A 461,373-nucleotide genomic window follows, 5' to 3' on the forward strand; every position below is an offset into this window, starting at 1 on the left:
ACAAATCTTCAAGCTTATCCGAGCCGCAATTATCTGCGAAGTCTCGTTCCTTGCGCGAAATAGGCACTGCCAGTAGCCATGCGACCAATCGACCGTCCATTTCGACAGAACGAAGCCGATCCCCCCAAAGAAATGGCGAGGCAAAGTAAATATCAGTAAGCGAACTCGATATTCCGTGCATGGACACGACATCGGGAAATATTCTCCCCGGGCCACAGAACCAATGCGAATTTATCACGCAGAAAGACAAGGTCGCTAAGACCTCATCGAACCCCGACGTATTCGACGCACACGCGCCGACCAGTTCAGCTCGGGTCCCGAACTCGACTCCATTATAAAAAAGCGGATGATCCGACAAGCCGATAGTCGCGTAGGCCGATACACCAAGTTGCGGCCGATCATCAATCCGCATAATGTAAACACTGCTAGTTTCCGCCTCGTCCCAATACGACGAAACTCCCTGCACATTCGCATCCATAGCAGAGGCGGTGTGTTTCGCAATTTTTTTATGTATACCAGTTACCACCAGCATTATTTATACTCGCTACTTAATAAGCCAATTGGACATATCTTCTCCCTTATGCCCCCTATTGGGATTTAAGGTGTCGGGATTTAAGGTGTCAGACTGCATTTTTATTCGCCCGCCCGATCGAACCCAAACAAATGTAGTCTGACACCTTAATTTGCTCCCAAAAACATGTCCCAGTCACCATATCTAAATGCATGAACGGATTTTTCGGAATCATCGTTGTCATGAAATCCAGCCACCGCAAGACCGAGCCTAAGCGACACAACAAAGCCATGCACCTCTTTAAGAGCGGAATCTTCTGAAGCAAGCCAGCTCAAAAAACCATCCGACCAATCAATTAAAAATCCATTAATCTTAGCTCCGCACTCGGGAAGAAGTGTGCACTCTCGAAACTCTTCTGAATTAGCATCAAATCTCACCACAAAGCCGGAAAAATGAAATTCAACCTCCCCCTCCCTATTAATTTCTTTTCGCTCCGGACGCCCGAACACAGAGATCACAATAGATTGTTTACTTCCGAAATCAACATTATTAATACCTTTATATGACTTTACGTCAATCACCTTACTCTCCCTTGATTATTAGGGAGCTGACCACTTATGCGAGAGTATTCCGACATTTCAGTAATAGCCTCATTATATTTAGCCCAACTTCCTGACCGCTCGGCAGCTGCCCGCCTCGAATTTAAGGTGTCAGACTACATTTTTTCAGGACTTGTCGATGGCGTTCAAGAAGGCGCTGATCGAGCGGGCGCTGGGCGCCGAGCTTGGCCACCATCTGGGGTATCCCTCGGGCGCAGAGCGCCCCGATTACGCCTAAACGCTTGACAGGCAAGACGATATCTTAATGCCAGCTCCTCACCGACGACGCGGCGATAAAGCTGCTCTGGTGCGCTGCAAATCACCGTCAAATGGGGCACCGCCACATACCATTGAACCGAAGCGATGCCCCTTTTAAAAACAACTTAAATGACAGAGCTACGCAAATTTAAGGTGTCAGACTACATTTTTTATACCTGGAGGGGTAGCTTTCGCAATCACATTCACCCATCTAAAGTTCGACTGCGATTTTGACCCGAGGGGTATACCAGATCTAATCTTCCCGTCCGAGCCCCTCCAAAAAATCAATTAGATTTTCTGTGACTTCTACAGCGTCTCTCTGAAACTCAGACACCCACCGCCCCCCCCACTCATCCGGCTTTCCGTCAATCTCCCATTCAGATAGAGCAACAGCATTTACAATTTCCATCTCAAACCAAATCTTTTCATACTTTTCCGCATCCACATTTACAGTCAATAAATCAGAATGGATGCCATAGTTCTCCGCCAATTGGACGAAATAAGAAAACCTCTTCAAATCACCAGCAGCCCACCTTGCCAATTCAATAAAATCCGATCTTTGCAATTTATTTTCCATATTTTACGGTGACAGCCAGTCCAGATTTACTAACAGCTTAAGGTGTCCCGCTTAAGGTGTCAGACTGCCTTTAAAGGACGTCCACGCGCACCGGGCGCGACCTTTCGCCCCAACAAATCTTCAATTTAAGGTGTCAGACTACCTTTAAAGGGCGTCCTAAATTAAGGTGTCAGACTGCGTTATTCCATTATTTATTCCCGCACTCAATCGAGGCCGAAATAAATGTAGTCTGACACCTTAACCGCACCCGTTCAAGGCCGAAATAAATGTATCCTAACACCTAAACTTCGCAGCGATAAAGCTGCTCTGGTGCGCTGGAAATCACCGGCAAATGAGGCAGCGCCACACACCATTGAACTGAAGCGATGTCCCTTCAAAAACAATACAAATGACAGGATTAAATTTGAGCAGAATTACTCATTAACAATGCTCGCACACTTATTAACCAATGCACCGGGCACTCCCCGGAATAGGTAGGATCAAAGTAGCACCCAAGAACCTCAACCATAAAAACTTTTAAATCTTCATCATTCATTTCAGCCGAAAGAATCGCATCTATCTCCATCGCCGCGCGAAGAAGATAATCTTTTGGCTCAGCTTTAAGAATGGCTGACAAAGCGAGCTCCTCCGTTGCAAATTCTTGGGGCCAATCCTGATGGAAATAGCAGCCTAGAAGTTGGCTCAGGGCCTCAAATTTTTTGTCTTTCATCGCGAGACAGGGAACCCTGTTAAAACGTTATAACCAAATGGCATACTGGAATTTCGTTGCAAAACAACCCGCGCAACTCAAGGTGTCAGACTGCCTTTAAAGGACGTCCACGCGCACCGGGCGCCACCTTTCGCCCCAGCAATTTCTCGAGCTCTCTCACGAAATTCTCATCTGATGTAGGAAGGCTCGTCCGACTGCCCGCTCTTATCGTCAATAGATCGGCCTCACTAACTTCAGAGTTCAAGTAGTCACGATACGCAGTCCGACGCAAAATCTCCGAGCTTCCAAGTCCCAAATAGATAGGATGAAGATCCAAAACCTTATCAGGCCATAGGCCCATTCGGCCACGGTAGCTCGACCACGGATACTCTCCCGCGTGCGCAACCATGCCCGCTCTCACCGGATTCAATTCGATATAGCGGCAACATGCAAGTAGATACTTTTCTGTCTGGACAATACTCGATTTGAACCGAGCCTCCCAAAGCGAACCCGAACCCGCGCGTTGAACATTCCACCTCCTGGTCGCCCGCCGCGCTAGTTCCTTCATCAGGCGGCTTATCGCGGTGGCATCCCGGCCTGGAGTCAAAAGCAGATGCACATGATTGCTCATCAAGCAATAGGCATGCACCTGCACGTCCAATTCCGCCTTTTTATTACATAGGTCATCGAGATACGCATCGCAGTCGTTGGGCCCATTAAACACATCTTTTCGGCTGTGGCCTCGCTGCACTACATGATGTGCACAATGAGGAATCAATACCCGCGGTAGCCTGGGTGCCATATTTCCCATCCATTAAAAAATATAGCAATTCAGCTTACATGGACTGCCAACATGGATGGCATGAAATAGGAGACGTTTTTGGCACGCAAGGACTGCAGACTTAAGAAATCGCGCACGCCCTGCCTGGCCAAGATATTAAAAATAAAAAATGCAGTCTGACACCTTAAAAAGCCCACCATATCGAGGTCTTCTACAACCGCCAGCGAATCCACCAGGGGCTAGGTTATCGAACCCCTGCTCAGGTCGAGGCCGCAGTGCCTTAACCAAACTGTCCGGGAAATCCGGGTTAGTCCAGTCTGACACCTAAAAAAAGCCCAAAAAAACCCCGACGATTTCTCGTCGGGGAGTCCCTGCACACACAACACAGCTTGCTCAGTTCGAATACACCTTGATCTGGTCGCTTTTCAGCACGTCCGGGGTCAGGCTCTTTTCAATCCAGCCCATCGACGTGTCTTCCACCCCCGGGGTGACCAGTTCCGCCGGCACGATGGTGATATCGGCCAGTACCTTGAACGGATACTTGTCGCTCTTCTTTGTCACGCCGAACAACTGCGCTTCCAGGGCTTGGCCGTCGGCGCGGTGCATTTTGACTTCGCGGCCGTAGCCTTTGAAGTTCACGTCGTGCATGGCGGCGGCCACTTGTTCCACGGTGGGCCAGGCGCCGCCGTTGTCCTTGATGGCTTTTTCGTAGCCGGCTTTCAGGCCTTGCACCGCCTGCACCATGTGGTAGACCGAATAGATCGGATACGCGCCCGTCTTGTCGTGGAACTTCTTCACGAAAGCCTGGTGCTGCGGGTCGTCCTTGGTTTCCGGGTGCAGGAAGTAGTGGTCGCCGCGCGCGCCGACGTAGACGCCTTCGGGCAAGGCGTTGCCCAGGCGTTCGAGCGAGCTTTCTGCCAGGGACAGTACGAAGGTGGAGTTCTTGAACAGGTTGCGTTGCGAGGCCTGGCGCACGAAGTTGTCCAGGTCGCCGCCCCACGAGGTGGACACGATGACGTCGGGGCGCAGGGCTTGCAGGCGGCTGATTTCGGTGGAGAAGTCGGCGGCGCCGAACTTGGGGAACATCTCGGCCACGACCTTCACGTCGGGCTTGAACTTCTTCAGGGCGGCCAGGAAGATGTCACGCGAATCGCGGCCCCAGGCGTAGTCCTGGTTGACGATGGCGATGGTCTTGAAGTCGGGCTTGACCTTCATCAGGTACAGCACCTGGGCGACCATTTCGGTGGTGGCGTTGGCTTGGGTACGGACCACGTACTTGTACTTCTTGCCTTCCAGGGCTTTTTCCGTGCCGCAGTCCCACATCACGTTCAGCACTTTCAGGTCTTCGGCGACGGGGGCCACGATGTTGCAGTGGCCGCTGGAAATGGCGGACAGCATCACGCGGGTGCCGCCTTCGGCCAGGCGGCGATATTCGGACAGCAGTTTCTCACCGCCGCCGCCTTCGTCGATGTAGCTGGGCACGAGCTTCACGCCGTCGATGCCGCCTGCCGCGTTGATGTCCTGGATGAGGATTTCGGCCGCGTCGCGGGCGGGTACGCCGAACACCGAGGCCGAGCCCGACAGAAAGGTCGAGATGCCGATGTTCAGTTCCTTGGGCTTGTCGGCGGCGCCGGCCAGGGCCACGAAGCCGGTCAGCAATGTGGCGCCTAACAGGGCGGCGAGTCTTGAGGTTTTCATGGTGTTGTCTCCAGTGTTGTAGTCGGGTCTATGCCCTTAGAAAACGATGGCGTCGCGCAGGCTGCCGCCGGTGGCGAGGTGATCGAACCCCTCGTTGATCTGGTCCAGCGAAAACGATTTGCCCATCATCCGGTCCACCGGCAACTGGCCGGCCTTGTACAGGTCGATGTAGCGGCTGATGTCGATGGCGGGCACGCCCGACCCCAGGTAGCTGCCGCGTATGTCGCGCTCTTCGCCCACCATCTGCGAGAGCGACAGCGGGAAGCTGAACTTGGGGTTGGGCAGGCCCGACGTCACGGTGGCGCCGCCGCGCCGGGTCAGCTTGTAGGCGGTCTCGAACGCGGGCACGGCGCCGGCCATGTCAAAGCCGTAGTCCACACGGCCACCGGCCAGGTCGAAGAGATCGTCGTCTGTCTTGACCTGCTTGGGGTTGACCACGTGGGTGGCACCCAGCTCTTTGGCCAGGGCGAGTTTTTCGTCGCTGAGATCGACGGCAACGACGCGGCGCGCGCCGGCCGCCACAGCGGCCAGCAAGGCCGACAAGCCCACGCCGCCCAGCCCCACGATGGCGGCCGTGTCGCCGGCCTTGATGCGCGCCCGGTTCAGCACCGCGCCCGCGCCGGTCAGCACGGCGCAGCCGAACAGCGCGGCCTCGCGGTGGCTCAGTTCAACGTTGACCTTCACGCAGGAACGACGCGACACCACGGCGTATTCCGCGAAGCAGGACACGCCCGTGTGATGGTTCAAATATTCGTCGCCGATGTGCAGGCGGCGGTCGCCGCCCAGCAAGGTGCCTTGCGTGTTGGCGGCGGCGCCGGGTTCGCACAGCGCGGGGCGGCCTTCCATGCAGGGGTTGCAGCAGCCGCAACTGGGCACGAACACCATGGCCACGTGATCGCCGGGTTTCAGGTCAGTAACGCCGGGGCCGGTCTCGACCACTTCACCCGACGACTCATGCCCCAACACGATCGGCACGCCACGCGGACGGTCGCCGTTGATGACCGACAAATCCGAATGGCAGAGGCCGGCCGCCTTGATGCGCACCAGCACTTCGCCCGTGCCGGGTGGGTCCAACTCGACCTCGGTGATGGCCAAAGGCCGGGTCTGGGCGTAAGGACCTTGCACCCCTACGTTACGCAACAACGCCGCTTTGATTTTCATGCGCTGACATCCAAGTAGAAGCAACACGGCCGGCGCGTGCCGGCCGGATCCAAACGCTTACACCGTGCGTCCACCGTCCACGGGGAACTCCACACCGGTGATGAATTCCGCCGCGTCGCTCGCCAGGAACAAGGCGGCCGCCGCCACGTCCGAGGGTTGGCAGAAGCGGCCCAGCGGAATGGTGGACACGAACTTGGCGCGGTTCTCGGGCGTGTCGGGCAAGCCCATGAACAGCTCGAACATGCCGGTAATGCCCATCACCGGGCAGATGGCGTTGACGCGGATGCCGTCGGGGCCCAGTTCCACGGCCATGGATTTGGACAGCACGTTGACCGCGCCCTTGGACGCGTTGTACCAACTTAGGCCGGGGCGCGGGCGGATGCCGGCAGTCGACCCGACGTTAAGAATCACGCCGCGCTTTTGCTTGCGCATCACGGGCACCACGGCCTGCGCCATGTGATAGATGGACTTCACGTTGATCTCGAACATGCGGTCGAACATGGCCTCGTCCACGTCCAGCATCGGCTGGTTCTTGTGGGTAATGGCGGCGTTGTTGACCACGATGTCTACCGACCCGAATTGCTCCAGACACACGCGCACCACGTTGTCGATGTCGGCGCGGCTGGACACGTCGGCCTTCACGGCCAGCGCGGCCGCGCCCACTTCGCCGGCCACGCGGTCGGCGGCTTCCTTGTTGATGTCGGCAATGACGACCTTGGCGCCTTCCTTCGCGTACAGCTTGACGATGCCTTCCCCGAAACCGCTGCCCCCACCCGTAACGATGGCGACCTTACCCTGCAACTGACTCATGACTGGACTCCGTAGATGGCGTGGCGATCATTCGCCGTAGAACTGGATCAACGTTTTCGTGGTGCTCATTTCTTCCAGGGCGATGAAGCCCTTCTCGCGCCCGTGGCCGCTTTTCTTGACGCCGCCAAACGGCAGTTCCACGCCGCCGCCCGCGCCAAAGCCGTTGATGTAGACCTGGCCGCACTTGATGCCGCGCGCCACGCGCTGCTGGCGTCCGCCGTTCTCGGTCCAGACCGCGCCCAGCAGGCCGTAGTCAGTCGCGTTCGCCAGCCGGATGGCGTCGGCTTCGGTGTCAAAGGGCAGCGCCACCAGCACCGGCCCGAAGATTTCTTCGGTCAGCAAGGTGCTGTCATGCGAGGGCGCGGAGAACAGCGTGGGCGTCACGAAGTAGCCGCCCGCAGGCACGCCGTCGGCAATGCCGCCTTCGGCCGCCACGGTCAGGCCGTCGGCCAGGCCCTTGGCGATGTAGCGGTTCACGCGCTCGAACTGCGCCTTGTTGACGACGGGGCCGCAGGTCAGGTCCATGTCGGGCGTGCCGGCGCGCACCTTGGAAAACTCTTCGGCCAGCGCCTTCATGAAGTCGGCGTAGACGCCGCGCTGCACCAGCAGGCGGCTACCCGCCGTGCAGGTCTGGCCCGTGTTGTGGACGATGCCCTTCACGATGGCGGGAATGGCCAGCTTGTAATTGGCGTCATCGAACACGATGTGCGCCGACTTGCCGCCCAGCTCCAGCACGCACTTGACGGCGTTGACGGCGGCGGCCTGCTGGATCAGCACGCCTACTTCGTTCGACCCGGTGAAGGTGATGAAGTTGATGTCGGCATGGCGCGACAGGCTGGCGCCCGCCTCTTCGCCCAAGCCTGTCACGATGTTCAGCGCACCGGCCGGAAAGCCCACTTCCAGGGCCAATTCGGCGACGCGAATGATGGACAGGCAGGCGTCTTCGGCCGGCTTGACCACGCTGGCGTTGCCCATGGCCAGTGCCGGGGCGACGCTGCGGCCAAACATCTGCGCGGGATAGTTCCACGGAATGATGTGGGCGGTCACGCCCAGCGGTTCGCGGATCAACTGAACCGAATAGTCCTTCTGGAAAGGAATGGTCTGGCCATGGACTTTGTCGGCCGCGCCGCCGTAGAACTCGAAGTAGCGCGCCAGCACGGTGATGTCGCCGCGCGCGGTGGACATGGGCTTGCCGGTGTCGCGCGATTCCAGTTGCGCCAGTTCTTCGTGGTGCGCCAATACCGATTCACCCAGGCGCAGCATCAGGCGGCCACGTTCCAGCGCCGTCATGCGGCCCCAGTCACCCTCCAGCGCGGCGCGCGCCGCCTGCACGGCGGCATCGACATCGGCCTGCTGGCCGCGCGGAATGGTGGTGAACACCTCGCCATCCACGGGTGACACCACATCGATGGTGCGTCCGTCGTGGGCATCGACCTGGCGGCCGTTGATAATCATCTGCGTCATGCAATGTCTCCGGTAGTCAATTCAAGGTGATAGAGCCGCGCTCAATCGTCCAGATCTGGTCAGGGATGCCGCCCAGCAGCTTCACGTTGGATTCGGTGATGACCACGCACAACTCCGGCTGCAATTCCTTCAGGCGTTCCAGCGCTTCGGTGTAGTCGCGGGCCAGCTTGGGGGCCAGGCCCTGGAAGGGTTCGTCCAGCATCAGCAAGCGGGTGCCGACCATGATGGCGCGCGCCAGCGCGACCATCTTTCCCTGGCCGCCCGACAAGGCCGAGCCCGAGCGGCCCAGCATGGGTTCCAGCTGCGGCACCACCTTCAGCACGGTCTGGATGCGGGCCGCGATGTCTGTCTTGGACTGGCCTTGCACCTCGCAGGGCAGGTTCAGGTTTTCCTGCACGGTCATGGTCGGGAAGATCACGCGGTCTTCCGGCGCGTAGCCCACTTTCAGCGCGGCGCGCTTGTGGCCAGGCATGGCACTTAGGTCGGCGCCGTCAAACATGATCTTGCCGGACTTGATCTTGGTCAGGCCCATGATGGTGCGCAGCAGCGTGGTCTTGCCCGCGCCGTTGCGGCCGACGATGCCGATGGTCTTGGACGCGTCGAAGCTGGCGCTGACGTCGCGCAGGATGCGGTTGCCTGCCAGGTCTACGTTGATGTCGGATAGGTTCAACATGGTTCAGGCCCCCAGCACTTCGCTTTTGATCTGCGGGTTGTTCAGCACTTCGTCCGGCGTGCCGTCGGCCGCCACCTTGCCCGAGATCCAGGCCGCCACGCGCGTGGCGTAGCGCGACACGATGTCCACGTCATGCTCGACAAACCAACTGGTCACGCGGCGTTCGTCCAACGCATGCATCACGGTTTCCATCAAGGCGAATTTGTCCTCAGAGGCCACGCCGCTGGTGGGCTCGTCCATGATCAGCAGCTTGGGGCGCAAGGCCAGCGCCATCGCCACATCCAGCAGCTTGCGCTTGCCTTCGGGCAGTTCAATCGACGCTTCGTCGGCTTCGGGCAAGAGGCCCACCAAGTCCAGCGTGGCGTCCACTTCCTTCTCGTCGATGGTGCTTTCCAACGAGCGAAACCAGCTCAGTTCCTTGTTGCGGCGCGCGGCGGCAATCTGCACGCACTGGCGCACGGTGTGCTCGGTAAACAACTGCGGCAATTGGAACGAACGGCCCAGCCCCAGGCGCACGATCTTGCGCGGGGCCATCGCCGTAACGTCGCGCCCGTCGAAATACACCTTGCCTTTGGAGGGCGCCAGGTAGCCGGTGCAGATGTTGATGAAGGTGGTCTTGCCCGCGCCGTTCTGGCCGATGACGGCCAGGCGCTCGCCTTCATGCAATTCAAAGTTGATGTTGTCGGCCGCGATCACGCCGCCGAAGGACAGATGCAGGTCAGTGGTTTGAATAAGGGGTTTCATCATCAGTTCCTGGCCGCCGCTTGCGTCGCGGCTTGAATACGCGCCTGCGAGGTGGCGTTGGCGCGGGCCCGGGCTTCGTCGCGCTTTTGCCTGGCGATGCGCTGCATGATCTGGCCGACAAAGCCGGTGGGGAACATGAAGATCACCAGGATCAGCGTCAGGCCCAGCAAGAACTGCCACAGGCCGGGGAAGTACGCGGCCGACACCAGCTTCACGGTTTCAAAGCCCACTGCGCCCAGGAAGGCTCCGGCGGCATGCCCTGCCCCACCCAGAATCGTGATGAACACGAATTCGCCCGACCGCAGCCACGATCCGATTTCCGGCGTGACCAGGCCCTGCATCAACGCCAGGATCGCGCCTGAAAACCCCACCACGACAGCGGACAGCAGGTAGCCCTTCCACATGATGAAGTAGGCGGAAAACCCCAAATATTCAATGCGCGTTTCGTTCGTCTTGATGGCCGCCAGCGCCTGGCCGCTGCCCGACCGGAAGTAGCGCTGCACCCACCAGGCCAGCACCAACGACAAGACCAGCGTCAGCACCAGCAAGGCACGTTCGAACGATTCGCGCTCCATCAGCACACCGGCAATGGCGGGCCGCACGATGCGCATGCCGTCCGAGCCGCCCGTCAGGGTGTAGAGCTTGCCCAGCAGCGCGAACAGCACCATGCTCAGCGCCAGGTTCAACATGCCGAAGAAGATGCCGCGATAGCGCACCACGAACAGGCCGACCACCACGGCGGCCAGGAAGCTGGCCACGACACCGGCCAGTATCAGCACCAGCGCATCGGTGCCCGGCATGGCGCGCGCCAGGAAGGCCACGGTGTAGGCCGAGATGCAGGAATACATGGCGTGGCCGAACGAGATCTGGCCGGCGCGGGCCATCACCGACACGCCCAGTGCGGCAATGGCGTAGGTCAGGCCGATGACGATCGGCGTGATGGTCCACGAATAGGTATAGCCAAGGAAGAGCGTGGCCAGCGCGGCCACGAGGCTGAGTACGACGACTTTCATCAGATCCTCCGGGCTTGGGCGACGGTGAACAAGCCATGCGGCCGGATGATCAGCACCAGCACCATGATGATGTACGGCACCGCCACTTCCAGTTCGGGCGCGGCGTAGACGGCAATGGAACGCATGATGCCGATCAGCAATGCGGCGATCAGCGCGCCGGTAATCTGCCCCAGGCCCGCCGTGGCCACCACGGCGAACGACAGCACCGTCATGTCGGTACCGGCGCCAGGCACCAGCGACGTGGTGGGCGCGGCCATCGCGCCGCCCAGGGCACCCAGGATGGTGGCGATCACGAAGGTGACGTAGCCGATCTTCTTGGCGTTGATGCCCAGCGACGTGGCCACTTCACGGTTGTGCGTGGTGGCCACCGTCTGCTTGCCCAGCTTGGTGTGGCGCAGGAAGAACTCCAGGCACACGTAGGCCAGCACGGCGGTTACCGGCACTACCACCAGTTGGTAGGTGGTGTAGGTGATGTCGCCGATTTCAATATTGCCCAGGCGGTTGACGACTTCGCTGGCGCTGTAGGGCTGCGCGCCCCACAGCAGGCGCTGTATGTCTTCCAGCATCAGGAAGCCGCCGAAGGTGATCAGCAGTTTCAGGATGGGGTCGTAGTTTTGCGCGCGGCGGATCAGCACGAATTCCATGATGCTGCCCAAAGCCAGGCCCACCGCGATGGCGGCCACGAACAAGGCGGCGAACAGCAGGAAGGGGGAGTCGGTCTTGGGCGCCAGGAACATGACAAGGCTGGCCGCGGCGTAGCCACCGAAGGCGTAGAAGGCGCCATGGGCAACATTCAAGATGCCCATCACGCCGAACACCAGGGTTAGTCCCATCGACACCAGGAACAGCAGACTGGCGTACGCCACGCCATCCACCAAGGCGAGAGGCAGTAGATCCAAGGTCAAGCGTCTTCTCCCAATCCGCTAAGCACCTGCCGCGCGGGCGATGCGTTGCCTTGGCAACGTGCGTCCCCTGCACGGTGGTACGGGCATGTAGCCCGGGACGCGCATGGCGCGCCCTTGTCTCGTTATGGACCTTGCCGTGCCCGCTGCCGATACGAATCGGAACAGGCCGGAAGGCGTTTATATGGACGGGTCCGATCGCAGGCCGCAACCGCTTTTCGTAGTCGTCCGATGTGGAAAAGAAGTATAGGGAGGCGCGTTTTCAGCGCCTATTTATCTTTGCGCAAGCCGGGTTTCACAAGCGATAGAGTGGCCGTGGCGGGCGTGTTTACCGTCTACGGGTTTACCTGCATCGTCGCGGCCAAGGGCGCCCGCGTCTGGTAATTGGGGATGATGCGCAGGTGCGGTTCGTTGGGCAATTGCACATAACGGCCTAGACCATCCGGCGTAAGCGCGCCCACGTCCATGCGAGCCAGCGCGGCGCCGTTGGCGTCGTCGATGGCGATGCGCAGCGCGGGTGGGTTCAAGCCATAGGATTCGCCAGCATGCGGGGTCAGGATGCGGTCGCTGCGGGCGTGCGAAAACAAGGCCAGGAAGTCGGCGACGTCGAAGTTGGCGACGGCGGGGGTTGCGTGCCAGCCTTGCGCGCCGCGTTGCAGCATCAACGTCTGCGCCGATGTCTGGGTCTGCTTCGGCACCTGCACCTTCGATGTCTTCGTTGATGTCTGCGTTGATGTCTGCGTTGATGTCTGCGTTTGCGAAGGGATCAGCAAAGTAACGCGGGCCGCTTGATCCGCATTCCAGGCATACAAACGCGCGGGCTTGCCGCTATCGTCATGCAGATGCGTGTGGCCGCTGTGCGTGGCGGGCGACTCCATCGCTTCGTGCCATTGCCACGCCGACAACACCACCCCGGCCACCAGCAACATCGGCCATGCGATGCTACGTCCCTGGGAAAGGCGCGCGGCGTTCACCGCCGTCTCCACCACAGCAACAACCCCGTCATCAACGCCAGCAGCGGCAAGACGACGGTGCTGGTCCAGAACACCGTGCGCATCTGGCGGTTGGTGAGCTCGACGCGGCGGTTTTCGTAATGACGCGGGCGGATCGTCAGCAAGGCGTCTTCGCCGGCCAGCAGCGTGACGGCGCTGGTGAAGAGCGCGCCGTTGCCCAGGGTGGCGAAATGGCGGTTGGTCGCAAAGTCGCTATCGCCCGCCACCAGCAAGGTGGGCCGCGCCGATCCATCCACGCTGGCCGTCTGCGCGTTGCGCGTGGCCAGCGCCATCAAGGTGTGGCGCGTGCCGGCTTGACCCGGCAGATACGCCTGGGCGGACGTCTGCGCCAAGGGAATCACGGTCACGCCCGGGGGCAGACTGTCGCCCGCGGGCTCCAGCACGGCCGCGCCGGGAAAGAAGCTCAAGGGCAAACCGCGCGTCATCTTGTGGCGGGTGTAGTCGCTGACGGCGGGGCTGCCGGCGTCGTTGCGGTAGTGGCTGGCCGGGTCCGCCAGCGCGCCCGCCGGCCGTGCAATGCCGAAGTCGGCCAGCAAGGCATCCAGGCCGTGCTGCGTGTCGGGTTCCAGCAGCAGCAAGGTCTTCCCGCCGTCCGCCGTCCAGCGGCGCAGCGCCTGCGTGTCATCCGCGCCGAACGGCGTACGCGGGCCGGCGGCCACCACCACGGCGCACGCCGGCAGCGCTTGCGCCAGGCTGCCCGCGTTCACGGCGCGAGTGCCAAAGCCCAGCGTCTGCAAGGCATTGCGCGCCATCGCCATGCCATGCTGCTCATGCACTTCAACGCGCGCCACCAGATTTTCGTCGTCGCCGTGGTCTTCCAGATCGTCCAGCGACGTCAGGCTGTCCAGCATGGCTTCGCGATGCCCTTGCGTGAAGCACACCGTCTGCGCGCCCTGCTGGCTGATGCGGATCAGCGCGTTGGTGAAGTCGGTTTCAGTGCCGCCGTTGATCGTCATCTTGCGGCTGTCGGCGGCCAGCACCGCGCTGCCCGCGAACTGGATGCCGGCTTCGCGCGCCTCGGCCGGGCGCAGCGCCGGGTCCACGCCGCGCACGCGGATTAGCGGGTTGGCGTGTTCGTACTGGCGCAGCAGTTCCAGCGCGTCCACCATGCTTTTGTTGCGCAGGTCATAGAACCAGGTCACGTCCACGGGCTGCTTGATCTGGCGCGCCACGTCCAGGCTTTCGGGCGACAGGCTGTAGAGCCGCTGCGCCGTCAGATCCAGCCGGCCCAGATTGCGGGATGCCCACAGGTTCAGCGCCAGCAGCAAGGCCGCGACCGCCAGCACGGGCAGCCATAGCCCCAGCCGTCTGCCCGCGCGGCGCAAGCCGGAGTGGCCGTTCATCGCAGCCTCCAGCGCTTCAGGTTGACGGCCGCGATCATCAACGCCAGCACCGCCACGCTGGTCAGCGTTACCGTGGCAGGCCCGGGCAGCACACCCCGGATAAAGTCCACATGCTGCGCCGACAGGGACAGCGCCTGAAAGAACGGCGACAAGGCTGGAAAGGCATCCAACGCGGCCGGGTAGTCCATGAACCACAGCAACACCAGGATGCCCCAGGTGGCGCTGGCCGCCACGATCTGGTTCGAGCAGGCGCTGGACACGGCAATGCCTATCGCCAAAAACAACGCGCCGTACAGGAATACGCCGATGTAACCGCCCACGATGGGGCCGTAGTCAGGCTGCCCGTACCAGGCCAGCGGCAGCACGGCGGCGGTCGTACCCGCCAGCATCAAGGCCAATACGGTCAGCCCCGCCGCGTACTTGGCCGCCACCAGCGTGGCGTCCGACAAGGGCAAGGTCAGCAACAATTCCAACGTGCCCTGCCGCGCCTCTTCCGCAAACGCACGCATGCTGACCAAGGGCATCACCAGGATCAGCAAGATCGTCATGTTGTGAAACGCCGTGACCATTTGCCCGGTGCTGACGAAGAACAGATTGAAGCTGAACAGGTAGCCCGACAGCGCCCAGAACACGGCCACCACCACCAGCGCCACGGGCGAGCCGAAGTCGGTGCGCAGTTCTTTTCGGTACAAGGCAAGAAAGCCCTTCATGCGCGCCTCCGCAAGACCGGGTCCCATAACACCGGATCATTCGGCGCCAACGCCGCCAGCAGGCGGGTTTCGACGGCGTCGTGCAAGGACAGCACGGCGCGCACCTGGGCATGCGCCAGCACGATGCGCAGCACCTGATCGCACACGGCGCCCGGCGCTTCGCCAACACCGGCTGTGTTCCAACTGATGCGCCACTTGCTCAACGCGGCGTCCAGCACCGTGGCGTCCACCGCGTGCACGCCCGCGCAGGCCGACAAGGCAGCATGCAAGGCCGCGTGGCCCGACGTGGGCAAGGCCAGTTGCAATTGCAGCGCCGACTGCGCCTGGCCCAAGGCCGCATCTTCCACCAGGTGGCCTTGGCGCAGGATGACGATGCGGGTGCACAAGGCCTCCACCTCTTGCATGAGATGGCTGCTGAACACCACCGCGCGCCCTTCGGCGCAGCGGCGGATCATGGCGCGCGCTTCCACGATCTGCACCGGGTCCAGGCCGTTGGTGGCTTCGTCCAACAACAGCACGGGCGGATCATTCAGCACCGCTTGCGCCAGCCCTACCCGTTGCCGCTGGCCCTTGGACAGGCGGCCGATGGCGCTGCCGGCAACGGCTTGCAAATCGAAGCCGTCGATGGCGCGTTCAATGGCCTGACGGCGCGCGCGCGCCCCGCCCGCCACCTTCACGCCCGCGCCAAACTCCAGGTATTGCATGACCGTCAGCGCGTCGTACAGCGGCGCGCGTTCGGGCAGGTAGCCGATGTCGGCATTGCCCCGGCCTGGGGCGGGTTCCCGCCCTCGAACCGTGACGCGGCCGCTATCCGGCGTGTAGAACCCCGCCATCAGGCGCAGGGTGGTGGTCTTGCCGCTGCCGTTCGGCCCCAACAGGCCCACGATTTCCCCGGGCGCCACGGACAGGCTCAGGGAATGCAGGACCTGGCGGGGTCCGAACGACTTGCAGACCTGATGCAAAGCAACAGCCGGCTGCATGGGGTGCTCTTGGGTCGGGGTGGCTAGGATCGGTGCGTAGAGCCCGGCGCCTTAGTCAAAGACTTTGGTCTTGGCGTTCTGCGCGTGCTGCTCGGCGTCGTGGCTATACCAAAGCTGCCCCTGGCGCGCGTCGCGGATCTGCTTGAGCCGGTCAATCGCCTGCATCGACGCCGCGGTGTTCCAGGTAATGCCGGGGATCACGCCCGCCTCGTTCTCAGCCGTGTAGATCGCGTCCGCCGCCAGCAGCACCGTGCCGGTGTTCTTCAGTTTCACCTGCAAGGACTGATGCCCCTGCGTGTGGCCCTTGGTGTCCAGCAGCACGATGGTGCCGTCGCCGAACAGGTCGAAGTCGCCTTCCACCTGGATGAAGTCGTAGTCGCGCGTGGTGTCGAAGTCTTTCATGACATAGGCGGCGCGCTGGAATTTCTCGGGCCACCAGGCGGCGCGCAGCTCGGCCTTTTGCACCACGTGCTTGGCCTTGGGGAACATCTTGATGTTGCCGGCGTGGTCCAGGTGAAAGTGCGAATACACCACGTACTTCACGTCGCTGACGTCAAAGCCCGCGGCCTTCAACTGGCGGTCGATGACTTCGTCGCGGCCCTGGATGGAATTGAAGGCGCCGCACAAGCCCTGGCCCCAATAGTTGGCGCAGTTGCCATCGGCGGTAGCCTGGTTCATGCCGGTGTCAAACAAGACCAACCCGCGCGGGTGCTGGATCACATAGGCGGGCACGGGGATCTTGATCTTGGTGCCCACATCGACCATGGCGGTCATGAAGCCTTTGTCCAGCTCGATCTTGCCCACGGACAACTGCATCAGCTTGACGTCGGGCGGCGCGTCGGCGGCCTGCGCCCCCGCCATCATCGCCATTGCCCCAAGCGCACCTGCAAACCTCTTCCAGCTCTTGCTCATTGTCGTCTCCTCGGACCAACAGGGATGACCGCCGCCACGTGGCAACGGTCGATAGCAAGCCGCCCGGTTTGTCCCGGGTTTTTTTCAATAGGGTTTTGCTGTGCGGGGTTGATGGCGCGGCGGATCGGTTCGCCGGCCAGGACGGCATCTGACGGCCGTTTTCTCTGTTGCGCACTCTGACGCAGCGCCGCGCGGCTGCCAATTTAGGATTTATTAAGCTGGGCTTCACGGGCGCCGCACTGGTAGCAACCCTAAGGCGGATGCGCGGCCAAGGGCCAGTTACACCAGCGCCGCCCCTTTGCGCCGGGTGAACTGGGCCAGAGAACGCAGCGCCAGTGCGTGCATGGCCGCCACCGACGGCAGCAGCGTTTCTTCCTTGCGGGTCAGCACGCCCACGATGCGCTCTACCGTGGGCTCGCACAGCGGCACGAACGCCAGCCCACTGCTGACGGCGGGCCGCGCCAACACCGGCAGCACCGTCACCCCCAGGCCGCTGACCACGCTGGCCAGCAACGACGCGCGGTTAGACACCACCATGGCCGGATCGTCGATATAGCCGCCCAGTTGCCGGTTCTTGAGCGTGTCGAACGTGGCGTTGCCGATCAGCCTTTCGTCTTCAAGCGCAGACCACGGCACCGCCCCGCGCCGCCGCGCCAGCGGGTGCGATTTACGGCACACCAGCCCAAAGGCATCGCGCGCGACGGGCGTGAAGGCAACCTCGGCCGTGCGCGGCACCTGCCCGGCTACGCCCACCTGCACCTCGCCGCCCAGCACCAGCCGGTGCACGTCCTGCGACGACTCATCCAGCGCGCGGATGCGGATGTCGGGATGGCTGCGCGCGTAGCGTTCCAGCAGGCGGGGCAGCCACTCATCGGCCAATGACGGCATCACCGCCAGCGACACGGGCCCCTTGTTGCCCATGCCCAGCTGCCGTGCCGCATCCAGCACGCGGTCATGCGTAGCCAGCAATTCGCGCAGCAGCGGCGCCACCGCCAGCCCCAACGGCGTCAGTTGCGCCCGCTTGCCGGCTTCAAACAGCGGCGCGCCCAGTTGCTGTTCCAGGTCTTGCATGGCGGCCGACACGGCGGCTTGCGACCGATGCGTGCCTTCGGCCGCAAGGCGGAAGCTGCCGTGGTCGGCCGCCAACAGGAACTGGCGCAGGTGCTGGATCTTCAGGGGCGTGGGCATGCTGGGCACCGGTTGGCTTCAGGTTTTCCGAAATTAACTTGAGTTAATTTGGATTGTCAAAATTTGCTCTCGGCATGAACAATGGGCTCATCATCAGCCCTTATGCGTTGGAGCAATCAAATGGCCCTGCAAGTGCGCAAGATCATCAGTTACGTTGAAAAGACCTGCATCGAAGGCGGCAAGCCGGCTGAGCGCCCCTTGGTCATGATCGTGGCCGCCGCCGTGATCCGTAATCCGTGGGCGGGCTTGCCGTTCCAGGAAGACCTGCGTCCGCAAATCCTGGAAAACGCGCCGCCGTTGGGCGAACTGCTGGTGGCCGAGATATTGCGGCAGGCCGGGTCGGCCGACCAGATCGAAGCCTACGGCAAGGCTGCCGTGGTGGGCACGTCAGGGGAAGTCGAGCATGCATCCGCGTTGATCCACACACTGCGCTTTGGCAATGCCTACCGCAATGCCGTGGGCGGCACCAGCTACCTGGCTTTCACCAACACGCGCGGCGGCCCGGGCTGCGTTATTTCCGTGCCCTTGATGCACAAAGAGGACGAAGGCCTGCGTTCACACTACCTGACCGTGCAGACCAACATCAACGACGCCCCCGCGCCGGACGAAATCGTGATTGCGCTGGGCGCGGCAACGTCGGGCAGGCCGCATCACCGCATCGGCAACCGCTATTCCGACTTGCAGGAATTGGCGCAAGAGGCGCAGTCGAAATGAGCACGCCACGCCGTCGATCCGGCCGTGGCGCACCGCTGGTGCTGCTGCACGGCGTGGGCTTGGACCACACGCTTTGGGATGATGTGGCGCCGCTGCTGGAGGCCCGCTTTGACGTGCTGCGCTACGACCTGCTGGGTCATGGCGCGGCGCCGGGCCTTCAAGGGGCCGCGGAGATGCCGCGGTTTATTGCGCAACTGGACGCCGAACTGGACGCGGCCGGCTGGAGCGAAGCCAACGTGCTGGGCTATTCGATGGGCGGCCTGATCGCGGGAGCCTATGCCGCCGCGCGGCCCCAGCGCGTGACCCGGCTAGTGCTGTTGAGCACGGTGTTCCACCGCACGCCAGACGAAGTGCGTGCCGTGATGACCCGTCTGGAGGCCGCGGCCACGCAGGACGTGGGCGCGGCAGCGGCGGTGTCGCTGCAACGCTGGTTCACGCCCGCGTTCGAGGCCGCGCGCCCGGAGCGTATTGCCGCCATCGGCCACCGCCTGCTTCACAACAACCGCGCCGACTTCCTGGCGGCCTATCGCTTGTTCGCGCACGGCGACACGCTGCTGGCGCAAGCCGCGCCCGACATTTCGTGTCCGACGCTGGTGATGACGGGAGACCAAGACGTCGGGTCTACGCCCCGCATGACGCGCGCGCTGGCGCGGGCGCTACCTGACGCGCGAGTGCGTGTGGTGGACGGCCAGCGGCATATGCTGCCGGTGGAAGCCCCCGAGGCACTTGCCTCGGCCCTGCATGCGTTTTTATTGCCGAGCGCGCCGTCGGAGGCGCTGACGGGCGGCATGCCCGGGGGGCCGAATGGCCCAGAGCCCACAGCCTATTTCCGACCCGCAGCCCCCCGCTGAATCGCCCGCCAGACAGAGGTGATCGGCCCACGCCCCGATAACGGGCGCAGAAGGAGACAACCGCATGAATCGCAGAACCGTTTTGAAGCAACTGGCCCTGGGCGCAACAACGCCGCTGGCCGCGTCGCTGGGCCTGTCGCTGGGCCGAAATGCCGCCGCGCGCGAGGCGCCGCTACGCGTCATCGTGCCGTTTCCGCCGGGCGGCGGCACCGACGTGCTGGGCCGCGTTGTCGCCGCCACGCTGGAAGGGGCGCTGGACCGCCCCGTCGTGGTGGAGAACAAGCCGGGCGCCAGCGGCATGCTAGGCGCCGACTACACCGCCAACGGCGCCAAGGATGGCAGCGTGCTGCTGTTTGCCGGGCTGGTGCCGTCGGTGCGTTATTACGCGCGGCCGCCGGAAGAGGTGCTCAAGCAACTGGCGCCCGTCTGCCCCATCGCGCGTTCCCCGTACATGGTGGCCGTCAACGCCGACGTGCCCGCCAAGACCCTGGCCGACCTGGTCGCGCAGGCCAAGCGTGAACCCAAGGGCTTGACCTTCGGATCGCCCGGCAACGCCACACCGCAGCATCTGGCGACCGAACTGCTGCAAGCCGCGTGCGGCATCGACATGCTGCACGTGCCCTATCGGGGCACGGGCCCGATGATGACGGACCTGCTAGGCGGCCAGATTCAGGTGGTGGTGGCCACCGTGGCGGCCGTCGAACCATATTTGAAGAGCGGGCGGCTGCGCGTGCTGGCCGTAACCAGCCGCGAACGGCTGCCGAAGTATCCCGACATTCCCACGGTCGCCGAAAGCGGTTACGCCGGCTTTGACGCGCAGATCCAGTTCGGCACGTATTGCGCGGCCGGCACGCCCGAAGCCACCATCGCCGCCTTGAACCAGGGCATCAACCGCGCCCTGCAAACCGAGTCCGTGCGCGCCAAGCTGGCCGAACAGGGCTTTGCCCCCACGGGCGGAACACCTGCACAGTTGCAACAATCGTTGCTGGCCGAGATCCGCGACGTGGCCGGACTGGTACAGGCAGGCAAGGTCCGGGTGGACCTGTAGCGATCTGTAGCGGGCGGTAGCGAAGGGGCGCGCAGCCGCGCAAAGGCCTGATTAGAATTCGGACTTCTTCCCCTCCGCCCGCCCGCCATGCTCCGTCCCTATTCGCTGTTGACCGGCGCCCTGACCCTGTCCGCCCTACTGGCTTGTGGCGCCGCGCAAGCCGCCAGCGGCCCCTGCCCCGAAGCGGCCGGCATCGTGCGCGCCGTCTACAACAACACCGACAAGCCCGACGCCCAAGGCCGCATTCGCCTTGCGGAAGGACACGCCATCGTCACGCTCTCCGATGCCGATGTAGGCGCGCCGTTTGCCGTGGCGTGCAAAACGTGGCCCGCCAATCCGGACCTGTTGCTGGTGGCGGTGCCCTTGATGCAGGACACGCCCGACCCCGAGAATGGCCACGTCGGCGACCTGGACGTGCTGGTGCTGGACAAGCAGACGCTGCAAGTGCGCCAACGACGCAGGCTGGTGGGCCTGATGTCGGACGATGCCGTGCGGATCGCCGGGCTGGCATTCGACACGGCGCGCTATGACGTGGCGGCCGACCAGCGCGCATTCGGCATCCGGATCGAACGCGAGGGCGCATCGCGCGCCAACCCCTTCGACGAAACCAGCTTGCGCCTGTTCACCGTGCACGAAAACGAACTGCGCATGGTGCTGGACGGCATGGCCGTCAACCGCTCATCCGGCGTATGGGACACCACCTGCGCCGGCGAATTCTCGGAAAGCGCCGTCAGCCTGGCGATAGGCGACGCGCAACGCCGTGGCTACCGCAACCTGATCGCCACCGAATCCCACTCGGCCAGCCGCGCCTCGGTGCAGCAAGGCGGCTGCGAGGAAAAAACCATCAAGCAAGGCAAGACCCGCCACACGCTTTCGTTTGACGGCAAGCGCTACCGCATTCCGAAGGCGCTGCGGTCGATGGACCGCGATATCGCTGGATAAGCACGATTTACCCAGATGCTTGCTGACAAAACCGGTATCGGCAGAGCATGCTCGATAACACTCCGTGCCCGGTGCTCAACATTTCTTAGTCGTCCTATAGCCATACCCTGACTCGCTGTCCAAGATGTGCCGCATGACGCACTCAAAGGGGGGCATCGTGAGTCACAAACACGACTTTCGATTCAGCTTTGGCATCGTAGGCGGCATGGACTTTGAAGTGGTCGAGTTCACCCTGTACGAGGGCTTGTCCGAGCCCTTTCGGCTGGACCTAGCTCTGGCCAGCCATGAATCATCGGTGGACTTCGGCCACGTGCTGGATCAAGCGGCCTTGCTGACCATCTGGTATCAAGAAGCCCCGGTACGCTACGTACACGGCGTGGTCTCGCGCTTCGAACAAGGCACCACCGGCTTTCGCCGCACCCGCTACCGCGCCACCGTCGAACCGCTATTGGCCCGCGCCGGCCTGTGTTCCGACTGGCGCATTTTCCAGCACCTGTCCGTACCCGAAATCCTGCAAGCGGTGCTTAAAGAGCACGGGGTCCTGGACTACGAACAGACGGTCACCCACGAACACCTGCCGCGCGAATACTGCGTGCAGGCCGGTGACACCGATCTGTACTTCCTGGAACGCCTGGCCCGCGAAGAAGGCTTCTTCCATGCCTTTCATCATCATGCCAAAGGCCACCGCCTGGTCCACAGCGACCGCCTGCACATCCACGGCAACATCGACGGTGGCCCGGTCCAGTACCAGCCTGCCCCGGGTGGGGATAAACCCGAACCGGCGCTACGCCGCTTCACCTACGCCGAACAGGTTCGCACGGCCCGCCAGACCCAACGCGACTACACCTACACCCACCCCCGGTACACGCAGGAACACAGCCGCGATGGCGTCAACCTGGACCACCAGCGTCGCCACTACGAACGCTATGACTACCCGGGCCGCTACAAACGCGACGAAGCGGGCATTCCGTTCACCGAGAACCGCCTGCGGGGGCTACGGCGCGATGCGCGCGTTGCATCGGTCGAAGGCGACGACCCGCGTCTGGTCCCGGGCTTGTCGTTCGAACTGGAAGGCCATCCGCGCGGCGACCTGAACCAAGGCTGGCGCCCGGTACGCATGCGTCATCACGGGGTGCAGCACAGCAGCCAACAGGAAGACGGCGCCGATGCACAGCAAGGCACGCGCTATGGCTACACGGCAGAGCTTGTCTCCAAACATACGGAATGGCGTGCCGAACCGCTGCCCAAGCCGCGCATCGACGGGCCTCAGATTGCCACGGTGACCGGGCCCAAAGGCGAAGAGATCTATTGCGACAGCTACGGGCGCGTCAAAGTGCAGTTTCCCTGGGACCGGCTGGGCCGCCACGACGAGCACAGCTCATGCTGGATCCGGGTGTCGCAAAACTGGGCGGGTGCCATGTGGGGGCACATGGCCATTCCGCGCATCGGACAGGAAGTGATCGTGAATTTTTTGGATGGCGACGTGGACCAGGCTGTCATCACGGGCCGCACCCATATGGCGCTGCAACTACCGCCTTACGAACTGCCCCGTCACAAGACGCGCATGACGATCAAAAGCCAGACCCACAAGGGCGAAGGCTACAACGAACTGCGCTTTGAAGACGAGCGCGATCAGGAAGAAATTTTCGTGCATGCGCAGCGCGACCAGAACATCCACGTCAATCACGACGAAACCACCTTCGTTGGACACGACCGCAGCGAAAAGATCGAAAACGACGAGACGATCGCCATCGGCCGCGACCGCCGCGAAACCGTGGCCAACAACGAGCATGTGGATATCGGCCAAGACCGCCGTCACAGCACCGGCCAGGACGACTTCCTGAGCGTGGGCCGCAACCACACCATCCAGACGGCCAAGGACCGCACGGAAGAGGTCGGCAACAGTCGGCGCGACAAGACGGCGGCCAACCACTGGACCGACATCGGCGGCTATGCCGAAACGAAGATCGAAGGGTACGACCTGCTTGAAGTGGGTCAGAAGATACACCGCAAGACCACGGTCTACGAGCTGCAGGCCGGCGAGAAGGTCGTATTCAAAGGCCCTGGCGGCACCATCACCATCGACGGCTCGGGCATCACGCTGGATGGCGTCGAAATCAAGATCAAGGGGCCCTTGAGCCAGAGCAGCTCGGGTAGCGGCAGCTCACTCCAGATAGCGGGAATGCCCGCCGTGTCGCGCGACGTCGACCCGGCGGATATTCCGTTGTCGGAGTAAGGAAATCGCGCAGGAGTCCATCGCAGTTCGAACCTGGGAGTAAGACGTCATGTTGATCAGCGCGCCCTTCCTACGCGCCGTGTTGCAAGCCGAAGACGCGGAAAGCAATGCCTACTGGAGCCTGGGTGAAAAAACCGGCAAGGGTGCGTTTCCTGTCAGCCATCAGTTTGGCTGGCATGGCGGCGTTCACCTGGTGGCGCCGGGGTCTCCACAGAATCCCGAACCGGTGCGGGCGATCGCGGATGGCGTCGTGGTGTATGCCAGGGCCAGCGACAAACCTAAACCGGCAATCGATTCCGCCACGCCGTCCAATGACCCCTTGAGGTACTACAAGGGCTGGACCAGCAACGGCGTCTTGGTCCTGAAGCACGACACCGAAATCGGTGAAGGCGTCAACGTCACGTTTTATTCCATCTATCAGCACCTACATACCTTGGAAAAGAACGCGGGAACAAAACTTGCCTTGAACACCGGCGACAAGGTCTGCCGCAAAGAGGCCATCGCCCAGGCCGGCTACATCTACGGCGCCCCCCACCGCATTCACTTCGAAATCGTGGCCGACAAAGCCAACGTAGAACGGTTGCTGGGCCGCAGCAAGGGGGAATTGAAAAGCCAGGAAGGCCGACGCGACTGCGTGTGGGGCGATATTCATTTTGTGCTGCCGGCCAATACGCCGCTTTACGACACGAACCCTCGCGAATCTCGAAGCACCTATCTCACCCGTTTGTTTCACCCCGGGCAACCGGGAAGCAATGATCGCCCCGATGCCATCGCATCCTTGTTCGGCACCACCCCGGATCAGTTGTGGAAGATGAACCGCAAGTCCATCAGCGGCGCGAAGCGGGAGGGGGACGAGAAGACGTGGTTCAACTGGGTAACCGGTGCCCACCAGAATATGTTTGATCTACCCACCCCTAGCGCAACCGAAAGAACGATCTACGTGCCTGGGGTATATGGCGCGCTGGCCGACCGCTTTCCTTCCGGTTCCAATTCCGAACATTGGGCGAACTGGCATGTGCCGGTGGCCGCGCGGACGACAGCAGAGCTGATTATCAGCATCAGCGAACAGCGCGGAGTTTTCACGGTCACTGCCCGCAACCGGCAGGGCAAGGTAACCGGCATCTTGCAAGGCGCCGCCGATAAAAGCGAAAGTTCCTACGAGCTTTACAACACCGCCGTCAAAAACTATCCAGGTTGCCCCAGCGCCGGTTTTGAAATGCTGCGCTTTGGCCGTGTGTTGGGTCCAGATGCACCAGCGCAAAGCGATCTGTATAACGGCCGGCTACCGCATATCCGCAGAATCCGGCTGTCTGATGGCAGCATATTTTTTGTTGACCTAAATGCGGTGGGCGTTCGCGTCTACAGCGACGCGGACTTTCCGCACTGGCAAGGCTGGACGTTTATTGATGACGACCTGGATGGGAATAGCCGATGCGATTCGGGCACGCTGCTGAACCTGATTGAGCCGTTAAAACCCACGCCGCATCCGCTACCGCAGGTGACAGGCGTCATAGGCGACACGATCCACAAGGTGGCGACCGGCGCGCACGCCTTGATGCAATACCAAGACCGCCTGGCACGCGCCACCGCCAAGATCCGCACCGCGCAGGTATCCAGGGCGTTGCGCCGCTGTGTGGTGAAAATTCCCACCGAATGGTCGCGTGACGATTTTGATCAGCGATGGAGTTGGCTGAAGGTCGACGATCCTGATCAACGTCCGGCGAATGTGTTGAGGACGAGTGAGTGCCTTAGCGATGAGGCGTATGGCAGGCTGAAGCGGCATCACCTGGCGCTGGCGTTCTGGGAAGAGGCGCAGGAGAAAGGCTTGGCACTGGATAAGGTGCATTACCACTTCCATCCGTTGCAGTTTATTGAGGAGTTCGCAAAATGCATGTGGCTAAGCGAGTCAGAGTTTATACAGCTCTTGCCAAAGGAGACGCTAAGAGAACATGGCTCCGGGATATATTACGAGCCCGTCAAGCTAGGGGACACCAGGGAGCGCAACATCAAACTCCATCAAGCGCACCTTAACTTGGCGTTGCGAAAAAACTTAATAAACACTCCCCTTCGAATGGCGACTTTCTTTGCCAATGCCCTTCAAGAAACAACCTGGCTTCAAACTCTGCGCGAGAACGACTCCACCCGCTGGTACTACCCTTGGGATGGACGTGGCTTCTTGCAATTGACACATGCGACGAACTACATCCGCTATTGGGATTATCGTGGGCGAGAAAAACAAATATCACAGGAGACGCGGGAAGCTCTCTCGCATGCCACTAAGCAGGCCAATTCTCACCGATCGCAAGCCATTACTTTCCTAGGCGATGCCGTCAGCGGGGTAACCGCGATAATGCTTCAATGGCGCTCAGAGCTTGGGGCGGAAGTCGAACCGCTTCAGACGGAAGCGTACTTCTCGCCATCCGATAGTGCTGGATTCTATTGGTCCTTGATGAAAATTGCCCGATACGCCGATGGCGAAGTCAGTTTGGAAAGACGCGTCGTCGCGGCTACGCACCCAAGTGCTCCGACGCAAATTAAACAAAAAATCTATTATCACGCCACCGGGTTCCGAAATGCCTCGGCCAGCATCAATTACCCCAAAGCGGTAAATAACCCAAGCATAAACTTCAATGGATATATCGCCAGATGCATTCCATTTGCGCAGGCACTGGCGGTTTTGGGAGATTTTCTGTTTCCCGATGCTTCTGGCCGCCTATCCCTTGAATATCCGGAGGGACATACTCCGAGAAGAGAACCCCTATGAAAATCAAGTTCTTCACCGTACTGGTTTACGTACTTTTGCAAGTATCAGGGATCTCTTGCCTCGCCGGCGAGCCAACGGCGGCACCCAAGCAACTTCGCGTCGACATGGGGGATAACTGTGTTATCCGCATAGTGGACTATTTCGACGGCGAACTGAGTAGGAGAGGTCCAGGCCTAGCTCGATACGCTTCTGAGAAAGCGCCCGTCGACACCTCATTACATAAGTTTGGCGTTCCGTTTACTTGCGGCAACAATCCAATTTCAGGAAATAACTCAGTCGCCAAGAAATATGGCGCGATATTAAATATCGGCAACGAAGATTGGGAACCTCTTTACCCCACATCGGATCAGGATGAGATAAGAGGGTTGAGGGCCGTAACGTCTATTCATAACTTCTCGTCGGCCAATGCCAGTGGATTCTATAAAACCCAGGATGCCGATGACGGGCTACCACGCTTGCGTGATCGCGCAATGACCTACTGCTTATTTGGCGAAAAAAAGCATGTATGTGGATTCATGATCGTCATGCGGCTGAATGAGCCCAAAACCAACCAACTACCTCACATCTTAAAAGTCCTTCGCAGCGTCGAGTTTCTCGATCCTGACGTATCAGACGAAACAAACTCGGCCGCCCCTGATTGGGCATACATAAAGAGTTTCCAAGACTTGACCGATGGCCCACCTCTCGCCGCCGATGTATTGAACGTCACCTTACAAGTAAACAGAGCAGCATTACATTTACAGAATAGAAGCAAATATTTTCCCATGCATATCAGGCCATATCGGACGAAGTTCCTATCAACCTTCCAGAGGGGAGCATTCGACCATGATTAAATTAATGGCCGTCTTGATGCACATAGGTATCATCGCATTTTCTTCAAATTCGAATGCCTCTAATTCCAGAGCTCTGTTTGACCTATCCTCAGCTTGCGGATACTCAGTGCAATCGAGTCGACCGCTAGTTATCCAAGTCGATAAATGCAGATTGTTTTATGAAGATAAGGTGAATAGCCCCGCCTTCTATGGAAGCCTTAGATCGTTCAAGACAACCGAAACCCCTCCTCCGGACTTCGTGCTACTTAAATACGTAAATGGCCGATTAAAGTCCTTAAGGGAAAATTATTACGACAGCGCCCGTGACACAAAGCAGACCATAATAAAAAGGCGACGATACCCATTCCCGAAAAATAACAATCGAGACACCACAATAATTACACGACTTCAGGTCGACTATCTCAAGGAATCACCTGACTTTACTGAACTAGAATCCGTTGAAGAGAAATACGATTGCTGGGATGGCGTGGCGTTTGGCAGAATTTGGGCAGTTCATTATTCGCTCTGCTCCTTGGTAGATGCCCGCTCGGACGAGCTATTTTCAAGTGCCCGCTGGCAGTATCAAGTAATCAAAAGTCTCAAAATTCAGTGATGACCCTCCTTGGATCCAGCGTCACCCGCCCCCCCCGCTCCGCTGAAATCGATGACCCCCACCACCACTGGATAACCACCATTTACAAGCCGATTCGTCTCTGTGCATGCTGCCGTGTTGATCCGGCATAGATCGGGCGCAACATGGAGACGACATGCCTAGTCAGGAATCCCTGCATACCGCCCACATCCGTGAGATCGAACAGGTGGGCCGGGGCCGCCCCACTCAGCGCGACGCGCACGTGGTGCGCAGTTGGCTGCGCTGCCTGGATCAATACCGGCTGGACCCCGCGCAGGCTTGCGAAGCCTATATCGTGCCGGATGGCAGGTTGCGGGAACATCGCCAGCAATCCGAAGCGCTGATCCGCATTGCCCGCAGCGGGCTGGACCATCTTTTCCGGCAGGTGGCCGGGCAAAACTACGTGTTGCTGCTGGCCGACCGCCAAGGCGTCACCGTGGAATTCCTGGGCGACCCCGCGCAGACGTCCAAGCTGCGCAAGGCGGGCCTGTACCTGGGATCGGAATGGTCCGAGCCGCGCGCCGGCACCTGCGCGGTGGGCGCTTGCCTGGAGACGGGCGAGGCGCTGACCATTCACCAGACCGACCATTTCGACAACACCCATACCCCGCTGTCCTGCACGGCCGCGCCGATCTACAACGCCGACGGGGAACTGGCCGCCGTGCTGGATATTTCCTTGCTGAGTTCGCCCAGCCTGAAGACCAGCCAAAACCTGGCGCTGCACCTGGTCAACAGCACGACGCGCCGCATCGAACTGGCCAACCTGATGGCGCGCACGCGCAACGAATGGGTGCTGCGCTTCGCGCGGTCGCCCGAGTTCCTGGACGTGGACCCGGAAGCGGCGATCTCGCTGGACGGCGCGGGCCGCATCCTGGGCATGACGCACTCGGGCGCCAAGTTGCTGGCCCGCGCGGCCGGGCTGGACTGGCGCCAACCGGCGGGCCTGATCGGCCAACCGGTCACGCGCTTCTTCGACGTGCAGTTGGACGACCTGCCCCAATACACGCGTGGCCATGCGCCGCAGGACCGCTTGATCGTCGCGCGGGATGGCAACGCGTTGTTTGCGCACGCCATTGAACCGAACCGCAGTGCACGCGGCGCCACCGTCGCCGTGCGCGGCACGCCGTCGGCGCTGCGCGGGCTGGACGGCGGCGATGCCAGGATGGCGGCCTTGCAGACACGCGCCGCCAAGCTCGCCCGGCAAGGCCTGCCTATCCTGCTGCAAGGCGAAACCGGGGTGGGCAAGGAATACTTGGCGCGCGCCATTCACGAAGACAGCCGGCGGCCGGGCCGTTTCGTGGCGGTGAACTGTGCCGCCATTCCCGAATCATTGATTGAAAGCGAGCTGTTCGGCTATCTGCCGGGCGCCTACACCGGCGCTGCGCCGAAGGGCCGCAAGGGGCTGATCGAGGAGGCTGACGGCGGCACGCTGTTCCTGGACGAAATCGGCGATATGCCGCTGGCGCTGCAAAGCCGGCTGCTGCGCGTGCTGGCTGAATCCGAAGTCACACCCATCGGCGCCAATGCGCCGCGTGCGCTGCGGCTGGCGCTGGTGTCGGCCTCGCACCGCGACCTGGGCGCACTGGTGCGCGAGGGGCGCTTTCGTGAAGACCTTTACTACCGCATCAATGCCGCTACGCTGACCGTGCCCGCGCTGCGCGAGCGCCAGGATCTGGACTGGTTGATCGCGCGCATGCTGGCGCGCCATCAGGATGAATCGGGCGCGCCCGTGCTGTCGCCCGCCGCCTTGCTGGCATTGAAGGCGCATGCCTGGCCCGGCAATATCCGCGAACTGGCCAACGTGATCGCCGTGGCCGCCGCGCTGTGCGAACACGGCATCATCGAACCGGCCGACCTGCCCGAGGCGCTGGCCCCGGGCGGCGTCGCGGTGTCGGCCGAGGAAGCGACGTTGCGATCCACGCTGGACAGTTGCGCGGGCAATGTGTCGGAAGCCGCGCGGCGGCTGGGCCTGGACCGTTCCACCGTGCACCGGCAGATGCGGCGCTACGGCTTGGGCGCTCGCGGGCGGCGCTAGGGCTTTCTGCACTGCGGGTTCCTGGCGCGACTTTCCGCGACCAGGCAGTAACTTACCGCGCCGCCGCCAGTTAGCGCGCCTGGCCGCAACTTGCCATGCTTGGCCGCAACTTGCCGCGCCTCGCCCGACTTGCCCCCTGCCCGCGACCCAGCCCCCCCACGGCGCCACACCCCCGCGCCACAGGTGTGGCGTCGCGCCACGGTGGGTCGGCAGCGTATCCGCCCGTTCCCCCGTGCCACGGGCGCGCGGCGTTGTCGGCGAGCTGGCACAGCATTTGCATGGAAGGGGTTGGGCAGCCACCGGCCGGCACAGGTCGGGGCCGCTCGCGGACGCACGCGTCCGCCACCCCAACCACGCCCGCCCTGGGCAAGGAGACAAGTTATGCAGACCGCCCCCGCCGACGCCGCTTTGGACGCGGTGCTCGCCCGTCTGAACACCGCGCTGGGAAACAAGGACATGGCCGCCATCACCGGCCTGTTTCACGACGAATGCTATTGGCGCGACCTGGTGCTGTTCAGTTGGAACCTGCGCACCTTCGAAGGCCATGCGCAGATCCGCGACATGCTGACGCAACAACTGTCGCAGGTGGAGCCGGTGCGCTTCACGCGCGACGAACGTGAAGCGTCGACCGACGACGGCGGCCTGTTGCAAGGCTGGCTGAACATCGACACCAACCTGGCGCGTGGCTACGGCCACATCCGCGTGAAGGACGGCAAGATCTGGACGCTGCTGACCACCATGTCCGAACTCAAGGGGCATGAGGAACCCAGCGGCACGCGCCGCCCCATGGGCGCCGAGCACGGCAGTCGCCGCGAGCGTCAGACGTGGCTGGAAAAACGCGAGCAGGAAGCCGCCGAACTGGGCTACACGACGCAGCCCTATGTGCTGATCATCGGCGGCGGGCAAGGCGGCATCGCGCTGGGTGCGCGGCTGCGCCAACTGAACGTGCCAACCATCATCATTGAAAAGAACGAGCGCGCGGGCGATAGCTGGAGAAAGCGCTACAAGTCGCTCTGCCTGCACGACCCGGTCTGGTACGACCACCTGCCCTACATCCCCTTTCCCGAGAACTGGCCCGTGTTCGCGCCCAAGGACAAGGTGGGCGACTGGCTAGAGATGTACACAAAGGTGATGGAGCTTAACTACTGGACGTCCAGCGTGTGCGAATCGGCGCGTTACGACGAAGCAAAGAAAGAATGGGAAGTCACCGTGCTTCGGGAAGGCAAGCCCGTGGTACTGCGGCCCAAGCAGTTGGTGCTGGCCACCGGCATGTCGGGCAAGCCGAACGTGCCCCGCTTTCCCGGCCTGGACGAATTCCAGGGTGAACAGCAACATTCCTCGCAGCATCCCGGTCCGGACGCCTATCGCGGCAAGAACGTGGTGGTGATCGGCGCCAACAACTCGGCCCACGACATCTGCGCGGCCCTGTGGGAAGGCGGCGCCAACGTAACGATGGTGCAGCGTTCGTCCACGCACATCGTGCGGTCGGACACCTTGATGGACATCGGCCTGGGCGGCCTGTATTCCGAGCAGGCGCTGGCCAACGGGATGACCACGCGCAAGGCCGACCTGACGTTTGCGTCGCTGCCCTACAAGATCATGGCGCAGTTCCAGATCCCGCTTTATAACCAGATGCGCGAACGCGACGCCGAGTTCTACGGCAAGCTGGAGAAGGCCGGCTTCATGCTGGACTGGGGCGACGATGGCTCGGGCCTGTTCATGAAATACCTGCGGCGCGGGTCGGGCTATTACATCGACGTGGGCGCCTGCGACCTGATCATCGACGGCAGCGTCAAGCTGCAATCCAACACCGATGTCAGCCACCTGGCGCGCGACGCCGTCGTCTTGAAAAACGGCGTGACCTTGCCGGCGGACCTGGTCGTGTACGCCACCGGCTACGGCTCGATGAACGGCTGGGCCGCCGACCTGATCAGCCCGGAGGTGGCCGACAAGGTCGGCAAGTGCTGGGGCCTGGGGTCGGACACCACCAAGGACCCCGGCCCCTGGGAAGGCGAACAGCGCAACATGTGGAAGCCGACCCAGCAGGAAGGGCTGTGGTTCCATGGCGGCAACCTGCACCAGTCGCGGCACTACTCGCAGTATCTGTCGCTGCAACTGAAGGCGCGCCACGTGGGGCTGCCGGTGCAGGTGTACGGCATGCAGCAGGTGCACCACAAGCGCTAACCGGCGTTGACGCCTCTGTCGCAAGCGGCCGCCCGGCCGCTTGCACCTCACCGTTCCACAAGGTAAATTGTTGACAATCTAGCGTTTCCATAGCGCTTTAACCCGATCTCACCCCCACAAATCGGACCGATTGTTGACACCATGAGCAAAGTGCTGACCCTGCCGGGCGCTGCGCCCGGCGATGGCGAGACCTTGTCGGATCACATTTTCAAGAAGATCCAGGCGGCTATCGTCAAGGGCGAGATCGCCCCCGGCAGCAAGATTTCCGAGCCCGAGCTTGCGCGTATCCATGGCGTCAGCCGGGGTCCGCTGCGTGAAGCGCTGCATCGCCTGGAAGGCCAGAGGCTGCTGGTGCGCGTGCCGCATGCGGGCGCGCGGGTGGTGTCCTTGTCGCCGCAGGAATTGTCCGAGCTGTATGAAATCCGCGAGTCGCTGGAAGGCACCGCGTGCAGGCTGGCCGCCGAGCGCATGCCGCCGTCTGAAATCGCCGAGCTGCGCGAGGTCTTGCACGCGCATGAACGCGATGCCGCCTTTCAAGCCGGCGTGGGTTACTACCAGCAGGAAGGCGATTACGATTTCCACTACCGCATCGTCAAGGGCAGCGGCAACCAGATGCTGTTTCGCATGCTGTGCGACGAGCTCTATCAATTGGCGCGGATGTACCGCATCCAGTACTCGACCACGCCCAATCGCCCCCGGCAGGCCTACGCCGAACACCACCGTATTCTTGACGCCATTGCCGACGGCGATGGCGAGCTGGCTGAAATCCTGATGCGCCGCCATATCCGCGCGTCCCGCATCAACATCGAACAACAGATCGCGCAAAGCACGTTGCAGCGCACGGAGGCATGATGAACCATTCGTACCGCAAGACCCTGCCCGGCACCCGCCTGGATTATTTCGATGCGCGCGCCGCCGTCGAAGCCATCGCGCCCGGCGCCTACGCGGGCCTGCCCTACACGTCGCGCGTGCTGGCTGAAAACCTGGTGCGCCGCTGCGATCCGGCGATGTTGACCGATGCGTTGAAGCAGTTGATCGAACGTCGCCGCGACCTGGACTTTCCGTGGTTTCCCGCGCGCGTGGTCTGTCATGACATCCTGGGCCAGACCGCGTTGGTGGACCTGGCGGGCTTGCGCGACGCCATCGCCGAGAAAGGCGGCGACCCGGCCAAGGTGAACCCGGTGGTGCCGGTGCAGTTGATCGTCGACCACTCGCTAGCGGTTGAATTCGATGGCACAGACCCCGACGCCTTCGCCCGCAACCGCGCGGTGGAAGACCGCCGCAACGAAGACCGCTTCCATTTCATCGACTGGACCAAACAGGCCTTTCGCAACATCGAAGTCGTGCCGCCGGGCAACGGCATCATGCACCAGATCAACCTGGAGCGGATGTCGCCCGTGATCTACACGCAAGACGGCGTGGCGTTTCCCGATACGCTGGTCGGCACCGACAGCCACACGCCGCACGTGGATGCGCTGGGCGTCATCGCCATTGGCGTGGGCGGCCTGGAAGCTGAAAACGTGATGCTGGGCCGCGCATCGTGGATGCGCCTGCCGGACATCATCGGCGTTGAACTCACCGGCCGTGCGCAGCCGGGTATCACCGCCACCGACGTGGTGCTGACGCTGACCGAATTCCTGCGCAAAGAAAAGGTGGTGGGTGCGTATCTGGAGTTCTACGGCGAAGGCGCCGCCAGCCTGACCTTGGGCGACCGCGCCACCATCTCGAACATGGCGCCGGAATACGGCGCGACGGCCGCGATGTTCTCGATTGACCAGCAGACCATCGACTACCTGCGCCTGACCGGCCGCGAAGACGAACAGATTGCGCTGGTGGAGACCTATGCCAAGACGGCGGGCCTGTGGTCCGACAGCCTGGCGACCGCCGAATACGAGCGCGTGCTGCGCTTTGATCTGTCGACCGTGGTGCGCACGCTGGCCGGCCCGTCGAACCCGCACCGCCGCCTGCCGGTGTCCGACCTGGCCGAACGCGGGATCTCCGGCACGGTGGAAAACGAGCCGGGCTTGATGCCTGACGGCGCGGTGATCATTGCCGCCATCACCAGCTGCACCAACACCAGCAACCCGCGCAACGTGATCGCCGCCGGCCTGCTGGCGCGCAACGCGCGCCGCGCGGGCCTTGCCCGCAAGCCCTGGGTGAAGAGCTCGCTGGCGCCCGGCTCCAAGGCCGTGCAGTTGTACCTGGAAGAAGCCGGGCTGCTGCCCGATCTGGAAGCGCTGGGGTTTGGCGTGGTGGCGTTTGCCTGTACCACGTGCAACGGCATGTCGGGCGCGTTGGACCCGGTAATCCAGCAAGAGATCATCGACCGCGACCTTTATTCCACCGCCGTGCTGTCCGGCAACCGCAACTTCGACGGCCGCATCCACCCGTACGCCAAGCAAGCGTTCCTGGCCTCGCCCCCGTTGGTGGTGGCCTACGCGATTGCCGGCACCATCCGTTTCGACATTGAACGCGATGTGCTGGGCGTGGATGCCAGCGGCAAGGAAATCCGCCTGAAAGACATCTGGCCCAGCGACGAAGAGGTCGACGCCATGGTGAAGTCGGCGGTGAAGCCCGAGCAATTCCGCAAGGTCTATGCGCCGATGTTCGGCATTCAGGAAGACCGCAAGGCAGGCGTCAGCCCGCTGTACGACTGGCGTGCGCAAAGCACCTACATTCGCCGTCCGCCGTACTGGGAAGGCGCGCTGGCGGGTGAACGCACGCTGCGCGGCATGCTGCCGCTGGCGGTGCTGGGCGACAACATCACCACCGACCACCTGTCGCCGTCCAACGCCATCCTGATGGACAGCGCGGCGGGCGAATACCTGCACAAGATGGGCCTGCCCGAAGAAGACTTCAACTCGTACGCCACCCATCGCGGCGACCACCTGACCGCGCAACGCGCCACCTTCGCCAACCCCAAGCTCTTCAACGAGATGGTGACGAACGACGACGGCACGGTGAAGCAGGGATCGTTGGCGCGCGTAGAACCGGAAGGCCAGGTGATGCGCATGTGGGAAGCCATCGAAACGTATATGGAACGCAAGCAGCCGCTGATCATCGTGGCGGGCGCGGACTACGGCCAGGGCTCGTCGCGTGACTGGGCGGCCAAGGGCGTGCGGCTGGCGGGCGTGGAAGCCATTGTGGCCGAAGGGTTTGAACGCATCCACCGCACCAACCTGATCGGCATGGGCGTCCTGCCGCTGGAATTCAAGCCGGGCGTGAACCGCAAGACGCTGGCATTGGATGGCACTGAAAGCTATGACGTGATCGGTGAACGCAAGCCGCGCGCCGACCTGACGCTGGTCATCCACCGCCGTAACGGCGAGACCGTGCAGGTGCCGGTGACCTGCCGCCTGGATACGGCGGAAGAAGTCTCCATCTACGACGCCGGCGGCGTGCTGCAACGCTTTGCGCAAGACTTCCTGGAAGCCGAATCCGTGGCGGGTGCCACCAAGAAGGCCGGCTGATTTTCATTTGGACAGGCGGGTGCCTACGCGCCCGCCGCCTTCAACATTCAAGACATCAGGACAACCCATGGCTCATGCTCCCCAGACCAAGATTGCCGCCACCTACATGCGCGGCGGCACCAGCAAAGGCGTGTTCTTCAAGCTTGACGACCTGCCCGAATCCGCGCGCGTGCCTGGTCCCGCGCGCGACGCGCTGCTGCTGCGCGTGATCGGCAGCCCCGACCCTTACGGCAAACAGATCGACGGCATGGGCGCGGCCACGTCCAGCACCAGCAAGAGCGTGATCGTGGGCAAGAGCACACAGCCGGATCACGACGTGGACTATCTGTTCGGCCAGGTCTCCATCGACCAGCCGTTCGTGGACTGGAGCGGCAACTGCGGCAACCTGTCCGCCGCCGTCGGCCCCTTCGCCATCACCAACGGCCTGGTGGACCCGGCGCGCGTGCCCGACAACGGCGTGGCCGTGGTGCGCATCTGGCAGGCCAACATCAAGAAGACCATCATTGCGCACGTGCCCATGACCGACGGCGCGGTGCAGGAAACCGGCGATTTCGAGCTGGACGGCGTGACGTTCCCCGCCGCCGAACTGCAACTGGAATTCATGGACCCGGCCGAAGACGGCGACGGCGGCTCGATGTTCCCCACCGGCAACCTGGTTGACGACCTGGAGGTGCCGGGCGTAGGCACGTTCAGGGCCACGATGATCAATTCCGGCATCCCGACCATCTTCCTGGACGCGGCCGCGCTGGGCTATACCGGCACGGAATTGCAGGACGACATCAATGGCGACGCCGCCGCCTTGGCGCGCTTTGAAACCATTCGCGCGCACGGCGCGCTGCGCATGGGCCTGATCGAAAAACTGGAAGAAGCCGCCAGCCGCCAGCACACGCCGAAGGTCGCGTTCGTTGCGCCGCCCAAGGCCTACGTCTCATCCAGCGGCAAGCAGATCGAGGCCGACAAGATCGACGTGCTGGTGCGCGCGCTGTCCATGGGCAAGCTGCACCACGCCATGATGGGCACGGCATCGGTGGCCATTGCCACCGCCGCGGCAGTGCCCGGCACGCTGGTCAACCTGGCCGCAGGCGGCACCGAACGCGACAACGTCAACTTCGGCCACCCCTCCGGCACGCTGCGCGTGGGCGCGCAGGCGCAGTTGGTGGACGGCGAATGGAAGGTCACGAAAGCCATCATGAGCCGCAGCGCGCGGGTGTTGATGGAAGGGCGGGTACACGTGCCGCGGCAGGGGTTCTGAGCGCGGGCTGGTGGTGACGGGCTCCGAGCGGCGTTGATTCGGTAATGCAATTGCATTACCATTCCAACATTCCGCTTAGGAGACCGCCATGCCTGCGACCCTGGAAATTGAATCGACCCTGACTGACCGCTACCAAACCACCATTCCCGATACCGTGCGCAAAGCGCTCGGGCTCAGCAAACGCGACAAGCTTCACTACAGCATCCGGCCGGGCGGGGAAGTCCTTTTGACGCGTGCCGACACGTCGAACGACGACGATCCGGCCATCTCTGCCTTCCTGACCTTTCTTGCGCAAGACATCACTGCGCACCCTGATCGCCTGCAAGCCCTTCCCGCCAGCTTGGCGGATTCCTTGCGCGACCTGGCTTCGAAGGTGGGTGAGCTGGATTTGAATGCACCGCTGTCCGAGGCAGACGAATGAGCACAAAAGCAGGCGCGGTCAGCATCCATGGCTGGACGATTTACCTGCACCCTCTGTTTCGCCAACAACTGGAACAGCTAGCCAGCCAAGTGGCCGCGCAGCGCGCCAAAGATCCTGACGGTTATACAAAACGCAATGCCGCCAAGCGTCTCGCGGCCATCACGAAGCTGGCATTCGAGATCATCCCCGAAGATCCAAGCCGGCCAGAATACCGGCAAGGCGGCACACTGGGCGCGGACCATAAGCACTGGTTCCGCGCCAAGTTTTTTCAACAATACCGCTTGTTTTTCCGTTACCACGCTGCCAGCAAGGTGATTGTCTTTGCCTGGGTGAACGACGAGAACACCAAACGCGCCTATGGGCATGACGATGACGCGTATCGGGTGTTCACGAAAATGTTGAGCAACGGAAACCCGCCCGACGACTGGGCGGCGCTGTTGGCGGCAGCCTCAATTCCCGCTGAAAATTGATGCATCAAAGCTGCGAGCAAACACTCGCAACCCCCATTTTTACCCGGTTTTTTAGGCCTCAAGGGTAGACGCCGCCTTCGTCTATCCCTATACTCCTGGGCTGTTGTTACTCATCACCGGACTCTGACGATGCATTGTCATCCCAGGGCACCCGTCACACGGTCGCGCACAGCGGCCCGGCGCCAGCGCCGAAACACCACCACCCAGCCGCCAGGCTTATACCGGCGGCTGCGGAACAAAAACCTGCTTACCCAGCAGGACCATTGCTCACCGCATTGAGCTGCGCCTGCATCTAGGGCTTCGAGCTATGGCGTCGAATTACGCGTTCTGACTACGCGCTCGAACGACGTCTTCGTTTCCATGATGCGCCGGCCCAATGCCGCAGCAAGACACCATCACGGTGTGTCTTGTGTCTTGTCCAACCCGGGCTGCCATCCCCTGCCCGGGCGGGCAGGCACGTGATCGCGCGCGCGAAACGTACAACCCCTGCGCTCGTGATCAATGGTGTTTGGTGCCTGGCCGTCCACGAGCAAGGACCTACAAGATGCAAGAGAGTGTTTTCTTCCAGTTATCGGCCACCACAGCCATTTTGTTGCTGGCCGGCTTCTATGGCGCCACGTTCCTCATGTCGCTGTTCATCGGCGAAAAAAACGAGAACGTGGATGGCTTCATGGTGTCCAACAACGCGGTCGGTTTCGGCCTGTCGGCCGCCAGCATGATCGCCACCTGGATTTGGGCGGCGTCCTTCTACGCCAGTGCCACGTCCGGATTCAAGTACGGCTTGTCGGGCCCGCTGCATTACGGCTTCTGGGGCGCCTTGATGATTCTGTTCATCTACCCCTTCGGCAAACGCTTCAGACAACTGGCGCCCAAGGCGCACACACTGGCCGAAGTGATCCATGCGCGCCACGGCACGTCCAGCCAGATGATCATGGCGGTGTCGAACATTGTGGGCAGTTGCATCAGCCTGATGGTGAACTTCACGGCGGCAGGCGCGCTGGTGTCGATACTCAGCCCGCTTACGTTCATCCAGGGCGTGCTGATCGCCGGGCTGGGCGTGCTGACCTACACGCTGTGGTCGGGCTTTCGCACATCAATCATGACCGACTTCGCGCAACTGGCGGCGATGATCATCGCCGCCGTCATCATCATCCCGCTGATCTTCTTCAACGCCGGCGGGCCAGACTTGCTGCAAGCCAACATGTGGCGCTTGAGCAGCGATCAGGCCGACTTCTATTCGACGAAAGCCATCCTGGAACAAGGCGCGCCCTACTTCGTGGCGGTGCTGGCCTATGCCATCGGCAACCAGACCATCGCGCAACGGCTATTCGCCGTACGGGAAGACTTGATCAAGCCCACGTTTCTGACGGCCACCATCGGATATGGCGCAGTGGTGATCGGGCTGGGCATGCTGGGCCTGTTGGCGTTGTTCGTGGGGCTTGAACCCGCCAACGGCGACATGAACAACATCATTCCGCAGATGGCGTCGACCTACCTGCCTCCGTTTGGCATCGCGCTGTTCTTCCTGCTGGTGGTGGGCTCGCTGTCGTCCACCGCCGATTCCGATCTGGCTGCGCTATCGGCAATCGTCATGACCGACGTCTACGCCAAGAACCTGGCGCGCGGCCGCCCGGACCCGCGCCGCATGCTGTGGTGGGGCCGCGCCACTATGATCATCGCCACGATGATTGGCGTGATCTTCGCAAGCCTGCGCCTGGACATCCTGGTCATGCTGGTGTTCGTGGGCGCGTTGTGGGGCGCCATCGTCTTTCCGGTGATCGCCAGCTTTTATTGGGACCGCGTCAACAACCGCGCATTCGTCTGCTCGGTGCTGTCCGCCGTGGCGCTGTTCACAATCGCGCGCTTTGAACTGCTGCCCATGACGGGCGTGATCGCGGTGTTCTTTGAAATCTGCGCGGCCGTGGGCGGCGGGGTGGTGTTGGGCCTGATGACGTTCGGCTTCTTCGGTCGCACGGCCGCGATCGCCGTGGGCACGATTGGTGTCGTCGTCATGCTGCCCGCCTTCATCGGCAACTTGCGCGACTACATCGTGCTGTTGGCATCCCTGACGGCCTATGGCGCCAGCGCCATCGTGTGCGTGGCGCTCAGCCTGCGCAACCGCGAACGCTTTGATTTCACGCTGCTGGCAGACCGCGTGACGTCGTTTCATCACGAGCAGGAGGTCAGGTTGAAAACGCCGTCCTCAACGCTCGCCCCCGACGCCGCGCAATGATGCACCTGCTTCAACAACAAGGATATTGATATGTGGTTGACCGCTTATTTTCTGATCTGGCCGGCGATATCCGCGGCCATTCTGGCGATCTTGTGCGTGACGCTGTGGAAGGATATCAGCGCGGCGAAGCAAAGCGGAAAGTCAATGATCTGACGCTGCGGCCAGCACCTTCAACACCGCCGCCCCCGTCGCGACCACATTCCCCGCGACGCTCAACTCCCCGCGCATGAACACCAGGCTGGACGTGGCGCGCAGCAACTGCCCGCGCACTTCCAGGAACTGGCCCGCGCGGGCCGGCGCCAGGAAATGCGTGTCCAGTTGCACGGTGACGCACGGGCGGCGGTCCAAGGCTTGCCAGGCGATGGCGCTCAGGCCGTGGTCCAGCAGTGCGGTCAAAAGGCCGCCGTGCACCACGCCGGCGGGGTTCAGGTGATCGGCAGTCGCCAATAATCCGTACGCCCAGGCTTGCGCTTCCTTGCGCACCCACAACGGCCCGATCAGCCCTGCGAATCCGGGCAGTGTCTTGCAATGCCAACCCTCGGCGGCAAGTGATTCGGCGTTGATGGGTGGCGGCATGGGTTCAGCTCCGAGTGGACAACAGTTGCGATAGCGTGTGCGCTTCGGCTTGCAGGTCCTTGGCCAGCGCATGCGCGCGGGCGTCGTCCAATTGCTCGGCCAGCCCGGCGGCCACCAAGGAATGCGTCATCCGGTTGTGGCTGTTCAGCACCGGCACCGCAATCACGACGACGCCGTTGATGTAGTGGTTGCGGTCCAGGCTGTAGCCGTCGCGGCGCACGGCGTCCACGTCGGCTTTCCATGCGGCGTAGTCGGGCGCCTGATCCCAGCGCAAGGCCTTGAAGCGGCGTTCCAGTTCTTTGTCCGATAGCTCGGAAAACGCGGCAACCAAGCGGCCCGTCGCGCTGATCAGCGCGGGAAAGCGGCTGCCCACGTCCACATGCAAGCGGAACGGCGCGGTGGAACGCGACAGCGCCAGCACTACCATGTGCTCGCTGCCCGTCACTTCCACACCGATCGCGGTGACGTTCGCGGCACTGGAAAGCTTGTCCAGCACGGGCTGCACCAACGCAGGAAACGGGCTGCTTTCGATCACGCTGCGCGCCAGCGTCAACATGCCCACGCCCAGGCTGTAGCGCTTGGTGCCGGCATCGACTTTCACCAAGCCCTCTTCCACCAGCACGCGAAGAATGTGCAGGCAGGTGCTGGTCACCATGCCGAGTTCCTGCGAGATCGTCTTCAAGGTCATGGCTTCGCCACCACGGCCCAGCAATCGCAGGATGGCGATCGACCGCGTCACCGCCGGCACGGCGCGCACGCGCGGGCCCGTGCCGGCAGCGGATTCCTGGGAACTGGCTTCACTCATCTGGCTCTCCGATTTTTATTGCGGCAAGCATACCTTGGGCGCGCTAGCACCGGGGGCCTCGAACCGGGCATTAAATTGTATATATACAATCAATAGACGTCATTGACAATTTAAAAACCGACGCGCATAGTCTGTTCAACCGCTTGCCGACCCACACAGGTACGACGACATGACGACGTTGACGCAGACCACTTCCTACGCAGACGCCCAGGCGCTCTGCTCCCAAGACAAACTTTGGGAGCTGTTCGACGGCAATCGTGAACGCATGAACATCGCGCACGAATGCATCGACCGGCACGCGGGCAAGGACCAGCCCGCGATCATCCTGGTGCGGGCGGCGGGGGGTGATGAAACCTTCAGCTTCCAGCAGATTGCAGAGGCATCCTCGCGGTTCGCGCACTATCTGGTGGATCAGGGCATACGCCCTGGCGACCGCGTGGCGGTGATGCTGGAACCCTCGCTGGCGTTCTACGTGGCGATGTTCGGGGCCATGAAAATGGGCGCGATCGCCGTGCCCCTGTTCACCCTGTTCGGCCCTGATGGCATCCGGTTGCGCGTGCAGGACTGCAAGCCCCGCATGCTGGTCACGAACGCGGAAAAGGCGCCCATGGTGGCGGCCGCCGACGACATGCGCGTCGTCATCGCGGACGACGGCTTCATCGCCGCGCTGGCCCCCTATCCCGCGCACTACGCCTGCAACACCCTGGCAGACGACCTGGCCATCTATCAATACACGTCCGGCACCACCCGCGAACTGCCGGACGCCGTGAAGCACACGCACCGCGCGCTGGTCACGCTGATGCTGGCGGCGCTGTACGGCACCGGCGTGCGGCCGGGCGACCGCTACATGTGCCCGTCGTCGCCGGCCTGGGGCCATGGCTTGTGGCACGGCACGCTTGCCCCCTTGGCGCTGGGCGTGACCATCGGCGCTTACGCCGGCAAGTTCAACGCCGAACGCCTGCTGCAAGCATTGCAAGAGCACGGCTTCAACAACATCTCGGCCGCGGCCACGCATTACCGGATGATGCGCAACTCCGGCGCGGCCGGCCGGTATCGCTATCAGCTCGACAAGCTGTCCTTCACCGGCGAGCCCATCGACAGCGAAACGTCTGCCTTTGTCGAAGCCACCTTTGGCCGCCCCGTATGCAGCATGTACGGCACCACCGAAATCGGCGTGTGTCTGGTGAACTATCCCGGCGCGTCCGACTTCACCGTCAAGCCGGGCTCGCTGGGCAAACCCGTGCCGGGCTTGCGCGTGGAAGTGCAGGACGCCAGCGGCGCGCCCTGCCCGCCCGGCGTGACAGGCGAACTGAAACTGTGGCGTCGCGACGCCTGGGTCGCCACCAAGGACCTGGGGCGCGTCGACGAAGACGGCTACTTCTGGCATGGCGGCCGCGCCGACGACGTCATCATCTCGGCCGGCTGGACGATGAGCGCCGTTGAGATCGAAGACGCCATCCTGAAGCATCGCGACGTAACCGAAGCCGCCGCCATCGGCGTGCCTGACGCTTTGCGTGGCCAGGTCGTGAAGGCCTTTGTGGTGTCGGCCCGCCCGGGCGACGACGCCTTCGTGGAAGAAATCCAGAACACCGTGCGCAGCCAACTGGCCCAGCACGAGTACCCGCGTCAGGTGGTGTTTGTGCCTGAACTGCCCAAGACGCCGGCCGGCAAGATCCATCGCCGAAAACTACGCGAGCAAGAGCTTGCCAATGCTGCCGCATCAACCACTGACACCCCGAAAGCCGCGCCCGCCGCGCACGTCTGACCCATCCCCAGGAGACATCATGTTGACCAAGACCAAAACTGAACGTAGTTTCCCGACCATCACCGAACGCGGTCTGGACGAACTGCGCGCGCGCATCGGCGTGAAAATCGGCGCCACCGCCGAACCGTGGTGCTACGAAGCCACGCGCGACAACATCCGCCACTACGCCCACGGCATCGGCGACGACAACCCCCTGTGGTCCGACCCCGAGTACGCCGCCAAGACCCAGCATGGCGGCATCATCGCCCTGCCCAGCTTTCTGTTTTCCACGAGCCGTATTGTGTCGGGCTACGTGGGCGGCCTGCCCGGCGTGCACGCCATGTGGTCGGGCGCCGACTGGACCTGGCACAAGACCGTCAAGCGCAACGATGTGATCTCCACTGAAGCGCACCTCAAGGACCTGATTGAACACCAGACCCGCTTCGCCGGCCGCGCGATCCAGCAGATCTACCACGTGGACTTCTTCAACCAGGACGGCGACAAGGTGGCCGAGGCCGATAGCTGGTGCTTTCGCACCGAACGCGACCACGCCCGCGAGCAAGGCAGCAAGTACAAGGAAGTGCGCGCCCGCGAACCGCGCCGCTACAGCCCCGAGGAAATCAAGGAAGCCTACAAGCTCTATGCCCAGGAAGAAGTGCGCGGCGCCACGCCCCGCTACTGGGAAGACGTGAAAGAAGGCGAGGAACTGCCCGTGATGTTCAAGGGGCCGATGACGGTGACGGGCTTCATTGCCTACGCGCAGGGCTGGGGCGGCCTGTACATCCGCGCCAACAAGCTGGCCTGGCAACTGATCGACGCGCACCCGGGCGTGGGCATCACCAACCGATTCGGCATTCCCGATGTGCCCGAGCGCGTGCACTGGGAAGAGGAGTTCGCGTTGGAAGTGGGCGCGCCGGGCGCCTATGACTACGGTCCCGAACGCAATTCGTGGCTGACGCACCACCTTACCAACTGGATGGGCGACGCCGGCTTCCTGCGCAAGTCCATGTGCAAGATCCGCCGCCACAACCCGGAAGGCGACATGCTGTTCTTCAAGGGCCGCGTCACACGCAAGTACGTGGAAGACGGCCGGCACCTGGTTGAAATCGAACAGGAAGCGCGCAACCAGGACGACGAGCTGTCCGTACTGGGCACGGGCGTGGTTGAATTGCCCACCCGCGGATGACGCGCGGGTTGCGTGGGCGCATCGCCTGCATCGAATGCATCACACGCATCGAGCGCCCGCGTAGCCTGATTCCCGACGGCTGACCGGCCGCCGCTGCTTGCCATGATCGCGCGCTGGCGGATCGCCGCCCTTGCGTTGGACATGACCAAAACGAGGTCAATGATGTCTGGTTCATCGGAGCACGCTGCACACGCCCCGCCTGCCCGCGCCGCTGGTGCGCTTGACGGCATACGGGTGATTGATCTGTCCCGGGTGCTGGCCGGGCCGCTATGCACCCAGATGCTGTCGGATCAGGGCGCCAGCGTCATCAAGGTCGAGCCGCCCGCCGGCGACGAAACGCGCGCCTTGGGCCCGCCCGTCAATGCGGACGGCGACGCCGCCTACTTCACGGCGGTGAACCGGGGCAAGCGCGCCATCGGGCTGGACCTGTCCTTGCCTGGGGGCCGCGAGGTGTTGCTGCGCCTGCTGGAACAGGCCGACGTGCTGGTCGAGAACTTCATCCCCGGCACGATGGCCAAGTGGGGCCTGGATTACGAAGCCGACTTGAAGCCGCGCTTTCCCCAACTGATCTACTGCGCCATCTCGGGCTTCGGCGAAGACGGGCCGCTGGGCGGCATGCCCGGCTACGACGCCATTCTGCAAGCCATGTGCGGGCTGATGAGCGTCAACGGCGACGCGGCCAGCGGGCCCACCCGCATTGGCATTCCCATCGTCGACCACCTGACGGGATACACCGCGCAGTCGGGCATTCTGCTGGCGCTATACCACCGCGCCCGCACGGGCCAGGGCCAGCGCGTGGACGTGACCTTGTTCGACACCGCGTTGAGCCTGCTGGTGCCGCACGCCGCCAACTGGATGCACACGCAACGCACGCCCGGGCTGATGGGCAGCGCGCATCCCAACATCGCGCCGTACGACCGCTTTGCCTGCCGCGATGGCGACATCTTCCTGGGCGTGGTGAACGACCGCCAGTTCCAAAAATTTTGCGACTACATCGGCCTGTCGCCGTTGCTGGAAGACGAGCGCTTCACCTCCAACCGCCAACGCCTGCAACACCGCGACGCCCTGCGCGCGGCCATCGAAGGGGCGCTGCGCGATCGCGCGCGCGAGGCGGTCTGCCATGACCTGATGCGGCTGGGTGTGCCGGTGGGTCCGGTCAATAGCGTGCCCGAGGCCTTCGAGCAGGCGCATACGACGCATCGCGGCATGCGTATTGATCGCGACGGCTACCACGGCATCGGACCCGCCACGCGCCTGGCCGAAGCGCCCCCGCGCATGGGCCGCCTGCCGCCCGCTTTTGCGCAGCACACGGACGAGGTCCTCCGGGAGGCCGGCCTCGACGACACCCGCATCGCAAGCTTGCGGGAGCAAGGCGTTCTGCCGCCGCGCAGGCCTCCGCCCAAGCCGTAGCAGCACGAACGCAAGCCCATAAGAAAACCCAGGAGACCACCATGAAATCACTACGTTTGATCGCCGCGCTGGCGGCGTCCCTGCTGTGCACGCAGCCCGTGGCGGCGGCGGACAACTATCCTTCCAAGCCCGTGCGGATCATCGTGCCGTATCAGGCCGGCCAAGGCACCGACGTGGCCGCGCGCTATCTCAGCGACTACCTGGCGCGCGAGGTCGGCCAACCCTTCATTGTTGAAAACCGCCCTGGCGCGGGGGGCAACATCGGCGCATCCGAAGCGGCCCGCGCCGCGCCCGACGGCTACACCGTGCTGATGGGCACCAACGGCACCCACGTGCTGAACCAGTACATCTACGCTTCCACCAACTTTGATCCCGCCAAGGATTTCGAACCGATCATGTTGGTCAGTTCGTTTCCGATGGTGCTGGTTACCACGCCGGCATCTCCCTACAAGAGCCTGGCAGACCTGAAAGACCCGAAGAAAGCCAAGCCCGACAGCGTCACCGTCGGCATGCCCAGCACCACGGCGCGCCTGGTGTTCGAACTGCTCAAGCAGCAAGGCGTGACCAGCATTCGCGGCATTCCCTACAAGGGCTCGGCCACGGCCACCACCGACCTGATGGGCGGCCAGGTGCAGATCGGCATCGACACCGTCAGCGCCGCGCGCTCGTTCATTACCGGCGGCAAGCTGCGCGCGCTGGCCGTCACGTCCTTGAAGGAGTCGGCCTTGTTGCCCGGCGTGCCGCCCGTGTCGGCGCAAGGCCTGCCGGACTTCCAGGTGATCGCGTGGAACGGAATGTATGCGCCCAAGGGCACGCCGCCCGCCGTGGTGCAGAAGCTGAACGCCGCGCTGGTCAAGATTCTGAAGCAACCCGAGGTGCGGCAGCGCTTGCTGGAGTTGGGCCACGAACCCGGCGGCGGCACGCCGGCCGAGCTGGAAGCCTTCGCGCGCAGCGAACGGCTGAAGTGGGAACCGCTGATCCTCAAGGCGGGGTTGAAAGCGGAGTAAGGGTTCCGGCCGTTTGAAGGTCCCTGTCCCAAACCCTCCAATGAATGACCACGCCCGGGCCTTGCGCCCGGGCGTTTGCGTTCATGCGGCTGAATAAGGCATCCCTGGCAGTTCTGATAGCTCCAGGGTTTACCCCAGCAGAATTAATACCTATAACATCAGAGAATATAATTATTAGAACAAGCACCCATCCCCCCTCGGAGACAAACCATGGCGATGCCCACCCTCAAGCATCTCATCAACGGCCAATACGCGGAGTCCAAGGGCTCTGAGTATTTTGATCTGATCAGCCCCGTTACCGGCCAGCCGATCGCCCGCTCTCCCAACGCCAATGACGCCGACGTGGACGCCGCCTACGCCGCCGCCAGCCACGCCTTCAAGACCTGGGGCCGCAGCACCCCGTCGGCCCGCCAGCAAGCCTTGTTGAAACTGGCCGACGCCGTCGCCGCCAACAGCGAGCGCCTTGTCGACGCCCAAAGCCGCAACACCGGCCAGCTCAAGCACTTGATCGCCTCGGAAGAAGTGGCGGTGTGCGTGGACCAGATCCGTTTCTTTGCTGGCGCCGCCCGCTTCCTGGAAGGCAAGGCCACCGGCGAATACATGGAAGGCCTGACCTCCAGCATTCGCCGTGAACCGCTGGGCGTGGTGGGCCAGGTCACCCCCTGGAACTACCCGCTGATGATGGCCGTATGGAAGATCGCCCCGGCGCTTGCCGCGGGCAACACCGTGGTGCTCAAGCCCAGCGACAGCACGCCTGAAAGCACCTTGCTGCTGGCCGAGATTGCCGCGCCGTTCTTCCCCGCCGGCGCCTTCAACGTGGTGTTGGGCAACGCCGCCACGGGCGCCAAGGTGGTGTCGCACAAGACCCCCGCGCTGGTATCCATCACGGGTTCGGTGCGCGCCGGCCTGCAAGTGGCCGCGTCCGCCGCCGCCAACCTCACGCGCGCCCACCTTGAACTGGGCGGCAAGGCGCCGGTCGTCGTCTTTGAAGACACCGACCTGGACCGCGCCGCGCAGCACATCGCCATGACGGGCTTCTTCAACGCCGGCCAGGACTGCACCGCCGCCACGCGCGTCATCGTCGCGGAATCCGTTCACGACGCTTTCGTTGAAAAGCTGGTGGCCGCCGCCCGCGACACGCGCTTCGGCGAACCCGACGACCAAGACGCGCTGTACGGCCCGCTGAACAACGCCGCGCAACTCGAGCGCATACAAGGCTTCATCAAGCGCCTGCCCGCCCACGCCCGAGTTGAAACCGGTGGCCGCCACGCCGCGCGCGCCGGTTATTACTTCGAGCCCACCGTCATCACCGGCCTGCAACAGCACGACGAAGCCATCCAGACCGAAGTCTTCGGGCCCGTCATCACGGTGCAGAAATTCGTCGATGAAGCCGACGCCATCACCAAGGCCAACGACGTGGAATACGGCCTGGCCGCCAGCGTCTGGACGCGCGACCATGGCCGCGCCCAACGCCTGTCGCGCGATCTGGATTTCGGCACCGTGTGGATCAACACGCACATCCCGCTGACCGCCGAAGCGCCGCATGGCGGATTCAAGCGTTCGGGCTACGGCAAGGACCTGTCCGCCTACGGCTTCGAAGAGTACACGCGCGTCAAGCACGTGATGAGCTCGCACGATTAACCGGGGGGGATAGCCATGACCACGACTTCACACACCACCCCGCCCAAGGCCAATGTCCTGCGTGACCTTGTCGCCCGCGCGCACCATGAACTGTTCACGCTGCGCGACACCGGCGCGCTGGAGCGCTATTTCTCGCCACGCTTCATTGAGCATTCCCCGCTGGTGAAAGACGGCGCGGACGGCCTGTTCATGCTGGTGCAGGAACATACCAACTTGCATCACGAGGTTTACCGCGTCCTGGTGGACGGCGACCTGGTCGCCATCCATGGCCGCTACACCGGCCTGGGCGAGCAAGCGCTGGTGGGCTTCGACATCTACCGCGTGGCCGACAACCGCATCGTTGAGCACTGGGACGGCCTGGTGCCCGAAGCCCCGCCCAACGCCAGCGGCCGCACCCAACTGGATGGCCCCACGCAACCGCGCGCGGGCCAGGACGTCGAGGCCAACCGCGCGCTGGTGCTGGCCTTCTTCACCCGCGCCCTGATCGAAGGCGACTACTCCGCCTTCAACGACTACTGCAACGGCGCAGGCTTTCACCAGCACAGCCCCGACATCGCCGACGGCACGGTGGCCGTGGTCGACTTCCTGAACCAGTTGCGCGAAGCGGGCCAGGGGCTGCAATACAGCCGCGTGCATCGCAGCGTGGCCGATGGCGACTTCGTGCTGACGCATTCGGAAGGCAGCATCGCCGGCGAGCGCCATGCCTACTTCGAACTGTGGCGCGTGCAGGACGGCAAGGTTGCCGAACTGTGGGACGCCATCACGCCGGTGCCCGAGGACAGCCAGGCGCGGCATCGCCACGGCATCTTCTAGCGCCGCCATGGCATGATGCACGTTTCCCATTCCCGCCCCGGAGTCCCGCCATGACCGCCCACGCCATCGTCTACGCCCCCATCGGCCAAGGCACGCGCTCGGAGCAGGTGGTCGAACGCTTAAGCAACGCGATCGTGGCCGGCCTGCTGCATGCCGACGAACAACTGCCCAACGAGAACGAGCTTTCACGCCTGATGGGCGTGTCGCCCGTGACCATGCGCGAGGCCCTGAACACCTTGCGCGCCCGGCAGTTGATCGATACCCGGCGCGGACGCAATGGCGGCAGCTTCGTCTGCCCGGTGCCGGCGCAGATGATGCACGACCGCCATCCGCTGCGGCTGGCCACGCCGGGCGACCTGGCCGACCTGGGCGAACTGCATTGCGCGGTGGTTGGCCACAGCGCGAAGCTGGCCGCGCAACGCTCCACCGCCAATGAACATCAGCGGCTGGCGCGCGAGATCGATCAGTTCCAGGCGGCGGCCGACCCGCAGGCGCGCGCACAGGCCGACATGCGCTGCCTGCTGATGCTGGCCACCCACGCGCAGTCCGCGCGGCTGGCCAACCAGGAACTGGCGATACAGGCGGAATGGGCGCCGCTGGTCGCCTCCATTTACCCGCACGCGGCGCTGCACACCGGCATCGTGGGCGCCTACCGCCGCTTGCAGGCCGCGCTGCTTGCCGGCGACGAGGCTGCCAGCAGCGCCTGTGCCCAGGACATGATCGGCATACAAACCGACCACCTGCTTGAACACAAACTGCGGTTGGACGCCACGGCGCCCCCGCCACAACAGACCTAGGGCCGCTGACGCTGGCGGCCAGCCTGGGCAGAGGAGACGGCAGATGAACGAAGACGCTCATATCGACCGCGCCAACGGCATTCTGGAATGCGTCGTGAACGACGCGCAGAACACCGCCGGCGCGCTGGCTGAAGCGGCGGCCCAGATCCTGTCGGGGCAGACCCCGGCGCCGGGCAGCGGCCTTCGACTGTCGGGCGAACAGCGCCGCGCGCTGCAAACCCATATCCAGGTTGCGCTGCAACTCAACCCCTGGTGCAACGGCGCGGGCTTTGCCAGCTACGCGGCGCCGGTCGGGCCCGAAGACGGCTACTGGACGCTGGAATGGTGGCAACAGGAAGGCCCGTCGATGCAGCAGGCGCAGTTGGATCGCAACCAGGAAACACGGCGGCGTCTGGACTTCCGCGCTTTCGCCTGGTTTGACCAGCCCGCGCGTTGCCTGCGCCCGGTGGTGGAAGGCCCCTATGTGGATTACATCTGCAACGGCGCCTACACCATCACCGCCGCGCATCCGGTGTTGGTGCAGGACGCCTGCGCGGGCGTTGCCGCCGTCGACGTGCTGGTCTCGACGCTGGACCGCATGCTGCTGCCCGCCTTGCACCACATCGGCAAGCCGGCGCTGGTGCTCAATGCCGATTCGCGCGTGGTCATGTCCACCGCCCACCGCATCCGCCCTGGCAGCCTGTGGCGGCCGCAGCACGGCGACCGCCTGATTGGCGCCCCCCGCGCGCTGCGCCTGGCGGTGCTGCCCGGCGCACCGCCGCGCTCGGCCTTCGGCCTGCCCGGCCCCTTGGGTCTGCCGCACCTTAGCGGCCACACATAGCGGGCCACACATAGCCGGCCACACTTGATCGGCGCCCCACTAGGGGGGCCCCCCTTGGCGGCCCCCCCTAGGCGGCCCCCCCTAGGCGGGCCCCATGATCGGCCCCATCCCCTGACGGGCTGAGCCCACGCGGGCCGTGCCCGCCCCACCTATTTCTTTGGCGTGTCCCCGCCGCCCGCGCCCACCCCGGCGCGGATGGCGCACATCTTTTGCAAACAGGAGAACCTTCATGAAGTGGTATCTGCAAGCCCTTAAACACTACGCCGTCTTCGAAGGACGCGCGCCGCGCCGCGAGTACTGGATCTTCGTGCTGTGCCAGATCTTGATGGTGCTGGCGATTTCGGCCGTGGAACGCGCGCTGGCCATCGCCAACCCCGAAATCCTGTTCGGCTGGTACACGGCGGGCTTTCTGCTGCTGACCTTGCTTCCCGCATTGGCGGTATCGATCCGCCGCCTGCATGACACCGGCCGCAGCGGCTGGTGGGGCCTTCTGCATGCCGTGCCGGTCATCGGCACGCTGCTGTTGCAGGCCTTCATGCTGCCCGCGGGCGCCCCGGGCCGTAACCGCTACGGCGCCGCTCCCTCCCCCAAGACGGCCTGAGCCCCCCGTACCCGCTACCAGGAATCTCGACATGACATTGAATCGACGCGAATTCATCCTCAAGACGGCCGCCGCTTCGACCGCGGCTTCCGCCGTCGGCGCGCTGGGCTTGTGGCCGGCGGCCTCTTCCGCCCTGTCCTCGCCACTGACCACCGTGCCGCTTGGCAACACGGCCTTGCAACCCGCCCAATTGCTGCAAGACGCGCGCAAGACCGCCACCCAACTGGGCATCGACCCGCGCATCTGGAACTGGCGCCAGGACGCCAGCCCGTCCGACCCCATGCCCGCCAACTATTACGAAGCGTCGCTGTCCGAGTGGCCGTCGTTCGGCACCTTGCCCGGCGATCTGGCCTGCGACGTCGTCGTCATCGGCGGCGGCTTGCTGGGCGCGTCCACCGCGCTGCACCTGGCCGAAGCGGGTGTAGACGTGGTGCTGATCGAAAAAGATCACATCGGCTCGGGCGCCTCGGGCCGCAACGGCGGGCAGATGACGCCCGGCCTGGCGCGCTGGGAAGCCGGCACCATGCTGGACAAGCTCTCCACCGACGAAGCGCGGCGCCTGTGGCGCTTTGCGTCGGTAGAAGCCATGGAAACGGTGGACGGCCTGCGCGACCGCTACGGTTTCGATTGCGACCGCAAGCGCGGCCACATCACGGCGGCGGTGCATGCGGGCCATATGGGCGCGCTGGTTGAAAACGCCGACGCGCGCCGCCGCCTGGGCGATGACGAGGTCAAGATCATCGGGCGGCACGAACTGAACGAGCAGTACGTGAAGTCCGACATCTATTTCGGCGCCGCCATCGACGGCGGCGGCGGCCAGGTACAGCCGCTGGCCTTGCTGCGCGGCCTGGTCCACGCCTTCGTCAAACTGGGCGGGCGGGTCTACGACAACACCACCGCGCAAGCCATTGAAGAGTCGCCGGGCAGCACGCTGGTCAAGACCGCGCAAGGCGCCATCAAGGCCCGCCGCGCCGTGGTGCTGGCCGTGCACAGCGCCACCTTCCAGTTCATGCCGGGCAGCGCCACCACCGTGCCCTTCTTCACCTATGTGGCCGTCACCCCGCCGCTGGGCGACACTTTGGATGCGCTGATTCCGTCGGGCTTGCCGGTCTACGACACGCAACTGCAAATTGACTACTACCGCCCGGTGCGCAACAAGCGGCTGCTGTTTGGCGGCCAAGGCACGGGCAATTCGTGGTCGCCGCGCGACGTCAACAACTACCTGCTGGACCGCATCAAGACCGTGTTCCCGCAGTTGGAAAAGCCCGAGCTGGAATATTCCTGGAGCGGCATCAGTGACCTGACGTTGAACGGCGCCACCGACAGCCGCAAGAGCGGGGGCGACGTGCCGGTGTACATGGTGCATGGCTGGAGCGGCCACGGCGTGGCGCAGACGGTACGCATCGGCCGCGCCATCAGCGACGACCTGACCGGCCGCAATACCGACTACGCCATGCTGACGCGCTTTGACCACGCGGGCATTCCGCTGGGCCGGCATTTGTCGCCCGTCGCCATTCCGCTGATCAAGGGCGCGCTGGGCGTGATGGGCATCATCAACCCGGCCGACATGGTGTCGTTCTAAGCCACCACGCGCGCGCGGCCCCGGTCCAACACCGCCAAGGCCAAGGCCACCAGCAACAAGGCCGCGGCCAAGGCGTACGTCCACCGCATGCCCGTCGCCAAGGCGGCGGGCGAGACGGCCCGGAGGTCGCCCGCGCCAGCCGCCCAGGCGAACACCGCGCCCATCAACGATGCGCCGGTAATAAAGCCCAGGTTGCGCGACAGGTTCAACACGCCCGATACCGCGCCCCGCTGGTCCGCGCCCGCGCAGGCCATGACGGCACTGCTGTTGGCGGCCTGGAAGAGCGCGTAGCCGCTGGTGATCACCGCGAGCGGCGCCACGTATTCCGCCACGCGCGCCATCCCCGCCACCCCGCCAACCACCAGCGGCACCCAGGGCAGCAAGATCGCGCCGGTTGCCATCGCGGCCAAGCCGGCCAGCATCACCCGCTGCGCGCCATAGCGGTCCACGCCGCGCCCGGCCGGCACGCCCACCAGCGCCGCCACTACCGGTCCGCAAGACATCACCAGCCCGACCCGCGCGGCGTCAAGGCCCAACGCGCCCGCCAGGTAGAACGGCCCCACCACCAGCGTCGTCATCATCACGGTGGACACCAGCGTGTTGGTCGCCACGCCCGACCGCAGCGTGGGCTGGCGAAACAGCGCCAACTGAATCAAGGGCGACGCGGCCCTGGCCTGCATCCGCACGAAGGCCACCGCCGCCACCGTGGCCGCCAACAGCAGCACGGCCTGGCTTGCGCCAAAGCCGCCCAAGCCGCCACCGGCCGTCATCGCCAGTGCATACGCCGCAATGCCCAGCGCCAGCAGCAGCGAACCCATCACGTCAAAGCGCGCGCGTGGCTGGGCGGCGGGCTTGCGGTGCGCCGGCAGATAAGCCCAGGCCAGCGCGAACGCCACCGCGCCCAGCGGCAGATTGATCAGGAAGATAAGCGGCCAACCCCAGCCACTGATCAGCACCCCGCCCACCGTGGGCCCCAGCGCCGTGCCCACCGCCGACATCGTGCCCAGCAGCCCCATCACGCTACCGGTCTTCTCTTTAGGCACGGCCTCGCTGGCGAACGCCATCGTCAACGCCATCATGACGGCAGCGCCCAGGCCTTGTACGGCACGCGCCCCGATCAAGCCCATCAAGCCGCCCAGCCAGAGTGACGCGCCACACAGCGCCGACCCCACGGTGAACAGGCCGATACCCACCAGCATCAGACGCCGACGCCCCATCAAGTCGCCCAAGCGGCCCACACTGACGATCAGCGTGGTAATGGCAAGCAAGTACGCCAACACCACCCATTGCACGTCCTGAAAGCGCGCTTCGAACGCTTGCGCAAGCGTCGGCAAGGCGACGTTGGCGATACTGGTGGCCAGCGCGGGCAGCAGCATGCACAAGGACAGGCAGGCCAGAAGGGGAATGGATGAGGATGGGGAAGCGGGGGAAGCTTGGGTATGCACGATCAGGCCTGCAAGCAAAGCGGGCCACCAACACGGCGCCCTCAACACATCCTAGGCGTTGCGATTACAAGGCGGAAGGCGCAGCATTTGCATTGAATACCTGCACCAAACGCCATACCAACATTAACGGGGCAGCACACATCCGTGCTACGTTTGCGAGCATGGCCACGCCCGATCTCAACCTGCTTGTCACCCTGGATGCCTTGCTTGACGAAGGCAGCGTGGCACGCGCGGCGCGCCGCTTGCGGCTAAGCCCGTCGGCCATGAGCCGTGCGCTGGCGCGGCTGCGCGCCACCACGGGCGACCCGCTGCTGGTGCGCGCCGGACGCGGGCTGGTTCCCACGCCGCGCGCGCTGGCGCTGCGCACCCATGTGCATGAACTGGTGCAAGACGTGGAAGCCGTGCTGCGGCCCGCCGAAGCATTGGACCTGGCGCGGCTGGATCGCAGCTTCACGCTGCGTGCCAGCGACGGCTTTGTCGAAAATTTCGGCGCCCGGCTGCTCGCCCGCGCTGGCGACGAAGCCCCCGGCGTGCGGCTGCGCTTCATGCAGAAGACCGACAAGAGCAGTGCGCCGCTGCGCGAAGGCGAGGTCGACCTGGAAACCGGCGTGGTGGGCGACGCGGCCAGCCCCGAGCTGCGCACGCGCGCATTGTTTGAAGACCGCTTCATCGGCGTGGTGCGCGCGGGCCATCCGCTTAGTGGCGGCAAGATCACGCTGGCCCGCTACGCCAAGGCGCAACACATTCTGATGTCGCGCCGCAATCAGGACAAAGGGCCGGTGGACGACGCCTTGGCTGCCACGGGGCGGCAACGGCACATCGCCACCGTGGTGGGCGGCTTCTCCGCCGCGCTGGCGCTGGCCCGGGAAACGGACCTGATCGCCACCGTGCCGGAACGGCACACCGGCACGCTGCGCGCCGGCCTGCACAGCTTTGCGCTGCCCTTCCCCGTACCGGCGTTTACCGTATCGATGCTGTGGCATCCCCGCATGGACGGCGACGCCGCGCATCGCTGGCTGCGCGGGTGCGTGCTGGACGCCGTCCAGTAGCCCCGCGCGCCACGGCTTGCGCTTACTTCGTGGCGCTGGAAGCCAGGGCGTTGAACTGCTTGTCCAGCTCGGCCAGCGACTGGTTGATGTGGGCGCGGCGATCCTGAATCCACTTGCCCTGCTCGCTCAACTGCGCGCGCGCTTCTTTCACCATGCGGTCCATCTCGGCAGGCTGCGGGCCGCCGATAGTGGCGCGGTTCTTCACAATGGCCACCGGGTCCAGCGTCGAACGGAATTCCGCTTCGCTCATCGGCAGTTCCTTGGCGTACTTGGAGTCTTTCATGGCATCCGCGTAGATGCGGCGAGCCTGCTCATACGGAAAGTCCAGCGGCTTGATGTTGTTGGCTTTCGCGTAGGTGACCACTTCTGATGCAAAGTGGTGACCGTCGCGGAACGGCAGCTTGTACTTGCGCATCAGCACGTCGGCCAGTTCCTGCGAAGCTGTCCAGTCGCTGTTCAGCTCTTCCAGCGCGCGCTCGGGGCTGATGACCATGGCCTTCAACACGCGATCCCAGCGCTTTAGCGCCGAGATGCCGCTGTCCACCATCGCGGAATTCTGCTTTACGTCCTTGGGGTCGCTCATGCCCGGCGTGATGTTGTGCGTCTGGATGATTGGCCCCATCGCCAGCGTCACGGCGGTGGAGGCGTCGCTGCGGGTGTCGTTTAACAAACCCGGGTTGCGCTTTTGCGGCATGGCGCTGGACACATAGGTATTGCCACCGCCCTCTTGCAGCAGGATCCAGGGGCGCGACTGCGCGTACTGCGTCATGACGTCTTCAACGAAGTTGCCGGTGCGCAGCGCGATGCTGGTCACGATGGACCCCACTTCCACCGGCTGGTCCATGGACGAGATCTGCGAGGCGTCGTAGGCGTTATCGACCAACGCTTCAAAGCCCAGGTATTGCGCCATGCGCTTGCGGTCCAGCGGCCAACTGGTGCCGTTGAGCACGGTGGTGCCCATGGGCGAGCGGTCGATGCGCGCATAGGCTTCGCGGATACGCTGCGCGTCGCGCGCCAGGCCTGCTGCCTGACCCAGCAGGTAGTGGCCATAGCTGTTGGGCTGCGCGGCCACGCCATTGGTGTAGTTCGGCACGACGGTGCCGGCGTGCTTGGCGGCCAGTTCCACCAGCGTGGTGGAAGTCTTGTTCAACTGATCGGCCAGGTCCAGCAGCTTGTCGCGCAGGATGGCGCTGCGGTAGGTCGCGTGCATGTCCTGGCTGGAGCGGCCGGCGTGCAGCAGCGTGATGTCTTCGCCCGCCGCCTTGATCAACAGGGGTTCAAAGGTGATGACGGTGGCGGGGCGTTTGGCGCCGGGCTGATTGCCGTCGTGGATCACCTTGGCCACGCCCGCCGCCAGGCGCGGCGCCATGGACTTGTCCAACAGCCCTTCGTCGGTGTTGATGACGGCGGTGGCTTTGTTGATTTCCCCCAACCAGAAGAAGGGATCGCGTGGGGTGGCGGGGGCTGCCGCGGGCGCGGCGCCCGCGGCCGGTGCTGTCTGGGCCAGCGCGGCGTGCGCGCTCAGCGACAAAACCAGGGCGGCGCCCAGGGTGGGAAGAAACTGTCTCATGGCGTTCTCGTTATAGGGGTGGTCCGGTAGTTTATGGAAAAGCCCCCGCGCCGAAAACCCAGAGTTTCACGGATACGTGGTGACAAAAAAAAGCCCCTGCCATCCCGAAGGCAGGGGCCAAGCCGGCGTGCTGGCGACCAGGTCGCCCGCCACCGCGCGATATCAAATTCAGCTTGTTGTCATGACCGTCGGACTCAGCTGGCCGAATCCAAACGCACCTGCACGCTGTCGGCGTTGTACACGGCAGTGGCCTTGAAGCCCTTGACCGCAATACCGTCGAACGTGCCATGCACCTTGTTGGCGCGCAGCACCGTGATCGTCGTGCCAACTTGCGGCGTGTAGCCCAAGCGGAAGTCGACGTTCAACTGGCCCGCCAGGGCGGCATCCGAGTTCACGGCGATCTGGCCGGCTTCATCGTCGCCGATCAGGGTTTGCAAGACAGCCGCCGAGGTCTGCGTATAGCTGCCTTGCACCTGCACCGCTTCAGCAGCATTCAGCGACAACGCGCCGCCGCTGAGGTACACCGCGCCATTGCCCAGCGCCTTGACCGAGTCGGCACGCAACGTGCCGCCGGCAACCAGGGTGCCACCCGTGTAGGTGTTGATGCCCGCGAGCCCCAAGGTGCCGGTGCCGCTCTTGGTGAGCTTGCCCGCGCCGCTGATGTCATTGCGCCACACGTCCAGCGCATTGAAGCCGCCACGGCTGGCGGTCATGGTGACGTCCACGTCGCCATTGAAGGCGCCATAGCCGTCCCCGGCCGCGAACAGGTTCAGGCGGCCAAAGCCTTCGGCGTCGTCAATGACCGGATAGCCTGAGGGCAGCGCCGTGGTCTTCAACACCACGCGGCGTTGCTCGGCCGTCAGGTACGGCAGGCGCGTTTCCAGCATGACTTCAGCGCCCTTGGGCACAACGGCCGGTTTGCCGGTGTCGCCAATCTGCGTGAAGGCGAACGTCAGGCGGCGACGGTACTCCGCCTTGTTCTTGGCGTGATCCGCAAAGCGATCCTGGCTGACGTCCTGCGAATGCGCGAACGCCAGGAACTGCTCGGGCGTGCTGGCGCCCACGGCGGCCATCAGCGTTTGGTGCGCCTGCGCGTACGCCACCGAGCGCGTGCCTTCGCTGGCGGCATAGATGTTGCCCAGCGCCGAGGCCTGCCCCAGGATGCGGCCACTAATCACGTCCAGCGGCGAATGCATGCCGGCGATGATGCGGCTTTCGCCCAGCTCCAGGCCGCGCGCCAGCAATTCGTGGAAGCGCTCCGGCACCAGGTAGGCCATGCCGATGGCGTTGCGCACGGATTCCGCCGTGTGGCCGCTGGGGTAGCCGCCGTCGGTCGGGGCCGACGTGCTCTTGGCCGGTTCAAGCGTGGGCACCACCTGCACGTCCGCGCTCCAGCGCCACGGGCGGGCGTACTTGTAGTAGCGCTTGCTGGGCTCGGTGGACGCATTGGCGCCCATGCTCTGCACAAAGGCGATGACGTCGCCGAAGGTCGGGTTGGCGGCGCCGCTTACGCCCGTGTTGTTGCCGGTGTCGTCGTACTTCACCGTGGTGGCGTCGGGTGCCACGTCGTTGATGCTGGTGGTCTGCTGGGCAGCCGTGCGCCATGCCGGCGTCAGCGGCCCAAGGCCATCGGTCACGCTGTAGTTCTTGCCACGGCGATCATCCAGGTAGGCGGCCTTGGCCTGCTCCGGTGTGCGGGCGGCGGTGGTGCGCACGACGAAGTCAATGTTCTCGTCGTGCACGGCCTTGTTCTTGACGCGGCCATCCGTGGCGTCGCCGGGCATACCGGTCCAGTCCGACGCGATGATGCCGGGAAAGCCGTCGGCGCCTGCTGCGGTGACGCCAGCATCCACCAAACGGGTGCGCGGTTCCCAGATGTCCAGAAAGCCATCCAGCACACGCACGCCGGCGTTGGTTTCCAGGGTGGCGTAGCGCGGATCACCGCGCTGGTTCGTGCTGGCGAAATCAACAAAGGCGGGCGCATCGGGCACCGGCGCGGTATCGACTCGGCCCAACCCGGCGGGCGGCGCGGGGATGACGTACGCAACGTCATCGTTCTGACCTGGGGCGTCGGTGTCGTTGTCGTCATCGCCGCCGCAGGCGGACAAGGCCAGGATTACCGCCAGGGACGTGGCGCGCAAGGCGTAGGCAGGGAGCCCCCTGCGCAAGGGTCGTGCTTGGATCATCAGGATCAACCAAACTGGTTAGAGAACGCAGCATGGTAGGTAGGAAATATTTACGCCCGATGACACGCGCTTGATAAATCCCGGGCTTGCCCGTCATGGCGGATCGGCCGCGGCCACGCCCGAGATGTAGGGGTCGAAGAAGCTGGCCGCGCTCATGCCTGGGATGTATTGATCCGAGATATACGCGCGGCAGCGCTGCATGAATGCTTGCGTCAGGCGCGAGGGTTTCATTGGTTTGTACGTGGCCAAGCCCAGCAGCATGGGGCGTTGCTCACCGGCCAGGCGCAGGCGCACCAGACGCTTGCCATCCAATGATTGCGTCGACTTCGGCCGCACGTTGAAGAGCGCGTAGCCGATGCCATTGGCGACCATCGAACGCACCACGTCTTCGGAACGTGAACGCGCCACGATGTTCGGTTCCAGCCCAGCCTTGGAGAACAAGGACAGGAAATATTCGCGGCTCATGGGCAGGTCCAGCAGCACCATGGGCAACTGCGCCAGCTCATCAAGCGTGACGGCAATCTGCTGCGCAAGCGGATGCAGTTCGCTGACCAGCACATGCGGAGGCATGTGCGCCAGCGTTTCAAAGCTGATCTCTTCGCCCAACTGCAAGTCGTAGGTGAGTGCGACGTCGATGTCCAGCGTGTGCAGCTTGTTGATGAGCTCTTGCTGGTCGCCCTCGGCCATATGCAGCTCGACCTTTTCGAACGCACGCGAGAAACCAAAGATGACCTCGGGCGCAATCATGGCCGCCAGCGGCTGAAAGCAGCCCACGCGCAGCACGCCCTGGATTGCGTCGGTGGAGTTCGAGGCAATCTCGTAGAGCTTGGTCGCGCGTTCCAGCAGGTCTTCGCATTCCTGCATGACCTGCATGCCCAAGGGCGTTAGCGCCAGGCCCTTGGAGGGATGCCGCACGAACAGTTGCACCCCAAGCTCGGTCTCGATGTGGGCGATGGCCGCCGAGATGGACGGCGGCGAGATGTGGATCTGGGCGGACGCTGCGGCGATGCTGCCGTGCTTGGCCGTCGCCACCAGGTACTCCATCTGACGCAGGGAAATGCGATTGAGCATGGTCCAACTTGAGGGAACAGGGAATGTTGCAGAGTATCCGGTCTGCCCGTCGCGGTGGGCAACATTTTGCTCAGCCTCACAAGTCGCCCGGCACGCCGAAGCTTGGCGCGTCACGCGGGTCACGCGCGCGCGTCACGTAGGCCGCAAGCTGGGGCTCGTAAATTTTCCACGCGTCGTACAGCGCTTCCACCGGCCCGGCCTCTACCCAATCCAGCCGCAGATCCACGATCGGCCAGTCCAGGTCCTGATAGACCAGCAGGCCGGCGGAATGCACCGGCCCCGCTTCCCCACCCGCCGCCTGACCCGCCAGCAACGCCTGCATCAAGCGTTCGGCCAGCGCGCCCTCTGCCCGCTCGAACGCGGCCAGCATGGCGCGCGGCACGTCGGTGCTGGCCAGCATGTTGCCGGCGCAGGCGGCGTGCTCGCCCGCCGCGCTGGCCAGTACGCCCAGCGCGCTGGCGCCCGTGTAGATGGCCGGCGGGTTCGTGGCGTCTATCGCCATCAACTGGCGGTAGGCGATGAAGGGCCGCGCTTGCAAGCCATCAAGCGCTTGTTGCGGCGTATGCCCCGCCGCCATCGCGTCCAGCGCCAACGGCCCGAGCGCGGGGTCGGTGATGTTCTGGCTGACGGCGGCCCCCACACCCGCGCGCGCACGGATGCAGCGCGAGGCCACGGCGGGCGAAGACGACGAGACGGCCGCGCCGAACTGGCCGGAGGCGGGGCAGCGGGCAATGATCGAAAAGGTCATGGTCGGTGGCCTGAATGGATATCAATCGGGGATGACGGCGGTGGCGTCGATTTCGACCAGCCATTCCGGGCGCGCCAGGGCCGACACCACGATGCCCGTGGACACCGGGAATACCCCTTTGAGCCAACGCCCCACCACGCGGTAGACCGCCTCGCGATAGCGCGGATCAATGATGTAGATGGTGATCTTGCAGATGTCCTCAAGTTCGCCGCCTGCCTCTTTGAGCAGCATGGCGATGTTCGCCATGGCCTGCTCTGCCTGCCCGGCGGCGTCGCCGATGCACACGCTTTCAGAGGTATCCAGGTTCTGCCCGATCTGTCCCCGCAGGAAGACGGTGCTGCCCCGGGCCACCACGGCCTGGCACAGATCGTTGTCCAGGCTCTGTTCCGGGTAGGTGATCTTGGTATTGAAGGTGCGGATGCGCTTGTGTTTCATGGCTGCGTGGGTAGGTGGGTCAATGGCATGGCCCCCATCTTCAAACCCGGACGACGCCACCGGCTATTTGTTTTTTCCTTTGGCCGCTCTCGGAATTTCCGACTCAGGCGCGGACAAGCCAAGTTGCGCCCCCACGCACCGCGCCTCAGGAAATTCGAGCCAGGCCGAAGGAAAAGGCGACTTGGCCCCCGCTGCCCCCTCTTCCATCATCTGGCTTCCAGTCGGAAGCGCTCGGCGGAACCAACATAGACAAGGGGATTTCAATGATTCGCAAACTTACGGTAGCCGGCCTGGTTGCCGGCGCGCTGCTTGGCAACGTCGCCTGGGCCCAGGACGCGCTGGTGGTCAGCACCTGGGGCGGCAGCTTCCGCGACCTGATCGACGAAAACATCGGCAAGGAATTCACGCGCCAGACGGGCGTGCCGGTCAAGTACATCACGGGCGGCACGATCGACCGGCTCAACAAGGCCAAGCTGACCAAGACCCCGGAAAGCGACATCACCTTCACCACTTCGCACATCGGCTGGCTGTATGTGGACGGCGGCCTGTTCGAAAAGCTGGACACGGCCAAGCTGCCCAACTACGCCAACCTGGTGGACCGCGCCAAGGTCAGCCCGTATCACGTGGGCAGTTGGGCGTACGTGTACACCATCGGCTACCGCCCCGACCTGACGCCCAAGAACATCAAGTTCGATAGCTGGAACGACCTGTGGAACCCCGAGCTCAAGGGCAAGCTGTCTGCCCCGGACTTCGACCCCAGCCACATCATCAACGTGTCGGCCATGCTGTCGGGCGGCGACGCCAAGTCGTGGGAAAAAGGCCAGGACAAGCTGCGCGCGCTGAAGCCGAACTTCAAGGCCTTCTACACCAACGACGCCAACAGCCAGCAACTGATCGCCACGGGCGAAACCCCGGTGCAGATCCTGTTGTCAATGAACGCCTACTACATGATCAGCCAAGGCGTGCCGATCAAGGTGGTCATGCCCAAGGAAGGCGCCGTGCTGGGCATCGACACCATGGGCATCATGAAAGGCAGCACCAAGGCGGACCTGGCCTACAAGTTCATGAACATCGCCTTGTCGCCCGAAGTGCAGTCCAAGATCGTGGCCTTCAAGAAGGCCAGCCCGGTCGTCACGAACGCCAAGGTATCGGCCGAGGACGCGGCGCTGCCCGGCGTGTTCACCACCAAGGAACAGTGGGACACGCAAGCCATCGTCATCGACGACAAGCTGCGCGCCGAGAAGACCGCGGAATGGCGCAAGTGGTTCACCGAGAACATCATGAACTGAAGCCCGCGCCGGTTGCACCGCGCCGCGCCTGTGTCCCGGCCTTGAATGTGGCGGGACACAGGCGTTTCCAGCAAGCATCAACGCATTCGGATTGACAAGCCCCTATGAATACACGTTCCAGTCTGCGCGGCTGGTTGATATCACCCGCCGGTCTCATCGCCCTGTGCATCTGCGTGTCGATGGCGGCGGTGCTGCAATTCAGCGTACGCGCCTTCATTCCCGGCTCGTTGGACGTGGGCGGGCTGACGCTGGCGAACTTCACGGGGCTGGGCAAGTCCGTCTACCTGTCCGCCTTCGCCAACACGCTGCTGCTCAGCATCGAAACCACCGTCTGCTCCTTGCTGGTGGCCTACCCGCTGGCCTACGCCATGGTGCGGGTGCGCAACCGCCTGCTGAAATCGTTCATCCTCATCGTGTCGATCACGCCGTTGTTCCTGGGTGAAATCGTCCGCACGTATTCGTGGATCATCGTGCTGGGCAACAACGGCTTCATCAACACGGTGTTGCGGAAAATTGGGCTGATCGACGTACCGTTGAACCTGATGTTCACGCACCTGGGCGTGCTGATTGCGCTGGTACACGTGACGATACCCGTGGTGGTGCTGATGCTGGCCACCGCCATTTCGCACATCAACCGCGACTATGAAAAAGCCGCGCAAAGCCTGGGCGCCGGCCCCGTGCGCACCTTCCTGACGGTAACGCTGCCGCTGTCCATGCCGGGCATCATCGCCAGCATCACCACGTCGTTCGCCTGGACCTTCAGCGCGTTTGCCACGCCGCAGATGATCGGCGGCGGCCGTGTGCCGACGGTGTCCACACTGGTCTACCAGTTGGGTTTCTCTTCCATGAACTTCCCCCTGGCCGCGAGCCTGAGCGTTGCCGGCCTGGCCTTGACGGTCGTGTCGCTGATGCTGCTGGGCCGGGGCACCAAGCGACTCAAAGCAATGGGAGCGCACTAGCATGGCCATCAAACACACTCTGCCCTTGCCGCTGCGCATTGGCGCGCCGCTGCTGATCACCCTTATCCTGGCGTTCGTGCTGTTGCCGGTGGTGGTGGTGACCTTGGCATCGTTCAACGACAAGGCGCTGCTGACGTTTCCGCCCGAAGCCTGGTCGCTACGCTGGTTTGAACGGGTGTTCACGTACCCGGACTTCCAGCAGGGCTTTCGCGCCAGCCTGATCGTGATGGTCTGGGCGTCGTTCCTGGCGCTGTTCATCGGCACCGCGCTGGCCATCGCCGTCAAGCGCATGGGCTTTCCCGGCAAGGACATGTTGCAGGCCATCCTGCTGTCGCCGCTGGTGATCCCGCATTTCACGCTGGGCCTGGGGCTGCTGATTCTGGTGGCGCAGTTTGACATGGACCGGGGCTACGGCCTGGTCATCCTGTGTCATGTGATGCTGGTGCTGCCGTTCGTGATGCGCAGCGTGTATGTGTCCATGGAGAACATCGACGAACGCCTGGAACAGGCGGCGGCCAGCCTGGGCGCGTCGCCCTTGAAGGTGATGTTCACGGTGACCGTGCCCTTGCTGGCGCCGGGTCTCTTTGGTGGGTGGTTGTTCGCCGCCATCATGTCGTTCAGTGAATTCACCGCGTCGCTCTTCGTCACGACACAACTGACGCAGACGCTGCCGGTGTCGATGTACAACTACGTGCGTGAATTCGCGGACCCGACGCTTGCCGCGCTGTCGGTGGTGTATATCGCCGTGACGGCCAGCCTGCTGGCTCTAGCCAACGCTTTCCTGGGCCTGGGCAAGATCCTGAATATTGAAGAAGTGGATTAGGCGGTCCGGCGATCCGGCGGCCCGGCGGCCGGCGACCCGGCCGCCCGACGCTCAATACCCGCGCGATGGGTCGATCTGGTTGGCCGGGGCATCGCCGCAAGACACGCGCGCGATGTTCTCGGCGATCTGCGCCGCCGCCGACGCCGGAATGGCGACGGATGCCAGATGCGGCGTGATCAGCACGTTATCCATGCGCCAGAGCGGGTCGTCACCGGGCAGGGGTTCGCGTTCAAAGACGTCTAGCGTGGCCGCACCGATATGCCCGCTTTGCAGCAGCGCCGTCATGGCCGCCTGGTCCACCAAGGCGCCACGCGCCACGTTGATCAGCGCGGCTCCGCGCGGCAGCTTCTCAAGTCGTGCCTGATCAAGCAGGCCGCGCGTCTGTGGCGTCAGCGGCAGCATGATCACCAGGATATCGGCCTGCGAGATCACCGTATCCAGCGCATCCATGCCCGCGTGGCACTGCACGCCCTCAATCTGACGCGGGCTGCGCGACCAGCCCAGCACGGTGAAGCCTTGGCGTTGTAGTTCATGGGCGGCATAGGCGCCCAGTTCCCCCAGGCCCAGCACCGCCACGCGCGTATCTTCTGGCGACCGAGGATGCCGGTACGCCCATTCCCCACGGCGCTGCGCCTGTTCAAACCAGGGAATATCGCGCGCGTGGCGCAGCGTGGCGAACAGCACGTAGCCCGCCATCATGCGAGCCATATGCGGATCGGTGATACGGGTAATGGGTACGCCGGCCGGAAGATCGTTGCGACCAACCAAGGAATCCACCCCCGCGCCCAAGTTGATGATCAGGCGCAGGTTGGGCATGGGGTCAAAGAAGCCGGTGGGCGGCTTCCAGGCCAGTGCGTAGTGGATGGCGGTGGGGTCGTCGACCTCGCTCTCGTGCAGGACGCGCAACGGAGGCATGCGCGCCTGCAATGCCTGTTTCCACGCGGTGAAATCGTCGAACTGGCTGTAGAAGACCAGCGCGCCAGAGGGCGCGGCGAGGGTCGCGGCGTTGTTCGCGGCGTTGTTCGCGGCGTTGTTCGCGGTGTTGTTTGCGGTGTTGCTCGCGGTGTTGCTTGACGTCATCGGTATCGCCTTTCAAGCGGGGCGCGCGATCAGGCGCGACATGGCTTCAATGGCCAGCTCATAGCCCTCGCCGCCAAGGCCCGCGATGACGCCGTCGGCCGCTTTGGAAATATAGGAATGATGGCGAAACGTCTCGCGCCGCCAGATGTTGCTCATGTGGACTTCGATAATGCGGCCGGGAAACGCCAGCAAGGCATCCAGGATGGGAATCGAGGAATATGTCAGGCCCGCGGCGTTGATGATGATGCCTTGCGCATCGCCGCGCGCTTCCTGTATCCAGTCGATCAACTGGCCTTCATGGTTGGATTGCACGAAATGCAGTTGCAGGTTCAGGCTTGCCGCCTTCTTTTCGCAACGGTCGCGCAGCGCCGGGAAACTCTCGGCGCCATAGGTCTTGTTGGCGTCCAGGCCGTATAGATTGGCGTTCGGGCCGTTGAGAAACCAGATGGTGGCGTTGGTGGTAGTGGTGGATGGCGTCATGGCGGTAGTCCGGAATGTGGTCTAGGTGATGCAGCCTTAAGCTTCATGAGGAAGCGTTGCCTGCATGGCGGGCAGCTTGCGAAACGCCGCTTCCCATTGCGCGGCGCGCGGATGGCTGGCGCGCCAGTCCAGTTCAGGAAAACGAAAATCCAGATAGCCCAGCGCGCAACCCAAGGTGACTTCACCGATGGTGGGCGCTTGCGCAGCAAGTGCTGCCCCCTGCGGGTCGGTCAGCGGGTAGGTCAGCGGGTTGATCAGCTCGCCTGCCTGCTGTTCGATCTGCTCCAGGCAGGCGCCGACCTTGACCAGTTGCGCATCGCGCCACACCGGCCATTGATGTTCAGCCGGCCGAGCCGTGCGTTCATAGCGCGCCAGCAGGGCCGCATCCAGCAGCCCATCGCCCAGCGCCTGTTGCGCCAGGGCGACCCAGCGGCGCGGCCCCACGGCGGGAAACAAATCGGCGTTGCCGCCCAGATGGGCCAGGTATTCGCAGATGACACGGCTGTCGTACAGCGACTGGCCATCACCCAGGATCAGCGTTGGCACCTTGGCCAAGGGGTTGTGGGCGGCGATACGGGCATCACGCCGTACCGGGTTGGCCGCGCTGTCCAGCCATTGGATCTGATCCGCCACGCCCGCCAAATGCGCGCAAACCATGACTTTTCGGACGTAGGGGGAAGTGGGTGCGTAAAGCAGCTTCAACATGGGGTCTATTCCTTTATCGCGAACGCAAAACGAACCACGCAACGCATCAAGGACGCAGCACGACCTTGCCGAAGACGTCGCCGCTTTCCAGCAAGCGGTGCGCCTGCGCCGCCTCTGACAGGGGCAGGCTGGCGTGGACGCGTGGGGCGATGCGGCCGTCCAACACCAGCGGCAGCACATGCCGGGTGATGGCCTGCGCCATGCGCGTTTTCTCTGCCGCGCTTTGCGGCCGCAGGGTGGATGAATGCAGGCTCAATTGCTTTTGCATCAGGGTCAGCAGGTCGATGTTGACCTGGGACCCTTGCAAGAACGACAGGCTGACGTGGCGGCCACCAAAGGCCAGCGCCTGAAGGTTGCGCCGCACATAGTCGCCGCCCACCATGTCCAGCACCACGTCCACGCCCTGCCCTTGCGTGGCGTCCAGGCAGGCCTGCACGAAATCCGTATCGCGATAGCAGATGGCAAAGGCCGCGCCCATCTCGCGCAGCGCCGGCAAGCGATCCGCGCGCCCGGCCGTCGCCACCACCCGCGCGCCCGCCGCGTGCGCCATGCGCAGGGCCAGCGTGCCGATGCCGCCCGCCGCGCCATGAATCAACACGGTCTGGTCCATGCGCAGGCGGCCAAGCTCAAACAGGTTGTGCCACACGGTGAACAAGCCTTCGGGCAAGGCCGCCGCCGCGTCGTCGTCCAGACCGTCCGGTACGACAAAAGAATGATCGACGCGCGCCACGCACCAGGGGGCATAGCCACCGCCGGGCAACAGGCTCATCAGCCGTTGGCCCCGCAGCGCTTCGGGCACGCCGGGGCCTGCGGCGACGACTTCGCCGCAGGCTTCCAGGCCCAGCACGTCGGTGACGCCAGGGGCCAGCCGTACCGCCCCCTGGCGTTGCATGATGTCCGGCCGGTTGACGCCGACTGCGTGCACGCGCAGCAGCACTTCGCCGGGGCCGGGCGTCGGCACGGGCCGGGTTGCCAACGTCAGCACACTGGCGTCGCCAGGCTCGCGGGCCACGATCGCCTGCATGGTGGAAGGAATGACGGTCATGGCGGGCATTACGACACGTTGAACACGCTGATGCCCTGGCCGGGCAACGCCAGGCCGGTCACCGAGCCCACCGGCCAATGCTGCAAGGCGTCCAGACCCGCGCTGCGCACCATCACGCGCTGATGACCCGCCACGGGGATATCGACGTCGATATAGGAATCAATGTGATCGCCCTGGAACACATGGTTCACCACCGTGCCGCTAAGCACGGATTCGCCATGCAGGCTCTCTAGCCGGATCTGTTCCGGCCGCACATAGATGTCCAGGCGGCGGCCTTCGTGCGAACCGCCCACCAGCCGGTCTCGCGCCACGCGGATCAAGCCTGCGCCCAGGCGCAGCAAGATGCCGTCGGGGTCTGAACCGTGATAGTGCGCGGGAAGAATGTTCACATCGCCCAGGAACGAGGCCACGAACGGGTCCTGCGGATTTCGGTAGAGCTCGTCGGGCGTGGCGATCTGGCGGATGACGCCGCTGGACATCACCGCGATGCGGTCCGACATGGCCAGCGCCTCGCCCTGGTCGTGCGTGACGAACACCGTGGTTACGCCCAGCTTGCGCTGGATCTCGCGAATTTCCACCTGCATCGAGCCGCGCAGGCCTTTGTCCAGCGCCGAGAAGGGCTCATCCAGCAGCAGCACCTTGGGGCGGATCACCAAGGCGCGCGCCAGCGCCACCCGCTGCTGCTGGCCGCCGGACAGCTCGCGGGGCCTGCGTTCGCCCAGCCCGTCCAGCTTTACCAGCGCCATGGCCTCTTCTACGCGCTGCGCGATCTCACCAGCAGGCATCCGGCGCATGCGCAGGCCGTAGCCGATGTTGCGCGCCACCGTCATATGGGGAAACAGCGCGTAGTTCTGAAACACCATGCCAATCTGCCGCTGATAGGGCGGCAGATCCGTAACCAGTTGATCTTCGATGAAGATCTCGCCGTTGTCCGCTTGCGCGAACCCCGCGATCAGGTTCAACAGCGTGGTCTTGCCGCAGCCTGAAGGCCCCAGCAGCGTCAGGAATTCACCGCGCCGGATCTTCAGCGACAGCTCCTGCAACACCGTCTGCTGACGGTACTTCTTGACCACTCCTTCCAGGCTCACCGCGCTGGACGATTTTGGGGACACGGGGCTGTTCTGCATGGCGGCTCTATCTGTTGCGCGATGCTTTGCAGAATAAGGGAAGCGGGGTCTACCGGCCGTTTGTGGATATTGATGCGGTCCATCGGAAAAAACGAAACGAGATCCCGGCGTTGGCTCTGGGGGAGTGATTTGCTTTTTCCTAAGCCCAGCGTCCAAAAAACCAAGTTATCAAGCGCGGCCATCTGGCTCACACTGCGCCGCATCGATGCACGTATGCGGTCTTGAACCTTCTTAGGAAAAGCAATGTCAGTGGAAAAAACCAATACCTTGGTGATCGGCGCCGGCCAGGCCGGCATCGCGATGAGTGAGCACCTGGGCGCGATGGGCATTGACCACATCGTGCTGGAACGCAAGCGCATCGCCGAACGCTGGCGCTCGGAACGCTGGGACTCGCTGGTGGCCAACGGCCCCGCCTGGCATGACCGCTTTCCCAGCCTGAAATTCGATGACATCGGCGCGGACGTGTTCCCGCCCAAGGAACGCATGGCGCAGTACTTCGAAGACTATGCCAGGATGATCAATGCGCCCGTGCGCACCGGCGTCGAGGTCCTGCGCGTGCAGCGCAACCAGAAGCGCCCCGGCTTCACCGTCACCACGTCAGACGGCGTATTCGAGGCGCTGCATGTGGTGACGGCAACCGGCGCGTTCCAGATTCCCAGCTACCCGGCCATCGTGCCGGAAGACGCGGGCATCCAGCAGGTGCATTCATCCGCCTACAAGAATCCCGGCCAACTCGCTGACGGCGCGGTGCTGGTGGTGGGTGCGGGCGCTTCGGGCTCGCAGATTGCCGAGGAATTGCGCCGCGCCGGGCGCACCGTGTACCTGTCCGTGGGCGAACACTATCGCCCGCCCCGTTCCTACCGCGAACGCGATTACTGCTGGTGGCTGGGTGCGTTGGGCATGTGGGACGAGGTGAAGAAAAAGCCCAAGCGCGAGCACGTCGCCTTCGCGGTCAGCGGCTACGACAACGGCAAGACCATCGACTTTCGTCGGCTGGCGCACACGGGCATTCAGTTGGTCGGCATCACGCAGCGCTTTGAGAACGGCGTGATGGCGTTCCAGGAGGGCTTGGCCGAAAACGTTGCGCAAGGCGATGCGGACTACTTTGAAGTGCTGCGCGAAGCCGACGCCTACATCGAACAGAACGGCCTGGACCTGCCGCCTGAACCCGAAGCCTGGAAGCTGCTGGACGACCCCGAGTGCCTGACAAATCCGATCCTGAGCCTGAACCTGGCCGAGGCCGGCATCAAGAGCATCGTCTGGGCAACCGGCTTCAAGGTGGATTACCGCTGGATGGAAGTCGACGTGTTCGACGACCAGGGCTACCCCGTTCACAAGCGCGGCATCACCGCTGAAAAAGGCATCTACTTTCTGGGCCTGCCGAACCAGTCGAACCGGTCGTCGTCATTTATCTGGGGCGTGTGGCACGACGCGAAATACATCGCGGACCACATCGGCATCCACCTTGACTATCTGGCGTATGAGAAGGACGGGGGGATGCCCAGGGTTTGATGGAAGAATGCCGGTCCGCCCTGTTCCGCGTGCCGGCTAACGATCAGCCCAGATACTCCACGTTGCCACACACCGAGATGCTCTGCCCGCTGATGACCGCGCCTTCGTCGGAGCACAGGTAGGCCACCTGGTTGGCCACGTCTTCGGGGCGGGTCATCCGGCGTAGCGAGACTTTCTCGACCAGTTGTTCGCGCATCACGTCGTTGCTGACGCCGCCTGCCTGCGCGCGGGCGCCGATGACGCGCTCGACGCGATCACCCGACACCACGCCCGGCAGCACGGAGTTGACGCGAATGTTGGACGGGCCCAGTTCCATGGCCCACGTCTGCGTCAGCCCCGTCAAGCCGAACTTGCTGGCGCTGTAGGGGCTGCGCAGCGAAAAGCCCAGGCGGCCGGCCACCGACGAAATATTGATGATGGCGCCGCCACCTGCCGCTCGCAACAAGGGCACGGCGCTGCGCGCGCACAGGAAGGTGCCGGTCAGGTTGACGTCCAGCGTGTTCTGCCAGGCATCCAGCGTGGTGTCTTCCAGGCGGCTGGTGGGGCCGGACACGCCCGCGTTGTTGATCAAGGCGTCAAGCTTGCCCCAGCGCGCGGCCAAGTCCGCGAACATGGCCGCCACCTGCGCTTCGCTGGACACGTCGGTCACGCTGACCGTCATACGCGGGTTCGCGCTGCGTGCCGCTTCGCAGGCTGCCGCGTCCACGTCGCAGATGTGCACCTCGGCGCCGGATGCCAGGAATTTTTGCGCGATGGCCAAGCCGATGCCCTGCGCGCCCGCCGTGATCAGGACGCGCTTGCCGTTCAGGGATTCAATCATGATGTCTCGTTAAAGATGATGCGATCAGACCGCGAACTCGGGGCGGATACCGCTTTGCAAGGGCAAGCCCATGATCTCGCGCGCCTCGGCGGGCGTGGCGGGCTCCATGTCCATTTCGCGGATGATGCGTACGATGCGCTCGGTCAGTTGGACATTGGTGGCCAGTTCGCCGTGCCGGTAATACAGGTTGTCTTCCAGGCCAACGCGCGCATGGCCACCCAGCAGCAACGCGCTGATGTTGGCCTCAAGCTGCGACGGGCCGATGCCGCTGACGCAGAAGATGCTGTTCTTTGGCAGCAGGTCCACCATCATTTGCAGATGCCGGGGCGAGAACGGCATCGCATTTTGAAAATTCCGATGCACGTTCATGACCAGGTTGATGAAGTGCGGCCCTTCGTCCAGCCCTTCCTCGATCAGCGTCGTGGCGTCTTGCAGGATGTGCGTGGGGCTGAAGACTTCCCACTCGGGCTTGATGCCGCGCGCCTTCATGCCGGCCGCCAGTTCGCGCGCCTTGCTCAGCGGCGTATTCATCAAGTATTCGCGGCCACCAAACGCCAGGTTCAGCGTGGTGGCGTCCAGCGTGCACATTTCGGCGCCGGCATCCATGCCCTTGAGCCGCTCTTCCCACAAAATTTCCCAAGTGCCGGGCGACGTTTCCTTCACCATGTCGCCATGCACGCCGCCCCCGGTGGAGTTGTTCAGCACGATGTCGCAACGCTCGCGGATGCGCTGGTTCATGTCGCGGTAGATCGCCGCGTCGCACGTGGCCTGGTCATCGGACCGGCGCGCGTGCAGCGCCACCACGCTGGCGCCCGCGTTGTAGCAGCGGTAAACGTCTTCCGCGATTTCAGCCGGTTGCGTCGGCAGATGCGGGTTCTGGGTCTTGAATGCCATGCCCCCGGTCGGGGCGATGGTTACGATGACTTTGCGTTTGGCCATGGGGGTCTCCGGTTCACTTCCACAGTGCGCAGCGCGTCTCGGCCTGCTTGGTGAAGGCCTCGTTGCCGTCAATCGTTTGCAGCACCTTGAAGTAGTCCCAAGCCTCTTTGGATTCGTCCGGCGTCTTCACCTGCAACAGGTACATGTCGTGCACGACGCGGCCATCCGGACGCACCACGCCGTCCTTGATGTACATGTCATTCAGCTTGATCTCGCGCAGGTATGCCAAGACGCGGTCGGCGTCATCCGTGCCCAAGGCCTTGACCGCGCGCAGGTATTGCAGCGCCACGGAGTAGTCGGCCGCTTGCAGCGACGACGGCATGGCGTTGCGGCGTTCAAAGAACTTCTGGCTCCAGGCGCGGCTCGCATCCGAGGCGTTCCAGTACCAGCTATCGGTCAGGTACATGCCCTGCGTGGCGGGCAGGCCCATGGCGTGGATGTCGTTGATGAACATGATCATGCCCGCCAGCTTCATCGTCTTGGTCACGCCGAATTCGTTGGCGGCCTTGATGGCGTTGGTGGCGTCGGCGCCGGCATTCGCCAAGGCAAGAATCTCGGCCTTGCTGGCTTGCGCCTGCAACAGGAACGACGAGAAATCGTTTGCTGACAAGGGATGCTTGACCGATCCCACGACCTTGCCGCCGCCCGCCTCGACCACCTTCGTCGTATCGGCTTGCAGCGCGTGGCCGAAGGCGTAATCGGCCGTAAGGAAGTACCAGCTTTTACCGCCCGCCTTGACCACCGCCGCGCCCGTGCCACGCGCCAGCGCAACCGTGTCGTAGGCATAGTTCAAGGTGTAGGGCGTGCATTGCTCGTTGGTCAGCGCGGGTGCGCCCGCGCCCACCACGATGATGGGCTTCTTCTTGTCCGCGGCCACCTTCGACATGGCCAGCGCGGTGCTGGAATTGGTGCCGCCGATCAGCATATCCAGGCCGCGCTGGTCGAACCATTCGCGCGCCTTGGCCGATGCGATATCCGCCTTGTTCTGGTGGTCGGCCGTCAACAGTTCGATCTTTTTGCCGTTGATCTCGCCGCCCATTTCCTCGATGGCCATCTTGATGGCTTCCGCCCCACCCGGGCCGTCGGGGCCGGAATACACGCCGGACAGGTCGGTGATGAATCCGATCCGAATGACATCGTCCGAGATCTGGGCGTGCGCGGCGCTGGCGCCGAGCAGCGACACGGCGGCAGCGCAGGCGAGCGCGCTGCCGGACTTGATGCGTGGCATTGACAACATACCGGTCTCCTCTTATGTTTTTTGGCTCTTGATGCCTCAAGTATTCTGGGACCGCCCCCAGGGGCGTACAGTCATCATGGTGACAAAGCGGCCTAGGGTTTACCTGTGCGCCCTTTTCCCCTTTTGCCCTGTTGTTGAACGGAGAAACCATGCCTGGACCGACCGCCAACGTAGGCAGCCAGACCCGTGGCCCCGCGCGCAAGCCGGCCGAATGCCCGGTGGACAAAATGCTGAGCGTTGTGCCCTGGTACAACGGCCTGCCCAAGCTTGAGCGCAACCTGGTCCGATCGGAACTGCGCACGGTATCGCTGGCCACCGGCGAATACCTGTTTCGCGCGGGGTCGAAATCGCTGGGTTGGTATGGCGTGGTTGAAGGCCTGGTGAAATGGACGTCGCCCGGCGCGGACGGCAAGTCCTTGTCGCTGGCCGGTTTCAGCATCGGCAGTTGGTTCGGCGAAGCCACCATGCTGCGCCGCGAGCGCTTTGAATATGAGGTGATCGCGCTGCGCCCCAGCCGCATTGTCATCCTGCCGCGCGACACCTGCGAACGCCTGTGGAACCACAACATCGAATTCACCAAGGCATTGACGATGCACCTGGCGCAGCGGGTCAACTGGCTGATGGCCAGCTACACCGGCAACGTCCTGTTGGACGTGGACACCACCGTGGCCCGCGCCGTGGCGGCGCAATTCGATGCCGAACGCCATTCGGACACGCAGGGCCGATTGAAAATATCCCAGGAAGAAATCGCCAGCTTGTGCGGCGTGTCCCGCCAACGATGCAACGCCGCGCTGACGCGGCTGGCGCGCGCGGGGGTACTACGAACGCACTACGGCGGCATGACGATTCTGGATAAGGACGCGCTGTACCAGCGGGCGTTGATTGACGATGATTCCGGCGATTCGCCGAGTATGATGCGCCGCTGACCGATTGGAGATCCATTGACATTCGACGACCACAAGGGCGGAAGCTTGCCCCGGAAGGTGGGGCTGCGCGTTGCTTTGCTGCTCTTGCCCGTGCTCTGCCTCTTGCTGGGTTGGGCAGGCTGGACGATCCTGAAATCGCCCTACGAACCCAAGGGCGCGACCTCCACCGCCTCGGCATTCATTCAGGATATCCACCAGGAAAACTGGCAACGCGCCCATGACCTGACATTCAAGAACGGCTACACCGGGCGCAACCTGGATGAACTGCGCCGCGTCGCCGCCCGCCAATTCTGCGGGCGCGTGTCCGAGCTGAAATCCTGGCATCCCCCACAAACCCATGGCAACCGGCTGCGCCGCTGGCTAAACGGCGTGGCGGTGGATCAAGACCAGGTGTGGGTGGAATTCGATGACGCGGCGACGGGATGCATGATGACGTTCGAGATGCGGCTTGGCAAAGACAGCCAGTGGAGGGTCTTCAATTTCCAGAGCCATGCGGGGTGAGGGCTCGTTAAGCAAATGCGGAATCGAAATCCACTAAATCGGTGCTCTGCATTCCTAAACCCTTGGCAACCAAGCGCCAGCTATCGACGGCTTGCGCGACTTCTGCCCAAATTGCCCCCGCTTCCTCCGCCTCCAATCTGAAGTAAGGCGCCCCTTCCATCAGCACGTCCCGGCTGTCAATGGGTCCGGAGTCTTCGGTTAGCCATGTCTTGCTCTCGCGACGGTCTCCAGGCATCGGATTCAGGTCAAATGCTGGCGACAAACGCCATCCATGGTTGCGCGCGTCATACAGAAACCCGGTATTGCGCAAATGGTCGTCCGTGTTGCAGATCAGAAAGTTGAAGACCAGCCGGCGCCACAACTGATGGATATCGGCAATCGGATTGGCGCCGTCCTGCAACAGGACGTCCACCAATTCCGTATATGCCTGAACCGTGTCGCGGCCATCAGACTGCAGCATCGTCGCGGCCGACACGTAGGGTATACGGCCGCCATCAGCGGCGCGGTCGAATCGCCGAATGATGGCGACTGCCGTTCCATTGATCAGCTCCACGCGCGCCGCAGCCGCGCTGATGCCCGCCTTGGCCGCAAGCTGCATAGCGAGCACCTCGCCGCGAATCACGTCGCGCTTGTCCGCCTGGCTGGGAAATTTGCCCAGGGCCAGACGGCCATCGGTATCTCGAACGGTCGACTTGGGCCGGGCCCCGCCCAACGAGGTGCCTTGCCCAAGCAGGTATTGCAGGTCCTGCGCGCTCTCAGTGCCGGCCTCTAACGCGCGGGCCGCTTGCACGACCTTGCCCAACTCCACCAACGGCGGTACGTGCCAATGCGTTCCACCCGAGCGCAAATATCACGCGTTCGCCCCACGAGTCTGGCGCCGTATCCTCAAGCGCACGGAAAAAAGCCCCGTCAGGATGTTGAACGCTCAAAACCGGCAAGAGATCGGGTGACGGCGCGAAGAATCTTGGATCCCGTAACCAACGTTCGTCGTACCTGAACGCGCTACGCTTGCCGCTACCCAGATACAAGCGCCCTACGATCTGACCTTGGGAACCTAGATGTACCTCCAGATCCTGACGCCGCGATGCCTTGGTAGCCATCAGAAGCCCTCCAATTCATCGGTGTCATCCACTGCGCCCTCTTTGGCGGCAGCAGAACGCGCAGTGCGCGCGTTGCCCTGGGAGGTTCGGACCCGTTGGGGCAGTTGTTCCCGCACCAGTTCCATGCCCAGGGTGTCATTTTCGGTAGCCATCACCTTCACCATCTCGTCAAGACGGCCAAGCACGTGCAAGGCACGGAGGAAGGTATTCAAGGCGGTGCCGGGATAGCCATCTTCCATGCGCCTCACGGTGCTCAGTGATGTACCGATACGCTGCGCCAAGTCTTCCTGGCTCAAGCGGCGCACACGGCGCGCCGTGGAGATGTCTTGCCCAAGGCGGTGCAACGCGCGGTCTACCGGCCGTGGCAATGCCACGCGTGGGCCCAGCGTCTTTTGCTCGGAAGATGGCATACGTGCACCTGCTCAGATATGGACAAAAATAGCCATTAGGCATTCATATTTGAGCATACAGGCAGTTCATGAGCAATCGAATAAATAGAAATAAAGGTTCATATATGAACCATTAAATCACTATTCAATTCATATCTGAATAATAGTACGCACGAACAATCATGCCCAATGACCCGCTGGCCAAGTATGGGCCAAAAGGTACTTGATGGAAAAGGTGCGGACAGCGCCAGCCGGGGCCACTCAAAAGCAGCGGAGAAATTTAAAAGGGTTTTGGAGCGGGTGAAGGGAATCGAACCCTCGTATGAAGCTTGGGAAGCTGCCGTTCTACCATTGAACTACACCCGCTCGGGTGTCGTGCCACAGCGCGGGGCCGGGGCAGAGCCGATGATTATAGCGCGGGATTTTCAGATTCCAGGGGTGATTTTTGCGTGCGTTTTCGACGGTATCGGCCTTCGGAATTAAATGCGTCCCCAATTTAGTCCATCCGGCCGACTCCACCCCGCCGCACCTGCCACTACAATTCGGGGCTATGAAACCCAACAACCCCGCGAACTCCTCCGCGGACACCCCCGCGACGCCTTCCGTGAACACCTCCGACACCCCCGCCGACTCGTCGGCATCGGCGCCTGCCGCCGCGCCCGTTTCCCCCGAAACCCAGGCGGCGTTGGCCAGCACGGCCCACGCGCCGAACAGCCCGGGCGCCACGCACATTCGCAGCTTCGTGCATCGCCGTGGCCATATCACCCAGGGCCAGTTGGCTGCGTTGGAACGTCTGATGGGCGAATGGTCCATTCCGTACGCGCCCCGCCGCCTGGATCCCGCCGCCGCGTTTGGCCGTCAAGCGCCGACGGTGCTGGAAATTGGCTTCGGCATGGGCGAAACCACCGAGAAGATCGCGCTGGCGCGCCCCGAAGACAACTTCCTGGGCGTGGAAGTGTTCAATGCCGGCGTCGGCTCGCTGCTGCGCCGCATTGAAGATTCCAAGATCACGAACCTGCGCATCATCCAGCACGACGCCGTGGAAGTCGTGCGCGACATGATCGCGCCGGACTCGCTGGCCGGCGTGCACGTGTACTTTCCGGATCCGTGGCCCAAGAAGCGCCACCACAAGCGCCGCCTGCTGCAACCCGCCTTCGTGTCGCTGTTGGCCAGCCGCATCGCGCCGGGTGGCTATATCCATTGCGCCACCGACTGGGAAGACTACGCGGTGCAAATGCTGGAAGTGCTTAGCGGCGAACCGCTGCTGGCCAACACGGTGGACGGCTACGCGCCCCGCCCCGATTACCGCCCCCTGACCAAATTCGAGACACGCGGCCTGCGCCTGGGCCACGGCGTCTGGGACCTGATCTTCAAGCGAGTCGCCTAATGCTCTATCCGCCGATCGAACCCTACCGCCACGGCATGCTGGATACCGGAGACGGCCACCAGATCTATTGGGAAATGTCGGGCAATCCGAACGGCAAGCCCGCCGTGTTCCTGCATGGTGGGCCGGGCAGCGGCTGTTCGCCCGTGCATCGCCAACTGTTCGATCCGCAGCGCTACAACGTGCTGCTGTTCGATCAGCGCGGTTGTGGCCGATCCAAGCCGCACGCCAGCCTGGACAACAACACGACCTGGCATCTGGTGTCCGACATCGAACGCCTGCGCACCGAGATCATGGGCGCGGAAAAGTGGCTGGTGTTCGGTGGCTCGTGGGGCTCGACCCTGGCGCTGGCGTATGCGGAAACGCATCCGTCGCATACCAGCGAATTGGTGTTGCGCGGCATCTTCGGCCTGCGCCGCGCGGAAATCCAATGGTTCTATCAGGAAGGCGCGTCGTGGCTGTTTCCGGACCGTTGGGAAGAATACCTGGCGCCCATTCCGGAAGCTGAACGCGGTGACCTGGTGGCGGCCTATCACAAGCGGCTGACGGGCGATGACCCGGCCGAGCAACTGCGCGCGGCCAAGGCCTGGAGTAAGTGGGAAGACAGCACCATCACGTTGTTGCCCAGCCCGCGCCACCAGCAAAGCCACGCTGCCGACCGCGCCGCGCTGGCGTTTGCGCGCATCGAGAACCACTACTTCGTGAACGCCGGCTTCATGGAAGAAGGCCAGTTGATTCGCGACGCGCACAAGCTGCGCGGCATCCCCGGCACCATCGTGCAAGGCCGCTACGACGTCTGCACGCCGGCCCGCACGGCCTGGGACCTGCATCGCGCCTGGCCGGAAGCGGATTTTCATCTGGTGCCCGACGCGGGCCATGCCTTTGATGAACCCGGCACGCTGGCGCGCCTGCTCGCCGCCACCGACGCTTACGCAAAACAGTGAGGACACCTGACATGCACATCACCCTGAATGGCGACGCGCGCGAATTTCCCTTGGACACCACCGTGATTGAACTGCTGCAAACGCTGGGTTATGCCGGCAAGCGCGTGGCGGTGGAACGCAATGGCGAAATCGTGCCCAAGAGCCAGCACGAACGGACCACGCTCACCGACGGCGACCAGATCGAAATCGTGGTGGCGGTGGGCGGCGGCTGATCGCCCTTATCCACACCCGTGGCGCGAACCGGCGCCGCAACCGCAAAGGCCGCTGTCAGTTCAGCGGCCTTTTTCATGGCATTGCGCACCACGTCGCTACGCATGACATCCCGCGCCCGATGCGGTTTGCGCTTGCCGCGCGACACGCCCTGCGAAGTGACGAGCATTGTTGCGTAGTCTGCCAAGCAGCTAGCAACCTGTTACACGATACCCCCTCGTCTCGCGGCGAATACGCGAGTAATAATCGTTGCTGCTGGCGTTGTAGGTTGTCGTGTTGTTGTTCTAGCGTTGCACATCGCCCCATTGGGGCAAGGAGGCATCATGAACACCGCCGTCATCATCAATCTTCTCATCCAGCTCGTTGCTGGCGCAGCGGGCGGGAATGGACTGGGAAAAATGCTCCAGCAGTTCAATTTAGGCCCACTGGGCAACACCATCGCGGGCGCCATCGGCGGCTTGGCGGGGGGTTCGTGGCTGGCGCCCATGATCAGCGCCGGGGCGGGCGCCGCCACGGCGGCCAACACGGGGCTGGACCTTTCAGCGATAGCGGGCAGTGTGGTGGGCGGCGGCGTGGGTGGTGCCGTGCTGACCTTGATTGCCGGCATCGTACGCAAGATGTTCGTGGGCCGCGCGCCCTGATCGCACTTCGTTTTCTCACCGCAACATAGATAAAGGAAACACTATGGGTCTGCTCAATTTCATCAAGGATGTAGGCGAAAAGCTCTTCGGCGCCAGCGAGGCCAAGGCCGCGACAGCGGACGAGTTGAAGAAAGAGTTGGATAAGCACGGCCTGAACGCGGATGGCCTGCAAATCTCGGTGGATGGCGACAAGGTCACGGTGGCGGGCGAGGCGCTCAGCACGGAAGACGCCGAGAAGATCTCGCTGGCGCTAGGCAACACCGTGGGCGTGGCGGCGGTGGACAACCAATTGAAGGTGAAGCAGGCCACGCCTGAAGCCAAGATGTACACGGTGCAAAAGGGCGACAACCTGTGGAAGATTGCCGAAGCGCAGTACGGCAAGGGCCAGGGCGCGAAGAACACGCTGATCTTCGAAGCCAACAAGCCGATGCTGACGAGCCCGGACAAAATCTACCCGGGCCAGGTGCTGCGCATTCCGCCGGTGGCGTAAGCGCTCATTGAACTCGACAAGCCGGAGAACACCCATGCGTTTTCCGGATTGTGTCGCGGCACGGCGCCCCCTGCCTGCCGCGATTGCTTGGCCAGACGCAATGTCTGGCCATTTTTTTAGCTAGCCCTAGGGGGCAGGAAGCGCACGCAGTGCGCGCACCGTGGGGGCCTTACTTCATGCCGAAGCGGCCCAAACCCTTCATGCCGCCCATGGCGCGCATCATCTTTGCCATGCCGCCCTTCTTCATCTGCTTCATCATCCCCTGCATCTGCTCGAACTGAGCCAGCAGGCGGTTGACCTCTTGGACCGGCACGCCGGAACCGGTGGCGATGCGGCGCTTGCGGGATGCCTTGATCAGCTCAGGCTTGGCGCGTTCGGCGGCCGTCATGGAATTCAGGATGCCTTCCGTGCGGCGCAATTGCTTTTCGGCCTGGCCGCCTTGCAACTGGCCCGCGGCCTGCTGGAACTGAGCCGGCAGCTTTTCAAGCAGCGAACCCATGTCGCCCAGCTTTTTCACCTGGCCTAGCTGTTCGCGGAAATCGTTAAGGTCGAACTTGTTGCCCGACTTGATCTTCGCCGCCAGCTTTTGCGCATCGGCGATGTCGATGTTCTTCTGCGCCTGCTCGACCAGCGACACGATGTCGCCCATGCCCAGCACCCGTTGCGCCATGCGGTCGGGGTAGAACGGTTCCAGCCCGTCCAGCTTTTCGGACACGCCGACAAACTTCAGCGGTTTGCCGGTGACGTGGCGCACCGACAGGGCCGCGCCGCCACGGGCGTCGCCGTCCAGCTTGGTCAGCACCACACCGGTCAGGGGCAGCGCGTCCGCGAAGGCGCGCGCGGTGTTGACCGCGTCCTGGCCCTGCATGGCGTCCACCACGAACAGCGTTTCCACCGGCTTGACCAAGTCATGCAATGCGCGGATTTCGCGCATCATGGCTTCGTCGATGCCCAGGCGGCCGGCCGTGTCCAGGATCAGCACGTCGTAGTGGTGACGGCGCGCATGGTCCACCGCGCCGCGCGCGATGTCTTCGGGTTTCTGGCTGGGGTCCGACGGCAGGAAGTCCACGCCGACCTGCGCGGCCACGCTTTTCAGCTGGTCGATAGCGGCGGGGCGATAGACGTCGGCGGACACCACCAGCACTTTCTTCTTGCCCGTCTTGCGGCCGTGCTGCGTGTGCTGCCCTTCGGACAGCCAGCGCGCCAGCTTGCCGGTGGTGGTGGTTTTACCCGCGCCTTGCAGGCCGGCCATCAGGATGACGGCGGGCGGCTGCACAGCCAGCGACAGTTCGTTGGAATCAGCGCCCAGGTCGCCGCCCATCAGGGCGGTCAGTTCCTTGTGGACGACGCCGACCAGGGCTTGGCCCGGGCTGAGGCTGGCGGCCACTTCTTCACCCAGCGCTTTTTCCTTCACGCGGGCGACAAATTCACGCACGACGGGCAGCGCCACGTCGGCTTCCAGCAGCGCCATGCGCACTTCGCGCAGCATCTCCTGGGTGTTGGCCTCGGTCAGGCGGGCTTCACCGCGCAGCGTCTTGACGACACGCGAAAGGCGTTGAGTTAGGTTATCGAGCATGAGAGGCGTTTCCGCTTAAACTAGTTGATTGAACGGTGGCCGCAGGCGCGGATTCTGCGCTTTCGGGTGGCACGCACCCCAAGGCCCCATCCAGACAACGGTTTTTATGTCACTAGGCATTGTATTTCACACAGCGGCTGCCTTGGCGTACGCAGTGCTAGGGGGGTCTCTCTGGGCCCGCCTGGCCGGCGCCGGGGAAGTCGAACGGACGGGCAAAATCGGCCGTCTGTGCCTGCTGGGGGCCTTGGTCCTGCATGGAATCGGGCTGCAACAATCCATGCTGGGCGCCCAGCATCTGTTCATTGGGTGGGCACTGGCCCTGTCCGCGGCCATCTGGCTGGGCATGGTGGTGTTCTGGCTGGAAAGCCTGCTGGTACGTATCGACGGCCTGCAATTGCTGCTGCTGCCCGCCGCCGCCATCGCCAGCGCCCTGGCCGCCGTGTTTCCCCAGGGGCAGTTCGTGCCCCACGCCGACAACGCCTGGCTGCGCGTGCACCTGCTGATCGCCCTGGCCGCCTATGGCCTGATCACCATCGCCGCGCTACACGCCATGATGATGGCCCTGCTTGACCGCCATCTGCACCGCCCGCTGGACGCCCCCGCCGAACGCAGCATCATCGGCCGCGTGCTGGACTCCCAGCCGCCGTTGCTGGTGCAGGAACAACTGCTGTTCCGTATTATCTGGATCGGTTTCATCGTGCTGACCTTGGCGGTGGGCTCGGGGTCGGTGGCGTCCATGAAGCTGACGGGCAAAATCTTGCCGTTTGACCACAAGACCGTCTTCACCCTGTTGTCCTGGCTGACGTTCGGCGTGCTGCTCGCTGGCCGCCACGTGTGGGGCTGGCGCGGGCGTGTGGCGCTGCGCTGGACGTTGACGGGTTTTGGTTTTTTGATTCTGGCGTACACCGGCAGCCGGTTCGTGCTGGAAATGATTCTGCATCGAGGCTGACGTGGGCAAGTTGTTGTTCTGGATCGTTTTGATCATCGCGGTGCTGTTCGTGGCCCGCATCGCCGCCCGCATGGCGGCGGCGCGCCAGGCTGGCGAGCAGCCCAAAGGCCGCAGCCAGCCGGCCCCGGCCAAGCACGCGCCGGAATCCATGGTGCGATGCGCGCACTGCGGCATCCACCTGCCCCGATCCGAAGCCGTGCTGCTGAACGGCCACACCTGGTGCAGCACCGAGCATTCCAAGCTGGGCCCGGCCAGGAAATAAGCGGCGCGCAGGCGGCAGCGATGGCGCCAACGGCTGCGTTTTACGCGCGGCCCCTTGCGAAAAACGCAGATTTGGGAGGCGGCGGCGACCACGGCATAATGCCCGTTGGATTCACCACGCATGCTCTCTCTTATGGCTCTGCTTCTGGATCGACATGGCTGGCTGGCGCCGGCCCCGGGTGTAACCCTGCTGCCCTCGCCCAACCGCGACGCACGTCCCAAAGACGCGCAGGTCTCGCTGCTGGTTCTGCACAACATCAGCCTGCCCCCCGGAAAGTTTGGCGGCCCCGAAGTGGCCGGGCTGTTCCTGAACACACTTGACTACGCTTCGCACCCCTGGCTGGAACGCCTGCGCGGCTTGCGCGTATCGGCCCACTTCTTTATTCGCCGCGATGGGCGCATCATTCAGTTCGTGTCCACCGACCAACGCGCCTGGCACGCCGGGGTGTCGCGCTTTGGCAAGCGCGAACGCTGCAACGACTTTTCCATTGGCATCGAACTGGAAGGCACGGACACCCTGCCCTACGCCGACGAGCAATACCTGGCGCTGCGCAAGCTGACGCCGGTGCTGCGCGCGCGCTACCCCTTGGCCGCGGCCTGGGGCCACGAACACATTGCCCCGGGACGCAAGACCGACCCCGGGCCGGCTTTCAACTGGACGCGCTTTTCGCGCGACAGCGGCTTTGCGCGGCGGCAGTTGCCGCCCGTCTGACACTACTCAAGGACTGGTTATGTTGAAGATCTGGGGACGCCTGACGTCCGTCAACGTGCAGAAAGTGATGCTGGCCGTGCGCGAACTGGCGCTGCCGCACACCTTCGTGCAGGCAGGCGGGCCGTTCGGCGTGAACGACACGCCGGAATTCGCCAAGCTCAACCCGAACCGCACCGTGCCAGTCATCGACGATGGCGGCTTCGTGCTGTGGGAATCGAACGCCATCGTGCGCTACCTGGCCTCGCGCTACGGCGTGGGCACGCTCTGGCCCGAAGACGCCTGCCTGCGCGCCGACGCCGACCGCTGGATGGACTGGCAGGCCACCGAATGGCAAGGCGCGATGGGCCCGGCCTTCCTGGGCCTGATCCGTACGCCCGAAGACAAGCGCGACCACGCCGCCATCGAGAGCTCGGTCAAGCGTTCCAACGCGCGCGCCCTGATCCTGGATCAAGCCTTGCAAGGCCGCGAATTCATCGCCGGCCGCCATCTGACCATGGGCGACATCGCGCTTGTCTGCGCGGCGCACCGCTGGCTGGCCCTGCCCATTGAACGCCCCGACACCCCGGCGCTATCCGCCTGGTACCGCCGCGTGATGATGCGCCCCGCCCCGCAAGGCGTGCTGACGCTTCCGCTGGAATAGCGCGCCCGAATGATCGTGCGCGGGAATAGAGAAATGTAGGATGGGTGTAGCGCGAGAGATCGGTGTGAAGAACCCCGCTGCGGATCGCGCGAAACCCATCAAGCAACAGAGGCGCTGTGGCGGGTTCCGCTTAGCACCATGTCGTTGTGGCAGGCTCCGCTTAGGATCAGCCATTGTTTGATGGGTTACGCGCGATCCGCGTTTGCGTTCTTGCGGGCGACCTTGCGCGCTACACCCATCCTACGCACTGCGCTGGCTCAGCCGCGGTCGACCTTCCAGCCCATTTCCGCCGAGATGCCCGCCGCCGCGTCCTGCACCACCGGGATCATGTCGCGCATGCGTTCCAGGGACATGTACGGCACCGTGCTGGACACGCTGATCGCCGCGACGATGCCGCTTGAGGCATCGCGCACGGGCGCCGCCACGCAGCGGATCGACGGCTCGTTGTCTTCCAGGTCAAACGCATAGCCTTGCGCCGCGTATTCGCGCATGCGGTCGCGAAACGCTTCCCAGGTCTGCTGGCCGCCCGGCGCGCGCGACGATACCGGCGCGCCGATGCGATGCAGCGCCTTCCATTGCGGTTCTTCGGTGTCCAGCAGCAGCGCCTTGCCCACGCCCGTGGCGGCAAGCGGCATGCGATGCCCCACGCGCGACCGCATCTCTAGCCCTTTCTTGCCCGAGATCTTTTCCAGGTACAGCACGTCGTCGTTGTCACGCACGGCCAGATGGATGGTGTCGCCCGTTTGTGCGGCCAGCGCATCCAGATAGGGGCGCGCCAGGGTCGCCATGGGAAACGCTTCGCGCGCCTGGAAACCCAGCTCGATCAGCTTCGGCCCCAGCACATACCCCACGCCCGGCAAGGCCCGCAGATAGCGTTCTTGCACCAGGCAACTGGCCAGCCGGTGCGTGGTGCTGCGCGCCACGCCGATGCGGGCGCAGATGTCTTTCAGGTCACGCGCACCGGCCGCCACCGCCTGCACCACTGCCAGGCCGCGCATCAAGGTTTGCGTACCGGCAGGCGCGACGGCGTCGGGGTCCAGCGTGGGGGTGGAATTTGCAGTCGGGATGGTGGTCATGAAACGTGAATACACAGCGAGAACGGGGGCAAGCATACCCGGGATGGCGCAGGGCGCGGAGGCGGCGGAGTTGCGGCAGGATTTCCACCCCGGCGGCTGCCCGATCGCGTCACGCCACATTCCCTGTATATGGGATTTAATTCTACATTTTGAGATTTTCAAGCTCTGATCTAGAATTTTTTCCCAACGCGCGCAGGCTGTTATGAAGGCCCGACGCGCATCAAGACAACAAGGTCGCAGCGCCCCGTATTGCATGCCTTGCCCGCGCCCACCTCGGCGCCACCGGCAAGCGACGTCGGGCAAGGCGACCAACGATGAGACACATCAGATGACACCCGCAACACCCACCCGCGCGGCGCTTATCGCGCTGGATTGGGGCACCTCTTCGCTACGCGCGTACCGGCTGGACGACACGGGCCGCACGCTGGACACCCGGCATCTGCCCTGGGGCATCATGCGCCTGCCGCAGCCCTTGCAGGACGGCGCGGCCAGCACCGCCTTGTCCGGCTTCGACCTGGCGTTTGAACAAGCTTGCGGCGACTGGCTGCGCGCCGAGCCGACGCTGCCGGTCATCGCCTGCGGCATGGTCGGCAGCGCCCAGGGTTGGCAGGAAGCCGCGTACCTGGACGTGCCCGTCGACCTGGAACGCATCGGCACCTTGCTGACCGTCGTCCAACGCCCAGGCGCCGGCCCCAACGCTACGCCGGTACACATCGTGCCCGGCCTGATCCAGCGCCATGGCCTGCCCAACGTGATGCGCGGCGAAGAAACGCAGGTGTTCGGCGTGATGTTCGACCAGGCTGGTGGATCGGGAGCGGACCTGGCCGTCGATCAAGCCGCCGATAAAGCCGCCAATCAAGCAACCGATCAAACCGCAGGCCCGGCCGAAGGCAGCGGCGCAAACTGCGGTGCAAACAGCAGCGCAGACGCGAGTTCACGCCTGACCCGGACCCCGGCCAAGATCCCCGCCGACAGCGTGTTGATCGGCCTGCCCGGCACGCATTCTAAGTGGGTCAGCGCCCGCCAGGGCCGCGTCACGCACTTTGACACCTTCATGACCGGCGAGGTCTACGCCGCGCTGCGCGGCCACACCATCTTGGGCCGCACGATGAGCGAGGCGCCCGCCGCCGACCAGGACGCCGACATCGCCGCCGACAGCGGTGCCTTCATGCGCGGCGTGAAAGTGGCCGGTGCGCCGGCCGGACGCGCCGGCGTGTTGTCCACCATCTTCAGCACGCGCGCGCTGGGCTTGACCGGGGAACTGCCTTCGACCTCGCAAGCCGACTATCTGTCGGGCCTGCTGATCGGCCACGAAATTGCCGCGCTGGCCCAGATGCTGCGCGAGCAAGGCGAGCGGCCCCGCATCGTGCTGTGCGGCGACCCCGCGCTGTGCCAACGCTACATCCTGGCCATGCAGCACTACGGCCTGGGCACGCCCGAGCAAGCGCAGAACGCCACTGAACGCGGCTTATGGCACCTGGCCGTCTGCGCAGGGCTGGTCAAGACCGGGCAGATCAAAGCCGGACCGGTCAAGGCAGAACCGGTCGACACCGACACCCCCACTTCGGCACCCGTCTAGGAACCCCACATGACTCACACCGGACTGCAAACCGCCATGGCCCATTGCGGGCTGATCGCCATCCTGCGCGGCATCCAGCCGCACGAAGCGGAAGACATCGGCAATGCCCTGTACGCGGCGGGCTTTCGCCTGATCGAAGTGCCGCTGAATTCACCGGACCCGCTGGCCAGCATCCGCGCCATGCGCGCCGCGCTGCCCACCGACTGCCTGATCGGCGCCGGCACCGTGCTCAACCCCGACGACTGCGCGCGCGTGCAGGATGCGGGCGGCGAATTGATCGTGATGCCTCACAGCGACGCCGCCGTCATCCGCGCCGCGAAAAAGTTGGGCATGGCGTCCTGCCCCGGCGTTGCCACGCCCACCGAGGCGTTTGCCGCGCTAGCGGCCGGCGCCGACGTGCTGAAGATGTTTCCCGCCGAGCAGCTCGGCCCCGCCGTGCTCAAGGCCTGGCGCGCCGTGATGCGCCCGCCGATCGCGCTGGTACCGGTAGGCGGCATCACGCCCGACAACCTTTCCGTTTTTGCCCAGGCGGGCGCCAGCGGCTTCGGCCTGGGCTCCGCCTTGTACAAACCCGGCCTGACGGCCACCGATGTCGGCCAGAACGCGCGCGCATTCGTCGCCGCCTGGCAACGCGCCTATTCCGCCCAGGAGACCCAAGCATGAAGATCACCAAGCTCACCACCTACATCGTGCCGCCCCGGTGGTGCTTCCTGAAAATCGAAACGGACGAAGGCATCGTCGGCTGGGGCGAGCCCGTCGTGGAAGGCCGCGCGCATTCCGTGGCCGCCGCCGTTGAAGAACTGTCCGACTACCTGATCGGCAAAGACCCGCGCAACATCGAAGACCACTGGACGGTGCTGTACCGGGGCGGCTTCTATCGCGGCGGCGCCATCCACATGAGCGCGCTCGCCGGTATCGACCAGGCGCTGTGGGACATCAAGGGCAAGCACCTGGGCGTGCCGGTGTCGCAATTGTTGGGCGGCAACGTGCGCGATCGCATCCGGGTGTATTCGTGGATTGGCGGCGACCGCCCGGCCGATACCGCCGCCGCCGCCAAGAGCGCCGTGGACCGTGGCTTTACCGCCGTGAAGATGAACGGCACGGAAGAACTGCAATACATCGATTCGTTCGACAAGGTGGATAAGTGCCTGGAGAACGTGGCCGCCGTGCGCCAGGCCGTCGGCCCCAACGTGGGCATCGGCGTGGACTTCCACGGCCGCGTGCACAAGCCCATGGCCAAGGTCCTGATGAAAGAGCTGGACCCGTTCAAGCTGATGTTCATCGAAGAGCCCGTACTGAGCGAACACTACGAAGCGCTGAAGGAACTGGCGCCGCTGACGTCCACCCCCATTGCGCTGGGCGAGCGCCTGTTCTCGCGCTGGGACTTCAAGCGCGTGCTGTCCGAAGGCTATGTAGACATCATCCAGCCCGACCCGTCGCACGCGGGCGGCATCACCGAAACCCGCAAGATCGCCGCGATGGCCGAAGCGTATGACGTGGCGCTGGCGCTGCATTGCCCGCTAGGTCCCATCGCGCTGGCTACCTGCTTGCAGATCGATGCCGGTTGCTACAACGCCTTCATCCAGGAACAAAGCCTGGGCATTCACTACAACGCCGCCAACGACCTGCTGGACTACGTCAGCAACCGCGAAGTCTTCAAGTACGAAGACGGCATGGTCGCCATTCCGCAAGGCCCGGGCCTGGGCATCGAGGTCAACGAGGAATACGTGAAGGAACGCGCCGCCGTGGGCCACCGCTGGCGCAACCCGATATGGCGCCACGCCGACGGCAGCTTCGCCGAGTGGTAAGGCCAGCCCGATCACGCTGACTGACCGCCATGCGGCGTCTCATGCTTCTGTCACGAGCGCCGCTTTTTCTTCTTCATATCGATAACCCATCGGCATCCAAGCCGATGGCCCCCGCCCCTAGAAGGGCGCACGAGGAGACAATCCGTGTCGACCGCCACCCACGCCGGCTTGCAACAGACCCAGCGCCCCACGCGCAGCCGCTACATCATCATGGTGATGTTGTTTATCACCGTCGTCATCAACTACCTGGACCGCAGCAACCTGTCCATCGCCGCGCCCGCGCTCAAGGACGAGTTCGGGCTGGACACCTGGCATGAAGGGCTGATCCTGTCCGCCTTCGGCTGGACCTACGCCGCCATGCAGATCCCCGGCGGCTGGCTGGTGGACCGCGTATCGCCCCGCGTGCTGTATGCCGCCGCGCTGATTCTGTGGTCGGCCGCGACCTTCTTCATGGGCTTTGCCAGCAGCTTCATCATTCTGTTCGTGTTGCGGCTGGCGGTGGGCGCGTTGGAAGCCCCCGCCTATCCCATCAACAACCGCGTCGTCACCACCTGGTTTCCCGAAAAAGAACGCGCCACGGCCATCGGCTTCTACACATCGGGCCAGTTCGTGGGCCTGGCCTTCCTGACGCCGGTGCTGGCCTGGTTGCAACACCACTACGGCTGGCACATGGTGTTTGTCAGCACCGGCTTGCTGGGTATCGTCTGGGGCGTGCTGTGGTACCTGATCTATCGCGAGCCACGCCAGTTCAAGGGCGCCAACGCCGCCGAGATCGAACTGATCCAGCAAGGCGGCGGCGTGGTCGACCTGGACCGCAACGCGCGCGCCAAGAAGGCGCCGTTCAACTGGAATGACCTGGGCCTGGTGATGTCCAAGCGCAAGCTGTGGGGCGTGTACCTGGGCCAGTTCTGCCTGACGTCCACGCTGTGGTTCTTCCTGACGTGGTTCCCGACCTATCTGGTGAAGTACCGAGGCATGGACTTCATCAAGTCGGGCTTCCTGGCGTCCGTGCCCTTCCTGGCCGCGTTCGTCGGCGTGCTGTGCTCCGGCGTGCTGTCCGACTTCCTGGTTCGGCGCGGCGCCACCGTGGGCCTGGCCCGCAAGCTGCCCATCATCCTGGGCCTGCTGATTTCCACATCGATGATCGGCGCCAACTTCACCGACTCCACCCCCTGGGTCATCTTCTTCCTGGCCCTGGCCTTCTTCGGCAACGGCCTGGCGTCAATCACCTGGTCACTGGTGTCCACCTTGGCGCCGGTGCGGCTCTTGGGCCTGACGGGCGGCGTGTTCAATTTCGTGGGCAACCTGTCATCCATCTGCACGCCCATCGTGATCGGCTTCCTGGTATCGAAAGACAACTTCGCCCCCGCCATCGTGTACGTGTCGTCGCTGGCATTGCTGGGCGCGCTGTCGTACATCCTGCTGGTGGGTAAGGTGGAGCGGATAGAAGCGTGATTGATGTGTGTTGGTGAGATGAAGGGTGCCGAATGAACGGCACCCCTTTTTTTGTGCGCTGTAGAAGGAGTCAACTTGAGCTATATTCGTCTATAGACGAATATTTTGAAGCGCGCGGTACGCGCTTGGCAACATTGGAACCAGAGAACACCATGAAAAGCAGACCCCATGATGAAGCGATGGCCGAGCTGTACCGTGATGACCCCGCATTGGCCGTTGACCTGATCAACAGCGTGCTGGAAGACGGAACCCAGGCTGAACTCTTGATCGCGCTGCGGCAACTGACGCAGGCTTTTGGTGGCGTGCAGACCGTGGCGGCGCAAGCGCACCTGAATCCCACCCAGCTCTACCGCACACTGTCACCCAAGGGCAACCCCGCGCTAAGCAGCCTGACGGCAATCCTGAAAGCCTTGGGCCTGCGGCTGGCGGTACAACCGCTGACGCCCGCGGGCGCCAGATAACGTTAATGGGCGGGTTGGGCGACAACACCCAAACCCGCCCTGCGAATAGCTAATGCTCGACGCGCCCCTCAGCAGCCCTGCATCGCCAGTTTGCGGCGGCGCACGTTGCCGGCCCGCTGCACCAGCACCAGCGCCAGCCCGGCCATTGCGATGACGGCGCCGGCGATGGGTACCGCCGAGTAGCCCAGCCCGGCCGAGATCACTGCGCCGCCAGCGGCCGCGCCGACCGCGTTGCCCAGGTTGAACGCGCCCACATTCACCGAAGACGCCAGCCCGGGGGCCGCCGTGGCGGCGCGCATCACGCCCATCTGCAAGGGCGGCACCACGGCGAAGGTGGCGACGCCGAAGATCAACAGGGAAACGGCCGCACCGATCTGGGTGGAGGCGATCCACGGGAACGCCAGCAGGTCGATGATGACGATCACCAGGAACGTAATCAGCGTGCCGTCCAGCGAGCGGTCAGCCATGCGGCCACCCACGCCGTTGCCCAACGTAAAGCCCAGGCCGATCAGCACCAGCATGCCGGTAATGAAGGCGGGCGATGCGCCGGTAATGTCGGCCAGCGTGGGTGCAATGTAGGTGTACAGCGTGAACATCGCGCCCGCGCCCAGCACCGTGGTCAACAGCGCCAGCAGCACGACGGGGCTTTTCAGCACGGCCAGTTCATGGCGTACATCCGGGCGGCGTCCCGCTTCGCCCGCCGGCAAGGCGAACCACAGCGACAACATCGCAATCAAGCCCAGCACGGCGGTGGCGAAAAACGACATGCGCCAGCCGATCACCTGCCCCAGCCACGTGGCGGCGGGCACGCCGCCCACGTTGGCGATGGTCAAGCCCATGAACATGGTCGCCACCGCGCTGGCCTGCTTGTGGCGCGGCACCACGCTGGCCGCCACCAGCGAGCCCAGGCCGAAGAACGCGCCGTGGTTCAGGCTGGTAACCAGCCGCGCCAGCAACAGCGTGGTGTAGTTGGGCGACAGCGCCGACAGCACGTTGCCGATGGTGAAGATCAACATCAACAGAATCAGCGCCTTGCGCCGCGACCAGCGCGAAAACGCCAGCGTCATCAGCGGCGCGCCCAGCATCACGCCGATGGCGTAGGCGCTGATCAACATGCCGGCGCTGGGAATGGAGACGTTCACGCCCTCGGCAATAACGGGCAACAACCCCATGGGAGAAAACTCGGTCACGCCGATGCCGAACGCACCGACGGCGAGCGCCAACAGCGGCAAGCCGGACTTCACCGGCGGATTATCTTGCGGGTTCATGCGGATTCCTTGGAGCACGTCGGAAAGACAGGCGTGCAGTATGACGGCGCGATCCTTGCGGAAAAAGCCGTCTGGCGGGCAAACACTTTTGACTTCAAGTCACGAATCGCCCCCAAGCACGGGCGCTACGTCAGACCCAGCAAGCGTTCCGTTTCACGCGCCAGGGCGACCAGTCGGGGGCCGATGTCCGCCGCCCGCTCGCGGTAGGGTCCGTCCCCCGACGGTACGCCGCAGTTAAAGACGTACAGCAGCGACTGATAAGGCCGCCACAAGGGCGCGGCAAAGCCATAGGCGTCTGGGCGCCACTGCACGTTGTTGCCGCAATATCCCTTGCGTTCCAGGTCGCGCGATGCCGCCGCCAGGCTGGGGAAGTGCTCGGCGTAATGGCGCGCGTCGGCCACGCGCAACTGGTTCAGCACCACCGCCCGCTCGGCATCCGGCACCCGGCACAGCCAGGCCTTGCCCGCCGCGCTGGACAGCAAGGGCAAGGCCGCGCCGATGTCGGGCCGGGTCTGCAAGGCATCGTTTGACCTGGCGGTTTCCACATAGACCATCTGCAAGCGGTCGCGCACCACCAGCGACACCGCGCCGCACGCATGATCGGCCAACTGCTTCATCAGCGGCCGCGCCAACTGGCGGATCTGCATGCTGGCCAGCAAGGGGTAGCTCAGCGCCAGCACCGACGCGCCCAGCCGATAGCGGGCGGGCGACCCCAGGCGCTGCAAGAAACCCAGTTCGACCAAGGTATGCGTCAGGCGCGCCACCGCGCTTTTGGACAGGCCGGTCTGCTGCGCGAAGTCCTTGTTGGCTAGCTCCGGCCGGTCCGCCCGAAAGCACGCCAGGATATCGATGCCGTGCGCCAAGGTGGTGGCAAAGTCGCGGTCGGGGTTGGGGTTGGGCTGGGGATCCCGGGCGGCGTCATGTTCAAGTTCAAGCGGCATCCTGGCGCTCCAGCATTTTTTCCACCCGCGTCACCAAGGTCAGCAGACGTGGCGCGATGCGTCGGCGCAAATCGCCCGGTCGCAGCCGCCGCGCCGGCACGCCGCAATTGAACACGAACACCTGCCCGTCCACCCGACTACGCATCGGCACCGCCACGGCATGCACGTCGGCATGCCATTCGCCTTCGGCCACGCAGTAGCCATGCGCGGCATAGTCGCGGCGCGCCTGCTCCCACCCCGGCGCATGCCGTTGCCAGGCGGCCGGATCTTGCAGTCGCAGCGCCTGCAACAGCGCTTCTGCCTCATCGTCATCCGCCTGCGCCAACCACGCCCGGCCCATCGCCGAGGGCAGCAGCGGCAGCATGGCGCCGATGTCGGGCCGAAACGCCACGGCGTCATGGCCCCGGCACGTTTCCACGTACACCATGTGCGTGCCGTGATGCATGCCCAGCGACGCCGACCCGCCCGCCGCGTTGGCCAGCCGCGTCATCAGCGGGCGCGCCAACTGCCGCAGCTTGATGCTGGCCAGCAAGGGATAGCTCAACGACAACAACGCCGTGCCCAGCCGGTAGCGGCGCAGGCTGGCGTCATAGCGCAACAGGCCACGCTGGACCAGCGTATAGGTCAGCCGCGAAATCGTGGCTTTGGACAGGCCGGTGCGCTCAGCCAGCTCGCGGTTGCTGAGCGCGGGTTCGCCATGGCGAAAGGTCTGCAACACGGCCAGGCCGTGAGCCAGCGTGGTGGCGAAATCAGGGTCGGGGTGGCGGCCGCCCAGGGGCGTGGTCATGGTCGCAATCCGGGTGGAGATTCCGCGCTGAATAGTGACAGGCGGAACGTGAAAGGCGAGAAATGAAAGGCGCGCAGTAAAAGCGAAAAAGCGTGGAATGTTGATGCCGATGATAGAGCAAGCGCGGCCCATATCGAGCAATAGGCGTTCAAGATATCAAAACACTTGTCTCGCATTTCGCTTTGCTTTGCTAGCCTGGGTTCCATGTTGTCCGGCGCGGATTCGTCCGCCCGCCAGGCCAGCCAATTAGAAAATCGGAGACAACCCATGATCAGGGACCCTGACGGCTTTCCCGCCTTCATCGAATCGCTGCGGCGCTTCGTCCGCCAGCAACTGGTTCCGCGCGAAGCCGAAGTGGCGCGCCTGGATGAAGTGCCCGACGACCTGGTGCGGGCCATGGCCGACCAAGGCATGTTCGGCTATTCCATCCCGGAAGCCTATGGCGGCGCGGGCATGAGCACCGAAGAACTGATCCGCGCGGCGATTGAGCTGTCGCAATGCTCCGTGGCGTTTCGGGCGCGCGTGGGCACCAACACCGGCATCGGTTCCGAAGCCCTGGTGGCCGACGGCACCGCGCAGCAGAAAGACCACTACCTGCCCCGGCTGGCGTCAGGTGAATTGACCGGCTGCTTCGCGCTGACCGAGCCGCAGGCCGGGTCGGACGCCACCGCCCTGCGCACGACCGCCGTGCGCGACGGCGACAGCTATGTGCTGAATGGCGAAAAGTGCTTCATCACCAATGCCCCGCTTGCCGGCCTGTTCACCGTCATGGCGCGCACCGACCCCGACGCGCCGGGCGCCAAGGGCATATCGGCCTTCATCGTGGAACGCGGCACACCCGGTTTGTCCACCGGCCAGCCCTACGACAAGATGGGCCAGGCCGGGTCGCCCGTGTCCGCCGTCTACTTTGAAGATTGCCGCGTGCCCGCCGCCAACCTGATCGGCGGCCAGGAAGGCATGGGCTTCAAGACGGCCATGAAAGTGCTGAACAAGCAGCGCATTCATCTGGCCGCGCTGTGCATCGGCCCCGCCATCCGCATGCTGGACGACACGCTGCGCTTTGTGGCCGAACGCCAGCAGTTCGGCAAGCCGCTGATGGACTTCCAACTGATCCAGGCGATGCTGGCCGATTGCCAGACCGACATCCAGGCCGCGCTGGCGCTGGTGCTGCAAACCGCGCGCGAACGCGACGAGGGCCGCGACGTAACCATGAACGCGTCCATCTGCAAATACTTCGCGTCGGAAATGTGCGGCCGTGTGGCGGACCGCTGCGTGCAGATGCACGGCGGCTACGGCTACATCGCCGACCAGGGCATTGAACGGTTTTATCGCGACGTGCGCCTGTTCCGCCTGTACGAAGGCACCAGCCAGATTCATCAACTGACCATCGCCCGCCACACGCTGGCGCAGGCCGGTTACACGCCCGGCCGCTAGGCCAGGGCGCTATCCCGGGACCGCAGCCAAAAGAAGCCCGCGGCCCATCAACCCAAGGAGACTCTCATGCTGCACAAGCACCTGCCGAAATGGATCGGCGCCATCGCCGCCGCATTCACCTGCGCGGCGCTGCCGCCCCAGGCCGCCGCCGCGTATCCCGACAAGCCGATCCGGCTGATCGTGCCGTTCGCCCCCGGAGGATCCACCGACATCCTGGGCCGCCTGCTGGCCGAAGCGCTGCACCCCATCCTGGGCCAGCCGGTCATCGTGGAAAACAAGCCGGGCGCCGGCGGCAATATCGGCGGGGACTTCGTGGCGCGCGCCGCGCCGGACGGCTACACGCTGCTGCTGGCGGCGGCCGGCCCCACCGTCATCAACCCCAGCCTGTACGCCAACATGCCGTTCGACCCCGCCCGGGACCTGACCGCCATCACCTGCCTGGAACGCGAACACAACCTGATGGTGGTGACCAAGTCCATGCCCGTGAAGACGCTGGAGGAATTCCTGACGTACGCGCGCAATAACCCCGGCAAGCTGTCGTTCGGTTCACCCGGCAATGGCTCGCCCGCGCAACTGGCCGGCGAACTGCTCAAGCAGAAGGCCGGCCTGCAAGCCGAACACGTGCCCTACAAAGGCAGCGGCCCCGCCATCACCGACCTGGTCGCCGGCCATATCGATTTCATGATCGACAACATGCCCGCGCTGCTGCCACAAGTGAAAGCGGGCAACCTGCGCGCGCTGGCCGTGCCCAGCGATGCGCGCGCGACCGCCTCGCCAGACATCCCCACCTTCAGCGAAGCGGGCATGCCGGGTTTTGAGGTCATGGCGTGGAAAGGGCTGATGTCGCCCGCCAACACGCCGCCCGCCGTGGTGGACCGCTTGCACGCCGCCGTGGCCAAGGCATTGCAAGACCCCGTGTTGCGCGCCCGCTTCCAGGAATTAGGCGCCGAGCCGCTGGTCAACACGCCCGCCGAATTCGCCAAGCAGATCGCGGACGAGACCTTGTGGTGGAGCAAGCTGGTGAAGTCCACCGGCACCCGCATCCAGTAAGCGTTTAGACGTCAGCCTCACCAGCAAGCCAATACCAGCCCGCCTTTAAGAAGGGAACGCCATGCCCGCCCAGCCCATCGGCGACGCCGCCATCGAAGACCTGTGCGAACGGGTTCGCCGCTTTGTCGATGACATCGCCATCCCCGAAGAATCCCCCGCCATCGCCCGCGACGTGGCGGCCCTGGACGCATGTGTAGCGCGCTTGCGCGTGCAAGCCCGGGACGCTGGCCTGTACGCGCCGCAACTGCCCGTGGAACTTGGCGGGCTGGGCCTGGGCTGGCGCGCGCTGGCGCAAGTGCTGGAAGCGGCCGGTCGCGGCTTTCTGGGGCCGGCCGCCTTGAACTGCGCCGCGCCCGACCAGCCCAACATGCTGACATTGCTGCGACTGGGCACCCCCGCCCAACGCGAGCGCTTTCTGCTGCCCCTGATCCGCGCGGAACAGCGCGCCTGCTTCGCCATGACCGAACCCGCGCCGGGCGCGGGGTCCGACCCGTCCATGCTGCGCACCCGCGCAACCCGGCGCGGCCAAGGCTGGGTGTTGAACGGGCACAAGCAATTCATCAGCGGCGGCGTCGGCGCGGACTTTGCGCTGGTGCTGGCGCAGGCCGATGCCGGCGCCACGCTCTTCGTCGTGCCCGCCGACACGCCGGGCTACCGCGTGGTGCGCGACATCGGCATGGTCACCGGCTACCAGATCGGCGGCCATGCGGAAATTGAATTGGACGGCTGCGAGGTCGGCGACGACACCGTGCTGGGCGAACCCGGCCGTGGCCTGGAATACGCGCAACTGCGGCTGGAGCCCGCGCGCCTGTCGCACTGCATGCGCTACATCGGCCGCGCCCGCCGCGCCCTGGAAACCGCTCAAGCCTACGTCAACACGCGCGAGTCTTTCGGGTCGCGCCTGGCCGATCTGCAACAGATCCAGGCCATGGTGGCCGATTCACACATCGACCTGCATGCCAGCCGCTTGATGACGCTGGATTGCGCGGGCCGCATGGACGCGGGCTTGTCCGTCAAGCAGCACAGCGCCATGACCAAGGTATTCGTATCCGAAGCCGTCAACCGCGTGGCCGACCGCGCCGTGCAAATGATGGGCGCATCGGGCCTGTCCGACGACACCCCCGTGGCAATGATCTGGCAAGAAATGCGCCCCTTCCGCATCTACGACGGCGCCAACGAACTGCACCGCGCCAGCCTTGCGCGCCGCCTCTTGGCGCGCGGCTGACCCATCCCAGGAGACCCGCATGCCCATCCCCACCTTTCAGGCCTACCGGCTGCATGGCGGCGCCGACGGCGCGCCCCCGCAAGGACGCTTCGACACCTTGTCGGAAGATGACTTGTCCCCCGGCGATACGCTGATCAAGGTCGCCTACGCCGGCCTGAACTACAAGGACGCGCTGGCGCAGGCCGGACGCGGCAACGTCGTGCGCCAGTACCCCCGCATCGGCGGCATCGACCTGAGCGGCACCGTGGTGCACTCCACCGACCCCGCGCTTGCTCCCGGTCAGGAAGTCGTCGTGCATGGCTTTGGCATCGGCGTGGACTGCGACGGCGGCTATGCGGAATACGCGCGCGTGCCACATGACTGGGTGCTGCCCTTGCCCGCCGGCATCACACTGCGCGATGCCGCCGTGCTGGGCGCCGCGGGGTTCACCGCCGCGCTATCCCTGCACTGGATGGAACACTGCGGCCTGGCGCCTGACCAAGGCGAGGTCCTGGTAACCGGCGCCACCGGCGGCGTGGCGGGCATCGCCATCGACATCCTCAGCCAACGCGGGTATCGCGTCTGCGCCATGTCCGGCAAGCGCGATGCCGCCGACTACCTGCGGTCGCTGGGCGCCGCCGAGGTCATGGCCCCGCCCGACCTGTCCGCCCCCATCAAACCCTTGATGAGCGCGCGCTGGGCCGGCGTCATTGATTCCGTGGGCGGCCCCTTGCTGGCCCACGCGCTGGCCAGCGTGCGCCCCGACGGCGTGGTGGCCGCGTTTGGCAACGCGGGCGGCGCGGAGCTGCCCACGTCCGTCATCCCCTTCATCTTGCGCGGCGTGAAGCTGCTGGGCATCAACGCCAACAGCCCCATGCCGCTGCGCCGCGCGCTATGGCAACGGCTGGCCTCCGACTACCGCCCGCAGCGCCTGGACCTTGCCGCGCGCGTCATCACCCCCCATGACTTGCAGCAAGCGCTGGCCGCCATGCTCGAACGCGGCAGCACCGGCCGCAGCGTCGTGCGCTTTTCCTGAACCTACTCGCCCGCAAATCATGACTACGCATTCCGACCCCACCCTGTCCCGCCTGTTCACCCCGCGCAGCATCGCCATCGTGGGCGCGTCCGCCACCCCCGGCAAGATCGGCGCCATGCCGGTCAGCCTGCTGCGTCAGCATGGTTACGACGGCCGCATCCTGCCCATCAATCCGCGCGCCGATAGCATCCAGGGCTTGCCCGCCGCGCCCGATCTGGCCGCGCTGGATACCGACGTGGACCTGGTCATCCTGGCCGTGCCCGCCGCGCATGCCGCCCAGGCGCTACAAAGCGCGCGCCCTGGTCAGGTGGGCGGCGCGGTCGTATTCACGTCAGGCTTTTCGGAAACCGGCGCGGAAGGTGTCGCCATGCAAGAGGCGCTATGCGCCATCGCGCGCGAGCGCGGCATCCGCCTGCTGGGACCCAACTGCCTGGGCTACATGAACGTGCGCCACAAGGTCTACGCCACGTTCTCGCCCGCGCCCGCCAACGGCGCCGTGGCGCTGGGCGGCATCGGCATGGTGTCGCAAAGCGGCGCGTTCGGCGCCTATGCCTATTGCATGGCGCGCGAACGCGGACTCGGCCTGTCGCACTGGATCAGCACCGGCAACGAAGCCGACATCGACGTGGCCGACTGCATCAACTGGCTGGCGCATGACGCCGACACGCGGGTCATCATGGCCTACATGGAAGGTTGCCGCGACGGCGCCAAGCTGCGCGGTGCACTGGCCGCCGCGCGCGATGCCGGCAAGCCCGTGGTCGTCACCAAGATCGGCCGCACCCAGGCCGGCGCGCAGGCCGCCGCGTCACACACCGCCGCGCTGGCGGGCGATGACGCCGTCTACGACGCGCTGTTTCGCCAATACGGCGCGCTGCGCGCCCGCAGCATCGAAGACTTCTTCAACCTGGGCTATGCGCTGGACACCTGGCAGCAACGCCCCCAAGGCAAGCGCCTGGGCATCTTCACGATATCCGGCGGCGTTGGCGCCTTGATGGCCGACGAGGCCGAGGAAGCCGGCCTGTCGCTACCCGAACCCGACGCGGCCGCGCAGGCCCGACTGCTGGAACGCGTGCCCTTCGCCGGCCCGCGCAACCCGGTCGACGTCACCGGCCAGGTGGTGTCCGAACCCGGCCTGCTGCTGGCCACCGCCGACGACATGCTGGCCGACGGCCGCTACGATGCGCTGGCGGTCTTCCTGGCGGCCGCCGGGTCCTCGGAAACGTTGTGGCCCACCTTCGAAACCTTTGCCCGCGAGATGCGCGCCCGCCACCCCGACGTGCCACTGGCCTTCTGCGCGCTGTTCCCGCCTAAGCGCCGCCGCGAGCTTGAACGCTTGGGCACGCTGGTGTTCGAAGACCCCAGCGCCGCGATACGGACGATAGGCGCGGTGGCGGGGTTAGCTGCGGCGTCGGGGGCCACGTCGGATGCCGCGTCGAATGGCAGCAAGACTGGAAGCACGAACAGCAGCACGAATGGAAGCACGACAGGAACCACGAGCGGCAACACGGACGGCACCTCCAACGCCGGCCCGAATGCCCACGCCTCCGTGCCGTCTGTTAATGCAAGCACCGCGCCGCTGCGTGACACCTACAACGAAGTGCAGGCGATGGACGTCCTGCGCCAAGCCGGACTGCCCGTGCCTGACTGCACGCTTGCCACCGACGCCGACACCGCCGTGGCCGCCGCTGCCCGCGCGGCCGGCCCCGTGGTCTTGAAAGTGGTGTCGCCCGACATCCTGCACAAAAGCGATGTGGGCGGCGTGAAGCTCAACCTGTCGGGCGAAGACGCCGTGCGCCACGGCCACGCCGCCATCCTGGACAGCGTACGCACGCACTGCCCCACTGCCCGCATCGACGGCGTGCTGGTCGCGCCCATGGCGCCCAAAGGCGTGGAGTGCATCGTGGGCGTGCACGGCGACCCGGTCTTCGGCCCCGTCGTCATGTTCGGCCTGGGCGGCGTCTTCGTCGAAGTGCTGAAAGACGTCAGCTTCCGCCTGGCGCCCTTTGACCATGCCCAGGCCCTGTCGATGATCCGCGAAATCAAGGGCTACGCGCTCCTGCAAGGCGCACGCGGCGCACCGCCCTGCGACATCAATGCGTTGGCAGATGCCTTGGTGGCGCTGTCGCGTTTCGCGGATGCGCGCCGGGAAGATTTCAGCTCCGTGGAGATCAACCCGTTGTTGGCGCTGCCGGATGGGCAGGGGGTGCTGGCTTTGGACGCGGTGCTTATTCCCAGCGCTGGGCGTGGCGGCGTGCGTTCGTCTTGATCCAATTGCCCAGGCGTTCGATCAACGTGCGTTCGGACCCGGCGGCGGACTGCGCAAGCAGGCTCGCCTGCACAGCCTCCAGTGCCCCGGGCAACGCGGTCATCAACGACCGCGCCATCGTCACGCCGTAGCGCGGGTGAAAGCCCAGGTCCGTGGCCATGGCCTCGATCTGTTCGCGTCCGATGCTGCCCGGGGTCATCACGCCGCCCACGGAAAACGCAAAGCGGCGGGAAAGCCCCGGGTACATCGCGGTACACATCAGGTCATAGAACGGTGCCAGCCGGTATTGCCCGTTCGGCGACTGGAGCACGGACAGGTTCTTGGCGTGGCTATCGTTGTTGCCCACATAGAGATTGAAAATCACCCATTGCAAGAATCGCTTATGGTCGCCCGCGCCGACGCCCATGCCCGCCAGCAAATGGCGACAATCCGCCAGCGTCGGGCCGCCGTCTGCTTCGTACTTCACGTCCGACGGCTTGCCCGCCAATTGGCATAAGTCCAACTGATGCAAGCGCAGCAAGCCGCCTTGACCATCGTCCAAGCGGTCATAGCGCTTGATCAGGCAGGCGTGGGTGTCGCGTTGATAGTGCGCGTCTGCCACACCCAAGCCAAGCTGCGTCGCCAATTGCATCACCAGGGTTTCGTTCAATGCCGACGCCCACACTCCTTTCAGGCCGCGAATGTCGGGCTTCAAAATATGCGATGACGGCGCCGAGCCTTCGGGCATCGCGGGCGAGCCGTCCGGCAACACCGACAGCAATAGCTTGTCTTGCGCGCCTGCCAGGGATATTCGCGCGCCCTCGTCGCTTTCGGCTACCAGCGCGGGCACCGCGCCATGCTTCAGGCGTTCGGCAATGGCTTGCCAGGTCGTGGGCCGATAGTGCGCGGGCGCGGGCTTTTCACCTTGCGGCAATATCGTCAGCCCGCTGGCCGTGTCGCCGCCCACGCTGCGCAGCAGTCCGAATACCGTCGTCGCGTGGCGGCTCAGTTGCAAGAACTTGCGTACCTGCCCTTCAGGCAGCAAGTTTTCAAAGAAGGCATGAACGGCGTCGCCAGCATGATCGGCCTGCGCCAGCGGCATCGTCGGGGAAATGGCCTGCGCGTCCGGGACGTTCCGCCACGACTCGTCGTACACAAAGCGCAACGGCCGCTCGTCATACAGGCGACCCACCTTGCGCACCCCTTGATAAAGATCCAATGCGTCCGACGCTGTCATGGCAGCCTCGGACGTTTCGGCGCGATCTGCACTTCAAGACCCAGCAGATCCAGCATGTCCAACACCTTCTGCAATTGCAGCGTGGGTTTGCCGCGCTCAAGGTCGCCCACAAAACGGTTACCCGAACCAGACAGGCCGGCAAGATCGGCTTGAAGCAAGCCTTGATCGCGTCGCATGGCTTTCACCAGTTCGCCCAGTTCGGCTGCGGTGCGGATGGTTGCTGGCAACGTGGCTTGGGCGTGGTCGATAGGCATGGATGCCTCCAAAATTACCGTTCGGTAAGTTTAGGGTGTTTCGGCCACGAATCCAATTAAATATTCCCGATCGGTAATATTTTCCGCGCAACGCTGTGATTTCGCTTGAATATTACCGATCGGGAATATTCAGAATATCCGTAGGTTACCGGCGAAAAAAAGCGCCCGGTTTCCCAGGCGCCCTCTCATCCCACTACCCCGCCGCTTACTTCAGCAGCAACGCATTCAAGCGCTTCACAAACGCGGCCGGGTCGGCAATTTGTGCACCTTCAGCCAGCAGGGCCTGATCCAGCAGCAGCCGTGCCCACTGATCAAATTCACCATCTTCAGCCGCACGGATGCGTGCCAGCAGCGGGTGTTCCGGGTTGATTTCCAGCACCGGCTTCACGTTCGGCGCTTCCTGGCCCGCGGCCTTCAGCATGCGCAGCAGGTGCGGGCTGAGTTCGTTCTGGCCCACCACCACGCACGCCGGCGAATCCACCAGGCGCAGCGTCACACGCACTTCCTTCACCTGTTCTTCCAGCGTCTTTTGCAGGCGCTCGACCAGCGGCTTGAAGTCTTCAGCCACTTCGGCCTGATGCTTCTTTTCTTCCTCGTCGGCCAGCTCGGCCAGGTCCAGGCCGCCCTTGGCCACCGACACCAGCGACTTGCCATCGAATTCGCGCAGGTACGACAGCATCCATTCGTCAACGCGGTCAGACAGCAGCAGCACTTCGATGCCCTTCTTGCGGAAGATTTCCAGATGCGGGCTGTTGCTGGCCGCGGCAAACGTGTCGGCCGTGACGTAGTAAATCTTGTCCTGGCCTTCCTTCATGCGCGACACGTAGTCGGCAAACGACACCGTCTGCGCCTGGTCGCCCGACTGCGTGGACGCAAAGCGCATCAGCTTGGCAATGCGTTCCAGGTTGGCGGAATCTTCACCCGCGCCTTCCTTCAGCACCTGGCCGAATTCCGTCCAGAACGTGGCGTAGTCTTCCGGCTTGTTCTCGGCCAGGTCTTCCAGCAGCGACAGAATGCGCTTGGCCGAGCCTTCGCGAATGGCGCGCACGTCGCGGCTTTCTTGCAGGATTTCGCGCGACACGTTCAAGGGCAGGTCGGCGGAATCGATCACGCCGCGCACAAAGCGCAGGTACGACGGCAGCAACTGATCGGCGTCGTCCATGATGAAGACACGCTTCACGTACAGCTTCACGCCGTGGCGGCCGTCGCGGTCCCACATGTCCATGGGCGCGTGCTTGGGCACGTACAGCAGTTGCGTGTATTCGCTGCGGCCTTCCACGCGGTTGTGCGTCCAGGCCAACGGGTCGTCGTAGTCGTGCGACACCGTCTTGTAGAACTCGCGGTACTGCTCTTCCGTGACTTCCGACTTGCTGCGGGCCCACAGCGCATTGGCCTGGTTCACCGTTTCCAGTTCTTCGGTCTTGACCTGTTCGCCCTTTTCCTGATCCCACTCTTCCTTGGCCATGCGGATCGGCAAGGAAATATGGTCGGAATAGCGGCGCAGAACTTCACGCAGCTTCCAGCCGTTCAGGAAGTCGTCTTCGTCGGCACGCAGGTGCAGCGTGACGTCGGTGCCGCGCGTGGCCTTGTCAGCGGCGCCAATCGTGAACTCGCCCTGGCCGTCGGATTCCCACTGGATCGCGTCCGTGCTGCCGGCGCGGCGGCTGACCACCGTGACCTTGTCGGCCACGATGAACGACGAGTAAAAGCCCACGCCGAATTGGCCGATCAGTTGCGCGTCTTTTTGCTTGTCGCCCGTCAACTGGGAAAAGAATTCCCGCGTGCCGGAACGCGCGATCGTGCCCAGGTTGGCCACGGCTTCTTCGCGCGACAGGCCAATCCCGTTGTCCGAGATGGTGATGGTGCGCGCGGCCTTGTCGTAGCTGACCGTGATGGCAAGCTCGCCATTGCCTTCCAGCAAGTCGGGCTGGTCAATGGCTTCAAAGCGCAGCTTGTCGCAGGCGTCCGATGCGTTCGACACCAGCTCGCGCAGGAAAATTTCCTTGTTGCTGTACAGCGAATGGATCATCAGGTGCAGCAGTTGCTTCACCTCGGCCTGGAACCCCAGGGTTTCGGACGTGGAAGACGTGGCGGTTTGGCTCATGGTTCTACGTGAAGTAAAAAAATTAGGGACAAATAAAAGGGAATGCAAAGAACCGGGATGCCGGGGCGGTGTGCCCGCGCGGACTTCCGGAAACCCTACCGAGGTGGGGGCTATCGGGAACTTTTCAAGGCCCCGTCGCGGCAGCAGCGCGAAGCCCGCTAAAATCCCGCACTTTCTCCTACCCCCGGCCGGCCCTCCGCCCATGCAACCCGCCTCCCTGTCCCAACCCGCCCCCCACGGCGCCCCCGACGACGCGCCCAGCGCCGACCTGGTCTACGGTCCCGACGACCGCCCCGCACCGCCCGTCGCCTTCGTCGCCGCGTTGCAGCACCTGCTGGCCATCCTGGTCCCCATCGTCACCCCCGGCCTCTTGATCTGCCAGGCCCTGGGCGTCAGCAGCCGCGACACCACGCTGATCGTGTCCATGTCGCTGGTCATCTCCGGCATCGCCACCTATGTGCAGTGCAAGCGCTTCGGCCCCCTGGGCGCCGGCTTGCTCATCGTGCAAGGCACCAGCTTCAACTTCGTGGGCCCGCTGATCGCCGGCGGCTCGGTCATGGTCAAGCAAGGCACGCCGGTCGAAGCCGTGATGGCCGCGATCTTCGGCGTCGTCATCGCCGGATCGTTCGTGGAAATGGGCATCAGCCGCATCCTGCCCTTCGTCAAACGCCTGATCACCCCGCTGGTAACCGGCATCGTCGTGCTGCTGATTGGCCTGACCTTGATCAAGGTCGGCCTGATCAGCATGGGCGGAGGTTTCGGCGCCATGGCCAACGGCACCTTCGCCAGCGCCGAGAACCTGACGCTGTCCGGCCTGGTGCTGGGCACCATCATCCTGCTGAACCGGGTGCCCGTCGTCTGGATCCGCAGCACCGCGCTGGTGCTGGCGCTGGCCGTCGGCTACATCGCCGCCGCCGCCATGGGCCGACTGGACTTCACCGGCGCGCGCGAAGCTGCCCTGTTCCAGATCCCCGTGCCGCTGCACTTTGGTCTGGGCTTCTCGTGGGCGCTGTTCGTGCCGATGCTGATCATCTACCTGGTCACGTCGCTGGAAGCCATCGGCGACGTCACCGCCACCAGCAAGGTCTCCAAGCAGCCCGTCGAAGGCCCGCTGTGGATGCAGCGCATCAAGGGCGGCGTGCTGGTCAACGGCGCGAACTCGCTTTTGGCCGGCGTGTTCAACACGTTTCCCAGCTCGGTCTTCGCGCAGAACAACGGCGTGATCCAACTGACCGGCATCGCCAGCCGCCACGTCGGCGTATGGATCGCCGGCATGCTGATCCTGCTGGGCCTGTTCCCCGGCGTGGCCGGCGTGCTGCAAGCCGTGCCCGAACCCGTCCTGGGCGGCGCCGCCATGGTGATGTTCGGCGCGGTCGCCGCGTCCGGCATCAACATCCTGGCCGGCATTCAGTTGGACCGCCGCGCGTTGTTGATCATCGCGGTGTCGCTGGCCTTGGGGCTGGGCGTGTCGCAAGTACCGGAAATTCTGTCGCACCTGCCGCATGCGGTGAAGAGCGTGCTGGAATCGGGTGTCGCCACCGGCGGGATCTGCGCCTTGGTGATGAACTGGTTCTTGCCGGAAAAGAAGTAGGTCGTGCTTGAGGGCTGGGTCCGTTTTCGGCTGGATGGCGGGGCGGATCCGGCCTTGATCAGGGGCTGGATTTGAGGCCGCCTGACAATTTTTGAAAGTACGCATATAATCGCTGTCTTCGTTCTCCCGCAGCCGTCATCTGGACGTGTTCGCGACCCCCTTGCCCGGGTGGTGAAATTGGTAGACGCAGGGGACTCAAAATCCCCCGCCGCAAGGCGTGCCGGTTCGATTCCGGCCCCGGGCACCATCTGGCCTTCCCAGCAAGGCCCATAGCCAACAAATTCGTTTTTACATCAGCGAGTTAGCGCTAGACAAAATTCCCAGCGAGTCCCATAGATTCCCGCTGGGGTACACCGAAGCCCGCGTTTCTGGGTTCCCTGGCGTGTACCCAAAATGCTCTCCCAATTCCCCGTGGGTACACCCATTTCTGGAGAGCATATGAAGCTTACGGCCAAGCAATGCGCGGCAGCCTTGATCCCGCCTGGCAAACAAGAAACCCTTTTGAGCGACGGCGGCGGCCTTTACCTACGGCTGCGGCTACGATCCGATGGCACAGTCAGCCGGGATTGGCTATTCCGCTTTACGGCTCCAGGAGGCCGCAAGGGCAAGCTCAGCCTCGGGCGGCTAACGGACGTGCCACTTGCTCTAGCGCGAGAGCGTGCCGGGGAGCAGCGACAGCTGCTGTCCGCCAAGGTCGACCCGAAGATCCACCGCATCGAGCAGGTCACGGTTGCCAAACGCCGCGCTTTTGACACTATGGAGACCGTGGCACGCGCCTGGCACAAAGAAGCCGCAGTGCTGGGAAAGTGGTCGGCGAATTACGAGCGTAAGGTCCTGCGAATGATCGAACTCCACCTGCTCCCGAAGTTGGGCGCACGGCCTTTGCACCTGGTATCCCCTCCAGAGGTCCACGGCTTGCTAATGGCTGTGGCCGTGGAAACGCGCGAGACGGCAGGAGAGCTGCGCACACACCTCAAACGGATTTATGCATTCGCCGTACGCAACGAAATGATCGTGCCAGCGGCAAACTTTATGGCAGTGACCCAGATGGACCTGCCGGTTTATCGCACAACGAACTTCGCTACGATTTTGAAGCCCGAAGCCGTTGGGCAGTTGCTACGCGACCTCAAAGAGTATCGGGGGAATTTCATCACGAAATCTCTGTTGGAGATCATGCCGCTTGTTTTCCAGCGCCCCGGCCAAGTGCGCAGGATGAGCTGGGATCAGATCGATTTCGAGACGGGCGTATGGACGTGTCCAGCTGAGATCATGAAGCTGCGCCGCGTGGACAAGGAACACGAACAAACACCAACTCATTTGGTCCCGCTTTCGAGGCAGGCGCTCGAGATCCTGCGTAACCTGCATCAGGTCACAGGGCCGTCCGGCTTCGTGTTCAAGCCGGCAGCCAGACGCAGTGATGCAACTCGGACCATCTCGGAAAACACGGTTAACTCGGCTCTCAGAGCGCTGGGTTATGACACACGTACAGAGATTACGGGCCACGGCTTCAGGGCTATGGCACGCACACTGCTAGTAGAGCGACTGGAATGGAACAGGGATGTAGTGGAACGGCACCTTGCCCACAAGACGCGAGAAGAACTGGGCACAAGTTATGACCGCACTCAGTTCCTGACGCAGAGATTGGCGATGGTGCAGGCTTGGGCAGACTATCTTGATGGTCTGCGCGACGGGAAGACGACACCCGCACTTCGACTGGCGGCCTGATGACCGCATCGCCAGGGCCGCTCCTAGACCCTGGCTACATCTGAACAGGATTTTTTTAACATTAAGGTTTCTGTACTCTGGGCCTGAAGCCTCCCTCGGACTCGTTAGTCAGGGGTCTTGGTGACCAGCTTTCACCGACTTGTGCACTTAGGACAGACTGTTGTTAGAAGCCCGGCATCCTGTATCGAGCTTGGCTGCCCGCAGTTCTCGCACGTTTCAGCGCTGACGTGTTCGGCGTGGCGGATCGCCCGCGAAATAGCCTCGGCCGCTGCGTCTCGCCTAGCATCGTCCTCGCCATCAACTTGGCAATAGAACCGCAAGGCACCGAACTTTTCCTTGATCTGCACGACGTTCGCCGTGCAAGCGGGATACTCGGTCAGAATAGTGTCGATACGGAAGAGCAGGTTCGCGAGCAACCCATCCCAGCCGGGACCGCATTCCAGCCCCCACGGAAGATTGGCGTTCTGAAGCACACGCGGGAATTGCTTTTTCAACGTATCTAGTCGATCAGAGTGTTCGTTCATGGTTGGGGCTCTTTCGGCAGGAAATGGGTTCGATCGACGCAAAGGAAGGGCGCGCTCAAAGGCACTAAGACTCAGAAAGCACTAGGTTGCTGCGGAGCTCTCCCCAAGGCCTAGCAAGGCTCGATTGAACGAGTAATCATTCTCATAACGGGCCTCTATAGACGCGCTGAAAAGGCCGTGGTTGTGATGGTCTGTCGTATAGCCTATACAAGCACAAGGCTCTGATCGACTTTTTTCAAAGGGAGAAATCAGGGCAATTTCCAACTCCGCAGCAAACCTATGACCTCTCCCATAGAGCGGCAGGCCCAATGTGTGTAACAGTGAATCAGTGGCAAATCTGCGACGCTGTCTTCTGATTCATGAGGATCTCTTGCGGTTTGGCTACCCGTAAAGCGGCGGGTTTGCTGCGGCATTGGCGAGAGAGCCTCTCGCTTGCACACTTTCGAAGTGGTTGACAGCAACTCTAGACTTCGATTGCTGGCACAGCTGTTCATAGGCTCACTGCGGAGTTGACGGTTTTGCCTCTGGAAATCATCGACTGGCATGCGACTGACTATGCATCCGCGCCAAGGAACCAACGACACCAAAAGGGTTAGGTTCGCTGAAGAATAAATGGCACACCATCGATCAGAAGAGTTCAAGATAGGTTGAGCAGACCTGCTTACGTAGCCGGCCGAATAAGCAACTCCCCGATAAGGGAAGCTCGCGGTCAAAAAGCAGACATCTCCGCAGGGAATTTTTTGACGCGGATAGGCTAGGCAAGTCCTTCGGGACAGCTAATGTCCAGATCGCGATTCAAACTGTGTACTCCTAACTCAAGTGGAGGCGCAGTGCCTGGCTCGACAGCAATCCGTGGAACGCATGCCGTGTTCAATCGCCCCGCAATCACCCTGCATGGCTGGGGGGTGCCCGCGGACGACATCACCCAGCTTGCGCGGCAGCTTGCGCAGGACATGCCGTGCTTCGATTGGTACACCGACACGGACGGACCATCCGGCACGCTATCGCTGCATCTAGTCGACTTCGCCACCCTGGCCGGAAACGGCCGTGCGATGTGGAACACCTTCGGCCCGATCGAGGCGATGCGTCAGGCTCGCGAGCACGGCGTGCCGGCGTTGGCCCTTTGCCGCGGCAGGATCAGCCAACTGCCGGCTGTGCGTACGGGCGTTTGGGTCATGGCGGCGGAAAGGCCATGGGCGGAGGCCGTGCAATCGCTGGCACGCGCGCTGTCGGCACTGGAGTGGACGCGTCCGCACGGTTACAAGGCGCTGCTCGCATGGCGTGCGACACGCAGGTTCGTCGATGCAAATCTTCTGGGCATTATCGGTTTCGATGAAACTGCGGCCGGCTTTTCCGAGGTACTGCGCGAGGCGCTGACGCTATTGCTGGTGCAACCTGCTGCCCTCGTGGTGACTGGCGTTCCCGAACGGGAGTTGCAACGAACGATCGTCGAGGCAGGTTTGCAAGATCTGCGGCCCTTGGTCGCCGCCCCCATGACGTTGGATGGTGCGCTGCGTGTGGATGCGCTGTTAAGTTTCGCATGGCCGATGCTCGAGTAAATCGGCGCGGTCTGAATCTTAAGAATGTTTACTGAGCGTCGTTATTTTGTTTTGGATGCGAGCGAGATTCATCTCTGCTCAAGTAGAAAAAATCCGTTCGCATGGCGAGAGTGCCATTCAAAAAGGCCGCTACATAATTACTGGAGAACCGCACCGGAGGTTTTCCAGATCTGCTTCCGGTCTTCGTCATGTAAAGCCGCGCCCCGCGCACTGCAGACTTTCTCGAATCTCGCAGTTGTGCTTCGGTGATTTATATTTCAAAATGCAACTATTAATATTAAAAAGAAGAGAACTGCAATGACCATGCAATCCCCTGAAATGCTGCTCACCGAGTTGAACAAGGCGCTGCGTCGCCTGCGTGCGGCTTGCAAGGATCTTGACGACGAGGACATCGATCAAAAGCTGCTCGATGTCATGCGACGGTTGTTGCTGGCAGAGGTTCTGGGCAACACCTGGATCATTGCGATGGGAGGGTCGCAAGGGGCGGGCAAGACAACGTTAATGTCCAGCCTGTATGACTTGAACGGCATGGACGCCGCGAACTGGCTTCAAAGCAATGAGGGCCGAGGCGAAAAAATGCCTGTGCTGATTCTCGAGCAGACCGGCGTGACGGAACCTCAGGGATACGTGCGCCGGCTTGTTTTCGATGAAACCACAAAAAGGTTCGAACTGGCGGAAGACGAGGTCGACATCGAAAAATTTCAGCGCGCGATCTGCGACCCTGAGGCCGGTGACCTGTTGCCGGTCCTGCGTGTCCCGTGCCGTTATTTCAAGCGCGAGAATCAGGCCTGGCTACTTCTGCCGGGCTACGAAAAACAGGATCGAGCCAACCGCTCTTGGCAGGACTTGATGCGTCAGGCCATGATTGCCGCTGGCGGCTGCGTCGTCGTGACGGACGAAACCCGGCTGGCCAATCAGCAGCAGCTCGAGATCGTACGGGACATGCTGGAGAACGAGCTCAAGAACTGCAGGCCGTACATCGTCATCTCCAAGACCGAAGCCCATCGTCACGATACGAAGAGGCAGGCCGAGTTGCGGGCCAGCGCACAAGCTACCTTTCGTGTCGACGCGGATCAGGCGCATAAGCACATCATTCTGACCGGCACCGATGATCTGCAGTACAGGGAGGAGTGGATGCCCATGTTGCGCGACGCCATCTACGATCTGAACTTTACCGGTCCGTCAGACCGCCATCTTCAGATGACCCACTTGTCGGAACTCGTGGGCAAGGATCTGACCCGCGTGCTCAATGCGATACGCAGCAAATCCCGGCTATATTTCAATTCGGACAAGGTGGGTGGCGCCGATGGCGAGGAAGTGCTGGCTGACGTTCTGGAGAAGTTCGATGAGGCTGTCGAAACGCTTCGAGCCAAGCACCACAAGGCAGTCGAAAAGGCTGCCCTCGATGCTCGCGGAGAGGCCTACGGTGCAATGCAATCCCGGCTGCAACGCGAGCACGAGGGATTCCGAAATTGGATTTCCAACGCATTCGACACCACCAGCGAATCGCAAGGAAAGATGCAGGAGCTGGTGCAGACATGCTGGCGGCAGGCCATTCCCACGTTGCTCTCCCGCTACACCAGCGCATCGGCGGAATTGACACGCGAGGCTCTCGGCCCTCTACGCGAGGAACAAGCGCCCGATGGGCCCATCGCGCGACTCACACAGGAACAATCCCAGGCGCGGATGCAACTGGGATACCAGCGTGCATCCGGTCAGGCGGTGCAATTCGAGAAATTGACTCCCGAGGCCATCCAGGACATCAGGATCCTGCTTGGCAACAGCAGCAAACAGGAAGAACAGGCACATCAGGACGCCAGCAAGCAACTGGGTGGCAGCGTGAAATTGATTCCTGCGATGTCCCTGGAGTACTCCCGGCTCATCTACGCCATGCCAAAGGTCTTGGGACTCAAGAACGATCTGACTCCGATCGAGGAACCGAGCGATTCCAACATCGTTACGGATGGCGTGAACAGCGTGAAAAGCGGCGTGGAATTGGGGAAGACAGCCATAAGATCGCTTGCCGCGGTCATGGCGGTGGACGTCATCAGTGACGGCGACTCCGACATACTGGGCGCTCTCTTTGGTCAGGCTTCAACTGACGCAGGAGAGACCACGTCTTCGCTGCCCGTGCCCATGCCGATGACCCTGCATCCCGCCGCGGTTGCGGCAACCGCCGTAGTGGCCGCGGCGTACGTCACTGTCTCGGCTGTGACAAGGATGCGTACCTTCGAAAGAAAAACTAGTGAGCAGGCGTACGCCATGCTGCACAGCGTGCACGACAGTTACGTCGCGCATCTGCGGGATCAGTTCAACGACACCATGGCGGTGGTGCGTACACACATCCAGGAGAAAATGCGTGCGCGATACCGCATGGATGAAATGTTGATGCACAAGGACAGGCTGGCCAGCGCGATCGCCGATGTGACATCGCTCAACAGCGACCTGCAGCATGAACTCAACGCATCCGCGTCGGGATTGCAGTTCCTTGCGGCCGGAGGAACGGCACACAATGGCTAAGAAGGCCATCCTGGATTACTGGCACGACGTGCACACGCAGGATTCCGACTGGGCATTACGTGCCTACGCGAAATTGGTCGATACCCTGAGCGCCGATGTCCAGGAGAAGCTGCGCGGCAATAAGATGGCCGCGCAGCCCTACATCGCGATTTTCGGCAAGACTCAGGTCGGTAAAACGACGTTGCTGCTCGATCTTCTGGGGATAGATCCGGCGGGTATTTCCACCGTGTCCCGCGTTATGCGCGGCGGGCGGGAATCCGGAAAATCCGCGACTGCCACGACCATGGAATATTGTCGCTCGGAAACCGAGCGCTGGGGGCTGGAGCTCCATGGCAAGGCACGCTGGTTCGACACCGACGAGGACATCGAGCAGGCGCTGGGGCAATTGCGGGCAGAGATGGAGAGCGGCTTTCTCGTTGCGGAATCGCCTTGCGTGGTGCATATTCCGCAGCGCTACTTCGTTGCTGCAGCGTCGACCGCACCAGACGTCCGGATTCTGGATCTGCCGGGCGACAAGCCGGCCAATGACCAGGAGCAAAGCCACGTCAACCAGATGGCCAAAGTCTATCTGCCGTTTGCCGACCTAATTCTTTTGGTGGGCCGGGGCGACGACCTGGGATTTGTGCAGCCCGGCGCCATCACGCTTCCCGGCATCGAAGATTGGCAGATCATGCCGCATCGATTCCGGATCGTGACGACCTATTCCTACTCGGCCCAGTCGGTCAAGGACTTGATCCGTAACGATGCCGGCTTCGATGTCAGCAGGCTGCGCCAGCGCTTGATCGAGCAGATCGAACGCTTTGGCCCCCTGATCGACGCCGCCAAGGACGTGCGGCACTATTTTCCATTGGAGTTCGGAAGCAGCTGGACGAACGTTGAAAAGACCGAGCCGCAGCTGCATGAACGCCTCGTGCCCATCATTACTGCGTTGAGGAAGGAGCTGCTTGAGCAGATTGGAAGCGCCACGACGCCGATGGGCCGGCTGCGCAGCACCTTGAATACGCATCTCAGCGTCAGGCATATCAACAGGACAAAGATCGACGCGGCCGAGAAAGGGATTTCAGAACTCTCCAGGAAAGAAGAGTTGGCCGCCGCCGACGTATCTGACTGGGTGAGTCTGATCGAAAACGAACGCAGAAAGTTGTGCAGTCATCGCGAGATACTGAAGAAGTATGACCTCGAAAGAAGCAAAGCACTGATTTTTCAGGCAGTTGTCGTCGCCGCGAGTAACTGCGTCAAAACGTGCGCCATCATGCCAGAAGGCAAAGGCCTACCTGAGAAGGATGATTGTTCGATTCTCAGGGAATGGATGCGCCGGTACGGCGCCGCTCTTGCCAGTATGGAACTGGATACGGTTGCCGAGTCGAATTCCGAACTTGCGTCGTCATACTGGAGAACCGTTCGCCGAGGCGCGATTCCGCCTGAAGCGTGCGTCGTCCAGGAGGAGCTCGACAAGGCCTTTGGAGAAATTCGCCGGAAAATTTCCGGCTACACGTTCGACATGTATTTCTTTTCGTCGAACTACCAAGAGGATCTGGCAGCCGTACACACGGCAGCAAAAACTGCCACGAGTTCGCTGATCACGTTGTGGCGAGATGCATGGTGGCGATCACTGGCCGACGTCCATAAGATGCTTCAGTTTGAACTTCGCAAGGCCCAAGCCCGACTGCAGTTGGACGAATATGAGCTGAAAAAGGCGATGGAAAAAAAGGAGCGGTTCAGCTTACAACTGGCCTGCTGCCGTGCCGAAAGTGAACGCATCGAAGACGTGGCGCGAGAGGATCTGGAACGATGCGACAAGCTCATCCGTTTTTTGGATGAGGAGTACTTGTCCGGCTTGCGTGGCCGCATGCACTGTGCCCTGCAGAACGAAGACGAGTGCGATGCCTTTCTGCAAGTGCTCTCGTGCGTCGAAATGAAAAATCAGCGAGAAAATTTGATGAATCTGAATGAACCCGCAAACTGAATCATGGATCTGACAGCAGAAATCAAGAGCAAAGAAAAGAGCCTTTCCGATCTGATGGTGAAAATCCTCAAAGGGCCGCTCAATCCCATTGAAGATTCACTGAAGACGCTGAAAGACGATCTTCTGGACACCAAGGATCTGGTGTCGGAGGTCAATGATGCCGTCAATGTTTCCGTGGGCGATCTGGAAAAAGTCCAGAAGACGCTGAAAAGAATACGCGAGGACAGTCTGCCTGAAATCGCGTCGAGCATTCAGACAGTCATTGCAGGGCATGTCGGCTCGCAGTCGCAGCACATCATCGCGAAGCTGACTGAGTTGTCGTCCTCGCTGGGCCAGGAGGTCGGCGCGGCAAGAGCGGAGCAGGCGCACCTGATTCAGGCCGCCATAGCAGAAGTTCGCCTGAATCGTGAGAATGCAGAAAACGCCGATGTTGATCGTTCGGGCCAGCTGCAGTCGCTTGCCCTCGAGTTGAAGCAGGCCATTGTCGAAATCGGTACCGTACTCGAAGACCTGCACCGCAAGAGCGATAGCGCCAGCTCAGAGGGATTCCGGAATTTGACGCAAGAGAGCTGTCGTGTTGCGCATGAGTTATCTGCGTCCCTTGAAAGGTGTCAGACCGTCATGATGGAGGCAATGGATCAGCAACGACGGGCCATGCTTGAGGAGTTCTCATCGCTGAAAGCAAAGATGAAAATTTCGGCGATCATCATTGGCGTATTCTTCGCATCGATGCTCGCTTATGTCGGGTATGACCTGTCTGGCAAGTTCTGATCAGCCAGGTCATCTGATTCCATGTCGATACGAATGAACGCATCCATGTCCCCGCTGATCGCTAGTGTTTTTCATGTTCTGAAGGACGCTGAGAATAGCGGCCATTTCATGAGTACGCCCGAGGTACACCGCGAGGTGTGCAGGGCAAGTCCCGAGCGTCCCGTCGTCAAGACTGTTCTGCGGGCATTGCAGAAGCTGCTCGATGAACAACTGGTGGACTCCGAGAAGCGTGGCACCGCGCTGGTTTGGCGCAAGCGGGCCGGCGCCCGCGGGATCGCCGCGAAGTCTGCCGGATTGATGACGCATGAGCAGGCGCTCGCGCTCCAGACGCTGAAACGATTCTCTTCTCGGCAGATTCCGTCACTGGTTGCGGAATCGTTGTCTTCCCTGTTTGATACCGCCGAGAAACGTCTGGGCGTCTCGCACAACGACAGCGAACGCCGCTATCGGAAATGGGTGGACAAGGTCGAAGTAGAAAGCGGGGCCTTTGCCTTGCAGCATCCGGCCATAGACTCAAACATCTTTTCCACAGTTTCCCGTGCTCTATTTTTCGAGCAGAAAATCGAAGTGGTTTATCGCGTTCGCTCCAAAGGGGATCAGGAAACGGCGAAGATTATCGACCCGCTGGGATTGGTCGAGGTGGGCGGGGTGATCTATCTTGTCGCAGCCATGGTCGGCTATCCCAAGCCTGCCATGTACCGGCTTGACAGGGTGGTCAGCGCAACCATGTTGCCCGAGATATTCACCTATCCCCGGGAATTCAGCCTGGCCGAGTATGTGAAACATCAACGACAGTTCGATTTTATGGTGGAGGGCACCATCAAGCTGGAACTGCGTTTTCTCAGCGGCGCTGGTAATCACCTGATCGAGTCGCCCTTATCAGATGATCAAGTGGCGGAATATGTTGGAGCGGAGCTGCGGGTCATGGGGACGGTCTTGCTCAGCAAGCGCTTGCGTTGGTGGCTGAGAGCGTTTGGCCCGAATGTCGAGGTCGTGGGGCCAGCAATGCTACGCGAGGAAATGGCCAAAGAAGCGGAAACGCTTGCGGCGCTTTATGCCACGCGTGCGTGAACGAGTGGGTGATCGAGACACGTAATGTCCCGATCGCCTCTTATTCTGGTTGCGGTGCGGCAGTCATCGGGCTGCCGATTTTACCTATCCTGGAATTCACATGATCAACAACAACGCCACACCCCTGGAACACTTGGCTGCATTCGCTATCGTTTTCGTGACGGGTGTATTAGGCACGGCAATCCTGGGCAGATATATTGACGCGATCAGGCGAGATGCGGCAGAAGACGCCTGCGCGAGAAATGATTGAGCCCGGAGCAAGCTCGAATTTTCCTGAGTTTTTCGCCCTACTTTCCTGGAATCACAGCATGCCTGTCCGTCCCCGGCCATTCACCCAGATGTGCACCGAATGCAATTGGGCACAGACTTTTGTGCCCGCCAGTGACGCGCTTGTCGTTGGGAGGGATATTGCGACCCACTGTCCAAAATGCCAATCAAGACAACTGCGATGCGCCGCGCCTTCGACGCCAGCGCTGATTGCGAGCCGGCTGAAACGCCTTCTTAGCTCAGTATAAAACCGGAAGGATTTCGCCATGCTTCTCGACTGGGACCCGGGGCCGGTGTCCACTATCCGTTAAGGCGGCAATCAGATCGCAATTAAAAAAGAAACGCAGGATAAGGTATGCTGACGTATGTATTCAAATGCATACAATTAAATCAAAATATTGATTTTGGCTGGATAGACCTTTCTGGCAATTGGGCGGTCCGTTCTTCAGGCTGACGCCCTGTACTTCCCCCTTTACCGTCCGCCAATTTCGCCTGCAAAAGGAGCTTCGCAACATGGCGCGTATCGTGCCGGATGGTTGGCAGACCATGGACGCCATTGGCGCGATGCGTCGGGAATTCGAGACGTTGGAGTCGTTGGCGCAGGGTTTGCCGGATGAATATACGGTGTATCACGCCGTGCATTGGACCAATATCGAACGATCCCACGCCATCCACGGCGAAGTCGATTTCGTAATCGTCAACCAGGCCGGACACATGCTGCTCATCGAGCAGAAATGTGGACCATTGGAAGAGACGCCTGATGGCTTGGCTAAGAACTACGGCGCCGGCAAGCTGAAATCGGTACCAGCACAGATGGGCCGTACGGTGAACAGCCTGCGAGGCAAGCTAGCACGGGTCTTGAATGGTGCTTACATCGAGATTGAGCACCTGCTCTATTGCCCCGACTATTTGTGCAAGACGCCGCAAACGGTGGGCGTGATGTCCGAGCGTATCGTCGACGCAGGCCGACGCGACGCATTGTGTACGGTGATTCAGCAGATTCTCCCTGCAGGCATCGCGGGTCCGTTGTACGCGCAGGTACATCGGTTTCTCTGCGACGTGATTCAACTGGAGGTGGATGCCAGCGTCTTGGTGGGGCAGGCCAAGGCCCTGGTCACCCGCGTGTCCAGCGGCCTGGCGTACTGGGCCCGGCAAATCGACATGACGCCCTTTCGACTGAACGTGAACGGCACGGCTGGCTCTGGAAAGACGCAGTTGGCCCTGGCCGAGTACCGCGCGGCAATCGAAGCCGGACGCAGGCCGCTGTATCTTTGCTTCAACCGGCCCCTGGCAGATCACATTGCCGCGATCGTGCCGGCTGGCGGCGTGGTGTGCACGTTCCACATGCTGTGCGTACGCATGGTCAGACAGTCGGGATCGGTGCCTGACTTCAATGCGGCCATGGCCTTCGAGCAACTGGTCAACGCCTGCCGGGAATTGGCGGTCCCGCTGGATCTGATGTTCGACACGGTCATCATCGATGAGGGGCAGGACATCAAGGCCGAATGGTTTGAGCTGATTCTGCGCCATGCCCGCGATGATGCCCGCATTCTGTGGCTCGAAGATCCGATGCAGAAGCTGTATCGCCATGCCGCCGTGGAACTGCCGGGTTGGATACGCCTGCGAGCAGACATGAATTTCCGTAGTCCGCGCCCTGTCGTCCAATTGCTGCAAGCATTGGTCCCGGATGGAGTGGCGGTCGTGCCGGCATCGCCCGTCGCGGGCCACGACGTGGAATTCCTTACCTACGAGACGGGCGTGCAGTTGCTCGATCGAGTCAAAGAAGGCGTGCGCCTGTGCGAATCGGCCGGGTTTGCACCTGCGGACATTGCGCTTCTCAGTTATCGAGGAAGGGATAGCTCTCGCATCCTGTCCTACGATCAATTGGGTTCGTATGCGCTGAGAAAATTTCTTGGCACCTACGACGGCGAAGGCAGGCCGGAGTATTCGGAGGGCACGCTGGTGACGGATACCGTGCACCGTTTCAAGGGGCAGTCCGCACCGGCAGTCGTGATGGCGGAGATCGATTTCGAAATACTGGGTGACGACGAGGTTCGCCGCTTGTTTGTAGGCGCTACACGCGCCTCGATGAAGCTGGTCCTGGTCATGTCCGAGCGGGCGGCGGCGCGATTGCTCGAACGTCTCGACGGATGCCCGACTCCGGCGTGATCAGTCCTGTGGCGGCTCCCGAGGAGGAAGCCAGCCCCCCCCCATTCCGCACCTATGACCAAAGAGCGAGCGAAATGCAAAAGCAACAAGGCACCACGACAGCGCTAAGAATTACCCTGGGCCTGCATATCGAGCAGTGGCAAGGCCCTCACCCCGGGGCGTCGCTCGAACGCGCGACCGTGGGGCGTCAGGCCTTTCTCGCGATGTTGGAAACCTGGCTCGGCCTGTCGTCGTTGCCAGTCAGTGCGGCTGAACGGACCGCGGCCTTCCTGCAGGCATTGCGTCAATCCGATGGGCCGGACAGGTTTTTTCACGACAGTTTGGCGGCTGATGAAATCGGCACCGCGGCCCGGCTCCTGCAATGGCGCGACGAATGGATCCTTGGCGGATGGACTGGTGTCGCAGCAATGGGATGGCCGTCTCGCTTATCGGACATGGCCGTCGTCGAAGCCGCAGCGGCCGGAGTGTTGCCCCCTGGCGAAGGCGATCGCCTGATTGCTGTCCTGCGTCGCCTCGATGAGCGCAGCGTACCGGTCGGCGAGATCGTGCTGCTGGAGGACTGCAAGCTCTTTCCGTCCTTGTGGCGTAGGCTGCTGGCCCGACTTCCGGTTGTCGATGGAAGCGTCCTGGTTCCCGCGGCCGAGCCGCATACGCAACTGGGGCGTCTGCAACGCGCCGTGTCGGATGCAGTGTCGCTTGACCAATCGTTCACGGCTCAGCCGGATATCGACGGTAGCGATGGCTCGATTGTCGTACTTCGTCCCCACACGTGCGAAACCGCGGAGCAATGGCTAGCTCATCACTATCATGCCGGGCAGGCACAAATGCTCCTGGTCAGTGAGCAGCACGGCGCTTCGGTCGACGATACCTTGCGTGTCAACGGCGCACCGGCCTGCGGTTTTGACGAATCCAGTGCCTTGCGCCCAGCTTTGCTGGCGTTGCCGCTGATCTTCGAGACCTTCTGGGACCCTCTGGAACCTGCGCGACTGCTAGATTTCCTCATGCATCCGATCGGCCCCTTCCGGTCCTCGGCTCGTCGCGCGTTCGGCGCGGTCTTCTCAGAGCATCCGGGTATCGGCGGGGCCGAGTGGGTCAAGGCGCGCGAACGCCTGCTGGCCGAGACTCCACCCGAACTTCGCGCGGAACTGGAGCAGCACATCCGGGTCTGGCTTGAATCGTCCCGCCATCCGCGAGCCGTCGGCGCGCCCATTGACTATGCAATCGATCGGGTCAAGCTGCTGGCGCAGGCGCTGCGCGGCCGATTGCAGCACCTCATGCCTACCGACACCGTGGCGCGCGATCTTGGCGCGGCCCTGGGCCAATGCGCGGGCACGCTCAGTGGCCTACAGTCGCTGCAGCGGGACGGGGTCAAGCACGTCAAGCCGCGGTTGCTCGAACAACTATGCGCTCAGGCGACCACGGCCTGCGGCAATAGCTTGGCCGTGGCCGAGGCGGCTTGCATGCTCAGCGCCACGGCCCCCGAAGCCTGCGCCCTGGGGTCAGTCGCCGAAGTCATTTGGTGGATGCCTTCCGCTCCGAAGCTGCCTGCGGGACACCCGTGGAGCCGTCCAGAAATCGAAGCGCTGGCCGCGGGCGGGGTCGAGCTTGTGGACCAGGCGTTCGCCATGGGAAGCCTCGCCGCGTTGTGGATGCGGCCGCTGCTGACTGCGGCTGATCGTCTGATTCTGGTCTTGCCGCCGGCGCCGGCGGAAGATCATCCGGCATGGCAGCTTATCGCCTTGCTCGCGCCTGCCTTGGCCGTATCGCAGTTTGAAGAGCATCCAATGGTGCGCGACCAGTTGAGGCAGGTCGCGCCTCTGCCCTTGCAACGCGCGCAAGGCGTCTGGGAATTGGATAAGGATACGGCCTGGCGGGCCACCTATCCGGTTCCGACACGACTACCCTCGCAGTCTTACACGTCATTGGATCTTCATTTCAACAACCCCGCGATCGCCGTGTTGAAGTATGCGGCCGGTTTGCGTACTGGGCGGGCTACGGTGGTCGCGAAGGATGGCCGCTTGCTCGGCAACCTCGCGCACCGCTTGGTGGAGACCCTATTCGTCAACGATGATGCGCCATCGTGGAGCCAGGCCCAATTGGAAGCGTGGCTGGAACCACAGTTGGCAACATTGCTTGAACAGGAAGGCATGCCGTTGCTTGCGCCGGGCAACAGCGCTGCGCTCTTTCAGTTCAAGAACACTGTGCGTCACGGCCTGTGGGTGTTGCTGCAGCATATGGCGCATGCCGGCGTCGTCCGCGTCGAGGCCGAGCGGCCGCTGGCTGGCATGCTCGGCGCGTTGCGTCTCAACGGCGCCACGGACCTGCTATTGCATCTGGCAGATGGTAGGACCGCCGCGCTCGATCTCAAATGGACGGGCGCGAAGCGGTATCGGCAAGCGCTGTCCGACGGCACCTACCTGCAACTGGCGCTGTATGGCGAAATGATTCGGCAGGAGCTCGGAGCGCCGCCTGCCGCAGTGGGCTATTTCACGTTCCGTGAGGCTCTGCTGTTGACCGCTACGCCAGACGTCTTCAGCCCACAAGCCCGTGTCTTCAGTGCAAAGAACGGTGTCAACGCGTCGGAACTCGTCATGCAGGCCAGAGCCACCTGGGCCTGGCGGGTGCGGCAGTGGCAGGAGGGCCATGTTGACGTGATCGGAGAGGGACTCGATCCGGAACCGGGGCCATCTCCGGCAGACTGCCTGCCGCTGGGCGAAACCGCGCCGTGGCACGGCGATTACACGGCGCTTTTCGGCAGCAGGGAATAACCATGGATCAGAAGAATATGAATGTGGAATTCGTCCGCGCCGGGGCGGGCAGCGGAAAGACCTATTACCTAACTCACTTGCTGGCGGACCGTCTGCAAAGCGGCGCTGCGCGGCCAGCAGCGATCCTGGCCACCACATTCACGGTCAAGGCTGCCTCAGAGTTGCGCGAGCGCGCGAGGTCGACGTTGTTGAGCCAGCGGCGGCTCGATCTGGCTGCCGCGCTGGGGCAAGCGAGCATCGGTACGGTCAACAGCGTCTGCGGGCGCTTGATTCAGCGCTTCTGCTTTGAGCTCGGCATCTCGCCGGATCAGACGGTCCTGACCGAAGATGAAGGCCGCCGCCTTGTGCGCGTTGCTGTCGAGGGAGTCCAGGATGCGAGCGGCGTCGAGAATCTGGCGCAACTAACCGCGCGGTTGGACCTGGACGACGATGCGGTGACCGCCACGCTGCAGGCGGTCATGAACGCCGCGCGTTCCAACAACATCAGCCCAGAAGAACTTGTCGCGATGGGGCCGCGGAACGCGGACGCGATGCTGGCGTGCTGGCCGCGCCCGCAGGGCGATCACGATGCCGTCTTGATTGCGGCGCTTGAACGCGCGGAGCGCGAGCTCAAGCAGGCGCAGGCCGCTGGCGTGAATACCAAGGTTCTAAACGACGCGATCGAGAGAGTCGCAGCGGCCCGTAGCGGTCTCGCTCGCGGGAAGCTTGCGTGGAATGCCTGGCAGCAACTCTCGAAACTGAATGCTGGTGCCAAGCAGGCCAGCATTGTGGAGGACCTTAAAGATATCGCAGCACGCCATCCTACCCATGACCGGTTTCACGATGATGTGCGGAACTATCTTTGTACGGTGTTCGACTTGGCGGGACGTGCCTTGCAAGCCTTTGCCAATGCCAAGCGGGACCTTGGTGTAGTCGACTTCACCGATCAGGAGGTCTTGTTGCTGCGAGCCCTGCAAAGCAGCGCCTTGGTGCGCGAAGCGCTCGCAGGTGAGCTCGATCTCGTTCTGGTCGACGAGTTCCAGGACACGAATCCGCTTCAGTTGGCCATCTTCGTAGAGTTGGCGAAGCTGGCCAAAAGCTCGATATGGGTAGGCGACCCCAAGCAAGCCATCTATGGCTTTCGCGGCACGGATTCGACACTCATTCAGCAGATCCTCGATTCCGTGGAAGGCTGGGGCGGCACGATGGGTACACCGTTGTCGGATTCGTACCGCTCCACCCCGGGGTTGGTGGGCCTTGCCAACGAGGTGTTCGTGCCGGCATTTCACCCCGCGCCAGCCTCCGAAACCGCGCTCAGACCGGTGCGCAAGCCGCTTGCCGGACAGCCTCAGCTCTTGAACTGGTCATTCGTGACGGAAGCCGGGAAACGTTCAATTTCGCTGAAGGCCTTGGGTCCCGCGGTGTCGGAGCTGCTGCAGCGCGGCATCCTGATCGCCGACAAGGCCACGGGCCAGGAACGTCCGTTGCAAGCCAGCGACATCGCCGTGCTGTGCCGCAAGAATGACCATATTAAGTCCGCGGTCGACGCACTGAGCCGCTGGGGCATTGCCGCAGCGGCGGCCCGGCCTGGCTTGATGTCGACGCCCGAGATTCAGTTGGTGCTGGCCTGCCTGCGCCGTTTGCAGGACGCCTCGGATACGGTGGCCACGGCCATGATTGTCGGGCTGACGGGTTCGGTGAGGCCGGAAGACTGGCTGCAAGACCGCTTGCAGTTCCTTTCCGGGATAGCTGCGGGCGCAGATGGCGAGACTTCGCCCTCAATGTCGGCATGGAAGGCGGAGGGAGCGGACGCTCATCCGCTTATCGCAAGGCTGGCCAGTTTGCGGCCGTCCCTAGTGTCGCTCACGCCGCGTGAGGCACTGCGGTTGGCAAAGGCTGAGTCCGGCGTTGCGCGCTTGGCACACCAGTGGTCGGCGGCGGAGCGCGAGGCGCAGGTTCGTATCGCCAACATTGAAGCGCTGTTGGCATTGGCGCACCAGTACGAGGAGGCTTGTCTGGGCTCACGGCAGCCGGCGACGATCAACGGGATGTTGCTTTGGTTCCAGGAGCTGGTGGCCGATGGCGCGGACGGTCGGGCGGCCGCGGCCCATGGCGCGGTCGAAGTCATGACCTTCCATGCGGCCAAGGGGCTGGAATGGCCGATGGTGATTGTGATCGGCCTGGATCACGGCTACCGCACAGATCTGTGGAGCGTGCGTTCCCGGACGATCGGTGCTTTTAATGCGACAACGCCTCTGGCCAACCGCTATATCCATCATTGGGTCAATCCCTTTAAGTCTTCCGTGCAGGTCATCGCCGATGCAGAGGCTTCAGAAACCGGCAAGCTCATGGCCGAGCAGGCACGCACGGAGAACACACGCCTGCTGTATGTCGCCCTCACCCGTGCGCGCGATGTGATCGCCCTGGTGGGCGGTACCAAGACGGTGGGTTCCGCCCCGCCCTGCGATTGGCTCGACGAGATCGGCGCTGCCATCAAGCTTTGGGGACCGGCGGGCGCATCCGTGATGGACGGCCAGACTGTCGTCCGCGAAACGAAAGCCTGGGAGTTCGATGAATCGCTCGACGCACCGCCCCCGCCGGTTGCACGAGCCATGCATTACTTCGACGCGCGCCAGCCCCAATCTTTTGAACGGCTCTGGTTTGCGCCGAGCGCCGCCCAGACCGGACAGCATCGGGCGGTCAAGGTGGAGGACGTAGGCCAGCGGATCGTTGTGCAGTCCGACACCGACATGGCTGCGCTGGGTTCGGCGCTGCATGGTTGCATCGCCTGCTCGGTGGCGGATCCGTCGCGTCCCATCGACGATGAGCAGATCAGGGAGGTCCTGATGCGCTGGGGCGTCCATGGCGCCGTGACGCCGGCGGCAGTCCGCTTCCAGGTGGAAGCCTTTCAGGACTGGTGGCAGTCGAAGTGGCCAGACGGCACTGCCCAGGCGGAACTGCCGATTCAGGTGCCACGTCCCGATGGCACCGTCATCCGCGGTCAGATCGATCTGCTTATCCGTGTGGGGGCTGGCCGCATCCTAATCGATCACAAGGCCGACCCGCGCGGCGTCGCGGACGGCGAGCGCCTGGCCGCGACGCACGGCGGACAACTGGAGGCCTACGCCCGTGCTGTCGAGGCCGCGTCGGGAGAGGCCGTGCGTGAGCTCTGGCTATTTCTGCCAGTTGCCGCTCGCGCTGTGCAGATTGCTGCAGCTCATTCGTAAGTTCGTAAAAAACAGTGCCTCGGGCCAGCAAGAACTCGGTACGTCGTTCGGCGAGAAGCCGATTCGACCGCAACCATCCGAACGGTGGGCGATGTATCGGTTGATCTGTCCCGTGACGGATGCCGCATTGGAAATCAGCGGCCTGGAATCCTTCTATGAGTACTCCCAGCCGAATGGTCCGAATAAGCGGTTGTCGGCGGACATCGCTATCGTGCAGGGATCTCGGCCTGTCTGGTTGATTGAGGCAAAGAAGTTCGCTAGGAAATTGCATCCGGACCTTATCGATTGTTATCTCGAGCCCGGGATGATGGGGCCGTCACCAACGGCAACCATTGGATCTTTCTCGTTCGCGGAAAGCACGTCGTTTATGGACCAATGGTGCAACCGGACGGTCAAGTTGATGGGGCGGTCCGCGCCCGCGTCACGCGGATGCTGGCTTGCAAAAGCGAAGACGAGGCCTTTGGTCTGGAGAATGGTTGGCGCGAGGACTGGCTGGGAATCGCTGCGGTGGAGAGCCCTCAGATCTGGTATATCAACAAGGCAACGGGCTCCCGAGAGTTTGCAGTGAAGCTGCACTTCGACACCCTAGGCGATGCGGCGTGCGCCGCCTTGAAGCATGCCAAGCAAGGTACGAGCACCGCGTTGCTGTTAGAGGAGCTACTCGCTACGGGGGTGGAGATACGCGGTGGGAGCGTTGAAGCTAGCAAAAACCGACTTATCTGGGTGCTCCCCGGTTTGGGGCGTGGCGCTCGGGTGGATTTGGCGTCGCGACAGCTCGATATGCTCGTACAAAAAACGCTCATAGACGCGGTTGGTAGAGACACGATAAGCGCGAGTATCAAGCTGCATGACAAAAATCACCACATGTCAGTATGCAAGGCAACCGCGCCCCATGAGGTGAGCAGCCTGGTGCGGGTGTCCGGCGTCATGCCAGGTTAGGCCGGCACCCACCTTGTCGGGGTGCAAGCAGAAGGAAAGGACAATCGCCGACTTTTTTCGGGATTGAGATAGTGATGAACGGATGAAAAGAGAAATGAAGCCTATAACCTTGCAAGCAGTCGAATTTGGCCGTGAAGTGGCTACGTACTTATCTACTTACCGTCATCGACTGGATGACTACAGCTGGGGTATGACGAAGAGCTGCATAGCCGCGGCACGGAACCGCGGCTTGCTCTCCCACCGTGAATTTGGCGGAGGTTTCGCCGAAACCTTGGAGTTGCGCCAGGCGGTCGCGCAGCGATCACGCGAGATCCATGCCGGGAAGAAAGGGACAACCCGTGTTGAGGAACTGGCCGATCTTGCCAAATTCGTGATCTCCGACTGGGGTGGGTTGAATGGAAACCATGCGGAAACGATTGAAGAGTACGCGTCTCGGTTCACCGATATCGATACTGGATTCGATGCGGTTGTTGATCACGAAAGCCTTCGTTCGGCGGTTCGTCCGAGAATCAGACGCGGGCTGTACAAATTCGGTGGAATCGCTAGTTGGTCAAAATGGCTTTCATTCGTGTGGAACGATTGGGCATTGATTTACGACGCGCGCATCGCTTTTGCGCTGAACGCGATCCACTTTATTCGAGCCGTGAATGCGCCGGTGTTGCCCGTTCCTCCAGGTAGAAACGGACTGCTTGCGAGTCTGGACGCCGAGAGCGCGGCCGCCTTTGCCTGGTTGGGAAGTTACGGAAGCGCATGTCCTTCGCTTGAGGAGATGGTGGCCGTGAGCGTAGGTAAGACAAGCAAGGATGATCCCCTCAGGGCGTGGCTCGACAAGGCGGTGGTGCCCGAGCAGGATGCCTATACTTATTATCTCGACGTCATGGCCGAAGCCCACCGGCAGCTCTGGCAAGATGATCGTCCCCTGGTGCATACGGAGATGCTGCTGTTCAAAATCTCGATCTCTGAAATTGCACAAGACTTCATGTCGGGAATGCTGGAGAGATTGGGGCAGCCGCCAGGGATCGCCGCCGTTCCGCAGGCGGCTTGAACCGTCTTGCAATATCTCGAGTCGCGGCAACAAAAAAACTCAAAGCGGCACTCCTTCGCCATCCTTAAATCATGGCGCATGCGGAGGCCTTCGCGCTCCAAACCCATAAGCGATCTTCGTTGCGGCGAATTCTATCGCTGGTGGCCGATTCGCTTTCCTCCTTATGTGACATGGCGCAGTGGCGCATGAGTGTCTGTCACACCGTGCGGGTCGCACCGGCGTAGGAGTGGCACGCCCGCGCGGCAGCGGGCTTGATCAGAATTGTGCCGGGTACCCGCGCGCACGGCGTGTTGAATCCACAAATAAGGCAGATGACTATGAAATGGGGCTTGTTGGGACCAGCAGTACTGACCGGTGAGAGGCGTACGCGAACCTTGGAAATAGGGCAGGCCGTCCGGCGTTTCAATGAGCTGGCCGTACCGGGCACTGGTGGCGTCTGGTTTGCCAAGCAGGTATTTCTCGCCATCCTCGGCATTCGCGTCGCCGAACTGGCACGCTACGAGAAAATGGCGGTAGGCAATATCGAATGCGCCAACGCGATTGAGGCTCTGGCCTGCTGGCACGGCTTCAACGACAACAAATGGGCCCAGCACCCGCGCTTGCGGGGAATACACAAGTTTCCTCGACAGCATGCCTTGGATTTTCGTACCCTGCGACGCCCTGGCTTTTATGTTTCGCAGCCCATGCGCATGGCGGTCGGACAAAGCCTAATGCCGCTGGGACTAGCGGACGGGCAAAGCCGGCGGTTCAACGCCCTGTCGACCAACGAGATTGGCCAGAAGCTGATTACCCTGGCATGCGGTGAGGGTAGTCGCTACGATGTCCTGACGCATCTCTTGAACTGGGTGCAGGGAAAGCCAGTTAGTTGGCCCCCGCGCTTCGTCAAGCTGCTGTCACCTTGCGTGCCGCTGTCGGCTGCGGCCCGGGGCCTGCTCCATGCGCAGTTAATGCTCGGTGCCGGGAACGAAAGCATCGCCCACAAGACACGACGCCGTGCTGCTCTGCAATGGGTCGAGGACGTACGCAACAATCCGCCTGCGATGCCGATGCGCTGGGAAGACCGGCCGACCGCGATTGCCGATGATGCGCATTGGCTTGACCTGCGGGCGGGCGCGCAACTCATGGCCTGCCGCGATCAAGCCTTGCTCGTGCTCGACGAATTGGAACGGGCGCTCCTATCAGTGCGTAAGGCGACAATGAGCATCGAAGATGCTGCCGAAACGCTGACGAACGAACTGGCAGGTCTGCGCCGATCCGCTGAACAGTATCTGGCGCTTTCGCATACCGACCCTGATGCCATGTCGTTCTGCCGCGAATGCGCCCTCGCGTCGACCACCGAGCAACTCGAGCACTTGCTGCGCCGCGACGGCCGTGTGCTGCGTCTGGTCGGCCGCCAGGTCAAGCCCGGGTCCGCGGTTCGCCGAACCGTGCAGAACGCGGACCCACCGGATCTGTCGTCAGCGCCGGATCCGGACGATGCGGGTCTGGTCGACGGCGTTATCGCATGGCCCGCAGGCCTGTCCTTCCGCATGCGCAACCTCTATGCACTGAATCGAGACATACGGGAAGAACCGGATGCGACGAGCAACGACATCACGAACCAAGATCTGGAGGATGTGGCAGCATGACGCCGTCCCTATTGCATTTTTTCGATGCGCCCGACGACTATGACGGGCTATTCGGCTGGATATGCGGCTATTCCGCCGATGCTTTGTTCCTCGACGAGGCGGCCGAGCGATTCACCCGCCGCATTCACGCCCAGCGCGCCAAGGCGGGCGAGATTTCCCTGGGCCTGATCCTCGATCCTCAACACGAGGCACTGTCGCTACTGGATGTGCCAGGGGTGGCCCACCTGCCATTACGCCGAGCCAACGAGCAACCATTCAAGCTAATGCACGCCAAGGTCGCCCTGCTAGGTTTTCGCAAAGCAAGCGCCGATTCGTGGCGACTGCGCCTGATCGTCTCAACGGGCAACTGGACCCAGCAGACAGTTGAGGAAAGCCTGGACCTGGCGTGGTCGATTGAACTGTCTTCCGAAGACCTGGACACGGACGCGCGCGATCTGTCACTACGCTGCGCGGACATCAAGGCCTCGTGGGAAATGTTGGACTGGCTGGCGTCCCATTTCGATCTCCGCATCTTCGATGCCATGTCGGAAAATCCCTGCGCGGCGGACCGTGTCGCTCGGTTCAGCGAATGGGTAGGTCAATGCGCCTCGCGCGCGGCTGGGCAGGAGCCTCGATTCTTTGACAACCGCTCGCGCGGTTTGCTCGAGCAATTGCCAGAGCGGATAACGCAGCACGCCGGCAAGGTTCGCCGCAACTATCTGGCCATGGCATCGGGCTTTTTCGAGGATCTGCCGCAGGCCGGGGCGGATAGCGCGCCGGGTCGGGTGCCCACAGTGCTAGCCCGGATAGAAGACACGCTGCGCTCCCATGACATGCTGACGCGCAACGCCCTGGTGGAGGTCTACGTCAACCCGGAAAGCTGCCAGGCTGTAGCCGTGTGCCTGGAAGCGATGGCTGAGCGCTCTTGGTTCGTGTTGGCGCCTGGCTTGCCCGAACATATTTTTGGCCCGGACGCACACCGCACCCTGCACGCCAAATTCCTGCTCGGCGGCAATGACGTCGGCAACGCCTGCACCAGCGGCTGGCTCTACCTGGGCTCGGGGAACCTGACCAACCCGGGCTTTATCCAACGCGCCGCACGCACAAGCGGCAATCTTGAGGCGGGAGTGGTTTTCTCCTTGCCGAGAACGCCGTGGTTACCATCCCGGGATCTTACTGTGCCGGCCCTGACGGTCCTATTGCCGATTCAAGCCAATGGAATTCCGCTGACCGTCAATGAACGGCTCATGGCCGGCGATCCGATGCCGGAACACAACGATGTCTTCCTTGCCGCTCCGGTGGCCTATCTGCAATGGCAGCCGACGCTGGGCGGCGGACTGCTGCGCGCGCCCGGCGGGAGTACCGCGGATGTCGAGGTGCTGGGTCCGGACGAAGCAGCCTGCGTTCGAATGGGGCTGGACTGGGTGTGGCCAGGCGAGGCGCCGCGCCAGGTCAGACTACGCTGGGGCGCGCCGGCTCACCAAGAGCGGCAGGTTCCCGTGATCGACGAGTACGGCCGGATCGCCGCCACCGAACTGCCTGAATTGGAACTCCAGGAACTTGCGGCCCAACTGCTCGGCTTTCCCGCAATCGACACCGGCGATGGCGATGGAGATGGCGACGACGATGATACGGACGCATCTGGCAAGAAGACCCAGTCGCGTGGCGCGGGCGGTTCGTCGCAGACGGCCGCGATCCGTACGATGATGATGCAGATCGAATTGATCGCCCAGAAACAGGTTCAAGTCACGTACGCCGACTGGACGGCCTGGTGCCATCGCCTTGAGCAGACGCTGTGCCAGGCGCGCGGCAGTGCTGTGCTGGCCGATTTCAAGCAGTTGAAGATTGATCCACTCAGTTGCCTGCGGCAGGCGGCTTTCCGTCCCGACTATGCCCGCGACGCCAGCGACCCGTATAGCCGACGCTACGAGGAAGCGCTGCAACGTGTTGCCGAATCCTGGGACGTGCAGGATGGCTATCTGGCTTTTGGAGAAGAAAAATAATGGATTGGAACGCAGTCGCGAAGGGACTGATCGCATCGCTCGATGAAACCGACGGATCCCAAAAAAAAACGTGGCCGTTGAACGAGGGTCAGCGTCGCAGCCTGACGGCGTTGGCCCAGCGCATTCCGCAAAACGGCGTCGTGATCGCCGACGAAGTCGGCATGGGAAAGACCCGCATTGCCGTCGCCCTGGCCCGCGCAGTCGTGCGCCAGGGCGGGCGCGTCGCCGTGCTGGTGCCGCCCGGGCTGGGTTTTCAATGGGCGCAGGAAATGCAGGACGGAGGTGTGGAGTGCCCACCCCTGCTCAGAAGCCTGGAACAGTATTTCAAGCCATGGGATCCCAAGGAGGGCGACGCGTCGCCCTGGTCGGCCCAAAGCGTGGTATTGCTATCGCATCAAATCGCCAACTGGCGCATCGGCGAAGGCACGCGCTCGCCCTACTGGTCTTTGCTGCCCTTGCTGTACGCCACGTGGCGCAAGGCCTGCGATGGCCGATATCCCAGACACTTCCACGCGACGCAAGAACTGTCGGATCCACGGATTAGGGCTGCGGCCGAGGATATCGCAGCGTGGGCAAAACGCACCGGGGGCACCCCCGTCGCGTTTTTGAACACATTGGTCGACGAGGCTCCCTGGCCGGCGGCGACGCAACCTGGCCAGTACAGTTCCGGCACCGCGTTGCGCGTCTCGCTGGAACGCGCCGTGGGCATCGGCTTAGGCTTCTTCGATCTCATCATCATCGACGAAGCGCACAAGAGCCGGGGAGACGCGACGGGGTTGTCCCGCCTGTTGAACAACGTCGCCTTGGCCCCCGCCGACGGACGCAGGCTGGCCATGACGGCCACGCCGGTGGAACTGGACGCAGAACAATGGCAGGACGTGCTGGATCGTATCGCCGTTAAGACGGCCGACGGGCGGAGTTTGCCTGACCATGAGCAAACGACGCGCGCGATAGGCAATTACGTAAAGGCGGTCAATGAGGTCAAGACACAACCGACCGACGCGGGTAAAAGACAAAATTATCGGACGACGGCCCGAGCGTTCGAGCAGACTTTGTCGCCATATCTCTTGCGTCGCGACAAGCGCGAAGCGCAATCGGTACAGGCATTCGCCCGCCACGCTGGGCTGCCGCCTCACGCCTATCGGCGGGAACGCCCACTGTTCATCGATCCGGCGAAGCTGTCGCCCGCCTGGCGGCAGGTGGTTTGCGCGGGGGAAGCTTTGTCCCTCGCCGCCGCCCAGGGCACCGCGCCCCAGGCGCAACGACTGCGCTTGACCATGGGCAACGGCCACGGTATCGCTAAGATCATCGATCAGCTTCAGCAAGATGAAACCGAGGATCGTGAGCAATTGGCGCTGGACCGTCGGTTGGAGGACAATCCCCATTCGGACTCCCCCCGGTCACGACGCGTGGATTGGTGGCTGGACGTGATGCGGCATGCGTTGAGGAATGAGAATGTGCTGCTCGACCATCCGGCCATCGACAGGGCGGTCCAGGAAATCGAAGCCGCTCACGAAAAAGGCGAGAAAGTCCTGGTTTTTGGCCGCTACACCACACCGATGAAGAAGCTGGTCGAGTTGCTGAATGCGCGCCAGATGCTCCGGGCTTTGCGCGACAACACGCCCTGGCCACAGAGCGGCGTGCGCGAAAGCGAACACGACGCGGTCAGGGCCGCGCAACGGCAGCTCGGCATCCTGCGGGATGAATCGATCGACAGCATCAATGCGCAGTTAAAGCGTCAATATGAGGATCTTGAAAATCGTCGCCAGGCGGCGCGTGAGCAGTTGTTCCATACACTGCGCGCCGGTTTGGCAACGTATCCCGACCACAGTGCCGCCAAGCGCCTGTTCCACGCATTTGAACGCAATCCGGTCGGCCAGGCCTCCGTCACCCGAGCCGTGATGGAACTGCTGCCGCATGACGAAGCGACTCCACAGGATTGGACCGACGCGTTCGTGCATCTTGTCGATGCGGCAATGGAGCGCGAGGATATCGACGAACGCGGCGAAGCGGGCTTGAACGAAGCTGGAGCGACGGCGTTGTGGCCGAAGCTGGCGGAGAGCTTTGATGAGGAATACCGCCATCCGCAGGGCGGCTTCGCACGGCTAATGTACGGCGAAACCAAGCAAGTTACGCGGCGGCTGCTGCAAATGGCCTTCAACCGTCAGGACAGCTATCCCCAAGTACTCGTGGCACAGTCAGTGGTTGGCCGCGAAGGGCTAAATCTGCACAAGGCCTGCCGGACCGTGCTGCTCTTGCACCCAGAATGGAATCCCGCCGTGGTCGAACAACAGATCGGGCGCGTGGACCGGCTTGGCAGCCGTTGGGAGCAGCTGCTCGAGGAAGCGGTGGCGAACGGTGTCCAAGGCCGCGACCTGCCCCGCATCGACATCCTGCCAATTGTGTTCCAGGGCACGTACGATGAGCATAACTGGAGAGTTTTGAAAGCACGCTGGGATGCGCTGCGGGCGCAACTCCATGGCTCGGTCATTCACGTGCCAGATGACTACGACGATGCGCTACTGCGTTCGATTGCGGACGAAATCAACGACGCAGCCCCGGACTTTTCCCCTGGAACAGCCCCACATTGAGACGCAGGAGTCCGGAAGAACCGACCCTGCGCCACATCCATGGCCGCCTGCTAGCCTCCTGTCAGAACTCACAATGTACGTCGCATGCATATGCAAAACGACAAAAGTTCATTTCTCGCTCACTGGTTAGGACGGCTGCGAAATAGGACTTCGCCAGATTCGTGACACGATCGTCCAGAAACTTCCACACTTCCACCGGGTTGGGGTGCACGTTCTCGCGGATCAACTCGGGCGTCATGCGACCCGAAATATCAGCCCCCCCCGGGTCTCCGCTAGGGGGGCCGTATTTCGCGCCGCGCCATCTAATATGGGGTGAAGTCACTGGTCAAGTAAGGCTCGGGACCTTCTGCTTCTGTTCTGCGTACCTTGGCCGACTCTACAAGTGTTTTGTTCAGGCCCCTCCCTGAGGGCGTGAGCTGACGGACCGCGAGGGAGTCTGATGACTCGCTGAGTGCACGAGGTCCACGTTGATACCAGGGTCACGGTCGCTGATGTGACGAGGCGTGAGGCCGACGCTGGGCCACTCATGGTCATCGATTTCGATGTCGATGAGGCTGCTGAAATTTTTCCTTGGGGGTTCGATGCGCATCTCTATGCAAACTTAGAACGGGTGAAAGTCAGCCCCTGAATGCTTCGGGTTAGAAGGTCCAAACTTTTCCTTCGCCGGCGGAGTACGTTGCCTGGAGATGGGTGGTAATGACACCAAATTCACTTTCAGCGGCCGGATCCTTTTGGTCGACGATTATCGACGCTCGCGTATCCCTGTCCACAGCTTGCATCCGGCGCCGATATTCCTCATTTTGTCCTTATAATTTGAAACTTTTACCAGTCCGTCCCCATGTTGTGAATTCTGACAGCGTAGCCTACGTCTACGGAGAGCTAGATTCTCGCCCCCTCGCAGATCGCGGAGCATTGAAGGCAACTGCTCGGACAATCTGCGGGCCGCCGGCCGTCCACAAAATCGCTGACTGCAGAGTTGAAGGTGCAGGGATATCACGCGCTGAACGTGACAGTTGGATTAAGACTTAGTTCGTGCACCCTCAAGCCATCGCTATTACTAAAAATTATGAGCATTTGGTCAACTGAACAAACGAAAAATGAAATGCCGGACTCTTACCTTTTGACTCTTCTACACATGCGCTTGCTTGTTGGCTTTCTCGGTGAGCGTGCTCAGTGCGCCTGGTGGCCCACCGCGTTCTATGAGGCGTCAAGCAAGCCCTTCCTGGACCCAGTTTTCTCGAAAACGTCTCGCCTTGCTCAGTACCAAGGTGTGCTGGAAGCGGCCAGACGATTACACGATGAACATTTGAGCGTTGGTAACTACCACCTATTTCGTTTGACCGAAGAGGTCGAGCAAGATCTGCACGCGACCTTGCAAAGCAGAGGGGGAGAAGAACTCGCCAACCAGGCATCATGGAACAAAGAGATGGCGCTGGATGCGTTGAAGCAATTGGCTGTAACAGGCCGTACGTCCCGCGTCGGTCCAACGGCGGTCGGAAACATCAAGGATCTCGATTCTAACGACACTCTGAAGGCCATCGCTGCCGCCTATTTATCGGCTTTCACCCAAAACGCCAAAACCTATCCGTATCTGGTGGCATAATCGTGGCCGCCCCCCCCCCCTACACGACTCAGTTGCAGGCAGGCCTTGGTCTCGTCAACGAAACCAAGACGTTGCTTGACCTGTGGTCGCCAGGCATGTCGGCCAATCAGTTGCATCTGGTCGCGTTGGATTCAGGTCGGTTTCCCACCGTCACTGCACGCCGACTCCGCAACATCGTCGTCGAATGCTTCGCTCCACGCTATCTCGTAGCAAGTGGCGTACCGGCAGCCCATCTAAAGCGTCTGTCCGCAACGCTATCTACGGCTGATCTGACGCAGCTCATGCTCGTATTTACGAGTCGGGCAAACCCGATCCTGGGCGACTTCGTGCGCCACGTCTACTGGGCTCGATATGCCGGTGGATACACCGAGATCACCAACGAGGATGCACGCAACTTTGTCGAACGCGGCATCGATGACGGCAAGACCATCAAACGCTGGTCGGAAACTACCGTACGGCGGGTCTCCGGCTATCTAACGGGTTGTTGTGCTGACTATGGAATGCTTGAGCGTGGGTTGCGTTCGAGACGTCGCATCCTGCCGTTTCGTATTTCTCCAGCCGTGGCCGCCTTCTTGGCTTACGAACTGCATTTTTCCGGCATCAGCGACAACGCGCTGCTGATCCACGAGGACTGGAAACTATTTGGTCTGGCGCGCGAAGACGTGCTGGAGGAAATCAAACGACTTTCGCTGAAAGGGTTGCTCATCGTCCAGGCTGCTGGCGATGTGATCCGCATCAGCTGGAAGAAAACAGATATGGAGGCGCTCTGCGATGTCCTCAATCAAAGCTGACTTTGACGAATTGCGCGAGCGCATCCGGCATGGGCGGGAACTCGGCCATGCGAGCTTCGAGCCAATCTACTACCTGGTCTTCCCGCCAGAGCAGATTCTCGAAGTGAAACGCCAAACGCCTGCCTGGGTGGCGAAGTTGCACCAGGAAGGCTGGGACGTGCATACCTTCTCCATCGTCGAACAAATCTGGGCTTTGCTCAAAGAAGATCCATTCTGGACACTTTGCGTGATGGAAGACAAGTCCGCACCGCTGGACTGGCCGCGTACCAACAAGGCACTGGCGGACATCCTGACAACGGAGTACGGCTTGCTCAATCGGCTAGAGGCTGCCTTGCAACCTCTAGAGGGACAGCAGAGCGCGCTCTTGTTGGTCACTGACCTGGAAGCACTGCATCCATTCATGCGGATTGGTGCTATCGAAAGCCAGCTTCAAGGCAAGTTTCACGTACCGACGATTTTTCTTTACCCCGGCGTGCGAACCGGCAAAACGCGCCTGAAGTTTCTCGGCTTCTACCCGGAAGATGGAAATTACCGCTCCGTACACGTTGGCGGCTGAACAGACAAAAGAATCCTGGGACAAATCTATGACGATTCGCTCACTCTTCGATCCAAGCAAGGACATTTACCGGACCATCGAGAAGGTCATCACCTATGGCGCCTCGCAAGAAGGTCGCCTCAAGGCCGAGATCTCCGAGTACGTGGTCACCGAAAGCATCGAGGAGCAGTTCCGCAAGCTCCTCGATCGCATGCAACTCGCGATGGAATCCGGTGGCGAAAACGAAGTGGGCGTTTGGGTCTCTGGCTTCTATGGTTCGGGCAAGAGCTCGTTCACCAAGTACCTCGGCCTGGCGTTCGATGATCAGCGCACCATCGACGGCACGCCGTTCATCAACTATTTGCAAGACCGTCTTCACAAGCCCCAAACAAAAGCGCTCCTCACCACTGTCGCGAAGCGTTTCCCGGCCGCTGTGGTCATGCTTGACCTTGCCAGCGAAATGCTCGCCGGCGCCACGATGGAGGATGTCTCCACCGTTCTTTATTTCAAGGTACTGCAGTGGGCTGGCTACTCGCGCAACCTCAAGGTCGCCGCATTCGAGCGGATGGTCGAGAAAGATGGTCGAACGCCCGAGTTGCACGATCGCATCGCCCAAGCGCTGCCAGGCGCAACCTGGACGCGCGTGCAAAACAACCCATTGGCTATCGACGGGCTGATCCCAAAAATCGCCCACGAAATGTACCCAGCACTCTTCCCGGAAGCCAAGTCCTTCTCGTCCAGCACCGAGGGTTTCTTCCAGTTCGAAGACCAGCGCGTGCAGGAGATGATCGACATCGTTCGCGAAAAGAGCGGCAAGCAGAACATCATCTTCATCGTCGACGAAGTCGGACAGTACGTCGCCTCACGCGACAACCTGATTCTCAACCTCGATGGCCTGGCGAAGAATCTCAAGCGCCTGGGCGACGGAAAGGCATGGATCATCTCTACCGCGCAGCAGACGCTGACGGAGGACGACCCGCGCGCCGCATTGAACTCCGACAAGCTCTACAAACTCAAGGACCGTTTCCCGATCCAGATTGACCTTGAGTCGAGTGACATCAAGGAGATCTGCTATCGCCGCCTGCTCGGTAAATCGCCAACGGGGGAGACTGAACTAGGCAAGCTGTTCGATGCCCACGGCCAGGCGCTGCGACACAACACCAAGCTGCAAGACGCCAAGTATTACGACGCGGACTTCAGCAAAGAAAGCTTCACCAATCTGTACCCGTTCTTGCCGGCGCACTTTGACATCTTGCTGCACCTGCTGGGTGCGCTAGCCAAATCTACCGGTGGTATCGGTCTGCGCTCAGCAATCAAGGTGATCCAGGACGTCTTGAAGGGCGAAGGTGGCTCCAAGGCAATGGCCGATCAGCCTGTAGGCTGGCTGGCTACCACTGTCACTCTGTACGACGAATTGGAAAAGGATATCCGTCGCGCCTTCACTTCCATCCACCAGGCGGTCGGCAAAGTACAGATTCGCTTCCCAGATTCGCAACTTCATCAAGACATCGCCAAGTCCGTCGCTGTGCTGCAAATCCTGGGCAATCTGCCTGTGTCGGTGCAGAACGTCGCCAGCTTGATGCACCCATCTGTTACCGCGCCTTCGCAACTCGACACGGTCAAAAAGGCCGTCGAGGAAATGCTTGGCGACGTGCACGTGCCGCTGGGCGAGAAAGATGGCAGCTTGATCTTTCTCAGTGAAAAATTGCGTGACATCGAACAAGAGCGCGGCGCCATTGCGCTGCGTACCGTCGATGTGAAGCGTATTTTCAACGATGCGCTGCGCGAGTCCTTCGACCCGCTTCCCCGAGTCAGCCTTCACGGGACTATGGCCGTCGCAACGGGCCTGAAAGTCCAGGCTGGCAGCGCCACCACCAGTCTGGCTGGTGACAACAATGTCATCCAGACTGTTGTAGAACGGGTGCCTGCCAGTGATTACGAGGCATCCAAGCATCGGATGTTGGACGACTCCCGTAGTCGCGCCGGTCGCAATGTCATTGGTCTGCTGGCCCGCTCCAATGCCGACCTCGACGACCTGGCAAATGAAATCTACCGCTGCCAGCGCATCGCCGAGCTGCATCGCAACGAACCCGACCAAGAGGTCAAGGACTACTGCTCAGGCCAGCTTGATCGCGCCGCCAAGCTTGCGACTCAACTACAGAGCAAGATCAAACAAACCCTGCAGGCTGGCTCGTTCGTATTTCGAGGCCAAGCCACTGCCGTATCGGCGTTGAACGCCGACCTGCTGGAAGCAGCCAAGAAGCTGCTTGCAGACGTCGCAGACCAGGTCTTCGACCGTTATGTCGAAGCGCCGGTGCGTGCCGGGACCGACACCGCCGAGAAGTTCCTGAAGGTTGCCAACCCCGCAGCCATCAGCAGCACGCTGGACCCGCTCGGACTGGTGCAAACCGTAGCGGGGCGCGCCTCGTTCAAGACCGATCACAAGGCGATGATCAGCATCCGCGACTACATCGACAAACGCGGTACGGTCGATGGAAAGCGCCTGCTTGACGACTTCGGCAGCGACCCGTTTGGTTGGTCGCCGGATACAACGCGCTACATCGTGGCCGCCATGCTCATGGCCGGTGAAATCAAGCTCAAAGTCTCTGGGCGTGAAGTCACGGCGGCTGGGCAGCAGGCGATCGACGCCCTGAAAACCAACAACTCGTTCAAGCAAATCGGCGTTTCACTTCGCGACGAGCGTCCATCCATCGAAACCCTCGGCCGGGCGGCTGAGCGCCTCTCTGAACTGGTCGGTGACATGGTGATCCCGCTGGAACAAGAGATCAGCAAGGCGGCGACGAAGCACTTCCCACGCTTTCAGCACGACTACGGCTCCTTGGCCGAGAAGCTTGTTGGCCTTGGGTTGGCAGGCAGTGACCGTATTCGCACCTTGAACCAGGACATTGCCGACGTCCTGTTCACCGATGCCTCTGATGCTCCGCAGCGCCTGGGCGCCGAGGCCTCCGCCATTTACGACAACCTCAAGTGGTCGCTGGAAGTGAAACGGGTGCTGGACAACGGCCTTGACGCCACCCTGCGCGACTTGCAAGCCCACCGCCGCGACATCGAAGCCTTGCCGGACACCGGCGTGCCAGGCGAGCTGCGCCGCGAACTTGCCGAAGACCTGGGAACCCTGTCGGAGCGCCTGGGCAAAGAAGATTTCTACAAACACACCGCAGACTTCAACTCACAGCTCACTCATTTGAAGGGCCGCGTGCGCGATGCGGTCATCACGCTCTCAGACCAGCAAAAGCTGCGTTTGAAGGATGGCGTTGAAGACCTGCAACGTATCCCCGAGTGGGAAGAACTCACCCAGGAGGAACGTGGCAATGCCGTGAATCGTCTAGACGGGCTCACGCTCGCAGCGCCGCAGGATCTGGCCGGACTCAAAAAACTGTTGGCGCGCGACTACGACATCAACAGCACTCTCGACGATCTGAAGCGGTCGATCCAGCGTCAAGGCCAGGAACGCCTGCGCCAGCGCATGGAGGAAGAGAGGGCCAAAACTGGCGAGAAAGGTCCGGCCAAACTCAGCAAGTCAATCGCGGTGCCAGTGAAGATGACCTCTGCCGCAGACATCGACGCGTTGATCCAACAGCTCAATGAAATCAAGGTACAGCTTGGCCTCTACTCCGAGATCGAGGTGTCTTTGGTGCTCAGCGATCAACCAGGAACGGGCGGGAGCTAACGATGGAAGTGTCCAAAGAGTCCAGGCAACACATCGAACACCTTGCAGAGGAAGCACTGACCCAGCTTGGCAGCATCGCTGCTGCTGCAAAGAGCAAGCTGCACGATGGGCGAGCCCTCGGCTCCGATGTCATGGCGAGCATCAACACCATGACGTCCGGCGCGACCGTGCAGCGCCTTGACCAAATCAACCAGGCCAACAGAGACAGTTATGCCGTGCTGGAATGGGAGCCAGCGATTGCTCGTGTTGTCGTCGCGGACGAGGAAGGTGAAGAGCGCACGTACTACATCTGCCGCACTACGCCGATAACAGGCTTTCCCAATCTGGCCAGCTATCGCGCGCCAGTCGGTCGTCTGGCGTCACTGTCAGTGGGTACCGAGTTCACCCTGCCGAATGGCGATACTGTCGAAGTTCTAGAGCGCGCCCAACTCCGCCCCTCCGCACTGGCTGATGGCTGGGATTCGCGCAACACCGTGGTGGAAGCCGAACACTTTGGCCCACTCACCATCGAGTCGCTGCGGGCGCTGTTGACTGAAGTTGTTGGAGAAGAGGTCACTGAAGACCTTTTGGGCCAACTGCTGGCTGAAGAAACCGTCAAGGCCAACATCATTGACGGCGTGCGTCGCAGTGTCATCACCAAGATGGGGCTGCGCGACCAGCCCGTTCTGGATCAATACCAGGATGAGATTTTCCGCCTTCCACTCGACAAGCGCTTGCTGATTCTTGGCCCACCTGGCACAGGTAAGACGACGACCCTGATCCGTCGCCTGGGCCAGAAGCTCGATACCGCCTTTCTGGAAGAAGGTGAGCAGCGCTTGGTCGAGATGGTGGCTACTGCTCAGGGCACCGTCCACGCCAACAGTTGGCTGATGTTCACGCCCACCGAGTTGCTCAAGCAGTACCTCAAGGAGGCTTTCGCTCGTGAAGACGTTCCAGCGTCCGATCAGCGCATCAAAACCTGGCAGGACTATCGGCGCGAACTTGCCAGAAACGCTTTCGGCGTTCTCAGAACCGCATCGGGTGGCGGCAGCTATGTCCTGAAAGACGGCCTGCCGAGCCTGAGTGAGGAGGCGCTGGAGCGCCCGATTCAGTGGTTCGACGATTTCAACACTTGGCAGCGCAACGCCTATGTGCAAGAGCTGCATGAAGCGGCCAGCATGCTCCGCGAGGCCAAGGCGCCAGAAGTCCAGAGTCTGGGTGAGCGGTTGCACGGTATCCTGACGCAAGCCAGTGATGGCGCGTCAGCGTCCACCTTCGGATCGCTGGCAGCCGAAATTCCCAAAGTACAGGCGCTCGTCAACAGCCTGAAGGAAGCTTCAGACGGCAAGATCAAAGCCGCGCTCAACCTCCAACTCAACTGCAACAGGGCGTTCCTGGATGAGTTGGCACGCTTTATCGACGGCCTACAACAAGTCCAGACCACCGACGCCGACGAGCAAGACGACCTCGATGCCGATGAGGAAGAAGACAGCGCCACACCGCGCACCGGCCGTGCTGCGGCCCTCAATGCTTACATGCAAGCCGTGCGTGCCCAAGCGCGGGCCGCAGCCTCGAAGCGAGCGGTCAGCAAGACGTCGCGCAACGGCAAGATCATCGAGTGGCTGGCCGATCGCGGCCTGACGGAAACCGACCGTGGCGGTGTGGGTGCGAGTCTGCTGGTGCAGACCAACGTGCGCCGCTTCGTGAACCCGGTCAAGCGCTATCTCGACGGCATTCCGAAGCGCTACCGCGCGTTTCGGCGCGATCGCCAGCAAGCCGATAACTGGTATCGCAAAGAAGGCTTCGAAGCCCGCGATATCCATCCGCTCGAACTGGATATTGTGCTTCTCGCCATCCTGCGCGCCGCAGGCGACCTGATCAGCCGACCTAACGTCCTGCGGGATATCGACAGCCCCGCGTGGTCGGCACTCCAGCCCATCCTGGGGCACTACCGCAACCAGGTCTTGGTGGATGAGGCGACCGACTTTTCACCTATCCAGCTTGCCTGCATGGCAGCCCTGGCGCATCCACGGCTGCGCTCGTTCTTTGCTTGCGGCGACTTCAACCAACGCCTGACCACTTGGGGCGCGCGATCTGCTGACGAAATGAAGTGGGTCTTTGCCGACTTCGACATCAAAGAGATCACCGTCTCCTACCGGCAGAGCAAGCAGCTGAACGATCTGGCACGCGCCATGATCCGTGCCGTCGGCGGCACCGAGCAGAACGCCAGCTTGCCTGCACATGTGGACAGTGGCGGCGTAGCGCCCGCGCTCCTGGAACACGCCACAGACACAGCAATCGTGGTCAGTTGGCTGGCAGACCGCATCCGAGAGATCGAGCGTTTCGTCGGCCAATTGCCATCCACCGCCATCTTCGTGAATGCCGAAGACGACGTGGCACCAGTGGCTGAGGCGCTGAACGCAGCCCTGTCCGAACACAACATCCAGGTCATTGCCTGCCGCGAGGGGCAAGCAGTGGGCCAGGAAAGCAATGTGCGTGTCTTCGACATCCAGCACATCAAGGGCCTGGAGTTCGAAGCGGTGTTCTTCGTGGGCATCGACCAGCTTGCTGCACTGCATCCCGCGCTCTTCGACAAATATCTGTACGTGGGCACCACGCGTGCTGCCACTTACCTGGGGGTGACCTGCGACGGCGCTTTGCCGCCCGCCATCGAGAGCCTGCGCGCTCACTTTGGACAGGATTGGCAAGCGCCCGGTTCACAGCAAGCAGGCACAGAACAATAGGAATCGATTGATGGCTTTCGACCAAACAACAAGAAACCGCCTGCAGCGCTTCGTCAACGACGCGCGCCGGGTGCTGGAAGAGGAATTCACCCGCCAGCTGCAAAACGATTACGGCATGGACCCGAACTCGGGCACTGTGGCGGAGCTGGCCAGCCTGCGCCACATCAACGACGCCCAGCGCGAAACCGCTCGTATCCTGCGAGATACCCTGGCGCACTTCACCGCCAGCGGCGACATGAATGCCACCCAGGGTCTGGATCGCATCGTGCGCGAGCAGGCCTTCACAGTGCTCAACCGCCTGGCCGCGCTACGCATGGCCGAAGCACGCGGCCTGCTGGTCGAATCGGTCGGCAACGGTTTCCAGGCCAAGGGCTTTCAGCTCTATGCGCGCCTGGCCGGCACCGGCCTGGGCGAAACCGGCGATGCCTACCGCGTGTACCTGTTCAGCGTGTTCGATGAGCTCGCCCAAGACCTGCCCGGCCTGTTCGACCGCTACTCACCGCAGGGCCGCCTGTTCCCGCGTGAGGCGGCGCTGCTGCAAGTGCTGAACCTGATCAACGATGCCGACATTGCCCCGCTGTGGAGCGAGGACGAAACCATCGGCTGGATCTACCAGTACTTCAACTCCAAGGAAGAGCGCAAGGCCATGCGCGACGCCAGCCAGGCGCCGCGCAACAGCCGCGAATTGGCGGTGCGTAACCAGTTCTTCACGCCGCGCTACGTGGTCGAGTTCCTGGTGGACAACACCCTCGGACGACTCTGGTTCAACGCTACGGGCGGGGCCACCGATCTGCGCGATCGCTGCCAATACCTGCTGGTGAAACCGGACGAAACGCCTCAAGCAGCCACCAAGCTGCGCGACCCGCGCGCCCTGAAGCTGCTGGACCCGGCCTGCGGTTCCATGCACTTCGGCCTGTATGCCTTCGACCTGTTCGCCGAGATCTACCGCGAAGCCTGGGCCTGGGAACAACAGCATGGCCCCGGCTCGTTGGATGTCTCGACTCAGCCTCAGGCGGCACTGAAGCCACTGAGCCAGACCTATGAGGACGAGGCGGCATTCCTGCGCGATGTGCCGCGCCTGGTCATCGAGCACAACATCTACGGCGTGGACATTGATCCGCGCGCCGCGCAGATCGCCTCGCTGGCGCTGTGGCTGCGGGCGCAGCGCGCTTGGCACGATGCCGGGGTGAAGGCCAAAGACCGCCCGCTAATCGGGCGCGGTCATGTGGTCGCCGCCATTGCGCCGCCGGCAGAGCGTGAGCTGCGCGAGCAGTTTGCGGCGAACCTCGATCAGCGCGATGCCGAGCTATTTGAGAAGACCCTGCAACTACTTAAGGGCCTGCCGGAGTTGGGCGTGCTGCTCCAGGTCGAACGCGAGTTGCCGAGCTTGATCCGCCAGGTTTATGTCGGCAAGGGTACTGGCTTGTTTGCTCAACAGGAGCAAGAAAACTGGCAGCAAGCAGAGGCAAGGTTGCGCACGGCACTCATTGAGTTCGCCCAGGCAGGCAAGTCAACGTATCAGGGACGCCTTTTTTCACAGGATGCCCTGCAAGGTCTGCGGCTTATCGATCTATGCCGTGAAGTGTTTGATGTGGTGGTAATGAATCCGCCGTTCGGCGCGCTGGCCGCCAACACCAAGAACCAGCTCGCCAAAGCCTACCCGCGCAGCAAGAACGACCTGCTGGCCATCATGGTCGAGCGTGGCCTTGAACTGCTGCGCGCTGGAGGACGCATCGGCGCCATTACCTCGCGCACTTGCTTCTTCCTCTCCAGCTTCCAGAAATGGCGCGAGGACGTGGTGTTAGGGATTGCCAGGCCAGAAGTCATGGCGGACTTTGGTCTTGGCGTAATGGACGATGCAATGGTCGAGGCTGCTGCCTATGTGTTGGAGAAAAAAGCATGAGCCACTTTTTGCGCCTCCTGGGTGAAGAGGATAAATCAGCAGCTCTTCTTACAGCCTGCCAAGCTCTTCGTCAGGGTGGAGTGGATTGCAGGACTTTCGAGATTGCACCGGAGTCTTTCGATGCAGTGCCTGGAAAACCATTTGCCTATTGGGTTTCCGACGACATCAGAGAAATTTTCAAGCGTCTTCCTCGATTTGAAGGTGATGGGCGAACGGTGAGAGTTGGGCTGCAAACTTCTGATGATTTCAGATTCTTGCGGGACTGGTGGGAAGTTGATTGCGACGAAATTGCCCCGAAATGGAGACCTTTTGCAAAAGGGGGGGCTTTTTCCCCGTTCTATGCAGACGTTCACCTATCTATCAACTGGATGGACGACGGTGCTGAACTGACTGCATTTCCTTTATGCGTAATTCGCAATCCCGATTACTACTTTCGCTCCGGCATAACGTGGCCCCTTCGTGCCCATCGTTTCTCGCCGCAGCTGATGCCGGCAGGATGCGTATTTTCTGTGCGTGGCTACTCCGCTTTTCCAGCCGAGGGATGCGAGTTGGCCACACTTGCTTTGTTTAGCAGCGCAGCATTCGATTACATTTTCAAAACTGCTCTTGGAAGGTTTGGGTATCCAGAGTTTATCGTCGGCGTGCTTCAGATGTTGCCATGGGCTGAACCGACTACAGCCAATGCAGAGGCGCTGCAAAGACTTGCAAAACGTGCATGGTCGCTCAAGCGCACCCTGGACACCATCGAAGAAACCTCTCATGCGTATGCACTGCCTACCGCGCTGCGCTCTCGCTTGGGCGATTACGACTCGCTCGCTATCGAAGCAGAGTTGGGGCGCATCCAGGTGGAGATTAATGCCATCGCCTTCGACCTTTATGGCTTCAGCGAGGCTGACCGCGCAGCGGTGCACGCCAGACAGGGCGCAGCCAACGAGGGAGATTCCGAAGCGGGCGATGGCCAGGACGACGAGGCCAGCGACGACGAAGACAGCGCCTCCACCATCGACCACACGGCGGGCCTGTTAAGTTGGGCCCTCGGTGTGGCCTTCGGACGCTTCGACTGGCGCCTGGCCACTGGCGAGCGCGCAGTACCTACCGAACCAGAACCCTTTGATCCGCTGCCCGCCAAGAGCCCCGGAATGCTTCCGGACGGTGCCGCACCTTTCCATGCGCACCCAGGCATCCTGGTTGACGACCAAGGACACCCGCATGACCCGGTGCGGCTGATTGAAGAGGTGCTCACCCGTGTCAGGGCTCCCGTGCCGGAAGATGTGCGCCGCTGGATGCAGCGCGATTTCTTTGCCTTTCATCTGCAGCGTTACTCCAAGAGCCGCCGCAAGGCGCCTATCTACTGGCCGCTGTCCACCACGTCTGGCAGCTACACCCTGTGGGTCTATTACCCCAGTCTTACCAGCCAGACGCTGTACACGGCGATCAATGATTTCGTCGAACCCAAGCTCAAGCAAGTCGGCGACGAAGTGACGGCGCTGCGCAACAAGGGTTCGGCCAGGACACGAGACGAAGAAAAGCAGTTCGAAGCACTGCAAGCCTTCGAGCTGGAGCTTATCGAGCTGCGCGACACCCTGCTCAAGCTCGCGCCCAGCTATAAGCCCAACCACGATGATGGCGTGCAGATCAGCGCCGCGCCGCTGTGGTCGCTGTTTCGCCACAAACCTTGGCAGAAGGTGCTCAAGGATACTTGGGCCAAGCTGGAAAAAGGCGACTACGACTGGGCGCACCTGGCCATGAACTACTGGCCCGAGCGCGTGCGCGAGAAGTGCAAGACCGACAAGAGCCTCGCCATCGCGCATGGTCTGGAGGATTTGTACATCGAGCCTGAGGCAGCGCCGAAGAAGGCGCGCGGCAGAAAGAAGACCGGAGGCGATGAATGATTCAGGACGTCAAAGCGCTGCCGGTCAGCTTCTACTTCAGCCCCGATGGGACGACGTCGTTCTTCATTCCCAAGTACCAACGCGAGTATGTATGGGGCGGCAAGAACTGGGACGCGCTATTCAATGACCTGGAAGAGTCGCCCAGTGGGCACTTTCTGGGCTCTATCATCTGTGTGAACACCCAGCAAGATGGCATGGCCGGTGGCCGGCTGGAGCTGATCGACGGCCAGCAACGGTTCACCACCATCAGCCTGTTGTTCTGTGCGTTCTACGACAAGCTGAATGCCATTCCGAATCCGGATCGCCGTCTGCTGGTAGAGCTGGACAACCTGGAGAGCCGCATCTTTGTCCGCGCGTCTGGCCAGTGGCGTCTGGAGCCTAGCGAGCAGGCGCAGAACAAGACCGATTTCCAGAAGGTGCTGAGTGATTTGTTCCCCAAGCATGTGAAAGCGCCGAAGGGCTTGAGCAATTTCGGCAACCGCCGCATTGCACGCGCCTACCGTTACTTCTGCGAGCGACTTGAAGGGCTGAGCCAGGACAGCGTATTGGCCCTGCTGGAAAAGCTTAAAGCGGCCATGCTGGTCAAGATCGAGGTGCGCAGCCATTCCGATGCCTTCATGTTGTTCGAGTCGATCAATAACCGAGGCATCCCGCTCTCGGCCATCGACATCATCAAGAACAACCTGCTAGCCGAGTTGGACAAGCGCCCAGACTACGGCATCGACCGGGCGTTTGACGAATGGAAAGACCTAATTGACCTGTTGCCCGACCCAGCAGTGCAAGAGCGCTTCCTGCGCCAGCTGTACAACATGTTCAAGTACCTCAAGCGGGTCGAGGTCAAAGGCTGCACCCGCGCCACACGCTCGAACCTGATCACCATCTACGACACCCTGCTGCGCAAGCGCCCGGTGTGGCTGTTCGGCGCACTTCAGGCCAAGGGCAAAACCTACTCGGCGCTGCTCAATCCCATCGTTGCACGCGCGGAATGGGGCGACGCTGCCGCAGCGGCCTTGCAAGACCTTCAGCGCCTGGGAGCCGCGCCGGCTTACGCATTCTTGCTGTGGGCTAGCCAGGTGGCGCAGAGCAAGAAATGGACCGAGGGTGATGCGGTGAGCCGTCTGGCCACTTTGCTCACCAAGTGGTTCTTTTGGCGCAATCTCACCGATATGCCGCCTACCCGCGAACTAGACCCGATGTTCATGGAACTGGTCGGCTACTTGTTGACGCAGATTCGCAGTGGCGAGATCACGACGCTGGACGGCTTCGTTCAGCAGACCGGTGATTGGCTGCTGGCACGGGCAGCCGCGCAGGAGGTTTGTGAGTCGCGCCTTAAGGGCGATGTGTACCTTGAGAACTACGAGGCCACGCGGTTCATGCTATGCAAGCTGGAAGAGACACACCAAACCCGAGAAAACAAACGCGACCTGTGGGCGCATGACGCCAATGATCGCCCCGTCTTTACCGTCGAACACATCCTGCCGAAGACCGAAAACTTAGGGCCGGGCTGGGTGACGATGCTCGAAGGGGAGCAGAAAGACACTGCGGCGGCCATTCGCGAGCGCTGTGCTCACCAGCTCGGCAATCTGACACTGAGTGGCTACAACTCCAAGCTCGGCACGATGGAATTCTTGAAAAAGCGGGATCGCAAGAACGACCAGGGCGACTTCATCGGTTACCGCAACGGCTTGTATCTGAATGCCGACTTGGCCAGTCGAGATGAGTGGAACGAGGTCGCCATTACGGCGCGAACAGACAAGATGCTCAAGGAGGTGATGTCCATCCTGAGCCTGCGGGAGGACAAATGACGATTGCAGAATTTATCCGAGAAGGCGTACTGCGGCCACGTCTGATGCAAGCTGGCGCCTTGGTGGTGTATGACGCCGACAAGCGCTACCGTGAGCAGTGTTTAGATCTGGCGGCTGACAAGGTGCGGGTGGTGGATGCATCCGAGAGCAGCATCGAAAGCCGCGAAGCTGCTTTGTTGGCACTGCGCGATGTGGGCCAGCCCAAGGCGCCGCTGGGGGCTGTGCTGATCTATGTGCCTGCCAAGCGCCCGGAAACCGACGAACAGAAGCAAGCAGATCCATTTGCCCTGTATGCGGAATGCGGCGCGGTGTTCCCGCAAGATGATGGTGACGATTACCTGAGCTTGTGCTTACGTGCAAGGCCGGACCACGCCACTGAGATCCGCCAGGTGTTTGCTACGTCGCCCTCCGGGCCGACTTTTGCAGTCATTGACGCGATTGGCGGCGGCGTAAGCTGGCCCCAGTTGCGAGCCACATTGCAGGTGGAATCGGGCCGCGAAATTTTGGCTGCACTTCTGGTGCCCAGCGCCAAGCAGATCGACGCATTGAAGGTCCAGGAAGGTTGGGTACAGGAGGCACGCGACTTCCTGCGAGCGACCCTGGGACTGAGCGTGAAAACACGTGGCAAGACCTGGGGCGCACTGGCGGACGAACTGTGGCGCTATGTGCTGTTCAGTGAGTTCGTTTTTGATTTGCCCCTGGCCTTGCCCGATGCCCTGAATGGCGTGCCGCACGCGCCGCCGGAGGCCAGGCCTATCGTCGAAGGGGTGTGCGACCAATTGCGCAATGATCCCAAAGCACGTGCGGCCTACATCGACCGGGCTGAGACCATAGAGAAGGAACTCAATCTGGTTGAGCTGTGCGGTTCTCTGGAAGACCTGGGCGAGCGGGATACCTTTCCCTTTGAGGAGCGGACGTTCCTGCGCGCCGCCATCAAGGGCATCGTCACGGACGACACGGATGCCACACGCCGAGTGCTGGCCAGGCACAAGGGCTCAGTCTGGCTGGGTAAAGGAGAAAGCCAGGCACAGTGGGAACTGGTGCGCTCGGGCCTGAGCTTGGTGGAAGCCTGCGACGACTTCGAACGCCAGTTGCCTGGTCATGCGCGATCGCAGGCGGAGTTGATCGACTTCTATCTGAACAGTTTGCGCGAGGCAGATCGTCTGCAGCGTGAGTTTGAGCAGGCCGCGGGCGATTTTCTCGATCAGCATGGGCTGATGCACGAGGTCATCAACCAGGCACGTGCGCGATATCGCCGCCTGGCGGAAAAGGTGCAAGGCATCTTCGTCAAGCACATCGAAACGGCAGGCTGGCCGCCTGCTGGTCGACTGGCCAACGCCGATGTTTTCGATCGCCTTGTGGCTGACCGCCTCAAGGAGCGTGGCCGCAAGGTGGCGTATTTGATGGTAGATGCCTTGCGCTACGAATTGGGCGTGGCGCTTGAAAAGCTGCTGACCGAGGATGGCCCTGTTGAGTTACAGGTGGCGTATGCGCAGCTGCCCTCCATCACCTTGGTCGGCATGGCCAGCCTGTTGCCCAATGCCCGCACCGGGCTGGCCCTGGCGCTGGAGAACGATTCGCTGGTGCCCAAGTTAGACGGCGAACCTGTAGGAAGCGTGGCGCAGCGCATGGGTGTGCTGGCCAAGCGGTATGGCGATCGCTTCGAGGAAATGCCGCTGAGCGACTTTGTGCGGGGCAAACCGAAGATCGCCGAGACGGTCGATCTGCTGGTGCTGCGCTCTACGGAAATAGACAGTCAACTGGAAAACAATCCCGAGACAACCTTGGGTCTGATCCCCGGCACGCTCAAGCTGATCCGCGTGGCACTGCACAAACTGAGTCGCATGGGCTTCAAAGAGGCTGTCATCGTGACCGATCACGGTTTCTTCCTGAATGCCCAGGCAGAAGCTGGCGATGTGTGCGTGAAACCGCAGGGGAAATGGCTAAATGCCCATGACCGCATGATGCTGGGCAACGGCACGGCGGATAGCCATAGCCTGATCGTTGGCGCTGACAAGGTCGGTATTCGCGGCGATTTCGCGCAAGTGGCGCTGCCGCGCAGTATGGCGCCGTACCGCTCTGGCCATCTTTATTTTCATGGCGGGGCTTCGCTGGCGGAGGCGGTTGTTCCGGTGCTGGTCGCCCGGCTGGATAGCGGAGCCGATGCTGAGCCGCGCAAGGTCCTGATGGATCTGAGCTACAAGAACGGCGCCAAGCGCATCACCACCTTCCTGCCCGTGATCGAGGTGATGTTGGTGGCGGACTTGCTGTCGAACGACATGAGCGTGGAAATCTTGCTTGAGGCCCAGGACAGCAAGGGTAATGTCGTGGGAGAGCCGCGCCCCGGTGGTGATGTGAACCCTGCGACGAGAACGGTGACCCTGATGCCAAACCAGCGCAAACAGATTGCATTGCGAATGGATGAGGATTTCAGGGGCAAGTTCAAGGTTGTGGCGTTGAACCCAACGACCTTGGCGGCCTACAGCAATCTGGCGCTTGAAACGGACTATACGGAGTAAGCCCATGGACGAACTCGACAAAAAACTGAACGCCACTTTCGATGGCAAGGTGCTGCGCAAGGACTTGCTGCACCGGATCAAGAAAGGCACCAACGTCCCGACGTTCGTCCTAGAGTTCCTACTTGCCAAGTACTGCGCCAGCAATGACCAGGCTGAGATGGACGCCGGCATGGAAGCAGTGCTCTCGTCGCTACAGGAGAACTATGTACGGCCAGATGAAGCCAACGCCGCGCAGTCCAAGGTGGCCACAAAAGGCAAGCACCGCTTCATCGACAAGGTGCATGTTCGCTATGTCGAGAAGGAAAAGCGCCATTGGGCTTCCCTGGAAAACTTCAACTCGCAACGCATCGCTATTGCAGAGAAGTTCTACCGGGACAACGATCGCTTGCTAGAAGGCGGCATTTGGGCCGAAGTCACCTTGGCGCACAACGACATTGATGAAGACGACTATGCGTTCTCCATTGAGGACTTGCGACCGATCCAACTGACGCGATTCGATTTTGGCCGCTACGCAGAAGGCCGATCGGCCTTCACGCGTGATGAGTGGATCGTTGCGGTATTGCGCTCAGTAGGCCTGGAACCGAGCAAGCTCTCGAAGCGCGTGCAGATGCACTTCATCGCCAGGTTGGCCGCTTTGGTGGAGCCCAACTACAACTACATCGAGTTAGGGCCACGCGGCACGGGTAAGTCCTACTTCTTCAGCGAGTTTTCACCCTACGCGACCTTGATCTCGGGCGGCCAGGCGACCAAGGCCACACTGTTCTACAACAACGCGCGGCGCAAGGTGGGCCTGGTTGGGTTTTGGGATACGGTGGCCTTTGATGAAGTCGGTGGCATTAAGGTGCGTGATCCGGACACCATCCAGATCATGAAGGATTTCATGGCCAACGGGCGCTTCTCGCGCGGAGCCGAGGTGATCGCCGATGCCAGCTTGAGCTTTGTCGGCAACATCGACGTGTCGGTACAGCAGGTGGTCAACTCTAACGAGCACGACCTGTTTCAGCCCTTGCCGCCGGAACTCGACCTGGCGGTGATGGATCGTTTCGCCGCGTACATCCCAGGCTGGGAGATGCCCAAGAACAGCAGCGCGTTCCTGACCAGCAACTACGGCTTCATCACCGATTACTTGGCCGAAGCTTTCCACTACCAGTTCAAGCACACGAATCGGTATGAGGAAGTGAGCAAGCGCATTCGACTCGGGAAATCGATTGAAGGGCGCGACGAGAAAGGAATCAAGAAAACCGTTTGCGCATTCTTGAAGGTGCTGCATCCGAACGGGCCGCCGACGGACGAGGAGTTCGAGGAATACGTGGCCTATGCCACGGAGTGCCGCCGCCGCGTCAAGGAGCAGATGAACAAGCGAAAACCAGACGACGAGTTTGCACGCATCGACCTGTCTTACTTAAAAGCGAGCGGAGAGGAAGTTGTGGTGTTCTGCCCGGAGTCGAAGGATGCGCCGGCCACGCAAGAGCCTGCGCGCCGTCGTCTGAATCTGGCGGGTGGACAAACTGCCGAGGCAGTCGAAGTGCGCACGGCCGTGCCGCTGGCCCCTGCTACACACGAGCCTCCAACAGTACCGACGCTAGTATCAGCGGAGCCAGCCTCGGCGAAGACAGCACCGGCACCAGTCGAACTCAAGGAACAGCACTTCACCATCCTCTATGGTGATACCGGGCACAGCTATGAATCGATCCTCGGCCCTTATCTGCAAGGCGCTAAGTCCGTCGTGATTGAAGACCCGTACATTCGCCTGCAGCACCAGATTCAGAACTTCGTGCGCTTCTGCGAGACGATGCTAAAGGCCGGTACGGTGAAGAAAATCAACCTGATTACCGGTTACGACGATAAAACCCAACTGGCCGAAATCGCCGAAAAACTCGATGAGCTGAAACAGAGCTTGGTGGAGTTGGATGTAGAGCTGGAGGTGAAGCTTAATCCGAACATCCATGATCGTGAGATTCGTCTGGATAACGGCTGGATCATAAAAATTGGGCGCGGATTGGATTTCTATCAGAAGCCAGGGGGGTGGTTCGAAGTTGGAGCAACCGACTTAAGCTTGCGCAAATGTCTGGAAACCAAGGTGGATATTTTTCGCTCACATTAGAGGGAGACACCTTTGAACTATCAGTGTGCCGTTTAGGCCACGCAGCCGACCAGTACGAAGTTCGGCTGGCATGAGCGTGCGTCTTCGATTGCAACCTCGGCTTCGATATTCGCCATAATGTCGCCGAGCGTTGCCTGCATTTTGTGACCGCATGAACGCCGCGGGACGAGGGCGGGGCGTGGCGTGGCGTGGCGCACACGCTAGGACGAATGGCTCTTTTGGGCCAAGTTGCCTCTCGCCCTCCGCTTAAGCGTCCCGGGAGCGTTAGGCGGGGCCTGCGGCCTGGCCCTCGAGCTGGTGCGCACGCTCCATCAGCTCGTCAGCAATGACGGCGTCGACCTGGCGCATGCCGTGAGCCCACAACTCCACCATACGCGCGGCGTGCGCAAACGCCACATCTGGGTTATCGGCCTGGAACTGCTCCACAGCGCCGGCGGTCTTGATGAGCGCCTGGCCCATCCGCCCTTGCCACTGCTTTTGCCGCGGCGTCGAGATATCGCAGACCTTTCCAAGCAACTTCAGAGCATCAGCTGTTGGCCAGCTCTTCGTGCCCCCGAGCGTCAGGGCCATGCCGTCATTCGCGTCGCCAAAGTTGTCGCGAGGAGCGTAGGCAGCCATGGTCAACATGTCGTACACCGGTGAAAGCCGCGGCGATTGGCCTGGCTCATACAGCAAGCCGAAGTTCTTGAGGTGAGCGTCGCCGTTGCGAATGGTGGCGGCCAGCAAATACTGAGCGTAGAAGAGCTCCGCGCTTCCCTGGCCTGCGGCGCCTGGGCAGAACGCCAGGATGGTTTTCACGATGCGCTCGACCGACCCGCTGAACTTGTCGCGGGCCGGCTGCCCAGTCAGCGCGCACATATCCTCGACGCCCCTCGCAACGCCGTCCCGGCCCTGATCGAACCGATGAACCAGAATGCGGCTCGCATCGCGGGCCAGGTGGGTTTCGGGAACGTCGAGCCCCATCTCGCGCGCAGCCATCATGCCAAAGTGTTCGAGCAGCACGATGTCGTCGCGGTCGGGGTCATTCAACTTCACTAGCCACTGATCGATAGCCAGGGTGCGCTTCACCCCATCACCCTCGACGGGGCTGCGCGCCAAGAACTTGAGGAAGCCCCCGGAAACACCCGGCCCGCGGCTGTCTTCACCCAGGTAATGCTGCACAATGGATTTGAGATCCGCAGACAGCAGGCTCTCCAGGGCTTCGTGCATACTGCGCTTGGACGGCTGCTGGCCGTGTGGCACCGCCCTCACCTGGCCAATCAGGGTCTCTCCCACGATGGCCAGCAGCTCCATATCCCCGAATTTGTCGAAATTCTTGGCGAAGGTTCGCTCCAGGATTTGACGCAACGCCCCTTCGGGCAACGACACCTGGAAGACGGGAAACAGAAAGGGGCTGTTCCAGCTGGCTGTACGCGGCGGCATGAGCAGCGAAACGGCCAGTTCCCGCGGAACATCCGGCAGGTACGTGAACACATACGAGGTGAGACCCGTCTGCTCTAGCACTCCCACCATGCGGTTCTGAACGTAGATATCAAGCTTCATGCTCTCGGCCTCGATGACGACTGCCCGAAACCGGCTTCGTTCTCCTGGAGAATATCCTCCAGGTTCGGGGGCCGATACTCGGCGGGAGACAAGGTCAGCTCAAGGTTGAGCACTCGCATCAGACGTCTGAGGGTCGAAAGACTGCAGTCGCCTCCCCCCTCAATCGCCACGAGCGCCCTACGGCTGATGCCGGCCTGGTCAGCAAGTGCCTGCTGGGTGAGGCCCAGTTTTTTTCGGGTCTGTCGCAGCGTTTCGATGAGCGGATCACGGTAACTAGCGTACATGGCGCCTGGCATGTGAAATATTTTGCTCATTTTAGGCCATTTCATTTGAAATGGGAATTTCACTTCTCTTATATGTAAGAACCTCCCTTCTCACGTTGATGCTTTCATCTAATTTTAGGCAGCAAACTTCACTAATTCACGCCCGGCTGCTCGTTGCATCAGGCCAGCCAGGTCGGGATAGATGACCCCGTTCGCGTCCTGAAACGAGCCAACGCCAGCAGCCGCTCGCGCGTGACCGCCGTTTCAGTGGCAACTGCCCCCTGCTTTGGTCCAGCCATTCAGCGCTTCCCATTCCACTGGGCGCAAGCCACTGGCTAGGCCCGCCTGCAACCAAACCATCTACTCGGATGCCCTATTGCCATTACAGCGATCAGCACCCCGTGCGGTACGCCTATTGAACTCGACGATCAGCGCTTCGAACTGCCGAAGCTTGAAGGTCCGCGGCCTGCTCGAGCGAGGCGATATAGAGTCGAGGTTTTCCCTGGCTTCGGTCCCTTGAACCCTGACTTAGGGACCCCGACCTGCAGGACCAGCCGTGCATGGCGCGCCTCGGCCGATTCTGAAAGCGAGTTGATCCAATACGAAAGCCCGCTGCGGTAATTGATGAAAGTTTTGGGCCTGATGCTGGGTGCGCGGGCTATCAAGTAGCCAACGAGATCAATGGACTGCACACCCCCCATATGAGCCTCGGGCAACACACCGCGAGGAATTTCTTGCACAGAGTTTTAACGTAAGAGAGGTACAAAACTCGCGTCTTGTCCTTGATCTGGCGGGGTGCTGGGAAGGCGCTGCAAGGGTTGGCATCGTGGTATAGCTTTCATCCTCATCCCATTCCGGATCGCGTTCGAGAGAGTCTGAATTTTCAGGTTGGTTGTGCGTTTGATTAAGCCGATTTACTACGTTTATGGTTCGCCACTCTGCCTGGGGACCCAACCCCACTTGTGGTACCACCAGTGTAATGTAGCCATAATTAATCTAGACAACAAATGTAAATGAACCGATTTTTCTGAATTTTGAACCGACAGTGAAATTGATTTTCGGATTTAGTATTTTCTGACGTTTCTCACGGCTGCGAGTCTAGTGCGCCCATTCCAGATAATTTGACGGCCTGGCACTTCGTCTAAATCGGACGGATCGAGTTCGTAGTCGGTATGGCTCCGATCGGGCTACCCAAACCGGGGTCGAGCTCGTGCTCGTCAAAACCAGTGCAACCCGAGGAGCAAAGCTGGCACCCCCAACGGCCTAAACACACGAGCGAGATTGCCGATGGATCAACTATATTCAATTTGAGAACACGATTACAGCCACTGCATTACCTGCCCCCCAAGATTTCGCTTGAATGGCCATCAAATTCCGCCAGAGCCTTGTGTTCGTCTTTGTTAGCGGGTGCGTGTCTAATTCTGGAAAACAATGTAATGTCGCGGGTGAAAAACTGGATTACAGTTCCCGAATGAGAGCAGCCACCTCTCCAAGTTTTCCCGGCTGATTACATTTTCCAAACCAGACAAATTGGATTTTTATCAGCTTTCCAAAGGGATCGCAGGCCACACTCAAAAGCAAGGGCACGCAGTAGTAGGCACTTTTAATGTTTTCTCACCCGCGGGCTCGGTGCCAGCGCAAATCGCTCGCGATGCAATTTGCCGCACTATTCTTCAAGCACGTGACCATTCCAAGGGTTAAGGGCACGCAGCACCCGATTGAGGCCACATTGATTGTCCTTGAATCCTATGGCTTGGAATGCAACATCACTTGAAGCATGCCATGAGCACTGCCTTCTCCTCGATCCTCTCTGAATTCGAGAGTGAGGAGTCGGCGCGCAGCTACGACCGCTTGTTCGCGCCAAGCTCCAAGCGAGTCTTGATGACCCTCCGCCTTCCATTTTCACACGCTCAAGCGATGCCTGAGGTGTCCCGGAAGGTGGAAGAGAGGCGAGGCGCGGCGAGGCCAGGTCCACCGCTTCACCGCTCTCCCGTCCGCCTAGGGAAACTGAATAGGCCGTCCTTCTGCAATGCTGCGCTCGATGACTCGCATCGCACCGTCGACTACATCGCCCGGATCGTCGTCATGCAGCCGTCACACCTGAGCAAATTGACGCCGATGTTCAGGCAGTCTCAGATCATCCGCACATTTTCCCGTGCGGCTGAATGCCGGATACTCTGAGTCGACCTTGCCATCTTGTGTTTGCTTGCCAATCACTTTGTCCCCGGAACAAGTCAGCGGATTTCACGCGTGAAACCCATCAGCCCCAGGAAGGGGCTTAGCTACTAGCCGGTTCGATATGGCGATGTCGCGCGACTCCGCAAAAACACCGACTCTTATGGCTGAGGTCGGAGTTTCACGCGTGAAACCGCTCCGAGCGGATCGGATGCGAGGGCCCTCCAGGGGCGATTCAGGTGGCGCATAAGCAGGCCCCGCCGGTCGAAACACTTAACCCAGAGAACTCGGATTGATGCGAAATCAATTCGGAGCAACTCTTTCCCCCCTCAAGTGGCGGTATCGGAGCAAAGACCCACCGCCGCAACCGTGGACGGTTGCTAGCGTCCCATTGGTTGGTTTTCAACGCAACATGCGCGCGAAAAGCGGGCCCGTTGCGTTCTGCAGCGGCAGGCCAACCGACTGAGAAACTCACCGATCTGCTTCTGGCTTCTCGGCAGACAGTACGAGTCACGGATCCATCTAGATCCTGCAACTCGTGAAGCAAATAGCTCGCGGCCCCGGCAGCGTCGTAAACCTGCTTCATATTGACGCCGCGGAGTCCTGGAAAGCACTCCCGCACATGCCGACGAAATGCTCTGTACGTGCCTGGCCTCAAGGTGACAATCAAGTGCAAGTGTGGGCAAAGAGTGGCCCTGTGGGTGCCGACAGCCTTCACATACTCCCAAGAAATACCTGCACGGCGCAGCCGATCGGCCAGCATCTTGCAGGCCCGCTTGAGTTCTTTGAACTGGTCCGCTAGCGGTCGACCGTGCCACTTCCGGTCAAGCGTCAGCGTCATTGTGTAGACCTTCAGCCCGGTACATTGGCCCGCAACGATCCCGGTTAGAGCCCGGTAGTAGTAAGCTGCCACTCTGGTTTGTATCTGCCGGCGAAAGGCGGCGTTGAGGTCTACTTTGATGCCGCGACTTTTGGCAAAGGCATCGCGCGCCAGGGCGTCATTCCGTTGAACCGCTCTCACGCAACGTAGGCGATGGGACGTGCTGCAATAGCGACGGGTAGGGCCGAACACCGGATTGCCCTCCATATCGAAGGACGTAAGCACTGCTGTCCTGAATCCGCTGGCGCGAATGCTGTCGTGAAAGGCCATAACGGCTCGCTCCGTGTCGACCATCTTCCTACTGCGTCCGAGCGCCGTCAGACGCCGATGCACCGCGAAGAGCGAATCTGACTGCTCGGGTTTCTCTCTGCGTTTTGTTTGCTTGCTAGTACGTTGAGCATGGACTACTGCCTGGCTTTCGGCGGCCGCCCTTCTCTCTGCTACAGCTTGTGCATGATCGGCGTGGGCCTTGCGCCAAATTTCGGCAACCATCTCGATGGCGGCTGCGCCCCAGGATTTAGCCCAGGCTGGCGCCGGGTAGGCAGCCAAACTCTTGGCTGCGATAGGCCTACAGTTTCGACCAGAGCTGCTTGCGAGCGGCCAATCGCCACCAGTAGAATTGCCATACGACATAGAAGCTCCCGTCTTCTGTGTCCACACCAGCATGACGTATCTGCCATGCCAAGAAAGGCCCACTCCTGCCAGAGCGGGCCTTTCGCTTTAGGGTGACTGTTACTCGACAGTGAAGGTCATAGCAGGGCATTTGGCGTCGATCCAGGACATGATCGTCTCCCGGCGCCAATACGGCGTAGTCCCGAGCTTGTGCGGCGCGGGCAAGTATCCGTCGTCCACCCATCGGTGCAACGTAGACTTAGTGATATCCAGGCCGCACATCAAGTCGGCCCGGTTCAGTAGCTCGACATCAGGGAACGTCCGGGGTTTGCGAGGGGCGGGGCGCTTGGTGGATGACATGGTCTGACTAACAGAGTGAGTTGCGATGCGTCAATGAAACCATGCACCCCATGAGTGCTCAAGGCAAAACCGATCACATTTGGAAGAAACTACCTCGTCGAAAGAGAGAGGGTCAGGAATTTGGATGAAGGATGTCCCCAGCACGTGCCCGCGGACTGGCGCCTTTCCCGAGACCCGCTTAGAATAAGGCCCTGAGAGCATTTTGGTGTGCAGGCCCCGGGCACCAGAATTCCTCATGTGACGCGCGTTAAACACGCTTCGTCCCCATCGCATCATCCCCTCAATAGCATTGCCCTACCCAGCGAATTGACTGAGGTAGTCCCACGCGAGACACCTCCGCCGACCTCATTCAAACAAAAAAAAGCGTGGTATTTTTCGCCGGGCGAACTGGCCGATACCAGATGAAGAAAGGGCTACCAGCACCTAGTAGGCACACCCACCGGCAGCTTGACGCCCCAAGCCTATACAGACAACAATCGGCTCAATCGCGCCCAAACCTCTGTCACCGGCCAGTCCGGCAACATGTTTGGGCCTTCTCATTTCTGAGGCATGGAGTTCGCCCAGACTGCGTTGCCCAAACCCCGCAAAACGTGCGCCGAATTCACAAGCCTGCTTGTGGAAGTTGGCACGGAGGTTGGAGTCGCTGACAGGCTCGGTGCAACATACCTAATTTGGGTACGACCATACCCAAACTGGGTATAGCCCCCCTTCCTCACAGGAATCTGCAAAGCACCACACTTCAATTCGGCTAATTGAATTTTGTAGCGTGGGCGGACACCTTTATTTCCAGCCGCACATCAGCCCCCACATTCACGCCCCCTTTTAACTCCGCCCGGCCGTCTCGCCGCTAAAACCACCCTTGCGATAAGCTTGCCTCCACCCGCCCCACCTCCCCGTGGACATGAACTCTGACAAACCGGAGCTCCGATGGCAATCAAGGCTGTAGCATTTGATGTGTTTGGAACATTGGTCCGCATCGAGCGGCCCACTCGTCCCTTTCGAAAGTTGGTCCGGCTGCTACACGAAGCTGGCCGTCAGCGACAACGCGACGACGGTATTCTGGCAATGAGCAACGTGTTGGACCTCAGACAAGCCGCAAGTTTGTTTGGCGGAATGGTCAGCGAAGACGACCTATGCGCGTTGGAAGCCGAATTGCATGACGAGATCCAGTCCATCTCTCTCTTCGACGATGCCATTCCCACAATGGCCGCCCTGAAAGACCGGGGCATCAAAGTAGCGCTTTGCTCCAACCTCGCCGCGCCGTATGGACCGCCCGTGCTAAAACTCTTGACCGTCCAGCCGGACTTCTGCGCCTGGTCGTACGAAGCCAGCGCTGTGAAGCCGCAGCCAGAAATCTATCAATATCTTTGTGATGGGATTGGCTGCCGGCCGGAAGAGGTCTTGATGATAGGGGACACCATGGACGCCGATATGGTCGGGCCTCGCAAATTCGGCATACATGGCTATCACTTGAATAGGCAGGCATCCACGCCAGCTAGCAGCGACTCTCTCCGCTCGCTAAGTGATGTACTCCATCTTGTTTAATTGATTGCCCGCGTCCCCACGCAATGACCACCCCCTACCGGCATTACCTCTTCGGCCTCATCATCTCCATCGCCCTGGCCGGCTGGCTGGCGTTCCTTGGCCTTACTGCCGCACTAACCCCCAATCTAGGCTGGGGCATCGTCGCCATTCTCACCGCCGCAATCTGGGTAGGTGTGCCGCTAGCCATCCTGCTGGTCATCGTCTGGCTCTACTACCTTTCTCGCGATCGGGGCCAGGTGCCGGGGCGGATCCATGCGTGGCTGTTCTTGCCGACGCTCATCGCCATGCTGATCTACCCGGCCAGCGAATCGTTCGAAAAGTCCAAGCGCGACCGCTTCAGCGACGCGCATCCCTATATTGCAGAAACGCACGTCAACCTTAGCGGCAAAGATCTGCGGATCGACGCCACGCCTTACGCCAGCACGTCGTCCGGCGCGGGGCCTAGCATGCCGCTTACCGCCAACGAACCTCAGCGGTTCATGGTTTTCAACCGCTATCCCAGCCCGACTGCCACGCAGCCCTTTCCGTACGACGGCGCGCGCTTGCGCGACGATATCGTGCAGTACACGTATCGCACGGAATCGGGCGATGGCGCCGGCCCATCGTTGCCGTTGACGCGACTGGCCTACCCGGACTTGACGCGTTTTGCATCGGCGTTGAACAAACCGGATAAGTCGATGTTGCGGCATCTGTATTTTCACTATCTCGACCACGTGGAAGTCGCGCCCGCGTTGAATCGCTTGGCGGGGATGACGGAGGAACGTCTGGATCGGCAGGGGCAGCACGGGCTGGTTTTGCTCAGTGCGGTCAACTACACGCCCAGCGCCATTGCCAGGCTTGAAGTGAACGGGCAGACGCTGGATATCGGCGACACCGCGCTGGCGTCCGTCGCGCCGCTGCCAGCGGCCTGCCATGACTTTGCGCGGCCGATCGGTGCCGCGTTTCTTATTCTGAGCCGGCCGGCGGTGCTGCGCTGGCAAACGGCTAGCGCAGTGGGCGCGGTTGAAACGTCTAAAGCGGCCAACACAACCAACACCGCCCACCCCTGGCACACCGCGACCCTGCACGTTCCGGCGTTTCGCAACCCCGAGCCCGTTGACGGAGAATCCACGCTGATGCGGCTTCAGTTGTATTTCCTGCCTGACGGCACGGTCGAGGTCGAACGCTTTGTGCAGGTGCATTTTCCCAGCGACAAACTAGGCATACGCGCAACAGGCATACCCGAACGCGCGGTGCCTTATGCGAGCTGCGGCAGCGCAACCCGCACATACAACCCACAAACCGTCACGCTGCTGGCAAACTAGGCAACCTGCATCCCGTTGATAAAAATCATCATGACCCATGCATTGCTTCGGATAGGCTTATGCGCAATATAAAAGGCAAGTCCTCGTCCAACACGGAAGGCTATTTGTTTTCTGATCAGATAGGTCACCTGCTGCGGCGTGTCTATCAGCGGCACACCGCGCTGTTTCAGCATTACATTCCCGACTCCCAGCTCACCGCCGCGCAGTTTGTCGTGCTGTGTTCGGTGCGGGATCATGGCGCGAGCTCGCTGGCTGATCTGGTCAAGGCAACTGTCATAGACCAGGCCACCGTGCGCGGCGTGGTGGATCGCTTGAAGCAGCGCGAATTGGTGCAGGTGGACCACGACCCCGTCGATCGGCGCAAGGTGGTGGTAAGCCTGACGCCCGTGGGGCAGGCGCTGGTGCAAGAGATGGAACCGTTTGCCAAGCAGATCACCGAAAGCACCTACGGCAATCTGAACCCGGCCGAGCGCCTGGCGCTGGATTTTCTGCTGACCAAAATGCTGAACGGCGACGAACAGGTCTGAGCTGTTCGTCGCCGTTCTTGGCAACTGCGACGCCGGCATACACGCCAGCGCCGCCGCGTTTTACCCCATCATCAATCCAGCGCGCGGTTACGCGATTCCACGTCCACCGACGCAATCGCCACCGCACCCGCCAGCAGCATGCTGGACAGCACCACCAACGACAGCGTGAAGTGGCTGGTCATGATGGGCGCGATGATGGCTGGTGCGAACAGCCCGCCAAAGCGCGCCACGGCGCCTGCCATGCCCATGCCGCTGGCGCGCAAATCGGTCGGGTAGACCTCCGGCGTGAAGGCATACAGCGCGCCCCAGGTGCCCAGCAGCGAAAAGCTCATCAACAAGGTAGACCCGATCACCACAGCGGGTGCGGTGCCCAGGCTGTAGAGCATGCAGCCGACGGCGCTCAAGATCAAAAAGCCGATCAGCGTGGGCTTGCGGCCCCAGCGTTCCACGCCATAGGCCGACAGCGCAAAGCCCGGCAACTGCACCAGCGCCAGCAGCACCAGAAATTCCTGGCCGCGCATGAAGGCGAAGCCGGCGGTGCTGAGCTTGATGGGCAGGTAGACGAACACGCCGTAGTACGCAATGGAGATCAGCGCCCACGCCAGCAAGAGCCCGATGCTGCGGCGGCGGTAGCTGGACGAGAACAAGGCGAAGATGGATTTATGGACGGGCGTTTCCGGTTGCAGCGCGGGCACTTCGACATCGCGGCGGTTCACGCGGGCCACCCGTTCCAGCACCTTGCGCGCCTGGTCTGATTTACCGTTGCGGTTCAAGTACATCGGCGATTCAGGGATGTAGAAGCGCAAGACCACACCAATCAACGCGGGCAGGCCGGTGACGAAGAAGATCACGCGCCAGGCATCGTCGCCCCAGGACACGGCCGCCAAGGCCAGCAGCGCCAGGAAGATGGTGCCCACGGCCCAGAACGATTCCAGCAGCACCAGCCAGCGGCCACGGCGGGCGCTGGGCAGGAACTCGGCCATCATCGTGTAGTCCACCGGCAGCGTGCCGCCCACGCCGATGCCCGTCAGGAAGCGCAGGAACAGCAGCCACGTGAACTCAGGCGCGAAGGCCGAGGCCACGCCCGCGCAGGCGTCGATGACCACCGCGATCATCAACACCGGGCGGCGCCCGATGCGGTCGGCCATGCGGCCGAACATGAAGGCACCGATCAGCATGCCGATGAAGAAGAGCGTGCCCGTTTGCAGTGCTTGCGGCACGGTGATGCCGAAGGTCTTTGCAATGGACGGCGCGGAAAAACCAATGGACAGCACCTGCATGGCGTCGGCCATCCAGACCAGGCCGAATATCACGAATAGCCGATATTGAAACTTGCCGACGCCCGCCACCTGAATGGCTTTGTCCACGGAAACCAATGAAGCTGACATAGATGAAACCCCTTGATGTGATCATCACTAAAGCCGCACGCGTTATGGCCGCGTTTTCCTTAATTCAGCTCCGCATGGTTGCGTAGCCGTTTAATCGTCGTGGTGGGATCGGGCCAGGCGTCTTCGTCCGGCGCAAAACGTTCCCGCAAATAACCCAGCAGATCGGCGACCTGCTTGTCGTCCAGGCTGTCTTTGAAGCCCGGCATGTATCCCAGCGCATCATCGGCGGGCTCCTGGATGCCGCGCAAGATCACCTGGATCAGGTTGTCCGGCGTGGCGGCATGCAGATTGGTGTTGGCGCTTAGCAAGGGCTTGGCGCCAAACAGCGTGGGCCCGCTGCCCGCTTCGTGACAGACCGCGCAAGCGTTCTGATAGATGCGTTCGCCGTTGGCGCGTCGGCCTTGTAGGGATTGGATCGTTGCGGCGGCGGGCGCGGGCGATGGCGCGGTCGCGGCGGCAGGCGATAGCGAAGACGCCGGCGAGGGCGAGGGCGAGGGCGACCGCGATGCTGCCGGGGAAGGAGAAGCCGGCGCAACCGGCGCCACAGGCACAACTTCGCGCTCACCCTTCGGCTTCGGCAAATCCAGCAAGTACGTCGTGATGGCCTTCACGTCACTGTCGGGCAATTCAGCCAATCCATGGATCACGGGCGCCATCGGCCCGGCCGCCACGCCGTGGCTCGGTGAATAGCCGGTGCGCAGATACTGGAAGAGCTCATCGCCCGTCCAGGCGCGCGGGCCAGTGGCAAGTTGATTCAGGGCGGGCGCGGTCCAGCCCTCGGCTTCGCCGCCGGCCAGGTAATGCACGCCCTTCTTCTCCGCGCCCAAGCGGTTGCGTGGCGAGTGGCAGGCGGCGCAGTGGCCGACGCCTTCCACCAGATAGGCGCCGCGCAACCATTGCGCGCTGCGCGACGGGTCAGGCGTGAAGGGCGTGGCGTCGTGAAACAGCGCATTCCAGCCCGCCAAGAGCGGACGCATATTGAAGGGGAAGGCCAACTCCGTTTTTGGCGGCTCGGATTTCACGGCGGGTTGCGACATCAGGTAGCCGTACAGCGCCTGCATGTCCGCATCGCTCAGCTTGGCATAGGCCGTGTAGGGAAATGCGGGATAGAGCTGGCGGCCGTCCTGGTGCACGCCCTGGCGCATGGCGCGTTCGAATGCGGGATAAGACCAGCGGCCGATGCCGGTGTCGTTGTCGGGCGTGATGTTGGTGGTATAGATCGTGCCGAAGGGGGTGTCCAGCGCCAGCCCGCCCGCGTTGGCCTTGCCCCCTGGCGCGGTGTGGCAGGCGATGCAATCACCGGCGGCGGCGACAAGGCGGCCGCGTTCGATGGCGCGCATGGAATACAGGGAAACGTCGGGGCCTGCCGTGAGCGGCAACGCGGGCTTCAGCGGCCAGAGCGCGGCGGCGACGCCGGCAAGCCCTGCCATCCCGGCTGCCAGCCACATCCAGCCACGCGCCAGCACACCACGCCCGCGCACTGGGCGTTGATCCGCCAATGCCAGGCGCAAGGATTCTGTGTCGAACGGGGCTTGCCGCAGGCGCACGCCGGTTGCGTTGTGAATGGCGTTGGCAATGGCGGCGGCTGCGGGCAAGGTGACCACGCCGTCCACGGCCAACTGCCCTTGCTTCACCACGCCATCCAGCGCGTTGGCCGTGGCATCGCGCTGGACCATGCCGTCACCGCCTGCGTCGCGGCGCAATGCGATCGCTGTCTCGGCGTCGTCCTGTTGTGATGGACTCGTCCAATCGTCAAAGGCCGGCGGCCCCGCCAGCAGACGGCGCGCGTTGGCCAGCAGCCACGGGGTTTGTTGTTCGATCTCGGCCTGCATGGATGCGGCTTGCGCCGGGTGCAGGTGCTGGCTGTCGTGACCCGCCACCACGCGCGTGACATCGACATGGCCGGTCTGGGGTTGCACCGATACCTCGGCCACCCAGGCGCTCCACACCATGCGGGCGGCGCCGTCGTCATCCACGCATTGCACCTGTGCGGTGGCAAAGCCGGTGCCATGCAGCAGGCCTACGCGCGGCGCAGGGGCGTCGGCGGCGCGTGACGTTGCACGGTCAATGACTTGGCGCGCCAGGTCTCGGCCTTTGCCTTCCGGCAAATGTTCCAAGCGCCACGCGATGGGATCTTTATCTTGGGCCAGCGCGGCTTCGTGCCACTGGCTTTCTTGCGCGAAGACTTGCGCGGCGTTCAATTCATCGACGCTTGCGCGCAACGGCGGTAGCGCGCGTCGGGACGACCCTACGGAATCGCCGGATACCGTCGCATGCGCCGACGCGCTTGCCTGCCCGGGTTGGCTCAATAGCCGCGCCAGGCTGGGGCGCACTGCCCAGGATGCGTCGGACAGCAGCGCCGCAACGCGACCATCGGCAACCGATGCAGGTTGCGGCGTCAAGGTAGAGGCGCTGGAGAGAGCAGCGTTCGAAGCAGCGGCGTTCGAAGCAAAGGCATTAGATGCAACGGCGTCAAAAGCAACGGACGCGGACTCAGCATCAGTCACCGGCACACGCAACACCAACTCATCGGCAACACCCGACTGGCAAGCCACGCATACCGGCCGGCCCACGGCTTGCGACAGCAGTGCGGCGTCGGCGGCGGCGTCCATCAAGTCCAGCGGATGCACTGCGTCCTGGCCTTCGGAGACCGCTCCATCCACCGTGACACTGATCGTGTCTTCCGCTTGTTGCAGCAGCGCCGCCAGTTCGCGGCGCACCTGTGCTTGCGTGGCGGGCGTGCATGCCGGCAGCCACACACTGGCGTGTCCGTTCAGCACCCATGCCGTCGCCCTTGCGCCGGCACGCGGCTCGGACGATGGCAGGCGCATGCCATAACGAATCTGGTCCGGGTCGGCCGCATCCGCGCGCGGGGTTTGAACGGCGTCCGGCGCGTGCCAAACAGGCGCCAAGGCCACGGCCGCTTGCCGCGCGTGAACCGGCGACACCGCCACCACACCGGCAAAGTGCGTGCGCTGCACCGCCATTACCACGCCGGCAAGCCCACGTGCCTGATCCAACTGCGCGTGCTGCAAGACACTGCCGCGATACCGCGCGCCATCCCACAACACGCTGGGCGGGCGCAACGCCACGCCGTGCAGCAAGTCGGCGGGTAAGGCAGCGGGCAGACCCGCGTGATGGTGCGGCAACGCCAAGGTGTCCGAACTCATCGCGTGGATCCGCCGTCGGCAACACCCACAACGCCCGGATCACCCGAAGTATCCGAAACACCCACAGCACCCGGAACACCCGCAACACCGCCCCCATCCGCCGCTTGCAAGCCGGGCGCACCAACACCCTCCGCCCGCAAGCGCACCGCCCGCAACGCGGCCTGCATGATCTCCACGTGCGTGCCGCAGCGGCACAGATTGTGGTGCAGTTCGCTGCGCAGCGCGTCTTCCGTGGGGTTGGGGTTACGTCGCAACAAGGCCTCCACCGTCATGATCATGCCGTTCAGGCAATAGCCGCATTGCGCGGCCTGGCAGTCGATGAAAGCCTGCTGCGTGGTGCCCGGCTGCTGGCGCGTGCCCAGTCCTTCCAGCGTGACCACGGCACGCCCTTGCGCAGCCCGCACCGGAATGACGCAAGACCGCGCGGCCACGCCATCGATCAACACGGTGCATGCACCACATTCGCCCAAGCCACAGCCGTACTTCGGGCCGTTCAGCGCCAGGTCATTGCGCAGCACATGCAGCAGCGGCGTGCCGGGATCGGCGGGCACGTCGCAGTCGCATCCGTTCACGCTCAGGCGGATCGGAGGCGGGGTGCTGTTCGAATTGACGGTGGATCCCATGGCGTGTGGCGCGTGTGCGGGTTTTGAGAAGTACGAAGGTTGCCGCGACACGGGACTAGGGGCAAGCCCCCACGCCCGCGCGGCGGACAGATCCTCAGGCCGCGGCCCGCGTCTTGGGGTCTATCAGCGGTTCGTTAAACACGTCATAGCCGAAACACCAGGACGGATCCTCATTCGTACGCAGCCAGGTGTTGTCGTGCGAAATGCGCTGCACCTTGCTGGCGCGTTCCGCGCGGTTGGCCTCGTACAGCGCAAACGCCAGTTCGTGATTGTTCACGCCCACTTCCTTGAAGCAGCGCGCCAGCATGGCGCCGTCTTCAATGGCCATGGCCGCGCCCTGCGCCATGTGCGGCTTCATGGGGTGGCAGGCGTCGCCCAGCAACACCAGTCGGCCACGGCTCCACAGCGGCAAGGGGTCACGTTCCAGCAGCGACCACTTGGTCACTTCAACCGTGGCGTCGATCAGCGCCTGCACGGTGGGGTGCCAGCCGCTGAACGCTTCGCGCATTTCATCCTTGCTGCTGGGCAGCCAACGGTCGTTCAAGTCCCAGTGTTCCACCGGCACGCCCGTCACGTAATAGAGCTCGTCGGCCTTGCTGGTGACGAAGTAGACCATCATGTGGCGGTCATCGCTCCACCATTTGACGCAGGAATCGAAGGGCAGCATGCCGGGCTTGGTCTGCGGCGTGGGGAACACGGCGCGGTGCGCCAGGTAGCCGGCGTACTTGGGCAGCTCGGGCCCCAGCAGTTCTTCACGGATGCGGGAGTTCACACCATCAGCGCCGATGACGATGTCGGCTTCTTCAGAGGTGCCATCGGCAAAGTGCATCACGACCACGTCGCCGCGATCTTCCACGCGGGTCAGGCTCTTGTCGTAGGCCAGCACGCCCTTGGGCAAGGCGTCGATCAGCAAGGCGTGGAAGTCGCCACGGTGCACGGTCAGGTACGACGCGCCGTATTCCTTGACGGCGTAATCGCCCAGCGGAATCTGCGCCAGGATGTCGCCGGTTTCCCAATGGCGGCTGTACCAGAAGTCCGGATGCGAGCCCTGGGCATTGAGCGCGTTTTCAATGCCGATGCGCCGCAGAATCTTCATGACGTTCGGCCCCACGTGAATGCCGGCCCCCAGCCGCGAAAAGCCGGGCGCCTGCTCGTAGACGCGGACGTTCAGCCCTTCCTTGAGCAGCAGCGCAGCGGTGGCGGCGCCGCCAAGGCCCGCGCCGACGATGGCGATACGAGGGGATGTAGACACGGAACTTCTCCTTGCTGGATAGTGAAAGACTGGGAAAGCGAATTCTTGAAAATTATGACGTACACGCTTAATTTATGGATACAGAAATTTTCGATCCAAGCGTAAACCCCAAGACGCATCACCAAAACAGTGCATAGATTTCACATCATTAGGTGAAAACCACTACGGAAACCGGGCTGGTCATCTGCGTCGCTCTTTGCAAGAATAGAGCGTATACGCTTCTTTTGAATTTATCGAAAACCCTAGGCCCGCCCCTTTTCAAGGCTTCTCCATGACGAAGACATTCCGAATCGGCCAGATCGTTCCCAGTTCCAACACCACGATGGAAACCGAAGTGCCCGCCATGCTGACGGCGCACTCATCGCTACGCCCCAGTGACCGCTTTACTTTCCATTCCAGCCGCATGCGCATGAAGAAGGTGCAAAAGGAAGAGCTGGCCGCCATGGACGCCGAAAGCGACCGCTGCGCGCTGGAACTCAGCGATGCGCGCGTCGACGTGCTGGGCTACGCCTGCCTGGTGGCCATCATGGCCATGGGGCGCGGCTACCACCGCGTGTCGCAAAAGCGCCTGACCGAGCGCACCGCTGAAAACGGCGCGTCGGCCCCCGTCATCACCAGCGCCGGCGCGCTGGTCGACGCGCTGCACGTCATGGGAGCCAAGAAGATTGCGCTGGTCGCGCCCTACATGATTCCGCTGACCGAACTCGTCATGGATTACATCGCCGCCGAAGGGTTTGAAATCGTGGACTGGCGGGCGCTGGAAATTCCCGACAACCTGGACGTGGGCCGCCACGACCCCGCCAAACTTCCCGGCATCGTCGCCGGCATGAACGTGGCCGACGCTGATGTGATCGTGCTGTCTGCCTGCGTGCAAATGCCGTCGCTGCCCGCCGTCTCGCAAGTGGAAGCCGAAACCGGCAAGCCCGTGCTCACTGCCTCCATCGCCACCACCTACGCCATCCTGAAGGAACTGGGCATGGACCCGGTGGTACCCGGCGCCGGCGCCCTGCTCTCGGGCGCTTACCCCTATTCCAGGAACGCACAATGACCCAAGCCGCCAGCACCTACCTCTATGGCGGCCACGTGCACGCCAACGGCATTCGCCAGCACTACCTGCGCTACGGCGGCACGGCGGGCGAACGCGCCGGCCGCCCCGCCGTCATCTTGATTCCCGGCATCACCAGCCCCGCGGTTACCTGGGGCTTTGTGGCCGAACATCTGGGCCGCCAGTTCGACACCTATGTGCTGGACGTGCGCGGCCGAGGCCTGTCCGCATCCGGCCCCGGGCTCGACTACGGGCTGGACGCGCAAGCCGCCGACGTCACGGCGTTCGCGCAGGCGCTAGGGTTGACGAACTACGCGCTGGTGGGCCATTCCATGGGCGGCCGCATCGCCGTACGTGCCGCGCGCAGCCAACCTGAGGGCCTGACGCGTCTGGTCATCGTGGACCCGCCCGTCTCCGGCCCGGGCCGCCGCGCCTACCCGGCCAACCTGGCCTGGTACGTGGACTCCATCCGACAAGCCACGCACGGCATGACCGCCGAAGCCATGCTGGCCTTCTGCCCCACCTGGACCGAAGCCCAGCGCCAATTGCGCGCACAATGGCTGCACACCTGCTTCGAACCTGCCATCGTGCAGAGCTTTGAAGACTTTGGCCGCGACGACATCCATGCCGACCTGCCCGCCATCAAGATTCCGCTGTTGTTGATGACCGCTGAAAAAGGCGGCGTGGTCGGCGACGACGACGTAGCCGAATGGCAGGGGCTGGCGCCGCAAACGCAACACGTACGCGTGCCCGGCGCGGGCCACATGATTCCGTGGGACAACGAAGCCGGCTTCTATGCGGCCTTTGGCGACTTCCTTGGCAGCAAGGTCGACTGACACGCCTTTTCCTCAATCCGCTGATTCAAGGAGCCCGCCATGTCCGTCAGCGATATCGATTTGATCCACGCCTGGAAGCAGGTGCTGACGCTGTCACGGCTTGAAGCCGGGCAGATCGTCACCGTGTTGACCGGCGCCGACACGCATCCGCAAACACTGCGCTGTGCGATTGCCGCCGCCACTGACCTCGGCGCGCGCGTCAACCGGCTGGACCTGCCGCCCGTCAACGCCGAAAAATCCATCAGCCGCGACGCGCTGGCCTACCTGGGCGCGACCCCGCTGACGGGCAACCCCGCCGCCATCGCGGCGCTGAATGCCAGCGACCTGGTGCTGGACCTGATGACGCTGCTGTTCTCGCCCGAGCAGCACGAGATCTTGCAGACGGGCACCAAGATCCTGCTGGCCATCGAGCCGCCCGAAGTGCTGTGCCGCCTGGTGCCCACCGAAGCCGACCGTGCGCGCGTGCAAGCCGCCGCGCGTCGCATCGAAGCGTCCAAGCAAATGCACATCACGTCGGCGGCCGGCACCGACCTGCGCTGCGAACTGGGCGAATTCCCCGCCATATCCGAATACGGTTTCGTGGATGAACCCGGCCGTTGGGACCACTGGCCCAGCGGCTTCGTCCTGACCTGGCCCAACGAGGGGCACAGCAATGGCCGCGTGGTGCTGGACCGGGGCGACATCCTGCTGCCCATGAAAGACTACGTGACCGACCCGATTGAACTGGTCATTGAAAACGGCTACGTCACCCGCATCAACGGCGGCTTGCAGGCCGACATCCTGAAGGAATACATGGCGGCGTACGAAGACCCCGAAGCCTATGCGGTGTCGCACATAGGCTGGGGCCTGCAACCGCGCGCGCAGTGGTCGATGCTGGCGCACTACAACAAGGAAGCGCACATCGGCATGGACGCGCGCGCCTTCGAGGGCAATTTCCTGTGGTCCATGGGCCCCAACAATGAAGCGGGCGGCAGCCGCACCACCGCCTGCCACATCGACATCCCCATGCGCCATTGCAGCGTGGCGCTGGACGGCCAGGCGGTCGTGACGCGCGGCGTGGTGCAAGACGAATCCGGCCTGGCGCACGCCGCCCGCCGCAAGGACAGCAAATGAACGCCTCGACCCAAACCATCCCCACCGACGCCGTCACGGGCGATATCTCCGCGTATTCGCGCCAGGGCTTCGGCACGCCGTTGCCGCTCAAAGCGCCCTTTGGCTTGTTGATCGTGGACTTCGTGAACGGCTTTGCCGACCCCGCCGTGCTGGGCGGCGGCAACATCCCGGAAGCCATCGCGCAAACGCGCCACTTGCTGGCCCACGCGCGCGCCCAGGGATGGCCGGTGGCGCACAGCCGCATCGTGTTCTCGGACGACGATGCCGACAGCAACATCTTCTGCCTGAAAGTGCCCGCCATGCTGGCCCTGAAAGAGCACAGCCACAACAGCGCCATCGTGCCCGAGCTGGCCCCCGCGCCCGGCGAATACGTGGTGCGCAAGAGCACCCCGTCGGCCTTCTTCGGCACCATGCTGGCGCCCTGGCTGGCGCAGCGCGGCGTTCAGACCTTGCTGGTGGCCGGCTGCGTCACCAGCGGCTGCGTGCGCGCCAGCGTGGTGGACGCCATGCAGGCAGGTTTTCGGCCCATGGTGGTGTCGGACTGCTGCGGCGACCGCGCCCTGGGTCCGCACGATGCGAACCTGTTCGACATGGCGCAGAAGTACGCCGCCGTCATGCCCTTGGACCACGCACTGGCCGAGACCCGCGCCTTGGTGGATGCCCCAGTGCCGGCCGCCCGGTAACGGCGACATAATCCTCCACCGGCCCAAAACCTGCTTCCTTCATGACCCTGCCCCCGCCCCACCACCTGCCTGGCGCGTTGCTCGCCCACCCCGACGCCTTGCTCGTGGTGCGCGAGCCCTCGGCGCCGCCCAAGCCGGCGCCGGGTCAGCCGGGCAGCGCGTCGGACTACGTTCAGGCCACGCCCGAGATCTTCATTGCCATCGTCCGCGATGCGGGCCTGGTGGCGGGCGACACACCATCGCCCGGCTGGCGCGTGCTGGCCTTCAACGGCCATGTGGACCTGGGCACCGGCATCCGTACGTCGTTGGCGCAGATCGTTGCCGAAGAGCTGGACGTGCCGCTGTCGCGCCTGGACATGGTGCTGGGCCACACCAGCGCCGCGCCCAACCAGGGCCCGACCATCGCCAGCGCCAGCATCCAGATTTCCGCCGTGCCCTTGCGCCGCGCCGCCGCGCAGGCGCGCGAGCACTTGCTGATGCTGGCGGCGCGGCAATGGAACCTGCCACGTGATGCAGTGCAAGTGCGCGATGGCGTGGTGCGGCCCGTAGTGCGGCCTGTAGTGCGGCCTGTAGTGCAGCCAACCCCCGACGACGACACACGCCAACTGCATTACGGCCAGTTGCTGGCCGGCCAGCACATCCGGCTAACCCTGGCGCCGCCCGATCAAGCCGTGCCGTTGAAGCCCGCCAGCGAATACCGCATCGTCGGCCAAGGCGTGGCGCGCGTGGACATCCCCGCCAAAGCCACCGGCGAACTCAGCTTCGTGCATGACGTGCGCGTGCCCGGCATGCGCCATGGCCGCGTGGTGCGCCCGCCGCATCCGGGGCGCGACGCCGGCAGCTTCATCGGCCATTGCCTGATCGACGTGGACCGCCAATCCGTCGCGCATCTGCCCGGCAACGTGCAGGTAGTGGTGCAAGGCGACTTCGTTGGCGTGGTGGCCGACCGTGAAGAACAGGCCATTGCCGCCATGCGTGCGCTCAAGGTGCGCTGGAAGCCCGTACCGCCCGCACCCCAACTCGACGATCTGGCCACCGCCATCCGCGCCAACCCCGCCCAAGCACGGCCCCTGATCGAAGAAGGCGATGTGGATGCCGCCTGCGCGCAAGCTGCCACGCACTTGCGCCGCAGCTACGTCTGGCCCTACCAGATGCATGCGTCCATAGGCCCGTCTTGCGCCGTGGCCGACTTTTCTGACGGCCGGCTCACCGTGTGGACCGGCACGCAGAACCCGCACATGCTGCGCACCGATCTGGACCGGCTGCTGAACCTGGGTGAAGGCCACATCGACCTGGTCCGTCTGGAAGCCGCCGGTTGCTATGGCCGCAACTGCGCGGACGACGTCTGTGCCGATGCGGCCCTGCTGTCCATGGCCGTGGGCGCACCCGTGCGCGTGCAGCTCACGCGCGAACAAGAACACCAATGGGAACCCAAGGGCACCGGGCAGTTGATGGACGTGGCCGCCGCCATCGACCCGCAAGGCGAGCTGCTGGCGGTGGACTTCGCCGTGCGCTACCCGTCCAACGATGCGCCGCTTTTGGCGCTGTTATTGACGGGCATCGTCTCCGGCGAGCCGCGCACGCTGGAAATGGGCGATCGCACCGCCGCGCCGCCCTACCGCTACAAAAGCCGCCGCGTGGTCTGCCACGACATGCCGCCGCTGGTGCGCTCATCGTGGTTGCGCGGTGTGTCGGCCTTGCCGAATTCCTTTGCGCATGACTGCATGATCGACGAACTGGCCGAGGCCGCGGGCGCCGACCCGGTCGACTATCGCGTGCGCAACCTGGACGATGCACGCGCCATCGCATTGATAGAAGCCACGGCCGCGCGTGCCCAGTGGCGCGCAGGTACGCGCGGCAGCCGTGGCAAGCCGGATGCCGATGGCCGCTTGCACGGTCGCGGCCTTGCCTACGCACGCTACGTCCACAGCAAATTCCCCGGCTTTGGCGCCGCCTGGGCCGCCTGGGTCATCGACCTGTGCGTGGACCCGGCCACGGGGCGCGTGCGGGTGGAACGGATAGTGGTTGGCCAGGACACCGGCATGATCGTCAACCCGGACGGCGTGCGCCACCAGATTCACGGCAATGTGATCCAGACACTCAGCCGCTGCCTGCTGGAGAAAGTGGTCTTTGATGAAGCGGGCGTTGCCAGCCGCGAATGGGGCGGCTACCCCATCATCGGCTTCAAGGATGTGCTGGCCATTGATGTCTTGCTGATGCCGCGCCAAGACGAGCCGCCCATGGGCGCGGGGGAATCCGCGTCCGTGCCTGGCCCCGCCGCTATTGCCAACGCCCTGTTCGACGCGACTGGCAAGCGCTTCTACGAAGCGCCCTTCACGCCAGAAGCCGTGCGCGCCGCGCTCACGTCCTGACCGATACCGCGCCCATGAGCGACATCAACATCCTGGTGCTGCGCCAAGCGCTGCAATGGCATCAGGCCGGCATGCCCGTGTGCTTGTTCACCGTGGCGCACACCTGGGGCTCGTCTCCCCGCCCCGTCGGTTCCATCATGGCGATGAACGCGCAAGGTGCGGTGGTGGGATCCGTGTCGGGCGGCTGCATTGAAGATGATCTGGCTGAACGCATCTCACACATCGACCACGGCAACCCCGTGCCTGAAGTCTTGCGCTACGGCGTGCAGGCCGACGACGCGCGGCGCTTCGGCATACCCTGCGGCGGCACCATTGAGCTGGTCATGGAACGCATCGGCGCGCATAGCCTGCTGCCGGAACTGCTGGACGCCTGCGTCCAACGGCGTGGAGTGACGCGCAGGCTGGACCTGTCGTCCGGGCAAGTGACATTGCAAGCCGAGCCGCACGACCGCACGCTCAGGCTGGCCGACGCCACGCTGTCAGCCACCACGCTGACCACCCGCTTTGGCCCCGCCGCGCGGCTAATCGTGATTGGTGCGGGCGACACCAGCCGGTATCTGTGCCAGATCGCGCTGACGCTGGGGTTTGAAATCATCGTCTGCGACCCGCGTGAATCGCATCAAGATCAACGCGCACAAGACGACTGGGCACAAGCCGGCATCAGCTTCACGCGCGAGATGCCCGACGACCTGATCCTGCGCCTGCGGCCCGACGCGCGCACCGCCGTGGTTGCCCTGACTCACGATCCCAAGCTGGATGACCTGGCGCTGATTGACGCCTTGCAGTCCGATGCGTTCTATATCGGCGCGATCGGCTCGCGCAAGAACAGCGACAAGCGCCGTGCGCGCTTGCGTGACTACTTCGATATCAGCGAAGCCGACCTGAACAAGCTGCACGGCCCCGCCGGTGTGTTCATCGGCAGCAAGACGCCCGCCGAGATCGCCTTGTCGATCATGGCCGAAGTCGTGGCCGCGAAAAACGGGGTGGACCAGCCACCCCTGCAAAACGTCGCCGACGGCAAAGATCGGCTGGTGCGGGAAAGCGCCTAGACGCTATCCAACCCCGCCCGGTCCACCGCTGCCGCCGCCGCTTGCGCGGCCTGCATTTCCTCGATGAAGACCGGCGCGCACAACCCAGAGATAAGCGCGGCCAGATCCCGATCGGCGTGGTCATAGGCCTTGCGGCCGGCCAGCAGGTTCAACGAACCAATCACCCGGCCCTGATAGCGCACCGGGATATTGAACGCGGAATGCAGCCCGCGCTCGATCAGCATCGGCGCTTCGGAAAACACCGAGCGCACGTCGTCCTCGTTGCTGGCGACGTACAACTGGCCTTGTTCCAGCACATGGCGCGACCACGGCCCGTTGCCCGTGGCCTTGAAGCCGCCCAGTGGGCTGATGCTTTCATCGGAGGTGTACAGCCGCTTCATCAGCCGGTGTTCTTCCAGATACAGCAAGGCGGTGAATAGCTGGTGCCCGAAGGCCTCTTCCAGCAAGGCCGACACCACCTGCCATTGCGCGGCGCGGTCACCGGCTTGCGCCAGGGCGCGCGCATGCGCCGCCCAAGGCGCCAACGTGGATGCTTGCGTCATCAGTGAATCGCCTCAAGCACCACGCCGCGCGTGTTCTTGCCGAAGAACAGAATGCCCAGCCCGCCCACCATCAAGATGGCCGTCATCATGGCGAACACGCCGGCAAAGCCCAACACCGGATACGCCACGCCCACAATGGTGGGCGATGCAATCGACCCAATTCGCGCAAAGGCCGATGCCGCGCCCATGCCGGTTGCCCGGATCGAGGTCGGGTAGATCTCGGCGGTGTAGGTGTACTGGCCGGCAATCACGCCATTCATGCCGAACGACAGCAGCATGCTCAGCATGATGATCTGCTGCTCGCCGCTGGCCAGCGCCAGGCCCAGCGCCGACAAGCACGACAACAGCATGTACGCCAGAATCGTGTACTTGCGGCCGATCTTGTCGTTGAAATACGCGGCGGAGAAATAGCCGGGAATCTGCGACAGGTAGATCAGGATGGTGTACGAAAAGCTCTTGGTAATGGTGAAGCCGCGCTCGACCAACAAGCTGGGAATCCACACCAGGAAGGCGTAGTAGCAGAACAGCACGGTGATCCAGAACACCCACACCAGCACCGTCGTGCCCAGATAGGTTTTCGAGAACAGGGACGTCAGCTTTTCCATCGCGCTTTGCGGGTTTTCCGCGGCGGTAGCGGCGCGGCGCGTGGCAACGGGCTTGGGCAAGGGGCGGCCCAGCTTCTGCTCCACTTCGGCTTCAATGGCCGAGCAGATGCGGTCGGCCTCCGCGGTCTGGCCGGTGTGCTCCAACCAACGCGGCGATTCGAACAACGACTTGCGCCACCACAGCAAGAACACCACCGGGACGGACGCGATGATCATGATCCAGCGCCAGCCGTCATCGCTCATGGGAACAATGAAGTAGCCCAGCAACGCCGACAACACGAAGCCAAACGAGAAGAAGCCCGCCAGCGCACCCGTGAAGCGGCCACGGTATTTGCTGCTGACGAATTCCGCCAGATACGGCGCAATGATGGCGCCTTCCGCGCCCATGCCGATGCCCGCGATCATGCGCAGAATGTAGAACTCGTGATAGTTGCGAGCGAAGGCGTTGATGAACGTGGCCACGCAGAACAGCATCAAGGCCCACATCATGATCTTCTTGCGGCCGTAGCGGTCGCCCAGAATGCCCGAGAACAGCGCGCCCACCAGGAAGCCCACGTAGGTGCTGCTGGCGATCCAGCCGATTTCGCCGGTGGACAGGCCCCATTGCGTGCGCAATGACGGGATGATGAACGCAATGATGCCGGCGTCCAGCGCTTCAAACGCCAGCCCCAGGCCGCCGATCATCAGCAAGCGGAAATGGAAGCTGGAGAACGGTAGCCGCTCCAGGCGGTCCGATACGGAATACATGATGGAGATTTCCGGAAGTAAGAGTGAAAGAACGTCAGCAGGCGTTCTTGTGCAACAAGCCGCGGTTCATGATCAGCTTGATGGAGTCGGGCTGGGTCAGCAGGGAAATGTCATCCAGCGGGTTGCCGTCAACCAGCAGCAGGTCGGCGTGCGCGCCCACGCACACTTCGCCCAGCAGACCTTGCTGGTTCAGGATTTCGGCGCCGATCAAGGTCGCCTGCTGAATCACCTTGGCGTTGCCCAGCACGCGGGCGCGCAGGGTCAGTTCATCGGCTTGCATGTAGTGGGTTTCGCCCAGCAGGTCGCTGCCGTAACCCATCTTCACGCCGACGTCGTCCAGGATCTCAAGCGCCGTCAGGCCTTGCGTGCGCACGGTGGCAATCTTTTTCACCGAGTCCAGCGGCAGGCCATAGCGTTCGCCGTCGTTGGCCAGCCCTTCGTAGGTGATCAGCGTGGGCACCATGTAGGCGCCGTGCTCTTTCATCACCTCGGCGGCCTCGCGGTCGACCAGGTTGCCGTGTTCGATGGTGCGTACGCCGCAGCGCACGGCGCGCATGATCGCGCGCGGCGTGTAGGCATGCGCCATCACATACGTGCTGGCGTTGCCGGCCTCTTCCACGATGGCCAGCAGCTCGGCTTCGGAGAAGCCCAGGTTCTGGATCGGATCATTCGGCGAGGCCACGCCGCCCGACGCCATCACCTTGATCTGCGTCGCGCCCTTCAGGATTTCTTCGCGCACCGCCAAACGGCAGTTGTCCACGCCATCCACCACGCGGCCGATGTTGCCGATCTTGACCGAGCACGGGCAGGGGTCCAGTTCGTCGTTACGCTGCCGGAAGTCGCCATGGCCGCCCGTCTGCGACAGGGCCTTTCCCGCGCAGAAGAGGCGCGGGCCGTCGATCACGCCGTCCAGCACGGCTTGCGCCAAGGCCCAATCGGCCCCGCCGGCATCACGCACGCTGGTAAAGCCCCGGTCCAGCATGCCCTGCATGATGGGCAGCGCGCGCAACAGTGCCAGGGCATTCGGCAAGGCCGCCACGCGGCCCAGGTTGAAGGACGACGCCACCACGTGCACGTGGCAGTCGATCATGCCCGGCATCAGCGTCATGCCCTTGGCGTCCACCACCTCGGCGTCCGGCACGGTCAGCTCGTCGGCGCTGATGCGAGTGATCATTCCGTCTTCGATCAACACATTCGCCGCGGCTTCCAGGGCCAACGATCGGGTATTCAAGATCTTGCAGTTCTTAACAACAACCGGCTTCATATATAAATCACGCTATTCGTTCAACATGCAGGAAATTCAGCATGGCGAACTCTACCGGTACAATCCAAACGTCCGATACCGGGTCTCCCCTTAGGCGTTCGACACAAATTTGAACAGCCTTATGAGCTTTACTCATACCCCCCTTTTCTTGTCAGTCGACTCAGCCCCATCGTCATGAGACGCCGCTGCCCCACCCTCTCTGAATTGAATGCGTTCACCGCGGCGGCGCGCCATTTGTCGTTTTCCAAGGCGGGCAAGGAACTGTTCGTGACGCAAAGCGCCATCAGCCGGCACATCGCCACGCTGGAAAGCTATCTGGGCCACGCGCTGTTCATCCGCGCCACCAACGGGCTGCAACTGACCCGCATGGGCGCCACCTACCTCAGCCTGATCCGGCCCGCGCTGCACACGCTGGAAAGCGCCACGTCGCAAGTCATGGCGACGCAGCAGTCCGCCAAATCGCTGAACGTATCGGCCGCGCCCACCTTCGCCGCGCAGTGGCTGTTTCCCCGCTTGAAGACCTTCCGCGAATTCAATCCCGATATCTCGATCAATTTCGTGCGCTACAGCGTGGCCGATTACAAAAGCACCGAACTGGATTTCGATGCCTCTATTCAATATGGCTACGGCGATTGGCACGATGGCGACGCCAAGTATCTGACCGGCCGCGAAACGCGCCTGGTGTGTTCGCGCGAGTATCTGGAACAGCACCCCATCGGCAGCCTGGAAGACATCAAGCAGTGCACGCTGCTGCAGCACATCGAGATTCCGCTGTCTTGGGAATATTGGTTTTCCACTTATCTCGGGGATTATGACCGCGCGCGTTTCGGCCCCGGGTTCAATCTGTTTTCGATGATTATCCAGGCGGCCTCATCGGGCTTTGGCGTAGCGTTGATGCCGCATTGCCTGATCGAAAAGGAATTGGCCACGGGGCAGTTGGTGGATGTGTTCGACCGCACGTTCGAAAGCCCGCTGGGTTACTACCTGTGCGCGCCGAACTGGCGCAGCAATATGGAAAGCTATGACCGCCTGAGCCAATGGCTGTCGCATGAGTGTTTGCATGCGGCGGCGCTGGAAGGCATGCCGGCGCAAGCGGCCAAGCCCGCTTTGGATTGCCCTTATTGCGTGGCGGGCGGATCACCCGACTAGTTCACGGTCTTGGTTCATCCCTTTAGTTCACACGATTGGGCAAAACCGCGCGCATCCACCGGCTTAATCGCGGCCGAATGCGCTGGTTATGCAGCAGCACCGCGCCCAGCACGCCGATGAACGCGCCAATCACCGTATCCACAAAGCGCGCCTCGATCACCTCGGCCGGATAGCCCTGCCCCAGATGCGGCGCTTCCGCCAGAAATATCGTCAACGGGGTGATCAGCGCCACGGCGCTGGCATAGTGCCGGACCACCAGGGTTTCAATCCCGAACGACAGCGCCATCATCACGGCGGCCAACGTCCACACGTTCAGCGGCAAACTCAATAAAGCCCACGCCACGCACAAGCCCAGCGCCGTACCCAGTATCCGGTGCAGTTGACGGTTCCACGCCGCCCAAAGGCTTGCGCCCTGGATAATCGCCAGGCAACTGACCGGCACCCAGTACGGGCGCGGCAGTTGCAGCAGTTCGGCCACTAATAAGGAGATACCCACGAACAGGCCGATGATGACCGAGTCGTACACAACAAAATCAAACGTGGGCTTGGGCAGCGGCGTATCGGGCGGCGGCGGCGCCACGCGCGTCATGTGCAGGCAATAGGCAAAGGCCACCAGGCAAGCCACCAGACAACCCAGCGCCACCATGCCTACCCGCATGGGCACATCCTCGATGCTGCCGGGCGTGTACGCCGCAATGGCCGTTGCCATGATGAAGAACAGACTGCCCGGCGGACCCAGCCGATAGCAGCGGCACACCATGTTCACCAGCATCGCAATCAGGGTTAGCGCCGCGATCGTGGCGGTGGGCCAGAACTGCGTCAGCGCGCCGACCGCAAAGCAGGCCACCATGCCGAAGGACGCGGCCAGCAGCATCATCATCCGCTGCTGCAAGGACGCATTGGGCAGGCTAAGAAACACCATACCGCCCAGGCTGGACATCAGGCCATAATCCATGCGGCCAAAATACGCGCCCACCATCAAGGGCAGGCCGGAAGACAAGGCGGCCGCCAGCGGCATCTCCCAACGCCGGTCGCTGGCATTGACGCGGATCAGTTCACGCCATGTGCCCTGCACCTGCTGCTTGACGAAGGCGCGGCCGGGTCGGCGTCGGTCATCGCCGTCTGCCTTTTTTTCTTGGTCTTTCTCGTTCATCCATCGCCCCTCTGTCGGCCTGGCAGCGATTATCCCTCCAAAATTCCGCCCAGTGGATTTAACGGGAATTCCCTGATATTCCCGCCCAGGCGCCGTGGCTACCATTCCGCGCACCTCGGCTTACCGGCCGACAGAATACCTATGCGCCCATCGCGCGGAGACACCATGAAAGCACTCAAACACGTTGCGGCAGGCACCGCCTTATTTCTTTCGTCCTGGGCCGCCACGGCCGGCGTGACTTTCGACAGCGTCAAGAGCAAAGGCTTTGTCCAGTGCGGCGTCTCGACCGGCGTGGCCGGCTTCTCGGTCAATGACAGCAAGGGCGGCTGGGTCGGCCTGGACGTGGACCTGTGCCGCGCGCTGGCCATCACCATGTTCGGCGACCCCGCCAAATCCAAGATCATGGCCGTCAGCGCCGTGCAGCGCTTCACCGCCTTGCAGTCGGGTGAAGTCGACGTCCTGCCGCGCAACACCACGCTGTCGCTGACCCGTGACACGACGCTGGGCTTGATCGGCGTGGGCGTCAACTTCTATGACAGCCAGGGCATCATGGTGAACAAGTCCCTGAACGTGAAAAGCGCCAAGGAACTGGACGGCGCCACCGTGTGCGTGCAGCCCGGCACGACCACCGAGCTGAACCTCGCCGACTGGTTCCGGTCGCAGAACATCGTCTTCAAGCCGGTGGTGGTGGAACGCCTGGACGAGATCATCCGCGCCTTCGCAGTGGGCCGCTGCGACGCCTTCACCGGCGACAAGTCGCAACTGGCGGCCGCGCGCAGCAATCTGGACAACCCGGGTCAGTACGACATCCTGCCCGAGAACTTCTCGAAGGAACCGCTGGGCCCCATGGTGCGCCAAGGCGACGAGCAATGGTTCAACGTCGTGCGCTGGACGATGTTCGCCATGCTGGAAGCCGAGGAATACGGCATCACATCCAAGAACGTGGACGAGATGCTGAAAAGCACCAACCCCAACGTGCAACGCCTGCTGGGCGTGACGCCCGGCATGGGCAAGAACCTGGGCGTGGACGACAAGTGGGCCTACAACATCATCAAGCACATCGGCAACTACGGCGAGAGCTTTGAGAAGAACCTGGGCCCCAGCAGCCCGCTGAAGCTGTCGCGCGGCCTGAATGCGTCGTACCGCGATGGCGGCTTGATGTATGGGTGGCCGGTGCGTTAATTGGCTTGGGCTGGCTCCGGGTTCGACCCCACGTTTGACTCCGGGCTTGCTCCCCTTTTTCGGCCTGAACGGCCGGCGGGCGCTTCATGCGCCGGCCGGCCGTTTTCATTGGACGGGGCCGGCTGATGGAATCGGTACACTGGCGTCTGCCCCTGCGACATTCCTGCTCGCGCCTTTTCCGCCTAGATGACCACAAACTCCCCTGCCCCCCAGTTCTTCCCCGCCGGCTTCGTTCCCACTGAAGAACAGAGCCGGATCCAGACCTCGCGGAGCCGGACCAGCCTAGTCATCGCCAACGCGGGCGCCGCCAAGACCACCACGCTGGCCCTGCGCATCGGCGAAGCGCTGACGCGCGGCCTGCCGCCCGAAGACATCCTGGCGCTGACCTTCACCGACGAAGCCCGCCAGGTGCTGCAAACGCGCTTGGTGGACGTGGGCATCGCCTACAACACGGCGCGGCGCGTCAACGTGCTGACCGTTGAAGAGTATGCGCAGCGGGTATTGGCCAAGGTTGAAGACGGCAAGCCCGAGCCCCTGCCGTCCACGCGCGAACAACAAAGCTACGCGCTGTTTGCGCTGGAAAACGTAGCGGCGAATAACCCGCAATACGCCGACCTGCTGGACATCCGCACGCACAACACCGCCGTCAGCCAGTTCCTGGACAACCTGCTGAAGCTCAAAGCCACGATGCGGATCGCGCCGGATGACGGGGCCGATGCGCTGTTCATTGCGGAAAGCGCGGGCGTGACCATCACCGACTATCTTTGGGCCGTTGAATACGAAAAGCAGCGCGTCGACGTCTTCGGCTACGTGGACGCCCGGGGCTTTTTCGACGCCACCTATGACTTGGCGCGCCTGCTGCGATCCGCGTCTGACCCGCGCGACGTGCTGGCCCCCTACAAGCTGGTTCTCGTCGACGAATTGCACGACATCAACGAAGCATCGTTCTGCATCATCGAAGCGCTGTTGAACGTGGACGTCACCTACTTCGTGGGCGTGGGCGACAAAGACCAGGTGATCTACTCCCACCTGGGCGCCGACGAATCCTTCCTGCAAACCCGCATCCGCGCCAGCTTCCCCGATTGCGCGAACTTCCCGCTGACGATGACCTACCGCCACGGCCCGCATCTGGCCTACGCGATGGAAGCCTTCAAGCAAAAGCCGGTGGATTCCAACCTGCCGCTACGCACCGAGATCCACGAAGCCATCTACGCCGACACGCCGGGCGACTGCGGCGCGCAGGTCGTCAAGGCCATCTTGCAATGGAAGCAGGGCCGCAAGCCGCTGGACCAATGCTGTGTCTTGCTGCGCGACGCGCATCAGTCCATCGAAATCGAAAACGCCCTGATGAACGCCGGCCTGCCCTACCGCACGCTGACGATGAAGAGCTACCTGCTGCGCGAAGAAATCCTGTTCCTGCGCGGCATGCTGGCCATTGCGCTTGACGACTTCCACCACGTGGCCGCACCGGCCACGCGCGAGGCCATCGTCGACGCACTGACCACCTTCGCCGAAGTGCCGCTGACGCCCAAGGAACTGCAAGAGGCGCAGACGACGCTAGCAAAAGAACCCTCCGCGCTTAAGCACTTTTTTACCGGCCAGATCCAGCGCGTCGGCAGCCCCGCCGCCCGCGCCCGCATCTCGGACGCCGTGGAGCATCTGCGCGAACTATCCACCGACAGCCCCGCTTACCAAGCCCTGGAAACGGTGCGCGACCTGATGGACATGGACAAGGTCGCCAAGCGCCTGTACGTGCATCCCTATGAAGCGTCCGTCGTCACCCGCTCGGTCAACGGCTTCATCGCCTCGGCCAAAATGTCGGGCAAGACCCTGCGCGAGTTTTCAGAATGGATCGGTGCGGCCGAAGCCTTCGTCGGCGCACGGCCGGGTAAGAACACGGTGCAAATGGATTGCATCGTGAACGTCAAAGGCAAGGAATTCGAACACGTCATCCTTCCATTCATGGACGCCGACGCGTTTCCCGATCCGCTGCGTAAAGCGGGGGAAGAAGAGAATTTGTTTTATGTGGCGGCAACACGGACAAAGTCGCGACTGACCCTGGTGTCGACGGAAGACACTGCGCGGCGCAGTGCGTTCATCGCGCGCATGCAGTTGGCGGGGACGCAGAAGCGCGCGGATACGGCGCTACGCCGGAACATGGCCGCGCCCGTCAAGGCGGTGGGGCATCGCGACTTGAAGGTGGCGTATGCAAACCGGGACGTGGTGAAGGCGCTAGGCGCGCAATGGGACAAGACGCGCAAGGTTTGGTACGTGCCTAGCGGGATGGATCTGGAGGCGTTTCGGGAGTGGTTGGCGGAATAGGGAATTGGCAAAGGTATGACGCGGGGGTGCCATCGAGAAGGCGCAGGAATGGAAAAGATCCACGTAACGGAACGTTAATGACCGCAACATGGCCGTCTTGAAAGCCAGTTTATGATGGCACCGTAGTGAGCACGCCCAAATGCGTTACTCTCCCCTCCCCAATCTATTCCGCAAGGAGCCCTCATGGCACAAGCCTCCGCCCGTCACATCCTCGTTTCCACCGAAGCCAAGTGCAACGAACTCAAGACCGCCATTGAAAACGGCGCTGACTTTGCTCAAGTCGCCAAGGAAAACTCCAGCTGCCCGTCGAGCCGTGACGGTGGCAACCTGGGTACCTTTGGCCCGGGCCAGATGGTCAAGGAATTCGATACCGTCGTGTTCAGCGCGCCGGTTGGTGAAGTTCAAGGCCCGGTGAAGACCCAGTTCGGTTATCACCTGGTTGAAGTGACCAGCCGCCAGGACTAAGTCCCGCCGCTGTACGCAAAAAGGCCGCCGCCAGGGGAAACCCGGCGGCGGCTTTTTTGCGTCTGAGCCCAGACCGGCGCGGGCAACAGTTCCATTCGGCAACAAGCGCCAGGATCACGCTGCGCCGCAGCACCGGAAACCGTATCAGTTGATAATTTCTGTTCAGGTGACAAGGGCAATGCCCTGCGACAGAATGGGCCGCACCCGGAGGAGACAGCCGGGGCCACGATAAAACGTCATACGTAAACGTCAGACCTCAACGTCATACGTCCAAGGCCCATGAAAAAACCCAAGAGCAATGTGATCATCACGTGCGCCATTACCGGTTCGGTGCATACGCCGTCGATGTCGCCCTACCTGCCTATAACCCCCGACGAGATCGCGCAGTCGGCATTGGATGCCGCCGAGGCAGGCGCGGCCATCGTGCATCTGCACGCGCGCGATCCCCAGACTGGCAGGCCCACGCAGGACCCGGCGCTGTACGCGCAGTTTCTGCCGCGCATCAAGGCGCAAAGCGATGTGGTCGTCAATATCACCACCGGCGGTTCGCCCGTGCTGCCGGTCAGCGAACGCATGTTGCCGGCCACGCAATTCAAGCCGGAGGTTGCCTCGCTGAACATGGGGTCGATGAACTTCGGCATGTATGAATTGCTGGAACGTTTCAAGGACTTCAAGCACGACTGGGAACGCCCCTATCTGGAAAGCAGCAACGATCTGGTGTTCAAGAACACGTTCAAGGATATTGAGCACATCCTGTCGTCATGCAATGACAACGGCACGCGCTTTGAGATCGAGTGCTACGACATCGGGCATCTGTACACGGCGGCGCATTTCGTGGACAAGGGGCTGTTGAAGCCGCCGTTCTTGATCCAGTCCGTCTTCGGCATCCGGGGCGGCATCGGCACGCATCCCGAAGACGTGATGATGATGCGCCGCACGGCCGACCGGCTGTTTGGCGATGACTACCGCTGGTCGGTCCTGGCGGCGGGGCGCAAGCAGACCACGCTTGCGACCATGGCGGCGACGATGGGCGGTTTTGTGCGCGTGGGGCTGGAAGATTCCTTGTGGGATGGTCCGGGCGAACTCGCGCAGTCGAATGCGGATCAGGTGCGTCGCATCCGCCGCATTCTTGAGGACTTGTCGCTGACCATCGCCACGCCCGACGAGGCGCGCGAGATTCTGCAACTGAAGGGCCGGGACAACGTCGCGTTCTGACGGCGGCACGGCAACAACAATCAAACCCCAGGCGGGAGACAAACATGAAAAAAATCTTGAACGCGGCAGTGGCGTCGGCCTTGCTGGCCATGGGCGGCGCAGCCATGGCCGACGACAACGTGATCCGTATCGGCTTCATTACCGACATGTCGGGCCTGTCGGCCGATGCCGACGGCCCGGGCGGGGCCGAAGCCATCAAGATGGCGGTGGCCGACATGGGCGGCGAGATCGCCGGCAAGAAGATTGAAGTGCTCGTGGCAGACCACCAGAACCGCGCCGACATCGCGTCGTCACGCGCACGCGAATGGCTGGACCAGCGAGGCGTGGACATGCTGATCGCGGGTGCGAACTCGGCCGCAGCGCTGGCGATGGCGAAGGTGGCCGAAGAAAAGAAGACGCCGTTCTTCGTGGTGAGCGCGGGCGCGTCGGAACTGACCAATGCGCAGTGCACGCCGTACACGGTTCATTACGTGTACGACACGGTATCGCTGTCGCGCGGTACGGCGCGCGCGATGCTCAAGGAAGGTAATAAGGACTGGTACTTCCTGACGGTGGACCACGCATTCGGCCACGCGCTGGAGCGCGATGCATCGGCCGTGGTGCAGGCCAACGGCGGCCAGGTGAAAGGCCGCGTGCGCCATCCGCTGAACGCGGCGGACTTTTCTTCGTACATCTTGCAGGCGCAGGCGTCTGGCGCCACAGTGCTGGGGCTGGCCAACTCGGCCGCCGACACCAGCAACGCGGTCAAGGCCGCGGCGGAATTCGGGCTGACACCCAAGATGAAGATCGCGGGCCTGTTGGTGCTGATCACCGACATCCACGCGCTGGGCCTGGCGGCCGGGCAAGACATGTACCTGACCACCGCCTGGTACTGGGACCAGGACGATGCGTCGCGCAAGTGGGCGGCGCGCTTTGAAGAGCGCATGAAGAAGAAGCCGTCGATGCTGCAAGCGGGCGACTACTCCGTCACCACCACCTACCTGAACGCGGTGAAAGCCACCGGCACGACCGACGGCGAGACCATCATGAAGTGGGTGAAGTCCAACCCGGTGAACGACTTCTTCGTGAAGAACGCGACGGTGCGCGCCGACGGCCTGCTGGTGCACGACATGTATTTGATGCAGGTGAAGAAGCCGGCGGAATCCAAGGGCCCCTGGGACTACTACAAGCTGATCGCGAAGATTCCGGGCGACGAAATCTACACGTCGCCGCAGGAATCCAAGTGCCGACTGATGAAGCCATGATGTTGACACCATGACACCCGCCCACGCCGAAGGAAACCGCATGAACCCGCAAGACTTGACCGCCCTGCCGGTGGACCTGAGTGGCCGCCGCGTCATCGTTACCGCCGGCGCGGCGGGCATCGGCGCGGCGCTGGCCGATGCTTTCGCCGAGCGCGGCGCGCATGTTCACGTCTGCGACGTGGACGAAGGCGCGCTGTTTGAATGCCGCCATGCCAATAGCCGTGCCGACGTGAGCCGCCGAGAAGACATCGACCGCTACATGGAGACCGCGCTGGCGCACCTGGGCGGCCTGGACGTGCTGGTGAACAACGCGGGGATCGCCGGCCCCACCGCCCGCATCACCGACATCCAGCCGGACGAGCTGGCCGCCACGCTGGACATCAACCTGGCATCGCAATTCCACACGGTGCGGCACGCCGTGCCCGCGCTGCGCCAGGCGGGTGGCGGCGCCATCATCAACATCAGTTCGGTGGCGGGCCGCATGGGGCTGCCCTTGCGCACACCCTACTCCGCCTCGAAATGGGGCGTGGTGGGCCTGACGCGATCGCTGGCGGTGGAACTGGGTGTTTACGGCATCCGTGTCAACGCCCTGCTGCCCGGGCTGGTGGCCGGTCCGCGCATCGACCGCGTGATTGCCGCGCGGGCGCGCGCGATGGGTCTGACGGTCGAAGAAGAAACCAAGCTGGAACTGGCGGGCGTCAGCCTGCGGCAGTTTGTCCAGGGCGCCGACATCGCGAACATGGCGCTGTTCCTGGCCAGCCCGTTTGGCGCGATGATCAGCGGGCAAGCGATCAGCATCGACGGCGATCTGCAATCTTTGCCGTGGCAGCCGCCGGCCGATTGAGCTTCCGTCCCCCCCGTTCCCCTATGCCCGCCCCCCTGTCTCCTGCCCCCGTGTGCACGGGGGCCGACGTGACGGGCTAGGCGATCAGTTGGATCGTGTGCGCAAAAACCCCGTTGCGTCTTGCCTGGGCCGTGGCGTGCAAGGCGCCCAGCAAGCGTTCGGCCAGATCCTGGTTCTGGGCTTCCTTGCGCGTGATCAGTACAAACTCGAACCACTGCCTCGACGCCAGCGGCACCGCGACGATGTCGGGGTAGACCGACACGATGTCCGACGCCGATATGGCGTTGACCAGGCTGACGCCTTTCACGGCGCGCACCGTGCCGGGCACCAAGGTCATATGCGCTTGCATGCCGGAGTCCAGCGCATCGGAATCGGCAATGTCGCCTTGCGCCACCACGTAGTCGGACCACAGCGGCTTGACGAAAGATTCTGGGGGAATGTCCGACACCGCCACCACGTCGCGCCGCGCCAAGGGGTGCTCACGGTGCGCGATCAGCATGACGTCGGTGCGCAGAAACGTCGTGAAGTTCACACGTGGACTGTCACTGCCCACCGCACCCAGGCCGAAGTCGGCCCGCATGGTTTCCACCGCGCTGATGCACTGCACCGACGATTCCACGTCGATGGAGAACGGCCGCTTGCCGTGTTCATCCAGGTGCCGCTTCACCGCTTCGGGCGCATACACCAGCGCCAACGCGGGCGACGACGCCACACGCAAGCCCCGCCCGCCAAACTTTTCAATGCTGTGCAGGGCTTCGTCGATGCGCACCAATTCGTCCAGCACGAACTTGGCTTCGGTGTACAGGTATTGCCCGGCTTCGGTGGGCCGCAGGGTCTTGTGCGACCGATCAAACAACTGCACGCCCGTGGCGGTTTCCAGCCGCGACACCGCATGACTGATTGCGGGCTGCGTCAGGCTCATGACCTGCGCGGCCTGGCGCGTGGACCCGGTCATGACCACCGTATAAAAGATGCGCAGGTCGTGGATGTTGAAGTTGCGTTTCATGCCGCTATTGCGCCACCCGCTGTATTTCCGGCGTGACCCACTTGCCGTCCAACAGCGCCGGCTTGGGCCAGTAGTAGCGCAGGGTCACCATGAACGGCCCAGGCGGCGCGGGCAGCCAATTGGACTCTTTGCCCTTGCCCGGCGACTGCGACTGGATGTAGATCGTCAGCCCGCCATCGCGGTCTTTCTTCAGCGACGGCAGCATGGGGGAATTGATTAGATAACGGTCGATCGGGTTGGACGCCAGCAATTGTTCTGGCAGCCGGTACATCGTCATGGACCAGAACGCATTTACGGGCGGCAGGCTGCGCGGCGCAAAGCGCAGCGTGTACGCGTACCGGCCATCCAGCTCCTGGCCCCGGCTGTCTTTTTCCAGCACGGGATACAGCGCTTCTTCGCGGCTGTTGGCGCCGATGCCGATCTGCGTACCGGTCGCGCGCGCCAGATAGTCGTTCTTGAGCTTGGCGCGGCTGCCGAACAGCCCATCGGTCTTGCCGGCCAGTGCCGTGCGGTTCTTGTCGATGTCGTTCTGCGCCGTATGCATGCCTTCCTGCAAGGCGCGGCGCAGGCGCGGGTCCAACTGATCAACGGGATACGCTTGGCCGGGCTTGATGCCGATGCTGCCAAGCCGTTCGCGCAGCCATTTTTCCGTGGGATGGGTGGGCGCAAATTGCAGCAGAAAAGCCAGCTGGTTGTAGAACTCCAGCGACGTGCGCATCTCGCCGGGCGGCACAGGGGGAATCCATTCAACGGCGGCGGGCGCGGGCGGCGCGGGCCGCTTGGCAAAGGACGACAAGGGCTGGATCTTGTAGCGCGCCTGGATGCGCTTGACGTTGTTCAGGTCGGCCGCATTGAACAACTGCGTGCGGCCCACCAAGTTGACCAGTTCGGTTTCCGACTTGATCACTTTGGTGATGCCGCGCGGCACCTTGCCGTCCCAGCGCGGCCCCGCCACCAGGAAGTTGCCGCCGCCGTTGCCGGTTTCGCGGCTGCCGATGTAGGCGAAGTTGTAGGTGTACAAGTCCATCAGTTGCAGGACGAAGTACCGCCGCTTTTCGATCGGCGGCACGCTGATCACGACGGGTTCGGCACGCAGGTCCAGCATGGCGAAGGAATAAGGCGTGTCGGCATTCGGCGTGACGAACGCGGTGTCGTCTGGCGTGAAGACGCGCGCGATGTTGTTGAAGGTGTTGGGCGGGCCTTTGTACTGCGGGTTGTTCTTGTCCAGGTTGAAGGCGTACATGGTCTGGTAGCTGGCCACCATGGGGGTGCCGTACAGATACGCTTCGCTGGCAATGCTGCGCGCTTGTTGCGCGGTGACGCCATGGATGCCGACAGACTGCGACCCCGTGGCTTCGTCGGACGACGTGAAGCTGCAACCCGCCAGGCTTGCCATCAAGCCGGCGGCAACGACGGTGGCAGTGAGCCAACGCGCGGGCCGGCGTCGAGCGAGGCAGGAAAATCCGGTGATACTCTGGCAGTCGCGCATGGTTTGCTCCAACACGGTCACGATGTTGGCAACGCCCAGGTGGCGGCAGCGTCGCGGGCAAGGCAGAATTTCCGGGGACGATTCTGGCATATTTCCCGGTAATGAAGAAGAAAGGATGTGGCGCGCGCGCCGCATCAAGCACAACCCCTCATCAGACAGGCCATGCAAGACAACGACTCCTCCCGCCCCAGCCTCCCGGACGCCAATGTGCGGGCGTCTTCATACTATGTATTGCAGGCGCGGCACGTGTGCAAATCGTGTCGGCAAGCCACGACGGTGTTCGCGCTGGCCGTGCCGCCCGGCCATGAAAGCATGGAAGCCGACATCGATCTGGACGAAGACGAAAACAGCCTTGGCCTGGCTCCGGGCGATTTTCATGACTGGCTGTTCCGCCCTGAACACTGGCAGACGATACCCGGTCCTGCTTTGCTTTCCCAGGTTTACATCCTGTCGGCGGACGTCGCATTGACCTTGCAACGGGTGGCGCCGCCCTTGCGTCAAGATGCCGCGCAACAAGGGCAATGGACCAATTTTTGCGAGCATTGCGGCAGTCCGGTATGGGAAGGCGCGCTGTATCCGACCCCTGGCCAGCCCTTTTGCCCGACGGACGATGCCGGCGCCACGCCCATCACAGTGCACAAGGTTGATGCCCCATTCGACGGCTACGCCCGCATGATATGGACCGACCGCTATCGAAATAAGTGGCCGTTGTTCAAGCTGTTGGGCGTGGATTGCAGCGAAGCGGATTGAGCGCAGGCACGCTTACGCATCAACCGCCTGCGCCTGTTCCGCCAAGTTTTCCAGGTGCTGCACCGGAATGGCGACGATGGCGCTTTCCGAGGAGCTCGCGTCGGTCGTCAGATGCTGGATCAGATCCACCGTTGTGGAGCGTCGTGTCAGCATCAGGCAGGTGACCTCGCCATCGATGACGCGTGTCGCATGCCAGCACCCCGGCCGCATGCAGATGCCCTGCCCTTGCGGCACACGAAACGCGGCAAGCGTGGCCAGATCGGGGCTGCCGTCGGCAGCGCTTTGCGCCACCACTTGAATGATTTCGCCGGTCAGCGGCACGATGGCCTGCTGCGTCAGCAAGTGCTTTTCCAGGCTGGCGATTTCCGTGGACGGGCTGCGGTAGTTCACCCACAACAGTTCGGCATCGCCGCCTGCACCGGTGTTGAACACATGCTCCTGCCAAAAGTCGGTGGCAGGGTTTGAGAACAGCGGCACGCCATTGCCGTCCGGCATCGGCTTGCCCAACATCCAGCCGTAAGGCGTAAAGGCGTTGGGCGTCAGAACATTGACTTCCAAGGGCTTGTTGCTAGTCATGCGGAACCCTGTGATGGCTTGGGCGGCGCGCCGCGTTTGGGGAACTCGGCGTTGTAATCGAAATCGCCACGGGCGATGGCCTCAAGAATGGCAGCCCGCCGATCCGCGGCGCGCTTGAGGTTGGCGGCCGTGGGCTTGACGCGGATGCGCTCGACGCAATGCCGGCCTTCATAGAAAAAGCCGATCTCAATCGACGATTCCGACGCGGGCCTGACCCCATCGAACCCCTGGCTCATCGCATTTCCCGTGGTGATTGCTGATGGGCGACATGATATCGCTTCGACGTGACGGGTGTAACCCTGCAATGCCGTCAGGGCGCGCTGCGGGACTCAGCGTCCATCGCCTCCGGCCACTCCACCCGAGGCGCCCAGCGCAGCGCCAGGTTGTACGCCGGCACATCGTTCGCGTCGCGCGGTTCCATGTCGCACGGCGGCAAGGCTTGCGGGCCTTGCTGCATGTAGGTGCAAACGTAGGCCCAGAGGTTGTCCTGGTCGTGGTTGTAGGTGCTGAGGTGGAAGCGTTCGATGACGTCGTTGGTGTCGGGTGTGACGATGGCGAGGGACACGCCCCACTTGATCATCAAGCCGCCGCCGGAGGTGGCGCCCCATTGCTCCCAGACTTCGGCGCGAACGTCGTCCCAGGCGTAGCTGGCGGTGGTGACGTACCACCGGGTGAACGGGTTCCACCAGACCATGTGGAAGCCGTAGACGTAGATGCGGCGGCGGGCGCGGTTGAAGCGGATGGGGAGGTCGCGGGGCTGAGTGACTTCGATTCGATAGAGCAACACACTCAACCACGCAAAAAGCGCCGTCGTGAATAGGGCTACGAACATCAGTAGATATTCCGTAGCTGTGAACCTTTCGTCGCCCCCTGCCAGAAGCTGGAAAAAAATTTCAGGCGCCCCGATAATTGCCGAGTAAGCCGTGTACGGAATAGCAAAAAGAAGAAGACCACGTATGCTCGAAGATCGTCGAGACAACTCCATGTATATCTCATCAACATGATTGGCCGCATCATCACACAGGCTCGGCATGACCTCTGCTGGGTCCTCCGGTCCTGACAAATCCCTTCGCCACCCAGCGCAGGGCGGATTGAGTTTTGGTCGGGCCACTACGCTTCCTCTGTCATGTTGATGCGGGCGTAGCCGGTAAGGTCGTCCTTGTCGGGCCAAAAGGTGATCTCAATCGTGGCGCTCTTAATGCTATGCAACGGCCCCAGCCAGTATCGACAACTCAAGATGGGAGACTCTCGGGTCGGCAAGCACTGATCATTCGCAGTCAGATGTCTAAACTCCTCCAGGCCGGGAGCTCCATGCTCGCTGTTGTGATGCATGGCGGCCAGAACCCCTTCTAACAACGTGGGAAGACGTCGACCGCTTCGTTCGAGGCCAAACCGTTTCACAAGAAGCTTGAATTCGAAGCTCGACCTCGATGGATCAAAGCCGGGGAGCACGACTCGATAGCCAAGCTCTGTTCCCGATTCGATTCCACCCGTTGACTTGATCTCCAAAATATCAGCCGTCAAAAGCGTATCGGCATCCATTGCGCGCTTGGCGGAATGAAAGCCTAGGGTCGCTTCCATGCCGATAAACGCAGCATTCAATGCTGACATTGCCGCATCCATTTGATCGGCAGTCGCCCAGCGACTTTCTTGCTCAACCCTACCGAAATAGGAGCGACGAGCCCATAGTTCCAAACTATCTGACTCCAGCTTCTTGGCGATTTTCCCGATCACAAATGCGGCTATACCTAATGCAATGCCGACCCCTAAGGGCCCTAACAATGCGCCTCCCGTTACTGCACCTAACCCGCTAAAAATGGCACCGCCCGTAGCGAGGAAGCCACTAAGCCGATATGCAAACGGAGCGTTAGCATCTCCATCGGCCTCAGCGCGATTCGCCGCCGCAAAACTCCCCACCCCATCCGCCACCCCTCCCAACGCCGCTATCACTCCCCCCGCCTTGATCAGCGTCTTCCCCACCCCGATCGCCCGCGCCACAGCACCGCCCTCGGCCGCCGCCACTCGTCGCATGAACGGCTGCACACTTTCGGCGCCAATTCTCAGCGTCAACCCACCCGCCTCCACACCCGCACCCAGCAGCCCTACCCCCGCCCCATACAACGCGGCCATCGCTTCAGGATGCCTTGCCCCAACCGTCTCCCGCGCCGCATCCAGGCTGGTACGCACGCTGTCATGCAGGAAATACAAGCTGACCAGCGATAGCGCGCCATAACCCGACCCGACCGACAAGCGCTTCAAGCTCGTCAGCCCGTTCTTCGCGAACTCCTGCGCATGCGCCGCGCTTAGTTCCAGGTCTTTCAGCAGTTGCGCTGCCGGGGCTTCCAGGTTCTTCATGCCGACCGAGATCTTGCGCATTGCGCCATGCGACGCATTGCGCGCCGCGCCTTCCGCTTGGCGAACCGCACCTTCGATTTGGCGCGCCACATTCCCTACTTGATCACCGGCTACTTTCTGAAAGTCGTTGATTCGCTTCCGGATGTCTTCCGCGCTGCCTTCCATCCACAGCGTCACGTCAATCAGCGTATTGCGCACCGCCGGGTCCGGGATGCTGATCAAGCCGGCGAACACAAACGCGCGCACGCGCCGGCTGGCGTCTTGTTGCAGGGACTCGCCGACGCGTTGCAGCTCTTCGGCGCAGATGGACAGCAGTTCCCCCACCGTGAGTTGAATCACCACCTGCGTCATCTGCGCCTTGCGGTACAGCCACGCACCGCCCACGTGAACCGCGTCGACGGCGGCTTTGGAACCGACGCTCAAGTGTTGATTCAGGCGCTTGCTGGCGCCGTGCATGGCCGTCAGCAGTTGGTCGGCGGCGTCTGCCGCGCGGCCTTCTCGCCATGCACCGATTTCTTTGCTGCTGATGATGCTTTTGACGGCTTCGAAGTATTTTTTCCCAGCGTCGTTGGCAACCGCCCCGGCGCCAAACAGAGGGATAAACGTGGTTTGCAAATCGGTCTGATGGCCGTTCAAGGCCAGATAAGCGGCGCTATTCGGATCGCTTAGCAACGACCGCCATGCCGTGCCGGTGGGCCCCAGCGTTTCGGGTTCCCCCGACACGGCATCGGACGCGGGCATCGCATCCGTGATCCCACCGTCCAAACACGCACCAACCGTAATCAAGCGCAGCAGACGCGACCGTTCATCGGCATCGGAATAATCCATTGCCACGATGCGCTTCCACGCCGCGCTGCCCACCACCTGCGCCCAATCCTTGCCATACGCATCGATATCATTTTCAAACCGCTTGATGTCCCGGTCATACCGCGCCTGAAAGCTCGCCCGGCCATGGCGGCGCGGCTCAGCGGGGGGATTGGTTTCCCAGTAACGTTCTTTCAATCGTTCAACGCGATCGGTGATTTTCGCTTGCACACGTTCTTGCCGTTCACGCGCGGGGTCCCAGAACACGGGCGGCGTGCCGGACTCGCTGGGCATGATGCCAAGCAAGGGTGTGGGGCTATCCATTGTCTCGGCGTCGGCCTGTACGGCGTACATCTGTTGAATCGCCAGCAGGCATTGCGAGGTCAGGTAGGCATAGCGGCGAGTCGGCTCTTCGGACCACAAGCGCTTCTGCGTATAGGCGCCCAGGCGGACGTTGTTGAGTTCTTCGGCCATGCCGATCGGGTCGGGCAGGACCAGCCCGCTCACGCCTTGCGGCAAGCGGTGCTGCCGTTCCATCAGCGTCAAGTAGTTGCGCATGCCCGTGGCTTGCGCCACGCGCGATGACCAGCCGTGAACACTGCCGAAGTCGTCGACACCGCTGACATACTCCGCCACGTGTTTGTTCAACGGATGCGCATGTTCCAGCGCCAGCGCGGTGCCACCGGCCGTGGGATCGTCCCGCAACTTGGGCAAATCCACGATGACAAACCGTTGCGGGTAATTGGCATTCAAACCCTTGCCTGACTTGTACGCATCCAGCACGGTCGTCGGCCAAGGGTCGTGCGAATATGCTATCCAGGCCAGCTTGTACTGATCAATGTCGATACCGATGAACGACGCGGGCAGGTCGTGCGCGGCCTGGACGCAGCGCTCGGCCAATGGAGCAGGCTCGTCGCGCGCCATCTCGTAAGGATTGAAATGCCGCATATGGCCCGCCTCGGTCACTTGATAAGCGTGCCATACCCTGCGATCCAGCAGCACATACACATAGCCCTTGCGCATGATGCGCAGCGATTCTTGCAGACCGGGATGCGTCAGCGCACCCCGCGCACGTAAGAACGGACTCTTGGCCACCACCGCCGGGCGCAGCAGCAGAATCGGTACGCCGTTACGTTCGCAGGCGTTGCAACTGCCGGGTGGCAGCGGCAGGGTTTCTTCGACGATGTCGATAAGCGATTGGCTGAGCGTCATGCGAACACTCGAAGGCCAAGGGTCTTGCTGGCAATGCAAAACGTTGCGGGGGTGGGCATGACGGGCTCCGTCGTCGTATCGACCGTAGCGGCCGGGATGCCTCTCGAACGAGGCGCTAGCCGGACTCATGCAACATCCATGCCAAGCGTCACGTCCGGTCAACAACCTCCATGAAATCAATGGCTTGCCACGCCACTAAGACACTTACGATGGAGCTCTCTGATCAGAATTCCCGCGACACCGCCGTTTTTCACTGGAAAACGGGCCAGTTTTGACTCGATTAAAAAATATCGCTATTGAATCAATGGCTTGTGGCGAGTCAAAATTGGCCCGATCGGGTCAATTCTGGCCCGATGGGGTCCGCGCTGGATCGTGCCTTGAAGAATGACCGCACGCCCCTCTTCCCTAAGGATGCGAACCATGGCTCTTGATCTGTCATCGCACTATGTTTTGCTGGACGCCGACGGCACCGCTTCAACGGTTAATGGCGGGGATGCGTTCTGGTCGCAGTCGCCTGACGCGCTCGACAAATTTGGCCGCGGCTGGCTGGTATCTGAATACACCTTCGCCAACGACTGGCCGCAATGGGAAATGCACCCCGAGGCGGACGAGATCGTGCGTTTGATGTCGGGCGCGGCCGAGCTGCATCTGGAATGGCCGACGGGCGTGCAAGTGGTGAAGATGCTGGCCGACGACGCCTATGTCATCCCCAAGGGCGCGTGGCATACCGTCAAGGTGGTCGAGCCCTGTCGCATGCTGCACATCACGATGGGCGCGGGCACCCAGCACCGGCCTGTGTAGGGTTCAACCCGGCGCGCCGACGGTGCGCACACGCAGGATCTCGCGGTCGTCGATGGGCCAATGCAGCACGGCGGACACCACGCCCAGCGCCATCGCGCCCAGCCAGATCAGGTCATACGACCGCGTGGCCTCGAACACCACGCCGCCCAGCCACACGCCCAGGAACGACCCCAGTTGATGGCCGAAGAACACGAAGCCGAACAGCGTGGTCAGGTAGCGCACGCCGAACACCTGCGCGATCAGGCCATTGGTGAGCGGCACGGTGCCCAGCCAGACAAAGCCCATGATGGCGGCGAATGCGTACACGGTTCCCGTGGACAAGGGCAGCAACAGAAACAAGGCGATAGCCGCCGTGCGCAGCAGGTAGATGCCGGCCAGCAGGTATTTGCGGCGATGGCGCGCGCCCAGCACGCCGAACACATAGGTGCCCATGACGTTGGTCAGCGCAATGATGGCCAAGGCCGCCACCGCGTCGGCCGCGCGCAGGCCCTTGTCCATCAGGTAGGCCGGCAGGTGCGTGCCGATGAACGCCAACTGGAATCCGCATGCCAGAAAACCCAGGTTCAACAGCCAGAATCCCGGCCGCGTGAACGCTTCGCCGATGGCGGCGCGCAAGGACAGGCTGGCGTCCGGCGCATTGGCGTCACGCGCTACGCTGTCGGACTCGCGCAGCGGCCGGGCCAAGGGCAGCAGAACGGCCATCACCACTGCGAACACCAGCAACGCGCTGACCCAGCCCCAAGCGCCGATCAGCCCCTGCGCGGCGGGCACCATGGCAAATTGCCCCAGGCCGCCCACGGCGCCGGCCACGCCCAGCGCCCACCCGCGACGCTCGGGCGGCACCAGCCGGCTTAGCGCGCCATAGACGGCGGCAAACGCCGTGCCGGACAGCGCGATGCCGATGCACACGCCCGCCGTCAGCATGAACGCCAAGGGCGTGACGGCATGCGCCATGCCGACCAGGCCCAGCGCGTAGAACACCAGCCCGCCCGCGATGACCTTGGCCGATCCATAGCGGTCGGCCACCATGCCGGTAAACGGCTGCGCGATGCCCCAGGTGAGGTTCTGCACGGCCAGCGCCATGGCGAAGGTGTCGCGGCTCCAGCCCCGGTCCATCGACACGGGCAAGAGGAACAAGCCTTGTACGTGGCGCACGCCCAAGGCCAAGCCCATGATGATGCCGCCTGCCAGCACCAGCATCCACAAGCGTGAAGCATCGGGAGGCGATGCGTCGGGATGCGACGCAGCAGGACGTGAAGCAGCAGGGCCTGAAGCAGCGGGGCCTGAAGCAGCGGGGGAAGGCGGAACAAGGGGCGCCGGCATGGTGTACCTCTCTGGTCGTACGCTGGGCCTCGGCACGGGAGGCATCACGGCTTCATTACAGAAGGGCCGCGACGCGCCTTCAACCGATTATTTTTTGCCGGCTGCATGCGGCGCGGGAATGCGAAAAAAGGCCACCTGTTAACGCTTCGTTTTCTATCGTTACATTTACCCGTCTGTCCCCCGCAACTGCTGGTTACAGTGCTGCCTTCGCATATTCTGGCAAGGCATACGACCATGTGGCACGTCCGGCTTGGCTTTCCTCTTTTCGCGGCCCCTGCCCGCGTGTTCGCATGATGCGCGCCGCGATCAAGCCCTTGGCGCTGGCCGTGGCGCTGGCGCTGCCCGCCCTGCCCGATACGGCGCGTGCCGATTCCTGGCTGGACCAATGCACCACCAGCTACTACGGCCAGGGCGCGGACACGGTCTGCCATCAGTCCTTCAGCGAAGGCCTGGCCGGCGTGCTGACCGGGTCGCGCAGCGACGAGGCCGGTGCCTGGGGCTATATCGACAAGCAAGGCCGCATGGCCATCGCGCCCGCCTACACGCAGGCCTCGCCGTTTCAGAATGGCCTGGCCGCCGTCAGCCAGGGCCACTTGTGGGGCTATATCGACACCAAGGGCCAGTGGGTCATCAAGCCGCGCTTCACCACGGCCACCGGCTTTAACGCCGAAGGCACCGCGCTGGTTGAAGACGACGAGCACGATGTGCTGATCGACCGGCAGGGCAAGGTGGTCAAGACCTTCCCGCTGGGCACCCGCACGTGGGGCTTCATGCCCGGCCAGAAGCTGGCCTCGATGGAGGTGCCCACGCCGCCCCGCCTGATCAACACCGCGACGGGCACCGCCACCGCGCTGCCCGAAGGCGTGATGATGCTGGCCGCGCCGTCGGCCGGCTACTTGCCCGCGCAGGTACGCGGGTCGCGCTATTCCGGCTGGTGGGGCTTGCTGGACGCGCAGGGCCGCTGGGCCGTGACGCCGCAGGTGCTGCGCTCGCGCGAAGCGCCGATGCGCGACGGTGACGTCGTGGCGGTGCGCCGTGAAAAAGATTGGACCTTCGTGGACCCGCGCGGCGAAGCGATTTCGCAAGCCAGCTACGAGCGCGTGCAGTGGCTGGCGTCCGGCCTTTGGCTCGTGGCGGGCGAAGACGGCAAGTCCACTTTGCTGGACGCCAGGCTCAAACCCGTGCATGCGTTCTCTACGTCGTACATGGGCGTGCAGCAACGCGACGGCTGGCGCTATCTGTCCGACGCATCGACAACGCTGTTGATCAGCCCCAACGGCACGGTGCAGAAACTGGCGATACGCGACGGCCGGGTCGACATCGTTCAAGGCAGGGCATGGGTTTATGGCATGCCGGTTGATACCGCCGCCAGCACTGGCGGCGGGAGCGAGGCCGCCAGCGACGCCACAGACGAGGAGCCACCCGTGGCGGTGGAAGCATCGGACGGCAACGTGGACATCGCCGCTGACGCAATCGCCCCCGACGCGGTGGCCGACTCGGTTGGAACCTACGCGACCGACGCCTCCAAACCCGCCACGGATGTGGCGACGGCGGCGGTCGACACCGCGGCGGCCGATGCCGCGGCGGTCGACACCGCAGCGGCCGCCGCCGCGACCGTCGTGACAGACGCCCCCGAGACGGCCGACGCCGGGCAAGCGGCGGCCGACGCGGAAGTGGCTGACACCCTTAGCGCGGATGACGCCGCGTCGCATACCGCCCTCGCGGTCAACGCCGAAGCTTCCCTCATGCAGGTGTACGCCGACGACGGCAAGCCCTTGCTGGATGCGGACACCGGCATGCGCCTGCGCAGCTATGACGTCAGCGCGTTTTCTCCCGGCAAATCCGCCCAGCGAGGTTCCGGCGATCAGACCATGCCGCTGGCGCTGCTACGCGACCTCAACGGTGCACGGCCCCTGGCCATCCTGACCGTCACGGGCAAGATCGTGTCGAACCCGCAATGGGAAAACATCAACACCTATGACGTGACGATGCCGCTGGTGGTGCGCGCCACGAACGATAAGGTGGGCGCCATCGACGGCCAGGGCGCATGGGCCGTGCCGCCTGACTATGACGACTTGCGCCCGTTCAAGGGCCCCTACACCTGGGCGCGTACCCGCGACATGCTGCGCAACGACGCTCTGCTGATCGATGCGCGCGGCAAACCGGTGCGCTTGCCGGATGACGTGAGCGCGGCGGCGTCCGAACTGGAAGGCGAGCTGCTGGTCTACCGCGCGGCGGACGACAACCGCGAACGCCGCTGGGGCCTGTGGAACGTGCGCCTGGGCGCGCCCGCGCTGAAGCCGGAATTTGACCGCATCGAGGAATTCGACGACGACTGGGTCCGCGTACAGGACAAGGGCCGCTGGGGCCTCGTCAACCGCCAGGGCCAGTGGGTCGTGCCGGCCACGCACGACAGCGCCTACAACATGGAATACCTGGGCAACGGCTTCATGCTGGTCAACGAGCCGGAAGGCAAGGGCCTGGCCGGCCGCTATGGCGACAGCCCGTACCGGATGGTCAACCTGCGCACCGGCAAGCGCAGCGACATCATCTTCGGCAAGCCCGACAAGCTGCAAGGCGGCCGCTACATGGGCGAACTGGCCGACGGCAGCGCCGTGCTGTTCGACGCGCAAGGCCGCGCCACGAAAATCTCTGACGGCCAGCCGGAAAGCAAAGAGCAGCATGGCGACTGGCTGATCGTGCGCCAAGGCGAACGCGAAGGCGCCATCAACGCGCGCGGCCAACTGCAAGTGCCCGCGCTGTATGGCGAATTCAATCCCTTCTTTGTGCAGCCCGAGGGGCTGGCGCGCGTCAATCTGGGTTCGGGTTACCGCGTCATCGATCAGCAGGGCAAGACCGTGCTGGAAAAGCACGGCGACGGCTTTCCGCTGGCGTCCATGCAGCGCGTGCTGTTCGAGGACGACCGCGCGTCCACCTCCGTGCTGACGGACCTGCAGGGCCGCGAGGTCGCGCGCCTGTCCAACCGCTTTCCGGTGGGCTACCGGCGCGCCAGCGAAGGCGTGGTGCCTTACAGCGAAAACTACGGCAAGCAAGGCTTCCTGAATGCGGCGGGCAAGCGCGTCGTGGGCGCGCACTTCAGCGATCTGGGTGCGCTGAAGCACGGCCTGGCCCGGGCGCAACGCCTGGACCGCACGGGCAAGCTGTACGGCTACATCGACCTGAGCGGGCGCTACGCCATCCCGCCCGCGTTCACATGGGCACAGGACTTCCAGGACGAACGCGCCATGGTGTTTCACGATCACCTGGTCGAATTCATCGACACACGCGGCAAGACCACCACCACCTTCGGCATGCTGTGCGACCAGATCGTGATCTTCGACGCGGAAGAAAACCAGAGCTGGCCGCGCGAAGCTCTAAGTTGCCCTGACGCGACGCGCATCGATCCCCCCGCCCTAGACACCGCCAAAGCAGAATGACCATGACGTCACGAGTGATCCGCACCACCCGTATCGCCTGCGCCCTGGCGGCGCTGGGCGCCTCCCTGTCCGCGCACGCGCAGATGGGCCATGTGTTTTGCGTTGACGAAGCGCGCGCGCGCAACGACGCCGCCGTCGACGACATCTCGTACCACACGCCCTACGCCAACGGCTGCATCCGCAACCTGGCGGACGGACGCGCCGCCGTGCTGCTGCCGTCCGCGCTGGAACCGATGCGCCGCGTGCCGTCGGACCAATCCCTGCGCCGCCATGCCTGGGGTTTTCTGGACCAGAACGGCAGGCTGGTGATCCGCCCCATCTTTGAGAACGTGCGCGACTTTCGCCACGGACTGGCCGCCGTGCAATGGCAAGGCAAGTGGGGCTTCATCAACCCACAAGGCCGCATGGCCGTGCCGCCGCGCTACGACAGCGTGGGCGACTTTGCTGAAATCGGCCTGGCCGTAGCCACGGTGGACGGACGCCACGTGTTCATCAACCGCCAAGGCGAAACGGTGGGCGAGCCGCTGGACGCCGGTATTGAAAGCCTGGTGATCGAAGACGGCGTGCCCGCGCGCGCAGCAGTGGCATTCAAGCTGGAATACCGGTCGCCATCGGGCGAACGCCGCTTCGCCATGCCCGGCGTGAAGGTGACGCAAGCCTATGGCCAGGGCTTCTTCATCGCCGACAACGGCGAATATCGATACGGCTTGGTGGACCGCGACTGGAACTGGGTGCTTGAGCCCGTGTATGACGATATCTCGGTCAATCGCGACGGCATGCTGGCCGTGGCTTATGGGCCAGACGGCGTGGTGCTGCTGGGCACGGACGGCAAGGCGATCGGCGCGGACCAGCACTACGAATCGCTGAACCCCGTGGGCCGCAAGTTCTGGAGCGCGCAGTTGGGCGATCGCAAAGGCTATGCGGTACTGGACACCGCCGGCCAGTTGGTCGTGACCATGACGTCGCCCGAAGCCGAGGCCTCGCAGCGCTTTGGCGACGTGATCGTGTACCCGTCGGGCGACACGATGATGGCGTTGGTGCCTGGTCAGCCCAAGCCGGTGCCGCTGGGCGCGGGCCTCGCGCCCAGCGTCGATGAAGCAGGCTTCGTGCTGTTCAGGGGCGAGGCAGGCGTCGGCCTGCTGACGCCCAAGGGCGCGTGGTTGCACGGCGCCACCGCACCCGCCTGGTTGGCAGAGGCCGGCACGATGGATGTGCAGCAAGGCCGGCTGTGGATCAAGAATCAGGAACGTGGGCTGCTCAATATCGTCGACGCCGACGGCCAGGTATTGCTGAAGCCTGACGCCGTCGAGGCCGTGCAGAACATGCAACTGAAGGCCCTGGCCGTGGACTTGCCTGGCGCGCCCTTGGGGCTGCTGGGCCAGTCGCATTGCCAATGCGGTCCGGCGGGCGCCGGCCTGCTGCTGGCGGATGGGAGCCTGGTGACCGACCCGTCGTGGAAGGACCTGACGATGCTGGAAGTGGGCGCGGACCGCGACAGCGATGCGCCAATATCCATCGACGGCCTCAAGCCGGAACAACTGCGCTACGCCGCGACCACCGCCGACGGCATCCGCCTGCTGGATGCCCAGGGCCGCGTGATGGACCTGCCGGCGCAGCAATACATAGGCGCGTTTCACCAAGGCTATGCGCTGGTGTACGCCAACGGCGTGAACAAGATGATCGACCGCGACGGCAAGCTGTACGGCCTGCCCGCCGATGTCTTCGACTCGCAGGTCGTGGCGCCGGGGGTGATGCGCTACGTCAAGACCGCCAGCGCCGATGCGCCGTGGGGTCTGTACGACTTCGTGGCGGGCAAGGAACTGGCCGCGCCCGCGTTTCAGGAGATCGGCGAGTTTGAGAACGGGCGCGCCGTCGCATCGCTGGGCGCGGACCGCGTGGGCGTGATCGATCTGCAAGGCAAGTGGACCGTGCCGGCGCGCCATCATGCCGTCGCGCGGGTCAACGACAGCTTGTGGAAGGTGATGCAGGCGGGCGCGCAGGACGAGGACTACGCCCGCCCCGTTGCGCTGTTCAACAGCCAGGGCCGCGCGCTGACGCCCTTCATCAGCCGGCTGCAAATTGGCCAGACGGAAGACGGCACCGTCACGGCCGAGAGCGATCAGCGCCGCTGGATCTTTTCGGCAGACGGCGCCAATGCGCAGGACCTGGAAGATGCGCTCTACACGCGACTGGGCGACTGGCTGGAGATTCGTCGCACGCCCCGTCACGGCTATCTGAACGAACAGGGCAAATGGCAGATGCCGCCCAGCGCCGCTACCGGCTCGGTGTTCCAGGGCTCGCCCGCGCGTGCGCTGGCATCCGATGAAAGCGGTGCGCGCCTGATCGACGCGGCGGGCAAGACGGTGGTGACGCTGCCCGCGGGCGAATGGCAGTGGCCGCAAGGTTCACCGCAACTGCTCAGGCATTACGAGGTGAACGGCCGGCTGCGCACGGACTATGTCGACACGAGCGGCAAGACGCGGCTGAGCGTTGAGGGCGTCACATCGGCGTTTTCGGAAGGCCAGGCGGTGTCGTTGCTGCCGACTCGCGCGATGCGCGCCGTGGACGCCAAGGGCGCGCTCACCGGCCCGGCGTTCCATGCGCTGGGCACGCTGCGCGACGGCTTGGCGCCGGCCCTGGGCGACATGAACATCGGCTTTGTCGACCGCCAGGGGCAGTACGTCATTCAGCCCGAGTACAGCACCGTCACGCCGTTCAAGAACCAGCGCGCGGTGGTGTCCACGATGGACTACTCGGAACTCATCGACCCGGCCGGCCGCGCGCTGGCCCGCGTGGAAATGGTGTGCGGCGTGCGCGCGCTGTACGGCAGCGCGGGGCAGCGTTTGTGGCCTAACACCATGCCGGCGCGTTGCGACCGCTAAGGCCGGCGCGTGCTTGAAGCGTCAGCGCGTGCTTGAAGTGCGTGCATGAAAGGCGGGCGTGAAGCCCCGGCGTTGGACGCCTATTGCGTGTCCAACGCCAGGTAACGCTGGGTCTGCACGATGGCTTCGCGTTCCTTGAAGCTGGTGAGTTGGTCGGCCACCGCGCTGCTGTCGCCGGTCTGCTTGATGGCGGCCAGCGTGGCCTGCATGGCGTGGATGGCGGCGCGCTGCAAGTCCGACGGAATGATGGCCAGGCGATAACCCATGGCCGCCAGATCGGGCAGCGGCACCAGCGGCGTCTTGCCGCCATAAAACATGTTGATGAGCTTCAGGCCCGGCAGGCGGTCGGCAATGGCGCGGATCTGCGCCAGCGTTTCGGGCGCTTCCACGAAGATCATGTCGGCGCCCGCCTTCAGGTAGCGCTCGGCGCGCGTGATGGCGGCGTCAAACCCTTCGACCGCGATGGCGTCCGTGCGCGCGATGACCAGCGTGTCGGGGTCGCCCAATGTTTGCCGCGCAATGTGGACCTTGCGGCACATTTCCTCGACGTCGACCAGGCTCTTGTCGTCCAGGTGGCCGCAGCGCTTGGGAAACGATTGGTCTTCGATATGAAAGGCCGCCACGCCGGCGCGCTCCATGATGCGTACCGTGCGTTCAACATTGGCGGACCCGCCGAAGCCCGTGTCCGCATCCGCGACCACCGGCAGCCCGCTGGCATCCACTATCTTTTCCACGCGGTCCATCACTTCGGTAAAGCTGAGCAGGCCGATATCCGGATAGCCCGCCGCGCGCGCAATGGCGCCGCCGCTGGCGTAAACGGCGTTGAACCCGGCCAGGGCCACCAGCCGCGCGGACATGCCGTCATAGGCGCCGGGCGCCACCACAATGCCATCGGCCAAATGCTGGCGCAGCAAGGCGCCGGGTTTCAAAGGGGAGTTCATGCGGGTTCCTGAAAGGGGGATCGATGCCTGCATGATCGGCTTGCAGGAATAGAATGTCCAATATATGGAATGTTGATAATCAGTATGCAAAAGGTATCGATATGGAACTGCGCCATCTGCGGTATTTCGTGGTGACGGCCGAGGCCCAGCACTTCACGCGCGCGGCGGAAATCCTGGGCATGGCGCAGCCGCCGCTGAGCCAGCAGATTCGTCAGTTGGAACAGGAAGTGGGCACGCCGCTGTTCGACCGAGCGGGGCGCGGCGTGGTGCTGAACGACGCGGGCCGGGCGTTTTTGTCCTGCGCGCAGGATATTCTGCGTCGCGCGGAAGCTGCGGTGCAGACGGCCCAACGCGCTGCGCGGGGGGAAGTGGGGGAACTGGCGCTGGGGTTCACGGAGTCGGCTTCGTTCAATGGCGTGGTGACGGAAGTGATCCGACGCTATCGCCAGCAGTATCCCGACGTTGAGATGACGCTGTCGCAAGGCGATAGCGAGACGCTGGTGGCGCAACTGCGCGATGGCGCGATAGACGCCGCCTTCGTGCGGCCGCCGTTCGCGCTGGACGGCGGGCTGACGTTCACACAGTTGACCGAAGAGCCGTTGGTAGTGGCATTGCCGCTGGGCCACGCGCTGGCGCGCCGCAAGCGCTTGGCGCCGAAGGATCTGACGCAGGAACGCTTCATCCTGTATTCGCGCAAATCCGGCTACGGGCTTAGCGCGGACATCATGGCGGCGTGCCGCCAGCATGGCTTGAACCCGTTGATCGGTCAGCGCGCGCCGCAGTTATCGTCGGCGGTGAACCTGGTGGCGGCAGGCATGGGCGTGGCCGTGGTGCCGGCGTCATTACGCCCCCTGCGCCCCGACGGCGTGGTCTACCGCCCATTCAGCCTCGATTGGCCCCGCGCGGTGCTAGGCCTGGCCGTCCGCACAGACAAACCCGGCGGCCGCATAGACAACCTGCTGCGCCTGGCCCGCGAAAAACCAACGCCAACCCCGTAGGATGGGTGCAGCGCGAGAGAGCCGAAAAAAGAACGCAGACGCCGTTCGCGCGAAACCCATCAAACAACGCCCCAATTCTTAACAAGCCCAACGCAAGAACCACCACCGCAAGATGGGTTCCGCGCGCTAAGCGTTTGGGTTCTTATCACGCCCCTGCCGCGCTACACCCATCCTACGATGGCACGGCCGTAGGATGGCACGGACGTAGGATGGGACGGAGGTAGGATGGGTGCAGCGCGAGAGAGCCGAAAAAAGAACGCAGACGCCGTTCGCGCGAAACCCATCAAACAACGCCCCAATTCTTATCAAGCCCAACGCAAGAACCACCACCGCAAGATGGGTTCCGCGCGCTAAGCGTTTGAGTTCTTATCACGCCCCTGCCGCGCTGCACCCATCCTACGATGGCACGGCCGTAGGATGGGACGGACGTAGGATGGGTGCAGCGCGGCAAGGCAACAAAAAGAACCCCAACGCATATCGCGCGAAACCCATCATCCCCCCGCCCCAACACCCCCCCTCACCCCTCATGCGACTCATGTACCGCCACCGCCCCGCGCTTCCAATAGCTCGCGGCGCGAATACGGGATTTATCGATGGCATGCCGTGACACCATGATTTCCCGCACGGCCTTGGCCACGGCGGATTCGGCGGCGACCCAGACATAGCCTTCGCCTTCAGGCAGCACCAATTCCCGCGCCGCATCCAGCAGCAGCGTGCTATATCCCGGCGCGGTCCCATTACGCGGCAACCAACGCACCACAACGTTCGCCGCCGACGCCAGCGGCATCTCATTCTCCGCAGACGGCACTTCAATCAACACCAGCGCCTGCGCCTGCGCCGGCAATTCCTCCAGCCGGCGGGCAATCGCGGGCAGCGCGGTTTCATCGCCGATCAGCACATGCCAGTCAAACGCCTTTGGCACCACGAACGAACCACGCGGGCCGCCAATACCCAACTGCTGACCCGGCTGGGCTTGTTCCGCCCACATGCAAGCCGGACCGTCGCCATGCAGCACGAATTCAATCTCCAGCTCACAACGCTCCGCATCAAAACGGCGCGGCGTGTAATCACGCGCAGCGGGCTTGGGCACACCTTCAGGAAACTTCACGCCGTCCGGGCCGACGCTGGGCAACGCCGGCGGCAGCAGAGGATCGGCGGGGAAGAACAGCTTCACGTGGTCGTCGAACGAGGCGGACACGAAGTCCTGCAGGTCGTCGCCAGTGAAGGTAACGCGCGCCAACAGGCCCGCGACGCGCTCAACGCGCTGAACAGTCAGTACGCGCATCTTCAAGTTGTGGCGCACGCGCTCCACGGTCAGGTCACTACGATTCATCAAAACTCCAGATTCTGGGAAAGTGCGGGATCAAGCACAGGGCGTGCTGTTGATCTCATCGGTGGCACGCGCCAGGATGGCGGCGATGCGGCGTTGTTCAGCGGGCGAGGCATCGGTGCGTTCCATCAGCGCGCGGCGGATCGCATGGCGGGCTTCAACAAACTCGGGCACCCATCCCGTGCGCGCGTCCTCGCCTTCCGGCCCCAGGCTGCGCGGCTCGCCGCTCCATGCCTGCCGCATCCAATCCATCTTGCGGGCGATGTGCTTGAAGCGGTTGAACATCATCGACACGCGATCACGATTCGCGTCCAGATGGACCCGGCCGGGTTCCGCCAGGTGGTAGCGCTTCTTCGCGCCATCCTGCTCGACGGTCGCGTAGCCCAGCTCTTCCAGATAGGTCAGCGCGGGGTACACCATGCCGGGGCTGGGCGTGTAGAAGCCGTTGCTAAGCGTGCCGAATGCCTTGATGAGCTCATAGCCGTGACTGGGGTTTTGTTCCAACAAGCCCAGCAGCATCAACTGCAAGTCATCGGCCGACACGCGACGGCCGCGTGTAAAGCCACGTCCGTCGCCGCCAAAGCCGCCGGCATCGCCGCCGCGCCCCCCGTCAGGCGGTCCGGAAAACCAATCACCCCCGGCACTGGCGTGGTGGGGGTGATGATGGCGATGGGGATGATGATGGCCACGATGTCCGTGGGCATGGGTGTGATCGACGTCGTGCTGGCGCATGGAATGCCTCTTACGATGTATCTAAAGATATAGATCTTACGATACACCCGCGAAATTCCGGCCGTCAACCGCCGGTTTGTATCGCTAGAAGACGGCGGCCGGGTCGGCATGCGCCGCCAGCCAGTGCGCAAACTCCGCCGCCCGGGGTTCGTCGGGCGCCGCCGCGTAGACGACCAGACGCAAATGGCGGCTTTCGTCGACGGTCAGCGTGGCGTGTTCGAACGCGATGTCGCCCAGCGTCTCCACGCGCAGCTTGCGCTGTCCCATGCACGCACCGTGCACGTCGTGTTCGCGCCACCAGGTCTTGAAATCCGGCGATACGGCTTCCAGCTCATCCACCAGCTCGGCAATGTCCGGCACCCCGCTTGCGCTGGCGAAGTCGCGGCGGAAGGTGGACAGCATGGCGGGCGCCTGCGCGGACCAGTCCACGAAAAGCTGCCGCATGCGGGGCTCCACAAACAGCATCCACAGCAGGTTGCGCCGGCCCGACGCCTGCGCCGAAAAATCGAACACCCGATCCGCCGCGGCGTTCCACATCACCACGTCCCAACGCAAATTCAGGATGTAGGCGGGCCGCGTGGGCAGGTCGTCCATCAGGCGGCGCACTTGCGGCGGCACCGTGCACCAGGTGCGGCCGGGTTCAGCGGGCGGGCGCTGATGCGCAAGCAGATAAAGATGGCGGCGTTCGGCGGCGTCCAGCTTCAAAACGCGCGCCAGGTTTTCCAGAAAGGTGGCCGACACGCTGATGTTGCGGCCTTGCTCAAACCACGTGTACCAGGCCAGGCCCACGCCGGCCAACGCGGCGACCTCCTCGCGGCGCAGCCCAGGCGTGCGGCGACGGCTGCCGGCGGGCAGGCCCAGGTCCGACGGGTTGAGGCGTGCACGCCGCAGGCGCAGGAATTCAGCCAGGTCGGGGCGCGTGCGGTCCAGGCGTTCGGGGGTGGGCGTTGGGGTCATGAAGGGGTGCGAATCGGGTTTGGTGGACGGGGCTACTGTGGGCTGATTACTGCTGAAGTGTTACTGCTGACGGGTTGCTGCTAGAAGGCCACTGCTGCCAGCCTATTGCCCGTAGTAACAGCATAAACAGCTAAATTGTATAAGGCTGCGCGCCCGCCCAGAATAGCGCCGATCCCAATCCGATAGCGCTGACATGACCTCGAACGCCCTGCCTTCTTCCCACGCCCGCGCCACCCCCGACACCCCCACCCTGGGCCCGCTGGGCCTGGCGGTGCTGTTGTCGGGCGGCTTCATCACCATCTTCGATTTGTTCGTGGTGAACGTCGCCATCCCCAGCATGCAAAGCACGCTGGCGGCGAGCTTTTCACAAATCAACTTCATCATTGCCGCCTACGAAATGGCGTATGGCGTGTTGTTGATCGCGGGTAGCCGCCTGGGCGACCGCCACGGCCGGCGCCGTTTGTTCATGCTGGGCATGGCCGGTTTCGCGTTGGCCTCGGCGCTGTGCGGACTGGCACCCGACGCCAACGCGCTGATCGGCGCGCGGGTGCTGCAAGGCGTGGCGGCGGCCATGCTGTTTCCGCAGATTTATGCGTTGATCCGTGTCAGCTTCGACGGCCAGGCGCGGCGGCGGGCGTTCGGCCTGATGGGCATGACGTTGGGCTTGGCCGCCATTGCCGGCCAGGTCCTGGGCGGCTGGATCGTGCATGCCGACCTGTTCGGCTTGGCCTGGCGCACCATCTTTCTGATCAACGTGCCGCTGGGCTTGCTGGCGTGGCGTCTGGCGCGCCATATCCCCGAATCCCGCGAGCCTTCCAGTGCGGCCATGGATTGGCCCGGCGCGGCGTGCGTGGCGGCGGGCCTGGCCCTGCTGCTGCTGGCGCTGATCGAGGGGCCGGCGCGACACTGGCCAGTGTGGGCGATAGCGTGCGCCGCAGTGGCCGTGCTGCTGTTGCTGTGGTTCGTGCGCATGCAACGTGGCATCAAGGCGCGCGGCGGCGCGCCGCTGCTCGACATGGGCTTGATGACGCAGCCGCGCTTTGCCGTGGGGTGCCTCTTGGTGATGCTGGTGTTTTCAACCGCCAGCGCCATGTTTCTTTGCTACGCAATGCTGGTGCAAACCGGCTTTGGGCTGGACGCGTTCACGGCGGGGTTGATATTCGCGCCGGCAAGCGTCGGTTTTGTGGCCGGGTCCATGGCCGCGCCGCGCCTGGTGGCCCGCTTCGGCACGCCCGCCATTACGCTGGCCGCCCTGCTTTACGGCGGCGCCACCGTGGCATTGATGGTTCACGTGGGCATGGCCGGCGCGGACTTGTCGCCGTGGTCGCTGGTGCCCGCGCTGGTATGGCTGGGCGCGGCGCAGGGCGCGGTCAATACGCCGCTGGTCAACGTGGCGCTGGGCTTGGTCGAAGACCGCCATGCCGGCATGGCAGCGGGCGTGGTGTCGACCCTGCAACAGGTGGGCGCCGCGCTAGGCGTCGCGGCGGCGGGCATGCTGTTTGGCGGTGCCTTGCATGCCCATGCCGACGCCAGCGCGCCCGAACGCTACGCGCATGCTTTCAGCGCGGCCATGCAGTTCAACGTCGCGGCGATCGCGGCGTCGGTACTGCTGTTGTGGTGGTTGGGCCGACGTTTTAGCCCACCGACTTAGCCCGCCGCCAACTCTCTCGCCCGCGCTTCGGCCTTGCGCACCGCTTGCGTGATGGCATCCGCCACGCCGGCTTCGCGCATATGCGACAACGCCGCATACGTGGTGCCGCCCTTGGACGTGACGCGCTCTTGCAGTTCCGTCAGCGGCACCGCTTCGCTAGCCGCCAAGCCCGCCGCCCCTCGGAACGTGGACACGGCCAGACGGCGCGCGTCGTCGGCCGAAAAGCCCAGTTCCAACGCACCCTTTTCCAGGGCCGCCATGAAATGGAACACGTAGCCGGGGCCGCTGCCCGTCACGGCGGTGACGGCGTCGATCATGGCTTCGGTATCGGTCCAGATGCGCTCGCCCACGGCGGCGAACAAGGCGTCCACTCGGTTGCGGTCGGCTTCCGCGCAGGCCGACGTGGCGTACAGGCCGGTCATGCCCAGGCCCACCTTGGCGGGCGTGTTGGGCATGGCGCGTACGATGCGCGCGTGCCCGCCCAGCCATTGCGACAGCGACGCCAGGTCCACCCCGGCCGCGATGCTGATCACGGTGGCGTCAGCCGGCAGGAATTCACGCACCTGCCCGCAGGCTTCTTGCAGCCCTTGCGGCTTGGTGGCCAGCACGCACAGTGCGGCGTCGCCAATATCTGCCCCCACGCTTTCCCGGCAGGCCAAACCGCGCGCGATGAGCGCGTCGCGCGTGGGCGCGTAAGGCTCGACCACCAGGAAATCGGCCAGCTCGCGGCCCTGTCCGAGCAAGCCGTCAATGATGGCGGAGGCCATGTTGCCGCCGCCGATGAAAACGATTTTTTCGCGCATAGGGATAGGGTCCAGGAAAGATTGCGAGCCAGCGTGCAAACGAGCTCACAGTAGATTGCATATCGCACGATACGATTGTATTTCGATCGTTTCAGCAACTGCAATCCAGGCGTGCCATTAGACGACGAGGCGGGCTGTGCTGCACGCGCGGCCTGAGTTCTGTCGCCCGCTTCCCGCCTAGGACATACCCTAAAATCAATTGATATACGATTAATCAAATCGAAAAGCGATTTAATCGATCGTATGCTGTGCCTCAATGCACTCGGGTTCCCTTGAACCCCGAGCTTCATTCGGGACCACAGACATGACCAACGGCATCACCCTGCTAGACGCGTTGACCCAGGCCCTGGGCGCCGACGCCATCCTTCACACCGAGGCCGACACCGCGGGCTACACCGAAGACTGGCGCGGCCGGTACAAGGGTCCGGCGTTGTGCGTCGCCCTGCCGGGCAACACGCAGCAGGTGGCTGACATCGTCCGGCTCTGCAACGCCCACGCCACGCCGGTACTGCCCCAAGGCGGCAACACCAGCCTGTGCGGCGGCGCGGTGCCAAACGCGACCGGCACGCCGCCCGTCATTGTGAACCTGGCCCGCATGCGCCGCGTGCGCCGGGTCGACGCGGCGAACAATTCCATGGAAGTCGAAGCGGGCTGCGTGCTGGCCACGGTGCAGGACGCAGCCGCCGCCGAAGGCCGGCTCTACCCGATCAGCCTGGGCGCCGAAGGCTCCTGCCAGATTGGCGGCACCATCGCCACCAACGCGGGCGGCACCGGCGTGCTGCGCTACGGCAATACCCGCGACAACATCCTGGGCCTGGAAGTGGTGCTGCCCGACGGCGCCATCTGGAACGGCCTGACAGCGCTGCGCAAGAACAATACGGGCTTCGACCTTAAACACCTGTTCATCGGGGCCGAGGGCACGATGGGCATCGTCACCGCCGCCGTGCTCAAGCTGCATCCCCTGCCCACGCGCCACGCCGTGGCCTGGGTGGCGCCGGACAGCCCGCAAGCGGCGCTGGACATACTGGGCATGTTCCAACGCAGCTGCGGTTCGCGCCTGTCGGCCTTTGAAATGATCGACAGCAACCAACTGGACATCGTGATGGCGCACGTGCCGGGGCGCAAGAATCCGTTGGACGGCACGCACCCATGGCATGTGCTGATTGAACTGTCCGACACCGGCAGCGGCGAAGAACTGCAAGACCTGTTGCAGCAGACACTTGAGCAAGCCGCTGAACGTGGCCTGCTGCACGACGCCGTGCTGGCCAGCAACGACGCGCAGCGCGCCGCGCTGTGGGAAGTGCGCCACAGCGTGTCCGAAGGCAATAAGAAAGCGGGCGTGGGCCTGACCACCGACAGCGCCGTACCGGTCTCCAGCGTGCCGCGCTTTATCGACGAAGCCACCGCCGCCGTGCGCCGGCTGGTACCGGACTTGCCCGTGCTGATCGTGGCGCACCTGGGCGACGGCAACGTGCACTTCATTCCCTTCTTCACGTTCGACGCCTGGAACGCCCTGCCCGACCGCGACGCGATGGCCGCCGATATCCGCCGCGCCGTCAATGACGTGGCCGATGCGCTGGGCGGCACCTTCAGTGCCGAGCACGGCGTGGGCCGCACGTCGCTGGCCGAGATGGCGCACTACAAATCGCCGGTTGAACTGGCGATGATGCGCGCGCTGAAGTCCACCTTTGATCCCGCCAATTTGTTCAACCCCGGCCGCTTGCTGCCATGAGCGGCTGTCTTTGACTCACAGCATTTGATCCGCCTTCCTTGATCCGTAGTCCCTGACCCGACCCGCAGGAGTCTTCCATGAAATCCATCCCCCACAACGCTTCGCGCCGCAACGCGCTGAAATCCGTCGCCGCCGGCGCCGCCGCCCTGGCCATGCCCATGATCTGGACGCCGTCGCGCGCGGCCTCCAAGCGCATCGTGGTGCGCGATGACGGCGGCATTTACAGCAAGGCGTATGGCGCCGTGTTCTACAAGCCGTTCACGGAAGCGACCGGCATCCAGGTGGTGGGCGTGCAGGCCAATGCCGAGCCCACCGCGCAGATCCGCAGCATGGTCGACACCGGCAACTACACCTGGGACATGGCCAAGATCAGCCAGCCGGCCATCCTGATGCTGACCGAAGGCGGCAAGGTCTATCTGGAAAAGCACGGCCTGGAATCCGACCCGGTCGTGGCCACCATTCCGAAGCAATACATGTCGCCGTACGGCGTGGGCAACAACGTTTACACCACCGTGCTGGCCTACCGCACTGACGCGTTCAAGGGCCGCCGCGCGCCCGAGTCGTGGGCCGATTTCTGGAACGTGAAAGACATCCCCGGCCGCCGTGGCCTGCGCAAGCATCCGTTCGACACCATCGAAGAAGCCCTGATGGCCGACGGCGTGCCCACCGACAAGGTCTACCCCTGCGACATCGACCGCGCCTTGGCCAGCCTGGACAAGATCAAGCCATCGGTGGACGTGTGGTGGAACACGGGCGCGCAGGTTGAACAGATGCTGGGATCGGGCGAGGTCGACATGATCGCCACCTGGGTGTCGCGCGCGCAATCGGCCATTGCCAACGGCGCGCCGGTGCAGATCGTGTGGGACCAGAACATCTGGGGCTGCGACAACTGGGCCATTCTGAAAGGCTCGCCCAACGCCGACGCGTGCCGCGAGTTCATCAAGTTTGCCTCCGACCCCAAGCGCCAGGCGTCGCTGGTGGAGTACTTTGCCGCCGGCGTCACGCAACCCGCCGCCTTCGACTACATCAAGGCCGATGTGGCGCGCAATTGCCCCACCCACCCCGACAACATCAAGACCGGCTTGCACATCAACGCGGCGTACTGGCTGGACAAGCAGCGCGACGTGCTTGAGCGCTTCAACGGCTGGGTCCTGAAGTAAGTCGTCAATCGCGCGCCACGCCCGTGGCGCGCACCGGGCATCTTTAACGTGTTGAACACCATGTCTTCTTCCAATCTGCAAATCTCGGGCCTGGGCAAACGCTATGGCGATTTCGTTGCGCTGGCGCCCACGCACCTGGACGTCGCCCGCGGCGAATTCCTGACGCTGCTGGGCCCGTCCGGCTCCGGCAAGACCACCCTGTTGAGCCTGATCGCCGGCCTTGCGCAGCCTGACGAGGGCCGCGTGCTGATCGACGGCGCCGACGTCACCTATGGCGCGCCGTATGAGCGGGATATCGGCATGGTGTTCCAGAACTACGCGCTGTTTCCGCACATGAGCATCGAGGAGAACATCGCGTTCCCCTTGAAGATGCGCAAGGTGCCGGCGGCCGAAGCGCGCCGCCGCGCGCACGAGGCGCTGGAAATGGTGCGCCTGCCGCACGTGGCCACGCGCCTGCCGCGCGAACTGTCGGGCGGCCAGCAGCAGCGCATTGCGCTGGCGCGCTGCATGGTCTACCGCCCCGCCATCATCCTGATGGACGAGCCGCTGGGCGCGCTGGACAAGAAGCTGCGCGACCAAATGCAGTTGGAGATCAAGCGCATCCACCGCGAGCTGGGCACCACCATCGTGTACGTGACGCATGACCAGGAAGAGGCCATGACGATGTCCGACCGCATCTGCCTGATGAACGGCGGCGCGATCGAACAACTGGGCACGCCGGCCGACCTGTACTTCCGCCCGCGCACCTTGTTCGTGGCCGATTTCCTGGGCGAATCGAACCTGCTGCAAGGCGAGGTTGCCTCGGTAGACGGTGACACGCTGACCGTGAAGCTGGCGCATCAGGGCGTGAACGGGCAGGCGCTGTCCAACGGCGCCCCCATCAAGGCCGGCCAGAAGGTCACGGTGATGCTGCGTCCGCAGAACCTGCGCGTGGGCACGGCTGGGCCGGGCCTGACCCGGCCGGGGCTGACCGGAAAGCTGCTGGACGTGATGGTGACCGGCAGCCTGACCAAGCTGTACCTGGACTCGGGCGTGCCCGACGCCGCGCCTATCGTCGTGGCGTATCCGACGCAGCGGCAGGCCGAGCAATACGCCATCGGCCAGCCTTTGACCGTTAGCTGGCAAGCCGCCGACGCGGTGGCGATTGCGGAGTGAACGCATGACTACCCTTGCCACCCCTCGCAAGCGCATGAGCCCCGGCCGCCGCCATTTCCTGATGGCGGCGCCGCTGGTCGTGCTGCTGCTGGTGCTGCTGATCTATCCGGTCGGCCAGTTGCTGTTGCTGAGTTTCGTCGGCGACCAGGGCTTTACGCTGACGCAGTATCACCGGCTGTTTGAATCGTCGGTGTATATCAACGTGCTGCTGATCACGTTGAAGATCTCGTTATGGACCACCTTCTTCTCGGTGGTTGCGGGCTACCCGGTGGCCTATCTGATTTCCAGCCTGACGGCCAAGCGCAAGACCTCGCTGCTGTTCTGGGTACTGCTTTCGTTCTGGACCAGCTTCCTGGTGCGCACCTTTGCGTGGGTGGTGCTGTTGGGCCGCAATGGCGTGGTGAACCAGTTGCTGCAAGCGCTGGGCATCCTGGATGCGCCCGCCAACCTGCTCTACAACTTCGGCAGCGTGCTGGTGGGCATGGTGCATGCGCTGATGCCGCTTGCGGTGCTGACGATGCTGTCCGTCATGGAGAACATCGACCGCAACCTGCCGCGCGCCGCGTCCACGCTGGGCGCGCGCCCTGGCACCGCGTTCTGGAAGATCTATTTCCCGCTGTCGATGCCGGGTGTTGCGGCGGCGGCCATCATGGTGTTCGTTACCGCCATCGGCTTCTTCATCACGCCCGCGCTGCTGGGCGGGCGCAAGGAAACGATGATCACGCAGATCATCATCGACCAGGTGCAGCAGACCATGAACTGGGAGTTCGCCGGCGCGGTGTCGGTGCTGTTGCTGGTGGTGGTGCTGGTGGTGTTCGCCATCTATGACAAGGTGCTGGGCCTGTCCACCATGACGGGCGGCGCATCCACCCGCGTGCGCGCGTCAGGCAAGGAAAGCGTGTCGCGCCGCGCGGGTGATGCGGTGCTGACGGTGCTGGCCAACGTGTCCGATGCGCTGTTCGCGCTGCTGCCCAAGCGCATGCGGCGGTCGGTGTCGGGCACCGGGCAGTCACGCACGCTGTGGTGGATGGTGCTGATTGTGCTGGCGTTTCTTAGCGCGCCGGCCTTCCTGATGATCCCGCTGTCGTTTGATTCGGGGTCCGGGCTGACGTGGCCGCCCAAGGGCTTTTCGCTGCAATGGTACGAGCAGATGTTCACGTCGCCCGTATGGATGCAGGCCATTACGCGGTCGCTGATCGTGGGGGTAGGCACGGGCTTGCTGGCGATGCTGATCGGCACGCCCGCCGCCTTCCTGCTGGTGCGCGCCAACATGCGCGGCAAGTCGGCAATGCTGGCCTTCGTGCTGTCGCCCATCGTGGTGCCGCGCATGATCATCGCTGTGGGCATGTTCTATTTCTTCGCCCGCGTGGGCCTGGTGGGCTCGATGATCGGGCTGATCCTGGCGCATACGGTGGTGGCGGTGCCATACGTGGTGATCACGATGATGGCGGTGCTGCGCAACTACGACACGCGGCTGGATCTGGCGGCGCAAAGCCTGGGCGCGGGCCCCTGGTCCACGCTGCGCTTCGTGACGTTTCCGATTCTAGGCGCGGGGCTGATGTCGTCGTTCCTGTTCGCATTCGCCACGTCGTTCGATGAATTGACGATTGCGCTGTTCGCCTCGGGCGGTCTGAACGCCACGTTGCCCAAGCAGTTCTGGGACGAGGTGACGTTGCAGATTTCACCCGTGATTGCGGCGGTATCCACCTGCTTGTTCATTTTCATTGCCGCGCTGATCTGGCTGGCCGACAGGCTGCGTCGCCGCAGCCTGGCCAACTGAGTCCGGCGCGTTTGATTTATCTTTAGGAACCCCAACATGCTGAACGCAACCCATCTGCGCGGAGTTTTTCCCGCGATCCCGACGCCGGTCAACGCCGACGACACCATCAACGTTAAGGCGGCCCAGGCGCTGATCGCCTACCTGCTCAAGCAGGGCATCGACGGCATCGTGCCCTTGGGCGGTACGGGCGAGTACGGCGCGCTGGCCCGCGCCGAGCGCATCCGCATGTGCAAGCTGACGGTGGACGCCGTGGCCGGCCGCGTGCCGGTGATTCCCGGCGTGCTGGACCCCGGCTTTCATGATGCGCTGCAAGCGGGCCAGGAGTTCGCGGATGCCGGCGCGGATGCCTTGATGGTGCTGACGCCGTACTACACGACGCCGACGCAAGCGGGGATACGCGATTACTTTTTGCGCTACGCGGATGCGTCGCCGCTGCCCGTGATGATCTACGAAATTCCGTACCGCACGCGGATTGCGATTGCGCCGGAGGTGCTGCATGAGCTGTCGCGCCATGAAAATATTATTGGCATGAAGGCCTGCAATACGGACATGTATCACTTCCTGCGCACGGTGGCGGGGGTGGATGAGTCGTTCGCGGTGTTCAGTGGGGAAGATACCTTGCTGCCGGTGCATTTGGCCGCCGGCGCGAAGGGTGGGATCGTGGTGACGGCCAGCCTGCTGCCGTCGGCGTGGAAGCAGGTGGTTTCGTTGGCGTTGGAAGGACGCACGAGTGAATCGATGGCGCTGCATCGCCGTTTGATTCCGTTGATGAATCTGGCGTTTGCGGAAACGAATCCCGGGCCGATGAAGTCGGTGATGGATTTGATCGGAGTGAATGCGCCCGAGGTGCTGGACCCGTTGGTGGCCCCGGCGGAGGGGTTGCAAGCGGCGTTGCGTAAGGAGTTGGTGCCGCTGCTGGAGGAGTTTGAGGGGGTGAAGTAGGCGGGGGGGTGTCGGCGTGGGTGGGATTTCGGCTTGCGCTGTGTGATGGGTTACGCGCGATGGGCGTTGTCGTTCTTGCGTTGACCTTGCCGCGCTTCACCCATCCTACGGTGGGATGCTTGCACGTCACATCGTAGGATGGGTGAAGTGCGTGTGGGCGTGCAGTAGAACGCTGGCGGCTAGCGCACGGAACCCATCACAGCCACCTCCACCTACCTCGAATACCCCGCGAACTTCGACTTCGAAATCGACGTGGCCGCCACTTGCACGTGGGGGGCCAATTCGGCTTCGACGCGGGCCACCGTCCAACGTGTCGTCGGCACCGAAATATTGATGGCGGCCACCGCGAACCCGCGATGGTCCGTCACGGGCGCGGCCACTGAAATATCACCCAACACCGTCTCGTTCACGATGATCGCGTAGCCCTTCTCGGCCACGCGCTGCACGCGGTCCAGCAATTTCTCGGGGTTCACTTCGGTGTACGGCGTAATCGCGTCCAGCCTTGTCTGCGCCAGAATCTCGCGGCGATGTTCATCCGACAGGCGTGACAAAATCGCCGTGCCCGACGCCGTGAAAAAGGCCGGCAGGCGGCTGCCGACGGCGATGTCCACGTTCACCAGATGATGGCCGGGAAACCGCGCGACGAAGACGATCTCGTGGCCGTCCAGCTCTTGCAGGTTCGTCGTTTCACCCAAGGTGCGACTGATGTCCAGCAGATACGGCGATGCCTTGTCGATCAGCTCGTTCGCACGCACATAGTTGTACGAAAACTGCAGCACCTTCGGCGTCAGCCCATAGTTGCGCGTATCGGGAATGCGGCGCAGGTAGCCCAGCGTTTCCAGCGTGTAGACCAGGCGCTGCGTGGCGCTGCGGTCCAGGCCCGACTCACGCGCGATGTCGGCCAGGGTCATGTGCCGTTTGGAACCGTCGAAGGCGTGCAGCACCTGAAATGCTTTTTCAGTGGAGCCGACAAACAGCGACGACCGGGTTGCGGTGGGCGCCTGCGGTTCTTGCGTGTCGTCGATGTTTTTTTTGCGCACGGGGAACAGCCTATTGAGTTCTAGGGAGGCCACGCAAACATCAACGCGATGCGGGATTTGCCGGCCCGGCATCGCGTATTGCGCTTGATTTAATTGTAGTTCAATTACTAATAGCAGATATCAATCACTTTCGACGGGCGCCACCAGCCGCACCCCGGGCTGCGATGCCGAACGGGTGCCCGCCACGGGGTGGCATGACGCGGGGTGATACGTATGCACCACCGACAACTTCACCTGATCGCTACGGTTACCCTGCGCCGCGTGCAAGGTGCGGCAGTGGAAGAACACCACGTCGCCGGCCTGAAGCTCGGGGCACACCGCGCGCGCAATCCAATCGGCGTTTTGCGGCGCGTCTTCGCGAAAGAATTTCTTCTCGTCGAACTGTTCGGGCGCAAAGGCCGCCGCGTGCGAACCCGGGATGAAAGACAAACCGCCGTTGTTGCGCGTTTCAGGCCCCAGGGCCAGCCAACAGGAAACCAGGTCGGTATCCGTAAAAGACCAGTATCGAATGTCTTGATGCCACCCCGTCAGGCTGCCGTAGGCGGGGTGCTTGGTCATCACGCAGTTGTGGTGGACCGTGGACAGCACGGGCGGTTCGTCAAAGTAACGCGCCAGCCACTGTCCAATGCGCGGGTCCGTTGCCCATTGCGCGAACAAGGGGTCGCGGGCGTAGGCGTTCAATAGGCGCCGCACCGTCAAACCGCCTTCGGCCCCGCGTGATGGCGGCGCGCCGGGGTATTGCAGATCGGCTTCGTATTCGATGGGCGCTACATGCTCCGCCAAGTGGCGCTGGGCCAAGGCGCGCAGCGCGGCCACCTGGCTGAGGTCCGCGAACTGACGGGCCACCACAAAGCCCTGCTTGCGCAGGACGGCTATCTGATCATCATGCAGAAACCCGGACATCTCGATCCTCACACCCCGCGGCGGTTGCGAAGCGTCTGCGTGCGGGGCAGGCGCGTACCGGTCAGGCGCCGGTATACGCGGGGATGGCTAGATTACCAAAGCGTCCGCGGCCGCGCGTCAGGTGGACGGGGTTTTTTCAACCTGGGGCGGCAAAGGCCGTTGGGATCGCCCGGCGTCCAGTTCCTGGACCTCGTGGTGGACCCATTCACGCCAGACGGCCACCAGCAGCGCCATCAGCACCGGGCCCACGAACAAGCCCACGATACCCATCGTCTTCACGCCGCCCACCAGCCCGAAGAAGGTCGGCAGGAACGGCAGTTTGACCGGGCCGCCCACCAGGCGCGGGCGCAGCGTTTTGTCGACGATGAACAGTTCAACGCTGCCCCACACCATCAGCGCGATGCCCGCAACCAGGTGGCCAGAGCCCACCAGATACAGCGACACCAGCGTGAACGACAGCGGTGCGCCGCCCGGTATCAAAGCCATGAAGCCGGTGACCACGCCCAGCAGCACCGGCGACGGCACGCCCGCCACCCAGTACGCAATGCCCAGCACCAGGCCTTCGCCCAAGGCGATCAGGCCCATTCCGGTGACGGTGGAATTGATGGTGGCCGGCACCACGCGCGAAAAACGCTGCCAGCGGGCCGGCAGGATGCGTTCGCCCAGCACGTCCAATTGCGCCACCATGCGCACGCCGTCCTTGTAGACGAAGAACAGCGTGATCAGCATGAACAATACGGTCAGCAGAAGCTGGAACACGTTGCCCGTGGCCGCCAGCACCATGCGGTAGATGTTGCCCAGATGCTCGCCGCTGACCGCCTCGACCAGTTCGCCCAGCGCATGCGGCTGGCCGATATACGATTCCCAATATTGGCCCAGGCGTTCGCCAAAGACCGGCAAGGACGAGATCCAGTTGGGCACCGCCACCCCGTGGCGGTTGGCCGCGATGGCCCAGGCAAAGAAGGTGCTGGCTTCCTTGATGGCGTAGGACAGCGCGAATGACATCGGCACGATCAGCACCACGATGACCATCAGCAACGCCAAGGTAGCCGCTATCGCCGTGCGGCCGCCACAGCGCACGACCAGGCGCCGGTACAAAGGCCAACTGGCCAGGCCGATAATCATTGCCGCCAGGGCGGGGACGAGGAAGCCGCTAAGGAAGTACACCCCAGCCAACAGCACAAGCAGCAGCAGCCAACGGGCGATCAGGTAAGCGGGAAGTACAGGCTGCATAGAGCGGATCGACAGTAAGGGCGTTGTAGGCTTTGACTGTCGGACTATACAGACGTTTCAAAAAATACGAGGGACACGATCCCTGTATTTACTACGGGGTTTCCCGTGGTCTGGCTGCGTGGCGCGCCATCGGACGCACCACGCCAGGGAGCTTACAGCGCGTACTCGGCTGCCTCTTCACGCGGGCTGCGACGGCGCGGCGGGGTTTGGGCCAATATGGGTTCGGCCTGGGGCTGGACTGGGGGCTGAGCCGCCGGCGCGCCCATCGTCATGGCGCTGGGCATGCCCAGTTGACGCTGGTAAACGCCGCAACTGGCTGCCGCCGGGTCGGTTTCATCCCGGCCGCTAAGCAGCGGGCATCCGGCGAACAATTCCGCCACCCAGTCCGTAAAGGCCCGCACCTTGGGCGACAACTGCCGGCTTTGCGGATACAGCACCGAAATGGGGGTGGAGCTGGGCTTCCACTGCGGCAGGATCTCGATCAGTTCGCCCGATTGCAAGTGAGGCAAGGCCATATAGCGGGCCACCTGAATCAGGCCAAATCCCTTCAAGCCGCAATCCAGATAGGCGCCGGCTTCATTCACCGCCACCGTGCCCTTCATGTCCACTTCCTGGTGCTTGCCGTCCACCTTGAAATCCCAGGCGCAGTTGCGACCCGTGCGGCTCATGAAGTAGTGCACGGCGTGGTGGTCGCGCAGCGATTCGATGGTTTGCGGCATGCCATGGCGCGCCACATAGGTGGGCGACGCGCAGGTAACCGTCTGCAGGGTGCCGATACGGCGCGCCACCAGGCTGGAATCTTCGAGGTCGCCCGCGCGGATCACGCAGTCCACGGCCTCTTGCACCATATCCACGGGGCGGTCGCCCAGGCCTAGCACCAGCTCGACGTCGGGGTATTTGTCGTGGAAATCACACAATGAGGGAATCAGGATCAGCCGCCCGATGCAGGTCGGCACATCGATGCGCAACCGCCCTTTCAGGCGCAGCGCCGCTTCCTGGAAGCAGGCCTCGGTTTCTTCGACGTCTGCCAGGATGCGCACGCAGTGCTGGTAATAACCCGCGCCGTCCGGCGTCAGGCCGATACGGCGCGTGGTGCGGTTGAGCAGGCGCACGCCCAGCAGGCGTTCGAGGTTCTGGATGATGGTGGTGACGGTGGTGCGCGGTAGCGAGAGGCTGTCGGCCGCCCGCGTGAAGCTATTGGCGTCCACGACGCGCACAAACACCTGCATAGCCTGAAAACGGTCCATGGCAACGGTGTCCTTTTGGGCAAATAAGTCGGGGTGAACGGAGCATAACCCGATTTCGGCGCTGATTAGTCATCCTTGTCGAACAGTGTTGCCGAAATAACTGAGTTTATCCGGCCCCACAAAACACTCAGAATGCAAACCATCTTGAAGTGCCCTTGCCTCCCGGCGACCCCACAGGGCATGTCAATCCTCAGCTTTCCGCCCCTGTAGAAACCAGCCGCCAACTGGGTTTTCTGCCTAGGGACCCCGACCTTGTTGAATGCTGCGCTGCAGCATAAGCAAATTCCCCGGGGATGCTCAGGACTGCCATGCCCGACCGCCGCGGCCGCCTCCGCCCCAGGCCCAAACAAGCGCGCTTTCGCACCTATACCACTCAAGGAAACATCATGGTTTCGCGTAATCGTATTGCTTTGCTCGTTGTTTTTGCTGCCGTGCTGGCGGCCGGAGGCGGCTACGCCCTGACCCGTGGCCCCGCCGGCGGCAATGTCGCCATGGCCCAGGGTGCCCCGGCCGCCCCGCCCGTGGAAGTGGCTGAAGTGATCAACAAGACCATCGTGGACTGGCAGCGCTATTCCGGCCGCCTGGAAGCCATCGACCGCGTCGACATCCGCCCGCTGGTGTCGGGCACCCTGACCAAAGTGCATTTCCAGGACGGCAGCATCGTCAAGAAGGGCGACGTGCTCTTCACCATCGACCCGCGCCCCTACAAGGCCGAGGTGGACCGCGCCGCCGCCGCCCTGACCGCCGCCCGCGCCCGCGCCTCCTACACCGCCGCCGATCTTGCGCGCGGTCAGCGCCTGCTGAAGGACAACGCCATCGCTCGCCGCGATTTCGAGGAAAAGCAGAACGCCTCGCGCGAAGCCGCCGCCAACCTGCAAGGTGCGCAGGCCGCGCTGGACTACGCCAAGCTGAACCTGGGCTACACCAGCATCGAAGCGCCGGTTGACGGCCGCGTGTCGCGCGCCGAAGTCACCGAGGGCAACGTGGTGGCCGCCGGCGCCGGTTCGGTGCCGCTGACCACCCTGGTGTCGGTGTCGAAGATGTACGCATCGTTCGACGTGGACGAACAAACCTTCCTGAAGTACGTCAACCCCGCCCGCAATGGCAAGGCCGGCTCGGTGCCGGTTGAGCTGGGCCTGGCGAACGAAGAAGGCTATTCGCGCACGGGCGTCGTGCAGTCGGTGGACAACCGCCTGGATGCCACCTCGGGCACGATCCGCGTGCGCGCCGAGTTCGACAACGCCGACGGCTCGCTCTTGCCTGGTTTGTATGCCCGCGTGCGCCTGGGCGGCAGCGAGCCCCGTTCCGCCGTGCTGATCGATGAAAAAGCCATCGGCACCGACCAGGACAAGCGCTACGTGCTGGTGCTGGACGACAAGAACCGCGCCGTCTACCGCCAGGTGAAGCTGGGCGCCAACCAGGAAGGCCTGCGCGTGGTGGATTCCGGCCTTGCCGTCGGTGACCGCATTGTCGTCAACGGCCTGCAACGCATCCGCCCCGGCGACGCCGTGACCCCCACCGTCGTGCCCATGGTCGCCGCCAAGCGCGCCCCGGTGCAGACCGCCGCGGCCCAAGCCCAGTAAGGCCCGCGCGTCTTCAGAGAACGTTCATGAATATCTCAAAGTTCTTCATCGACCGGCCGATCTTTGCCGGTGTGCTGTCCATCCTGGTGCTGTTGGCGGGCCTCTTGGCCATGTTCCAACTGCCCATTTCCGAATACCCGGAAGTCGTGCCGCCGTCGGTGGTGGTGCGCGCGCAGTACCCGGGCGCCAACCCCAAGGTCATCGCCGAGACCGTTGCTTCGCCGCTGGAAGAATCCATCAACGGCGTCGAAGACATGCTGTACATGCAGTCGCAGGCCAACAGCGACGGCAACCTGACGCTGACGGTCAACTTCAAGCTGGGCGTGGACCCGGACAAGGCGCAGCAACTGGTGCAGAACCGCGTGTCGCAAGCGCTGCCGCGCCTGCCGCCGGACGTGCAGCGCCTGGGCGTGACCACGGCCAAGAGTTCGCCCACGCTGACGCTGGTGGTGCACCTGATCTCGCCGAACGACCGCTACGACATCACCTACCTGCGCAACTACGCGATCCTGAACATCAAGGACCGCCTGGCCCGCATCACGGGCGTGGGTGAAGTCACGGTGTGGGGTTCGGGCAATTACTCGATGCGCATCTGGCTGGACCCGCAAAAGGTGGCGCAGCGCGGCATGACCGCGTCGGAAGTCGTGGCCGCCATCCGCGAACAGAACGTGCAGGTGGCCGCCGGCGTGATCGGCGCATCGCCCACGCAAGGCGACGTGCCGCTGCAACTGAACGTGAATGCACGTGGCCGCCTGCAAACCGAGGAAGAATTCCGCGGCATCATCCTGAAGACCTCGCCCGATGGCGCCGTGACCTATCTGTCCGACGTCGCCCGCGTGGAGCTGGACGCCCAGGAATACGGCCTGCGTTCGCTGCTGGACAACAAGCAGGCGGTGGGCATGGGCATCATGCAGTCGCCGGGCGCCAATGCCTTGGACGTGTCGTCCCAGGTGCGCGCCGCCATGGCCGAGCTGGCGCAAGACTTCCCGCCGGGCGTGGAATACCGCATCGAATACGACCCCACGCAGTTCGTGCGGTCCAGTATCGAAGCCGTGGTGCACACGCTGCTGGAAGCCATTGCGCTGGTGGTGCTGGTGGTGATCCTGTTCCTGCAAACGTGGCGTGCGTCGATCATTCCGCTGCTGGCCGTGCCGGTTTCCATTGTGGGTACGTTCGCCCTGTTGCTGATGTTCGGCTATTCCATCAACGCGCTGTCGCTCTTCGGGATGGTGCTTGCCATCGGGATCGTGGTGGATGATGCGATCGTGGTGGTGGAAAACGTGGAACGCAATATCGCGGCGGGCTTGAGTCCACGCGACGCGACGTATCGGGCCATGCGTGAAGTCAGCGGCCCCATCATCGCCATCGCGCTGACGCTGTGCGCCGTGTTCGTGCCGCTGGCCTTCATGACGGGCCTGACTGGCCAGTTCTACAAGCAGTTCGCCATGACCATCGCCATCTCGACGGTGATCTCCGCCTTCAACTCGCTGACCCTGTCGCCCGCACTGTCGGCCCTGCTGCTCAAGAGCCATCACGACAAGCCGGACTGGCTGACCCGTGGCATGAACCGCGTCTTCGGCCGCTTCTTCAACTGGTTCAACAACATGTTCGGCCGCGCGTCCGAGTCCTACGGAACGGGCGTGTCCAACGTGATCCGCCGCAAGGCGGGCGCCATGGGCGTGTACGCGGTGCTGGTGGCCGCGACGCTTGGCGTGTCGTACCTGGTGCCCGGCGGCTTCGTGCCCGCGCAGGACAAGCAGTACCTGATCGGCTTCACGCAGTTGCCCAACGGCGCGTCGCTGGACCGCACGGAAGCGGTGATCCGCCGCATGAGCGACATCGCCTTGAAGGAACCCGGCGTGCAATCCGCCATCGCCTTCCCCGGCCTGTCGATCAACGGCTTCACCAACAGTTCCAGCGCCGGCATCGTGTTCGTCACGCTCAAGCCCTTTGGTGAACGCAAGAGCGCCGAGCTTTCCGGCGACGCCATTGCCGCATCGCTGAACCAGAAGTTTGCCGCCATCCAGGACTCGTTCATTGCCGTGTTCCCGCCCCCGCCCGTGATGGGCCTGGGCACGCTGGGCGGCTTCAAGCTGCAACTGGAAGACCGCGCGGCGCTGGGCTATGCCGAACTGGACAAGGCCAAGCAGGCCTTCCTGGCAAAGGCGCGTGAAACGCCTGAACTGGGCCCGGCGTTCTCCAGCTATGAAATCAACGTGCCGCAATTGGATGTGGACCTGGACCGCGTGAAGGCCAAGCAGTTGGGTGTGCCGGTGACGGAAGTGTTCGACACCATGCAGATCTACCTGGGCTCGATGTACGTGAACGACTTCAACCGCTTCGGCCGTGTGTTCCAGGTGCGTGCGCAAGCCGATGCCCAGTTCCGCGCGCATGCCGACGACATCCTGCAACTGAAGACCCGCAACGCGGCGGGCGACATGGTGCCGCTGTCGTCCTTGGTGACGGTCAACCAAACGTTCGGCCCGGAAATGGTGGTGCGCTACAACGGCTACACCGCCGCCGACATCAACGGCGGCCCGGCGCCCGGCTACTCGTCTGACCAGGCGCAAGCCGCGGCCGAACGTGTCGCCGCCGAAACGCTGCCGCGTGGCGTGAAGTTCGAATGGACCGACCTGACGTATCAGCAAATCCTGGCGGGCAATGCCGGCTTGTGGGTCTTCCCCATCAGCGTGCTGTTGGTGTTCCTGGTGCTGGCCGCGCTGTACGAAAGCCTGACCTTGCCGCTGGCCGTGATCCTGATCGTGCCGATGAGCATCCTGGCCGCGCTGACGGGCGTGTACCTGACGGGCAACGACAACAACATCTTCACGCAGATCGGCTTGATGGTGCTGGTGGGCTTGTCAGCGAAGAACGCGATTCTGATCGTGGAGTTCGCCCGAGAGCTTGAGATGAGTGGCCGCACGCCGCTGGAAGCCGCGATTGAAGCCAGCCGCCTGCGTCTGCGCCCGATCTTGATGACCTCCATCGCCTTCATCATGGGTGTGGTGCCGCTGGTGCTGTCGTCCGGCGCCGGTTCGGAAATGCGCCATGCCATGGGGGTGGCCGTGTTCTTCGGGATGTTGGGCGTGACCTTGTTCGGCCTGTTCCTGACGCCGGTGTTCTACGTGTTGCTGCGTTCGCTGGGCGGCAAGCCGCTGCATTCGGCGGCCCCGCATGAAGCGCCGGAGTGCGCGCCGCACATCGACACGAACGCGCCGCCCACCACGCAGCCTCACGCTTAACGCAGGCAGAAGAGAAGCCAGCGCGTCCTGCTCACAAGGCAGGGCGCGCGCCAAAGAGAATTCATCATGATCCAAAGACTGACCCGCGGTTCCGCCCTGCTTGCCGTCCTGCTCGTGCTGGCCGGCTGCGCGGTGGGCCCTACCTACGAAAAGCCATCCGCCGCCGCGCCGGCGGCCTTCAAGGAAGCGGCCTTGCCCGCGTCTGAAGCCGGCACCTGGAAGCCCGCCGAACCGTCGGAAGACGCGCTGCGCGGCGCCTGGTGGAAGGTATTCGGCGACGAAGGCCTGAACCAGTTGGAAGAAGAAGCGCAGCAGGCCAACCAGAACCTGCAAGCCGCCGCCGCCCGCCTGGCGCAGTCGCGCGCGCTGCAACGCGAAGCCCGCGCCGGCTTCTTTCCGACGCTGGACGCGGCCTTTGGCCCGAACCGCCAGCGCCCCTCGGCCGTGTCGCAAGGCCTGCCCGATGGTACGTCCACCAGCCCGGTGACGACGTGGCGCGCGCAAGGTGCCGTGTCGTACGAAGCCGACCTGTTTGGCCGCGTGGCCTCCACCGCCGATGCCGCCACCGCCGACGCCCAACAAAGCGAGGCGCTGTACCGGTCGGTGCTGCTGGCCTTGCAGGCCGACGTGGCCTCGACCTACTTCCTGGTCCGCGAGCAGGACGCCGAATCGCAGCTTTACCACCAGACGGTCAAGCTGCGCACCGACACGCTGCAATTGATCCAGCGCCGTTACGATGCCGGCGACATCAGCGAACTGGACCTGGCCCGCGCCAAGTCCGAGCTGGCGTCTGCGCAGTCGGAAGCGCTGGGCATCGACCGCCGCCGCGCCGCCGCCGAACACGCGCTGGCCGTGCTGCTGGGCCGCGCGCCGTCTGACTTCACAATGCCGCCGCAGCCGATTGAAAAGGTGGCGCTGTCGATTCCCGCAGGCTTGCCGTCCACCTTGCTGGAACGCCGCCCCGACATCGCCGCCGCCGAACGCGCCATGGCCGCCGCCAATGCCCGCGTCGGCGCAGCCAAGTCCGCGTTCTTCCCGCGCCTGGACATCACCGGCGCCTTTGGTTATGAATCGTCGGACCTGGGCAACCTGTTCCAGTGGTCCAGCCGCACGTTCCTGCTGGGCCCGCTGGTGGGCGCCGCGCTGTCGATGCCGATCTTCGACGGCGGCCGCCGCCAAGCCGGCCTGGACCGCGCGCGCGCCGTGTATGAAGAAGACGTTGCCGTGTATCGCCAGACGGTGCTGAATGCCTTCCGCGAGGTCGAAGACAATTTGGCCAACCTGCGCATCCTGGCCGACCAGACCAAGGCGCAAGACGCCGCGGTCGAAGCCTCGGCCCGCGCCGCGATGCTGTCGCACACGCAATATCGCGAAGGCAGCATCAGCTACCTGGACGTGATCGAAGCCGACCGCAGCGTACTGTTGCAGCAACGCGTTGCCGTGCAGTTAAGCGGCGAACAAGCTCGCTCGGCGGTAGCCCTGATCCGCGCCATCGGCGGCGGCTGGGACAACCCCGTCCCCCCGGATACGGTAGCGGCCCGGTAGGATGGCGTAGGATGGGTGAAGCGCGGCACAGCCATCGCCAGAACCCAAACGCCGATCGCGCGTAACCCATCATGCAACGGTTGCTGTGTGGCTACGCTTCAAAAGAACTGGACCGTTGCTTGATGGGTTTCGCGCGATTGGCAATTTCGTTCTATTGAAATCTCTGCCGCGCTGCACCCATCCTACGATGACAACGCCGCCGCAACGTCGGTAGGATGGGTGAAGCGCGGGAAGACCGCGCCTAGCACCCAAACGCCGATCGCGCGTAACCCATCATGCAACGGTTGCTGTGTGGCTACGCTTCAAAAGAACTGGACCGCTGCTTGATGGGTTTCGCGCGATTGGCGATTTCGTTCTGTTGAAATCTCTGCCGCGCTGCACCCATCCTACGGTGGCGGGTTCTTACGTTGCGCCACGCGCTGCACCACGCGCTGCGCCACGCGGTATCCGGCGAAGACATAGAACGCTGCGCTGTTCACCACCAGCCACGCCCCCAACCCGCCCAGCAGCGCTACCACCGGCCCCACCGCGCGCACCCCGCCTTGAGTCCATACCGCCACGCCCAGGGCGCCAACTGTCACCAAACCCAGCACCAGCCACTTCACCACCACCAATCCGGCGGACCTGCCGGCCATCACCCACACCACGCCTATCGCCAAGGCCAGCGCCGTGCCTGCGCATACCGCCACCAACGCGAACGCCGCCCACGCGGCGCCGGCCGACTGCAACAACAGGCTCAGCACTTCGATCCCCACGCCCAGGCCGCCCGTCATGACCAGCACGGCCAGCACCAGGGGCGACCACATGCCGGGCGGCGCGTGGCGGGCGTCCATGTCGGCCACGAAGCGGTGCATCGCCGATGACGCCATCGGGTCGTCCGTATCCTCCCTGCCGGACAGCGCCGCCTCTACCTTGCGGCATTGCGCGATCAATGTGTTCAGTCCGGCCTTGGGCCTGTCGTCGGTTGAGGGCATCACAGTCGAGTCATCGTCCCATCGCAGTCAAATCATGGTCGGGTCTTCGTCACTTCACAGTCGCCTCACAGCCTCGTCACGCCCGGCGCGTGTTCCGCTACCGTGTTGCGCAGCGCCGCCATGGCCTCTTGCACCGCCAGCGGCCGGAACGCATCTTCGCGCCAGTACATCGCCACCGATCCAAAGCCCGACAGCCGCACCGGAATGATCCGCATCGCGCGCATCTGCGAAAAGCGCAGCGCGGCGCGATGCGAGGCGACGCCGATCATGTCGCTGTTGTTGATCAGCGTGAGGTTGATCGTGACCGAATTTGATTCCACGTGATCGGCCGGCGGCGCTTGCCCCGCCGCCGCCAGCGCGGCATCCACCGCGTTGCGGATCGGCGTGCCCTTGGGCCACAAGATCCATCGATACGACAACAGATCCGGCCAGGTCGGCTGTTCAATCGCGAACAGCGGATGACGCGGCCGCGCCACCAAGTGGATAGGTTCCAGGTACAGCGCTTCAAAGCGAATGGCGGGGTCGTGGTGTTCAGGCGCCGAGCGGCCCACCACGATATCCAGATCGCCTTGCGCCAGTTGCGCCAGCAGCCGGTCGGTGGTGCCTTCCACCAGCTTGACGCGCGCTTGCGGCATGCGTTCCAACAGCTTCATCACCGCCAGCGGCACCGTATCGGATGCCGACGCGCCGGATGCGCCGATCACCACGCGGCCGCCACCCCCTTCGCGCAGCGCGGCCATGTCGGCGCCCGCACGGTCCAGTTGCGCCTCCAGCCGCTGCGCGTGCGCGATCAGCACGTCGCCATGCGGCGTGGGACGCAAGCCGCGCGCATGTCGTTCAAACAGCGGCAGCCCGATATCGTCTTCCAGGTCTTTCAGCCACTTCGACAGGCCGGGCTGCGTGGTGTTCAGCATGGCCGCCGAATGGCTGATGTTGCGGGTCTGCGCCAAGCTCAACAGCATCTTCAGATTGCGCAGCCGCAGGCGGTGGGTCCAGTCCATGCAGGCCCTCATCCGTGGGGGGTTGTCTCGTATGTATATGTTTATTGGTATGGATAATAAGATAATTTCATTTCAAAACACATAGCTGTTCTACGCATAATTGTCTTCAAACCTGGACCAGCCGCGAACCACGCGGCGGCCACCCGTAGAAGCCGGCATCAGCCGGACAACCCGGAGACAAACATGCCCGACGGCCACACCACCGGCGCGGAGCGCAGCACTGACCGCAGCGCCGACCGCAGCAGCTACTACGCCCGCATTGCCAAGAAACACATGGCTCCGCTCTGGGAGTCATTGCATAACCTGGTACCCCGCCAGCCCACCCCGCGCTGCGTACCCGCCATCTGGAAGTACGACGACGTGCGCGACGACGTCATGGCGTCCGGCTCGCTGATTACCGCCGAGGAAGCCGTGCGGCGCGTGCTGATCCTGGAAAACCCCGGCCTGCCCGGCCAGGCCAGCATCACCCAAAGCCTGTATGCGGGCCTGCAACTGATCTTGCCCGGCGAAGTGGCGCCCAGCCACCGCCACACACAATCGGCGCTGCGCTTCATCGTCGAAGGCCGGGGCGCGTACACCGCCGTCAACGGCGAGCGCACCACCATGCATCCGGGCGACTTCATCATCACGCCGTCGTGGACCTGGCATGACCACGGCAATGCCGAAACCGTCGAAGGCGGCGAGCCCGTCGTCTGGCTGGACGGCCTGGACATTCCCTTGCTGCGCTTTCTGGATGCCGGCTTTGCCGAGAACTATCCGCAAGCCGCCCAGCCCGTGACCCGCCCGGAAGGCGACAGCATGGCGCGCTTTGGCCACAACATGGCGCCCGTTCGCCATCAGGTATCCAGCGGCACCTCGCCCATCTTCAACTACCCCTACGAACGCAGCCGCGAAGCGCTGGACGCGCTCTATCGGCATGGCGAACTGGACGCCTGGGACGGCGTGAAGCTGCGCTACCTGAACCCGGCCACGGGCGGCTACCCCATGCCCACGATGGCCACCTTCATGCAATTTTTGCCGGCCGGATTTCAGGGCAAGCCCTATCGCAGCACCGACTCCACCGTCTACAGCGTGGTGGAAGGCCGGGGCATCGCGCGCATTGGCGAAGAGGAATTTCACTTCGGCCCGCGCGACGTCTTCGTGGCGCCGTCGTGGCTGCCCGTGCAACTGGCCGCGCTGGACGACGCCACCCTGTTCAGCTATTCCGACCGCCCCGTGCAGGACGCGCTGGGCGTATGGCGCGAAGAGCGCGTCGGCTGATACGCGTCGCGCGGTTCGCCGCGCTGCGTTTGCGGCCCGCTTCCTGCTGGGTTCCCGTTTTGCTTTCCGCTTTGCTTTCCGCTTTGCTTTCCGCTTTGCTTTCCGCGTTGTTTCCCCGCTTTGTTTCCCCATCCTCGATCCAAGGTTGATCCATGCCTTTCGTGTTTGCTCCCGCCGCTCCCGTCGCCGTGCCCATTGCCGGCGGCCAGGATGCCTTTCCCGTGCGCCGCGTCTACTGCGTGGGCCGCAACTACGCCGCCCACGCGCGCGAGATGGGCTTTGACCCCGACCGCGAACCGCCTTTCTTTTTCTGCAAGCCCGCCGATGCCGTCGTACCGGTGGCCGACGGCCAGACGCTGGATCTGCCCTACCCTCCCGAGACCGCCAACCTGCATTACGAGATTGAACTGGTTGCCGCCATCGGCCAGGGCGGCGCGAACATAGCCGTGGACGACGCGCTGCAACACGTCTGGGGCTACGCCGTGGGCCTGGACATGACGCGCCGCGACTTGCAGATGAAGATGCGCGAAGCCGGTCGCCCCTGGGAACTGGGCAAGGCCTTCGACCAGAGCGCGCCCATCGGCCCGCTGCACCCGGCCGCGTCCGTCGCGGGCATCGAGCAGGCGGGCATCTGGCTACAGGTCAACGGCGCCGACAAGCAACGCAGCGACATCGGCAAGCTGATCTGGTCCGTGGCGGAAACCATTGCCTACCTGTCGCGCTATTTCCGCCTGGAGCCCGGCGACCTGATCTACACCGGCACGCCGGAAGGCGTGGGCCCCGTGGTTCGCGGCGACAAGATGCTGGGCGGCGTCGACGGGCTGGGCACGCTGAGCGTGCAGATGGTCTGACGGGAGCCCCCATGCAACTGCACAGCTTTTTCAATAGTTCCACGTCGTACCGCGTGCGTATCGCGCTGGCGCTCAAGGGCCTGCCCTACGAGATCCTTCCTGTGAACCTGCGCAAGCAGGAACAACGCGCGCCCGAGTACGTGGCCAAGAATCCGTCGGCCGGTGTGCCGCTGCTGATTGAGGGCGACGTCCAGTTGTCGCAATCGCTGGCCATCATTGACTACCTGGACGCCACGCATCCCGAGCCGCGCCTGATACCCGCCGCCACCTTGGCGCGCGCGCGGGTGCTGGAACTGTCCAACGCCATCGCCTGCGACATCCACCCCGTCAACAACATGCGCATCCTGCGCTATCTGCAAGACGTGCTGGGCGCGAGCGACGCGCAGAAAAACACCTGGTATCAGCACTGGGTAAACGAAGGCCTGGGCGCGGTGGAAGAACTGTTGGCCCGCCATGGCCACGGAGCGTACTGCTTTGGTGATGCTCCCACGCTGGCCGATTGCTGCCTGGTGCCGCAAGTGGCCAACGCGCAGCGCATGGGCTGCGACTTGTCGGCCTTTCCGCGCATTCTGCGCATCCATGAGCACTGCAACGCCCAGCCGGCATTCCAGCACGCCGCGCCCGCCCGCCAACCCGACGCCATTCAATGACGATGAGCACGCCCATGCAAGAACCCGACACCCACGGCGCACCGCTGCGCGAGTACACCGACCCCGCCTACCAACCCCTGTGCGCCAACCTGGCCGAGGTGCGCGCCAACATCGACCGGCTGGACGACGAGATCGTGCGCCTGATTGCCGAACGCGCGCTGTATGTGAAAGACGCGGCGCGCTTCAAGCGCGATGCCTACCAGGTCAGCGCGCCCGCGCGCCAGGCCCAGGTTTTTGACAAGGCGCGCGCGCTGGCCACCCGCCACAACCGCGGCTTCGCCAATCTGGAAGCGGTGGTGGACGCGACCTATCGCGCGATGGTGGCGGCCTTCATCGCCAATGAGCAAACCTATTTCGACAACATGAAAAATGTGGGAGACACGGATGACTGAGTTTTTGCCCCTGACGCGGCCACTGAGACGGCCACTGAGCGTGGCGGCGCGCGCGTTTACGCTGGCCATGGCCGTTGTTGCTCCGCTGTCCGCCCCGCTGTCCACCGCACACGCCGCCGACGCCTGGCCGTCGCAGCCGCTGAAAGCCGTCGTGCCGTTCGGCCCCGGGTCCAGCCCGGATCAGGTGGCGCGTGTGGTCGCCGAAAAGGCCAGCACCATCCTGGGACAAACCATCGTCATCGAGAACAAGCCCGGCGCCAGCGGCAACATCGGCACCTACGCCATCGCCAACGCCAAGCCCGACGGCTACACCTTCGGCGTGTCCATCACCGGCCCGCTGGTGAACAACACACTGCTATTCGACAAGCTGCCCTACGCGCCCGCCACCGACTTGTCGCCGCTGACGCTGGCCGTGCATCAGCCCAACGTGCTGGTCGTGCCCGCGTCGGCCGGCATCGCCAACGTGGGCCAGTTGCTGGACGCGCTGAAGAAGAATCCCGACAAGTACAACTTCCCTTCGACGGGCGCGGGCACGGTGTCGCATCTGGCGGTTGAGCTGATGCTGCAACAGATCGGTGGTCGCGCGACGCACGTGCCCTACCCGTCGTCACCCGCCGCGCTGACGTCCCTGCTGTCGGGCGATACGCAGTTTGCGGCGCTGCCGCCCATTGCCGTCATGCCGATGGTGAAGGACGGGCGCTTGAAGGCGCTGGCGGTGACCTCATCCAAGCGGTCGGCGCTGCTGCCCGACATTCCGACGCTGGCGGAAGCGGGGGTGTCGGGTATTGAGGGCTCGGCGTGGATCGGCTTCGTGGTGTCGTCCAAGGTGCCGGCCGATATACAGAAAAAATTGTCCGATGCACTGATCCAGGCTATCCGCGACCCTGAAGTGGCCAAGCGCCTGCAAGCGCAGTACATGGACCCCGTGGGCAGCACGCCCGCCGAGTTCCGCGCCTACATGGACGACGAGCTCAAACGCTGGGAACCCTTGATCAAGAAGCTGGGCATCAAGGGGCAATAAGGCACACGCAAGACAAGCAAGGAGGACATCAATGCTCATTACCGAACCCGCCCGCCAAGTGCCGCTCTACGGCGAATTCGACGTCGTGGTGCTGGGCGGCGGCCCGGCCGGCGTGCTGGCCGCCGCCAGCGCGGCCCGCAATGGCGCACGCGTGCTGCTCGTGGAACGCTACGGCTTTCTGGGCGGCATGGGTACCGCCGCCGGCGTGTCCAATTTCTGCGGGCTGCACGCCAACATCCACGGCAACATCCGCCAGGTGGTGCACGGCATGACCGACGAGCTGCTCGACCGCATGCGCGCCATGGACGGCTTGAACGACCCGCACCTGATCCTGGGCAAGATCCACGCCCAGGCCTACGACATCTCCGCCTTCAAATGCGCCGCCGACGGCATGGTGCAGGACAGCGGCGCGCAGGTGCTGTTCCACGCCCTGGCCACGGGCCTGGCGCGCGACGAACAAGGCCGCGTCGATGTCTTGTTCCTGGAGACCAAGTCTGGCCGCTGCGCGGTGCGTGCCAAGGTCTTCATCGACTGCTCGGGCGATGGCGACATCGCGCAATGGGGCGGCCTGCCCTTCGAAAAAGGCGACGAACACGGTCACATGCTGTACCCCACGTTGATGTTCAAGGTAGGCAACGTGGACGGCGCGCGCGCGCAAGAAGCCTGGAAGACCATTCCGCTCTTGATGGATGAAGCCGCCGCCAGCGGCGAGTTCACCTTCCCGCGACGCGGCGCCATCGTGCGGCCGCAAAAGCACGACTACGAATGGCGCGTGAACGTTACGCAACTGGCCAATGCCGATGGCAGCGCGGCCGATGGCACCGACGCCGGTTCGCTGTCGGCCGGTGAACTGGAAGGCCGTCGGCAGATCATGCAGTACCTGGCCTTTCTACGCGCCAAGGTGCCGGGCTTTGAACAAGCCTACGTGCTGGACATCGCGCCGCAACTTGGCATTCGCGAAACGCGCCGCATCGTGGGCGAGGCGGTGCTAACCAAAGAGCACGTGCTGGGCTGCGCCGACTTTGCCGACAGCATCGGCGTGAACGGTTGGCCCTTGGAAATGCACACGGCCGGCGACGTGAAGTGGGTGTGGCCGCCCATTCCGGAGTCTCGCGGCTACAACCAACTGCCGTTTCGGATGATGGTGCCCAAGCGGGGGCCGGGCGTGGCCGACAACGTGCTGGTGGCGGGCCGCTGCGCCTCCATGACGCATGAAGGCCAGTCCGCCGCGCGCGTCAGCGGCAGTTGCTTTGTGATGGGCGAAGCGGCGGGCACGGCGGCGGCCATGGCGCTAAGCGCGGGCGTCATGCCGGCCGAGCTTCCCATCGCGGCCTTGCAGGCGCAACTGACACGCCAGGGCGCCTTCCTGGGCGGCCAGGAATGAACCGGCACGGAACCTTGATATGAATGCATCCTCAACGACAACGACACCCCCCGCCACGCGCTCCGTCATCGTGGTCGGCGGCGGCATCGGCGGGCTGGCGGCCGCGCTGGCGCTGACCCGGCAAGGCATCGCCGTGCAACTGCTGGAGCAGGCCGCGCACATCGGTGAAATCGGCGCGGGCATCCAGCTTGGCCCCAACGCTTTCGCGGCGCTGGACGCGCTGGGCGTGGGCGACACGGCGCGTGCGCGCGCGGTGTTCACCGACCACATCATCATGATGGACGCGGTGGATGCGCAGGAGGTGGTGCGCATCGACACGGGCGAAGCGTTTCGCGCGCGCTTCGGTGGGCCATATGCGGTGATCCATCGCGCCGACATTCATTTGTCGATCCTTGAAGCCGTGCAGCAGAACCCGCTGATCCGCTTTCGAACGTCGACGCAAATCGCCGCCATGTCGCAAGACGGGCAAGGCGTGGAAGTGGTGGACACGAACGGTGAACGCTACCGCGCGGATGCTGTGGTGGGCGCGGACGGCGTGAAGTCGGTGATCCGCGAACGCACCGTGGGCGACCCCGCGCGCGTGACGGGTCACGTGGTCTATCGCGCCGTGGTCGAACGCGAGAACATGCCCGAAGAACTGCGCATCAACGCGCCCGTGCTGTGGGCGGGGCCGCGCTGCCATCTGGTGCACTACCCGCTGCGCGGCGGCCAGCAATACAACCTAGTCGTCACCTTCCACAGCCGCGAAGAAGAGCAATGGGGCGTGCGCGAAGGCAGCAAGGAAGAGGTGCTGTCGTACTTTGAAGGCATCCACCCGCGCCCGCATCAGATGCTGGACCGCCCCACGTCATGGAAGCGCTGGGCCACCGCCGACCGCGACCCGGTCGAACACTGGGGCCAGGGCCGCGTCACCTTGCTGGGCGACGCGGCGCATCCGATGACGCAGTACATGGCGCAGGGCGCGTGCATGGCGCTGGAAGATGCGGTCACGCTGGGTGAAGCCGTACGCGAATGCGGGCACGACCTGGAAGCGGCGTTCCGCCTGTATGAATCGGTGCGCATTCCGCGCAGCGCGCGCGTGGTCTGGTCCACCCGGGAAATGGGCAGGCTGTATCACGCGCGTGGCGTGGAGCGCACCGTGCGCAACATGCTGTGGACGGGCCGCAGCCAGTCACAGTTCTACGACGCGTTGCAGTGGTTGTACGGCTGGAAGGTGGAACGCTGCCTGGCGCCGATGTAGGGACTCAATACAAAGACATCAATACCGAAGGGCAGGCAAGAAGCGGGATTCAAGCACAAGGTGCAGGCAAACAACAGAAGCACAAGACCAAAGCACAACAGGAGACAACCATGACATGCCATATCCTACGGGGCGCCGCAGCCCTGGCGTTGGCGCTGACGGCATGCGCCGCCGGCGCGCAGGGCAAGCCGCTGGACATCGGCTTCATCGGCACGCTGTCCACGCCCGCCGGCTACATCGGCGAAGACGAGCGCGACGCCTTCATGCTGGCCGTCAAGGAAGGCGGCGGCAAACTGGGCGGCGTGCCGGTCAATGTGCGCGTGGAAGACGACGCGCTCAAGCCCGCCAACGCCAAGCAAACCGCCGACAGGATGGTGCAAGACGGCGTGCGCCTCTTCACGGGCGTGAACTTTTCAAACGTCATGGCGGCGGTTGGCCCCACGGTGCTGAACGCGGGCGGTTTCTACGTCAGTCTGAACGCCGGCCCCTCCAACTACGCGGGCAAGGCTTGCAACCCGAACTACTTCGCGGTCGCCTTCCAGAACGACTCGTACGCCGACACCGCCGGCATCGCCGCGAATGAATTGGGTGTGAAGCGCGTAGTGGTGATGGCGCCCAACTACCAAGCCGGCCGCGACGCCGTCGCCGGCTTCAAGCGTGCGTACAAGGGTGACATCGTTGAAGAGATCTACACGAAGTTGGATCAGTCGGACTTCTCGGTTGAGCTGGCCCGCATCCGCGCGTTGAACCCCGACGCCATTTTCCAGTTTCATCCGGGCGGCGCGGGCATCAACCTGACCAAGCAGTTCGCCAATTCGGGGCTGTCGGACAAGATCAAGATGATCACACCTATCTATTCCATGGACGAACGCATGCTGGCCGCGACGGGCACGGCGGGCAAGGGGTTCTATCTGAGTTCGCTATGGAGCGCGGACCTGGACAACCCGCAGAACAAACATTTCGTCGAGGCGTTCACCAAGGCGTATCAACGTGCGCCCACGGCGTATGCGGCGCAGGCCTACGACACCGCGAATCTGATCGCGTCGGCCTTAAAAGCCGTCAATGGCGACATCACTGGCCGCGCAGACGACTTCCGCGCCGCGCTACGCAAAGCAGACTTTGCGAGCGTGCGCGGAAAGTTCAAATTTGGACCAAACCAGCACCCGATCCAGGATTGGTATCTGCTGCACATCGAAGCGGACGCAAGCGGCAAGCTGGTCTACAAAAACATGAAGGTCCTGGCCCGCGATCACACAGACGTGCACGCGGCAAACTGCAAAATGTAGGTGCCTGCGGCAGATAGCAAAATGTAGGTGCGTGCGGAAGACAGCAAAATGTAGGTGCGTGCGGCAGATAGCAAAATGTAGGATGGGTGGAGCGCGCCAGATCCGTAAAAAGCACACAGGCGTGAATCGCGCGTAACCCATCAGGCGATGCCTGCCCCAGCGCGGAACGCCAGAAAAAAACAGCCGCCCGATAAATACCTCGGGCGGCTGTTTGTTGATTGTGGGGCCTATGCTGCTTCTACCGCTGCTTGATGGGTTCCGCGCGTTCGGCGTTGGCATTCTTGCCTGGACCGTGCCGCGCTACACCCATCCTACAAGAGACGTCCGGCACGTAGGATAGGTGTGGCGCGCCAGAAGAGACGGCCGGCACGTAGGATGGGTGTGGCGCGCCAGAAGAGACGTCCGGCACGTAGGATGGGTGTAGCGCGCCAGACTCGCCAAAAGAACCCCGCCGCCAAGCGCGCGAACCCATCAGGCAACCCGCCAAATGTTCACGCAGCCGCCAAATGTTCACGCAGCCGCCAACTACTCACGCCTTCCGCGCGCCCCCACCCCTCAATTCAAACTAGCTCCAGAGATCTTCACAATCTCCTGGTACTTCGTTTTTTCACCCTTCACGAACTCGGCAAACGCTTCCGGGGTCATCGGCGTGGCTTCCGAACCCATCGTCAGCAGGCGCTGCTTCACGTCCGGTTGCTGCATCGCATCCGCGTAGGCCTTGTTCAGCTTTGCCACCACCGGCGCGGGCGTGCCGCCGGTCGTGAACACGCCGAACCAGGTGCCCAGGTCAAAGCCCTTGATGCCCGACTCTTCAACCGTCGGCACATCCGCCAGCAGCGACGAACGCTTGGCCGTGGTCACGGCAAGCGCCTTGACCTTGCCGTCCTTGATCAAGGGTGCCGATGCAGCCAGGTTGTCGAACATGAAATCCGATTGGCCCGACAGCAAGGCCAACTGCGCGGGCGCCGCGCCTTGATAAGGAATGTGTTCAACCTTGATGTCGGCGCGCGCCTTCAGCAGTTCGCCCGACAAATGGCCCGCGCTGCCGTTGCCGCCCGAACCGTAGTTCAGCTTGCCCGGATTTTTCTTCGCGTAGGCAACCAGGTCAGCCAGCGTCTTGATGCTGTTCTTCTCGGCGAATTCATTGTTCATCACCAGCACGTTCGGCACCGCCGCCACGATCGTCACGGGCGCGAAGTCCTTGACCGGGTCGTAAGGCAGGTTGGCGAACAGCCAGGGGTTGATGGCGTGCGTGGCCACCGCGCCCATGACCAGCGTGTAGCCGTCGGCCGGCGCCTTGGCCACCAGATCGGCGCCGATGTTGCCGCCCGCGCCCGACCGGTTTTCCACGATCACGGGTTGGCCGAGCGAACCGCGCACCTTTTCGGCCAGCATGCGGGCCATGGTGTCCAGCGGGCCGCCGGGCGGGTAAGGCACGACGAAGCGGATCGGCTTGGTCGGGAAGTCAGTGGCTTGGGCCAGCGCGGGTGCGCCGAAAGGCAAGGTGGCGGCAAGCGCCACGGCGCCTTGCAACAGGGCACGGCGGACCTCGCTGTGGGGGGTTTTCGTCATAATGTTGTTCTCCTCAATCCAGATCAATGGCGGTCAGTAGCATACCGCAGCCCAGGCGCTGGCGTAACAAAGGGATACGCGGCAGATTGGCCCGATATTCGCGCGGGTAAGCGGGATTTCAGCGCCACACGTGCGCCGATCAGCCTTGCGGCGTGGGCTCGGATTTGCATGTCTGTCTCCACGACAGCCCCATTCCCCCCGGGATGCACCTTCACACCGCCAAAAACAAAACACCCCAAAACCCGGATCGCAATCCAAGCCTTGGGGTGTTTGCCAATACGGCGGTTCTTGATGGATCAGTGCAGGATCTGGCTCAGGAAAAGCTGAGTCCGTTCGTTCTGCGGATTGTCGAAGAACTGGTCGGGCGTGTTTTGTTCGATGATTTCGCCGCGGTCCATGAAGATGACGCGGTTGGCGACTTTGCGTGCGAAGCCCATTTCGTGGGTGACGCAGATCATCGTCATGCCGCTTTCCTGGGCCAGCGTGACCATTACGTCCAGCACCTCCTTGACCATTTCGGGGTCAAGCGCCGACGTCGGCTCATCAAACAGCATGATCTTCGGGCTCATGCACAACGACCGCGCAATGGCCACGCGCTGCTGCTGGCCGCCCGACAACTGGCCGGGAAATTTCTTGGCCTGCTCCGGAATGCGCACGCGCTCCAGGTATTTCATGGCCGTGGCTTCAGCTTCCGCGCGCGGCTTCTTCAGCACCCACATGGGTCCCAGCGTCAGGTTTTCCAGCACCGTCAGGTGCGGGAACAAGTTGAAGTGCTGGAACACCATGCCGACGTCCTTGCGGATCGTCTCGATGTGCTTCAAGTCATTGGTGAGCTCGGTGCCATCGACAATGATGTGGCCCTTCTGGTGCTCTTCCAGACGATTGATGCAGCGGATCATCGTGGACTTGCCCGAGCCCGACGGGCCGCACACCACAATGCGCTCACCCTGCGCCACGTCCAGATTGATATTGCGCAACACGTGGAACTGGCCGTACCACTTGTTCACGTCCTGCAAACGAATAATGGCATCCGACATGCCTGTACTCCCGTAAATATCGCTGTGCGCGCCCGCCGGCAGGCGGACGCGCACCATTGACTAGCGTTGGTGATCCGTCGCAAGACGTTTTTCAAGCGCCTGGCTGTACTTGGACATGGAAAAGCAGAACACGAAGTAGATCAGCGAGATGAACAGATACGCCTCTACGCCGAATCCGCGCCATGCCGCATCCGACAGGGCCGCCTTGGCTGCCAACGTCAGGTCGAAAATGCCGATGATGACCACCAGCGAGGTGTCCTTGAACAGCGCGATGAAAATGCTGACCAGCGGCGGAATCACGATCTTCAGCGCCTGCGGCAAGATGATCTTGCGCATCTGCTGCCAGTACTTCAGGCCCAGCGAATCCGCGCCTTCGTACTGCCCCTTCGGGATCGCCTGCAAGCCACCGCGCACCGTTTCCGCAATGTAGGCCGCGGCGAACATGATGATGGCGATCTGCGCGCGCAGAAGCTTGTCGATGGACACGCCTTCCGGCAGGAACAGCGGCAACATCACCGACGACATGAACAGCAGGCTGATCAGCGGCACGCCACGGATCAGCTCGATGTACACGACGCACAGCGCCTTGATGGCCGGCATCTTCGAGCGCCGGCCCAGGGCCAGCAGCACGCCGATGGGGAACGCGAAGGCAATACCGAACGTGGACAGGATCAGCGTCAGCGGCAGGCCGCCCCAGCGTGCGTTTTCCACGTAGGTCAGGCCGAACACGCCGCCCCACATCAAGAGCGCAACCGCCGTCAGGCCCACGACCCAGATGACGGCCAGCTTCCAGTTCCAGAAGCGGCGGATGCCGCTGCACACAATCACGGCCACCAGCAGGAAGGTGGCGATCAGCGGACGCCATTGCTCGTCGTACGGATAGGTGCCGAACAGGATCAGCCGGTGCTTTTCGATGATGAACGCCCAGCAGGCGCCACCCGAGGCCCGGCATTCCTGGGCGTTCGCCGCGTTGAAGTCGGCTTTGAAGAACGCCCATTCCAGCAGCGCCGGCACCGACATCAACAGGAACCACGCAAGCAGTACGGTGATGAGGATGTTCAGCGGCGACGAGAACAGGCGGGATTTCAGCCACGCCCATGGGCCCACATGCGTGCTGGGCGGCGGCATGGCGTCGGTGGGGGTATGCGTAGTGCTGCTCATCTCAACGCTCCACCAGCGCGATGCGCTTGTTGTACCAGTTCATGAATATCGAGATCGAGAGGCTGACCGTGAGGTACGCGCCCATGATGATAAGAATGCCCTCGATGGCCTGGCCCGTCTGGTTCAGCGTGGTGTTGACCACCGACACGATGTCCGGATAACCGATAGCCACGGCCAGCGAGCTGTTCTTCGTCAGGTTCAAGTACTGGCTGGTCATCGGGGGGATGATCACGCGCAGCGCCTGCGGCAGGATCACCAGGCGCAGCACCTTACCGCGCGGCAAGCCCAGCGAACCGGCGGCTTCCCATTGGCCGTTGTTGACGGCCTGGATGCCCGAGCGCACCACTTCGGCAATGAAGGCCGAGGTGTAGATCACCAGACCCGCCAGCAGTGCGGCGAATTCCGGCGACAGCGTCAGACCGCCCGCGAAGTTGAAGCCCTTGAGTTCCGGCATTTGCAGCGTCAGCGACGCGCCGCTAACCAGCCATCCGATGAACGGCAGCCCGATCAGCAGGCCGATGGCCCAGCGACCCAGCGGGAACATGTGGCCCGTGGCTTCGTGGCGCTTCTTGCCGTAGTGGCCCAGGAAGATGATCGCGACGATGGCCAGGCCCAGGCCCGCCAGCATCCAGTCCAGCGAATTGCCTTCCAGCGACGGCACCTTCAGGCCGCGATTGGAAATGAACACCCCGGGCAGCGGATTGTGCGCCTGACGCGGACCCGGCATGTTTTCCGTGATCAGCGCGTACCAGAAGAACAATTGCAGCAAGAGCGGCACGTTGCGCATCACTTCGACGTAAACCGAGGTGATCTTGGCGACGAGCCAGTTCTTGGACAGACGGCCAATGCCGATCAGCGTACCGAGGATGGTGGCAAGCACGATGCCGATGACGGCGACGCGCAAGGTGTTGAGCAAGCCGACCAGAATGGCCCGGCCGTAGTCATTCGAGGGGGAGTAGTCGATGGCCGTTTCGCCGATCGCAAATCCGGCTTCTCGGCTCAGAAACCCGAAGCCCGTGGCGATATTGCGCACGGACAGGTTGTGTAGCGTATTGGAAACCAGGAACCACACTGCCCAGGCCACCGCGGCCAGCGCGAACACCTGGTACACCACCGAGCGTACGCCGGGGTCGTTCCAGTTGAGCCGCCGGCGGGGAGCCGCAATTGGGGCATTATTTTTAGAAGTCGTCATGATGAATCTACAGAAGTCGTAAACCGGGCGGCAACGCCGGCAAGGCCACCCCTACTCCTGCCGCCCGCTCGGGTGGCGGGCTAGGCAAAACGGAGCGCCAGGCTCCGTTTTGCCAGGCAGCCGTGTTAGCGCACCGGCCAGCCGTACATCAAACCGCCTTGCTTGTACGACGCGTTCAAACCACGCTCCAGCTTCATCGGGCTGTTCTTGCCCAGCGTGCTTTCGAAGCTTTCGCCGTAGTTACCCACGCTCTTGATGATGTGGTAAGCCCACTTGTCGTCCACGCCCAGGTTCTTGCCCATGCCCGGGGTCACGCCCAGGATGCGCTGGATGTTGGGGTTGGGGCTCTTGGTCATTTCATCGACGTTCGCCTTGGTGATGCCGTATTCCTCGGCTTCCAGCATGGCGTTCAGCGTCCAACGAACGATGTTGAACCACTGCTCGTCGCCCTGGCGGACCATGGGGCCGAGCGGCTCCTTGGAAAAGTCTTCCGGCAGGATCACGAACTTGTCCGGGTTCTCGAGCGTGGTGCGGGTGGAGGCCAGTTGCGACTTGTCGGTGGTGAAGGCATCGCAGCGGCCGGCCGAGAAGGCGCGGATGATTTCGTCGTACTTGTCGATCACGACCGGCTTGAATTCAATCTTCTGGCTGCGGAACCAGTCGGCCAGGTTCAGCTCGGTGGTGGTGCCCGGCTGCACGCAGATGGTGGCGCCGTTCAATTCCTTGGCGCTCTTGATGTTCAGGTCCTTGGAGACCATCACGCCTTGCGAATCGTAGTAGTTCACGCCCGCGCCGATCAGGCCCAGCGTCGTGTCGCGCGTCAGCGTCACGGTGGTGTTGCGGGTCAGCACGTCGATTTCGCCGGATTGCAGCGCGGTGAAGCGTTGCTGCGTGTTCAGCGGCGTGAACTTGACCTTGGTGGGATCGCCGAACATGGTCGAGGCGATGGCGCGGCACATGTCCACGTCGATGCCCTTGTATTCGCCCTTGCTGTCAGCAATCGAGAATCCCGGAATGCCCGTTGAAACCCCGCATTGGACAAACCCTTTCTTCTTAACGTTATCGAAGGTCGCGCCCGCATTGGCAGCCGCGGATGCAGCGAACAGTGCCGCGCCAATAGCAGCGAGTTTCAGTACTTTCATCGTGATCTCCGTGTGGGACAAATCGAGCTTGCAACGGCCGGGTTGGGCCGAAGCATGGGGCGGATGGTAGCGTCCGGACACGGGCGGGCACATCCGGGAATTCCCTTGAAATATAGGGACACTGGCGAAATCAATTGATGTTTTCGTTCGAAAACGGGGACGCCTTTTTTCAGTTGAACGGCGTTCGAAGATGTGTTCATTTCGTTCTGCTCAAAAGGTGTCCAACTGGTCACGCGGAAACGCTTTTTCACAGGACCATCGTGAATCGGCTTATGCCTGCCTCCTGTCCCCGAGTTACTATTGCGGCTTCATCCGACAGCCGCCATGATCGAATTCCAGCACGTATTCAAATCATATGGTCGCGGCCGAAATATCCTGGCCGACATCAACTTCCGCGTAAGCGCGGGAGAATTCGTTTTTGTATCCGGGCCTTCAGGCGCCGGTAAATCCACGCTGCTCAAGTTGATCGGCGGGTTGGAGCCCGCCAGCCGCGGGTCCATCCAGGTCAACGGGCAACGGCTGGACAAGCTGCCTGCCCGCGCGCGCCCTTATCTGCGCCGCGCCGTGGGGGTCATCTTGCAAGACACTCACCTGCTGTTCGATCGAAGCGCGTTCGAAAACGTCATGCTGCCGCTAGCGGTCCAGGGCCATCCCTGGGATTCCGCCGCGTCGCGCGCCCGCGCCGCCCTGGACAAGGTGGGCCTGTCGGGCAAGGAAGACCTGAATCCCATCGAATTGTCCGGCGGCGAACAACAGCGCCTGGCCATCGCGCGGGCCATCGTGAACCGGCCCGCCATCCTGATTGCCGACGAACCCACCGCCAACCTTGACGATGACAGCGCGCAGCGCATCATGAACGTGTTCCGCGATTTCAACCGCGTGGGCGTGACCACGCTGATTGCCTCGCACGACCAGGGGCTGATGGCGCGTTACGCCTCGCGCACCCTGCGCATCGACCCGGGCAAGTTCGCCGATTCGCACGGCCCTGCCACGCCGCCGTCCGACGCGGGGCAACCCGCTTCTTCCGGCCCGTCGCGCGCCAGCGGCCGCACTGAACCGGGCATGGGTAATCCGGGAGCCTCCTCATGAACGCCTGGCTGCGGCAACACCGCTATGCGTTGATGGTCACCGTGCGCCGGCTGGCCAAGCAACCGTTCTCATCGTTGGCCAACCTGCTGGTCATGGCGCTGGCGCTGGCCCTGCCCTTGCTGGGTAGCGCCATCCTGGTGTCCGTGCAGCCCGTTGCGCGCCAAATGTCCGTCACGCCGGAAGTCACCGTGTTCATGCGCGTGGATGCCCCCGCGGGCGCGGCCGCGGACGTGGCCAAGCGCATCAAGGACGATTACCAAAGCGACGTGCGCGCCGTGCGCGTGGTCGGGCGCGACGCGGCGCTTGCCGACTTGCGTGCCAACCCCGCCTGGCAGCAGGCGCTGGCCGTGCTGCCCGGTAACCCGCTGCCCGATGCCGTGGTCGTGACGCTGGCCGATGGCGACAACCTGGCCGGCCGCGCCGACAAGCTTGCGGGCGACTGGAAACAATGGAACCACGTCGACCTGGTGCAGTTGGACAGCGCCTGGGTGCAACGCCTGGAGGCCATCCTGCGCTTTGCCCGCATCGGCCTGGGTTTCCTTGCCGCCTGCGTGGCCGTCGTGGTGTTGGCCACGGTGTTCAACACCGTGCGCATGCAAGCGCTGTCGCAACGCGAAGAGATCGGCGTAGCCCGTCTGGTGGGCGCCACGGAATCTTTCGTGCGCCGGCCCTTCCTGTATCTGGGCGCGCTGTCGGGCGCGGTGGCCTCGTTGCTGGCCATCGGCGTGTCGGCCATCGCGCTGTCGCCTCTGAACGACGCCCTGCTGGGGCTGGCCCGCAGCTACGGCGCCGAGTTCGCCCTGCATTTGCCTGGCGCATCTGTCCTGGTCACCGCCGTGGTGGCTTCGGCCGCGCTGGGCGCGCTGTCGGCCCGCTGGTCGGTGACGCGCAGCACCCGCTTTTAGGCGCCCCCCGCACCCGGGGCGCGCGCCCCGGTTCTGCATTAAAGCCACGTATAAAGCCCGAACCTCCCCGTGATCCGGGGAAAGACTCTGCACGTGCCTGTGTACGATGATTCCGAGTTGCTGGTGGCTGGCGCGGTCGTCGTCGCTGGCGTTGTGTGCCCGGCGTCGGCGTCTGCTTTGGCGTTTAAACAGGGCCGCATCACTCCCCGCCGTTACAAGCATTTCTCCCGTTGTCATTCGGGATATGTAAGAATAAAGCGAAATTTTTCTACACTTTTTGAAACATAACGTTCCGCAGGGCTTCGTCCTTCATGTCCCAATCGCCGTTCTTGCCTGATAAGTCCCATGGTCTCCCGACTTGAAGCCCGCGCAACGCGCCACTACTTCGACAGCGCGTTCCAATGCCAAGCGGTGAAAGTGCTCCCTAACGAGTACTACGTCACCAACGAAGACCTGATGATCTCGACCGTTCTTGGGTCCTGTGTCGCCGCCTGCATTCACGATCCGGTGACCGGCGTGGGGGGTATGAACCACTTCATGTTGCCGGAAGGCGACATGCAGTCGCCCGCGTCGGCGACGATGCGCTACGGCGCTTTCGCCATGGAAGTGCTGATCAACGAATTGCTCAAGGCCGGCGCCTCGCGCGACCGCCTGGAAGCCAAGGTGTTTGGCGGCGGCGCGGTACTCAGCGCCATGCAGCAGATGAACATCGGCGAACGCAATGGCGTGTTTGTCCTGAATTATCTGAAGCTCGAAGGCATTCCGGTCAAGGCCCAGGACCTGGGCGACGTGCACGCGCGCCGCATCAATTATTTCCCGCGCGACGGCCGGGTGATGGTGCGCAAGATGGCGCCGCACCACCAGCGCGCCGAAGAGATCATCGCCAAGCGCGAACAGGCCGCGGCCCAAAGCGCGCAGGCAAAAACGCAAAGCCCGCCGCGCGTGGAACGTTTCACCCGCCCTGGCGTCGAGCGCTTCGACAAACCGGCTCGTCCGGGCGTGGAACGTTTCGACAAGCCCGCGCGTCCCGGCGTGGAACGCTTCGATAAGCCTGACCGCCCCGCGCGGCCGGGCGTCGAACGCTTCGACACCGCGCTGTCTCGCCTGCGCAAGTCGGAAAACACGGGGACTTGAACGGCGCTTCGGCGACGTAAACAACGCCTGGCAAGGGTCCCGCGCCTACAATCGGCGCATGTCCGCCATCCGTCTTTTCTTCGCCTTGTGGCCGTCGCCGCCCTTGGCCGCGTCCTTGGGCGAATGGGCGCAAGCCGCCCGCCCGCATTGCGGCGGCCGCGTGATGCGCACCGAGACACTGCATTTGACGCTGGCTTTCCTGGGGCCGGTCGAAGCGCAGTTGGCGGATGCACTGGCCGCCGCCACGCCCGACCGCTGTGTGCCGCCGGGAGAACTGGAGTTGGATCGCTACGGTGTATTCAAGCGCCAGCGCATTCTGTGGGCCGGGCCGCGTGAGGCCCCCGCGCCACTGCAAGCCATGCACGACGGCCTGTGGCACTGGTTGGCCGACTATGGCCTGGCCGCGCCGCCGCAGCCGTTTCGTCCGCACGTCACCTTGCTGCGCAACATCGAACGCGACGACCCGCCGCCGCCCCCGCCCGACCCGTTGATCTGGCGCTATGACCGCCTGGTGCTGGTGGCGTCCGAATCGCAGACGGGCGGCAGCCGCTACCGGATCGTGGCGCAATCGCGTCCGCTTTCGCCGTAGCCGCTCTGGCACAATCAGGCGGTTGCAACTCCTGGGATTGCCATGATCATCCTGCTGGACCAAGACGGCGTGCTGGCCGATTTCGAACACGCTTTCCTCGACGCCTGGCGCCTGCGCCATCCCGACATCGCGCCCGTGGAATTCGAAGACCGCAAGTCTTTCCACATCCGCGAGGACTACGCCCCCGAACTACGCAAGATGGCCGAGGCCATCTACACGGCGCCGGGTTTCATCCGCGAGCTGCCGCCCGTGCCGGGCGCGCTGGACGCCGTGCGCGAGCTGCTGGCATTGGGCATGGACGTGCGCATCTGCTCGTCGCCACTTTCGCAGTTTGAAAACTGCGTGGCGGAAAAGTACCTGTGGGTGGAGAAAAACCTGGGTCGCGACGCCACCAACCGGCTGATCCTGACCAAGGACAAGACGCTGGTGCACGGCAACCTGCTGATCGACGACAAGCCCAAAATTGAAGGCGCCGTGAAGCCGCGCTGGAAGCACATTCTGTTTGATGCGCCCTACAACCGGCAGGTGACCGACCGCCCCCGCATCACCTGGGCGAACTGGCGCAACGTGCTGGCGGGCGAGCTCTATACCGCGGACGCATGAGGCCCGCTGGACGCTGTTCAGTCGTCATGATTTAGGACTATTCTGTGCTGGCTGTACCCCCACCCCGGAGGAGTCCGCACTATGAATCTGCACCGTCTGCTCAAGCAGCGAGAAGCCGACCACAAGCCCTTGCGTGTTGCATTGCTGGGCGCCGGAAAGTTCGGCGCCATGTTCATGAGCCAGGCTCCCCGCACGCCGGGCATGCGGCTGGTGGCGGTAGCCGATCTGGCGCCCGACCGCGCCCGCGCCGCCTTGACCCGGGTGGGCTGGCCGGCCAGCGCACTCAATGCCAGCAGCACCAATGACGCGCTGAAGAACGGCAAGGTTTTCTTCAGCGACGACCCGCTTGCCATCATTGCCAGCCCTGACGTCGACATCGTCATCGACGCCACGGGCCAAGCCGCCGCCGGCATCACCCACGTGCTGGCCTGCTGCGAATACGGCAAGCACATCATCATGGTCAATGTTGAAGCCGACGCCCTGGCCGGGCCGCTGCTGGCGCGCCGCGCGCGCGAAGCGGGCATCGTGTATTCGCTGGCCTATGGCGACCAGCCCGCCCTGATCTGCGAAATGGTGGATTGGGCGCGCGCCAGCGGCTTCGAGGTCATGGCGGCCGGCAAGGGCACCAAGTACCTGCCGGAATTCCACACATCCACCCCCGACACCGTCTGGCCCTACTACGGCTTCACCGCCGAAATGGTGGCCGCGGGCGACTTCAACGCGCAGATGTTCAACAGCTTTCTGGACGGCACCAAAAGCGCCATCGAAATGGCGGCGGTATCGAACGCCACCGGCCTCTTGCCCTCGCCATCGGGCCTGCATTTTCCGCCGTGCGGCGTGGACGACCTGGCCCGCGTGCTGCGGCCTCGCGAAGACGGCGGCATTCTGCACCATCGCGGCCAGGTGGAAGTGATTTCATCGCTGGAGCGCGATGGCCGCCCCGTGTTTCGCGACCTGCGCTGGGGCGTCTACGTGACGCTGGCCGCCGACAGCGACTACGTGCGCCGCTGCTTCCAGGAATACGGCCTGGTCACCGACCCCAGCGGCAACTACACCGCCATGTACAAGCCCTATCACCTGATTGGCCTGGAACTGGGCATCAGCGTGGCCAGTGTGGGCTTGCGCCGCGAACCCACCGGCGCGCCGGCCGGTTGGCACGGCGATGTGGTAGCCACCGCCAAGCGCGACCTGCAAGCGGGCCAGATCCTGGACGGCGAAGGCGGCTACACGGTGTTTGGCCGCTTGATGCCGGCGCCCGACTCGGTGGAAGAAGGCTATCTGCCCTTGGGGCTGTCGCACGGAGTCAAGCTCAAGAATCCGGTGCGGCAGTCGCAGGCGATACGCTGGCGCGACGTGGAGTACGACGAGACGTCAACGGCGGTGCAGTTCCGGCGGGAGATGGAACAGACTTTCGCCTAGGCACACAAACCCGTACCCCGCCCCGCAGCCAAAACCACATCCACGCACAGCACTCCACACCGACGCCCCGCCCGCTACACCGGCGCGGGGCGTTCCGCCTGGAACAGCCGCAGGCGGTCGGCCGCGTTGCGCAGATGCTGTTCGGCCGCGCGGCCGGCGGCATCCGGGTCTGCCCCTTCAATGGCGACGAAGATGGCTTGATGCTCGCTTTGCACCGCCGCCATGCGCTCGGCATACCGGCGCGCCGTGTTGTGGCGCGCGCTGCGGATGACGCGGCGCACATTCGCTTCCAGATAATCGTTCAACGACACCAGGTGCGGGTTGTGCGTGGCCTGCACGATGGCCTGATGGAATTGATAGTCTTCTTCGTCGCCCAGCTTGTCGTTGATCAGCGCGTATTCCATGCCGACCAGCGCCTGCCGCATCTTCTTCAAGTCCTGATCCGTGCGGCGCTGCGCGGCATAGCGCGCGGCGGTCACTTCAATGGACAGCATCAATTCCAGGATGTGTTCCAGGTCTTGCGTGTCGCCGGGCGTGGGCGCGTTGATGCGAAAGGCGTTGCGCTGAAAGTTGGGATCCACGAACACGCCGCTGCCCTGCTGCGACGTGATCAGCCCTTCGGACTTCAGGCGCGCCAGCGCCTCGCGCACCACCGCGCGGCTGACCGAATAGGTTTCAGTCAACTGCTTTTCGGTGGGCAGGCGGTCGCCGGGGGCCAGCGCCCCTTGGCGTATCTGCTCGGCCAGCGCATCGCCCAACGCGGCGGAAAGTGAGCTCTTGGGCGCGGTGCGCGGCGGATCCTGATCTTGATTCGGCGGCATGGAAGGTCGGGGAAACGTGATGGTTGCGTCCTGCACTTTAAGCGATATAGATGCCGCCGTTGACCTGCATGACTTCACCCGTCACGAAGCCCGCCAGCGGTGAACACAGGAAGGCGATCGCCCCCGCGATTTCATCGGCCGTGCCAAAGCGGCGCAGCGGCGTGCTTTCCAGCAGGTGCGCGCCCTTCTGTCCGATCAGCTCATGCGTCATGGACGTGGCGATGATGCCCGGCGCCACCGCATTCACGCGGATCTGCGGCGCCAGTTCCAGCGCCAGGCTGCGGGTGAAGCTTTGCACCGCGCCCTTGGACGCCGAATACGCCGCATGCGCGTAACTGCCGCGCTGCGCGGCCAAGGACGTCAGCAGCACGATCGACCCGTTGTGGCGCAGATGGCGCTGGGCCGCGCGGCACGCATAGAAGGTGCCGTCCAGGTTCACACGCATCAGCGTGCGCCAGGCCTCGTCGCTGGTGTCCTTGACCAGTTGTTCCGGGTAGATGCCGGCGCAATGCACCAGGTGGTCCAGCCCACCGAAATGCTTGGCCGCCGCCTCGAACACCCGTTCGCAATCATGCGACACCGACACATCCAGCGCATGCGTGTAGATGCGTTGGCCGGTCGGGTCGAGTTCGGCGGCGATGTCGTCCAGGCGCGCGCCGTCGATGTCCGTCAGCACCAGGCGGGCGCCGTGGGCCGCCATCAGGCGCGCCGTTGCCAAGCCGATGCCATTGCCCGCGCCCGTGATCGCGGCTACCTGCCCTTCAAATGAAATCATCCTGTCTCCAGTCGTCTGTCTTTTGTCTTCTGTGTGCGGCTTCGACGATCGCTCTGATCGCCGTGTCATCTGCGATTGAACTCCTGAATGCGCCGCTTGACACGAGAAAAACGCTTGCCCTATTATTTATCAGACAACTTATAAAAGTTAACTGACAACTTATCCGGAAAGCGTAAAGCAACTCAGGTTTCCAGGCAAGCCAGTCAGAGAAAAACAAGGCCGAAGCGCCGCAAAACAGGACGGGGACAACAGGGTGAATACCACCGGCAGCACGACGGTGTTCGCCCCCATCTTGCGATACCCCCCACCCCGATTTGCCCGACTCCGGCCTGCAAAAGCCGCCACCAAGCGCGCTTGTTTGACGGTCGTACGCATTCTTTACGCACACACAACACCACTCCCGTCCCACGGAGGAGACACGCATGAAATTGGCTTTCACCACCGGCCTGCTGTGCCTGGCCGGCATCGCCGCATCGGCGCACGCCGCACCCGTCAAGATCGGCCTGATCGAAACACTGTCCGGCCCGCAGGCCTCAACCGGCCTGATGTTCCGCGCCGCCGTCAAATATGAACTGGACCGCATCAACGCGGCGGGCGGCTGGAACGGCCAGCCGCTGGAACTGGTTGAATTCGACAACCAGGGCGGCCCCGTCGGCGCCTCCGACCGCTTCCGCGCCGCCGCCGCCGAAGGCGTGCAAGTGCTGGTGCAAGGCTCGTCGTCGGCCATCTCGGGCCAACTGACCGAAGACGTGCGCAAGCACAACCTGCGCAACCCCGGCAAGGAAGTCGTCTTCCTGAACGTGGGCGGCGAAGCGCTGGAACTGACCGGCCAGAAGTGCCACTTCTACCACTTCCGTTTCACCACCAATGCCGACCTGCGCGTGAAGTCGCTGGCCTCGGTCATGTCGGCCGACGGCACGCTGGGCAAGCGCGTGTACGCCATCAACCAGAACTATTCCTGGGGCCAGGACATGGAGGACGCCACCGAGCGTTTCGCCAAGCAGTACGGCTATGAAGTGGTGGGCAAGACGCTGCACGAAGTCAACAAGATCCAGGACTTCGCGCCCTACGTCGCACGCATCCGCGCGGCTTCGCCCGACACCGTCATCACGGGCAACTGGTCCAACGACCTGCTGCTGTTGATGAAGGCCACGCAGGCCGGCGGCCTCAAGGTGCGTTTCGCCACCGTGTTCCTGGACCAAGTGGGCAACCTGGCCAACGCGGGCGAGGTGGCGATGGGGCATTACATCGCCCACCCGTACAACATCGAAGCGGCGGGTGAAGAAGGCGCCAAGTTCGCCGAAGACTACAAGGCCAAGACCGGCCACTACCCCAGCTATACGGAACCGCAGACGGTGATCGGCGTGCGTTTCTTGGGTGAAGCGCTGAAACAGGTGCAGCCCCAGGACGGCAAGCTGTCCGTCCCGGCGCTGGCCAACGCGCTGGAAAAGGTCACCTATACGTCGGCGCTGGGCACCTACACGATGCGCGCCGAAGACCATCAGGTGCAGTTGCCGATGGTGGTGTCCAAGGTCAGCAAGAACGCCAAGTACAAGGCCGATGGCACGGACATGGGCTTCGAGCCGGTGAAGGTGTTGGCGGCGGCGGACGTGTCGGCGCCGGTGCAGGCAACGTGCAAGATGAAGCGGCCGGGGTAGGCTGCTTGATGGGTTGCGCGCGTTCGATAGTTTCTTGCGCGGCGTGATTTTCGCGCGCTTCACCCATCCTACGTAGGATGGGTGAAGCGCGGCAATGTCGCCCCGCGAACCCCGACTCGAACCGCGCGCAACCCATCACCACACCCCGCAAAAAAAACATGCTCCCCGGCGCGGGCCGGCTCGCAACACGCCCCGCCGTCTTGACGCAAGAATGATGGATCAGACATGGAATACTTTACCGTCTCGCTGTTGAACGGCGTGATCTACGGCCTGCTGCTATTCATGGTGTCGGCGGGCCTGACGCTGATTTTCGGGATGATGGGCGTGCTGAATTTCGCGCACGCCTCGTTCTACATGATCGGCGCCTACGCCGCCTATACGCTCTCGCCGGTCACCGGCTTCTGGACGGCGCTGGTGCTGGCCACCCTTATCGCGGGCGTGCTGGGCATGGGCGTGGAACGCTTTTTCCTGCGCCGCGTCCACAAGTTCGGCCATGCTCAGGAACTGCTGGTCACTTTCGGGCTGGCCTTCATCGTGGCCGAGCTCATCAAGCTGTTCTACGGTGACTTCCCCGTTGACTACCGCGTTCCCCAATTCCTGAACTTCGCGGCCTTCCGCGTGTTCGATGCGGACTACCCCTTCTACCGCCTCTTGATGGGCGGCGTGTCGCTGGCGATGTTCGCCGTCATCTATCTGCTGCTGTCGCGCACCCGCGTGGGCATCGTCGTGCGCTCGGCCATCTACCGGCCGCGCATGGCCGAAGCGCTGGGCCACAACGTGCCGCTCGTCTTCATGAGCGTGTTCGGCGTGGGCGCGGCCATGGCCGGCCTTGCCGGCGCCGTGGCGGGCGCGTTCTACACCACCAACCCCAACATGGCACTTGAATTGGGCGTGCTGGTGTTCGTGGTGGTCGTCGTGGGCGGGCTGGGCTCGCTGGAAGGCGCCATGATCGCCTCGTTGCTGATCGGCCTGATCAGTTCGTTCTCGGTCGGTATCGACGCCAGTCTGGCCTCTCTCTTCGGCCTGTTCGGCGCGGGTGAATGGGCCGAAAGCGTGGGCGGCCTGATGACCGTGAAGGTGTCCAGCCTGGCGGCCACCCTGCCCTTCCTGCTGATGCTGGTGGTGCTGCTGGTCAAGCCGTCGGGACTGAAGGGAGAGCAAGCATGAGCCACACCCGTCTTGCCTCCAGCGCCTTGCTGCTGGCCCTGTGCGTAGCCGCGCTGTGCGCCTTGCCCTGGCTGCTGCCCCCGGGCCAGTTGGTGGCCGCCGTGCAGATGCTGATTGCCGCGCTTTTCGCCTGCGCCTTCAACCTGCTGGCCGGCCAGGGCGGCATGCTGTCCTTCGGCCATGCCGCGTACTTCGGCGTGGGCACCTTCGCCACCATCCACGCCATGAATGCCCTGGGCGGCGCGGGCCTGTTGCCCACGCCCTTGATGCCGCTGGTGGGCGGCGTGGCCGGGCTGTTGTTCGGGCTAGTCGCCGGCTGGTTCGCCACCATGCGTTCGGGCGTGTACTTTTCGATGATCACCCTGGCGCTGGCCGAACTGCTGCACGCGCTGGCGCCGCACCTGAAAGGTGTGTTCGGCGGCGAAGCGGGCGTGTCCGCCATGCGCATGCCGGCCTGGGGTTTTACCTTTGGTTCCGACATCGAGGTGTACTTCCTGGTGCTGGCTTGGGTGCTGATTTCGCTTGCCGCGCTGTACGGCCTGACCCGCACGCCGCTGGGCCGTTTGACGCTGGGCCTGCGCGAAAACGCCAACCGCCTGCGCTACCTGGGCTACCGCCCGCATACGCTCAAGACCATGGTGTTTGCCTTGTCGGCCATGTTCGCCGGCATCGCGGGCGGCTTGCAGGCCTTGAACATCGAAGCCGGCAACTACGTGCTGTTTGAGGTCAAGCTGTCCACCGACGCCGTGCTGTTCGCCTACATCGGCGGCGTGAATGCATTTCTGGGCCCCGTACTGGGTGCCGCCGTGCTGACGTTCCTGTCGCAGACGCTGGCCGACATCACGCGCTCGTGGCTGCTGTACCAAGGTGTTCTGTTTGTTCTGGTGATGCTGTTCGTGCCCGACGGCCTGGTGGGCCTGGTGCAGCGCGCCGCCAAGTCGCTGCGTGAACGCGGCCTGGCCAACTGGCTGCCGCGCGCGCTGGTATCGGTGGCGGGCGGCCTGCTGTTGACTGCCGCCACCGTGTTCTCGGTGGAACTGCTGCAACGCATGTTCGCGCGCGACTACCGTTCGCTGCTGGCCATGAACCCCGACGCCGGCTGGCCCGCCATTGCGCTGTTCGGCCAAGACTGGGCGCCGCTGGCCTTGTCGACCTGGCTGGTCCCTGTAGCGCTGTTCGCCTTCGGGCTGGCCGCCTGCCGCTGGGCGCTGGCCCTGTGGCGTAACGACGGCGATGCCGCCCCTGTGCTGGAGCCCGCAAAATGAGCCACGAGATCCTGACCCTGACCGATGTGCGCAAGTCCTTTGGCCAAGCGGAGATCATCCGGGGCGTAAACCTGGCGATCGAAGCCGGTGAACGCCATGCGGTCATCGGCCCCAACGGCGCGGGCAAGTCCACGCTGTTCCACCTGATGTCAGGCTCGTTCGCGCCCACCTCGGGCGACATCAGCCTGCGCTCGCGATCCATCGGCGGCTTGGCGCCCGAAGCCATCAACCGTCTGGGGCTGGCGCGTTCGTTCCAGATCACCAATGTGTTCCCGCGCCTGTCCGTGCGTGAAAACCTGCGCCTGGCGGTGCAGCGCATGCACGGGCTGGTCTACAACTTCTGGCGCCCCATCGCGCGCAACCGCGCGGTGAACGAAGACGTGGACCGTCTGCTGGAAAAGGTGCGGCTGACGCCCAAGCAACACACCGCCGCGGGCGACCTGAACTACTCCGAACAGCGCTCGCTGGAAATCGGCATGACGCTGGCCTCGCGCCCCAAGGTCATCCTGCTGGATGAACCCATGGCCGGCATGTCGCAGCACGAAGTCGATTACACGGTGGAACTCATCAAGGACGTTACGCGCGACTGCACCTTGCTGATCGTCGAGCACGACATGCAAGTGGTGTTTTCCTTGGCCGACCGCATCAGCGTGCTGGTGTACGGCGAGATCCTGGCCACCGGCACGCCCGCCGCCATCCGTGGCGACGCCCGCGTGCGCGAAGCCTACCTGGGAGAGGAAACGGTATGAGTATTTACCCAACTGCGCACCCAACTACGCACCCAACTGCGCACCCCACCCCGCCATCGCCCCTGCTCAGCCTGCAAGGCGTGCATGCGCACTACGGCAAGAGCCACATCCTGCATGGCATCGACCTGTCCATCGGGCGCGGCGAAGTCGTCAGCCTGCTGGGCCGCAACGGCGCGGGCCGCTCCACCACCCTGAAGAGCATCATGGGTTTGGTGGACGTGACCGGTGGCCGCATCGCCATTGAAGGGCGCGACATCACCAACAAGCGCCCCTTTGAAATCGCGCGCGCCGGGCTGGGCTTTGTGCCGGAAGAACGCGAGGTCTTCGCCAACCTGACCGTGGACGAAAACCTGCGCATGGGCGAACAGCCCAAGCGCGACGACGCGCCGCACTGGACCGCCGCGCAGATGTTCGACTATTTCCCGCGCCTGAAGGAACGCAGCAACACCCGAGCGGGCAACCTGTCGGGTGGCGAACAGCAGATGCTGACCATGTGCCGCTCACTGCTGGGCAACCCCAAGGTGATGCTGATCGACGAACCCACCGAAGGGCTGGCGCCGAAGATCGTGGAAGTCATCGCCGACGTGATCCGCGATATCCACAAGCGCGGCGTGTCGGTCGTGCTGGTGGAACAGAAGCTGACGATTGCGCTGAAAGTGTCGACGCGCGTCAGCGTCATGGGCCATGGCCGCATCGTGTTCGAAGGACCGCCCGCGCAGTTGCATGAGCGCCAGGACGTGGTCCAGGAATGGCTGGCGGTCTGACCCCGCCGCAACGCACAACCTTTACAGGCATCTACCTTGGACCACACCACAGAAGTCATCCATAGCGACCTGCGCGGCCAACGCGTCGTCATCACCGGCGGCGCCAAGGGCATTGGCCTGGCCACCGCCCACGCGTTCGTGCGCCAGGGCGCGCGCGTGGCCTTGCTGGACATGGACGCCGCCGCCCTGGCGGCCGCCGTGGCCGAACTGACCTCGGCCGGCGGCCAGGCCATGGCCGTGCAGGCGTCCGTCACCGACGCCGACGCCGTCGAGCGCGCGTTTGCGCAGGTCGAACAGGCCTGGGGCGGCGTCGACGTGCTGGTCAACAACGCCGGCATCTCGGCCAACAAGCCCACGCTGGAAGTCACCGTGGACGAATGGCGCCGCGCCGTGGACATCAACCTGACCGGCGTGTTCCTGTGCGCGCAGGCCGCCGGACGCCGCATGGCGCCGGCCGGCGCGGGCAGCATCATTAACCTGGCATCGATGTACGGCGTGGTGGCCGCGCCCGACCGCGCCGCCTACTGCGCCACCAAGGGCGCCGTCGTGCTCTTGACCGAAACGCTGGCGGTGGAATGGGGCCCGATGGGGGTGCGCGTGAATGCGCTGGCGCCCGGCTACGTTGAAACCGACCTGGTGCGCGACCTGGCGGCGCGCGGCCGTCTTGACCCCGAACGCCTGAAACAGCGCACGCCCCTGCGGCGCATGGCGCAGCCGGCCGAAATGGCCGACCTGGCGGTTTTCCTGGCATCGCGCCAGGCCGCCTACATCACCGGACACACCCTGGTGGCCGATGGCGGCTGGAGCCGCTACAGCTACCTTTAATCGCACTGACGCTAAAAACATTCTGGAGACACACTCATGGCCACCTACCAACCGCTTGAGTCCCAAGCGCCCTGGCGGCAACTGACGGTTGACGCCGGCGACTGGCAGCAGGCGGACCCCGCCCTGCTCGGCACCATGCTCACCCAGTTGCACTGGATACGCGCCTTTGAAGAGGCCGTGCTGGACCTGGCCGCCGAAGGCCTGGTGCACGGCCCCGCGCACTCGTCCGTGGGGCAGGAAGGCGGCGCGGTCGGTTCCGTGCTGGCCCTGGGCGCGGGCGACCAGATCAACGGCTCGCATCGCGGGCACCACCAGTTTCTGGCCAAGGCGTTGCAACACGTGGCCCCGCTGGGCCTGGACCCGCGCAACCCGCTCACGCCCGCCATTGATGAAGTCCTGCAAAAGACGCTGGCCGAGATCATGGGCCTGGCGCAAGGCTATTGCCGGGGCCGTGGGGGCAGCATGCACCTGCGCTGGCTGGAAGCGGGCGCGCTGGGCACCAACGCCATCGTGGGCGGCGGCGTGCCGCTGGCCGCAGGCGCGGGCTGGGCGCACAAGCACGCGGGCACCGACCGCGTGGCCGTCACCTACTTCGGCGACGGCGCGGTGAACATCGGGTCCGTGCTGGAGACGATGAACCTGACCGCCGCGTGGAAAACGCCGCTGTGCTTCTTCATCGAGAACAACCGCTACGCCGTGTCCACCACGGTGGAAGAGTCCACCGCCGAACCGCGCCTGTCGGCGCGCGGCCTGGCCTTCAACATTCCGTCGTGGAAAGTCGACGGCATGGACCCGCTGGCCGTGCACCTGGCCATGTCGGAAGCCGTGGCGCACATGCGCGCCGGCAACGGCCCGACCATCGTGGAAGTGGACGTGTACCGCTTCTTCCACCAGAACGGCCCGTTTCCCGGCAGCGCCTTTGGCTACCGCACGAAGGACGAAGAAGCCCAGTGGCGCCGTCGCGATCCCCTGGACAAGATCGCCACCGAAATGATCGGCCGCCAACTGATCACGCAAGCGGAAGTGGACGCGCTGCGCCAACGCTGCAAGGACGTCATGAAAGACGTATGCAGCCGCCTGACCGAAGCGGCTGACGGCGGCAAGCGCCGCGTGCGCGCCGACCTCTGGCCACGTCCGGACTTCCGCGACGTGGGCCTGCGCAGTGATGGTTCCGAGCTGGCCGACCTGCGCTACCAGGACGCCGACGACTACACGGGCGCCAAGGTCGAACGCAAGTTCGTCGATGCCGTGGCCGACGTGCTGGACCGCCGCATGGAAACCGACCCCGGCGTCGTGGTGCTGGGCGAAGACGTGCACCGCTTGAAGGGCGGCACCAACGGCGCCACGCGCGGCCTGAAGGACAAGTATCCCGACCGCGTGCTGGGCACCCCGATCTCCGAGAACGCCTTCGCCGGCCTGGGCGGCGGCCTGGCGATGGACGGGCGCTACAAGCCCATCGTTGAATTCATGTACCCCGACTTCATGTGGGTGGCGGCCGACCAGATCTTCAACCAGATCGGCAAGGCCCGCCACATGTTCGGCGGCGACATCGACGTGCCTTTCGTGCTGCGCACCAAGGTCGCGATGGGCACGGGCTACGGCTCGCAGCATTCGATGGACCCGGCCGGCATCTTCGCCACCGCGCCGGGCTGGCGCATCGTGGCGCCCTCCACGCCGTATGACTACGTGGGCCTGATGAACACCGCGCTAGCCTCCAAGGACCCGGTGCTGGTCATCGAACACGTGGACTTGTACGCGTCGTCGGGCGAAGTGGCCGACGGCGACCTGGACTACGCCATTCCGTTTGGCCGCGCCCGCGTGCGCCGCGAGGGCGGCAAGGTCACCATCCTGACCTACCTGTCGATGGTCAGCCGCGCGCTCAAGGCGGCCGAGGAAGCAGGCGTGGACGCCGAAGTGATCGACCTGCGCACGCTGGACCGCGCCAGCCTCGATTGGGACACCATCGGCGCCAGCATCCAGAAGACCAACAACGTGCTGATCGTGGAGCAAGGCGCGCGCGGCACGTCCTATGGCGCGATGCTGTCAGACGAAATCCAGCGTCGCTACTTTGATTGGCTGGATCAGCCGATCAAGCGCGTGACGGGCGGCGAAGCGTCGCCCAGCATCTCAAAGGTGCTGGAACGCGCGGCGTTCGCCGACACCGAGGAAGTGCTGGCGGGCCTGGCCGACGTGCTGGCCGATCTGGGAGAACAGGCATGAGCGCACTGCACATGACCGTGCCGATGGAAGTCGGCATCTGCTGCCAGGACCTGGACGCGTTGCTGGCGTTCTACACGGACGTCGTCGGCCTGACGCTGGTGAACCGCGTGAGCGTACCGGCCGACAAGGCGCGCGCTACCGGGCTGACCGTGCACGGCTACGACGTGGCGCGCTTGCAGACGCCTTACGGCGAACGCATCAAGCTGCTGCAACCCAGCGTGGCGCCTGACGCCGCCGTGCGCGGCGCGGCCATCCTGGACCGCCAGGGCGCCACCTACCTGACCTTCATCGTGCGTGACCTGGCCGGCGTGGTGCGCGGCCTGCAAGCGCGCGGCGTTGTATTCGACAGCGCGCCCGCGCCGATGGAAGTGCGCCCTGGCACCTGGCTCGCGTTCTTCCGCGACCCCGAAGGCAACGTGCTGGAACTGGTCGAATACGACGATCCCGCCGCCTACCGGCCCGACCTGGCCGCCGCCGCAAACTAGGACGAACATCGTGGCTCACCTTATCAAGCTCCCTTCAATTGCCGCCGATACGTCGGACGGCAACCTGCATCAGTGGCTCAAGAAAGAAGGCGACCCGGTTGCCGTCGGCGACGCGCTAGCGGAAATCGAAACCGAAAAAGCCATTGTCGAAATCAACGCCGAACACGCGGGCGTGCTGGGCCGCATCGTGGTCCCGGCAGGCGCGACGTCGGTGCCGATCAATACGGTGCTTGGCGTGTTGCTGGCCGACGGCGATAATGAATCGGCGATTGATCACGCGTTGGCGGAACATGGCGGGGCGGCGGCGGGATCGCCGGGCAGCACGGCACCCAGAGTTGCGACGTCGGCTGGCGCAGCGTCGGCTGGCGCAGCGTCGGCTGCCGCAGCGTCGGCTGCCGCAACGTCGGCTGCTGTCGGATCGACAAGCGCAATGTCGCCCACTTCTGGATCGCCCGCCGCGCCCGCCTTGTCCGCGTCTGGCATTGCCCCTGCCGCCAACACTCCCGTCCCCGGCGGACGCCTGTTCGCCAGCCCCTTGGCACGCCGGCTGGCCGCGCAATGGCATGTGAACCTGCTGGGCGTGACAGGCACCGGCCCGCATGGCCGCATCGTGCGCCGCGATGTCGAAGCCGCGCGCGACCGTGCGCCCGATGCATCCGGTTTGGCCACTACCACCGCCCAGCCCTCAACAAACCGCCCGGCCGCCCGCCGCGTGCCGCACACCGGCATGCGCCGCGCCATCGCCCGCCGCCTGACGGAAAGCAAGCAGAACGTGCCGCACTTCTACCTGTCGGTGGATTGCAAGATGGACGCGCTGCTGGCGCTGCGGTCGCAAGCCAATCATGGCGGCGCGGTGAAGCTGTCGGTCAACGACTTCATCGTGCGCGCCGCCGCGCTGGCGCTGCGCGAAGTGCCTGAAGTGAATGTCAGTTGGCACGACGACGCCATCGAATACCACGCGGGCGCCGACATCTCGGTGGCCGTCGCGACCGACGGCGGCCTGGTCACGCCCATCGTGCGCGACGCCGACGTGAAGCCGCTGTCCGCCATCGCCGCCGAGATCGTCGAACTGGCCGGCCGCGCCAAGGTCAACCGTTTGAAACCCGAGGAATTCACCGGCGGCTCGTTGACCGTCAGCAACCTGGGCATGTACGGCATCACCCAGTTCGCCGCCATCATCAACCCGCCGCAGGCCGCCATCCTGGCCGTGGGCGCGGCCGAACGCCGCCCCGTAGTGGGCGAGAACGGAGAGCTGGTGGCAGCCACCGTCATGACGGTGACCCTGTCGGCCGACCACCGTGCGGTGGACGGCGCCGTCGGAGCGCGCTGGCTGGCGGCCTTTCGCACGCTGATCGAAAACCCCGTGCGGATTCTGCTGTGAGGCCCGCCGCAATGACGAAGACCGAGTTTGATCTGATCGTCGTGGGCGGCGGTCCCGGCGGCTACGTGGCCGCCATCCGCGCCGCGCAGTTGGGCATGTCGGTGGCGCTGGTGGAACGCGCGGAGCTCGGCGGCATCTGCCTGAACTGGGGCTGCATTCCCACCAAGGCGCTGCTGCACAGCGCGACGGTGTTGCGTGCCTGCCAGGAAGCCTCGCACTACGGCGTGACGGGTTCAGGCGAGGCACGCGCCGACCTGGCCGCCATGGTGGCAAGGTCACGCAAGGTGGCGGGCCGGCTGGGCCAGGGCGTTGCGCACCTGATGAAGAAGAACGGCGTGACGGTGTTTGCCGCCACGGCCACGTTGGCGGGCGCGGGCAAGCTGTCGCTAGACAGCGGCACGACGCTGGCGGGCAAACAGTCGATCGACAACGGCACGCTACCGACAACCAAACTGGCGCTCGACAACGGCACCACGCTGGCGGCCAAGCACATCATTCTTGCAACCGGCGCACGCGCCCGCGAACTGCCCGCGTTGCCGGTGGGCGAACGCATCTGGGCCTATCGCCAGGCCTTGATGCCCACCGAGATTCCGAAGACTTTGCTGGTGGTGGGCGCAGGCGCCATCGGCGCGGAGTTCGCCAGCTTCTACCGCGCCATCGGATCTGAAGTCACGCTGATCGACATGACGCCTGAAATCCTGCCGCAAGAAGACGCGGATATTTCGCAGTTGGCACGCAAGGCATTCGAAAAGCAAGGCATCCGCGTCATGACGCAATGCGCCGTCACCGCGTCTGCGTTGACCAACACGGGCGTGAAGGTGACGTTGGAGCAGCAAGGCAAGAAGACAGACCTGGAGGTAGACCGCGTCATCGTCGCCGCCGGCATCGTCGGCAATGTCGAAAACCTGGGCCTGGAGAAGACGCGCGTAAAGGTCGAGAAAACCCACATCGTCACCGATGGTTTTTGCCGCACCGCCGAGCCCGGCGTCTACGCCATCGGCGACGTGGCCGGCGCACCCTGGCTTGCCCACAAGGCCAGCCACGAAGGCGTGCTGTGCGTGGAAGCCATTGCCGGAAAATCCGTGCACGCCATCGACCCCTTGCGCATTCCCGCCTGCACGTATTCGTACCCGCAAGTGGCCAGCATCGGCATGACGGAAGCCCGCGCGCGCGAACACGCGAAGGCGCACGGCAGCGAGATCCGCGTCGGCAAATTCAGCTTCGCGGGCAACGGCAAGGCCATCGCCATGGGCGAAGACCAAGGCCTGGTGAAGACCGTGTTCGACGCAAAATCAGGCGAACTGCTGGGCGCGCACATCATTCACCCGGAAGCGTCCGAGTTGATCACCGGGTACGGCGTGGCAGCATCATTGGAAGCAACCGAGGAAGATCTGATGCACACCGTATTCGCGCACCCGACCTTGTCGGAGACCTTGCATGAATCGGTGTTAAGCGCGTTTGGGCGGGCGTTGCATGGGTAACATCGCCTGATGGGTTACGCGCGATCACCATTAGCCAATTGGTGACGCGCCGCGCGCGCTTCACCCATCCTACAAATGACCGGTCCCCGTAGGATGGGTGAAGCGCGACATCACCGCCAAAAGCAAACAACCACCCATCGCGCGCAACCCATCAAACCCGCCCCGCAAAAAAATCCAAAAAACACGCAATCCGCCGCGACAGCTGCGTGTTGCGGTGGTACACCGCGTGCATCGGCTGCAACTGATCGCTATACACCCCTTCCATCACCTTCACCAACCGTCCCGCCGCAATATCCTCACGCACCACAAAGTCAGACAAACACGCGATGCCCACCCCACGCAACGCCAACTGCCGTTGCGTTTCCCCACTTGACGTCGCCAAGGTCGGCGTCGCCTGATAACTTGACCCGCCCGCGTGCTTCAGCGGCCACAGGTTCAGGCTTTCGGGCTGTGTAAAGCCCAGCACCTCATGCTTGGCCAAATCCTCCACCGTTTCCGGCGCCCCATGCCGGGCGATGTATTCCGGGCTGGCCATCATCCATCGCGGCGACGGCCGTAGAACGCGCGCGTGCAGGGTGGAATCCGTCAGCGGACCCATGCGGATCGCAACATCTGTTCGGTGCTCAATCAAATCCACGATGCGGTCGTTACTGGTCAGCTCCAGCGATATCTCGGGATACTCGCGCCGGAATTCCCCTACATGCGGCACCACGCAATGCAGCATCACCGGCACCGACGCATCCACCCGCAAGCGCCCCGCCGGCCGCTGATGCACCATGCGCATGCACTCTTCGGCCTCTTCCAACGACGCAACGATCTGCCGCGCCTTGGGCAGAAAATGCGCGCCCTCTTCCGTCAGCTCCATGCGCCGTGTCGTGCGGTTCAGCAGCATCACGCCCAAATCTTCTTCCAGCCGCGACAGCGCGCGGCTGACACCTGATGCGGTCTGGCCCAGGAGTTCGGCGGCGGCGCTAAGCGACCCGGCATCCACCACCCCCAGGAACACGCGCAATGCGTCGGAATTCAAAGCCATATGAAGCGTCCTTGCGCTTGAAAAACAGCCTATCTGCTGTACAGGGAATTTACAGCTTTAATGCAGTACCCCGTAGCAGTACCCCGTAGCAATACCCCGCAGCGGCATCCCGCATCAACGCTGACGCCGCACCAGCCCAAAAAAAACGGCGCCCCAAAAGGGCGCCGCTTTCTGCATCAATCCCGCTCGATCAACGCTTGGCTTTCTGCTTCAACTGCGACAGATCACGCACCGCGCCGCGATCGGCTGACGTGGCCAACGCCGCATAAGCCTGCAAGGCTTGCGACACAACACGTTCACGCCCGACGGGCTCCCAGCCATCCGCGCGCGCATCCATCGCGGCGCGGCGGCGGGCCAGTTCTTCGTCGGACACGGCCAGGTGCATCTTGCGATTCGGGATGTCGATCTCGATCACATCACCCTCTTCCACCAGGCCGATCGTGCCGCCTTCGGCCGCTTCCGGCGAGGCGTGGCCGATCACCAGGCCCGACGAGCCGCCCGAAAAACGGCCATCGGTGAAGAGCGCGCAGGTCTTGCCCAGGCCTTTGGACTTCAGGTACGACGTGGGATACAGCATTTCCTGCATGCCCGGGCCGCCCTTGGGGCCTTCGTAGCGGATCACGACCACGTCGCCCGCCACGATCTTGTCGCCCAGGATGCCTTCAACGGCGTCGTCCTGGCTTTCGAATACGCGGGCGCGGCCCGTGAAGACCCATTGCGATTCGTCCACGCCGGCCGTCTTGACGATGCAGCCCTTCTCGGCCAGGTTGCCGTACAGCACGGCCAGGCCGCCGTCCTTGGAATACGCGTTTTCCTTGCTGCGGATGCAACCCGTCTTGCGATCGGTGTCCAGCGTCAGGAAGGTGGCGTCCTGGCTGAAGGCAACCGTGGTCGGGATGCCGCCGGGGGCCGCGCGGTAGAACTTCTGCGCTTCTTCGCTTGCGCCGCCGGCCACGTCCCACTGCTGGATGGCGTTGCCCAGCGTGCCGCTGTGCACGTTGCCGCAAGACAGGTCCAAGAGATCGGCGCGCGCCAGTTCACCCAGGATGCCCAGGATGCCGCCCGCGCGGTGCACGTCTTCAATGTGGTACTTGTCGGTGGCGGGCGCCGCCTTGCACAGGCAGGGCACCTTGCGCGAAATGCGGTCGATGTCGGCCATGGTGAAGTCCACGCCGGCTTCCTGCGCCGCGGCCAGCAAGTGCAGCACGGTGTTGGTGGAGCCGCCCATGGCCACGTCCAGCGCCATCGCGTTCTGGAAGGCGCTCTTGGTGGCGATGTTGCGCGGCAGGACCGATTCGTCTTCTTCCACGTAGTAGCGGCGGCACAGGTCGACAACCAGGCGGCCGGCTTGCTCGAACAAGCCCTTGCGCCATGCGTGCGTGGCCACGATGGTGCCGTTGCCCGGCAGCGCCAGGCCGATGGCTTCGGTCAGGCAGTTCATCGAGTTGGCGGTGAACATGCCGGAACAGGAGCCGCACGTCGGGCACGCGCTGCGTTCCACTTCGGCGACTTCGGCGTCCGACACCTTCGGGTCGGCGGCCTTGATCATGGCGTCGATCAGGTCGATCTTGGCGATGACCTTGCCATCAGTGGGCGACTTGACCTTGCCCGCTTCCATCGGGCCGCCGGACACGAACACGACCGGAATGTTCAGGCGCATGGCGGCCATCAGCATCCCCGGGGTGATCTTGTCGCAGTTCGAAATGCAGACCATGGCGTCGGCGCAGTGCGCGTTGACCATGTATTCGACCGAGTCGGCGATGAGTTCGCGCGACGGCAGCGAATACAGCATGCCGCCGTGGCCCATGGCGATGCCGTCATCGACGGCGATCGTGTTGAATTCCTTGGCGACGCCGCCAGCGGCTTCGATTTCCTTGGCGACCAGCGCGCCCAGGTCGCGCAGGTGCACGTGGCCCGGCACGAACTGCGTGAAGGAGTTCACCACCGCGATAATCGGCTTGCCGAAATCACCGTCCTTCATGCCAGTGGCGCGCCACAGGGCGCGGGCGCCGGCCATGTTACGGCCGTGGGTCGATGTGCGGGAACGGTAGTGCGGCATGATTTGTCTCGAGTGCTGTTAGCGTGGCGGCAAAACGCTAAATAATACGCTGTATCGGGGCGGCGCTGCCCGCGAGCCGCCCGGACCCTTACTCCCGCAGCGCCAGCAGCGCCTCTTGCAGGTGGCGCAGGCCCCGGCTAAGCGGCTTGTCGCGGCGCATCACGATGGCCAGCTCACGCGACAGGCGGGGCGTCAGCGCATGCACCGCCAACGCATCGCGGTGCCCCGCGCCCGACACCGCCAGCTTGGGCAGCACCGCGCAGCCCAACCCCGCCGCCACGATCTCCTTCATCGCCTCGGTACTGCCCAGCTCCATGAAGGGCTTGGCCGCCACGCCCGCCGCCTCGAACCAGTCATCCACCAGACGGCGTGTGCGGGCGCCGGGCTCGAACAGCACCAGGGGCCACGGCGCCAATGCTTGCGGCGTCACCTGAATGGGAATGGAAGCCGAGTCGCGGGCGGGAAAGATGGCCACGAATTCGTCTTCCATCAGCGGCGTCACCTGGAACATCCGGCCCGGCGCGGGCAAGGTCACCAGCCCCATGTCCAGCGTGTTGCTCTCCAGCCCGCGCAGCATGTCCGCCGTGTTGCCGGTGCTGGCCACGATGTCCAGCGCGGGAAAGCGGCGGCGCAACTGGGCCAGCACGGGGGGCAGCAGATAGGTGCAGGCGGTGGCGCCCGTGCCCAGCCGGATGCGGCCGGACACCTGCGAGGCATGCGCGGTCATGGCCTGCTCGGCCTGCGCCAGCGCGGCGTCGATCACGCGGATATGAGTCAGCAGTTCAAGCCCCGCCGCCGTTGGCCCGGCACGGCGGCCGACCCGCTCGACCAGCTTCAAGCCAAAACGTCTTTCCAACTGGCGCACCTGCAGGCTGACCGCCGGCTGGGTCACGCCCCCGCGCTCGGCGGCGGCAGAGAAACTGCCCAGCTCAATGACCTGCGCGAAGAGGCGCAGGTGGTCCAGGTTCAAGCCGCGCATGGCGTCCACCAAAAGTTTTGCTTATGCAAATCATAATCTTCCAAAGCTTTATTTATGATTTATTTCGGACCACACTGGCGGCTGGATTTTTTCCCTTCTACCTGCCGGCCTTGTTATGCCCCCCACCACCCCTACCGTCCTGATCCGCGACAGCGCGGAAGCAGACCTGCCCGCCATCAAGACCATCTACGCCCACCATGTCGAACACGGCACCGCCTCGTTCGAGCTGGAGCCGCCTTCCATCGCCGAAATGCGGCAGCGCCGCGCGGGCGTGCTGGAAAAAGACATGCCGCACCTGGTGGCCGAGATCAACGGCGAGGTCGTCGGCTACGCCTACGTCACCCCTTACCGTCCGCGCCCGGCGTACCGCCACACGGTCGAAGACTCGGTCTACGTCAAGGCCGGCCGGGCCGGCTTGGGCATCGGCGGCAAGCTGCTGGCTGAGCTGATCACGCGCTGCACCGCGGCGGGTTGGCGTCAGATGCTGGCGGTGGTGGGCGACAGCCGCAACGCCGCGTCGTTGGCGCTGCACGCCAGCCAGGGTTTTCATCCGGTGGGCACGCTGCGCTCGGTGGGCCACAAACATGGAGAATGGCGCGATACCGTGCTGATGCAACGCAGCCTGGGCGAAGGCGACAGCACGCCGCCGCAACGCCCGTGATCGGGCCGCGCGCCGTCGTCTGCCTGGGTCTGACCCAGTTGGTGAACTGGGGCGTGACGTTTTATCTGATCGGCGCGTTCGGCCCGGCCATGACGGCCGACCTGGGCTGGGATGCCACCCTCATCTATGGCGGGCTTTCCGCCGCCATCGTGACGATGGCGCTGGTGTCGCCGTTGGCGGGCAGCGCGGTGGACCGCTGGGGCGGGCATGTGGTGATGCCGGTGGGCGCGGTGGTGGCCGCCGCCGGTTGCGTGCTGCTGGCCGCCGCGCATACCGTCGTCTGGTACTACCTGGCCTGGCTATTGCTGGGCATCGGCATGCGGCTAAGCCTGTACGACGCCGCCTTTGCCGCGTTGGCGCGGGCGGGCGGTCCCACGGCGCGGCGAGCGATGTCGCAGATCACGCTGTTCGGGGGCTTGTCGTCCACGGCAATGTGGCCGGCGGGTCACGCGTTGGCCGCCTGGCTGGGTTGGCGCGGCGCGGTGCTGGTCTATGCCGCGCTGGCCCTGGCCACCTTGCCGCTTTACCTGGCGCTGCCCCGCCAACGCTACGCCGCGCCCGCCAGGGCCGCCGACAGCAACACCCCCGGCCTGACCCGCAGCCTGGCCGAACGCCGCCTGGCCGGCACGCTTTACGCCGTGATCGCCATGGTGACCAACTTCCTGGCGGCCGGCACCGCCGCGCATCTGATCGCCTTGCTGACCGGCGTGGGCCTGGCCAGCGCGGCGGCGGCCGGCGTGGCCGCGCTATGGGGCATCGGCCAATTCGCCGCGCGCATGGCCGACGTGGCCGTGGGCGCCCGGCTGCATCCGTTGACGCTGAACTGGGCCGTCACCGCGCTGATGCCATTTTGCTTCGTGCTGGGCTGGTTCTCGAACGGCAACCTGTATGCCACCGCCGCCTATGCGTTTTTTTACGGCGCGTGCAACGGCCTGCTGACGATCACGCGCGGCACGCTGCCGCTGGCCTTGTTTGATTTCCGCAGCTACGGCAAGCTGGTCGGCGCGCTGCTGGTGCCCAGCTTCTTGCTGACGGCCGCGGCGCCCGTGGCGTATGCGTTTGTGATCCAGACGCAGGGCGCGCGCGCCGCCATGGCAATGTCCGTCGTGTTGGCGGCCGTGATTGCCTCGGCGGCTTGGGTATTGCGACGGCGGTTTATCGGCAGGGTGACGGCAATGGCCGCGTAGGATTCGCAGCCATTGCCAAACGTGCAGCCGTTCTTGACACCGGCGCCGCCGAAAAAAATCAGCCTTCAGCGGCGGAAGCCACCACCCACTTTTCCCAGCCAATTTTCCTGAGCTTGCACGCCGGGCACTCGCCGCAGCCATACCCCCAGTCGTGCCGTGCGCCGCGCTCGCCCAGATAGCAGGTGTGGCTGTCTTCAACGACGATGTCCACCAAGGCGTCCCCGCCCAATTGATGCGCCAGCGCCCAGGTTTCGGACTTGTCGATCCACATCAGCGGCGTCTCGATGGTAATGCGTGACCCCAGCCCCAACCCCAGCGCCACCTGTTGCGCCTTGATGGTGTCGTCGCGGCAATCGGGGTAGCCCGAAAAATCCGTTTCGCACATGCCGCCCACCAGCACATCCAGTTGGCGTCGATACCCCAGCGCCGCCGCCAGCGTCAGGAACAGCAGGTTGCGGCCCGGCACGAAGGTATTGGGCAGCCCGTTGGCCTGCATTTCGATGGCGCGGTCGCTGGTCATGGCGGTGTCGCCCACCTGGCCCAGCACCTTCAGGTCCAGCAGATGGTCTTCACCCAGGCGCGGCGCCCAGTCGGGGAAGTTGGCGCGGATTTCACGCAGCACGTTCAGCCGGGCCGACAGTTCGATGTGATGGCGTTGGCCGTAGTCGAACGCCACCGTTTCCACATGGGCATAACGGTCCAGCGCCCACGCCAGGCAAGTAGTGGAATCCTGGCCGCCCGAAAACAGCACGAGCGCGCGACGTTGATGATTTTGCATAAAGGGGGCTTCTAGAAAGAAGAAGGGACATCACGGACTTTAACCGAGACAAACGCGCGTCCCCGTAAGGAACGCTGCGTAAAATCAATCGGTTCGATTTTCCTGGTTTTGCCGCAACGCCCACGCCTTTCCTTTTTCCTTCCCTTCTTCAGCCCGACGGATCCACCGCCCGATGAAAGCCATTCGCCCGCAGTCCGACTCCGCAGAACCCTTGCGCCACGATATCCGGCTGCTAGGCCGTTTTTTAGGCGCCGTTATTGAAGAATGCGAAGGCAAGCGTGTCTTTGACACCATCGAAACGCTGCGCCGCACGGCGGTGAAATTTCGTCGCGAAGGTAATGAGGCGGACAGCAAGCTGCTGGAACAGCGCGTCAAGCGCTTGCAAGGCAACGACCCGAATTCGGTGGCGCGCGCCTTCAGCTACTTTCTGCACCTGGCCAACATTGCCGAAGACCGCGACCAGAATCGCAATCAGCGCGTCCGCGCGCTGGCCGGCGACACCGCCCCGCGCGGCAGCCTGCGCGACGCCGTGCAGACGCTGGGCAAGCAAGGCGTGGGCGTGGCCCGCATCCGCCGGCTGCTGGCGGATGCCAGCGTGGTGCCGGTGCTGACCGCGCACCCCACCGAAGTGCAGCGCAAGAGCACGCTGGACGTGCACCGCGAAATTGCCGCCGCGCTGACCCAGCGCGGCAACCCGCTGACGCCGGAAGAGCTGGCCGAACTGGATGCCGCGCTGCTTGGCCGCGTGGCCACCTTGTGGCAGACCCGCATGCTGCGCTACACGCGCCTGACGGTGGCCGACGAGATCGAAAACGCGCTGTCGTACTACCGCAGCACCTTTCTGCAAGTCATCCCGCGCCTGTACGCGGATTTGTCCAAGCTCTTGAACCGCGAAACCGCCAAGCCGTTTGCCGCCCCGCCCCCGCCGCTGGAACCGTTCCTGCGCATGGGTAGCTGGATCGGCGGCGACCGCGACGGCAATCCCAATGTGGATGCCAGCACGCTGGAGCGCGCGCTGCTGCGCCAGGCCACCGTGCTGTTCGAACACTATCTGCAAGAGGTACACGCGCTGGGTGCGGAACTGTCGATCACCACCATGCTGATTTCGGCCGACCCGGAATTGCTGGCGCTGGCCGACAACAGCGGCGACGATTCCCCGCACCGCCGCGACGAGCCCTACCGCCGCGCGCTGGTCGGTGTGTACGCCCGCCTGGCCGCCACCGCCCAGGCGCTGACCGGGCAGAACCTGGCGCGCCGCAGCACCGTGGCGGCGCCCGCCTACCAGGCGCCGCAAGAACTGTCGGCCGACCTGGCCGTCATCGCCGCGTCGCTGGCCGCGCACCATGGTTCGCCGCTGGCCAAGCTGCGGCTGTCCGGCCTGCAACAGGCCATTGAGGTGTTCGGTTTTCACCTGGCCACTGTCGACCTGCGCCAAAGCTCCGACGTGCATGAAAACGCATTGGCCGAATTGTTCGAACGCGCCGGCGTCCAGCACGAGGGCAAGCCGCTGAACTACCTGTCGCTGGACGAAGACCAGCGCGTGGCACTCTTGCGCGCCGAACTGGCCCAGGCCCGCCCGCTGGCCTCGCCCTGGATCGCCTACAGCGAAGACACCACGCGCGAACTGGCCGTGCTGCGCGCCGCCGCCGCCGGCCGCGCGCGCTATGGCAAGCAGGCAGTGCGCCAGACCATCGTGTCGCATACCGAAACCTTGAGCGACCTGCTGGAAGTGATGGTGCTGCAAAAGGAAGCCGGCCTGATCGCGCCGGCCGGCCAGGACATCGCCCCCGAAGACGGCCTGATGGTGGTGCCGCTCTTCGAAACCATTCCCGACTTGCAGCGCGGCGCCGACATCATGGCTGCCTGGCTGGACCTGCCCGAAGTGCGCCAGCGCGTGAAGCAGGCGCAGAACGGCGCGCAGGAAGTCATGCTGGGTTATTCAGACAGCAATAAGGACGGCGGTTTCCTCACGTCGAACTGGTCGCTGTACCAGGCCGAACGCGCGCTGGTGGATGTGTTTTCGTCGCGCAACGTGCGGCTGCGCCTGTTCCACGGACGCGGGGGTTCGGTGGGACGCGGCGGCGGCTCAAGCTTTGACGCCATCCTGGCGCAGCCCCCGGGCACCGTGGCCGGCCAGATCCGCCTGACCGAGCAAGGCGAAGTCATCCAAAGCAAGTACAAGGACGCCGAGGTGGGCCGCTGGCACCTGGAACTGCTGGTGGCGGCCACGCTGGAATCCAGCCTGGCGCCGCGCGCCGAGGCCACCAGCGCCGAAGACGCGCACATGGCGCAGCACGGCCCGGCGATGTCGTTCATGTCGGAAACCGCGCAGCGCACCTACCGTGGCCTGGTCTACGACACGCCGCGCTTTGCCGAGTACTTCTTCGCCGCCACCCCCATCAGCGAAATCGCCGGGCTGAACATCGGTTCGCGCCCGGCTTCCCGCAAGAAGGGCCAGCGCATTGAAGACCTGCGCGCCATTCCCTGGGGCTTTTCGTGGGCGCAATGCCGGCTGATGCTGACCGGCTGGTACGGCATGGGCTCGGCCATCGAGGCCTATCTGGAAACGGGCGCCCCCGACGCCCCCCGCTCGCGCCGCGCTCGCCTGACGCAATTGCGCGAGATGGCGCGCGAGTGGCCGGCGTTTCGCACGCTGCTGTCCAACATGGAAATGGTGCTGGCCAAGTCCGACCTGGCCATCGCCGCGCGCTACGCGCAACTGGTGCCGCAGCGCGCGCTGCGCGAGCGCGTGTTCGGCATGATCAGCGCCGAACACGGCCGCACGCTGGCCATGCTGAAGCTGCTGACCCAGCGCGAACTGCTGGCCGACAACCCGGCCCTGCAAGATTCCTTGCGCGAACGCTTTGCGTATATCGACCCCTTGAATTATTTGCAGATCGACCTGATCCGCCGCCACCGCGCGGCGCAGAAGCATCCCGAGGCGGACGTCGACAAGCGGGTGCAGCGCGCGATTCACTTAACGATCAACGGCATCGCGGCGGGGCTGCGCAATTCCGGCTAGGCGGGCAGCGTCCACCTGCCGAACACCCGCTGATGCCGGTTTGTCCACCCCTGGCGACTTTTAGTACTATCCCTGACAGAAATTCTAAGTACGCACAAATGTTCGCACTTAGAACAAAACGATTTTTCCGGCCGAGCGGCACGGAAAGGCACCCCGGAAGAGACTGAGATCCCCCAGATCCCCCCTGATTCCCCGCGTGCCCGCCCGTGACGTTCGCCTGCAAGCATCAAGCGAACCGTCATGGATACTCCCCTCAAGAATCTGGCCGTCATCGGCGCAGGCGCCATGGGCAGCGGCATTGCCGCCTTGTTCGCGTCGAAGGGACTGAACATCGTCCTGATCGACCCGATGGAAGGCGCGCTGGACCGCGCCCGCGCCGTCATCGACCGCCAGTTGAACGTCTACGCCCCCACCCAGGTCCAGGAAGCGCTCCAGCGCATCCGCATGGAACCCGGGCTGGAAGCCGCCGCGAACTGCGAACTGGTGATCGAGGCCGTACCGGAAAACCTGGAACTCAAGCGGGGCATCTTCGCCAAGCTTGACGCGCTGTGCGCGCCGTACACGCTGTTCGCCACCAACACATCAGGCCTGTCCATCAACGCGATCGCCAGCGCCGTGGCGCGCCGCGACCGCTTCGTGGGCACCCACTTCTTCACGCCGGCCGACGTCATTCCGCTGGTGGAAGTGGTGCGCAACGACGACACCTCGGAAGCCACCGTCGCCCAAGTCATGGCGACCTTGCGCTTTGCCGGCAAGCGGCCGGTGCTGGTGCGCCAGGACATCCCCGGCTTCATCGCCAACCGCATCCAGCACGCCCTGGCCCGCGAAGCCATTTCGCTCTTGGAAAAGGGCGTGGCCAGCGCCGAAGACATCGACGAAGTGGTCAAGTGGAGCCTGGGCATCCGCCTGGCCCTGTCGGGCCCGCTGGAACAGCGCGACATGAACGGCATCGACGTGCACTACGCGATTGCCAGCTACCTGTACAAAGACCTGGAAAACCGCACCGAGCCGTCCGACCTGCTGAAAAACAAGGTCGACAGCGGCCAGATCGGCGCCAAGAGCGGCCAGGGTTTCTACACCTGGAGCCCCGAGCGCCGCGAGCGCGTGCTGCGCGAGAAAAGCGCCGCGCTGGGCGAACTGGCTGCCTGGCTGAACAGCAAGGCCGGCGACACCTGACGGCGCTTTGTTCCGACGCCGCAATCGAATTCAAGACAAAGACAGATAAGGCGCGGGGGCCACGCCCACCGCGCCATCGGGCCACGAGCCCCACCACACAAAGAAACCAATCGTCGGTCTTCCCGCGCATCGCCACCCGATGACGCCCGGGACCAGACACTAGAGAACCGCCTACGGAGTTGTTGGAGGCACCATGAATAAACTGGCTTCATTCTTTACCGAGCTGATGCGCAAGTATCTGCCGGATCCTTTTGTTTTCGCGATTGCACTCACCCTGCTCACCGTGCTGCTGGCCATGGGCATCGAAGGCCAGAGCATCGGCGACGTGACCCGCGCCTGGGGCAAGGGCTTCTGGAGCCTGTTGGCCTTCACGACCCAGATGGCCGTGATTCTGGCCATGGGCTACGTGCTGGCCACCGCGCCGCTGACCGACCGCCTGCTGAACCGCATCGTCAGCCACGTGCACAAGCCGCACACCGCCATCATCGTCGCGACCCTGGTCGGCGGCGTGGGCAGCTACCTGAACTGGGGCTTTGGTCTCGTCATTGGCGGCATCGTCGCCAAGAAGCTGGCGTTGAAGGTCAAGGGCGTGCACTACCCGCTGATCATCGCGGCGGCCTATAGCGGCTTCACGATGTACGGCCTGGGCTTGTCCGCCAGTATCCCCGTGCTGGTCGCCACCCCCGGCCACCCCACCGCCAAGCAGATGGGCACCATCCCGCTGTCGGAAACCATTTTCTCGGTGCCCATGCTGATCACCAGCCTGGTCATCATCATCACGCTGCCGCTGCTGAACGCCTGGCTGCACCCGAAGAAGGGCGAGAAGATTGTTGAAGTGGACCCGGGTATCGACCGCGACGCCAACGCTTCCAACGCCGGCGAAGACATGCTGGAAAAAGGCACCATCGCCTCGAAGCTGAACAACAGCCGCATCCTGAGCCTGCTGATCGGCGCGCTGGGCATTGCCTACGTCACGTTCCACTTCATGGACGGCGGCTCGCTGGACCTGAACCTGATCAACTTCATCATCCTGTTCCTGGGCATCATCCTGCTGGGCACGCCGGCCGCCTACGTGGCCAAGCTGACCGAAGGCATCAAGACGATCTCCGGCATCATCCTGCAATACCCGTTCTACGCCGGCATCATGGCCATCATGGCCGCGTCGGGCCTGGTGACGTCGATCTCGCAAGTGTTCGTTGACTTCGCCACGCCGGCCACGCTGCCGTTCTGGGGCCTGATCAGCTCGTTCTTCATCAACTTCTTCGCACCGTCCGCCGGCGGCCACTGGGTGATCCAGGGTCCGTTCATGATCGACGCGGCCAAGGAAATCGGCAGCGCCCTGAACCAGACGACCATGGCCGTCATGCTGGGCAATGCCTGGAACGACTTGGTGCAACCTTTCTGGATCCTGCCGGCGCTGGCTTTGTCGAAGCTGAAGCTGCGCGACGTGATGGGCTACACCGTCATCATGATGCTGTGGGTGGGCGTGATCCACATCACCGCCGTGCTGGCCTGGGGCTACGCCACGCACTGATCCCACGCGCTTACCTCACACAGACTGGAAACCGATATGAGCAAACCGACTGCGTATCTCGTCACCGGCGGCAGCGCCGGCATTGGCGCCGCCATCATCCGCATGCTGCTGGATGCGGGCCATAAAGTGGTCAACATTGACTACCGCCTGCCCGAGAATCCGCCGGCCGGGCTGGTCTCGTATCAGGCCGATCTGACCGATGAAGCGCGCACGAAGGAAGTCGCCGCCGAAGTCACCAGCGCCTACAACATCGTGGGCCTGGTGAACAACGCCGGCGCCACCCGCCCGGGCACGGCCGACACGGCCACCCTGGCGGATCTGGACTATGTGGTGAACCTGCATCTGCGCACCGCGCTGATCCTGGTGCAGGCCGCGCTGCCTGCCATGCGCGAAGCCGGCTTTGGCCGCATCGTGAACATGTCGTCGCGCGCCGCTTTAGGCAAGCCCGAGCGCGTGGTCTATTCGGCCACCAAGGCCGGGCTGGTGGGCCTGACGCGCACGCTGGCCATGGAGCTGGGCGGCGACGGCATCACCGTCAACGCCATCGGCCCGGGCCCCATCGCCACCGACCTCTTCACCAAGAGCAATCCGGCGGGCGCTCCGCAAACCGAACGCATCATCAACAGCATCGTCGTCAAGCGCCTGGGCACGCCGGAAGACGTGGCGCGCGCCGCCATGTTTTTCCTGTCGCCGGATAACGGTTTCGTGACGGGCCAGATGCTGTATGTGTGTGGCGGCACGACGCTGGGCGTCGCCCCCATCTGAGCGCGCGCGCCATGGCCGCCCACCTTGACCTTCGCGCCTGCCCGCCGCAACTAGCGGCGCAGCAGTGCGTGGTTGATCTGGTCGGCGGCGCGGCGCAAGGGCGGCAGGAAGGCGTCCAGCATGGCCTCGCGCGTAAAGCGGTTGGACTGCCCGCTGACGTTCATCGCGGCAATCACACGACCACTGCGGTCAACAATGGGCACGGCCACCGATTGCAAACCGGGCTCCAGTTCCTGCGCCACGCAGGCGTAGCCATCGGCGCGCACGCCGGCCAGCAGGCGCTTGAGCTCGGCGATGTCGGTAACCGTTTGCGGGGTGTAGGGCTGGATCTGGCTCATGGCCAGCACCCGGTCCAGTTCCGCTTCCGGCAGGCCGGCCAGCAGCACGCGGCCCATCGACGTCACCCACGCCGGCAGGCGGCTGCCCACGGCCAGGTTGATGGTCATCACCTTGTGCGTGGACAGGCGCAGGATGTAGACGATGTCGGCGCCTTCCAGCACCGACACCGAACACGATTCGCGCGTCTGCTCGGCCACTTCTTCCATGTACGGCAGCGCCAGGTTCCACAGCGGCGTGCCGGACAGGTAGGCGTAGCCCAGTTCCAGGATGCGCGGCGTCAGCTCGAACTTGCGGTCGTCGACGGTGACGTAGCCCAGGTGTTCCAAGGTCAGCAGGATGCGGCGCGCGCCGGCACGGGTCAGCCCGGTAACGGCGGCCACTTCGGACAGCGTCATCTGCGAACGGCCGGGGCCGAATGCCCGGATCACCGACAGGCCGCGCGCGAAAGATTGCACGTAGCTGTCACTGGGTTGTTGGGGGTCGAGCTCGGCCATCCGGTGGGTCCCAAGAGTAAAAAGCTCGCCGCTGGCGAGCCGTTCGTTGCCGTTGCGGGCAACGCCAAACGATGGAGGATCGTCATGCGTCGGCTTGCCTTGACGCTGTGCGGTCCCCATGAAACGATGTTCTTCAGCAGAACGAAAGTTCTAATGAAGAACAAATTATGACACGCCACCTATGAGCGAACATCATGATCTCTAAGCTTGTTTCAAGCGCGGCGGCCGCCCTGGCGGACGTACCCGACGGCGCCACCGTCATGATCGGCGGCTTCGGCACTGCCGGCCAGCCCATGGAATTGATCGACGCCCTGCTCGAACAGGGCGCCAAAGACCTGGTCATCATCAACAACAACGCCGGCAACGGCACCACGGGCCTTGCCGCCCTGCTGGGCGCGAACCGCGTCCGCAAGATCATCTGCTCGTTCCCGCGCCAGGCGGACTCGCAGATTTTCGACGGCCTGTACCGCAGCGGCAAGCTGGAGCTGGAACTGGTGCCGCAAGGCAACCTGGCCGAGCGCATCCGCGCGGCGGGCGCCGGCATCGGCGCGTTCTTCTCGCCCACCGGCTACGGCACCCCGCTGGCCGATGGCAAGGAAGTGCGCGAGATCAATGGCCGCCACTACGTGCTGGAATATCCGCTGCACGCCGACTACGCGCTGATCAAGGCCGAGCGCGGCGACCGCTGGGGCAACCTGGTCTACCGCAAGACGGCCCGCAACTTCGGCCCCATCATGGCCAGCGCGGCGCGCGTGGCCGTGGCGCAAGTGCGCGAAGTGGTTGAACTGGGCACGCTGGACCCCGAAACCGTCGTCACCCCCGGCATCTTCGTGCAGCGCGTCGTGCAGATCGACGCCGCCCCGGCCGCCAAGGAGCAGAAATGAGCACCAAACTGACCCGCGACCAGATCGCCGCCCGCGTCGCGCAGGACATTCCCGAAGGCGCCTACGTCAACCTGGGTATCGGCTTGCCCACGCTGGTGGCCAACCACCTGCCGGCTGACCGCGAAGTGATCCTGCATACCGAAAACGGCATGCTGGGCATGGGCCCCGCGCCGGCCAAGGGCGAAGAAGACTACGACCTGATCAACGCCGGCAAGCAGCCCGTGACCGAACTGCCCGGCTGCTCGTTCTTCCATCACGCCGACTCGTTCGCGATGATGCGCGGCGGCCATCTGGACATCTGCGTGCTGGGCGCCTTCCAGGTGTCGCAACACGGCGACCTGGCCAACTGGCACACCGGCGCGCCCGACGCCATCCCCGCCGTGGGCGGCGCGATGGACCTGGCCATCGGCGCCAAAGACGTCTTCGTGATGATGGAACTGCAAACGCGCGAAGGCCAGAGCAAGCTGGTTGAGGCCTGCACGTATCCGCTGACGGGCGTGCGCTGCGTATCACGCGTGTACACGGATGTTGCCGTCTTCGATATCCGCGCCGACGGCGTGACCGTCACCGATATCTTCGGCGACGTCACCGCCGACGAACTGCTGGCCCTGACCGGCCTGCCGCTGAAATTTTCCCGCTAATCAGGAGCCCTCATCATGCTGTTCATGGTTCAAATGCAAGTCAACCTGCCCGTCGACATGCCGGTCGATCAAGCCAACAAACTGAAGGCGGACGAAAAGGCGCTGGCCCAACAACTGCAACGCGACGGCAAGTGGAAAGAGCTGTGGCGCGTGGTTGGCCGCTACGCCAACGTCAGCATTTTCGATGTCGAAAGCAATGACGAGCTGCACACGCTGTTGTCGTCGCTGCCGCTGTTTCCGTACATGGACATCAACGTCACGGCGCTGGCGCGCCACCCCTCGGCGATCTGACCGGAGCCTTCCATGCCCTACATCATCGAAACCTTCGACAAGCCCAACCACCAGGAAGTGCGCCAGCAGCATCGCGCGGCGCATCTGGAATACCTGGACGCCAACAAGCAGTTGCTGCTGGCCTGCGGCGCCAAGCTGCAAGACGACGGCAAGGACGCGGGCGGCGGTTTGTACATCGTGGACCTGGACACGCGCGAAGCCGCGCAACAGTTCATCGACGCCGATCCGTTCTCGCAAGCCAATCTGTTCGACCGCGTGACCATCACGCGCTGGCGCAAAGCCTACGTCGACGGCACCTGCCACCTGTAATCCCCAAGCGGCCGCCTTTGCGCGGCCGCGGTTTCATCCGAGGACTTCCCACATGGCTTACGCCGATCTCAGCCAAGCCCGGCTGTTCTACGTCATTGATGGCCCCGCCGACGCGCCGGTGCTGGTGTTTTCCAATTCGCTGGGCACCTGCTCCGACATGTGGGCGCGCCAGATTCCCGAACTGACCAAGCATTTTCGTGTGCTGCGCTACGACACGCGCGGCCACGGCAAGTCGTCGATTCCCGACGGCGAATACACCTTTGCGCAACTGGCCGGCGACGTCGCCGAACTGCTGGCGCATCTGAACATCAAGCGCGCGCATTTCTGCGGCCTGTCGATGGGCGGCCCCACCGGCATCGCGCTGGCGCTGGCGCACCCGGAACTGGTCGGCAAGCTGGTGCTGTGCAACACCGCCGCGCGCATCGGATCGGTGGAAGGCTGGAGCACCCGCATCGCCGCCGTGGCCGAGCAGACGCTGGAAAAGATGGCGCCCACGCTTGTGGAACGCTGGTTGACCGACGACTACCGCGCCGCCGAGCCGGGCCTGACGCAAGTGCTGATCGACATGCTGCGCCGCACGCCGGACGCCGGTTATTCGGCCAACTGCGCCGCGCTGCGCGACGCCGACTACCGCCAGCAAGTGTCCGCCATCACCGCGCCCACGCTGGTCATCAGCAGCACGCATGATCTGGCCGCGACCCCGGCCCAGGGCAAGGAACTGGCCGCCGCCATCCCCGGCGCGCGCTATGTTGAATTGAATACGTCCCATATTTCCAACTGGGAACAACCGGAAGCCTTCACCCGCGCGGTCGTCGACTTCCTGACGGAGTAACCGCATGCAGCGCTGGAAACATCGGCCCGAAGGCTCCAACTGGGGCGACTTCGGACCCGACGACCAACTCGGCCGCCTGAACCTGATCACCGAAGAACAAGTGCTGAAGGGCGCGCGGGAAATCCGCGCGGGCAAGACGTTCTGCTTGTCCTTGCCCCTGGATTTGCCGGGCGGCAACGTGCTGAACCCGCGCCGCCATCCGCCGCAACTGAGCCCGACCAAGCTTGCGGATACGCCGTACCTGAACTTTCCGTTGCGCAACGTCAACCCGGACGCGGTGGATGTATTGAGCGATGACCAGGTGCTGCTGTCGATGCAGTATTCCACGCAGTGGGACGCGCTGGCGCACGTGGGCGCGCTGTTTGACGCCGATGGAGATGGCAAGCCCGAGCTGCGCTACTACAACGGCTTTCAGGCGGGTGTGGATGTGGTCGGCCCGGCGGATGGTGACCACACCGGCTGCGGCTGCAACAGCGGTGGCCCGTCCGCAGCGTTGAAGCTGGGCGTGGAGAATCTGGCGCAGAAAGGCATGCAAGGGCGCGGCGTGCTGGTGGACCTGTTCCGCCACTACGGCCCGGGCCGCACGCTGATCGGCCATGCTGAATTGATGCATGTGCTGGAAACGGATGGCATCACGGTGGAACGCGGCGACATGCTGGTGCTGCGCACCGGTTACGCCGAAGCCGTCGTGGCGATGAACGGCACGCCGGACCCGGAAGTGCTGCATACGTACGGCGCGGCGCTGGATGGTACGGATGCGGCCTTGCTGCAATGGATCACGGACAGCGGCATCGCCGCGATCTGTGCGGACAACTACGCGGTCGAGGCTTACCCCGCACGCGAAAAAACCGGCCCGCGCGCGATGTTGCCGCTGCATCACCATTGTTTGTTCAAGCTGGGCCTGCCGTTGGCGGAGCTTTGGTATTTGAAGGACCTGGCGGAGTTTTTGCATGCCAATGGCCGCCATCATTTCATGCTGACCGCCCCCCCGCTGCGCCTGCCGCACGCGATCGGCTCACCGGTGACCCCGATCGCGACTGCATGACGGGTTTCGCGCGATGGGCGTTACGGTATTGCCGGATGCCGGCGCGCGCTGCACCCATCCTACGGTTGATGGATGGTGGCGGGGTTGGCTGGATGGGTCGTGATGTCACCGCTGCTTGATGGGTTCCGCGCGATGGGCGTTGCGGTATTGGCGGATGCCGGCGCGCGCTGCACCCATCCTACGGTTGATGGATGGTGGCGGGGTTGGCTGGATGGGTCGTGATGTCACCGCTGCACGATGGGTTTCGCGCGATGGGCGTTGCGGTATTGGCGGATGCCGGCGCGCGCTGCACCCATCCTACGGTTGATGGATGGTGGCGGAGTTGGCTGGATGGGTCGTGATGTCACCGCTGCATGATGGGTTTCGCGCGATGAGCGTTACGGTATTGGCGGATGCCAGCGCGCGCTGCACCCATCCTACGGGTCGTAAATTGTAGGATGGGTGCAGCGCGCAATATCAATGGCAAGAACCCCGCTGCGCATCGCGCGAAACCCATCATGCAGCGGCGGCGTTGTGGCTGAATTGGCCATCTATCCACCGCCGCTTGATGGGTTTCGCGCGATTTCCATTGTGTTCCTTGCGAACACCTTCCCGCGCTGCACCCATCCTACGTGCCCATGATCGACGGCGTGGCGCGGCGAATGCCATCGCGTGCCCATGACCGACGCCGCGGCGTGGCGAATGCCATCGCGTGCCTGTGAACGACGGCATAGCGCGGCGAATGCCATGACGGGCCTGTGGACGGCGTCGCCCCGCCCCGATCATCCCTTCAGGCAGGTGCTCATGAATGTCTTGCGCGCATCCCCCGTCAATTTTTGATCGCCCGCCGTGGCGTTGCAGTCTTTCATTTTCTGCTGCTGCGGCGTCAACTCCTTGCCCGACGACGTTGTCTCGCCTTTCAGGCAACTGCTCATGTAGGCCTTGCGGTCGTCGCCCGTCTTGCCCGTGGCCGACTTATTGCATTCCGTCATGCGCTGCTGCTGCGGCGTGGGGGTCTTGGCGGGGGTGGCGGGGGTTTGGGCGTAGGCCCCAAAAAAACATGCGGACAACACCATGGCCGAGGCCATCCGAGTGGTACGGGAAAGCATGAGTTTTCTCCCTTGCGTTTAGCGCCCGCCTGCGTGGATACACGCATCAGACCGGGCTGACGGCCGGTTGCCGACCCGGCCATCATCGAACAAACCGCCACGCGCCGCAAGCATCGGAAAGTTAGGAAAAGACAAGGCCGAAAAATCTCAATCTAGAGACATTCCGACGCATCCTTGTCATTAAGCGACGAATATGGGAACAACCCACGCAACCTGTTACCGATTCATCCTTTTGACCCGTTGTGCACGGTGGCGGAAAGGTGTGAGATAGCCCTGTCCGCCCCAATAAGCGGATGGCGCAAACGGCGGCGCGGACAGCTAAGCGCCCCTACGCCGGCACACCTGGAGACCGCCATGAAACTCGCCCTTGCTTCCCTTGCTTTGCTGGCCGGGATGTCCGGCGCCGCCAGCGCGCAAAACCTGACTTACGGCGTCACGCTGGGCAATGTGCAGTCGGTACGCGACACCAACATCAACATGTCCACCATCACCGGGTCGCTGGCCAACCTGTCGGGTCGCCCCATCTCCAGCGCGGTGCTGACTTACGTGCTGTACGACGCGCAAGGCCGCGAAGTGGGCCGGGTCAACGATGACGTGATCGGCCCCATCCCCGCAGGGCAGATCCGGCTGGTGAAGGCGGTTACGCCGCTGCAATTCACGAAAGTCACCGTGCTGGACGTCCGGGCGCAGTAGGCGACGCGGTAAAAAAACCCTTATCCAAGCAGGGTTTAGACAGGCGGTTGTAGGGGCAAATATGGGAAAATTCCGCTTGCCGACTCGATAACAGGGGCTTCCAAACGAAGCCCCTTATTGCGTCTGTCGGCGTGCCAGCAAGCCTGGCCTAGATACTAGGAAGTGACACCATGTTCCCCAAAAGACTCACCGAAGGCTATCAATCGTTCCTGGACGGCCGTTTCCACTCGGAAAGCAGCCGCTATCAAAAACTTGCCGAACTGGGCCAAAGCCCGGAAATCCTGCTTATTGGCTGCTGCGATTCCCGCGTATCGCCTGAAGTGATCTTTGACGCCGGCCCGGGCGAGATGTTCGTAGTGCGCAACGTCGCCAACCTGGTTCCGCCCTGTGAGCCGGATTCCGAATCGTCCTACCACGGCACCAGCGCCGCCATCGAGTTCGCGGTCAACGGCCTGAACGTGAAGCACATCGTCGTGCTGGGCCACGCCTCTTGCGGCGGCATCCGCTCGTTCTTCGACGACGCCAAGCCCCTGTCCAAGGGCGACTTCATCGGCAAGTGGATGTCGCAGATCGAACCGATGGCCGAGCGTCTGGGCCCCGGCTCCGGCGACCGCCAGACCAAGCTCAAGCGCCTGGAACTGGCCGTTGTCGAACACAGCCTGAATAACCTGATGACGTTCCCGTCCATCCGCCGCCGTGTGGAAAAGGGCGAACTGGAACTGCACGGCACCTACTTCGGCGTGGCCACCGGCGTGCTGTTCCTGCGCGATCCGGCAACGGGTGAATTCAACCCTTGCCTGGAAACCGGCATCACCGAATAAGGCGCATATCCGGTACGCTTGCGGCTGCTTTTCGCTTTCTTCAAAGACGCTACGCAACCGACAAGGACCGCTATGAAATTGTTTTTCTCGCCGGCTTCACCCTTCGTGCGCAAATGCATGGTCATTGCCCACGAACTGGCGCTGACAGAACGTATCGAAAACCTGCCCAGCGCCGCCGGCCCCGTCGCCCGCGACAAGAGCATCATTCCCAGCAACCCGCTGGGCAAGGTGCCCACCTTGATCACGGACGACGGCCAGGTGCTATACGACAGCCGCGTCATCTGCGAATACCTGAACGACCTGGGCGGCGGTGCGCTGTTCCCCGCGAACGGCCGCGCGCGCTGGCAGGCGCTGGCTGATCAGGCCCTGGGCGATGGCGTCATGGACGCGGCGCTGCTGGCCCGCTATGAAACCGCCCTGCGCCCCGAAGCCTTGCGCTGGTCCGATTGGGTCGACGGCCAGATGAGCAAGGCGCACGACGCGCTGGCGCAACTGGAAAAGAACGTGGCCAGCCTGGAAGGCCGTGTAGATATCGGCACCATCGCCATCGGCTGCGCCCTGGGCTACCTGGACTTCCGCTACGCCAGCTACGACTGGCGCAGCACCCACCCCGGCGTTGCCGCGTGGTTCAAGACCTTCAACGCACGCCCGTCCATGCAGGCAACCCTGCCCCCGGCCTGACACGGTTACGCCTTGACGCCTAGTGCGACGGGCTGACACGACGCCGCGCCCGCAGCGCGGTAAATTTTGACGCAGGAAGTTCTGACGCCAAATATTGAACTTGTCAGCCCCCGGCAGAACCAAACCTCTGGTTCTTGTCGACTCGCACAGGGAGCAAGGATGAACATCACTGCGATCTCCCCCATTGCCCGCGTTGCGGCGCCCTACGCGGCGCACATCGCGCGGGTAGACGACACCCGCCCCAGTTGGGAAGCCGAGCGTCTGGCCCAGACCGTAGCCGCGCGCGAGGCCCAGCGCAGTGCGCAGGCGCAAGCGGCGTGGGAAGCCCAGCGCATCGCCCGCGCACGCGAAGCGGCCAGGTCGACAGAAGCGGCCAGGGCGAGCGATTCGCCAGCGTCGTCACAAACCATTCACACCCGCGCCGACGCGGCCGCCCTTGCGGCGGCCGACGCGCTGCCCAGCCTGGATGTCTTTCGCGATCAGTACGCGGACACGCGCCTGCGCCGCGCCCTCGATACTTACACCGCCCAACCCGACCCGGTGGCCCAGCGCGCCGGCAACGCGAACGACCTGGGCACCATCGAAGGCCTGATGCCCTTGCAGGCATATCGCGTCGCCATGGCCAACCCGCAGGTGCAGGAACTGCAAACCGCCGTGGCCATGAAGGCCGCATCGGTGGCAGTGCCGGCGGTGGCCAACATCGGCGCCACCGAAAACGCTACCGACAACGCGCGCTACCGTCCCGGGTTTTCAGCCGCCATGTCCTGAGCGCAGCACGGCCGTCAGCCCACGACCCACCATGTAAAAAAGGCCGCCTGAACATCCGTCAGGCGGCCTTTCCACATTCAGCGCGGTTCGATCAGTGGAAGAATTCCGCGATCATCGTGGCGCCCAGGAAGGTGCCGGCGTTGGCGGCCAGGGACACCACCACGATCTTCCAGCCCAGCTTGCGGAAGGCCGGCAGGTCCTTCAGGATCGACAGCCCGGCCATGGCCAGGATCACGGTCGTGAACGGCAGGAAGTTCACCTTGCCGACCAGCGCGATGATCTGGTCCGAATACGGCAGCACGCCCGGGCAGCCCGCGGTCATGGCGATCAGCGACAGCACGAACACGGCCGGCAGCTTGGGCACCACACGCAGGATCAGGTCGGTCAGCACGACCAGCAGGATGATGATGCCCATGCCCGGCAGCGCGTCCATGAACGGCACGTTGTAGCCCAGGCGGTTGCCCACCAGCGCGAACAGGCCGCAGATGACATAGGCGGTCAGGCGGTCGCCAAAACCCAATTTGGAGTTATGCGCCGGCACGTCTTCCGACACGCTGTTGTCGACCACGGCTTCATCGGACTTGCCGCGCGAGAAGCGGCCCAGCACGGGTTCCAGCTTGCCGTACAGGAAGATGGTGGTCGGCAGCGAAATGAACAGCGTGAAGTACACGCCCACCACCGTCGTCAGCAAGTTGGCGGCGGCGGCCAGCGCGGCCACCTGGTGCGCCATTTCGGGCGTCTGCTGGGACGCAATGGCGCCCACGCCGGCGGCCATCATGCTGCCCGAGCCCACGCCTGCGCCCATGGCCAGCGATCGCGGATCAAAAATGTTCAGGCTGGTGATGAAGCCGGCCATCAGCGCCACGAACAGCGCGCCGATCACCGTGCCCGTGATGTACTCGGCCATCACGCCACGGCCTTCCGGCGAATTCATGCCGTAGCGCTCGCCGATGATGGCCAGGCTGGGCTCGCGGCCCACCGAGAAGGTGGCGCCGATGGCTTCACGCTTGATGCCCAGCAACAGCGCCAGCGGCAGGCCGATGGCCATGGTGCCGAAGAAGTGGCCGAATTCCTGGAACACCAGCGCCCAGCCGGCTTCGCGCACCTGCGGCAGCGCGCCGCCCACCATCAGGCCAAGCTTGGCCAGGAACGGCAGCAAGGCGTATTGCAGATAGCCGCTGATGCGGGTCTGCATGGCCTTGTCGATGGCGCTGCCCACGGGCAGCCGCTGGCCAAAAGCCGCCACGATGGCGCCAATGAAGATGGCCCAAAGCATCGGTTGCAGAACGATTTTGCCCGGGCCCACCGAAAACGTGACGCTGCCAATCGCTTCGGAAATGACCACCACCAACAAGATGGCGGCAAGCATTCGAACGCGGGCGGATAGCGACATGGAAGGCGCGGCCAGACTGGCGCTGGCGTAAGACATCAATTTCCCCTGATGAACGTGAGTATGTTTTCGCGGTCCGGCGGTCCGGCGATCCGGCGATCCGGCGGCCGGCATTCCGCAGGTTTGGTGGCCGCTGGCCGGCGGCTGGCAACCCGGCGATCAGCCGGTCAGGCCATTCGGCGGTCCGGCGCCTTCCTATCCGGCGACCTGCGTCCTGCGACCGGCGAACCAGCGAACCAGCGATCCGGACACCCAACTGCGTGCGCGAACAGCAGGCGCGATTTTCGCCTGGGGGTCCGATCGGCAACCATGACATCGCGGGGGCATAAGCGTTGCGTAAAATGCAACGCACGGCCTTTTCCTGGGAAAATTTTGCACGACATCCCAAAAGATTCGGGTAAACCCTTACCCGCCACTGTGGATCTGCCGCCGCACCACCCCGCCCGCAGCCTGCCTTCAAGAGCCCGCCATGGATGAAAAACTCGACGCCCGCCGCACCCACTATTTCATGCAGGTCATGAGCCGGGGCTCCGTGCGCGGCGCCGCCGAGGTGCTGGACATGGACCCGTCCGCCGTCAGCCGCGCCATCGCCGCGCTGGAGCGCGACTGCGGCATGGCGCTGTTCGAACGCCGCGGACGCGGGGTCGTGCCCACCGACGCCGGCCACATCCTGGCGCGCTATGTGAAGCGCCAGCAGAACATTCAGGAAAGCTTCTTTTCCGAGATCGACAGCCTGCGCAACGCCGAACGTGGCCATATCGACCTGGTGCTGGGCGAGGGCTTCGTCGAACTGATGTTCGACCGCGTGCTGCCCGGCTATTGGCGCAGCCACCCCGAGGTGACGTTGGACATCGACGTGGCGCGCACGTCGGAAATCGTGCAGCGCATCGTGGACGACCGCGCCTATATCGGGCTGGTGTTCCAGCCCCCCAACGACGCGCGCCTGCGCACGCACTATTCGCGCCCCGAACCCATCCGCGCCATCGTGCAGCAAGACCATCCGCTGACCCGGCTGGGCCGGCCGCTGCTGTTGACTGACCTGGCCGATTATTCCGGCGCGTCGATGCAGGAAGGGTTTGGCGTGCGGCAACACATACAGGCCGCCGAGATCAGCGAACAGGTGCGGCTGCGTAACGTGCTGACCACGTCATCCTTCAAGGCGCTGTGGCAGTTCGCGGCGGCGGGCATCGGGTACGCGCTAACGCCGCCTATCGCCGTCACCGCCGACATGCGCGCCCAGCGCCTGGCCAGCCTGCCGCTGGCCAACCCGATCCTGAACCAAGGCAGCCTGCACGTCCTGAGCCGCGCCGGCCGCCACATTTCCCCCGCCGCAAGAGAGCTGCTGGACCACATCGTGCGCGGAATTGGTGCGACGGCGGCGGACGGACCCATCGAAGCCGATCGCCAATCGTAGGATGGGTGAAGCGCGAGGATGGATGGCAGAAGGATGCGGGCGCCGAACGCGCGCAACCCATCGAACGGTGGTCGCGCCCCCTCGCCCCATGGGGCCAGGCGGACCTTATTTCCTTATTACCATAATGACTTAGACGCTGATATCTGCTGCCTGTTACGGTTATGAATCCCCTTTTTCGCCGCCCCGCGCCGGGCGCAAAAAGGCTCGAACCGAGAAGACTACAAGGGCAGTAGACATGTACGTGTATGACCCCGTCGACCAGCAGCTTGTCGAGCAACGTGTGGCGCAGTTTGCCGATCAGACGCGCCGCTTCCTCGACGGCCAGCTTACCGAAGATGAATTCCGCGTTCTGCGCTTGCAGAACGGCCTGTACATCCAGCGCCACGCGCCCATGCTGCGCGTGGCCATTCCGTACGGCATGCTGGCGTCGCGCCAACTGCGCACGCTGGCGCACATCGCGCGCAAGTGGGATCGCGGCTACGGCCACTTCAGCACCCGCCAGAATATCCAGTTCAACTGGCCCAAGTTGGAAGACGTGCCGGACATCCTGGCGGAACTCGCCACCGTCCAGATGCACGCCATCCAGACCAGCGGCAACTGCATCCGCAACACCACCACCGACCACTTCGCCGGCGTAGCGCCCGATGAGCTCGTCGACCCGCTCGTCTGGTGCGAGATCATTCGCCAGTGGTCCACGCTGCACCCCGAATTCGCTTTCCTGCCGCGCAAGTTCAAGATCGCCGTCAGCGGCGCCGTGCAAGACCGCGCGGCCGTGGGCGTGCACGACATCGGCCTGCAAGCCGTTGAACGCGATGGCAAGCTGGGCTTTCGCGTGTGGGTCGGCGGCGGCATGGGCCGCACGCCCATCGTCGGCAAGCTGATCAACCCCTTCGTGGAATGGCAGCATCTGCTGACCTATCTGCAAGCCGCGCTGCGGGTCTACAACCTGCATGGCCGCCGCGACAACAAGTACAAGGCGCGCATCAAGATCCTGGTCAAGGACCTGACGCCCGAAGTCTATGCCCAGCAGGTCGATGAACAGTGGCAGCTCATCAAAGACGGCCCCGACACCATCACCCAGGAATTCGTTGACGGCATCAAGGCCCGCTTCGTGTGGCCGCAATACGACGCCGCCGCCGCGCAAGACACCGACAACACCGACGCCCTGGCCGCCGGCGCCAAGCGCTTTGCGCGCTGGCTGCGCACCAACGTGCACGCGCACAAGGTCGCGGGCTACGCCGCCGTCACCGTTTCGCTCAAGCCCACCGGCGTGCCGCCCGGCGACATCACGGCCGACCAAATGGACGCCGTGGCCGACCTGGCCGACGCCTATGGTTACGGCGAACTGCGCGTCTCGCACGAGCAGAACCTCATCCTGGCCGACGTACGCCGCGCCCGTCTGCACGAACTTTGGCAGAAGCTGGAAGCGCTGAACCTGGCCACGCCCAACGTCGGCTTGTTGACCAACATCATCGCCTGTCCCGGCGGCGACTTCTGCGCGCTGGCCAACGCCGTGTCCATCCCCGTGGCCGAAGCCATCCAACGCCAATTCGACGACCTGGACTACCTGTTCGAAATCGGCGAACTGGACCTGAACATCTCCGGCTGCATCAATTCCTGTGGCCACCACCACGTGGGGCACATCGGCATCCTGGGTGTCGATAAGGCCGGCGAAGAGTGGTATCAGGTCACGCTGGGCGGCCGCCAGAACGGCGCGGCCAAGCCCCTGCCCGACCTGGAATCCACCCGTGGCGGCGGCGCCGCCGTGGGTCGCATCATCGGCCCCTCGTTCGCGCGCGACCAGGTGCCCGGCGTGGTCGACCGCCTGATCCGCACCTACCTGGGCCTGCGCGACAGTGAAACCGAGCGCTTCATCGACGTGGTGGACCGCGTTGGCATCGACCCCTTCAAGCAGGACGTCTACGCCGATCCCGCCTTCGCCAAACCCGCACAAAGCGCCGAGCCCGCCCATGTCTGACCTCTACGCCCACGACGCCCCCGGCCCGCACCTGATTCTTGACGGCCGCCTGCAAGCCGATACGTCTCGCCCGTTCGTGCCCGAACCCGAAGTGGCGGCCGAAGGCCAGGTGCCCACGGACGAACCCGGCTGGGTCGTGCCGCTGTCCATCTGGAAGACGTCGCGCGCCACCTTGCGCCGCCACAAACATCCCGTGGCCGTGCTGCTGGAACCCGACGCCGACCTGCGCGACCTGCTTGATGCCGACGGCACCCTGAACCCGGCCGGCATCGCCTTCATCGCCGTGGATTTCCCGAACTACACGGATGGCCGTGGCTATTCACTGGCGCAGTTGCTGCGTACGCAATACCAATGGGCCGGCGAACTGCGCGCGGTGGGCGACGTCATGATCGACACCATCCACTACCAGGCGCGCGTGGGCTTCAACAGCTTTTTGGTCAAGCCCGGCCACGACCCGCACAAGGCGCTGGACGCCTTCAAGACGTTCACGGTGCACTACCAGAAAACGTATCGCGCGCCCCCGTCAGCAGCGGCCGCCTGATACGCCCACGCGCCGCGCTACAGCCGGGCTTCGTCCTGCGCCAGGTGCGTGCGGATGAGCTCGGCAATACTGCGCTGGCGCGTGGCCTGCATGCGGTCGATCACGCTTGACACGCTGACCGCCAGACGCGGATAGCCGCTGGCATCGCACAGCGCCACGCCCACGCCCAGCACCCCGGGCACGGCGGCGTTGCCCACCACCGACCAGCCCCGGCCCCGCGTGTTCTCCACCAGGCGCCGCATGTGCGCGGCGGTCATGCCGCCATAGGCGCTCAGGGCTTGCGCGTTTTGCGTCACCACATCATCGGCTTCGCCTGGCGGCAAGGCGGCCAGTAGCGCCAGCCCCGCCGCCCCCACGCCCAAGGGCTGACGGTGGCCCACCGTAACCGCCAGCACCTGCACGGCGTAGTTGCCCACCTCGCGGTGCAGGCACAGCGAATCATTGGCCGCGCGGCAAATCAGGAAGGCCGAGTCGCCCGTTACATCACTGATCTGGCGCAGTATCGGCCGCAGCCTCCGCACCGCCTGCGCGTGGGGGTCATCCGCCAGCATCACCCCCAGCTCCGCCAAGCGCCAGCGCGGCGCATTCGGCTCGCGCAGGGCGTAACCCTCTTCCATCAGCACATCCAGGTAGCGGTACACCGTAGACCGCTGCATCCCCGCCGCGCGCGCGATATCCGCCACGTGCATGCCCCCGGCCCCCGCCTGCCGCAACACCCCCAACACCCGCAGCCCACGGCGCAGGATGCGCGGGCCAGTCTCTTCCGAATCACGTTTGTTCATATTTTGGACACGCTGCGTTGATGACGCCCTTGACTAAGCCCAATATGAAAACGGGCAGACAAAGATCTGTCCAAATACTAGACAAACAGGACGGAGACAACAATGAAGACAATCACCAGGAGGCTGGCCGCCATCGCGGCCGCCCTGAGCGGCACGCTAGCCGTCAATGGCGCTTCGCTTGCGGCCGCGCCCTATCCCGATCGGCCCGTGACCATCGTGGTGGGCTACGCCGCCGGCGGCGCCACCGACATCGTCGCGCGCTTGATGGCCAAGTCGCTGACGGAAGAGCTTGGGCAAAGCTTCGTCGTCGAAAACAAGACGGGCGCCAACAGCAATATCGGCGCGGAAATCGTGTCGCGCGCGACGGCCGACGGCTACACGCTGTACATGGGCTCCATCGCCAACACCATCAACCGCTCGCTGTACAGCCAGCTCAACTACGACTTCATCAAAGACTTCAAGCCGGTCGGGCTGGTCGCCACCATTCCCAACATTCTTGTGGTCAACCCCAAGGTGCCCATCAAGACGGTGCAGGAATACATCGCCTACGCCAAGGCCCACCCCGGCAAGCTGACCTGCGCATCGTCCGGCAGCGGCTCGTCCATCCACCTGTCGTGCGAGCTCTTCAAGATGGAAACCGGCACCGACATCCTGCACGTGCCGTATCGCGGCAGTGGCCCGGCCGTGGCCGATCTGCTGGGCGGACAAGTGGATTCCATGTTCGACAACCTGCCGTCGTCGCTGCCGCATGTGCAGGCCGGCAAGCTGCGCGCGCTGGGCGTCACGTCGCCCAAGCGGCTGGATGCCACCCCCGATGTGCCCACGCTGGCCGAATCCGGCCTGCCCGGCTTCGACGTGGAATCCTGGTTCGGCCTGGTGGCGCCCGCCGGTACGCCCGACGCCGTCGTCAAGCGCTTGAACGAGGCCTTGAACAAGGCGCTGGCCAGCCCGGCAGTGCAGGCGTCCTACAAGCAGGCCGGCTTCTACGCGCCGCAGCCGCCGAATACCCCGCAGACCTTCAGCAAGAAGATCGACAGCGAAATCGACAAATGGGGCGCCGTGGTCAAGCGCGCCAACATCAAGGCCAACTAGGTTCAAGGAGCACAGGTGTACCCGATCGATTTTTTCTTCCGCGCCGCCGAGCAGTACCCGCAGCGCGTAGCCCTGGACGGCCCCGATGGCGTCGTGACCTACGCCGAACTCGCGGCCGACACGCGGGCGCTGGCGGCCGCCTTGCAAGACCTGGACCCTGCCCCGCAAACCCGCGTGGCCATCTGCGCGGGCAATTCCGCGCGGCACATCCTTGCCTTGCTGGCGGTGATGGCCAGCGGCAAGGTCTGGGTACCGCTCAACTACCGCAGCACCGAGCGTGAGATCGGGCGCATCCTGGACGCCACGGCGCCGTCGATCGTCATCGTCGACGGCGTCGGGGCGCCGCTGGCGCCCGCATCGGATGGCGCGCGCATCCATCTGGACGACAACACGGAAGCATTGGCGGCCGGCGCGCTGCTCAAGCGTTATGCGGGGCGCGAACCCGTGCGCCACGACTTGTCACGCGATGCCACCCAGGCCATCAAGTTCACGGGCGGCACGACTGGGCTACCCAAGGGCGTGATGCAGCCGTATCGCGCGTGGAACGCCGGCATCATCAACCAGATCGCCAGCTGGGAACTGACCAGCGAAGACCGCTACGTGGTGTCCGCCCCCATCACGCACGGCACGGGCACGTATCTGTTGCCCATCCTGGCCCGTGGCGGCGCGCACCTGCTGCTGGACAGCGTGACGCCGGCCAGCATCACGGCGGCGTTTCGTGAGCGGGGCGGCACGCTGAGCTTCATGCCGCCCACGCTGATCTACATGATCATGGCGCAGCCGGGTGTGTCGCGCGCCGACTTCCCTCGCCTACGCAACCTGATCTACGGCGGCGCCCCCATGCCGCCCGAAAAAATCGACCGCGCGCGCGACTTCTTCGGCCCCGTGCTGGGCACCACCTACGGCCAGACAGAAGCGCCGCAGATCGTCACCGTGCTGCGCCCCGCCGACCTGGAAACGCCCGAGAACCGCGCCTCGGTTGGCCGGGTGACCTGGCTGTCGGACGTGGCCATCATGGGCGCCGATGGCGCGTTGCTGCCCCGGGGCGAGATCGGCGAAGTGGTGGTGCAGGGCGACCTGACCATGACCGGCTACTGGCGCCTGCCCGAGAAGACGGCGGAAACCGTGGTCAACGGCTGGCTGCACACGGGTGACACCGGCCTGATCGATGCGCGTGGCTATCTGTTCCTGAAAGACCGCTTGCGCGACGTCATCATCACCGGCGGCTTCAACGTGTATCCCGTGGATGTCGAGAACGCGCTGTCGGCGCACCCCTCGGTGTATGAGTGCTCGGTGTTCGGCCTGCCCGACGACAAATGGGGCGAGGCCGTGCACGCCGCCGTCCAGCTACAACCTGGCGCGCAAGCCGACGCCGACGCGCTCAAAGCCCATGTGCGCGCGCTGCTGGGTCCGGTCGCCACGCCCAAACAATTCCATTTCCACGACAGCCTGCCACGCTCCAGCGTCGGCAAGGTGTTGAAGAACGCTGTGCGCGACGCCGCGCAAAAGGAAACGCCATGAGCACCACCCCTGAAACCCGTCTTTGCGCCCACCACCTGACCGGCATGTCGTACCGGGACGTCGATCTGGTTGAAGACCTGATCGGCAAGAAGACGTTTACCGAAGTGATGATCATGCAGATCCTGGGGCGTGATGCGCGCCCCGTGGACATGCGCATCGTCGACGCCGTGCTGGTGACCTTGATGGAACACGGCATGACGCCCAGCGCCATTGCCACGCGCCTGATCTACATGAGCGCGCCCGAGAACCTGCAAGGCGCGGTCGCCTCCGGGCTGATGGCCGTGGGCAGCCAGTTTGTAGGCACCATGGAAAACTGCTCGCGCCTGCTGGACCGCATCAAGCAGGCGGCCGATGGGCGCACCGAAGCGCTGGCCATTGCGCGCGAGTTCCGCGAACAGCGCCGCGCCCTGCCCGGCTTTGGCCACCATCTGCACAAGCCCGACGACCCACGTTCGATCAAACTGTTGGCGCTGGCCGAAGCCGAGCCGGATCTGGACGGCGCATCGCTGCGCGCGCTGCGCCTGCTGGCGAGCGCGGTGGACGAGACCTATGGCAAGCACATCACCATCAACGCAACGGGCGCGGTGGCGGCGCTGCTGAGCGAGATCGGTGTACCCACCGACCTGATGCGCGGCTTCGCCGTCATTTCGCGCGCGGCGGGCCTGGTGTCGCACGTGGCGGAAGAACAGCAAAGCCCGTCGGGCCGCTACATCTGGGAAACCATCGACCACGCCATTCCCTACGTGGGCAAGGGCAAGACACATCAGCAGGACGGCGAGGGCTCGGCATGACAGCCACGGGCGCTGCCACTACTACCAATGCCACCGCTGCCACCAGCGGCGCGCGCCTGGCAGGCAAGATCGCCTTGGTGGCCGGCGCCGGGGCGTCGGCCGCCGGCTGGAGCATCGGCCGCGCAAGCTGTGTGACGTTGGCGCGCGAAGGCGCGTCAGTGGTGGCGCTGGACGTGGATCTTGCCGCCGCCGAAGACGCCGCGCACCAGGTTGAACTGGCGGGCGGCAGCGCCTTGCCCGTGCAGGCAGATGTGGCCGACCCGGACGCCATGCAGGCCGCAGTCGATGCCGCGCTGCGCCGCTACGGGCGTATCGACATCCTGCAAGCCAATGCGGGCATCGGCAAGGTGGGCGGGCCGGAAGACATTTCGCTGGAAGACTGGAACCGCATCCAGCAAGTGAACGTGACCAGTCTGCTGATCGCCACGCGCCTGCTGGCGCCGCTGATGCGCCAGCAAGGCGGCGGGGCCATCGTCACGGTGTCGTCCATTGCGGGCATTCGCTACACCGGCTATCCGCACCTGGCCTATAGCGTCAGCAAAGCCGCGGTGATTCATTTTGCGCGCATGGCGGCGCAGCAATACGCGGCCGACGGCATCCGCGTGAATACCGTCATCCCCGGCCTGATCGACACGCCGCGCGTAGCGCAGAACGTGGCGCGCATGTTCGACCCCAACGACCTCCAGGCGGCGCTGGCCGCGCGCGACAAGCAGGTGCCGATGGGCCGGATGGGCACGCCCTGGGAAGTGGCGAAAGCGGTGGCCTTCCTGGCATCGGACGATGCGTCCTACATCACCGGCACGGAACTGGTGGTGGACGGCGGGTTGACGGGCAAGTACGCCTGACGCGCAGTGCGTCAGGCGCGGCGCCCCTTGCAGTCGCCGCGTTTCGAAGGCGGGCAGGCGGCGCGGGTATGGCGGCTTACCAAGACGTGGAATACGCGCCCGGGAACTGCTTGGCCACAAACGCCTTCACCTCGTCCGACTGGTACGCCTTGATGAAGCGCGCGACGCGCGGGTCATTCTTGTTGTCTTCGCGCGCGGCGATCACCACGGCCGCGAACGGCGCGTCCTTGCTTTCCAACGCCAGCGCGTCCTTGGCGGGCGACAGGCCGGCCGGGATGGCATAAGCGGAATTGACCGCCGCCGCGTCCACGTCCGACAGCGAGTGCGGCAACTGCGCCGCTTCGATTTCGATGAACTTCAGCTTCTTGGGGTTCTCGACCACATCGAACAGCGACGCGGTCACCGTGACGCCGTCCTTGAGTTTGATCAGCTTGGCCGCCTGCAACACCAGCAGCGCGCGGGCGCCGTTGGTCGGGTCGTTGGGAATGGCAACCTTGCCGCCTTGCGGCAGATCATCAAGCGACTTCAAGCGCTTGGAATAGATGCCCATCTGCTGCACCACGGCGGTCGCCACCGGCACGAGCTTGTAGCCGCGCGCCTTGTTCTGCGAGTCCAGGAAGGGCTTGTGCTGGTAGATGTTCAGGTCCAGCTCCTTGGCGTCCAGCGCGGCGTTGGGCTGGATGAAGTCGCTGAATTCAATCAGCTTCACCTTCAGGCCCTGCTTGGCCGCCACCTGCTGCGCCACTTCACCGATTTGCGCGTGCGGACCAACGGTGACGCCCACCTTCAGTTCGGCGTCCTGCGCCATGGCTTGGGTGCCGGTGAATCCGAGCACGGCGGCAAAAATGGCGAGGGTATGGCGAAGGCGCATAGGAAGCTCTGCATGTAAAAAGAATGACCCGCGATTCTATGCAGCGCGCTACCAAACTGGAAGCGATGAATATTCATATTGATATGAGCCAAATCGTATAAAGCGCCGCCCCATGACAAGCCCGCCTCATGCGGACACAATAGCGGCTGCCTTCAATTACACGCCTTGCGCCATGTCCACCAACAACGAACTCCACCCGCACGCGCGCGCGCTGCTTGCCGACCACTACGCCGCCATCGATGCCGACCTGCCCGCATTGCTGGACTTGCTGTTCGCGCGCAGCGCCGGCGAAGACTGGCACAAGGCCGGCACCTTCAAGCACCATCTGCTGGGCGTGTACCGCACGCTGGCGCTGTGGAACCAGCCGCGCGAAGTGCGGATGCTGGGCCTGTTCCACAGCGTCTACGGCAACGAATACGTGGACTTGACGCTGTTTGACCGCGAGCGTGAACGCTCGACGCTGCGCGAGGTGCTGGGCGAAGAAGCCGAAGCGTGGGTCAGCCTGTTCTGCGAGATGCCGCGCACGAAGTTCGTGCAGGCGGTGCTGGCGGGCCAAGGTGCGGGCAGCGACGGCATGACGCTTGAGGGCGCTAACGGGCAGGTCTTTACGTTGACGCCACGCCAGGTCGCCGCGTTCATCGTCGTGTCCGCCGCCGACATCGGCGAACAATGGCATAGCTGGCAAGACGAGATCTTCGCGGGCTATCCGCAGCAGCAGCGCCGCGATTTGAAAACGAACTGGGCGTCGTCGCTGTGGCCAGGTCCGCTGAAGCCGCCGTCGAACATTCTGTCGATGCTGTCGCACCTGTTGTCGCCCTTGTCGCGCATGCCCGCCGAGACAGGCATCCCCATTCCCCCGGCGTTCGACGCCTGCCGCGCCACGCTCAGCGCGCGCGACGAGGCGGCCGCCAGCGCGCTTTACTGGCAAGTCATCACGCGCATGCATCCGCTGACGGAAATGGACAGCGCGCGCCACCTGCTGGAAGCCGCCGTCGAACACAACCCCTGGGTGGGCGAGCCGCGCTTGCTGCTGGCGCAATTGGCGCTGACCGCGGGCGATTTCGATGCAGCCCAAGCGCATGCGGCAGCGGGCCTGGCGGCCTTGCAAGCCTGGGGCACGGCATGGGACAAGCGGATTGAGTGGGCGGGCTGGATGGCCTGGGCGCGCATCGAACTGCAAAACGCCCGCGCACGCCAATGGCCGGAGAATCTGGCCGCGCTGAATGGCCTGGGGCTGGTCGAGTAAACGCGCGCGGCCGCGATGCAAACAGCCCCGCATGCGGGGCTGCTTCATTTTTCACGCTACATGTTCACGCTAGATGTGCACGCTACATGTACACGCTACCGAGGCTCGTCGGCTACTTCATGCCTTCCCAGTGCGGGCCGGGCACGACGATGTCGAACAGCTCCAGCACGCGCGCCACGGTGTGGTCCACCATTTCTTCGATGCTTGCCGGGCGGTGATAAAACGCCGGCAGTGGCGGAAACACGATGCCGCCCATTTCGGTCACGGCGGTCATGTTGCGCAAGTGCGCCAGATTGAAGGGCGTTTCCCGCACCATCAGCACCAGGCGCCGGCGTTCCTTCAAGGTGACGTCGGCGGCGCGTGTGATGAGGTTATCTGACAGGCCATGCGCCACGGCCGCCAAGGTGCGCATCGAACACGGCACGATCACCATGCCCGCCGTCTGGAACGCGCCGCTGGCCAGCGTGGCGCCCACATCACGCACCGAATGCACGTGGTCGGCCAGCGCATAGATGTCGTGGCGGCTGACATCAAGCTCGTGCTTGATGTTCAACACGCCCGAGGCCGACACAATCAGATGAGTCTCGACATCGTCCACGCCGCGCAAGGCTTGCAGCATGCGCACCGCGTAGAGCGCGCCGGTGGCGCCCGTGATGCCGATGACAAGTCGCCGCATGGGCGACTTAAGCCGTGGCGCCGGATTGCTCCAGCAGCGTCTTCAGTTCGCCGGATTCATTCATCTCGTTCATGATGTCCGAGCCGCCGATGAATTCGCCCGCCACGTAAAGCTGCGGGATGGTGGGCCAGCTGGAGAATTCCTTGATGCCCTGGCGGACTTCGTCGTCTTCCAGCACGTTGACGGTAACCAGCTTCTTCACGCCACAGCCCTTCAGGATCTGAATGGCCTTGCCGGAAAAGCCGCATTGCGGGAATTGGGCAGTGCCCTTCATGAACAGCACGACGGGGTGCTGGGTCACGGTTTCGCGGATGAATTCTTGAACGTCGCTCATGGTGGTCTCTTGGACAGGCATAACGGAATACGCCAATTATAGGTACAGCGGAAAAAACGGCCGTAAATACCCGTAAAGCTGGGCGGATACCTGCCCCGCGCCGGGCTACTCGGGCGGGCTTTTCGCGGGTTTGCCGTAGTGGAAAACTGTAACAGCCGGGTCAACTGCCCGGGCGGTCAACGCCCCCCGGCCGGCCAGCGCCCGCCGGAAATTCTTTCAATGCCCGCCAGGTCGTGCCGGCTGTGCACCGATTCAAAGCCCGCCTCCGCCAGCAAGCCGCGTACCGCCTGCGCCTGATCCCAGCCATGCTCCATCCATAGCTGCGCGCCTGGCTTCAGGTGCGGGCCGGCGCCGGCCACGATGCGGCCCAGGTCTTCCAGCCCGCCCGCGCCATCGGTCAGCGCGCCGCGCGGTTCGAAGCGCAAGTCGCCCTGGTCCAGGTGCGGGTCGTTATTGGCTACGTAGGGCGGATTGGACACGATCAGGTCAAAGCCTTCGCCGGCCGGCACAGCGTCAAACCAGCTGCCTTCCACGAAACGCACCGAAGCGGTCAGATCCCAGGCGTTGGCCGCCGCCACCTTCAACGCGGCGGCACTGACGTCGGACGCCATCACGCGCGCGTCGCGGCGCGCCAGGGCGATCGATATCGCGATGGCGCCGCTGCCCGTACCCAGGTCCAGCACGGCCGGCCCCGCAATGCCCGCCACGCATTCCAGCGCGGTTTCCACCAGCACTTCGGTGTCGGGGCGCGGAATCAGCACGTCGGGCGTGACGCGAAACCGGTGGCCCATGAACTCGCGATGGCCCAGCAGATATGCCATGGGTTCGCCGGCCAGACGGCGCGCCAGCAAGACCTCGAACGCCGCCGCCACGTCAGGCTCAAGCGGATCGGTGTCATGCGCCAGCAGCCAGGCGCGCGGCTTTTGCAACACGTGCTCAAGCAGCATGCGCACTTCCAGGCGCGGCAGGCGGGTGTCCAGCAGCAGGCTTTTCAGCTGGGGCGTCGTCATGGCGCCACCTTAGATGTCGTCGCCCAGCGCCGCCAACTGCTCGGCCTGATGCTCGGCGATCAGCGCGCCGGTCAGCTCTTCCAGGTCGCCTTCCATGATCTGCTGCAACTTGTACAGCGTCAGGTTGATGCGGTGATCCGTCACGCGGCCCTGCGGGAAGTTATAGGTGCGGATGCGCTCGGAGCGGTCGCCCGTGCCGATCAGGCTCTTGCGCTCGGCCGCTTCCTTGCTTTGGCGCTCGCGCGTTTCCTTGTCTTTCAAGCGCGCGGCCAGCACCTGCATGGCCTTGTCCTTGTTGCGGTGCTGCGAGCGGTCGTCCTGGCATTCCACCACCAGCCCCGTCGGCAAGTGCGTGATGCGCACGGCGGAATCGGTCTTGTTGATGTGCTGGCCGCCCGCGCCGCTGGCACGGAACGTGTCGATGCGCAGGTCATTGGCGTTGATGACGATTTCCGACATCTCGTCGGCTTCGGCCATGACGGCCACGGTGCAGGCCGACGTGTGGATGCGACCCTGCGCTTCGGTGGCGGGCACGCGCTGCACGCGGTGCGCGCCGGACTCGAACTTCAAGCGGCCGTAGGCGCCGTCGCCGTCAATGCGGGCGATCACTTCCTTGTAGCCGCCCAGTTCCGAGGCGCTTTCCGACATCAGCTCGACGCGCCAACCGCGCGTTTCCGCATAGCGCGTGTACATGCGCAGCAGGTCGCCCGAGAACAGCGCGCTTTCATCGCCACCCGTGCCCGCGCGAATTTCCAGGAACACGCTGCGTCCGTCATTGGGGTCGCGCGGCAGCAGCAGCAATTGCAGCGCGCTCTCCAGGCTTTCCAGCTTGCCTCGGCCCGATTTGATCTCGTCTTCGGCCATGGCCTTCATTTCGGGGTCAGACAGCATTTCCTGCGCGGTCGCCAGGTCTTCCTCGGTGCGGGCGAAAGCGGTGAAGGCCTCGACCACGGGTTCCAGCTCGGCGCGTTCGCGCGAGAGCTTGCGGAAACGGTCCATATCGGACGCGGTTTCCGGTTGGGCGAGCAACGCGTCCACCTCGATCAGGCGGTTACACAGATGCTCCAGCCGGCTGCGCATGGAAGATTTCATGGGGAATGACCAAAGAGAAAACAGGAATAGCGGGCGCCCACAAAGACGAACGCCCGCCAGGAGGCGGGACGTGGGGCAGATTCGCTAACGGCGGGAGTCGCGGCCGGGGAACAGGCGCGGCATCCAGGCAAGCAGTTGCTTGCGGTCGTCGCCTTCGCTGCGGTTCAACGCCGCCAGCGGGCCGTGCAGGTATTTTTGCGTCAGCCCGTGCGCCAGTTGTTCCAGCACGGCTTCGGGCGATTCGCCACGCGCCAGCAGGCGGCGCGCGCGTTCGAGCTCGGCGGCGCGGACGTCTTCGGCGGCCTGGTGCAGGTCGCGGATGACGGGCACCACTTCGCGGGACTGCATCCAGTGCATGAAGCCCTGGACGCGGGTTTCGATAATGGCTTCCGCCTGCACCACGGCGGCGCGGCGCGCGTCGGTGCCAGTCTGCACCAGGCGGCCCAGGTCATCCACCGAATACAGGTAGACGTCGTCCAGGCGGCCGACTTCAGGTTCGATGTCGCGCGGCACGGCCAGATCAATCATGACCATCGGGCGGTGGCGGCGCAGGCGCGTGGCCCGTTCCACCATCCCCAAGCCGAGGATGGGCAGGGAGCTTGCCGTACAGGACACGATGACGTCGAATTCCGACAGGCGGTCGGTCAGGTCGGACAGCTTCATGGTGCTGGCCGAAAAACGGTTGGCCAGGATTTCGGCGCGCTCGGCCGTGCGGTTGGCCACAACCATGCTGCGCGGGCGTTGCGCGGCAAAGTGGGTGGCGCACAGTTCAATCATTTCGCCCGCGCCGATGAACAGCGTGCGGGCCTGGTCCAGGTTGCCGAACACGCGTTCGGCCAGGCGGACGGCGGCGGCGGCCATGGACACCGACTGCGCGCCGATGGCGGTTTGCGACCGCACTTCCTTGGCCACCGAGAACGTGCGCTGGAACATCTGGTGCAGCAAGGTGCCCAGCGAGCCGGCTTCGCCGGCGGCGCGCACGGCGTCTTTCATCTGACCGACGATCTGGGTTTCACCCAGCACCATGGAATCCAGCCCGCTGGCCACGCGGAAAGCGTGACGCACGGCGTCGTCTTGGTGATGGCGGTACAGGTGCGGGCGCAGCGTGCCGGCGTCCAGGCGGTTGTGTTCAGCCAGCCAGGCGGGCAGTTGATCGGCAACGTGGCCGTCAGCGGCGCAATAGATCTCGGTGCGGTTACAGGTGGACAGGATGGCGGCTTCGCGGACGGAACCGCCGAATGCCGAACGCAGGCCTTCCAGCGCGGGCTTGACCAGATCGACGGGCATGGACACGCGCTCGCGAACCGAAACCGGCGCGGACGTGTGGTTCAGACCGAAGGCAAGGACAGCTACCGACATGTGGGATGCGTAAAAGACTGCCACGAAATAACTGGAAGATTATACCCCTGCGGGTTATCCCCAGCGCAGTTCCGCCCCCAGCCGCGACGCTGCGTCGCACCTATCCGTGCCATTCACCCAACAGTCAGGGCGGAAACCGGGGCGGAAAAATTGTTGGCGAATTGCCCCGCCTTGCTGGCGTGGCCCCAAAAAATTGTGTATAGTTGCGGACTTCGTTGGCCTGGTAGCTCAGTCGGTAGAGCAGAGGATTGAAAATCCTTGTGTCGGTGGTTCGATTCCGCCCCAGGCCACCAAAAGAATTATTGGGATTGCGGTAGCAATATCAAGTCCCAAAAAAAGCCCAGCCGCCGCGCTGGGCTTTTTGCACCGTGTACGTGTTGGCCTGGTAGCTCAGTCGGTAGAGCAGAGGATTGAAAATCCTTGTGTCGGTGGTTCGATTCCGCCCCAGGCCACCAAAAGATTCAAGCATTGAGCCCCGCCTTGGCGGGGCTTTTTGCTTTGGTGCGAAGGAGTTTCTCTCATTGACGTTCAGCGCGTGCTTACTGCGGCCGGCCGTCGTCAATCCAGGCTTGCGTCACGCTCAGCGTGAGCCGGTAGCGCGCGTAGTTGAACACTTCGAGCTTCTTCAGGTCATCCAGCAGCATTGCCTGAAAGCCAGGCGCCGCGCTCTCAGTGAGGCCGAGTGCTTCAACGGCGGCCTGCACTGACATCCTGTCCCGGACTACCAGGCCGATGGCGTCATTCAGGCTCTCGCGGTAACGCAGTCGCAGCGGGTTCGGTTTGCCCCGCGATTCCATCACCACGGCATATTTCTTCTGCGAGCGGCGGTACGTCCAGGCAAACAGCTCCACCGCGAGCGCGACATCCAGGAACTCGTACACACCCAGCATCGCACGCGCGTAATCGTGCGGGTCGACGTCCAGGAACGAGAGCGGCGAGCAGTTGTATAGCATCAGCGGAATGTTCGCTGCCAGCCGGCCGGTGCGCTTGTTGCCATCCTCGAACGGCTGCAGGTATGCCAGGTTGACCCAGAGGAAGAAGGCTGCCTCGACCGGGTTCTTGATGTGCCTGGCCTTGTGCAGGATAGCCTCCAACATTTCCTCGAGAATTGCCGGCACCTGGGTTGGCACATAGACGGTGTCGCTGATGTTGACCACTTTCTGTCGGATAGCCCCGAGCCCGTTGCTGTCAGCAAGCAGGTCCTGCATGAGCACTGCGTGCAGATTTCTGACGACCGCAGTCGAGAGGCCCTGAAGCGGAACCGCTTCCACGAGGAACTCGATAGCTGCCTTGTGATTGAGCAGCATCACCGCGTTCGCATCATCGCCGGCGGTCCCTTTCTTGAACAGTTCCTCGGTAGCCAGCATGGTATAGGGGTTGCCTTCCAGTCGAGAGGACGACCAGGACAAGTCAATAAGCAGTTGCTCCAATACCTCGCGAGCGTAGGTTCCAGCCGGCAGTTGCTCTTTCATGCTCCCTGAGCGATACAACTCTTCAGCTAGGGATTTCGGCACCAACCAGCTCTCGTTGGGCACGTAGCTATCGACAAACTCGCGCCGGTACGTCACCGGGTCGCGCGCGGCGAGGGGCACGTCGAGTTTCTTGTTCAACTCAACCGCGGCAGCCGACCAAGTCGGATGCAGGCGAGCCTCAAGTTCGGGCGGTAGCTCGGTGATGGCCGGCTTTTCGGTAGACGCTGCGTCCGTTAGCCGATAGCGGGTTGCCCGCGCTTGGCCGCTGCGTGTGAGTTGTCCACCAGCGCACAGCGCATCGAGATGTCGCCGCACGGTGGCCGAGCTGCCTTGCGTAGCAAAGATGATGTCGGTGGAGGAAACCTCCTGCTGCCCGGCCGCAGCCAAGTGCCGGATAGCATCCAGGACTGATTTCGGGGTCACTTTGCTCATGATATCTGCTCAGTATCTGCTCAATAATGAGCAGATACTACTGCACTGAGCAGATAGCTCCAGATTTTGAGCAAATACTGGGTCTATGAGCAGATGCGGTGCGAATCGGCAAACGGGCTGCTCGCTGGCCGGCGGCGCATCGCTTGCAAAATATTACAGACCCGCGAAATAGCCCGGGCCGAGATCTACAATCGTCGCTATGAAACCCGCCGACAATCTTCGCTTCGCTCTCCGCGACCGCATCAATGGCGTTGATGTGGGGCCGAAGGCTGTTCCGCTCAGTTTGCTTGGCGAATTTCAGAAAGAGGTCAGCGACTTCCTGCAAGGATCAACCCGAGAGGTCAACCCTGCCGAAGTGCTGGTGTCGATAGAAGAAGGGTCTCTGGTTTTCGTCGCCGAGGGGTTGTTGGCGGCTTCGATGCTCTGGGCGGATATGGAACGTCTGGCCGCGCCAGATTCTCTCAACGCCATCGACCCCAGGCGAGCTGCCGTCATTGAGCGTTGGCAAGCTCAGGCCCGTAACAACCCTCATCGCGTTTACGCGCTTGAGGACACCGCCCGGCGCCCTCTCACGATCATCAATGCCCAATCAGACTTCAAACAATCGATCGATATCTGGGTAACGGTTGAAAAATACCTGCACGGAAAAATCGTGGACTGGGGCGGCAAGACCAAGGCAAATGTTCATCTTGTGCTTGAAAACGGCAAGTCGCTAACGGTTTCCGCTACTCAACAGTTGCTCGCACAAGAGAGCGAAAACCGTCTCTATCGTCCGGCCTTGCTGCACGTGACGGCTGAAGAGAATTTGCGCACGGGCGAACTGCGCAATTTGAATCTGCGTTCGTTCGAGGTGCACCACCCTGCCTACGACGAAGACGAATTCCAGCAGATAGTACGCAAAGGCACCGCCGCCTGGGCGGACGTACCCGACGCCACGCGATGGGTCGACTCACTGCGGGGCGACAACTCATGACGGTATGACCCCGCGGCCTTCCGACTGGACGGCCAGCAGGGATTCGACCTAAGCGACGAACCCTAGAGCGGGTTAACATTGCCTCTGCTCCGGGGTGCACGCCAGTGCTGAGAATCAAACCCGCGAACTTGACCCGGTTCATGCCGGCGTAAGAAGAGCATTCGCCCTGCCGCGCCTTTGCGCCGCTTGTGCGGGCGGGCTTCGGAGCTTCCCTGTATTGGAATCAACGAACGCCCATGAACAACGCCGCCCCGCCCGTCGCGGAACTCCTTGAATTCATTGCCCAGGACGGCTGCACCGACGCGCAGTTTGATCAGCTCGCGCTGCGGCTGTTTGCGTATCAGTACAGCGCCAACGCCGCCTACCGCAGCTTCTGCCAGCGCCGAGGCACCACGGTGCGCAATGTGAAGACCTGGAGCGATATTCCCGCCGTGCCCATCGACGCCTTCAAGGCGATGGAACTGCGCTGTGAACCCGCCCGCCCCGACGAGCGCGTCTTCATGACCAGCGGCACGACGCGCGCCGATATGCGCGGACGCCACTTCCACCCGCACCTGGACGTCTACGACCTGTCCATGACGCGCAACTTCGCCGTCCGCGTCATGCGGGGCACGCCGCGCTTGCCCATGGGCATCTTGTTCCCGGACGAAGCGGCCATGCCGAATTCGTCGCTGGCGCATTATCTGGCGCTGGCCAAGACCGCGTTTGGCACCGACGACAGCCGCTACTTCATGTCGCCGCAGGGGATTGATCTTGATGGCTTGTGGCGCCGCCTGGAAACCGCCGAGCGCGATGGCGAGCCCTATGCCCTGCTGGGCGCCAGCTTCAGCTTCGTGCATGTGATCGATGCGCTGCGCAAGGCAGGCCGAACGTTCCGCCTGCCGCCGGGCAGCCGCATCCTGGATACCGGCGGCTACAAGGGCCAGTCGCGGGAATTGCCGCTGGACACGTTCTATTCCGAACTATCGGACCTGCTGGGCGTGCCGCGCGCGCTGTGCATCAACATGTACGGCATGACCGAACTCAGCACCCAGTTTTATGACGACGGCAACGCCACGGTCCCGTCCGTGAAATCGGGGCCGCACTGGATCCGTTCGCGCCTGGTGGACCCCGCCACGGGGCGCACGGTGCCGGCCGGCGAACGCGGCATCCTGGCGCACTGCGACCTGGGCAACTTCAATTCCGTCAGCACCATCCTCACCGAAGACGTGGGCGAACCCGCCGACGGCGGCTTCCTGCTGCTGGGCCGCGCCGAAGGCGCGCAGGCCAAGGGCTGCTCGCTGGCGGTCGAAGAATTCATTCAGTCGACGCGGCCATGAACGTGCAACGGATCGAAGCAGGCTATCTGCCGGGGCTGGCTTCGGCCGATGTCCAATGGCAGACGCTGCCCTTCGAGCAGGACGGCCGGCGCGTGGATGTCGCCGTGCCGGTGCTGACCGCCTTGCAGATGCAGGCGCTGGCCCAGCGCGTCCAACAGGCCAGCGCGCGGCATCTGAAGACGATGACGGTGTCGGAAATCATCGACGTCATCGACCGCGCCATCGCCCGACTGCTGGACCCCAGCGACCCGTACCGCCGGCAAGCCGACGCGCTGCTGCCGATTGTCAGCGGCTACGACGCGCAGATGGTGCGGCTGGGTCTCACCGGCTTTTTCAAGACGTTCCGCGCGCCGCAACTGCACCGCTTTGTGGCCGAGGACTTCGCCAACCCCAAGGTGCTGGACGGCTTTCAACCGACACCCAAGGGCGGCGCGGTGCGCGCCTACGGCCCGCAATTGCTGGTGCATAGCTGGGCGGGCAACGTGCCCGCGCTGGCGTTATGGAGCCTGGTTTGCGGGTTGCTCGTGAAGGCGGGCAATATCGGCAAGCTGCCCAGCGCCGAGCCGCTGTTTGCCGGCTGGTTCGCGCGCCTGCTGGCCGAGGTGCATCCGCCGCTGGCCGACTGCCTGGCCGTGGTCTGGTGGCGCGGCGCGGGGGATGAAGACGCCGCCGCGCTCTACGCGCAGGCGGACACGGTGGTGGCTTACGGCGGCAACGACGCGCTGCACGCCATCCAGCGCCGCCTGCCGGTCACGGCGCGCTTTCTAGCGCACGGCCACAAGCTGGGCTTTGGCGTGGTCAGCGCCGCCGCGTTGGATGCGCAGAAGGCGCCCGCCCTGGCGCGCCGCGCGGCCTGGGATGTGATGCGTTACGACCAGCAGGGCTGTTATTCCCCGCAGGTTTTCTACGTGCAGCGCGGCGGCCAGGTTTCACCGCGCGACTTCGCCGCCTATCTGGCGGGCGAGCTCTCGAATCTGCAACAGCGCTTTCCGCGCCGCGCGCTGGACCTGGCGGAATCCGCCGCGATTGCCAAGTGGCGGCAGAGCATCGAATGGCAGTTGCCGGCCGACGGCGCCGATGCGCTGATCGGCGACCCCGACGCGACATGGAGCGTCTTGTACACCGATGCCGCCGCGCCGCTTGCGCCCACGGCCTTGCAACGCAGCATCGTGGTGGCCGGCGTCGACACGCTGGATGACGTGGCGCCGTTGGTGGCCGCGCACAGCCGCTATCTGCAAACGGTGGGCGTGGCCGCCTCGCCCGAAGAGCTCTACCGTCTGGCCGATCAACTGGGCGCGGCGGGCGTCACCCGCATCAGTGCCATCGGCGCGATGAGCGTGCCCGAAGCCGGCTGGCATCACGACGGTCGCTTCAACCTGCTGGATCTGGTTCGCATGACGGAGATCGAGCATTCCGCCGAAGCCGCCGCCGACCCTTACGCGTCGTACGAACCATGATTGCCGATCCGTCCCGGCCCTTTCTTCACATCGAAGGGGCGGTCTACACCTACCCCGGTCGCGCGCCCATCGTGAACGGCATCGACTGGCGCCTGCAAGCCGGCGGCTTTCATTGCCTGGTTGGCCGCAGCGGCTGCGGCAAGACAACGCTGCTGAAACTTGCCGCGGGCCTGCTCACGCCGCAGTCCGGCCGCGTCGTGCTGCAAGACGGCACGCCCGCCGCGCCCGGCCCGAAACTGGGTTATGTGTTTCAAGCGCCTACGCTGCTGGAATGGCAACGCGTGATCGATAACGTGCTGCTGCCCGTGTCGCTGCAACGCCGACCGCTGCCGGAAGACCTGGAGCGCGCGCACGGCCTGCTCGCCATGCTGGGGCTTTCTGACCACGCCCAACACTATCCCCGCCAACTGTCTGGCGGCCAGCAAAGCCGCGTGGCGCTGGCGCGGGCGTTGATTCTTGAACCGGCCTTGCTGTTGCTGGACGAACCTTTCGCCGCGCTGGACGCCATCACGCGCGGCGAGCTGCAAGACGACCTGCTGCGCATGTGCCGCCTGCGTAATACCACCGTGCTGTTCGTCACCCACGACATCAGCGAAGCCGTCTACCTGGGCGACCGCGTGGCCGTCATGCATCACGGCCGCATGCTGGCCGACCTGCCCGTGGACCTGCCCGCGCCACGCACGCAAGCCATGCGCCATGGCGCGGCGTTCAATGCGGCCTGCGCCCAAGTATTCGAGTTCATGAACGGGGCGCGTCCATGAAGCCGACCGCCATCAAAGCGGCATCCCAAGCCGCCGATAACGCCGCTGCTAAAGCCGCCGACCCAGCCATCCCCCAGGCCGCGCCCCAAGCCACGATCAAGCCCCGCCTGCTTGCCCTGGCCCTGTTGGTCTTGCTGCTGGCCGTCTGGGAAATCACCGTGCGGCAGGTGGGGATTTCGGCACTGGTGCTGCCCGCCCCCTCGGCCGTGGCGAAAACGTTGTGGACCAGTCTTGCCACCGGCTACCTCTGGCCGCACATCGGCGCAACGCTTGCCGAGATGCTGCTGGGCCTGGCGATCGGCGGCGCGGCGGGGCTGGGCATCGGCGTGGCGCTGGCGGAATCCGCCTTGCTGGACCGCGTGCTCAAGCCCTATGTCATCGTCAGCCAGGTGGTCCCCAAGCTGGCGCTCGCGCCGCTGTTCGTGCTGTGGTTCGGCTTCGGCATGGCGCCCACCGTGGTCATGACGGCGCTGATCTGCTTTTTCCCCTTGATGGAGAACACCCTGACCGCCCTACGGCAGGTCGACCCGAACCGGCTGCAACTGTTCCGCATGCTGGGCGCGTCACGCACGCAGACCTTGTTGCGACTGAAGCTGCCCGCCGGCCTGCCCGGCATTCTGGCCGGGCTGCGCGTGGCGCTGGTGCTGGCGCTGGTGGGCGCCGTGGTGGGCGAATTCATCGGCGCCAGCCGGGGGCTGGGCGCGGTCATCATCGCCGCGCAAGGCATGATGGACACGCCCCTGATGTTCGCCGCGCTGACCGCCATCGCCGTCATCGGGCTGCTGGGCTATCAGGCCACGCTGCTGCTGGAACGGCGCCTGCTGCGCCCCTATGCCGATCAATCATGACTATCTTCGAGACCCCTTCCATGCCTCCCCATCCGACCCGCCGCGCACTGTTGACGGCCGCCGCAAGCCTTGCCGCCGTGTCACTGGCGCCGCTAGCCGCTCGCGCCCAGGGCGCGCAGAGCGTCGCATCCGGCAAGGTCACCCTGGCCGGCTGGAGCAAGCCCATCAGCGAAATCACCAACCTGCTGGCCGAACCCGACAAGGGCTTCTTCAAGGCGCAGGGCGTGGAACTGGTTTACCTGCCCGGCGCGGGCGGCGGTGACGCCATCCGCAACATCCTCAGCGGCCAGGCCGACGTGGCCTTCACCGACCCCGGTTCGTTCTTCATGGCCTTGGACAAAGGCGAGAAGCTGCGCGCCATCTACGACATCTATCCGCAGAACGTGTTCAACGTGGTGTCGCTGAAGTCGGCCAACATCACGCGGCCCGCCGACCTGAAGGGCAAGCGCATCGGCGTCTACAGCCTGGCCAGCGGCACGCGCCAGAACCTGTTGGTGATGCTGCATCAGGCGGGCCTGACCGAAGCCGATGTGGAAATCGTGGTGACCGGCGTGCTGAACTTCGCGCCGCTACTGCAAGGCCAGGTGGACGCCACGGCCGCCACCGACACCGGCTTGCTGGTTGGGCGGCGGCGCGGCCTGGGCGAGGTCAACGTCATGGAAGTGCGCGACACGCTCAACGTGTCCAGCGACCTGTTCGTGGTGCGCGAAGCGGTCTATCAACAAAAGCAGCCGCTGCTGCGGGCGTTTTTGAAGGCGTATCGTGACAGCGCCGCATGGATGATCGCCCAGCCCGAAGAAGCCGCCACCCTGGCCGGCAAACGCGCCATCGACGGCACCGACCGCGCCATCAGCCTGGAAGTGATCCGGCTGCGCAATGCGGCCTCGACCGCCGCCGGCCGCCCGCTGGGCACGTTCGATCTGGACTCGCTGCAAAAGGCGGCCGACGCCTACCGCGCGCTGGGCCTGATCGACAAGCCCATCGACATCGCAGCCGTGGTCGACACCGGCCTGCTGCCGGGAGACTGACATGGACACCCCAAAGAAATTCGCAGGCAAGGTCGTGCTGGTAACGGGCGCCAGCCGAGGCATCGGCGCCGAGATCGCGCGCGGTTTCGCGCGCGAAGGCGCGACGGTGGTCGTCAACTATCTAAGCAATGCCGATGCGGCCGAGGCCGTGGTGGCGCAATGCCAAGCGGCGGGCGGTGACGCCTGGGCCGTGCAAGCCGATGTGGGCTCGTCGGACGCCGTGCGCGCCATGGTGGACGGCATTGTGCAGGACGCCGGCCGGCTGGACGTGGTGGTCAACAACGCCTTTCGGCCATACGCTTTCGACCCCCGCCAGCGGACCGCCTTCGACGCCCTGTCGTGGCAGCAGTACCAGTCGCAGTTCGATGGCTCGGTGGGCGCCGCGTTCAACGTCTGCCACGCCGCGCTGCCGCATTTCAAGCAGCGCGCCCAGGGCTGCATCGTCAACATCGCCAGCAACCTGGTCGAGCACCCCGTCGTGCCGTATCACGACTACACCACCGCCAAGGCCGCGCTGGTGGCGTTCAGCCGCAACCTGGCGGCGGAACTGGGCCCCTACGGCATCCGGGTCAATTGCGTGGCGCCCGGCCTGGTCTACCCCACCGAAGCCAGCGGCAGCACTCAGGAGTCGTTCCGCGACGCCTTGATTGCCGCGACGCCGCTGCGGCGCATCGCCCGGCCCGAGGACGTAGCCGGCCCGGTACTGTTCCTGGCGTCCGACTGGAGCGGCTTCATGACCGGGCAGGTGCTGTTCGTGGACGGCGGACTGGTGATGCGCTAGAGTGGCTTAGCCCCCGGTTCGCAGCACCCCACGGAGCCGCCCCATGCGCGTCCGAGCACGACTGTTTACCTGCCTGTTCGGATTGCTCCTTGGCCTGCTGAGCCTGACCCAGGCTCGCCTTGCGCTGGCCGACCCGCCCGCCGCCACACCCCCCGCCCTACCCGCAGCACCCGCCGCCATTCAGATGGGCGACATTCCGCTGCGCGCCGACAGCGACATGCGCTACGCCGAAGCCGTGTTGCAACGCGTCGCCACCACCGACCCCGACACCGCGCTCGGCCCGGCATTGGAAGCGATCACCAAATCCACCGACGAAAAGCTCTACGAATTCCAGCCGGCCCAACTGCGCACCCTGCCCATCATGAGGGTCGAAAGCCTGGAACGGCATTGGGTCTTTGACGCGCACCGGCTGGCGCGCTGGCAGGCGGATCTGCGCCAGGCCACCGCCTGGTACGCCAGCGACGCGGCCGAACTGCTGCGTCGCCGCGACGCCTGGCAGGCCATCAAGAATTCGGCCTCGGCCGCCAGCCTGCCGCCCGCGCTGGCCGACCGCGTGGATGCCGTGCTGGCGCAACTGACCGCGGCCGCACAGGCGCTGTCCGGCCCGCTGTCGCGACAGGCCGGCCTTGAACAACGGGCCAACGCCGTCGAAGAACGCATCAAGGCGGGACACCGCGCAGTGGCCGAAGCCATCAACGATATCGACGCGCGCCTGATGCGGGTGGATTCCCCGCCGCTTTGGGATCTGGGCAAGACGCAAGACACCAGCCAAGACACCATGGCCTTGCTGCGCACCGGCATCGACATCGAAGCCCGCTTCGCGCGCGACTACAGCGGCACCGGCAGCGGCAACCAACGCGCGCTGCATGTGATTCAGATCGTGCTGCTGGTGTTCCTGCTGTGGCTGGCCAGAAAGAGCCGCGACGCCATTCGCGCAGGCGTCATGAGCGAAACCGCGGCGGGCGTGCTGGGCCGCCCCTTGTCCACCTGGCTGCTGCTGTCGATGGTGGCGGTGCTGGCGTTGGAGCCCGACGCGCCACTGATGGTGCAGCAAGTGGCGCTGGTGCTGGCGGCGGTGCCGGTGCTGCGTCTGCTGCCGCCCTCGGCGCGCCGGCAACTGGATCTATGGCCCTATGTAATCACCGCCCTGTTCCTGGCGGAGCGGCTGGGCTTTCTGTTCCTGGCCAACACCTTGTTCTACCGCGTGTCCACCGTGGCGCTGACCGTGGTGGCGCTGTCCGCCATCCTGTGGCTGCTGCGCCGTGGCCGGCGCCCCGCGTCGTCCCCCGCCCCCACCCGCCTGGCGGGCACACTGCGCGGCATTGCCTGGGTTGCGGTTGGGTTGCTATGTGTGTCGCTGGCAGCCAACCTGGTCGGCAATGTCTCGCTGGCGGAAATGCTGACCAGCGCGGTCATCGGTTGCGGCTACTTCGGGCTGGTGCTCTACGCCGGCGTCACCGTCATCATCACCCTGGTGCAAGTGATGTTGGCGCGCCAAGGCATTGCGCGCTTCCGGCTGGCGCGCGAACATGCGCCGCCGCTGGTGCAGTTGCTGATCCGCCTCTTGACCGTTGCCGCCGTCGTGGGCTGGGCGGTCTACGCGATGGACCGCTTCCGCATCCTGCGCGCCACCTATGCGTTCACCGTGCAGGTGCTGTCCTACACCCTGACCGTGGGCGAAGTGTCCATCAGCCTGGGCAACGTGCTGCTCTTCCTGATTTCGGTAGTGATTGCGTTCTGGGCCGCGCGCACCATCCGCCTGATCCTGCGCGACGAGGTGCTGACCCGCATGGCGCTGCCGCGCGGCGTAGGCAACAGCATCGCATCGCTGTCGTACTACCTGGTGCTGCTGCTGGGCCTGGGCATCGCGCTGTCGGCGGCGGGCTTTCAGACCAGTCAGTTGACCATCGTGTTCGGCGCGCTGGGCGTGGGCATCGGCTTCGGCCTGCAAGGGGTCGTGAACAACTTCGTGTCGGGCCTGATCCTGATGTTTGAACGGCCGATACAGCCGGGCGATGTGGTGGAAATCAGCGGCACGTCCGGGCAGGTGCGCGACATCGGCATGCGCGCCACCCGCATCAAGACCTTCGAAGGCGCCGATGTGATCGTGCCCAACGGCACGCTGCTGTCCGACAAGCTCACCAACTGGACCCTGCTGGACCGCAGCCGCCGCATCGAAGTCAGTATCGGCCTGGCCTACGGCACCGAGCCCAACCGGGCAATTGAACTGCTGGACGCCGTGGCCCGCGACACGCCCGGCGTCGTCACCGAACCGGCGCCCACGGTGCTGTTCATGGGCTTTGGCGCCAGCACGCTGGATTTCAGCGTCCGCGCCTGGACCCATGACTTCGACCGCTGGATCAACATCCGCAGCGACATGATGACGCGCATCGTTGACGCGCTGCGGCAGGCTGATATCGAGATCGCGTTTCCGCAACGTGATCTGCACTTGCGCAGCGTGTCGGATGAAGCGGGCGCGGCGTTGGACGCCGTATTGAGCGGCGCGCGCAAGCCCCAAGCGCCCGCGTCCAACGCCCCCTTGGCGCCCGACACGCAGCCGCGCTAGGCCGGCATCATTTCATGCTGACCGCCCCACCGATGACGCCGATCGCGACTATGTAGGATGGGTGGAGCGCGCCAGATTGAAGGCAAGAACCCCGCTGCCCATCGCGCGAAACCCATCACGCGGCGGTTGCGTTGTGGCTGGATCTGCCGACTATTCACCGCTGCTTGATGGGTTTCGCGCGATATGCGTTGCGTTATTTGCGGGCGGCGGCGCGCGCTGCACCCATCCTACGTGCCTATCGCGGTGATTCGCGGCGCGCCTTGCGGAGCTGGTGCCTTAGACATTCCCCGATGTCGTCACCGGCACTGTCAGCGTGTTCTTTACCGGGTTCATCACCACCAGGGTGGAGAAGCGCTTGACGTTGGGGTTGCCCCAGAAATGGCGTTGAGCAAAGGTGTCGTAGTCGGCCATGTCGACCATGGTCAGCGTCAGCACAAAGTCGACTTCGCCCGTGACGGACAGGCACTGCATGACCTCGGGCGCGCCCTGCATGGCGCGCTTGAACACGTCCAGCTTGTCGGCGCGCTCGCTCTCCAGCGACACCAGCACCACCATCATGATGCCGCGCCCCACCGCCGCCGGGTCCACCACGGACACGTCGGCCGTCACCACGCCGGCTTCACGCAGCCGCTTCATGCGGCGCAGGCACGACACGGGCGACAGGTTCACCCGCTGGGCAAGGTCCTGGCTGGTGCGCTGGTTGTCTTCCTGCAGGCTTTGCAGGATTTGAAGGTCGAAATCGTCTAGTTCCATGGGGGCTTGGAAACGCTGGGGAGTCGGGCCGAGCCGGGTGAAGAATCAGGAGAAAATCGGCCTTCGGCAGATTCTAATCCCGGCCGCGACAGACTCCGGCCCCAATTCGACGGGAAACTTCATTTTGCCGGTGCCGGACGCAGAAAATAATCAGGCCGCTTGCTTACACTGGGAACCCATTCGCCCGCGCTCCCGCTTCTTCGCCTGCGCCCCCGCTTCTTCGGCCGTCTTCCGCAATGCCCTCGCTACAGCTTTTCCTGCTTTTTCTTGCCGCCGACGCGGCGCTCAAGCTTACCCCCGGGCCGGACATGGCGTTGACCCTGTCACGCGGCATGACCCAGGGGTTTCGCCCCGCCTTCCATAGCGTGCTGGGCAACGTGGCCGCCGGCTTCATCCAGGTGCCGGCCGTGGTGCTGGGCCTGGCGTCCGTGCTGCAAGCGTTCCCGACGCTGTTCGTGGGCATCAAGGCCGCGGGCGGTCTGTATCTGGGCTACCTGGGTGTCAAGGCAATGATCCGTTGCGCGCGGTCGGCCGATGTTTCCCTGTCGGCCCGCCCCGGCGATGCGCGCGATGCCTTCTGGCAAGGCTTCATGACCAACTTGCTGAATCCCAAGGTGCTGCTGTTCATGATCGCCTTCCTGCCGCAGTTCACGTCGCCGGAGAACGGGCCCGTATGGATTCAGATGTTGGTGTTGGGCATCACCATGAAGCTGCTCAGCCTGCCCTACGGCAGTGGCTTCGCCTACGGCGCTTCGCGCATACGTGGATGGGTCGGACGCAACCCCTGGTTCTTGCGCATGCAGCAAGGCCTGCTGGGCGCCGTCATGCTGGGCCTGGCGCTGTATGTGCTTTACTCCACGGCCGCCACGCTGGCGCCCTGATCTTTCCATTTTCGTTGCACCGTTGCCTGTTTTTGCATTGCCCTTGCCCTGAGTTTCCATGACCGCCGCCACCTTGAACGCCGGGCACAACGCCCCCGCCTCCACCTTGCTTCCCACGCTGTCGCTGATCGGCGCCATGGCCTCGCTGTGCATCGGCACCTCGTTCGCCAAATCGCTGTTTCCCGAAGTGGGCGCGCAGGGCACGACTGCCTACCGCATTGTCATCGGCGCCATCATCCTGATGGCGTTCTGGCGTCCGTGGCGCTTTCCACTAACCCGCCAGAACGCCGCCAAGATCGCGCTGTATGGTGTGACGCTGGCGTGCATGAACCTGCTGTTCTACATGGCGCTGCGCACGCTGCCGCTGGGCGTGGCCATTGCCATTGAATTTACCGGGCCGCTGACGCTGGCCGTGGTGCTGTCGCGGCGCGCCATCGATTTTGTGTGGATCGCCTGTGCGCTGGCCGGCCTGGTGCTGCTGATCCCCACCGGGCAATCCATCCACGACCTGGATCCGACCGGCATTGCCTACGCGCTGGCAGCCGCCGTGTGCTGGGCGCTGTACATCATCTTCGGCAAGATGGCTGGCAACGTGCATGGAGGCCAGGCAACGTCTTTAGGCTTGCTGGCGGCGACGATGGTGGCGTTGCCCGTGGGCGCGGCGCATGCGGGCATGGCCTTGCTGGACCCGTCGTTGATCCTGGCCGGGATCGGGGTGGGCATTCTGTCCAGCGCGCTGCCCTATTCGCTGGAGATGGTGGCGTTGCGGCGCTTGCCGCAGAAGACGTTTGGCGTGCTGCTCAGCATGGAACCCGCCATGGGCGCGCTGGCCGGCGTGATCGTGCTGAATGAACATCTGACCCAGACGCAATGGCTGGCCATCGGCGGCATCATCATTGCGTCGGCGGGTTGCGCGGCCACGGCGCAGCGCGGCAAGAAGCGTCAGGCGCCGGTGCACGACTAGGCGCGCGCCCGTACACGGTGAAGCGCGCACCTGCACGCGCGCCGGTAGGATCAGGGGTGCGCGCAACCGGCGCTTATTCCACAGAAATTCCCTTGTGGCGGATCACCGCGCCCCAGCGCTCGCGCTCTTCGCTTGAATACTCGGCGAACCGCGCCGGCGTGCTGCCCGTGGGTTCCATGCCCTGCAAGCGCAGTTGCTTGACCACATCGGGCGATTGCAATGCCGCCACGATGGCGCGGCTGAGATTGTCGACGATGGGCGCGGGCGTGCCGGCCGGCGCCACCACGCCTTGCCAGGCGGCGGCCTCGAATGGATCCGCGCCCGCTTCGGCAAACGTCGGCACGTCCGGCAACTGGGCCGAACGCTGCGCGGCCGGCACGGCAATGGCGCGCAGCTTGCCCGCCTGAATCAGCGGCCGGGCGGCGGCCAGGTCAGCCATCATCATGGGCACCACGCCGGACGCCACGTCTTGCAACGCGGGCGGCGTGCCCTTGTAGGGAATGGCGGTGGCGCGGCCACCGATCGACTCCAGGAACAGTTCCATCGCCAGGTGGTGCGGGCTGCCCACGCCCAAGGACGCATAACTGCCCGGCTGCTCGCTACGCAAGTACTGCAAGACGGCCGGCATGTCGGTCAGCTTGGAACCGGGCGAGGTCACCAACACGATGGGCAAGGCCACCAGCGTGGACACCGGCGTCAGGTTGCGGGCCGGGTCATAAGGCAGGTTCTTGTATAGCCAGGGGTTCAGCGCCAGCGTGCTCATGCCTGCCGTCATCAGGGTGTAGCCGTCGGGCGCGGCACGGGCAGTCTCTTGCGCCGCGACGATGGTGGCGGCGCCCGGGCGGTTTTCCACGACGACCGCTTGCCCCAGCGCATCGCCCACGTGCTTGGCCACGATGCGGGTGGCGATATCGCTGCCGCCTCCGGCACTGAACGGCACGAGCCAACGGATGGGATGATCGGGAAATTCCGCCGCCGAGGCGGTGGCGGGCAACACGGTGAACGCCACGGCGCAAAGCGCGGCGGCGCCCCTCAATGCCACCTTGAACAACGTCGCCTTCAACACCATGCGCGGCAGGAAGCTGCTAGTCATGTCCTGGTCTCCTCGAACCACGATCGAATAAATTTTTAATTAACATATTAATGATTTTCGAAGCGCACGCAAGCCCGGGAATTTACCGTAAGCGGCAACCGGGACACGGGCAGCGCAAGGTATGGAGACGGCAACAACAGAAGCGCAAGGCAGGCAGCGCGCTTACCGATCACGCGCGCGCGGCATTAAGCCATCGCAGCCCCGCCGACGTATCGCTTGCGGGGCGGTATTCACAACCGATCCAACCGGTGTAGTGCAGTTCGCGCAGTACGCTGAACACCCATCCGTAATCAAGCTCACCCCGATCGGGTTCCTGGCGCAGCGGCACCCCCGCGATCTGCAAATGCCCCACCCGGCCCGTCGGCAGATATTCACGCAACTTGGTGGTGACGTCGCCTTCCACGATCTGGCAGTGGTAAAGGTCCATCTGCACTTTCAGGTTCGGTGCGTTGACGGTCTGCACGATCGCGTGGGCCTCGTCCTGGCGGTTCAGGATGTAGCCCGGAATGTCGCGGGTATTGATGGGTTCGATCAACAAGGTCACGCCTGCCGACCTTGCCTGGCGCGCGGCCCAGTCCAGGTTTTCTCGGTAGCAATCCAGCAGCGCCTCGCGCGGCACGCCGTCCGGCGCCAGGCCCGCCATGACGTGCACGTTCGAACAAGACAGCGTGGTTGCGTAGGCCAGCGCCTGTTCGACGCCTGCCTGAAATTCCGCCTGCCGCCCCGGCAGCGCCGCCAGCCCGCGCTCGCCACGGCTGGTCACGCCCGGTGGCGCATTGAACAGCACTTGCGACACCCCCACCGCATCCATGCGCTCGCGCACGAAGGCGGCGGGCTCGGCGTAGGGAAACATGCATTCCACCCCCATGAAGCCGTCCGACGCAGCGGCGGCATAGCGGTCCAGGAAGGCATGTTCCTGATACATCATCGACAGATTGGCGGCGAATTTCAGCATGGCGGGGCTCCGGTCCGGACGGGATTTTTCCGGCAACTTAGCACACCGCCGCACCGTTTCGCGCACGTTGTACGCAGCGCGGGGATCACGCCAACCCAAGGGCGTAATCCCCGCGTCGATTGACGCAGCGCATCAATACGTCAAACGGACACCCAGCAACACACTGCGGCCCGGCAGCGGGGCTACCGACGAGATGAACGAAGCGTGGTTGTAGGCCAGCTTGTTCAGCAGGTTGGTGCCGCGCAGATAGACTTCGTAGCCCGTCGTGTTGTAGCTACCGCGATAGGCGACCACCGCGTTGACCAGGTTGTAGCCCGGCGTGCTGTCTTCATAGGCCGCGATGTCTTTTTGCGAGAACACGCGCGCGTATTCCACGCCGCCCGACCACTGCTGCCACTTCACGTTGCCGCGCACGCCCGCGCGCGCCGCCGGGATGCGCGGCAGATTGCCGTCGCCGCCCGTCAGCTTGCCGCGCACGTAGTCGCCGAACACGGCGGCCGAGAATATCGGCGTGAACTGGTGGCGCAATTCGCCTTCCACACCCGTGAATTCCGCGTCGCGCTGCGTGTATTCGATCAGGCGAAAGTCTTCGTAGCGGTCCAGCGTGTTGGCGTAGATGTAGTTCTTCACGCGGTTGTGGAACACGCTGGCAGAGAACGTCGTGTCGCCCGCGTGCTTGCGCAAGGTCAGGTCGATGTTGTGCGAGGTTTCGCGGCCCAGGTCGGCATTGCCCAATTCGTAGGTATTGGTGGCCAGGTGCACGCCATCCGCGTAGAGCTCCTGCGCGTTCGGCAGGCGTTGCGAGCGCGACAAGGACAGCGCCACGGAGTACTGCGGCGCGAAGTCCCAGATGGCCGCGGCCGACAAGGACGTGCCCGACAGGCTGCTGCGCGACGCGCCGCCTTCCGGCGAGATGTTTTGCCAGTCCTGACGCGCGCCCACTTCGAAACGCCAGTCGTTCAACTGGTATTCCTCAAGCACGAACAAGCCGTTCGAGCGCGTACGGCTGCGCGGCAGGAAGGCTTCTTCGCCGTCAGCGCGGAAATCGCTGTAGGCGTTCTGGAAGCCCACCACGCCGCGCCAGCCGGCGATGGGCTTGTGCTGCAATTCCACGCGCAGGTCGTAGCCCTTATTCTTGAAACGCGTGCCGACTTCGCCGCCTTCAATTTCGTCGTGCTGATAATCGGTCAGCCCGCCGCGCACGCGGATCTTTTCAAAGCCGGCGAACGGGTCCTGGTATTCGGCGCGCAGGTCCAGACGGTTGCTGCGCAGCTTCACATACGGCACGCCGCCGTGTTCATGGTCGTGGTCGTGGCCCTCTTCGCCGTGGCCCTCTTCTTCATGGTCGTGATCGTCGTGACCGCCGCAATGCAGGTGCGTGCCGTGCGGGTGGCAGCCTTCGTATTCGTGGTTGTGCCCCGGCAAGCCGTACTTGCTTTCCAGGTGCGTGAACGCCAGGCCGACGTAGCCGCGCGGCGTAATCCACGACATGCCGACAGAGCCCTGGCTGGATTCGCTGTACGAGCCTTCCAGCTTGCCGCCCGGCCAATCGGGCACGTCGTAGTCGCTGGTGCGGCGCTTCATGCCTTCGACGCGCACGGCAAACTGGCCTTCGCCCGCGGTGATGCCGACGACACCCGCGCGTTCCTTCGTACCCGTCGCGCCACGCAATTCCATTTCGGCTTCAACACCGTTTTCCGGCACGGCGGTGGGCACCTTCTTGTCCACCACGTTGACCACACCGCCGATGGCGCCGCCGCCGTACAGCAGCGTTGCCGGGCCGCGCAGCACTTCGATGCGTTCGGCCAGCAGCGGCTCGACGGTCACGGCGTGGTCGGGCGAAATGCTGGAGGCATCCATCACTTCGGAGCCATCGGACAGCACCTTCACGCGCGGCGCGGTCTGGCCGCGTATCACCGGACGGCTGGCGCCGCCCCCAAACGTGTCGCTGTTGACACCTGGCAGGCTCGTCAGGGACTCACCCAGCGTGCCGCTACGCCGTTCGATCAGCTCGTTGCCTTCCAACACAGAGGCCGGCAGCGTGGTGCTGTTGAGGTCCAAGCCCAGCGGGTTGGCGGAAACCGTAATGGGCGCCAGCGTCTTGGCGCGCTTGCTGTCCGCCTCGGTCTCGGCTTGCGCGATAGGTGCGATCAGCATCAGCGAACACACCAACGGTTTCAGGCTGCCACGGCGTGTTGGCCGGGCAATGGCGATCTTGCGACTTCCCTTCTTGAACCCCAGTTTCTTGCCTTTCATCGTATTCTCTCGGATGTTATATCATTACAAATTGCGGACGAATGATATAACATTTCAGAATCAAAGCGATGAAAGTTTGGCGATGAACTGACGCGAACATGCCACGGTTTAGGGATCAGGCGCTATCGAGCGGCCATTGCTGCGCGGCGTGCAGGACGCGCAAAATTGTCACGGCGCGAGGCGATTCCGCATACACAACCAAATAGTTCGGCCGAATCACCATTTCCCTGGTGCCCGCTACCCGTCCCGCGCGATACAGCCGTGGGCGCTCACGCAGCTTGACCACTTTCTTCTGAATTTCATCTACCAAACGCAGCGCCGCGGCCAGGCTATCGTCCGAGATGTAATCGACAATCGCCAGCAAATCCTCGCGAGCCGTTTCGCGCCATTCAAGAACCGGCACGGCGCTTCTTCTTGCTGATCAGGGCACGAGCCTCGTCCATGACCGCTTCATGGGCGACCGGTGGCCGCGTATCGGCCAAGGCCTCTTGCACCTTCGCGCGAAACCAAGAGTCGTAGCTCATGGCGTCGACGGCCAGGCCGGCGGGCAAACCGCCTTCTTTTGCCACTCTCGTTAGCAAAATTCGCACCGCATCCGAGATGGTCAGGCCAACGTTGGCGAGCTTTTCCGCCGCTTCGGCCTTGAGCTTGTCGTCGACACGGACGTGCAACATTGAAGTGGGTGCCATGGAAGCCTCCGGTAATGGACCGGCCATTATGTATCTCAATTGAGATACACACAAACGACGTCCTGTTTGCCACAAAAACCTGACAGTTGAAACGGGATTTGGCGAACGAGAATCGGCTCCACTGACCGAGTATCCTCAACACCACGAACCCCTGCACGTGATGTGCGCCGGTTGTTCGGGCGCCAGGCGTCGACGGGTTTTCAACCAACCAGGAGACCCCCGATGATTCCCAAGAACACCATTTGTCTTTGGTATGAAAGCGATGCGCTGGAAGCGGCGCGGTTCTATGCCAAGACGTTTCCCGATAGCGCCGTGGGCGCCGTCCACCATGCACCGTCCGACTACCCTTCCGGCGAGGAAGGCGATGTGTTGACCGTGGAATTCACGGTGATGGGCATCCCCTGCCTGGGCCTGAATGGCGGCCCGGCGTTCCAGCACAATGAGTCTTTCTCGTTTCAGGTGGCCACTGACGACCAGGCGGAAACCGACCGCTTGTGGGATGCCATCGTGGGCAACGGCGGGTCGGAAAGCGAGTGCGGCTGGTGCAAGGACAAGTGGGGCATTTCGTGGCAGATCACGCCGCGCGTGTTGACCGAGGCCTACACGGGTGCCGACCGCGCCGCCGCCAAGCGCGTGTTTGAAGCCATGATGACGATGGGCAAAATCGACGTTGCCACGATCGAAGCGGCGCGGCGCGGGTGAGGCTGCGGCCGAGGGCGAGAGCAAAGGTTGCCGCTGGAGCCGGCCGCGCCGGCCCCAACCCTATCAACCCGCTATGAACCGGCTATGAACCCGCTATCACGCCCGCCCTAAGCCCAGCCGATCAACCCGCCTTGAATTCCTTGTTCCAGAATTCCAGCATGTCGGCCTTGCCTTCGGTCAGGCCCTTCAAGTCATACGCCTTCAAGAGCTTCACCTCGGCCTCGGTGAAACCGACGCGCTTCAGGTTTTCCGGCAGCGACGCATTGGTCACCGTCGGCGCGTAGCCCATTTTTTCGGCGAAGCCGACCTGGCCTTGCGGGTCGAGCATGGCGTTCAGGTATTCCCACGCGGCGTCCTTGTTGCGGCTGTTCTTGGCCACGCCCGCCTCGAACGACACCGGCACCGAGCCTTCCTTCGGAATCACGAAGCCCAGCGGCAGGCCGCTGTCCTTCCATTGCAGCGCGCGCGCCTTCCACATGCACGCAATGGCGATCTCGCCCGACTTGAAGGCGGACGCCACCGCTTCGTTGGACGGGTAGATGCGCGGCGCGTTGGCCTTGAGCTTGGCCAGGAAGCGCTTGCCGCCGTCAAAGCTCTTGGTGTCGCCGCCCGCGCCCAGTCCGACGAAGACCGAGTTGTACAGATAAAGAATGTCCGAGAAGCCGACCTGCCCCTTCCACTTCGGGTCCAGCAGCACTTCCAGCGAGTCCGGCGGCGTGGGGAATTTTTCGGTGTTGTAGACCAGCGTCATGGCGCTGAAGATGTGCGGAATGGAATACGGCGTCTTCAGCGCGGCGATGGCGTGCGCCAGGTTGGGCAGCTTCTTCGCGTCGATGGGTTCCAGCGTGCCCGAGCGTTCGGCGTCGTACATATCGACTTCGCCCAGCAGCGCCACGTCCATGCTGCCGCGCCGTGAGTTCTTTTCGGCGCGCAGCTTGGTGACGCGGCCCACGGCGTTGCCGGTGTCGTACACCACGGCCACGCCCTGCTTGGTCACGATGGGGTTGATGATCTGTTGCAGCAGGTTTTGGTAATCACCGCCCCAGGTTCCCACAACGATCTGTTTTTCGGCGGCGTGCGCCATGCCGGGCACCCAGCCCAACGCGGGGGCCAACGCCAGGCCAGAGGCGGATTTGATGAAGCCACGGCGAGTCAGGTTTTTCTCTTGCATAACAACCTCGTATCGAAGGGGGACTAACGACTTGCTACGGTGCGGCTGCGCGGTGCGGCTGTGCCCGGCCGCGCAGCCAGGGTTCTTGCATACGTTCAGGCCAGCATTTCCACCGGCGCATCGGGCGACAAGGCGCGGATGTCATCCGCATCGATGTCGCGCGCGATCACAATGATGGCGGCGCTGGCGTCGGGCTGGCGCGTCAGCCGTTGCGGCGCGCTGAAGGTGGTGCCCACCGACTGGATCAGGATGGGTTCGGCGCAGTCGGCCACGCGCACCACTGCCTTCACGCGCAGCAGGCGTTCGCCGCACAGGCCGGCCAGGTTATCCAGCCATTCTGAAAAATCCGTCCAACTGATGCCCTCGCGCGCCCGCGCGGCCATGACGCGGATGCGCGGGTGCGCCAAACCTGGTTTGCCCGCAACCAACATCCGGGCCGCCAACCCCGCCAGGTCGGCAACGCCTTGCGACGGGGCAAACGCGGCCTGCACGGCACGACGGCGGTCTGGTTCCGCGATCACGTCCGCCAGCGGATTCAGCAAGGCGGCGCGCGCGGCGCGGGCATCCAGCGCGGATGCCGGCAACAGGTCGGTCTTCGTCAGCACGATGCGGTGCGCGGCGCCGAACTGCGCCATGGCTTCGTCCATCTCGGCCAGCGCGTCGGGGTCGCGCGCGCAGTCGTCGGTGCAGACCACCGTCAGCCGCAGGCCACGGCTGGCCAGTTCGGGATCGGCCAGCGACGCGATGATGGGGCCGGGCCGTGACAACCCGCTGCATTCCAGGATCACGCGCTGCAAGGGCCCAACGCCCTCGGGGCGCGGCGCGTCCAGCAGCGCGCTCAAGGTGTAGACCAGGTCACTGCGCAGCGAGCAACACACGCAGCCATTGGCCATCAGCGTCATCGGCACGTTGTCGCTGTCGTTGGCGACAATGGCGCCGTCCACACCGATTTCTCCCGCCTCGTTGACGATCACGCCCGTATCGCGGGAAGCCGGATCGCGCAGGTAGTCCACCAGCAGCGTGGTCTTGCCGCTACCCAGAAACCCGCACAAGAGGAACAGATCGACCGCCATGTCAGGACGCCTGATCCGCGCTGTCGCAAGGCGAACCCGTGGGCGATCCGCCAAACGGCGGGCGCTCTCCATCGGGGTCTTCAGCCCAACTATCCTTGACCATCTTGCGCACGTCCGCCAGCAGTTCGGCGGTGTCGTACACCACGCCGGACTTGATGGTGGTTTGCAGGCAGCGCTTCCATTCCACCTTGGCCGTGTCGTCGTTCAGGCGCATGGCGCCGGTGCCGAACAGCAGCTTGAAATCGGTCAGCGGGTTTTGATCGTGGATCAGCAGGTCGGCGCGCTTTTGCACGTCGATGGAACCCGTGTCCTCATCGATGCCCAGCAGCGCGGCGCTTTGCGACGTAGCGGCGCGCAGCACTTCAATGGGATGAAAACCCGCTTCCTGCAACAGTTCCAATTCACGCACGAAACCAAAGCCGTAGATCTGGAAGATAAACCCGGAATCGCTGCCGGCGCACACACGGCCGCCCAGGTTCTTGTATTCATTGATGAACTGCATCCACAGGCGATAGTTCTGCTTCCACTCGATCTCGTTGGTGGTGCTCCAGCGATACCAGTAGGCGCCGTGCCCGCCGCGTTGCGGCTGGAAGTACTTCCACACCGCCTTCCAGGTGTAGTCGTCGTGCCAGTCGGCACGGCGCGCGCGCATCAGGTCGCGGTTGGCGTCGTAGATATTGAAGGTGGGCACGAAGGTGTGACCCAACTCCAGGAACTGGTCCATCACCTGGCGCCACTTGGCCGAACCGGGTTGCGCCGCCTGCATGAAGGTCTGGCCGGCCACGGCGAAGCGGTAGTACTCGTCGCTGTAGTTGTAGTCGGTGGGAAAGGACTGCACCACGCGGTCTTCGAACAGCGCTTCGGGCAGGCCGTAATAGTGTTCGGAACTGGTCAGGCCCCAACGCGCGGACTTCAGCGCATTCACGCGCGTCACCGCCATCTGCGCGTGGTGGCAGCCCGAACGCAGGCCCAGTTGCGCGGCCTCGTCCAAGGCCGCTTCCATGATGGCGGGCGGCGCGCCGAAGAACTTGATGCCGTCGGCGCCACGCGCGGCCAGCTTGCGCACCCATTCGCGGCCCTGCTCGGGCGTGTGGATGGTCTTCACGCGGTCGTTCACGGCGGGGAACACCGAATGCACCACCATGCGCGGCGCGGCGATCTTGTTGGCGGCCGAGAGCTCGCGCTGCTCCATCGTCCAGCCCAGGCCGCCCATGGCGCCCATCTCGCGCACCGTCGTTACGCCATGCGCCAACCACAGCTTGTAGATGTAGTCGGCGGGCGGCACGATGCCGCTCATCGCGTGATACGGCGTGCCGATGTGCGCATGCGCGTCCACAAAGCCGGGCGTGACGAACTTGCCGTGGCAATCAATCTCGTGGTCGCCCGGGCCGGGCCGGCGCTTGGGGTCGATGGCCTTGTGCGGCGTGCCCACGTTGACCAGGGCGGTGATGCGGTCGTTCTCGATCACGATATCCACCGGCCCCCAGGGCGGCGCGCCGGTGCCGTCGATGATGGTGGCGCCGCGCAGGATCAGCCGGGGAAACGGCCCCAGCCCCCGATCACGCGACGCGGGCGCGGACGGCGGATGCCAGCCCTTGGCGGCATTGACGTCACGGGATTCCTCACCAACTTCCGATTGCGAAAACGTGGGATCGCTCATGGCGCTTACACCCCCAGACCGTTATGTTCGATGACGCCTTCCTTCATGATCAGCGCGATGTGCTCGCCCTGACCCAGCAGGCAGGACAGGTCGCGATACGGATTGCCGTCCACCAGCAGCACGTCCGCCAGCGCGCCCACCTGGATGCGGCCCAACTGGCCGACCTGGTTCAGCACTTCGGCGGCGGTCGTGGTGGCGCACTGGATCACTTCCTGCGCGGACAGCACTTCGTTGCGAATCCGGAATTCATCGCTTTGCAGGCGCTGCGACGGGCCCAGCAGATCCGAGCCGTAGCCGATCTTCACGCCCGCCTTCTTGTAGATCTCCAGCGAATGCAGCCCGGCGGTGCGCACGGTGGCAATCTTTGCCACCGAATCCGGCGGCAGACCGTAGTCGGCGCCTTCGTTGGCCAGCGCTTCATAGGTCACCAGCGTGGGCACCACGAACGCGCCCTTCTCGGCCATGAAGCGCGCCACGCGCTCGTCAACCAGGTTGCCGTGTTCGATGGTGCGCACGCCGTTGCGGATGGCGCGTTCGATGGCGTCGGCCGTGTAGGAATGCGCCATCACATAGGTCTGGCGGCTGGCGGCTTCGTCAACGATGACGCGAATTTCTTCTTCCGAATAGCCGAAGGAGGCAATCGGGTCTGTCGGCGATGCGACGCCGCCCGAGGCCATCATCTTGATCTGGTCCGCGCCCATCTGCAGTTCCTGGCGCACGGCCTTGCGCACGTCGTCGATGCCATCGGCCACGCGGCCGATGTCGCCCGCGCGGAAGCAGCAGCCGCAAAAGCTCATGGGACGCAGGTGGTCGGAACGCGGACGCGGGTCGCCGTGGCCGCCCGTCTGGCTGATGGCGCGGCCCGAGATGAACAGGCGCGGCCCCTTCACCGTGCCTTCGTTGACGGCGCACTTCAAGCCCCAGCCGGCGCCGCCCGCATCGCGCACGGTGGTGAAGCCCCGGCGCAGCATGGCCGCCATGATGGGCACGGCGCGCATCATCACCAGCGCATCGGGCAACACGCCTTGCGTGCTCAGGTTCAGTTGCGTGGCCAGCACATGCACGTGCAGGTCGATCAGGCCCGGCATCAGCGTGCGGCCGGCGGCGTCGATCACCTGCGCCGACGCGCTGGTGATGGGCTTGTCCGACACTTCCTTGATGACGCCATCCTCGACCAGCACGTGGTGGCCTTCTTGCAGGTCAGCCAGCAAGGGGTCGAGCAGGTTCGCGTTCTTGAACAATACGGATGCCATGGAATTTCCTTGTTGTGGCTCGGGCTCAAGACGCCATGGTCTTGATGTAGCGCCGATGGATCAGCCAGTTCGAAATCAGTGCAATGATCAGCGTGCCGCACACCAGAATGACGGCCAGCGCGGCGCCGAACGGCCAGTTCGACGCGCGCGTGATCTGGTCATACAGCGCGGGCGCCATCATCGTCAGGCCGGAACCGCCCAGCAGCACCGGCGTGGCGTAGGCGTTCATGCACAAGATGAACACCAGCATCGTGCCCGCCGCCACGCCGGGCGCGGCAATGGGCAGCACGATGCGGCGAAACGTGGTGAAGAAGCTGGCGCCGACGTTGCGCGCGGCTTCTTCCACCGACAGGTCCATGCCTTCCAGCACGCTTTGCAGCGTCAATATCAGGTAGGGCATGACCACGGCCGTGGTGCCGATGACCACCGCCGTGGGCGTGTACATCAGCGTGATGGGCTTGTCGATCAGGCCCAGGCCCTGCAACACGGCGTTCACCACGCCCGCATTGCCCAGCGCCACCATCCAGCCCGCCGCGCGCACCACGTTGCCCACCATCAGCGGAAACACCAGCAGGATCACGAACAGGCTTTTGTATTTACTCTGCGTGCGCGCCAGGAAGTACGCCACCGGAAAGCCCAGCACCAGCGCCAGCACCGTGCATAGCCCCGCCACCCACAAGGTGGTGAAGAAGATGTCGCGGTAATACGCATCGCCAAAGAACTTGGCGTAGTTGTCGAAGGTGAAGGCGGTTTGCATCAGCTCCGCCGGGTCGAACTGGTTGAAGCTGTAGCGCGCCAATTGCAGGATGGGCACCATGATGATCACCAGCACCACCAGCGATGCCGGAAAGGCCAGCCCGGGCCCCAGCCAGCGGCTGGGCCGCCCGTCTACGGTTGCAGTCGTCATGGTGGCTCCTATTGCGTGAAGGCCACGCAGTCTTCGGGCTCGAAGCACGCGTACACGCGCGCACCGGGCGCCGGCTGCGCGCGGCCCGCGCCGCCATTGGCCACCTGGCTGATCATGCGGTTGCCGCCTTCCAACTGCACGCGCACTTCCAGCACCGACCCCAGGTACAGCGACGACTCCACCACACCCGCCAAAGCATTGCCGCCCGAAGGCTGTTCTGCCAGCCGCACGCGCTCGGGCCGCACGCCCACATGCGTGGCCCCTGCCCCGCCCGGCGTGGTGATACGCTGGCCCGCGTCGGTGTGGAACTGGTTATCGGCCTGGCCACTGCCGGTAAACACGTTCATCTTGCCCAGGAAGTCGGCCACGAACAGATTGGCGGGGTGCTCATACAAGGTGTCGGGCGCGCCCACTTGCTGCACGATGCCGTCATGCATGATGGCCATGCGGTCGGCAATCGCCAGGGCTTCTTCCTGGTCGTGCGTGACAAACACGGTGGTCAGCCCCAGGCGCTGCTGCAAGGAACGGATTTCCTCGCGCACTTCCAGCCGCAGCTTGGCGTCCAGGTTGGACAAGGGTTCGTCCAGCAGGAACACCTTGGGCTCAATGGCCAGCGCGCGTGCGATCGCCACGCGCTGCTGCTGGCCGCCCGACAACTGGCGCGGATAGCGATCGCGCAGTTCGGTCATGCGCACCATGTCCAGCACGCGGCGTATCTTGGCGTCGCGTTCGGCCTTGGGCACCTTGTGCATCTCCAGCCCGAAGGCCACGTTCTCGGCCACCGTCATGTGCGGAAACAGCGCGTAGCGCTGGAACACCATGCCGGTGTCGCGCTTGTGAACCGGCAGCCGGGTCACGTCGGTGTCGCCGATAAGGATGCGGCCGGCCGTGGGGGTAATGAAGCCGGCGATCATGCGCAAGGTCGTCGTCTTGCCGCAGCCGCTGGGGCCCAGGAACGTGACCAGCTCGCCTTCCGCGATCTCCAGTGAAAAGTCGGATACCGCCACCGCCGCACCGAACTGCTTGCGGATATTCTCGATTGAGACCTTCGCCATTTTCTTACACCACCTGACTGAGTTTCACATAGCGGTCGGTCACAAGCATGATGATGCCCAACAGCAAGATTTGCACCGAAGCCACCGAAGCGATGGTCGGGTCCAGATTGAATTCCAGGTACTGCATGATGGCGATCGGCAGCGTGGTGCGGCCCGGCCCCACCAGCGAGAGCGACAGTTCCAGGTTTTCGAAAGACACCACGAAGCTGAACAGCGCGGCCGCCACGATGGACGGGCGCAGCATGGGCAGCGTCACGCGCATGAAGGCTTTGGGCGCGCTGGCGCCCAGATTGCGCGCGGCTTCCTCGATGGAGCCGTCCAGCCCGGCCATGCCGGCCGTGACCAGGCGCACCGTCCAGGGAATCGTCAGGCAGACGTGCGCGATGATCAGGCCGCCGAAGGTGCCGACGATGTCCTGGTCCAGCACTTCTTCAGCGCGCAGATAAAACAGGTAGATGCCCACGCCTGCGACGATGCCGGGTATCAGCAAGGGCGACAGCAGCAGGGTGTTGACGCCCTTGCTGCCCTGGAAGCGGTAGCGCGCGATGCCGACGGCGGCCAGCACGCCCATCACCACGCCGATGGCGGCGGCCACCAGCGACACTTGCAGGCTGAACAGGAAGCCGTTGGCGAACGCGGGGTTGTCCCACGCTTTCACGTACCAGGACAGCGTGTAGCCGGACGGGGGGAAATAGAGGATGGCGTCCTTGAAGAAGCTCAACCAGACCACCAGCACGATGGGGCAGAGCATGAACGCATACATCAATACGACGAAGACCCGATGCAGCCACGTTGCCCACGGAATCATGCGAATAGGCTTGACCCGGGTGGCCGCGACGGCCGAGTTCAAAGGAGGCGCGCTATGCAAATCCTGTTTCCTTGTCAGCGAGGTGCCGGCTCGGTTTGAAACTCCTCCGGTTGGAACTCTTTGATTCCTTCGGTTAACCGAAGCATATCGACGGGTTGCTGCGCGGCTCAACTAGGGATTACCCAACATGGGGCATTTCACGCGGGTAATTCCGTAGCACGGTGCAAACACGCGGGTGCAACCCGCCGCCGCATCATGGCGGCGGCGGGTTGCACCCAAGGTTTACATTGAAGGATTGCGGCGCTTGTCGAGCGCCTGGCGTCAGGACGCCGCTTCAAGCCCGCACAGCGCTTGCAGCACGGCCACGCGGCTTTGCCCCAGCACCATGCCGTGCCAATCGTAGGCGTGGCAATAGAAGGCGTCTTGCGTGGCTTGCAGGATGTCGCGGCGCAGCGCGGCGGGGGCATCGGGGTTTGCCCGCAGCCAGTTGCGGCCGCGCAGCGCCAGCACCACGTCGTCGAAAGGCACCGTGCCGTATTCCAGCGCCATCAACGTGGGCGACGACTGTGGGCACGCCTGGTAGATCAGGCTGGCCAGGTGGCCGGTAATGTCCACCGAGGCCGACGTGCCCTGGAACGGCACCGCGATGTCCAGGCCCCACCATTGGCGCGCGCGCGCCACTTCGGCGTCATTGCGGCGACCGGCGTAGATTTTTTCGCCGTGGCCGCGCGGACCCAGCCCGGTATGCACGTCGATCCAGCCGATATGCGCGTAGGGGCTGGCATGGGTTTCCAGGATGCGGCGCAGGTTTTCGCGCGAGGCGGCAGGTGCGGCGCCGCCGTAGAACAGGCCGTCGGCGTGGGTGTATTGGCCGCGCGACACGGCTTGCGCAAACGCGGCTTGCCCATGTTCGGCCACATAGCGGGCCACGTCGCGCTGGTTGTCTTCCGACGGTGGCCATTGCGCCGGCAGCAGCAGCGGATGCAGCGCGCCATAGCCCGGGTTCGCCGGCAGCGGCGTGCCATCAAAGGGCTGGACGTTGCGGTTCAAATCGACGTTGCCTTCGTCGGTGCGCGCCATCCACGAATAGCCGTAAGGGTTCACCGCGTGCACCAGCAGCAGGGCCACGCCCGCCTGGCGCGCGCGCTTCAACATCGGCGCGTCGTCCATCAAGGAAAACTGACAGCCCGCGCCGCAGAAGCCTTCAACGCCGTGCGTGGCGGAAGTCATCACCAACAGGCGTTGCGCGTTGGGCGCGCCGATCAGCGCCACGTCGGTGGCCAAGGCTTCGCCCTCGCTGCCGCGCGCCTCGATCGGGTAGGACGCGACCGACGCGCCCAGGCGCTCGGCGTCGGCCAGGAATCGTTCACGCGACTCCGCGTAGCTGCGGGGGAAGTAGCTGGTACTGCTGGGCATCATGCCTCCTGAGTGTCGATTGCATGGCCGGTGCGGTCCTGTATCCAGAACAGCACCACGGTGGAAAGCGTCACGGTCACCATCAAGTACCAGGCGGGCGCCATGGGGTTGCCGGTGACGTGCAGCAGCCAGGTCACGAAGAACTGCGCAAAGCCGCCAAAAACCGAGATGCCCAGACCATACACGACAGACATCCCGGTGGTGCGCACCGCCTTCGGAAACAGTTCGGGCAGCATCGTGATCACCGGCGCCGTCTGCAAAGCCAGCAAGACGGCCAGCAGCGCAATCACCGTCATCAACCGCGCCGTGCTGGGCGCGGATACCAGCCACTGAAAGCAGGGCAACAAGGCGCACACCGTGACCGCGCGCGACCAGAAGATGACCTTCTTGCGGCCCACCCGGTCGGCCAGCATGCCGACAAAGGGCGCAAGCACAAAGCCGATCGCGCCCAGCACCACGCTGGCGAACAGCGTGGACGTGGCGGGCAGGCCCAGCTCTTTGTTGGCGTAGGCGGGCATGTAGAAGCCGATGATCTGCGCGCATACCATGCCGCCGATGACCAGCAGGATGCCCTTGACGACCAGCGCCTTGTGTTCGGAGAAGACGCGGCGCAGCGGCTGGTGGGTCGGCGCGGCATGTACGGCCTCGCGCGCATGCGTGGCGGTTGGCGTGGAAGCCGGGGTGGCTTGTAGCTGGGGTTCCAGAGTTTCCTCCAGGTTGCGGCGGATATAGGCGCCCACCGGCACGGTCAGGATGCCGATCACGAACGGCACGCGCCAGCCCCAGGCTTGCATCTGGTCCTTGCTGAGCGTGGCCGTCAGCAGCGCCACCGTCAGCGCGCCCAGCATCACCCCCAGCGACTGGCTGCCGAACTGCCAGCTTGAGTAAAAGCCGCGCTGGTTGGCGGGCGCGTGCTCCACCAGCAGCGTGGTCGACGCCCCCACCTCGCCACCCGCGGCGAAACCCTGGATCAAGCGCGCCAGCACCATCAGCACGGGGCCGGCCACGCCCATCTGCGCATACGTGGGCGCGGCGGCGATCAGCGCGCAACCCAAGCCCATCAGCCACAGCGTCAGCGTCATGGCGGCGCGGCGGCCGTGGCGGTCGGCGTAGGAACCAATCAGCATGCCGCCCACCGGCCGCATCAAGAAGCCCACGCCAAAGGTGGCCGTGGTCAGCAGGAGTTGGCCGTAGCTGGAGGCGGCCGGAAAGAACAGCGGCCCGATGACCAGCATCAGGAACGTGAAGACGGTGAAGTCGAAGAACTCCAGCGCGTTGCCGATGGTGGTGCCGGCTATCACGCGCCGGCGCATCGTCGACGAATGCAAAGGCTGCTGCCCGCCGGACGCGGCGGCGATGGCGATAGACATGTTTTCCCCTTGATGTCCGTGGCGGGGCGGTGCGCGGACCACCCGGCCCTCTAAGCCCGCCCCATCCGCGTGAATATACGGATGGCGCACGATAAGGAAAAGACAGTATTTTTGTTCCAGTGAAACCTTTTTGTTATAGCCCTGGCCCATGAACCTTCGCCAACTGCGCGCCTTTGTCCTGATTGCCGAACACGGCAGCATCCGCGCGGCCGCGCGCGCCCTGTTCGTGACGCAGCCGGCCGCCACGCGCAGCCTGCGCGAGCTTGAGCAAAGCGTGGGCGCCGAACTGGTGCGCCGCAGCGCGCGCGGCGTCGAACTCACGCCTTATGGCGCGGCGCTGTACAAGCGCGCCGTGGTGATCCTGCAAGAGGCGCGGCGCGCGCAGGAAGAGATCGGGCAAATGCGCGACGGCGAAGGGGGTTCCTTGAACCTGGCCATCAGTTCGGCTGCCTTGACCGTGCTGCCCGCCGCGCTGGCGGCGTTTCGGGCGCGCATGCCGCGCGTGGCGGTGGCTTTCAACGAAGTGGCGCCGCCCTTCAGCCACGAACAACTAGAATCCGGCCGCTACGACTTCCTGGTGCAAACCGAATACGACGGCGACATCGACGACGGCTTTGCCCGCACCACGCTGTTCACGCTGCCCCTGGCGGTGGGCGCGCGCGCAGGCCACCCCTTGCGCCATGCACGCACGCTGGCCGACTTGCACGACGCGCTGTGGCTGCTGCCCGGCAATATCCAGGCTCCCGCCAACCTGCTGCGGTTGGCCTTTGAAGCGCACAAGCTGCCCGCGCCGCGCGACGTGATTCCGTGCCAGTCGATTGCGGTGGCGTTGGCCATCATTGCCGACAGCGACGCGCTGGGCATCTTCGTGCGCAATCTGTTTGACCACCGGCTGCTGCCGCGCGACCTGCGCATGGTGCCCTTGTCCCATGAACTACCGGCCGCGCGCGTGTCCATCCTGACCCGCGCCGATTCCCCACCCACGCCCGCCGCGCAGTGCTTTATCGATTGCCTGCTCAACGCCCATGCCTCGCCAACACGCTAGCGTTGATAGAGGACCGGTTATCATGGGCGCCGTGCCCGCCGACGGCCGTGAAACCGGCCGCTGACCCTTGCCGGCCGCTCCCTCCCTCGCAGTCAAGATCCATGGTGTTCCCCCGACTTCCGTCCCCGCCCACGTTGACCGACACGGTCGCCAAGCGCCTGCTCGCCGAAATCGACGAAGGCCGCGTGCTGCCGGGTGAAAAGCTGCCCACCGAAGCCGCGCTGGCCGAGCAGTTTGGCGTCAGCCGCACCGTCATCCGCGAAGCGGTGTCGCGGCTGCGGCAGGACGGCATCGTGGAAGCGCGGCAAGGCAGCGGCGTGTATGTCACCGGGCTGACGGGCAACCGGGCCTTGCGCATCGATGCCACCGAACTCAGTTCACTGGACGCGGTGCTGCACATTGTGGATTTGCGCCGCGCGCTGGAAACCGAAATCGCGGCCCAGGCCGCGGCGGTGCGCAAGAAACGCGACATGGTCGAGATCGACCGCGCGCTGGCCGCGATTTCACAGGCCGTGGCGGACGGCGGCGACGGCGTGAAGGAAGACGTGGCGTTTCACCGCAGCATTGCGCGCGCCACCGGCAACCCCTACTTCTTGACCACGCTGGCGTTCGTCAGCCAGTTCCTGGAAGCCGCCACCCGCGTGACGCGCGGCAACGAAGCCCGCCATGCCGACTTGATGCGCGACGTGCTGCAAGAACACGTCGCCATTGTCGAGGCCATTCGCCGGCAAGACGTGGAAGGCGCGCGCGAGGCGGCGCGCATCCACATGGTGAACGCGGCCAAGCGCCTTAGCCAGGCGCACCGCTGAGCTGCTCGCGCCGCCGGCGGGTGCCGATGCCCCAGCGCTGCGCGATCAAACCCATCAGCACGATCACGCCCGCCAGCAAGGACGTGTAGGCGACTTCGTTTCGATACGTGCCTTCCACCACCATCGTGATCAACGCAGCGATGATGCACACGATGACCGCATAGGTCAGCCACGGAAACAGCCACATCTTGAACGTCAGCTCAACGCCTTGCGCCTGTAGCCGGTAGCGCATGCGCAACTGCGACAGCGCAATGGCCAGATACACGAACAACGCGATGGTGCCGGTGGCCTGCATCAGCACGTCGTACAGATCCATCTTTGACGTGGCCATCATCCACACCGCCACGAACGCGAACGCGCTGGAAATCAGCACCCCCACATACGGCGTGCCGGTGCGGCGGCCGGTCACCTGCATGATGCGATGCGCGTCGCCTCGCCGCGACAGCGAATACAACATGCGCGATGCCGTGTACAAGGCCGAATTGAAGCAACTGCACACGGACGTCAGCACGATGAAGTTGACGATGGCCTGCGCGTACGGCACGCCCAACCTGCTGAGCGCCACGTTATAGCTGCCGTGCGTGGGCTGCGACAGCAGCGGGTCGTTGTACGGCACCAGGCAGACGATGATGAAGATGGAGCCCACGTAGAACAGGCAGATCCGCCACACTACCGAGCGCGTGGTCCTGATGATTTCACGCGCGGGGTCGGCGGATTCGGCGGCGGCCACCGTCACGATTTCCGCGCCGATGAAGGCGAACATCACCCCCAGCATGGCCACCACCACCGACTTGATGCCATTGGGCATGAAGCCCTGCGCCGTCAATTGCGACACGCCGCGCGCTTCGCCCCAGGGCCACAGATGCACCACCGCCAGGCTGCCGATGACCAGGAACGCCACGATGGCAATCACCTTGATCAGCGCGAACCAGAATTCGAATTCGCCGTAGTTGCGCACGTTCATGAAGTTGACGACGATAAGCGCCACAGTGATGAAGAGCGCATAGCCCCAGTCGGGCACCATCGGAAACCAGCCGTGCAGGATCTGCCCGGCCACATAGGCTTCCCAGCCCATCAGCAAGGCCCAGAAATACCAGTACAGCCAGCCGATGGTGAAGCCCGCCCAGCGCCCGATGGCGCGGTCGGCGTAGGTGGAGAATGACCCCGTGTCGGGCTGCGCAACAGCCATTTCCCCCAGCATGCGCATGGCCAGAATGACCAGGATGCCGCCGCCCAGGTACGCCAGGATGACGGCCGGCCCCGCCAGCGCGATCTGCTTGCCGGACCCGACGAACAACGCCGCCCCGATGACCCCGGCGATCGACATCATCGTCAGGTGACGCGACTTCAAGCCGCCCTTGAGCTCGGTGTTTTGTTTGCTGGCCAATGCCCTGCTCCTGTATCTACTGCTGCTTTTGCTGCTGCGGTTGCTGCTGCGTTTGCTGCTGCTTTTGCTGCTATCTCCGGCCTTAGCCGAATGCCTTGGTGAAAAAATCCCGCGTGCCGAAATTGCCAGACTTCAGCGCGATGCTGACGTCGCCACGCGCCACCGGCGTGTAGCCGGCGCACCACGGCACGCCCGGGTCGATCTGCTCGCCAATTGCCATCTGCTGCAAGCCCAGCGCCTGCACCACGGCGCCCGACGTTTCACCCCCCGCAACAATCAATTGGCGCACGCCGCGTTCAACCAGCCCGACCGCGATACGCGCAATGGCCGCTTCGATCAGTGCGCCCGCCCGCGCCACGCCCAGCGCGCCTTGCGCGGCCTTGACCGCATCGGGCTCGGCGGTGGAATAGACCAGCACCGGGCCGTCCTGCATGCGCGGCTCGGCCCAGTCCAGCACCTGCGCCACCACATCCTCGTCCGTTGCCAGCCGCATCGGGTCCAGCGCCAGCGCCGGCCGACCGCTGTCGATAAACGCCGCCACCTGCGCATTGGTGGCGCTGGAGCAGCTACCCGCCACCACGGCCTGCAAGCCCGGCGCGCGAACCTGGCTGGCGGCGCTGGTGGGCGCCAGGCCCCAGTTGCCCGGCAGGCCGATCGCCACGCCGGAACCCGCCGTCACCAGCGGCATGCCGCGCAGCGCCGGGCCCAGCCGCAGCAGATCATCGTTGGACACCGCGTCCACAATCGCAATCTCCACGCCCTCGTCTTGCAAGGCCTGCACGCGCGCAAGAATCGCGTCGGCCCCCGCGGCCACCACGCTGTAGTCGATCAGCCCGACCTTGCGCGTGGTCTGCGCCTGCAACACGCGCACGAGGTTTGCGTCGGTCATCGGCGTCAGCGGGTGATGCTGCATGCCCGATTCGTTCAGCAGCACGTCGCCCGCGAATAGGTAGCCCTTGAAGACGGTGCGCTTGTTGTCAGGAAACGCGGGCGTGGCGATGGTGAAGCGCGTGCCCAGCCGCGTCATCAAGGCATCGGTCACCGGCCCGATATTGCCGTCCGGCGTGCTGTCGAAGGTGGAGCAGTATTTGAAATAGATCTGCTCGGCGCCTTGCTGCTGCAACCATTCCAGCGCGGCCAGGGATTGCGCCACGGCGTCTTCCACCGGCAGCGTGCGCGTTTTCAATGCCACCACCACGGCGTCCGCGTCGGCGCGCAAGGGCTCGCCCGGTACGCCTATGGTTTGCACCGTGCGCATGCCCGCGCGCACCAGGTTGTTGGCCAGGTCGGTGGCGCCCGTGAAGTCGTCGGCGATACAGCCCAGTTTGATACTCATTTGGCCTCCGGCAATTTGATGCCAGGAAAAATCTTGATGACGGCGCTGTCGTCCTCGCGGCCATGCCCGGCCGTAGACGCCTGCATGAACATCTGATGCGCGGTGGACGCCAGCGGCAGCGGAAACTTGCTGTGCCGCGCGGTGTCCAGCACCAGCCCCAGGTCCTTCACAAAAATATCCACGGCCGACAAGGGCGTGTAGTCGGCCGCCAACACATGGGGCATGCGGTTTTCGAACATCCAGCTATTGCCGGCGCTGTGCGTGATGACCTCGTACAGCGCGTCCGCATCCACGCCTTCGCGCAAGCCCAGCGCCATGGCTTCGGCCGCGACGGCAATGTGTACGCCGGCCAGCAGTTGGTTGATGATCTTGACCTTGCTGCCCGCGCCCGCGCAGTCACCCAGCCGGTAGACCTTGCCGGCCATGGATTCCAGCACCGCGCCGCAGGCGGCGTAGGCCGCTGCGCTGCCCGCCGTCATCATCGTCATCTGGCCGGCGGCGGCCTTGGCCGCCCCGCCCGAGATCGGCGCGTCCAGGTACAGGATGCCCAGTTCGGCCAGGCGCGACTCCAGCGCGATGGACCAGTTGGGATCCACGGTGGAGCACATCACGAACACGGCGCCGGGGCGCAGCGCGGCGGCGATACCGCCGTCGCCATAAAGCACGGCTTCGGTCTGCTGCGCGTTGACGACCACGCTGACCACTATGTCGCAGGCGGCGGCCATGTCGGCCAGCGTGGCGCAGGCCACGCCGCCTTGGGCGGCGAAGGCGGCGGCGGCCTCGGGGCGGATGTCATAGACGTGCACCTCGTGGCCGGCGCGGCGCAGGCTTTGGGCAATGCCCGCGCCCATGGCGCCCAGGCCGATGACGCCGACGCGGCGGGGTGAGGGTTGCGGATGGCTCATGGCGGTGTCGTCCGGAATGTCGATGGGAATGGCGATAGAAAAGTGTCGATACGGAATGGCGATACGGCGTGTCGATACGGAAGCGTCACGCCGAGCTTCAGCGCGGCAGGTCGTCTGCCAGGTAAGCGCGGATGATGTCGGCAAAGCTCTTGTCGCCCGCCAAGCCCAGACGGTTGGCGCGGCTGGTGTCCCAACGGCCGGGCCAACTGCCCACAATGCGTTCCACCCGTTCATCCGGCCGCCAGGTGATGCGGTCGGCCACGGCGTCGCCCGCTACGTCGCGCAGCGCCTGTTCCATGTCGGCCACGGTGACGGACACGCCCGCCAGGTTGATCGGCGCGCGGTCGGCCACGGCGTCAGCGGGCAGTTCGCAACCGGCGATCAGCGCTTGAATGGCGCCACGCGGCGACAGCAGCCACAGGCGGGTGTCGGGGCCCACCGGGCACACGGCGTTTTCGCCATTGAGCGGTTCGCGGATGATGCCGCTGGCAAACGACGAGGCGGCTGCGTTAGGCCGACCGGGGCGCACGCTGATGGTGGGCAGGCGCAGCACGCGCCCATCCACGAAGCCGCGCCGCGTGTAGTCGGCCAGCAGCAGTTCGGCAATGGCCTTCTGCGTGCCGTAGGACGACTGCGGGCTCAAGGCGGTGTCGTCGCGCACGGTATCAGGCAAGTCGCCGCCATACACCGCCACCGAGCTGGTGAAGATCACGCGCGGCTGGTGGCCCAGCGCGCGGCACACGTCCAGCAAGGCGCGCGAGGCATCCAGGTTGATCCGCATGCCCAGATCGAAATCCGCCTCGGCCTGGCCGCTGACGATGGCCGCCAGGTGAAAGACGACGCGGGTATCGGTGTCGATGGCGTCGCGCAGCACGGCGGGGTCGGCAATGTCGCCCACCCGCGAATGTACGCGCGTGTCAGTAAAGGCGTCGGTCTTCACGACGTCTAGCAGGTCGATGCGCGTAATGGCTTGCGGGCCGCTGGCGTCCAGCGTCAGCGTGCCCTGCTCAAGCAGTTGTCGAGCCAGCCGTTGGCCCAGGAATCCGGCGCCGCCGGTGATCAGGATTTTCATGGTGGGGTGCTCGCTTCTTGTTGACTCAGTGCTTGGCCAGATAGGCTTGGGCCCAGCCCAGGCCCGCGCGCGTGCCTGCCTTGGGGCGGTATTCGCAGCCGACCCAGCCGGCATAGCCCAGCGCGTCGATGCGGTCGAATAGATAGGGGTAGTTCAGTTCGCCCAGGTTGGGCTCGTGGCGGTCGGGCACGCCGGCAATCTGGATGTGCCCGATGCCGGCCATGTCGCGTTCCAGCTTCACGGCGATATCGCCTTCGACGATCTGGCAGTGATAGCAATCGAACTGCACCTTCAGATTGGCCGCGCCAACCTCGGCGCAAATGGCCTGGGCCTCGTCTTGGCGGTTCAGAAAGAAGCCGGGGATGTCGCGCGTGTTGATGGGTTCGATCACCACGGTGATACCCGCCGACGCGGCGGCGCTGGCGGCGCGCGCCAGGTTCCGCACATACACGGCGCGATGCGCCGCGCGATCCTGCTCGGGCCGGATCAGGCCCGCCATCACGTGCAGGCTGCGGTTGCCCAATTGCGCCGCATAGCCAAGCGCCTGGTCCAGGCCGCGCTGGAACTCGTCTTCACGGCCCGGCAGCGACGCAATGCCGCGCTCGCCCGCCGCCCAATCACCGGGCGGCGCATTGAACAAAGCTTGCGTCAGCCCGTTATCTTGCAGCCGCGCACGGATGTCGGCGGCGGCGAAGTCGTAGGGGAACAGAAACTCCACCCCCTGGAACCCGTCGCTGGCGGCGGCCTGGAAGCGGTCCAGGAAGGCGTGCTCGTTGTACATCATGGTCAGGTTGGCGGCCAGGCGCGGCATGGCGGGTCCTTATTGATTGGGGTGGCGTGGGCGTCGGGCCATCAACGGTTGACCAACTTGGCTGGCGTGAACCAGACCGCGATGGCGCCGATGACCAGCACGGCGGCCAGCACATACATGCCGGACGCGGTGGATTGGGTCAGGTCTTTCAGGTAGCCGATCATGTAGGGGCTGGCGAAGCCCGCCAGGTTGCCAACCGAGTTCACGATGGCGATGCCCGCCGCCGCCGCGGTGCCCGACAAGAAAGCCGTGGGCAAGGACCAGAACAGCGGCGCGCACGTCAGCACGCCGGCGGCGGCCAGGGACAGGCAGATCAGCGAAATAACCGTGCTGTCGGCAAAGGACGCCGCGGCGGTAAAGCCCACCGCGCCCGCCAGCGCCGGCACGATCAAGTGCCAGCGGCGCTCGCGCCGCTTGTCGGCCGAATGGCCCAGCAGGTTCATCACGATGATGGCGCAGATGAACGGAATGGCGCTGAGCAGGCCGATGTTGAAGGCGCCCGTCACGCCCGTCGATTTGATCAGCGTGGGCATCCAGAAAGTCAGGCCGTACTGGCCCGCGACGAAGGCGAAGTAGATCAGGCACATCCACCACACCCGCTTGTCAGAGAACACCGCGCGCAGCGAGTGCTTTTGCGTGCCGGTCTGCTTCTGGTCCTGTTCGATCTCGCGCGTCAGCAACTGCTTTTCATCCGCCGTCAGCCACTTGGCGCTGGCGATGCCGTTGTCCAGGTACATGATGGTGACCACCCCGATAAGCAGCGCGGGTATGGCTTCAATCAGGAACATCCACTGCCAGCCCTGCAAGCCGTGCGTGCCGTGAAAGGCTTCCATGATCCAGCCCGACAGCGGGTTGCCGAAAATGCCGGCCACGGGAATGGCGGACATGAACAACGCGATGATCTTGGCGCGGCGATGCGCGGGATACCAGTAGGTCAGGTACAGGATGACGCCGGGGTAGAAACCCGCTTCGGCCAGACCAAGCAGGAAGCGCAAGATGTAGAAGCCGGTGGGCGTTTCCACGAACATGAACATGCCGGAAAGAATGCCCCAGGTGATCATGATGCGCGCGATCCAGATGCGCGCGCCCAGACGGTGCATGAGCAGGTTGCTAGGCACTTCAAAAAGGAAGTAGCCGATGAAGAACACGCCGGCGCCCAGGCCGAACACGGTTTCGCTGAAGCCCAGGTCTTGCGACATTTGCAGCTTGGCGAAGCCGACGTTGACGCGGTCCAGATACGCGATGACATAGCAAAGCATCAAGAACGGCACGAGCCGCCAGAACACCTTGGCGTAGGCGCGCGCGGTTTCCAGGGAGTCAGGCTGCGGCGCGCCAGCGGCGGCGTTGTCCGGGATACCGGGTTTGCCGGGCGCCGTGCCGGACGTCAAATCCATCGGGGGCATGCATCGTCTCCAAAAGAATGCGCCGACCCGGTCCGCCACACGGCGGCCAGACGGCTTTGTACAGGTGAGGGAACTAGTAGCGCGCGCCGAAGGTGGCGCGAAGCTCTTCAATGGCCTGGGCGGACAGCGGCGCGGGGCGCGGCTGACTCATCAGCCACAGGCGGGCGGTTTCTTCCAGCTCTTCCAGCGCATACGACGCATGCGCCACCGAGCGTTCCCACACCACCGGCCCCAGCCGTTCGAACAGCGCGCCACGCACCTGCCCCGCCACGGCGGCCACGTCTGCGGCGGCTTGCGGGTCGCCCGGCCGGCGATACGCGATCAAGGGAATGCGCCCCACCTTCATGACCTGGTAGGGCGTGATGGGCGGCAGCACTTCGTCAGGCCGCCACACGCCGGCAAGCGTCAAGGCCACCAGATGCGTGGAATGCGTGTGGATGATGCCGCGCGATTCGGGGCTGGCGCGATAGATGCCCTGATGCAGCACCAGCGTCTTGGACGGCTTGGCGCCGGACACCCAGTTGCCGTCCAGGTCGACCTTGGCCAGATCGGCGGGGTCCAGCCGCCCCAGGCAAGCGTCGGTAGGGGTGATGAGCCATCCATCATCCAACCGGGCGCTGATGTTGCCGGCTGCGCCCACGGTGTAGCCGCGTTGATAGAGGCTGGCGCCGACGACGCAGATTTCCTCACGGATTCGGGTTTCATCAGTCATGAAAAAACCCCTGTTCGGCAGGGGTGCATGTCTGGAATAAGCGCCGCGAAAAGTTCGGCGCGGATCTCGGCTGGGCCAGCATGATGGGATGTCTCTTGTGTTGAATTTATCGGGTCATCATACAAATTTAATGATTGCGGCCATATCGGGTAAACCCTTAAACAGCCAAACAAAAGGCCCGGGCAGATGCCCAGGCCCCACGGACGAAAACTAGCGCGAACTAGCGCGAACAGCAGCGTCTATACGAACGCAAAGGCAGCGCGCGCGGCGCTTATTCCAACACGCGCCCCTTCGTCTCGGGCAAGAGCAGCGCCGTCACGATCACCACCGCGTACGCCCCCGTGGCAAACGCGCCGATGGCCCAACCCAGCCCGTGCGTCTGGCTAAGAAAGCCGACCAGGCTGGGAAACAACGCACCGATGCCGCGCCCGAAGTTATAGGCAAAACCTTGGCCCGACGCCCGCACGCCAGACGGGAACAACTCGGTCAGGTAAGCGCCGATACCGCTGAAAATGCCCGACGCGGCAAAGCCCAGCGGAAACCCCAGGAACAGCATCTGGTGATCAGTCAGCGGCACCTGCGTGTACACATAAACGCTGATGGTCGACAGCACCGAGAAGATCAACAGGTTTGCGCGACGGCCCAGGCGGTCGGCCAGATAAGCCCCCGCAATGTAGCCGCAGAACGAGCCGAAAATAATGACCATCAGGTAACCGCCCGTGTTCAGCACCGACAGTTGGCGCTCCACCTTCAGATAGGTTGGCAACCACGTGGTGATGGCGTAGTAACCGCCCTGCACGCCCGTGCAAAGAATGGCCGTGATGACGGTGGTCTTGATCAGCGCGGGCGAGAAGATCGTCCAGAACGACGCGCGCGCCTCGCCCGCCTGCACCTTGGCCTGGGCGCGCTGGAACACTTCGGGTTCGGGCACGTTCTTGCGGATGTACAGCACCAGGAAAGCGGGCAGCACGCCGATCCAGAACAGGCTGCGCCATGCCCATTCCGGCGGCAACAACGAGAACGCCACGGTGTACAAGATCGCCGCCGCGCCCCACCCCACGGCCCAGCCGCTTTGCACGGTGCCCACCGCTTTGCCTCGGTGTTCGGCGCGCACGATCTCGCCCATCAACACCGAGCCCACGGCCCACTCGCCGCCAAAGCCCAGGCCTTGCAACGCACGCAGCACGAACAACTGTTCGAAGTTCTGCGCGAAGCCAATGGCCACGGTGCATGCCGAAAACCACAGGATCGTGTATTGCAGGACGCGCACGCGGCCGTAGCGGTCGGCCAGGATGCCGGCCAGCCAACCGCCAATGGCGGAGAACAGCAGCGTTACCGTGCCCAGCATCCCCGCCTGGCCCTTGTCGATGCCCCACAGGGTCATCAACGTGGCGATCACGAAGGTGAACACCATGAAGTCCAGGGCATCGATGGCCCATCCGCCGAACGCGGCAATGAAGGTGCGGCGTTCGGTCTTGTTCAGCTCTCTATACCACTGCATGGTTTGTCTCTTGAATGGTTCTGAAGGGGCGTGCGCTTAGCGCGCCGGGGTGAAGCCATACAGGCGTTCGGGGTTGCTGACCAGGATGCGGTGGCGCACGTCGGCATCCGGCGCCCATTGCGCAAGCTGGTTGCGCAAGCGGCCCGTGTTGACCATGCGCGTTTGATGCACGTGGGGCCAGTCGCTGCCCCACAGCATGCGGTCGGGAGCGGTGTCGATCAGCGTCTGCGCCCACGGCGTCACGTCGCTGAAATCGTCGAAGCGGTCGCTGATGCGGTAGGCGCCCGACAACTTCACCCACCAACCGTGGTCGCGCACCAGATGCTGCAAGGCCAGAAAGCCCGCGCTGTCAGTGCCATCGGCCACCGGCATGTGCCCCATGTGGTCCACCACGCCCGGCACCGGCAGCTTGCGCATGCGCGGCAGCAGGTCGGGTAGTTGGCGCGCGTCCATCAGAAACTGCATGTGCCAGCCCAAGCCGGCAATGCGGTGCGCCAGCGTTTCCATGGCGTCAAAGCCGATGCCGCCACCAAACAAGACGTTGATGCGCAGGCCGCGCACGCCGGCGGCATGCATGGCTTCCAGTTCCTGGTCGCTGACGTCGGGCGCGACGACGCCTACGCCGCGCAACTGCTCGGGATGGCGGCGCAGCACTTCCAGCATGTAGCGGTTGTCGGTGCCGTACACGCTGATCTGCACGAGCACACCACGCGACATGCCGGTTTGGCGCAGCATGCCCAGGTAGGCGGATTCCGGCGCGGGCGGCGGCGTGTAGGTGCGCTCGGGCACGAGCGGATACGCGCTGCTGTCGGCGGCAACCACGTGCGCGTGCGTGTCGCAGGCGCCGGGCGGGATGTCGAACGTGGCGGCGTCCATGTCGGGCAACGGGGCCAGGCACAGCGGCGGTTCTTGCGACGGCTGGCCGGACGGGGTGGACGGGATGGTACTCATGCGTATGTCTCCTTGTTTCATGATCGCTTGGTGATCATGCCAGCAGATCGGGGTGGCGCCAAAGGAACTGGCAACAAAGCGGCTGGCGCCACCCCGGCCTTCAATTGACGGTGATGTTGGCGTCCTGGATCAAGGCCGCGAAGTGCGGCACGTCACGCGCGATCAAGACCTGGAATGCCGCCGCGCCCTGGTCTTTGCCGACGGGCGCCTGCGCCGCCAGCTTGTCCAATGAATCGCGCACGCCGGGGCTGTTCAAGGCTGCCGCCAGCGCCTGCTCCAGGCGCGCGATGACGGCGGGTGGCGTGCCGGCTGGTGCGGCGATGCCGTTCCAGACGCTCATGTTGAAGGCCGGCACCCCGGCTTCCGCAAACGTCGGCACATCCGGAATCTGCGGCAGGCGCGAGGCGCTGGCCACGGCCAGGGCCGTGACGCGCTTGCCTTCATGGATGGGAATCATCGTCACAGTCTGGTCGATCACCGCGTCCACCGTGCCGGCCATCAGGTCGGCGATGGCCGGTCCCGCCCCGCGATACGGAATCTGCATGCCCTGGGTCTGCGTCACGTGCATGAAGTAGGCCGCCGCGATGTGGCTGGTGGAGCCGGACCCCGCATTGCCGAAGTTCACTTCCGTGCCGTTCTTCTTCATGCGCGCAACGAAGTCGGGCAGCGTGGTGATGCCGCTTTTCTTGCTGACCGACAGCACCATCGGCACCGTGGCCACCAGGCCGATGGCGGCCATGTCGCGGCGCGGATCAAACTTGGCCTTGGGATACAGCGACGGCGCAATCGCCAGCGACCCCATGTTGCCGAAGGTGATGGTGTAGCCATCGGGCGCGGCGCGCGTCACGCGCTGATTGCCGATCATTGTGCCGCCGCCGCCCAGGTTTTCCACAACGACGGTCTGGCCCAGGTTCTCGCCCATGGCCTGCGCCACGATGCGGGCCAGGCCATCGGTGGAGCCGCCCGCCGCATAGGGCACCACCATCGAGATGGACCGCGTGGGGTAGTCCTGCGCGCTGGCGTTGGCGCCAAGCGCAAGCAGGCCGACGGCCAGGGCCGCCCGCAATGTCTTCTTCATGTCTCGCTCCTTGCTGTATGTGCCGGCGATAGCCGGCCCCTCCGCCTGGTACCGGCGGTTGTGGGTGATGCAGGTTTAAAAAAAAGCGCGGACCATGCCGCGCCGTAGGATGAAATCTAGGAATCCGTTGTCTTTGCGCCCAGCTCCACGCCGGCCAACTGTTCAGATAAGCGCGCCACGGCGGTGTGGTCCTGCCCCTTGCCCAGCGTCTTGCCGGCCGAGGCCCAGAGCTCGCGGCACAGCGACGCAAACGGCGTGGGCGTGCCGGTGTCGGTGGCGATACCCAACGCGATGCCCAGGTCCTTCACCATCAGATCCAGGCCGAAGCCCGAGTTGAATTCGCGCGACAGCACGAACTGCTTGAACTTCTTTTGCGTGGAATTGTTCATGCCGGTGGACGCGTTCAGCACGTCCACGATCACGTTCGGATCCAGGCCGAATTGCTGGCCGATCAACATGGCTTCCACGCCGATCAAGAAGCCGCCCGCCGACACCAGATTGTTCAGCGCCTTCATGGCGTGGGCGCTGCCTACATCGCCCACCGGCGTGATCGACGTGCCCATGGCGGATAGCGCCGGGCGCACGCGCTCAAGCGTGTCGGCCGGGCCGCCGAACATGATGGACAAGTCGCCGGTGCGCGCGCGCGGCACGCCGCCGGACACGGGTGCATCCACCATCTGCCCGCCCGCCTCGGCCACCGCCTGGGCCAGGCGCTGCGTATGGGCCGGCACGCCCGAACTCATTTCCACCACCACGCTGCCGGGGCGCAGGCCCGCCAACACGCCATCGGCGCCGCTCAGCACTTGTTCAACGATGCCGCTGGTGGGCAGCATGGTGACGATGATGTCGCTTTGCGCGGCCAGCGCCGCGCAGGTGGCGGCTGCCTGGCCACCCACTTCCCGCGCGAACTTGTCGGCTTGCCCCGGCACGGCGTCGAACACCGTCACCGCGAAGCCGGCCTGCACCAGCCGCGCCGCCATCGGCCAACCCATGCTGCCGATGCCGATCAGGCCCACGCGTTCTTGCGCTGCGCTCATGCTTGCTGCTCCTTGAAGGCGCCCTCTTCTTCCAGCACCTGGTTGGCCACCTTGAAGGCGTCCAGCCCCGCCGGAATGCCGCAGTACACAGTGGCTTGCAGCAAGATCTCTTTGATCTCTTCCACCGTGACGCCGTTGTTCAGCGCGCCCTTGACGTGCAGCTTGATTTCGGCCGGGCGGTTCAGCGCCGTCAGCATGGCCAGGTTCAGCATGCTGCGCGTCTTCTTCTCCAGGCCCGGACGGCCCCAGGTATAGCCCCAGCACCATTCGGTGGTGATGTGCTGGAACGCCATCATGAAGTCGTTGGCGCGCGCCAGCGAACCATCCACGTACTCGGTGCCCAGCACCTCGCGACGCAGGTTCAGGCCTTGGTCAAACAGGGCTTGGGTTTCGGATTTGATGTCTGCCATGAGTTCCTCGTTGGTGATGGTGATCGGCAATTACGTGATCGATTGTCAGCCCATTTTTGTCAGATCGTCAATAGTCGGATTGTCCGACAATATGCTTGACTGCGTAAATATTGAGCACAATAATGCGGCAAAGCGCCGGGCTGGCTGCCGTGCGCCCCATCCCCATAAAAGCCAGGAGACAAGCATGAAAAGCAACCCCACACAGGCCGTGCGCCAAGGGCGCCGGGAATTTGTCGCGGGACTGGGCGCGGCCGCGCTGGCGGCCTCGCTGCCGGGCATGGCACGGGCGGCACCGGCCGAGATCAATGTCGGCGTCATCCTGCCGCTGTCCGGCGCCAACGCGCAGTTCGGCATCAATTCCCGCCAGGGGTTGGAACTGGCCGCCGACGAGATCAACGCGGCCGGCGGCATCAAGTCGATGGGCGGCGCCAAGCTCAAGCTGATCATCGCGGACGCCACCTCGCAGCCCACCACCGCCGCCACCGTGGCGCAGCGCCTGATCACGCAGAACCGTTGCGTGGCCATCATCGGCGCGTACGCCTCATCGCTGACGCTGGCCGTCTCCGAAGTAACCGAACGCCGTGGTATCCCGTTGCTGACCATGTCGTTCTCGGACATGCTCACCGAGCGCGGCTTCAAGCACATCTTCCAGGTGGTGTCCAAGGGCTCGGTGCTGGGCAAGGCTCAATACGATTACGCCGCATCGGTCGTGGCGGGCGCGTCCGACATCAAGAAGATTGCGCTGCTGTACGAAGACACGGCCTACGGCACCTCGCAGGCGGTGGGCGTGCGCAACGCGGCCAAGGCGGCCGGCGCCCAGATCGTGCTGGACGAAGCCTACCCGCTGGGCATCACCGACGTGACGCCGCTGATCAGCAAGCTACGCGGCTCCGATGCGCAGATCGTGTTCCCCATTTCCTATCTGAACGACAGCCTGCTGATCATCCGCGTGATGCGCCAGCAACGGCTGACCGTACCCGTGGTGGGCGGCGCGGCGGGCTACGTGATTCCTGACTTCGCCAAGGCACTGGGCCAGTACGCCCAGGCGGTGCTGTCGATTGCCCCGGCCAACTACGACCAGGCGCCCGAATACACCGAACGCTATCGCAAGCGTTTCGGCACCTTCATGCCGCACGAAGCGCTGGAACACGCCGTGTGCGCGGGGGTGCTGGCCCAAGCGCTGGAGGTGGCGGCGTCCGACAAGCCCGAGGCCGTCACCCAAGCCCTGCGCGCCAAGAAGTACGACCAGGGTTGGGCGGGCGTGATGTCGGGCGGCGGCGTGCATTTCGACGCCAAGGGCCTGAACACGCTGGCCCAGCCCGTCATGGTGCAGTGGCAGAACAACGAGCTGGTGTCGGTCTGGCCACAGGCGCTGGCCAAGGGCCGCGTCATCAGCGCCGGCTGAATCCAGGGCGCAAGACAGAGGGGGGACGGTCATGCAATTCTTGCAGGCGCTGGTGGACGGCATTCTGCTGGGCGGCGTATACGCGGTGATCTCGATCGGGCTGACGCTCGTCTTCGGGGTGGTGTCCATCGTCAACTTCGCCCAGGCAGAGTTCCTGATGGTGGGCATGTTCGTGGCGTACTTCGCCTGGAAGCTGCTGGGGCTGGACCCGTTGGTGGGGTCGCTGCTGTCATTCGCCGTGGCCTTCGTGCTGGGCGTGCTGACGCAAAAGTTCCTGATCAACCGGGTGATGAAGGCGCCTGCCGTGGCGCAGATTTTCCTGACGGTGGGCTTGCTGATCGTCATGGAAAACCTGGCGCTGATCCTGTTCGGATCGGAGTTCCGCTCGGTGCAGACGCCCTACCAGATGACCGCGCTGGCCGTGGGCCCCATTCTGTTCAGCGCGCCGTATCTGCTGGCTTTCGTGGTGGCGTCCGTGGCCGGGCTGACGCTGTGGTGGGTGCTGAAGAAAACCTGGTGGGGCATGGCCGTGCGAGCCACCGCGCAAGACCCGATGGCCGCCCGGCTGTCGGGCATCTCTACCCACCGCGTGCATCAGTTGGCCTTCGGCCTGGGCGTGGGGCTGACGGCCCTGGGCGGCGGCATCATCCTGCCGTATCTCACGGCGTCCACCACCGTGGGCGCGCAATTCAGCGTGCTGATGTTCACGGCGGTGGTGCTGGGCGGCCTGGGCAGTGTGATGGGCGCGGTGGTGGGTGGCGTGGCGGTGGGCGTGATCCAGTCGCTGTCGTCGCTGGTGCTGCCCATGCAACTGCAAAACCTGGTGCTGTTCGCCATCTTCATTCTGGTCCTGGCCGTGCGCCCGGAAGGTCTTTTGAAAAGGGCGGCATGATGCGCATGAATCGACAAATCTTGCCCTGGGCACTGCTGCTGGCGGTGGCGCTGGCGGCGCCCTGGTTGATGGAAGACCAGGGCTACGCCATGCGCGTCGTGACGCTGGTGCTGCTGTTCGCGGCCATGGGCCAGTCCTGGAATATCGTGGGCGGGTTGGCCAATCAGATCTCGTTGGGCCATGCGGCCTTCTTCGGTCTGGGTGCGTATACGTCCACGCTGCTGCTGATGCGCTACGGCATTTCACCCTGGCTGGGCATCGTGGCCGCGATGGCCGTGGCGGCGGTGGCGGGCGCGCTGCTCAGCCTGCCCACCATGCGGCTGCGCGGGCATTACTTCGCGCTGGCCACCTTGGCCTTTGGCGAAGTGCTGCGCGCCATCGCCAACACCTGGGCCTCGGTCACGGGCGGGCCGGTGGGCTTGTCCATTCCGTTTGCCGAAGGCTGGGCGCAGATGCAGTTCAAATCCAGCATTCCGTACTACTACCTGATGCTGGGGGCCGCCATCATCACGTCCCTGGTCTTTGCGCTGATCAGCCGTTCGCGGCTGGGCTACCGCTTGCGCGCCGTGAAGGCCAACCCGCAAGCGGCGGAGGTCATCGGCGTGAACACCGCGCAAACCCGCATCCTGGCCGCCGTGGTGTCCGCCGCGCTGATGGGCGCCTGCGGCACGCTGTACGCGCAGTTCATCTACTTCTTCGACCCGGACACGGTGTTCTCGCTGGTGGGCGTGTCGGTGCGCGTGGCGCTCATCTGCATCATCGGCGGCGTGGGCACGGTGGCGGGGCCGCTGATCGGCGCGCTGGTCATCATTCCGTTGGAAGAGGTGTTCAACGATTGGCTGTCGGGCCACACGGCCGGCGTGTCGCAGTTGGCGTTCGGCCTGATCCTGATTGCCATCATCCTGATCGAGCCGCGCGGCCTGTCGGCGTTGTGGGCGCGGCTGCGCAACCTGAAGCGGGGCCAGCATGCCTGACATCCTGAAAGTCTCGAACATCCAGCGCCGCTTCGGCGGCCTGAAGGCGGTGGACGACGTGTCGTTCAGCGTGGCGCGCGGCGACATCCTGGGCCTGATCGGCCCCAACGGCGCGGGCAAGACCACGCTGTTCAACCTGCTGATGGGTTTGTACGCCAGCCAGGGCGGGCGCATCGAACTGGAAGGCCGCGACGTCAACGGCCTGCGCCCCCACCAGATCGCCGCATTGGGCATGACGAAGACCTTCCAGAACGTCGCGCTGTTTCCCGAGATGACGGTGCTGGACAACGTGCTGGTGGGCGGCTTGCTGCGCCACGACGTGCCGCGTGCCCGCCAGGTGGCGCGCGACAGCCTGGACCGCGTGGGTCTGTCCGCCATTGCGGCCAAGCCCGCCGGCGAACTGTCGTTTCCCGAACAGGCGCGGGTGGAACTGGCGCGCGCGCTGTGCACCGACCCCCGGGTCTTTCTGCTGGACGAGGTGATGGCGGCGCTGAACGAAGCCGAGATGGACACCATGCTGGACCTGATCCGCACGCTGCGCGACGAATCCGGCATCACCTTCATCGTGGTGGAACATCACATGCGCGCCATCATGCGGCTATGCAACCGCATCCTGGTGCTGTCGTTCGGCCAGAAGATCGCCGAGGGCAGCCCGGCCGAGATTGCGGCGAACCCCACGGTCATCGAGGTGTACCTGGGCAAGTCGATGGAACACATGGAGGCCGGCGCATGAGCCTGTTGCAGATTCGGGGGCTGACCGCCTCCTACGACCGCAGCCCGGTCTTGCACGACGTGTCGCTGGAGGTGCCGCAAGGCGGCTTCATCGCGGTCGTGGGCGCCAACACCGCGGGCAAGAGCACGCTGCTGCGCTGCGTATCGGGCTTGCTGGACAAGGTCAGCGGCAGCATCGTCTTCGACGGGCAGGACATCCTGCGCCTGCCGCCGCACCGCATACCCGAACTGGGCATCGCCCATGTGCCGGAAGGCCGCCATGTTTTCCCCGAGATGACCGTGGAAGAAAACCTCTACCTGGGCGGCTACACCCGCCGCCGGGACGGCGCGGCGCTCAAGCGCGGCTGCGACGAGGTCTATGCCTTGTTTCCCCGGCTGTTGGAGCGCCGTCGGCAGGCCGCCGGAACCTTGTCCGGCGGCGAGCAGCAGATGGTGGCGTTCGGCCGCGCACTGATGCTCAAGCCCCGGTTGCTGCTGCTGGACGAACCCAGCCACGGTCTGGCGCCAAAAGTGGTCGAGGAAATGCACCAGGCCATGATCGACATCCACCGCAGCGGGCTGACCATTTTGCTGGTGGAGCAGAACACGCGGCTGGCGCTGTCGGTGGCTGAACACGCCTACGTGCTGCAATCCGGCGCCATGGTGCTGTCCGGCCCCAGCCACGCGCTGATGGAAGACAGCCGCGTGCGCGAAGCGTACCTGGGGCTGTAGCGATGGGGCCAAGGCGATGGGGCTCAAGCGATGAGGTTAAGGCTATGAGGTTAAGGCTATGAGGTTAAGGCTATGACCCGCCGGCGGGATATATTGCGTCTTTACGTTGAATCGGCGGTGCGCGGCGCCCTGGCCAAAAGCCTGGATGACGCCTTGCCCCCGCCGCCACGCTAAGCGAGAGACAGCCATGCCCACCCCCACCGGTGCGATTTTCGAGAAGCCCACTACCCTGCGCACCCGCGTCGAGGAATATCTGCGCGGCGCCATCATGGATGGCCATATCAAGGGCGGTGAACGCCTGCGCGAAGTGGAGCTCTGTGAGCAACTGAGCATCAGCCGCAGCACGCTGCGCGAAGCCCTGCGCACCCTGGAGGCCGAACGGCTGATTTCCATCGAGCCCCATCGTGGCCCCACGGTGGTGCGTATCACTGAAAAAGCGGCGCACGACCTGTATGCCCTGCGCGCGCTGCTGGAAGGCTTTGCCGCGCATGAATTCGCGCGCCTGGCCAGCGATGCCGACGTCGAGCGGCTGCGCAAGGCCGTCGATGCGCTGCACCGCCAGGCCAAGGGCAGCAACAAGTCGGCGCTGCTGGCCGCCAAGCGCGATTTCTACGACGTGCTGCTGTCGGGCTGTGACAACGACCTGATCAAGGACATGCTGCCGGGGCTGCTGTCACGCATCAACCTGCTGCGCGCCACCTCGTTCGCGCGCCCCGACCGGCTGCCGGAAAGCATGGCCGAAATCGACGACATCTACGAGCGCATCCGTGCTCGGGACCCACAAGGCGCCCAAGCGGCCGCACAGAGCCATATCGTGAACGCGGAACGCACCGCGCTCGACGTGCTCCGGCGCCAACAAGAGGAGGCATCAACCCGTGAAGGCGACCGTCCAGGAACTGAGGGCCGTAGCGGCCCTGGCGCAGCAGGATAGCGAATTCATCAGCGCAGCCAGGGGCCTGCCCTGCGCCATCTGGCTGCAAGTAGGCGCTGATCCGGAAGACCGGATTTGCGCCTGGGCCGGCCAGCCCGCCGCCCCCTCGCAGTGCATCGTCATCAGCGCCTTGCCGGACACCTGGCACAAGCTGATGACCCCCACCCCTCCCCCCGGCTACCACTCCTTCACCGCCGCGCACCGCTTGGTGCCGGGCTTGCGCGTCAAAGGCGATGCGCTGGCCATTGCGCAGGCGCTACATCCCCTGGAACGGTTATTTGAAATCCTGCGCGGGCAGCAGGACGACGCCGCGCCCTCCGACTTGCTCGACCGCTCTTGCATCACCGGCCACTACGCCACGCTGGATCTGGGCGACACCCGCACTTCCCTCTACGTCGAAACCAGCGGCCTGACGGACGGCCCGCCGCTCTTGATGCTGCACACCGCCGGCGCCGATTCCCGCCAATACCACGCACTGATGGCCGACGCCGAGCTGCGCGCCCAATGGCGAATGATCGCCTTCGACATGCCCGGCCACGGCCGCAGCATGCCCCTGCCCGGCCGCGCCTGGACCGATGCCGGCTTGACCCGCGACGCCTACCTGCACACCTGCCTGGCCGTGATCCGCCAACTGGCGGGCGCGCCCGTCGTGCTGCTTGGCTGCTCGATGGGCGCGGCGATGGCTTTAGTGATCGCCGCCCGCAGCCCGGCGGACGTGGCGGGCGTGGTGGCACTGGAAGCGCCGGACAAGGCCGTTGGGCGCCGCACACCCATGCTGTGCCATCCCCAGGTGAATCAGGCAGCGCACAACCCGGCCTATGTGCGCGGGCTGATGGGCCCCGCCGCCACCTTGCAGGCGCGCCGCGAGGCGGCCTGGATCTATGCGCAAGGCGGCTACAACGTCTACGCCAACGACCTCTGGTTCTACAGCGAAGACTTCGACGCGTCCCAGCACCTGGACGGTCTGGACACGCGCGCGTTCGGGGTGTCGCTGCTGACGGGTGCCTACGACTACTCGGCCAGCCCGGAAGATTCGCGCCGCGTTGCCGCGCGGATACCCGGGGCGCGCTTTACCGCCATGCCGGACCTGGGCCACTTCCCCATGGTGGAAAGCCCGCAGCGCCTGATGCACTACCTGAAGCCCGAACTCGACCACATCCGAACCACCCGGGGAATCGCATGACGTTGCCGGAATACGAAGTCTATGCCCTGCGCTATGCCACCGTTGCCCGCCGCCGCGCGCAGAACTTCATCACGCCGCCCGATCCGCACGATGGTCCGATGCCGATGGATTATTTCGTCTGGGTCATCCGCCGCGACCAGCGCGTCTGGCTGGTCGACACCGGCTTCAACCACGCCGCCGCCGACGCACGCGGCCGCGACTTCCTGCGCTGCCCGATCGATGCCTTGAAAACATTGGGGCTGGCGCCCGACGACATCCAGGACGTCATCGTCACGCACCTGCACTACGACCACGCCGGCAACCTCCGCAAATTACCGCATGCCCGCCTGCACTTGCAGGAAAGCGAGCTGCACTACGCCTGCGGCTGCAACATGCGCTTCGACATGCTGCGCCACGCCTATGCGGTGGAAGACGTGCTTGATGTGGTGCGGGGCGTGTACGACAAGCGGGTCGCGTTCTATCACGGCCACGATGAAATCGCGCCGGGCCTGCAACTGCTGCACATCGGCGGCCACACACAGGGGCTGCAAGCGGTGCGGGTGCATACGGCGCGCGGCTGGATCGTGCTGGCCTCGGATGCCAGCCACTACTACGACAACATGGGCCTGGATGCGCCGTTTCCCATCGTGCTGAACGTGGCCGACATGCTGGCTGGGTACGAGACCTTGCTACGCCACGCCGAGTCGCCAGACCACATCGTGCCGGGACACGACCCGCTGGTTCGAAGCCGCTACCCCAGCCTGGTGCAAGGCGACACCGAAGTCGTGGCGCTGCACCTGCCTTGCCTCCCTTCGGATTGAGCCCTTACAGCGAATACCGGTACTCGCAATTCAGCGTGGCGGTCAACGGCGTTGCCGTCTGCGCGCCCGTGGCCGAGCGTGGGCGGGGCGCGGTCAATTTGGCCTGGAAGGTGCCCGAGCGGTCGCCGCTGTCGCTCGTCTTTTCCACCGCCATGCTGGCGGGCAGCGCGTACAGCGTCAGCGCGGTGCTGGGGGATGGCACGCGCAGCAGGAACACCGATTGCGGAAAATCCGAGACCACGAAGCTGCCATCGCTGGTGCTGTCGTTGAAGCTGAGCTGCGCGTCGAAGTAGCTCAGCGTCAGGTCCAAGTCTTCGGAGGACGGCGACGGGATGACGCCCTTCAAGCCCACCTTGCCGCTGTCCGACAGGCACGACAATTCGGCAGGGGCCGACCCGGCGTGGGCGGCTCCAATCAATAACATGCAGGACAGGAACGAAATCGCGCGTGCGGGCATGTAGGCTTCCTTGCAGGGTCGGCGGATTATGAAGCCGCCAAGTTTATGCGCAATTTCCGCCCTGCAATTTCTGCCCCACGTTTCCCGCCGTGCGATCCACCCGCCCCGCGCGGCCTTCAATAACGCAATTGCGCGTCCCGTCCGGCCGAGGCCGCCTGCGCCAGCGCCCGCGTAATGATGCTGGTGGACACGTTGGCGAAATAGCGGGCGCCCAAGGCGCCGTACTTCTCTTCGTCGGCCGGTGTCAGCGCAATGATGCCGGGGCATTTCCCGGCGGATGCGATGGCCTTCAAGCCCTGCTCGATGGCCTGCTGCACGGGCGCCGCCGTCCAGTCGCTGCCGTGGCCCATGGCGTGGGCCAGGTCGTTCGGGCCGATGAAGACGGCATCCACGCCCTCCACCGCCGCGATCTCCGCCGCCACGGCAATGGCTTCGGGGGTTTCGATCATGGCGATAAAGCCGATGCCGTCATTGCTGTGTTGCGTGTGCCCCGCCCCACCGAACGCGCCATAGCCCGCCGCGCGCGTGCTGAAGGCGCTGCCACGGCGGCCCAGGGGCGGGTAATGCACCATGGCCGACAGCCGCCGCGCCTGCTCGGCGCTTTCCACCATGGGCACCTGCACCGCGCTGGCCCCCATGTCCAGCACGCGCGGCAGGTCGTGTTCAAAGCAGCGCACCACCGGCACGATGCCCGCCGCGCGGGCGGCGCGCAGCATGTGTTCGGTGGTGCCGAAATCGGCGCTGCCGTGCTCGTTATCCAGAATGATGAAATCGAAACCGGCATACGCGCACATCTCCACGATGGCCGGGCTGGGCAGCCCGTTGAACAAGCCGCGCAAGGGCTTGCCGCTGCGCAGCATGTCCGGCAGGCGGCCGTCCAGGGGATGGTGGGAATGGGTCATGGAAGTCTCCTGCGATGGCTGGGAAAGGCGATCAGTCTGCCTGGATACTGGCGTCCTTGATGACCTTGCCCCATTTATCGATTTCGCTGCGCTGAAATTGCGAGAACGCCGCCGAGCCGCGCCCATCCGGCGCCACGCCCAGCGTCAGCAGCTTGGCACGCACCTCGGGCGTCTTCACGATGGCCGCCAATTCGCGCGCCAGTCGGTCCACCACGGGCGCGGGCGTGCCGGCGGGCGCGAAGATGCCTTGCCAGGACTGCATTTCAAACCCGGGCAAGCCCAGCTCGGCCAAAGGCTTCACGCCCGGCAGATCGGCCAGCGGCGCGGCGGACGTCACGCCCAACACCTTGACGCGCTTGGAGTCGATCATCGGACGCGCGGCGGCAACGGTTTCGAAGACCATGTCGATCTGCCCGCCAATCAAATCCACCATGGATTGCGAGCCGCCCTTGTAGACGATCTGGCGCAACTGCGTGCCCGAGATGGACTGGAACAATTGGCCCGACAGATGTTGCGAGGTGCCCGCGCCCGCCGTGCCGTAGGTCAGCGTGTCCGGCTTGGCGCGCGCCGCATCGATCACCTGCTGCACCGTGTTGAAGGGGCTGTCGGCACGCACCACCAGCGCATTGCTGACCATGCCCACCAGCGCAATCGGCGTGAAGTTCTTGACCGGGTCGTAGCCCAGCTTTTTGATGAAGAACGGGTTGACCGCGTGCGTGGTGATGGTGCCGCCTTCGATCGTGTAGCCATCGGGTTCGGCGCGCGCCGCCAACTGCGTGCCCACGATGCCGGATACGCCCGGCTTGTTCTCAACGATCACCGATTGCCCCAGCCGGGCGCTCAACTGCTCGGCCATCAGGCGCGCCACGCCGTCAGACACGCCGCCGGGCGAGAACGGCACGATGTATCGGATGTTCTTGGTGGGCCAGGCGGCGGCGTCGCCTTGGGCGTGAGCCAGGGTGGCGGTCAGGCCGAACGCCGCGACGGCGCTCAGGGTACGGATGAAAATGCTGCGCATGGGTGTGTCTCCTGCTGAGTGTGTTGAGCGCGTTCTGTGTGCGCTTTGTGTTGTTGCCGGTCAAAAAAGAAATCAGGGTCCTGCCCGCACGGTGGCGCGTTCAATCAGGCTGCATGGCACGACGATGTCGCGCGGTTGCAGTTCGGCGTGCATCTGTTCGCGCAGCAGGGCCACCGTGGCGTCCACCATGGGTTCGACCTGCTGGCGTATCGTCGTCAAGCGGTACGCGCCCCATGCCGCCTGCGGCACATCGTCAAAGCCCACCACGGCCACATCTTGCGGCACGGACAGGCCCAGTTCCTGGCGCAGCACGTCCAAGGCCGCGATCGCCATGTGGTCGTTGCCGGCAAGAAGCGCGTCGGGCGCGGTGGGTCCAGGGTCGGCAAACAGCCTGCGCACCGCTTCTTGCGCGCGATCAAAGTCGTAATGGCCCACCTCGCGGCGATGCAGCGCGTGGCCCAGTTCATGCAGGCCGTCCACAAAGCCGCGTTCGCGTTCGATGCTGGTCGATGAATCTTCCAGGCCCGCCAGATAGGCAAAGCGCCGGTAGCCGCGTTCCACCAACAAGCGCGCCGCCATCTGGCCGCCCGCGTAGTTGTCGGACGTGACCGAACTGCTGGCGTGCCGCGCCAGCCCGCCCAGGATGGACACGCGGTTGAATTGCACCACCGGCACGCCGACCTCGGCGCAACTGCGCGCCACGTTCGAGGACAGCATGGCGGATGCCATGACGATGCCGTCCACCTGGTATTGCAGAATTTCCGCCAGCACGCCGTCGGCCGCTTCATCGACTTCCGCGATGAACATCAGCACGTGATAGCCCTCTTTCTGTAGCTTCTGCGACAGCTTCTCGATGACCAGCGGATAGAACTGGTTTTCCAGATAGCTCATCACCAGCGCCACGATGCGGCTGCGCCGCGTGATCAGGCTGCGGGCCAACGCGTTGGGCCGGTAGCCCAGCTTCTGCGCCGCCGCCAGCACCTTGCGACGTGTCGCTTCCGACACGCTGGCACCCGGCGTGAACGTGCGGCTGACGGCGGACTGGGACACGTCCGCCAGGTCCGCCACGTCTTGTGCGCGCGGCGCGGCCTTCATGCGGCTGTCCATCCCGCATCCAGCATCAGCGCGCTGCCCGTCATCAGGCTGGACGCGTCGCTGGCCAGGAACACGATGGCGCCCATCACTTCTTCCAGCCGTCCGACGCGGCCCAGCGCATTGCGCGCGCAGACCCAATCGCGAAAGCCGGGCTGCTCCAGCATGCCGGCGGTCATGGGGGTTTCGATGAAGGTCGGGCACACGGTATTCACGCGGATGCCCGCGCCACCCACTTCCCAGGCCAGCGCGCGCGTCATGCCTTCCAGCGCGTGCTTGCTGGCGCAGTACAAGGTGCGCCGGGGGCTGCCCACATGCCCCATCTGCGACGACACGTTGATGATCGACCCCGGCAGACCTTCCTTTAGCAGACGGCGCGCCACCGCGCGGCTGGTGTAGAACGCCGCCTTGACGTTCAGGTCCAGTACCGCGTCGATGTCCTCGTCGGACTGCTCCACCAAGGGCTTGGGGCGATTCATGCCGGCGTTGTTCACCAGGATGTCGAAGGGGTCGGCTTGCGCGACCGCGGCATCCACAGCAGCAGAGTCCGTCACGTCCAGCACCAGCGCGGCGCAGTCGATGCCTTCGGCGCGCAAGGCCTCACAGACTTGCAGCAATTCAGGTTCGCGGCGCGCCGCCACCGTCACGTGCGCACCCGCGCGCCCCAGCGCGGCGGCGGCGGCCAGGCCGATGCCGCCGCTGCCGCCCGTCACCAGGGCACGGCGTCCGTCCAGACGGAAGTCGGGTCCTTTGGGCAGCGCAATCATGCCTGCGCCTCAACGGGCTGATACCAGGGCAGGTCGGGCCGGTCGCCATAGCGGCGAACGCGGATATTGGCCTGTTCGCCGTGGCCCGCGAAGTTCTCCATATGGCACAGGCGCGAGCAGTACTCGCCCATCGTCGCGCTGGCCGCGTCGGTCAGCACGCGCTGGTAGGTGCAGGTCTTCAAGAACTTGCCCACCCACAAGCCGCCCGTGTAGCGCGCGTTGCGGTTGGTCGGCAGCGTGTGGTTGGTGCCGATCACCTTGTCGCCGAAGCTGACGTTGGTGCGCGGCCCCAGGAACAACGCGCCGTAGTTGGTCATGTTGTGCAGGAAGTAGTCGGGGTCGCGGGTCATGACCTGTACGTGCTCGAAAGCCAGCTCATCGGCCACTTGCAGCATTTCCTCGATCGTGTCGCAGACGATGACTTCGCCGCAATCCGCCCAGGCCTTGGACGCGATGCCGGCGGTGGGCAGGATGGCCAGTTGGCGTTCGACTTCGGCCAGGGTGTCCTGCGCCAGTTGTTCACTGTTGGTCAGCAGCACGGCGGGTGAGGTGGGGCCGTGCTCGGCTTGGCCCAGCAGGTCCACCGCGCACAATTCGCCGTCCACGCTGTCGTCCGCGATCACCAACGTTTCGGTGGGGCCGGCGAACAGGTCGATACCCACGCGCCCGTACAGTTGGCGCTTGGCTTCGGCCACGAACATATTGCCCGGCCCGACCAGCATGTCCACGGGCGCCACGCTGGGCGTACCCACCGCCATGGCGACCACGGCCTGCACGCCGCCCAGCACCAGGATCTCGTCGGCACCGGCCATGTCCATGGCGGTCACGATGGCCGGATGCGGCTTGCCTTGATAGGGCGGCGCGGTGGACACAATGCGCTTCACACCCGCCACCTTGGCGGTCAGCACGCTCATGTGCGCCGAAGCCAACAGCGGGTATTTCCCGCCGGGGATGTAGCAGCCCACGGCGTTCATCGGCACGTGCTTGTGGCCCAGCACCACGCCGGGATACGTTTCCACTTCCACGTCGCGCATGGAATCGCGCTGGATCTGGGCAAAGTTGCGCACCTGGGATTGGGCGAACGCAATGTCCTCGATCTCACGCGCCGACAATTGCTTGCGGGCCGCGTCGATTTCCGCGCGCGACAGGCGAAAGTCCGCCGGGTCCCAGTTGTCGAACTTGCGGCTGTAGTCGCGCACGGCGTCATCGCCGCGTGTCTCGATGTCGCGGATGATGGCTTCGACGGTGGCGCGTACCTTGGCGTCATCGTCGGTTTTTACGGCGGCGGTACGGCCGCGCTTCAGATAGCGAATCATGGTTTTCTGGCCCTGCAATCGTGAGTGGTTCAACAAAGTGAGGCCACTTTCGAAGGCTTGCATACGTATGCAAATAGGGAGAAACCCGGATAAGGAGCGTCGCCGCTTAGCCGCCCATCGCCTTGCAGAACGCCTGCGCGTCGCCGTCGATGATGACGCCCGACGGCAGATAGCCTTCGCGCTGCCGGGTCGCGCGCAGTTGCTGCGCCAAGGCCGCATCGCCGCCCACCGCGTACACGAAGACGCGCACCGATTGCGCCGCCGCGTCGCGCAGCAATTGCGGGTTGGCGGCAAGCGTCATGGCGTCCACATGCACGCCCACAGGCGCGCCGACCGTGGCGGCCAGGTTGGCCAGCCAGGGCCGGGTCAGCTTGGGCGCCGTGGCGCGCTGCGACACGTACTTGCCCAGCGGATTCGCGCTGACGGATTCCGCATGGCGGGGGTCGAACACGATCAAGCCCAGATAGCCCTGCGGGTCCGTGCCGCGCACACAGCGCAGCGCTTCGGGAAACGCCGACGTGATCATCCAGTTGCCATGCGGCAGCGCCTGCTTCAGGTTGGCGACCAGCTTGCCCACCGGCGCGCAGTCGCGATAGACGACCTTGAGTTCGGCGTTGAACGTCTTGGCCGGCTGCGCGGCCGCGACTTGCAGAGCGTCGTCCAGAAACGGTGGCGGCTGCCCGCCGCCCTGCCCCGTCAGCTTGGCGCCGCGCCAGTCCGCGCTGCTCAGTTGCAGCACGGCGCGGCGGCCGACGCCGCTTACCGTCCTGCCCGTCAGCAGGTCGTGATGCAGGACCCAGCGGCCGTCCTTCAGGCGCTGCATGTCGATTTCCACGCCGTCCCAGCCGCCCGCATACGCCGCGCGGATGGACGCCAGCGAGTTCTCGGGCAGCGTGGGCGCGCCGCGATGCGCGTGCACCTGCATGCCCAGGCAAGCCGCGCCGGCGTCCGCCCAGGGCAATATCGCGGCCAGCGCCGCGACCATCAAGCGCCTAGCTTGCATCGCCGTGGTATCCGTACTTGATGCCGCCCAAGAGGCGCGTGCGCACCGCTTCGTTGAAGGGGTAGGTGTAGGCCTGGCCCACCACCACCACGTGCGCCACATTGGCCAGCACGCGGCGGCGCAGCGACTGGCCGACGGATTCATCGTCGCGCCCGGACTCCGCCCGCGACATCTGCTGGAACAGTTCGCTTTGCGTGACGCCGTTCTGCATGAAGGAAAACGCCGTCCACACGCAGACCAGCGTCAGCACCAAGGCCGCGCCCGCCGCGCGTGTCGCGGTGCGACCCGGTTCCTGGCCCGCCGGCGTGCGCAGCCAGACGACCAGCTTGGCGATCAAATACAGCAGCTTGGCGAAGTGGCCCACCGCGCCCAGCAGCGAGCACAGCAACGCCACGGGCGGCACGATGGCCGCGCGGGCCGCGTCCTGGCCCAACTGCTGATGCTGCCCACCGCGCTGAAAGTCCGCGGTTTGCGCGGAAAAGCGCGGCAGGGCCTCGTCCACCGCGTGGTCCAGCATGCCGTCGTACAAGCGCTTGAAGCTGGCGGCATCGGTGTAGTTGGCCGCCACGTTCATGTTGGCCGGCACCAAGAGCGCCTGCCGCAGCAGCTTCTGCACACCGGGGCGGGCCACAAAATCTTCATACGACAGGCCAGGCGGAATGGCATCGCCTTCGACGTGTACGGTACGGCTGCGCAGGGTCTTCCAATACTGCTGCGCCACCGCCTCGTTGAAGGTGGCGCGGTCATGGGGCTGCCAACCGGCCGGCACCGGCACACGCTTGCGCACGTCGCGCACCACGCGGTCCTCGTAGCGCGCGGGCACCGTTTCCGGGGTCCAGCCGCGTCGCGACAGGTTCTTGCGGTAATCGCTCCACGCGCGGTCCTGCTCGCGCGCCAGGGCAATGTCTGACGCCACCGGCACACCGGCGTATTTCTTCCAGCGGTCGGCCACGGACTGCATCACCGTGGTGTAGACCTGGTGATAGCCGCGTATGCCCGGCGCCGTCATGCGCACGTCGCGGCCATCGAACGTAAACGTCTTCATCTGGCGTTGCAGGTCGGCGCGGATGACCTGGCGCTTCTTGGGTTCGACCTTCTCGTCCAGGTTATCGATGTTGGACAGCAGCACCTGGAACACCGCCAGGAACGCCTTGCCCTCGGGCCGCGCATAGACCGCGTCATCCACCAGGCCGTCCAGATGCAGATCGCCCTGCACCAGCGAGCGTTGCAGCAACCCGGCATTGGTGGCGATGCGGCGGAAGTCGCCGTCGCGCGTATCCACCAGCACGTTCACCAAGGTCTTGATGGCGCCGAACACCACGAACGCGGTCACGGCGCAGGCGACGGCGATCTTCAGAAACGAAGGCTTGCCGGTACGCAAGCGCCGCGTCCACAGCACTTGCAACACCACCAGCGCGGCGGCAATGCCTGACAGGCTGCGGCCGAAGAACTCCAGCTCTTCGATGTCGTGCGGCGTGGCGCGGCTGCCCACCACGTCAAGCAGGCGCGCGTTGAAACCAAGTTCAAAGCTCAGGTAGACGACCGTCAGCGCGATCAGGATAAGAATCTGGCGAATCTGGGCTTGCCGCACGTCAATCTCTCAGGTCGATTCGGGTCGAGGTGATTTCCTCGTCGGGCAGGTCCAGCTTGGCGGGCGTGCGCGAGGCGCCGGTGCGCGGCGACGACACGCTGGCGCTGGCCGCCGTCGCGTTGCCGCCCGACACGGGGGCAGGCGGCGCGGGCACGACGCGACCCGCGCTCTGGGATGGCGCGGTGGCCGGGGTTGCCGGCATCGGCGCGGGGGATTCATTGGGCCGACCGGACTTGCCCGATTTGCCCGGCTTGCCCTTGGCGGTCGGCGCGGCCGGTGGCGGATACACGCCGTACTGGCGTATCGACTCCATGTAGCCCGAGGGGTACAGCGATTCGTCGGCGAAGGGTTTGGCGCGCGGATTCATACCGGCCACCGACTTCACGTCGCCACGGCGCATGCGGCCGTCCTGCGTGTAGACAAAGCGCTCAATCGCGCTGCCTTTGGGAAAATCCAGCGTCATTGCGCTGCGGTCGTCCTGCACCAACACGGCCGGGCGGTCGCGGCAATTGCCCAGGTCCCAGGACAGCACGTCCGAACCCTCAATGGCCAGCACCGTGTAGCGGTAGTCACAACGGCGGGTTTGCGTCTCGATGACCACCACCGTGCGCGGGCCCACGTTCTCGGTGCGCGCAACCCGGGCCGATTCCACATTGTTCAAGGGCACCACGCGCTGGTTGCCCGAGAGCTTGACCGAGAAGTTCTTGCCTTCGCGCCGCAACGTGCCCAAGCCCCCGTCTTGCAAGGGGAACTGGCCGATCTCGGTGCCGAACAAGGCCGCGGTATCGACGCTATAGACGTAGCCGCCACGGGAATTGGTCTTGACCGCGCAAGCGCTCAAGCCTCCCAGCAACAGCAGCGCGGCCGCCAGGCGCAGGGTCAACGAACGGAACAAGAACGGGTGCATCGAAATCATCGTGGTGTCGGGAACGGCCCCGCAATGTATCTCAAAGTTACAAGGCGAGGCCAGGCTTGTTTCAATTCCGCGAACGCAGCAGCGCCCGCATTTTTTAATCAGCTTGCGCTGACGCCGCCTTGCTTGCTTTCCAGCGCGTCCTTGACCAGTTCGCCCGCGCTATGGCGGATGACCGACACGCAACGCGCCATGATGGCGCGCAGCAAGGCTTCGGCCGGCAGCGTATCGGCGGCGGCCACGAAGCTCTCGAGCGATGCCGTCACGCGCCCGGGCTTGCCGTCGCGGTCTTGCTGCAAGCTGAGCTTGACCGCCTTGCAGCGGTGGTTGACCCCGTTGATGACTTCCAGCAGTTGCACACGGCTCAGGCCCAGTTCCTCGGCGTCCACGAAGCTCGGATACACCAGGCGCAAGAACTCCGGGTCCGACTCGCTCAGGCTGAAGAACATGGTGCCCAGGTCCGGGTGGCGAAACAGCACGTCGCCGTCTTCGTCAATGCGGGCGACCAGGCCCAGTTCTTCCTGGACCACGTTCTGGTACAGGGCGGTCAGCGGGGTGGGGTTGGACATGAGGGGACTCTCCGTGGGGTGTGGCAAAGGGGGTATGGCGGCGCGAAAACCGCGCCCTTGCCCTCTGCTACGCACCCGGCGCGGAAAGGTTCGAAAAATATGTTCAACGAACTTCAAGAAAAATAAATCGAACCTTTCCGCGCGCCGCGCATAGCGATGGGTACAGGCACACATTTGCCGCCACCCACAAGGAAAGACCATGCAAGAGAAAGCGCTGCGCGACGCCCTGACCCAGGCCAAGACCCTTGGCGGCCGTTTGGTAGCCATGGCGGCCCCCGCCGCCGCCCGCGTCAACCGTGGCGACGCGGTGGGCGCATTGCTGTTCCTGCTGGCCACGACCGTGTTCTCGGTGATCACCGTGCGCATGATGGGGTCCAACGCCAGCCTGAGCTTCTATGACCTCTTGCGCCTGCAAAACGGCGGTAGCGCGCAGGGCGCGATGGCGGGCGAAGCGTCGGGCGCGGGCATCTATGCGCTGCTGTGGCTGCTGGCCGTGGTGGGCCCCTTGCTGCCGTCGCTGATGCCGCAGCGCGCCGCCCGCCTGGGCTACTTCCTGCCGCTGGTCTTGTGGGGCATTGCGCTGGCCGGTGTGGTCTCGCAAGTACGCGAACTGATGGAGGCCACGCGCCAGTTCGCCGGCTTCATGGGCAATTCGCGCGCCAGCCGCAACATGGCGGGCGACATGGCCTCGACGCTGTGGAGCAGCCTGAGCTTTGGTTTCGGCTTCTATCTGTCGTTGGCGATTGTGGCGGGCTTCACCATTCGCGGCATCGCCGTGCTGCGCCGCCGCGCTTGATTTTCCTGGCTTGCACGGCTAAGGTGCCGCTGCCCTCGCCTTGCAGGGCGGCGGCGTCCCGCGCCGATGGGCTGACGTCACGCGCGTCCAGTTCGCCAACAACAAGCTGAACCATGAACACGCTCGAACCCAAGCGCTACGTCATCACCAACGTCGACGCGCTGTTGCGCATCATGCATGCCGACCCGCGCTACGCGCTGGAGTTCCGCAACAAGGCCGAACAGCACATCACGCTGAAGCTGCGCAAGAAGTTCTTCAACACCTCGCCGGAAGGCGTGGTGGACGCATTCAACAACGCGCTGATGAAGTTCCTGCAAACCCGCACGTTCAAGGACGAAGGCTTTCAGCACGGCCAGCCGCCGGGCGGTTGGGCGGCGCATGAATTGGCGGTCAGCAAGCTGGGCGGCTACCTGTACCGGGGTTCATTGCACGAGCTGATTCAGATGCATCGGCGCACGCGGCACGAAGTGCGCTGGAGCGGACCGAACGCTGACGGCGATGCGGACGACAACGTCTTTGACGACGCTGAAGACGTCGGCGACCCCTCGCCGTTTGCCGACCCGGCGCATGCCTACGAGCACCTGTCGGTCGTGCAGCGCATGCGCGACTGCCTCAACAAACTAAGCGATACCTTGCGCGCCACGATGTTCCTGTATCTGGACGAAGTGCCAATGGAACAGATCGCCAAGCAGCAAGACCTGCACGTGCCCACCGTCAAGAGCCGCCTGCATGCGGCGCGCAAGCTTGTGGCGGACTGCACGCGCAAAGGAATGGACTGATCATGTCTGAAGACCGCGTACTGTCCTACTTGTCGGGCGAGCTCGACGACGACGCGCGCCGCGCGTTCGAGGCCGACCTGGCGCGCGACCCCGCGCTACAGGCCGAGGTCGACGACTGGCGCACGCTGGCGCAAGCCCGCCAGATGGCGCACAACGACATCGGCCAGGCCGAGCGCGACACCGGCTTTTTGCGTGCGCTGGCCGAGCAGGCACGGATAGCGTCCGCGCCGAAGCCAGAGATCAAAACCACCCGCGCCCGCCTGTGGCAATGGTTGTGGCCCACGCCCGCCAGCCCGCTCATGCCCTTGGGCTGGGCGCTGGCTATCGCGCTGTCGGTCGTCGTCGTGCTGCAAGCGCCGCAAGACGGCAAGGTGCCAGGCGCAGGATCGGGCGCAGTGCCGGGGACCATGTCCGACGGTGTGCCACTGTCGGGTGGCACGCTGACCCGGGGCGGCGGCGCTTGCCCGCGCCTGGTGGTGGATTTGCCCGACGGCGTCACCGCCAAGCAACTGCGCAACACCTTGTCCCAATTCGCTGTGTCCGTCGTGGCGGGCCCCGACGACGACGGCCGCTTCGTATTGAGCGCCGCGCGCGAGTCCTCCTTGCATGACGCCGCGCAGGCGCTAGGTGCACGGTCCGTGTCCGTGGCGCCGGCCGGCGCCTGCCCCAAACCATGAACGCGCCCGTGAACGTCATACCCTCGTTGTCTCGCCAGTCCGCGCGGCGGCGCCTGCTGGCAGCCTCCCTTGGCGTCGGCCTGCTGGCTTTGCACGGCACCGGCTTGACCAACCCCGCGCCAAATCCCACACCAATCCCCGCACCAACCCCGGTGCCGGCCAAGCGCCGCTTTGCCCTGGTCATCGGCAACGCCCGCTACGCGCTGCCCGCCAACGCCTTGGCGAACCCGGTCAACGATGCGCGCCTGGTCGCCGACACGCTGCGCAAGCGCAACCTGGACGTCACCTTGCTGACCGACTTGACCACCGCCCAGATGGAAGCGGCGGTGGACGAGTTCGCCACCCGCGCCACGGGCGCCGACCTGGCGCTGGTGTACTTCGCGGGCCACGCGGTGGCGGTGGACGATGTGAACTACCTGTTCGGTGTCGAGCTGCCCGTGTCGCTGGGCGAGGTGCGCATCCGCACCGCGCAGCAAGGCTCGCTGAGCTTGAAGCGCGTGTCCCAAGCCCTGCGCCGCGCGCAGGTACGCGCCCGCCTGCTGGTGCTGGACGCCTGCCGCACCAACCTGACGCGCGGCGCGCCGTCGGCGGGGCTGGTCCATACCGTGCCCGCCGGTGGTGAACTGATCGCGTTCTCGACCCAGCCCGGCGCCACGGCCGAAGACGGCTTTGGCAACGAAGGGCCACGCCACAGTCCCTATGCGTTCTACTTCGCGCAAGGCCTGGCCGACTTGCCGGCATCCGCACCGGTCGAAACGTTCTTCAAGCAATTGACGGGCGACGTGCAGGTGGCCACCGCCTATCGGCAGATTCCGCACTACGCCAGCAGCCTGGTCGGCACCATCACCTTCACCAGTCTGGCGGACGGCCAGACGCCTGCCGTACCCGGTGCTAACCCCGCCAACGCTGGCGCGTCTGGCAGAGGCCCGTCGCCCACGCTGGGCCGCGATTTGATCAAGGCGCGCATCAGCGCCTGGGAATATGAAATCGAACGCGGCGCGCAGTACCTGGACGAGCCACGCCTGGCTTCGCTACAGGCGCGCGCGCAAGCGGGCGACGTGGTGGCAATGACCACGCTGGGCCTGATCGCCGAAAACGGCGAACACGTCACACAGGACTACAAGGCCGCCGCCCGCTGGTATCAACGCGCCGCCGACCAGGACTTCGCGCCCGCGCAGACCTATCTGGGTGAACTGGCCGGCATGGGGCGCGGCGTGCCGAAGAACTACAACGTGGCCGAGCGACTGTTCCGCGATGCGGCCGAAGCCGGCCACCGCCGCGCCGCGCTGGACCTGCTGGACCTGCGCGTGCGCATGGGCGAACCCCTGGACCCGCGCGAATGGGCCGAGGTGCTGCAAGATGCGCTACGCAACCCCCCTGGCCTGCCGCAGCCGGGCATGCCGCCCATCCAGGGGCTGCCCGACACGCCATGGATGCGCGCACTGGGCGTGCGACCGCCCGGGCAGCCTTGAAGTGAACGGCAGGCGCCACTTCGGCTAGGATAATGGCGTCGTCCAACAGCAGGAGTTTGCGATGCCCTCACTGAGACACGTCATTCTGGCGGCCGCCGCCGCCCTGGCCATGCCGCTAGCCGCGCACGCCGACAGCGTCACCTTGCACGCCGAACGCGCCACCGCCGGCGCCGACAACACCGGCGCCCGCGTGGTCGATGTTGAACTCAAGCCCGACAGCCGCAAGGCGCTGGCCGACTTCACCCGCGAGCGCGTCGGCAAGCGCATTCAACTGCGGTCCAACGGCATTCTGCTGTCGTCGGCCACCTTGATGAGCCCGCTGGAAGGCGACAGCTTTCGCATCACGGCCGGCGAACACGGCTTTGCCGGCAAGTCCGCCGAAGAGATTGCCCAAGGCATCATGAAAGACGGCGGCCTGACCGTGGACGACGAGAACACGGCCAAGTAGCGGCTGGCTGGCGTCACGCACCAAGCGTTACGCGCCAACGTGCCGGTGGCCATCTTCGGCGAACAGGACTCGCACGCCGTGCATCACCCCTCAAACCCGCGCGGGCCGATTCAGCCCGCGATTTCAAACAGGCCGGCCGCGCCCATGCCTCCGCCCACGCACATCGTGACGACGGCATAGCGCACGCCGCGCCGTCGGCCTTCTATCAACGCATGCCCCGCCATCCGCGCGCCCGACATGCCGTAAGGGTGGCCGATAGAGATGGCGCCGCCGTTGACGTTCAGGCGCTCGTCCGGAATGCCCAACTGATCCCGGCAGTACAACACCTGGCAAGCGAAGGCTTCGTTCAGTTCCCACAAGCCGATGTCATCGACCTTCAAGCCGTGCCGCGCCAGCAAACGCGGCACGGCATGCACCGGCCCGACGCCCATCTCTTCCGGGCCGCAGCCTGCCACAGCCATGCCCCGATAGATGCCCAGCGGTGTCAGCCCACGACGGCGCGCCTGCGCGGCTTCCATCACCACGCAGGCCGAGGCCCCGTCCGACAGTTGCGAGGAATTGCCGGCGGTGATGTGTTGCCCAACTTCCAAGCGCTGGCCGTTCTTGAATACAGGTTGCAGCGCGGCCAGGCTGTCCAGCGAGGTATCGGGCCGGTTGCCCTCGTCGCGGGTCAGGGTGACGGCTTGCGCGGAGGTCTCGCCGGTGGCGCGGTCCGTCACCTGCTTGATGGCGGCGAGCGGCACGATCTCTTCATCGAAGCGGCCGGCGGCCTGGGCGGCGGCGGTGCGCTGTTGTGAGCGCAGCGCGTAGGCGTCTTGCGCGGCGCGCGGAATGCCGTAGCGGCTGGCTACGATCTCGGCCGTTTCCAGCATGCTCATGAATATTTCCGGCTGCTCGCGCATCAAGGCATCGTCGAACCAACGGCTGCGGTTCATGCGGTCGTTCTGCACCAGGGAAATTGACTCCAGGCCACCCGCCACCACGATGTCCATGCCTTCCTGCGTGACCTGGCGCGCGGCCGTGGCAATGGCCATCAGGCCCGAGGCACACTGGCGATCCAGCGTCATTGCGGCCACGTGCACGGGCAGGCCGGCCCGCAGCGCCGCCTGCCGCGCCACGTTCATGTGAGTGGTGCCTTGCTGCAAGGCAGCGCCCAGGATCACGTCTTCCACCTCGCGGGGGTCGATGCCCGCGCGCGCCACCGCATGCGATATCGCATGGCCGCCCAGCGTGGGTGCGGTGGTGTCGTTGAACGCCCCGCGATAGGCCCGGCCGATCGGTGTGCGGGCGGTCGAAACGATGACGGCTTCTCTCATGATGGATTCCCAGGTCTTGATCGCATTGACCGTGGTGGTCGTGTTGATCGTGTTGATCTTGCTGATCGGGCTGTTTTTGCCTGATCGTGTTGATTTTTCTGATCGTGTTATCGGCGCCAGACCGTATGGCTTTGCTCACGTGCGAATTGCGTCACGTAGTACGGCCCCAGGCCGCCCTTGCCGGTCATGCCCGACCCCTTCCAGCCGCAGAAGGTTTGTATGCCCGGCCATGCGCCCGTGGTCGCGCCGCTGGCGCGGTTCACGTACAAGGCGCCGGCATGCGCCTGGTTCAGAAACAGGTCGATCTCGTCTTGCTCTTGGGCGTAGCAGCCGGCGGTGAGACCGTAGTCGACCGCGTTGCCGTCATCGATGGCCGCTTGCAGGTCGTTAAACGGCTGCACCGAGACGAACGGCAGGAACAGTTCCTTGCGGTTCAAGCGGTGGTCGGCGGGCAGACCTGCCGCCACGGCCGGGCGCACGTAATGGCCATAAGCCAGCTCTCCCGCGCTCAAGCGACGCCCGCCCGACAGCAGCCGGCCCGAGGCGTCCACGTCTTCGCAAGCCGTGCGATAGCGCCGCCACGCAGCTTCGTCAATCAGCGGCCCCATGAACACGCCACGCTCACGCGGATCACCCACCGTGACCGCCTCGGTGGCCGCGCACAGCCGTTCCAGAAAAGCGTCGTGCACCGCCGCGTGCGCGTATACCTTCGACCCCGCGGAACACTTCTGTCCTTGCAGCCCAAAGGCGGAACGCAGCACGCCTTGCACAGCCACGTCCAGGTCCGCGCTGGCGGTGATGTACGTGGGGTTCTTGCCGCCCATCTCGGCGATGACGGGCCGCGCGTGGCGGCCCGCCGCTACCGTTTGCAGCAGCTCCATGCCCACGTCCAGGCTGCCGGTGAAGGCGTAGCCGTCGATGCCCGTGTGATGCGCCAGCAGCGCGCCCGTTTTGGCGCCGCCATACACGCCGTTCACGCAACCCGACGGCACGCCCGCCGCGTCGCAAGCGCCCAGCAGCAGCGCGCCTGTCAACGCGGCGCGGGGGTGACGGCTTATAGACCACGGCGTTGCCCGCCAGCAAGGCGGCGCACATCATGTTCACCGACAAGGCCAAGGGAAAATTGAAGGGCGCAATCACCGCGAACACGCCATACGGGCGCAGCACATCGTGCGTGCTTTCGTTATCGAAGGCGCGCGCCAGCGGTTGCCGATAGCCATCGCTGCGTTCGGCTTGATCGCAGTAGTAGCGGATCAGGTCCACCGCTTCCTCGGCTTCGCCCAGCGCTTCCAGACGCGACTTGCCGATCTCGACAATCGTCGCCATGGCGAAGTCGTACTTGCGTTCGGACAGCACCATCGCCAGACGCCGCAGCACCGCGATGCGCGCCGCCCAACCCTGCGCGGCCCAAGCCGGTTGCGCATGCCGGGCGCAAGCGATGGCGCGGTCCACGGTATCGGCATCCGCGCAGGGAAAGCGCCCGATCAACAACCAATGGTCGATCGGCGAATAGCACGCGTGCAGGTCTTCGCCAGCCACCGCGTGGCCGTCGAACCGGTGACGATGGTCGTGGCCCAGCATGCGCGATTCGAAGTCGGGCAGGCGCTGGTCCAGCAGATCGTGCACCGCCGAAAAATCGGTGTGGATGTTCGAGTACGTGACGCGAGGCAAGGTGTGGTCGATCACAGCAGCTCCCAGGGCGGCGTTTGGGTCAGTGCGGCCGGCTAGGCGCGGCCGGCCAGGCGCCCCCAGCTAGGCGCCCCCAGCTAGGCGCCGCCAGCTAGGCGCCCCCAGCCGACGCGCTCAGGCCGCGCGCAACAACGGTTCCAGCGCGCGGCGCAAGGCCGGCGGTAATTCGACGGGCTTGCTGGATTCACGGTCCACATAGGCGTGGGTGTAGCTGCCCTGGGCGGCCGCCGTCTCGTCATCCTCGCGAAACATCGCGAACTCGTAGGTGACGCTGCTGCGGCCCAGGCGCCCCACGCGCATGCCCAGCACCACGCGGTCGGGAAACGTGACCGGGCGAAAGTACGAGGTCTGGCTGTGGACCACCAAGCCGATCACGGCGCTGGCGCGCAGGTCCAGCACGCCCAGTTCGATCAGCGTCTGGTTGACCGCCGTGTCGAAATATTCGTTGTAGACCACGTTGTTCATGTGGCCGTAGACGTCGGTGTCGCGCAGCCGTGTCGTCATCGGCAGCAGGCGCGGATAGTCGCCTCGCGCGTGCGGCGCGGCGCGCTGGGGTTGCTGCGTTTGCTGATGCGGTTGCTGATGCTGATTCGGTTGCGGTTGTTCTGCGCTGGCGTTCATGCGGCCTCCTGTGCGCGCTTCAAGATACGGGCAACGTGGGCCAGCCCCTCGGGCGGTTCGATCAGCGTGTCCAGGCTGGCGATCTCATCAAAATGCGCGGCGATGCTTTCCGGCGTGCGCGCGTCTTCCGGAAAATACACACCCGCGCTTTCCACGATGGCCAGCCTCGCGTAGGTGCCCGCGCCCGCCAGCAATGCCGTGCGGCTGGGCGCGCCCTCGGCCACCAGGAACAAGGCCGCGGGCGTCACATAGGCGGGGTCCAGCGCGCGCAGCGCGTCGGCGTCGAACATCTCGGCGGTCATGCGGGTGGCGGCGGTGGGCACCAGCGCGTTCACATGGATGCCGTGCTTCTGGCCTTCCAGGTGCAGCACGTTCATCAGGCCGACCACGCCCGCCTTCGCGGCGCCGTAGTTCGATTGGCCGAAGTTTCCATACATGCCCGAGGTGGACGTGGTCATCAGGATGCGGCCATAACGTTGCTCGCGCATGATGGGCCACACGGCGCGCGCGCAGTTGGCCGAGCCCAGCAGATGCACGTCGATGACGGCGTTGAAGTCGTCGGCGCTCATCTTGGCGAACGTCTTGTCGCGCAGGATGCCGGCATTGTTGATCAGGATGTCCACGCGGCCCCAGGCGTCCATGGCACGCGCCACCATGGCGTCCACGGCCGAGGTATCGCAAACGTTGCCTCCGTCGGCAATGGCCTGCCCGCCCGCCGCGCGGATCTCGTCGACCACGGCTTGCGCCGCGCCGCCAAAATCATTCACCACCACCCGGCAGCCGCGCGCGGCCAGTTGCAGCGCGTGGCTGCGGCCCAGCCCTTGTCCGGCGCCTGTCACGATGGCGACGCGTTCGTCAAAGCGTATGGTCATGGCGGTCATCCTTGAAGCACGGTCATGGTGATCCAGTCGGCCACCAAGGCGGGGCGCGCGGCGCCCTCGATCTCGACGGTGACGGCGTAACGGGTGGTGAATTCACGGTCGTTGCGGGACGTGAATTCGCTAAGGACAAAGCGGCCGCGAATCCGTGCCCCCACGGGCACTGGGGTCAGAAAGCGGACTTTGTCGAAACCGTAGTTGATGCCGATGGCCCCTTCGAATACCGGCAGCACCTGCAAGCTGAATCGGGTCAGCAGCGACAACGACAGAAAGCCATGAGCGATCGGCCCGCCAAACGCGCTTTCACGCGTGGCGCGCGCCGGGTCCACATGAATGAACTGGTGGTCGCCAGTGGCATCGGCAAACAGGTCCACCTGCGCCTGCGTGACGGTGAGCCAGTCCGACACGCCGATTTCTTGCGATACCTGGGCAGCCAGGGTTTGCGGAGGGGTGAGGGGTTGGGCAAGGTCTGTCGTCATGGATGGCCATTGAAAGCTGCGTGGGCGGGCTTGGTCATGCAATTAAGCACGAAAACATACCGAGTAGTATAAACTTCGATTTTGCGATTTGCATAGGGCGCCGATCAAGGCCGCGCGTCCTGATGCAAAAGTGCCCCGCCACCCGGCGGGGCATCAGGCGAATGGCTAAACTGGCGCTTTGCCACGACGCATGGATGGAGAAAGGCGCAATGAATGGGGAACCTACGGTGACGGCTGCACGCGATGACGGCATGGGCAACATTGAACTGCTGACCGCGGCGGCCGAGTGCTTCATGGAGCAGGGGTTCCACGCATCCAGCATCGACGACGTGGCGCGCCGGCTGGGCGCCACCAAGGGCCGCGTCTACCACTACTACCGATCAAAAACCGACCTGTTCTTCGACGTGCACCGCGAAGGCATGCGGCGCAACTTCGAGGCCGTGCGTCCGGTCATGAAGGAACCGGGCACCGCCGCCCATCGGCTGGCGCTGATGCTCAAGCACCATGCGCTGTCCATGATGGAAAACCTGGCGTTTGAAACGGTGGTGGTGCAAGGCGTACACATGCATCGCCTGGGCGCGACCACCCCCGCGCAGCGCCAGACCCTGGCCGACCTGATGACCATCCGCGACGATTTCGAAGCGCTATTCAAGCGCGTGGCCTACGAAGGCGTGGAAGACGGCTCGCTGGCCATTGATGACGTGTCAGTCGCCATCAAGGCGGCGCTGGGCGCCATCAACTGGCTGGCCGTCTGGTATCGCCCACGTCTGGGCGAAACCCGCGACGACCGCGAAATCCTGGCCAACAAAGTCGTCCACACCATCATCGCCGGCCTGGGCACCCGCCCCTGACGGCGAACGTCGCGCCCCCCCTCACCCCAACCTCTCCCTCCGCAACCTAACCCCCGCCCGTTCCCGATCCCACGTCCCCTGCGCCACTCCCTCGCTGCGCAGCACATGCTTTTGCAGCTTGCCACTGGCCGTCTTGGGCAATTCCTCCACCACCCTTACATACCTCGGCACCATGTAATGCGGCACCCGCTCGGCCAGCCACGCAATCAACTCGGCCGGCTCCACCTGCGCGCCCTCCACCGCCGTCACCACCGCCAACACATCATCCTCACCGTGCTCGCTAGGCACCGCCACGGCCACCGCTTCCCGCACCGCCGGGTAAGCGCAAATCTCCCCCTCAAGCTCAAACGACGAGATGTTCTCGCCGCGCCGCCGAATCACGTCCTTCAATCGGTCAACAAAGGAAAACGTGCCATCCGCATCGCGCCGAAACGCATCCCCCGTGTGGAACCAGCCGTTACGCATCGACGCGGCGGTGGCTTCGGCATTGCGGTAGTAACCCGAGAACAATGCCCAGGGGCGATGCGAACGGATCAGCAACTCGCCCACCTGGCCGTCCGGCAGTGCGCGGTCCTGCGCATCGCCCACGCGCAGCTCGAACCAGGGCCTGGGCTTGCCGCAGTGCCCGGCCTCGGTCAGGCCCGGCCCCGCGCTTAGCGGGCTGGCGATCTCGGTCATGTTGTAGACCGTGTAGAGGTCCACGCCAAAGCGCGCCTGAAACGCCGGCGCGTCTTCACCAAACGGCACGATGAACGCGCTGCGCAGCGTGTGCTCGCGGTCGCGCGGCGACGGCGGTTGCTTGAGCAGAAAGTTGGCCATCACGCCCAGAAGCAGCACGACCGTGCTTTCGGTGTCGCGGATGGCGTCCCAGAATTCGGCGGTGCGAAACTCCGGCACCATCGCGATCGACCCGCCATAAGCCAGCATGGCGTACACGTACAAGGTGCTGCCGCAGTGGAAGATGGGGCCCGCGATCATGCAGCGGTCTTCCGGCGTGATGCAGTCGAAAGCGTCCGGCCCCATGGTGTAGATCTGCACGTAGGACGTCACCACGCCCTTGGACAGCCCGGTCGTGCCGGACGTGTACATGATGGACTGCGTATCCCAGGGTTCGATGGGCGTATCGGTAGCCAGCAGATCCGGCGCGGGGTCGCCCGGTTCATCCACCAGCGGCGCGAACGACACGCCGGCCAGTGGCTCGGACGGGTTAAACGACGTGCCACCATCGCCTTCGCCCGTGAGCAGCACGTGACGCAGCGCCCCCGGCTGCAATTCCTGCAAGCGCCCCACCAACGCGCGGTGCGCCAGCATCAGCGAGGCCTGGGCGTTTTCCAGCACATGCGCCAGCGGGCGGCCACGCAGCGCGGTGTTCAGCGGCACGTACACCGCGCCCAGATAGTTGATGGCGAACCAACTGACCAGCAGCTCAGGCCCATTGCCCATCCAGCACAGCACGCGATCGCCCTGCTTGACGCCCGCGCGTCGCAGCGTCGCTGCCCGTCGGCGTACCTGCGCCAGCGTCTGGGCATAGGTCCAACCCGGACCCTTATGGAATTGAACAAAGATACCGTCTGGTATCTTTTTCGCTTGCGCTTCCAGCAGATAGCGCAGCACGCATGCCTCGCGCTCGGGAACGGCTGCCCCAGCCTCGTCATTCATCAACAGTCTCCTCATCTTGTGGTTTCGCCTTATTTTTCATGACTTCCCGGCGGCCATCCAGCGTTGATGGATACGGACTTACCCGCACCCGCGATGAAGAACCGTCCAGGAAGCCTTGCGGCTTTCAACATACTTGGTAGTATATCCACCAAATTCCTCAAAACAAGAGCGGAAAAATCCCATGAGCATGGTTTCAATCGAGCGTGACGATGGCGTGGCGGTGGTGCGTTACGACCGTGGCGGCAAAGCCAATGCATTGAACCTGGCCGCCATGGACGCATTGATAGCTGCCGCCGCCGAGCTTGCGCGCGACGAACACATCCGCGCCGTGGTGCTGACCGGCACGGCGGCCGTCTTCAGCGCCGGTATCGATCTAAAAGACCCCGCCTTGTGGACCCACGACGATCCCTTGACCACGCAGCGAGCGTTGGCGCGCGGCGAAGCGCTGTGCCGCGCGTGGGCAGAGTTGCCACAAGCCACCATCGCCGCCATTGAAGGGGCGGCCGTGGGCGGCGGCGCCGTCTTGGCGCTGGCATGCGACTGGCGCGTGCTGACCGACAGCGCCTTTCTGCGCCTGCCCGAAGTGCGGCTGGGCCTACCCTTGGCCTGGGGCGGCCTGCCCCGCTTGGCCAGCCTGGTGGGGCCCGCGCGCGCCAAGCGGGCGCTTTTCACCGACCTGCAACTGGACGCCGACACCGCCCAAGCCTGGGGCCTGGCGGACGTAGTGGCTCCCGCCGGCGAAGCGCTGCACGCCGCGCGGACCTTGGCGCGCGACGCCGCCGCCTGCCCACCCTTGGCGCTGCGCCTGAGCAAACGCGCCATCGACGCGCAATTCGACGCGAGCCACCTGGCGCACGCGCAGACCGATCAGTTCCTGTTGTGCCATCTGCTGTCCCAACCCACCGCCGTATCACCAATGCCGCAAAGATCCGCGTAAACAGCGGACGCCCCCCCCCTTGGAGGAAGACATGAACCATTACCTACGCGCCCTGCTCGTTGCCGGCGCATTCGCCATGCCGGCCGCGCACGCGCAGCCCGACAAGCCCATCCGCATCGGCGTCCTGACCGATCTATCCGCCATGAACGCCGACCTGTCCGGGCAAGGCTCGGTGGAAGCCGCCCGCATGGCGGTGGAAGACTTCGGGCCGACCGTGCTGGGCCGCAAGATTGAAGTCATTGCAGCCGACCACCAGAACAAGGCGGATGTGGGTTCGGCCACCGCGCGCCGCTGGATCGATCAGGAAAACGTGAAGGCCATCGTCGACGTGCCCACCTCGTCCGTGGCGCTGGCGGTGCAGGAAATCACGCGCACCGCCAACATCGCCTTCCTGGCGTCCACCGCCGGCACCTCGGACCTGACGGGCAAGGCCTGCTCGGCCTCCACCGCGCAATGGACCTACGACACCTATGCGCTGGCCAACGGCACCGGGCGCGCGCTGACCGAGTCCGGCATGAAAAAGTGGTACTTCCTGACGGCCGACTACGCCTTCGGCCACGCCTTGCAGGCCGATACCGAAAACGCCGTCAAACAAGCGGGCGGCCAGATCTTGGGCTCGGTCAAACATCCGCGCGCATCGAACGATTTTTCGTCGTTCCTCTTGCAAGCACAGGCCTCCAAGGCCGAGATCGTGGCGCTGGCCAATTCGTCGGGCGACACCACCATGGCGATCAAGCAGGCCAATGAATTCGGCCTGATCCAGGGTGGGCAAAAGCTGGCTGGCTTGCTCATGTTCATTACCGACGTGGACGGCGTGGGGCTGGAGCAGGCGCAAGGCCTGGTTCTGACCAGCGGCTTTTACTGGGATATGGACGCGCGCACGCGCGACTGGTCAAAACGCTACGCCGAACGGATGAAGGGCCGCGTGCCAACGATGGCGCAAGCAGGCGTCTATTCCGCCGTGCTGACGTTCCTGAAGGGCGTGAAGGAAAGCGGCAAGCTGGAAGGTGACGCGGTGATGACGCAAATTCGCGGCATGAAGATCGACGACATGTTCGCGCGCAATGCCTATCTGCGCGAAGACGGCCGCCTGGTTCACGACATGTACCTGGTGGAAGTGAAGAAGCCGTCTGAGTCCAAGGCGCGCTGGGACTACTTCAAGATCCTGCGCACCATTCCGGGCGACAACGCTTTCCGGCCGCTGGACCAGGGCGGGTGTCCCTTGGTTGCGTCGAAATCGGTGGCGTCGAAATCTGCCGCCAGCACATCAAAGTAATCGCGCTTGCTTGCGTTTAGCCGGCCCCGTGCAAACGGCGCCGGCATTTTTTTTGCGCGCCGATCACCCATCAACACTTTCAGCGTGGTGTCATTAACCTTTCATTTGCGGCTTCTAGTATTGCTCGTCCATTCAGGCACAGCCCATCAACGCCAGGAAGCCACATGAGCAAATCCATCTCCGACAAGATCGTCCGCAACCCCAGCCAGAGCAGCCCTTTTTCCGAGATTCTGGAAAAGAACCTGTCGCGCCGCATGGTGATGCGCGGCGGTCTTGCCGCCGCCTTCGCCACGATGACCAGCCTTGGCCTGGCCGGCTGTAACAGCAGCGATGACGATGATGACGACAATGTCGGCGGCGAACCGAACCCCGCGCCCGAAGTCCCCGGCGGCGAAACGCCTGCCCCGACCCCGCTGAAGCTCGGCTTCGATTCCCTGCCCACGTCGATGACGGACGCTTGCGTCGTGCCGCAAGGCTATGTGGCCCACGTGTTCGCGCCGTGGGGCACGCCGTTGAACGACAACGCGCAGGCCTGGGACCAGAACGGCAACAACACGTCCAACGACCTGCTCAACTCCATGGGCATGCATCACGACGGCATGCACTTCTTCCCCATCGAAGGCAGCTCCACCGAAGGCCTGCTCGCGATCAACCACGAATACATCGACCAGGGCGCCCTGCACCCCGCCGGCCCCACGTCGGTGGCCGGCAAGCGCCCCGCTGAAGAAGTGCGCAAGGAAATCAACGCGCACGGCGTGGCCATTGTCCACGTGCGCCGTGAGAACGGCCGCTGGAACATCGTCAACAACTCGCGCTACAACCGCCGCTTCACGTCGGCCACCGCGATGAAGCTGGCCGGCCCCGTCGGCGGCACGGACTGGGTCAAGACGCCCTTCTCGCCCAACGGCATGCAAGTGCGCGGCACCAACAACAACTGCGGTAACGGCTACACGCCGTGGGGCACCTACATCACCGCCGAAGAAAACTGGGCAGCCTGCTTTGTGAACACCGGCACGCGCCCCGCGCACCAGCTTCGCGTTGGCGTATCCGGCGGCCCCGCCGGCCGCTACCAATGGGAAACCGCTGCGGGCGACGCCACCGAGGTGCTGGGTGAATTCGCGCGCTTCAACGTCACCGAAACCGGCATCGACGCCACGCAAGATTGGCGCAACGAGGTCAACGGCTTCGGCTACCTGGTTGAGATCGACCCCTACGACCCGACCAGCATCGCCACCAAGCGCACCGCCATGGGCCGCTTCGCCCACGAAGGCTCCGCCTACAGCAAGCCCGAAGCCGGCAAGCCGCTGGCCTTCTACAGCGGCGACGATTCGCGCTTTGAATACATCTACCGCTTCGTGTCGGAAGCCGTGTGGGATCCGAAGGACGCCGAGCGCACCGACCGCCTGGCCGTGGGTGCCAAGTACCTGGACAAGGGCACGCTGTACGTGGCCCGCTTCAATGCGGACGGCACGGGCGAATGGCTGGCATTGACGGGCACCACCGTCGGCGCCGGCGGCCGCACGCTGGCCGACGAATTCGGCAGCCTGGACGCCATTCTCATCAACACGCGCGGCGCGGCCGACTTCGTGGGCGCCACCCCGATGGACCGCCCGGAGTGGACCGCCACGCACCCCACCAACGGCGACATCTACCTGACGCTGACGAACAACAGCAGCCGCAACGCCGGCACGGGCACCAACCCGCCCAACCCGCGCCTGAACAACGTCAACGGCCACATCATCCGCTGGCACGATGAAGCCGGCTCGACCAAGTTCGAGTGGGATATTTTCGTGTTCGGTTCGGATGCCAGCGCCGACGCCGACACCAACCGTTCGGGCCTGACCGCGCTGAACCAACTGGCCAGCCCCGACGGTATCGGCTTCGACACCCGCGGCATCCTGTGGATTCAGACGGACAACGGCATCGACGGCGGCCGCAACAACAACGTGGCCCGCGCCACCAACGACCAGATGCTGGCCGTCATTCCCGGCGCGCTGGCCGACAGCACCGGCACGGGCCCGGCCATCAACGCGTCCAACCAGGCCGACCTGCGCCGCTTCTTCGTCGGCCCCAATGAAGCCGAAGTCACGGGCTTCGCGTTCACCCCGGACTACACCAGCATCTTCCTGAACATCCAGCACCCGGCCAACTGGCCGGCCTACAGCACGGATGATGCGACGATTGCGGCCAGCGGCACGGTGCGCCCGCGCGCGTCGACGGTGGTGATCCAACGCGCCGATGGTGGACCGATCGGGGTGTGATTGACAGCGCCGCCCTGCGCGGGGCGGCGCCGCTAATGAGCTAAGCGACGAGCTGAGCGACCAGCTGAGCGAAGGGCTGAGCGACGGGCCGACCGGGCGACTTTCCCCGGTCGGCCCGAACCCGTTTTGAGCACGTGCATTCCATGCCGAATGCCCATGGCTGCGCCCGCGCTCAACCGGCCAACGGCCATATGCCTTCCGATTGCAGCAGACGCCCCATGGCGGCTTCCAGAATGCCGCGCGCCTGGCCCGCGGCCTGCTCCAGCGCCAGATGCAATTGCGCGTCGGCGTCATTGCGTGAGGCGCACTGGGCACTGTAGCGCTCGAAGCTGCCCACCATCATGAGCAACTCGGCCAGATGCCTGGGACACTCGCAGGCGATGGGGTTGCGCAGCGCCATGATCTTGGCCAAGGCTTCTTCGTTGAACGTGATGGCCGAAGCCGGGGCAAGCGCGGCAAGGTTCGACCCGGCGACCGCCGAGCGGCACAGCGGCGCAAGTTCCGTCAACTGCGCCGGAATGCGCGCAACCAGGCATCCTTGCGCGCGCAGGTTGCGTATGGTGGCGTTGGCGCAAAAGCGGTAGAGCACGACCACGGCGCCGGTTTCGGTCGCGTCGCGCGCGCGCTGAATGGGCGCGAGCGCATCGGCATCCAGCTCGGAAATTTCAATGATAAGCACGTCGGCATGACGCGGCAGCGACCCGGCGTCTTCCAGGTGCGCGCACGCGCCGACCACATGGACGTCAGGCCCTGCCATGTAGCCAGAGCCCCCGTCGTGGCCCGTGCCCCCCGCCAAGAGGCGAGGCGCAAGGGTCGCGCCGACCGCCACGGCGCGCAACGGGGGGCCGGCCAAGCTGGGCTGCGCGCCGAGCATGGCTTGCAACTGCGCAAGCGTCAGCAGCGCAAGCGTACCGATGCCGTGCCCCTGATCCACAAGCTGCTTCAACAGGCTGAGCCGGCGGACCTGCTCGGCCGAGTACAGCCGCTGGCCGCGTGGCGAACGGGCCGGCGAGGACAACTGATAGCGCCGCTCCCAGACGCGCAGGGTTTCCACGGGCAAGCCGGCCAGCTTGGCGGCGACCCCCGTGCGGTAGGCCGCGGTTGAACCGGATTCGTCTAGGACAGTATTCGGAGTATTTGGCATTTTTGACCCGCCTATGAACCGATAAAGATTGAATTTACAGGTTCAAAATATGGACGAAGGAAAAGATGCCGCCTACTCTACCCTCACGCATCGCGTTTTCCAAGTTGCGACGCGATATTGAGGGCACCCCAGGACGCGGGCGCCTGATTCCCTCACTTTCTGGAGCACAACATGAAGCGATTTTTGATTGGAACGACCATTGCCCTGGCTTGCGGCTGGGCCAATGCCGCCGACCTCGTGGACACGGCCAAATCGGCGGGCGGGTTCAATACCCTGACTACCGCGGTGCAAGCCGCCGGCCTGACCGACACGCTGAAGGGACCGGGCCCCTACACCGTTTTTGCGCCGACTGACGCGGCATTCGCCAAGGTGCCGAAGGACAAGCTGGACGCGCTGCTGAAGGACAAGGCCGCGCTGACCAAGGTGCTGACGTATCACGTCGTGCCGGGCAAGGTCATGGCCAAGGACGTCAAGGCGGGCAAGGTCAAGACCGTTGAGGGCAGCGAAGTCACCGTGACCGTCGCCGACGGCAAGGTCAAGGTGAATGACGCCAACGTGGTCAAGACGGATATTGCCGCCGACAACGGTGTCATCCACGTCATCGACACGGTTCTGATGCCGATGTAAACCGGGACAGTTGCGGGTCAACCCGTAGCCACCTCGATGCAAGGAGTGCATGGCCGCCGCAAGGCGGCTTTGCGCTTAGCGCTTGGCGCTTGGCGCTTGGCGCGTGGCGCTTGGCGCGTGGCGCTTGGCGCGTGGCGCGTGGCGCGTGGCGCAGGCAATCGGAACGCGAGAGGGAACGCGCCAGGGGACGCAGACGAAGGGAGACAGCAGGAGATTCTTATGGATACGCAAGAATTGGTCGCCCAGATGATCACCAGAACATCAGGCACGCGGCGCTTCGAAGACTGGCCCGAAGTCCTGGCCGCCTACGCCGCCTGCCTGGACACGGTGCAGCACAAGCTCACCCGGCAGGAGATGGAAGATTTCATCAACCTGGGCGCGGACTTCTATCGGACCTTGGCTCGGGCCGAGGACTATCGGCGAGGATGCAGCTTTGGGGCAGGAAGCTGAATCGTGTACCGCAGGTTTGCACGAGCGGGGAATGGCCATAGGCGTCCGTGACCAGCAAGGCCGCGGAGCCGTCGGCAACGACAATGTAGGATGGGTGGAGCGCGCCAGATCCGGAAAAAGAATACCGGTGCGTATCGCGCGAAACCCATCAACCGGCGCCTGACGAAACGTAGACCGCCAAAAGCAAAAACAGCCAGCAGATTGGATAGACCTGGTCCATCATCTAGCGGCTGTTTTCCTGCGGTAAGCCTTAGCCTCGTTCAGCGCTGCTTGATGGGTTCCGCGCGTTCGGCGTTAGTGTTCTTGCCTACACCATGCCGCGCTCCACCCATCCTACAAGGCAAAGTCGCTGGGCGCGGCGCCGCCCAGACCGACAAGTCACAAACCGACGCGGCGTAGGGCGAGGCATCCAGGCACCCAAGTATTTTCGACATGTTGTCTCGTTAGTGCCCCAACGACTTGGCGTCGGCGCCGGCTTTTTCGTGAATCGCGAATCGGCCAATCAGGGTGGCGCTGGCGGCGTTCAGGCCAACCACATCCACGGCCTTGCCTTCACGCCGCAGCTTGATCACCACCTTGTCCAGCGCGCCTACGGCAGAGATGTCCCAGAAGTGCGCGGCGGAAACGTCCAGCACCACGCGGTCGACGAGCTCTTTGAAATCGATGGCTTCGGCAAAGCGTTCGGTGGACGCAAAAAACACCTGCCCCGCGTAGTAATAGGTACGGGTGCGTCCGTCTTCCGACAACGCTGAAGTCACCGCGAAAAGCCGCTTGACCTTGCCCGCGAAGAACACACCGCTCAACAGCACGCCCGCCAGCACGCCCCGGGCCAGATCATGCGTCCAGACCACCACCACCACGGTCGCCAGCATGACCACGGAAGACTGCCAAGGATGTGTACGCAGGTTGCGGATCGAACCCCAACTGAACGTGCCGATGGACACCATGATCATGACCGCGACCAATGCCGGCATCGGAATCCTGGCCACCAAGGGACCCAGCACCACGATCAGGAACAGCAGGAAGGAACCCGCCACGAACGTGGAGAGCCGCGTCGAACCGCCCGACTTCACGTTGATGACGGACTGGCCGATCATGGCGCAACCGCCCATCCCGCCAAAAAAACCCGTCACGAAATTCGCGATGCCCTGGCCCTTGCATTCACGCCGCTTGTTGCTGGGCGTGTCGGTCATGTCGTCCACGATCTGCGCGGTCATCATCGATTCCAACAAACCCACCGCCGCCATGGTCAGCGAATACGGAAAAATGATCTGCAAGGTTTCAAGGGTGAAGGGCACGTTCGGAATCAAAAACGACGGCAGGGACGACGGCAGCTTGCCCATGTCGCCCACCGTGTTGACGGGCAGGCCCCAGTAAATAGAAATGACCGTCAGCACGATGATCGCGATCAAGGGCGACGGCACGGCCCGGGTCAGGCGCGGAAACAGATAGATGATCGCCAACCCGCCCGCCACCATCACGTAGGTGACCCACGTGACGTTGATCAACTGCGGCAACTGGGCAATGAAGATCAGGATCGCCAGCGCATTCACGAACCCGGTGACGACCGACCGCGACACGTATTGCATCAGCAGATCAAGCCGCAGGAATCCGGCGATGACCTGGAAGACGCCCATCAGGATGGTGGCGGCGAACAGATATTCGACGCCATGCTGCTTGACCAGGGGTCCCACCAGCACCGCGACGGCAGCCGTCGCCGCCGAGATCATGCCCGGCCGACCACCCACCAACGAGATGATCACGGCAATGGAGAACGAGGCGTAAAGGCCCAGTCGCGGGTCGACGCCCGCGATGATGGAAAAGCCGATGGCTTCGGGAATAAGCGCAAGGGCAACGACGATGCCCGCAAGAATGTCGTTGCGAGGATTGGACATCCATTCGCGACGAAAAGAAGAAAGAAAAGACATTGATTGGCTAACCTGACGTTAGCAAGCGATGCCTCACACCGAGGAGGGTTTGTTTTGGTCTCGGAGCGAGCCGAAATTCGCTTGGAGTTGTCCGAGGGATAGGCGCCCGGCCGAGCCACCCGGCCAAGCCGAGTCCACTGGTATCGCTGTCGTAGCGATGCGCATCCATTGCAGATGCTGCGGGGGTGGATTTTACACGGCTCGGTGTTGTCCGCCGCGTTTGAGCATTTCCGGCGGCCGGATATTCCCATCAGATGCGCGCATGCTTGCGTCCGGCGACCGCGTAGCCGGACGCAGGCATGCGCTTCGCTGGCCTCAGAATGTTGGCAATCCCAGGGCAGCCCGGAACCGGTTTTTTACATGCACGCCATCGCGCGGCGGCAGAGCGCGTGGCGGCTCGTCGGGCAGAATCAATGCCTGCACGAACGACACACCGCGCCGAGCCCTGACTCGCTCCGCGACTTCGCTGGCCTGGCGGGTTTCGCCGATGCAGAACGCATCCTTGATACCGAATCCCTGCGCCACCGCCACCAGGTTCGTGCCCAGGCTGGTGTGGCTGCGCTGCATGCCGGTCTCGCCAAAATGGCCGTTGTCCAGCACCACGATCGTCAGGTTCCTGGGTTGCTTGGCGCCGATGGTGCCCAGCGTGCCCACACCCATCAGTTGTTCGCCATCACCCGTGATCACAAGGACCGACCGTTCGGGCTGCGCCAACGCCAGGCCCAGCCCCATGCCCGCGGCGCCACCCATGGCTCCCCAAAGGTAGAAGTTGTGGTCCCGGTCGCCTGCGGCAAAGACGTCATACGAAGGCGATCCCAGGCCCGAGATGACCAAGGCGTCAGGCGTGGCGGCAATCAGTTGCGACACGAAGGCGCGGCGCTCGACAGCGCCCGGTGAATTCAAACTGTTCGACATCAGTTCCGCTCCCACTTCTTACGTCCAATCAAGGTCTGCGACAGCAGTACGGCAACCTGTTCGCCGGCCAGGAATGCAGAATCGACGGCGGCGCTGACGATCTCTTCAACGTCATCAGGGTCCGAGGCCCTGAGCACCGTGATGCCCATCAGTTCCAGCGCCTGCTGGGTGGTCTTGCCCATGGGGCCTTGCCAGGGGTTGAACTCCGCATACTCGCCCCGCATGGTCACCAACGTCAGAAAGGGAAAGTTGGCGCTGCGCAGCAACGAAAACATGTTTACGCAGTTGCCCACGCCGCTGCTTTGCATGAGCAGCGCGGCGCGCTGGCCGCCCAGCCACGCTCCGCTGACCACGGCAACGCCCTCTTCTTCCGTGGTCAGGACAACGTCGTTGATGTCGGGGTCCAGCTGGGCCTGTCTGATGGCGTAGGCATGGCCGGCGTCCGGCACATAGGCAATCTGGCGGATGCCGCCGGATTTCAAGGCGTCAAACACGGCTTGCTGCCAAGCGGGCGCCTCGGTGGTGGTCGAAGTCATGGTGATATTCCCAGTGGCTGAGTACTTCGATCCATCTTATATCGCTATAGAATCCTCAACTAAATAGAATTTAGTGATGGATTTCATCACTCATCCGCATACCCGGGAGGCCTCGATGGACCTGAAGCAACTGAAGGCATTCGTGACCGTGGCCGAAACTGGCAGCGTGACCAGCGCCGCTCGTCTGTTGAACATCGTGCAACCGGCGGTATCGCGCCAGTTGAAGCTGCTTGAAGACGATATCGGAACCCCGCTCTTCACCCGAGGCCGCCTCGGAATGGAGCTGACGGATGCCGGTAAGACGCTGGAGGATTACGCGCGCCGTGCCCTCAATGAGCTGGACCGGGCGCGGGCCGAGATTCGACCGTCCAGTGGAACCGTAGGAGGCATCGTCACCGTGGGCCTGCTGCCCAGCGCCGCCGACATGCTGTCCAGCGCGTTGCTCAGCGCGGTGGATGCTCACTACCCCGGCATCCGCCTGAGGCTGACCGCGGGTTATGCCGGGCACTTGCAATCCTGGCTGGAGACCGGCGACGTGGACATCGCGCTGCTCTACGACTCAAAGCCAAATCCCGCCTTGAAGCTGCGCCCCTTGCTGGAGGAAAACCTGTGGTTCGTCGGCCCTCCCGGCAGCGGGCTCGACAAGCGCCACCCCGTGCGCATGGCAGACATCATCGGCCGTCCGCTGGTGCTTCCCAGCGCACCGCACGGCCTGCGTTCGCTCGTGGAACAGGCGGCGCGCACGCAGGAAACCGAACTGCATATCGTGGCGGAAACCAACGCAATGAGCGTTCAGAAACGCCTGGTGCTGGACGGCCACGGCTACACCATCCTTCCCTCGATTGCGGTGGCGGATGATGTGGATCGAGGCATCCTGGCGGCCGCTCCTGTCATCGATCCCGTTCTGGTGCGGCGCATCGTGCTGGCCCAGCCCGCCACCCGCGCCGTGCCGAATTCCGTGCATTGCGTCATGAACGAACTCATCCAATGCGCCCGCGCCGCCGTGCAGCATGATCGCTGGCCGTCGGCACGCTGGCTCGCAAAATAATCGTCCTTGCGCGGCGCCATCGCCAGCCGTGATCAGTTCCATCACGAAATTCTATTTATTTTCCGTTTTCATAACGGATTAATCTGGGGCATCACGACGGCGCGATCTGGTCGGCACCCCAGGAATCGCACGGATTGATCGCGACTCATCCCTACACCTCCCCAATACGCCTACGAGCAAGAGGGAGGGTTCCTCAAGGAGACAACATGCGCTTTCCCATCAAGCGTTGGGCGTGCTGCGCCCTGGCATCTGCGTTCAGCGCGGCCGCTTTGGCCGCCGCGCCTTATCCGGACAAGCCGATACGCCTTGTCGTGCCATGGCCGGCGGGCGGATCGGCGGACACCATCGGGCGCTCGTTGGGAGAGGCGCTGGGCAAGCGCCTGAACGCGACGGTCGTCGTGGAAAACGTGGCGGGAGCCTCCGGCACGATAGCAACCACGCAGTTCGCCCGCGCGGCGCCGGACGGCTACACCTTGCTACTCGCCACCAGTTCGGCGAATGTCTCGGCGCCGAATCTCTACACCAAGGTGCATTTCGACCCGATCAAGGACTTCACGCCTATCGGCGAAGTGGCGCTGGTGCCCAGCATCCTCATCGTGTCCGCGGACTCGCCATTCAAGCGTCCCGCCGACGTCGTGCAGGCGGCGCGCAAGCAGCCGGGCAAGCTTTCCTACGGCTCGGGCGGCACGGGCAATTCCGGGCATCTGTCCGGTGAGCTTTTCCGTTCAATCAACAAGATCGAGGTGAGCCACATTCCCTACAAAGGGAATAACCCCGCCCTGACGGACCTCATGGGCGGCCGCCTCGATTTCATGTTCGACAACGGCGCCATCGGACACATCCAGAGCAACCGGGTTCGCGCGCTGGCCGTAGCAGCCGACACCCGACTCAAAGCCCTGCCCGATGTGCCGACGTTCGAAGAGCTAGGCATGCACGGCATGCAATTGACGACCTGGTTCGGCTTGGCGGCTCCCGCCGGCACGCCCGCGCCCGTGGTGGACAAACTAAGCACGGCGCTCAATGCCGTCATGTCCGATCCCGCCTATTCGCAACGGCTCATCGCAATGGGCGCCGAACTGCGACAAAGCACGCCGGCCACATTCACGGCGTTCTGGGCGCAGGAACTGGACCGCTACCGCACGCTTATTCAGTCGGCAGGCATCAAGGTCAACTAATACACAGCGGCGCACAACAGCCGACTAGGGAGACAAGCATGAAGGCAACGGTACTGCAGTATCTCGTCGCGGGAGTCTTGGGTCTGGCAACGACCACGGCACATGCCGCATGGCCGGACGATCGGCCTATCGAGCTCGTGGTGGGCTTTGCACCCGGCGGTGGCACGGACGTGATGGCGCGCCTGGTCGCACAGCACATGGAAAAACGGCTGGGCGACAAGGCGCGGATCATCGTCATCAACAAGCCGGGCGCTGGCGGGGAAATTGCCGTCCGCTATGTCGCGGCCGCAAAGCCCGACGGCTATACGCTGGGCATGATCAACGCACCGGGTTTCGTGTATTTGCCGCTACGCAAGGGCGCGAAGTATCGGCCCGACGATATCCGTCTCATCGCCCGGCTGGTCGACGACCCCTTGCTATTCGTCAAGCGGCGCGGCTCGGACGCGCCGGACAATCTGCGTCAACTTGTTGACGACCTGAAGCGGTCGCCCGAGTCGCTGTCTTTCGGACACAGCGGCGACGGCACCACTGGCCACCTGGCGCTGATGGACCTGGAGCGCAGCCAGGCAGTCCAGGGCAACAGCGTTCCTTTCAAGGGCGGTGGTGACATTCGGCTGGGCGTCTTGGGAAATCACATCGACTACGGCCTGATCACGGTCAGCGAAGTGCCCGAACTGAACGACCCGGCAGGCCCCTTCGCGGCAATCGCCATCACGAGTGACAAACGACACAACGACACCATACCCACCGCGGCAGAAGCCGGCGTTCCGCTTCGATATTCATCCGAGCGCGGCATGGGCGGCCCGGCAACGCTGCCGGACGCCATCCGCGATAAGCTCGAGCGCGCGCTCCAGGAGACGCTGAAAGATCCTGCCTTCCTGGCCGCGTCCGGGCGCGACGCAGCAGTGCTCGCATTTCAGCCAGGCGAGCAATGGAAGGAAAGCCTGGACCGTCAAACACGCGCGTTCGCGGACGACGGCCCACGCAAGTAGGCACCCGGCCATACGACGATCTTCCTGCTTGCGCAGGAAGCCTCCAGACGCAAAAAAGCCGGCCCGCTTTCGCGATACCGGCTTTCAGCTAAAAGTGTCGGGAAACACTTTCAAAAATTCGACCACAAATCAGTGGTCGGGGCGAGAGGATTCGAACCTCCGACTCCTGCGTCCCGAACGCAGTACTCTACCAGGCTGAGCTACGCCCCGAGTGTGTGAGTTGGACAACTTACCAAACTCGTACTACCAACTTAGCGGCGCTCAGTGCTACCAAGTTTCTACTACTTTTTCCGCTGCGAATTAAACAGCGTCCGCTATTAGAACCTATATTCCGTTTTTTTGAAAATCAGGTTTGCTTCCCTGTCGGTTTGCATCCCTGCCTTTCTTCAATCCGGAACATCAAGCTCGCTGCTCAGCGATCTCTATTCACCGCGAAAGCGCAGAATTCTAGCAGAGAATCCAGAAAAGGCGAAACGGGGTAGATCGACAGCGCGTCGCGAGCCCGATCTGCCTCGGCCACGGCGGCCAGGCGGGCGTGTTCCAGCGCGTCAGTCGCTTGAATCGCGGCGGCCACCGCGGCGAAATCCGCGTCGCCGGTTTTGATGGCGTCGCGGATCAACTGTTGCTGTTCCGGCGTACCCACTTCCATTACGCGGATCAGCGGCAGCGTCGGCTTGCCTTCGCGCAAGTCGTCGCCCACGTTCTTGCCCAAGGCCGCCGCATCGCCGCTGTAGTCCAGCACGTCGTCAACCAGTTGGAACGCGGTGCCGACGTGGCGGCCGTAGGCAGCGGCGGCGGCTTCTTGTTCGGGCGTGGCGCCTGCCAGCACGGCGCCAACCTGCGCGGCGGCTTCGAACAGCTTGGCGGTTTTGTAGCGCACCACTTGCAGGTAGCGTTCCTGCGAGACATCGGGGTCGTGCACGTTCAGAAGCTGCAGCACCTCGCCTTCGGCGATCACGGTCGTGGCCTCGGACAGGATGCTCATGATGCGCATCGAGTCGGCCTCGACCATCATTTCGAACGAACGGGAATACAGGTAGTCGCCCACCAACACGCTGGCGGCGTTGCCGAATACGGCGTTGGCGGTTTCGCGGCCACGGCGCAGGTCGGACTCGTCCACCACGTCGTCGTGCAGCAGCGTCGCGGTGTGAATGAATTCCACCACGGCGGCCAGCAGTTGATGATGCGTGCCTTCGTAGCCCAGGGCGCGCGCCACCATCAGCACCATGGCCGGGCGCATGCGCTTGCCGCCCGCGCCAATGATGTAGTCGCCAATCGTGCGGATCAGAACGACGTCCGAATTCAGCCGATCGCGAATGACTGCATCGACAGCCTTCATATCGTCAGCAATGGGGGCAATAAGCGCGGGGAGATTCAAGACGTATCCGACAAGTGAAACGAGCCGCAAGGGGGCTCTTACCGCTGGGCCCACCAGGGATGGCGGGGGATTCGACCAGCGATTATACGGGGTGTGACAGGCGGGGCGGCCCGCTGCCGCCCCTCTTGTCAGCGCAAACGGCGCAGGCCGCCGCCCTAGCTGACCAGGCCGCGCTTGGCCAGGTTGGCGTACAAGGCACGCACGCCGAACGTCCACGGCGTGATCTCGGTGGACAAGCGCACCTCGTTGACCAACGCCCCGATGCGCTCGGAGGCGATCTGCACGCGGTCACCCAGTTTGTGCGTGAAGCCCGTGCCCGGACCCTTGCGGTCCTGGCTGGGCGAGAACATCGTGCCCAGAAACAGCATGAAACCGTCGGGATACTGGTGATGCGCGCCGAACGCCTGGCGCACCAGGTCTTGCGGGTCGCGGCTGATTTCGCGCATGTGGCTCACGCCATCCAATTGGAAGCCGTCGGTGCCGTCGATGCGCAGCGAGACGTCGGCCTGGCGCACGCTGTCCAGATCGAAGTCGCCGTCGAACAGGCGTATGAAGGGGCCGATGGCGCAAGAGCCGTTGTTGTCCTTGGCCTTGGTCAACAGCAAGGCGCTGCGGCCTTCGATGTCGCGCAGGTTGACGTCGTTGCCCAGCGTGGCGCCCACGATCTCGCCGCGGCTGTCCACGGCCAGCACGATCTCGGGTTCCGGGTTGTTCCATTGCGATTCGGGCAGCACGCCGATCTGCGCGCCGAATCCCACGGAAGCCATCGGCGGCGTCTTGGAGAAGATCTCGGCGTCGGGCCCGATGCCCACTTCCAGGTATTGCGACCACTGGCCGCGTTCGACCAATTCCGCTTTCAGCTTGGCCGCCTGGTCCGACCCCGGCCGCAAGCGCGACAGATCCGAGCCGATCAAGGCCTGCATGCGCACGCGGATCTCGTCGGCGCGGCTGGCGTCGCCGCCCGCCTCTTCTTCGATCATCCGCTCCAACAGGCTGATGGCGAAGGTGACGCCGGCCGCCTTGATGGGTTGCAGGTCGCAAGGGGCCAAGAGGCGTACCCCACCCTGGTTTTGCAAGGTGGCGTCCATCAAGGCGCGCACGTCGCCCAGCGATTCCCCCTTGGCGCTTTTCGCCAGCGCCACGCGGTCAGGGCGGTCAAGCAAGTCTGAAACGGTGGGGGCCACGGCCGTGATGTCGATGACCTCGCCGTTGCGCACCACCACCACGCTGGGGCCATCAATGGGCGCCGGGCGCCACACCCGGCCCACCAGCAGCGCACCCGCCAAGTCGGCGGGCAGTGAGTTTTCTTGGTTCATGAGTCTCCACGCTTTATGCCTTGTCGGCGGCATTCGAATAAGGAGTCACGAGTCTAGAAGAAGGCCGTTATGATGTCCAACATAGTGAATAATCGTCCAATATATTGGAAACAAGCACATTGGAAACAAACTCGGTGACCAAGGAATACGATGTGCCCGCCATCCGGCGCACCCACGACATCCTGCGCGTGCTGGCCAGCCGCCGCACGCCGGTCAAGGCGGCCGAATTGGCGCAGTCGTGTCAGCTTGCCAAGAGCACGCTGTACCTGCTGCTGGACTGCCTGGAGCACCGCCGCTGGATCGAACGCAAGGACGGCGGCTACATCATTGGCATTGAATTGATGTCGCTGGGCTTCGCCTACCTGCGCCACGATGGCTTGCAAGCGGCCTTCCACGAGGCGGCCAGCGCCTTCGTGACCCGCTGCAACGAGGTCGTGCAACTGGCGGCGCTGGACGGGTTCGACGTGGTCTACATCGCGCGCGAAGACGCCCGGCGCCCGGTGCGGCTGGTCTCGGAACTGGGCATGCGGCTGCCGGCCCACGCCTGCGCCTTGGGCAAGGCGCTGCTGGCCAACCTTGACCCGGACGCCTTGGCCGCATGCGTGCCCGATACGCTGCCCCGCGTGACCGAGCGCACCTTGGCCACCCGCCAGGCGCTGTACGAAGAACTGGACCGGGTACGCCAGACGGGCTTGGGCCAGGATCAGGAAGAGGTGGCCACGGGCCTCGTCTGCTACGCCGCCTATGTGGGCGTGACGCCGCTGGGCAAGCGGGTGGCGGTCAGCACGTCTATCCCGACCGACCGGCTGGACGACGCCCACCGGCGCGACGTCATGGAAGGCATCCGCCAGGTGGCCCGCCACGTCGCGCTGCGCGTACTTCCCCCGGTCTGAAGCGCGCGCGCCACACCTAAGCCCTTAGCCCACAACGGCTTTTTGACTTTTGAAAAGCCCCACGCTAATATTGCGGATTCGGTCAGCAATGCCCGAATTACGTCGGTTGTTCGCGTAAACCCTTTGGGTGTTTGGTCAGCGCATTTAAGCTAAATGGCTAAATGCATTCGGCTAAATACTTAGGCTCCCTTCCTTCTTGCCAGATTCTGGCGCCCAGACAGGAATTCAGCCTTTCCAAAGCGGCAATCCCACCCAGCAGGGCGGGGCCTCGCGAATGAACCCATTTACCTATTTAAGGAACACCCCATGTACGCGGTCGTAAAAACCGGTGGCAAGCAGTATCGCGTTGCCGCTGGCGAAAAACTCAAGATAGAACAGATACCGGCAGACATTGGGCAAGAAATCACCCTGGACCAAGTGCTGTCCGTGGGCGAAGGCGACCAACTCAAAGTTGGCACGCCCCTCGTCTCCGGCGCTGTGGTCAAGGCAACGGTTCTTGCGCAAGGCCGCCACGACAAGGTCAAGATCTTCAAGATGCGCCGTCGCAAGCACTATCAGAAGCGTCAGGGCCACCGTCAGAACTACACCGAAATCCGCATCGAAGCCATCACGGCTTAAGACGCGACTCGGTACCACTTAGCAGGAGCTAAACATGGCACAGAAAAAGGGCGGCGGCTCTACGCGAAACGGACGCGACTCAGAATCAAAGCGTCTGGGCGTCAAGACTTTCGGCGGTGAACTGATTCCCGCTGGTTCGATCATCGTGCGTCAGCGCGGTACTCGCTTCCACGCTGGCGTGAACGTCGGCATGGGCAAGGACCACACCCTGTACGCGCTGATCGACGGCAAGGTTCAATTCGGCTTCAAGGGCGCGTTGAACAAGCAAACCGTTTCGATCGTCGCTGCCGAGTAATCGGACAAGCACGTCAGTAACGCGGTTCGCCGCGTTCTCGAACGGCAAAAGCCCTGTCGCATGCGGCAGGGCTTTTTTGTTTTAAGCTTTTTTGTTCTCAGGCAATTGGCGAGTAAAGTTTCCAATGCCACCTGGCAGCGCCCCGTGGCGGGCGGCTGTCCTTATTACCCACTACACGCGCAAACACCATGAAATTCGTAGACGAAGCCACCATTGAAGTGGTCGCCGGCAAAGGCGGCAATGGCGTGGCGAGCTTTCGCCGCGAAAAGTTCATCCCCAAAGGGGGCCCGGACGGCGGCGACGGCGGCCGCGGCGGCACCATCTATGCCGTTGCCGATCGCAACATCAACACGCTGATCGACTTCCGCTACGCGCGCCTGCACCGCGCCAAGGGCGGCGAAAACGGCCGTGGCTCGGACCAGTACGGCGCAGCCGCCCCGGACATCACCTTGCGCGTGCCCGTGGGCACGGTCATCCATGACGCCGAAACCGGCGAAGTCCTGTTCGACATGGACACGCACGAGCAGAAAGTCGTGCTGGCCGCCGGCGGCCAGGGCGGCATGGGCAACATCCACTTCAAGTCCAGCTTGAACCGCGCGCCGCGCCAGTGGACGCCCGGCAAGGAAGGCGAACACCGCTACCTGCGCATGGAACTGAAGGTGCTGGCGGACGTGGGCCTGCTGGGCCTGCCCAACGCCGGCAAGTCGACGCTGATCACGCGCATCTCGAATGCCAAGCCGAAGATCGCCGACTACCCGTTCACCACCCTGCACCCCAACCTGGGCGTCGTGCGTACGTCGCCGTCGCGCAGCTTCGTCGTGGCCGATATTCCCGGCCTGATCGAAGGCGCGTCCGAAGGCGCCGGCCTGGGCCACCTGTTCCTGCGCCACCTGGCGCGTACCCGCGTGCTGCTGCACCTGGTGGATGTATCCACGCCCGATCCCGACGCGGATCCGGTCGAGCAAGCCGTGATCGACGCGCGCGCCATCGTTGAAGAACTGCGCCGCTACGACCAGGAACTGGCCGACAAGCCGCGCTGGCTGGTCCTGAACAAGCTGGACATGGTGCCCGACCCCGAAGACACCAAGCGCCGCTTCCTGGAACTGTATGACTGGAAGGGCCCTGTGTTCGCCATTTCCGGCCTGACGGGCGAAGGCACGCAAGACCTGCTGTACGCGCTGCAAGACTACCTGGACGCCGAGCGCGAAAAGGAACACCTGTCGAGCGACCAGGCGGACGGCACCTATGTGGCGCCGGACCCCCGCTTTGACGACACGCGATCCGACGCCGACAAGCCGGCCGCGCCGCGCGGCGGTGACGAATAAGCCATAATCGCAGTCCTTTCGATTACGTCTTTTTTCGCCGCAGCCGGCGCCTACCATGTCTGCTGAAACACCCGCCGTTTCCGTCGTCACCCACGCCCAGCGCCTGGTCGCCAAAGTTGGCTCGTCGCTGGTCACCAACGAAGGCCGAGGCCTGGACCGCGCCGCCGTGGCGCACTGGGCCTCGCAGATCGCCGCCCTGCACAAGCAGGGCAAGCAGATCGTGCTGGTCTCCAGCGGCGCCATTGCCGAAGGCATGGCGCGGCTGGGCTGGCGCAAGCGCCCTTCCGTCATGCACGAACTGCAAGCCGCGGCCGCCGTGGGCCAGATGGGCCTGTGCCAGGCCTACGAAGCGGCCTTCGCCGAATACGGCCTGCGCACCGCGCAGATTCTGCTGACCCACGAAGACCTGGCCGACCGCCACCGCTACCTGAATGCCCGCAGCACGCTGTTTGCGCTGCTGCGCCTGGGCGTGGTGCCGATCGTGAACGAGAACGACACGGTCGTCACCGACGAAATCCGCCTGGGCGACAACGACACGCTGGGCGCGCTCGTCACCAACCTGATCGAAGCCGACACGCTGATCATCCTGACCGATCAGCGTGGCCTGTACGATTCCGACCCTCGCAAGAATCCCGGCGCCACCTTCATGTCGCATGCGCAAGCGGGCGACCCTGCCCTGGAAGCCATGGCGGGCGGCGCGGGCAGCGGCATCGGCACGGGCGGCATGCTGACCAAGGTGCTGGCGGCCAAGCGCGCGGCGCACAGCGGCGCGCACACCATCATCGCCTCGGGCCACGAGCGCAACGTGCTGACGCGGCTGGCGCAAGGCGAATGCATCGGCAGCGAGCTGCGCGCGGTGCTGCCCGTGTGGTCCGCCCGCAAGCAATGGCTGGCCGACCACCTGCGGCTGCGTGGGCGCGTGGTGCTGGACGACGGCGCCGTGCAAGCGCTGATGCGCGAAGGCAAGAGCCTCTTGCCCATCGGCGTGACCGATGTGGAAGGCGAGTTCGGCCGTGGCGACGTGGTGGCCTGCGTAGACAGCCAGGGCCGCGAATGCGCCCGTGGCCTGATCAACTATTCGTCGGTGGATACACGACGCATCCTGCGCCAGCCCTCGTCGCAAATCGCCCGCATCCTGGGCAGCATGACCGAACCCGAGCTCATGCACCGGGACAACCTGGTGGTGCTCTAGTCGCGCGGCTCCGGGGGCGGGCTGTGCTGCAGCAGGATGTAGCCCCATCCGCGCACGGCCAGCACCGGGAGGTCAATATCAAAGCGGCGCGCCTTGGTGCGCAGCCGCGATACCAGCACATCCACGCTGCGAGCCCCTTCCCTGGGGTTGCAGGGAAAGAAGCGGTCGCGCCGCAGGCATTGCCCGGGCGCTCTCAACAAACGGATAAAAAAGTCGCGTTCGGTCAACGTCAATGGCAGCCGTTCGCCGGCGGGCCCTGACAGCACCCGTTTGTCCAGGCGCCAGGCTGGCCCATCGGTGGATGGCGGAAGCAAGCGGCGCCGCACGTTGCGCAGCAGCGCATCCCATTCCTCGGGCTCCATGCGGGCCGAACTATAGAAATGCACGCCGGCCTCAAGGGCCTCGACCCGTTCACGCGCGGATGCCGCCGCCGACTGCCACACCACCACCGCATCCGGCGCCGCGCGGCGCAACGCCGCAATCAGCTTCGGGACCTCGGCGCCCTGCCCACGCAACACCATTGCGTCGACATGATCCGTGCGCAGCCGTTCCAGAAGTTCATCGGCTGACTCACACGCGCTGACTTGCCATTGAAAATCCTGCAATGCAGCGACAAAATGATTGCTCGCCATTTCATCAAGTTGCACGACGAACACGTTGCCTCGTTCATGCATGTGCGCTCGCCTCCTAAAACTATCACCCAGGTAATGCTTATAACCACCAAAGTAAATCATGAGCAAGCTTCAATCGACGCGTGAAGACATTTTCAGACCGATTGAAGCAAGCCCGTCTTCTGCGTGGTCACACGCAGAAGACGCTCGCTCGTCTTGCGCGAATCTCGCAAAGTGCAATCGCCAGTTACGAAAGCGGGCTGCGGCATTCCAGCCGCTCCGTACGTAAGCTTGCGCAGATTCTGAAGATTGAGCTGGAATGGCTGGAGACCGGCAAGGGTCCCATGGAAATGCCCATGGAAGGCTACGACCTGTCCGACACCTTGCCGCCCGTGGGCGTGGCCGAAACCATGCCCCGCGTGGCGCGACGGCCGCGTCCACAAGCGCCCTGGCCGTTTCCCAACATTGCCCCGTCGCAGTTCGACGGCCTGACCATCGACGACCGCGCCATGCTCGAAGCGCTGACGCTAACCTTCATTGAAACAGCGCAGGCGCGCCGCACCGTCAAACCGCGCGGTCGCAAGATAGGCTGACCGCTTTAGCGCAACGCTAGTCGCCCAACTCCTTATTGGCAGGCAAAAAAATATCCGCACCCTAGGGTGCGGATATTTTTTCTTATGCGCTGAAAGATCAGGGCTTGGGTGCGGGTGCCGTGCCGCCCGTGGCCGGGGCCGACGCCGGTGCAGGGGGAGCATCGCCACGGATCTTGGCGGCAATGGCGGAAGCCGCTTGGGCCGATGCCACACCGAAGGCCAGCACGCCACGGTTCAGCGGTTCGGCGATGCTCGGGGCGGCAACGAGTTCCTGGTCAATCACCAAAGCCAAACGGTTGCCGACGTTCTTCGTGCTGATTTCGGTCAGCTTGCGAGCGCCGGCTTCCGAGAAGCGCAGGCCCACGAAATTCTGACCCTGGCGGTCGACCAAGGCGGCAGCGTCGGTCAAGTCGGCGCGCGTCAGCACGGGGACTTCCTGCAAATAGAGCTTGCCGTCGGGCAGCGCGATTTCACGCAGGCCCGGGCCAGGTTGTTGGTGAGCCAGATAGAAGTCTACCGACGAGGCGGCGGCGGGTTGGGTCGTTTGTTGGCCGGCGTCGGGCGTGGTTGCCGCGCCAGGCGATTTGGTCGGAGCGGTTTTGCAACCCGCCAGCGCCAACGTCACGACAACCAGGGCGGGCGCCAATTTGCGTAGGGTCAGTTGCATGCTCGATTCCTTCTTCTAAGTTAGCTATGCCCAGCGGACAATCAGGCCCGCCGGGCGTTTGGTTGGAAAAAGTGTACAGAACCTGAATGACGGTGTCGCCGCAGACTGAATCCAAATGTAAAGCAGTAATACCAGCTCTCTAAGACGAGCGTTGTACGAATGATCTCATGCTGGCCAAGCATGAGTCGCACTGCGTCGTGACGTGCACAGGCTGGGCACGCTCTATACTTCGCTTTCGCGCAGGGGTACTCGTTCCACCTTTTGAGGTGGGACGTGTTGAGAGAGTCCCTTCGTACCAGTACGGATAATGCCGATGCTGGGAGCCGTATTTCCGCCTTGCGTCGCTGCACGCCTGGGGGAAGTCCATTCCCGATCGGCTCCAACCACTCGCTTGGAGCTTTCCATGAACGCCAATCCCAAATTCCTGGCCGCTACCGCCGAAGTCGACGCGGCGGCCGTCGCACCGTTGCCCAAATCGCGCCGCGTGTATGAGACGGGCTCGCGCCCCGACATCCGCGTACCATTTCGCGAGATTGAGCAGGACGACACGCCGACCATGTTCGGCGGGGAAAAGAACCCACCACTGACCGTCTACGACTGCAGCGGCCCCTACACCGACCCCGACGTCAAGATCGATATCCGCCGAGGCTTGCCCGCGCTGCGCCGCGCCTGGATTGAAGAACGCGGCGACACGGAAGTGCTGGCCGGCCCCACCAGTGAATACGGCAAAGAACGCCTGACCGACCCCAAGCTGACGGCGATGCGCTTTGACCTGCAACGCCCGCCGCGCCGCGCCAAGGCGGGCGCCAACGTGTCGCAGATGCACTATGCGCGCCGTGGCATCATCACGCCCGAAATGGAATACGTGGCGATCCGCGAAAGCCTGCGCCGCGAGCACTATCTGCAAACGCTGCGCGACAGCGGTCCCGATGGCGAAAAGATGGTCAAGCGCCTGCTGCGGCAGCACCCGGGCCAGTCGTTCGGCGCGTCCATTCCCGCAGCGATCACGCCGGAATTCGTGCGTGACGAAATCGCGCGCGGCCGCGCCATCATCCCGGCCAACATCAACCACCCCGAAGTCGAGCCCATGGCGATTGGGCGCAACTTCCTGGTGAAGATCAACGCCAACATCGGCAACTCGGCCGTGAGCTCGGGCATCGGCGAAGAAGTGGAAAAGATGACCTGGGCGATCCGCTGGGGTGGCGACACGGTGATGGATTTGTCCACGGGCAAGCACATCCACGAAACGCGCGAGTGGATCATCCGCAATTCACCCGTGCCAATTGGCACGGTGCCGATATACCAGGCGCTGGAAAAAGTGGATGGCAAGGCCGAAGACCTGACGTGGGAAATTTTCCGCGACACGTTGATCGAGCAGGCCGAGCAAGGCGTGGACTATTTCACGATTCACGCGGGGGTTCGACTGCCGTTCATTCCGATGACGGCGGACCGCATGACGGGCATCGTGTCGCGCGGCGGTTCGATCATGGCCAAGTGGTGTCTGGCGCATCACAAGGAAAGCTTCCTGTACGAGCGCTTCGAAGACATCTGCGACATCATGAAAGCGTATGACGTCAGCTTCTCGCTGGGCGACGGGCTGCGTCCGGGTTCGGGCTACGACGCCAACGATGAAGCGCAGTTCGCGGAATTGAAGACGCTGGGCGAACTGACGCAGCTGGCATGGAAGCACGATGTGCAGGTCATGATCGAAGGCCCGGGCCATGTGCCGATGCAGATGATCAAGGAAAACATGGAGCTGCAGCTTGAACACTGCCACGAGGCGCCGTTCTACACGCTGGGGCCGCTGACCACCGACATCGCGCCCGGCTATGACCACATCACGTCCGGCATCGGCGCGGCGCTGATCGGCTGGTACGGCACCGCGATGCTTTGCTACGTGACGCCCAAAGAGCACTTGGGCTTGCCGAACAAGAAGGACGTGAAGGACGGCATCATCACGTACAAGATCGCGGCACATGCGGCGGATTTGGCCAAGGGACACCCGGGCGCGGCGATTCGCGACAACGCCTTGTCAAAGGCGCGGTTCGAGTTCCGCTGGGACGATCAGTTCAACCTGGGCCTGGACCCGGACACCGCGAAGGAGTTCCACGACGAAACATTGCCGAAGGATTCGATGAAGGTCGCGCATTTTTGTTCGATGTGCGGCCCGCATTTCTGCAGCATGAAAATCACGCAAGACGTGCGCGATTACGCGGCGGCACAAGGCGTCAGCGAGAAAGACGCCTTGCAGAAGGGCATGCAGGAAAAGTCGGTGGAATTCGTCAAGAAGGGCGCCGAGGTGTATCACCGGCAGTAGATGGGTTACGCGCGAGGCGCATCGTCGTTCTTGCGCGCACCGTGCCGCGCTCCACCCATCCTACGTAGGATGGGTGGAGCGCGGCACAACCGGCATACGAGCACAGCCGCACACCGCGCGAAACCCATCAAGCAAATCGCGAAAATTCATCACCGTAGGATGGGTGGAGCGCGCCAAACTCGGCATAAGAACACAGCCACATGCCGCGCGAAACCCATCACAGCAGCCCCTACAGCAACTTCCCCGGATTCATGATCCCCGCCGGGTCCATCACCTTCTTGATCTCTCGCATCAGCCGCAGCTCCACCGCGTCCTTGCTGTGCAGAAAATGCTCGCGCTTGAGCTGCCCGATGCCGTGCTCAGCGGAAATGCTTCCGCCATAGCGGTTCACCTCGTCCAGCACCGCATCAGTAATGGCCGCCCCGTTCACCGCCACCCAATCGCGCGCCGCGCCTGCCGGGCGGGACAGGTTGTAGTGCAGATTGCCGTCACCAAAGTGCCCGAAGATGAACGGCCGGATATCGGGGTACAGCGCCCGCACGCGCGCCTCGGCGGACACCATGAATTCCGGGATGCGCTCAATAGGCAGCGACACGTCGTGCTTCAAATGCGGACCATCAGCGCGCTGCGCCTCGGAGATTTCCTCGCGCAGCTTCCACAAGGTTTGCAACTGCGCCATCGACGCAGACACCGCGGCGTCCAGGCACAGGCCGCGTTCCAGCGCCGTGCCGATCACATTTTCCAGCAGCGTCGTCAGGCCGGCCTCGTCCGCCGTGTCGGCAAGCTCCACCAGCACATACGCGGGATAGCGTTGGTCGAACGGCTCTTGCACGCCTTCGGCATGCGTCAGCACCAAGTCCAGACAATCACCCGAGAAGTACTCAAACGCCTGCAGGCGCGCGCCGCACTGCTCGAACAGAATCTCAAACAACTGCAAGGCCTGCGCGGGTGATTCAACGGCCGACAGCACCACCGAACGCACGTCCGTGCGCGGAAAGAGGCGCAAGGCCACCGCCGTGATCACGCCCAAAGTGCCTTCCGAACCGATCAGCAACTGCTTCAGGTCGTAGCCCGTGTTGTCTTTGCGCAGCGTGCGCAAGCCGTTGAAGATTTCGCCGGTGGGCAGCACGGCTTCCAGGCCCAGCACCAGCTCGCGCGCCATGCCGTAACGCACCACGTTCACGCCGCCGGCATTGGTGGCGACGTTGCCGCCGATCTGGCTGGAGTCTTCCGCTGCCAGGCTCAGTGGCAGCAAGCGCCCGGCGTCCTGCGCGGCGCGGCGCAGGTTGCCCAGGATGGCGCCCGCCTCGGCGACCATGGTGTTGGCCACCGTATCAATCGAGCGCACGGCATTCATGCGGTCCAGGCTCAACACCACGTTTCGCGCCCCGGCGTCGGGCGTTGCGCCGCCACACAGCCCCGTATTGCCGCCACGCGGCACCACGGGCACGCCCTCTTGCTGGCACAACGCCAGGCAGGCGGCGACGTCCGCCGTGGTGCGCGGGCGCACGACCGCCTGCGCGTGGCCGTTGTACAGGCCGCGCCAGTCAGACAACCAGGGCGCGATGTCCGCCTCGGCGGTGTATACGGTGTCGGGGCCCAGGGCTTGAACCAGGCGTTGCGTGAAGTTGGATGCGGTCATGATGTGGGCGTGCCTGCGGGAAAAAGATGATCGAGTTGCAGGCGGTTGGCCGCCTGCTGCAAATGGCGCACCGCCGCCTGGCGGGCGCGGTCGGGATTGCGGGCGCGGATGGCTTCAAACACCGCCACATGTTCCTGATGCACGGCGGCGCTCAGGCCGTCATGCAGGCGGCTGTTCGCGCGAGCGGTGCTGACGGCCAGGCGCAACTGCCGGTTCAGGTACTGCAGCAGGTCCTGATAGCTGCGGTTGTGCGTGGCGGCAGCAATCGCGACGTGAAACGAGACGTCGTGCTCTACGCCTTGTTCGGGATGCTCAAGATGGGTTTCCAGCAACGCCAGGGCTTGCGCCATGGCATTCAGGTCGGCGGCATTGCGCCGCATGGCCGCCAGGGCCGCCGCGCCCCCTTCCAGTTCCATCCGCAATTCATAGAGGTTGGCCAGCAGTTCGCGGTTGACCGCGACCCCACTCGACACCTGGAAGCCTTGCCCCCCCGTGCGCGACACGACGGTGCTGCCGGAGCCCTGGCGGCTTTGGATCAGCCCTTGTGCGCGCAGGCGCTCGGTGACCTCGCGGATCACGGCGGCGCTCACGCCATATTGCTCGGCCAGCACACGGCCAGGGGGAAGCTTGGCGCCCACGGCGTGTACGCCGTCGGCAATATCCGTGGCGATCCGGTGCGCGACTTGTTCGGTCAGGGTCAGGCTTTTGGTCAGCATGGGGCGGATTATAGATAACTTTTCAGGTTATCTGATAAGTTAGAGCGAAAAAATCCGGTCAATCAATGGTCCGCGCGGGGCCGCAGCGCGTAGCGTTCCAAGCCATGGCGTATTCAGGCCGTGGCGTTCTCAAGCCGTCGCGGGCTCGCTGCTGCTGCCCGTCACCGGCTCCTGTTGCCCGTCGCCCGCCTCACCGTTATCCACTTCGCAGCAGCGCCCTCCTCTTGCCTTGGCGCGATACAGCGCGGCATCGGCGGAATCGAGGGCCGCCTGGGGGCTGCGGTTGGCGGCCGAAATAATCGAAATGCCGATCGACAGCCCGACAATGACCCGCGTGCCATCCGCCAGCGCAATGGGCTGCAAGGCGTCCAGCAGCAGATGTTCGCCCAGGCGGCGGGCGGACGTGGCATCGATACCCGTCACCAGCACGATGAATTCATCGCCCCCGATCCGCGCCGCCACGTCGTCCACCCGCAACATGGCCCGCATGCGCTGGGCAATCGTCACCAAGACCTGGTCACCCGCGGCATGGCCGTAGGTGTCGTTGATGCGCTTGAAATCGTCCATGTCCATGTAAAGCAGCGCGGCATCGCTATCCTGCCCGCGCGCGCTGGCGCATACGCGCTCAAGCGCCACCTGCAAGCCGGTACGGTTGGCCAGCCCGGTCAGCGCATCTTCGTTGGCGCGCCGTTTGCTGGCCCGTTCGGCCACCATGGTCGACACCAGGATGCGGTTCAGCCGGTGCGAGGCAATGGTCATGCTGACCAGGTAGAACGGGATCTGGATGAAGACGATGGCGGTGACGTATTCGCCCGTGAACAAGGCGCCCAGGCACATGGGGCCCAGGCTCAGGAAGATCATGACGCCCACCAGGCGCGGCGCGCCGTAGTTGCGAAAGCAGATACCGCCGGCCATTGCCCCGCAGGAGACGCCCGCCAGGGTTGCCGCCAGCCAATCGCCGTTCAGGAAGGTGATGAAGACGCCATACCCCACGCTGAAGGCCCAACCCAGCGCCAGCACGATATACAGGTCAGTGTGGGTGTTGCCGCCCTTGGGCGCGGCGCGCAAGGCCGCGCGCAGGACCGTGACGCGGACAATGGCCAGCACCACCTCCAGCAGCAGCCACGACACGTACAGGGGTTCGGGGCGCCGCCAGGCGACCACGCCGGAAATCATGAGTGTGTTGATGACCCCGCCCGCAAAAATGGGCAGCGTCCCGAATAGGCTGGCAATCAGCGCCGCCCGGATGTCCGCGGGCGTGTCCGGCCCCGAATGGGTCAGCCAGCGCGTCAGGCGCCACTTGGGCGAGCTGAACTTCAGTCCTGTATCCACGCGGTCACGTCCAAATCGCCACCTTTGATTTCAGTAGGCTGGCTGGCGTTATAGCAGGTATTTCAGGCCTTTAATATTGTCCGCGAGGGCAATACGACGCCTGCAGAGGTGGCGGCGCCAAGGCGCACGGGCCGCCCGAATCGGGGCAGCGACCTAGTGCCCGCGATGCCCGCAGACCGCGCATTCGGGGTCGCGCTGCACGTTGACGCTGCGCCATTGCATGGTGCGGACATCCAGCCACAGCAGCCGGCCAGACAGGCTTTCGCCCACGCCGGACAGCAGTTTCAGGGCCTCGGCGGCCTGCATGCTGCCGATGATGCCGACCACGGGGGCAAACACGCCCATGGTGGCGCAGTTGGCTTCCTCGACGTCGTCGGCTTCGGGAAACAGGCAGTGGTAACAGGGCGCGCTGTCGTCGCGCAGGTCGTACACGCTGACCTGCCCGTCAAAGCGGATGGCCGCGCCGGACACCAAGGGCTTGCGGTGTTGCACACAAGCGCGGTTGATGGCGTGGCGGGTAGCGAAGTTGTCGGTGCAGTCCAGCACCAGGTCCGCCGCCGCGACGGCGTCGGAGAGCGCTTGCCCTTGCAGCCGTTCGACCCGGGCATGGACGCGCGCCTGCGGGTTGAACGCCGCGAGCATGTCGCGCCCGGACTCGGCCTTGTGGCGGCCGACGCTGGCGGTGGTGTGGAGGATCTGGCGTTGCAGGTTGCTGAGCTCGACGACGTCGTCGTCGGCCAGGGTGATGTCACCCACGCCGGCGGTGGCCAGGTACAGGGCGGCGGGGGAACCCAGCCCCCCCGCACCCACGATAAGCACACGCGCCGCCAGCAGTTTTTCCTGCCCTTCTATACCCAGCTCATCAAGCAGGATGTGGCGGGCGTAGCGCAGCAATTGCTGGTCGTTCATTTGTCCTTGCTGGGCTCGACTCCGGTCGGCGTGATCTTCATGCGCGTGGGCGTACCGCCGCCGGCCTTGGCGTCAGCCTTGGCCTGGGCTCGCGCCGAACCCTTCTGCACCGGCTTGCCGGCCAGCACGTTCAAGGCTTGCTGCAGTTGGAAATCATCCTTGCCGCCGAACTCGAACACCTTGGTGGGCAGGTCGACGTTGTCTTGCGCCGAGTTGGACTTCACCTCGTTGGCGGTCTCGGGGTTGGACAGGTGGCGTTGCAGGTCGGCTTCGCGCGGCAGGCGGAACAAGTCGCCGTCGGCCGTATCGGCAACGACGTAGTCCGGTTCAATGCCCGTGGCTTGAATGGAACGGCCGCTGGGCGTGAAGTAGCGCGAGGTCGTCAGCTTGACGGCGGTGGATTCGGACAGCGGCAGGATGACCTGCACCGAGCCCTTGCCGAACGTGCGGTTGCCCAGCACCTTGGCGCGCTTGTGGTCTTGCAGCGCGCCGGCCACGATTTCGGACGCCGAGGCCGAGCCCACGTTCACCAGCACCACCATCGGCACCGTCTTGGTCCAGGCCGGCAGGCCCGACAGGTAGTTGCTTTCGCCGCGGGCATATTCCGACGGCGTGGCCAGGTACTTGTGGCGGGCGTCGGGCGTGCGGCCGTCGGTGGAGACCACCAGGGTGTCCGGCGGCAGGAATGCACCCGACACGCCGATGGCGCTGGTCAGCAGGCCGCCCGGGTCGTTACGCAAGTCCAGCACCAGGCCCTTAGGCGCTTCCTTCGCGCCCAGGTCCTTCAGTTGCTTGGCCAGATCAGCGCCGGTCTTTTCCTGGAACTGCGCAACACGGACATAGCCGATGCCGTTGTCCAGCATCTTGCTGCGCACGCTGCGTACCTTGATGACATCACGCACGATCTTCAGCACGATGGGCTGGGGACGATCGGCACGCATGATGGTCAGGGTGATGGGCGACTTGGGCGCGCCACGCATGAGCTTGACCGCGTCGTTCAGGGTCATGCCCTTGGTGGGCGTGTCGTCGATCTTGATGATGAGGTCACCGGCCATGACGCCAGCGCGCGCGGCGGGCGTGTCTTCGATGGGTGAAATCACCTTCACGAAGCCGTCTTCCGCGCCGACTTCGATGCCAAGGCCGCCGAACTCGCCTTGGGTCGCCGTCTGCATTTCGCGGAAGGCGTCGGCATCCAGATAGGCCGAGTGCGGGTCAAGGTTCGAGACCATGCCCGAGATCGCGTTGTCGATCAGGGTTTTGTCGTCGACCGCTTCGACGTAGTTGTTTTTGATGGCGGCGAAAACATTGCTCAGTTGCCTGAGCTCGTCCAAAGGCAATGGACTGCCGCGCTGGGCAACGGCTGTTACCCCTACGCTAAGCAATACGCCAGCCACCGCACCGATGGCAATCAGACCGAAACCGCGAAACTTGCGAGTGCCCATGCACACTTCCCGAATTTTGTTTTCGCCGATGGCGGTTTGGTAATTTACCAACGACTTGTACCTACCAACCTATTGGGCCAGCCACTGGGCCGGGTCCACAGGAGCGCCACGATGGCGAATTTCAAAGTATAGGCCGGATTCCACTTGGCCGCCGGTTGCACCTACGGTAGCAATAGTATCGCCACCTGACACCGAATCCCCCACTCGTTTGAGCAGGCTTTGGTTGTAAGCATAGACAGTCAGGTACTGCTGGCCATGATCCACAATGATGAGATTGCCAAAACCACGCAGCCAGGCGGCGTAGACCACGGTGCCAGGGGCCACCACCTTGACGGGGGTGCCTTCCGGCGCGCGCAGCACCACGCCGCGCCAGACGCCGCCATCCGGGCGGTCAACCCCGAAACGGCCTTGCACCTGGCCGCGCACCGGCATGGCCAAGCCGTGTTTCAAGCCGCTGCCACTTCCCAGCGGCGCGGCGCGGGCGCTTTGTTGCGCCGATGCACTGCGGGTTGGAGTGGTGTCGGCCTCTGCGGGTTCCGTATTTTTTGCGGGTTCCGGCGATTTGGCAGGCGTCTGCCGCGCCGATCCGGCTGGATCGGTCAGGCGGGTCTGCCCTTGTTCAGCCGGGCGTAATCCGGCGGCGTCGGGATCGGCCACGGCGACCGGGCCGCGGCTATGGCGCGATGCCGCCTCGACTTGTTCACGGGCTTGGGCCGCGTCGCGGGCATCGCGACTATCGCGGTCGCGTCGGGCGGCGGATTCGGCGGCCAGCTTGCGGTCGGCCTCGGCCTTTTTGCGGGCTTCTTCAGCACGGCGCTCGGCCTCGGCGCGTTTGCGGGATTCTTCGGCGGCACGGCGCGCTTCTTCCACGCGGCGGGCCTCTTCGGCCTTCTTGCGCGCCTCTTCGGCCTTACGGGCTTCTTCAATCTGCTTGGCGATAGCCGCATCCAGATCGGTGATCAGGCGCGACAGGCGCTGGTCGTCGCGCCCCAGCTTGTTGGCTTCGGCGCGCTGGGCGGCGATCTGCCCTTCCAACTGCGCCAGGAGCGTGGCGCGCTCTTTCTGCTGCCCGACCAGCGCGGCCTTCTGCTCGGACGTTTCAGCCACGACTTTTTCGATTTCATCGCGCCGGGCATCGGCACGCGCCTGCAAGGCCGCCAGGCGATCGATGTCCGCCCGAAGCGCCTTGACGGCATTGGCCCGGGCTTGCGACACGTAGTCCAGGTAGCCCAGGTTGCGGCCCAGCACTTGGGGGTCGTCGCCTGACAGCAGCGCCGTCCACGGCGACAAGCCGCTGGTGTACTGGGTGCGAAGCTGGTCGGCGAGTTCCACGCGGCGCTTGGCCAGCACGGCTTCCTGCTCGCCGATCTGCTTTTCCAGCCCGGTCAGTTCGGTCTGCGCCTGGCGACCGGCATCGGCCAGTTCCCGCAGGCGCAGGTTGATCTTGGAAATGGCCGATTCCGACTGCTTGAGCGCGTCGGCGGCTTCCTTGCGGGCAGTTTCCCGCCCGTCGATTTCCTTTTGCAGATTCTCGATGCGGTCGCGCAAGGCCGCCTGCTGACGCTCGGCGTCGGACTGACGGCCTGCAAGGTCGTTGGGCGCGGCACGAGCCGATAGCACCCCACCGGTCAACATGACCGCCAACAACAACCCTGCCGTGCGACGCATAGAGATATCAGTCCTTCTTAGCCTTGCCTTGGGCGGCAACCGCAGCCATGGCCGCCTCGATCTCGGCGGCATCGCCCAGATAATAGTGGCGGATCGGGCGCAGGTCATCATCCAATTCATACACCAGCGGCTGGCCGGTCGGGATGTTCAGGTTGACGATGTCGTCGTCCGAGACGTTGTCCAGGTGCTTGATCAGCGCGCGCAGGCTGTTGCCGTGGGCGGCGATCAACACCTTGCGGCCGGCGCGGATGGCCGGGGCGATCGAATCGTTCCAGAACGGCAGCACGCGGTCCACAGTGTCTTTCAGGCATTCGGTGGCGGGCAGCTGGTCGGCCGGGATCTTGGCGTAGCGGCTGTCGAAACGCGGGTGGCGTTCGTCGTCCAGCGACAGCGGTTCCGGGGCGATGGCGTAGGCACGGCGCCAGATCAGCACTTGCTCGTCGCCATACTTGGCGGCGGTTTCGGCTTTGTTCAAGCCCTGCAGCGCGCCGTAGTGGCGTTCGTTCAGGCGCCAGTTCACGCCCACGGGGGTGTACATGGCGTCCATGGCGTCCAGCGCGATCCACAGCGTGCGGATGGCGCGCTTGAGCACCGACGAGTAGGCCAGGTCGAAGGTATAGCCTTCTTTTTTCAGCAGCTCACCGGCTTTTCGGGCCTGTTCACGGCCGGTTTCGGTCAGGTCGACGTCGGTCCAGCCGGTGAAGCGGTTTTCCAGATTCCACTGGCTTTCGCCGTGGCGCATGAGAACAAGTTTATGCATGGTTTGGCACGCTTTCCGCGCGGGTTAAAGTTAAAGGATGGTTAAAGAATGCGCTCATTTTATAATTGAGTGATTTTGCCCTTGATTTTGCCCCGGCGCACTCGTCCAATTCCCTGGCGCGGCGCCCGCGGGTTGGCCGAGGGTTCGCCCATATCCGGCTCGCTGCCGCCCTTCAGGATGACCCGTGGATCTTTTGCAATTCTTGCTCGATAAAAATAACGTCTTCATCGTCGCCGTCACCGTGATCTCTGGCGTGATGCTGGCCATTCCCGCCCTGCGCAAGGGCCGCAAGGGCTCGGCCGTCAGCACCGGCGAGGCCATCCAGATGGTGAACCAGCGCAACGCCGTGTGGATCGACGTGCGCCCCGCCGAACAATTCCAGGCCGGCCACATCGCCCAGGCACGAAATGTGCCGGCGGCCGACATCGAACAAAAGGCCGCGTCGCTGCCGAAGAACAAGCCGCTGGTTGTGGTTTGCGACAATGGCCGCGACTCGGCCCGCGCCGCCGCCAAGCTGCGTGCGCAAGGCTTCGCCGACGCGGTGCCGCTGGAAGGCGGCATGCGCGCCTGGTCGGCCGCCAGCCTGCCGGTCACCCAAAAGGGCTGACCCGGGCCGCCCCCGGGCTGCCCCCATCTCTTCAATCTTGAACTCGCAAGGAGCGCCTATGAATAAAGTCGTCATGTACAGCAAGGACTACTGTCCCTATTGCTCGCGCGCGAAGGCCCTGCTTGAGCAGCGTGGCGTGACCGACCTGGAAATCATCCAGATCGACCGCGACCCGTCACAACGCGATGTCATGATCGAACGTACCGGCCGACGCACCGTGCCGCAAATCTTCATCGGCGATAAACATGTCGGCGGTTGCGACGACCTGATGGCCCTGGACCGCTCGGGTGGCCTTGCCCCCTTGCTCAACGGCTAATCGCCTCTACTTTTGCCCCCCCACCAACGGAAATACTCATGGCTGATCAAGACCAAAACACCCAGCAAGAAGGCGGCAACGACGCGCCCTCGTTCAATCTGCAACGCGTCTACCTGAAAGACCTTTCGCTGGAAATGCCGAACGCGCCCCACGTCTTCCTGGAGCAAGAAGCGCCCCAGGTTGAAGTGAGCATCACCGTGGGCGGCCAGCGTCTGGCCGAAACCGTGTTCGAAACCACGGTCACCGTCACCGTCACCACCCGCATCAACGACAAGGTTGTGTACCTGGTCGAAGGCACGCAAGCCGGCATCTTCGAAGCGGCCAACATCCCCGAAGAGCAGCTGGATCCGCTGCTGGGCATTGTTTGCCCGACGATGCTGTACCCGTACCTGCGCGCCAACGTGGCCGATGCGATCACCCGCACCTCGATGCCGCCGCTGCACCTGACCGAAGTCAACTTCCAAGCCCTGTACGAACAGCGCCTGGCCGAGTTGCAACAGCAGCAGCAAGGCGCCGCCAACGGCAACGGCAATACCAACGGCAGCGATTCGGGCATCATCCTGCCCGCCAGCGCCACCCGTCAGTAAGCACGCCGCGCCCCGATGAACCATCCCGCTCAGCCGCGCTTGCGCGTTGCCGTCCTGGGTGCGGGAAGTTGGGGCACCGCGTTGGCGGCGGCCTCCAGCCGCCGCCACCCCACCCTGCTTTGGGCGCGCGACGCCGCGCAGGCCGCCAGCATGGCCGCCTCGCACGAGAACGCGCGCTACCTGCCGGGCATTTCCCTGCCCGCTTCCCTGAATTTTTCGTCCGATCTGGACGCCACGCTGCGCAGCCTGCAGGACGAAGCCGACGATGAGAACACCCGTCGTCTGATCGTGCTGGGCGTGCCCGTGGCCGGGCTGGCCGCCATCTGCGGCGAACTGGCCCGTCGGCTGCCCGTACTGGGCCTGCAAGACACCCCCATCGTCTGGACGTGCAAGGGCTTCGAAGCCGACACGGCCAGGCTGCCCCACGAGATCGTGCAAGAGGCCCTGCCCGGCGCGATCGGCGGCGCCTTGTCCGGCCCGTCCTTCGCGCGCGAAGTGGCCCAAGGCCTGCCCGTGGCGCTGACCGTGGCCAGCACCGATACCGGGCTGCGCGATGCCGCCACCTCTGCTTTCCACGGGGCGGCGCTGCGCGTCTACGCCAGTTCCGACCTGGTTGGCGTGGAGGTCGGCGGCGCCTTGAAAAACGTCATCGCGGTCGCCTGCGGCATCGGTGACGGGCTGGCGCTGGGCACCAATGCCCGCGCGGCACTGATCACGCGCGGCCTGGCCGAAATGACCCGCTTCGGCGTGGCGCTGGGCGCGCGCGGCGAGACCTTCGCCGGGCTGACCGGCCTGGGCGACCTGGTGCTGACCGCCACGGGCGAACTCTCGCGCAACCGTCGCGTAGGCCTGGAGATCGGCGCCGGCCGCAAGCTGGCCGACATTCTGGCCAGCGGCATCACCGCCGAAGGCGTGCGCTGTGCCCGCGCGGCGCGCGATCGCGCCCGCGCCATCAATGTCGAACTGCCCATTACCGAAGCCGTCTGCGCCGTGCTGTTCGACGGCGTTGCGCCCATGACCGCGGTGTCGGCGCTGCTGGCGCGCGACCCGCGCGATGAAAGTGCCGACGTCAATGCCAACCTCAGTGCCAACAGCAGCGCCAACGGCGCGCTGGACGATACGCTGGGCGGCCATCTTTGACCCCTCTCTAACAACAACACACACGCCCCACCCCGAGGAGACATCCGTCATGACGCAAACCCGCAAATTCCGGGTCGGCCCGCTTCTGCGCGGCCTGTGCCTGAGCCTGGCCGCCGTGCTGCCGGCCGCCGCCCATGCCGATTGGCCCGACCGCCCCATCCATATGGTCGTGCCGTTTCCGCCCGGGTCGTCGCCGGACATCCTGGCGCGCACGATCTCCGAGCCGCTGTCGCAGGCACTGGGCCAGCCCATCGTCATCGACAACAAGCCCGGCGCGGGCGGCAATATCGGCACGCGCGTGGTGTCGCAGGCCAAGCCGGACGGCTACACGTTGCTTTACACGATCAACGGCCCGCTGGTGACCGCGCCCACGCTGTACAAGAAAACGCTGGGCTACGACCCGCTGAAGGATCTGGCGCCGGTCACCCTGGTGGGCACCAGCCCGAACGTGCTGGTGGTGCCCGGCAGCCTGAAGGTCGATAACGTCCAGGACTTCGTCAAGCTGGTCAAGGAACGCGGCAATTCGTTGAACTACGGGTCGGTTGGGCCGGGCAGCTCGGCGCATCTGGCGATGGAGATGTTCAAGGAAAGCGCGGGCGTGGACCTGGCGCATATTCCGTATTCCGGCTTCCCGCAGGTGATTACCGCGATCATCGGGGGCGACGTGCAGGCAGGGTTTATGGTGCCGGCGATTGCAGTGCCGCAGGCGCGCGACGGCAAGGTAAAGCTGTTGGCGGTGACCAGCCTGCAAACCAGCGAGGCCTTGCCGGGCGTGCCGACGATGGCGTCGCAAGGGTATCCCGACTTTGAGGCGATTTCCTGGAATGCGGTGCTGGTGCCGGCGGGGACGCCGACGCCGATCATCGAGCGGTTGAATAGCGAGCTGGCGCGTGTGATCAATAGCGAGGCCGTGCGCAAGCAGTTGGCGTTGCAGTATTTCACCCCGGCGGCGTCGACGCCTGAGGCTTTGACGTCGCGGATCAAGAATGAGAAAGCGCGGTGGGATCAGGTGATTGAGCGGTTGAAGCTGTCGCTGGATTGATGGGTTTGCGTGGTTAAGAGGGGCGGGGGCGATGGTTTTTATTCGCCCCTGCTTTGTGGGGAGAGCGGTGTGGTTTCGCCGCTGTTTGATGGGTTTGCGCGTTGGAAGGCTGCGTTCTTAGGCAGGCTGTGACGCGCTACACCCATCCTACGATCAACGGAAGGTGGCGTTCTTGGGCGCCATTCACGATCCGCCTTCGAAGCCTTGTTGGCGCCAGGCTTCGAAGACGGTGACGGCGACGGCGTTGGACAGGTTCAGGCTGCGTTGGCCGGCGCGCATCGGCAGGCGCAGGCGCTGCTGGGGCGGGAACATCGCTTGATGCTCGTCGGATAGGCCGGCCGTTTCGCGGCCGAAGACGAAGACGTCGCCGGGCTTGAAGGCGATGTCGGCCACGCTGCGCTGCGCGTGCGTGGTCAGCGCGTAAATACTTGAGGCGTCGGCCCCCGTGTCATCCAGCGCTTCCTGCAGGGTGTCGTGTACCCGCACAGGCTGCCACTCGTGATAGTCCAGCCCGGCGCGCCGCATGCGGGCGTCATCCAATTCGAATCCCAACGGACGCACCAGATGCAACTGGGCGCCCGTGTTGGCGCACAGCCGGATGGCGTTGCCGGTGTTGGGGGGAATCTCGGGGCAGACGAGGATGACGTGGAACATGGCGAATAAGGAAGCAGGACGGAAGACGAGGACGGCTTGCGGCGCCAAGGTGGCGGCGTGGCGGGATTGTCGCCGATTTGTGGCGGAGGCGGGCTGAGGGCTCGGGGCTTCACCCACTTTGTGAGGCCGCCGCGCTGACGGCTAGGAACTTTGCCCGCCTTCTGGGGCAGCCGCACGGACGGCCCGGCGCTCCACCAGCGCGGTAACGAGGCCGATGCCTGCGCCATTACGGCGTGCGGGCGACCACCAGCACCGTTACCCCAGCCGCCCCCGCCGCCAATAGCGCGACCGCGGCGGCCTGCACGGTGCTGCCGGTGGTCATGACGTCGTCCACCACCGCCACGTGGCGGCCGCGCACCACTGTAGAGGCTTTGAACAGGCCGGCGGCCACCTGGCGCCGCGCGTGGCGGCCCAACGCCGTCTGCCTGGGCGTTTCTCGGCGCCGCCGCAGCGCTTGCCGGATCAGCGGCAGGTTCAGTTCGGCCGCCAGGCTGCGGGCGATCTCCGCCGCCGGGTTCATGCCGCGTGCGCGCAGCGACGCGCGGCTGGCGGGCACGGGCGCCAGCAAGACGCCATCGGGTAGCCTTGGTTCATGGCGGATGGCCTCAGCCAGCAAACGGGCCAGCACCGGCGCCATGCTCAGGCGCAGTTGCGTCTTCAACATCCTGATCAGCGCGTCGGCGGGTGGAACGTAGTCAAAGGCCGCGATCGTCCGCCCATAAGCCCTTGGCGCGCCGAGACAGGCGGGGCAAATTGGCGCCTGAAGTGGGGCTGGGGCCGGGGCCGGAATTGGAGCCGAGGCCGTGCTCGAAGCCATGTCCTCGCTCAACGCCGAGGCCACCACCGAAGCAATAATCGGCAACCGCAGCGCGCAGCGCGGGCATCTCGGACGCCCGCCCGGAGGCGCGGCGGTGATGTCGTCCGCGCAGCCGCCGCACAGGCGCGCGCCCGCCACTCGCGCCCCGCACAGCGGGCAATCGCAGCCCACGCGGGACCAAAGCCGCCGCCCCATGGCCTGTAGGGGCAATCGAATTCGTCGGCCGGGATGCGTAATAATGGATGCCATTCCTCATGAAACCATGTTCCGCCCCGCGGCCAAGACGCGGGCGCGACCGAAATGTCCCTGCCAGAATCCGCACCGCTACCCACCCTTCCCATCGTCAGCGCCGACGTACCCCGGCAGTTCGCCCGCCGTGGCGACTTATCCGACGCCCAGTTCCTTTATGGCGAAGTGGCGCGCCGCATGCTGGGCCGCTTGCAATACATCCGCGTGCAGCCGCAAGCCATGCTGGACGCGGGCTGCGGCGCGGGAGACAACCTGCCCCTGCTGCGCGAGCGCTATCCCGACGCGGGCTACACCGGCCTGGACAACTGCGAGCCACTGCTGGAACTGGCTAGAAAGCGCCATGCCCCCGCGGGCTTGGGCGCCTGGATCGGCAAGCTGGCCCGGCGCGGGCCCGCCGCACCCAGCTTCGTCAACGCCGACCTGGCGGAAACCGGGCTGGCCCCCGAATCATTGGAGCTGGTGTGGTCCAACCTGGCGATGCATTGGCACCGCGCCCCGCATGCTGTGCTGGCGGAATGGCGCCGCATCCTGAAGGTGGGCGGGCTGGCGATGTTTTCCTGTCTGGGGCCGGCCACCCTGCGCGAATTGCGGCAAGCGCTGGCCGATGCGGGCCTGGCCACCGCCACGCCGTCCTTCGTGGACATGCATGACTTTGGGGACTTGCTGGTGGAAAACGGCTTCGCTGACCCCGTCATGGACCAGGAGATTCTGACGCTGACCTACCGCAGCCCGGAAAAGCTGCTGGCCGACGTCCGAGCGCTGGGCGGCAACCCCGCCGAAGGCCGGCGCGGCGGGCTGGTCGGACGAGACTGGCGTAACCGCCTGTGCGCTGCGCTGGAAGCACAGCGCCGCCCCGACGGTCTGATCGCATTAAGCATCGAAGTGGCTTACGGCCATGCCTGGCGCGCCGCGGCGCATCGCACGGTGGCGGGCGAGACCCGCCTGTCCGTCAGCGCCATCGGCGGCCGGCATCGCGGTAACCCCTGAAACAGGGGCCACCACTACTGCTAACTACGACTGCTACTTAGTGCAAGCGTTCCGGCAACGGCACGCTGACACCGGGTTCCGACGCCGACAAGGGCTGCATCGGTTCGGAATTTGCCCGGATGCGCCGACGCAGCACGGCGGTGGGCTCAGCCGGCGGGGCTGCCACCGTTTCACCACGCCAAGCGTGCGTCATGGCGTCAACCATCAACGGCAGGTCGCGCAGGCGATGGAACTGGCTGCGCAGCCAGCGCGAATCGTTGCCGCTGCGCATGGCCTCGTCGCGCAGCGTGGCGATCATGTCGCCCGTGCCCAACTCTTCGGCCACCGGCATCAGGCGCTGGAACAGCGTGCGCAGGTGGTCCATCAGGCGCAGCCGCTGGCCGTCCGGCGTCACGTAACTGCCCTGCAAGCCAAAACGGCAGGCCTGGAAGTGGTTGCTGCGATAGGACAGCCAGGCATTGTCGCTGGGGTCGTCCTCGCGCATCAGCAGCACGGCCAAGGCCTGGGCGAACGCGGCGATCTGGCAGGCGCGTTCCACGGTCAGAGGCGTGTCGCAGACCCGGATCTCGACCGTGCCGAATTCCGGCTTGGGGCGAATGTCCCAATACAGGTCCTTGATGCTCTCGGCCAGCCCGTAGGCGCGCAGTTGCGACAGATGGGCCTCGAACTGATACCAGTCCTTCACCTCGGGCGGCATGTGGCCGGCCAGGGGGAAGCTATTGACGGCGTTCAGGCGCGAGCACGAGAACAGGGTGTCCACACCCTCGCAGTACGGCGACGAGGCCGACAGCGCGATGAAGTGGGGCACGTAGGGCGACAGGCGGCGCAACAGCTTGATGGAGTCATCGCCACTTTTCACGCCCAGATGGATGTGCTGGCCGAAGACCGTAAATTGACGCGCCAGGTAACCATACATTTCGGCCAGGTACTGGAAGCGCGGGGTGTCCGAAATGGATCGTTCCTGCCAACGCATGAAGGGGTGGGCGCCGCCGCCGGCCACCGACACGCCAACCGCGTCGGCCGCTTCGACCAAGGCATCGCGCATCTCGCGCATTTCGGCCAACAGGCCCATGGGGTGCTCGTGCACCGAGGAATTCAGTTCGATCATGGACCGCGTGATCTCGGGTTTGACGCGGTCGGCAATGGGGTGGTTGGCCATCTGGGCCAGCAATTCGTCAGAGGCGGCGGTAAGGTCAAAACTGCGAGGGTCGATCAGTTGCAACTCTAGTTCGATGCCCAGGGTGTTGGGGGCCGACGAAATGAACGGGATCGGTTCCATTCCGGACTCCTTTGAATGTTTGATATGAGGGGACGCGCCGTTCGACCTTGAAGCCCGGTAACTTCCCGGGGGGCACTAGACGGCGGCTTGTGGAATGCATGATAGCCGCAGGTTTGTGGCAATACGATTGAAAATCGTGACATTTGTGTGCAACATCGCGTAGCACACGGTTTTGCCCTCTGAAGATAAGTGAGCAAGCGCTTACAAGTCAGGAACGACGCGGGTTGCCAAGCGATGGCGTCCGGAATCGCAGCAACCAAGCGGTTTTCGGAGAGGGGTGGGATAACCCTTTATCGGGTTATTCCGGAGAGGCTTTGGGGGTCAGCGCCCCCTTATTTGCGCCAGAACATGGGGGTGAACAGCACCAGCACGGTCAGCAATTCCAGGCGGCCGATCAGCATGGCGAAGGTGCAGACCCAGATCTGGAAATCGGACAGCACCGCAAAGCTGCCCATGGGCCCAACGGGCCCGAGCCCGGGGCCGGTGTTGTTGATGGTGGCAAATATGGCCGAGAACGCCGTGATGGGGTCCAACCCAGACAACAGCAGCAGGCTGGTGAACACGGCGATGGACAGCCCGTAGATCAGCATGAAGGCCAGCACGGACGACATGGTGCGCCCTTCCACCGCCCGGTCGTTGATGCGCACCGGGCTGACGGCATGCGGGTGCAGCATCGTCACCAGTTCATTGCGGGCTTGCTTGACCAGCAAAATGGCGCGAATCATCTTGATACCGCCCCCGGTTGACCCGGCTGACGTGGCAAAGCCCGAGAGCAGCAGCATGGTCAGCGGTGCAAACAGGGGCCACTGGGCGAAGTCGGTATTCGCGTAGCCGGTGGTGGTAGCCATGGAAATGGTGTTGAACATGCCAAAGCGCAGCGCTTCCAGAGGCTCGTCGTAGACGCCCTTGATGTACAGGAACACTGAAATGACCAGGCCTGCTCCCAGCACCACGACCAGGTACGGGATGGCTTGCGGGCACTGCGCGTAGGCGCGCGCGCTGCGCTGGCGAAAGGCGTTGAAATGGGTGGCAAAGTTGATGCCCGCGATCACCATGAACACCATGGCGACCATTTCCACGGCTACCGAATCGAAGTGGGCAAAGCCGTCGTCCCAGGTCGAAAAGCCGCCCAGCCCCATGGTGGTGGCCATGTGGCACCAGGCTTCAAACCAGGACAGGCCCACCGCGCGGTACGCCAGGAAGCACAGAATCGAAAACACGAAGTACACCGCGTACAGCGCCTTGGCGGTACTGGCGATGCGGGGCGTCAGGCGTTCATCCTTCATGGGGCCGGGCGTTTCGGCCCGCACCACTTGGTGGCCGCCCACCCCCAGCAGCGGCAAAATCGCCACCGCCAGCACCAGGATGCCCATGCCGCCAATCCAGACCAGCGTGGCGCGCCACAGGTTGATGGATGCCGGCAAGGCGTCCAGGTTGGTCAGCACCGTGGCGCCCGTCGTGGTCAACCCAGACATGGCCTCGAAATAGGCGCTGGTGAATGACAGCGGCAAGCCGGCCCGGTGAAAGTAGAGCAGCAGCGGGATCGACGCCAGCAACGGCAGGCCGGCCCACACCGCGGACACCAGCACGAAGCCGTCACGCGCGCGAAGCTCGCAGCGGCTGCGCCGCGTCACGGCGGCAAGACCGCCCCCGATGCCCAGCGAAAGCAGGAAGCCGTGCAGGAAAGCGTCGCGCGCCGCGTCGCCGCCCAGGTAGGCGATCGCCAGCGGGATCAGCATGGTGAGGGCGAACATCACCATGGTCAGCCCAAGGATATAGAGGGTTCCGAGAACTCGATTCATGGAGCTTATCCGGCGACACTCGGCCCGCGGCGGAGCATGGGCAAGGTGCGCATCAGAAGAAGGACGCGGAAACTTGGAACAGCTTTTCCACGCGCGGCATCTGCCGGCGCGAGGGCACGAAGACGATCACGTGGTCGTTCGTTTCAATAATGGTGTCGGCATCCGGCAGGATGATCTCGTCGTCGCGTACCAGCGCGCCAATGCTGGCGCCCTTGGGCAGGCTGATCTGGCCCACCGGCCGGCCAACCACCTTGGACGTGGAGCGGTCGCCGTGCGCAATGGCTTCCAGCGCCTCGGCCACGCCTTGGCGCAAACGGTGCACTGCGGCCACGTCACCGCGCCGCACGTGGCGGAGCAATTCGCTCATCGTTGCCTGCGAAGGCGACACGGCGATGTCGATATGGCTGCCCTGCATCAGTTCGCCATAGGCCTGGCGGTTGATCAGCGCGATCACCTTGCGGGCGCCCAGCCGCTTGGCCAGCAGCGAAGACATGATGTTGTCCTCGTCGTCGCTGGTCAGGGCAAGCCAGGTGTCCATGTCTTCGATGTTCTCGCGCTCCAGCAAGGCTTCGTCCGTGCCGCTGCCGTGCAGCACCAGCACGCTATCGGGCAGTTGGGTCGCCAGGTATTCGCAACGCTTCAGGTCACGTTCGATGATGCGAACGCTGTATTTTTCTTCGGCCAACTGACGCGCCAGGCGCAGGCCGATGTTGCCGCCGCCCGCGATCATCACGCGGCGCACGGCCCGTTCGGCATCGCGCAATTGCCGCACGGCGCGGCGCGCGTCGCGCGAATCCACCACCAGCACAACCTCGTCGCCCGGCGCGATGACGGTGCCGCTGCCGGCCCGTAGCGGGCGCCCGCCGCGCAGCACGTCGATGACGCGCGCCTTCACATCGGGCCAGACGTCACGCAGCTTGTCGACGGGCGAATGCGCCATCGGGCTGCCATGCCCCACGCGCACGGTCACGACCGACACGCGCCCTTCGGCAAACTCCACCACCTGTAGCGCTTCGGGAAATTCAATCAGGCTATGCAGATAGGTCGTGACGCTGCGTTCGGGGCTGATCAGCGCGTCGATGCAAAAGCCCTCTTCGCTCATGAGTTCCGGGTGTTCCGGGAACTCGGCCGAGCGGATGCGGGCAATGCGACGGGGGATGTTGAACAGTTGGCGGGCGATCTTGCACGCCACCATGTTGGCGGCGTCAGAGGCCGCACAGGCGATGAACAGGTCGGTATCGGCCGCGCCGGCGGCTTCCAGCACCGACACCTGCGAGCCGTCGCCATGGACGACACGCAGGTCAAAGTGTTCTTGCAGGTAGCGAAGCTGCGTGGGGTCGGTATCCACCACGGTGATGTCGTTTTCTTCGGACACCAGGTTTTCGGCCACGCTGGTGCCTACGCGACCAGCGCCCATGATCAGGATTTTCATGTGCTGCGCTTGCGCGCCGACTCAATGCCCAATTGCTTGAGCTTGCGATACAGGTGGGTGCGTTCCAGGCCGGTGCGCTCGGACACGCGCGTCATGCTGTGGCTTTCGCGTACCAAGTGGTATTCGAAATAGATGCGTTCGAACTCGTCGCGCGCTTCGCGCAAGGGCTGGTCCAGCGAAATGGTGCCCAGTTGACCGTTGGACGCCACCGGGACTTCGTTGGCGGGCGCCGCCGTCAAAATGGGAGGATCCAGCTCGTCTTCAAGCGCCACAGCCGTGTTGGCGACCGCCGAATGCACGGCGACAGGCGCCGGTTGCGGTGCACGCCCGCGCGCCAGGCCCGCCGCCACGGTCTTGAGCAAGCGTTGCAGCGTGATGGGCTTTTCCAGGAAATCCATGGCGCCGATGCGCGTGGCTTCAACCGCGGTGTCGATGGTGGCGTGGCCGCTCATCATGATCACCGGCATGTCGAGCAGGCCTTGCGAGCCCCATTCTTTCAGCAAACTTACGCCGTCCGTGTCCGGCATCCAGATGTCCAGCAACACCAGATCAGGACGCATGCGAAGGCGTGCCGCGCGCGCTTGCGCCGCGTTCTCGGCCAGTTCGACCGTGTGCCCTTCGTCGTAAAGGATCTCTGACAAAAGCTCGCGTATACCGACTTCGTCGTCAACCACCAGAATTCTGGCCATAAAGCATCCACCTATTGCGTAGCCGCATTATCCTTTTCTTGCGCGGTCGCGTCCATAGTATCTGCCCCGGTCGCCAACCGGGTCAGCAAGATGGAAATCCGCGCGCCCCCTTCCTTGCGGTTCGCAAGGTCGATACGTCCGCCGTGCTCTTCCACAATCTTGCGTACGATTGCCAATCCTAACCCAGTCCCGTGGGACTTTGTGGTTACGTAGGGCTCGAACGCACGCTGCATCACCTGCGCCGGAAAGCCCGGCCCGGTGTCTGCCACGGTAAATCTCAAGGCTTGCTGGTCGGCCCGGTCGGGCTGCTCGCTGCGCATCAACTGCGTCGTCACGCTGACCCGCCCGTCACCGCCCAGTTCGGCAATCGCGTCGCGCGCGTTGGACAGCAGGTTGTGAATGACCTGGCGCAGTTGGGTCGGGTCGCCCTCGATGTCGGGCAGGCCCGGCGCCAGCGTCACATCCAGATTCATGGCCTTGCCGGTGATGCGGGACGCCCCGCCATCGGGCTCCCAGCCATACAGCGACAGCACGTCGGCCACCAGCGCGTTGAAGTCGATGCGCTGCATCACGGCAGGCGGCGTGCGGGCGTATTCGCGGAAATCGTCCACCATCTGCTTCAGCGACGCCACCTGGTTGACGATGGTATTGGTGGACCGCTGGACGATCTGCGCCTCCGCCGGTTGCAGCTTGCCTTCCAGTTTCATGGCCAACCGTTCGGCCGACAACTGGATGGGAGTAAGCGGATTCTTGATTTCATGCGCCAGGCGCCGCGCCACTTCGCCCCAGGCCACGGTGCGGTTGGCGGAAATCACTTCGGTAATGTCGTCGAACACCACCAGATAGCCGTTGCCGCGCCCGTCCACGCGCAAATGGGTGCCGCGCGCCAGCAAGGTGAGCGGCTGCGACGCGGTGGCGGCATCGCCCTGGCCAGGGTTGATTTCGAATTGCTGCTGCCAATGCTGGCGTTCCGATCCGACCGCCGCATGCGTGGAAAACGCCTGTCGAACAATGTTCGCAAATTCAAGCATGCCGTCCACCGTTTCCAGCGGACGGCCGATTACCGAACGCAGGTCCACCCCCAGAATGGTCTGGGCGCCCTGGTTAACAGTGGTAACGCGGAACGACTCGTCGAACACCAGCACCCCGGAGGAAAGGTTCGACAGCACGCTTTCCAGATAGACGTTGGACCGCTCCAACTGCTGGCGATTGCTCTCGACCATGCGGCGCGCTTCATCAAGTTGGCGCGTCATGGCATTGAACGAGCGCGTCAACTGGCCCACTTCGTCGCGCTCCGGGGGCTCGGGCAGTGGCCGGTAATCGCCCACGCCCACCGCCTGCGTGCCGCCCGCCAGGCTGAGCAAGGGTCTCACCAGGCGCTTGGACAGCGACAGCGCCACGGCGATGGCGCCGAACGCGGCCAAGAGCAGGGCCAAGGTCAGGGTGATGCCGTAAAGCTTGCGCAAGCCCAGCCGCGACAACGCCAGCTCTTGATAATCCCGAAACCCCTGCTGCACCAGATTGGCGTTGTGCGCGATCTGCTCCGGCACCGGCTGCAGCAATTGCAGCCAGCGCGGCTCGGACGAGCCAAGCAGGTTGTCATAGCGCTCGGGCCCGGTCAGCGGAATCACCACACGCAGGTGCAGCCCGCCTTCGGCTCCCGCCGTAACGGGGTCATCTGCTTCGGCGGCGGAATAGCCGCGTGCCAGCCGAAGCTGGTTCATGACCGTGGACGGGGGCATGGCGGGCATCAACTGGCCGTACTGGCTGGTGGAAAACGCCACCATGCGGCCGCTGCCCGTGAACACCATGGCCTCTTGCACGCCATTGGCCTCGCGCAGCCGGGTCAGCGCCAGCGTCACCCCGCTGTCCGTGTTGCGGTTCAGTTCGACGGCCATGGAGCGCGCGCGGGCGTCCAGATCGGCCAGCAGCGAATCCAGCGCCGCGCGGCCCAGGTTCAGGCCGGCTTCCAGCGCCGTATCCACCCGCACGTTGAACCACGATTCAATGGACCGCGACATGAACTGCACCGACACGGTGTAGATCAGCGCGCCCGGCACCACGCCGATCAGCGCGAACGCCAGGGAAAAGCGCGCGGTCAGCCGCGCGCCGAACTGCCGGCGCCGGATCTGGCGCGCCAGCCGCACCGTCAGCGCCACCACCCAGACAAACAGCGCCAGGGCAAAGATGCCGTTCAACACCAGCAGCGTGTCGTAATAGCGCGCAAAGCGCGAGGCGTTGCCCGTGGACCATGCCAGCAAGCCCAGCAACGCCAGGCCGCTTACGGCACCTACCATCAGGGCCAGCCGGAGCAACAGCCTCATGAGGGATCTTTCTCCTTGTCGCTCAGCGTGAACGAGAAGTCCATCCAGGGCGTGCTCTGCGCCCACGAACTGCTATTCAAGGCGTTGACCTGGAACGGCCGGGGCAACAACGACGTATCCAGGCGCAGCCGGATCTGTCCGCCGTAGAGCACGTCGGCATCAAAGTCAGCGGCATCCGCCACCGACCAATTGCGTATATGCCGGATGACGCTCATCGCATCGTCCAATGAAGCGACCGGAAAGGACAGTTCGCCCACGCCCGCGCGCCATTGCCGCGTCAGCGCGTTATAGATGACGCGCCAGGTGCGCGAGGTGTCCACCAGCGACTCGTCGAACCACCACCAGCGTTCACGCGTCACGGTAAGGTCGGCCGTGAAATACAAGGGGATGCCGCGTTGGGCCGCATCCCGCAACTGCTGATTCAGTTCAAATTCGATATCCGCATCGAATTCAAGCTTGCCATTGCGCACCGCCGGCTCAACCCGCGTCACCTGCGGTTCGGCGGCATGCACCTCACCGCCCGGCACCGTGGAAAGCAAGGTAGATACCAGCAACAACCCTAGAAATAAACGCGAAATAATGGACATACGACACCGCAACACCGTTATGCCCCTATTCTTGGTGATTCAGGACTGCTTGGCAAACAAGGCATAGAAAAAGCCGTCATGTTGCTCGACGGGTGTTGCATTGAGCGCAACTGGCAGCAACTGCCCCGGCGCGTCCAACCGTTGGGCCTCGGGATGGCGCTGCAAAAACTCAAGCGCCTGGCGCGCCCCTTCAATCGGGAAGACCGAGCACGTCACATACAACAGACGGCCACCGGGCGCGACGGTTTTCCACAGGGAGTCCAGAATTCGGGCCTGCAACGTGGCCGTGCGGCGCACATCGTTTTCCCGGCGTAACCAGCGAATGTCGGGGTGGCGGCGCACGATGCCCGAGGCCGTGCAGGGCACGTCCGCCAGCACTGCGTCAAAGGGCGTGCCGTCCCACCAGGCGTCCAGGTCAGCGGCGTCGGCCGCTTCCAGGTGCACGCGCTTGCTTGCCAGGCCCAGACGGTCCAGGTTTTGCTCCACCCGTTCCAGCCGTTCGCCGTCGGCGTCCAGCGCCACCAGGTCGATATCGGCCAGTTCCAGCAGGTGCGCTGTCTTGCCGCCGGGCGCCGAGCAGGCATCCAGCACCCGCATGCCGTCGGCGGGCGCCAGCAGCTCAGCCGCCAATTGCGCCCCCGCATCCTGCACCGACCACCAACCTTCGGCAAAGCCGGGCAACTGCGTCACGGGCTTGGGGCTGCCCAGCACCACGCCGGCCTGGCCAACCGGCTGCGCTTCCAGGCCTGCGGCTTCGAAGGCGGCCAGTACCTGTTCGCGGCTGGCGCGGCGGCGGTTGACGCGCAAAGTCAGGGGTGCCGGCACATTGGCCGATTCCAGAATCCGCTGCCAGTCCTGCGGGTAGGCGATTCCCAATTGCTTGACCCACCAGCCGGGGTGATTCCATTGCGCCTCGGGGCTGTCGGCCACCGCGGCTTCCAGCGCCGCGCGCTCGCGCAGGAAGCGACGCAAGCAGGCATTCAGCATGCCCTTGAACGACGCCAGGCTGCGGGTGTTGGAGGCGGCCGTCACAGCCTGATCCACCACCGTGTGGGCCGCGTAGACCGGCATGCCGGGCAACTGCGCAGCGGCCTCGCCTTCTTCTTTCAGCAGGGTCAAGGAAACCAGCAGCAGCGATTCGAACAACACGCTGGGGTAACGCTGCACCAATTCCCGGCCCACGGCGTCGGCCCAGCCCAGATAGCGCATCGCATGAAACGACACCGCCTGGGTGGCCGGGCGCAGGGCAACACTGACGTCGGTCAACGCGTCCGTCAGGGAACGGCCGTCCAGCACGCCCTCGACCACCCCCGCGCTGGAAAGAAGAACGGAGGACAGCGGAGGGGCAAGATGGGGGGAGTCGGAACGCGTGGACATGGTGGGAATTCTGAGGATAAGACCGATATGGTAGCCGGACCTGGACGATTGGCGCTGGCAGCGTCAAACTGGCCGCTGCCTAGGAGCGCTTTATGTCCACCACCACGCTACTGCTGTTCATCCTGGCCTCGGCCGTCGCCATCATGACGCCCGGCCCCACCACCCTGCTTGCCATGAGCAACGGCTCGCGCCACGGCGTGCGGGCCGCTGGCTGGGGCATGGCGGGCGCGGTGCTGGCGGATCTGATCCTGGTCGGCTCGGTGGCGTCCGGCCTGGGCGTGGTGCTGGCCGCCTCTGAAGTCGCCTTTCAGATCATTAAATGGGTGGGCGCGGCGTATCTGGCGTATCTGGGTTGGAAGATGCTGCGGTCGGATTCAGCGTTGGTCTTGCCGACAGCCACGGCGGTTGACGGCCGCCCGGTTGGCCTGGCGCTGGGCGTGCGCAGTTTTCTGGTGGCGCTGACGAATCCCAAGGCGCTGTTATTCATGTCGGCGTTCTTGCCGCAGTTTATTGATCCGCAGGCGCCCCTGCTAATGCAATACGCCATCGTGGCGGGGGTGCTGGGGACGATTAATGTGCTGACGATGCTGGTTTATGCCGCATTGGGTGCGCAGTTGGTGCGGGTGTTTAGAGGGTCGGGGCTACGGTGGCTGAATCGGGTTTGTGGGGGAGTGATGATGGGGCTGGGGGGGATGTTGGCGTTGTATCGGCGGGGGGTGGAGTAGGTGGTGTGGAAGGGGCTGCTTGGGGGCTCATTTAGAGGTCTGCCAGCTACTCCAATCAATTAGGTACTTCTTCGACACCGCTCCGAGCTGGCTATCCACTTTTCTTTCAAGATCGCTGTCTTTAGAAATCTGTGAATTTATAGCCTCGAGCAAACCTGTTGCGACAGCGGTATTGAGGACAGCATCGGAAGAATTTATCCACAAAAATTGTGTGCACTTCTTCCATAAATTCCTTGCAGAGCATTATGAAGATCGCACAGGAAATTCTGCGCCGACGACGATCACTAAATAACGCATCCGGATTAGCATTCAACCACTTCTGAAATGCGGCCGGGTACACTTTTGCTTTCGAGTATGGATCCAAAAACTTGACTCCCAGCAAGGTCAGCGATTAACGTCCTGACCCTTTTCCACCATATGAATTACAGCCAGTTCAATGCCTTAACCGCCCGCCCCTAAATAAGGTGTCAGCTACGTTTTCCGGCAAGATCTGCCTGAAATTGCAGTATGACACCTTATTTTTTCCCATATTTCCATGGCGCTCACTTCATCCTTACTGATCGGATATGCCCAACCTGCCTGCCGTAGGGCTATAAATCACTTCTAAACCGCCATTCTTAGACCACGTAGCCTGACCACCCTAAGTTTTACTTTTACTTCTGGGCTAGATTATCCAACGTTTTGCCCCTCTAAGCTCGACATAAGAAAACACATTTATTAAGTGCACCTTGCGCCCGGAATATCCCCCACGAAAAAATTCCTTGTTCTTGTGTGCGGTCGGCACTATATCGACGCCCTTGAAAATTAGCCGGATAAATGATCCATGCCATCAAGCACTGAACCAAGCGCTTGAAGCAAATTCCTTGCAAATTCTACATTTACGCCAATTCGCGTCTCGAATTCAAACACCTCTATCCCGTTACATATTTCATTTAACGCACCATGCAAGACCACGATCTCGTCTCGGCTAAGGCCAACGTTCGCTAAGTCACGCGAAGAACTGATCATTTCCACAGCAATCACCTCAAACCATCAAAGTACGCTTTCCCATTCACAGGACGGAATGCCGTGCCACCATCAACCGCTTTAGGGTTTCTAATAACGACTGTACCACTCACATTATCCCAGTATGCAGTGCGCCCACCACTTAACTCACGAAATGCGGTTGGTTTATTAACGACGTTTTCGATATGCAAGGCAAACTGTTCGCGAGTAGTTATGCCCAAATAAGGTGTCAGACTACGTTTTCCGGCATGACCTCCCTGAAATTGCAGTCTGACACCTTATTTCGCCGGCACTGCCGCCCTCGGATCAATCGACGCAGCAATCCCTGCGACGATGCTGCTAATCAGGTTGACTCGCGCTTGCGCCTCTTCAGGTGACCATTCCTTGGCGTTGGCTCCATCCATGCTCTCCAGCAGCTTGCTCAGCACAACCCCAGAAAACGCGCCCGCACCGCCGGCACCACACGATGCGCCTTGCGCAGCAGCCCCCGCGCAACCCAATACCGCATGCGGCGCTGCGTGCCCGACGGAACCCTCGCCGCCCAGCGCACCACTCAACTCCTTGATCTTCGCTGCGCCCAGGGTCTGCAGGTAATTGACGGCTGTAGCTTGGATGAACTGGCTGCTGCTCCCGGTCACGTTGCCGCTGACCGCGCCCAAAATGATCGTGGCCCATTGGCTGGACGTCCCTTGGCTGCCCCATTTGCTTTCTAGGTCAGCATATTCTTGGGCGGCTTTAGCTCGGTCAGCGTACGAAAGCGACTTATCTTCCGAACGCCCCCTAGCGTCTTGAATTTCCTTGCCCCGATTCACCAAAAACTGCCCCACCTGCCGGCCAGCTTCCCCCACGATCTCGAACCCGGCCCGAATCTCCTTCTCGTTAAAAATCGGATCCAGGCTGTTCAACGTATCCTGGCTGTCGCGGTTCAGTCCGGCGATCACCTCGGCCGCCGTTTGTCCTGTCTGCGCCTTCTGCCCCGCCTCGTCGCGAATGACGACCGTGCCGCCGCTGATACCGCTGAGCGTGGTGGAGCTGGACTGGCCGCTGGCGCCCATGACGACGGGCACGCCCATGCTGATGCCGTTTGCGCTGGCCAGCTTCGAGTTCGGCGTCGCCTTGCTTCCGCCTGCGACCTCCCCCTTCCCGTCGGTGCCGATGTTGCTCTGGTCCTTGTCGCCGTCCTTCCCGCCGCTTTTGCCGCCATCCTTGCCGCCACCAAAGCTCACGCCTCCGCCCAACTGAAGGGATTGCCCTTCGTAGCTGGCGCGGTTTTCGACGTCGCGGCTGGTCAGGGTGCCGGTGGTCAGGACGTTCTTGCCATCGGCAACCGCCTTGTCGCTGCTGGAAATGACTCCACCGATCAGTCCGGTGTTCTTGGCCACATCAATCTGGAAGCCGCCGTCGCCCGCCGACAGGCCCGTCTGTTCCGTGACGCTGGCGTACTGGCTGTTGATCTTGCTGTGGCCGTAGTTGCCGCTGACCGAACTGGCGCCGTAGCACAGGGGCGGTATGCACAGGCTTACCTGCACGCCCACGCTGCGGTCGCGCGCGGCGTAGTGGCTGATGTCCTGCAGGCTTTCGACAACAAGGTTGCCACCCACCGTCGCCATAATCCGGTCGGCGCTGGCTTGCGCGCCGCGCAAGACCGTGTCGCCGCCGGAGTTCATGGTCAGGTTGCCGCCGGCCTGGACATGGGTGTTGTTCCACGTCGTATCCCGGCCATCGCTTTTGTTCTTGCTGCCGCCAGCCGCCAGGTTGATGCTGACGCCGTTCTGGGTTCCACCGATCGAAAAGCCCACTCCGACACTGGCGTTGCTGCTCTTGCCGTCAGTATTCTGGCTGGCGGTACTCTGCTGGGCGGCCTGACTTTTTCAATTTGATTTCTACGGCGAACAAGGCCTCCGCGCCGCTAATGTTGGCAATCTGCGAAATTCCAGCACCAACGGCCTGAATCAGGTTGCTGCGTCGCTCTTGCTCTGCGGGCTCAGCTCGGGAAACATCCCTGTCTAGCAGGGAGACTTAATACCGAGCCAGCGCGCCGGCACCGATCTTTAATTTGAAATTTTATTAAAGAAATCCACAACTGACACAGAATCCACCTTCCATTGAGAAATTACATTCCCATCCTCATCAATTTCCTCTCTCCGCGACACATAAGAATTAATATTCTCTGGAACGAAAGGCTTGGAAATATCTTCGATAAAAAGCACGCCATTTTGAATATATGCTTGCTCCCCCTCTAAATAAACAACCCAATAAAAAATAAAATTGCAGATTTCGGGATTTCGCATGGCGGTCACCAACACCGCATGCCCACCACCTTGCAGGCCTTGTTCCAGCGATTTCTTCCAACTTCTTAAATAATCCTCTTTTGACCAGAATTCCGTCGGAGCGAAAAAATCTTCTATATATCCATTAATTTCAATTTCACCACACAGCACCGACTCGTCGAATCGCGTCAACACTTGATCTTCCAGGCGAATTCCAAAGCTCATTCTTTTACCCAATTCAAGTCCATATCGTAGGTACCGACTCTTTTTCCGCGGCGATTAAATACCTTCCAACCGTCTGACACGTTATGACCGTCAACATCAGGCGTAATGTAGTTTTTCCCATTCCAGAATACGACTTGCCCATGCGAGTCAAACGGAGCCCTTTGCGGGGAAATTCTATTCGTATAGCCCAGGTCTTTGGCCCTTTGCTCCAACTCCTTGCTTCTACTAAAGATCGGATCGACGACAATAGGACCATTGTTTGGAGTAATGATCGTAGCGCCGCTATCGACGTCCGCCTCCCCCCTGCCCGGCACCCCGATCGGCGCAACCGCATCACCCGGCCAACTCGGGATCTCCGAACCAAACGTCTCCTTCTCGGAAGGCAGCGGCGGCGGCGTGTCCACCCTCACCACCTCGCCAGGCTTACCCGGCAGCGCCGTCTCGCGCCCCACAGCGCTGCCCACGAATTCCGACACCCAGTTTCCTACCGCGTCAGACGCAGCGGTAATACCCACCAGCGCAGCCGTTCCCACATAGATGGCGCCGTCCTTCATTTGCACGGCAACGTAGACGGTCTTGTCCAACACGTACGTGACTGCCCGCTGGCAGCTCGGCGTCGTTGCACACTTGGCCGCCGCCGCACCAACCGCAGGGATTGCGAGCTGCGCCCCGTTCTGCGATGTCTCCAGTGCGGCCGCGGTACCCGCCGTTGCCGCATCCGCTCCCGCAGCGCTCGATATGCCAGCCACCAGACTTGTGACCAGATTGCGCCGCGCTTCGACTTGCTCGGGGGTCAGGCCCTCGGGCGAGCCCATCAGGCTGTTGAGGATGCTGCCCGCACTCGCGCCCAAGGCGCCCGAAGCGCAGGCTGCACCTTGGCCTGCGGCGCCCGCGCATCCCACGATGCCGTGCAACGCCGCGCGTGCAGCCTCCGCTTGCGGATCCCTGCCTAGGCTATCGGCGATCTGCTTCACCTGGGCTGCCCCAAGGCCTTGAAGGTAGTTCACCGCGGCCGACTGCACGAATGCGCCGGTCGATCCCGTCACGTTTGCGCCGGCCGCGCCCGACAACGCTAACAAGACCAAACCGTACTTGCCACCAGCACTCCAATCCCGAGCGCGCTGCACTTGATCCATTAGCGCGCTCATGCTTGCCGCGTCGTTGGCTCCGCCTGTCTCGATCGCGTCAGATAGCGCCTTCTCTGCCGCCTGCTTTTCCTTCGCCCGATTCGTCAAAAACTGCCCCACCTGCCGCTGGGCCTCCGACGCAATCTCAAACCCCGCCTCGATCTTCTCCTTATCAAAAATAGGCTTCAGCGCATTCAACGTATTCGTCGTATCCCGGTTCAGCGCGGCGATCGTTTCTGTTGCCGTCATCCCGGTAAGGTCTTGCTGCGCGGCCTCATTTCGGATCACGATCGTGCCGCCGCTGATCGCGCTCTTCGTAGTCGAGCTGCTGTTGCCGCTGGCCGCCACAACCACCGGCGTGCCCATGCCAAAGCCGTTACTGCCAGTGGAGACCGACGTGCCGTGGTCCTTCGTTGCGCCGCCAGCCACCTGACCGCCCTTGGTCGTGCCCAGGCCCGAGTCGCTCGCCTTGGCATTTCCGCCAAATCCGAAACCTCCCCCAATCGACACCTGGCTGCCGCTGTACTTGGCGGTGTTCTTGATGTCTTCCGTAACCAGCGTGCCCGTGGTCAGCTTGTTCAAGCCATCGGCCACCGCCTGGTCGCTGCTGGCGATGACGCTGCCTACCAACTTGGTGTTGTTCTTGACATCAATCTGGTAGCCGCCGTCACCCGCCCACAAACCCGTCTGTTCCGTGACGGACTTGAAGTCGCTGTTCATCTTGCCGGTGCTGGCGTTGGCTGAGACGCTGCTCGAGCCCACGCAATACGGCGGGATGCAAAGGCTCAGCCCAAAGCCCGCGCTCTTGTTCTTGGAGTCGTACTTGCTGCTGTCCTGCAAGCTCTCCAGAAGTAGATCGCCGCCCACTGACGCGATGATCTGATCAGCGCGGCCTGCCGCGCCCTTGAGCGTGGTGTCGCCACCAGACTGCATCGCCAGCACATTGCCTGCCGTGACGTTGCTGTTGGTCCAGCTTTCATCGCGGCCGTTGGCCTTTCCGCGTCCGACCGAGGCGCCCAGTTCAAGGGTGAATCCGTTTTGCTGGCCGCCCGTGGAATAGCCGATGCCGATGCTGGCACTACTGCTCTTGCTATCGGTTTTCTGCTCGAACGCGTTGCGGGCAGCCTGCAAGAGGATGTCGCCTTCGGCCTTGAGCACCGCGTTGTTGCCCGCCGACAGGTTCGATCCCGTGACGCTGATGTCCGAGTCCTTGCCAGCGCCTTGGGCGACGATGGTCAGGTCTTTGCCGGCCGCCACCGTCGAACCCAAGGCGCTGGACGAATTACGGTTCGTCGTGCTGGTGCTCTTGCTGGTACCCAGGCTGAGCTTGATGCTCACACCGCCGGCTTTGTCGAGCGCGTTGGATGAGCCGGGCTTGACGGCTTCCGCCGCCGCGGCAGCCTTCGCGGACGCCTGCACGGCGTCATAGGCGTTGGCGGCCGCCAGGGCTGTCGTGGCGCCTGCCAAGCCCTTCATGACGGCGTTGTCCGTCCTGCCCGCCGCATCAGCCATCCGCGCGCCTGTCTGCACAGCGCTGACGACGGGATTGCTCGCGGTCAGCGTCAACCCCGTCTGCTTGATCTCATGGAATTCCTTCTCTTTCGTGGTGTCCAGCGCCGCGCCGATGTTGACTTCCTTGCCGATCAGCGTGATGTCGCCCTGGCGCGCGATGACATTGCTGCCCTTGATGTTGAGAGCGCTGCCTGCGTTGACCAGCACGTCGCCTTCGACGCTGCCGACCGTGCTGGCGTTGTGGAAGACCTTCTTGCTATCAAGCGAATCCGTCTGCTTGCTGGTGCCATAGCTCAAACCACCCATGGCCCCGAAGCCCGACTTCTTGACCATCTTGTAGTCGTAGCTGTCCTCGGCGTTCTGACCGGGCAGGATGTTCACGTCGCGCTTGGCGGACATCACCAAGTCCTTTTGTGCGCCAACGTTCGAACCTGCCACGTTCAAGTCGCGCCCGGCCATCATGACGGCGGTGTCGCCGGTGAAGGTCGAGCCCTTGGCCTGCTCCCAATCGGTCGAATTAATGATGTGCGTGGTCTTCGACGACAAGAAACCGCGCTTTTTATAGTGAAGTTCGTCGTACGCCGAACCGGACTCCACCCCAGCCGTCAGATTGATGTCGCGGCCAGCGCCCACGGCCAACTTTTTGTCGGCGGTGACATCAGCCGCGCGCGCGTTCACGTCTTGCCCCGCGATCAGCGTCAGGTTGGCGCCCGCGGCAATCGACGAACCGATCTCTTTGCTGGTGCTCAGGTCGTGACGGTTTTTCTTGTTGATGACGATCGACTCGCCGTGGCGTTCCGTCAGGGTTTCCAGATTGATGTCGCGGCCGGCTTGCAACCCGGCGTTGCGCTCGGCGTTGACTTGCGCGGCGGTCAAGTTGATGTCGCGACCGGCGCGCATGTTCAGGTCACCCGCGTCCACGCGGGCCAAGCCGGTGACGTGCGAACCCCAGGTGCTGCCGAAGTTCTCGGACGCCGCCGTCGAGGTCAAGGCGATGTCGCGCCCCGCCTTCAGCGTGACGGCATCGCCCTGGATCCGCGACACCAGGTTGGTCAGGTCAGTGCGCGCGGAAAGATCCACGGTAGCGCCCTGGATCAGGCCGCCGGCCTGGTTGACGATGTTGGACGCGCTCATGACGGTGGCATGGCGCGCGCCGATCGTGCCGCTGTTGTCGATATTGCCGTCCGCGACGAGCTTGACGTCGCGCCCGGCCATCAAAGTGCCGTCGCCCTTCAGGTCGTCCTTGCGGACCAGCAGGTAGACCTTGGGCACCAGCACCGTCTCGGCACTGCCGTCGGGCAGGGTGACCGTCTGCGCCACCAGCCAGACCAGATCGGTCTTGAGCTGGAGTTGTTGCGCTTCGGTCAACGCCACGCCCACCTGCACGTTGTGGTCTCGGGAAAATTGCGCGCCCGCGGCCAGCAAGGCCTTGTACTGGCTTTCGTTGTCGCCAAAGCGCTCCAGGAAGCGCTGGCCGGTGGTGGCCAGGATCTGGTCGGATACGAGCTTTTGCTCGTAGAAGCCGTCACCCAAACGCTTGGGTTGGCCCGATGGCGTCAGGAACCTGGCGCCCGCGGGTACCAGGGCGTCCCAACCCGCCAGCCGCGCGCTGGACAGCGTGTTGCCGCCTTGCACGTCGTGGCCGGCGATGGTGCTGCCGCTGCCCAGGGCGGCGCCATGTACCGAAGACGCCGCTGGGGCGTCCAGCCGTTGCGCGTCCACGCCGGAGCCGGCACCCACAGCGGGGCCGGCCGCAGCTTGCGTCGCGACGGCGCCCGCGCCGATGGCGGCTTGGACCAGGCTGGCGTCGGCGGGCTTGTCGACGCGCGGGCCGGTGAGCCCCCCGCCCGCGCCCGCGCCGCCTGCGATGGTGGTGCCCGGCAGCGCGCCAGGCTGGCGCAGCAGCTCGAACAGATAATCGCTGGACACGGTCGGCCGTTGGCCGATGAAGCGCGGGTCGGTCGCAACGAGGTAAGGCGCGTCGGGCCGCTGGTTTACCGCAAAAAGCTGGCTGTCTGGAATGCTGGCCGGGTTGGAGACGGTGCGCACGACCGTGCCACCGGGCAGGTCCAGGCTGGCGACCAACACGGGGCCCGGTGTGCCGACGCCAGCGGCACCCGGCACCGACCCGCCCAGGGCAACGTTGGAGTACCCGCCCGAGGTTCCCACGGGCAGTTCAATGCCCTGAGCCGCCAGCTTGGCGGTGTACGGAACCGAGGTTTCATAGCGGTAACTGGAACGCGGCTGCGAAAGCGTGGCCACGCCCTCGCGCACGACCGTGCGTTGGCCGCCCGCGCCGATGTTGTGGATGGCCGGGCCCGCCACATGCAGCGCGCCGCCGGCGGCGATCTGGCTCTTGTCGTTGGTGACCGTGCCCGCCAGCGTCATCGCGCCGCCGGACAGGATCTTGCCCGGGTCCGACGACAGCGTGCGCGTCTCGGTGACTGTTTCGTTGACCTGGTAATAGGTCAGAGAGCCGACCAGGCGGTTGTTGAAGTCTGCGTTGAATTCGCGAATGCGCGCGTCCAACTCCATGTGTGGCGCTTTGTACGCGGCATAGGCCGCTTCAAAAGCTTTGCGGCGCGCGGCTTCCGCCTGGCACTCCGGACTGTTGTTAAAGCAGGGCGCTGGCGGGGGAACCCAGACAGGCAAAGAGCCCGAGGGCGGCGTAACGCCGAAGACGGCCCATATGCGGGCGTCCGAGGCATAGAGGAATTTCTCCGGCTCATTCCAGCAAGGGCCGCCCGCATCTCCGCCAGCGCAACCGATGTTGGGCGCCGTATAAGTGAGTGCAATCGGTGAACTGACGCGCGCCTTGCGCTTGCCGCCCGGCGTGTAATCGAACGGCGGGCCATACCGCTCCTGCGGGTATTTGGCGGACGGCAGCAGGAACATGCGTTCGGGGTCGTCGTTTAGCCACGCCGGGTCCTTGCTGCACATGGGCGTGACTTCGTCGCACAGCCAGTTTGTGTCGGCGTCGTACATGTCCGTGCTGCCCGCTGGGGTGAAGTACACCTTGGCCTGGGACGACACCTGCACGGTCTGGCTGGCGTAGTTGGCGTTGTGGTTATGCAGCGATGCCGCCGACATGCGGGCATTGCCCGCGGCTTCGATGGTGGCGCCGGTGTTCAACAGCGACGCCGCCTGGCCCACGGCGTTGCCGCCGGCATCCAGTGCCCCGCCGATGGCGAGGTCCGCCCCGGCATAGATCAGCGCATGCGCGCGATTCACCAGAGATGCGACCCCCAGGTCCATGGTGCCCCGGGACGCTATGACGGCCCCGCCGCCCGCACCGGCACTGTTCACCAGCGTATTGGCCAGGATCGCGACCTTGTCGCCGTAGATGCGGGCCAGGTTGTCCACACTGCCCGCGTTGATGCGCGTGACCGCGCCATCAATCAGGCCGGCATTGGTCAGGCCGTGCGCGACGGTGATCGTATTGGCGCCGCCCGCCAGAAGCTGACCGGTGGCGTGGTTGGTGAGCGAGTTCGCCTTGATGTTCAGGTCGCGCCCGGCGCTGATGGTTGCGCTGTTGTCCAGCGCGCCGCCCACGGACAGCGTCATGTCGCGGCCACTGGACAGGTCGCCCGGCTGGTTCAGCGCGCCCGCATAGTGGAAGCTCAGGTCGCCCGCGGATTGCAACGTACCCAAGCCATGCAGCACTTGCGCGATGACCGTCAGGCTGTTGCCCCCCAGCAGCTTGCCCTGGCCGTTCTTCAGCGTATCCGCCACGATGTGGGCGTTGCCTTGGACGGCCACCTCGCCGCCCTGGTTGTCGAGTTCGCGGGTGGTCAGGGTCAGGTCTTGACCCGCCTGGATGGAGCCGCCCTGGTTGTTGACGCGGTCCGCCACAATGGTGACGACCTTGCCCAACACGCCCTGGGGCGCCGCCTTTGCTGCCCCCAGCGTGGCGCTGTTGTCCAGCGTGGCCGCTGTCAGCGTCAAGGCGTTGTCGGCCTGGATCAAGCCACGGTGGTTGTCGAGCGCGCCGCTGGCGTTGATGGCAAGATTGCCGCTCGCCATCGTGCCCGCGCGGTTGCTGACCGTTGCGGCATCGACTCGCATGTCGCCTGCCGCGGCGATCAGCCCTTCGGCGTTGTTGAGTTCGCCGCCTAGCGCCAGACGGGCGTCACCGGTCGAGGTGAGTTTGCCCGCCTGATTGCGCAGGTTGGCAGCCGAGATGTCCAGGCCGCCGCCCTGCACGACGGCATGGCGCGTGTCGAGGTCGCCTGGCGTGCCTAGCGTGATGTTGCCCACGGCCGAGAGCGTGCCGTGCGCCAGGTCCAGGCCGTCGCCGGTAAGGCTCAGGTCCTTGCCCGCAAGGCTGGTGCCGGGGTGGACGATGGTGCCGGCCGCAAGCGTCAGGCTGCCCGGCTGCTTAAGCGCGCCTTCACCATCCACGCCAGCCACGAGACGGCCGGCGTTGTTCAGCAGCCCCGGCGTGGTGACGAGCAGGTCGCCTCCCGCCAGGACCGAACCCGGGTTCAGCAAGGTCTTGCCCGCGCTCAAGCGAGCGTCTTCCTGGGCGGAAACCACACCGGCGTTGGCCAGCGCACCGCCCGCCTGCAAATCCAGGCCTCTGTTTGATTGAAGACGGCCCTCGGCCGCGACGGTCAGGTCACCCGCCGCGCGCGCCGTCAGGTCGCCCGCCTGTGTGGCGGCGATGCCGCCGAGCGTGGCGTCGGTGCTCGCACGCAACGCCAGGCCCTGGCCCGCTGCCAGCGAACCCTGCGTGCGCAGTGCCGCGCCGGCCTCGGCCGTCAGCGCGCCGCTGGCCTGCACGGTCGATGCCGCGCCCAATGCCAGGTCGCCCCGCTGCGAGGTCAACGTCAGGTCGCCGTTCAGCGCGGCAACCGTGCCGTTCACCGTCATGTCGTCACCGGCGATCAGCGCTTGCGACTGCCCGGCCAACAGGCGACCTGCTGCAAGCAAAGCGCCTTGCGCGGTGGCGGCAAGCGTGCCGCCTGCTTGCGCAAGCCCCGTTGCCGTAACGCTCAGGTCGCGTGCTGTCAACGTCAGGTTGGCGTCGGACGCGGCGGTGCCGTCTATGCGCAAGTCGTGCGCGGCGGCCAATGCCATATTGGCCACCGAACTCAGCGCGCCCGCGGCGTTCAGGTCGCGACCGGCACGCGCGGTCAGCGCGCCCGCGGCCTGGACCTGTGCGCCTTGCTTGACGGTCAAGTCGTGTTGCGCCGAGATCAGCGCATCGCCTGCCGCGCGCTCGCCCAACGCCGCTACCACGCCGCCCAATCGGGCGTTTTCGCCCGAGGTTAGCGTGAGGCCGCCGCCCGCAGCAATGACGCCGTCGGTATCCAGGTCCGCACCCGCGCTTGCCGCAAGGTTGTCGGATGCTTGCATCCGACCCGCCGCGCCCACTTGCAGATTGGCGCCGGCGTCGGCTTGCAGGCCGCCGCCCAAGGCCGTCGCGATGCCGTCGATGTTGATGTCGCGAGCCGCCTTCAAGGCGATGGGTGAGCCGGCGGTGACGATGCCCGTGTCCGTGATGGACAGATCGCGACCGGCCTGCGCGAGTAGCGTGCCGCCCGAGGCGGCACGGGCGCTTCTTACGCCCGGGGTGCCCGCGCCCCGGGTGTACGCTCCTTCATTGCCCGCGACCGCTGCGGTGCCGGCCGTGCCGGCGATGCGCAGGTCTTGGCCGGCAGCCAACGACAGCTTGCCGCTGCCTTGCGCCAGGGCCTGCTTTGCTACCGTCAGATTCTCGCCGGCATCGATTGCGAGCGCGCCGTTGGCGACTGTCTTGCCAGTCAGTTCAGCGTCCTTGCCCGCAGCCAGCACGATGTCCATTTCGCCGGAAACGGTGCCCGCCGCAAGCAGCTTGCCGCCCGCCCGTGCATCCAGTTGTCCGCCGGCTTGCAGCGCGCTTGCGCCGCCCAGCGTCATGTCGCCGCCACTGCTGGCGACAAGTGCGCCCTTGTCGGCCAGCACGGTGCCCTCGACCGCCAGGTCTTTTTGCACCTGCACCTGCGCCGACTGTCCGGCAACAAGCATGCCGGCAAGCGTCGCGGCGTCCGCGTGGACAGCAATCGCGCCGTCGGCCTGCAGGCGCGAGCCCGCCAAGGTGGTCAATACGCCGCCCACGTTTGCGCTGAGTGCTCCTGTCGCCAGCGTCTGCCCGGCCACTGTCACGTTGGAGCCCGCATCCAGGACCAGATCGGCAAGGGACGACATGGCGCCCGCCGCCATCAGCGATGCGCCCGCCCGCGCCAGCAAGGCGCCGCCCGCCAAGGCCTGGCTGTCAGACGACAGCGTCAGATCTTGCCCGGCAATCAACTGCAACGGCCCCTTGGCCGATGCAGCCGTGCCCGTCATGGCCAGCTCGCCGCCGGCCAGGATGGATGCGCCTTGGTCGCCGCGCACGGCGCCCGCGATCGTTGCGTCGCCCTCCGCCTCGACACGTGCCTTGCCAGACGATTCCAACTGCGCCGACCCGCCGACACGCACATCGTTCTTCGCAAGCAGATCCAGCGCGCCATCCACGCCCACCTTGCCGTTGACACTGGCATCCCGCTCGGCGCGCAACTGTGCATGGCCCTTGGACACCAGCACGCCATTGCCCGCAAGATCGCGCCCCGACTGGGCGTGGACGCCCTGCCCTTGCAACTGGCTGCCCGCGCCCAGCAGCAGATCATTGCCGCTCTTCAGGTCCAGCGTGCCGCCGTCGGCCAGCGCATTGCCCTCCACGCGCAGGTCGCGCGCGGCCGCCAGCGCCATGCCGCGCTGGGACAAGGCCGTGCCTGCAAGGGTCAGATCCCGGCCCGCGTTCAGCGCCATCGCGCCGTCGGACTGCAGATGCGAGCCGCTTGCGGTGCTCAAGGACTGACCCGCTTGCACCTCCAGCGCGCCTGCGGCGTAAAGCTGGTTGCTGATGCTGGCATTGCGCGCGGCCTGCAACGTCAATGCCTTCAATGAGCTGACCGTACCCGCCACGAGCAGGTCGCCATCCGTCTTGGCGCGCAGGGGTCCTGCCGCCGCCATGCGCGCCAAGGCGCCCACGGACAAGTCACCGCCCGCGCTCAGGTCCAGGCCGCCCACGCTGGCGGTCAGTGCCCCGTCCACCGTCAACGCGCCCAACGCGGCCAGCGTCATATCGCCATTGCCGCGCCAAGCGCCGGACAAGCGCATAGCGTTACCGGCTTCTGCCCGCGATGCGCCCTCTGCTTCCCACTGCGCCGCCTTGCCCATGCTGAGATCGCGCGCGGCAACGAGGGACGCGTCGCCGCTTGCCTGCGCGGAGCTGTCCACTTGAATGTCGCGACCCGCGGTCAGTTCGATACCGCCGCGCGACCCCATCGTGCCTGCCGCGTAGAGATCGCTGCCCGCCGTTGCTGATATACCCTCGCCTTGCGTACGGCTGGCCTCACCCAGCCGCAGCGCCTTGCCCGCGTTCAGCGCCAGTGCGCCGTCATAGGCCCGCGCAACGCCATCGATGCGCAGGTCGACGCCGGCATCCAGCGTGATGCCTACGTTGGCTTGCGCCTCGCCCACCAAGAGCAAGTCTTGGCCGGCTTGTAGTGTCATCGCGGCTTCTGATTGCAGGTGCGCCTCGGCGCTCGCCACGATTTTTCCGAACGCCTTGAGCGACAGTGGGCCACCCGCTAGCAGCTTGCCGTCTACCGTGGCGTCACGCGCGGCCTGCGCCGTCAGCCCGGCCGCCGACGACGCCGTTCCCGCCACATTCAGCGCGCCCCCGGCGCGCAACGCCAGCGGCCCGGCCGCCTGCACACGGCCGCTGGCGCCGATCGACAGGTCACTACCCGAGCTCAGGTTCAAGGCCCCCCGCACCGCTTCCGCCGCACCGGTGATGTCCAGCTTGCCGGCCGCGTTCACCTGCGTGCCAAGATTGCTGCGCAAGCTGCCCGACAGCGTGATATCGCTGTCGCTCGACAAGGCCGCGCTGCCGGTCGCCTCGAAGGTGCCGGTGACGGAGGCCAAGTCCGTGGCCCGCAGGGTCAGATCGCCGTCTGCGCCTAGCGTGCCACCGAGCGTCGCATGCCTGCCCGCCGTCAATACCGCCGGACCCACGGCCGATATCTCACCGCTGGTGTGGATATCGCGCGCCGCTTCCATGGCAACGCCTACGCCTTGAGTCTGGCTGCTTTTACCCAAGCGCAGATCATTCCCGCTCTTCAGGCCAAGCTTGCCGCCGTATGCCAGCACGGCGCCGTCCGCGTTCAGATCCCGCGCTGCCTCGATCGAAATGGCGCCATCACTCACGGCCGAACCCGCCAGATGGGCGTCCTGCCCTGCGCTCAGCGTCATGTTCTTGGCCGATTGCAGTTGCGCGGCCCCGCTCGTGCCCAAGCCCAGGCCTGCGCGCAAGGACAGCGTGTCGCCGGACAGCAGTTGGCCACTTACGTTGACGTCGCGCGCCGCCGTCAGCGCCTGGGCGCCTTGGCTGGACAGTGCGCCGTCTACCGTCAACGCGCCGCCGCTCTTGCCCTGTAATGCGCCGCCCGCCACTGCCTTGCCCGGCTTGCCGACCGACAGGTCTCCGCCCGCCAGCATCTCCAGCCCGCCTTGCGCGACAGAGATTTCGCCGTCCAAGCGCAATGCGCCCTTGGCTTGAATGCGGTTGCCTTCGTTGCTGCGCAGCGCGCCGACAATCAGGATGTCTTGTCCCGCCTTGATGTCCGCACTGCGTTCCGCGTCCACGCGCGCGCCCTGGGCCACCGTGACGTTGCCCCGGCTTTGCAGATTCAGTTGTCCTGTCGCTTGCGCTTGACCGCCGACAAGGGTGTCGCGTCCTGCCTTCAAGGCCATATCGCCACGCGAAGCCATCGCGCCGTCAGCGATAAGATCGCCGCCTGCCTGCACGGACACGCCGTCGCCTTGGGTGCGGCTGGCCTTGCCCAACTGCAAGGTATTGCCCGCGTTCAACGCCAACGCGCCGGCGTAAGCGTGCGCCGCGCCATCAATGCGCAGGTCGCGCCCGGCATCCAGCGTCAGGCCCGTATTGGTTTGGGCCTCGCCCGCCAGGGACAAGTCGTTGCCGGCAAGCAGCGTCATGGCGCCTTCTGATTGCAGCCGCGCATTCGCGCCTGCTGCCATATCGCCCGCAGCCTCAAGCCGCAGAGCCCCCCCCGCCAACAACTTGCCGTCGACCTTGGCGTCACGCGCGGCCTGCGCCGTCAGCGCCGCCATGGATGACACCGTGCCGGCCGCGTTCAGCGCGCCTTGCGTGCGCAGCACTACCGGGCCACCCGCCTGCACGCTGCCGCTGGTGCCGATCGACAGGTCGCCGCCAGAAGCCAGCGTCAAAGCGCCTTCCGCAGCATCCGCCGCACCGACAACACCCAGCGTGCCCGCCGCCCGCACGTCCACGCCTTGATTGCCGTTCAGCGTGCCCGCCAACAGGGCATTGCCGCCTGCCTTCAGGTCGACGCTAGTCTCGGCCACCATGTCGCCGCCCGTGCGCACATCGCCACCGGCATTCACCACGATGCGCTTGCCCTGCGCCTTGCTGGCCTGGCCCAACCGCAGATCGCTTCCGCTGTTCAGGTCAAGCCCGCCGCCGTAGGCCAGCGCGCTGCCATCCATGCGCAGATGGCGCGCCGCATCGATCGACAACGCCCCGTCCGTCAATGCCACGCCGGCCAAATGGGCGCTACCGCCTGCGCGCATCGTCAAGCCCTGGGCCGCCTGCAGATGCGCGCCAGCGTCAGAAGCCAGGTCCGCGCCCGCCTGCGTCAGCAAATTGCCGGACGTGTATATCTGGCGCGGCAGCACCAGGTCGCGTCCCGCTTCCAGCGTGGCGCCTGCCTTGGCGGAGACAACACCGGGCGACATCGACGCGCCGCCTGCATGGGTTCCGGCAGCCGTGCTTGCTGCCGATGCGCCGGGTCCAGCGCCGCCGGCATTGCCGCTGCTTCCACTGTTTCCGCTGCCGTCTCCCGCGCTGCCGCCATTGCCGGCGACGTTTCCGTTACCAGCCAAGCTCCCGTTGCCCGCACCCGCACCGGGCTGCGTCACCGGGGCTTGCACGCCAGCCACCTTCAGATTGCGGGCAGCAAGCGCATTGATGTCCTGATCAGCCGTCAGCAAATGCCCCGACAGCACCAGGTCCTGGCCGGCCGCAACGCGCAGCGCGTCCGGGGTACGCAAGCTGCCTTGCGCGCCGACGGTCACATCCTTGCCGCCCCGCACGCTTAACGGCCCGCCGGCCCCCACCGCGCCCTGAATGCTGGCATCGCGGCCCGCGATCAATGTCGTTGCGCCCACGGCCTGCGCCGTGCCCTGCACGGATAGATCCCGACCGCTTGCCATGCGCAGCGCGCCCGCTGCCTGCGCGGTGCCGCTGGGCGTAATGCGCAGGTCTCCCGCGGCGTCAACGTGCAAGTCGCCAGTCAGCGCCACCAGGTTGCCGCCGATGTTCACACCCACGCCGGCCTCGGTACCGATCAGCCTGATGCTGTTTGCATACATGCCGCCCAGTGCGGCCGTGTCCAGCGCCACGTCGGGCTTGGGGCCTTGCCCGGCTTGGGCGGATACCGCACCCGTGCCGTAGTCGACGCGCGCGGCGCCGGCCGTGACGTTAAGCCTGTCGGCCCAGACGCCCGCATTGATTTCCAGCGTGCGGGCCAGCAGATCCACCTGGCTCAGGTTGGCGCCGTACAAGCCGTCGCCCTCAATGCGCAGCTTGCCCGACGCAATGTCAAAGCCGATACGGCCGTCGGAACCGACTTGCGGCCGGCCGGTCGTCAGCGTGGCGCGGTCGGCGTTCAAGAAGCCGCAGCCATTGCAGGTGATGCCGGCGGGGTTGGCGACGATGATGTTTGCCCGGTTGCCGGCCACCTCCAGGGTGCCCAGCAATTGCGACGGGTTCGGCGCGGTGACCTGGTTGAGGATGGTGGTGGCGCGCTGGTTGCCCAGCATGATGTTGCCCGCCACCTGGCCGGCCAACTGCGTCTGGCTGGCGCCGCCGCTGTTGTTGAGCACTACCCCGGACGGGCCCACGTTGAATTGCGTGTAGCGGTTGTTCGAGACCCCGCCCGCCGAGGGCGGCGCGATGTTGATGACAGGCACCCCGTTGGTGACGCCCACGGCAGGCTTGGCGCCGGCAACGCTCTTGTCCACCGTGATCGGCAAGCTCTGCGCCAGCACCGGCGACCAGACCTGCAAGAAAACAACGGACCAGACAATCATCGAACGAAGCTTGGACATCACGCGTACCCGGTAACGTAAGGGTCGACTGCGGCGCAAGCCGTGGCGCCCGGGGCGAACTCCGAGCCATGTCGACCAGATCTATCAAGAAGGCTGGCGGCGCAAGACCGCCGGGTCAGAACTCGAACATCAGTGCGGCCGCGAAAACGGTGGATGCGGTTTTCAAGGGCTCGGGCTTTTTCAGCGGCCAGCCGGCGGATAGGTCGTAACTGGCATCCACGTAAGGGATGGCGAGCCTGCCGCGCAGTCCGGCCACCGCCCCCACCAAGGTGCGCCCGGTCAGCCATTGCGCCGATTCGCCCCCCACGCGGCCCGCGTCCACGCCCGCATACAGTTGATGGCCCGGCACGCCCAGCATGTTTTCCAGCCCCAGCGACAGGTCATTGCGCAGGGTCCAGCCGTCTTCCGCGGCCAGCGTCATCTGGCCGTCGAAACCACGTACCGCGTAGCGATTGCCGATGGTGAAGTAGTCCGATGGCACGACTGCCGTTTTTGCGTGTTGGATCTGCCAGTTCACTTGGTAGGCCCAAGGCTGGTCCGCCAGTTGGAATGGCAGGTAAAGGCCGGCATTGGCCGCCACAATCGTGCTGCGGCCATCCCAATCGGGTTTGCCGTACACGTAGCCAGGCTGGTCGGACATTCCTGTCAGCGTGCCACGCACGCCTGCTCCAATATCCAGCACCGCGCGCCCCAGGTAATGGCGATGCCCGAAGCTGAAGTCGTAACCCGTGACGTCGCGCCGCTGGACTTCAATGGGGACGTCGTTCAAGGTGCTGCCGACACGCTTGCGCAGCATCGCCAAGGTCGCCGTGCCCTTGTAGTCGGTGCCGCGATAGGGCACCACCGACACGCCCGCCTGCAACTGCTTGGTGGTGCCGCCATAGACGATGGGCTCGTCAAACCCGGCCACGGCTTGACGATAGGTGGATTTGCTTGCGCCCGCGAACAGCGCCCAGTAGCCGAAGGGAATGCTGTAGTTGATGGATGCCGCCCGCGTGTTCGATTCCGCGTCGCGCCAGCGCGCATTGCTGTTCCACGACACCGACAACTGGTCGTAAAGGAACAATGGGGAATCCAGCGTCAGCCCGGCGTTGACTTGATATTTGCCGATGGCGTCCAGGCCGCCGTTATCGCCGCCCACATAGCCCTGCCAGCGTTTGCCCGTGCCGGGGCGAAGAACGATGTCGGAGTCGCCAAGTTCCGGGCCGGGTCCCACGTCGATGGCCGCGTCAGCCTGGCCGCGAAGCCGCCGAATGTTCTCCAGCGCCTGGTCCAGATCGCGCTGGTTCAACGCACCGCCGGGGCCGGTCGGCAACGCGGTACGCCACCAACCGACCGCACCATCGTCCTGCACGCCGGAGATGCGGCCTGGCAGGTAGCGCAAGGTCAGGATGCCCGCGGCCAGGGACTGCTCGGGTACGACAACGCGCGCGGTCACCTGGCCGCCGCTGATCAGTCGTTCAATCAAGTGATCCTGCAAGACGCGCAGGCCTTGCCCGCCAACGCAATGGCCGATGACGGCGCTGGCTGCGTCCGCCAGTACCGCGGGCGGCGTCGCGCCCTCCCAAGCCAGTTCGCGCATCACGAAGCAAGGCGTTTCAACGAGCAGATCCAGCTTGGTCCTGCCCGACTCCGCGCCAGAAGACATGACGTCGGGGCGCTCAGCCGAACGGGCGCGCTGAACGTCCAGCTCTTGCTCAAGTCTGCGTTCAATTTCGGACGGAAGCACAGCCGCCTCGGGCAGGCTTTGTGCGACGGATACGGTGGGTAAGGCTCCTGCCACCAACAGGCTTGCGATGACACGCCAGCGCCAAAAGGAATTCATAACGGGTCGGCGCCCGCAGCGTGTGCGCGGAGCGATCTATCTCACAGAACTGAATGAGGCGGCAGTCTGTCGTGAAAGATCGTTAACAACAATACTAATTTGGCATCGGCAAGCAAAATCTGAGTTTTACTAATATTTGAACGCTGTTTGGAAGGACTTAACGAAATAAGGCGAGTTTTGCCAAATCAGCCACTCGGTCTGAGTGGCGAAATGGGTCGAGGGGATCGGGCTTTTATGCCGCGTTCGTCTGGCACCGGCACTTCATTCAGAACCGGCCGGCGCAGCCCGTTTGCCCCTAAAATAACGGCCCCCGCTCTGCCGCGCTAAAATTGCGCAGATTTTGATCATTGGCGCCGGCTCGCGCCCACCGAGGTATTCCATGTCTTCCCCCAAAGTCGGCTTCGTCAGCCTGGGCTGTCCTAAAGCCCTGGTCGACTCCGAACGCATCCTGACCCAACTGCGCACCGAAGGGTACGAAGTCACGCCCGAGTACAACGATGCGGACGTCGTCGTCGTCAACACCTGTGGATTCATCGACAGCGCCAAGGCCGAATCGCTTGAAGCCATTGGCGAAGCGTTGGCCGAGAACGGCAAGGTCATCGTCACCGGCTGTATGGGCGTTGAGGAATCGGTGATTCGCAAGGTGCACCCCAGCGTGCTCGCGGTGACCGGTCCCCAGCAGTATGAAGAGGTGGTGCGCGCCGTGCATGACGCCGCGCCGCCCAAGAAGGACCACAACCCCTATCTGGATCTGGTGCCGCCGCAAGGCATCAAGCTGACGCCGCGCCACTACGCCTATCTGAAGATCTCGGAAGGCTGTAATCACCGTTGCAGCTTCTGCATCATCCCGTCGATGCGCGGCGACCTGGTCAGCCGCCCCGTGGGCGATGTGCTGAGCGAGGCCGAACGCCTGGTCAAGGCCGGCGTGAAAGAACTGCTGGTGATCTCGCAGGACACCAGTGCGTATGGCGTGGATGTGAAGTACCGCAGTGGCTTCTGGAACGGTCGCCCGGTGAAGACGCGCATGACGGAGCTCTGTCTGGCCTTGTCCGAAATGGGCGTCTGGACGCGCTTGCACTATGTGTACCCGTACCCGCACGTGGACGAAGTGATTCCGCTGATGGCCGAGGGCAAGATCCTGCCGTACCTGGACATTCCGTTCCAGCACGCCAGCCCGCGCATTCTGAAAGCCATGAAGCGCCCGGCGTTCGAAGACAAGACGCTGGCGCGCATCAAGCGTTGGCGCGAGATCTGCCCCGACCTGACCATCCGCTCCACCTTCATCGTGGGCTTTCCCGGCGAGACCGAGGAAGACTTCCAGTACCTGTTGGACTGGATGCAGGAAGCGCAGTTGGATCGCGTGGGCTGTTTCCAGTATTCGCCGGTGGAAGGCGCGCCCGCGAACCTGCTGGACAACCCCGTGCCCGACGAGGTCAAGCAAGACCGTTGGGAACGCTTCATGGAATTGCAGCAGGGCATTTCGACCGCGCGCCTGGCCCGCAAGGTGGGCCGCGAGATCGATGTGCTGATCGATGAAGTGGACGAAGACGGCGCCATTGGCCGCAGCAGCGCCGACGCGCCTGAGATCGACGGCTGTGTGTACGTCAGTTCGGAAAAAACGCTGAAAGCGGGCGACCTGGTGCGCGTGCGCGTCACCGAATCAGACGAATACGACCTCTGGGGCGAGGCGATCTGAATCTGATAAAGCAGGGGCGCGCCGCCAGCCTTGGCGGTGCGCCCCTCTTGGTTTGATCGCGCCCGCCAGGCAGACGCCATCGCCGCGCGATGCGGCTGCTTGTTTACAGGAAATCCGCCAGATCGTCGGCGTGTTCCTCTTCCACCGCCAGGATCTCTTCCAGCATCCGGCGCGTGGTGGAATCCTGATCACCGATGTATTCGATCATCTGACGATAGCTGTCGATGGCGATACGTTCGGCGATCAAGTTTTCCTTGATCATGTCTTGCAGGCTTTTGCCTTCGACATATTCCGAATGGCTGCGCTCCAGGATGCCCTTGGGCGACAGGTTCGGCTCGCCACCCAGCTGCACGATGCGCTCGGCCAGGCGGTCGGCGTGTTCCTGTTCCTGCGTGGCGTGTTCGGCGAATTCCGCCGCCACCGGTTCGGCGTTCAAGCCACGGGCCATGAAGTAGTGGCGCTTGTAGCGCAGCACACAGACGATTTCCGTGGCCAACGCTTCGTTCAGCAGTTTCAGCACGGTTTCGCGGTCTGCGCGATAGGTGTCCGTGACGGCGCCGGACTCGATGTCTTGGCGTGCCTTGGCGCGGATCGCCTTCACGTCCATGTCGAATGGGCGGCTGGCCTTCTGGGGGGTTCGGGTTGCTTGTTCCATATCGTTCGCTCCTCTAGTTAGTGAAAGCCCTACGACGCTGGATTTCCAGTCGTACCGAACGACTCAGTCTACCGATCACAGCGGAACTTGCTGTGTCCAAACATTGCTCCTGCCACCAATTTGCACTGGCTGGAGCCCCCCAAACGCGCCCGCTGACCTTCTCGTAAACTATCGACTTCCCGGAACGCCCGTGACGCAATCTGTAACGGGCCCGGCCATCTTGAACCTGTTATGAACCTGAAGAACATCTGCGTGTATTGCGGCTCGAATCCCGGCTCGCGCCCGGACTACATCGAGCAGGCCCGCGTGCTGGCCCGCGAATTGGTCAAGCGCGACCTGGGGCTGGTGTACGGCGGGTCTGTCGTCGGCATCATGGGCGTGGTGGCCAACGAGGTGCTCGCCGCTGGCGGCCGCGTCATCGGCGTGATCCCCGAACTGCTGCAGAAAAAGGAACAGGCGCACCGTGGCCTGACCGAATTGCACCTGGTGCAGAACATGCACGAGCGCAAGGCGATGATGATCGAGAAGTCAGACGGCTTCATCGCCCTGCCTGGCGGCGCCGGCACGCTTGAAGAGTTTTTTGAAGTCTGGACCTGGGCGCAATTGAACATGCACCAGAAGCCCTGCGGCCTGTTGAATATCGCGGGGTATTACGATGCGCTGGTGCAGTTCGTGGACCACGCCGTCGAAGAAGCCTTCATCCGCCCCCAGCATCGCGACATGCTGGTCGTGGAAGAAGACCCCGCCCTGCTGCTGGATCGCTACGCCATCTACGAGCCGCCCAACGTCTCGAAGTGGTTCGATCCCATCACGGCCTGATGTCCCACACCCACACACTTGAGACCATGACGGAAGCCCTAGCAATGTCCTCCGATTCGTTGTCCCCCTCCAGCACCGAGTCCGTGTTGCGTGCGTATTTCCACGCCAAGGACGAGAACCGCCCCCACCACATGGCGCGCGCATTCGCCCCCGACGCCGTGCTGAAAATGGCCCTGCGCACGCAGGCCATTGCGTTTCCGCCCGAATCCCACGGCTTGGCGGCAATAGCCGACACGCTGGTCCGCAAGTTCGGGCAAACCTACGAAAACGTCTACACGTTCTACCTGTCGCGACCCGCGGCCGACGCGCGGCTGCCCGACTACCAGTGCGACTGGATCGTCGGCATGACCGAAAAGGCCACCGGCAATGTGCGCGTGGGCTGTGGCCGGTACGACTGGAAGTTTCAGCCGGAGCCCTATCGCGCGACCGACCTCACCATCACCATCGAAACCATGGTCACGCTGCCGGCGGCCGACATGCCCGCCGTGTTCGGCTGGCTGCTGGGCCTGGATTACCCCTGGACCAACGCCGCCCGTGTCGTGGCCAGCGCGCCGCCGCTTGAAGCCCTGGCGCCGGTGGTGCACTATTTGCTTCACCCCAACGGCTTGTAGCGCCGCCGCAAGCCGGCAAACGGATTGATTACTTGAAATACGACATCGCTGCATTCGACTTCGACGGAACCTTGGCGGACACCATGCCTTGGTTCAATTCCATTCTGAACACGGTGGCCGACAAATACGGCTTTCGCAAGATCGACTTGTCCGAACGCGAAAACCTGCGCCATCGCGAAGCCTCTGAAATCCTGAAGTACCTGGGCATTCCGCTGTGGAAGTTGCCGGCCATCATGACGCACGTGCGCACGCTGATGCAGGACATCGACCCCAGCGTGCACCTGTTCGACGGCATCCCCGATATGCTCGCGCAATTGAAGGCCGGTGGGATGCGCCTGGCGGTGATCAGTTCGAACTCCATTGAAAACGTGCAGCGCGTGCTGGGCGCCGACACCGCCGCGCTGTTTGACGACTATGAATGCGGCACCGACCTGTTCGGCAAGGCCGCCAAGATCGACCGCTTGATGCGGCGCCATGAAGTGGCCCCCGAACGCTTCCTGCTGGTGGGCGACGAAATGCGCGACATCGACGCCGCCCGCAAGGCCGGCGTGCGCGTCGGGTCGGTCGCCTGGGGCTATAACCACATGGACGCCCTGCGCGAACGCAAGCCCGACGAACTCTTTACAGCCGTCGCCGACCTGCCCGCCATTCTGGCCTGACCCCGCCCACCGGAACCCGCCATGCACACCGACCCCGCTCATCTCGTCACCAACCCCGCCGCGCTGCAAGCGCTGTACGGGGAGCCTGGCGAGGCTTCGTTGAAGAAGGAAGTGGATCACGTGCACCCGCACTACCGCGCCTTCATCGAAGCGGCGCCGTTCGCGATGCTGGCCACTTGCGGGCCGGATGGCCTGGATGCATCGCCGCGCGGCGACCCCGCCGGCTTTGTGGTGGTGGAAGACGAGAAGACGCTGTTGCTGCCTGATCGCCGTGGCAACAACCGCATGGACAGCCTGCTGAACGTGCTGGCCGATCCCCGCGTGGCGCTGCTGTTCCTGGTGCCGGGAGTGGGCGAAACGTTGCGGGTGAACGGCACGGCGCGCATCAGCGTCGACCCGGCCCTGCTGGAACGCTTTGCCATGGACGGCAAGCTGCCGCGCTCGGTGCTGATCATCGATGTGCAAACCGTGTACTTCCAATGCTCGCGCGCCCTGCTGCGCTCGCGCCTGTGGGACCCGGCCACGCAAGTGCCGCGCAGCGCGCTGCCCAGTACCGGCCGCATCCTGTCGGACCTGACGGCCGGCACCTTCGACGGCGTGGCTTACGACCGCGACCTGCCCGCGCGCGTTGCGGGCACCTTGTACTGATATCGGCCCTGGGGGTCCGCACACATGGCACGCAACGTCGAAATCAAGGCCCGTGTCGATAGCATCGCCGCGCTGGAACCCCTGGCCGCCGCGCTATCAGGGCAAGAGCCCGCGTCCCTGGAACAAGACGACACCTTCTTCACCTGCACCCACGGCCGCCTGAAGCTGCGCGCGTTTGCCGACGGCACGGGCGAACTGATCTTTTACCGCCGTGCCGACGACACCGGCCCCAAAGAAAGCTTCTACTCGATATCCCCCACGGAATCGCCCGACACCCTGCGCGAGACCCTGACGCTGGCCTATGGCGCCATTGGCCGCGTGAAAAAGCACCGTGTGGTGTTCATGGCCGGACGTACCCGCATCCATCTGGACCGGATCGAGGGCCTGGGGGAATTCCTGGAACTGGAAGTGGTGCTGCGCGACGGCGAAAGCACCGACGCCGGCATGGAAGAAGCCCGCACCTTGATGGCAGGGCTGGGGGTAGCGCCCACGCAGTTGGTGGCGGGCGCCTACCTGGACTTGCTGGCCGGCAGCCGCCAGCCCTGAGGGTTCAGGCCGGCTGCCAGCCGCGCATGAACACATCCACCGGCTGGCGCTTGCCGCCCGCCTTCTGCAATTCCAGCAAGCGCAGCACGCCCGCGCCGGTGGCGATGTCGATACCGTTCGCGTCAGCGCGCAACACGCTGCCGGGCTCGGCCGTCACGGCCATATCCAGCGCCTGCGCGCGCCACACCTTGACCGGATCGGGCAGGCCGGCCAGGCGGATGCTGGCACCGGGCACGGGGTTGAAGGCGCGCACGCGGCGCGCCAGCAATTCGGCGGGCTGGGTGCAGTCCAGCGCGGCTTCGGCCTTGTCCAGCTTGGCGGCGTAGGTCACGCCGTCTTCGGGTTGCTTGCGCGGGGTCAGGCCGCCTTGAGCCAAGGCGTTCAGCGCATCCACAATGGCTTCGCCCCCTGCCAGCGCTAAGGCGTCGTGCAATTGCGCGGCGTTGGTATCGGCGGAAATGGGCACCACGCGCTCAAGCAGCATGTCGCCCGTATCCAGACCCTGATCCATCTGCATGATGGTCACGCCCGTTTGTGTGTCGCCTGCTTCAATGGCGCGCTGAATCGGCGCCGCGCCGCGCCAGCGCGGCAGCAGGCTGGCGTGGATGTTCAGGCAGCCCAGGCGCGGCAGGTCCAGCACCCATTGCGGCAGGATCAGGCCATAGGCGGCCACCACCATCACGTCGGGCGCCACCTGCTCCAGCAGCGCGCGCGCCTCGGCGGCCTCGTCGGGGTAGCGGCCATCCAGGCGCAGGCTGCGCGGCTGGGCGACGGGAATACCGGCATCCAGCGCGGCCTGCTTGACCGGGCTGGGCGTCAGCTTCAGGCCACGCCCGGCGGGACGATCGGGTTGGGTCATCACCAGGGCAATCTCGTGACCCGCGGCCCGCAAGGCGTCGAAAGCGATACGGGCGAATTCCGGCGTGCCGGCAAAAACTAGGCGCATGGGGATGTCAGACCAAAGAGTGGAAAACGGGAATCAGTCGCGCAGCGCTTCGCGCTCGGCCTTCTTCAGCTTGGTCTTGATGCGGTTCTGCTTGAGGTTGGACAGGTATTCAACGAAGACCTTGCCTTCCAGGTGGTCCAGCTCGTGCTGCACGCACACGGCCAGCAGGCCGTCGGCCTCGAACTCGAAGGGTTTGCCGTCGATGTCCAGCGCCTTGCAGCGGATACGCGAGGCGCGTTCGACCTCGTCGTAGACACCCGGCACGGACAGGCAGCCTTCTTCGTAGACCTTGTGGTCATCGCTGCGCCAGGTGATCTCGGGGTTGATCAGCGTGAGCAGTTCATTGCTGTCCTCGGACACGTCGATCACGACCACGCGCTCATGCACGTCGACCTGGGTTGCGGCCAGGCCGACACCCGGCGCGTCGTACATGGTTTCGGCCATGTCGCGCACCAGTTGACGAATGCGGTCGTCGACTTCGGCTACCGGCTTGGCCTTTTTATGCAAGCGCGGGTCCGGGTAGCGAAGGATAGGAAGTAAAGCCATTGAAAGGGGATCGCCAGTAATTGATGCTTGGGCAAGAGTTTAATTCATTAGAGTCTTGATTTCTAATAGTTTTCGGCTAAGTCCGGCATTGCGGAATTGCTGCGTCCCCGCTTGTTGATGAGGCGGGTCCGCCCCCTTTTCAACGGCGATCCAGGATCCTGGCCAGACCCACCACCGTTGCATCACACGGCCCCTGCCTGGACGCTTTCATCCCTGCCCCGCCGACGCCCATCGCGCCTTGCATGCGACACTTGCCCACCCTGGTTGCCCACCTACCTGCCCGCCTCATGCCGCTTACGCATACTGTTGACGAACTGTCCGCCTGGTTGCGGCTGTCCCTGGAGCCCAATGTGGGTTCCGCCACCGCCTGTACGCTGCTGAGCGCGCTCGGCCTGCCCGAGCAGATTTACGCGCAGCGCGCCACCGCCCTGGCCCGCCACTTGCCCGACGCGCTGGCGCGCCAACTGGCCGCGCCCATGCCGGCCGACATGGCGGCCCTGGTGGAAGGCGCGCTGCAATGGGTGCAAGGCCCTGACCGCTACATCCTGACGCTGGCCGACCCGGCTTATCCGCAGAATCTCTTGACCATCGCCGACCCGCCCATCCTGCTGTACGTGGTGGGAAATCCCGCCTTCCTGCAAGGGCCCTCCCTGGCGGTCGTGGGCGCGCGTAACGCCACGCCGGGCGGCCAGGAGAACGCACGCGCATTCGCCCGACATCTGGCCGGACATGGCTGGCGGGTGGTCAGCGGTCTGGCGCTGGGCATCGACGCCGCGGCGCACGAAGGCGCGCTGGACGCGGGGGCCGATGGCGCGGGCACCGTCGCCGTCATGGGCACCGGCATCGACCGCATCTACCCCGCGCGTCACCGCGATCTGGCGCACCGCATCGCCGCACACGGCGCGCTGGTGTCTGAATTTCCCTTGGGCACGGGCGCCCTGCCGCCGCACTTTCCCAAGCGCAACCGCATCGTGGCGGGCCTGGCGCGCGGCGTGCTGGTGGTGGAAGCCGCCAAGCAAAGCGGGTCGCTCATCACCGCGCGGCTGGCCGGCGAAAGCGGGCGCGAGGTCTTCGCCATTCCCGGCTCCATCCATTCGCCCTTGTCGCGCGGCTGCCATGCTCTGATCCGCCAAGGCGCCAAGCTGGTGGAAACGGCCGCCGACATTACCGACGAACTCGGCGGCGGCCCCACGCCCACCGCGCGCCGTGTGACGCCGCCCGCCCCGGCATTGCCCAGCCACCCCGTGCTGGAGGCGCTGGGCTTTGATCCGCTGCACCTGGACGCCATCCAGGTCCGCTCGGGGCTGGCCGTGGGCGACCTGCAGGCGCAATTGGTGGAACTGGAATTGCAGGGCCGCATCGCTCGCCTGGATGATGGGCGGTACCAGCGGCTGAGCTAGGAGCCGGTGCGCGGGCTCTCAACCCACGTACCTTGCGCGCGGCTCATAGACACATCACCCGCTTGGGCAGCGCGCGTTCCGATGGCGCTAATATTGACGATGGCGCCGCAGCCTTGCGCGCCGCGTCACCCAAATCGAACCAGGAAGAGACATGGCTTTGCCCTCCCGCGTGAAGATCGTCGAAGTGTCGCCCCGCGACGGTCTGCAGAATGAAAAGGAATTCGTGCCGACCGAGATCAAGGTCGAGCTGATCAACCGCCTGTCGGCCGCGGGCTTCCCCAATGTGGAAGCCGCGTCGTTCGTGTCACCCAAGTGGGTGCCGCAGATGGCCGATGGCGCCGACGTCATGGCGCGCATCGAGCGCCGTCCGGGCACCATCTATTCGGTGCTGACGCCCAACATGAAGGGCTTTGAAGGCGCGCTGGCCGCCGGCGCGGACGAAATCGTCATCTTCGGCGCCGCCAGCGAAGCGTTCTCGCAAAAGAACATCAACTGCTCCATCGCCGAATCCATCGCCCGCTTCGAACCCGTGGTGCAAGCCGCGCGCGAAGCCGGCATCCGCGTGCGCGGCAGCATCAGTTGCGCGCTGGGCTGTCCGTACCAGGGCGAGGTTCCGGTCGAGGCCGTGGTGGACGTGGCGCAGCGCTACTTGGCGATGCAGGTCGATGAAATAGACGTGGCCGACACCATCGGCGTGGGCACGCCGCAGCGCGTGCGCGACGTGATGGCGGCAGTCACCCGCGTGGTTGACCCGGCGCGCGTGTCCGGCCACTTCCACGACACCTACGGCCAGGCGCTGGCCAACATTCTGGCGGCGCTGGAAACCGACATTTCCATCTTCCATACGTCGGTCGCCGGCCTGGGCGGCTGCCCCTACGCCAAGGGCGCCACCGGCAACGTCGCCACCGAAGACGTGCTGTACATGCTGCGCGGCCTGAACATCGACACGGGCGTGGACTTCGACGCCGTGGTCGATATCGGCCAATGGATGTCGGCCCACCTGAACCGCAAGGGTTCCAGCCGCGCGGGCAATGCCATCGCGGCCAAACGGGCCGCATGAACCAGCCCGGCCCTGCCCCGTCTTTGGAAGACCGCGCGGCATTGCTGCGCGAGATCGGGCCGTTGCCCTTGTCGGGGCAGGCGTGGCCGGATTGGGTAAGGATTTTGGCCTGGGTCATCCTGGCCGTGCTGGGCGTGCAGGTGGTCACCACCGCCATCCGCGCCCCCGCGCAGCCCTTCGACACCCTGCTGGCCGTCGTGGTGGTGCTGTGCTTTGTGGGGCTGCTGTTCGTGTCCTGGCACATGCAGGTGTCGATCACCACGATCGACGAGCGCGGGCTGCGCCAGTCGTGGTTCACCCGCCGGGAAGTCGCGTGGGAAGACGTGCGCTACGCCCGCTTCGTCCCGATGCTGTTTTCAAAACGGCTGGTGATCTTCACGCACCGGGGCCGGCCTGTGATTCTTCAGGGCGGCACCCGGGAACTGCGCACCGCTTTCGTGAAGATCGCGCAGTTGTACCGACAGGGGTGACGGGCGGCGCTGCGCTGGCGGCAGCGCCATCGGACGATCAACGGATCGGCAGCGCGTACATCAAACCACCCTGCGTCCACTGCGCATTCAGGCCACGCTTGATCTTCAACGGGCTGCCTTCTCCCACGTTGCGCTCAAAGCTTTCGCCGTAATTGCCCACTTGCTTGACGATGTTGTAGGCCCACTTTTCGTCCAGACCCAGATTGGCGCCGCTGCCCGGCGTCACACCCAGAATGCGCTTGATGTTGGGGTTGGCGCTTTTGGCCTGCTCGTCCACGTTCTTGGACGTCACGCCGTATTCCTCGGCTTCGATCATGGCCGACAGTGACCAACGCACGATGTTCAGCCACTTATCGTCGCCCTGGCGCACGAAGGGCCCCAGCGGCTCTTTCGAGATGATCTCGGGCAACACCAGGTAATCGTCGGGATTTTGCAGCTTGGAAATGCGGATCGATGCCAGGCCCGACGCATCGGTCGAAAACACATCGCAACGGCCCGTGGCAAAAGCGTTGACCACTTCGTTGAACGTTTCGATCACAACCGGCTTGTAGGTGACGTTGTTGGCGCGCGCCCAATCGGCCAGCGTGTTTTCGTTGGACGTTCCCGTTTGCAGGCAGATGGTGGCGCCGCTGATTTCCTTGGCGCTTTTTACGCCCAGCGACTTCGGCACCAGAAAACCCTGGCCGTCGTAGAAGTTGATGCCGGCGTGGATGATGCCCAGCGCGGTATCGCGCTGCTGCGTCACGGTGGTGTTGCGCGTCAGCACGTCCACTTCGCCCGATTGCAGCGCGGTGAAACGCTGCTGCGAATTCAAGGGCACGATTTTGATCTTGTTGGCGTCGCCGAAGACCGCCGCGGCAATGGCGCGGCAAACGTCTACGTCCAGCCCCTGCCATTTGCCTTGCGCATCGGGCGCCGAAAAGCCGGCAAAGCCCGTGGTGGTGCCGCAGGCCACGGCGCCGCGCTCGCGCACGACGTCCAACGTTGCCGCCTGCGCACCTTGCGCCGCTGCCATCAAGAGCGCCGCGCCCACCAACCCTTTTGCAATGTTCATGACCTGGTTCCTGTTTTTACCGGGCGCGGGGACGCGCCGAGGCAAGAAGCTTATAGACATGAAGCGCCTGCGCCAAATAACAAGCGCTTATTAAGGTATGTGCGCGGCGGCCCGCAAGCGAGCGCCGCTTTGCCGCGACGCGGTTATCCCGTCACGCCGCCAGCGAAATCGACACGGGCTCGTTGGCTTGGCAGGCATCCAGCGCGCGGCCCAGGCGCACCATGCCCTGGGCGATCTGGCCTTCGTTCATGGTGGCGAACGACATGCGCATGGCGAACAGGTCGGCCTGTTCGGCGTTGGCATAGAACGCCTTGCCCGGCACGTAGACCACTTCATGCTCGATGGCGTAGGGCAACAGGCGGGTCGCGTCCACATCGCCCGTCAAGCGCGCCCAGAAGAACATGCCGCCTTCGGGCTTGCTGAAGCTGACACGGCCGTCCAGCTCGCGGGCCAAGGCCTCGGCCATGGCGTCGCAGCGCAAGCCATAGGCGGCGCGTATGCGCGGCACGTGTTCGTCGTAGCGGCCATTGGCCAGGTATTGCGCCACCACTTCCTGGATCCATGCGGATGAAGCCATGTCGTCGGCGGCCTTGGCACTGACGCAGCGGCGGCGGATTTCGGGCGGCGCAATCAGCCAGCCGATACGCAGCGCCGGCGCCATGGTCTTGGACATGCTGGCCAGGTACACGGCCCAGTGACGGGCTTCGCCCTCGGCCAGGGCCGCAATGGGCGGCACCGCTTCGCCGGCAAAACGCAGTTCGCTGTAGGGGTCGTCTTCCACGATCAGGAAGCGGTGCTTGACGGCCAGTTCCAGCAAGCGCAAGCGGCGCTGGCGCGAGATCGTTGCGCCGCAGGGGTTCGAGAACGACGCCACCACGCAGACCATCTTGGGTTTGACGCGCGCGGCCAGTTCGTCCAGCGCATCCACGTCGATGCCATCCGGGCCCGACGCAACCGTATGCACCGTGGCGCCTGTGTAGCGCAAGGCCTGCACGGAATTGGGGAACGCGGGCGATTCGATGATGGCGTGGTCGCCGGGTTGCAGCATCACGCGGGTCAGCAGCGCCAGGGCCTGCTGCGAGCCGCCCGTCACGACAAGCTCGGTGTCGGCGTTGCACTGCAGGCCGCGCGCGGCCGTCAAACGGGCCAATTCGTTGCGCAGGCTGACCTGGCCGTCAATGTTGGAATACTGCAAGCAGGCGCCCAGCCGCGACATGACCTGGGTGGACGCGACGGACAGCCCCTCGACGTCGAACAGTTCTTGCGCGGGGTAGCCGCCCGCCAGCGAAATCGTGCCCGGCCGCAAGGCATACGGCATGAGCGATCGGATGGGGGATGCGGGGGGATTCAGGAACGGCGTGGCAAAGGCGTATTCAGGCGCTGCGCTGGACATGGCGGGGAGACTGGGAAGGGGAAGAACCGTGTCGCCTGCTGGGGCGGCGCCGGAGGGCATAGAACATTGAAATATAAACAAATCTCTGCAAATTCTAAGCCTGCGGATTACGCAGGGTCAACGACGGTCGCAGGCGGTGTGGCGAAACCGTCCTGCACAGTCCTACACTATGGGACATCCTGTTCCTGCAAGAGAGCTGCATGACCGTCGTAGACACCATGGCCGGGCGCATCGCCCACATCCGCCAACGCATTGCCGACGCCTGCGCGCGCGCCGGGCGCAGCCCGGACAGCGTGGTGCTGCTGCCCGTCAGCAAGACCTTCGAGGTGGACGCAATTCGCGAAGCCATGCCGCTGGGCCTGACCCGTTTCGGCGAAAACAAGACCCAGGAAATCCGGCAGAAGGCGGCCGCGTTGGCCGGGCAAGGCCTGCAATGGGTGCTGATCGGGCATTTGCAGACCAACAAGGCCAAGGACGCCGCGCGCGACGCCACTGAAGTGCAATCGCTGGACCGTGCCGATCTGGCCGAGGCCCTGCACCGCCGCCTGCTCAATGAGGGCCGGACCCTGGACGTGCTGGTCCAGGTGAAGACCTCGACCGAACCCAGCAAGTTCGGCATGGCGCCCGAGGACGTATCCGCGTTCTTGCGCCGCATTGCGGCGGAATTTCCCACCTTGCGCGTGCAAGGCCTGATGACGCTGGCGGTGAACTCGCCCGACCCCGAGCAAGTAAGGGCCTGCTTTCGCGCCCTGCGCGAGCTGCGCGACAGCCTGCGCGCCGAAAATATCGATGGCGTCTCGCTGGAGCGCCTGTCGATGGGTATGAGCGGCGACTTTGAACTGGCTATTGAGGAAGGCTCGACCGAAGTGCGCATCGGCACGGCGATCTTCGGCGCCCGCACATACCCGGATCCGCAGTAGACAGGCAGGTGCATGCGGGAAAACAGGGGGCCGACCGGCCCCCTTTTCGCGTGGAACGCGAGCATAATAGCGGCGCAAAAAATAGCAGCGCGGACTGACGGCGCAGAACAAGAAGCGCCCGCGTCGCGCTCAATCTTTGATCCCGCACGAGGAGACACCCCATGCACCATCCCGCACGGCGCCTGTTGGCGCTGGCCGCCCTGTCGCTGGCCGCCGCCACGGCTTCCGCCCAATCCTGGCCCACCCAGCCGATCCGCTGGATCGTGCCGTACCCGGCAGGCGGCGGCACCGACGTGGTCGCCCGCACGGTTGCCAGCGGCCTGGAAAAGCCGCTGGGCCAGACCATCGTGGTGGAAAACCGCCCGGGCGCGGCCACCATCATCGGCGCCACCGCCATCGCGCAAGCGGACCCCACCGGCTACATGGTCGGCACGGCGGATTCGGGCACGCTGGCGTTCAATTCATCGCTGTACGCGAAGCTGTCCTACGATCCGGCCAAGTTCACCTACATCGGCGGCATCGCCAAGTTCCCGCTGCTGCTGGCCGTGAACGTCAATTCGCCGTACAAGACGGTGGCCGACGTGCTGGCCGCCGCCAAGAAAGAGCCGGGCAAGCTGAGCGCGGCCTCGGCCGGCGCGGGTTCGCCGCACCATCTGGCGCTTGAACTCTTCAAGCAGCGTACCGGCGCGGACCTGCTGCACGTGCCTTACAAGGGCGCGGCCCCCGCCATCCAGGACCTTCTGGGCGGACAGGTGGACGTGATGTTCATCGACCTGGCATCCGGCTTGCCGAACGTCAAGGCCGGCAAGCTACGCGTCCTGGCCGCCGCCACGCCGGAACGCCTGTCGGTGCTGCCCGACACCCCGACGATGGCCGAACAAGGCGTGGCCAATTTTACGGCCTACGCCTGGCAAGGCCTGGTCGGCCCCGCCGGCCTGCCGGAAGCGGTGGTGAAGAAGCTGTCGGCCGACCTGGGCGCCACGCTGAAAAGCGACGCCGTATCCAAGAAGATGCTGGACATGGGCGTGATCCCGATGCCGATGTCCGCGCAAGACTTCAAGGCCTACGCCGAACAAGAGCGCAGCGCGTGGGCGGACGTGATCAAGAAGGCGAACATCAAGCTGGAATAATCCGGCCAGCCATTAAAAAACCCGCGTCAGCTTGGGCTGCACGCGGGTTTTTTATTTGTGACGGGAAAGCGCTTGGTAACACGAAGATGGGTTCCGCGCGATTCGCGATTCGGTCCTTCTGACCAAGCTCTCGCGCTACACCCATCCTACAAACGACGACCATCCGTAGGATGGGTGAAGCGCGCACCACCGCCGAGAAAATCCCCAGTCAATTTCGCGCGTAACCCATCAAACCAACCGCCCGTAGGATGGGTGAAGCGCGCACCACCGCCGAGAAAATCCCCAGTCAATTTCGCGCGCAACCCATCACACCAGCACCCGCTCAATCCCCCCAGCGTTCGC

At 64.0% G+C, this 461,373-nt stretch carries 389 protein-coding genes, 5 tRNA genes, 3 pseudogenes, 1 riboswitch and 1 other annotated feature (2 of these 399 running past the window's edge); of the genes and pseudogenes, 220 read left to right on the forward strand and 177 right to left on the reverse strand.

The annotated features are described in order from the left end of the window. From M2361_RS15790 to M2361_RS15875, 19 genes are all read right to left on the reverse strand, one after another. A protein-coding gene (locus M2361_RS15790) for a suppressor of fused domain protein (protein ID WP_259250463.1) crosses the window boundary here: on the reverse strand, window positions 1-532 show its 5' portion. It extends 53 nt beyond the left edge of the window; the window shows 532 of its 585 coding nt (coding positions 1-532); the start codon lies at window positions 530-532; its stop codon lies off the left edge, out of view. A 146-nt stretch (window positions 533-678) separates the two neighbouring features. Then, window positions 679-1,092 carry a hypothetical protein gene (locus tag M2361_RS15795; RefSeq protein WP_259250465.1) on the reverse strand — a complete coding sequence of 138 codons (414 nt, stop codon included), beginning with the start codon at window positions 1,090-1,092 and terminating at the stop codon, window positions 679-681. Window positions 1,093-1,621: 529 nt separating this feature from the next. Then, window positions 1,622-1,933 (reverse strand): hypothetical protein, encoded by a 312-nt coding sequence (locus M2361_RS15800; RefSeq protein ID WP_259250466.1) that lies wholly within the window; start codon window positions 1,931-1,933, stop codon window positions 1,622-1,624. Window positions 1,934-2,342: 409 nt separating this feature from the next. Further along, the gene (locus M2361_RS15805; protein WP_259250468.1) at window positions 2,343-2,654 is read right to left on the reverse strand and encodes a contact-dependent growth inhibition system immunity protein; all 312 of its coding nucleotides are present in this window, start codon (window positions 2,652-2,654) and stop codon (window positions 2,343-2,345) included. A gap of 85 nt (window positions 2,655-2,739) precedes the next feature. Next, window positions 2,740-3,444, reverse strand: coding sequence for an REP-associated tyrosine transposase (locus M2361_RS29075; protein ID WP_404976382.1), 705 nt, complete (start codon window positions 3,442-3,444; stop codon window positions 2,740-2,742). 363 nt (window positions 3,445-3,807) lie between these two features. Next, window positions 3,808-5,112, reverse strand: coding sequence for an ABC transporter substrate-binding protein (locus M2361_RS15810; protein WP_259250470.1), 1,305 nt, complete (start codon window positions 5,110-5,112; stop codon window positions 3,808-3,810). 36 nt (window positions 5,113-5,148) lie between these two features. After that, window positions 5,149-6,273, reverse strand: a complete 1,125-nt coding sequence (locus M2361_RS15815) for a zinc-dependent alcohol dehydrogenase family protein (protein ID WP_100854354.1) — start codon at window positions 6,271-6,273, stop codon at window positions 5,149-5,151. A gap of 57 nt (window positions 6,274-6,330) precedes the next feature. Continuing rightward, window positions 6,331-7,083 carry a glucose 1-dehydrogenase gene (locus M2361_RS15820; RefSeq protein ID WP_100854353.1) on the reverse strand — a complete coding sequence of 251 codons (753 nt, stop codon included), beginning with the start codon at window positions 7,081-7,083 and terminating at the stop codon, window positions 6,331-6,333. A gap of 27 nt (window positions 7,084-7,110) precedes the next feature. Continuing rightward, window positions 7,111-8,547, reverse strand: coding sequence for an aldehyde dehydrogenase family protein (locus tag M2361_RS15825; RefSeq protein ID WP_259250472.1), 1,437 nt, complete (start codon window positions 8,545-8,547; stop codon window positions 7,111-7,113). Between the two features lie 16 nt (window positions 8,548-8,563). Continuing rightward, window positions 8,564-9,220: an ABC transporter ATP-binding protein gene (locus M2361_RS15830; protein WP_259250473.1), complete on the reverse strand. Its 657-nt coding sequence runs from the start codon at window positions 9,218-9,220 to the stop codon at window positions 8,564-8,566. A gap of 3 nt (window positions 9,221-9,223) precedes the next feature. Then, on the reverse strand, window positions 9,224-9,964 hold the full coding sequence (locus M2361_RS15835; RefSeq protein ID WP_259250475.1) for an ABC transporter ATP-binding protein: 741 nt from the start codon (window positions 9,962-9,964) through the stop codon (window positions 9,224-9,226). A gap of 2 nt (window positions 9,965-9,966) precedes the next feature. Further along, window positions 9,967-10,977: a branched-chain amino acid ABC transporter permease gene (locus M2361_RS15840; protein WP_100854349.1), complete on the reverse strand. Its 1,011-nt coding sequence runs from the start codon at window positions 10,975-10,977 to the stop codon at window positions 9,967-9,969. Next, the gene (locus M2361_RS15845; RefSeq protein ID WP_100854348.1) at window positions 10,977-11,882 is read right to left on the reverse strand and encodes a branched-chain amino acid ABC transporter permease; all 906 of its coding nucleotides are present in this window, start codon (window positions 11,880-11,882) and stop codon (window positions 10,977-10,979) included. Before M2361_RS15845 ends, M2361_RS15840 begins: the two co-directional genes overlap by 1 nt. Window positions 11,883-12,214: 332 nt before the next feature. Then, window positions 12,215-12,853, reverse strand: a complete 639-nt coding sequence (locus M2361_RS15850; RefSeq protein WP_259250479.1) for a DUF4340 domain-containing protein — start codon at window positions 12,851-12,853, stop codon at window positions 12,215-12,217. Beyond that, window positions 12,850-14,235, reverse strand: coding sequence for a GldG family protein (locus tag M2361_RS15855; protein WP_259250481.1), 1,386 nt, complete (start codon window positions 14,233-14,235; stop codon window positions 12,850-12,852). Before M2361_RS15855 ends, M2361_RS15850 begins: the two co-directional genes overlap by 4 nt. After that, a complete protein-coding gene (locus M2361_RS15860) occupies window positions 14,232-14,945 on the reverse strand; it encodes an ABC transporter permease (RefSeq protein ID WP_259250483.1) in 714 nt (237 codons plus the stop codon). Before M2361_RS15860 ends, M2361_RS15855 begins: the two co-directional genes overlap by 4 nt. Further along, window positions 14,942-15,925, reverse strand: coding sequence for an ABC transporter ATP-binding protein (locus M2361_RS15865; protein WP_259250485.1), 984 nt, complete (start codon window positions 15,923-15,925; stop codon window positions 14,942-14,944). Before M2361_RS15865 ends, M2361_RS15860 begins: the two co-directional genes overlap by 4 nt. 51 nt (window positions 15,926-15,976) lie before the next feature. Further along, the gene (locus M2361_RS15870; protein ID WP_100854344.1) at window positions 15,977-16,837 is read right to left on the reverse strand and encodes an N-acyl homoserine lactonase family protein; all 861 of its coding nucleotides are present in this window, start codon (window positions 16,835-16,837) and stop codon (window positions 15,977-15,979) included. A 279-nt stretch (window positions 16,838-17,116) separates the two neighbouring features. Beyond that, window positions 17,117-18,025 (reverse strand): LysR family transcriptional regulator, encoded by a 909-nt coding sequence (locus M2361_RS15875; protein ID WP_259250487.1) that lies wholly within the window; start codon window positions 18,023-18,025, stop codon window positions 17,117-17,119. Between the two features lie 120 nt (window positions 18,026-18,145). On the opposite strand from M2361_RS15875, the gene M2361_RS15880 reads away from it, so the two are divergent. The 16 genes from M2361_RS15880 (at window position 18,146) to M2361_RS15955 (ending at window position 40,241) form a co-directional block, all read left to right on the forward strand. Beyond that, window positions 18,146-18,739 (forward strand): amino acid synthesis family protein, encoded by a 594-nt coding sequence (locus M2361_RS15880; protein WP_100854342.1) that lies wholly within the window; start codon window positions 18,146-18,148, stop codon window positions 18,737-18,739. After that, a complete protein-coding gene (locus M2361_RS15885; protein WP_259250490.1) occupies window positions 18,736-19,590 on the forward strand; it encodes an alpha/beta fold hydrolase in 855 nt (284 codons plus the stop codon). Before M2361_RS15880 ends, M2361_RS15885 begins: the two co-directional genes overlap by 4 nt. A gap of 64 nt (window positions 19,591-19,654) precedes the next feature. Next, complete coding sequence (locus tag M2361_RS15890) at window positions 19,655-20,638, forward strand: tripartite tricarboxylate transporter substrate binding protein (RefSeq protein WP_259250492.1); 984 nt, start codon at window positions 19,655-19,657, stop codon at window positions 20,636-20,638. 87 nt (window positions 20,639-20,725) lie between these two features. Next, window positions 20,726-21,580 carry a hypothetical protein gene (locus tag M2361_RS15895; protein WP_259250494.1) on the forward strand — a complete coding sequence of 285 codons (855 nt, stop codon included), beginning with the start codon at window positions 20,726-20,728 and terminating at the stop codon, window positions 21,578-21,580. 157 nt (window positions 21,581-21,737) lie between these two features. Continuing rightward, window positions 21,738-23,816, forward strand: coding sequence for a type VI secretion system Vgr family protein (locus tag M2361_RS15900; protein WP_259250495.1), 2,079 nt, complete (start codon window positions 21,738-21,740; stop codon window positions 23,814-23,816). 49 nt (window positions 23,817-23,865) lie between these two features. Further along, window positions 23,866-26,580: a M23 family metallopeptidase gene (locus M2361_RS15905; RefSeq protein ID WP_259250497.1), complete on the forward strand. Its 2,715-nt coding sequence runs from the start codon at window positions 23,866-23,868 to the stop codon at window positions 26,578-26,580. Next, window positions 26,577-27,413, forward strand: a complete 837-nt coding sequence (locus tag M2361_RS15910) for a hypothetical protein (RefSeq protein WP_259250499.1) — start codon at window positions 26,577-26,579, stop codon at window positions 27,411-27,413. Before M2361_RS15905 ends, M2361_RS15910 begins: the two co-directional genes overlap by 4 nt. Before the next feature lie 746 nt (window positions 27,414-28,159). Beyond that, window positions 28,160-30,058, forward strand: a complete 1,899-nt coding sequence (locus M2361_RS15915; protein WP_259250500.1) for a sigma-54-dependent Fis family transcriptional regulator — start codon at window positions 28,160-28,162, stop codon at window positions 30,056-30,058. 381 nt (window positions 30,059-30,439) lie between these two features. After that, window positions 30,440-32,242: an NAD(P)/FAD-dependent oxidoreductase gene (locus tag M2361_RS15920; RefSeq protein WP_259250503.1), complete on the forward strand. Its 1,803-nt coding sequence runs from the start codon at window positions 30,440-30,442 to the stop codon at window positions 32,240-32,242. A gap of 141 nt (window positions 32,243-32,383) precedes the next feature. Then, entirely contained in the window at window positions 32,384-33,094 is a 711-nt protein-coding gene (locus M2361_RS15925) for a GntR family transcriptional regulator (protein ID WP_050445729.1), read from the forward strand. After that, window positions 33,094-35,712: a Fe/S-dependent 2-methylisocitrate dehydratase AcnD gene (gene acnD, locus M2361_RS15930; protein ID WP_259250507.1), complete on the forward strand. Its 2,619-nt coding sequence runs from the start codon at window positions 33,094-33,096 to the stop codon at window positions 35,710-35,712. Before M2361_RS15925 ends, acnD begins: the two co-directional genes overlap by 1 nt. A 67-nt stretch (window positions 35,713-35,779) precedes the next feature. Then, on the forward strand, window positions 35,780-36,964 hold the full coding sequence (gene prpF, locus M2361_RS15935) for a 2-methylaconitate cis-trans isomerase PrpF (protein WP_259250509.1): 1,185 nt from the start codon (window positions 35,780-35,782) through the stop codon (window positions 36,962-36,964). Window positions 36,965-37,052: 88 nt separating this feature from the next. Further along, a complete protein-coding gene (locus tag M2361_RS15940) occupies window positions 37,053-37,385 on the forward strand; it encodes a type II toxin-antitoxin system PrlF family antitoxin (protein ID WP_100854334.1) in 333 nt (110 codons plus the stop codon). Beyond that, complete coding sequence (locus tag M2361_RS15945) at window positions 37,382-37,855, forward strand: type II toxin-antitoxin system YhaV family toxin (RefSeq protein ID WP_259250511.1); 474 nt, start codon at window positions 37,382-37,384, stop codon at window positions 37,853-37,855. Before M2361_RS15940 ends, M2361_RS15945 begins: the two co-directional genes overlap by 4 nt. Before the next feature lie 544 nt (window positions 37,856-38,399). Then, the gene (locus tag M2361_RS15950) at window positions 38,400-40,088 is read left to right on the forward strand and encodes a sodium:solute symporter family protein (RefSeq protein WP_259250512.1); all 1,689 of its coding nucleotides are present in this window, start codon (window positions 38,400-38,402) and stop codon (window positions 40,086-40,088) included. Between the two features lie 30 nt (window positions 40,089-40,118). Then, window positions 40,119-40,241: a putative transporter small subunit gene (locus M2361_RS15955; RefSeq protein ID WP_217482139.1), complete on the forward strand. Its 123-nt coding sequence runs from the start codon at window positions 40,119-40,121 to the stop codon at window positions 40,239-40,241. Here M2361_RS15955 and M2361_RS15960 read toward each other — a convergent pair. Together M2361_RS15960 and M2361_RS15965 are read right to left on the reverse strand one after the other, a co-directional pair. Continuing rightward, window positions 40,230-40,664 (reverse strand): PaaI family thioesterase, encoded by a 435-nt coding sequence (locus M2361_RS15960; RefSeq protein WP_259250517.1) that lies wholly within the window; start codon window positions 40,662-40,664, stop codon window positions 40,230-40,232. The two genes, M2361_RS15955 and M2361_RS15960, sit on opposite strands and share 12 nt — an antisense overlap. Window positions 40,665-40,668: 4 nt before the next feature. Further along, entirely contained in the window at window positions 40,669-41,469 is an 801-nt protein-coding gene (locus M2361_RS15965; protein ID WP_259250520.1) for an IclR family transcriptional regulator, read from the reverse strand. Between the two features lie 169 nt (window positions 41,470-41,638). On the opposite strand from M2361_RS15965, the gene M2361_RS15970 reads away from it, so the two are divergent. The 10 genes from M2361_RS15970 (at window position 41,639) to M2361_RS16015 (ending at window position 53,070) form a co-directional block, all read left to right on the forward strand. Beyond that, entirely contained in the window at window positions 41,639-43,234 is a 1,596-nt protein-coding gene (locus M2361_RS15970) for an acyl-CoA synthetase (RefSeq protein WP_259250521.1), read from the forward strand. A 19-nt stretch (window positions 43,235-43,253) separates the two neighbouring features. After that, window positions 43,254-44,399: a MaoC family dehydratase N-terminal domain-containing protein gene (locus M2361_RS15975; protein ID WP_127185849.1), complete on the forward strand. Its 1,146-nt coding sequence runs from the start codon at window positions 43,254-43,256 to the stop codon at window positions 44,397-44,399. A 159-nt stretch (window positions 44,400-44,558) separates the two neighbouring features. Continuing rightward, a complete protein-coding gene (locus M2361_RS15980; RefSeq protein WP_259250526.1) occupies window positions 44,559-45,809 on the forward strand; it encodes a CaiB/BaiF CoA-transferase family protein in 1,251 nt (416 codons plus the stop codon). A 41-nt stretch (window positions 45,810-45,850) separates the two neighbouring features. After that, the gene (locus M2361_RS15985) at window positions 45,851-46,816 is read left to right on the forward strand and encodes a tripartite tricarboxylate transporter substrate binding protein (RefSeq protein ID WP_259250527.1); all 966 of its coding nucleotides are present in this window, start codon (window positions 45,851-45,853) and stop codon (window positions 46,814-46,816) included. Window positions 46,817-47,026: 210 nt separating this feature from the next. Further along, window positions 47,027-48,457 carry a gamma-aminobutyraldehyde dehydrogenase gene (locus M2361_RS15990; RefSeq protein WP_259250530.1) on the forward strand — a complete coding sequence of 477 codons (1,431 nt, stop codon included), beginning with the start codon at window positions 47,027-47,029 and terminating at the stop codon, window positions 48,455-48,457. 15 nt (window positions 48,458-48,472) lie between these two features. Next, complete coding sequence (locus M2361_RS15995) at window positions 48,473-49,270, forward strand: nuclear transport factor 2 family protein (RefSeq protein ID WP_259250531.1); 798 nt, start codon at window positions 48,473-48,475, stop codon at window positions 49,268-49,270. Window positions 49,271-49,320: 50 nt separating this feature from the next. Beyond that, window positions 49,321-50,067, forward strand: coding sequence for a FadR/GntR family transcriptional regulator (locus tag M2361_RS16000; protein WP_259250532.1), 747 nt, complete (start codon window positions 49,321-49,323; stop codon window positions 50,065-50,067). Window positions 50,068-50,110: 43 nt separating this feature from the next. Next, window positions 50,111-50,887, forward strand: a complete 777-nt coding sequence (locus tag M2361_RS16005) for a cache domain-containing protein (protein ID WP_259250533.1) — start codon at window positions 50,111-50,113, stop codon at window positions 50,885-50,887. Between the two features lie 229 nt (window positions 50,888-51,116). After that, window positions 51,117-51,488, forward strand: coding sequence for a DUF805 domain-containing protein (locus M2361_RS16010; protein ID WP_259250534.1), 372 nt, complete (start codon window positions 51,117-51,119; stop codon window positions 51,486-51,488). Between the two features lie 31 nt (window positions 51,489-51,519). Then, window positions 51,520-53,070: an FAD-binding oxidoreductase gene (locus M2361_RS16015; protein ID WP_259250535.1), complete on the forward strand. Its 1,551-nt coding sequence runs from the start codon at window positions 51,520-51,522 to the stop codon at window positions 53,068-53,070. Here M2361_RS16015 and M2361_RS16020 read toward each other — a convergent pair. After that, complete coding sequence (locus M2361_RS16020; RefSeq protein WP_259250536.1) at window positions 53,067-54,515, reverse strand: MFS transporter; 1,449 nt, start codon at window positions 54,513-54,515, stop codon at window positions 53,067-53,069. The genes M2361_RS16015 and M2361_RS16020 overlap by 4 nt on opposite strands. 161 nt (window positions 54,516-54,676) lie before the next feature. On the opposite strand from M2361_RS16020, the gene M2361_RS16025 reads away from it, so the two are divergent. Next, entirely contained in the window at window positions 54,677-55,564 is an 888-nt protein-coding gene (locus M2361_RS16025; protein WP_259250537.1) for a LysR family transcriptional regulator, read from the forward strand. 22 nt (window positions 55,565-55,586) lie between these two features. Here the strand turns inward: M2361_RS16025 and M2361_RS16030 are convergent, their stop codons facing one another. The 5 genes from M2361_RS16030 to M2361_RS16050 form a co-directional block, all read right to left on the reverse strand. After that, window positions 55,587-57,134: an argininosuccinate lyase gene (locus tag M2361_RS16030; protein ID WP_259250538.1), complete on the reverse strand. Its 1,548-nt coding sequence runs from the start codon at window positions 57,132-57,134 to the stop codon at window positions 55,587-55,589. A gap of 194 nt (window positions 57,135-57,328) precedes the next feature. Continuing rightward, entirely contained in the window at window positions 57,329-59,320 is a 1,992-nt protein-coding gene (locus M2361_RS16035) for a phosphatase PAP2 family protein (protein WP_259250540.1), read from the reverse strand. A 93-nt stretch (window positions 59,321-59,413) separates the two neighbouring features. Beyond that, window positions 59,414-60,391 (reverse strand): LysR substrate-binding domain-containing protein, encoded by a 978-nt coding sequence (locus M2361_RS16040; protein WP_100854315.1) that lies wholly within the window; start codon window positions 60,389-60,391, stop codon window positions 59,414-59,416. 76 nt (window positions 60,392-60,467) lie between these two features. Further along, window positions 60,468-61,139 (reverse strand): DUF1028 domain-containing protein, encoded by a 672-nt coding sequence (locus M2361_RS16045; protein WP_259250541.1) that lies wholly within the window; start codon window positions 61,137-61,139, stop codon window positions 60,468-60,470. Between the two features lie 21 nt (window positions 61,140-61,160). Further along, on the reverse strand, window positions 61,161-61,574 hold the full coding sequence (locus M2361_RS16050; RefSeq protein WP_100854313.1) for a RidA family protein: 414 nt from the start codon (window positions 61,572-61,574) through the stop codon (window positions 61,161-61,163). A gap of 263 nt (window positions 61,575-61,837) precedes the next feature. On the opposite strand from M2361_RS16050, the gene M2361_RS16055 reads away from it, so the two are divergent. The 3 genes from M2361_RS16055 (at window position 61,838) to M2361_RS16065 (ending at window position 64,645) form a co-directional block, all read left to right on the forward strand. Further along, window positions 61,838-62,863 carry a PotD/PotF family extracellular solute-binding protein gene (locus tag M2361_RS16055; RefSeq protein WP_259250545.1) on the forward strand — a complete coding sequence of 342 codons (1,026 nt, stop codon included), beginning with the start codon at window positions 61,838-61,840 and terminating at the stop codon, window positions 62,861-62,863. Between the two features lie 104 nt (window positions 62,864-62,967). Continuing rightward, a complete protein-coding gene (locus M2361_RS16060; protein ID WP_100854311.1) occupies window positions 62,968-63,822 on the forward strand; it encodes an ABC transporter permease in 855 nt (284 codons plus the stop codon). A 1-nt stretch (window position 63,823) separates the two neighbouring features. Then, window positions 63,824-64,645: an ABC transporter permease gene (locus tag M2361_RS16065; RefSeq protein WP_259250547.1), complete on the forward strand. Its 822-nt coding sequence runs from the start codon at window positions 63,824-63,826 to the stop codon at window positions 64,643-64,645. A gap of 51 nt (window positions 64,646-64,696) precedes the next feature. Here M2361_RS16065 and M2361_RS16070 read toward each other — a convergent pair whose 3' ends face one another. From M2361_RS16070 to M2361_RS16090, 5 genes are read right to left on the reverse strand one after another with little or no spacing between them, the layout of a single operon-like run. Beyond that, complete coding sequence (locus M2361_RS16070) at window positions 64,697-65,725, reverse strand: glyoxylate/hydroxypyruvate reductase A (RefSeq protein WP_259250548.1); 1,029 nt, start codon at window positions 65,723-65,725, stop codon at window positions 64,697-64,699. 12 nt (window positions 65,726-65,737) lie between these two features. After that, entirely contained in the window at window positions 65,738-66,205 is a 468-nt protein-coding gene (locus M2361_RS16075; protein ID WP_259250550.1) for a type II 3-dehydroquinate dehydratase, read from the reverse strand. Between the two features lie 36 nt (window positions 66,206-66,241). Next, window positions 66,242-66,910, reverse strand: a complete 669-nt coding sequence (locus tag M2361_RS16080) for a glutathione S-transferase (RefSeq protein ID WP_259250551.1) — start codon at window positions 66,908-66,910, stop codon at window positions 66,242-66,244. A gap of 46 nt (window positions 66,911-66,956) precedes the next feature. Continuing rightward, the gene (locus M2361_RS16085) at window positions 66,957-67,955 is read right to left on the reverse strand and encodes an NAD(P)H-quinone oxidoreductase (protein ID WP_259250553.1); all 999 of its coding nucleotides are present in this window, start codon (window positions 67,953-67,955) and stop codon (window positions 66,957-66,959) included. Window positions 67,956-67,963: 8 nt separating this feature from the next. Continuing rightward, a complete protein-coding gene (locus M2361_RS16090; protein ID WP_259250554.1) occupies window positions 67,964-69,082 on the reverse strand; it encodes an ABC transporter ATP-binding protein in 1,119 nt (372 codons plus the stop codon). 243 nt (window positions 69,083-69,325) lie between these two features. On the opposite strand from M2361_RS16090, the gene M2361_RS16095 reads away from it, so the two are divergent. Further along, window positions 69,326-70,594, forward strand: a complete 1,269-nt coding sequence (locus tag M2361_RS16095) for an NAD(P)/FAD-dependent oxidoreductase (protein WP_259250555.1) — start codon at window positions 69,326-69,328, stop codon at window positions 70,592-70,594. 43 nt (window positions 70,595-70,637) lie between these two features. On the opposite strand, the gene M2361_RS16100 is transcribed toward M2361_RS16095, so the two are convergent. The 3 genes from M2361_RS16100 to M2361_RS16110 are packed head-to-tail and all read right to left on the reverse strand — an operon-like array spanning window position 70,638 to window position 73,581. Further along, window positions 70,638-71,414, reverse strand: a complete 777-nt coding sequence (locus M2361_RS16100; RefSeq protein ID WP_259250556.1) for an SDR family oxidoreductase — start codon at window positions 71,412-71,414, stop codon at window positions 70,638-70,640. Between the two features lie 24 nt (window positions 71,415-71,438). Beyond that, window positions 71,439-72,353: a 3-keto-5-aminohexanoate cleavage protein gene (locus M2361_RS16105; protein ID WP_259250557.1), complete on the reverse strand. Its 915-nt coding sequence runs from the start codon at window positions 72,351-72,353 to the stop codon at window positions 71,439-71,441. A gap of 13 nt (window positions 72,354-72,366) precedes the next feature. Beyond that, on the reverse strand, window positions 72,367-73,581 hold the full coding sequence (locus tag M2361_RS16110) for an ABC transporter substrate-binding protein (protein ID WP_259251505.1): 1,215 nt from the start codon (window positions 73,579-73,581) through the stop codon (window positions 72,367-72,369). 158 nt (window positions 73,582-73,739) lie between these two features. On the opposite strand from M2361_RS16110, the gene M2361_RS16115 reads away from it, so the two are divergent. Continuing rightward, complete coding sequence (locus M2361_RS16115; RefSeq protein ID WP_259250559.1) at window positions 73,740-74,516, forward strand: Crp/Fnr family transcriptional regulator; 777 nt, start codon at window positions 73,740-73,742, stop codon at window positions 74,514-74,516. Between the two features lie 15 nt (window positions 74,517-74,531). After that, window positions 74,532-75,017 carry a hypothetical protein gene (locus M2361_RS16120; protein ID WP_259250560.1) on the forward strand — a complete coding sequence of 162 codons (486 nt, stop codon included), beginning with the start codon at window positions 74,532-74,534 and terminating at the stop codon, window positions 75,015-75,017. Window positions 75,018-75,024: 7 nt separating this feature from the next. Here the strand turns inward: M2361_RS16120 and M2361_RS16125 are convergent. From M2361_RS16125 to M2361_RS16135, 3 genes and pseudogenes are all read right to left on the reverse strand, one after another. Then, a pseudogene (locus tag M2361_RS16125) lies at window positions 75,025-76,117 on the reverse strand (type II toxin-antitoxin system HipA family toxin). After that, window positions 76,117-76,527, reverse strand: coding sequence for a helix-turn-helix domain-containing protein (locus M2361_RS16130; RefSeq protein ID WP_259250563.1), 411 nt, complete (start codon window positions 76,525-76,527; stop codon window positions 76,117-76,119). Before M2361_RS16130 ends, M2361_RS16125 begins: the two are co-directional and overlap by 1 nt. Before the next feature lie 271 nt (window positions 76,528-76,798). After that, a tRNA-Gly gene (locus M2361_RS16135) sits at window positions 76,799-76,872 on the reverse strand. Window positions 76,873-77,056: 184 nt separating this feature from the next. Here M2361_RS16135 and trmB point away from each other — a divergent pair. From trmB to lysM, 5 genes are all read left to right on the forward strand, one after another. Beyond that, a complete protein-coding gene (gene trmB / locus M2361_RS16140) occupies window positions 77,057-77,893 on the forward strand; it encodes a tRNA (guanosine(46)-N7)-methyltransferase TrmB (protein WP_242001329.1) in 837 nt (278 codons plus the stop codon). Then, window positions 77,893-78,834, forward strand: coding sequence for a prolyl aminopeptidase (gene pip, locus M2361_RS16145; protein WP_100854288.1), 942 nt, complete (start codon window positions 77,893-77,895; stop codon window positions 78,832-78,834). Before trmB ends, pip begins: the two co-directional genes overlap by 1 nt. A gap of 11 nt (window positions 78,835-78,845) precedes the next feature. Beyond that, complete coding sequence (thiS, locus tag M2361_RS16150; RefSeq protein WP_259250567.1) at window positions 78,846-79,046, forward strand: sulfur carrier protein ThiS; 201 nt, start codon at window positions 78,846-78,848, stop codon at window positions 79,044-79,046. A 321-nt stretch (window positions 79,047-79,367) separates the two neighbouring features. After that, entirely contained in the window at window positions 79,368-79,685 is a 318-nt protein-coding gene (locus tag M2361_RS16155) for a hypothetical protein (RefSeq protein ID WP_259250569.1), read from the forward strand. Between the two features lie 43 nt (window positions 79,686-79,728). After that, window positions 79,729-80,175, forward strand: coding sequence for a peptidoglycan-binding protein LysM (gene lysM / locus M2361_RS16160; protein ID WP_259250570.1), 447 nt, complete (start codon window positions 79,729-79,731; stop codon window positions 80,173-80,175). Between the two features lie 169 nt (window positions 80,176-80,344). Here lysM and ffh read toward each other — a convergent pair whose 3' ends face one another. Continuing rightward, the gene (gene ffh / locus M2361_RS16165) at window positions 80,345-81,751 is read right to left on the reverse strand and encodes a signal recognition particle protein (RefSeq protein ID WP_050445692.1); all 1,407 of its coding nucleotides are present in this window, start codon (window positions 81,749-81,751) and stop codon (window positions 80,345-80,347) included. Between the two features lie 106 nt (window positions 81,752-81,857). On the opposite strand from ffh, the gene M2361_RS16170 reads away from it, so the two are divergent. From M2361_RS16170 to M2361_RS16185, 4 genes are all read left to right on the forward strand, one after another. Next, entirely contained in the window at window positions 81,858-82,700 is an 843-nt protein-coding gene (locus tag M2361_RS16170; protein ID WP_167400967.1) for an inner membrane protein YpjD, read from the forward strand. 1 nt (window position 82,701) lies between these two features. Further along, window positions 82,702-82,962, forward strand: coding sequence for a PP0621 family protein (locus M2361_RS16175; RefSeq protein ID WP_100854284.1), 261 nt, complete (start codon window positions 82,702-82,704; stop codon window positions 82,960-82,962). 132 nt (window positions 82,963-83,094) lie between these two features. After that, window positions 83,095-83,673 (forward strand): 1,6-anhydro-N-acetylmuramyl-L-alanine amidase AmpD, encoded by a 579-nt coding sequence (gene ampD, locus M2361_RS16180; RefSeq protein WP_259251507.1) that lies wholly within the window; start codon window positions 83,095-83,097, stop codon window positions 83,671-83,673. Between the two features lie 19 nt (window positions 83,674-83,692). Beyond that, window positions 83,693-84,313, forward strand: coding sequence for a glutathione S-transferase family protein (locus tag M2361_RS16185; RefSeq protein ID WP_259250573.1), 621 nt, complete (start codon window positions 83,693-83,695; stop codon window positions 84,311-84,313). A gap of 257 nt (window positions 84,314-84,570) precedes the next feature. On the opposite strand, the gene M2361_RS16190 is transcribed toward M2361_RS16185, so the two are convergent. Beyond that, window positions 84,571-85,389, reverse strand: coding sequence for an IclR family transcriptional regulator (locus M2361_RS16190; RefSeq protein WP_259250574.1), 819 nt, complete (start codon window positions 85,387-85,389; stop codon window positions 84,571-84,573). A gap of 328 nt (window positions 85,390-85,717) precedes the next feature. Between M2361_RS16190 and M2361_RS16195 the strand changes: the two genes are divergently transcribed. The 5 genes from M2361_RS16195 (at window position 85,718) to M2361_RS16215 (ending at window position 90,692) form a co-directional block, all read left to right on the forward strand. Further along, window positions 85,718-86,968 (forward strand): 2-dehydro-3-deoxygalactonokinase, encoded by a 1,251-nt coding sequence (locus M2361_RS16195; protein ID WP_259250575.1) that lies wholly within the window; start codon window positions 85,718-85,720, stop codon window positions 86,966-86,968. A 9-nt stretch (window positions 86,969-86,977) separates the two neighbouring features. Next, a complete protein-coding gene (locus M2361_RS16200; RefSeq protein ID WP_100854280.1) occupies window positions 86,978-87,631 on the forward strand; it encodes a 2-dehydro-3-deoxy-6-phosphogalactonate aldolase in 654 nt (217 codons plus the stop codon). Further along, entirely contained in the window at window positions 87,628-88,776 is a 1,149-nt protein-coding gene (gene dgoD, locus M2361_RS16205; RefSeq protein WP_050445685.1) for a galactonate dehydratase, read from the forward strand. The genes M2361_RS16200 and dgoD overlap by 4 nt, the downstream gene beginning before the upstream one ends. A gap of 144 nt (window positions 88,777-88,920) precedes the next feature. Beyond that, window positions 88,921-90,231: an MFS transporter gene (locus M2361_RS16210; RefSeq protein WP_259250579.1), complete on the forward strand. Its 1,311-nt coding sequence runs from the start codon at window positions 88,921-88,923 to the stop codon at window positions 90,229-90,231. 152 nt (window positions 90,232-90,383) lie between these two features. Continuing rightward, window positions 90,384-90,692, forward strand: a complete 309-nt coding sequence (locus M2361_RS16215; protein WP_050445682.1) for a DNA-binding protein — start codon at window positions 90,384-90,386, stop codon at window positions 90,690-90,692. Between the two features lie 68 nt (window positions 90,693-90,760). Here the strand turns inward: M2361_RS16215 and M2361_RS16220 are convergent, their stop codons facing one another. From M2361_RS16220 to M2361_RS16230, 3 genes are all read right to left on the reverse strand, one after another. Beyond that, complete coding sequence (locus M2361_RS16220) at window positions 90,761-91,960, reverse strand: MFS transporter (RefSeq protein WP_259250580.1); 1,200 nt, start codon at window positions 91,958-91,960, stop codon at window positions 90,761-90,763. A 125-nt stretch (window positions 91,961-92,085) separates the two neighbouring features. After that, window positions 92,086-92,901 (reverse strand): IclR family transcriptional regulator, encoded by an 816-nt coding sequence (locus M2361_RS16225; RefSeq protein ID WP_259250581.1) that lies wholly within the window; start codon window positions 92,899-92,901, stop codon window positions 92,086-92,088. Continuing rightward, the gene (locus M2361_RS16230) at window positions 92,891-93,688 is read right to left on the reverse strand and encodes an IclR family transcriptional regulator (RefSeq protein ID WP_259250583.1); all 798 of its coding nucleotides are present in this window, start codon (window positions 93,686-93,688) and stop codon (window positions 92,891-92,893) included. The genes M2361_RS16225 and M2361_RS16230 overlap by 11 nt, the downstream gene beginning before the upstream one ends. A 267-nt stretch (window positions 93,689-93,955) precedes the next feature. On the opposite strand from M2361_RS16230, the gene M2361_RS16235 reads away from it, so the two are divergent. From M2361_RS16235 to M2361_RS16255, 5 genes are all read left to right on the forward strand, one after another. After that, window positions 93,956-95,122: an acyl-CoA dehydrogenase family protein gene (locus M2361_RS16235; protein WP_259250584.1), complete on the forward strand. Its 1,167-nt coding sequence runs from the start codon at window positions 93,956-93,958 to the stop codon at window positions 95,120-95,122. Between the two features lie 66 nt (window positions 95,123-95,188). Then, entirely contained in the window at window positions 95,189-96,172 is a 984-nt protein-coding gene (locus M2361_RS16240) for a tripartite tricarboxylate transporter substrate binding protein (protein ID WP_259250586.1), read from the forward strand. 61 nt (window positions 96,173-96,233) lie between these two features. Next, entirely contained in the window at window positions 96,234-97,397 is a 1,164-nt protein-coding gene (locus tag M2361_RS16245) for an acyl-CoA dehydrogenase family protein (protein ID WP_259250588.1), read from the forward strand. A gap of 19 nt (window positions 97,398-97,416) precedes the next feature. After that, on the forward strand, window positions 97,417-98,412 hold the full coding sequence (locus tag M2361_RS16250) for an acryloyl-CoA reductase (RefSeq protein ID WP_259250590.1): 996 nt from the start codon (window positions 97,417-97,419) through the stop codon (window positions 98,410-98,412). 19 nt (window positions 98,413-98,431) lie between these two features. Further along, window positions 98,432-100,678, forward strand: a complete 2,247-nt coding sequence (locus M2361_RS16255) for an acetate--CoA ligase family protein (RefSeq protein ID WP_259250591.1) — start codon at window positions 98,432-98,434, stop codon at window positions 100,676-100,678. Here M2361_RS16255 and M2361_RS16260 read toward each other — a convergent pair. From M2361_RS16260 to htpG, 3 genes are all read right to left on the reverse strand, one after another. Continuing rightward, window positions 100,638-101,894, reverse strand: coding sequence for a type II toxin-antitoxin system HipA family toxin (locus tag M2361_RS16260; protein WP_259250593.1), 1,257 nt, complete (start codon window positions 101,892-101,894; stop codon window positions 100,638-100,640). The genes M2361_RS16255 and M2361_RS16260 overlap by 41 nt on opposite strands. Next, window positions 101,891-102,148 (reverse strand): helix-turn-helix domain-containing protein, encoded by a 258-nt coding sequence (locus M2361_RS16265; RefSeq protein WP_259250594.1) that lies wholly within the window; start codon window positions 102,146-102,148, stop codon window positions 101,891-101,893. The genes M2361_RS16260 and M2361_RS16265 overlap by 4 nt, the downstream gene beginning before the upstream one ends. A gap of 205 nt (window positions 102,149-102,353) precedes the next feature. After that, on the reverse strand, window positions 102,354-104,252 hold the full coding sequence (gene htpG, locus M2361_RS16270) for a molecular chaperone HtpG (RefSeq protein WP_259250596.1): 1,899 nt from the start codon (window positions 104,250-104,252) through the stop codon (window positions 102,354-102,356). 202 nt (window positions 104,253-104,454) lie between these two features. Here htpG and M2361_RS16275 point away from each other — a divergent pair, with 202 nt between their 5' ends. The 3 genes from M2361_RS16275 (at window position 104,455) to M2361_RS16285 (ending at window position 107,568) form a co-directional block, all read left to right on the forward strand. Next, window positions 104,455-105,843 carry a uracil-xanthine permease family protein gene (locus tag M2361_RS16275; protein ID WP_259250597.1) on the forward strand — a complete coding sequence of 463 codons (1,389 nt, stop codon included), beginning with the start codon at window positions 104,455-104,457 and terminating at the stop codon, window positions 105,841-105,843. 162 nt (window positions 105,844-106,005) lie between these two features. Beyond that, a tRNA-Leu gene (locus M2361_RS16280) sits at window positions 106,006-106,090 on the forward strand. A gap of 191 nt (window positions 106,091-106,281) precedes the next feature. Further along, window positions 106,282-107,568, forward strand: coding sequence for a site-specific integrase (locus M2361_RS16285; RefSeq protein ID WP_259250599.1), 1,287 nt, complete (start codon window positions 106,282-106,284; stop codon window positions 107,566-107,568). Between the two features lie 131 nt (window positions 107,569-107,699). On the opposite strand, the gene M2361_RS16290 is transcribed toward M2361_RS16285, so the two are convergent. Then, the gene (locus M2361_RS16290) at window positions 107,700-108,092 is read right to left on the reverse strand and encodes a hypothetical protein (protein WP_259250601.1); all 393 of its coding nucleotides are present in this window, start codon (window positions 108,090-108,092) and stop codon (window positions 107,700-107,702) included. A gap of 866 nt (window positions 108,093-108,958) precedes the next feature. Between M2361_RS16290 and M2361_RS16295 the strand changes: the two genes are divergently transcribed. The 24 genes from M2361_RS16295 to brxL all read left to right on the forward strand — a co-directional run bounded on the left by M2361_RS16295 (window position 108,959) and on the right by brxL (window position 152,140). Next, entirely contained in the window at window positions 108,959-109,651 is a 693-nt protein-coding gene (locus M2361_RS16295; protein ID WP_259250602.1) for a hypothetical protein, read from the forward strand. A gap of 297 nt (window positions 109,652-109,948) precedes the next feature. Continuing rightward, window positions 109,949-112,171, forward strand: coding sequence for a hypothetical protein (locus tag M2361_RS16300; RefSeq protein ID WP_259250603.1), 2,223 nt, complete (start codon window positions 109,949-109,951; stop codon window positions 112,169-112,171). Further along, on the forward strand, window positions 112,164-114,137 hold the full coding sequence (locus M2361_RS16305; protein WP_259250604.1) for a dynamin family protein: 1,974 nt from the start codon (window positions 112,164-112,166) through the stop codon (window positions 114,135-114,137). Before M2361_RS16300 ends, M2361_RS16305 begins: the two co-directional genes overlap by 8 nt. A gap of 3 nt (window positions 114,138-114,140) precedes the next feature. After that, window positions 114,141-114,908: a hypothetical protein gene (locus M2361_RS16310; protein ID WP_259250606.1), complete on the forward strand. Its 768-nt coding sequence runs from the start codon at window positions 114,141-114,143 to the stop codon at window positions 114,906-114,908. Window positions 114,909-114,953: 45 nt separating this feature from the next. Next, a complete protein-coding gene (locus M2361_RS16315; protein WP_259250608.1) occupies window positions 114,954-115,979 on the forward strand; it encodes a YafY family protein in 1,026 nt (341 codons plus the stop codon). Between the two features lie 100 nt (window positions 115,980-116,079). Next, window positions 116,080-116,229, forward strand: coding sequence for a hypothetical protein (locus M2361_RS16320; RefSeq protein WP_259250610.1), 150 nt, complete (start codon window positions 116,080-116,082; stop codon window positions 116,227-116,229). 530 nt (window positions 116,230-116,759) lie between these two features. Further along, window positions 116,760-118,415, forward strand: a complete 1,656-nt coding sequence (locus tag M2361_RS16325; RefSeq protein WP_259250611.1) for an ATP-dependent helicase — start codon at window positions 116,760-116,762, stop codon at window positions 118,413-118,415. 74 nt (window positions 118,416-118,489) lie between these two features. Further along, window positions 118,490-121,183 (forward strand): PD-(D/E)XK nuclease family protein, encoded by a 2,694-nt coding sequence (locus M2361_RS16330; RefSeq protein ID WP_259250613.1) that lies wholly within the window; start codon window positions 118,490-118,492, stop codon window positions 121,181-121,183. A 2-nt stretch (window positions 121,184-121,185) separates the two neighbouring features. After that, window positions 121,186-124,389 carry an exodeoxyribonuclease V subunit beta gene (locus tag M2361_RS16335; RefSeq protein WP_259250614.1) on the forward strand — a complete coding sequence of 1,068 codons (3,204 nt, stop codon included), beginning with the start codon at window positions 121,186-121,188 and terminating at the stop codon, window positions 124,387-124,389. A gap of 375 nt (window positions 124,390-124,764) precedes the next feature. Then, window positions 124,765-125,328, forward strand: coding sequence for a hypothetical protein (locus tag M2361_RS16340; RefSeq protein WP_259250615.1), 564 nt, complete (start codon window positions 124,765-124,767; stop codon window positions 125,326-125,328). A 94-nt stretch (window positions 125,329-125,422) separates the two neighbouring features. Further along, on the forward strand, window positions 125,423-126,373 hold the full coding sequence (locus tag M2361_RS16345) for a hypothetical protein (protein ID WP_259250617.1): 951 nt from the start codon (window positions 125,423-125,425) through the stop codon (window positions 126,371-126,373). 374 nt (window positions 126,374-126,747) lie between these two features. Continuing rightward, window positions 126,748-128,001: a hypothetical protein gene (locus M2361_RS16350; RefSeq protein ID WP_259250619.1), complete on the forward strand. Its 1,254-nt coding sequence runs from the start codon at window positions 126,748-126,750 to the stop codon at window positions 127,999-128,001. Continuing rightward, window positions 127,998-129,983, forward strand: a complete 1,986-nt coding sequence (locus M2361_RS16355; protein ID WP_259250620.1) for a hypothetical protein — start codon at window positions 127,998-128,000, stop codon at window positions 129,981-129,983. The genes M2361_RS16350 and M2361_RS16355 overlap by 4 nt, the downstream gene beginning before the upstream one ends. Then, window positions 129,983-132,574: a helicase-related protein gene (locus tag M2361_RS16360; protein ID WP_259250622.1), complete on the forward strand. Its 2,592-nt coding sequence runs from the start codon at window positions 129,983-129,985 to the stop codon at window positions 132,572-132,574. Before M2361_RS16355 ends, M2361_RS16360 begins: the two co-directional genes overlap by 1 nt. 1,102 nt (window positions 132,575-133,676) lie before the next feature. Continuing rightward, complete coding sequence (locus M2361_RS16365; RefSeq protein WP_259250624.1) at window positions 133,677-134,177, forward strand: BrxE family protein; 501 nt, start codon at window positions 133,677-133,679, stop codon at window positions 134,175-134,177. Between the two features lie 2 nt (window positions 134,178-134,179). Then, the gene (locus M2361_RS16370; protein WP_259250625.1) at window positions 134,180-134,968 is read left to right on the forward strand and encodes a DUF1819 family protein; all 789 of its coding nucleotides are present in this window, start codon (window positions 134,180-134,182) and stop codon (window positions 134,966-134,968) included. Further along, window positions 134,949-135,524 (forward strand): DUF1788 domain-containing protein, encoded by a 576-nt coding sequence (locus M2361_RS16375; protein WP_259250626.1) that lies wholly within the window; start codon window positions 134,949-134,951, stop codon window positions 135,522-135,524. Before M2361_RS16370 ends, M2361_RS16375 begins: the two co-directional genes overlap by 20 nt. Before the next feature lie 28 nt (window positions 135,525-135,552). After that, window positions 135,553-139,194, forward strand: coding sequence for a BREX system P-loop protein BrxC (gene brxC, locus M2361_RS16380; RefSeq protein WP_259250627.1), 3,642 nt, complete (start codon window positions 135,553-135,555; stop codon window positions 139,192-139,194). Between the two features lie 2 nt (window positions 139,195-139,196). Further along, window positions 139,197-141,917, forward strand: a complete 2,721-nt coding sequence (locus tag M2361_RS16385; RefSeq protein ID WP_259250628.1) for an ATP-binding domain-containing protein — start codon at window positions 139,197-139,199, stop codon at window positions 141,915-141,917. 10 nt (window positions 141,918-141,927) lie between these two features. Continuing rightward, window positions 141,928-143,820, forward strand: coding sequence for a BREX-1 system adenine-specific DNA-methyltransferase PglX (locus M2361_RS16390; RefSeq protein ID WP_259250629.1), 1,893 nt, complete (start codon window positions 141,928-141,930; stop codon window positions 143,818-143,820). Next, entirely contained in the window at window positions 143,817-145,712 is a 1,896-nt protein-coding gene (locus M2361_RS16395; protein WP_259250630.1) for a BREX-1 system adenine-specific DNA-methyltransferase PglX, read from the forward strand. Before M2361_RS16390 ends, M2361_RS16395 begins: the two co-directional genes overlap by 4 nt. Beyond that, a complete protein-coding gene (locus M2361_RS16400) occupies window positions 145,709-147,517 on the forward strand; it encodes a DUF262 domain-containing protein (RefSeq protein WP_259250632.1) in 1,809 nt (602 codons plus the stop codon). The genes M2361_RS16395 and M2361_RS16400 overlap by 4 nt, the downstream gene beginning before the upstream one ends. Next, entirely contained in the window at window positions 147,514-150,036 is a 2,523-nt protein-coding gene (locus M2361_RS16405) for a PglZ domain-containing protein (protein ID WP_259250633.1), read from the forward strand. The genes M2361_RS16400 and M2361_RS16405 overlap by 4 nt, the downstream gene beginning before the upstream one ends. Before the next feature lie 4 nt (window positions 150,037-150,040). Then, on the forward strand, window positions 150,041-152,140 hold the full coding sequence (brxL, locus tag M2361_RS16410) for a BREX system Lon protease-like protein BrxL (protein ID WP_259250634.1): 2,100 nt from the start codon (window positions 150,041-150,043) through the stop codon (window positions 152,138-152,140). 264 nt (window positions 152,141-152,404) lie between these two features. On the opposite strand, the gene M2361_RS16415 is transcribed toward brxL, so the two are convergent. Both M2361_RS16415 and M2361_RS16420 read right to left on the reverse strand, forming a co-directional pair. Beyond that, a complete protein-coding gene (locus M2361_RS16415) occupies window positions 152,405-153,682 on the reverse strand; it encodes a type II toxin-antitoxin system HipA family toxin (RefSeq protein ID WP_259250636.1) in 1,278 nt (425 codons plus the stop codon). Beyond that, window positions 153,679-153,996 carry a helix-turn-helix transcriptional regulator gene (locus tag M2361_RS16420; RefSeq protein WP_259250638.1) on the reverse strand — a complete coding sequence of 106 codons (318 nt, stop codon included), beginning with the start codon at window positions 153,994-153,996 and terminating at the stop codon, window positions 153,679-153,681. The genes M2361_RS16415 and M2361_RS16420 overlap by 4 nt, the downstream gene beginning before the upstream one ends. Window positions 153,997-155,727: 1,731 nt before the next feature. Here M2361_RS16420 and M2361_RS16425 point away from each other — a divergent pair. Then, window positions 155,728-156,126 (forward strand): hypothetical protein, encoded by a 399-nt coding sequence (locus M2361_RS16425; RefSeq protein ID WP_259250640.1) that lies wholly within the window; start codon window positions 155,728-155,730, stop codon window positions 156,124-156,126. A gap of 229 nt (window positions 156,127-156,355) precedes the next feature. Here the strand turns inward: M2361_RS16425 and M2361_RS16430 are convergent, their stop codons facing one another. Then, entirely contained in the window at window positions 156,356-157,492 is a 1,137-nt protein-coding gene (locus M2361_RS16430) for a hypothetical protein (RefSeq protein ID WP_259250641.1), read from the reverse strand. Between the two features lie 1,407 nt (window positions 157,493-158,899). On the opposite strand from M2361_RS16430, the gene M2361_RS16435 reads away from it, so the two are divergent. Genes M2361_RS16435 through M2361_RS16445 form a run of 3 tightly spaced genes read left to right on the forward strand, consistent with a single transcriptional unit; the run spans window position 158,900 to window position 161,348 of the window. Further along, window positions 158,900-159,517: an HAD family hydrolase gene (locus tag M2361_RS16435; RefSeq protein WP_259250642.1), complete on the forward strand. Its 618-nt coding sequence runs from the start codon at window positions 158,900-158,902 to the stop codon at window positions 159,515-159,517. A 23-nt stretch (window positions 159,518-159,540) separates the two neighbouring features. Beyond that, the gene (locus M2361_RS16440) at window positions 159,541-160,821 is read left to right on the forward strand and encodes a hypothetical protein (protein WP_259250643.1); all 1,281 of its coding nucleotides are present in this window, start codon (window positions 159,541-159,543) and stop codon (window positions 160,819-160,821) included. Between the two features lie 59 nt (window positions 160,822-160,880). After that, entirely contained in the window at window positions 160,881-161,348 is a 468-nt protein-coding gene (locus M2361_RS16445) for a MarR family winged helix-turn-helix transcriptional regulator (protein WP_259250645.1), read from the forward strand. A gap of 71 nt (window positions 161,349-161,419) precedes the next feature. On the opposite strand, the gene M2361_RS16450 is transcribed toward M2361_RS16445, so the two are convergent. From M2361_RS16450 to M2361_RS16465, 4 genes are all read right to left on the reverse strand, one after another. Further along, window positions 161,420-162,736, reverse strand: a complete 1,317-nt coding sequence (locus tag M2361_RS16450; protein WP_100854258.1) for an MFS transporter — start codon at window positions 162,734-162,736, stop codon at window positions 161,420-161,422. 59 nt (window positions 162,737-162,795) lie between these two features. Then, window positions 162,796-165,906 carry a cytochrome c gene (locus tag M2361_RS16455; protein WP_259250648.1) on the reverse strand — a complete coding sequence of 1,037 codons (3,111 nt, stop codon included), beginning with the start codon at window positions 165,904-165,906 and terminating at the stop codon, window positions 162,796-162,798. After that, the gene (locus tag M2361_RS16460) at window positions 165,903-166,529 is read right to left on the reverse strand and encodes a (2Fe-2S)-binding protein (protein WP_259250650.1); all 627 of its coding nucleotides are present in this window, start codon (window positions 166,527-166,529) and stop codon (window positions 165,903-165,905) included. The genes M2361_RS16455 and M2361_RS16460 overlap by 4 nt, the downstream gene beginning before the upstream one ends. Before the next feature lie 94 nt (window positions 166,530-166,623). After that, on the reverse strand, window positions 166,624-167,781 hold the full coding sequence (locus M2361_RS16465; RefSeq protein WP_259250652.1) for an FAD-dependent monooxygenase: 1,158 nt from the start codon (window positions 167,779-167,781) through the stop codon (window positions 166,624-166,626). Window positions 167,782-168,052: 271 nt separating this feature from the next. Here M2361_RS16465 and M2361_RS16470 point away from each other — a divergent pair, with 271 nt between their 5' ends. From M2361_RS16470 to M2361_RS16495, 6 genes are read left to right on the forward strand one after another with little or no spacing between them, the layout of a single operon-like run. Then, complete coding sequence (locus tag M2361_RS16470; protein ID WP_050445660.1) at window positions 168,053-168,829, forward strand: Asp/Glu racemase; 777 nt, start codon at window positions 168,053-168,055, stop codon at window positions 168,827-168,829. Further along, complete coding sequence (locus M2361_RS16475) at window positions 168,826-169,662, forward strand: alpha/beta fold hydrolase (RefSeq protein ID WP_259250653.1); 837 nt, start codon at window positions 168,826-168,828, stop codon at window positions 169,660-169,662. Before M2361_RS16470 ends, M2361_RS16475 begins: the two co-directional genes overlap by 4 nt. A 39-nt stretch (window positions 169,663-169,701) precedes the next feature. Next, window positions 169,702-170,775: a 2,5-dihydroxypyridine 5,6-dioxygenase gene (locus tag M2361_RS16480; RefSeq protein ID WP_100854253.1), complete on the forward strand. Its 1,074-nt coding sequence runs from the start codon at window positions 169,702-169,704 to the stop codon at window positions 170,773-170,775. Next, on the forward strand, window positions 170,772-171,458 hold the full coding sequence (locus M2361_RS16485; RefSeq protein ID WP_259250656.1) for an isochorismatase family protein: 687 nt from the start codon (window positions 170,772-170,774) through the stop codon (window positions 171,456-171,458). Before M2361_RS16480 ends, M2361_RS16485 begins: the two co-directional genes overlap by 4 nt. 41 nt (window positions 171,459-171,499) lie before the next feature. Continuing rightward, complete coding sequence (locus M2361_RS16490) at window positions 171,500-173,830, forward strand: molybdopterin cofactor-binding domain-containing protein (protein ID WP_259250658.1); 2,331 nt, start codon at window positions 171,500-171,502, stop codon at window positions 173,828-173,830. Window positions 173,831-173,844: 14 nt separating this feature from the next. Further along, window positions 173,845-174,879: an XdhC family protein gene (locus tag M2361_RS16495; protein WP_259250660.1), complete on the forward strand. Its 1,035-nt coding sequence runs from the start codon at window positions 173,845-173,847 to the stop codon at window positions 174,877-174,879. Here M2361_RS16495 and M2361_RS16500 read toward each other — a convergent pair. From M2361_RS16500 to M2361_RS16510, 3 genes are read right to left on the reverse strand one after another with little or no spacing between them, the layout of a single operon-like run. Beyond that, the gene (locus tag M2361_RS16500) at window positions 174,876-175,421 is read right to left on the reverse strand and encodes a GAF domain-containing protein (protein ID WP_259250662.1); all 546 of its coding nucleotides are present in this window, start codon (window positions 175,419-175,421) and stop codon (window positions 174,876-174,878) included. The genes M2361_RS16495 and M2361_RS16500 overlap by 4 nt on opposite strands. Further along, window positions 175,421-176,773 carry an MFS transporter gene (locus M2361_RS16505; protein WP_259250663.1) on the reverse strand — a complete coding sequence of 451 codons (1,353 nt, stop codon included), beginning with the start codon at window positions 176,771-176,773 and terminating at the stop codon, window positions 175,421-175,423. The genes M2361_RS16500 and M2361_RS16505 overlap by 1 nt, the downstream gene beginning before the upstream one ends. A gap of 34 nt (window positions 176,774-176,807) precedes the next feature. After that, window positions 176,808-178,037 (reverse strand): amidohydrolase family protein, encoded by a 1,230-nt coding sequence (locus tag M2361_RS16510; protein ID WP_259250664.1) that lies wholly within the window; start codon window positions 178,035-178,037, stop codon window positions 176,808-176,810. Window positions 178,038-178,241: 204 nt separating this feature from the next. On the opposite strand from M2361_RS16510, the gene M2361_RS16515 reads away from it, so the two are divergent. After that, window positions 178,242-179,186: a LysR substrate-binding domain-containing protein gene (locus tag M2361_RS16515; protein ID WP_100854247.1), complete on the forward strand. Its 945-nt coding sequence runs from the start codon at window positions 178,242-178,244 to the stop codon at window positions 179,184-179,186. A 22-nt stretch (window positions 179,187-179,208) separates the two neighbouring features. On the opposite strand, the gene M2361_RS16520 is transcribed toward M2361_RS16515, so the two are convergent. Then, window positions 179,209-180,339 carry an FUSC family protein gene (locus M2361_RS16520; protein ID WP_259250666.1) on the reverse strand — a complete coding sequence of 377 codons (1,131 nt, stop codon included), beginning with the start codon at window positions 180,337-180,339 and terminating at the stop codon, window positions 179,209-179,211. 165 nt (window positions 180,340-180,504) lie between these two features. On the opposite strand from M2361_RS16520, the gene M2361_RS16525 reads away from it, so the two are divergent. The 6 genes from M2361_RS16525 to M2361_RS16550 all read left to right on the forward strand — a co-directional run bounded on the left by M2361_RS16525 (window position 180,505) and on the right by M2361_RS16550 (window position 187,611). Further along, window positions 180,505-181,521, forward strand: coding sequence for an amino acid ABC transporter substrate-binding protein (locus M2361_RS16525; protein WP_259250668.1), 1,017 nt, complete (start codon window positions 180,505-180,507; stop codon window positions 181,519-181,521). 186 nt (window positions 181,522-181,707) lie between these two features. Next, window positions 181,708-183,843 carry an ATP-dependent helicase gene (locus M2361_RS16530; protein ID WP_259250669.1) on the forward strand — a complete coding sequence of 712 codons (2,136 nt, stop codon included), beginning with the start codon at window positions 181,708-181,710 and terminating at the stop codon, window positions 183,841-183,843. Window positions 183,844-184,026: 183 nt separating this feature from the next. After that, a complete protein-coding gene (locus tag M2361_RS16535) occupies window positions 184,027-184,308 on the forward strand; it encodes a peptidylprolyl isomerase (protein WP_050445647.1) in 282 nt (93 codons plus the stop codon). Between the two features lie 279 nt (window positions 184,309-184,587). Beyond that, window positions 184,588-185,523 carry a 3-keto-5-aminohexanoate cleavage protein gene (locus M2361_RS16540; RefSeq protein ID WP_259250671.1) on the forward strand — a complete coding sequence of 312 codons (936 nt, stop codon included), beginning with the start codon at window positions 184,588-184,590 and terminating at the stop codon, window positions 185,521-185,523. Window positions 185,524-185,567: 44 nt separating this feature from the next. Further along, a complete protein-coding gene (locus M2361_RS16545; protein ID WP_259250672.1) occupies window positions 185,568-186,767 on the forward strand; it encodes an ABC transporter substrate-binding protein in 1,200 nt (399 codons plus the stop codon). A gap of 40 nt (window positions 186,768-186,807) precedes the next feature. Beyond that, entirely contained in the window at window positions 186,808-187,611 is an 804-nt protein-coding gene (locus M2361_RS16550; protein ID WP_259250674.1) for an SDR family oxidoreductase, read from the forward strand. A gap of 76 nt (window positions 187,612-187,687) precedes the next feature. Here the strand turns inward: M2361_RS16550 and M2361_RS16555 are convergent, their stop codons facing one another. Further along, window positions 187,688-188,617, reverse strand: a complete 930-nt coding sequence (locus tag M2361_RS16555) for a LysR family transcriptional regulator (RefSeq protein ID WP_259250675.1) — start codon at window positions 188,615-188,617, stop codon at window positions 187,688-187,690. A 4-nt stretch (window positions 188,618-188,621) separates the two neighbouring features. Further along, on the reverse strand, window positions 188,622-190,196 hold the full coding sequence (locus M2361_RS16560) for a DUF1254 domain-containing protein (RefSeq protein WP_259250676.1): 1,575 nt from the start codon (window positions 190,194-190,196) through the stop codon (window positions 188,622-188,624). Window positions 190,197-190,352: 156 nt separating this feature from the next. Between M2361_RS16560 and M2361_RS16565 the strand changes: the two genes are divergently transcribed. Further along, window positions 190,353-190,856, forward strand: a complete 504-nt coding sequence (locus tag M2361_RS16565; RefSeq protein WP_259250678.1) for a hypothetical protein — start codon at window positions 190,353-190,355, stop codon at window positions 190,854-190,856. A gap of 12 nt (window positions 190,857-190,868) precedes the next feature. Here the strand turns inward: M2361_RS16565 and M2361_RS16570 are convergent, their stop codons facing one another. The 4 genes from M2361_RS16570 to M2361_RS16585 form a co-directional block, all read right to left on the reverse strand. Further along, window positions 190,869-191,432, reverse strand: a complete 564-nt coding sequence (locus tag M2361_RS16570; RefSeq protein WP_259250680.1) for an ureidoglycolate lyase — start codon at window positions 191,430-191,432, stop codon at window positions 190,869-190,871. After that, the gene (locus M2361_RS16575) at window positions 191,429-191,668 is read right to left on the reverse strand and encodes an Arm DNA-binding domain-containing protein (RefSeq protein WP_259250681.1); all 240 of its coding nucleotides are present in this window, start codon (window positions 191,666-191,668) and stop codon (window positions 191,429-191,431) included. The genes M2361_RS16570 and M2361_RS16575 overlap by 4 nt, the downstream gene beginning before the upstream one ends. A gap of 74 nt (window positions 191,669-191,742) precedes the next feature. After that, on the reverse strand, window positions 191,743-192,264 hold the full coding sequence (locus tag M2361_RS16580; protein WP_259250683.1) for a DUF6708 domain-containing protein: 522 nt from the start codon (window positions 192,262-192,264) through the stop codon (window positions 191,743-191,745). A 278-nt stretch (window positions 192,265-192,542) separates the two neighbouring features. After that, the gene (locus M2361_RS16585) at window positions 192,543-195,803 is read right to left on the reverse strand and encodes a T6SS effector BTH_I2691 family protein (RefSeq protein ID WP_259250684.1); all 3,261 of its coding nucleotides are present in this window, start codon (window positions 195,801-195,803) and stop codon (window positions 192,543-192,545) included. 420 nt (window positions 195,804-196,223) lie between these two features. Between M2361_RS16585 and M2361_RS16590 the strand changes: the two genes are divergently transcribed. Then, window positions 196,224-196,604 (forward strand): cupin domain-containing protein, encoded by a 381-nt coding sequence (locus M2361_RS16590; protein WP_259250685.1) that lies wholly within the window; start codon window positions 196,224-196,226, stop codon window positions 196,602-196,604. Between the two features lie 3 nt (window positions 196,605-196,607). On the opposite strand, the gene M2361_RS16595 is transcribed toward M2361_RS16590, so the two are convergent. Beyond that, window positions 196,608-197,804, reverse strand: coding sequence for an MFS transporter (locus M2361_RS16595; RefSeq protein ID WP_259250687.1), 1,197 nt, complete (start codon window positions 197,802-197,804; stop codon window positions 196,608-196,610). Between the two features lie 413 nt (window positions 197,805-198,217). Between M2361_RS16595 and M2361_RS16600 the strand changes: the two genes are divergently transcribed. Together M2361_RS16600 and M2361_RS16605 are read left to right on the forward strand one after the other, a co-directional pair. Then, the gene (locus M2361_RS16600; protein ID WP_259250689.1) at window positions 198,218-201,364 is read left to right on the forward strand and encodes a WG repeat-containing protein; all 3,147 of its coding nucleotides are present in this window, start codon (window positions 198,218-198,220) and stop codon (window positions 201,362-201,364) included. A gap of 2 nt (window positions 201,365-201,366) precedes the next feature. Beyond that, window positions 201,367-204,246 carry a WG repeat-containing protein gene (locus M2361_RS16605; RefSeq protein ID WP_259250691.1) on the forward strand — a complete coding sequence of 960 codons (2,880 nt, stop codon included), beginning with the start codon at window positions 201,367-201,369 and terminating at the stop codon, window positions 204,244-204,246. A gap of 80 nt (window positions 204,247-204,326) precedes the next feature. Here M2361_RS16605 and M2361_RS16610 read toward each other — a convergent pair whose 3' ends face one another. Next, a complete protein-coding gene (locus tag M2361_RS16610) occupies window positions 204,327-205,187 on the reverse strand; it encodes an oxaloacetate decarboxylase (protein ID WP_259250693.1) in 861 nt (286 codons plus the stop codon). A 101-nt stretch (window positions 205,188-205,288) separates the two neighbouring features. Between M2361_RS16610 and M2361_RS16615 the strand changes: the two genes are divergently transcribed. Continuing rightward, entirely contained in the window at window positions 205,289-206,185 is an 897-nt protein-coding gene (locus M2361_RS16615) for a LysR family transcriptional regulator (protein ID WP_259250694.1), read from the forward strand. Window positions 206,186-206,702: 517 nt separating this feature from the next. On the opposite strand, the gene M2361_RS16620 is transcribed toward M2361_RS16615, so the two are convergent. The 3 genes from M2361_RS16620 to M2361_RS16630 form a co-directional block, all read right to left on the reverse strand. After that, entirely contained in the window at window positions 206,703-207,518 is an 816-nt protein-coding gene (locus M2361_RS16620) for a siderophore-interacting protein (RefSeq protein WP_259250695.1), read from the reverse strand. A 30-nt stretch (window positions 207,519-207,548) separates the two neighbouring features. Beyond that, window positions 207,549-208,247 carry a PadR family transcriptional regulator gene (locus tag M2361_RS16625; protein WP_259250697.1) on the reverse strand — a complete coding sequence of 233 codons (699 nt, stop codon included), beginning with the start codon at window positions 208,245-208,247 and terminating at the stop codon, window positions 207,549-207,551. Between the two features lie 84 nt (window positions 208,248-208,331). Next, the gene (locus M2361_RS16630; protein WP_259250699.1) at window positions 208,332-209,204 is read right to left on the reverse strand and encodes a helix-turn-helix transcriptional regulator; all 873 of its coding nucleotides are present in this window, start codon (window positions 209,202-209,204) and stop codon (window positions 208,332-208,334) included. Between the two features lie 193 nt (window positions 209,205-209,397). Here M2361_RS16630 and M2361_RS16635 point away from each other — a divergent pair, with 193 nt between their 5' ends. Continuing rightward, entirely contained in the window at window positions 209,398-210,855 is a 1,458-nt protein-coding gene (locus tag M2361_RS16635; RefSeq protein ID WP_259250700.1) for an MFS transporter, read from the forward strand. Here M2361_RS16635 and proC read toward each other — a convergent pair. Then, window positions 210,852-211,658, reverse strand: coding sequence for a pyrroline-5-carboxylate reductase (proC, locus tag M2361_RS16640; protein ID WP_259250701.1), 807 nt, complete (start codon window positions 211,656-211,658; stop codon window positions 210,852-210,854). The genes M2361_RS16635 and proC overlap by 4 nt on opposite strands. Before the next feature lie 304 nt (window positions 211,659-211,962). Here proC and M2361_RS16645 point away from each other — a divergent pair, with 304 nt between their 5' ends. The 5 genes from M2361_RS16645 to dapA all read left to right on the forward strand — a co-directional run bounded on the left by M2361_RS16645 (window position 211,963) and on the right by dapA (window position 218,427). After that, complete coding sequence (locus tag M2361_RS16645; protein WP_259250702.1) at window positions 211,963-213,390, forward strand: FAD-binding oxidoreductase; 1,428 nt, start codon at window positions 211,963-211,965, stop codon at window positions 213,388-213,390. Between the two features lie 77 nt (window positions 213,391-213,467). After that, entirely contained in the window at window positions 213,468-214,550 is a 1,083-nt protein-coding gene (locus tag M2361_RS16650) for an ABC transporter substrate-binding protein (protein WP_259250704.1), read from the forward strand. Window positions 214,551-214,610: 60 nt separating this feature from the next. Further along, window positions 214,611-215,705, forward strand: coding sequence for an ABC transporter ATP-binding protein (locus M2361_RS16655; RefSeq protein ID WP_259250706.1), 1,095 nt, complete (start codon window positions 214,611-214,613; stop codon window positions 215,703-215,705). 4 nt (window positions 215,706-215,709) lie between these two features. Next, on the forward strand, window positions 215,710-217,485 hold the full coding sequence (locus tag M2361_RS16660; RefSeq protein ID WP_259250707.1) for an ABC transporter permease subunit: 1,776 nt from the start codon (window positions 215,710-215,712) through the stop codon (window positions 217,483-217,485). 36 nt (window positions 217,486-217,521) lie between these two features. After that, window positions 217,522-218,427, forward strand: a complete 906-nt coding sequence (gene dapA, locus M2361_RS16665) for a 4-hydroxy-tetrahydrodipicolinate synthase (protein WP_259250709.1) — start codon at window positions 217,522-217,524, stop codon at window positions 218,425-218,427. A 212-nt stretch (window positions 218,428-218,639) separates the two neighbouring features. Here the strand turns inward: dapA and M2361_RS16670 are convergent, their stop codons facing one another. From M2361_RS16670 to M2361_RS16685, 4 genes are all read right to left on the reverse strand, one after another. Further along, the gene (locus tag M2361_RS16670; RefSeq protein ID WP_259250710.1) at window positions 218,640-219,467 is read right to left on the reverse strand and encodes an IclR family transcriptional regulator; all 828 of its coding nucleotides are present in this window, start codon (window positions 219,465-219,467) and stop codon (window positions 218,640-218,642) included. A gap of 120 nt (window positions 219,468-219,587) precedes the next feature. After that, window positions 219,588-220,370 carry a phytanoyl-CoA dioxygenase family protein gene (locus M2361_RS16675; protein WP_259250712.1) on the reverse strand — a complete coding sequence of 261 codons (783 nt, stop codon included), beginning with the start codon at window positions 220,368-220,370 and terminating at the stop codon, window positions 219,588-219,590. 117 nt (window positions 220,371-220,487) lie between these two features. After that, entirely contained in the window at window positions 220,488-221,603 is a 1,116-nt protein-coding gene (locus tag M2361_RS16680) for an AI-2E family transporter (RefSeq protein ID WP_259250713.1), read from the reverse strand. A 152-nt stretch (window positions 221,604-221,755) separates the two neighbouring features. Further along, window positions 221,756-222,850, reverse strand: a complete 1,095-nt coding sequence (locus M2361_RS16685; RefSeq protein ID WP_259250715.1) for a LysR family transcriptional regulator — start codon at window positions 222,848-222,850, stop codon at window positions 221,756-221,758. 386 nt (window positions 222,851-223,236) lie between these two features. On the opposite strand from M2361_RS16685, the gene M2361_RS16690 reads away from it, so the two are divergent. From M2361_RS16690 to M2361_RS16700, 3 genes are all read left to right on the forward strand, one after another. Continuing rightward, window positions 223,237-224,433, forward strand: coding sequence for an efflux RND transporter periplasmic adaptor subunit (locus M2361_RS16690; protein WP_310508918.1), 1,197 nt, complete (start codon window positions 223,237-223,239; stop codon window positions 224,431-224,433). A 26-nt stretch (window positions 224,434-224,459) separates the two neighbouring features. Beyond that, window positions 224,460-227,675: an efflux RND transporter permease subunit gene (locus M2361_RS16695; RefSeq protein WP_259250717.1), complete on the forward strand. Its 3,216-nt coding sequence runs from the start codon at window positions 224,460-224,462 to the stop codon at window positions 227,673-227,675. A gap of 66 nt (window positions 227,676-227,741) precedes the next feature. Then, on the forward strand, window positions 227,742-229,220 hold the full coding sequence (locus M2361_RS16700; RefSeq protein WP_259250719.1) for an efflux transporter outer membrane subunit: 1,479 nt from the start codon (window positions 227,742-227,744) through the stop codon (window positions 229,218-229,220). A 386-nt stretch (window positions 229,221-229,606) separates the two neighbouring features. Here the strand turns inward: M2361_RS16700 and M2361_RS16705 are convergent, their stop codons facing one another. Beyond that, complete coding sequence (locus M2361_RS16705; protein ID WP_259250720.1) at window positions 229,607-230,194, reverse strand: hypothetical protein; 588 nt, start codon at window positions 230,192-230,194, stop codon at window positions 229,607-229,609. 65 nt (window positions 230,195-230,259) lie between these two features. Next, window positions 230,260-231,195, reverse strand: a complete 936-nt coding sequence (locus M2361_RS16710) for a LysR family transcriptional regulator (protein ID WP_259250722.1) — start codon at window positions 231,193-231,195, stop codon at window positions 230,260-230,262. 183 nt (window positions 231,196-231,378) lie between these two features. On the opposite strand from M2361_RS16710, the gene gtdA reads away from it, so the two are divergent. From gtdA to M2361_RS16750, 8 genes are all read left to right on the forward strand, one after another. Beyond that, entirely contained in the window at window positions 231,379-232,455 is a 1,077-nt protein-coding gene (gene gtdA, locus M2361_RS16715) for a gentisate 1,2-dioxygenase (protein ID WP_259250724.1), read from the forward strand. A 152-nt stretch (window positions 232,456-232,607) separates the two neighbouring features. Further along, entirely contained in the window at window positions 232,608-233,306 is a 699-nt protein-coding gene (locus M2361_RS16720; protein WP_259250725.1) for a fumarylacetoacetate hydrolase family protein, read from the forward strand. Window positions 233,307-233,317: 11 nt separating this feature from the next. Beyond that, on the forward strand, window positions 233,318-233,956 hold the full coding sequence (gene maiA, locus M2361_RS16725) for a maleylacetoacetate isomerase (RefSeq protein WP_259250726.1): 639 nt from the start codon (window positions 233,318-233,320) through the stop codon (window positions 233,954-233,956). 14 nt (window positions 233,957-233,970) lie between these two features. After that, window positions 233,971-234,348, forward strand: coding sequence for a chorismate mutase (locus tag M2361_RS16730; RefSeq protein WP_259250727.1), 378 nt, complete (start codon window positions 233,971-233,973; stop codon window positions 234,346-234,348). Then, on the forward strand, window positions 234,341-235,369 hold the full coding sequence (locus M2361_RS16735; RefSeq protein ID WP_259250728.1) for a tripartite tricarboxylate transporter substrate binding protein: 1,029 nt from the start codon (window positions 234,341-234,343) through the stop codon (window positions 235,367-235,369). The genes M2361_RS16730 and M2361_RS16735 overlap by 8 nt, the downstream gene beginning before the upstream one ends. A gap of 31 nt (window positions 235,370-235,400) precedes the next feature. Continuing rightward, window positions 235,401-236,753, forward strand: coding sequence for an FAD-dependent oxidoreductase (locus M2361_RS16740; RefSeq protein ID WP_259250729.1), 1,353 nt, complete (start codon window positions 235,401-235,403; stop codon window positions 236,751-236,753). A gap of 19 nt (window positions 236,754-236,772) precedes the next feature. Then, on the forward strand, window positions 236,773-237,993 hold the full coding sequence (locus M2361_RS16745; RefSeq protein ID WP_259250730.1) for a 3-hydroxybenzoate 6-monooxygenase: 1,221 nt from the start codon (window positions 236,773-236,775) through the stop codon (window positions 237,991-237,993). A gap of 110 nt (window positions 237,994-238,103) precedes the next feature. Next, window positions 238,104-239,279 (forward strand): ABC transporter substrate-binding protein, encoded by a 1,176-nt coding sequence (locus tag M2361_RS16750; protein WP_259250732.1) that lies wholly within the window; start codon window positions 238,104-238,106, stop codon window positions 239,277-239,279. A gap of 555 nt (window positions 239,280-239,834) precedes the next feature. Here the strand turns inward: M2361_RS16750 and M2361_RS16755 are convergent. The 5 genes from M2361_RS16755 to M2361_RS16775 form a co-directional block, all read right to left on the reverse strand. Further along, window positions 239,835-240,851, reverse strand: coding sequence for a tripartite tricarboxylate transporter substrate binding protein (locus tag M2361_RS16755; RefSeq protein WP_259250734.1), 1,017 nt, complete (start codon window positions 240,849-240,851; stop codon window positions 239,835-239,837). Window positions 240,852-241,147: 296 nt separating this feature from the next. Beyond that, entirely contained in the window at window positions 241,148-241,888 is a 741-nt protein-coding gene (locus tag M2361_RS16760) for an amino acid ABC transporter ATP-binding protein (RefSeq protein ID WP_050445733.1), read from the reverse strand. Window positions 241,889-241,948: 60 nt separating this feature from the next. Next, window positions 241,949-243,049: an amino acid ABC transporter permease gene (locus M2361_RS16765; protein ID WP_259250737.1), complete on the reverse strand. Its 1,101-nt coding sequence runs from the start codon at window positions 243,047-243,049 to the stop codon at window positions 241,949-241,951. Between the two features lies 1 nt (window position 243,050). Then, window positions 243,051-244,241, reverse strand: a complete 1,191-nt coding sequence (locus tag M2361_RS16770) for an amino acid ABC transporter permease (protein WP_259250738.1) — start codon at window positions 244,239-244,241, stop codon at window positions 243,051-243,053. Window positions 244,242-244,366: 125 nt separating this feature from the next. Beyond that, window positions 244,367-245,383: an amino acid ABC transporter substrate-binding protein gene (locus tag M2361_RS16775; RefSeq protein ID WP_259250740.1), complete on the reverse strand. Its 1,017-nt coding sequence runs from the start codon at window positions 245,381-245,383 to the stop codon at window positions 244,367-244,369. A 324-nt stretch (window positions 245,384-245,707) separates the two neighbouring features. On the opposite strand from M2361_RS16775, the gene M2361_RS16780 reads away from it, so the two are divergent. The 6 genes from M2361_RS16780 to M2361_RS16805 all read left to right on the forward strand — a co-directional run bounded on the left by M2361_RS16780 (window position 245,708) and on the right by M2361_RS16805 (window position 251,122). Continuing rightward, window positions 245,708-246,472, forward strand: a complete 765-nt coding sequence (locus M2361_RS16780; protein WP_259250741.1) for a cell division ATP-binding protein FtsE — start codon at window positions 245,708-245,710, stop codon at window positions 246,470-246,472. Next, on the forward strand, window positions 246,469-247,377 hold the full coding sequence (locus M2361_RS16785) for an ABC transporter permease (protein ID WP_100854200.1): 909 nt from the start codon (window positions 246,469-246,471) through the stop codon (window positions 247,375-247,377). Before M2361_RS16780 ends, M2361_RS16785 begins: the two co-directional genes overlap by 4 nt. A gap of 345 nt (window positions 247,378-247,722) precedes the next feature. Next, the gene (cheD, locus tag M2361_RS16790) at window positions 247,723-248,511 is read left to right on the forward strand and encodes a chemoreceptor glutamine deamidase CheD (RefSeq protein ID WP_259250745.1); all 789 of its coding nucleotides are present in this window, start codon (window positions 247,723-247,725) and stop codon (window positions 248,509-248,511) included. A 58-nt stretch (window positions 248,512-248,569) separates the two neighbouring features. Beyond that, window positions 248,570-249,100, forward strand: a complete 531-nt coding sequence (thpR, locus tag M2361_RS16795) for an RNA 2',3'-cyclic phosphodiesterase (protein ID WP_259250746.1) — start codon at window positions 248,570-248,572, stop codon at window positions 249,098-249,100. A 42-nt stretch (window positions 249,101-249,142) separates the two neighbouring features. Continuing rightward, window positions 249,143-249,703, forward strand: a complete 561-nt coding sequence (locus M2361_RS16800; RefSeq protein WP_259250748.1) for a 5'-3'-deoxyribonucleotidase — start codon at window positions 249,143-249,145, stop codon at window positions 249,701-249,703. A gap of 81 nt (window positions 249,704-249,784) precedes the next feature. Beyond that, on the forward strand, window positions 249,785-251,122 hold the full coding sequence (locus tag M2361_RS16805) for an NAD(P)H-dependent oxidoreductase (RefSeq protein ID WP_259250749.1): 1,338 nt from the start codon (window positions 249,785-249,787) through the stop codon (window positions 251,120-251,122). Between the two features lie 74 nt (window positions 251,123-251,196). Here M2361_RS16805 and M2361_RS16810 read toward each other — a convergent pair whose 3' ends face one another. Together M2361_RS16810 and M2361_RS16815 are read right to left on the reverse strand one after the other, a co-directional pair. After that, window positions 251,197-251,943: a FadR/GntR family transcriptional regulator gene (locus M2361_RS16810; protein ID WP_259250751.1), complete on the reverse strand. Its 747-nt coding sequence runs from the start codon at window positions 251,941-251,943 to the stop codon at window positions 251,197-251,199. 37 nt (window positions 251,944-251,980) lie between these two features. Further along, complete coding sequence (locus M2361_RS16815; protein ID WP_259250753.1) at window positions 251,981-252,718, reverse strand: SDR family NAD(P)-dependent oxidoreductase; 738 nt, start codon at window positions 252,716-252,718, stop codon at window positions 251,981-251,983. Between the two features lie 422 nt (window positions 252,719-253,140). Here M2361_RS16815 and M2361_RS16820 point away from each other — a divergent pair, with 422 nt between their 5' ends. The 10 genes from M2361_RS16820 to lpdA all read left to right on the forward strand — a co-directional run bounded on the left by M2361_RS16820 (window position 253,141) and on the right by lpdA (window position 264,713). After that, window positions 253,141-254,376, forward strand: a complete 1,236-nt coding sequence (locus tag M2361_RS16820) for a branched-chain amino acid ABC transporter substrate-binding protein (protein WP_259250754.1) — start codon at window positions 253,141-253,143, stop codon at window positions 254,374-254,376. A 225-nt stretch (window positions 254,377-254,601) separates the two neighbouring features. Continuing rightward, window positions 254,602-255,543 (forward strand): branched-chain amino acid ABC transporter permease, encoded by a 942-nt coding sequence (locus M2361_RS16825; RefSeq protein ID WP_050445589.1) that lies wholly within the window; start codon window positions 254,602-254,604, stop codon window positions 255,541-255,543. Beyond that, window positions 255,540-256,808, forward strand: a complete 1,269-nt coding sequence (locus M2361_RS16830) for a branched-chain amino acid ABC transporter permease (protein ID WP_259250757.1) — start codon at window positions 255,540-255,542, stop codon at window positions 256,806-256,808. The genes M2361_RS16825 and M2361_RS16830 overlap by 4 nt, the downstream gene beginning before the upstream one ends. Then, window positions 256,805-257,557 (forward strand): ABC transporter ATP-binding protein, encoded by a 753-nt coding sequence (locus tag M2361_RS16835; RefSeq protein WP_259250758.1) that lies wholly within the window; start codon window positions 256,805-256,807, stop codon window positions 257,555-257,557. Before M2361_RS16830 ends, M2361_RS16835 begins: the two co-directional genes overlap by 4 nt. Further along, on the forward strand, window positions 257,554-258,321 hold the full coding sequence (locus M2361_RS16840; RefSeq protein WP_259250760.1) for an ABC transporter ATP-binding protein: 768 nt from the start codon (window positions 257,554-257,556) through the stop codon (window positions 258,319-258,321). Before M2361_RS16835 ends, M2361_RS16840 begins: the two co-directional genes overlap by 4 nt. A 36-nt stretch (window positions 258,322-258,357) precedes the next feature. After that, on the forward strand, window positions 258,358-259,146 hold the full coding sequence (locus M2361_RS16845; RefSeq protein WP_259250762.1) for an SDR family NAD(P)-dependent oxidoreductase: 789 nt from the start codon (window positions 258,358-258,360) through the stop codon (window positions 259,144-259,146). Window positions 259,147-259,182: 36 nt separating this feature from the next. Further along, window positions 259,183-261,366, forward strand: coding sequence for a dehydrogenase E1 component subunit alpha/beta (locus M2361_RS16850; protein ID WP_259250763.1), 2,184 nt, complete (start codon window positions 259,183-259,185; stop codon window positions 261,364-261,366). Continuing rightward, on the forward strand, window positions 261,363-261,851 hold the full coding sequence (locus tag M2361_RS16855; protein ID WP_259250764.1) for a VOC family protein: 489 nt from the start codon (window positions 261,363-261,365) through the stop codon (window positions 261,849-261,851). Before M2361_RS16850 ends, M2361_RS16855 begins: the two co-directional genes overlap by 4 nt. Before the next feature lie 10 nt (window positions 261,852-261,861). Further along, on the forward strand, window positions 261,862-263,232 hold the full coding sequence (locus tag M2361_RS16860; RefSeq protein WP_259250766.1) for a pyruvate dehydrogenase complex dihydrolipoamide acetyltransferase: 1,371 nt from the start codon (window positions 261,862-261,864) through the stop codon (window positions 263,230-263,232). Window positions 263,233-263,243: 11 nt separating this feature from the next. Further along, window positions 263,244-264,713, forward strand: a complete 1,470-nt coding sequence (gene lpdA / locus M2361_RS16865) for a dihydrolipoyl dehydrogenase (protein ID WP_259250767.1) — start codon at window positions 263,244-263,246, stop codon at window positions 264,711-264,713. Window positions 264,714-264,864: 151 nt separating this feature from the next. Here lpdA and M2361_RS16870 read toward each other — a convergent pair whose 3' ends face one another. From M2361_RS16870 to M2361_RS16880, 3 genes are all read right to left on the reverse strand, one after another. Beyond that, window positions 264,865-265,746 (reverse strand): LysR family transcriptional regulator, encoded by an 882-nt coding sequence (locus M2361_RS16870; protein WP_259250768.1) that lies wholly within the window; start codon window positions 265,744-265,746, stop codon window positions 264,865-264,867. 190 nt (window positions 265,747-265,936) lie between these two features. Next, entirely contained in the window at window positions 265,937-267,805 is a 1,869-nt protein-coding gene (gene ilvD / locus M2361_RS16875) for a dihydroxy-acid dehydratase (RefSeq protein ID WP_259250770.1), read from the reverse strand. Between the two features lie 88 nt (window positions 267,806-267,893). Further along, window positions 267,894-268,784, reverse strand: a complete 891-nt coding sequence (locus M2361_RS16880; RefSeq protein WP_259251512.1) for a LysR family transcriptional regulator — start codon at window positions 268,782-268,784, stop codon at window positions 267,894-267,896. A gap of 115 nt (window positions 268,785-268,899) precedes the next feature. On the opposite strand from M2361_RS16880, the gene M2361_RS16885 reads away from it, so the two are divergent. Then, on the forward strand, window positions 268,900-269,445 hold the full coding sequence (locus tag M2361_RS16885; RefSeq protein WP_100854183.1) for a GNAT family N-acetyltransferase: 546 nt from the start codon (window positions 268,900-268,902) through the stop codon (window positions 269,443-269,445). Continuing rightward, window positions 269,442-270,632, forward strand: coding sequence for an MFS transporter (locus M2361_RS16890; RefSeq protein WP_259250773.1), 1,191 nt, complete (start codon window positions 269,442-269,444; stop codon window positions 270,630-270,632). The genes M2361_RS16885 and M2361_RS16890 overlap by 4 nt, the downstream gene beginning before the upstream one ends. Window positions 270,633-270,690: 58 nt before the next feature. Here the strand turns inward: M2361_RS16890 and queC are convergent, their stop codons facing one another. Beyond that, window positions 270,691-271,410 carry a 7-cyano-7-deazaguanine synthase QueC gene (gene queC / locus M2361_RS16895; protein WP_050450221.1) on the reverse strand — a complete coding sequence of 240 codons (720 nt, stop codon included), beginning with the start codon at window positions 271,408-271,410 and terminating at the stop codon, window positions 270,691-270,693. Window positions 271,411-271,582: 172 nt separating this feature from the next. Between queC and ppc the strand changes: the two genes are divergently transcribed. From ppc to M2361_RS16915, 4 genes are all read left to right on the forward strand, one after another. Then, window positions 271,583-274,432, forward strand: a complete 2,850-nt coding sequence (ppc, locus tag M2361_RS16900; RefSeq protein ID WP_259250774.1) for a phosphoenolpyruvate carboxylase — start codon at window positions 271,583-271,585, stop codon at window positions 274,430-274,432. Between the two features lie 240 nt (window positions 274,433-274,672). Further along, window positions 274,673-275,608, forward strand: a complete 936-nt coding sequence (locus tag M2361_RS16905) for a 3-hydroxyacyl-CoA dehydrogenase family protein (protein ID WP_259250775.1) — start codon at window positions 274,673-274,675, stop codon at window positions 275,606-275,608. 193 nt (window positions 275,609-275,801) lie between these two features. Next, the gene (locus M2361_RS16910; protein ID WP_100854178.1) at window positions 275,802-277,142 is read left to right on the forward strand and encodes a short-chain fatty acid transporter; all 1,341 of its coding nucleotides are present in this window, start codon (window positions 275,802-275,804) and stop codon (window positions 277,140-277,142) included. 36 nt (window positions 277,143-277,178) lie between these two features. Next, window positions 277,179-277,907, forward strand: coding sequence for an SDR family NAD(P)-dependent oxidoreductase (locus M2361_RS16915; protein WP_050450217.1), 729 nt, complete (start codon window positions 277,179-277,181; stop codon window positions 277,905-277,907). A gap of 50 nt (window positions 277,908-277,957) precedes the next feature. On the opposite strand, the gene M2361_RS16920 is transcribed toward M2361_RS16915, so the two are convergent. Next, window positions 277,958-278,740, reverse strand: a complete 783-nt coding sequence (locus tag M2361_RS16920) for an IclR family transcriptional regulator (protein WP_259251513.1) — start codon at window positions 278,738-278,740, stop codon at window positions 277,958-277,960. 194 nt (window positions 278,741-278,934) lie between these two features. Here M2361_RS16920 and M2361_RS16925 point away from each other — a divergent pair, with 194 nt between their 5' ends. From M2361_RS16925 to M2361_RS16950, 6 genes are read left to right on the forward strand one after another with little or no spacing between them, the layout of a single operon-like run. Beyond that, the gene (locus tag M2361_RS16925; protein WP_100854175.1) at window positions 278,935-279,624 is read left to right on the forward strand and encodes a 3-oxoacid CoA-transferase subunit A; all 690 of its coding nucleotides are present in this window, start codon (window positions 278,935-278,937) and stop codon (window positions 279,622-279,624) included. Then, the gene (locus tag M2361_RS16930; RefSeq protein ID WP_050450214.1) at window positions 279,621-280,265 is read left to right on the forward strand and encodes a 3-oxoacid CoA-transferase subunit B; all 645 of its coding nucleotides are present in this window, start codon (window positions 279,621-279,623) and stop codon (window positions 280,263-280,265) included. Before M2361_RS16925 ends, M2361_RS16930 begins: the two co-directional genes overlap by 4 nt. Before the next feature lie 15 nt (window positions 280,266-280,280). Then, on the forward strand, window positions 280,281-280,556 hold the full coding sequence (gene catC, locus M2361_RS16935; RefSeq protein WP_259250777.1) for a muconolactone Delta-isomerase: 276 nt from the start codon (window positions 280,281-280,283) through the stop codon (window positions 280,554-280,556). Window positions 280,557-280,568: 12 nt separating this feature from the next. After that, on the forward strand, window positions 280,569-280,865 hold the full coding sequence (locus M2361_RS16940) for a YciI family protein (RefSeq protein ID WP_006216052.1): 297 nt from the start codon (window positions 280,569-280,571) through the stop codon (window positions 280,863-280,865). 52 nt (window positions 280,866-280,917) lie between these two features. Further along, window positions 280,918-281,697: a 3-oxoadipate enol-lactonase gene (gene pcaD, locus M2361_RS16945; protein ID WP_259250779.1), complete on the forward strand. Its 780-nt coding sequence runs from the start codon at window positions 280,918-280,920 to the stop codon at window positions 281,695-281,697. Window positions 281,698-281,701: 4 nt separating this feature from the next. Further along, window positions 281,702-282,742, forward strand: coding sequence for a cyclase family protein (locus M2361_RS16950; protein WP_259250780.1), 1,041 nt, complete (start codon window positions 281,702-281,704; stop codon window positions 282,740-282,742). A gap of 761 nt (window positions 282,743-283,503) precedes the next feature. On the opposite strand, the gene M2361_RS16955 is transcribed toward M2361_RS16950, so the two are convergent. Continuing rightward, complete coding sequence (locus tag M2361_RS16955) at window positions 283,504-283,830, reverse strand: PsiF family protein (protein WP_259250782.1); 327 nt, start codon at window positions 283,828-283,830, stop codon at window positions 283,504-283,506. 354 nt (window positions 283,831-284,184) lie between these two features. Between M2361_RS16955 and M2361_RS16960 the strand changes: the two genes are divergently transcribed. From M2361_RS16960 to M2361_RS16975, 4 genes are all read left to right on the forward strand, one after another. Continuing rightward, window positions 284,185-284,523, forward strand: coding sequence for an FxLYD domain-containing protein (locus M2361_RS16960; RefSeq protein ID WP_100854170.1), 339 nt, complete (start codon window positions 284,185-284,187; stop codon window positions 284,521-284,523). Window positions 284,524-284,693: 170 nt separating this feature from the next. Next, window positions 284,694-285,344: a carbonic anhydrase gene (locus M2361_RS16965; RefSeq protein ID WP_100854169.1), complete on the forward strand. Its 651-nt coding sequence runs from the start codon at window positions 284,694-284,696 to the stop codon at window positions 285,342-285,344. A gap of 72 nt (window positions 285,345-285,416) precedes the next feature. Next, window positions 285,417-286,025 carry a glutathione S-transferase gene (locus tag M2361_RS16970; protein WP_259250783.1) on the forward strand — a complete coding sequence of 203 codons (609 nt, stop codon included), beginning with the start codon at window positions 285,417-285,419 and terminating at the stop codon, window positions 286,023-286,025. 159 nt (window positions 286,026-286,184) lie between these two features. Next, window positions 286,185-286,793, forward strand: a complete 609-nt coding sequence (locus M2361_RS16975; RefSeq protein WP_259250784.1) for a hypothetical protein — start codon at window positions 286,185-286,187, stop codon at window positions 286,791-286,793. Window positions 286,794-286,884: 91 nt separating this feature from the next. On the opposite strand, the gene M2361_RS16980 is transcribed toward M2361_RS16975, so the two are convergent. Beyond that, window positions 286,885-288,222: a DUF3100 domain-containing protein gene (locus M2361_RS16980; RefSeq protein ID WP_259250785.1), complete on the reverse strand. Its 1,338-nt coding sequence runs from the start codon at window positions 288,220-288,222 to the stop codon at window positions 286,885-286,887. A gap of 430 nt (window positions 288,223-288,652) precedes the next feature. Between M2361_RS16980 and M2361_RS16985 the strand changes: the two genes are divergently transcribed. From M2361_RS16985 to M2361_RS16995, 3 genes are all read left to right on the forward strand, one after another. Continuing rightward, window positions 288,653-289,597, forward strand: coding sequence for a LysR family transcriptional regulator (locus tag M2361_RS16985; RefSeq protein WP_259250786.1), 945 nt, complete (start codon window positions 288,653-288,655; stop codon window positions 289,595-289,597). A 235-nt stretch (window positions 289,598-289,832) separates the two neighbouring features. After that, a complete protein-coding gene (locus M2361_RS16990) occupies window positions 289,833-291,575 on the forward strand; it encodes a nitrite/sulfite reductase (RefSeq protein WP_259250788.1) in 1,743 nt (580 codons plus the stop codon). Continuing rightward, window positions 291,568-292,116, forward strand: a complete 549-nt coding sequence (locus M2361_RS16995; RefSeq protein ID WP_259250789.1) for a DUF934 domain-containing protein — start codon at window positions 291,568-291,570, stop codon at window positions 292,114-292,116. Before M2361_RS16990 ends, M2361_RS16995 begins: the two co-directional genes overlap by 8 nt. 17 nt (window positions 292,117-292,133) lie before the next feature. On the opposite strand, the gene M2361_RS17000 is transcribed toward M2361_RS16995, so the two are convergent. Next, complete coding sequence (locus M2361_RS17000; protein WP_259250790.1) at window positions 292,134-292,898, reverse strand: IclR family transcriptional regulator; 765 nt, start codon at window positions 292,896-292,898, stop codon at window positions 292,134-292,136. A 102-nt stretch (window positions 292,899-293,000) separates the two neighbouring features. Between M2361_RS17000 and M2361_RS17005 the strand changes: the two genes are divergently transcribed. Genes M2361_RS17005 through M2361_RS17020 form a run of 4 tightly spaced genes read left to right on the forward strand, consistent with a single transcriptional unit; the run spans window position 293,001 to window position 297,147 of the window. Then, a complete protein-coding gene (locus M2361_RS17005) occupies window positions 293,001-293,990 on the forward strand; it encodes a tripartite tricarboxylate transporter substrate binding protein (RefSeq protein WP_259250791.1) in 990 nt (329 codons plus the stop codon). Window positions 293,991-294,005: 15 nt separating this feature from the next. After that, on the forward strand, window positions 294,006-295,511 hold the full coding sequence (locus M2361_RS17010; RefSeq protein WP_259250792.1) for a class I adenylate-forming enzyme family protein: 1,506 nt from the start codon (window positions 294,006-294,008) through the stop codon (window positions 295,509-295,511). Continuing rightward, the gene (locus M2361_RS17015) at window positions 295,508-296,302 is read left to right on the forward strand and encodes a citryl-CoA lyase (RefSeq protein ID WP_259250793.1); all 795 of its coding nucleotides are present in this window, start codon (window positions 295,508-295,510) and stop codon (window positions 296,300-296,302) included. The genes M2361_RS17010 and M2361_RS17015 overlap by 4 nt, the downstream gene beginning before the upstream one ends. Next, window positions 296,299-297,147, forward strand: coding sequence for an SDR family NAD(P)-dependent oxidoreductase (locus tag M2361_RS17020; RefSeq protein ID WP_259250794.1), 849 nt, complete (start codon window positions 296,299-296,301; stop codon window positions 297,145-297,147). Before M2361_RS17015 ends, M2361_RS17020 begins: the two co-directional genes overlap by 4 nt. A 76-nt stretch (window positions 297,148-297,223) precedes the next feature. Here M2361_RS17020 and M2361_RS17025 read toward each other — a convergent pair whose 3' ends face one another. Beyond that, window positions 297,224-298,018 (reverse strand): MetQ/NlpA family ABC transporter substrate-binding protein, encoded by a 795-nt coding sequence (locus M2361_RS17025; RefSeq protein WP_259250795.1) that lies wholly within the window; start codon window positions 298,016-298,018, stop codon window positions 297,224-297,226. A gap of 172 nt (window positions 298,019-298,190) precedes the next feature. Between M2361_RS17025 and M2361_RS17030 the strand changes: the two genes are divergently transcribed. Next, window positions 298,191-299,264, forward strand: a complete 1,074-nt coding sequence (locus M2361_RS17030) for a DUF6817 domain-containing protein (protein ID WP_259250797.1) — start codon at window positions 298,191-298,193, stop codon at window positions 299,262-299,264. A gap of 112 nt (window positions 299,265-299,376) precedes the next feature. Here the strand turns inward: M2361_RS17030 and M2361_RS17035 are convergent, their stop codons facing one another. From M2361_RS17035 to hemA, 5 genes are all read right to left on the reverse strand, one after another. Beyond that, the gene (locus M2361_RS17035) at window positions 299,377-299,940 is read right to left on the reverse strand and encodes a UbiX family flavin prenyltransferase (RefSeq protein WP_259250798.1); all 564 of its coding nucleotides are present in this window, start codon (window positions 299,938-299,940) and stop codon (window positions 299,377-299,379) included. 7 nt (window positions 299,941-299,947) lie between these two features. Then, window positions 299,948-300,274 (reverse strand): Grx4 family monothiol glutaredoxin, encoded by a 327-nt coding sequence (grxD, locus tag M2361_RS17040; protein ID WP_006227137.1) that lies wholly within the window; start codon window positions 300,272-300,274, stop codon window positions 299,948-299,950. Between the two features lie 176 nt (window positions 300,275-300,450). Beyond that, window positions 300,451-301,284, reverse strand: a complete 834-nt coding sequence (gene prmC, locus M2361_RS17045) for a peptide chain release factor N(5)-glutamine methyltransferase (RefSeq protein WP_259250802.1) — start codon at window positions 301,282-301,284, stop codon at window positions 300,451-300,453. A 9-nt stretch (window positions 301,285-301,293) separates the two neighbouring features. After that, entirely contained in the window at window positions 301,294-302,376 is a 1,083-nt protein-coding gene (gene prfA / locus M2361_RS17050; protein WP_100854154.1) for a peptide chain release factor 1, read from the reverse strand. An 84-nt stretch (window positions 302,377-302,460) separates the two neighbouring features. Beyond that, complete coding sequence (gene hemA / locus M2361_RS17055) at window positions 302,461-303,735, reverse strand: glutamyl-tRNA reductase (protein ID WP_046803238.1); 1,275 nt, start codon at window positions 303,733-303,735, stop codon at window positions 302,461-302,463. Between the two features lie 217 nt (window positions 303,736-303,952). Here hemA and M2361_RS17060 point away from each other — a divergent pair. Further along, a tRNA-Phe gene (locus M2361_RS17060) sits at window positions 303,953-304,028 on the forward strand. An 86-nt stretch (window positions 304,029-304,114) separates the two neighbouring features. Next, a tRNA-Phe gene (locus M2361_RS17065) sits at window positions 304,115-304,190 on the forward strand. 84 nt (window positions 304,191-304,274) lie between these two features. Here M2361_RS17065 and M2361_RS17070 read toward each other — a convergent pair. Next, complete coding sequence (locus M2361_RS17070; protein ID WP_259250803.1) at window positions 304,275-305,639, reverse strand: Fic family protein; 1,365 nt, start codon at window positions 305,637-305,639, stop codon at window positions 304,275-304,277. 199 nt (window positions 305,640-305,838) lie between these two features. Between M2361_RS17070 and M2361_RS17075 the strand changes: the two genes are divergently transcribed. From M2361_RS17075 to M2361_RS17110, 8 genes are all read left to right on the forward strand, one after another. Continuing rightward, window positions 305,839-306,612: a hypothetical protein gene (locus tag M2361_RS17075; protein ID WP_259250805.1), complete on the forward strand. Its 774-nt coding sequence runs from the start codon at window positions 305,839-305,841 to the stop codon at window positions 306,610-306,612. Window positions 306,613-306,692: 80 nt separating this feature from the next. Beyond that, window positions 306,693-306,784, forward strand: a riboswitch (TPP riboswitch). A gap of 64 nt (window positions 306,785-306,848) precedes the next feature. Further along, a complete protein-coding gene (locus M2361_RS17080) occupies window positions 306,849-307,931 on the forward strand; it encodes a long-chain fatty acid--CoA ligase (RefSeq protein WP_259250807.1) in 1,083 nt (360 codons plus the stop codon). Next, the gene (locus M2361_RS17085; protein WP_259250809.1) at window positions 307,928-309,388 is read left to right on the forward strand and encodes an acyl-CoA reductase; all 1,461 of its coding nucleotides are present in this window, start codon (window positions 307,928-307,930) and stop codon (window positions 309,386-309,388) included. Before M2361_RS17080 ends, M2361_RS17085 begins: the two co-directional genes overlap by 4 nt. Further along, window positions 309,385-310,149, forward strand: coding sequence for an ABC transporter ATP-binding protein (locus M2361_RS17090; RefSeq protein ID WP_259250810.1), 765 nt, complete (start codon window positions 309,385-309,387; stop codon window positions 310,147-310,149). Before M2361_RS17085 ends, M2361_RS17090 begins: the two co-directional genes overlap by 4 nt. Continuing rightward, a complete protein-coding gene (locus M2361_RS17095) occupies window positions 310,146-310,997 on the forward strand; it encodes an ABC transporter permease (RefSeq protein ID WP_259250815.1) in 852 nt (283 codons plus the stop codon). The genes M2361_RS17090 and M2361_RS17095 overlap by 4 nt, the downstream gene beginning before the upstream one ends. 20 nt (window positions 310,998-311,017) lie before the next feature. Then, window positions 311,018-312,025 carry an ABC transporter substrate-binding protein gene (locus M2361_RS17100; RefSeq protein WP_259250816.1) on the forward strand — a complete coding sequence of 336 codons (1,008 nt, stop codon included), beginning with the start codon at window positions 311,018-311,020 and terminating at the stop codon, window positions 312,023-312,025. 1 nt (window position 312,026) lies between these two features. Then, entirely contained in the window at window positions 312,027-312,806 is a 780-nt protein-coding gene (locus tag M2361_RS17105; RefSeq protein ID WP_259250817.1) for a 3-oxoacyl-ACP reductase, read from the forward strand. A 43-nt stretch (window positions 312,807-312,849) separates the two neighbouring features. Next, on the forward strand, window positions 312,850-315,372 hold the full coding sequence (locus tag M2361_RS17110; protein ID WP_259250818.1) for a mechanosensitive ion channel domain-containing protein: 2,523 nt from the start codon (window positions 312,850-312,852) through the stop codon (window positions 315,370-315,372). A gap of 276 nt (window positions 315,373-315,648) precedes the next feature. On the opposite strand, the gene M2361_RS17115 is transcribed toward M2361_RS17110, so the two are convergent. Further along, window positions 315,649-316,125 (reverse strand): Lrp/AsnC family transcriptional regulator, encoded by a 477-nt coding sequence (locus M2361_RS17115; RefSeq protein ID WP_259250819.1) that lies wholly within the window; start codon window positions 316,123-316,125, stop codon window positions 315,649-315,651. A 236-nt stretch (window positions 316,126-316,361) separates the two neighbouring features. On the opposite strand from M2361_RS17115, the gene M2361_RS17120 reads away from it, so the two are divergent. Further along, window positions 316,362-317,006, forward strand: coding sequence for a LysE family translocator (locus M2361_RS17120; RefSeq protein ID WP_259250821.1), 645 nt, complete (start codon window positions 316,362-316,364; stop codon window positions 317,004-317,006). A 58-nt stretch (window positions 317,007-317,064) separates the two neighbouring features. Further along, the gene (locus M2361_RS17125) at window positions 317,065-317,970 is read left to right on the forward strand and encodes a DMT family transporter (RefSeq protein WP_259250822.1); all 906 of its coding nucleotides are present in this window, start codon (window positions 317,065-317,067) and stop codon (window positions 317,968-317,970) included. 73 nt (window positions 317,971-318,043) lie between these two features. Here the strand turns inward: M2361_RS17125 and M2361_RS17130 are convergent, their stop codons facing one another. From M2361_RS17130 to M2361_RS17150, 5 genes are all read right to left on the reverse strand, one after another. Further along, entirely contained in the window at window positions 318,044-319,063 is a 1,020-nt protein-coding gene (locus M2361_RS17130) for a tripartite tricarboxylate transporter substrate binding protein (RefSeq protein ID WP_259250824.1), read from the reverse strand. Window positions 319,064-319,232: 169 nt separating this feature from the next. Then, window positions 319,233-320,018 carry a 2-oxo-tetronate isomerase gene (gene otnI, locus M2361_RS17135; protein ID WP_259250825.1) on the reverse strand — a complete coding sequence of 262 codons (786 nt, stop codon included), beginning with the start codon at window positions 320,016-320,018 and terminating at the stop codon, window positions 319,233-319,235. A 132-nt stretch (window positions 320,019-320,150) separates the two neighbouring features. Then, window positions 320,151-322,175 carry a TonB-dependent receptor domain-containing protein gene (locus M2361_RS17140; RefSeq protein ID WP_259251514.1) on the reverse strand — a complete coding sequence of 675 codons (2,025 nt, stop codon included), beginning with the start codon at window positions 322,173-322,175 and terminating at the stop codon, window positions 320,151-320,153. Between the two features lie 214 nt (window positions 322,176-322,389). Next, window positions 322,390-322,677, reverse strand: a complete 288-nt coding sequence (locus M2361_RS17145) for a type II toxin-antitoxin system RelE/ParE family toxin (RefSeq protein ID WP_259250826.1) — start codon at window positions 322,675-322,677, stop codon at window positions 322,390-322,392. Beyond that, window positions 322,664-322,963, reverse strand: coding sequence for a type II toxin-antitoxin system RelB/DinJ family antitoxin (locus M2361_RS17150; protein ID WP_050445865.1), 300 nt, complete (start codon window positions 322,961-322,963; stop codon window positions 322,664-322,666). The genes M2361_RS17145 and M2361_RS17150 overlap by 14 nt, the downstream gene beginning before the upstream one ends. A 222-nt stretch (window positions 322,964-323,185) precedes the next feature. On the opposite strand from M2361_RS17150, the gene M2361_RS17155 reads away from it, so the two are divergent. After that, window positions 323,186-323,665: a VOC family protein gene (locus M2361_RS17155; protein ID WP_259250829.1), complete on the forward strand. Its 480-nt coding sequence runs from the start codon at window positions 323,186-323,188 to the stop codon at window positions 323,663-323,665. Window positions 323,666-323,786: 121 nt separating this feature from the next. Here the strand turns inward: M2361_RS17155 and M2361_RS17160 are convergent, their stop codons facing one another. From M2361_RS17160 to M2361_RS17200, 9 genes are all read right to left on the reverse strand, one after another. Then, the gene (locus M2361_RS17160; RefSeq protein WP_259250830.1) at window positions 323,787-324,836 is read right to left on the reverse strand and encodes an ABC transporter substrate-binding protein; all 1,050 of its coding nucleotides are present in this window, start codon (window positions 324,834-324,836) and stop codon (window positions 323,787-323,789) included. A 95-nt stretch (window positions 324,837-324,931) separates the two neighbouring features. Continuing rightward, complete coding sequence (locus M2361_RS17165) at window positions 324,932-325,909, reverse strand: GTP-binding protein (RefSeq protein WP_259250831.1); 978 nt, start codon at window positions 325,907-325,909, stop codon at window positions 324,932-324,934. A 1-nt stretch (window position 325,910) separates the two neighbouring features. Next, on the reverse strand, window positions 325,911-327,569 hold the full coding sequence (locus tag M2361_RS17170; RefSeq protein WP_259250832.1) for an amidohydrolase family protein: 1,659 nt from the start codon (window positions 327,567-327,569) through the stop codon (window positions 325,911-325,913). Window positions 327,570-327,574: 5 nt separating this feature from the next. Further along, window positions 327,575-328,822, reverse strand: a complete 1,248-nt coding sequence (locus M2361_RS17175; protein WP_259250833.1) for an amidohydrolase family protein — start codon at window positions 328,820-328,822, stop codon at window positions 327,575-327,577. A gap of 25 nt (window positions 328,823-328,847) precedes the next feature. Beyond that, the gene (locus M2361_RS17180; RefSeq protein ID WP_259250834.1) at window positions 328,848-329,729 is read right to left on the reverse strand and encodes an ABC transporter permease; all 882 of its coding nucleotides are present in this window, start codon (window positions 329,727-329,729) and stop codon (window positions 328,848-328,850) included. Between the two features lie 8 nt (window positions 329,730-329,737). Then, window positions 329,738-330,784, reverse strand: coding sequence for an ABC transporter ATP-binding protein (locus M2361_RS17185; RefSeq protein WP_259250835.1), 1,047 nt, complete (start codon window positions 330,782-330,784; stop codon window positions 329,738-329,740). A 4-nt stretch (window positions 330,785-330,788) separates the two neighbouring features. Beyond that, on the reverse strand, window positions 330,789-331,592 hold the full coding sequence (locus tag M2361_RS17190; RefSeq protein ID WP_100857573.1) for an ABC transporter permease: 804 nt from the start codon (window positions 331,590-331,592) through the stop codon (window positions 330,789-330,791). A gap of 321 nt (window positions 331,593-331,913) precedes the next feature. After that, window positions 331,914-333,011: a M14 family metallopeptidase gene (locus M2361_RS17195; protein WP_259250836.1), complete on the reverse strand. Its 1,098-nt coding sequence runs from the start codon at window positions 333,009-333,011 to the stop codon at window positions 331,914-331,916. Next, window positions 333,008-334,378, reverse strand: a complete 1,371-nt coding sequence (locus M2361_RS17200) for an MFS transporter (protein ID WP_259250837.1) — start codon at window positions 334,376-334,378, stop codon at window positions 333,008-333,010. Before M2361_RS17200 ends, M2361_RS17195 begins: the two co-directional genes overlap by 4 nt. Window positions 334,379-334,526: 148 nt before the next feature. On the opposite strand from M2361_RS17200, the gene M2361_RS17205 reads away from it, so the two are divergent. Both M2361_RS17205 and M2361_RS17210 read left to right on the forward strand, forming a co-directional pair. Further along, on the forward strand, window positions 334,527-335,423 hold the full coding sequence (locus M2361_RS17205; protein ID WP_259250839.1) for a LysR substrate-binding domain-containing protein: 897 nt from the start codon (window positions 334,527-334,529) through the stop codon (window positions 335,421-335,423). A gap of 101 nt (window positions 335,424-335,524) precedes the next feature. Then, window positions 335,525-336,232: a FadR/GntR family transcriptional regulator gene (locus M2361_RS17210; RefSeq protein ID WP_259250840.1), complete on the forward strand. Its 708-nt coding sequence runs from the start codon at window positions 335,525-335,527 to the stop codon at window positions 336,230-336,232. Here the strand turns inward: M2361_RS17210 and M2361_RS17215 are convergent. From M2361_RS17215 to M2361_RS17270, 12 genes are all read right to left on the reverse strand, one after another. Next, window positions 336,213-337,562 (reverse strand): amino acid permease, encoded by a 1,350-nt coding sequence (locus M2361_RS17215; RefSeq protein ID WP_341767773.1) that lies wholly within the window; start codon window positions 337,560-337,562, stop codon window positions 336,213-336,215. The two genes, M2361_RS17210 and M2361_RS17215, sit on opposite strands and share 20 nt — an antisense overlap. Before the next feature lie 139 nt (window positions 337,563-337,701). Further along, the gene (gene otnK / locus M2361_RS17220; protein WP_259250842.1) at window positions 337,702-338,955 is read right to left on the reverse strand and encodes a 3-oxo-tetronate kinase; all 1,254 of its coding nucleotides are present in this window, start codon (window positions 338,953-338,955) and stop codon (window positions 337,702-337,704) included. Beyond that, window positions 338,952-339,860, reverse strand: a complete 909-nt coding sequence (ltnD, locus tag M2361_RS17225) for an L-threonate dehydrogenase (protein WP_259251515.1) — start codon at window positions 339,858-339,860, stop codon at window positions 338,952-338,954. The genes otnK and ltnD overlap by 4 nt, the downstream gene beginning before the upstream one ends. A gap of 97 nt (window positions 339,861-339,957) precedes the next feature. Beyond that, the gene (gene denD, locus M2361_RS17230) at window positions 339,958-340,932 is read right to left on the reverse strand and encodes a D-erythronate dehydrogenase (protein ID WP_259250843.1); all 975 of its coding nucleotides are present in this window, start codon (window positions 340,930-340,932) and stop codon (window positions 339,958-339,960) included. Between the two features lie 25 nt (window positions 340,933-340,957). Next, window positions 340,958-341,743, reverse strand: a complete 786-nt coding sequence (gene otnI / locus M2361_RS17235) for a 2-oxo-tetronate isomerase (protein WP_259250844.1) — start codon at window positions 341,741-341,743, stop codon at window positions 340,958-340,960. A gap of 41 nt (window positions 341,744-341,784) precedes the next feature. Then, on the reverse strand, window positions 341,785-343,137 hold the full coding sequence (locus M2361_RS17240) for an MFS transporter (protein WP_259251516.1): 1,353 nt from the start codon (window positions 343,135-343,137) through the stop codon (window positions 341,785-341,787). A gap of 82 nt (window positions 343,138-343,219) precedes the next feature. Then, a complete protein-coding gene (locus tag M2361_RS17245) occupies window positions 343,220-343,858 on the reverse strand; it encodes an aldolase (protein WP_259250845.1) in 639 nt (212 codons plus the stop codon). 271 nt (window positions 343,859-344,129) lie between these two features. Then, window positions 344,130-345,359 carry an MFS transporter gene (locus tag M2361_RS17250; RefSeq protein ID WP_259250846.1) on the reverse strand — a complete coding sequence of 410 codons (1,230 nt, stop codon included), beginning with the start codon at window positions 345,357-345,359 and terminating at the stop codon, window positions 344,130-344,132. Window positions 345,360-345,395: 36 nt separating this feature from the next. Beyond that, window positions 345,396-346,310, reverse strand: a complete 915-nt coding sequence (locus M2361_RS17255) for an amidohydrolase (protein ID WP_259250847.1) — start codon at window positions 346,308-346,310, stop codon at window positions 345,396-345,398. 100 nt (window positions 346,311-346,410) lie between these two features. Then, complete coding sequence (locus M2361_RS17260) at window positions 346,411-347,388, reverse strand: tripartite tricarboxylate transporter substrate binding protein (RefSeq protein ID WP_259250848.1); 978 nt, start codon at window positions 347,386-347,388, stop codon at window positions 346,411-346,413. A gap of 116 nt (window positions 347,389-347,504) precedes the next feature. Beyond that, window positions 347,505-348,425 carry an NAD(P)-dependent oxidoreductase gene (locus tag M2361_RS17265; RefSeq protein WP_259250849.1) on the reverse strand — a complete coding sequence of 307 codons (921 nt, stop codon included), beginning with the start codon at window positions 348,423-348,425 and terminating at the stop codon, window positions 347,505-347,507. Continuing rightward, a complete protein-coding gene (locus M2361_RS17270) occupies window positions 348,422-348,835 on the reverse strand; it encodes a carboxymuconolactone decarboxylase family protein (protein ID WP_008163645.1) in 414 nt (137 codons plus the stop codon). Before M2361_RS17270 ends, M2361_RS17265 begins: the two co-directional genes overlap by 4 nt. Before the next feature lie 184 nt (window positions 348,836-349,019). On the opposite strand from M2361_RS17270, the gene M2361_RS17275 reads away from it, so the two are divergent. The 8 genes from M2361_RS17275 to M2361_RS17310 all read left to right on the forward strand — a co-directional run bounded on the left by M2361_RS17275 (window position 349,020) and on the right by M2361_RS17310 (window position 356,463). Beyond that, entirely contained in the window at window positions 349,020-350,240 is a 1,221-nt protein-coding gene (locus tag M2361_RS17275; RefSeq protein WP_259250851.1) for an ABC transporter substrate-binding protein, read from the forward strand. 31 nt (window positions 350,241-350,271) lie between these two features. After that, window positions 350,272-351,132 carry a branched-chain amino acid ABC transporter permease gene (locus tag M2361_RS17280; RefSeq protein WP_259250853.1) on the forward strand — a complete coding sequence of 287 codons (861 nt, stop codon included), beginning with the start codon at window positions 350,272-350,274 and terminating at the stop codon, window positions 351,130-351,132. A 5-nt stretch (window positions 351,133-351,137) separates the two neighbouring features. Further along, window positions 351,138-352,106 carry a branched-chain amino acid ABC transporter permease gene (locus tag M2361_RS17285; RefSeq protein WP_259250854.1) on the forward strand — a complete coding sequence of 323 codons (969 nt, stop codon included), beginning with the start codon at window positions 351,138-351,140 and terminating at the stop codon, window positions 352,104-352,106. Continuing rightward, window positions 352,099-352,839, forward strand: coding sequence for an ABC transporter ATP-binding protein (locus tag M2361_RS17290; RefSeq protein WP_259250856.1), 741 nt, complete (start codon window positions 352,099-352,101; stop codon window positions 352,837-352,839). Before M2361_RS17285 ends, M2361_RS17290 begins: the two co-directional genes overlap by 8 nt. Further along, window positions 352,836-353,549, forward strand: a complete 714-nt coding sequence (locus M2361_RS17295; protein ID WP_259250857.1) for an ABC transporter ATP-binding protein — start codon at window positions 352,836-352,838, stop codon at window positions 353,547-353,549. Before M2361_RS17290 ends, M2361_RS17295 begins: the two co-directional genes overlap by 4 nt. Window positions 353,550-353,736: 187 nt before the next feature. Then, window positions 353,737-354,480, forward strand: coding sequence for a GntR family transcriptional regulator (locus M2361_RS17300; RefSeq protein WP_259250859.1), 744 nt, complete (start codon window positions 353,737-353,739; stop codon window positions 354,478-354,480). Beyond that, window positions 354,425-355,663: an alpha/beta fold hydrolase gene (locus M2361_RS17305; RefSeq protein WP_259250860.1), complete on the forward strand. Its 1,239-nt coding sequence runs from the start codon at window positions 354,425-354,427 to the stop codon at window positions 355,661-355,663. Before M2361_RS17300 ends, M2361_RS17305 begins: the two co-directional genes overlap by 56 nt. Further along, on the forward strand, window positions 355,660-356,463 hold the full coding sequence (locus M2361_RS17310; protein ID WP_259250861.1) for an N-acyl homoserine lactonase family protein: 804 nt from the start codon (window positions 355,660-355,662) through the stop codon (window positions 356,461-356,463). The genes M2361_RS17305 and M2361_RS17310 overlap by 4 nt, the downstream gene beginning before the upstream one ends. A gap of 4 nt (window positions 356,464-356,467) precedes the next feature. Here the strand turns inward: M2361_RS17310 and M2361_RS17315 are convergent, their stop codons facing one another. The 10 genes from M2361_RS17315 to M2361_RS17360 all read right to left on the reverse strand — a co-directional run bounded on the left by M2361_RS17315 (window position 356,468) and on the right by M2361_RS17360 (window position 366,091). Beyond that, complete coding sequence (locus tag M2361_RS17315; RefSeq protein WP_259250862.1) at window positions 356,468-356,920, reverse strand: hypothetical protein; 453 nt, start codon at window positions 356,918-356,920, stop codon at window positions 356,468-356,470. A gap of 116 nt (window positions 356,921-357,036) precedes the next feature. Beyond that, window positions 357,037-357,822: an HpcH/HpaI aldolase/citrate lyase family protein gene (locus M2361_RS17320; RefSeq protein WP_259250863.1), complete on the reverse strand. Its 786-nt coding sequence runs from the start codon at window positions 357,820-357,822 to the stop codon at window positions 357,037-357,039. Window positions 357,823-357,853: 31 nt separating this feature from the next. Then, on the reverse strand, window positions 357,854-358,840 hold the full coding sequence (locus tag M2361_RS17325) for a tripartite tricarboxylate transporter substrate binding protein (RefSeq protein ID WP_259250864.1): 987 nt from the start codon (window positions 358,838-358,840) through the stop codon (window positions 357,854-357,856). A gap of 72 nt (window positions 358,841-358,912) precedes the next feature. Then, window positions 358,913-359,935, reverse strand: coding sequence for a LacI family DNA-binding transcriptional regulator (locus M2361_RS17330; protein WP_404976411.1), 1,023 nt, complete (start codon window positions 359,933-359,935; stop codon window positions 358,913-358,915). Then, window positions 359,932-360,699, reverse strand: coding sequence for an SDR family NAD(P)-dependent oxidoreductase (locus M2361_RS17335; protein ID WP_259250866.1), 768 nt, complete (start codon window positions 360,697-360,699; stop codon window positions 359,932-359,934). Before M2361_RS17335 ends, M2361_RS17330 begins: the two co-directional genes overlap by 4 nt. Then, entirely contained in the window at window positions 360,696-362,015 is a 1,320-nt protein-coding gene (gene hisD / locus M2361_RS17340) for a histidinol dehydrogenase (RefSeq protein ID WP_259250868.1), read from the reverse strand. Before hisD ends, M2361_RS17335 begins: the two co-directional genes overlap by 4 nt. A 106-nt stretch (window positions 362,016-362,121) precedes the next feature. Beyond that, a complete protein-coding gene (locus M2361_RS17345; protein WP_259250869.1) occupies window positions 362,122-363,018 on the reverse strand; it encodes a glycerophosphodiester phosphodiesterase in 897 nt (298 codons plus the stop codon). Next, on the reverse strand, window positions 363,008-364,609 hold the full coding sequence (locus M2361_RS17350) for a hypothetical protein (RefSeq protein ID WP_259250871.1): 1,602 nt from the start codon (window positions 364,607-364,609) through the stop codon (window positions 363,008-363,010). Before M2361_RS17350 ends, M2361_RS17345 begins: the two co-directional genes overlap by 11 nt. 1 nt (window position 364,610) lies before the next feature. Then, the gene (locus M2361_RS17355) at window positions 364,611-365,516 is read right to left on the reverse strand and encodes a hypothetical protein (RefSeq protein WP_259250872.1); all 906 of its coding nucleotides are present in this window, start codon (window positions 365,514-365,516) and stop codon (window positions 364,611-364,613) included. 107 nt (window positions 365,517-365,623) lie between these two features. Further along, window positions 365,624-366,091: a hypothetical protein gene (locus tag M2361_RS17360; protein ID WP_259250874.1), complete on the reverse strand. Its 468-nt coding sequence runs from the start codon at window positions 366,089-366,091 to the stop codon at window positions 365,624-365,626. A 199-nt stretch (window positions 366,092-366,290) separates the two neighbouring features. On the opposite strand from M2361_RS17360, the gene M2361_RS17365 reads away from it, so the two are divergent. From M2361_RS17365 to M2361_RS17385, 5 genes are all read left to right on the forward strand, one after another. After that, entirely contained in the window at window positions 366,291-366,887 is a 597-nt protein-coding gene (locus tag M2361_RS17365) for a hypothetical protein (RefSeq protein WP_259250875.1), read from the forward strand. A 113-nt stretch (window positions 366,888-367,000) separates the two neighbouring features. Then, complete coding sequence (locus M2361_RS17370; RefSeq protein ID WP_259250876.1) at window positions 367,001-367,666, forward strand: RNA polymerase sigma factor; 666 nt, start codon at window positions 367,001-367,003, stop codon at window positions 367,664-367,666. A 2-nt stretch (window positions 367,667-367,668) separates the two neighbouring features. Continuing rightward, window positions 367,669-368,343, forward strand: a complete 675-nt coding sequence (locus M2361_RS17375; protein ID WP_259250877.1) for a hypothetical protein — start codon at window positions 367,669-367,671, stop codon at window positions 368,341-368,343. 8 nt (window positions 368,344-368,351) lie between these two features. Continuing rightward, window positions 368,352-369,815, forward strand: coding sequence for a caspase family protein (locus M2361_RS17380; RefSeq protein WP_259250878.1), 1,464 nt, complete (start codon window positions 368,352-368,354; stop codon window positions 369,813-369,815). Window positions 369,816-369,876: 61 nt separating this feature from the next. Then, window positions 369,877-370,263 (forward strand): SecDF P1 head subdomain-containing protein, encoded by a 387-nt coding sequence (locus M2361_RS17385; protein WP_259250879.1) that lies wholly within the window; start codon window positions 369,877-369,879, stop codon window positions 370,261-370,263. Between the two features lie 110 nt (window positions 370,264-370,373). Here the strand turns inward: M2361_RS17385 and M2361_RS17390 are convergent, their stop codons facing one another. The 6 genes and pseudogenes from M2361_RS17390 to M2361_RS17415 form a co-directional block, all read right to left on the reverse strand. Continuing rightward, window positions 370,374-371,579, reverse strand: coding sequence for an acetyl-CoA C-acyltransferase (locus M2361_RS17390; protein WP_259250880.1), 1,206 nt, complete (start codon window positions 371,577-371,579; stop codon window positions 370,374-370,376). A 107-nt stretch (window positions 371,580-371,686) separates the two neighbouring features. Further along, on the reverse strand, window positions 371,687-372,613 hold the full coding sequence (locus M2361_RS17395; RefSeq protein WP_259250881.1) for an aldehyde dehydrogenase family protein: 927 nt from the start codon (window positions 372,611-372,613) through the stop codon (window positions 371,687-371,689). A 70-nt stretch (window positions 372,614-372,683) separates the two neighbouring features. Continuing rightward, window positions 372,684-373,160: pseudogene (locus tag M2361_RS17400) on the reverse strand (aldehyde dehydrogenase family protein); the annotation flags it as partial. A gap of 222 nt (window positions 373,161-373,382) precedes the next feature. Next, window positions 373,383-373,772, reverse strand: a complete 390-nt coding sequence (locus M2361_RS17405) for a thioesterase family protein (RefSeq protein ID WP_242001401.1) — start codon at window positions 373,770-373,772, stop codon at window positions 373,383-373,385. Between the two features lie 113 nt (window positions 373,773-373,885). After that, window positions 373,886-374,761, reverse strand: coding sequence for an SDR family NAD(P)-dependent oxidoreductase (locus M2361_RS17410; protein WP_259250882.1), 876 nt, complete (start codon window positions 374,759-374,761; stop codon window positions 373,886-373,888). A gap of 5 nt (window positions 374,762-374,766) precedes the next feature. Continuing rightward, the gene (locus M2361_RS17415; RefSeq protein ID WP_259250883.1) at window positions 374,767-375,246 is read right to left on the reverse strand and encodes a MaoC family dehydratase; all 480 of its coding nucleotides are present in this window, start codon (window positions 375,244-375,246) and stop codon (window positions 374,767-374,769) included. A 209-nt stretch (window positions 375,247-375,455) separates the two neighbouring features. Between M2361_RS17415 and M2361_RS17420 the strand changes: the two genes are divergently transcribed. Next, window positions 375,456-376,097, forward strand: coding sequence for a TetR/AcrR family transcriptional regulator (locus tag M2361_RS17420; RefSeq protein WP_100854077.1), 642 nt, complete (start codon window positions 375,456-375,458; stop codon window positions 376,095-376,097). A 21-nt stretch (window positions 376,098-376,118) separates the two neighbouring features. Here the strand turns inward: M2361_RS17420 and M2361_RS17425 are convergent, their stop codons facing one another. Beyond that, window positions 376,119-377,756, reverse strand: a complete 1,638-nt coding sequence (locus M2361_RS17425) for an AMP-binding protein (protein WP_259250884.1) — start codon at window positions 377,754-377,756, stop codon at window positions 376,119-376,121. A gap of 181 nt (window positions 377,757-377,937) precedes the next feature. On the opposite strand from M2361_RS17425, the gene M2361_RS17430 reads away from it, so the two are divergent. From M2361_RS17430 to M2361_RS17440, 3 genes are all read left to right on the forward strand, one after another. Continuing rightward, entirely contained in the window at window positions 377,938-378,693 is a 756-nt protein-coding gene (locus M2361_RS17430) for an enoyl-CoA hydratase/isomerase family protein (protein WP_259250885.1), read from the forward strand. A gap of 31 nt (window positions 378,694-378,724) precedes the next feature. Next, window positions 378,725-379,969: an ABC transporter substrate-binding protein gene (locus M2361_RS17435; protein WP_259250886.1), complete on the forward strand. Its 1,245-nt coding sequence runs from the start codon at window positions 378,725-378,727 to the stop codon at window positions 379,967-379,969. 164 nt (window positions 379,970-380,133) lie between these two features. After that, window positions 380,134-382,230 carry a PhoX family phosphatase gene (locus M2361_RS17440; protein ID WP_259250887.1) on the forward strand — a complete coding sequence of 699 codons (2,097 nt, stop codon included), beginning with the start codon at window positions 380,134-380,136 and terminating at the stop codon, window positions 382,228-382,230. A gap of 172 nt (window positions 382,231-382,402) precedes the next feature. Here M2361_RS17440 and M2361_RS17445 read toward each other — a convergent pair whose 3' ends face one another. Beyond that, window positions 382,403-383,374, reverse strand: coding sequence for a MerR family transcriptional regulator (locus M2361_RS17445; protein ID WP_259250888.1), 972 nt, complete (start codon window positions 383,372-383,374; stop codon window positions 382,403-382,405). 171 nt (window positions 383,375-383,545) lie between these two features. On the opposite strand from M2361_RS17445, the gene M2361_RS17450 reads away from it, so the two are divergent. Together M2361_RS17450 and M2361_RS17455 are read left to right on the forward strand one after the other, a co-directional pair. After that, a complete protein-coding gene (locus tag M2361_RS17450; protein WP_259250889.1) occupies window positions 383,546-384,001 on the forward strand; it encodes a fasciclin domain-containing protein in 456 nt (151 codons plus the stop codon). A 219-nt stretch (window positions 384,002-384,220) separates the two neighbouring features. Continuing rightward, entirely contained in the window at window positions 384,221-384,451 is a 231-nt protein-coding gene (locus M2361_RS17455; RefSeq protein ID WP_100854070.1) for a DNA-3-methyladenine glycosylase, read from the forward strand. Between the two features lie 443 nt (window positions 384,452-384,894). Here M2361_RS17455 and M2361_RS17460 read toward each other — a convergent pair whose 3' ends face one another. From M2361_RS17460 to M2361_RS17470, 3 genes are all read right to left on the reverse strand, one after another. After that, the gene (locus tag M2361_RS17460) at window positions 384,895-386,379 is read right to left on the reverse strand and encodes a SulP family inorganic anion transporter (protein ID WP_259250891.1); all 1,485 of its coding nucleotides are present in this window, start codon (window positions 386,377-386,379) and stop codon (window positions 384,895-384,897) included. 85 nt (window positions 386,380-386,464) lie between these two features. Continuing rightward, window positions 386,465-386,518 (reverse strand) — a sequence feature (sul1 is cis-regulatory element that is thought to sense ions involved in sulfur or methionine metabolism; They are found in Alphaproteobacteria). Between the two features lie 176 nt (window positions 386,519-386,694). Further along, window positions 386,695-387,294 (reverse strand): thiamine pyrophosphate-dependent enzyme, encoded by a 600-nt coding sequence (locus M2361_RS17465; protein ID WP_259250892.1) that lies wholly within the window; start codon window positions 387,292-387,294, stop codon window positions 386,695-386,697. Beyond that, window positions 387,294-387,830 carry a thiamine pyrophosphate-binding protein gene (locus tag M2361_RS17470; RefSeq protein ID WP_259250893.1) on the reverse strand — a complete coding sequence of 179 codons (537 nt, stop codon included), beginning with the start codon at window positions 387,828-387,830 and terminating at the stop codon, window positions 387,294-387,296. The genes M2361_RS17465 and M2361_RS17470 overlap by 1 nt, the downstream gene beginning before the upstream one ends. A 76-nt stretch (window positions 387,831-387,906) precedes the next feature. Here M2361_RS17470 and M2361_RS17475 point away from each other — a divergent pair, with 76 nt between their 5' ends. The 3 genes from M2361_RS17475 (at window position 387,907) to M2361_RS17485 (ending at window position 391,045) form a co-directional block, all read left to right on the forward strand. Beyond that, entirely contained in the window at window positions 387,907-388,878 is a 972-nt protein-coding gene (locus M2361_RS17475) for a LysR substrate-binding domain-containing protein (protein ID WP_259250894.1), read from the forward strand. A gap of 206 nt (window positions 388,879-389,084) precedes the next feature. Continuing rightward, window positions 389,085-390,053, forward strand: coding sequence for a tripartite tricarboxylate transporter substrate binding protein (locus M2361_RS17480; protein WP_259250895.1), 969 nt, complete (start codon window positions 389,085-389,087; stop codon window positions 390,051-390,053). A gap of 38 nt (window positions 390,054-390,091) precedes the next feature. Then, window positions 390,092-391,045, forward strand: coding sequence for a tripartite tricarboxylate transporter substrate binding protein (locus M2361_RS17485; protein WP_259250897.1), 954 nt, complete (start codon window positions 390,092-390,094; stop codon window positions 391,043-391,045). Between the two features lie 133 nt (window positions 391,046-391,178). Here M2361_RS17485 and M2361_RS17490 read toward each other — a convergent pair. The 3 genes from M2361_RS17490 to M2361_RS17500 all read right to left on the reverse strand — a co-directional run bounded on the left by M2361_RS17490 (window position 391,179) and on the right by M2361_RS17500 (window position 393,739). Further along, window positions 391,179-391,255 (reverse strand) — tRNA-Pro (locus tag M2361_RS17490). A 202-nt stretch (window positions 391,256-391,457) separates the two neighbouring features. Beyond that, window positions 391,458-392,423: an octaprenyl diphosphate synthase gene (ispB, locus tag M2361_RS17495; protein WP_100853993.1), complete on the reverse strand. Its 966-nt coding sequence runs from the start codon at window positions 392,421-392,423 to the stop codon at window positions 391,458-391,460. Between the two features lie 155 nt (window positions 392,424-392,578). Beyond that, on the reverse strand, window positions 392,579-393,739 hold the full coding sequence (locus M2361_RS17500; RefSeq protein ID WP_259250902.1) for a fumarylacetoacetate hydrolase family protein: 1,161 nt from the start codon (window positions 393,737-393,739) through the stop codon (window positions 392,579-392,581). A gap of 134 nt (window positions 393,740-393,873) precedes the next feature. Here M2361_RS17500 and M2361_RS17505 point away from each other — a divergent pair, with 134 nt between their 5' ends. The 5 genes from M2361_RS17505 (at window position 393,874) to proB (ending at window position 398,062) form a co-directional block, all read left to right on the forward strand. Further along, window positions 393,874-394,632 carry an IclR family transcriptional regulator gene (locus tag M2361_RS17505; protein WP_259250903.1) on the forward strand — a complete coding sequence of 253 codons (759 nt, stop codon included), beginning with the start codon at window positions 393,874-393,876 and terminating at the stop codon, window positions 394,630-394,632. Window positions 394,633-394,938: 306 nt separating this feature from the next. Then, window positions 394,939-395,250 carry a 50S ribosomal protein L21 gene (rplU, locus tag M2361_RS17510; protein ID WP_006216228.1) on the forward strand — a complete coding sequence of 104 codons (312 nt, stop codon included), beginning with the start codon at window positions 394,939-394,941 and terminating at the stop codon, window positions 395,248-395,250. Window positions 395,251-395,284: 34 nt separating this feature from the next. Next, the gene (gene rpmA / locus M2361_RS17515) at window positions 395,285-395,545 is read left to right on the forward strand and encodes a 50S ribosomal protein L27 (RefSeq protein ID WP_050445798.1); all 261 of its coding nucleotides are present in this window, start codon (window positions 395,285-395,287) and stop codon (window positions 395,543-395,545) included. Between the two features lie 188 nt (window positions 395,546-395,733). Beyond that, a complete protein-coding gene (obgE, locus tag M2361_RS17520; RefSeq protein WP_100853991.1) occupies window positions 395,734-396,870 on the forward strand; it encodes a GTPase ObgE in 1,137 nt (378 codons plus the stop codon). Between the two features lie 55 nt (window positions 396,871-396,925). Beyond that, window positions 396,926-398,062 carry a glutamate 5-kinase gene (gene proB, locus M2361_RS17525; protein WP_259250906.1) on the forward strand — a complete coding sequence of 379 codons (1,137 nt, stop codon included), beginning with the start codon at window positions 396,926-396,928 and terminating at the stop codon, window positions 398,060-398,062. Here the strand turns inward: proB and M2361_RS17530 are convergent. Beyond that, window positions 398,059-398,736, reverse strand: a complete 678-nt coding sequence (locus M2361_RS17530) for a transcriptional regulator (RefSeq protein WP_259250907.1) — start codon at window positions 398,734-398,736, stop codon at window positions 398,059-398,061. The two genes, proB and M2361_RS17530, sit on opposite strands and share 4 nt — an antisense overlap. A 101-nt stretch (window positions 398,737-398,837) precedes the next feature. On the opposite strand from M2361_RS17530, the gene M2361_RS17535 reads away from it, so the two are divergent. Then, complete coding sequence (locus M2361_RS17535) at window positions 398,838-399,266, forward strand: helix-turn-helix transcriptional regulator (protein ID WP_100853988.1); 429 nt, start codon at window positions 398,838-398,840, stop codon at window positions 399,264-399,266. Window positions 399,267-399,363: 97 nt separating this feature from the next. Here M2361_RS17535 and M2361_RS17540 read toward each other — a convergent pair whose 3' ends face one another. Further along, window positions 399,364-399,933 (reverse strand): SecDF P1 head subdomain-containing protein, encoded by a 570-nt coding sequence (locus M2361_RS17540; RefSeq protein ID WP_100853987.1) that lies wholly within the window; start codon window positions 399,931-399,933, stop codon window positions 399,364-399,366. Window positions 399,934-400,336: 403 nt separating this feature from the next. Between M2361_RS17540 and thiC the strand changes: the two genes are divergently transcribed. After that, window positions 400,337-402,250, forward strand: a complete 1,914-nt coding sequence (thiC, locus tag M2361_RS17545) for a phosphomethylpyrimidine synthase ThiC (RefSeq protein ID WP_259250908.1) — start codon at window positions 400,337-400,339, stop codon at window positions 402,248-402,250. Window positions 402,251-402,479: 229 nt separating this feature from the next. Here the strand turns inward: thiC and M2361_RS17550 are convergent, their stop codons facing one another. From M2361_RS17550 to gpmA, 7 genes are all read right to left on the reverse strand, one after another. After that, complete coding sequence (locus M2361_RS17550; protein WP_259250909.1) at window positions 402,480-403,892, reverse strand: FAD-binding oxidoreductase; 1,413 nt, start codon at window positions 403,890-403,892, stop codon at window positions 402,480-402,482. Continuing rightward, window positions 403,889-404,608, reverse strand: a complete 720-nt coding sequence (locus tag M2361_RS17555; protein WP_259250910.1) for a FadR/GntR family transcriptional regulator — start codon at window positions 404,606-404,608, stop codon at window positions 403,889-403,891. Before M2361_RS17555 ends, M2361_RS17550 begins: the two co-directional genes overlap by 4 nt. Window positions 404,609-404,737: 129 nt before the next feature. Next, window positions 404,738-405,940 carry a diguanylate cyclase gene (locus tag M2361_RS17560; RefSeq protein ID WP_259250911.1) on the reverse strand — a complete coding sequence of 401 codons (1,203 nt, stop codon included), beginning with the start codon at window positions 405,938-405,940 and terminating at the stop codon, window positions 404,738-404,740. A 153-nt stretch (window positions 405,941-406,093) separates the two neighbouring features. Beyond that, window positions 406,094-406,849 carry a molybdopterin-synthase adenylyltransferase MoeB gene (locus tag M2361_RS17565; protein WP_259250912.1) on the reverse strand — a complete coding sequence of 252 codons (756 nt, stop codon included), beginning with the start codon at window positions 406,847-406,849 and terminating at the stop codon, window positions 406,094-406,096. Further along, window positions 406,846-408,291 (reverse strand): S41 family peptidase, encoded by a 1,446-nt coding sequence (locus M2361_RS17570; protein WP_100857556.1) that lies wholly within the window; start codon window positions 408,289-408,291, stop codon window positions 406,846-406,848. The genes M2361_RS17565 and M2361_RS17570 overlap by 4 nt, the downstream gene beginning before the upstream one ends. A gap of 69 nt (window positions 408,292-408,360) precedes the next feature. Beyond that, window positions 408,361-409,959 (reverse strand): murein hydrolase activator EnvC, encoded by a 1,599-nt coding sequence (locus tag M2361_RS17575; protein ID WP_259250913.1) that lies wholly within the window; start codon window positions 409,957-409,959, stop codon window positions 408,361-408,363. Window positions 409,960-409,966: 7 nt separating this feature from the next. Next, on the reverse strand, window positions 409,967-410,719 hold the full coding sequence (gene gpmA / locus M2361_RS17580) for a 2,3-diphosphoglycerate-dependent phosphoglycerate mutase (RefSeq protein ID WP_050445786.1): 753 nt from the start codon (window positions 410,717-410,719) through the stop codon (window positions 409,967-409,969). A gap of 184 nt (window positions 410,720-410,903) precedes the next feature. Between gpmA and M2361_RS17585 the strand changes: the two genes are divergently transcribed. Genes M2361_RS17585 through M2361_RS17605 form a run of 5 tightly spaced genes read left to right on the forward strand, consistent with a single transcriptional unit; the run spans window position 410,904 to window position 414,411 of the window. Next, on the forward strand, window positions 410,904-411,326 hold the full coding sequence (locus tag M2361_RS17585; protein WP_259250914.1) for a rhodanese-like domain-containing protein: 423 nt from the start codon (window positions 410,904-410,906) through the stop codon (window positions 411,324-411,326). A 58-nt stretch (window positions 411,327-411,384) separates the two neighbouring features. Further along, on the forward strand, window positions 411,385-411,642 hold the full coding sequence (grxC, locus tag M2361_RS17590) for a glutaredoxin 3 (protein ID WP_100853981.1): 258 nt from the start codon (window positions 411,385-411,387) through the stop codon (window positions 411,640-411,642). Between the two features lie 38 nt (window positions 411,643-411,680). Then, window positions 411,681-412,229 carry a protein-export chaperone SecB gene (gene secB / locus M2361_RS17595; protein ID WP_259250915.1) on the forward strand — a complete coding sequence of 183 codons (549 nt, stop codon included), beginning with the start codon at window positions 411,681-411,683 and terminating at the stop codon, window positions 412,227-412,229. A 15-nt stretch (window positions 412,230-412,244) separates the two neighbouring features. After that, window positions 412,245-413,369: an NAD(P)H-dependent glycerol-3-phosphate dehydrogenase gene (locus M2361_RS17600; RefSeq protein WP_259250916.1), complete on the forward strand. Its 1,125-nt coding sequence runs from the start codon at window positions 412,245-412,247 to the stop codon at window positions 413,367-413,369. Between the two features lie 49 nt (window positions 413,370-413,418). After that, the gene (locus M2361_RS17605) at window positions 413,419-414,411 is read left to right on the forward strand and encodes a tripartite tricarboxylate transporter substrate binding protein (protein ID WP_259250918.1); all 993 of its coding nucleotides are present in this window, start codon (window positions 413,419-413,421) and stop codon (window positions 414,409-414,411) included. Window positions 414,412-414,594: 183 nt separating this feature from the next. On the opposite strand, the gene M2361_RS17610 is transcribed toward M2361_RS17605, so the two are convergent. Next, the gene (locus tag M2361_RS17610; protein WP_100853978.1) at window positions 414,595-415,065 is read right to left on the reverse strand and encodes a tRNA (cytidine(34)-2'-O)-methyltransferase; all 471 of its coding nucleotides are present in this window, start codon (window positions 415,063-415,065) and stop codon (window positions 414,595-414,597) included. A gap of 226 nt (window positions 415,066-415,291) precedes the next feature. Next, window positions 415,292-415,729 (reverse strand): phosphoribosyltransferase family protein, encoded by a 438-nt coding sequence (locus M2361_RS29010; protein ID WP_310508919.1) that lies wholly within the window; start codon window positions 415,727-415,729, stop codon window positions 415,292-415,294. A gap of 453 nt (window positions 415,730-416,182) precedes the next feature. Here M2361_RS29010 and M2361_RS17620 point away from each other — a divergent pair, with 453 nt between their 5' ends. Then, window positions 416,183-417,118 carry a methyltransferase domain-containing protein gene (locus tag M2361_RS17620; protein WP_259250919.1) on the forward strand — a complete coding sequence of 312 codons (936 nt, stop codon included), beginning with the start codon at window positions 416,183-416,185 and terminating at the stop codon, window positions 417,116-417,118. Between the two features lie 37 nt (window positions 417,119-417,155). On the opposite strand, the gene M2361_RS17625 is transcribed toward M2361_RS17620, so the two are convergent. From M2361_RS17625 to rsmB, 7 genes are all read right to left on the reverse strand, one after another. Then, window positions 417,156-418,397 carry a YbdK family carboxylate-amine ligase gene (locus M2361_RS17625; protein WP_259250920.1) on the reverse strand — a complete coding sequence of 414 codons (1,242 nt, stop codon included), beginning with the start codon at window positions 418,395-418,397 and terminating at the stop codon, window positions 417,156-417,158. Window positions 418,398-418,729: 332 nt separating this feature from the next. After that, complete coding sequence (locus M2361_RS17630; RefSeq protein WP_259250921.1) at window positions 418,730-420,199, reverse strand: TrkH family potassium uptake protein; 1,470 nt, start codon at window positions 420,197-420,199, stop codon at window positions 418,730-418,732. A 52-nt stretch (window positions 420,200-420,251) separates the two neighbouring features. Beyond that, a complete protein-coding gene (trkA, locus tag M2361_RS17635) occupies window positions 420,252-421,631 on the reverse strand; it encodes a Trk system potassium transporter TrkA (protein ID WP_259250922.1) in 1,380 nt (459 codons plus the stop codon). After that, window positions 421,628-422,320, reverse strand: a complete 693-nt coding sequence (locus M2361_RS17640) for a response regulator (protein WP_259250923.1) — start codon at window positions 422,318-422,320, stop codon at window positions 421,628-421,630. The genes trkA and M2361_RS17640 overlap by 4 nt, the downstream gene beginning before the upstream one ends. 11 nt (window positions 422,321-422,331) lie before the next feature. Then, window positions 422,332-424,644, reverse strand: a complete 2,313-nt coding sequence (locus M2361_RS17645; RefSeq protein WP_259250924.1) for an ATP-binding protein — start codon at window positions 424,642-424,644, stop codon at window positions 422,332-422,334. Beyond that, window positions 424,641-425,231, reverse strand: coding sequence for a DUF4390 domain-containing protein (locus M2361_RS17650; RefSeq protein ID WP_259250925.1), 591 nt, complete (start codon window positions 425,229-425,231; stop codon window positions 424,641-424,643). The genes M2361_RS17645 and M2361_RS17650 overlap by 4 nt, the downstream gene beginning before the upstream one ends. A gap of 39 nt (window positions 425,232-425,270) precedes the next feature. Further along, complete coding sequence (gene rsmB, locus M2361_RS17655) at window positions 425,271-426,608, reverse strand: 16S rRNA (cytosine(967)-C(5))-methyltransferase RsmB (RefSeq protein ID WP_259250927.1); 1,338 nt, start codon at window positions 426,606-426,608, stop codon at window positions 425,271-425,273. Between the two features lie 92 nt (window positions 426,609-426,700). On the opposite strand from rsmB, the gene M2361_RS17660 reads away from it, so the two are divergent. Further along, window positions 426,701-427,333 (forward strand): LysE family translocator, encoded by a 633-nt coding sequence (locus M2361_RS17660; RefSeq protein ID WP_259250929.1) that lies wholly within the window; start codon window positions 426,701-426,703, stop codon window positions 427,331-427,333. A gap of 1,283 nt (window positions 427,334-428,616) precedes the next feature. Here the strand turns inward: M2361_RS17660 and M2361_RS17670 are convergent. From M2361_RS17670 to M2361_RS17685, 4 genes and pseudogenes are all read right to left on the reverse strand, one after another. Next, window positions 428,617-430,185: pseudogene (locus M2361_RS17670) on the reverse strand (hemagglutinin repeat-containing protein); the annotation flags it as partial. A gap of 204 nt (window positions 430,186-430,389) precedes the next feature. Further along, complete coding sequence (locus tag M2361_RS17675) at window positions 430,390-430,833, reverse strand: hypothetical protein (RefSeq protein WP_259250931.1); 444 nt, start codon at window positions 430,831-430,833, stop codon at window positions 430,390-430,392. Next, the gene (locus M2361_RS17680) at window positions 430,830-444,653 is read right to left on the reverse strand and encodes a hemagglutinin repeat-containing protein (protein WP_259250932.1); all 13,824 of its coding nucleotides are present in this window, start codon (window positions 444,651-444,653) and stop codon (window positions 430,830-430,832) included. The genes M2361_RS17675 and M2361_RS17680 overlap by 4 nt, the downstream gene beginning before the upstream one ends. A gap of 115 nt (window positions 444,654-444,768) precedes the next feature. Further along, on the reverse strand, window positions 444,769-446,478 hold the full coding sequence (locus M2361_RS17685) for a ShlB/FhaC/HecB family hemolysin secretion/activation protein (protein WP_259250933.1): 1,710 nt from the start codon (window positions 446,476-446,478) through the stop codon (window positions 444,769-444,771). A 379-nt stretch (window positions 446,479-446,857) separates the two neighbouring features. Between M2361_RS17685 and rimO the strand changes: the two genes are divergently transcribed. Beyond that, entirely contained in the window at window positions 446,858-448,174 is a 1,317-nt protein-coding gene (rimO, locus tag M2361_RS17690) for a 30S ribosomal protein S12 methylthiotransferase RimO (protein WP_100853968.1), read from the forward strand. 103 nt (window positions 448,175-448,277) lie between these two features. Here the strand turns inward: rimO and M2361_RS17695 are convergent, their stop codons facing one another. Continuing rightward, the gene (locus M2361_RS17695) at window positions 448,278-448,829 is read right to left on the reverse strand and encodes a bacterioferritin (RefSeq protein ID WP_259250936.1); all 552 of its coding nucleotides are present in this window, start codon (window positions 448,827-448,829) and stop codon (window positions 448,278-448,280) included. Window positions 448,830-449,060: 231 nt separating this feature from the next. On the opposite strand from M2361_RS17695, the gene M2361_RS17700 reads away from it, so the two are divergent. From M2361_RS17700 to M2361_RS17720, 5 genes are read left to right on the forward strand one after another with little or no spacing between them, the layout of a single operon-like run. Continuing rightward, window positions 449,061-449,648, forward strand: a complete 588-nt coding sequence (locus M2361_RS17700) for a TIGR00730 family Rossman fold protein (protein ID WP_259250937.1) — start codon at window positions 449,061-449,063, stop codon at window positions 449,646-449,648. A gap of 26 nt (window positions 449,649-449,674) precedes the next feature. Beyond that, window positions 449,675-450,259 (forward strand): hypothetical protein, encoded by a 585-nt coding sequence (locus M2361_RS17705; RefSeq protein ID WP_404976386.1) that lies wholly within the window; start codon window positions 449,675-449,677, stop codon window positions 450,257-450,259. A gap of 32 nt (window positions 450,260-450,291) precedes the next feature. Then, window positions 450,292-450,918 carry an HAD hydrolase-like protein gene (locus M2361_RS17710; RefSeq protein WP_259250939.1) on the forward strand — a complete coding sequence of 209 codons (627 nt, stop codon included), beginning with the start codon at window positions 450,292-450,294 and terminating at the stop codon, window positions 450,916-450,918. A 21-nt stretch (window positions 450,919-450,939) separates the two neighbouring features. Further along, window positions 450,940-451,566 carry a pyridoxamine 5'-phosphate oxidase family protein gene (locus M2361_RS17715; RefSeq protein WP_259250940.1) on the forward strand — a complete coding sequence of 209 codons (627 nt, stop codon included), beginning with the start codon at window positions 450,940-450,942 and terminating at the stop codon, window positions 451,564-451,566. Window positions 451,567-451,590: 24 nt separating this feature from the next. Next, window positions 451,591-452,112, forward strand: coding sequence for a class IV adenylate cyclase (locus tag M2361_RS17720; protein ID WP_259250941.1), 522 nt, complete (start codon window positions 451,591-451,593; stop codon window positions 452,110-452,112). Between the two features lie 4 nt (window positions 452,113-452,116). Here the strand turns inward: M2361_RS17720 and fmt are convergent, their stop codons facing one another. Further along, the gene (gene fmt / locus M2361_RS17725) at window positions 452,117-453,058 is read right to left on the reverse strand and encodes a methionyl-tRNA formyltransferase (RefSeq protein ID WP_259250942.1); all 942 of its coding nucleotides are present in this window, start codon (window positions 453,056-453,058) and stop codon (window positions 452,117-452,119) included. A gap of 33 nt (window positions 453,059-453,091) precedes the next feature. Then, a complete protein-coding gene (gene def, locus M2361_RS17730) occupies window positions 453,092-453,604 on the reverse strand; it encodes a peptide deformylase (RefSeq protein ID WP_259250943.1) in 513 nt (170 codons plus the stop codon). Window positions 453,605-453,891: 287 nt separating this feature from the next. Between def and dprA the strand changes: the two genes are divergently transcribed. From dprA to M2361_RS17745, 3 genes are all read left to right on the forward strand, one after another. Next, window positions 453,892-455,004: a DNA-processing protein DprA gene (gene dprA / locus M2361_RS17735; protein WP_259250944.1), complete on the forward strand. Its 1,113-nt coding sequence runs from the start codon at window positions 453,892-453,894 to the stop codon at window positions 455,002-455,004. A 151-nt stretch (window positions 455,005-455,155) separates the two neighbouring features. After that, window positions 455,156-456,064: a hydroxymethylglutaryl-CoA lyase gene (locus M2361_RS17740; RefSeq protein ID WP_259250945.1), complete on the forward strand. Its 909-nt coding sequence runs from the start codon at window positions 455,156-455,158 to the stop codon at window positions 456,062-456,064. Further along, entirely contained in the window at window positions 456,061-456,534 is a 474-nt protein-coding gene (locus tag M2361_RS17745; protein WP_259250946.1) for a hypothetical protein, read from the forward strand. The genes M2361_RS17740 and M2361_RS17745 overlap by 4 nt, the downstream gene beginning before the upstream one ends. A 37-nt stretch (window positions 456,535-456,571) precedes the next feature. Here the strand turns inward: M2361_RS17745 and M2361_RS17750 are convergent, their stop codons facing one another. Beyond that, window positions 456,572-457,588 (reverse strand): amino acid ABC transporter substrate-binding protein, encoded by a 1,017-nt coding sequence (locus M2361_RS17750; RefSeq protein ID WP_100853957.1) that lies wholly within the window; start codon window positions 457,586-457,588, stop codon window positions 456,572-456,574. Between the two features lie 151 nt (window positions 457,589-457,739). Further along, on the reverse strand, window positions 457,740-458,981 hold the full coding sequence (locus M2361_RS17755; protein WP_259250947.1) for a PLP-dependent aminotransferase family protein: 1,242 nt from the start codon (window positions 458,979-458,981) through the stop codon (window positions 457,740-457,742). A gap of 200 nt (window positions 458,982-459,181) precedes the next feature. Between M2361_RS17755 and M2361_RS17760 the strand changes: the two genes are divergently transcribed. Both M2361_RS17760 and M2361_RS17765 read left to right on the forward strand, forming a co-directional pair. Next, on the forward strand, window positions 459,182-459,901 hold the full coding sequence (locus tag M2361_RS17760) for a YggS family pyridoxal phosphate-dependent enzyme (protein ID WP_259250949.1): 720 nt from the start codon (window positions 459,182-459,184) through the stop codon (window positions 459,899-459,901). A 161-nt stretch (window positions 459,902-460,062) separates the two neighbouring features. After that, entirely contained in the window at window positions 460,063-461,031 is a 969-nt protein-coding gene (locus M2361_RS17765; RefSeq protein ID WP_259250950.1) for a tripartite tricarboxylate transporter substrate binding protein, read from the forward strand. A gap of 306 nt (window positions 461,032-461,337) precedes the next feature. Here M2361_RS17765 and M2361_RS17770 read toward each other — a convergent pair whose 3' ends face one another. Further along, window positions 461,338-461,373: the final stretch of an FAD/FMN-binding oxidoreductase gene (locus M2361_RS17770; protein WP_259250951.1), read on the reverse strand. 3,924 nt of this gene lie beyond the right edge of the window; the window shows 36 of its 3,960 coding nt (coding positions 3,925-3,960); the start codon falls outside the window, past its right edge; it ends in the stop codon at window positions 461,338-461,340.

Source organism: Achromobacter sp. JUb104 (assembly GCF_024806975.1).
Taxonomy (GTDB): Bacteria; Pseudomonadota; Gammaproteobacteria; order Burkholderiales; family Burkholderiaceae_B; genus Achromobacter; species Achromobacter spanius.

Bases quoted from the DNA above. Each gene is read 5' to 3' on its own strand.
- M2361_RS16555 (WP_259250675.1), bottom strand. From the start codon at position 188,617: ATGAAACGCAACTTCAACATCCACGACCTGCGCATCTTTTATACGGTG.
- M2361_RS17155 (WP_259250829.1), top strand. From the start codon at position 323,186: ATGATTCCCAAGAACACCATTTGTCTTTGGTATGAAAGCGATGCGCTG.
- M2361_RS16470 (WP_050445660.1), top strand. From the start codon at position 168,053: ATGACGAAGACATTCCGAATCGGCCAGATCGTTCCCAGTTCCAACACC.
- M2361_RS16610 (WP_259250693.1), bottom strand. From the start codon at position 205,187: ATGAACTCCCCTTTGAAACCCGGCGCCTTGCTGCGCCAGCATTTGGCC.
- M2361_RS17365 (WP_259250875.1), top strand. From the start codon at position 366,291: ATGCAAGAGAAAGCGCTGCGCGACGCCCTGACCCAGGCCAAGACCCTT.
- M2361_RS16330 (WP_259250613.1), top strand. From the start codon at position 118,490: ATGCAAAAGCAACAAGGCACCACGACAGCGCTAAGAATTACCCTGGGC.
- M2361_RS16190 (WP_259250574.1), bottom strand. From the start codon at position 85,389: ATGACCACCATCCCGACTGCAAATTCCACCCCCACGCTGGACCCCGAC.
- M2361_RS16910 (WP_100854178.1), top strand. From the start codon at position 275,802: ATGAATAAACTGGCTTCATTCTTTACCGAGCTGATGCGCAAGTATCTG.
- M2361_RS17570 (WP_100857556.1), bottom strand. From the start codon at position 408,291: ATGGGCACTCGCAAGTTTCGCGGTTTCGGTCTGATTGCCATCGGTGCG.
- otnI (WP_259250844.1), bottom strand. From the start codon at position 341,743: ATGCCGCGCCTGGCCGCCAACCTGACCATGATGTACAACGAGCACGCC.
- M2361_RS16925 (WP_100854175.1), top strand. From the start codon at position 278,935: ATGATCTCTAAGCTTGTTTCAAGCGCGGCGGCCGCCCTGGCGGACGTA.
- M2361_RS17150 (WP_050445865.1), bottom strand. From the start codon at position 322,963: ATGGCACCCACTTCAATGTTGCACGTCCGTGTCGACGACAAGCTCAAG.
- thiS (WP_259250567.1), top strand. From the start codon at position 78,846: ATGCACATCACCCTGAATGGCGACGCGCGCGAATTTCCCTTGGACACC.
- M2361_RS17295 (WP_259250857.1), top strand. From the start codon at position 352,836: ATGAGCCTGTTGCAGATTCGGGGGCTGACCGCCTCCTACGACCGCAGC.
- M2361_RS16455 (WP_259250648.1), bottom strand. From the start codon at position 165,906: ATGAGTTCGGACACCTTGGCGTTGCCGCACCATCACGCGGGTCTGCCC.
- M2361_RS17485 (WP_259250897.1), top strand. From the start codon at position 390,092: ATGAAGGCAACGGTACTGCAGTATCTCGTCGCGGGAGTCTTGGGTCTG.
- trkA (WP_259250922.1), bottom strand. From the start codon at position 421,631: ATGAAAATCCTGATCATGGGCGCTGGTCGCGTAGGCACCAGCGTGGCC.
- M2361_RS15820 (WP_100854353.1), bottom strand. From the start codon at position 7,083: ATGAGTCAGTTGCAGGGTAAGGTCGCCATCGTTACGGGTGGGGGCAGC.
- M2361_RS16545 (WP_259250672.1), top strand. From the start codon at position 185,568: ATGAAAAAAATCTTGAACGCGGCAGTGGCGTCGGCCTTGCTGGCCATG.
- prfA (WP_100854154.1), bottom strand. From the start codon at position 302,376: ATGAAATCTTCCATGCGCAGCCGGCTGGAGCATCTGTGTAACCGCCTG.
- M2361_RS15885 (WP_259250490.1), top strand. From the start codon at position 18,736: ATGAGCACGCCACGCCGTCGATCCGGCCGTGGCGCACCGCTGGTGCTG.
- M2361_RS17745 (WP_259250946.1), top strand. From the start codon at position 456,061: ATGAACCAGCCCGGCCCTGCCCCGTCTTTGGAAGACCGCGCGGCATTG.
- M2361_RS16525 (WP_259250668.1), top strand. From the start codon at position 180,505: ATGAAAGCACTCAAACACGTTGCGGCAGGCACCGCCTTATTTCTTTCG.
- trmB (WP_242001329.1), top strand. From the start codon at position 77,057: ATGAAACCCAACAACCCCGCGAACTCCTCCGCGGACACCCCCGCGACG.
- M2361_RS16850 (WP_259250763.1), top strand. From the start codon at position 259,183: ATGGCCACCTACCAACCGCTTGAGTCCCAAGCGCCCTGGCGGCAACTG.
- M2361_RS16250 (WP_259250590.1), top strand. From the start codon at position 97,417: ATGCCCATCCCCACCTTTCAGGCCTACCGGCTGCATGGCGGCGCCGAC.
- M2361_RS29075 (WP_404976382.1), bottom strand. From the start codon at position 3,444: ATGGGAAATATGGCACCCAGGCTACCGCGGGTATTGATTCCTCATTGT.
- M2361_RS17445 (WP_259250888.1), bottom strand. From the start codon at position 383,374: ATGCCAAATACTCCGAATACTGTCCTAGACGAATCCGGTTCAACCGCG.
- M2361_RS16980 (WP_259250785.1), bottom strand. From the start codon at position 288,222: ATGTCTTACGCCAGCGCCAGTCTGGCCGCGCCTTCCATGTCGCTATCC.
- M2361_RS16490 (WP_259250658.1), top strand. From the start codon at position 171,500: ATGACCCTGCCCCCGCCCCACCACCTGCCTGGCGCGTTGCTCGCCCAC.
- M2361_RS16540 (WP_259250671.1), top strand. From the start codon at position 184,588: ATGAAAAAACCCAAGAGCAATGTGATCATCACGTGCGCCATTACCGGT.
- M2361_RS17360 (WP_259250874.1), bottom strand. From the start codon at position 366,091: ATGTCCAACCCCACCCCGCTGACCGCCCTGTACCAGAACGTGGTCCAG.
- M2361_RS17140 (WP_259251514.1), bottom strand. From the start codon at position 322,175: ATGCTGATCGCACCTATCGCGCAAGCCGAGACCGAGGCGGACAGCAAG.
- brxC (WP_259250627.1), top strand. From the start codon at position 135,553: ATGACGATTCGCTCACTCTTCGATCCAAGCAAGGACATTTACCGGACC.
- acnD (WP_259250507.1), top strand. From the start codon at position 33,094: ATGAACCATTCGTACCGCAAGACCCTGCCCGGCACCCGCCTGGATTAT.
- M2361_RS17605 (WP_259250918.1), top strand. From the start codon at position 413,419: ATGACGCAAACCCGCAAATTCCGGGTCGGCCCGCTTCTGCGCGGCCTG.
- def (WP_259250943.1), bottom strand. From the start codon at position 453,604: ATGGCTTTACTTCCTATCCTTCGCTACCCGGACCCGCGCTTGCATAAA.
- M2361_RS17760 (WP_259250949.1), top strand. From the start codon at position 459,182: ATGACCGTCGTAGACACCATGGCCGGGCGCATCGCCCACATCCGCCAA.
- M2361_RS15920 (WP_259250503.1), top strand. From the start codon at position 30,440: ATGCAGACCGCCCCCGCCGACGCCGCTTTGGACGCGGTGCTCGCCCGT.
- M2361_RS17160 (WP_259250830.1), bottom strand. From the start codon at position 324,836: ATGCAAGAGAAAAACCTGACTCGCCGTGGCTTCATCAAATCCGCCTCT.
- M2361_RS17005 (WP_259250791.1), top strand. From the start codon at position 293,001: ATGAAGACAATCACCAGGAGGCTGGCCGCCATCGCGGCCGCCCTGAGC.
- M2361_RS16035 (WP_259250540.1), bottom strand. From the start codon at position 59,320: ATGATCCAAGCACGACCCTTGCGCAGGGGGCTCCCTGCCTACGCCTTG.
- M2361_RS16385 (WP_259250628.1), top strand. From the start codon at position 139,197: ATGGAAGTGTCCAAAGAGTCCAGGCAACACATCGAACACCTTGCAGAG.
- M2361_RS16045 (WP_259250541.1), bottom strand. From the start codon at position 61,139: ATGACCTTTTCGATCATTGCCCGCTGCCCCGCCTCCGGCCAGTTCGGC.
- hemA (WP_046803238.1), bottom strand. From the start codon at position 303,735: ATGTCGGTAGCTGTCCTTGCCTTCGGTCTGAACCACACGTCCGCGCCG.
- dapA (WP_259250709.1), top strand. From the start codon at position 217,522: ATGCTGAACGCAACCCATCTGCGCGGAGTTTTTCCCGCGATCCCGACG.
- M2361_RS17070 (WP_259250803.1), bottom strand. From the start codon at position 305,639: ATGAGCAAAGTGACCCCGAAATCAGTCCTGGATGCTATCCGGCACTTG.
- M2361_RS17625 (WP_259250920.1), bottom strand. From the start codon at position 418,397: ATGGAACCGATCCCGTTCATTTCGTCGGCCCCCAACACCCTGGGCATC.
- M2361_RS16660 (WP_259250707.1), top strand. From the start codon at position 215,710: ATGACTACCCTTGCCACCCCTCGCAAGCGCATGAGCCCCGGCCGCCGC.
- M2361_RS16770 (WP_259250738.1), bottom strand. From the start codon at position 244,241: ATGACGACTTCTAAAAATAATGCCCCAATTGCGGCTCCCCGCCGGCGG.
- M2361_RS16985 (WP_259250786.1), top strand. From the start codon at position 288,653: ATGGATGAAAAACTCGACGCCCGCCGCACCCACTATTTCATGCAGGTC.
- ltnD (WP_259251515.1), bottom strand. From the start codon at position 339,860: ATGAGCCATCCGCAACCCTCACCCCGCCGCGTCGGCGTCATCGGCCTG.
- gtdA (WP_259250724.1), top strand. From the start codon at position 231,379: ATGCCCGACGGCCACACCACCGGCGCGGAGCGCAGCACTGACCGCAGC.
- M2361_RS16615 (WP_259250694.1), top strand. From the start codon at position 205,289: ATGGAACTGCGCCATCTGCGGTATTTCGTGGTGACGGCCGAGGCCCAG.
- M2361_RS16535 (WP_050445647.1), top strand. From the start codon at position 184,027: ATGGCACAAGCCTCCGCCCGTCACATCCTCGTTTCCACCGAAGCCAAG.
- M2361_RS17125 (WP_259250822.1), top strand. From the start codon at position 317,065: ATGACCGCCGCCACCTTGAACGCCGGGCACAACGCCCCCGCCTCCACC.
- M2361_RS16060 (WP_100854311.1), top strand. From the start codon at position 62,968: ATGAATACACGTTCCAGTCTGCGCGGCTGGTTGATATCACCCGCCGGT.
- M2361_RS15805 (WP_259250468.1), bottom strand. From the start codon at position 2,654: ATGAAAGACAAAAAATTTGAGGCCCTGAGCCAACTTCTAGGCTGCTAT.
- M2361_RS16185 (WP_259250573.1), top strand. From the start codon at position 83,693: ATGTTGAAGATCTGGGGACGCCTGACGTCCGTCAACGTGCAGAAAGTG.
- M2361_RS16835 (WP_259250758.1), top strand. From the start codon at position 256,805: ATGAGCCACGAGATCCTGACCCTGACCGATGTGCGCAAGTCCTTTGGC.
- M2361_RS16480 (WP_100854253.1), top strand. From the start codon at position 169,702: ATGTCCGTCAGCGATATCGATTTGATCCACGCCTGGAAGCAGGTGCTG.
- M2361_RS16505 (WP_259250663.1), bottom strand. From the start codon at position 176,773: ATGTATTCCGTATCGGACCGCCTGGAGCGGCTACCGTTCTCCAGCTTC.
- M2361_RS16445 (WP_259250645.1), top strand. From the start codon at position 160,881: ATGCGCAATATAAAAGGCAAGTCCTCGTCCAACACGGAAGGCTATTTG.
- maiA (WP_259250726.1), top strand. From the start codon at position 233,318: ATGCAACTGCACAGCTTTTTCAATAGTTCCACGTCGTACCGCGTGCGT.
- M2361_RS17375 (WP_259250877.1), top strand. From the start codon at position 367,669: ATGTCTGAAGACCGCGTACTGTCCTACTTGTCGGGCGAGCTCGACGAC.
- obgE (WP_100853991.1), top strand. From the start codon at position 395,734: ATGAAATTCGTAGACGAAGCCACCATTGAAGTGGTCGCCGGCAAAGGC.
- M2361_RS17650 (WP_259250925.1), bottom strand. From the start codon at position 425,231: ATGTCCATTATTTCGCGTTTATTTCTAGGGTTGTTGCTGGTATCTACC.
- M2361_RS16625 (WP_259250697.1), bottom strand. From the start codon at position 208,247: ATGCGCCAGCACGACGTCGATCACACCCATGCCCACGGACATCGTGGC.
- M2361_RS16070 (WP_259250548.1), bottom strand. From the start codon at position 65,725: ATGACGTCAAGCAACACCGCGAGCAACACCGCAAACAACACCGCGAAC.
- M2361_RS17440 (WP_259250887.1), top strand. From the start codon at position 380,134: ATGAGCAAATCCATCTCCGACAAGATCGTCCGCAACCCCAGCCAGAGC.
- M2361_RS16320 (WP_259250610.1), top strand. From the start codon at position 116,080: ATGATCAACAACAACGCCACACCCCTGGAACACTTGGCTGCATTCGCT.
- M2361_RS16630 (WP_259250699.1), bottom strand. From the start codon at position 209,204: ATGACCCCAACGCCCACCCCCGAACGCCTGGACCGCACGCGCCCCGAC.
- dprA (WP_259250944.1), top strand. From the start codon at position 453,892: ATGCCGCTTACGCATACTGTTGACGAACTGTCCGCCTGGTTGCGGCTG.
- M2361_RS16920 (WP_259251513.1), bottom strand. From the start codon at position 278,740: ATGGCCGAGCTCGACCCCCAACAACCCAGTGACAGCTACGTGCAATCT.
- M2361_RS15950 (WP_259250512.1), top strand. From the start codon at position 38,400: ATGCAAGAGAGTGTTTTCTTCCAGTTATCGGCCACCACAGCCATTTTG.
- M2361_RS16960 (WP_100854170.1), top strand. From the start codon at position 284,185: ATGAAACTCGCCCTTGCTTCCCTTGCTTTGCTGGCCGGGATGTCCGGC.
- M2361_RS17310 (WP_259250861.1), top strand. From the start codon at position 355,660: ATGACGTTGCCGGAATACGAAGTCTATGCCCTGCGCTATGCCACCGTT.
- ilvD (WP_259250770.1), bottom strand. From the start codon at position 267,805: ATGCCGCACTACCGTTCCCGCACATCGACCCACGGCCGTAACATGGCC.
- M2361_RS29010 (WP_310508919.1), bottom strand. From the start codon at position 415,729: ATGTTGAAGACGCAACTGCGCCTGAGCATGGCGCCGGTGCTGGCCCGT.
- M2361_RS16040 (WP_100854315.1), bottom strand. From the start codon at position 60,391: ATGCTCAATCGCATTTCCCTGCGTCAGATGGAGTACCTGGTGGCGACG.
- M2361_RS17200 (WP_259250837.1), bottom strand. From the start codon at position 334,378: ATGTCTATCGCCATCGCCGCCGCGTCCGGCGGGCAGCAGCCTTTGCAT.
- prmC (WP_259250802.1), bottom strand. From the start codon at position 301,284: ATGACGACGCCCCAGCTGAAAAGCCTGCTGCTGGACACCCGCCTGCCG.
- M2361_RS17370 (WP_259250876.1), top strand. From the start codon at position 367,001: ATGAACACGCTCGAACCCAAGCGCTACGTCATCACCAACGTCGACGCG.
- M2361_RS16050 (WP_100854313.1), bottom strand. From the start codon at position 61,574: ATGAAACACAAGCGCATCCGCACCTTCAATACCAAGATCACCTACCCG.
- M2361_RS17240 (WP_259251516.1), bottom strand. From the start codon at position 343,137: ATGGATTTGACGTCCGGCACGGCGCCCGGCAAACCCGGTATCCCGGAC.
- M2361_RS16605 (WP_259250691.1), top strand. From the start codon at position 201,367: ATGACGTCACGAGTGATCCGCACCACCCGTATCGCCTGCGCCCTGGCG.
- M2361_RS17275 (WP_259250851.1), top strand. From the start codon at position 349,020: ATGAAAAGCAACCCCACACAGGCCGTGCGCCAAGGGCGCCGGGAATTT.
- M2361_RS16010 (WP_259250534.1), top strand. From the start codon at position 51,117: ATGAAGTGGTATCTGCAAGCCCTTAAACACTACGCCGTCTTCGAAGGA.
- M2361_RS17645 (WP_259250924.1), bottom strand. From the start codon at position 424,644: ATGAGGCTGTTGCTCCGGCTGGCCCTGATGGTAGGTGCCGTAAGCGGC.
- M2361_RS17250 (WP_259250846.1), bottom strand. From the start codon at position 345,359: ATGCAGTGGTATAGAGAGCTGAACAAGACCGAACGCCGCACCTTCATT.
- rpmA (WP_050445798.1), top strand. From the start codon at position 395,285: ATGGCACAGAAAAAGGGCGGCGGCTCTACGCGAAACGGACGCGACTCA.
- M2361_RS17640 (WP_259250923.1), bottom strand. From the start codon at position 422,320: ATGGCCAGAATTCTGGTGGTTGACGACGAAGTCGGTATACGCGAGCTT.
- M2361_RS15925 (WP_050445729.1), top strand. From the start codon at position 32,384: ATGAGCAAAGTGCTGACCCTGCCGGGCGCTGCGCCCGGCGATGGCGAG.
- M2361_RS16915 (WP_050450217.1), top strand. From the start codon at position 277,179: ATGAGCAAACCGACTGCGTATCTCGTCACCGGCGGCAGCGCCGGCATT.
- M2361_RS16100 (WP_259250556.1), bottom strand. From the start codon at position 71,414: ATGATTGAATCCCTGAACGGCAAGCGCGTCCTGATCACGGCGGGCGCG.
- M2361_RS16390 (WP_259250629.1), top strand. From the start codon at position 141,928: ATGGCTTTCGACCAAACAACAAGAAACCGCCTGCAGCGCTTCGTCAAC.
- thiC (WP_259250908.1), top strand. From the start codon at position 400,337: ATGAACGCCAATCCCAAATTCCTGGCCGCTACCGCCGAAGTCGACGCG.
- M2361_RS16775 (WP_259250740.1), bottom strand. From the start codon at position 245,383: ATGAAAGTACTGAAACTCGCTGCTATTGGCGCGGCACTGTTCGCTGCA.
- M2361_RS16580 (WP_259250683.1), bottom strand. From the start codon at position 192,264: ATGTTCGTAGCCCTATTCACGACGGCGCTTTTTGCGTGGTTGAGTGTG.
- M2361_RS16230 (WP_259250583.1), bottom strand. From the start codon at position 93,688: ATGACCACGCCCCTGGGCGGCCGCCACCCCGACCCTGATTTCGCCACC.
- M2361_RS16830 (WP_259250757.1), top strand. From the start codon at position 255,540: ATGAGCCACACCCGTCTTGCCTCCAGCGCCTTGCTGCTGGCCCTGTGC.
- M2361_RS17000 (WP_259250790.1), bottom strand. From the start codon at position 292,898: ATGAACAAACGTGATTCGGAAGAGACTGGCCCGCGCATCCTGCGCCGT.
- M2361_RS17355 (WP_259250872.1), bottom strand. From the start codon at position 365,516: ATGCACCCGTTCTTGTTCCGTTCGTTGACCCTGCGCCTGGCGGCCGCG.
- M2361_RS16405 (WP_259250633.1), top strand. From the start codon at position 147,514: ATGACGATTGCAGAATTTATCCGAGAAGGCGTACTGCGGCCACGTCTG.
- M2361_RS17015 (WP_259250793.1), top strand. From the start codon at position 295,508: ATGAGCACCACCCCTGAAACCCGTCTTTGCGCCCACCACCTGACCGGC.
- M2361_RS16905 (WP_259250775.1), top strand. From the start codon at position 274,673: ATGGATACTCCCCTCAAGAATCTGGCCGTCATCGGCGCAGGCGCCATG.
- M2361_RS15990 (WP_259250530.1), top strand. From the start codon at position 47,027: ATGGCGATGCCCACCCTCAAGCATCTCATCAACGGCCAATACGCGGAG.
- M2361_RS17750 (WP_100853957.1), bottom strand. From the start codon at position 457,588: ATGAACATTGCAAAAGGGTTGGTGGGCGCGGCGCTCTTGATGGCAGCG.
- M2361_RS17555 (WP_259250910.1), bottom strand. From the start codon at position 404,608: ATGCTGACCAAAAGCCTGACCCTGACCGAACAAGTCGCGCACCGGATC.
- dgoD (WP_050445685.1), top strand. From the start codon at position 87,628: ATGAAGATCACCAAGCTCACCACCTACATCGTGCCGCCCCGGTGGTGC.
- gpmA (WP_050445786.1), bottom strand. From the start codon at position 410,719: ATGCATAAACTTGTTCTCATGCGCCACGGCGAAAGCCAGTGGAATCTG.
- M2361_RS17715 (WP_259250940.1), top strand. From the start codon at position 450,940: ATGCACACCGACCCCGCTCATCTCGTCACCAACCCCGCCGCGCTGCAA.
- M2361_RS17095 (WP_259250815.1), top strand. From the start codon at position 310,146: ATGAAGCCGACCGCCATCAAAGCGGCATCCCAAGCCGCCGATAACGCC.
- M2361_RS17390 (WP_259250880.1), bottom strand. From the start codon at position 371,579: ATGAGAGAAGCCGTCATCGTTTCGACCGCCCGCACACCGATCGGCCGG.
- cheD (WP_259250745.1), top strand. From the start codon at position 247,723: ATGGTCTCCCGACTTGAAGCCCGCGCAACGCGCCACTACTTCGACAGC.
- M2361_RS15970 (WP_259250521.1), top strand. From the start codon at position 41,639: ATGACGACGTTGACGCAGACCACTTCCTACGCAGACGCCCAGGCGCTC.
- M2361_RS16170 (WP_167400967.1), top strand. From the start codon at position 81,858: ATGTCACTAGGCATTGTATTTCACACAGCGGCTGCCTTGGCGTACGCA.
- ampD (WP_259251507.1), top strand. From the start codon at position 83,095: ATGGCTCTGCTTCTGGATCGACATGGCTGGCTGGCGCCGGCCCCGGGT.
- M2361_RS17165 (WP_259250831.1), bottom strand. From the start codon at position 325,909: ATGGCGGTCGATCTGTTCCTCTTGTGCGGGTTTCTGGGTAGCGGCAAG.
- M2361_RS17080 (WP_259250807.1), top strand. From the start codon at position 306,849: ATGAACAACGCCGCCCCGCCCGTCGCGGAACTCCTTGAATTCATTGCC.
- M2361_RS16395 (WP_259250630.1), top strand. From the start codon at position 143,817: ATGAGCCACTTTTTGCGCCTCCTGGGTGAAGAGGATAAATCAGCAGCT.
- M2361_RS17550 (WP_259250909.1), bottom strand. From the start codon at position 403,892: ATGACCGCATCCAACTTCACGCAACGCCTGGTTCAAGCCCTGGGCCCC.
- M2361_RS17205 (WP_259250839.1), top strand. From the start codon at position 334,527: ATGAACCTTCGCCAACTGCGCGCCTTTGTCCTGATTGCCGAACACGGC.
- M2361_RS16055 (WP_259250545.1), top strand. From the start codon at position 61,838: ATGATTCGCAAACTTACGGTAGCCGGCCTGGTTGCCGGCGCGCTGCTT.
- M2361_RS17610 (WP_100853978.1), bottom strand. From the start codon at position 415,065: ATGTTCCACGTCATCCTCGTCTGCCCCGAGATTCCCCCCAACACCGGC.
- M2361_RS16080 (WP_259250551.1), bottom strand. From the start codon at position 66,910: ATGTTGAAGCTGCTTTACGCACCCACTTCCCCCTACGTCCGAAAAGTC.
- M2361_RS15965 (WP_259250520.1), bottom strand. From the start codon at position 41,469: ATGAGTGAAGCCAGTTCCCAGGAATCCGCTGCCGGCACGGGCCCGCGC.
- M2361_RS17105 (WP_259250817.1), top strand. From the start codon at position 312,027: ATGGACACCCCAAAGAAATTCGCAGGCAAGGTCGTGCTGGTAACGGGC.
- M2361_RS15895 (WP_259250494.1), top strand. From the start codon at position 20,726: ATGCTCCGTCCCTATTCGCTGTTGACCGGCGCCCTGACCCTGTCCGCC.
- M2361_RS16400 (WP_259250632.1), top strand. From the start codon at position 145,709: ATGATTCAGGACGTCAAAGCGCTGCCGGTCAGCTTCTACTTCAGCCCC.
- M2361_RS16105 (WP_259250557.1), bottom strand. From the start codon at position 72,353: ATGGCCAAACGCAAAGTCATCGTAACCATCGCCCCGACCGGGGGCATG.
- M2361_RS17460 (WP_259250891.1), bottom strand. From the start codon at position 386,379: ATGTCTTTTCTTTCTTCTTTTCGTCGCGAATGGATGTCCAATCCTCGC.
- M2361_RS15880 (WP_100854342.1), top strand. From the start codon at position 18,146: ATGGCCCTGCAAGTGCGCAAGATCATCAGTTACGTTGAAAAGACCTGC.
- hisD (WP_259250868.1), bottom strand. From the start codon at position 362,015: ATGATTCGCTATCTGAAGCGCGGCCGTACCGCCGCCGTAAAAACCGAC.
- M2361_RS16600 (WP_259250689.1), top strand. From the start codon at position 198,218: ATGATGCGCGCCGCGATCAAGCCCTTGGCGCTGGCCGTGGCGCTGGCG.
- M2361_RS16305 (WP_259250604.1), top strand. From the start codon at position 112,164: ATGGCTAAGAAGGCCATCCTGGATTACTGGCACGACGTGCACACGCAG.
- M2361_RS17170 (WP_259250832.1), bottom strand. From the start codon at position 327,569: ATGAGCGATCCCACGTTTTCGCAATCGGAAGTTGGTGAGGAATCCCGT.
- rplU (WP_006216228.1), top strand. From the start codon at position 394,939: ATGTACGCGGTCGTAAAAACCGGTGGCAAGCAGTATCGCGTTGCCGCT.
- M2361_RS17540 (WP_100853987.1), bottom strand. From the start codon at position 399,933: ATGCAACTGACCCTACGCAAATTGGCGCCCGCCCTGGTTGTCGTGACG.
- M2361_RS16975 (WP_259250784.1), top strand. From the start codon at position 286,185: ATGAACATCACTGCGATCTCCCCCATTGCCCGCGTTGCGGCGCCCTAC.
- M2361_RS17405 (WP_242001401.1), bottom strand. From the start codon at position 373,772: ATGACGACACGGCTGCGCGACACCGACGTCTACGGCCACATGAACAAC.
- M2361_RS17435 (WP_259250886.1), top strand. From the start codon at position 378,725: ATGAACCATTACCTACGCGCCCTGCTCGTTGCCGGCGCATTCGCCATG.
- M2361_RS16940 (WP_006216052.1), top strand. From the start codon at position 280,569: ATGCCCTACATCATCGAAACCTTCGACAAGCCCAACCACCAGGAAGTG.
- M2361_RS15830 (WP_259250473.1), bottom strand. From the start codon at position 9,220: ATGTTGAACCTATCCGACATCAACGTAGACCTGGCAGGCAACCGCATC.
- M2361_RS17290 (WP_259250856.1), top strand. From the start codon at position 352,099: ATGCCTGACATCCTGAAAGTCTCGAACATCCAGCGCCGCTTCGGCGGC.
- M2361_RS16990 (WP_259250788.1), top strand. From the start codon at position 289,833: ATGTACGTGTATGACCCCGTCGACCAGCAGCTTGTCGAGCAACGTGTG.
- M2361_RS17410 (WP_259250882.1), bottom strand. From the start codon at position 374,761: ATGACCATACGCTTTGACGAACGCGTCGCCATCGTGACAGGCGCCGGA.
- M2361_RS16885 (WP_100854183.1), top strand. From the start codon at position 268,900: ATGCCCCCCACCACCCCTACCGTCCTGATCCGCGACAGCGCGGAAGCA.
- M2361_RS16255 (WP_259250591.1), top strand. From the start codon at position 98,432: ATGACTACGCATTCCGACCCCACCCTGTCCCGCCTGTTCACCCCGCGC.
- M2361_RS17100 (WP_259250816.1), top strand. From the start codon at position 311,018: ATGCCTCCCCATCCGACCCGCCGCGCACTGTTGACGGCCGCCGCAAGC.
- M2361_RS16760 (WP_050445733.1), bottom strand. From the start codon at position 241,888: ATGTCGGATGCCATTATTCGTTTGCAGGACGTGAACAAGTGGTACGGC.
- rsmB (WP_259250927.1), bottom strand. From the start codon at position 426,608: ATGTCCACGCGTTCCGACTCCCCCCATCTTGCCCCTCCGCTGTCCTCC.
- M2361_RS16450 (WP_100854258.1), bottom strand. From the start codon at position 162,736: ATGTCAGCTTCATTGGTTTCCGTGGACAAAGCCATTCAGGTGGCGGGC.
- M2361_RS16520 (WP_259250666.1), bottom strand. From the start codon at position 180,339: ATGAACGAGAAAGACCAAGAAAAAAAGGCAGACGGCGATGACCGACGC.
- M2361_RS16485 (WP_259250656.1), top strand. From the start codon at position 170,772: ATGAACGCCTCGACCCAAACCATCCCCACCGACGCCGTCACGGGCGAT.
- ffh (WP_050445692.1), bottom strand. From the start codon at position 81,751: ATGCTCGATAACCTAACTCAACGCCTTTCGCGTGTCGTCAAGACGCTG.
- M2361_RS17685 (WP_259250933.1), bottom strand. From the start codon at position 446,478: ATGAATTCCTTTTGGCGCTGGCGTGTCATCGCAAGCCTGTTGGTGGCA.
- M2361_RS16195 (WP_259250575.1), top strand. From the start codon at position 85,718: ATGACACCCGCAACACCCACCCGCGCGGCGCTTATCGCGCTGGATTGG.
- M2361_RS15865 (WP_259250485.1), bottom strand. From the start codon at position 15,925: ATGCAGCCGGCTGTTGCTTTGCATCAGGTCTGCAAGTCGTTCGGACCC.
- M2361_RS16800 (WP_259250748.1), top strand. From the start codon at position 249,143: ATGATCATCCTGCTGGACCAAGACGGCGTGCTGGCCGATTTCGAACAC.
- M2361_RS16730 (WP_259250727.1), top strand. From the start codon at position 233,971: ATGCAAGAACCCGACACCCACGGCGCACCGCTGCGCGAGTACACCGAC.
- M2361_RS17700 (WP_259250937.1), top strand. From the start codon at position 449,061: ATGAACCTGAAGAACATCTGCGTGTATTGCGGCTCGAATCCCGGCTCG.
- M2361_RS15995 (WP_259250531.1), top strand. From the start codon at position 48,473: ATGACCACGACTTCACACACCACCCCGCCCAAGGCCAATGTCCTGCGT.
- M2361_RS15945 (WP_259250511.1), top strand. From the start codon at position 37,382: ATGAGCACAAAAGCAGGCGCGGTCAGCATCCATGGCTGGACGATTTAC.
- M2361_RS15875 (WP_259250487.1), bottom strand. From the start codon at position 18,025: ATGCCCACGCCCCTGAAGATCCAGCACCTGCGCCAGTTCCTGTTGGCG.
- prpF (WP_259250509.1), top strand. From the start codon at position 35,780: ATGGCTCATGCTCCCCAGACCAAGATTGCCGCCACCTACATGCGCGGC.
- M2361_RS16510 (WP_259250664.1), bottom strand. From the start codon at position 178,037: ATGAAGCCGGTTGTTGTTAAGAACTGCAAGATCTTGAATACCCGATCG.
- M2361_RS17025 (WP_259250795.1), bottom strand. From the start codon at position 298,018: ATGCGCCTTCGCCATACCCTCGCCATTTTTGCCGCCGTGCTCGGATTC.
- M2361_RS15975 (WP_127185849.1), top strand. From the start codon at position 43,254: ATGTTGACCAAGACCAAAACTGAACGTAGTTTCCCGACCATCACCGAA.
- M2361_RS15840 (WP_100854349.1), bottom strand. From the start codon at position 10,977: ATGAAAGTCGTCGTACTCAGCCTCGTGGCCGCGCTGGCCACGCTCTTC.
- M2361_RS16130 (WP_259250563.1), bottom strand. From the start codon at position 76,527: ATGCCATCTTCCGAGCAAAAGACGCTGGGCCCACGCGTGGCATTGCCA.
- pip (WP_100854288.1), top strand. From the start codon at position 77,893: ATGCTCTATCCGCCGATCGAACCCTACCGCCACGGCATGCTGGATACC.
- M2361_RS17215 (WP_341767773.1), bottom strand. From the start codon at position 337,562: ATGATGTCGATCGCCGGGGTCATCGGGGCGGCGTTGTTCGTCGGGTCC.
- M2361_RS16930 (WP_050450214.1), top strand. From the start codon at position 279,621: ATGAGCACCAAACTGACCCGCGACCAGATCGCCGCCCGCGTCGCGCAG.
- M2361_RS15835 (WP_259250475.1), bottom strand. From the start codon at position 9,964: ATGAAACCCCTTATTCAAACCACTGACCTGCATCTGTCCTTCGGCGGC.
- M2361_RS16155 (WP_259250569.1), top strand. From the start codon at position 79,368: ATGAACACCGCCGTCATCATCAATCTTCTCATCCAGCTCGTTGCTGGC.
- M2361_RS15940 (WP_100854334.1), top strand. From the start codon at position 37,053: ATGCCTGCGACCCTGGAAATTGAATCGACCCTGACTGACCGCTACCAA.
- M2361_RS16995 (WP_259250789.1), top strand. From the start codon at position 291,568: ATGTCTGACCTCTACGCCCACGACGCCCCCGGCCCGCACCTGATTCTT.
- M2361_RS16655 (WP_259250706.1), top strand. From the start codon at position 214,611: ATGTCTTCTTCCAATCTGCAAATCTCGGGCCTGGGCAAACGCTATGGC.
- M2361_RS16755 (WP_259250734.1), bottom strand. From the start codon at position 240,851: ATGACGAAAACCCCCCACAGCGAGGTCCGCCGTGCCCTGTTGCAAGGC.
- M2361_RS16005 (WP_259250533.1), top strand. From the start codon at position 50,111: ATGAACGAAGACGCTCATATCGACCGCGCCAACGGCATTCTGGAATGC.
- M2361_RS15815 (WP_100854354.1), bottom strand. From the start codon at position 6,273: ATGAAAATCAAAGCGGCGTTGTTGCGTAACGTAGGGGTGCAAGGTCCT.
- M2361_RS16030 (WP_259250538.1), bottom strand. From the start codon at position 57,134: ATGAGACAGTTTCTTCCCACCCTGGGCGCCGCCCTGGTTTTGTCGCTG.
- M2361_RS16970 (WP_259250783.1), top strand. From the start codon at position 285,417: ATGAAATTGTTTTTCTCGCCGGCTTCACCCTTCGTGCGCAAATGCATG.
- M2361_RS16095 (WP_259250555.1), top strand. From the start codon at position 69,326: ATGTCAGTGGAAAAAACCAATACCTTGGTGATCGGCGCCGGCCAGGCC.
- M2361_RS16825 (WP_050445589.1), top strand. From the start codon at position 254,602: ATGGAATACTTTACCGTCTCGCTGTTGAACGGCGTGATCTACGGCCTG.
- M2361_RS16335 (WP_259250614.1), top strand. From the start codon at position 121,186: ATGGATCAGAAGAATATGAATGTGGAATTCGTCCGCGCCGGGGCGGGC.
- M2361_RS16085 (WP_259250553.1), bottom strand. From the start codon at position 67,955: ATGACCGTCATTCCTTCCACCATGCAGGCGATCGTGGCCCGCGAGCCT.
- M2361_RS16810 (WP_259250751.1), bottom strand. From the start codon at position 251,943: ATGCCGCCGAATCAAGATCAGGATCCGCCGCGCACCGCGCCCAAGAGC.
- M2361_RS16435 (WP_259250642.1), top strand. From the start codon at position 158,900: ATGGCAATCAAGGCTGTAGCATTTGATGTGTTTGGAACATTGGTCCGC.
- M2361_RS16550 (WP_259250674.1), top strand. From the start codon at position 186,808: ATGAACCCGCAAGACTTGACCGCCCTGCCGGTGGACCTGAGTGGCCGC.
- M2361_RS17085 (WP_259250809.1), top strand. From the start codon at position 307,928: ATGAACGTGCAACGGATCGAAGCAGGCTATCTGCCGGGGCTGGCTTCG.
- M2361_RS16345 (WP_259250617.1), top strand. From the start codon at position 125,423: ATGAAGCCTATAACCTTGCAAGCAGTCGAATTTGGCCGTGAAGTGGCT.
- grxC (WP_100853981.1), top strand. From the start codon at position 411,385: ATGAATAAAGTCGTCATGTACAGCAAGGACTACTGTCCCTATTGCTCG.
- M2361_RS15825 (WP_259250472.1), bottom strand. From the start codon at position 8,547: ATGACGCAGATGATTATCAACGGCCGCCAGGTCGATGCCCACGACGGA.
- M2361_RS17265 (WP_259250849.1), bottom strand. From the start codon at position 348,425: ATGAGCGCAGCGCAAGAACGCGTGGGCCTGATCGGCATCGGCAGCATG.
- M2361_RS17430 (WP_259250885.1), top strand. From the start codon at position 377,938: ATGAGCATGGTTTCAATCGAGCGTGACGATGGCGTGGCGGTGGTGCGT.
- M2361_RS17020 (WP_259250794.1), top strand. From the start codon at position 296,299: ATGACAGCCACGGGCGCTGCCACTACTACCAATGCCACCGCTGCCACC.
- M2361_RS15955 (WP_217482139.1), top strand. From the start codon at position 40,119: ATGTGGTTGACCGCTTATTTTCTGATCTGGCCGGCGATATCCGCGGCC.
- M2361_RS16300 (WP_259250603.1), top strand. From the start codon at position 109,949: ATGACCATGCAATCCCCTGAAATGCTGCTCACCGAGTTGAACAAGGCG.
- M2361_RS17130 (WP_259250824.1), bottom strand. From the start codon at position 319,063: ATGACTAGCAGCTTCCTGCCGCGCATGGTGTTGAAGGCGACGTTGTTC.
- M2361_RS16430 (WP_259250641.1), bottom strand. From the start codon at position 157,492: ATGGTTGCCGAAATTTGGCGCAAGGCCCACGCCGATCATGCACAAGCT.
- proB (WP_259250906.1), top strand. From the start codon at position 396,926: ATGTCTGCTGAAACACCCGCCGTTTCCGTCGTCACCCACGCCCAGCGC.
- M2361_RS16235 (WP_259250584.1), top strand. From the start codon at position 93,956: ATGATCAGGGACCCTGACGGCTTTCCCGCCTTCATCGAATCGCTGCGG.
- M2361_RS17565 (WP_259250912.1), bottom strand. From the start codon at position 406,849: ATGAACGACCAGCAATTGCTGCGCTACGCCCGCCACATCCTGCTTGAT.
- M2361_RS16965 (WP_100854169.1), top strand. From the start codon at position 284,694: ATGTTCCCCAAAAGACTCACCGAAGGCTATCAATCGTTCCTGGACGGC.
- M2361_RS17415 (WP_259250883.1), bottom strand. From the start codon at position 375,246: ATGACGACAGACCTTGCCCAACCCCTCACCCCTCCGCAAACCCTGGCT.
- denD (WP_259250843.1), bottom strand. From the start codon at position 340,932: ATGAAAATCCTGATCACCGGCGGCGCCGGATTCCTGGGCCAACGGCTG.
- M2361_RS16000 (WP_259250532.1), top strand. From the start codon at position 49,321: ATGACCGCCCACGCCATCGTCTACGCCCCCATCGGCCAAGGCACGCGC.
- M2361_RS16260 (WP_259250593.1), bottom strand. From the start codon at position 101,894: ATGACAGCGTCGGACGCATTGGATCTTTATCAAGGGGTGCGCAAGGTG.
- M2361_RS16680 (WP_259250713.1), bottom strand. From the start codon at position 221,603: ATGCAGCCTGTACTTCCCGCTTACCTGATCGCCCGTTGGCTGCTGCTG.
- M2361_RS16880 (WP_259251512.1), bottom strand. From the start codon at position 268,784: ATGCGCGGCTTGAACCTGGACCACCTGCGCCTCTTCGCGCAGGTCATT.
- M2361_RS16675 (WP_259250712.1), bottom strand. From the start codon at position 220,370: ATGTCCGGGTTTCTGCATGATGATCAGATAGCCGTCCTGCGCAAGCAG.
- M2361_RS16955 (WP_259250782.1), bottom strand. From the start codon at position 283,830: ATGCTTTCCCGTACCACTCGGATGGCCTCGGCCATGGTGTTGTCCGCA.
- M2361_RS16355 (WP_259250620.1), top strand. From the start codon at position 127,998: ATGACGCCGTCCCTATTGCATTTTTTCGATGCGCCCGACGACTATGAC.
- M2361_RS17190 (WP_100857573.1), bottom strand. From the start codon at position 331,592: ATGATTCCGTGGGCAACGTGGCTGCATCGGGTCTTCGTCGTATTGATG.
- M2361_RS16065 (WP_259250547.1), top strand. From the start codon at position 63,824: ATGGCCATCAAACACACTCTGCCCTTGCCGCTGCGCATTGGCGCGCCG.
- M2361_RS17630 (WP_259250921.1), bottom strand. From the start codon at position 420,199: ATGAATCGAGTTCTCGGAACCCTCTATATCCTTGGGCTGACCATGGTG.
- M2361_RS17720 (WP_259250941.1), top strand. From the start codon at position 451,591: ATGGCACGCAACGTCGAAATCAAGGCCCGTGTCGATAGCATCGCCGCG.
- M2361_RS17455 (WP_100854070.1), top strand. From the start codon at position 384,221: ATGGATACGCAAGAATTGGTCGCCCAGATGATCACCAGAACATCAGGC.
- M2361_RS16840 (WP_259250760.1), top strand. From the start codon at position 257,554: ATGAGTATTTACCCAACTGCGCACCCAACTACGCACCCAACTGCGCAC.
- M2361_RS17255 (WP_259250847.1), bottom strand. From the start codon at position 346,310: ATGAGTACCATCCCGTCCACCCCGTCCGGCCAGCCGTCGCAAGAACCG.
- M2361_RS16265 (WP_259250594.1), bottom strand. From the start codon at position 102,148: ATGCCTATCGACCACGCCCAAGCCACGTTGCCAGCAACCATCCGCACC.
- M2361_RS16340 (WP_259250615.1), top strand. From the start codon at position 124,765: ATGGTGCAACCGGACGGTCAAGTTGATGGGGCGGTCCGCGCCCGCGTC.
- M2361_RS15915 (WP_259250500.1), top strand. From the start codon at position 28,160: ATGCCTAGTCAGGAATCCCTGCATACCGCCCACATCCGTGAGATCGAA.
- M2361_RS17195 (WP_259250836.1), bottom strand. From the start codon at position 333,011: ATGATGCCCAGCAGTACCAGCTACTTCCCCCGCAGCTACGCGGAGTCG.
- M2361_RS17325 (WP_259250864.1), bottom strand. From the start codon at position 358,840: ATGCGCAGCATTTTCATCCGTACCCTGAGCGCCGTCGCGGCGTTCGGC.
- thpR (WP_259250746.1), top strand. From the start codon at position 248,570: ATGTCCGCCATCCGTCTTTTCTTCGCCTTGTGGCCGTCGCCGCCCTTG.
- M2361_RS16820 (WP_259250754.1), top strand. From the start codon at position 253,141: ATGAAATTGGCTTTCACCACCGGCCTGCTGTGCCTGGCCGGCATCGCC.
- M2361_RS16245 (WP_259250588.1), top strand. From the start codon at position 96,234: ATGCCCGCCCAGCCCATCGGCGACGCCGCCATCGAAGACCTGTGCGAA.
- M2361_RS17120 (WP_259250821.1), top strand. From the start codon at position 316,362: ATGCCCTCGCTACAGCTTTTCCTGCTTTTTCTTGCCGCCGACGCGGCG.
- M2361_RS16290 (WP_259250601.1), bottom strand. From the start codon at position 108,092: ATGAACGAACACTCTGATCGACTAGATACGTTGAAAAAGCAATTCCCG.
- M2361_RS16645 (WP_259250702.1), top strand. From the start codon at position 211,963: ATGACCAACGGCATCACCCTGCTAGACGCGTTGACCCAGGCCCTGGGC.
- proC (WP_259250701.1), bottom strand. From the start codon at position 211,658: ATGCGCGAAAAAATCGTTTTCATCGGCGGCGGCAACATGGCCTCCGCC.
- M2361_RS16780 (WP_259250741.1), top strand. From the start codon at position 245,708: ATGATCGAATTCCAGCACGTATTCAAATCATATGGTCGCGGCCGAAAT.
- M2361_RS16440 (WP_259250643.1), top strand. From the start codon at position 159,541: ATGACCACCCCCTACCGGCATTACCTCTTCGGCCTCATCATCTCCATC.
- M2361_RS15960 (WP_259250517.1), bottom strand. From the start codon at position 40,664: ATGCCGCCACCCATCAACGCCGAATCACTTGCCGCCGAGGGTTGGCAT.
- M2361_RS17470 (WP_259250893.1), bottom strand. From the start codon at position 387,830: ATGACTTCGACCACCACCGAGGCGCCCGCTTGGCAGCAAGCCGTGTTT.
- M2361_RS16225 (WP_259250581.1), bottom strand. From the start codon at position 92,901: ATGCCGCTTGAACTTGAACATGACGCCGCCCGGGATCCCCAGCCCAAC.
- M2361_RS16695 (WP_259250717.1), top strand. From the start codon at position 224,460: ATGAATATCTCAAAGTTCTTCATCGACCGGCCGATCTTTGCCGGTGTG.
- lysM (WP_259250570.1), top strand. From the start codon at position 79,729: ATGGGTCTGCTCAATTTCATCAAGGATGTAGGCGAAAAGCTCTTCGGC.
- M2361_RS16460 (WP_259250650.1), bottom strand. From the start codon at position 166,529: ATGGGATCCACCGTCAATTCGAACAGCACCCCGCCTCCGATCCGCCTG.
- M2361_RS17335 (WP_259250866.1), bottom strand. From the start codon at position 360,699: ATGATTGCGCTGCCCAAAGGACCCGACTTCCGTCTGGACGGACGCCGT.
- M2361_RS17270 (WP_008163645.1), bottom strand. From the start codon at position 348,835: ATGGCAGACATCAAATCCGAAACCCAAGCCCTGTTTGACCAAGGCCTG.
- M2361_RS17285 (WP_259250854.1), top strand. From the start codon at position 351,138: ATGAATCGACAAATCTTGCCCTGGGCACTGCTGCTGGCGGTGGCGCTG.
- M2361_RS17740 (WP_259250945.1), top strand. From the start codon at position 455,156: ATGGCTTTGCCCTCCCGCGTGAAGATCGTCGAAGTGTCGCCCCGCGAC.
- M2361_RS16360 (WP_259250622.1), top strand. From the start codon at position 129,983: ATGGATTGGAACGCAGTCGCGAAGGGACTGATCGCATCGCTCGATGAA.
- M2361_RS16215 (WP_050445682.1), top strand. From the start codon at position 90,384: ATGAAAAGCAGACCCCATGATGAAGCGATGGCCGAGCTGTACCGTGAT.
- M2361_RS16570 (WP_259250680.1), bottom strand. From the start codon at position 191,432: ATGACTAGCAACAAGCCCTTGGAAGTCAATGTTCTGACGCCCAACGCC.
- M2361_RS17315 (WP_259250862.1), bottom strand. From the start codon at position 356,920: ATGCCCGCACGCGCGATTTCGTTCCTGTCCTGCATGTTATTGATTGGA.
- M2361_RS17465 (WP_259250892.1), bottom strand. From the start codon at position 387,294: ATGTCGAACAGTTTGAATTCACCGGGCGCTGTCGAGCGCCGCGCCTTC.
- M2361_RS15810 (WP_259250470.1), bottom strand. From the start codon at position 5,112: ATGAAAACCTCAAGACTCGCCGCCCTGTTAGGCGCCACATTGCTGACC.
- lpdA (WP_259250767.1), top strand. From the start codon at position 263,244: ATGACGAAGACCGAGTTTGATCTGATCGTCGTGGGCGGCGGTCCCGGC.
- otnK (WP_259250842.1), bottom strand. From the start codon at position 338,955: ATGAGTATCAAACTGGGCTGTATCGCCGACGACTTCACGGGCGCCACC.
- M2361_RS16110 (WP_259251505.1), bottom strand. From the start codon at position 73,581: ATGCCACGCATCAAGTCCGGCAGCGCGCTCGCCTGCGCTGCCGCCGTG.
- M2361_RS16475 (WP_259250653.1), top strand. From the start codon at position 168,826: ATGACCCAAGCCGCCAGCACCTACCTCTATGGCGGCCACGTGCACGCC.
- M2361_RS17765 (WP_259250950.1), top strand. From the start codon at position 460,063: ATGCACCATCCCGCACGGCGCCTGTTGGCGCTGGCCGCCCTGTCGCTG.
- M2361_RS16870 (WP_259250768.1), bottom strand. From the start codon at position 265,746: ATGGCTTTGAATTCCGACGCATTGCGCGTGTTCCTGGGGGTGGTGGAT.
- M2361_RS17115 (WP_259250819.1), bottom strand. From the start codon at position 316,125: ATGGAACTAGACGATTTCGACCTTCAAATCCTGCAAAGCCTGCAGGAA.
- M2361_RS15985 (WP_259250527.1), top strand. From the start codon at position 45,851: ATGAAATCACTACGTTTGATCGCCGCGCTGGCGGCGTCCCTGCTGTGC.
- M2361_RS15870 (WP_100854344.1), bottom strand. From the start codon at position 16,837: ATGAGCAAGAGCTGGAAGAGGTTTGCAGGTGCGCTTGGGGCAATGGCG.
- M2361_RS17660 (WP_259250929.1), top strand. From the start codon at position 426,701: ATGTCCACCACCACGCTACTGCTGTTCATCCTGGCCTCGGCCGTCGCC.
- rimO (WP_100853968.1), top strand. From the start codon at position 446,858: ATGTCTTCCCCCAAAGTCGGCTTCGTCAGCCTGGGCTGTCCTAAAGCC.
- M2361_RS17330 (WP_404976411.1), bottom strand. From the start codon at position 359,935: ATGAAGGCCGCGCCGCGCGCACAAGACGTGGCGGACCTGGCGGACGTG.
- M2361_RS16595 (WP_259250687.1), bottom strand. From the start codon at position 197,804: ATGCTGGTGCTGGCAGGCGGCATCATCATGGGCTTGGCCTTGGGCGTG.
- M2361_RS17705 (WP_404976386.1), top strand. From the start codon at position 449,675: ATGACGGAAGCCCTAGCAATGTCCTCCGATTCGTTGTCCCCCTCCAGC.
- M2361_RS16740 (WP_259250729.1), top strand. From the start codon at position 235,401: ATGCTCATTACCGAACCCGCCCGCCAAGTGCCGCTCTACGGCGAATTC.
- M2361_RS17675 (WP_259250931.1), bottom strand. From the start codon at position 430,833: ATGAGCTTTGGAATTCGCCTGGAAGATCAAGTGTTGACGCGATTCGAC.
- M2361_RS16765 (WP_259250737.1), bottom strand. From the start codon at position 243,049: ATGAGCAGCACTACGCATACCCCCACCGACGCCATGCCGCCGCCCAGC.
- pcaD (WP_259250779.1), top strand. From the start codon at position 280,918: ATGGCTTACGCCGATCTCAGCCAAGCCCGGCTGTTCTACGTCATTGAT.
- M2361_RS16805 (WP_259250749.1), top strand. From the start codon at position 249,785: ATGAATCTGCACCGTCTGCTCAAGCAGCGAGAAGCCGACCACAAGCCC.
- M2361_RS17180 (WP_259250834.1), bottom strand. From the start codon at position 329,729: ATGACGACTGCAACCGTAGACGGGCGGCCCAGCCGCTGGCTGGGGCCC.
- M2361_RS17475 (WP_259250894.1), top strand. From the start codon at position 387,907: ATGGATTTCATCACTCATCCGCATACCCGGGAGGCCTCGATGGACCTG.
- M2361_RS17620 (WP_259250919.1), top strand. From the start codon at position 416,183: ATGTCCCTGCCAGAATCCGCACCGCTACCCACCCTTCCCATCGTCAGC.
- fmt (WP_259250942.1), bottom strand. From the start codon at position 453,058: ATGCGCCTAGTTTTTGCCGGCACGCCGGAATTCGCCCGTATCGCTTTC.
- M2361_RS17280 (WP_259250853.1), top strand. From the start codon at position 350,272: ATGCAATTCTTGCAGGCGCTGGTGGACGGCATTCTGCTGGGCGGCGTA.
- M2361_RS17530 (WP_259250907.1), bottom strand. From the start codon at position 398,736: ATGCATGAACGAGGCAACGTGTTCGTCGTGCAACTTGATGAAATGGCG.
- M2361_RS16115 (WP_259250559.1), top strand. From the start codon at position 73,740: ATGCCTGGACCGACCGCCAACGTAGGCAGCCAGACCCGTGGCCCCGCG.
- M2361_RS16690 (WP_310508918.1), top strand. From the start codon at position 223,237: ATGGTTTCGCGTAATCGTATTGCTTTGCTCGTTGTTTTTGCTGCCGTG.
- M2361_RS16620 (WP_259250695.1), bottom strand. From the start codon at position 207,518: ATGAATCGTAGTGACCTGACCGTGGAGCGCGTGCGCCACAACTTGAAG.
- M2361_RS16025 (WP_259250537.1), top strand. From the start codon at position 54,677: ATGGCCACGCCCGATCTCAACCTGCTTGTCACCCTGGATGCCTTGCTT.
- M2361_RS16685 (WP_259250715.1), bottom strand. From the start codon at position 222,850: ATGGACCGTTTTCAGGCTATGCAGGTGTTTGTGCGCGTCGTGGACGCC.
- M2361_RS17175 (WP_259250833.1), bottom strand. From the start codon at position 328,822: ATGGCATCCGTATTGTTCAAGAACGCGAACCTGCTCGACCCCTTGCTG.
- M2361_RS16855 (WP_259250764.1), top strand. From the start codon at position 261,363: ATGAGCGCACTGCACATGACCGTGCCGATGGAAGTCGGCATCTGCTGC.
- M2361_RS17345 (WP_259250869.1), bottom strand. From the start codon at position 363,018: ATGCAAGCTAGGCGCTTGATGGTCGCGGCGCTGGCCGCGATATTGCCC.
- M2361_RS16275 (WP_259250597.1), top strand. From the start codon at position 104,455: ATGCAACCCGCCTCCCTGTCCCAACCCGCCCCCCACGGCGCCCCCGAC.
- M2361_RS17450 (WP_259250889.1), top strand. From the start codon at position 383,546: ATGAAGCGATTTTTGATTGGAACGACCATTGCCCTGGCTTGCGGCTGG.
- M2361_RS16650 (WP_259250704.1), top strand. From the start codon at position 213,468: ATGAAATCCATCCCCCACAACGCTTCGCGCCGCAACGCGCTGAAATCC.
- M2361_RS16560 (WP_259250676.1), bottom strand. From the start codon at position 190,196: ATGCCAGAATCGTCCCCGGAAATTCTGCCTTGCCCGCGACGCTGCCGC.
- catC (WP_259250777.1), top strand. From the start codon at position 280,281: ATGCTGTTCATGGTTCAAATGCAAGTCAACCTGCCCGTCGACATGCCG.
- M2361_RS16635 (WP_259250700.1), top strand. From the start codon at position 209,398: ATGACCTCGAACGCCCTGCCTTCTTCCCACGCCCGCGCCACCCCCGAC.
- M2361_RS16375 (WP_259250626.1), top strand. From the start codon at position 134,949: ATGTCCTCAATCAAAGCTGACTTTGACGAATTGCGCGAGCGCATCCGG.
- M2361_RS15905 (WP_259250497.1), top strand. From the start codon at position 23,866: ATGTTGATCAGCGCGCCCTTCCTACGCGCCGTGTTGCAAGCCGAAGAC.
- M2361_RS17600 (WP_259250916.1), top strand. From the start codon at position 412,245: ATGAACCATCCCGCTCAGCCGCGCTTGCGCGTTGCCGTCCTGGGTGCG.
- M2361_RS15860 (WP_259250483.1), bottom strand. From the start codon at position 14,945: ATGAAGGGCTTTCTTGCCTTGTACCGAAAAGAACTGCGCACCGACTTC.
- M2361_RS15855 (WP_259250481.1), bottom strand. From the start codon at position 14,235: ATGAACGGCCACTCCGGCTTGCGCCGCGCGGGCAGACGGCTGGGGCTA.
- M2361_RS16590 (WP_259250685.1), top strand. From the start codon at position 196,224: ATGGCTCTTGATCTGTCATCGCACTATGTTTTGCTGGACGCCGACGGC.
- M2361_RS16815 (WP_259250753.1), bottom strand. From the start codon at position 252,718: ATGATTTCATTTGAAGGGCAGGTAGCCGCGATCACGGGCGCGGGCAAT.
- M2361_RS16530 (WP_259250669.1), top strand. From the start codon at position 181,708: ATGACCACAAACTCCCCTGCCCCCCAGTTCTTCCCCGCCGGCTTCGTT.
- M2361_RS17500 (WP_259250902.1), bottom strand. From the start codon at position 393,739: ATGAACCAAGAAAACTCACTGCCCGCCGACTTGGCGGGTGCGCTGCTG.
- M2361_RS16785 (WP_100854200.1), top strand. From the start codon at position 246,469: ATGAACGCCTGGCTGCGGCAACACCGCTATGCGTTGATGGTCACCGTG.
- M2361_RS16710 (WP_259250722.1), bottom strand. From the start codon at position 231,195: ATGGACTGGACCCACCGCCTGCGGCTGCGCAATCTGAAGATGCTGTTG.
- secB (WP_259250915.1), top strand. From the start codon at position 411,681: ATGGCTGATCAAGACCAAAACACCCAGCAAGAAGGCGGCAACGACGCG.
- M2361_RS16015 (WP_259250535.1), top strand. From the start codon at position 51,520: ATGACATTGAATCGACGCGAATTCATCCTCAAGACGGCCGCCGCTTCG.
- M2361_RS17075 (WP_259250805.1), top strand. From the start codon at position 305,839: ATGAAACCCGCCGACAATCTTCGCTTCGCTCTCCGCGACCGCATCAAT.
- M2361_RS16495 (WP_259250660.1), top strand. From the start codon at position 173,845: ATGAGCGACATCAACATCCTGGTGCTGCGCCAAGCGCTGCAATGGCAT.
- M2361_RS17245 (WP_259250845.1), bottom strand. From the start codon at position 343,858: ATGACTGATGAAACCCGAATCCGTGAGGAAATCTGCGTCGTCGGCGCC.
- M2361_RS17425 (WP_259250884.1), bottom strand. From the start codon at position 377,756: ATGAATGACGAGGCTGGGGCAGCCGTTCCCGAGCGCGAGGCATGCGTG.
- M2361_RS17480 (WP_259250895.1), top strand. From the start codon at position 389,085: ATGCGCTTTCCCATCAAGCGTTGGGCGTGCTGCGCCCTGGCATCTGCG.
- M2361_RS15980 (WP_259250526.1), top strand. From the start codon at position 44,559: ATGATGTCTGGTTCATCGGAGCACGCTGCACACGCCCCGCCTGCCCGC.
- M2361_RS16285 (WP_259250599.1), top strand. From the start codon at position 106,282: ATGAAGCTTACGGCCAAGCAATGCGCGGCAGCCTTGATCCCGCCTGGC.
- M2361_RS16750 (WP_259250732.1), top strand. From the start codon at position 238,104: ATGACATGCCATATCCTACGGGGCGCCGCAGCCCTGGCGTTGGCGCTG.
- M2361_RS16220 (WP_259250580.1), bottom strand. From the start codon at position 91,960: ATGAACCCGCAAGATAATCCGCCGGTGAAGTCCGGCTTGCCGCTGTTG.
- M2361_RS16315 (WP_259250608.1), top strand. From the start codon at position 114,954: ATGTCCCCGCTGATCGCTAGTGTTTTTCATGTTCTGAAGGACGCTGAG.
- M2361_RS16240 (WP_259250586.1), top strand. From the start codon at position 95,189: ATGCTGCACAAGCACCTGCCGAAATGGATCGGCGCCATCGCCGCCGCA.
- grxD (WP_006227137.1), bottom strand. From the start codon at position 300,274: ATGAGCGACGTTCAAGAATTCATCCGCGAAACCGTGACCCAGCACCCC.
- M2361_RS16325 (WP_259250611.1), top strand. From the start codon at position 116,760: ATGGCGCGTATCGTGCCGGATGGTTGGCAGACCATGGACGCCATTGGC.
- M2361_RS16700 (WP_259250719.1), top strand. From the start codon at position 227,742: ATGATCCAAAGACTGACCCGCGGTTCCGCCCTGCTTGCCGTCCTGCTC.
- M2361_RS16425 (WP_259250640.1), top strand. From the start codon at position 155,728: ATGAGCACTGCCTTCTCCTCGATCCTCTCTGAATTCGAGAGTGAGGAG.
- M2361_RS17755 (WP_259250947.1), bottom strand. From the start codon at position 458,981: ATGTCCAGCGCAGCGCCTGAATACGCCTTTGCCACGCCGTTCCTGAAT.
- M2361_RS17320 (WP_259250863.1), bottom strand. From the start codon at position 357,822: ATGACCCATTCCCACCATCCCCTGGACGGCCGCCTGCCGGACATGCTG.
- M2361_RS17420 (WP_100854077.1), top strand. From the start codon at position 375,456: ATGAATGGGGAACCTACGGTGACGGCTGCACGCGATGACGGCATGGGC.
- M2361_RS17260 (WP_259250848.1), bottom strand. From the start codon at position 347,388: ATGAAGAAGACATTGCGGGCGGCCCTGGCCGTCGGCCTGCTTGCGCTT.
- M2361_RS17030 (WP_259250797.1), top strand. From the start codon at position 298,191: ATGTCCACCAACAACGAACTCCACCCGCACGCGCGCGCGCTGCTTGCC.
- M2361_RS16585 (WP_259250684.1), bottom strand. From the start codon at position 195,803: ATGACGCTCAGCCAATCGCTTATCGACATCGTCGAAGAAACCCTGCCG.
- M2361_RS16310 (WP_259250606.1), top strand. From the start codon at position 114,141: ATGGATCTGACAGCAGAAATCAAGAGCAAAGAAAAGAGCCTTTCCGAT.
- M2361_RS17210 (WP_259250840.1), top strand. From the start codon at position 335,525: ATGGTGTTCCCCCGACTTCCGTCCCCGCCCACGTTGACCGACACGGTC.
- ppc (WP_259250774.1), top strand. From the start codon at position 271,583: ATGAAAGCCATTCGCCCGCAGTCCGACTCCGCAGAACCCTTGCGCCAC.
- M2361_RS16090 (WP_259250554.1), bottom strand. From the start codon at position 69,082: ATGCAGAACAGCCCCGTGTCCCCAAAATCGTCCAGCGCGGTGAGCCTG.
- brxL (WP_259250634.1), top strand. From the start codon at position 150,041: ATGGACGAACTCGACAAAAAACTGAACGCCACTTTCGATGGCAAGGTG.
- M2361_RS16500 (WP_259250662.1), bottom strand. From the start codon at position 175,421: ATGACGCAAGCATCCACGTTGGCGCCTTGGGCGGCGCATGCGCGCGCC.
- M2361_RS17300 (WP_259250859.1), top strand. From the start codon at position 353,737: ATGCCCACCCCCACCGGTGCGATTTTCGAGAAGCCCACTACCCTGCGC.
- M2361_RS16575 (WP_259250681.1), bottom strand. From the start codon at position 191,668: ATGAGCCAGGGGTTCGATGGGGTCAGGCCCGCGTCGGAATCGTCGATT.
- M2361_RS17110 (WP_259250818.1), top strand. From the start codon at position 312,850: ATGCGCGTCCGAGCACGACTGTTTACCTGCCTGTTCGGATTGCTCCTT.
- M2361_RS16735 (WP_259250728.1), top strand. From the start codon at position 234,341: ATGACTGAGTTTTTGCCCCTGACGCGGCCACTGAGACGGCCACTGAGC.
- M2361_RS17090 (WP_259250810.1), top strand. From the start codon at position 309,385: ATGATTGCCGATCCGTCCCGGCCCTTTCTTCACATCGAAGGGGCGGTC.
- M2361_RS17385 (WP_259250879.1), top strand. From the start codon at position 369,877: ATGCCCTCACTGAGACACGTCATTCTGGCGGCCGCCGCCGCCCTGGCC.
- M2361_RS16200 (WP_100854280.1), top strand. From the start codon at position 86,978: ATGACTCACACCGGACTGCAAACCGCCATGGCCCATTGCGGGCTGATC.
- M2361_RS16365 (WP_259250624.1), top strand. From the start codon at position 133,677: ATGCCGGACTCTTACCTTTTGACTCTTCTACACATGCGCTTGCTTGTT.
- queC (WP_050450221.1), bottom strand. From the start codon at position 271,410: ATGCAAAATCATCAACGTCGCGCGCTCGTGCTGTTTTCGGGCGGCCAG.
- M2361_RS16950 (WP_259250780.1), top strand. From the start codon at position 281,702: ATGCAGCGCTGGAAACATCGGCCCGAAGGCTCCAACTGGGGCGACTTC.
- M2361_RS16745 (WP_259250730.1), top strand. From the start codon at position 236,773: ATGAATGCATCCTCAACGACAACGACACCCCCCGCCACGCGCTCCGTC.
- otnI (WP_259250825.1), bottom strand. From the start codon at position 320,018: ATGCTGAAATTCGCCGCCAATCTGTCGATGATGTATCAGGAACATGCC.
- M2361_RS17185 (WP_259250835.1), bottom strand. From the start codon at position 330,784: ATGGCGAAGGTCTCAATCGAGAATATCCGCAAGCAGTTCGGTGCGGCG.
- M2361_RS17575 (WP_259250913.1), bottom strand. From the start codon at position 409,959: ATGCGTCGCACGGCAGGGTTGTTGTTGGCGGTCATGTTGACCGGTGGG.
- M2361_RS17680 (WP_259250932.1), bottom strand. From the start codon at position 444,653: ATGTCCAAGCTTCGTTCGATGATTGTCTGGTCCGTTGTTTTCTTGCAG.
- M2361_RS16075 (WP_259250550.1), bottom strand. From the start codon at position 66,205: ATGACGCCATCCACCACTACCACCAACGCCACCATCTGGTTTCTCAAC.
- M2361_RS17695 (WP_259250936.1), bottom strand. From the start codon at position 448,829: ATGGAACAAGCAACCCGAACCCCCCAGAAGGCCAGCCGCCCATTCGAC.
- htpG (WP_259250596.1), bottom strand. From the start codon at position 104,252: ATGAGCCAAACCGCCACGTCTTCCACGTCCGAAACCCTGGGGTTCCAG.
- M2361_RS15910 (WP_259250499.1), top strand. From the start codon at position 26,577: ATGAAAATCAAGTTCTTCACCGTACTGGTTTACGTACTTTTGCAAGTA.
- M2361_RS16420 (WP_259250638.1), bottom strand. From the start codon at position 153,996: ATGAGCAAAATATTTCACATGCCAGGCGCCATGTACGCTAGTTACCGT.
- M2361_RS17035 (WP_259250798.1), bottom strand. From the start codon at position 299,940: ATGCGGCGACTTGTCATCGGCATCACGGGCGCCACCGGCGCGCTCTAC.
- M2361_RS16705 (WP_259250720.1), bottom strand. From the start codon at position 230,194: ATGCCCTCAACCGACGACAGGCCCAAGGCCGGACTGAACACATTGATC.
- M2361_RS15890 (WP_259250492.1), top strand. From the start codon at position 19,655: ATGAATCGCAGAACCGTTTTGAAGCAACTGGCCCTGGGCGCAACAACG.
- M2361_RS16720 (WP_259250725.1), top strand. From the start codon at position 232,608: ATGCCTTTCGTGTTTGCTCCCGCCGCTCCCGTCGCCGTGCCCATTGCC.
- M2361_RS16415 (WP_259250636.1), bottom strand. From the start codon at position 153,682: ATGAAGCTTGATATCTACGTTCAGAACCGCATGGTGGGAGTGCTAGAG.